The organism is Prochlorococcus sp. MIT2304, from assembly GCF_059772405.1.
The window spans coordinates 398463-838442 of record NZ_CM186286.1 but is presented as its reverse complement, the minus strand read 5'-3'; the positions used below and the strand labels follow the sequence as shown (position 1 = coordinate 838442).

Annotated in this window: 581 protein-coding genes, 7 tRNA genes and 3 pseudogenes (1 of these 591 cut by a window edge); 281 read left to right on the top strand and 310 right to left on the bottom strand. The window is 33.7% G+C overall.

What is annotated here, in order from left to right:
- The first annotated feature begins 439 nt into the window (after positions 1-439).
- On the top strand, positions 440-1477 hold the full coding sequence (locus tag AC6EIY_RS05095; protein ID WP_498508152.1) for an NAD-dependent epimerase/dehydratase family protein: 1038 nt from the start codon (positions 440-442) through the stop codon (positions 1475-1477).
- Between the two features lie 19 nt (positions 1478-1496).
- On the opposite strand, the gene AC6EIY_RS05090 is transcribed toward AC6EIY_RS05095, so the two are convergent.
- From AC6EIY_RS05090 to AC6EIY_RS05060, 7 genes are all read right to left on the bottom strand, one after another.
- Complete coding sequence (locus AC6EIY_RS05090) at positions 1497-2609, bottom strand: polysaccharide biosynthesis/export family protein (RefSeq protein ID WP_498507963.1); 1113 nt, start codon at positions 2607-2609, stop codon at positions 1497-1499.
- A gap of 290 nt (positions 2610-2899) precedes the next feature.
- Positions 2900-4549 (bottom strand): GumC family protein, encoded by a 1650-nt coding sequence (locus AC6EIY_RS05085; RefSeq protein WP_498507962.1) that lies wholly within the window; start codon positions 4547-4549, stop codon positions 2900-2902.
- A 17-nt stretch (positions 4550-4566) separates the two neighbouring features.
- A complete protein-coding gene (rfbB, locus tag AC6EIY_RS05080) occupies positions 4567-5667 on the bottom strand; it encodes a dTDP-glucose 4,6-dehydratase (RefSeq protein ID WP_498507961.1) in 1101 nt (366 codons plus the stop codon).
- Entirely contained in the window at positions 5664-6581 is a 918-nt protein-coding gene (gene rfbD, locus AC6EIY_RS05075) for a dTDP-4-dehydrorhamnose reductase (RefSeq protein WP_498507960.1), read from the bottom strand. Before rfbD ends, rfbB begins: the two co-directional genes overlap by 4 nt.
- An 8-nt stretch (positions 6582-6589) precedes the next feature.
- Positions 6590-7168, bottom strand: a complete 579-nt coding sequence (rfbC, locus tag AC6EIY_RS05070) for a dTDP-4-dehydrorhamnose 3,5-epimerase (protein WP_498507959.1) — start codon at positions 7166-7168, stop codon at positions 6590-6592.
- Positions 7165-8073, bottom strand: coding sequence for a glucose-1-phosphate thymidylyltransferase RfbA (gene rfbA, locus AC6EIY_RS05065; RefSeq protein WP_498507958.1), 909 nt, complete (start codon positions 8071-8073; stop codon positions 7165-7167). Before rfbA ends, rfbC begins: the two co-directional genes overlap by 4 nt.
- 200 nt (positions 8074-8273) lie before the next feature.
- Positions 8274-10019, bottom strand: coding sequence for an FAD-binding protein (locus AC6EIY_RS05060; RefSeq protein ID WP_498507957.1), 1746 nt, complete (start codon positions 10017-10019; stop codon positions 8274-8276).
- Positions 10020-10843: 824 nt separating this feature from the next.
- Here AC6EIY_RS05060 and AC6EIY_RS05055 point away from each other — a divergent pair.
- From AC6EIY_RS05055 to AC6EIY_RS05035, 5 genes are all read left to right on the top strand, one after another.
- Positions 10844-10916: transfer RNA gene (locus tag AC6EIY_RS05055), tRNA-Ala, on the top strand.
- A gap of 212 nt (positions 10917-11128) precedes the next feature.
- Complete coding sequence (locus tag AC6EIY_RS05050) at positions 11129-11764, top strand: hypothetical protein (RefSeq protein ID WP_498507956.1); 636 nt, start codon at positions 11129-11131, stop codon at positions 11762-11764.
- A gap of 269 nt (positions 11765-12033) precedes the next feature.
- Positions 12034-12756: a YdcF family protein gene (locus AC6EIY_RS05045; protein ID WP_498507955.1), complete on the top strand. Its 723-nt coding sequence runs from the start codon at positions 12034-12036 to the stop codon at positions 12754-12756.
- A 536-nt stretch (positions 12757-13292) separates the two neighbouring features.
- Positions 13293-14537 (top strand): hypothetical protein, encoded by a 1245-nt coding sequence (locus AC6EIY_RS05040; RefSeq protein ID WP_498507954.1) that lies wholly within the window; start codon positions 13293-13295, stop codon positions 14535-14537.
- Positions 14538-14763: 226 nt separating this feature from the next.
- Positions 14764-15258 (top strand): GNAT family N-acetyltransferase, encoded by a 495-nt coding sequence (locus AC6EIY_RS05035; protein WP_498507953.1) that lies wholly within the window; start codon positions 14764-14766, stop codon positions 15256-15258.
- 42 nt (positions 15259-15300) lie between these two features.
- On the opposite strand, the gene AC6EIY_RS05030 is transcribed toward AC6EIY_RS05035, so the two are convergent.
- The 12 genes from AC6EIY_RS05030 to AC6EIY_RS04975 form a co-directional block, all read right to left on the bottom strand.
- Complete coding sequence (locus tag AC6EIY_RS05030) at positions 15301-17085, bottom strand: ABC transporter ATP-binding protein (RefSeq protein ID WP_498507952.1); 1785 nt, start codon at positions 17083-17085, stop codon at positions 15301-15303.
- Between the two features lie 111 nt (positions 17086-17196).
- Positions 17197-19101: an asparagine synthase (glutamine-hydrolyzing) gene (gene asnB, locus AC6EIY_RS05025; RefSeq protein ID WP_498507951.1), complete on the bottom strand. Its 1905-nt coding sequence runs from the start codon at positions 19099-19101 to the stop codon at positions 17197-17199.
- A gap of 904 nt (positions 19102-20005) precedes the next feature.
- A complete protein-coding gene (locus AC6EIY_RS05020) occupies positions 20006-20779 on the bottom strand; it encodes a hypothetical protein (RefSeq protein WP_498507950.1) in 774 nt (257 codons plus the stop codon).
- Positions 20780-20827: 48 nt separating this feature from the next.
- Positions 20828-22129, bottom strand: a complete 1302-nt coding sequence (locus AC6EIY_RS05015) for a glycosyltransferase family 4 protein (RefSeq protein WP_498507949.1) — start codon at positions 22127-22129, stop codon at positions 20828-20830.
- Positions 22130-22201: 72 nt separating this feature from the next.
- Positions 22202-23005: a glycosyltransferase gene (locus AC6EIY_RS05010; RefSeq protein ID WP_498507948.1), complete on the bottom strand. Its 804-nt coding sequence runs from the start codon at positions 23003-23005 to the stop codon at positions 22202-22204.
- Entirely contained in the window at positions 22992-23747 is a 756-nt protein-coding gene (locus AC6EIY_RS05005) for a glycosyltransferase (RefSeq protein ID WP_498507947.1), read from the bottom strand. The genes AC6EIY_RS05010 and AC6EIY_RS05005 overlap by 14 nt, the downstream gene beginning before the upstream one ends.
- A 16-nt stretch (positions 23748-23763) precedes the next feature.
- Complete coding sequence (locus tag AC6EIY_RS05000) at positions 23764-24702, bottom strand: glycosyltransferase family protein (RefSeq protein ID WP_498507946.1); 939 nt, start codon at positions 24700-24702, stop codon at positions 23764-23766.
- 49 nt (positions 24703-24751) lie between these two features.
- Positions 24752-25318: a D-glycero-beta-D-manno-heptose 1,7-bisphosphate 7-phosphatase gene (gmhB, locus tag AC6EIY_RS04995; protein WP_498507945.1), complete on the bottom strand. Its 567-nt coding sequence runs from the start codon at positions 25316-25318 to the stop codon at positions 24752-24754.
- A gap of 11 nt (positions 25319-25329) precedes the next feature.
- Complete coding sequence (hldE, locus tag AC6EIY_RS04990) at positions 25330-26763, bottom strand: bifunctional D-glycero-beta-D-manno-heptose-7-phosphate kinase/D-glycero-beta-D-manno-heptose 1-phosphate adenylyltransferase HldE (RefSeq protein ID WP_498507944.1); 1434 nt, start codon at positions 26761-26763, stop codon at positions 25330-25332.
- Between the two features lie 69 nt (positions 26764-26832).
- Positions 26833-27804 carry a glycosyltransferase family 9 protein gene (locus AC6EIY_RS04985; RefSeq protein ID WP_498507942.1) on the bottom strand — a complete coding sequence of 324 codons (972 nt, stop codon included), beginning with the start codon at positions 27802-27804 and terminating at the stop codon, positions 26833-26835.
- 199 nt (positions 27805-28003) lie between these two features.
- Positions 28004-28729 (bottom strand): class I SAM-dependent methyltransferase, encoded by a 726-nt coding sequence (locus AC6EIY_RS04980; protein ID WP_498507941.1) that lies wholly within the window; start codon positions 28727-28729, stop codon positions 28004-28006.
- Entirely contained in the window at positions 28719-30308 is a 1590-nt protein-coding gene (locus AC6EIY_RS04975) for a hypothetical protein (RefSeq protein WP_498507939.1), read from the bottom strand. The genes AC6EIY_RS04980 and AC6EIY_RS04975 overlap by 11 nt, the downstream gene beginning before the upstream one ends.
- Before the next feature lie 123 nt (positions 30309-30431).
- On the opposite strand from AC6EIY_RS04975, the gene AC6EIY_RS04970 reads away from it, so the two are divergent.
- On the top strand, positions 30432-30851 hold the full coding sequence (locus AC6EIY_RS04970; RefSeq protein WP_498507937.1) for a hypothetical protein: 420 nt from the start codon (positions 30432-30434) through the stop codon (positions 30849-30851).
- 29 nt (positions 30852-30880) lie between these two features.
- Here AC6EIY_RS04970 and pseI read toward each other — a convergent pair whose 3' ends face one another.
- Positions 30881-31939 (bottom strand): pseudaminic acid synthase, encoded by a 1059-nt coding sequence (gene pseI, locus AC6EIY_RS04965; protein WP_498507936.1) that lies wholly within the window; start codon positions 31937-31939, stop codon positions 30881-30883.
- A gap of 55 nt (positions 31940-31994) precedes the next feature.
- On the opposite strand from pseI, the gene AC6EIY_RS04960 reads away from it, so the two are divergent.
- Positions 31995-32894 (top strand): aldo/keto reductase, encoded by a 900-nt coding sequence (locus AC6EIY_RS04960; RefSeq protein WP_498507935.1) that lies wholly within the window; start codon positions 31995-31997, stop codon positions 32892-32894.
- Between the two features lie 85 nt (positions 32895-32979).
- Positions 32980-34299 carry an aminotransferase class III-fold pyridoxal phosphate-dependent enzyme gene (locus AC6EIY_RS04955; RefSeq protein WP_498507934.1) on the top strand — a complete coding sequence of 440 codons (1320 nt, stop codon included), beginning with the start codon at positions 32980-32982 and terminating at the stop codon, positions 34297-34299.
- On the opposite strand, the gene AC6EIY_RS04950 is transcribed toward AC6EIY_RS04955, so the two are convergent.
- Positions 34296-35042 carry a class I SAM-dependent methyltransferase gene (locus AC6EIY_RS04950; RefSeq protein ID WP_498507933.1) on the bottom strand — a complete coding sequence of 249 codons (747 nt, stop codon included), beginning with the start codon at positions 35040-35042 and terminating at the stop codon, positions 34296-34298. The two genes, AC6EIY_RS04955 and AC6EIY_RS04950, sit on opposite strands and share 4 nt — an antisense overlap.
- A 24-nt stretch (positions 35043-35066) precedes the next feature.
- Between AC6EIY_RS04950 and AC6EIY_RS04945 the strand changes: the two genes are divergently transcribed.
- Positions 35067-35978, top strand: a complete 912-nt coding sequence (locus tag AC6EIY_RS04945) for a Gfo/Idh/MocA family oxidoreductase (protein ID WP_498507932.1) — start codon at positions 35067-35069, stop codon at positions 35976-35978.
- Between the two features lie 27 nt (positions 35979-36005).
- On the top strand, positions 36006-36749 hold the full coding sequence (locus AC6EIY_RS04940) for a cytidylyltransferase domain-containing protein (RefSeq protein WP_498507931.1): 744 nt from the start codon (positions 36006-36008) through the stop codon (positions 36747-36749).
- Here the strand turns inward: AC6EIY_RS04940 and pseC are convergent.
- The 3 genes from pseC to AC6EIY_RS04925 all read right to left on the bottom strand — a co-directional run bounded on the left by pseC (position 36743) and on the right by AC6EIY_RS04925 (position 40297).
- Positions 36743-37912, bottom strand: a complete 1170-nt coding sequence (gene pseC, locus AC6EIY_RS04935) for a UDP-4-amino-4,6-dideoxy-N-acetyl-beta-L-altrosamine transaminase (RefSeq protein ID WP_498507930.1) — start codon at positions 37910-37912, stop codon at positions 36743-36745. The genes AC6EIY_RS04940 and pseC overlap by 7 nt on opposite strands.
- A 6-nt stretch (positions 37913-37918) precedes the next feature.
- Positions 37919-38941: a UDP-N-acetylglucosamine 4,6-dehydratase (inverting) gene (gene pseB, locus AC6EIY_RS04930; RefSeq protein WP_498507929.1), complete on the bottom strand. Its 1023-nt coding sequence runs from the start codon at positions 38939-38941 to the stop codon at positions 37919-37921.
- A 204-nt stretch (positions 38942-39145) separates the two neighbouring features.
- The gene (locus AC6EIY_RS04925) at positions 39146-40297 is read right to left on the bottom strand and encodes an AGE family epimerase/isomerase (protein ID WP_498507928.1); all 1152 of its coding nucleotides are present in this window, start codon (positions 40295-40297) and stop codon (positions 39146-39148) included.
- Positions 40298-40413: 116 nt separating this feature from the next.
- Here AC6EIY_RS04925 and AC6EIY_RS04920 point away from each other — a divergent pair, with 116 nt between their 5' ends.
- Positions 40414-41409, top strand: a complete 996-nt coding sequence (locus tag AC6EIY_RS04920; RefSeq protein ID WP_498507927.1) for a glycosyltransferase family 4 protein — start codon at positions 40414-40416, stop codon at positions 41407-41409.
- Positions 41410-41800: 391 nt separating this feature from the next.
- Here the strand turns inward: AC6EIY_RS04920 and AC6EIY_RS04915 are convergent, their stop codons facing one another.
- From AC6EIY_RS04915 to AC6EIY_RS04885, 7 genes are all read right to left on the bottom strand, one after another.
- Positions 41801-42391: a class I SAM-dependent methyltransferase gene (locus tag AC6EIY_RS04915; RefSeq protein WP_498507926.1), complete on the bottom strand. Its 591-nt coding sequence runs from the start codon at positions 42389-42391 to the stop codon at positions 41801-41803.
- A 54-nt stretch (positions 42392-42445) separates the two neighbouring features.
- Positions 42446-43486, bottom strand: coding sequence for a hypothetical protein (locus AC6EIY_RS04910; protein ID WP_498507925.1), 1041 nt, complete (start codon positions 43484-43486; stop codon positions 42446-42448).
- Positions 43487-44052: 566 nt separating this feature from the next.
- Positions 44053-44364: a hypothetical protein gene (locus tag AC6EIY_RS04905; RefSeq protein ID WP_498507923.1), complete on the bottom strand. Its 312-nt coding sequence runs from the start codon at positions 44362-44364 to the stop codon at positions 44053-44055.
- Between the two features lie 385 nt (positions 44365-44749).
- Positions 44750-45112, bottom strand: coding sequence for a hypothetical protein (locus AC6EIY_RS04900; RefSeq protein WP_498507922.1), 363 nt, complete (start codon positions 45110-45112; stop codon positions 44750-44752).
- 62 nt (positions 45113-45174) lie between these two features.
- Positions 45175-46077 (bottom strand): site-specific integrase, encoded by a 903-nt coding sequence (locus tag AC6EIY_RS04895; RefSeq protein ID WP_498507921.1) that lies wholly within the window; start codon positions 46075-46077, stop codon positions 45175-45177.
- Between the two features lie 246 nt (positions 46078-46323).
- Entirely contained in the window at positions 46324-46530 is a 207-nt protein-coding gene (locus tag AC6EIY_RS04890) for a hypothetical protein (protein WP_498507919.1), read from the bottom strand.
- Positions 46531-46544: 14 nt separating this feature from the next.
- Positions 46545-46618 (bottom strand) — tRNA-Arg (locus AC6EIY_RS04885).
- A gap of 316 nt (positions 46619-46934) precedes the next feature.
- Here AC6EIY_RS04885 and AC6EIY_RS04880 point away from each other — a divergent pair.
- Positions 46935-47735, top strand: a complete 801-nt coding sequence (locus AC6EIY_RS04880; RefSeq protein WP_498507917.1) for a hypothetical protein — start codon at positions 46935-46937, stop codon at positions 47733-47735.
- Positions 47736-47747: 12 nt separating this feature from the next.
- On the opposite strand, the gene AC6EIY_RS04875 is transcribed toward AC6EIY_RS04880, so the two are convergent.
- Positions 47748-47984, bottom strand: a complete 237-nt coding sequence (locus tag AC6EIY_RS04875) for a hypothetical protein (protein WP_498507915.1) — start codon at positions 47982-47984, stop codon at positions 47748-47750.
- Between the two features lie 52 nt (positions 47985-48036).
- Complete coding sequence (gene rsmI / locus AC6EIY_RS04870; RefSeq protein ID WP_498507914.1) at positions 48037-48927, bottom strand: 16S rRNA (cytidine(1402)-2'-O)-methyltransferase; 891 nt, start codon at positions 48925-48927, stop codon at positions 48037-48039.
- Between the two features lies 1 nt (position 48928).
- Between rsmI and AC6EIY_RS04865 the strand changes: the two genes are divergently transcribed.
- The gene (locus AC6EIY_RS04865) at positions 48929-49843 is read left to right on the top strand and encodes a 3'(2'),5'-bisphosphate nucleotidase CysQ family protein (protein ID WP_498507913.1); all 915 of its coding nucleotides are present in this window, start codon (positions 48929-48931) and stop codon (positions 49841-49843) included.
- Between the two features lie 3 nt (positions 49844-49846).
- Here the strand turns inward: AC6EIY_RS04865 and AC6EIY_RS04860 are convergent, their stop codons facing one another.
- The 12 genes from AC6EIY_RS04860 to sppA all read right to left on the bottom strand — a co-directional run bounded on the left by AC6EIY_RS04860 (position 49847) and on the right by sppA (position 60793).
- Positions 49847-52015, bottom strand: a complete 2169-nt coding sequence (locus AC6EIY_RS04860) for a polyribonucleotide nucleotidyltransferase (RefSeq protein ID WP_498507912.1) — start codon at positions 52013-52015, stop codon at positions 49847-49849.
- A 194-nt stretch (positions 52016-52209) separates the two neighbouring features.
- Positions 52210-52512 (bottom strand): 30S ribosomal protein S14, encoded by a 303-nt coding sequence (gene rpsN, locus AC6EIY_RS04855; protein ID WP_269606477.1) that lies wholly within the window; start codon positions 52510-52512, stop codon positions 52210-52212.
- Positions 52513-52630: 118 nt separating this feature from the next.
- On the bottom strand, positions 52631-53713 hold the full coding sequence (gene rseP / locus AC6EIY_RS04850; RefSeq protein ID WP_498507910.1) for an RIP metalloprotease RseP: 1083 nt from the start codon (positions 53711-53713) through the stop codon (positions 52631-52633).
- Between the two features lie 19 nt (positions 53714-53732).
- Positions 53733-55013 carry a serine--tRNA ligase gene (serS, locus tag AC6EIY_RS04845; RefSeq protein ID WP_498507909.1) on the bottom strand — a complete coding sequence of 427 codons (1281 nt, stop codon included), beginning with the start codon at positions 55011-55013 and terminating at the stop codon, positions 53733-53735.
- 121 nt (positions 55014-55134) lie between these two features.
- Positions 55135-56613: an AAA family ATPase gene (locus tag AC6EIY_RS04840; RefSeq protein WP_498507908.1), complete on the bottom strand. Its 1479-nt coding sequence runs from the start codon at positions 56611-56613 to the stop codon at positions 55135-55137.
- A gap of 57 nt (positions 56614-56670) precedes the next feature.
- On the bottom strand, positions 56671-57819 hold the full coding sequence (gene yidC / locus AC6EIY_RS04835) for a membrane protein insertase YidC (protein ID WP_498507907.1): 1149 nt from the start codon (positions 57817-57819) through the stop codon (positions 56671-56673).
- A gap of 84 nt (positions 57820-57903) precedes the next feature.
- Positions 57904-58314, bottom strand: a complete 411-nt coding sequence (locus tag AC6EIY_RS04830; protein ID WP_498507905.1) for a PH domain-containing protein — start codon at positions 58312-58314, stop codon at positions 57904-57906.
- Complete coding sequence (gene rnpA, locus AC6EIY_RS04825) at positions 58311-58697, bottom strand: ribonuclease P protein component (RefSeq protein WP_498507904.1); 387 nt, start codon at positions 58695-58697, stop codon at positions 58311-58313. Before rnpA ends, AC6EIY_RS04830 begins: the two co-directional genes overlap by 4 nt.
- A 45-nt stretch (positions 58698-58742) precedes the next feature.
- A complete protein-coding gene (gene rpmH, locus AC6EIY_RS04820; protein WP_413678338.1) occupies positions 58743-58880 on the bottom strand; it encodes a 50S ribosomal protein L34 in 138 nt (45 codons plus the stop codon).
- A 49-nt stretch (positions 58881-58929) separates the two neighbouring features.
- Positions 58930-59505: a DUF2808 domain-containing protein gene (locus AC6EIY_RS04815; RefSeq protein WP_498507902.1), complete on the bottom strand. Its 576-nt coding sequence runs from the start codon at positions 59503-59505 to the stop codon at positions 58930-58932.
- Positions 59506-59605: 100 nt separating this feature from the next.
- The gene (gene aroH, locus AC6EIY_RS04810) at positions 59606-59980 is read right to left on the bottom strand and encodes a chorismate mutase (protein WP_498507901.1); all 375 of its coding nucleotides are present in this window, start codon (positions 59978-59980) and stop codon (positions 59606-59608) included.
- Positions 59981-59983: 3 nt separating this feature from the next.
- Positions 59984-60793 (bottom strand): signal peptide peptidase SppA, encoded by an 810-nt coding sequence (gene sppA / locus AC6EIY_RS04805; protein WP_498507899.1) that lies wholly within the window; start codon positions 60791-60793, stop codon positions 59984-59986.
- 53 nt (positions 60794-60846) lie between these two features.
- On the opposite strand from sppA, the gene AC6EIY_RS04800 reads away from it, so the two are divergent.
- Positions 60847-61797, top strand: coding sequence for a DMT family transporter (locus AC6EIY_RS04800; protein ID WP_498507898.1), 951 nt, complete (start codon positions 60847-60849; stop codon positions 61795-61797).
- Positions 61798-61802: 5 nt separating this feature from the next.
- On the top strand, positions 61803-62897 hold the full coding sequence (locus tag AC6EIY_RS04795; protein WP_498507896.1) for a glycosyltransferase: 1095 nt from the start codon (positions 61803-61805) through the stop codon (positions 62895-62897).
- 174 nt (positions 62898-63071) lie between these two features.
- Here the strand turns inward: AC6EIY_RS04795 and AC6EIY_RS04790 are convergent, their stop codons facing one another.
- The 3 genes from AC6EIY_RS04790 to AC6EIY_RS04780 all read right to left on the bottom strand — a co-directional run bounded on the left by AC6EIY_RS04790 (position 63072) and on the right by AC6EIY_RS04780 (position 64872).
- Positions 63072-63311, bottom strand: a complete 240-nt coding sequence (locus AC6EIY_RS04790) for a CopG family transcriptional regulator (protein ID WP_498507895.1) — start codon at positions 63309-63311, stop codon at positions 63072-63074.
- A gap of 189 nt (positions 63312-63500) precedes the next feature.
- Positions 63501-64016 (bottom strand): flavodoxin FldA, encoded by a 516-nt coding sequence (gene fldA / locus AC6EIY_RS04785; protein ID WP_498507893.1) that lies wholly within the window; start codon positions 64014-64016, stop codon positions 63501-63503.
- A 418-nt stretch (positions 64017-64434) separates the two neighbouring features.
- Entirely contained in the window at positions 64435-64872 is a 438-nt protein-coding gene (locus AC6EIY_RS04780; RefSeq protein ID WP_498507892.1) for a hypothetical protein, read from the bottom strand.
- A gap of 192 nt (positions 64873-65064) precedes the next feature.
- Here AC6EIY_RS04780 and psbF point away from each other — a divergent pair, with 192 nt between their 5' ends.
- Together psbF and AC6EIY_RS04770 are read left to right on the top strand one after the other, a co-directional pair.
- Complete coding sequence (gene psbF, locus AC6EIY_RS04775; protein ID WP_498463290.1) at positions 65065-65358, top strand: cytochrome b559 subunit beta, long form; 294 nt, start codon at positions 65065-65067, stop codon at positions 65356-65358.
- A 158-nt stretch (positions 65359-65516) separates the two neighbouring features.
- On the top strand, positions 65517-66044 hold the full coding sequence (locus AC6EIY_RS04770; RefSeq protein WP_498507890.1) for a hypothetical protein: 528 nt from the start codon (positions 65517-65519) through the stop codon (positions 66042-66044).
- 42 nt (positions 66045-66086) lie between these two features.
- On the opposite strand, the gene AC6EIY_RS04765 is transcribed toward AC6EIY_RS04770, so the two are convergent.
- Positions 66087-66248 (bottom strand): hypothetical protein, encoded by a 162-nt coding sequence (locus tag AC6EIY_RS04765; RefSeq protein WP_011294990.1) that lies wholly within the window; start codon positions 66246-66248, stop codon positions 66087-66089.
- A gap of 80 nt (positions 66249-66328) precedes the next feature.
- The gene (locus tag AC6EIY_RS04760) at positions 66329-66604 is read right to left on the bottom strand and encodes a SemiSWEET family sugar transporter (protein ID WP_498507889.1); all 276 of its coding nucleotides are present in this window, start codon (positions 66602-66604) and stop codon (positions 66329-66331) included.
- Positions 66605-66692: 88 nt separating this feature from the next.
- Between AC6EIY_RS04760 and AC6EIY_RS04755 the strand changes: the two genes are divergently transcribed.
- Together AC6EIY_RS04755 and AC6EIY_RS04750 are read left to right on the top strand one after the other, a co-directional pair.
- The gene (locus AC6EIY_RS04755; protein ID WP_498507888.1) at positions 66693-66959 is read left to right on the top strand and encodes a hypothetical protein; all 267 of its coding nucleotides are present in this window, start codon (positions 66693-66695) and stop codon (positions 66957-66959) included.
- Between the two features lie 96 nt (positions 66960-67055).
- Positions 67056-67223 carry a hypothetical protein gene (locus AC6EIY_RS04750; protein ID WP_269611017.1) on the top strand — a complete coding sequence of 56 codons (168 nt, stop codon included), beginning with the start codon at positions 67056-67058 and terminating at the stop codon, positions 67221-67223.
- On the opposite strand, the gene AC6EIY_RS04745 is transcribed toward AC6EIY_RS04750, so the two are convergent.
- The gene (locus AC6EIY_RS04745) at positions 67212-69551 is read right to left on the bottom strand and encodes a tetratricopeptide repeat protein (RefSeq protein ID WP_498507886.1); all 2340 of its coding nucleotides are present in this window, start codon (positions 69549-69551) and stop codon (positions 67212-67214) included. The two genes, AC6EIY_RS04750 and AC6EIY_RS04745, sit on opposite strands and share 12 nt — an antisense overlap.
- A gap of 195 nt (positions 69552-69746) precedes the next feature.
- Here AC6EIY_RS04745 and AC6EIY_RS04740 point away from each other — a divergent pair, with 195 nt between their 5' ends.
- The gene (locus AC6EIY_RS04740) at positions 69747-70202 is read left to right on the top strand and encodes a peroxiredoxin (RefSeq protein WP_498507884.1); all 456 of its coding nucleotides are present in this window, start codon (positions 69747-69749) and stop codon (positions 70200-70202) included.
- A gap of 59 nt (positions 70203-70261) precedes the next feature.
- On the opposite strand, the gene AC6EIY_RS04735 is transcribed toward AC6EIY_RS04740, so the two are convergent.
- On the bottom strand, positions 70262-70537 hold the full coding sequence (locus AC6EIY_RS04735) for a DUF8643 family protein (RefSeq protein ID WP_498507883.1): 276 nt from the start codon (positions 70535-70537) through the stop codon (positions 70262-70264).
- Positions 70538-70633: 96 nt separating this feature from the next.
- A complete protein-coding gene (locus tag AC6EIY_RS04730; protein ID WP_498507882.1) occupies positions 70634-70834 on the bottom strand; it encodes a hypothetical protein in 201 nt (66 codons plus the stop codon).
- Between the two features lie 183 nt (positions 70835-71017).
- On the opposite strand from AC6EIY_RS04730, the gene AC6EIY_RS04725 reads away from it, so the two are divergent.
- Positions 71018-71191 (top strand): hypothetical protein, encoded by a 174-nt coding sequence (locus AC6EIY_RS04725; protein ID WP_498507881.1) that lies wholly within the window; start codon positions 71018-71020, stop codon positions 71189-71191.
- 55 nt (positions 71192-71246) lie between these two features.
- Here the strand turns inward: AC6EIY_RS04725 and AC6EIY_RS04720 are convergent, their stop codons facing one another.
- Both AC6EIY_RS04720 and AC6EIY_RS04715 read right to left on the bottom strand, forming a co-directional pair.
- Entirely contained in the window at positions 71247-71603 is a 357-nt protein-coding gene (locus AC6EIY_RS04720) for a hypothetical protein (protein WP_498507879.1), read from the bottom strand.
- A 161-nt stretch (positions 71604-71764) separates the two neighbouring features.
- On the bottom strand, positions 71765-72190 hold the full coding sequence (locus tag AC6EIY_RS04715; protein ID WP_498507876.1) for a DUF2358 domain-containing protein: 426 nt from the start codon (positions 72188-72190) through the stop codon (positions 71765-71767).
- Positions 72191-72305: 115 nt separating this feature from the next.
- On the opposite strand from AC6EIY_RS04715, the gene AC6EIY_RS04710 reads away from it, so the two are divergent.
- On the top strand, positions 72306-72647 hold the full coding sequence (locus AC6EIY_RS04710; RefSeq protein ID WP_498507874.1) for a hypothetical protein: 342 nt from the start codon (positions 72306-72308) through the stop codon (positions 72645-72647).
- A 44-nt stretch (positions 72648-72691) separates the two neighbouring features.
- Positions 72692-72916, top strand: coding sequence for a DUF6737 family protein (locus AC6EIY_RS04705; RefSeq protein WP_498507872.1), 225 nt, complete (start codon positions 72692-72694; stop codon positions 72914-72916).
- A gap of 81 nt (positions 72917-72997) precedes the next feature.
- Here the strand turns inward: AC6EIY_RS04705 and AC6EIY_RS04700 are convergent, their stop codons facing one another.
- The 6 genes from AC6EIY_RS04700 to AC6EIY_RS04675 all read right to left on the bottom strand — a co-directional run bounded on the left by AC6EIY_RS04700 (position 72998) and on the right by AC6EIY_RS04675 (position 75526).
- Positions 72998-73258 carry a hypothetical protein gene (locus tag AC6EIY_RS04700; protein ID WP_498507870.1) on the bottom strand — a complete coding sequence of 87 codons (261 nt, stop codon included), beginning with the start codon at positions 73256-73258 and terminating at the stop codon, positions 72998-73000.
- Positions 73259-73601: 343 nt separating this feature from the next.
- On the bottom strand, positions 73602-73796 hold the full coding sequence (locus AC6EIY_RS04695; RefSeq protein ID WP_498507868.1) for a hypothetical protein: 195 nt from the start codon (positions 73794-73796) through the stop codon (positions 73602-73604).
- Between the two features lie 107 nt (positions 73797-73903).
- Positions 73904-74209: a hypothetical protein gene (locus AC6EIY_RS04690; protein WP_498507866.1), complete on the bottom strand. Its 306-nt coding sequence runs from the start codon at positions 74207-74209 to the stop codon at positions 73904-73906.
- 2 nt (positions 74210-74211) lie between these two features.
- Positions 74212-74532, bottom strand: coding sequence for a hypothetical protein (locus AC6EIY_RS04685; RefSeq protein WP_498507864.1), 321 nt, complete (start codon positions 74530-74532; stop codon positions 74212-74214).
- Positions 74529-74690, bottom strand: coding sequence for a hypothetical protein (locus AC6EIY_RS04680; protein ID WP_498507862.1), 162 nt, complete (start codon positions 74688-74690; stop codon positions 74529-74531). Before AC6EIY_RS04680 ends, AC6EIY_RS04685 begins: the two co-directional genes overlap by 4 nt.
- Before the next feature lie 215 nt (positions 74691-74905).
- A complete protein-coding gene (locus AC6EIY_RS04675) occupies positions 74906-75526 on the bottom strand; it encodes a hypothetical protein (RefSeq protein ID WP_498507860.1) in 621 nt (206 codons plus the stop codon).
- 533 nt (positions 75527-76059) lie between these two features.
- On the opposite strand from AC6EIY_RS04675, the gene glyQ reads away from it, so the two are divergent.
- Together glyQ and AC6EIY_RS04665 are read left to right on the top strand one after the other, a co-directional pair.
- The gene (gene glyQ / locus AC6EIY_RS04670; protein WP_498507858.1) at positions 76060-76935 is read left to right on the top strand and encodes a glycine--tRNA ligase subunit alpha; all 876 of its coding nucleotides are present in this window, start codon (positions 76060-76062) and stop codon (positions 76933-76935) included.
- Positions 76936-77088: 153 nt separating this feature from the next.
- Positions 77089-78321, top strand: a complete 1233-nt coding sequence (locus tag AC6EIY_RS04665; RefSeq protein ID WP_498507856.1) for an iron uptake porin — start codon at positions 77089-77091, stop codon at positions 78319-78321.
- Positions 78322-78413: 92 nt separating this feature from the next.
- On the opposite strand, the gene AC6EIY_RS04660 is transcribed toward AC6EIY_RS04665, so the two are convergent.
- The gene (locus tag AC6EIY_RS04660) at positions 78414-78659 is read right to left on the bottom strand and encodes a hypothetical protein (RefSeq protein WP_498507854.1); all 246 of its coding nucleotides are present in this window, start codon (positions 78657-78659) and stop codon (positions 78414-78416) included.
- Between the two features lie 86 nt (positions 78660-78745).
- Positions 78746-79411: a Fe2+-dependent dioxygenase gene (locus AC6EIY_RS04655; RefSeq protein WP_498507852.1), complete on the bottom strand. Its 666-nt coding sequence runs from the start codon at positions 79409-79411 to the stop codon at positions 78746-78748.
- Between the two features lie 148 nt (positions 79412-79559).
- Here AC6EIY_RS04655 and AC6EIY_RS04650 point away from each other — a divergent pair, with 148 nt between their 5' ends.
- From AC6EIY_RS04650 to AC6EIY_RS04640, 3 genes are all read left to right on the top strand, one after another.
- Positions 79560-80585 (top strand): extracellular solute-binding protein, encoded by a 1026-nt coding sequence (locus tag AC6EIY_RS04650; protein WP_498507850.1) that lies wholly within the window; start codon positions 79560-79562, stop codon positions 80583-80585.
- Positions 80586-80655: 70 nt separating this feature from the next.
- Positions 80656-80742 (top strand) — tRNA-Ser (locus AC6EIY_RS04645).
- 335 nt (positions 80743-81077) lie between these two features.
- Entirely contained in the window at positions 81078-81719 is a 642-nt protein-coding gene (locus AC6EIY_RS04640) for a tetratricopeptide repeat protein (RefSeq protein WP_498507848.1), read from the top strand.
- Between the two features lie 26 nt (positions 81720-81745).
- Here the strand turns inward: AC6EIY_RS04640 and AC6EIY_RS04635 are convergent, their stop codons facing one another.
- From AC6EIY_RS04635 to AC6EIY_RS04625, 3 genes are read right to left on the bottom strand one after another with little or no spacing between them, the layout of a single operon-like run.
- A complete protein-coding gene (locus tag AC6EIY_RS04635; protein ID WP_498507847.1) occupies positions 81746-81979 on the bottom strand; it encodes a 2Fe-2S iron-sulfur cluster binding domain-containing protein in 234 nt (77 codons plus the stop codon).
- Positions 81980-81987: 8 nt separating this feature from the next.
- The gene (locus tag AC6EIY_RS04630) at positions 81988-83502 is read right to left on the bottom strand and encodes a cobyric acid synthase (protein WP_498507846.1); all 1515 of its coding nucleotides are present in this window, start codon (positions 83500-83502) and stop codon (positions 81988-81990) included.
- Entirely contained in the window at positions 83499-83873 is a 375-nt protein-coding gene (locus AC6EIY_RS04625) for an Npun_F0494 family protein (RefSeq protein WP_498507845.1), read from the bottom strand. Before AC6EIY_RS04625 ends, AC6EIY_RS04630 begins: the two co-directional genes overlap by 4 nt.
- Positions 83874-83945: 72 nt before the next feature.
- On the opposite strand from AC6EIY_RS04625, the gene AC6EIY_RS04620 reads away from it, so the two are divergent.
- Positions 83946-84596 (top strand): nucleoside triphosphate pyrophosphatase, encoded by a 651-nt coding sequence (locus tag AC6EIY_RS04620; protein ID WP_498507843.1) that lies wholly within the window; start codon positions 83946-83948, stop codon positions 84594-84596.
- A 59-nt stretch (positions 84597-84655) separates the two neighbouring features.
- On the opposite strand, the gene psbC is transcribed toward AC6EIY_RS04620, so the two are convergent.
- Both psbC and psbD read right to left on the bottom strand, forming a co-directional pair.
- Positions 84656-86038 (bottom strand): photosystem II reaction center protein CP43, encoded by a 1383-nt coding sequence (gene psbC, locus AC6EIY_RS04615; RefSeq protein WP_011294856.1) that lies wholly within the window; start codon positions 86036-86038, stop codon positions 84656-84658.
- Positions 86022-87098: a photosystem II D2 protein (photosystem q(a) protein) gene (gene psbD, locus AC6EIY_RS04610; RefSeq protein ID WP_498463213.1), complete on the bottom strand. Its 1077-nt coding sequence runs from the start codon at positions 87096-87098 to the stop codon at positions 86022-86024. The genes psbC and psbD overlap by 17 nt, the downstream gene beginning before the upstream one ends.
- 200 nt (positions 87099-87298) lie before the next feature.
- On the opposite strand from psbD, the gene AC6EIY_RS04605 reads away from it, so the two are divergent.
- The gene (locus AC6EIY_RS04605; RefSeq protein ID WP_498507841.1) at positions 87299-87874 is read left to right on the top strand and encodes a photosystem I assembly protein Ycf4; all 576 of its coding nucleotides are present in this window, start codon (positions 87299-87301) and stop codon (positions 87872-87874) included.
- Positions 87861-88577, top strand: a complete 717-nt coding sequence (locus AC6EIY_RS04600; RefSeq protein ID WP_498507840.1) for a peptidylprolyl isomerase — start codon at positions 87861-87863, stop codon at positions 88575-88577. Before AC6EIY_RS04605 ends, AC6EIY_RS04600 begins: the two co-directional genes overlap by 14 nt.
- Before the next feature lie 9 nt (positions 88578-88586).
- Here the strand turns inward: AC6EIY_RS04600 and ilvN are convergent, their stop codons facing one another.
- Both ilvN and AC6EIY_RS04590 read right to left on the bottom strand, forming a co-directional pair.
- A complete protein-coding gene (gene ilvN / locus AC6EIY_RS04595) occupies positions 88587-89096 on the bottom strand; it encodes an acetolactate synthase small subunit (RefSeq protein WP_498507838.1) in 510 nt (169 codons plus the stop codon).
- A 5-nt stretch (positions 89097-89101) separates the two neighbouring features.
- The gene (locus tag AC6EIY_RS04590) at positions 89102-90073 is read right to left on the bottom strand and encodes an alpha/beta fold hydrolase (protein ID WP_498507836.1); all 972 of its coding nucleotides are present in this window, start codon (positions 90071-90073) and stop codon (positions 89102-89104) included.
- A 144-nt stretch (positions 90074-90217) separates the two neighbouring features.
- On the opposite strand from AC6EIY_RS04590, the gene petM reads away from it, so the two are divergent.
- The 4 genes from petM to infA all read left to right on the top strand — a co-directional run bounded on the left by petM (position 90218) and on the right by infA (position 91948).
- Positions 90218-90316, top strand: a complete 99-nt coding sequence (petM, locus tag AC6EIY_RS04585) for a cytochrome b6-f complex subunit PetM (protein ID WP_011294850.1) — start codon at positions 90218-90220, stop codon at positions 90314-90316.
- A gap of 55 nt (positions 90317-90371) precedes the next feature.
- Positions 90372-91334, top strand: a complete 963-nt coding sequence (locus tag AC6EIY_RS04580; RefSeq protein ID WP_498508151.1) for an NmrA family NAD(P)-binding protein — start codon at positions 90372-90374, stop codon at positions 91332-91334.
- Positions 91335-91386: 52 nt separating this feature from the next.
- Positions 91387-91602 (top strand): DUF8669 family protein, encoded by a 216-nt coding sequence (locus AC6EIY_RS04575; RefSeq protein ID WP_498507835.1) that lies wholly within the window; start codon positions 91387-91389, stop codon positions 91600-91602.
- Between the two features lie 76 nt (positions 91603-91678).
- Entirely contained in the window at positions 91679-91948 is a 270-nt protein-coding gene (infA, locus tag AC6EIY_RS04570) for a translation initiation factor IF-1 (RefSeq protein ID WP_011294847.1), read from the top strand.
- An 11-nt stretch (positions 91949-91959) separates the two neighbouring features.
- Here the strand turns inward: infA and trxB are convergent, their stop codons facing one another.
- The 3 genes from trxB to AC6EIY_RS04555 all read right to left on the bottom strand — a co-directional run bounded on the left by trxB (position 91960) and on the right by AC6EIY_RS04555 (position 94458).
- Positions 91960-93336, bottom strand: a complete 1377-nt coding sequence (trxB, locus tag AC6EIY_RS04565; RefSeq protein ID WP_498507833.1) for a thioredoxin-disulfide reductase — start codon at positions 93334-93336, stop codon at positions 91960-91962.
- 104 nt (positions 93337-93440) lie between these two features.
- The gene (locus tag AC6EIY_RS04560; protein ID WP_498507832.1) at positions 93441-93671 is read right to left on the bottom strand and encodes a DUF8673 family protein; all 231 of its coding nucleotides are present in this window, start codon (positions 93669-93671) and stop codon (positions 93441-93443) included.
- 208 nt (positions 93672-93879) lie between these two features.
- Positions 93880-94458 carry an EF-1 guanine nucleotide exchange domain-containing protein gene (locus tag AC6EIY_RS04555; protein WP_498507831.1) on the bottom strand — a complete coding sequence of 193 codons (579 nt, stop codon included), beginning with the start codon at positions 94456-94458 and terminating at the stop codon, positions 93880-93882.
- A 132-nt stretch (positions 94459-94590) separates the two neighbouring features.
- On the opposite strand from AC6EIY_RS04555, the gene AC6EIY_RS04550 reads away from it, so the two are divergent.
- Genes AC6EIY_RS04550 through AC6EIY_RS04535 form a run of 4 tightly spaced genes read left to right on the top strand, consistent with a single transcriptional unit; the run spans position 94591 to position 98558 of the window.
- A complete protein-coding gene (locus AC6EIY_RS04550) occupies positions 94591-95733 on the top strand; it encodes a Re/Si-specific NAD(P)(+) transhydrogenase subunit alpha (protein ID WP_498507830.1) in 1143 nt (380 codons plus the stop codon).
- Positions 95733-96026, top strand: coding sequence for an NAD(P) transhydrogenase subunit alpha part 2 (locus AC6EIY_RS04545; protein ID WP_011294842.1), 294 nt, complete (start codon positions 95733-95735; stop codon positions 96024-96026). The genes AC6EIY_RS04550 and AC6EIY_RS04545 overlap by 1 nt, the downstream gene beginning before the upstream one ends.
- Positions 96027-96037: 11 nt before the next feature.
- Positions 96038-97474, top strand: coding sequence for an NAD(P)(+) transhydrogenase (Re/Si-specific) subunit beta (locus tag AC6EIY_RS04540; protein ID WP_498507829.1), 1437 nt, complete (start codon positions 96038-96040; stop codon positions 97472-97474).
- Positions 97458-98558: an alpha/beta fold hydrolase gene (locus tag AC6EIY_RS04535; RefSeq protein WP_498507828.1), complete on the top strand. Its 1101-nt coding sequence runs from the start codon at positions 97458-97460 to the stop codon at positions 98556-98558. The genes AC6EIY_RS04540 and AC6EIY_RS04535 overlap by 17 nt, the downstream gene beginning before the upstream one ends.
- A 1-nt stretch (position 98559) precedes the next feature.
- On the opposite strand, the gene AC6EIY_RS04530 is transcribed toward AC6EIY_RS04535, so the two are convergent.
- Positions 98560-99798 carry a 1-deoxy-D-xylulose-5-phosphate reductoisomerase gene (locus tag AC6EIY_RS04530; protein ID WP_498507826.1) on the bottom strand — a complete coding sequence of 413 codons (1239 nt, stop codon included), beginning with the start codon at positions 99796-99798 and terminating at the stop codon, positions 98560-98562.
- A gap of 92 nt (positions 99799-99890) precedes the next feature.
- Between AC6EIY_RS04530 and AC6EIY_RS04525 the strand changes: the two genes are divergently transcribed.
- Complete coding sequence (locus AC6EIY_RS04525) at positions 99891-101216, top strand: sodium-dependent transporter (RefSeq protein ID WP_498507825.1); 1326 nt, start codon at positions 99891-99893, stop codon at positions 101214-101216.
- Here the strand turns inward: AC6EIY_RS04525 and cysS are convergent.
- From cysS to AC6EIY_RS04510, 3 genes are read right to left on the bottom strand one after another with little or no spacing between them, the layout of a single operon-like run.
- A complete protein-coding gene (gene cysS, locus AC6EIY_RS04520; protein WP_498507824.1) occupies positions 101213-102715 on the bottom strand; it encodes a cysteine--tRNA ligase in 1503 nt (500 codons plus the stop codon). The genes AC6EIY_RS04525 and cysS overlap by 4 nt on opposite strands.
- Positions 102716-102758: 43 nt before the next feature.
- Entirely contained in the window at positions 102759-105701 is a 2943-nt protein-coding gene (polA, locus tag AC6EIY_RS04515) for a DNA polymerase I (RefSeq protein ID WP_498507823.1), read from the bottom strand.
- 34 nt (positions 105702-105735) lie between these two features.
- Positions 105736-106809: an efflux RND transporter periplasmic adaptor subunit gene (locus AC6EIY_RS04510; protein ID WP_498507822.1), complete on the bottom strand. Its 1074-nt coding sequence runs from the start codon at positions 106807-106809 to the stop codon at positions 105736-105738.
- 164 nt (positions 106810-106973) lie between these two features.
- On the opposite strand from AC6EIY_RS04510, the gene ychF reads away from it, so the two are divergent.
- Both ychF and AC6EIY_RS04500 read left to right on the top strand, forming a co-directional pair.
- Entirely contained in the window at positions 106974-108065 is a 1092-nt protein-coding gene (gene ychF, locus AC6EIY_RS04505; RefSeq protein WP_498507821.1) for a redox-regulated ATPase YchF, read from the top strand.
- Positions 108066-108243: 178 nt separating this feature from the next.
- The gene (locus AC6EIY_RS04500; protein ID WP_498507820.1) at positions 108244-108810 is read left to right on the top strand and encodes a hypothetical protein; all 567 of its coding nucleotides are present in this window, start codon (positions 108244-108246) and stop codon (positions 108808-108810) included.
- A gap of 401 nt (positions 108811-109211) precedes the next feature.
- Here the strand turns inward: AC6EIY_RS04500 and AC6EIY_RS04495 are convergent, their stop codons facing one another.
- Positions 109212-109823: a lipid-binding SYLF domain-containing protein gene (locus AC6EIY_RS04495; RefSeq protein WP_498507819.1), complete on the bottom strand. Its 612-nt coding sequence runs from the start codon at positions 109821-109823 to the stop codon at positions 109212-109214.
- A 430-nt stretch (positions 109824-110253) separates the two neighbouring features.
- The gene (locus AC6EIY_RS04490) at positions 110254-111993 is read right to left on the bottom strand and encodes a DUF4214 domain-containing protein (protein WP_498507818.1); all 1740 of its coding nucleotides are present in this window, start codon (positions 111991-111993) and stop codon (positions 110254-110256) included.
- A 294-nt stretch (positions 111994-112287) separates the two neighbouring features.
- Between AC6EIY_RS04490 and AC6EIY_RS04485 the strand changes: the two genes are divergently transcribed.
- Positions 112288-112554: a hypothetical protein gene (locus tag AC6EIY_RS04485; RefSeq protein WP_498507817.1), complete on the top strand. Its 267-nt coding sequence runs from the start codon at positions 112288-112290 to the stop codon at positions 112552-112554.
- 214 nt (positions 112555-112768) lie between these two features.
- On the opposite strand, the gene AC6EIY_RS04480 is transcribed toward AC6EIY_RS04485, so the two are convergent.
- Together AC6EIY_RS04480 and psbA are read right to left on the bottom strand one after the other, a co-directional pair.
- Positions 112769-112906 carry a hypothetical protein gene (locus AC6EIY_RS04480; RefSeq protein ID WP_498492520.1) on the bottom strand — a complete coding sequence of 46 codons (138 nt, stop codon included), beginning with the start codon at positions 112904-112906 and terminating at the stop codon, positions 112769-112771.
- Between the two features lie 350 nt (positions 112907-113256).
- Positions 113257-114339, bottom strand: coding sequence for a photosystem II q(b) protein (psbA, locus tag AC6EIY_RS04475; protein ID WP_011294225.1), 1083 nt, complete (start codon positions 114337-114339; stop codon positions 113257-113259).
- 455 nt (positions 114340-114794) lie between these two features.
- On the opposite strand from psbA, the gene AC6EIY_RS04470 reads away from it, so the two are divergent.
- A complete protein-coding gene (locus AC6EIY_RS04470) occupies positions 114795-115388 on the top strand; it encodes a hypothetical protein (RefSeq protein WP_498507816.1) in 594 nt (197 codons plus the stop codon).
- 6 nt (positions 115389-115394) lie between these two features.
- Here the strand turns inward: AC6EIY_RS04470 and AC6EIY_RS04465 are convergent, their stop codons facing one another.
- From AC6EIY_RS04465 to AC6EIY_RS04440, 6 genes are all read right to left on the bottom strand, one after another.
- On the bottom strand, positions 115395-116300 hold the full coding sequence (locus AC6EIY_RS04465; RefSeq protein ID WP_498507815.1) for an oxidoreductase: 906 nt from the start codon (positions 116298-116300) through the stop codon (positions 115395-115397).
- An 86-nt stretch (positions 116301-116386) separates the two neighbouring features.
- Positions 116387-117499 carry an FAD-binding domain-containing protein gene (locus AC6EIY_RS04460; RefSeq protein WP_498507814.1) on the bottom strand — a complete coding sequence of 371 codons (1113 nt, stop codon included), beginning with the start codon at positions 117497-117499 and terminating at the stop codon, positions 116387-116389.
- A gap of 14 nt (positions 117500-117513) precedes the next feature.
- A complete protein-coding gene (locus AC6EIY_RS04455) occupies positions 117514-117960 on the bottom strand; it encodes a peroxiredoxin (RefSeq protein ID WP_498508150.1) in 447 nt (148 codons plus the stop codon).
- Between the two features lie 85 nt (positions 117961-118045).
- Positions 118046-119536 carry a cryptochrome/photolyase family protein gene (locus AC6EIY_RS04450; protein WP_498507813.1) on the bottom strand — a complete coding sequence of 497 codons (1491 nt, stop codon included), beginning with the start codon at positions 119534-119536 and terminating at the stop codon, positions 118046-118048.
- 29 nt (positions 119537-119565) lie between these two features.
- Positions 119566-119736, bottom strand: a complete 171-nt coding sequence (locus AC6EIY_RS04445; protein WP_498507812.1) for a DUF2256 domain-containing protein — start codon at positions 119734-119736, stop codon at positions 119566-119568.
- On the bottom strand, positions 119733-119999 hold the full coding sequence (locus AC6EIY_RS04440; RefSeq protein WP_498507811.1) for a TIGR03643 family protein: 267 nt from the start codon (positions 119997-119999) through the stop codon (positions 119733-119735). The genes AC6EIY_RS04445 and AC6EIY_RS04440 overlap by 4 nt, the downstream gene beginning before the upstream one ends.
- A 406-nt stretch (positions 120000-120405) precedes the next feature.
- Here AC6EIY_RS04440 and AC6EIY_RS04435 point away from each other — a divergent pair, with 406 nt between their 5' ends.
- Both AC6EIY_RS04435 and AC6EIY_RS04430 read left to right on the top strand, forming a co-directional pair.
- A complete protein-coding gene (locus AC6EIY_RS04435; protein WP_498507810.1) occupies positions 120406-121470 on the top strand; it encodes a chlorophyll a/b binding light-harvesting protein in 1065 nt (354 codons plus the stop codon).
- 260 nt (positions 121471-121730) lie between these two features.
- Positions 121731-122819, top strand: a complete 1089-nt coding sequence (locus AC6EIY_RS04430; RefSeq protein ID WP_498507808.1) for a chlorophyll a/b binding light-harvesting protein — start codon at positions 121731-121733, stop codon at positions 122817-122819.
- 80 nt (positions 122820-122899) lie between these two features.
- On the opposite strand, the gene AC6EIY_RS04425 is transcribed toward AC6EIY_RS04430, so the two are convergent.
- Together AC6EIY_RS04425 and AC6EIY_RS04420 are read right to left on the bottom strand one after the other, a co-directional pair.
- Positions 122900-123106 carry a hypothetical protein gene (locus AC6EIY_RS04425; protein ID WP_413678269.1) on the bottom strand — a complete coding sequence of 69 codons (207 nt, stop codon included), beginning with the start codon at positions 123104-123106 and terminating at the stop codon, positions 122900-122902.
- Between the two features lie 114 nt (positions 123107-123220).
- A complete protein-coding gene (locus tag AC6EIY_RS04420) occupies positions 123221-123415 on the bottom strand; it encodes a hypothetical protein (RefSeq protein WP_498507807.1) in 195 nt (64 codons plus the stop codon).
- A 178-nt stretch (positions 123416-123593) separates the two neighbouring features.
- On the opposite strand from AC6EIY_RS04420, the gene AC6EIY_RS04415 reads away from it, so the two are divergent.
- The 3 genes from AC6EIY_RS04415 to AC6EIY_RS04405 all read left to right on the top strand — a co-directional run bounded on the left by AC6EIY_RS04415 (position 123594) and on the right by AC6EIY_RS04405 (position 127251).
- A complete protein-coding gene (locus AC6EIY_RS04415; RefSeq protein ID WP_498507806.1) occupies positions 123594-124643 on the top strand; it encodes a chlorophyll a/b binding light-harvesting protein in 1050 nt (349 codons plus the stop codon).
- 260 nt (positions 124644-124903) lie between these two features.
- A complete protein-coding gene (locus AC6EIY_RS04410; RefSeq protein WP_498507805.1) occupies positions 124904-126016 on the top strand; it encodes a chlorophyll a/b binding light-harvesting protein in 1113 nt (370 codons plus the stop codon).
- Positions 126017-126195: 179 nt separating this feature from the next.
- A complete protein-coding gene (locus AC6EIY_RS04405) occupies positions 126196-127251 on the top strand; it encodes a chlorophyll a/b binding light-harvesting protein (protein ID WP_269610935.1) in 1056 nt (351 codons plus the stop codon).
- Between the two features lie 81 nt (positions 127252-127332).
- On the opposite strand, the gene AC6EIY_RS04400 is transcribed toward AC6EIY_RS04405, so the two are convergent.
- A complete protein-coding gene (locus AC6EIY_RS04400) occupies positions 127333-128022 on the bottom strand; it encodes a hypothetical protein (RefSeq protein ID WP_498507804.1) in 690 nt (229 codons plus the stop codon).
- A 130-nt stretch (positions 128023-128152) separates the two neighbouring features.
- On the opposite strand from AC6EIY_RS04400, the gene AC6EIY_RS04395 reads away from it, so the two are divergent.
- Positions 128153-128554, top strand: a complete 402-nt coding sequence (locus AC6EIY_RS04395; RefSeq protein WP_498507803.1) for a thiol-disulfide oxidoreductase DCC family protein — start codon at positions 128153-128155, stop codon at positions 128552-128554.
- Between the two features lie 67 nt (positions 128555-128621).
- Here AC6EIY_RS04395 and AC6EIY_RS04390 read toward each other — a convergent pair whose 3' ends face one another.
- Positions 128622-128963, bottom strand: coding sequence for a phenylpyruvate tautomerase MIF-related protein (locus AC6EIY_RS04390; RefSeq protein WP_498507802.1), 342 nt, complete (start codon positions 128961-128963; stop codon positions 128622-128624).
- Between the two features lie 205 nt (positions 128964-129168).
- Here AC6EIY_RS04390 and AC6EIY_RS04385 point away from each other — a divergent pair, with 205 nt between their 5' ends.
- The 3 genes from AC6EIY_RS04385 (at position 129169) to AC6EIY_RS04375 (ending at position 130357) form a co-directional block, all read left to right on the top strand.
- Positions 129169-129348, top strand: coding sequence for a hypothetical protein (locus AC6EIY_RS04385; RefSeq protein WP_498507801.1), 180 nt, complete (start codon positions 129169-129171; stop codon positions 129346-129348).
- Positions 129349-129455: 107 nt separating this feature from the next.
- Positions 129456-130022, top strand: coding sequence for a pentapeptide repeat-containing protein (locus AC6EIY_RS04380; protein ID WP_498507800.1), 567 nt, complete (start codon positions 129456-129458; stop codon positions 130020-130022).
- Between the two features lie 95 nt (positions 130023-130117).
- Entirely contained in the window at positions 130118-130357 is a 240-nt protein-coding gene (locus AC6EIY_RS04375; protein ID WP_498507799.1) for a hypothetical protein, read from the top strand.
- Positions 130358-130601: 244 nt separating this feature from the next.
- Here AC6EIY_RS04375 and AC6EIY_RS04370 read toward each other — a convergent pair whose 3' ends face one another.
- Both AC6EIY_RS04370 and AC6EIY_RS04365 read right to left on the bottom strand, forming a co-directional pair.
- Positions 130602-130871 (bottom strand): hypothetical protein, encoded by a 270-nt coding sequence (locus AC6EIY_RS04370; protein ID WP_498507798.1) that lies wholly within the window; start codon positions 130869-130871, stop codon positions 130602-130604.
- Positions 130872-131262: 391 nt separating this feature from the next.
- Entirely contained in the window at positions 131263-132105 is an 843-nt protein-coding gene (locus tag AC6EIY_RS04365; protein ID WP_498507797.1) for a PfkB family carbohydrate kinase, read from the bottom strand.
- Positions 132106-132236: 131 nt separating this feature from the next.
- Between AC6EIY_RS04365 and AC6EIY_RS04360 the strand changes: the two genes are divergently transcribed.
- Positions 132237-132587, top strand: a complete 351-nt coding sequence (locus AC6EIY_RS04360; RefSeq protein ID WP_498507796.1) for a DUF2834 domain-containing protein — start codon at positions 132237-132239, stop codon at positions 132585-132587.
- A gap of 25 nt (positions 132588-132612) precedes the next feature.
- Here the strand turns inward: AC6EIY_RS04360 and AC6EIY_RS04355 are convergent, their stop codons facing one another.
- The gene (locus AC6EIY_RS04355) at positions 132613-133851 is read right to left on the bottom strand and encodes an MFS transporter (RefSeq protein WP_498507795.1); all 1239 of its coding nucleotides are present in this window, start codon (positions 133849-133851) and stop codon (positions 132613-132615) included.
- On the opposite strand from AC6EIY_RS04355, the gene AC6EIY_RS04350 reads away from it, so the two are divergent.
- Positions 133836-135431, top strand: a complete 1596-nt coding sequence (locus AC6EIY_RS04350; RefSeq protein WP_498507794.1) for an alpha/beta hydrolase — start codon at positions 133836-133838, stop codon at positions 135429-135431. The two genes, AC6EIY_RS04355 and AC6EIY_RS04350, sit on opposite strands and share 16 nt — an antisense overlap.
- Here AC6EIY_RS04350 and AC6EIY_RS04345 read toward each other — a convergent pair.
- The 11 genes from AC6EIY_RS04345 to AC6EIY_RS04295 form a co-directional block, all read right to left on the bottom strand.
- Positions 135425-136447, bottom strand: coding sequence for an ABC transporter permease (locus tag AC6EIY_RS04345; protein WP_498507792.1), 1023 nt, complete (start codon positions 136445-136447; stop codon positions 135425-135427). The genes AC6EIY_RS04350 and AC6EIY_RS04345 overlap by 7 nt on opposite strands.
- A 2-nt stretch (positions 136448-136449) precedes the next feature.
- Positions 136450-138027, bottom strand: a complete 1578-nt coding sequence (locus tag AC6EIY_RS04340; RefSeq protein ID WP_498507790.1) for an ABC transporter substrate-binding protein — start codon at positions 138025-138027, stop codon at positions 136450-136452.
- 38 nt (positions 138028-138065) lie between these two features.
- Entirely contained in the window at positions 138066-138284 is a 219-nt protein-coding gene (locus tag AC6EIY_RS04335; protein WP_498507789.1) for a DUF8657 domain-containing function, read from the bottom strand.
- A 92-nt stretch (positions 138285-138376) separates the two neighbouring features.
- On the bottom strand, positions 138377-139693 hold the full coding sequence (locus AC6EIY_RS04330) for a homoserine dehydrogenase (RefSeq protein WP_498507788.1): 1317 nt from the start codon (positions 139691-139693) through the stop codon (positions 138377-138379).
- A gap of 34 nt (positions 139694-139727) precedes the next feature.
- A complete protein-coding gene (locus AC6EIY_RS04325; protein WP_498507787.1) occupies positions 139728-140180 on the bottom strand; it encodes a SufE family protein in 453 nt (150 codons plus the stop codon).
- 41 nt (positions 140181-140221) lie between these two features.
- Positions 140222-140818 carry a 5-formyltetrahydrofolate cyclo-ligase gene (locus AC6EIY_RS04320; RefSeq protein ID WP_498507786.1) on the bottom strand — a complete coding sequence of 199 codons (597 nt, stop codon included), beginning with the start codon at positions 140816-140818 and terminating at the stop codon, positions 140222-140224.
- A gap of 28 nt (positions 140819-140846) precedes the next feature.
- On the bottom strand, positions 140847-141311 hold the full coding sequence (ruvC, locus tag AC6EIY_RS04315; RefSeq protein WP_498507785.1) for a crossover junction endodeoxyribonuclease RuvC: 465 nt from the start codon (positions 141309-141311) through the stop codon (positions 140847-140849).
- Complete coding sequence (gene bchI / locus AC6EIY_RS04310) at positions 141312-142400, bottom strand: magnesium chelatase ATPase subunit I (RefSeq protein ID WP_498507784.1); 1089 nt, start codon at positions 142398-142400, stop codon at positions 141312-141314. It abuts the gene before it with no gap.
- 111 nt (positions 142401-142511) lie between these two features.
- Positions 142512-143585, bottom strand: coding sequence for a serine hydrolase (locus tag AC6EIY_RS04305; protein ID WP_498507782.1), 1074 nt, complete (start codon positions 143583-143585; stop codon positions 142512-142514).
- A 57-nt stretch (positions 143586-143642) separates the two neighbouring features.
- Positions 143643-144377 (bottom strand): RNA methyltransferase, encoded by a 735-nt coding sequence (locus AC6EIY_RS04300; RefSeq protein WP_498507780.1) that lies wholly within the window; start codon positions 144375-144377, stop codon positions 143643-143645.
- Complete coding sequence (locus AC6EIY_RS04295) at positions 144377-144769, bottom strand: c-type cytochrome (RefSeq protein WP_498507779.1); 393 nt, start codon at positions 144767-144769, stop codon at positions 144377-144379. The genes AC6EIY_RS04300 and AC6EIY_RS04295 overlap by 1 nt, the downstream gene beginning before the upstream one ends.
- Before the next feature lie 56 nt (positions 144770-144825).
- Between AC6EIY_RS04295 and petG the strand changes: the two genes are divergently transcribed.
- Entirely contained in the window at positions 144826-144945 is a 120-nt protein-coding gene (gene petG / locus AC6EIY_RS04290) for a cytochrome b6-f complex subunit V (protein ID WP_011294783.1), read from the top strand.
- Here the strand turns inward: petG and rsmD are convergent.
- The 4 genes from rsmD to AC6EIY_RS04270 all read right to left on the bottom strand — a co-directional run bounded on the left by rsmD (position 144893) and on the right by AC6EIY_RS04270 (position 147922).
- Positions 144893-145528, bottom strand: coding sequence for a 16S rRNA (guanine(966)-N(2))-methyltransferase RsmD (gene rsmD, locus AC6EIY_RS04285; RefSeq protein ID WP_498507778.1), 636 nt, complete (start codon positions 145526-145528; stop codon positions 144893-144895). The genes petG and rsmD overlap by 53 nt on opposite strands.
- A gap of 1 nt (position 145529) precedes the next feature.
- Entirely contained in the window at positions 145530-146159 is a 630-nt protein-coding gene (gene hisH, locus AC6EIY_RS04280) for an imidazole glycerol phosphate synthase subunit HisH (protein ID WP_498508148.1), read from the bottom strand.
- A gap of 59 nt (positions 146160-146218) precedes the next feature.
- On the bottom strand, positions 146219-146542 hold the full coding sequence (trxA, locus tag AC6EIY_RS04275) for a thioredoxin (RefSeq protein WP_038653576.1): 324 nt from the start codon (positions 146540-146542) through the stop codon (positions 146219-146221).
- A gap of 216 nt (positions 146543-146758) precedes the next feature.
- The gene (locus AC6EIY_RS04270) at positions 146759-147922 is read right to left on the bottom strand and encodes a GuaB3 family IMP dehydrogenase-related protein (RefSeq protein ID WP_498507777.1); all 1164 of its coding nucleotides are present in this window, start codon (positions 147920-147922) and stop codon (positions 146759-146761) included.
- A gap of 253 nt (positions 147923-148175) precedes the next feature.
- Here AC6EIY_RS04270 and gyrA point away from each other — a divergent pair, with 253 nt between their 5' ends.
- Both gyrA and crtL read left to right on the top strand, forming a co-directional pair.
- Positions 148176-150797: a DNA gyrase subunit A gene (gene gyrA / locus AC6EIY_RS04265; protein ID WP_498507776.1), complete on the top strand. Its 2622-nt coding sequence runs from the start codon at positions 148176-148178 to the stop codon at positions 150795-150797.
- Between the two features lie 5 nt (positions 150798-150802).
- Positions 150803-152032 (top strand): lycopene beta cyclase, encoded by a 1230-nt coding sequence (gene crtL, locus AC6EIY_RS04260; RefSeq protein ID WP_498508147.1) that lies wholly within the window; start codon positions 150803-150805, stop codon positions 152030-152032.
- On the opposite strand, the gene AC6EIY_RS04255 is transcribed toward crtL, so the two are convergent.
- Positions 152029-153594, bottom strand: coding sequence for a glycoside hydrolase family 57 protein (locus AC6EIY_RS04255; protein ID WP_498507774.1), 1566 nt, complete (start codon positions 153592-153594; stop codon positions 152029-152031). The two genes, crtL and AC6EIY_RS04255, sit on opposite strands and share 4 nt — an antisense overlap.
- 337 nt (positions 153595-153931) lie before the next feature.
- Between AC6EIY_RS04255 and AC6EIY_RS04250 the strand changes: the two genes are divergently transcribed.
- The 3 genes from AC6EIY_RS04250 to AC6EIY_RS04240 all read left to right on the top strand — a co-directional run bounded on the left by AC6EIY_RS04250 (position 153932) and on the right by AC6EIY_RS04240 (position 156354).
- On the top strand, positions 153932-155551 hold the full coding sequence (locus tag AC6EIY_RS04250; RefSeq protein ID WP_498507773.1) for a 2-isopropylmalate synthase: 1620 nt from the start codon (positions 153932-153934) through the stop codon (positions 155549-155551).
- A gap of 119 nt (positions 155552-155670) precedes the next feature.
- A complete protein-coding gene (locus AC6EIY_RS04245) occupies positions 155671-155910 on the top strand; it encodes a hypothetical protein (RefSeq protein WP_498507772.1) in 240 nt (79 codons plus the stop codon).
- Positions 155911-155964: 54 nt separating this feature from the next.
- Complete coding sequence (locus tag AC6EIY_RS04240) at positions 155965-156354, top strand: hypothetical protein (protein WP_498507770.1); 390 nt, start codon at positions 155965-155967, stop codon at positions 156352-156354.
- A 33-nt stretch (positions 156355-156387) separates the two neighbouring features.
- Here AC6EIY_RS04240 and AC6EIY_RS04235 read toward each other — a convergent pair whose 3' ends face one another.
- Complete coding sequence (locus tag AC6EIY_RS04235; protein ID WP_498507769.1) at positions 156388-158475, bottom strand: HDIG domain-containing metalloprotein; 2088 nt, start codon at positions 158473-158475, stop codon at positions 156388-156390.
- A 70-nt stretch (positions 158476-158545) separates the two neighbouring features.
- Here AC6EIY_RS04235 and folD point away from each other — a divergent pair, with 70 nt between their 5' ends.
- Genes folD through AC6EIY_RS04215 form a run of 4 tightly spaced genes read left to right on the top strand, consistent with a single transcriptional unit; the run spans position 158546 to position 162368 of the window.
- A complete protein-coding gene (gene folD, locus AC6EIY_RS04230) occupies positions 158546-159457 on the top strand; it encodes a bifunctional methylenetetrahydrofolate dehydrogenase/methenyltetrahydrofolate cyclohydrolase FolD (RefSeq protein WP_498507768.1) in 912 nt (303 codons plus the stop codon).
- A 42-nt stretch (positions 159458-159499) separates the two neighbouring features.
- Positions 159500-160399, top strand: a complete 900-nt coding sequence (crtE, locus tag AC6EIY_RS04225; protein ID WP_498507767.1) for a geranylgeranyl diphosphate synthase CrtE — start codon at positions 159500-159502, stop codon at positions 160397-160399.
- A complete protein-coding gene (locus AC6EIY_RS04220; protein WP_498507766.1) occupies positions 160396-160911 on the top strand; it encodes a divergent PAP2 family protein in 516 nt (171 codons plus the stop codon). The genes crtE and AC6EIY_RS04220 overlap by 4 nt, the downstream gene beginning before the upstream one ends.
- Positions 160908-162368, top strand: coding sequence for an ATP-dependent DNA helicase (locus AC6EIY_RS04215; RefSeq protein ID WP_498507765.1), 1461 nt, complete (start codon positions 160908-160910; stop codon positions 162366-162368). Before AC6EIY_RS04220 ends, AC6EIY_RS04215 begins: the two co-directional genes overlap by 4 nt.
- A gap of 33 nt (positions 162369-162401) precedes the next feature.
- Here the strand turns inward: AC6EIY_RS04215 and AC6EIY_RS04210 are convergent, their stop codons facing one another.
- The 6 genes from AC6EIY_RS04210 to AC6EIY_RS04185 all read right to left on the bottom strand — a co-directional run bounded on the left by AC6EIY_RS04210 (position 162402) and on the right by AC6EIY_RS04185 (position 169625).
- On the bottom strand, positions 162402-163763 hold the full coding sequence (locus AC6EIY_RS04210) for a cobyrinic acid a,c-diamide synthase CobB (RefSeq protein WP_498507764.1): 1362 nt from the start codon (positions 163761-163763) through the stop codon (positions 162402-162404).
- A 7-nt stretch (positions 163764-163770) separates the two neighbouring features.
- Positions 163771-165084 (bottom strand): glucose-6-phosphate dehydrogenase assembly protein OpcA, encoded by a 1314-nt coding sequence (locus AC6EIY_RS04205; protein WP_498507763.1) that lies wholly within the window; start codon positions 165082-165084, stop codon positions 163771-163773.
- Positions 165085-165122: 38 nt separating this feature from the next.
- Complete coding sequence (gene zwf, locus AC6EIY_RS04200) at positions 165123-166646, bottom strand: glucose-6-phosphate dehydrogenase (RefSeq protein ID WP_498507762.1); 1524 nt, start codon at positions 166644-166646, stop codon at positions 165123-165125.
- Between the two features lie 169 nt (positions 166647-166815).
- Complete coding sequence (locus AC6EIY_RS04195; protein WP_498507761.1) at positions 166816-168045, bottom strand: ferredoxin-NADP reductase; 1230 nt, start codon at positions 168043-168045, stop codon at positions 166816-166818.
- Between the two features lie 314 nt (positions 168046-168359).
- Positions 168360-168432 (bottom strand) — tRNA-Glu (locus tag AC6EIY_RS04190).
- Between the two features lie 47 nt (positions 168433-168479).
- Positions 168480-169625: a histidine kinase gene (locus AC6EIY_RS04185; protein ID WP_498507760.1), complete on the bottom strand. Its 1146-nt coding sequence runs from the start codon at positions 169623-169625 to the stop codon at positions 168480-168482.
- Between the two features lie 106 nt (positions 169626-169731).
- Between AC6EIY_RS04185 and AC6EIY_RS04180 the strand changes: the two genes are divergently transcribed.
- The 3 genes from AC6EIY_RS04180 to pepN all read left to right on the top strand — a co-directional run bounded on the left by AC6EIY_RS04180 (position 169732) and on the right by pepN (position 173520).
- Positions 169732-170289 (top strand): hypothetical protein, encoded by a 558-nt coding sequence (locus AC6EIY_RS04180; protein ID WP_498507759.1) that lies wholly within the window; start codon positions 169732-169734, stop codon positions 170287-170289.
- A 154-nt stretch (positions 170290-170443) separates the two neighbouring features.
- Positions 170444-170869, top strand: coding sequence for a DUF8650 domain-containing protein (locus AC6EIY_RS04175; protein ID WP_498507758.1), 426 nt, complete (start codon positions 170444-170446; stop codon positions 170867-170869).
- A gap of 32 nt (positions 170870-170901) precedes the next feature.
- Positions 170902-173520, top strand: coding sequence for an aminopeptidase N (gene pepN, locus AC6EIY_RS04170; protein WP_498507757.1), 2619 nt, complete (start codon positions 170902-170904; stop codon positions 173518-173520).
- Positions 173521-173530: 10 nt separating this feature from the next.
- On the opposite strand, the gene AC6EIY_RS04165 is transcribed toward pepN, so the two are convergent.
- Entirely contained in the window at positions 173531-174526 is a 996-nt protein-coding gene (locus AC6EIY_RS04165) for a ribose-phosphate pyrophosphokinase (protein WP_498507756.1), read from the bottom strand.
- Between the two features lie 627 nt (positions 174527-175153).
- Between AC6EIY_RS04165 and malQ the strand changes: the two genes are divergently transcribed.
- Positions 175154-176650 (top strand): 4-alpha-glucanotransferase, encoded by a 1497-nt coding sequence (gene malQ, locus AC6EIY_RS04160; protein WP_498507755.1) that lies wholly within the window; start codon positions 175154-175156, stop codon positions 176648-176650.
- 2 nt (positions 176651-176652) lie between these two features.
- Here malQ and AC6EIY_RS04155 read toward each other — a convergent pair whose 3' ends face one another.
- Genes AC6EIY_RS04155 through AC6EIY_RS04140 form a run of 4 tightly spaced genes read right to left on the bottom strand, consistent with a single transcriptional unit; the run spans position 176653 to position 180122 of the window.
- Positions 176653-177183, bottom strand: coding sequence for a helix-turn-helix domain-containing protein (locus AC6EIY_RS04155; protein ID WP_498507753.1), 531 nt, complete (start codon positions 177181-177183; stop codon positions 176653-176655).
- A gap of 15 nt (positions 177184-177198) precedes the next feature.
- Positions 177199-177912 carry a pseudouridine synthase gene (locus tag AC6EIY_RS04150; protein WP_498507752.1) on the bottom strand — a complete coding sequence of 238 codons (714 nt, stop codon included), beginning with the start codon at positions 177910-177912 and terminating at the stop codon, positions 177199-177201.
- 58 nt (positions 177913-177970) lie between these two features.
- The gene (locus AC6EIY_RS04145; RefSeq protein ID WP_498507750.1) at positions 177971-178423 is read right to left on the bottom strand and encodes a hypothetical protein; all 453 of its coding nucleotides are present in this window, start codon (positions 178421-178423) and stop codon (positions 177971-177973) included.
- 52 nt (positions 178424-178475) lie between these two features.
- Positions 178476-180122, bottom strand: a complete 1647-nt coding sequence (locus tag AC6EIY_RS04140) for an ABC1 kinase family protein (protein WP_498507749.1) — start codon at positions 180120-180122, stop codon at positions 178476-178478.
- Positions 180123-180222: 100 nt separating this feature from the next.
- On the opposite strand from AC6EIY_RS04140, the gene AC6EIY_RS04135 reads away from it, so the two are divergent.
- The gene (locus AC6EIY_RS04135; protein ID WP_498507748.1) at positions 180223-181620 is read left to right on the top strand and encodes an Orn/Lys/Arg family decarboxylase; all 1398 of its coding nucleotides are present in this window, start codon (positions 180223-180225) and stop codon (positions 181618-181620) included.
- Between the two features lie 94 nt (positions 181621-181714).
- Complete coding sequence (locus AC6EIY_RS04130) at positions 181715-182602, top strand: phosphatidate cytidylyltransferase (protein WP_498507747.1); 888 nt, start codon at positions 181715-181717, stop codon at positions 182600-182602.
- Between the two features lie 5 nt (positions 182603-182607).
- Here AC6EIY_RS04130 and AC6EIY_RS04125 read toward each other — a convergent pair whose 3' ends face one another.
- The 5 genes from AC6EIY_RS04125 to rimI all read right to left on the bottom strand — a co-directional run bounded on the left by AC6EIY_RS04125 (position 182608) and on the right by rimI (position 188505).
- The gene (locus AC6EIY_RS04125) at positions 182608-183240 is read right to left on the bottom strand and encodes a hypothetical protein (RefSeq protein WP_498507745.1); all 633 of its coding nucleotides are present in this window, start codon (positions 183238-183240) and stop codon (positions 182608-182610) included.
- A gap of 6 nt (positions 183241-183246) precedes the next feature.
- Positions 183247-184137, bottom strand: a complete 891-nt coding sequence (locus tag AC6EIY_RS04120; RefSeq protein ID WP_498507744.1) for an alpha/beta fold hydrolase — start codon at positions 184135-184137, stop codon at positions 183247-183249.
- Positions 184138-184154: 17 nt separating this feature from the next.
- Positions 184155-185273, bottom strand: coding sequence for an iron-containing alcohol dehydrogenase family protein (locus tag AC6EIY_RS04115; RefSeq protein WP_498507743.1), 1119 nt, complete (start codon positions 185271-185273; stop codon positions 184155-184157).
- 19 nt (positions 185274-185292) lie between these two features.
- Positions 185293-187860: an ATP-dependent Clp protease ATP-binding subunit gene (locus tag AC6EIY_RS04110; RefSeq protein ID WP_498507742.1), complete on the bottom strand. Its 2568-nt coding sequence runs from the start codon at positions 187858-187860 to the stop codon at positions 185293-185295.
- A gap of 195 nt (positions 187861-188055) precedes the next feature.
- Positions 188056-188505 carry a ribosomal protein S18-alanine N-acetyltransferase gene (rimI, locus tag AC6EIY_RS04105; protein ID WP_498507741.1) on the bottom strand — a complete coding sequence of 150 codons (450 nt, stop codon included), beginning with the start codon at positions 188503-188505 and terminating at the stop codon, positions 188056-188058.
- A gap of 98 nt (positions 188506-188603) precedes the next feature.
- On the opposite strand from rimI, the gene lysA reads away from it, so the two are divergent.
- From lysA to AC6EIY_RS04075, 6 genes are all read left to right on the top strand, one after another.
- Complete coding sequence (gene lysA, locus AC6EIY_RS04100; RefSeq protein ID WP_498507740.1) at positions 188604-189968, top strand: diaminopimelate decarboxylase; 1365 nt, start codon at positions 188604-188606, stop codon at positions 189966-189968.
- A 29-nt stretch (positions 189969-189997) separates the two neighbouring features.
- The gene (gene cdaA / locus AC6EIY_RS04095) at positions 189998-190900 is read left to right on the top strand and encodes a diadenylate cyclase CdaA (RefSeq protein WP_498507739.1); all 903 of its coding nucleotides are present in this window, start codon (positions 189998-190000) and stop codon (positions 190898-190900) included.
- Positions 190897-191667 carry an undecaprenyl pyrophosphate synthase gene (uppS, locus tag AC6EIY_RS04090; RefSeq protein WP_498507738.1) on the top strand — a complete coding sequence of 257 codons (771 nt, stop codon included), beginning with the start codon at positions 190897-190899 and terminating at the stop codon, positions 191665-191667. Before cdaA ends, uppS begins: the two co-directional genes overlap by 4 nt.
- A gap of 93 nt (positions 191668-191760) precedes the next feature.
- Positions 191761-192804 carry a biotin synthase BioB gene (gene bioB / locus AC6EIY_RS04085; RefSeq protein WP_498507737.1) on the top strand — a complete coding sequence of 348 codons (1044 nt, stop codon included), beginning with the start codon at positions 191761-191763 and terminating at the stop codon, positions 192802-192804.
- A gap of 6 nt (positions 192805-192810) precedes the next feature.
- Positions 192811-193770 (top strand): oxygen-dependent tRNA uridine(34) hydroxylase TrhO, encoded by a 960-nt coding sequence (gene trhO, locus AC6EIY_RS04080; RefSeq protein ID WP_498507736.1) that lies wholly within the window; start codon positions 192811-192813, stop codon positions 193768-193770.
- The gene (locus tag AC6EIY_RS04075; protein ID WP_498507735.1) at positions 193767-194267 is read left to right on the top strand and encodes a hypothetical protein; all 501 of its coding nucleotides are present in this window, start codon (positions 193767-193769) and stop codon (positions 194265-194267) included. The genes trhO and AC6EIY_RS04075 overlap by 4 nt, the downstream gene beginning before the upstream one ends.
- Positions 194268-194287: 20 nt before the next feature.
- On the opposite strand, the gene lipA is transcribed toward AC6EIY_RS04075, so the two are convergent.
- A complete protein-coding gene (lipA, locus tag AC6EIY_RS04070) occupies positions 194288-195211 on the bottom strand; it encodes a lipoyl synthase (RefSeq protein WP_498507734.1) in 924 nt (307 codons plus the stop codon).
- Positions 195212-195222: 11 nt separating this feature from the next.
- The gene (recR, locus tag AC6EIY_RS04065) at positions 195223-195822 is read right to left on the bottom strand and encodes a recombination mediator RecR (RefSeq protein ID WP_498508146.1); all 600 of its coding nucleotides are present in this window, start codon (positions 195820-195822) and stop codon (positions 195223-195225) included.
- Between the two features lie 119 nt (positions 195823-195941).
- Here recR and psbP point away from each other — a divergent pair, with 119 nt between their 5' ends.
- Positions 195942-196487 carry a photosystem II reaction center PsbP gene (gene psbP, locus AC6EIY_RS04060; protein ID WP_498507733.1) on the top strand — a complete coding sequence of 182 codons (546 nt, stop codon included), beginning with the start codon at positions 195942-195944 and terminating at the stop codon, positions 196485-196487.
- A gap of 1 nt (position 196488) precedes the next feature.
- Here psbP and AC6EIY_RS04055 read toward each other — a convergent pair whose 3' ends face one another.
- The 8 genes from AC6EIY_RS04055 to AC6EIY_RS04020 all read right to left on the bottom strand — a co-directional run bounded on the left by AC6EIY_RS04055 (position 196489) and on the right by AC6EIY_RS04020 (position 210752).
- Positions 196489-198279 (bottom strand): ABC transporter ATP-binding protein, encoded by a 1791-nt coding sequence (locus AC6EIY_RS04055; protein WP_498507732.1) that lies wholly within the window; start codon positions 198277-198279, stop codon positions 196489-196491.
- A gap of 21 nt (positions 198280-198300) precedes the next feature.
- Positions 198301-198558 (bottom strand): hypothetical protein, encoded by a 258-nt coding sequence (locus AC6EIY_RS04050; protein ID WP_498507731.1) that lies wholly within the window; start codon positions 198556-198558, stop codon positions 198301-198303.
- 47 nt (positions 198559-198605) lie between these two features.
- Entirely contained in the window at positions 198606-200372 is a 1767-nt protein-coding gene (locus AC6EIY_RS04045) for a DEAD/DEAH box helicase (RefSeq protein ID WP_498507730.1), read from the bottom strand.
- 147 nt (positions 200373-200519) lie between these two features.
- On the bottom strand, positions 200520-202241 hold the full coding sequence (locus tag AC6EIY_RS04040; RefSeq protein WP_498507729.1) for an AAA family ATPase: 1722 nt from the start codon (positions 202239-202241) through the stop codon (positions 200520-200522).
- Complete coding sequence (locus AC6EIY_RS04035) at positions 202238-206023, bottom strand: UvrD-helicase domain-containing protein (protein ID WP_498507727.1); 3786 nt, start codon at positions 206021-206023, stop codon at positions 202238-202240. The genes AC6EIY_RS04040 and AC6EIY_RS04035 overlap by 4 nt, the downstream gene beginning before the upstream one ends.
- 93 nt (positions 206024-206116) lie before the next feature.
- Complete coding sequence (locus tag AC6EIY_RS04030) at positions 206117-206677, bottom strand: methyltransferase family protein (RefSeq protein ID WP_498507726.1); 561 nt, start codon at positions 206675-206677, stop codon at positions 206117-206119.
- Between the two features lie 13 nt (positions 206678-206690).
- Entirely contained in the window at positions 206691-209987 is a 3297-nt protein-coding gene (locus tag AC6EIY_RS04025) for an exodeoxyribonuclease V subunit gamma (RefSeq protein ID WP_498507725.1), read from the bottom strand.
- Positions 209988-210014: 27 nt separating this feature from the next.
- Positions 210015-210752 carry a pyridoxine 5'-phosphate synthase gene (locus tag AC6EIY_RS04020; RefSeq protein WP_498507724.1) on the bottom strand — a complete coding sequence of 246 codons (738 nt, stop codon included), beginning with the start codon at positions 210750-210752 and terminating at the stop codon, positions 210015-210017.
- Positions 210753-210887: 135 nt separating this feature from the next.
- Between AC6EIY_RS04020 and AC6EIY_RS04015 the strand changes: the two genes are divergently transcribed.
- The 3 genes from AC6EIY_RS04015 to grxD all read left to right on the top strand — a co-directional run bounded on the left by AC6EIY_RS04015 (position 210888) and on the right by grxD (position 212212).
- Positions 210888-211568, top strand: coding sequence for a lysophospholipid acyltransferase family protein (locus AC6EIY_RS04015; protein ID WP_498507722.1), 681 nt, complete (start codon positions 210888-210890; stop codon positions 211566-211568).
- Between the two features lie 79 nt (positions 211569-211647).
- Positions 211648-211878 (top strand): BolA family protein, encoded by a 231-nt coding sequence (locus tag AC6EIY_RS04010; RefSeq protein ID WP_498507721.1) that lies wholly within the window; start codon positions 211648-211650, stop codon positions 211876-211878.
- Between the two features lie 10 nt (positions 211879-211888).
- The gene (grxD, locus tag AC6EIY_RS04005) at positions 211889-212212 is read left to right on the top strand and encodes a Grx4 family monothiol glutaredoxin (protein ID WP_498463105.1); all 324 of its coding nucleotides are present in this window, start codon (positions 211889-211891) and stop codon (positions 212210-212212) included.
- Between the two features lie 23 nt (positions 212213-212235).
- On the opposite strand, the gene AC6EIY_RS04000 is transcribed toward grxD, so the two are convergent.
- A complete protein-coding gene (locus AC6EIY_RS04000) occupies positions 212236-212502 on the bottom strand; it encodes a DUF6761 family protein (RefSeq protein WP_498507720.1) in 267 nt (88 codons plus the stop codon).
- Positions 212503-212590: 88 nt separating this feature from the next.
- Between AC6EIY_RS04000 and AC6EIY_RS03995 the strand changes: the two genes are divergently transcribed.
- A complete protein-coding gene (locus AC6EIY_RS03995) occupies positions 212591-213355 on the top strand; it encodes a response regulator transcription factor (protein ID WP_498463103.1) in 765 nt (254 codons plus the stop codon).
- Between the two features lie 21 nt (positions 213356-213376).
- On the opposite strand, the gene crtH is transcribed toward AC6EIY_RS03995, so the two are convergent.
- Together crtH and trmFO are read right to left on the bottom strand one after the other, a co-directional pair.
- Positions 213377-214939: a carotenoid isomerase gene (gene crtH, locus AC6EIY_RS03990; protein WP_498507719.1), complete on the bottom strand. Its 1563-nt coding sequence runs from the start codon at positions 214937-214939 to the stop codon at positions 213377-213379.
- A 15-nt stretch (positions 214940-214954) separates the two neighbouring features.
- Positions 214955-216358: an FADH(2)-oxidizing methylenetetrahydrofolate--tRNA-(uracil(54)-C(5))-methyltransferase TrmFO gene (gene trmFO / locus AC6EIY_RS03985; protein ID WP_498507718.1), complete on the bottom strand. Its 1404-nt coding sequence runs from the start codon at positions 216356-216358 to the stop codon at positions 214955-214957.
- Between the two features lie 214 nt (positions 216359-216572).
- Between trmFO and AC6EIY_RS03980 the strand changes: the two genes are divergently transcribed.
- From AC6EIY_RS03980 to AC6EIY_RS03960, 5 genes are all read left to right on the top strand, one after another.
- Positions 216573-216644 (top strand) — tRNA-Lys (locus tag AC6EIY_RS03980).
- Positions 216645-216755: 111 nt separating this feature from the next.
- Positions 216756-217028 (top strand): hypothetical protein, encoded by a 273-nt coding sequence (locus tag AC6EIY_RS03975; RefSeq protein WP_498507717.1) that lies wholly within the window; start codon positions 216756-216758, stop codon positions 217026-217028.
- A 328-nt stretch (positions 217029-217356) separates the two neighbouring features.
- A complete protein-coding gene (locus AC6EIY_RS03970; protein ID WP_498507716.1) occupies positions 217357-217680 on the top strand; it encodes a hypothetical protein in 324 nt (107 codons plus the stop codon).
- Between the two features lie 36 nt (positions 217681-217716).
- The gene (locus AC6EIY_RS03965; protein WP_498507715.1) at positions 217717-218013 is read left to right on the top strand and encodes a DUF3303 domain-containing protein; all 297 of its coding nucleotides are present in this window, start codon (positions 217717-217719) and stop codon (positions 218011-218013) included.
- A gap of 348 nt (positions 218014-218361) precedes the next feature.
- Positions 218362-219933: a SulP family inorganic anion transporter gene (locus AC6EIY_RS03960; protein WP_498507714.1), complete on the top strand. Its 1572-nt coding sequence runs from the start codon at positions 218362-218364 to the stop codon at positions 219931-219933.
- A 444-nt stretch (positions 219934-220377) separates the two neighbouring features.
- Here the strand turns inward: AC6EIY_RS03960 and AC6EIY_RS03955 are convergent, their stop codons facing one another.
- The 9 genes from AC6EIY_RS03955 to AC6EIY_RS03915 all read right to left on the bottom strand — a co-directional run bounded on the left by AC6EIY_RS03955 (position 220378) and on the right by AC6EIY_RS03915 (position 225761).
- Positions 220378-220521: a hypothetical protein gene (locus AC6EIY_RS03955; RefSeq protein ID WP_498507713.1), complete on the bottom strand. Its 144-nt coding sequence runs from the start codon at positions 220519-220521 to the stop codon at positions 220378-220380.
- Positions 220522-220625: 104 nt separating this feature from the next.
- Positions 220626-220871: a hypothetical protein gene (locus AC6EIY_RS03950; RefSeq protein WP_498507712.1), complete on the bottom strand. Its 246-nt coding sequence runs from the start codon at positions 220869-220871 to the stop codon at positions 220626-220628.
- 242 nt (positions 220872-221113) lie between these two features.
- Complete coding sequence (locus tag AC6EIY_RS03945; RefSeq protein ID WP_498507711.1) at positions 221114-221389, bottom strand: hypothetical protein; 276 nt, start codon at positions 221387-221389, stop codon at positions 221114-221116.
- A gap of 172 nt (positions 221390-221561) precedes the next feature.
- On the bottom strand, positions 221562-221744 hold the full coding sequence (locus tag AC6EIY_RS03940) for a hypothetical protein (RefSeq protein ID WP_498507709.1): 183 nt from the start codon (positions 221742-221744) through the stop codon (positions 221562-221564).
- 143 nt (positions 221745-221887) lie between these two features.
- Positions 221888-222133: a hypothetical protein gene (locus AC6EIY_RS03935; RefSeq protein WP_498507708.1), complete on the bottom strand. Its 246-nt coding sequence runs from the start codon at positions 222131-222133 to the stop codon at positions 221888-221890.
- Positions 222134-222736: 603 nt separating this feature from the next.
- Positions 222737-223030, bottom strand: a complete 294-nt coding sequence (locus tag AC6EIY_RS03930) for a hypothetical protein (RefSeq protein ID WP_498507707.1) — start codon at positions 223028-223030, stop codon at positions 222737-222739.
- Positions 223031-223404: 374 nt separating this feature from the next.
- Positions 223405-223905, bottom strand: coding sequence for a hypothetical protein (locus tag AC6EIY_RS03925; RefSeq protein WP_498507705.1), 501 nt, complete (start codon positions 223903-223905; stop codon positions 223405-223407).
- Between the two features lie 517 nt (positions 223906-224422).
- Positions 224423-224839 (bottom strand): hypothetical protein, encoded by a 417-nt coding sequence (locus AC6EIY_RS03920; protein WP_498507704.1) that lies wholly within the window; start codon positions 224837-224839, stop codon positions 224423-224425.
- A 760-nt stretch (positions 224840-225599) separates the two neighbouring features.
- Entirely contained in the window at positions 225600-225761 is a 162-nt protein-coding gene (locus tag AC6EIY_RS03915) for a hypothetical protein (protein WP_498507703.1), read from the bottom strand.
- A 740-nt stretch (positions 225762-226501) separates the two neighbouring features.
- On the opposite strand from AC6EIY_RS03915, the gene AC6EIY_RS03910 reads away from it, so the two are divergent.
- From AC6EIY_RS03910 to AC6EIY_RS03895, 4 genes are all read left to right on the top strand, one after another.
- Positions 226502-226575, top strand: a tRNA-Pro gene (locus AC6EIY_RS03910).
- Between the two features lie 37 nt (positions 226576-226612).
- Entirely contained in the window at positions 226613-227395 is a 783-nt protein-coding gene (locus AC6EIY_RS03905; protein ID WP_498507702.1) for an NAD-dependent DNA ligase, read from the top strand.
- Positions 227392-227709 carry a hypothetical protein gene (locus AC6EIY_RS03900; RefSeq protein ID WP_498463087.1) on the top strand — a complete coding sequence of 106 codons (318 nt, stop codon included), beginning with the start codon at positions 227392-227394 and terminating at the stop codon, positions 227707-227709. The genes AC6EIY_RS03905 and AC6EIY_RS03900 overlap by 4 nt, the downstream gene beginning before the upstream one ends.
- 212 nt (positions 227710-227921) lie before the next feature.
- Entirely contained in the window at positions 227922-228233 is a 312-nt protein-coding gene (locus AC6EIY_RS03895) for a DUF805 domain-containing protein (protein ID WP_498507701.1), read from the top strand.
- A 195-nt stretch (positions 228234-228428) separates the two neighbouring features.
- Here the strand turns inward: AC6EIY_RS03895 and AC6EIY_RS03890 are convergent, their stop codons facing one another.
- Together AC6EIY_RS03890 and AC6EIY_RS03885 are read right to left on the bottom strand one after the other, a co-directional pair.
- Entirely contained in the window at positions 228429-228665 is a 237-nt protein-coding gene (locus AC6EIY_RS03890) for a hypothetical protein (protein ID WP_498507700.1), read from the bottom strand.
- Positions 228666-228748: 83 nt separating this feature from the next.
- Positions 228749-229003 (bottom strand): hypothetical protein, encoded by a 255-nt coding sequence (locus AC6EIY_RS03885; protein WP_498507699.1) that lies wholly within the window; start codon positions 229001-229003, stop codon positions 228749-228751.
- Between the two features lie 262 nt (positions 229004-229265).
- Between AC6EIY_RS03885 and AC6EIY_RS03880 the strand changes: the two genes are divergently transcribed.
- The 3 genes from AC6EIY_RS03880 (at position 229266) to AC6EIY_RS03870 (ending at position 229830) form a co-directional block, all read left to right on the top strand.
- On the top strand, positions 229266-229391 hold the full coding sequence (locus tag AC6EIY_RS03880) for a hypothetical protein (protein ID WP_498461872.1): 126 nt from the start codon (positions 229266-229268) through the stop codon (positions 229389-229391).
- Between the two features lie 67 nt (positions 229392-229458).
- Positions 229459-229698, top strand: a complete 240-nt coding sequence (locus tag AC6EIY_RS03875) for a hypothetical protein (protein ID WP_498463084.1) — start codon at positions 229459-229461, stop codon at positions 229696-229698.
- A 3-nt stretch (positions 229699-229701) separates the two neighbouring features.
- Positions 229702-229830: a hypothetical protein gene (locus tag AC6EIY_RS03870; protein WP_498463083.1), complete on the top strand. Its 129-nt coding sequence runs from the start codon at positions 229702-229704 to the stop codon at positions 229828-229830.
- A gap of 135 nt (positions 229831-229965) precedes the next feature.
- Here AC6EIY_RS03870 and AC6EIY_RS03865 read toward each other — a convergent pair whose 3' ends face one another.
- The 4 genes from AC6EIY_RS03865 to AC6EIY_RS03850 all read right to left on the bottom strand — a co-directional run bounded on the left by AC6EIY_RS03865 (position 229966) and on the right by AC6EIY_RS03850 (position 232409).
- On the bottom strand, positions 229966-230541 hold the full coding sequence (locus AC6EIY_RS03865; RefSeq protein ID WP_498507698.1) for a hypothetical protein: 576 nt from the start codon (positions 230539-230541) through the stop codon (positions 229966-229968).
- An 846-nt stretch (positions 230542-231387) separates the two neighbouring features.
- A complete protein-coding gene (locus tag AC6EIY_RS03860) occupies positions 231388-231585 on the bottom strand; it encodes a hypothetical protein (RefSeq protein ID WP_498507697.1) in 198 nt (65 codons plus the stop codon).
- A gap of 225 nt (positions 231586-231810) precedes the next feature.
- On the bottom strand, positions 231811-232113 hold the full coding sequence (locus AC6EIY_RS03855; RefSeq protein ID WP_498507696.1) for a hypothetical protein: 303 nt from the start codon (positions 232111-232113) through the stop codon (positions 231811-231813).
- A gap of 125 nt (positions 232114-232238) precedes the next feature.
- Positions 232239-232409 carry a hypothetical protein gene (locus AC6EIY_RS03850; protein WP_498507695.1) on the bottom strand — a complete coding sequence of 57 codons (171 nt, stop codon included), beginning with the start codon at positions 232407-232409 and terminating at the stop codon, positions 232239-232241.
- A 288-nt stretch (positions 232410-232697) separates the two neighbouring features.
- Between AC6EIY_RS03850 and AC6EIY_RS03845 the strand changes: the two genes are divergently transcribed.
- The 6 genes from AC6EIY_RS03845 (at position 232698) to dld (ending at position 237620) form a co-directional block, all read left to right on the top strand.
- Complete coding sequence (locus AC6EIY_RS03845; RefSeq protein WP_498463078.1) at positions 232698-232859, top strand: hypothetical protein; 162 nt, start codon at positions 232698-232700, stop codon at positions 232857-232859.
- A 347-nt stretch (positions 232860-233206) separates the two neighbouring features.
- A complete protein-coding gene (locus AC6EIY_RS03840) occupies positions 233207-233401 on the top strand; it encodes a hypothetical protein (protein ID WP_498507694.1) in 195 nt (64 codons plus the stop codon).
- 1014 nt (positions 233402-234415) lie between these two features.
- Positions 234416-234874: a hypothetical protein gene (locus AC6EIY_RS03835; RefSeq protein WP_498463077.1), complete on the top strand. Its 459-nt coding sequence runs from the start codon at positions 234416-234418 to the stop codon at positions 234872-234874.
- Positions 234875-234960: 86 nt separating this feature from the next.
- Positions 234961-235245 (top strand): hypothetical protein, encoded by a 285-nt coding sequence (locus AC6EIY_RS03830; protein WP_498463076.1) that lies wholly within the window; start codon positions 234961-234963, stop codon positions 235243-235245.
- A gap of 434 nt (positions 235246-235679) precedes the next feature.
- On the top strand, positions 235680-235817 hold the full coding sequence (locus tag AC6EIY_RS03825) for a hypothetical protein (RefSeq protein WP_269613329.1): 138 nt from the start codon (positions 235680-235682) through the stop codon (positions 235815-235817).
- Between the two features lie 99 nt (positions 235818-235916).
- Positions 235917-237620, top strand: coding sequence for a D-lactate dehydrogenase (dld, locus tag AC6EIY_RS03820; protein ID WP_498507693.1), 1704 nt, complete (start codon positions 235917-235919; stop codon positions 237618-237620).
- A gap of 93 nt (positions 237621-237713) precedes the next feature.
- Here dld and AC6EIY_RS03815 read toward each other — a convergent pair whose 3' ends face one another.
- Entirely contained in the window at positions 237714-237875 is a 162-nt protein-coding gene (locus tag AC6EIY_RS03815; protein WP_498507692.1) for a hypothetical protein, read from the bottom strand.
- A gap of 106 nt (positions 237876-237981) precedes the next feature.
- Here AC6EIY_RS03815 and AC6EIY_RS03810 point away from each other — a divergent pair, with 106 nt between their 5' ends.
- A complete protein-coding gene (locus AC6EIY_RS03810) occupies positions 237982-238236 on the top strand; it encodes a hypothetical protein (protein ID WP_498507691.1) in 255 nt (84 codons plus the stop codon).
- A gap of 150 nt (positions 238237-238386) precedes the next feature.
- Here AC6EIY_RS03810 and AC6EIY_RS03805 read toward each other — a convergent pair whose 3' ends face one another.
- Complete coding sequence (locus tag AC6EIY_RS03805; RefSeq protein ID WP_498507690.1) at positions 238387-238620, bottom strand: DUF1651 domain-containing protein; 234 nt, start codon at positions 238618-238620, stop codon at positions 238387-238389.
- An 812-nt stretch (positions 238621-239432) separates the two neighbouring features.
- Between AC6EIY_RS03805 and AC6EIY_RS03800 the strand changes: the two genes are divergently transcribed.
- Positions 239433-239687 (top strand): DUF2839 family protein, encoded by a 255-nt coding sequence (locus AC6EIY_RS03800; RefSeq protein WP_498507689.1) that lies wholly within the window; start codon positions 239433-239435, stop codon positions 239685-239687.
- Positions 239688-239759: 72 nt separating this feature from the next.
- On the opposite strand, the gene AC6EIY_RS03795 is transcribed toward AC6EIY_RS03800, so the two are convergent.
- Together AC6EIY_RS03795 and AC6EIY_RS03790 are read right to left on the bottom strand one after the other, a co-directional pair.
- Entirely contained in the window at positions 239760-239930 is a 171-nt protein-coding gene (locus tag AC6EIY_RS03795; protein WP_498507688.1) for a hypothetical protein, read from the bottom strand.
- Positions 239931-240071: 141 nt separating this feature from the next.
- On the bottom strand, positions 240072-240323 hold the full coding sequence (locus tag AC6EIY_RS03790; protein WP_498507687.1) for a hypothetical protein: 252 nt from the start codon (positions 240321-240323) through the stop codon (positions 240072-240074).
- Positions 240324-241415: 1092 nt separating this feature from the next.
- Here AC6EIY_RS03790 and AC6EIY_RS03785 point away from each other — a divergent pair.
- Together AC6EIY_RS03785 and AC6EIY_RS03780 are read left to right on the top strand one after the other, a co-directional pair.
- Positions 241416-241544 (top strand): hypothetical protein, encoded by a 129-nt coding sequence (locus tag AC6EIY_RS03785; RefSeq protein WP_498507686.1) that lies wholly within the window; start codon positions 241416-241418, stop codon positions 241542-241544.
- 4 nt (positions 241545-241548) lie between these two features.
- Complete coding sequence (locus AC6EIY_RS03780; RefSeq protein WP_498507685.1) at positions 241549-241764, top strand: hypothetical protein; 216 nt, start codon at positions 241549-241551, stop codon at positions 241762-241764.
- Between the two features lie 115 nt (positions 241765-241879).
- On the opposite strand, the gene AC6EIY_RS03775 is transcribed toward AC6EIY_RS03780, so the two are convergent.
- The 3 genes from AC6EIY_RS03775 to AC6EIY_RS03765 all read right to left on the bottom strand — a co-directional run bounded on the left by AC6EIY_RS03775 (position 241880) and on the right by AC6EIY_RS03765 (position 243185).
- Positions 241880-242050, bottom strand: coding sequence for a hypothetical protein (locus tag AC6EIY_RS03775; protein WP_498507684.1), 171 nt, complete (start codon positions 242048-242050; stop codon positions 241880-241882).
- Positions 242050-242244, bottom strand: a complete 195-nt coding sequence (locus tag AC6EIY_RS03770; RefSeq protein ID WP_498507683.1) for a DUF2905 domain-containing protein — start codon at positions 242242-242244, stop codon at positions 242050-242052. The genes AC6EIY_RS03775 and AC6EIY_RS03770 overlap by 1 nt, the downstream gene beginning before the upstream one ends.
- Positions 242245-242585: 341 nt before the next feature.
- Positions 242586-243185, bottom strand: coding sequence for a PCC domain-containing protein (locus AC6EIY_RS03765; protein ID WP_498507682.1), 600 nt, complete (start codon positions 243183-243185; stop codon positions 242586-242588).
- 661 nt (positions 243186-243846) lie between these two features.
- Between AC6EIY_RS03765 and AC6EIY_RS03760 the strand changes: the two genes are divergently transcribed.
- Positions 243847-244107 (top strand): hypothetical protein, encoded by a 261-nt coding sequence (locus AC6EIY_RS03760; protein ID WP_498507681.1) that lies wholly within the window; start codon positions 243847-243849, stop codon positions 244105-244107.
- A 96-nt stretch (positions 244108-244203) separates the two neighbouring features.
- Here AC6EIY_RS03760 and AC6EIY_RS03755 read toward each other — a convergent pair whose 3' ends face one another.
- Entirely contained in the window at positions 244204-244350 is a 147-nt protein-coding gene (locus tag AC6EIY_RS03755; protein WP_498507680.1) for a hypothetical protein, read from the bottom strand.
- A gap of 8 nt (positions 244351-244358) precedes the next feature.
- A complete protein-coding gene (locus AC6EIY_RS03750; protein ID WP_498507679.1) occupies positions 244359-244559 on the bottom strand; it encodes a hypothetical protein in 201 nt (66 codons plus the stop codon).
- A gap of 267 nt (positions 244560-244826) precedes the next feature.
- On the opposite strand from AC6EIY_RS03750, the gene AC6EIY_RS03745 reads away from it, so the two are divergent.
- The 3 genes from AC6EIY_RS03745 (at position 244827) to AC6EIY_RS03735 (ending at position 246500) form a co-directional block, all read left to right on the top strand.
- Positions 244827-244961: a hypothetical protein gene (locus AC6EIY_RS03745; protein WP_498507678.1), complete on the top strand. Its 135-nt coding sequence runs from the start codon at positions 244827-244829 to the stop codon at positions 244959-244961.
- 5 nt (positions 244962-244966) lie between these two features.
- Complete coding sequence (locus AC6EIY_RS03740) at positions 244967-245257, top strand: hypothetical protein (RefSeq protein ID WP_498507677.1); 291 nt, start codon at positions 244967-244969, stop codon at positions 245255-245257.
- A 1117-nt stretch (positions 245258-246374) separates the two neighbouring features.
- Positions 246375-246500 (top strand): hypothetical protein, encoded by a 126-nt coding sequence (locus tag AC6EIY_RS03735; protein ID WP_498507676.1) that lies wholly within the window; start codon positions 246375-246377, stop codon positions 246498-246500.
- A gap of 141 nt (positions 246501-246641) precedes the next feature.
- Here AC6EIY_RS03735 and AC6EIY_RS03730 read toward each other — a convergent pair whose 3' ends face one another.
- A complete protein-coding gene (locus AC6EIY_RS03730; RefSeq protein WP_498507675.1) occupies positions 246642-246806 on the bottom strand; it encodes a hypothetical protein in 165 nt (54 codons plus the stop codon).
- A gap of 1043 nt (positions 246807-247849) precedes the next feature.
- Here AC6EIY_RS03730 and psbZ point away from each other — a divergent pair.
- The gene (psbZ, locus tag AC6EIY_RS03725) at positions 247850-248062 is read left to right on the top strand and encodes a photosystem II reaction center protein PsbZ (protein ID WP_498507674.1); all 213 of its coding nucleotides are present in this window, start codon (positions 247850-247852) and stop codon (positions 248060-248062) included.
- 625 nt (positions 248063-248687) lie between these two features.
- On the opposite strand, the gene AC6EIY_RS03720 is transcribed toward psbZ, so the two are convergent.
- The gene (locus AC6EIY_RS03720; RefSeq protein ID WP_498507673.1) at positions 248688-248819 is read right to left on the bottom strand and encodes a hypothetical protein; all 132 of its coding nucleotides are present in this window, start codon (positions 248817-248819) and stop codon (positions 248688-248690) included.
- A 207-nt stretch (positions 248820-249026) separates the two neighbouring features.
- Here AC6EIY_RS03720 and AC6EIY_RS03715 point away from each other — a divergent pair, with 207 nt between their 5' ends.
- Positions 249027-249233, top strand: coding sequence for a hypothetical protein (locus AC6EIY_RS03715; protein WP_498507672.1), 207 nt, complete (start codon positions 249027-249029; stop codon positions 249231-249233).
- A 584-nt stretch (positions 249234-249817) separates the two neighbouring features.
- On the opposite strand, the gene AC6EIY_RS03710 is transcribed toward AC6EIY_RS03715, so the two are convergent.
- The 4 genes from AC6EIY_RS03710 to AC6EIY_RS03695 all read right to left on the bottom strand — a co-directional run bounded on the left by AC6EIY_RS03710 (position 249818) and on the right by AC6EIY_RS03695 (position 251771).
- Positions 249818-250342 (bottom strand): PAP/fibrillin family protein, encoded by a 525-nt coding sequence (locus AC6EIY_RS03710; protein WP_498507671.1) that lies wholly within the window; start codon positions 250340-250342, stop codon positions 249818-249820.
- 20 nt (positions 250343-250362) lie between these two features.
- The gene (locus tag AC6EIY_RS03705) at positions 250363-250560 is read right to left on the bottom strand and encodes a hypothetical protein (protein ID WP_498507670.1); all 198 of its coding nucleotides are present in this window, start codon (positions 250558-250560) and stop codon (positions 250363-250365) included.
- Positions 250561-250800: 240 nt separating this feature from the next.
- Entirely contained in the window at positions 250801-250986 is a 186-nt protein-coding gene (locus AC6EIY_RS03700; RefSeq protein WP_498507669.1) for a hypothetical protein, read from the bottom strand.
- Between the two features lie 623 nt (positions 250987-251609).
- Positions 251610-251771 (bottom strand): hypothetical protein, encoded by a 162-nt coding sequence (locus tag AC6EIY_RS03695; protein WP_498507668.1) that lies wholly within the window; start codon positions 251769-251771, stop codon positions 251610-251612.
- Positions 251772-252169: 398 nt separating this feature from the next.
- Between AC6EIY_RS03695 and AC6EIY_RS03690 the strand changes: the two genes are divergently transcribed.
- The 4 genes from AC6EIY_RS03690 to AC6EIY_RS03675 are packed head-to-tail and all read left to right on the top strand — an operon-like array spanning position 252170 to position 252808.
- Positions 252170-252376 carry a CAB/ELIP/HLIP family chlorophyll-binding protein gene (locus AC6EIY_RS03690; protein WP_498506750.1) on the top strand — a complete coding sequence of 69 codons (207 nt, stop codon included), beginning with the start codon at positions 252170-252172 and terminating at the stop codon, positions 252374-252376.
- A gap of 20 nt (positions 252377-252396) precedes the next feature.
- On the top strand, positions 252397-252516 hold the full coding sequence (locus tag AC6EIY_RS03685; RefSeq protein WP_011294968.1) for a high light inducible protein: 120 nt from the start codon (positions 252397-252399) through the stop codon (positions 252514-252516).
- Positions 252516-252662: a high light inducible protein gene (locus AC6EIY_RS03680; protein ID WP_269604620.1), complete on the top strand. Its 147-nt coding sequence runs from the start codon at positions 252516-252518 to the stop codon at positions 252660-252662. Before AC6EIY_RS03685 ends, AC6EIY_RS03680 begins: the two co-directional genes overlap by 1 nt.
- On the top strand, positions 252662-252808 hold the full coding sequence (locus AC6EIY_RS03675; RefSeq protein ID WP_498507667.1) for a high light inducible protein: 147 nt from the start codon (positions 252662-252664) through the stop codon (positions 252806-252808). The genes AC6EIY_RS03680 and AC6EIY_RS03675 overlap by 1 nt, the downstream gene beginning before the upstream one ends.
- A gap of 223 nt (positions 252809-253031) precedes the next feature.
- Here the strand turns inward: AC6EIY_RS03675 and AC6EIY_RS03670 are convergent, their stop codons facing one another.
- On the bottom strand, positions 253032-253436 hold the full coding sequence (locus tag AC6EIY_RS03670; RefSeq protein WP_498507666.1) for a thiol-disulfide oxidoreductase DCC family protein: 405 nt from the start codon (positions 253434-253436) through the stop codon (positions 253032-253034).
- Positions 253437-253712: 276 nt separating this feature from the next.
- On the opposite strand from AC6EIY_RS03670, the gene AC6EIY_RS03665 reads away from it, so the two are divergent.
- The 4 genes from AC6EIY_RS03665 (at position 253713) to AC6EIY_RS03650 (ending at position 255221) form a co-directional block, all read left to right on the top strand.
- Positions 253713-253979, top strand: coding sequence for a hypothetical protein (locus AC6EIY_RS03665; RefSeq protein ID WP_498507665.1), 267 nt, complete (start codon positions 253713-253715; stop codon positions 253977-253979).
- Between the two features lie 276 nt (positions 253980-254255).
- On the top strand, positions 254256-254603 hold the full coding sequence (locus AC6EIY_RS03660) for a hypothetical protein (protein ID WP_498507664.1): 348 nt from the start codon (positions 254256-254258) through the stop codon (positions 254601-254603).
- Between the two features lie 80 nt (positions 254604-254683).
- Entirely contained in the window at positions 254684-254854 is a 171-nt protein-coding gene (locus tag AC6EIY_RS03655; RefSeq protein WP_498507663.1) for a hypothetical protein, read from the top strand.
- A 202-nt stretch (positions 254855-255056) separates the two neighbouring features.
- Positions 255057-255221 carry a hypothetical protein gene (locus tag AC6EIY_RS03650; protein ID WP_498507662.1) on the top strand — a complete coding sequence of 55 codons (165 nt, stop codon included), beginning with the start codon at positions 255057-255059 and terminating at the stop codon, positions 255219-255221.
- Here the strand turns inward: AC6EIY_RS03650 and AC6EIY_RS03645 are convergent.
- The 3 genes from AC6EIY_RS03645 to AC6EIY_RS03635 form a co-directional block, all read right to left on the bottom strand.
- Positions 255218-256468, bottom strand: a complete 1251-nt coding sequence (locus tag AC6EIY_RS03645; RefSeq protein WP_498507661.1) for a site-specific integrase — start codon at positions 256466-256468, stop codon at positions 255218-255220. The two genes, AC6EIY_RS03650 and AC6EIY_RS03645, sit on opposite strands and share 4 nt — an antisense overlap.
- Positions 256458-256673: a hypothetical protein gene (locus AC6EIY_RS03640; RefSeq protein WP_498507659.1), complete on the bottom strand. Its 216-nt coding sequence runs from the start codon at positions 256671-256673 to the stop codon at positions 256458-256460. Before AC6EIY_RS03640 ends, AC6EIY_RS03645 begins: the two co-directional genes overlap by 11 nt.
- Positions 256674-256987: 314 nt before the next feature.
- Positions 256988-257119, bottom strand: coding sequence for a hypothetical protein (locus AC6EIY_RS03635; protein ID WP_498507658.1), 132 nt, complete (start codon positions 257117-257119; stop codon positions 256988-256990).
- A 531-nt stretch (positions 257120-257650) separates the two neighbouring features.
- On the opposite strand from AC6EIY_RS03635, the gene AC6EIY_RS03630 reads away from it, so the two are divergent.
- The 4 genes from AC6EIY_RS03630 (at position 257651) to AC6EIY_RS03615 (ending at position 262555) form a co-directional block, all read left to right on the top strand.
- Positions 257651-258700 (top strand): class I SAM-dependent methyltransferase, encoded by a 1050-nt coding sequence (locus AC6EIY_RS03630; protein WP_498507657.1) that lies wholly within the window; start codon positions 257651-257653, stop codon positions 258698-258700.
- A 2-nt stretch (positions 258701-258702) separates the two neighbouring features.
- Entirely contained in the window at positions 258703-259758 is a 1056-nt protein-coding gene (locus AC6EIY_RS03625) for a Glu/Leu/Phe/Val dehydrogenase dimerization domain-containing protein (protein ID WP_498507655.1), read from the top strand.
- A 2-nt stretch (positions 259759-259760) separates the two neighbouring features.
- Positions 259761-260945 (top strand): FAD-dependent oxidoreductase, encoded by a 1185-nt coding sequence (locus tag AC6EIY_RS03620; RefSeq protein ID WP_498507654.1) that lies wholly within the window; start codon positions 259761-259763, stop codon positions 260943-260945.
- A gap of 86 nt (positions 260946-261031) precedes the next feature.
- Positions 261032-262555 carry a BCCT family transporter gene (locus AC6EIY_RS03615; protein WP_498507653.1) on the top strand — a complete coding sequence of 508 codons (1524 nt, stop codon included), beginning with the start codon at positions 261032-261034 and terminating at the stop codon, positions 262553-262555.
- Positions 262556-262611: 56 nt separating this feature from the next.
- Here the strand turns inward: AC6EIY_RS03615 and AC6EIY_RS03610 are convergent, their stop codons facing one another.
- Both AC6EIY_RS03610 and AC6EIY_RS03605 read right to left on the bottom strand, forming a co-directional pair.
- A complete protein-coding gene (locus AC6EIY_RS03610) occupies positions 262612-262893 on the bottom strand; it encodes a hypothetical protein (protein WP_498507651.1) in 282 nt (93 codons plus the stop codon).
- Between the two features lie 1196 nt (positions 262894-264089).
- Positions 264090-264233: a Photosystem I reaction center subunit IX gene (locus tag AC6EIY_RS03605; protein WP_413390966.1), complete on the bottom strand. Its 144-nt coding sequence runs from the start codon at positions 264231-264233 to the stop codon at positions 264090-264092.
- A gap of 393 nt (positions 264234-264626) precedes the next feature.
- Between AC6EIY_RS03605 and AC6EIY_RS03600 the strand changes: the two genes are divergently transcribed.
- Entirely contained in the window at positions 264627-264776 is a 150-nt protein-coding gene (locus AC6EIY_RS03600) for a hypothetical protein (protein ID WP_498507649.1), read from the top strand.
- A gap of 252 nt (positions 264777-265028) precedes the next feature.
- Positions 265029-265196, top strand: a complete 168-nt coding sequence (locus tag AC6EIY_RS03595) for a hypothetical protein (protein WP_498507647.1) — start codon at positions 265029-265031, stop codon at positions 265194-265196.
- An 88-nt stretch (positions 265197-265284) separates the two neighbouring features.
- Here AC6EIY_RS03595 and AC6EIY_RS03590 read toward each other — a convergent pair whose 3' ends face one another.
- From AC6EIY_RS03590 to AC6EIY_RS03555, 8 genes are all read right to left on the bottom strand, one after another.
- A complete protein-coding gene (locus tag AC6EIY_RS03590; protein ID WP_498507646.1) occupies positions 265285-265647 on the bottom strand; it encodes a DUF3104 domain-containing protein in 363 nt (120 codons plus the stop codon).
- Entirely contained in the window at positions 265640-265810 is a 171-nt protein-coding gene (locus tag AC6EIY_RS03585) for a hypothetical protein (protein WP_498507645.1), read from the bottom strand. Before AC6EIY_RS03585 ends, AC6EIY_RS03590 begins: the two co-directional genes overlap by 8 nt.
- Before the next feature lie 133 nt (positions 265811-265943).
- Positions 265944-266108 (bottom strand): hypothetical protein, encoded by a 165-nt coding sequence (locus tag AC6EIY_RS03580; protein WP_498507644.1) that lies wholly within the window; start codon positions 266106-266108, stop codon positions 265944-265946.
- Positions 266109-266615: 507 nt separating this feature from the next.
- Positions 266616-266735, bottom strand: coding sequence for a high light inducible protein (locus AC6EIY_RS03575; protein ID WP_498507642.1), 120 nt, complete (start codon positions 266733-266735; stop codon positions 266616-266618).
- Positions 266735-266884, bottom strand: a complete 150-nt coding sequence (locus AC6EIY_RS03570) for a high light inducible protein (protein WP_498507641.1) — start codon at positions 266882-266884, stop codon at positions 266735-266737. The genes AC6EIY_RS03575 and AC6EIY_RS03570 overlap by 1 nt, the downstream gene beginning before the upstream one ends.
- The gene (locus AC6EIY_RS03565) at positions 266884-267030 is read right to left on the bottom strand and encodes a high light inducible protein (RefSeq protein WP_498507351.1); all 147 of its coding nucleotides are present in this window, start codon (positions 267028-267030) and stop codon (positions 266884-266886) included. The genes AC6EIY_RS03570 and AC6EIY_RS03565 overlap by 1 nt, the downstream gene beginning before the upstream one ends.
- On the bottom strand, positions 267030-267149 hold the full coding sequence (locus tag AC6EIY_RS03560; protein WP_011294968.1) for a high light inducible protein: 120 nt from the start codon (positions 267147-267149) through the stop codon (positions 267030-267032). Before AC6EIY_RS03560 ends, AC6EIY_RS03565 begins: the two co-directional genes overlap by 1 nt.
- A gap of 20 nt (positions 267150-267169) precedes the next feature.
- On the bottom strand, positions 267170-267277 hold the full coding sequence (locus tag AC6EIY_RS03555) for a high light inducible protein (RefSeq protein ID WP_011125327.1): 108 nt from the start codon (positions 267275-267277) through the stop codon (positions 267170-267172).
- Positions 267278-267670: 393 nt separating this feature from the next.
- Here AC6EIY_RS03555 and AC6EIY_RS03550 point away from each other — a divergent pair, with 393 nt between their 5' ends.
- Complete coding sequence (locus AC6EIY_RS03550) at positions 267671-267832, top strand: hypothetical protein (RefSeq protein ID WP_498507640.1); 162 nt, start codon at positions 267671-267673, stop codon at positions 267830-267832.
- A 296-nt stretch (positions 267833-268128) separates the two neighbouring features.
- Here the strand turns inward: AC6EIY_RS03550 and AC6EIY_RS03545 are convergent, their stop codons facing one another.
- From AC6EIY_RS03545 to AC6EIY_RS03515, 7 genes are all read right to left on the bottom strand, one after another.
- The gene (locus AC6EIY_RS03545; RefSeq protein ID WP_498507639.1) at positions 268129-268254 is read right to left on the bottom strand and encodes a hypothetical protein; all 126 of its coding nucleotides are present in this window, start codon (positions 268252-268254) and stop codon (positions 268129-268131) included.
- A 57-nt stretch (positions 268255-268311) separates the two neighbouring features.
- Positions 268312-268485, bottom strand: a complete 174-nt coding sequence (locus AC6EIY_RS03540) for a DUF8622 domain-containing protein (RefSeq protein WP_498508145.1) — start codon at positions 268483-268485, stop codon at positions 268312-268314.
- Between the two features lie 8 nt (positions 268486-268493).
- The gene (locus AC6EIY_RS03535) at positions 268494-269852 is read right to left on the bottom strand and encodes a site-specific integrase (RefSeq protein WP_498507638.1); all 1359 of its coding nucleotides are present in this window, start codon (positions 269850-269852) and stop codon (positions 268494-268496) included.
- Positions 269853-270109: 257 nt separating this feature from the next.
- Positions 270110-270250, bottom strand: coding sequence for a hypothetical protein (locus AC6EIY_RS03530; protein WP_498507636.1), 141 nt, complete (start codon positions 270248-270250; stop codon positions 270110-270112).
- Between the two features lies 1 nt (position 270251).
- Positions 270252-270419 carry a hypothetical protein gene (locus AC6EIY_RS03525; protein WP_498507635.1) on the bottom strand — a complete coding sequence of 56 codons (168 nt, stop codon included), beginning with the start codon at positions 270417-270419 and terminating at the stop codon, positions 270252-270254.
- A gap of 39 nt (positions 270420-270458) precedes the next feature.
- The gene (locus tag AC6EIY_RS03520) at positions 270459-270641 is read right to left on the bottom strand and encodes a hypothetical protein (protein ID WP_498507633.1); all 183 of its coding nucleotides are present in this window, start codon (positions 270639-270641) and stop codon (positions 270459-270461) included.
- A 15-nt stretch (positions 270642-270656) separates the two neighbouring features.
- Positions 270657-270821: a hypothetical protein gene (locus tag AC6EIY_RS03515; RefSeq protein ID WP_498507632.1), complete on the bottom strand. Its 165-nt coding sequence runs from the start codon at positions 270819-270821 to the stop codon at positions 270657-270659.
- Positions 270822-270963: 142 nt separating this feature from the next.
- Between AC6EIY_RS03515 and AC6EIY_RS03510 the strand changes: the two genes are divergently transcribed.
- From AC6EIY_RS03510 to AC6EIY_RS03450, 13 genes are all read left to right on the top strand, one after another.
- Positions 270964-271098, top strand: coding sequence for a hypothetical protein (locus AC6EIY_RS03510; RefSeq protein ID WP_498507630.1), 135 nt, complete (start codon positions 270964-270966; stop codon positions 271096-271098).
- Positions 271095-271400, top strand: coding sequence for a hypothetical protein (locus tag AC6EIY_RS03505; protein WP_498507629.1), 306 nt, complete (start codon positions 271095-271097; stop codon positions 271398-271400). The genes AC6EIY_RS03510 and AC6EIY_RS03505 overlap by 4 nt, the downstream gene beginning before the upstream one ends.
- Before the next feature lie 176 nt (positions 271401-271576).
- On the top strand, positions 271577-271861 hold the full coding sequence (locus AC6EIY_RS03500) for a hypothetical protein (RefSeq protein ID WP_498507628.1): 285 nt from the start codon (positions 271577-271579) through the stop codon (positions 271859-271861).
- Positions 271862-272164: 303 nt separating this feature from the next.
- Positions 272165-272428 carry a DUF3104 domain-containing protein gene (locus tag AC6EIY_RS03495; RefSeq protein WP_498507627.1) on the top strand — a complete coding sequence of 88 codons (264 nt, stop codon included), beginning with the start codon at positions 272165-272167 and terminating at the stop codon, positions 272426-272428.
- 539 nt (positions 272429-272967) lie between these two features.
- Entirely contained in the window at positions 272968-273264 is a 297-nt protein-coding gene (locus AC6EIY_RS03490; protein ID WP_498507626.1) for a hypothetical protein, read from the top strand.
- Between the two features lie 56 nt (positions 273265-273320).
- Complete coding sequence (locus AC6EIY_RS03485) at positions 273321-273728, top strand: hypothetical protein (RefSeq protein WP_498507625.1); 408 nt, start codon at positions 273321-273323, stop codon at positions 273726-273728.
- A 53-nt stretch (positions 273729-273781) separates the two neighbouring features.
- Positions 273782-273931 carry a hypothetical protein gene (locus AC6EIY_RS03480; RefSeq protein WP_498507624.1) on the top strand — a complete coding sequence of 50 codons (150 nt, stop codon included), beginning with the start codon at positions 273782-273784 and terminating at the stop codon, positions 273929-273931.
- A complete protein-coding gene (locus tag AC6EIY_RS03475) occupies positions 273928-274245 on the top strand; it encodes a hypothetical protein (RefSeq protein WP_498507623.1) in 318 nt (105 codons plus the stop codon). Before AC6EIY_RS03480 ends, AC6EIY_RS03475 begins: the two co-directional genes overlap by 4 nt.
- A gap of 289 nt (positions 274246-274534) precedes the next feature.
- Positions 274535-274708: a hypothetical protein gene (locus tag AC6EIY_RS03470; protein WP_498507622.1), complete on the top strand. Its 174-nt coding sequence runs from the start codon at positions 274535-274537 to the stop codon at positions 274706-274708.
- Between the two features lie 137 nt (positions 274709-274845).
- Positions 274846-275046, top strand: coding sequence for a hypothetical protein (locus AC6EIY_RS03465; RefSeq protein WP_498507621.1), 201 nt, complete (start codon positions 274846-274848; stop codon positions 275044-275046).
- A 613-nt stretch (positions 275047-275659) separates the two neighbouring features.
- Positions 275660-276007 carry a photosystem II reaction center protein Psb28 gene (psb28, locus tag AC6EIY_RS03460; protein WP_498507620.1) on the top strand — a complete coding sequence of 116 codons (348 nt, stop codon included), beginning with the start codon at positions 275660-275662 and terminating at the stop codon, positions 276005-276007.
- Between the two features lie 245 nt (positions 276008-276252).
- Complete coding sequence (locus tag AC6EIY_RS03455) at positions 276253-276639, top strand: hypothetical protein (RefSeq protein ID WP_498507619.1); 387 nt, start codon at positions 276253-276255, stop codon at positions 276637-276639.
- Positions 276640-277156: 517 nt separating this feature from the next.
- Positions 277157-277324, top strand: a complete 168-nt coding sequence (locus AC6EIY_RS03450; protein WP_498507618.1) for a hypothetical protein — start codon at positions 277157-277159, stop codon at positions 277322-277324.
- A 404-nt stretch (positions 277325-277728) separates the two neighbouring features.
- Here the strand turns inward: AC6EIY_RS03450 and AC6EIY_RS03445 are convergent, their stop codons facing one another.
- From AC6EIY_RS03445 to AC6EIY_RS03430, 4 genes are all read right to left on the bottom strand, one after another.
- Entirely contained in the window at positions 277729-277926 is a 198-nt protein-coding gene (locus AC6EIY_RS03445) for a hypothetical protein (protein WP_498507616.1), read from the bottom strand.
- Between the two features lie 179 nt (positions 277927-278105).
- Positions 278106-278408 carry a hypothetical protein gene (locus AC6EIY_RS03440; RefSeq protein ID WP_498507615.1) on the bottom strand — a complete coding sequence of 101 codons (303 nt, stop codon included), beginning with the start codon at positions 278406-278408 and terminating at the stop codon, positions 278106-278108.
- Positions 278409-278427: 19 nt separating this feature from the next.
- Positions 278428-278571: a hypothetical protein gene (locus AC6EIY_RS03435; RefSeq protein WP_498507613.1), complete on the bottom strand. Its 144-nt coding sequence runs from the start codon at positions 278569-278571 to the stop codon at positions 278428-278430.
- Between the two features lie 190 nt (positions 278572-278761).
- On the bottom strand, positions 278762-278947 hold the full coding sequence (locus tag AC6EIY_RS03430) for a hypothetical protein (protein WP_498507612.1): 186 nt from the start codon (positions 278945-278947) through the stop codon (positions 278762-278764).
- Positions 278948-279231: 284 nt separating this feature from the next.
- Here AC6EIY_RS03430 and AC6EIY_RS03425 point away from each other — a divergent pair, with 284 nt between their 5' ends.
- The 5 genes from AC6EIY_RS03425 to AC6EIY_RS03405 all read left to right on the top strand — a co-directional run bounded on the left by AC6EIY_RS03425 (position 279232) and on the right by AC6EIY_RS03405 (position 281146).
- Complete coding sequence (locus AC6EIY_RS03425; RefSeq protein ID WP_498507611.1) at positions 279232-279393, top strand: hypothetical protein; 162 nt, start codon at positions 279232-279234, stop codon at positions 279391-279393.
- Positions 279394-279699: 306 nt separating this feature from the next.
- Positions 279700-279909: a hypothetical protein gene (locus AC6EIY_RS03420; protein ID WP_498507609.1), complete on the top strand. Its 210-nt coding sequence runs from the start codon at positions 279700-279702 to the stop codon at positions 279907-279909.
- 1 nt (position 279910) lies between these two features.
- Positions 279911-280066: a hypothetical protein gene (locus AC6EIY_RS03415; RefSeq protein WP_498507608.1), complete on the top strand. Its 156-nt coding sequence runs from the start codon at positions 279911-279913 to the stop codon at positions 280064-280066.
- A 723-nt stretch (positions 280067-280789) separates the two neighbouring features.
- The gene (locus tag AC6EIY_RS03410; RefSeq protein ID WP_498507607.1) at positions 280790-280978 is read left to right on the top strand and encodes a hypothetical protein; all 189 of its coding nucleotides are present in this window, start codon (positions 280790-280792) and stop codon (positions 280976-280978) included.
- Positions 280979-281146, top strand: coding sequence for a hypothetical protein (locus AC6EIY_RS03405; RefSeq protein WP_498507606.1), 168 nt, complete (start codon positions 280979-280981; stop codon positions 281144-281146). It begins immediately after the preceding gene.
- Between the two features lie 934 nt (positions 281147-282080).
- On the opposite strand, the gene AC6EIY_RS03400 is transcribed toward AC6EIY_RS03405, so the two are convergent.
- Both AC6EIY_RS03400 and AC6EIY_RS03395 read right to left on the bottom strand, forming a co-directional pair.
- A complete protein-coding gene (locus AC6EIY_RS03400) occupies positions 282081-282245 on the bottom strand; it encodes a hypothetical protein (RefSeq protein ID WP_498507605.1) in 165 nt (54 codons plus the stop codon).
- Between the two features lie 198 nt (positions 282246-282443).
- Positions 282444-282572 (bottom strand): hypothetical protein, encoded by a 129-nt coding sequence (locus AC6EIY_RS03395; protein ID WP_498507604.1) that lies wholly within the window; start codon positions 282570-282572, stop codon positions 282444-282446.
- A 271-nt stretch (positions 282573-282843) separates the two neighbouring features.
- Between AC6EIY_RS03395 and AC6EIY_RS03390 the strand changes: the two genes are divergently transcribed.
- Positions 282844-283014 carry a hypothetical protein gene (locus AC6EIY_RS03390; protein ID WP_498461871.1) on the top strand — a complete coding sequence of 57 codons (171 nt, stop codon included), beginning with the start codon at positions 282844-282846 and terminating at the stop codon, positions 283012-283014.
- Between the two features lie 52 nt (positions 283015-283066).
- Here the strand turns inward: AC6EIY_RS03390 and AC6EIY_RS03385 are convergent, their stop codons facing one another.
- Positions 283067-283192 carry a hypothetical protein gene (locus AC6EIY_RS03385; RefSeq protein WP_498507603.1) on the bottom strand — a complete coding sequence of 42 codons (126 nt, stop codon included), beginning with the start codon at positions 283190-283192 and terminating at the stop codon, positions 283067-283069.
- 274 nt (positions 283193-283466) lie between these two features.
- Between AC6EIY_RS03385 and AC6EIY_RS03380 the strand changes: the two genes are divergently transcribed.
- Positions 283467-283754: a hypothetical protein gene (locus AC6EIY_RS03380; protein ID WP_498507596.1), complete on the top strand. Its 288-nt coding sequence runs from the start codon at positions 283467-283469 to the stop codon at positions 283752-283754.
- A 633-nt stretch (positions 283755-284387) separates the two neighbouring features.
- Here the strand turns inward: AC6EIY_RS03380 and AC6EIY_RS03375 are convergent.
- The 5 genes from AC6EIY_RS03375 to AC6EIY_RS03355 form a co-directional block, all read right to left on the bottom strand.
- Positions 284388-284699, bottom strand: a complete 312-nt coding sequence (locus AC6EIY_RS03375) for a DUF3104 domain-containing protein (RefSeq protein WP_498508144.1) — start codon at positions 284697-284699, stop codon at positions 284388-284390.
- A gap of 413 nt (positions 284700-285112) precedes the next feature.
- Positions 285113-285262, bottom strand: a complete 150-nt coding sequence (locus tag AC6EIY_RS03370) for a hypothetical protein (protein ID WP_498507602.1) — start codon at positions 285260-285262, stop codon at positions 285113-285115.
- Between the two features lie 81 nt (positions 285263-285343).
- Positions 285344-285640 carry a DUF1330 domain-containing protein gene (locus tag AC6EIY_RS03365; RefSeq protein ID WP_498507601.1) on the bottom strand — a complete coding sequence of 99 codons (297 nt, stop codon included), beginning with the start codon at positions 285638-285640 and terminating at the stop codon, positions 285344-285346.
- 205 nt (positions 285641-285845) lie between these two features.
- Positions 285846-286283 (bottom strand): hypothetical protein, encoded by a 438-nt coding sequence (locus tag AC6EIY_RS03360; protein ID WP_498507599.1) that lies wholly within the window; start codon positions 286281-286283, stop codon positions 285846-285848.
- A 390-nt stretch (positions 286284-286673) separates the two neighbouring features.
- Complete coding sequence (locus tag AC6EIY_RS03355; RefSeq protein ID WP_498507598.1) at positions 286674-287054, bottom strand: DUF1330 domain-containing protein; 381 nt, start codon at positions 287052-287054, stop codon at positions 286674-286676.
- 146 nt (positions 287055-287200) lie between these two features.
- Between AC6EIY_RS03355 and AC6EIY_RS03350 the strand changes: the two genes are divergently transcribed.
- Positions 287201-287548, top strand: a complete 348-nt coding sequence (locus AC6EIY_RS03350; protein ID WP_498507597.1) for a hypothetical protein — start codon at positions 287201-287203, stop codon at positions 287546-287548.
- Positions 287549-288400: 852 nt separating this feature from the next.
- On the opposite strand, the gene AC6EIY_RS03345 is transcribed toward AC6EIY_RS03350, so the two are convergent.
- Both AC6EIY_RS03345 and AC6EIY_RS03340 read right to left on the bottom strand, forming a co-directional pair.
- Positions 288401-288688: a hypothetical protein gene (locus AC6EIY_RS03345; protein ID WP_498507596.1), complete on the bottom strand. Its 288-nt coding sequence runs from the start codon at positions 288686-288688 to the stop codon at positions 288401-288403.
- A 178-nt stretch (positions 288689-288866) separates the two neighbouring features.
- The gene (locus AC6EIY_RS03340; protein WP_498507595.1) at positions 288867-289448 is read right to left on the bottom strand and encodes a S41 family peptidase; all 582 of its coding nucleotides are present in this window, start codon (positions 289446-289448) and stop codon (positions 288867-288869) included.
- Positions 289449-290145: 697 nt separating this feature from the next.
- Between AC6EIY_RS03340 and AC6EIY_RS03335 the strand changes: the two genes are divergently transcribed.
- The 7 genes from AC6EIY_RS03335 (at position 290146) to AC6EIY_RS03305 (ending at position 293347) form a co-directional block, all read left to right on the top strand.
- Entirely contained in the window at positions 290146-290271 is a 126-nt protein-coding gene (locus AC6EIY_RS03335; protein ID WP_498507594.1) for a DUF2905 domain-containing protein, read from the top strand.
- A gap of 182 nt (positions 290272-290453) precedes the next feature.
- Complete coding sequence (locus AC6EIY_RS03330) at positions 290454-290579, top strand: hypothetical protein (RefSeq protein WP_498507592.1); 126 nt, start codon at positions 290454-290456, stop codon at positions 290577-290579.
- A 131-nt stretch (positions 290580-290710) separates the two neighbouring features.
- Complete coding sequence (locus AC6EIY_RS03325; RefSeq protein WP_498507591.1) at positions 290711-290983, top strand: OsmC family protein; 273 nt, start codon at positions 290711-290713, stop codon at positions 290981-290983.
- Positions 290984-290996: 13 nt separating this feature from the next.
- Positions 290997-291515, top strand: a complete 519-nt coding sequence (locus AC6EIY_RS03320) for a hemagglutinin (RefSeq protein ID WP_498507590.1) — start codon at positions 290997-290999, stop codon at positions 291513-291515.
- Positions 291516-291533: 18 nt separating this feature from the next.
- The gene (locus AC6EIY_RS03315; RefSeq protein ID WP_498507589.1) at positions 291534-291719 is read left to right on the top strand and encodes a hypothetical protein; all 186 of its coding nucleotides are present in this window, start codon (positions 291534-291536) and stop codon (positions 291717-291719) included.
- A 430-nt stretch (positions 291720-292149) separates the two neighbouring features.
- Positions 292150-292584, top strand: coding sequence for a cupin domain-containing protein (locus AC6EIY_RS03310; RefSeq protein WP_498507588.1), 435 nt, complete (start codon positions 292150-292152; stop codon positions 292582-292584).
- Between the two features lie 625 nt (positions 292585-293209).
- Positions 293210-293347, top strand: a complete 138-nt coding sequence (locus AC6EIY_RS03305) for a hypothetical protein (protein WP_498507587.1) — start codon at positions 293210-293212, stop codon at positions 293345-293347.
- Positions 293348-293361: 14 nt separating this feature from the next.
- On the opposite strand, the gene AC6EIY_RS03300 is transcribed toward AC6EIY_RS03305, so the two are convergent.
- Positions 293362-293601: a hypothetical protein gene (locus tag AC6EIY_RS03300; RefSeq protein ID WP_498507586.1), complete on the bottom strand. Its 240-nt coding sequence runs from the start codon at positions 293599-293601 to the stop codon at positions 293362-293364.
- Positions 293602-294192: 591 nt separating this feature from the next.
- Here AC6EIY_RS03300 and AC6EIY_RS03295 point away from each other — a divergent pair.
- Positions 294193-294395 (top strand): annotated as a pseudogene (locus tag AC6EIY_RS03295) (DUF1651 domain-containing protein).
- 14 nt (positions 294396-294409) lie between these two features.
- Here the strand turns inward: AC6EIY_RS03295 and AC6EIY_RS03290 are convergent.
- The 4 genes from AC6EIY_RS03290 to clpS all read right to left on the bottom strand — a co-directional run bounded on the left by AC6EIY_RS03290 (position 294410) and on the right by clpS (position 295990).
- Positions 294410-294553: a hypothetical protein gene (locus AC6EIY_RS03290; RefSeq protein ID WP_498507585.1), complete on the bottom strand. Its 144-nt coding sequence runs from the start codon at positions 294551-294553 to the stop codon at positions 294410-294412.
- 403 nt (positions 294554-294956) lie between these two features.
- Positions 294957-295145, bottom strand: coding sequence for a hypothetical protein (locus tag AC6EIY_RS03285; protein WP_498507584.1), 189 nt, complete (start codon positions 295143-295145; stop codon positions 294957-294959).
- Between the two features lie 46 nt (positions 295146-295191).
- Positions 295192-295416, bottom strand: coding sequence for a hypothetical protein (locus tag AC6EIY_RS03280; RefSeq protein ID WP_498507583.1), 225 nt, complete (start codon positions 295414-295416; stop codon positions 295192-295194).
- A 277-nt stretch (positions 295417-295693) separates the two neighbouring features.
- Positions 295694-295990: an ATP-dependent Clp protease adapter ClpS gene (clpS, locus tag AC6EIY_RS03275; RefSeq protein ID WP_498508143.1), complete on the bottom strand. Its 297-nt coding sequence runs from the start codon at positions 295988-295990 to the stop codon at positions 295694-295696.
- Between the two features lie 227 nt (positions 295991-296217).
- Between clpS and def the strand changes: the two genes are divergently transcribed.
- The 14 genes from def to thiD all read left to right on the top strand — a co-directional run bounded on the left by def (position 296218) and on the right by thiD (position 311368).
- Positions 296218-296751, top strand: coding sequence for a peptide deformylase (def, locus tag AC6EIY_RS03270; RefSeq protein WP_498507582.1), 534 nt, complete (start codon positions 296218-296220; stop codon positions 296749-296751).
- Between the two features lie 456 nt (positions 296752-297207).
- Positions 297208-303369: a DUF4214 domain-containing protein gene (locus AC6EIY_RS03265; RefSeq protein ID WP_498507581.1), complete on the top strand. Its 6162-nt coding sequence runs from the start codon at positions 297208-297210 to the stop codon at positions 303367-303369.
- Between the two features lie 75 nt (positions 303370-303444).
- Positions 303445-303630: a hypothetical protein gene (locus AC6EIY_RS03260; protein ID WP_498507580.1), complete on the top strand. Its 186-nt coding sequence runs from the start codon at positions 303445-303447 to the stop codon at positions 303628-303630.
- 179 nt (positions 303631-303809) lie between these two features.
- Positions 303810-303968 carry a hypothetical protein gene (locus AC6EIY_RS03255; protein ID WP_498507579.1) on the top strand — a complete coding sequence of 53 codons (159 nt, stop codon included), beginning with the start codon at positions 303810-303812 and terminating at the stop codon, positions 303966-303968.
- A 35-nt stretch (positions 303969-304003) separates the two neighbouring features.
- The gene (locus AC6EIY_RS03250) at positions 304004-304165 is read left to right on the top strand and encodes a hypothetical protein (RefSeq protein ID WP_498507578.1); all 162 of its coding nucleotides are present in this window, start codon (positions 304004-304006) and stop codon (positions 304163-304165) included.
- A gap of 769 nt (positions 304166-304934) precedes the next feature.
- Positions 304935-305174, top strand: a complete 240-nt coding sequence (locus AC6EIY_RS03245; protein WP_498507576.1) for a hypothetical protein — start codon at positions 304935-304937, stop codon at positions 305172-305174.
- 276 nt (positions 305175-305450) lie between these two features.
- The gene (locus AC6EIY_RS03240; RefSeq protein ID WP_498507575.1) at positions 305451-305603 is read left to right on the top strand and encodes a hypothetical protein; all 153 of its coding nucleotides are present in this window, start codon (positions 305451-305453) and stop codon (positions 305601-305603) included.
- 20 nt (positions 305604-305623) lie between these two features.
- Entirely contained in the window at positions 305624-305764 is a 141-nt protein-coding gene (locus tag AC6EIY_RS03235) for a hypothetical protein (protein WP_498507573.1), read from the top strand.
- A 229-nt stretch (positions 305765-305993) separates the two neighbouring features.
- Positions 305994-306263: a DUF3104 domain-containing protein gene (locus AC6EIY_RS03230; protein WP_498507572.1), complete on the top strand. Its 270-nt coding sequence runs from the start codon at positions 305994-305996 to the stop codon at positions 306261-306263.
- A gap of 547 nt (positions 306264-306810) precedes the next feature.
- A complete protein-coding gene (locus AC6EIY_RS03225; protein ID WP_498507571.1) occupies positions 306811-307134 on the top strand; it encodes a hypothetical protein in 324 nt (107 codons plus the stop codon).
- 1244 nt (positions 307135-308378) lie between these two features.
- Positions 308379-308690: a hypothetical protein gene (locus tag AC6EIY_RS03220; protein WP_498507570.1), complete on the top strand. Its 312-nt coding sequence runs from the start codon at positions 308379-308381 to the stop codon at positions 308688-308690.
- 662 nt (positions 308691-309352) lie between these two features.
- Positions 309353-309502 carry a hypothetical protein gene (locus AC6EIY_RS03215; RefSeq protein WP_498507569.1) on the top strand — a complete coding sequence of 50 codons (150 nt, stop codon included), beginning with the start codon at positions 309353-309355 and terminating at the stop codon, positions 309500-309502.
- A 424-nt stretch (positions 309503-309926) separates the two neighbouring features.
- Positions 309927-310553 carry a TenA family protein gene (locus tag AC6EIY_RS03210; RefSeq protein ID WP_498507568.1) on the top strand — a complete coding sequence of 209 codons (627 nt, stop codon included), beginning with the start codon at positions 309927-309929 and terminating at the stop codon, positions 310551-310553.
- A gap of 32 nt (positions 310554-310585) precedes the next feature.
- The gene (thiD, locus tag AC6EIY_RS03205) at positions 310586-311368 is read left to right on the top strand and encodes a bifunctional hydroxymethylpyrimidine kinase/phosphomethylpyrimidine kinase (RefSeq protein WP_498507567.1); all 783 of its coding nucleotides are present in this window, start codon (positions 310586-310588) and stop codon (positions 311366-311368) included.
- A 111-nt stretch (positions 311369-311479) separates the two neighbouring features.
- On the opposite strand, the gene AC6EIY_RS03200 is transcribed toward thiD, so the two are convergent.
- Positions 311480-312496 (bottom strand): SDR family oxidoreductase, encoded by a 1017-nt coding sequence (locus tag AC6EIY_RS03200; protein WP_498507566.1) that lies wholly within the window; start codon positions 312494-312496, stop codon positions 311480-311482.
- 540 nt (positions 312497-313036) lie between these two features.
- Here AC6EIY_RS03200 and AC6EIY_RS03195 point away from each other — a divergent pair.
- Positions 313037-313333: a hypothetical protein gene (locus AC6EIY_RS03195; protein WP_498507565.1), complete on the top strand. Its 297-nt coding sequence runs from the start codon at positions 313037-313039 to the stop codon at positions 313331-313333.
- A gap of 468 nt (positions 313334-313801) precedes the next feature.
- Positions 313802-314005 (top strand): hypothetical protein, encoded by a 204-nt coding sequence (locus AC6EIY_RS03190; RefSeq protein ID WP_498507564.1) that lies wholly within the window; start codon positions 313802-313804, stop codon positions 314003-314005.
- An 813-nt stretch (positions 314006-314818) separates the two neighbouring features.
- Here the strand turns inward: AC6EIY_RS03190 and AC6EIY_RS03185 are convergent.
- The 3 genes from AC6EIY_RS03185 to AC6EIY_RS03175 all read right to left on the bottom strand — a co-directional run bounded on the left by AC6EIY_RS03185 (position 314819) and on the right by AC6EIY_RS03175 (position 315880).
- On the bottom strand, positions 314819-315028 hold the full coding sequence (locus AC6EIY_RS03185; RefSeq protein ID WP_498507563.1) for a hypothetical protein: 210 nt from the start codon (positions 315026-315028) through the stop codon (positions 314819-314821).
- Between the two features lie 342 nt (positions 315029-315370).
- Complete coding sequence (locus tag AC6EIY_RS03180) at positions 315371-315637, bottom strand: Nif11-like leader peptide family natural product precursor (protein WP_498507561.1); 267 nt, start codon at positions 315635-315637, stop codon at positions 315371-315373.
- Between the two features lie 27 nt (positions 315638-315664).
- Positions 315665-315880 (bottom strand): hypothetical protein, encoded by a 216-nt coding sequence (locus tag AC6EIY_RS03175; protein ID WP_498507560.1) that lies wholly within the window; start codon positions 315878-315880, stop codon positions 315665-315667.
- 252 nt (positions 315881-316132) lie between these two features.
- On the opposite strand from AC6EIY_RS03175, the gene AC6EIY_RS03170 reads away from it, so the two are divergent.
- The 6 genes from AC6EIY_RS03170 (at position 316133) to AC6EIY_RS03145 (ending at position 319621) form a co-directional block, all read left to right on the top strand.
- Positions 316133-316447 (top strand): hypothetical protein, encoded by a 315-nt coding sequence (locus AC6EIY_RS03170; RefSeq protein WP_498507559.1) that lies wholly within the window; start codon positions 316133-316135, stop codon positions 316445-316447.
- A gap of 178 nt (positions 316448-316625) precedes the next feature.
- A complete protein-coding gene (locus AC6EIY_RS03165) occupies positions 316626-317003 on the top strand; it encodes a DUF2834 domain-containing protein (RefSeq protein ID WP_498507558.1) in 378 nt (125 codons plus the stop codon).
- 597 nt (positions 317004-317600) lie between these two features.
- On the top strand, positions 317601-318302 hold the full coding sequence (locus AC6EIY_RS03160; protein WP_498507557.1) for an esterase/lipase family protein: 702 nt from the start codon (positions 317601-317603) through the stop codon (positions 318300-318302).
- Positions 318303-318448: 146 nt separating this feature from the next.
- The gene (locus tag AC6EIY_RS03155; protein WP_498507556.1) at positions 318449-318637 is read left to right on the top strand and encodes a hypothetical protein; all 189 of its coding nucleotides are present in this window, start codon (positions 318449-318451) and stop codon (positions 318635-318637) included.
- Between the two features lie 134 nt (positions 318638-318771).
- A complete protein-coding gene (locus tag AC6EIY_RS03150) occupies positions 318772-318948 on the top strand; it encodes a hypothetical protein (protein WP_498507555.1) in 177 nt (58 codons plus the stop codon).
- Between the two features lie 469 nt (positions 318949-319417).
- Complete coding sequence (locus tag AC6EIY_RS03145; protein WP_498507553.1) at positions 319418-319621, top strand: hypothetical protein; 204 nt, start codon at positions 319418-319420, stop codon at positions 319619-319621.
- 222 nt (positions 319622-319843) lie between these two features.
- Here AC6EIY_RS03145 and AC6EIY_RS03140 read toward each other — a convergent pair whose 3' ends face one another.
- The 7 genes from AC6EIY_RS03140 to AC6EIY_RS03110 all read right to left on the bottom strand — a co-directional run bounded on the left by AC6EIY_RS03140 (position 319844) and on the right by AC6EIY_RS03110 (position 327402).
- Positions 319844-321421 (bottom strand): GMC oxidoreductase, encoded by a 1578-nt coding sequence (locus AC6EIY_RS03140; protein ID WP_498507552.1) that lies wholly within the window; start codon positions 321419-321421, stop codon positions 319844-319846.
- 42 nt (positions 321422-321463) lie between these two features.
- Complete coding sequence (locus AC6EIY_RS03135) at positions 321464-322057, bottom strand: cytochrome c oxidase subunit 3 (protein ID WP_498507550.1); 594 nt, start codon at positions 322055-322057, stop codon at positions 321464-321466.
- Positions 322058-323749 (bottom strand): cytochrome c oxidase subunit I, encoded by a 1692-nt coding sequence (locus AC6EIY_RS03130; RefSeq protein ID WP_498507549.1) that lies wholly within the window; start codon positions 323747-323749, stop codon positions 322058-322060.
- Between the two features lie 9 nt (positions 323750-323758).
- Positions 323759-324697 carry a cytochrome c oxidase subunit II gene (locus tag AC6EIY_RS03125; protein WP_498507548.1) on the bottom strand — a complete coding sequence of 313 codons (939 nt, stop codon included), beginning with the start codon at positions 324695-324697 and terminating at the stop codon, positions 323759-323761.
- Entirely contained in the window at positions 324697-325323 is a 627-nt protein-coding gene (locus tag AC6EIY_RS03120; protein WP_498507546.1) for a DUF2231 domain-containing protein, read from the bottom strand. Before AC6EIY_RS03120 ends, AC6EIY_RS03125 begins: the two co-directional genes overlap by 1 nt.
- A complete protein-coding gene (locus AC6EIY_RS03115; protein WP_498507545.1) occupies positions 325323-325817 on the bottom strand; it encodes a DUF2231 domain-containing protein in 495 nt (164 codons plus the stop codon). The genes AC6EIY_RS03120 and AC6EIY_RS03115 overlap by 1 nt, the downstream gene beginning before the upstream one ends.
- 1354 nt (positions 325818-327171) lie before the next feature.
- Positions 327172-327402, bottom strand: coding sequence for a hypothetical protein (locus tag AC6EIY_RS03110; RefSeq protein ID WP_498507544.1), 231 nt, complete (start codon positions 327400-327402; stop codon positions 327172-327174).
- A gap of 570 nt (positions 327403-327972) precedes the next feature.
- Between AC6EIY_RS03110 and AC6EIY_RS03105 the strand changes: the two genes are divergently transcribed.
- From AC6EIY_RS03105 to AC6EIY_RS03090, 4 genes are all read left to right on the top strand, one after another.
- Complete coding sequence (locus AC6EIY_RS03105) at positions 327973-328992, top strand: FecCD family ABC transporter permease (protein ID WP_498507543.1); 1020 nt, start codon at positions 327973-327975, stop codon at positions 328990-328992.
- Between the two features lie 5 nt (positions 328993-328997).
- Positions 328998-329774, top strand: coding sequence for an ABC transporter ATP-binding protein (locus AC6EIY_RS03100; RefSeq protein ID WP_498507542.1), 777 nt, complete (start codon positions 328998-329000; stop codon positions 329772-329774).
- Between the two features lie 198 nt (positions 329775-329972).
- On the top strand, positions 329973-332309 hold the full coding sequence (locus AC6EIY_RS03095; RefSeq protein WP_498507541.1) for a TonB-dependent receptor: 2337 nt from the start codon (positions 329973-329975) through the stop codon (positions 332307-332309).
- Between the two features lie 43 nt (positions 332310-332352).
- On the top strand, positions 332353-333234 hold the full coding sequence (locus AC6EIY_RS03090) for an ABC transporter substrate-binding protein (protein ID WP_498507539.1): 882 nt from the start codon (positions 332353-332355) through the stop codon (positions 333232-333234).
- Between the two features lie 3 nt (positions 333235-333237).
- Here AC6EIY_RS03090 and AC6EIY_RS03085 read toward each other — a convergent pair whose 3' ends face one another.
- The gene (locus tag AC6EIY_RS03085; RefSeq protein WP_498507538.1) at positions 333238-333957 is read right to left on the bottom strand and encodes an energy transducer TonB; all 720 of its coding nucleotides are present in this window, start codon (positions 333955-333957) and stop codon (positions 333238-333240) included.
- 52 nt (positions 333958-334009) lie between these two features.
- Between AC6EIY_RS03085 and AC6EIY_RS03080 the strand changes: the two genes are divergently transcribed.
- Positions 334010-334660, top strand: a complete 651-nt coding sequence (locus tag AC6EIY_RS03080) for a MotA/TolQ/ExbB proton channel family protein (protein ID WP_498507537.1) — start codon at positions 334010-334012, stop codon at positions 334658-334660.
- Between the two features lie 9 nt (positions 334661-334669).
- A complete protein-coding gene (locus AC6EIY_RS03075) occupies positions 334670-335077 on the top strand; it encodes an ExbD/TolR family protein (protein ID WP_498507536.1) in 408 nt (135 codons plus the stop codon).
- Between the two features lie 115 nt (positions 335078-335192).
- On the opposite strand, the gene AC6EIY_RS03070 is transcribed toward AC6EIY_RS03075, so the two are convergent.
- A complete protein-coding gene (locus tag AC6EIY_RS03070) occupies positions 335193-335540 on the bottom strand; it encodes a hypothetical protein (protein WP_498507535.1) in 348 nt (115 codons plus the stop codon).
- 2617 nt (positions 335541-338157) lie between these two features.
- Here AC6EIY_RS03070 and AC6EIY_RS03065 point away from each other — a divergent pair.
- Positions 338158-338340, top strand: a complete 183-nt coding sequence (locus tag AC6EIY_RS03065) for a PM-15 family protein (protein WP_498507534.1) — start codon at positions 338158-338160, stop codon at positions 338338-338340.
- Between the two features lie 260 nt (positions 338341-338600).
- Here AC6EIY_RS03065 and AC6EIY_RS03060 read toward each other — a convergent pair whose 3' ends face one another.
- From AC6EIY_RS03060 to AC6EIY_RS03050, 3 genes are all read right to left on the bottom strand, one after another.
- The gene (locus AC6EIY_RS03060) at positions 338601-338858 is read right to left on the bottom strand and encodes a hypothetical protein (protein ID WP_498507533.1); all 258 of its coding nucleotides are present in this window, start codon (positions 338856-338858) and stop codon (positions 338601-338603) included.
- Positions 338859-338913: 55 nt separating this feature from the next.
- Positions 338914-339192 (bottom strand): DUF3764 family protein, encoded by a 279-nt coding sequence (locus AC6EIY_RS03055; protein ID WP_498507532.1) that lies wholly within the window; start codon positions 339190-339192, stop codon positions 338914-338916.
- Between the two features lie 226 nt (positions 339193-339418).
- Positions 339419-339766, bottom strand: coding sequence for a hypothetical protein (locus AC6EIY_RS03050; RefSeq protein WP_498507531.1), 348 nt, complete (start codon positions 339764-339766; stop codon positions 339419-339421).
- 199 nt (positions 339767-339965) lie between these two features.
- On the opposite strand from AC6EIY_RS03050, the gene AC6EIY_RS03045 reads away from it, so the two are divergent.
- Entirely contained in the window at positions 339966-340184 is a 219-nt protein-coding gene (locus tag AC6EIY_RS03045; protein WP_498507529.1) for a hypothetical protein, read from the top strand.
- A 164-nt stretch (positions 340185-340348) separates the two neighbouring features.
- Positions 340349-340567 (top strand): hypothetical protein, encoded by a 219-nt coding sequence (locus AC6EIY_RS03040; protein WP_498507528.1) that lies wholly within the window; start codon positions 340349-340351, stop codon positions 340565-340567.
- Positions 340568-340760: 193 nt separating this feature from the next.
- On the opposite strand, the gene AC6EIY_RS03035 is transcribed toward AC6EIY_RS03040, so the two are convergent.
- The 3 genes from AC6EIY_RS03035 to AC6EIY_RS03025 form a co-directional block, all read right to left on the bottom strand.
- Positions 340761-340949: a hypothetical protein gene (locus AC6EIY_RS03035; protein WP_498507527.1), complete on the bottom strand. Its 189-nt coding sequence runs from the start codon at positions 340947-340949 to the stop codon at positions 340761-340763.
- Between the two features lie 57 nt (positions 340950-341006).
- A complete protein-coding gene (locus tag AC6EIY_RS03030) occupies positions 341007-341171 on the bottom strand; it encodes a hypothetical protein (protein WP_498507525.1) in 165 nt (54 codons plus the stop codon).
- A 191-nt stretch (positions 341172-341362) separates the two neighbouring features.
- The gene (locus AC6EIY_RS03025) at positions 341363-341539 is read right to left on the bottom strand and encodes a hypothetical protein (RefSeq protein ID WP_498507524.1); all 177 of its coding nucleotides are present in this window, start codon (positions 341537-341539) and stop codon (positions 341363-341365) included.
- 197 nt (positions 341540-341736) lie between these two features.
- Between AC6EIY_RS03025 and AC6EIY_RS03020 the strand changes: the two genes are divergently transcribed.
- The 3 genes from AC6EIY_RS03020 to AC6EIY_RS03010 all read left to right on the top strand — a co-directional run bounded on the left by AC6EIY_RS03020 (position 341737) and on the right by AC6EIY_RS03010 (position 344210).
- On the top strand, positions 341737-341958 hold the full coding sequence (locus AC6EIY_RS03020; RefSeq protein ID WP_498507523.1) for a DUF2839 domain-containing protein: 222 nt from the start codon (positions 341737-341739) through the stop codon (positions 341956-341958).
- 1325 nt (positions 341959-343283) lie between these two features.
- A complete protein-coding gene (locus AC6EIY_RS03015; RefSeq protein WP_498507522.1) occupies positions 343284-343715 on the top strand; it encodes a hypothetical protein in 432 nt (143 codons plus the stop codon).
- Positions 343716-344060: 345 nt separating this feature from the next.
- Complete coding sequence (locus AC6EIY_RS03010; protein WP_498507521.1) at positions 344061-344210, top strand: hypothetical protein; 150 nt, start codon at positions 344061-344063, stop codon at positions 344208-344210.
- Between the two features lie 755 nt (positions 344211-344965).
- On the opposite strand, the gene AC6EIY_RS03005 is transcribed toward AC6EIY_RS03010, so the two are convergent.
- A complete protein-coding gene (locus tag AC6EIY_RS03005) occupies positions 344966-345229 on the bottom strand; it encodes a hypothetical protein (protein WP_498507520.1) in 264 nt (87 codons plus the stop codon).
- Between AC6EIY_RS03005 and AC6EIY_RS03000 the strand changes: the two genes are divergently transcribed.
- On the top strand, positions 345230-345769 hold the full coding sequence (locus AC6EIY_RS03000; RefSeq protein ID WP_498507519.1) for a hypothetical protein: 540 nt from the start codon (positions 345230-345232) through the stop codon (positions 345767-345769).
- Positions 345770-346002: 233 nt separating this feature from the next.
- On the opposite strand, the gene AC6EIY_RS02995 is transcribed toward AC6EIY_RS03000, so the two are convergent.
- Positions 346003-346185 carry a hypothetical protein gene (locus AC6EIY_RS02995; protein WP_498507518.1) on the bottom strand — a complete coding sequence of 61 codons (183 nt, stop codon included), beginning with the start codon at positions 346183-346185 and terminating at the stop codon, positions 346003-346005.
- Between the two features lie 393 nt (positions 346186-346578).
- Here AC6EIY_RS02995 and AC6EIY_RS02990 point away from each other — a divergent pair, with 393 nt between their 5' ends.
- Positions 346579-346758 (top strand): hypothetical protein, encoded by a 180-nt coding sequence (locus tag AC6EIY_RS02990; RefSeq protein WP_498507517.1) that lies wholly within the window; start codon positions 346579-346581, stop codon positions 346756-346758.
- Positions 346759-347266: 508 nt separating this feature from the next.
- Here AC6EIY_RS02990 and nei read toward each other — a convergent pair.
- The 3 genes from nei to AC6EIY_RS02975 all read right to left on the bottom strand — a co-directional run bounded on the left by nei (position 347267) and on the right by AC6EIY_RS02975 (position 349318).
- A complete protein-coding gene (gene nei, locus AC6EIY_RS02985) occupies positions 347267-348100 on the bottom strand; it encodes an endonuclease VIII (protein WP_498507515.1) in 834 nt (277 codons plus the stop codon).
- A gap of 201 nt (positions 348101-348301) precedes the next feature.
- Entirely contained in the window at positions 348302-348928 is a 627-nt protein-coding gene (locus AC6EIY_RS02980; protein WP_498507514.1) for a hypothetical protein, read from the bottom strand.
- A gap of 180 nt (positions 348929-349108) precedes the next feature.
- Entirely contained in the window at positions 349109-349318 is a 210-nt protein-coding gene (locus tag AC6EIY_RS02975; RefSeq protein ID WP_498507512.1) for a hypothetical protein, read from the bottom strand.
- Between the two features lie 796 nt (positions 349319-350114).
- Here AC6EIY_RS02975 and AC6EIY_RS02970 point away from each other — a divergent pair.
- The 7 genes from AC6EIY_RS02970 to AC6EIY_RS02940 all read left to right on the top strand — a co-directional run bounded on the left by AC6EIY_RS02970 (position 350115) and on the right by AC6EIY_RS02940 (position 354137).
- Positions 350115-350294, top strand: coding sequence for a hypothetical protein (locus tag AC6EIY_RS02970; protein ID WP_498507510.1), 180 nt, complete (start codon positions 350115-350117; stop codon positions 350292-350294).
- Between the two features lie 127 nt (positions 350295-350421).
- Positions 350422-350712: a cytochrome oxidase gene (locus AC6EIY_RS02965; protein ID WP_498507509.1), complete on the top strand. Its 291-nt coding sequence runs from the start codon at positions 350422-350424 to the stop codon at positions 350710-350712.
- A 155-nt stretch (positions 350713-350867) separates the two neighbouring features.
- On the top strand, positions 350868-351041 hold the full coding sequence (locus AC6EIY_RS02960) for a hypothetical protein (RefSeq protein ID WP_498507508.1): 174 nt from the start codon (positions 350868-350870) through the stop codon (positions 351039-351041).
- A 989-nt stretch (positions 351042-352030) separates the two neighbouring features.
- Complete coding sequence (locus tag AC6EIY_RS02955) at positions 352031-352339, top strand: hypothetical protein (protein ID WP_498507507.1); 309 nt, start codon at positions 352031-352033, stop codon at positions 352337-352339.
- A 408-nt stretch (positions 352340-352747) separates the two neighbouring features.
- Complete coding sequence (locus AC6EIY_RS02950; protein WP_498507506.1) at positions 352748-352945, top strand: hypothetical protein; 198 nt, start codon at positions 352748-352750, stop codon at positions 352943-352945.
- Positions 352946-353250: 305 nt separating this feature from the next.
- Positions 353251-353568, top strand: coding sequence for a hypothetical protein (locus AC6EIY_RS02945; protein ID WP_498507505.1), 318 nt, complete (start codon positions 353251-353253; stop codon positions 353566-353568).
- A gap of 329 nt (positions 353569-353897) precedes the next feature.
- On the top strand, positions 353898-354137 hold the full coding sequence (locus AC6EIY_RS02940) for a hypothetical protein (protein WP_498507503.1): 240 nt from the start codon (positions 353898-353900) through the stop codon (positions 354135-354137).
- A gap of 593 nt (positions 354138-354730) precedes the next feature.
- Here the strand turns inward: AC6EIY_RS02940 and AC6EIY_RS02935 are convergent.
- The gene (locus tag AC6EIY_RS02935; RefSeq protein WP_498507502.1) at positions 354731-354904 is read right to left on the bottom strand and encodes a hypothetical protein; all 174 of its coding nucleotides are present in this window, start codon (positions 354902-354904) and stop codon (positions 354731-354733) included.
- 502 nt (positions 354905-355406) lie between these two features.
- Between AC6EIY_RS02935 and AC6EIY_RS02930 the strand changes: the two genes are divergently transcribed.
- Positions 355407-355961 carry a hypothetical protein gene (locus AC6EIY_RS02930; protein WP_498507501.1) on the top strand — a complete coding sequence of 185 codons (555 nt, stop codon included), beginning with the start codon at positions 355407-355409 and terminating at the stop codon, positions 355959-355961.
- A gap of 799 nt (positions 355962-356760) precedes the next feature.
- Positions 356761-357093, top strand: a complete 333-nt coding sequence (locus AC6EIY_RS02925) for a hypothetical protein (protein WP_498507500.1) — start codon at positions 356761-356763, stop codon at positions 357091-357093.
- A 150-nt stretch (positions 357094-357243) separates the two neighbouring features.
- Here the strand turns inward: AC6EIY_RS02925 and AC6EIY_RS02920 are convergent, their stop codons facing one another.
- The gene (locus AC6EIY_RS02920) at positions 357244-357432 is read right to left on the bottom strand and encodes a hypothetical protein (RefSeq protein WP_498507499.1); all 189 of its coding nucleotides are present in this window, start codon (positions 357430-357432) and stop codon (positions 357244-357246) included.
- 726 nt (positions 357433-358158) lie between these two features.
- Between AC6EIY_RS02920 and AC6EIY_RS02915 the strand changes: the two genes are divergently transcribed.
- The 3 genes from AC6EIY_RS02915 to AC6EIY_RS02905 all read left to right on the top strand — a co-directional run bounded on the left by AC6EIY_RS02915 (position 358159) and on the right by AC6EIY_RS02905 (position 359508).
- A complete protein-coding gene (locus AC6EIY_RS02915; RefSeq protein WP_498507498.1) occupies positions 358159-358629 on the top strand; it encodes a hypothetical protein in 471 nt (156 codons plus the stop codon).
- Between the two features lie 224 nt (positions 358630-358853).
- A complete protein-coding gene (locus tag AC6EIY_RS02910) occupies positions 358854-359105 on the top strand; it encodes a hypothetical protein (RefSeq protein WP_498507497.1) in 252 nt (83 codons plus the stop codon).
- A gap of 220 nt (positions 359106-359325) precedes the next feature.
- Positions 359326-359508 (top strand): hypothetical protein, encoded by a 183-nt coding sequence (locus AC6EIY_RS02905; RefSeq protein ID WP_498507496.1) that lies wholly within the window; start codon positions 359326-359328, stop codon positions 359506-359508.
- Positions 359509-359559: 51 nt separating this feature from the next.
- Here the strand turns inward: AC6EIY_RS02905 and AC6EIY_RS02900 are convergent, their stop codons facing one another.
- Positions 359560-359772, bottom strand: coding sequence for a hypothetical protein (locus AC6EIY_RS02900; RefSeq protein ID WP_498507494.1), 213 nt, complete (start codon positions 359770-359772; stop codon positions 359560-359562).
- Positions 359773-359963: 191 nt separating this feature from the next.
- On the opposite strand from AC6EIY_RS02900, the gene AC6EIY_RS02895 reads away from it, so the two are divergent.
- Together AC6EIY_RS02895 and AC6EIY_RS02890 are read left to right on the top strand one after the other, a co-directional pair.
- Positions 359964-360095, top strand: a complete 132-nt coding sequence (locus AC6EIY_RS02895; protein ID WP_498507493.1) for a hypothetical protein — start codon at positions 359964-359966, stop codon at positions 360093-360095.
- A gap of 92 nt (positions 360096-360187) precedes the next feature.
- Positions 360188-360433, top strand: coding sequence for a hypothetical protein (locus tag AC6EIY_RS02890; RefSeq protein WP_498507492.1), 246 nt, complete (start codon positions 360188-360190; stop codon positions 360431-360433).
- A gap of 290 nt (positions 360434-360723) precedes the next feature.
- Here AC6EIY_RS02890 and AC6EIY_RS02885 read toward each other — a convergent pair whose 3' ends face one another.
- The 6 genes from AC6EIY_RS02885 to AC6EIY_RS02860 form a co-directional block, all read right to left on the bottom strand.
- Positions 360724-360852 (bottom strand): hypothetical protein, encoded by a 129-nt coding sequence (locus AC6EIY_RS02885; RefSeq protein WP_498462905.1) that lies wholly within the window; start codon positions 360850-360852, stop codon positions 360724-360726.
- 170 nt (positions 360853-361022) lie between these two features.
- Positions 361023-362717, bottom strand: coding sequence for a protein adenylyltransferase SelO family protein (locus AC6EIY_RS02880; protein WP_498507491.1), 1695 nt, complete (start codon positions 362715-362717; stop codon positions 361023-361025).
- A gap of 299 nt (positions 362718-363016) precedes the next feature.
- A complete protein-coding gene (locus AC6EIY_RS02875) occupies positions 363017-363361 on the bottom strand; it encodes a DUF8646 family protein (RefSeq protein ID WP_498507490.1) in 345 nt (114 codons plus the stop codon).
- Between the two features lie 106 nt (positions 363362-363467).
- Positions 363468-363539: transfer RNA gene (locus AC6EIY_RS02870), tRNA-Gly, on the bottom strand.
- Between the two features lie 65 nt (positions 363540-363604).
- Positions 363605-363769, bottom strand: coding sequence for a hypothetical protein (locus tag AC6EIY_RS02865; protein ID WP_498507488.1), 165 nt, complete (start codon positions 363767-363769; stop codon positions 363605-363607).
- A gap of 106 nt (positions 363770-363875) precedes the next feature.
- Complete coding sequence (locus tag AC6EIY_RS02860) at positions 363876-364475, bottom strand: hypothetical protein (RefSeq protein ID WP_498507487.1); 600 nt, start codon at positions 364473-364475, stop codon at positions 363876-363878.
- A 649-nt stretch (positions 364476-365124) separates the two neighbouring features.
- Here AC6EIY_RS02860 and AC6EIY_RS02855 point away from each other — a divergent pair.
- Positions 365125-365307 (top strand): hypothetical protein, encoded by a 183-nt coding sequence (locus tag AC6EIY_RS02855; protein WP_498507486.1) that lies wholly within the window; start codon positions 365125-365127, stop codon positions 365305-365307.
- 55 nt (positions 365308-365362) lie between these two features.
- The gene (locus tag AC6EIY_RS02850; protein WP_498507485.1) at positions 365363-365647 is read left to right on the top strand and encodes a hypothetical protein; all 285 of its coding nucleotides are present in this window, start codon (positions 365363-365365) and stop codon (positions 365645-365647) included.
- 157 nt (positions 365648-365804) lie between these two features.
- On the opposite strand, the gene AC6EIY_RS02845 is transcribed toward AC6EIY_RS02850, so the two are convergent.
- Entirely contained in the window at positions 365805-366605 is an 801-nt protein-coding gene (locus tag AC6EIY_RS02845; RefSeq protein WP_498507484.1) for a TIGR01548 family HAD-type hydrolase, read from the bottom strand.
- Positions 366606-366631: 26 nt separating this feature from the next.
- Complete coding sequence (locus tag AC6EIY_RS02840; RefSeq protein ID WP_498507483.1) at positions 366632-366784, bottom strand: hypothetical protein; 153 nt, start codon at positions 366782-366784, stop codon at positions 366632-366634.
- Between the two features lie 665 nt (positions 366785-367449).
- Here AC6EIY_RS02840 and AC6EIY_RS02835 point away from each other — a divergent pair.
- The 4 genes from AC6EIY_RS02835 to AC6EIY_RS02820 all read left to right on the top strand — a co-directional run bounded on the left by AC6EIY_RS02835 (position 367450) and on the right by AC6EIY_RS02820 (position 368909).
- Complete coding sequence (locus AC6EIY_RS02835; RefSeq protein ID WP_498507481.1) at positions 367450-367662, top strand: hypothetical protein; 213 nt, start codon at positions 367450-367452, stop codon at positions 367660-367662.
- Positions 367663-368014: 352 nt separating this feature from the next.
- Complete coding sequence (locus AC6EIY_RS02830; RefSeq protein ID WP_498507479.1) at positions 368015-368209, top strand: hypothetical protein; 195 nt, start codon at positions 368015-368017, stop codon at positions 368207-368209.
- A gap of 23 nt (positions 368210-368232) precedes the next feature.
- Positions 368233-368496 (top strand): DUF1651 domain-containing protein, encoded by a 264-nt coding sequence (locus AC6EIY_RS02825; RefSeq protein WP_498507477.1) that lies wholly within the window; start codon positions 368233-368235, stop codon positions 368494-368496.
- 236 nt (positions 368497-368732) lie between these two features.
- Positions 368733-368909: a DUF4278 domain-containing protein gene (locus tag AC6EIY_RS02820; RefSeq protein ID WP_498507476.1), complete on the top strand. Its 177-nt coding sequence runs from the start codon at positions 368733-368735 to the stop codon at positions 368907-368909.
- A gap of 757 nt (positions 368910-369666) precedes the next feature.
- Here the strand turns inward: AC6EIY_RS02820 and AC6EIY_RS02815 are convergent.
- Entirely contained in the window at positions 369667-369993 is a 327-nt protein-coding gene (locus AC6EIY_RS02815; RefSeq protein WP_498507475.1) for a hypothetical protein, read from the bottom strand.
- Between the two features lie 120 nt (positions 369994-370113).
- Complete coding sequence (locus AC6EIY_RS02810; RefSeq protein ID WP_498507473.1) at positions 370114-370335, bottom strand: hypothetical protein; 222 nt, start codon at positions 370333-370335, stop codon at positions 370114-370116.
- A gap of 100 nt (positions 370336-370435) precedes the next feature.
- Between AC6EIY_RS02810 and pip the strand changes: the two genes are divergently transcribed.
- Positions 370436-371371 (top strand): prolyl aminopeptidase, encoded by a 936-nt coding sequence (gene pip, locus AC6EIY_RS02805; RefSeq protein WP_498507472.1) that lies wholly within the window; start codon positions 370436-370438, stop codon positions 371369-371371.
- A gap of 140 nt (positions 371372-371511) precedes the next feature.
- Here pip and AC6EIY_RS02800 read toward each other — a convergent pair whose 3' ends face one another.
- Positions 371512-371736 (bottom strand): hypothetical protein, encoded by a 225-nt coding sequence (locus AC6EIY_RS02800; RefSeq protein WP_498507471.1) that lies wholly within the window; start codon positions 371734-371736, stop codon positions 371512-371514.
- Positions 371737-372532: 796 nt separating this feature from the next.
- Between AC6EIY_RS02800 and AC6EIY_RS02795 the strand changes: the two genes are divergently transcribed.
- The 3 genes from AC6EIY_RS02795 to AC6EIY_RS02785 all read left to right on the top strand — a co-directional run bounded on the left by AC6EIY_RS02795 (position 372533) and on the right by AC6EIY_RS02785 (position 373860).
- On the top strand, positions 372533-372721 hold the full coding sequence (locus AC6EIY_RS02795) for a hypothetical protein (RefSeq protein ID WP_498507469.1): 189 nt from the start codon (positions 372533-372535) through the stop codon (positions 372719-372721).
- A gap of 511 nt (positions 372722-373232) precedes the next feature.
- Positions 373233-373388 (top strand): DUF1651 domain-containing protein, encoded by a 156-nt coding sequence (locus AC6EIY_RS02790; protein WP_498507468.1) that lies wholly within the window; start codon positions 373233-373235, stop codon positions 373386-373388.
- A 187-nt stretch (positions 373389-373575) separates the two neighbouring features.
- Positions 373576-373860: a hypothetical protein gene (locus AC6EIY_RS02785; protein ID WP_498507467.1), complete on the top strand. Its 285-nt coding sequence runs from the start codon at positions 373576-373578 to the stop codon at positions 373858-373860.
- A gap of 194 nt (positions 373861-374054) precedes the next feature.
- Here the strand turns inward: AC6EIY_RS02785 and AC6EIY_RS02780 are convergent, their stop codons facing one another.
- The 5 genes from AC6EIY_RS02780 to AC6EIY_RS02760 form a co-directional block, all read right to left on the bottom strand.
- Positions 374055-374195, bottom strand: a complete 141-nt coding sequence (locus AC6EIY_RS02780) for a hypothetical protein (protein WP_498507466.1) — start codon at positions 374193-374195, stop codon at positions 374055-374057.
- The gene (locus tag AC6EIY_RS02775) at positions 374195-374443 is read right to left on the bottom strand and encodes a hypothetical protein (protein ID WP_498507465.1); all 249 of its coding nucleotides are present in this window, start codon (positions 374441-374443) and stop codon (positions 374195-374197) included. Before AC6EIY_RS02775 ends, AC6EIY_RS02780 begins: the two co-directional genes overlap by 1 nt.
- 21 nt (positions 374444-374464) lie before the next feature.
- Positions 374465-374794, bottom strand: coding sequence for a hypothetical protein (locus AC6EIY_RS02770; RefSeq protein ID WP_498507463.1), 330 nt, complete (start codon positions 374792-374794; stop codon positions 374465-374467).
- Positions 374795-375377: 583 nt separating this feature from the next.
- On the bottom strand, positions 375378-375758 hold the full coding sequence (locus tag AC6EIY_RS02765; RefSeq protein ID WP_498507461.1) for a hypothetical protein: 381 nt from the start codon (positions 375756-375758) through the stop codon (positions 375378-375380).
- A gap of 140 nt (positions 375759-375898) precedes the next feature.
- Positions 375899-376195: a DUF1499 domain-containing protein gene (locus AC6EIY_RS02760; RefSeq protein ID WP_498507459.1), complete on the bottom strand. Its 297-nt coding sequence runs from the start codon at positions 376193-376195 to the stop codon at positions 375899-375901.
- 10 nt (positions 376196-376205) lie between these two features.
- Between AC6EIY_RS02760 and AC6EIY_RS02755 the strand changes: the two genes are divergently transcribed.
- Positions 376206-376343 carry a hypothetical protein gene (locus tag AC6EIY_RS02755; protein ID WP_498507458.1) on the top strand — a complete coding sequence of 46 codons (138 nt, stop codon included), beginning with the start codon at positions 376206-376208 and terminating at the stop codon, positions 376341-376343.
- A gap of 150 nt (positions 376344-376493) precedes the next feature.
- Here AC6EIY_RS02755 and AC6EIY_RS02750 read toward each other — a convergent pair whose 3' ends face one another.
- Positions 376494-376664: a hypothetical protein gene (locus tag AC6EIY_RS02750; protein WP_269605936.1), complete on the bottom strand. Its 171-nt coding sequence runs from the start codon at positions 376662-376664 to the stop codon at positions 376494-376496.
- A gap of 272 nt (positions 376665-376936) precedes the next feature.
- Between AC6EIY_RS02750 and AC6EIY_RS02745 the strand changes: the two genes are divergently transcribed.
- From AC6EIY_RS02745 to AC6EIY_RS02735, 3 genes are all read left to right on the top strand, one after another.
- Positions 376937-377140 (top strand): hypothetical protein, encoded by a 204-nt coding sequence (locus AC6EIY_RS02745; RefSeq protein WP_498507457.1) that lies wholly within the window; start codon positions 376937-376939, stop codon positions 377138-377140.
- 7 nt (positions 377141-377147) lie between these two features.
- Positions 377148-377354 carry a hypothetical protein gene (locus AC6EIY_RS02740; protein ID WP_498507456.1) on the top strand — a complete coding sequence of 69 codons (207 nt, stop codon included), beginning with the start codon at positions 377148-377150 and terminating at the stop codon, positions 377352-377354.
- Between the two features lie 267 nt (positions 377355-377621).
- Complete coding sequence (locus tag AC6EIY_RS02735; RefSeq protein ID WP_498507455.1) at positions 377622-378098, top strand: hypothetical protein; 477 nt, start codon at positions 377622-377624, stop codon at positions 378096-378098.
- A gap of 54 nt (positions 378099-378152) precedes the next feature.
- Here AC6EIY_RS02735 and AC6EIY_RS02730 read toward each other — a convergent pair whose 3' ends face one another.
- The gene (locus AC6EIY_RS02730; protein WP_498507454.1) at positions 378153-378437 is read right to left on the bottom strand and encodes an inward rectifier potassium channel; all 285 of its coding nucleotides are present in this window, start codon (positions 378435-378437) and stop codon (positions 378153-378155) included.
- Between the two features lie 181 nt (positions 378438-378618).
- Between AC6EIY_RS02730 and AC6EIY_RS02725 the strand changes: the two genes are divergently transcribed.
- From AC6EIY_RS02725 to arfB, 10 genes are all read left to right on the top strand, one after another.
- A complete protein-coding gene (locus tag AC6EIY_RS02725; RefSeq protein WP_498507452.1) occupies positions 378619-378987 on the top strand; it encodes a hypothetical protein in 369 nt (122 codons plus the stop codon).
- A gap of 192 nt (positions 378988-379179) precedes the next feature.
- Positions 379180-379425, top strand: coding sequence for a hypothetical protein (locus tag AC6EIY_RS02720; protein ID WP_498507451.1), 246 nt, complete (start codon positions 379180-379182; stop codon positions 379423-379425).
- Between the two features lie 167 nt (positions 379426-379592).
- Positions 379593-379832, top strand: a complete 240-nt coding sequence (locus AC6EIY_RS02715) for a non-structural protein (NS2)-like protein (RefSeq protein WP_498507450.1) — start codon at positions 379593-379595, stop codon at positions 379830-379832.
- 7 nt (positions 379833-379839) lie between these two features.
- On the top strand, positions 379840-380574 hold the full coding sequence (locus AC6EIY_RS02710; RefSeq protein WP_498507449.1) for a type 1 glutamine amidotransferase: 735 nt from the start codon (positions 379840-379842) through the stop codon (positions 380572-380574).
- Between the two features lie 28 nt (positions 380575-380602).
- On the top strand, positions 380603-380803 hold the full coding sequence (locus AC6EIY_RS02705; RefSeq protein WP_498507448.1) for a hypothetical protein: 201 nt from the start codon (positions 380603-380605) through the stop codon (positions 380801-380803).
- A gap of 134 nt (positions 380804-380937) precedes the next feature.
- Positions 380938-381144, top strand: coding sequence for a CAB/ELIP/HLIP family chlorophyll-binding protein (locus tag AC6EIY_RS02700; RefSeq protein WP_498506750.1), 207 nt, complete (start codon positions 380938-380940; stop codon positions 381142-381144).
- A gap of 20 nt (positions 381145-381164) precedes the next feature.
- Positions 381165-381284, top strand: coding sequence for a high light inducible protein (locus AC6EIY_RS02695; protein ID WP_011294968.1), 120 nt, complete (start codon positions 381165-381167; stop codon positions 381282-381284).
- A complete protein-coding gene (locus AC6EIY_RS02690; RefSeq protein ID WP_498506751.1) occupies positions 381284-381409 on the top strand; it encodes a high light inducible protein in 126 nt (41 codons plus the stop codon). The genes AC6EIY_RS02695 and AC6EIY_RS02690 overlap by 1 nt, the downstream gene beginning before the upstream one ends.
- A 374-nt stretch (positions 381410-381783) precedes the next feature.
- Entirely contained in the window at positions 381784-382272 is a 489-nt protein-coding gene (locus tag AC6EIY_RS02685) for a hypothetical protein (RefSeq protein ID WP_498507447.1), read from the top strand.
- Between the two features lie 8 nt (positions 382273-382280).
- The gene (arfB, locus tag AC6EIY_RS02680; protein ID WP_498507446.1) at positions 382281-382703 is read left to right on the top strand and encodes an alternative ribosome rescue aminoacyl-tRNA hydrolase ArfB; all 423 of its coding nucleotides are present in this window, start codon (positions 382281-382283) and stop codon (positions 382701-382703) included.
- 169 nt (positions 382704-382872) lie between these two features.
- Here the strand turns inward: arfB and AC6EIY_RS02675 are convergent, their stop codons facing one another.
- Positions 382873-383088 (bottom strand): hypothetical protein, encoded by a 216-nt coding sequence (locus tag AC6EIY_RS02675; RefSeq protein WP_498507445.1) that lies wholly within the window; start codon positions 383086-383088, stop codon positions 382873-382875.
- A 652-nt stretch (positions 383089-383740) separates the two neighbouring features.
- Between AC6EIY_RS02675 and purT the strand changes: the two genes are divergently transcribed.
- The 13 genes from purT (at position 383741) to AC6EIY_RS02610 (ending at position 390646) form a co-directional block, all read left to right on the top strand.
- Positions 383741-384904 (top strand): formate-dependent phosphoribosylglycinamide formyltransferase, encoded by a 1164-nt coding sequence (gene purT, locus AC6EIY_RS02670; RefSeq protein ID WP_498507444.1) that lies wholly within the window; start codon positions 383741-383743, stop codon positions 384902-384904.
- A complete protein-coding gene (locus AC6EIY_RS02665) occupies positions 384897-385163 on the top strand; it encodes a hypothetical protein (RefSeq protein WP_498507443.1) in 267 nt (88 codons plus the stop codon). Before purT ends, AC6EIY_RS02665 begins: the two co-directional genes overlap by 8 nt.
- Before the next feature lie 617 nt (positions 385164-385780).
- Positions 385781-385951: a DUF4278 domain-containing protein gene (locus AC6EIY_RS02660; RefSeq protein ID WP_498507442.1), complete on the top strand. Its 171-nt coding sequence runs from the start codon at positions 385781-385783 to the stop codon at positions 385949-385951.
- A gap of 368 nt (positions 385952-386319) precedes the next feature.
- Positions 386320-386496: a hypothetical protein gene (locus tag AC6EIY_RS02655; protein ID WP_498507441.1), complete on the top strand. Its 177-nt coding sequence runs from the start codon at positions 386320-386322 to the stop codon at positions 386494-386496.
- 162 nt (positions 386497-386658) lie between these two features.
- On the top strand, positions 386659-386928 hold the full coding sequence (locus AC6EIY_RS02650; protein ID WP_498507440.1) for a hypothetical protein: 270 nt from the start codon (positions 386659-386661) through the stop codon (positions 386926-386928).
- Between the two features lie 153 nt (positions 386929-387081).
- Positions 387082-387633 carry a nitroreductase family protein gene (locus AC6EIY_RS02645; RefSeq protein WP_498507439.1) on the top strand — a complete coding sequence of 184 codons (552 nt, stop codon included), beginning with the start codon at positions 387082-387084 and terminating at the stop codon, positions 387631-387633.
- A 264-nt stretch (positions 387634-387897) separates the two neighbouring features.
- On the top strand, positions 387898-388230 hold the full coding sequence (locus tag AC6EIY_RS02640) for a DUF1499 domain-containing protein (protein ID WP_498508142.1): 333 nt from the start codon (positions 387898-387900) through the stop codon (positions 388228-388230).
- Between the two features lie 77 nt (positions 388231-388307).
- Entirely contained in the window at positions 388308-388481 is a 174-nt protein-coding gene (locus AC6EIY_RS02635) for a hypothetical protein (protein ID WP_498507438.1), read from the top strand.
- A gap of 564 nt (positions 388482-389045) precedes the next feature.
- On the top strand, positions 389046-389249 hold the full coding sequence (locus AC6EIY_RS02630) for a hypothetical protein (RefSeq protein ID WP_498507437.1): 204 nt from the start codon (positions 389046-389048) through the stop codon (positions 389247-389249).
- 5 nt (positions 389250-389254) lie between these two features.
- Positions 389255-389518, top strand: a complete 264-nt coding sequence (locus AC6EIY_RS02625; protein WP_498507436.1) for a hypothetical protein — start codon at positions 389255-389257, stop codon at positions 389516-389518.
- A 1-nt stretch (position 389519) separates the two neighbouring features.
- Complete coding sequence (locus AC6EIY_RS02620) at positions 389520-389699, top strand: hypothetical protein (RefSeq protein WP_498507435.1); 180 nt, start codon at positions 389520-389522, stop codon at positions 389697-389699.
- Between the two features lie 235 nt (positions 389700-389934).
- Positions 389935-390093 carry a DUF8642 family protein gene (locus tag AC6EIY_RS02615; protein ID WP_498507433.1) on the top strand — a complete coding sequence of 53 codons (159 nt, stop codon included), beginning with the start codon at positions 389935-389937 and terminating at the stop codon, positions 390091-390093.
- 382 nt (positions 390094-390475) lie between these two features.
- Positions 390476-390646, top strand: a complete 171-nt coding sequence (locus AC6EIY_RS02610) for a hypothetical protein (RefSeq protein ID WP_498507432.1) — start codon at positions 390476-390478, stop codon at positions 390644-390646.
- Positions 390647-390693: 47 nt separating this feature from the next.
- Here AC6EIY_RS02610 and AC6EIY_RS02605 read toward each other — a convergent pair whose 3' ends face one another.
- The 8 genes from AC6EIY_RS02605 to AC6EIY_RS02570 all read right to left on the bottom strand — a co-directional run bounded on the left by AC6EIY_RS02605 (position 390694) and on the right by AC6EIY_RS02570 (position 394867).
- A complete protein-coding gene (locus AC6EIY_RS02605; RefSeq protein ID WP_498507430.1) occupies positions 390694-390828 on the bottom strand; it encodes a hypothetical protein in 135 nt (44 codons plus the stop codon).
- Between the two features lie 46 nt (positions 390829-390874).
- Entirely contained in the window at positions 390875-391066 is a 192-nt protein-coding gene (locus tag AC6EIY_RS02600) for a hypothetical protein (RefSeq protein ID WP_498507429.1), read from the bottom strand.
- Between the two features lie 88 nt (positions 391067-391154).
- The gene (locus AC6EIY_RS02595) at positions 391155-392630 is read right to left on the bottom strand and encodes a polysaccharide deacetylase family protein (protein WP_498507428.1); all 1476 of its coding nucleotides are present in this window, start codon (positions 392628-392630) and stop codon (positions 391155-391157) included.
- 199 nt (positions 392631-392829) lie between these two features.
- Positions 392830-393390, bottom strand: coding sequence for a CIA30 family protein (locus tag AC6EIY_RS02590; RefSeq protein WP_498507427.1), 561 nt, complete (start codon positions 393388-393390; stop codon positions 392830-392832).
- Between the two features lie 209 nt (positions 393391-393599).
- Positions 393600-393773: a hypothetical protein gene (locus AC6EIY_RS02585; protein ID WP_498507426.1), complete on the bottom strand. Its 174-nt coding sequence runs from the start codon at positions 393771-393773 to the stop codon at positions 393600-393602.
- Between the two features lie 135 nt (positions 393774-393908).
- Complete coding sequence (locus AC6EIY_RS02580) at positions 393909-394172, bottom strand: hypothetical protein (protein ID WP_498507425.1); 264 nt, start codon at positions 394170-394172, stop codon at positions 393909-393911.
- 108 nt (positions 394173-394280) lie between these two features.
- On the bottom strand, positions 394281-394421 hold the full coding sequence (locus tag AC6EIY_RS02575) for a hypothetical protein (RefSeq protein WP_498507424.1): 141 nt from the start codon (positions 394419-394421) through the stop codon (positions 394281-394283).
- A 128-nt stretch (positions 394422-394549) separates the two neighbouring features.
- Positions 394550-394867: a hypothetical protein gene (locus AC6EIY_RS02570; RefSeq protein WP_498507423.1), complete on the bottom strand. Its 318-nt coding sequence runs from the start codon at positions 394865-394867 to the stop codon at positions 394550-394552.
- Between the two features lie 215 nt (positions 394868-395082).
- Here AC6EIY_RS02570 and AC6EIY_RS02565 point away from each other — a divergent pair, with 215 nt between their 5' ends.
- Positions 395083-395307 (top strand): hypothetical protein, encoded by a 225-nt coding sequence (locus tag AC6EIY_RS02565; RefSeq protein ID WP_498507422.1) that lies wholly within the window; start codon positions 395083-395085, stop codon positions 395305-395307.
- Entirely contained in the window at positions 395291-395521 is a 231-nt protein-coding gene (locus tag AC6EIY_RS02560; protein ID WP_498507421.1) for a hypothetical protein, read from the top strand. Before AC6EIY_RS02565 ends, AC6EIY_RS02560 begins: the two co-directional genes overlap by 17 nt.
- 23 nt (positions 395522-395544) lie before the next feature.
- Here AC6EIY_RS02560 and AC6EIY_RS02555 read toward each other — a convergent pair whose 3' ends face one another.
- Both AC6EIY_RS02555 and AC6EIY_RS02550 read right to left on the bottom strand, forming a co-directional pair.
- Positions 395545-397074, bottom strand: a complete 1530-nt coding sequence (locus AC6EIY_RS02555; RefSeq protein ID WP_498507419.1) for a phytoene desaturase family protein — start codon at positions 397072-397074, stop codon at positions 395545-395547.
- 97 nt (positions 397075-397171) lie between these two features.
- A complete protein-coding gene (locus AC6EIY_RS02550) occupies positions 397172-397933 on the bottom strand; it encodes a PAP/fibrillin family protein (RefSeq protein WP_498507417.1) in 762 nt (253 codons plus the stop codon).
- 588 nt (positions 397934-398521) lie between these two features.
- Here AC6EIY_RS02550 and AC6EIY_RS02545 point away from each other — a divergent pair.
- Entirely contained in the window at positions 398522-399139 is a 618-nt protein-coding gene (locus tag AC6EIY_RS02545) for a hypothetical protein (RefSeq protein ID WP_498507416.1), read from the top strand.
- A 71-nt stretch (positions 399140-399210) separates the two neighbouring features.
- On the opposite strand, the gene AC6EIY_RS02540 is transcribed toward AC6EIY_RS02545, so the two are convergent.
- Positions 399211-399537, bottom strand: a complete 327-nt coding sequence (locus tag AC6EIY_RS02540; protein WP_498507415.1) for a hypothetical protein — start codon at positions 399535-399537, stop codon at positions 399211-399213.
- A gap of 172 nt (positions 399538-399709) precedes the next feature.
- Between AC6EIY_RS02540 and AC6EIY_RS02535 the strand changes: the two genes are divergently transcribed.
- Positions 399710-400297, top strand: a complete 588-nt coding sequence (locus AC6EIY_RS02535; RefSeq protein ID WP_498507414.1) for a rhomboid family intramembrane serine protease — start codon at positions 399710-399712, stop codon at positions 400295-400297.
- A 91-nt stretch (positions 400298-400388) separates the two neighbouring features.
- On the opposite strand, the gene AC6EIY_RS02530 is transcribed toward AC6EIY_RS02535, so the two are convergent.
- From AC6EIY_RS02530 to AC6EIY_RS02495, 8 genes are all read right to left on the bottom strand, one after another.
- A complete protein-coding gene (locus AC6EIY_RS02530) occupies positions 400389-400649 on the bottom strand; it encodes a hypothetical protein (RefSeq protein ID WP_498507413.1) in 261 nt (86 codons plus the stop codon).
- A 137-nt stretch (positions 400650-400786) separates the two neighbouring features.
- Positions 400787-400990, bottom strand: coding sequence for a hypothetical protein (locus AC6EIY_RS02525; protein WP_498507412.1), 204 nt, complete (start codon positions 400988-400990; stop codon positions 400787-400789).
- Positions 400991-401041: 51 nt separating this feature from the next.
- A complete protein-coding gene (locus tag AC6EIY_RS02520) occupies positions 401042-401254 on the bottom strand; it encodes a hypothetical protein (protein ID WP_498507411.1) in 213 nt (70 codons plus the stop codon).
- 392 nt (positions 401255-401646) lie between these two features.
- Positions 401647-401838: a DUF8681 family protein gene (locus tag AC6EIY_RS02515; protein ID WP_498507410.1), complete on the bottom strand. Its 192-nt coding sequence runs from the start codon at positions 401836-401838 to the stop codon at positions 401647-401649.
- Between the two features lie 181 nt (positions 401839-402019).
- The gene (locus AC6EIY_RS02510) at positions 402020-402211 is read right to left on the bottom strand and encodes a hypothetical protein (RefSeq protein ID WP_498507409.1); all 192 of its coding nucleotides are present in this window, start codon (positions 402209-402211) and stop codon (positions 402020-402022) included.
- A gap of 267 nt (positions 402212-402478) precedes the next feature.
- Positions 402479-402679 carry a hypothetical protein gene (locus tag AC6EIY_RS02505; protein WP_498507408.1) on the bottom strand — a complete coding sequence of 67 codons (201 nt, stop codon included), beginning with the start codon at positions 402677-402679 and terminating at the stop codon, positions 402479-402481.
- Between the two features lie 63 nt (positions 402680-402742).
- Positions 402743-403660, bottom strand: coding sequence for an AEC family transporter (locus AC6EIY_RS02500; protein WP_498507407.1), 918 nt, complete (start codon positions 403658-403660; stop codon positions 402743-402745).
- A gap of 156 nt (positions 403661-403816) precedes the next feature.
- Positions 403817-404038, bottom strand: coding sequence for a hypothetical protein (locus AC6EIY_RS02495; RefSeq protein ID WP_498507406.1), 222 nt, complete (start codon positions 404036-404038; stop codon positions 403817-403819).
- Positions 404039-404142: 104 nt separating this feature from the next.
- Here AC6EIY_RS02495 and AC6EIY_RS02490 point away from each other — a divergent pair, with 104 nt between their 5' ends.
- Complete coding sequence (locus AC6EIY_RS02490; protein ID WP_498507405.1) at positions 404143-404454, top strand: DUF3764 family protein; 312 nt, start codon at positions 404143-404145, stop codon at positions 404452-404454.
- A gap of 731 nt (positions 404455-405185) precedes the next feature.
- Complete coding sequence (locus AC6EIY_RS02485; protein WP_498507404.1) at positions 405186-405392, top strand: DUF8647 family protein; 207 nt, start codon at positions 405186-405188, stop codon at positions 405390-405392.
- A gap of 119 nt (positions 405393-405511) precedes the next feature.
- On the opposite strand, the gene AC6EIY_RS02480 is transcribed toward AC6EIY_RS02485, so the two are convergent.
- Positions 405512-406015, bottom strand: coding sequence for a hypothetical protein (locus AC6EIY_RS02480; RefSeq protein ID WP_498507403.1), 504 nt, complete (start codon positions 406013-406015; stop codon positions 405512-405514).
- Between the two features lie 380 nt (positions 406016-406395).
- Between AC6EIY_RS02480 and AC6EIY_RS02475 the strand changes: the two genes are divergently transcribed.
- Positions 406396-406569 (top strand): hypothetical protein, encoded by a 174-nt coding sequence (locus AC6EIY_RS02475; RefSeq protein WP_187152579.1) that lies wholly within the window; start codon positions 406396-406398, stop codon positions 406567-406569.
- A gap of 58 nt (positions 406570-406627) precedes the next feature.
- On the opposite strand, the gene AC6EIY_RS02470 is transcribed toward AC6EIY_RS02475, so the two are convergent.
- Positions 406628-407266, bottom strand: coding sequence for an SOS response-associated peptidase (locus tag AC6EIY_RS02470; RefSeq protein ID WP_498507402.1), 639 nt, complete (start codon positions 407264-407266; stop codon positions 406628-406630).
- Between the two features lie 57 nt (positions 407267-407323).
- Positions 407324-408184, bottom strand: coding sequence for a PD-(D/E)XK nuclease family protein (locus tag AC6EIY_RS02465; protein ID WP_498507401.1), 861 nt, complete (start codon positions 408182-408184; stop codon positions 407324-407326).
- 710 nt (positions 408185-408894) lie between these two features.
- Between AC6EIY_RS02465 and AC6EIY_RS02460 the strand changes: the two genes are divergently transcribed.
- Both AC6EIY_RS02460 and AC6EIY_RS02455 read left to right on the top strand, forming a co-directional pair.
- The gene (locus AC6EIY_RS02460) at positions 408895-409095 is read left to right on the top strand and encodes a hypothetical protein (protein WP_498507400.1); all 201 of its coding nucleotides are present in this window, start codon (positions 408895-408897) and stop codon (positions 409093-409095) included.
- A 440-nt stretch (positions 409096-409535) separates the two neighbouring features.
- Positions 409536-410054 carry a hypothetical protein gene (locus AC6EIY_RS02455; RefSeq protein ID WP_498507398.1) on the top strand — a complete coding sequence of 173 codons (519 nt, stop codon included), beginning with the start codon at positions 409536-409538 and terminating at the stop codon, positions 410052-410054.
- Between the two features lie 112 nt (positions 410055-410166).
- Here AC6EIY_RS02455 and AC6EIY_RS02450 read toward each other — a convergent pair whose 3' ends face one another.
- Together AC6EIY_RS02450 and AC6EIY_RS02445 are read right to left on the bottom strand one after the other, a co-directional pair.
- A complete protein-coding gene (locus AC6EIY_RS02450; RefSeq protein ID WP_498507397.1) occupies positions 410167-410463 on the bottom strand; it encodes a hypothetical protein in 297 nt (98 codons plus the stop codon).
- 70 nt (positions 410464-410533) lie between these two features.
- Positions 410534-410701, bottom strand: coding sequence for a hypothetical protein (locus AC6EIY_RS02445; RefSeq protein ID WP_498507396.1), 168 nt, complete (start codon positions 410699-410701; stop codon positions 410534-410536).
- Positions 410702-410827: 126 nt separating this feature from the next.
- Here AC6EIY_RS02445 and AC6EIY_RS02440 point away from each other — a divergent pair, with 126 nt between their 5' ends.
- On the top strand, positions 410828-410983 hold the full coding sequence (locus tag AC6EIY_RS02440; protein WP_269605837.1) for a hypothetical protein: 156 nt from the start codon (positions 410828-410830) through the stop codon (positions 410981-410983).
- A gap of 21 nt (positions 410984-411004) precedes the next feature.
- On the opposite strand, the gene AC6EIY_RS02435 is transcribed toward AC6EIY_RS02440, so the two are convergent.
- Entirely contained in the window at positions 411005-411163 is a 159-nt protein-coding gene (locus AC6EIY_RS02435) for a hypothetical protein (RefSeq protein WP_498507395.1), read from the bottom strand.
- 177 nt (positions 411164-411340) lie between these two features.
- Between AC6EIY_RS02435 and AC6EIY_RS02430 the strand changes: the two genes are divergently transcribed.
- Positions 411341-411607, top strand: coding sequence for a hypothetical protein (locus AC6EIY_RS02430; RefSeq protein WP_498507394.1), 267 nt, complete (start codon positions 411341-411343; stop codon positions 411605-411607).
- A 125-nt stretch (positions 411608-411732) separates the two neighbouring features.
- Here the strand turns inward: AC6EIY_RS02430 and AC6EIY_RS02425 are convergent, their stop codons facing one another.
- On the bottom strand, positions 411733-411867 hold the full coding sequence (locus AC6EIY_RS02425) for a hypothetical protein (protein ID WP_498507393.1): 135 nt from the start codon (positions 411865-411867) through the stop codon (positions 411733-411735).
- 193 nt (positions 411868-412060) lie between these two features.
- Between AC6EIY_RS02425 and AC6EIY_RS02420 the strand changes: the two genes are divergently transcribed.
- Together AC6EIY_RS02420 and AC6EIY_RS02415 are read left to right on the top strand one after the other, a co-directional pair.
- Positions 412061-412222 carry a hypothetical protein gene (locus tag AC6EIY_RS02420; protein WP_498507392.1) on the top strand — a complete coding sequence of 54 codons (162 nt, stop codon included), beginning with the start codon at positions 412061-412063 and terminating at the stop codon, positions 412220-412222.
- Positions 412223-412283: 61 nt separating this feature from the next.
- On the top strand, positions 412284-412544 hold the full coding sequence (locus tag AC6EIY_RS02415) for a hypothetical protein (RefSeq protein WP_498507391.1): 261 nt from the start codon (positions 412284-412286) through the stop codon (positions 412542-412544).
- Positions 412545-412556: 12 nt separating this feature from the next.
- On the opposite strand, the gene AC6EIY_RS02410 is transcribed toward AC6EIY_RS02415, so the two are convergent.
- Both AC6EIY_RS02410 and AC6EIY_RS02405 read right to left on the bottom strand, forming a co-directional pair.
- Positions 412557-412754 carry a hypothetical protein gene (locus AC6EIY_RS02410; protein WP_498507390.1) on the bottom strand — a complete coding sequence of 66 codons (198 nt, stop codon included), beginning with the start codon at positions 412752-412754 and terminating at the stop codon, positions 412557-412559.
- A gap of 8 nt (positions 412755-412762) precedes the next feature.
- Positions 412763-412927, bottom strand: a complete 165-nt coding sequence (locus AC6EIY_RS02405; RefSeq protein WP_498507389.1) for a hypothetical protein — start codon at positions 412925-412927, stop codon at positions 412763-412765.
- Positions 412928-413134: 207 nt separating this feature from the next.
- Here AC6EIY_RS02405 and AC6EIY_RS02400 point away from each other — a divergent pair, with 207 nt between their 5' ends.
- Positions 413135-413545, top strand: coding sequence for an MAPEG family protein (locus tag AC6EIY_RS02400; protein ID WP_498507387.1), 411 nt, complete (start codon positions 413135-413137; stop codon positions 413543-413545).
- Here the strand turns inward: AC6EIY_RS02400 and AC6EIY_RS02395 are convergent.
- The 9 genes from AC6EIY_RS02395 to AC6EIY_RS02355 form a co-directional block, all read right to left on the bottom strand.
- Entirely contained in the window at positions 413522-413803 is a 282-nt protein-coding gene (locus tag AC6EIY_RS02395) for a hypothetical protein (RefSeq protein ID WP_498507386.1), read from the bottom strand. The genes AC6EIY_RS02400 and AC6EIY_RS02395 overlap by 24 nt on opposite strands.
- Positions 413804-413818: 15 nt before the next feature.
- Entirely contained in the window at positions 413819-414667 is an 849-nt protein-coding gene (locus AC6EIY_RS02390; RefSeq protein WP_498507384.1) for an LOG family protein, read from the bottom strand.
- 93 nt (positions 414668-414760) lie between these two features.
- The gene (locus AC6EIY_RS02385; protein ID WP_498507383.1) at positions 414761-415102 is read right to left on the bottom strand and encodes a DUF1330 domain-containing protein; all 342 of its coding nucleotides are present in this window, start codon (positions 415100-415102) and stop codon (positions 414761-414763) included.
- 87 nt (positions 415103-415189) lie between these two features.
- Positions 415190-415600 (bottom strand): DUP family protein, encoded by a 411-nt coding sequence (locus AC6EIY_RS02380; RefSeq protein WP_498507382.1) that lies wholly within the window; start codon positions 415598-415600, stop codon positions 415190-415192.
- A gap of 68 nt (positions 415601-415668) precedes the next feature.
- Positions 415669-415914 carry a hypothetical protein gene (locus AC6EIY_RS02375; RefSeq protein WP_498507380.1) on the bottom strand — a complete coding sequence of 82 codons (246 nt, stop codon included), beginning with the start codon at positions 415912-415914 and terminating at the stop codon, positions 415669-415671.
- Positions 415915-416041: 127 nt separating this feature from the next.
- Positions 416042-416176: a hypothetical protein gene (locus tag AC6EIY_RS02370; RefSeq protein ID WP_011294994.1), complete on the bottom strand. Its 135-nt coding sequence runs from the start codon at positions 416174-416176 to the stop codon at positions 416042-416044.
- Between the two features lie 33 nt (positions 416177-416209).
- Positions 416210-416386: a hypothetical protein gene (locus AC6EIY_RS02365; protein WP_011294556.1), complete on the bottom strand. Its 177-nt coding sequence runs from the start codon at positions 416384-416386 to the stop codon at positions 416210-416212.
- Complete coding sequence (locus tag AC6EIY_RS02360; RefSeq protein ID WP_498507379.1) at positions 416387-416581, bottom strand: Signal peptidase I; 195 nt, start codon at positions 416579-416581, stop codon at positions 416387-416389. It lies immediately after the preceding gene.
- Between the two features lie 716 nt (positions 416582-417297).
- Complete coding sequence (locus tag AC6EIY_RS02355) at positions 417298-417528, bottom strand: TIGR02450 family Trp-rich protein (RefSeq protein WP_011823827.1); 231 nt, start codon at positions 417526-417528, stop codon at positions 417298-417300.
- Positions 417529-417996: 468 nt separating this feature from the next.
- Between AC6EIY_RS02355 and pstS the strand changes: the two genes are divergently transcribed.
- Together pstS and AC6EIY_RS02345 are read left to right on the top strand one after the other, a co-directional pair.
- A complete protein-coding gene (gene pstS, locus AC6EIY_RS02350) occupies positions 417997-418968 on the top strand; it encodes a phosphate ABC transporter substrate-binding protein PstS (protein ID WP_498508141.1) in 972 nt (323 codons plus the stop codon).
- A gap of 121 nt (positions 418969-419089) precedes the next feature.
- A complete protein-coding gene (locus tag AC6EIY_RS02345; RefSeq protein WP_498507378.1) occupies positions 419090-419269 on the top strand; it encodes a hypothetical protein in 180 nt (59 codons plus the stop codon).
- A gap of 70 nt (positions 419270-419339) precedes the next feature.
- On the opposite strand, the pseudogene arsJ reads toward AC6EIY_RS02345, so the two are convergent.
- Both arsJ and AC6EIY_RS02335 read right to left on the bottom strand, forming a co-directional pair.
- A pseudogene (arsJ, locus tag AC6EIY_RS02340) lies at positions 419340-420600 on the bottom strand (organoarsenical effux MFS transporter ArsJ).
- Positions 420601-420665: 65 nt separating this feature from the next.
- Positions 420666-421636 (bottom strand): annotated as a pseudogene (locus tag AC6EIY_RS02335) (ArsJ-associated glyceraldehyde-3-phosphate dehydrogenase).
- Between the two features lie 139 nt (positions 421637-421775).
- Between AC6EIY_RS02335 and AC6EIY_RS02330 the strand changes: the two are divergent.
- Complete coding sequence (locus tag AC6EIY_RS02330; protein ID WP_498507377.1) at positions 421776-422105, top strand: ArsR/SmtB family transcription factor; 330 nt, start codon at positions 421776-421778, stop codon at positions 422103-422105.
- Positions 422106-422255: 150 nt separating this feature from the next.
- Positions 422256-422414: a hypothetical protein gene (locus tag AC6EIY_RS02325; RefSeq protein WP_498507375.1), complete on the top strand. Its 159-nt coding sequence runs from the start codon at positions 422256-422258 to the stop codon at positions 422412-422414.
- 224 nt (positions 422415-422638) lie between these two features.
- Here AC6EIY_RS02325 and AC6EIY_RS02320 read toward each other — a convergent pair whose 3' ends face one another.
- The 3 genes from AC6EIY_RS02320 to AC6EIY_RS02310 form a co-directional block, all read right to left on the bottom strand.
- Positions 422639-422776, bottom strand: coding sequence for a hypothetical protein (locus AC6EIY_RS02320; RefSeq protein ID WP_498507374.1), 138 nt, complete (start codon positions 422774-422776; stop codon positions 422639-422641).
- A 106-nt stretch (positions 422777-422882) separates the two neighbouring features.
- Positions 422883-423059, bottom strand: coding sequence for a hypothetical protein (locus AC6EIY_RS02315; protein ID WP_498507373.1), 177 nt, complete (start codon positions 423057-423059; stop codon positions 422883-422885).
- A 2-nt stretch (positions 423060-423061) separates the two neighbouring features.
- Positions 423062-423238, bottom strand: coding sequence for a hypothetical protein (locus AC6EIY_RS02310; RefSeq protein WP_498507371.1), 177 nt, complete (start codon positions 423236-423238; stop codon positions 423062-423064).
- Positions 423239-423403: 165 nt separating this feature from the next.
- Here AC6EIY_RS02310 and AC6EIY_RS02305 point away from each other — a divergent pair, with 165 nt between their 5' ends.
- The gene (locus AC6EIY_RS02305) at positions 423404-423511 is read left to right on the top strand and encodes a high light inducible protein (RefSeq protein ID WP_011294533.1); all 108 of its coding nucleotides are present in this window, start codon (positions 423404-423406) and stop codon (positions 423509-423511) included.
- 150 nt (positions 423512-423661) lie between these two features.
- Complete coding sequence (locus AC6EIY_RS02300; RefSeq protein ID WP_187146463.1) at positions 423662-423817, top strand: high light inducible protein; 156 nt, start codon at positions 423662-423664, stop codon at positions 423815-423817.
- A gap of 393 nt (positions 423818-424210) precedes the next feature.
- On the opposite strand, the gene AC6EIY_RS02295 is transcribed toward AC6EIY_RS02300, so the two are convergent.
- Complete coding sequence (locus AC6EIY_RS02295; RefSeq protein ID WP_498507369.1) at positions 424211-424471, bottom strand: hypothetical protein; 261 nt, start codon at positions 424469-424471, stop codon at positions 424211-424213.
- Between the two features lie 285 nt (positions 424472-424756).
- Positions 424757-424969, bottom strand: coding sequence for a hypothetical protein (locus AC6EIY_RS02290; RefSeq protein WP_498507367.1), 213 nt, complete (start codon positions 424967-424969; stop codon positions 424757-424759).
- Between the two features lie 519 nt (positions 424970-425488).
- On the opposite strand from AC6EIY_RS02290, the gene AC6EIY_RS02285 reads away from it, so the two are divergent.
- The gene (locus AC6EIY_RS02285) at positions 425489-425665 is read left to right on the top strand and encodes a hypothetical protein (RefSeq protein WP_269605792.1); all 177 of its coding nucleotides are present in this window, start codon (positions 425489-425491) and stop codon (positions 425663-425665) included.
- A 118-nt stretch (positions 425666-425783) separates the two neighbouring features.
- Positions 425784-426287, top strand: a complete 504-nt coding sequence (locus AC6EIY_RS02280; protein ID WP_498507366.1) for an alternative oxidase — start codon at positions 425784-425786, stop codon at positions 426285-426287.
- 52 nt (positions 426288-426339) lie between these two features.
- Here the strand turns inward: AC6EIY_RS02280 and AC6EIY_RS02275 are convergent, their stop codons facing one another.
- A complete protein-coding gene (locus AC6EIY_RS02275) occupies positions 426340-426609 on the bottom strand; it encodes a hypothetical protein (protein WP_498507364.1) in 270 nt (89 codons plus the stop codon).
- 880 nt (positions 426610-427489) lie between these two features.
- Here AC6EIY_RS02275 and AC6EIY_RS02270 point away from each other — a divergent pair.
- Together AC6EIY_RS02270 and AC6EIY_RS02265 are read left to right on the top strand one after the other, a co-directional pair.
- Entirely contained in the window at positions 427490-427630 is a 141-nt protein-coding gene (locus AC6EIY_RS02270) for a hypothetical protein (RefSeq protein WP_498507363.1), read from the top strand.
- Between the two features lie 265 nt (positions 427631-427895).
- Positions 427896-428066 carry a hypothetical protein gene (locus AC6EIY_RS02265; protein ID WP_498507362.1) on the top strand — a complete coding sequence of 57 codons (171 nt, stop codon included), beginning with the start codon at positions 427896-427898 and terminating at the stop codon, positions 428064-428066.
- A gap of 35 nt (positions 428067-428101) precedes the next feature.
- Here the strand turns inward: AC6EIY_RS02265 and AC6EIY_RS02260 are convergent, their stop codons facing one another.
- Entirely contained in the window at positions 428102-428233 is a 132-nt protein-coding gene (locus AC6EIY_RS02260) for a hypothetical protein (RefSeq protein WP_498507361.1), read from the bottom strand.
- A gap of 227 nt (positions 428234-428460) precedes the next feature.
- A complete protein-coding gene (locus AC6EIY_RS02255) occupies positions 428461-428751 on the bottom strand; it encodes an MTH1187 family thiamine-binding protein (RefSeq protein WP_498507360.1) in 291 nt (96 codons plus the stop codon).
- A gap of 324 nt (positions 428752-429075) precedes the next feature.
- Between AC6EIY_RS02255 and AC6EIY_RS02250 the strand changes: the two genes are divergently transcribed.
- Positions 429076-429216, top strand: a complete 141-nt coding sequence (locus AC6EIY_RS02250; RefSeq protein WP_498507358.1) for a hypothetical protein — start codon at positions 429076-429078, stop codon at positions 429214-429216.
- Positions 429217-429954: 738 nt separating this feature from the next.
- Here the strand turns inward: AC6EIY_RS02250 and AC6EIY_RS02245 are convergent.
- On the bottom strand, positions 429955-430641 hold the full coding sequence (locus tag AC6EIY_RS02245) for an NAD-dependent DNA ligase (RefSeq protein ID WP_498507356.1): 687 nt from the start codon (positions 430639-430641) through the stop codon (positions 429955-429957).
- Between the two features lie 61 nt (positions 430642-430702).
- On the opposite strand from AC6EIY_RS02245, the gene AC6EIY_RS02240 reads away from it, so the two are divergent.
- From AC6EIY_RS02240 to AC6EIY_RS02205, 8 genes are all read left to right on the top strand, one after another.
- Positions 430703-431011, top strand: a complete 309-nt coding sequence (locus AC6EIY_RS02240) for a hypothetical protein (RefSeq protein ID WP_498507355.1) — start codon at positions 430703-430705, stop codon at positions 431009-431011.
- Entirely contained in the window at positions 430999-431631 is a 633-nt protein-coding gene (locus AC6EIY_RS02235; protein ID WP_498507353.1) for a DUF938 domain-containing protein, read from the top strand. The genes AC6EIY_RS02240 and AC6EIY_RS02235 overlap by 13 nt, the downstream gene beginning before the upstream one ends.
- A gap of 76 nt (positions 431632-431707) precedes the next feature.
- Positions 431708-431980 carry a small RNA NsiR4-regulated ssr1528 family protein gene (locus tag AC6EIY_RS02230; protein WP_498507352.1) on the top strand — a complete coding sequence of 91 codons (273 nt, stop codon included), beginning with the start codon at positions 431708-431710 and terminating at the stop codon, positions 431978-431980.
- A 250-nt stretch (positions 431981-432230) separates the two neighbouring features.
- Complete coding sequence (locus AC6EIY_RS02225; protein WP_011125327.1) at positions 432231-432338, top strand: high light inducible protein; 108 nt, start codon at positions 432231-432233, stop codon at positions 432336-432338.
- A 20-nt stretch (positions 432339-432358) separates the two neighbouring features.
- Entirely contained in the window at positions 432359-432478 is a 120-nt protein-coding gene (locus AC6EIY_RS02220; protein WP_011294968.1) for a high light inducible protein, read from the top strand.
- The gene (locus AC6EIY_RS02215; RefSeq protein WP_498507351.1) at positions 432478-432624 is read left to right on the top strand and encodes a high light inducible protein; all 147 of its coding nucleotides are present in this window, start codon (positions 432478-432480) and stop codon (positions 432622-432624) included. Before AC6EIY_RS02220 ends, AC6EIY_RS02215 begins: the two co-directional genes overlap by 1 nt.
- Positions 432624-432773 carry a high light inducible protein gene (locus tag AC6EIY_RS02210; RefSeq protein ID WP_498507350.1) on the top strand — a complete coding sequence of 50 codons (150 nt, stop codon included), beginning with the start codon at positions 432624-432626 and terminating at the stop codon, positions 432771-432773. The genes AC6EIY_RS02215 and AC6EIY_RS02210 overlap by 1 nt, the downstream gene beginning before the upstream one ends.
- Positions 432773-432892 carry a high light inducible protein gene (locus AC6EIY_RS02205; RefSeq protein WP_498507349.1) on the top strand — a complete coding sequence of 40 codons (120 nt, stop codon included), beginning with the start codon at positions 432773-432775 and terminating at the stop codon, positions 432890-432892. Before AC6EIY_RS02210 ends, AC6EIY_RS02205 begins: the two co-directional genes overlap by 1 nt.
- Positions 432893-433301: 409 nt before the next feature.
- Here the strand turns inward: AC6EIY_RS02205 and AC6EIY_RS02200 are convergent, their stop codons facing one another.
- The 3 genes from AC6EIY_RS02200 to AC6EIY_RS02190 all read right to left on the bottom strand — a co-directional run bounded on the left by AC6EIY_RS02200 (position 433302) and on the right by AC6EIY_RS02190 (position 434113).
- A complete protein-coding gene (locus AC6EIY_RS02200; protein ID WP_498507348.1) occupies positions 433302-433502 on the bottom strand; it encodes a hypothetical protein in 201 nt (66 codons plus the stop codon).
- A gap of 41 nt (positions 433503-433543) precedes the next feature.
- A complete protein-coding gene (locus tag AC6EIY_RS02195) occupies positions 433544-433795 on the bottom strand; it encodes a hypothetical protein (protein WP_413390594.1) in 252 nt (83 codons plus the stop codon).
- A gap of 66 nt (positions 433796-433861) precedes the next feature.
- Entirely contained in the window at positions 433862-434113 is a 252-nt protein-coding gene (locus tag AC6EIY_RS02190; protein ID WP_498507346.1) for a hypothetical protein, read from the bottom strand.
- Positions 434114-434510: 397 nt separating this feature from the next.
- Between AC6EIY_RS02190 and AC6EIY_RS02185 the strand changes: the two genes are divergently transcribed.
- The 3 genes from AC6EIY_RS02185 (at position 434511) to AC6EIY_RS02175 (ending at position 436844) form a co-directional block, all read left to right on the top strand.
- Positions 434511-435113: an NAD-dependent DNA ligase gene (locus tag AC6EIY_RS02185; protein WP_498507345.1), complete on the top strand. Its 603-nt coding sequence runs from the start codon at positions 434511-434513 to the stop codon at positions 435111-435113.
- Positions 435114-435253: 140 nt separating this feature from the next.
- Complete coding sequence (locus AC6EIY_RS02180) at positions 435254-435430, top strand: hypothetical protein (RefSeq protein ID WP_498507344.1); 177 nt, start codon at positions 435254-435256, stop codon at positions 435428-435430.
- A 1057-nt stretch (positions 435431-436487) separates the two neighbouring features.
- The gene (locus AC6EIY_RS02175) at positions 436488-436844 is read left to right on the top strand and encodes an AbrB family transcriptional regulator (protein WP_011293945.1); all 357 of its coding nucleotides are present in this window, start codon (positions 436488-436490) and stop codon (positions 436842-436844) included.
- 343 nt (positions 436845-437187) lie between these two features.
- Here the strand turns inward: AC6EIY_RS02175 and AC6EIY_RS02170 are convergent, their stop codons facing one another.
- Complete coding sequence (locus AC6EIY_RS02170) at positions 437188-437331, bottom strand: hypothetical protein (RefSeq protein ID WP_498507342.1); 144 nt, start codon at positions 437329-437331, stop codon at positions 437188-437190.
- Between the two features lie 52 nt (positions 437332-437383).
- Here AC6EIY_RS02170 and AC6EIY_RS02165 point away from each other — a divergent pair, with 52 nt between their 5' ends.
- On the top strand, positions 437384-437599 hold the full coding sequence (locus AC6EIY_RS02165) for a hypothetical protein (RefSeq protein WP_498507341.1): 216 nt from the start codon (positions 437384-437386) through the stop codon (positions 437597-437599).
- A gap of 517 nt (positions 437600-438116) precedes the next feature.
- Here AC6EIY_RS02165 and AC6EIY_RS02160 read toward each other — a convergent pair.
- Positions 438117-438518: a DCC1-like thiol-disulfide oxidoreductase family protein gene (locus AC6EIY_RS02160; protein WP_498507339.1), complete on the bottom strand. Its 402-nt coding sequence runs from the start codon at positions 438516-438518 to the stop codon at positions 438117-438119.
- A 293-nt stretch (positions 438519-438811) separates the two neighbouring features.
- The gene (locus AC6EIY_RS02155; RefSeq protein ID WP_498507338.1) at positions 438812-438979 is read right to left on the bottom strand and encodes a hypothetical protein; all 168 of its coding nucleotides are present in this window, start codon (positions 438977-438979) and stop codon (positions 438812-438814) included.
- Between the two features lie 215 nt (positions 438980-439194).
- Between AC6EIY_RS02155 and AC6EIY_RS02150 the strand changes: the two genes are divergently transcribed.
- A complete protein-coding gene (locus tag AC6EIY_RS02150) occupies positions 439195-439449 on the top strand; it encodes a hypothetical protein (protein WP_498507337.1) in 255 nt (84 codons plus the stop codon).
- 139 nt (positions 439450-439588) lie between these two features.
- On the top strand, positions 439589-439980 hold the beginning of the coding sequence (locus AC6EIY_RS02145; protein ID WP_498507336.1) for a DUF2130 domain-containing protein. The gene runs 901 nt beyond the window's last position; 392 of the gene's 1293 nt are visible here — the first part of the coding sequence; the start codon lies at positions 439589-439591; its stop codon lies off the right edge, out of view.

Genomic DNA, 439980 nt, shown 5'->3' with positions numbered 1-439980 from the left:
GATTACTCGGTATTATCTAATGCAAGTACTCTTCTTTAAAGAAATTCTTTAAGAACATTGATACTTTAAGATTGAATACCTCCTTCTAGAAAAAATAAAGATACTCTTCAGCTATCTTAGCAAGTATATACAATCTAGCCATAATAGAATGAGTCGTTTATTGCTGTATAAGTTTCTTAGGATTTACAGGAAAACTTATAAATGAAGATTCCATTTTATATATGTCGCTAGATACTGATAAATGATATTATTTTTAAGTTTTCTGTTAAGTTTTGTATTTTTACTTTTTGGGACATTGTTTGTTAATAAATTTAGAATACTTTTTTTAGTAATTTGATAAAGTGTTTTCAGTAACTTATTTAATTTTGATAAAATCAAAATTAAATATTGTCAAAATATAAATTACTATAGTAAGATATCTGTTGAATTGATTATAAAGATTAAAAAGATTAAATCTAGATCTATTTATTTAGTTACTGGGGCTGCGGGATTTATAGGTTCAGCTTTATCTCATCGCTTGTTAAAGGAAGGCAAAATTGTTGTTGGTGTTGATAACCTTAATTCCTATTATTCTCCTCGATTAAAGAAATCTAGGCTGGAATTGATAAATAGTAAATTAAGTAGTTATTCTGGTAGTTGGACTTTCTTGGAAGTTGCGTTGGAAGATAATTATTCTTTAATTAAAATCTTTAAAAAATATGCCCCAAATATTGTTGTGAATTTAGCAGCACAAGCTGGAGTAAGATATTCTTTGGAAAATCCTTTTTCTTATGTAAATAGTAATCTTGTAGGCTTTGTAAATCTCCTTGAGGCCTGTCGTTTATATGAAGTTCAACATTTGATTTATGCTTCTAGCAGCTCAGTTTATGGAGGGAATACAAATTTACCATTTACAGAGGATCAATCTGTTAATCACCCTGTAAGTCTTTACGCAGCAACTAAGAAATCAAATGAATTAATGGCTCATACATATAGCCATTTGTATAATTTACCATCAACGGGTTTACGCTTTTTTACTGTATATGGCCCATGGGGAAGGCCTGATATGGCGCCAATGATTTTCGCAAAATCTATTCTTAATAACAAACCTATTACTGTAAATAATTTTGGAAAGATGAAGAGAGATTTCACCTATATTGATGATGTCGTAGAAGGTATTTATTTATGTTCTAAAAAGTACGCAACTATAGATACTGATTTTAATAGTGACCAGCCTAATCCATCTACATCATTTGCTCCTCATAGAATATTTAATATAGGTAATAGTGAACCTATAGAACTACTAAGATTTATTGAGGTTCTTGAAAATGAGCTGGGTTTAAAAGCGATAAAGGACTTTCAGCCAACACCACCAGGAGATGTTATTGCTACAGCTGCTGATACGAAATTGTTAAATGATTGGATTGGCTATAAACCAATGACGTCAATAGAAGATGGGATAAAACAATTTGCTTTTTGGTACAAAGAATATTTTTAGAGATTATTTTAAAGATGAATTATTTAAATAGTTCCCTGGCTGCAAAAATACCAGTTAATGGTTGTGTTATTTTTGAAATTGTTGAGCTTGATTTTCCAATAAGGCTGTCTTTAACAGAAATTAAATCACCTGAAAATAAAAAAGGATTTTTAATTGAGCCAGGAGTCGAATTAGCTGAATAATTAATATTTTTCCTTAATATTGTTCCATCTTTATTGTATCTAATTAAAAAGATCTTTCCAGACAGAGGCTTGATGGGACCTGAGAGGTTCATAACATCAGACAAACTACCATCAACAGGTATACGCAATTGGCCAGGGTTTTCTATTTTCCCTTTAACAGTTACATTTATAAACCTTGGAGTTAAGCCAAAAACTATAGATTTTCGAAGGATATCTTGATTTGATTTGGTGAGACGAGGTATGTAAATAATATCTCCATCAAAAAGTCTTATATCTGACTTTGAACTTTGTCTTTTTAAAAAGATAGAGAAATCAATTGTTGCTTTTTTTTGCCCCCCCCCTTGACTTAAAGGAATATCTCTGATGAGTTCTAATTTAGATATATCACTATAAGAAGTTAGTCCCCCAACAGATCTTATTGCATTTGAAATAGTAGTTAAATCATCTGTTAAGTTAAAAAGTTTTGAATAATCTATTGATCTACTAATAGATAAATCCTCTATCTCACTAGCTTCAATTGACTTGGCCTGATTTATTTGTAGATCTTCTGTATAAGCTCCAAGTTTGACAATAGAAGGTTTTCTTACTTCACCTTGAACTAAAACTTTAATCGGTCTATATTTTATTATTCTTATATAAATCTCGGGTGAAATTAAGAACTCTGAATAACGTTTTTCTAGCATATTGCTGAGATCTTTTATGGTTAAGCCTCTAACATATGTTTCTTTGATTCGAGGAAAATATATATTACCTTGTTTATCTATCGTATATTTTCTATTTAAATTACTTGCATTAATAAATTGAATATCTAATACATCACCAGTTCCTAATATATAGTCATCTAATTCATTACTCCTATCAAAGTAGGAGGCGTCAATAATATTTTTATTATCTTTGAATACTTCTCTTCCCTCTGCTAATGCAACTCCTGATAAGAAGGCAAGTAGCACAATCTTTAAAATCAGAAGATTTTTTAGCTGCGTTGTTTTTATAATAAACACTTTAACACTAAAAATAATATCTATAAATATTATTTTACTACATTTTTTAGTTAATGATAGCTTTTTGAGAGAAAAAATGAATCTTTTTCCCTTAATTATTATTAGGAAATGCAACTACCATTAAAATGCATAAAATTGTGAAATTTAGGTATGAGTTAATTAGAAAGAGAAGTTTGATAGGCTTCTCAATATTTTTCTCGTTCTAAGCTAAGTAATACTTGTTTCAATAACTAAATTTTTTATAATGTAAATATAATCAAACCATCTATATCCTTTTCCTGAATATTTAGGTTTGTTTTCAAATTATAAATATCATCGTATAATATTAATCCTGGAATGGTAATTATTATACGAACATCGCAATCAATAGATTGAGATAAATTTTCAAAGACATAAATTTCTTTATCCTTGAGAATTTCTTCAAACCTTTTTGAAATCAACTTAACACTTTCATTGTTGATTTTCCCGAGTTTAATTAGTGCGATTTTTTGAAATCCATTTGCTATAATTGAGCTTGAATTAATTATTTTAATACTCTCGCACCATTCATTTTGCTTTGATAATTCAAATTCACCTAAGTACTTGCAACCTAGATATTTTTTAATAGCTGATTTACTATATATTAATCCACTATTTTTTTCTTTTATTAATACGAAAAAGAAGCTAATCAATAATCCTAATATAAATGATATTAAAACAATTCTTCTTTTACTTGGAGAGACAGGATCATCGAATAATGTTGGTTTTGTTATTAATTCCCAAGGATCAAGTGAACGTGCTTGATCAAGAGAAACTCTTCTTCTTTCATTTAATAAACTGGATAAAGTTGTCTCATCAAGCTCTTTATTTTTTAGAAATTCCTTATATTTAATTATTAGCTCTTTAGGCCTTGTAGATGCTTTTTGCAATGCAATATTATTTAATTTATCTGCTTTTAATTTTGCTATTACTTCTAGCTTTAAGTTTTTTATTAAAGACTTTCGTCTACTTTTTAGGTCTCTTATGGCGACATCATTTGGTTTATATATAACCTCATTGATTGCTATTTGTGAATCTATTGAATCTAAATCTATTAAAGATTTGTTTTCCTTAGAAATTGATTTTAAATATTTAATTGCCCTTGATTCATTACTTAGATTATTAACTATTTCAAGCATTTCTTCTATAGATCTTATATTATTAATTGAATTTAACCTTCTACTCTCAATATCAATAGAAGTAGAACTATCCCCTTCTTTTGCAAAATCAAATTCTTGAATAGATCTTCCTACATCAATAATCTTATTTTTATAGATTTCAATTTGTCTGTCGAGATAAGCTATCCCTTTATTAATACCTTTTACTCTGTCTTTGCCAGAGTAAAGTTGATATTGAGTAGAAATTTTCTTCAATACAGGTAATATTAAGCTTCTCTCTGTGTCTTTGTAAGATAAATTTACTATTGAAGTGTTTTTAACTAAACTAACGTCTAAATTGTTTTTAGTCCAATCGGAGATTCTCCACTGAGATGTATTGATTCCCTTCTTTTCTTTAGCTTCTTTAACATAATAAAATATATTTGAAAGTACAGAAGGGCTTTTAAGTATTTCTATTTCTGTTTCTAGTTGCCGCTTGATTGTATTTTTTGCGAAAAGATTTCTTCCTCCCATTAAATTCGAAATATTGGAAGTTATTTCTTCTTGTTTATTATTGCTGAGTTGATCTTTAATAACTATTTGGAATTCACCTTTCCATACTTTCTTTAATGTGAAGGAATATATAGAGCCTATAAAAACCGAAGCAATCGTTAGCCCTAATATTAGATATTTATTCCTAATTGATAGGTTATACAAATCTGAGAGATTTATTAATTCTTCATTTTCTTCAAAAAAATTATTATCTGGATTCATTTTGATTTTATTTATTTTTATTGCATTAGTTGCACATTCATTTTTCCAAGTCTTTTACCATTGTAACTCGATCTTTTATTAATTTTATCACACCAATCAAGGTTATTCAAATACCATAAAACTGTTTTTCTGATTCCATTCTCTAAACTATGTAATGGCTTCCAGCCTAATTCTCTTTGGATTTTACTGGAATTTATTGAATATCTTTTATCGTGACCCGGGCGATCCTCCACATAATTAATAAGAGTTGAATAGGCATTTTTTTTAGGAACTATTGAATCTAGAACATCACATAATAAACAAGCAATTGTTTTGTTACTCATCTCGCCAAAGCCACCTATACAATAGGATTCGCCAATTTTCCCTTTGATAATTGCCAATAAAATTGCATCGATATGATCTTCTACGTAAAGCCAGTCTCTAATATTCTCCCCATTACCGTAGATAGGTATTTCTTTTCCTTGGACAGCTTTTAAAATTGATAGTGGAATAAGTTTTTCAGGAAATTGATAAGGACCATAATTATTACTGCAATTGGTAGTTATGGCTGGTAATCCATAGGTTTTATGCCATGCATGTACCAAATGGTCGCTTGATGCTTTGGATGCTGAGTAAGGACTCCTTGGTGAATATGGAGTCGATTCATCAAATGAACCGATAGAGGAAAGTGATCCAAAAACTTCGTCTGTACTAATGTGGTGAAATCTAAAAATTTCTCTTTTCTTTTTTGATAAACCGTACCAATAATTTTTTGTAGCTTCTAGTAAGTTGTAAGTACCTATCACATTCGATTCAATAAAGCTATTTGGAGAATCTATTGACCTGTCAACATGGGTCTCTGCTGCAAAATGTATAATAAGATCTGGATTTGATTCTTTGAGTGCATTAAAAGTATCATCGTAATGATATAAATCTACTAATAGGTGTAAATGCTTTAATTTAGAGTCTTTAACTAACTTAATTCCTTCTAGGGAGCTTGAATAGCTAAGTTTATCTAAATTGTATATTTTACAGTTTGTTTTTTTTATTAGTCTTCTGATGAATGTTCCGCCAATAAATCCTGCTCCTCCAGTTACTAAAATATTTTTAAATTTATTTAAATGATTATAATCAATCATGGTATCAATTTTTTTAAATATTTTGATCTAACTTTTAATAGCTCATAGAGAGACTTCCTCCAATGTATTTGCTTTATATTTATTGATTTACAAATTAATTGACTATCTAAAACTGAATAACTAGGACGCCTTGCAATTGTTTGATATTGTTCCGAGGGGATTGGTATTACTTTGGCTTTTTTTGATAACAAACCTAACTTAAGTCCTATTTCGCCTACTTCAATTGCAATATCGAACCAACTTGCTACCCCTGCATCACTCCAATGCAAGATTTGTGGGATTTTATTATCGTCTTTAATTTGCTTCTCCCAGTTGCAAATTAAAGACCAACAGGCTGAAGACAAAGTTAATGTGCTTGTTGGACTACCTATTTGATCACAAACCACTCTAATTTCGTTTTTTGTTTCATGTAATTTAAGCATTGTTAATGCAAAGTTATTACCAGTTGGCCCCATTAGCCAACTTGTTCTTAATATTATTGCCTGATGAGTGCGAAATAAGATTTCTTTTACTGCATTCTCTCCAGCCAACTTGGAGGAACCATATACTGAAATTGGATTTGGTTTATTGTATGGCTTATAAGGAAAACTTTGATGTCCATCAAATATGAAATCAGTGCTAATATGAATCATTTTTCCTCCTATATCCTTTACAGCATCTGCTAACAACCTTGTACCCTTTGAATTAATAAGGAATGCATGATCTTTATTTGTTTCTGCATCATCAACCATAGTAAATGCTGCGCAATTAATAACCCAGTCGGGTTTATATTTTCTAAGATTATTTATAAAATTTTTTGGATTTAAAAAATCAAAATCTTTTTTTGTAGCTTTAATTATTTCATGATTCGCAAAGTTATTTTTGATTAATGCTTGACCTAATTGACCTTCGCTGCCTGTAATAAGAATTTTCATTGAGGAATTTATTGAAAAATTTCTATCTCTCTAAGACTCTTTCCATCTTCATCTTTGCTTGACATAATTGGTTGATCTATATTTATATTGCTTAAAGGCCATTTAATATCAAGATATTTATCATCCCATCTTAAGGTTTTTTCAAGCTTGCAATCCCAAAAATCTGTAACTTTATAATTAACCTCGGTATTCTCTTCTAGAGAAAGAAAACCATGTGCAAATCCTGGTGGGACCCATAATGATTGTTTTTTGCATGCATTTAATTCTACTCCTCCCCAGTTTAAATATGTTAGTGAATTTATTCTTAGATCAACTATTACATCAAATATTGATCCAGATAACACTCTTATTAATTTACCTTGAACTTTTGGCGCTATTTGAAAATGTAGTCCTCTTAAAACACCTATTGAGGACATAGAATGATTATCTTGAACAAAAAAAATCTTCTTACCAAACAGTTTGTCGTAATATTTTTGATTCCAACTTTCAAAAAAGAATCCTCTATCATCTTTAAAAATATTCGGTGATATTAAAAAAGAATCATTGAATTCCTGACCATTATTTGTTTTTATTTTTTCAATTTTCATATCGATCTTGTAATGTTATTTTTTTCGCTACGGGTAGCTAATTTTACAAGATAATTTCCGTATTCACTTTTATTCATTTCAAATCCAAGTTTTTCTAAATCATTATTTGTTATCCATCCTTGCCTCCAAGCAATCTCTTCTGGACAACCAATTTTTAAACCTTGTCTTTTTTCTAGTGTTTGTATAAAGCCGCCTGCCTCTATCAAAGAATCAAATGTTCCAGCATCAAGCCAAGCTGTTCCTCTATTAAGAACTTTAACTTTTAGTTTTCCCTCTCTTAGATAATAATTATTTAAGTCAGTTATTTCTAATTCACCTCTTGAAGATGGGACAAGTTGCTTGGCAATTTCACTAACATTAGATTCATAAAAATAGATGCCCGTAATTGCATAATTGCTTTTTGGCTTTTTTGGCTTCTCTGTAATCCCTTTAGCCTTTAATTCTTCATCTAATTCAACAATCCCATATCTATATGGGTCGCTAACCTGACAAGCGAAGATTGTAGATTTGTCTAAATCTCTATAAGCTTGTTTTAATTGTGAGACTAAAGCTTGTCCGTAGAATAAATTATCTCCGAGGATTAAAGATGAAGGTCCTCCGCTTAGAAACCTTTCTCCAAGAATAAATGCCTGAGCAATTCCTTTTGGCTCTTTTTGAATTTCATAACTAATTGATATACCCCATTTAGTGCCATTGCCAAGTAAATATTTGAAGCTTTCTATATCTCTAGGTGAGGAAATTATTAGGATATCTCTAATTCCACTAAGCATCAAAGTGCAGAGTGGATAATAAACCATTGGCTTATCATATACAGGCATCAATTGTTTGCTTATTGCATGTGTTAGAGGTTGAAGTCTTGTCCCTCTACCTCCAGCGAGTACTATTCCTTTCCTTGTCTTTAACATTACAATTTTTAATAGATTTTATATTATTATCCGAAAAGATGCATTTATTAACTAAGACTTTTATTTATATATAATTTTTTAATTTTAGTTTTTAAAAATCCTTGCATTATGAGATGAACCAGTATTTCTTTACTATTAAATGTTAATATTAATGAAATTTCAGTAATATTTGCGTTTAAATTAGTTAATTTTTTGGCAAATTATTCAAGTAATTTGTTTTTCAAATTAATCTCTCTATTGTTGCTATTTATAAGGTTTTGCAGAGGTTTTACTAATTTTTTTAATGGTGATTTAGAAACTGTTAATTTTTGAGAAGGTAGATTCATTTTTATTACACAATTAAACTCACAAGATGGATCTGTCTCCTGAAAATCACTTCTTTGATGAGCTCCTCGACTTTCTTTTCTTTCTAGAGCTGAAAGGATTGTCGCCTCGGCACTGATCAATGAAGACTGCAAATCAAAAATCAGAGCAAGGTCTTCGCAACTATGCACATCTATATCTTTTGATTTTGATTTGATAATACCAATCTTCTCAAGACCATTATTAAGTAAAACTTTACTTTTAATAACTCCGCAACTTTCCCACATTATTTGCCTTAATTCATACTGTAAAGGTCTTACTAATTGACTTCCACTTTTTATAAATCTATTTATATTTTCATGTGCTAGATAAATAACTTTGTTTGACTTAACTTGTTGGTTTAATTTTTTTGAATAATCTATACTTGCTAATCCCGCTCGTTTCCCAAATATAAGTATTTCAGCTAGTGAATTTCCACCTAAGCGATTGGCTCCATGAAGACCTCCTGTCGCTTCCCCAGCGGCAAATAAACCCTCCACTGATGTTGATAAATTATCTGGGTTAACTAGAATTCCCCCCATGGAATAGTGAGCAGTAGGAGCTACTTCCATAGGGGATTTGGAAATATCAAGCATTTGAATTTCAAGAAATTGTCTATATATACTCGGTAATTTTTCGACAATAAAGTCTTTACTTTTATGGCTAATATCCAAGTATACACCTCCATTTTTTGTTCCTCTACCTTCTATTATTTCTTTATAATTGGCTAACGCAACTTTATCTCTAGTAGAAAGTTCCATTCTCTCGCTATCATAATTAATCATAAATCTTTCTCCCTTGTTGTTTAGTAGTTTTCCTCCTTCCCCTCTTACTGCTTCTGTAACCAATGTTCCCTCTTTATCTTCAGGGAAGAGCATGCCAGAAGGATGAAATTGTACCATTTCCATATCTATTAATTCACATCCAGCAGTAAGCGCTAAATAATATCCATCTCCTGTATTCTCATTTTTTCTTGATGAACTTTTTTTCCATATTCTAGTGTGTCCACCTGTACAAATAATTACTGAATCTGCTAAGTGTATTGTTCTTTCAGCCGATAAGGTATTAAATGACATCGCTCCAAAACAAATATTTTCTTTTACTAAAAGTTCAGTAACGTAATTTGTGTCATAAATAGGTATCTTTAGGCTATCAGCTTTCTTAAGTAGTGTTTTTAGTATTGATAAACCTGTGAAATCTCCCGAAAAGCATGTTCTGCGATATGTATGTGCACCAAAATACCTTTGATTAAAGTGACCGTTTTCTAGCTTCTCAAAGTTAGCGCCCCATTGATCTATTTCTTTAACCAAAGAAGGCGCTTCTTTTGCCATTATTTCAATCTTTGCAGGATCACCAATTCCATAACCTTCCAAGTATGTATCAACAAAATGTTGTTGCCATGAGTCTTCTGTATCTAAATTCCCAAAAGCTGCATTAATACCGCCTGCTGCTAGGACTGTGTGTGAATCGGTTCTAGCTCTTTTCCCAAGAATACAAACATCAAGACCAGCTTTTTTTACTTCAATAGCTGATCTTAAGCCTGCACCACCACAACCTATTACTAAAACATTTGATATTAGAGTTGAATGTTTATTCGAAGTCACTTTAGCTTTGTTTTTGCTATTTATATATTTATTGTATTACTATTTTTTAACTTAATCCAAATAAAAACTTGAATAAATCTAAATTCCACTTGAACACTGAACTTAGAATATTTCTTTATGTAATAAGGATTTATCTAATAGATTTAATTTAAAAGAGCTACTTTCTTAGACTTGAAATTAGGAAGACTCTAATATATAAATTATACTTTAAATTTTATCATGGGGGATGTAATGCAACTTTGAATGTTATTTCTAATGAGCTTAAGAAAAAAGATTGTGATTTAATTAATATTTTATTAACTTCAAATATTTATTTTCGATCCTCTCCTCAATCTATAAATGATTTGGATGTGAACATTTTTTTATAATCCAGTAAAAACAATCCTAATTTATTTGAGAATATATTTAATATTTAACTTAAAATTGTAACTGAAAAAGATAAATTACATATGCTTTCTAAAGAAATTATCTCACTTTTATAAATAGCATATGTATCTAAAAAGTTTTTAAGGAAAATGTATATATAATTAGTCATTCATCTAATCCAATTTCTGATATGAAAAATCTAAATTAGTTGAAATAATATATAAGGGAGTTTACAAAGCTATGGATTTTATAGCTATAATTGAACATATAAGTCAGATTGGTTTTTTGGCGCATAATTTTGTGCCATTTTTCACAGGTCATATGTGGTTATTAGCCCCCTATGGCTCATCCCATTGTGCACATCTGCTTATATAACCACTATCAAGTGATATCAAGGCAACCAGCTGATTTTTCTAAATCTTCAAAGCTGCCTGATATTACTGCCTTTTTATACACTTGGGGCCATAGCTCAGCTGGTAGAGCACCTGCATGGCATGCAGGGGGTCAGCGGTTCGAGTCCGCTTGGCTCCATTCTTAAAAAGTATTGTGATAACAGGATTGAGAGCTTCATTATTAATGTTCTTAAAGCTCGTCTCAATTAAATTTCCAAAAGTTAGTGCGTTTTATTCTTTTAGATTTATGTGCTAAAGCTTCATTTTGGACGAATCGTCCAAAATTCAAGAGTAATTAACTAGACATCCTATATTTTCTAGTTAATATGTTAGGGTCGATGGTTAAAGTTTATGAGTGATGGCCAATTAGATAAATTAAATCACTCAGGTTTAGTAAGAAAGTATGGATTAGATGAAAGAAAAGAAATAGAATTATCAGTAAAAATAGATGAGACAAATAAGGAGTTAGAAAAAGCAGGAAAATCTATACTTCAAGTAGCTAAATTATTGTCTCAAGCAAAGAGTTTAGTTAGGAATAAGAACTGGGTTGAATTGACTGACTCAGGTGCTTTAGTCTTACCTGGAAGAGTCGCAAGAGATTTAGCCTCCGCTTATGAAAACTGGTTAGTAAATAGTTCCATACCAGAAGCTGCTTTAACTCAAGTTTCAGCAAGAACCTTGGCAAGGATTGGAAAAGTTGAATCCTCTTTAAGAGTTAAAATAGAAAAGCATTTAAATCAAGAAAAGAAATATACAGAAAGTGATTTGTCTTTTTTTCTTAGAAGGCCTAGATCAGCAGAACAAACTATTGACGAATTAATTGAAAAAGCAAAATTATCTGCTGATAATATGAATGATGAAGAAAAGATTGAAAAGTTTAAAAACCTTTTTATTGAAAATATTCAGCTTAAGAAAAAAATTAGAGTATTAGAAGAAAAATTATTCAAATACAAATTTCAATTTAATAAGAGCTTACTTAAAGTTTAAATATATCAGGAAACCTATCAAGGTATGAAACATCCAATCTCGAGCTATCCATGCTGACTCCCTTTATGGCATGTAGGTTCATTAGTTCCAGTCAGATTGGCTAAATTTTAAAAAGGAGAGATTAGTGAGTTTTTTATTTTTTATACTTTTTCAAAAATCAATTTTTTTTTAATAAATACTACTTGAAGAAAGTAGCAATAGTTTTAAACTATTAAAAATTGACTTTTTAAAATACGTATTTTCTAAGCAAGCTACTACCGCTTTTTATATTGCCGCTTGGATTTAGCCTATTTTTTTTAATTTTCAATTTTAAAAAGGCTTCAAAAAATAAACTTTTATTTGTAATCATATTTCTATGGACGTTTAGTACAAGTTTTGTCGCAAATTTTTTATGGAAATTAGTTGAATTTCCATGGAAAAGGCTTAACGAAGACCTTGCTCCAACTGCTGATGCAATAGTTGTATTAGGCAACAATGGTCGGCCTAAAGTTTTTGGAAGAGGGGTTTTTTATGAATGGAGCGATCCCGATAGAGTCTTCGCTGGAATTAAACTTTTTCAAAAGAGAAAAGCTTCACTGCTATTTTTCACAGGTGGAGCTATTCCTTATAGTGATTCAATAAACGAAGGAATTTTGTACAGAGATTACGCAATAAGTCTTGGGATACCATCCGAAGCCATAAAGACTACAGCCAGAGTCTTTAATACAGCTCAAGAAGCTAAAACCATTAAGAGTTACTTTAAAGAAACAAAATCTACAGCCAAAATTCTTCTTGTTACTAGCGCTTACCACATGCAACGTGCAAAAAAAATTTTTGAGCGTCAAGGATTCTTTGTACATCCTTTTCCAGTTGATTTTAGAACTTCATTAATTTCAACATGGCAAAGTCCATACCATTGGATGCCAAACTCTAATAATCTCAATAGAAGTTCCCAGGCTTTACGTGAAATTTTAGGAAGAACTTTTTACAGATCTTGGTCAATTAAAAAATAATAAACTCTAATTAAATTATCTTTTTTAGGCTGAATAGGAGAAGAGGTTAAAATATTGGCAATATAATTAATTAAAAATATTCTAAAAACTAAAAAATGTTATATCGATTAAATTTATCTATTTCAAAAATAGAAATTCTTTCTTTATATAAAAATTATTGTAATCTCTCTAAGTTAATTATTTTTTGTACTATTTGTAATAGTTTCAATCCTTTTTGAGATTAAATATTTAGAATTTGATATAGACTTTTAATATCTTTTATCGCATGAACATCTTTCTTTAGTTATGCTTCGATAATCTCAAATAGTTTTCAATCAGAGTTATAGTATTGGCAAATACTTTTTATATAACAAACCAAAATAAATAATATAAATATATTTCCTTGTTTTTTTGCCCTCTCATGATAGATTAAGTGTAATTTTGATCTCATATTGATTGCAATGCATGAAAAGTATTATTATTAATACAAACTTGGTAAGCATTTTTTACTAAAATTTAAATAAAGCTTAAATAAATTTTTTAATTTGTGAGGTTAAATGAGAATAAAAAAATCATATATATTTTCTTCATCAACAGCTGCAATATTATTTCTGTTAATAGGCTCCCCAGCCTTCTCGATTACGAAAGCAATCTTTGGGATATTTCTTCCAAATGAAAAAATAGCTTTTACTATATTGTTTTTATTGATTTATATATTTAAGGATAAATTAAATAATAATTTCATACGTCTTATTAAATTATCATTAATTATACTTCTTTCATATGCATTATTTTTTGTATTAAGAGAGTTATTTTTAGGTGTATTGATAACTATTCCTAATATAAATAATTTAATGGGTCTAGTTTCTACTATTATTTTGAGTTCGTATTTATCTTTATTAAAACCTAGAGTTATTACGAAAGCATTACTTTATGCAATGATAATCCAAGTTTTAATTGCTCTTATTCAAATATATGTCCTTAGTTTAGGAGATATCGAATTGTTTAGTAAGTTCAATAATTATTATTCTCAATGTATATTATGTACAGGTTATCGTCATCCTATTACAACTTTTGGTTTATTTAGAGTTCCAGGACTTTTCAATGAGGCCTCAGGACTCTCGTCATTCTCTGCTATTAGCCTTATTTATTCTATATCCATTTCAAAGTTAACTAAATATTGTAGATTAATTCCAGCTTATTTTTCGCAAATTAAAAATAATGAAGACTTTAGCTCCAAGGATGAATTAACTATTATTTCTCTGATGATAATTTCGACCATGGGATTATTACTATCATTTTCAACTACAGGATTACTGATGGTTATAATATTTTCCCTTCTACTAACTTTTGATTCTTTAACTAATAGATTAGGAAGCATTAAATTAAAATATATATTTATCCTTGTAGGGGTATCATTCATATCTATAAAGTTAAATCTATTTGGATTATTTTTTAATACATTTTCTAACTCACAGAGATCAGACTATACCTATGAAGTTTTTTCAGGTTTATTTGAAAAGCCCGATGTCACTTTTTTCTTCGGTTCAGAAGCTATTTGGTCCGGAGCAAGCTGGGATATAATAAGTAGATTTATCCAAGTGCTTGGATTGTTGGGATCTATACCTTTGTGGCTAACAATTTTCTATCTTATTTTTTCTAGAAATTTTGTTTATTGTTTGTCTATTATACCTATATTTTTGTCAAATGCTCAATTTTCAATGGCCCATTCAATCTTATGCCTAGGTTTAATTGTATTAATTAATTTTAAAAATGCAAAATCAATCATAATTATTAATTGAATAAAATAAAATTACTATTTGTCTTTCATTTATAAGAATAAATATGTTTTCAATATTTGTTTAAAAGTTTTACTTTTTTTGATTCCTAAACTAAAGCTATTATTTAGCCTAAATATTATCTTAAACTTATAAGCTCATACTGTAATCTTTTTATATATAATAACTAAGTTGCTTTGTTTCATTGAATAATTTCAACTCAATCAAAGGAGATCTGTTAAAGCAGAAGTTGACTCCAAAGGAATTTTATGCAAAGGACTCTAAACAGTATAAATTTGATTGGATTGTTAATTGTGATCCGAAATCTGTGCTAAAGCTAAGAAATTCTGATCATGTTTTAAAATATATGAATACAACTGATAAAATCACGTTTGAAACACATAATGAATTTATTCAAAAATATTTATCATTAGAAAGAATAGATTTTATGATAATTTCTTCAGAATTAAAAATTTTAGTTGGATGTGTTAATATTGTTTTAACTAATAATGGCTGGGAAATAGGTAAGTACATTGGGAATCTTAAATTTCATGGAAAAGGAATTGCCAAACTAGCGACAATATCACTTATTGAGTATTTTAGATTTCATTTTCCTTGTGTTAAGTGTATTTTTGCTAAAACTAAAGTTTCTAATAATTTAAATATCTATATTAATCGAAGTATTGGCTTTATCGACTACAAAACTCTTTCAAATGATTTTCTATTAATGAAAAAGGTTCTTTAATTATAAGTTTATAATTTTCCTGGAAATAGGTTTTCAATATCTTCAAGATCTTATTTTATCAGTTACATCAAATATCCCTTTGTTTTCAACTTTATATATTTTTTTGCAGTATTTCAAGCTAGATAATCTATGAGCTATCATTAATAATGTTATTTTCGAATTTTCTCCTACAATAGAGTTAATTACATTCTCTTCTGTTTGATGATCTAGTGCACTTGTTGCCTCATCCAATATTAGTATTTTACTTTTCTTATAAATAGCTCGAGCTATTCCGATTCTTTGTCTTTGCCCTCCACTTAACCTCACTCCTTTTTCTCCCACTATTGTATTTAATCCGCGAGGTAAGATTCTTATATAGTCTTCTAAATTAGCAGCCCTAATTGCTCTTTTTACACTTATCATGTCGATATGGTCTGGTCTTATTCCAATTGCAATATTCTCTAATATTGAGGAATCAGCTAAAAATATAGATTGTGGAACATGAGAAATACTATTTCTCCAAATGTTCATCTCTTTAAAATTCGAATAATTTATTATTTTACTGTCAATTTTTATTTCTCCTTTGGTTGGCGGTAGCAGCCCCATTATTAAATCTATAAGTGTACTTTTCCCACTCCCTGACTCTCCAATTATGCCTATAATATCATTCTTATATATCTTTAAATGTAAATCATCTAAAATATTTATCTTAGAGTTGGGATATTTATAGGAGACATTTTTTAACTCTATAAATGATTTAATATTTATTTTCTTTGTCTTATCTTTATGAACATATTTTTTGTTATGAGGTAATTCTAATAATTCTATGACATTCTTTATAGAATCATTACTTGCCTTGAAAACAGCCCATCCTGAATAAGCTTGTTGGAGCGCAGGTAATATTCTTTGTGAACCAAGAGCTATACCAGCCAATGTTGGTAGAAGTAAAGTACTTTCATTAGCCGCATCTCTTAAATATAAAGTGGCAATTATTAATATCAATAAACTTATGCACTCTAATGCATATCTAGGGGAAAATGTTAGAAACCTTGTTTTTGCTTGGACAGTTCTCAATTTTCTATTTTGTATTGAGAATGTATTAGCATAATATTCTTGATTACCGTCCATAAGTAAATCTCTGATTGCACCAAATCCCTCTTGTAGTGATTTGAATTGTGCCTTATTTAGATCAGCAAATAATTTGCTTTGAATAGAAAGTCTCTTTTTTGTTAGAACTGCAATTAAAATATAAGCAGATGTAAAGCTTGTAATACCTATTAATGCTACCTTCCACTCTATAAGTAGCATTGTTATAACAATACCTAATGATATAAGCAATGAGGTTATTACCTGTAGAAGCATATTTATAGCTTCTACAACCATTCCTACTTCTGTAAGGATAGTAGCTGTAAGACTACTAGAATTCCAGGATATCTGAGTTTCATATTCTTGATTTAAAGTTTTTTGAAAAGCTTCTCTACAAATATCACTCCCAATTGCAGCGGCCATTCTGGAATTTAACCATAAGTTAGCCAGTCTCAAAAGTGTTGCTAAAATTATAGCAATTGTAAATATAATAGCTGCAGTGATTAATGAATTTTCTAAGTTTAAATAAGGTAAATTCTGTGTTAATTTATTAAATGAATTATTTTGATATAGAGTTTCTTTGTTTGATACTATTCCTATAAATGGGATGATCGAACTTAGTAGGATTACTTCTGAAATACTTGAAGCTATCATTACAATTAAAAGCCCTGTTAATTGTTTTTTCCTCCTTTCACTTAAATATGTCGAAAGTTTAAAAATTTGTTTAAAAGTATTAAATTTAGAGCTGTTTTGTGAATTCATAAAATCCAATGCTAATCAACATAAGGACATATTAATTGATAGTAAACTATCTTGAACATAATAACTATCAATTAGGTACTTAATTATTCCCTCGCGTATCCCTTTTGCTTCTTATCGCCATAAATCTTCTGATAATGAACTATTCCATGCTAAAGGAAGAATCGCCTCCCATGCTTTTTGCCCGTCGTTCCATTTTGGCGCAGATATATTATTAAACTTTTTCCATGCCTTTAAAGCTTTTGGATAGTAAACACTATCTATATTGCTCGATAAAACGTTTTCAATATTTTGTTTTAATTCTTTTTTAAACCATTCATGTGAAGGCGTATTCCATCCAATTTTTGATCTCCTTGTTCTTACGGGTTCCATTAATATCTTCTTCAGAGAATCTCTTTGTATACGCTTAGTGAATGATCCTCCAATTTTACTTGAAGTTGGTAACGAGAATGAAAGAGCGACTAGTCTCCAATCCATAAATGGCATTCTTATTTCGACACCGTTGGCCATTGAACATCTATCATATACTCTTAACAAAGTTGGTAAAATTGTAAAATGAAAAATTTCATATAGGACTTGATTAAATATATCCATTTCTTTAAATCTTGGGTGCATTTCAATTTCTGATATTCCCATTGCGAAACTAAGGTCAATATCAGAGTCGTTTTTTCTCAATAAATATTTAATTTTAGATCTTATAAATTTGTATTTTTTATACAGTAGTTCATATAATTTATACTTTGCCCATTTTCTTTTAATTTTCTTTTCTTTGTATGAATAAATACCCGTCCTTGTTGACTCATCGATTGCAATTAATTCGGCAAATTCATTTTTTGTTTTAGCGCATGCAAATGCTTTCTTTATGTGCCCGTACCCAATAAATAATTCATCGGCTCCATGTCCATCTAGAGTTACGCTGATACCACTTTTTTTAATATTTTCATAAGTCATCAACATAGGTAAAGGTAAAGTCAAGTATGGATCTTCGACTATTGATAGTGATTTGGTTATTGATATTTCAAAATCTTCAGGTTTAATTATAACTTTATTTAATGGTAAAGATAGATCTTTTGCTAAAGATTCAGCCCAGTATGTTTCATCAAGGCTAGATCCAGGGAACGAACTATGAAAAACATGTTGCCAATCATCACTAAAGCTGTCGTAATTATTATTTCTCGCAATGTGATCCATCGCTGCGACAATACAGCTTGAGTCTAATCCTCCACTCAAAGCACTACCAATCGGTACATCGGATCTCATTCTTATTTCAACAGAATTCATAAAAATTTCTTTCCATTGTTCTACTTGCTGTAAATACGATTTTTTATTAGGTTCTATAAAATCCAATGTATTCCAATATTGCTTATGAGAAATTTTTCCTTCCTTGAATTTCAACATATATCCCGCTCTAATTCTACTAATTCCATCAATTACGCATAAATCAGTACTTTCATAATTAAAAAGATAATTAATACAATCATCAATATTTTCTGATGGCTGAATTGAATCTAGAAAAGGTGTAATTGATTTCATTTCAGAACCAAATATTAATTTATTATCATTAGTTAAGGTATAATATAATGGTTTTATTCCAAATCTATCTCTACTTAAGATAGCTTCTTTTGTACGTCTATTCCATAGACAAAAAGCCCACATCCCATTGCACCTTAATTGAAAATCTTCACCATAGTAAATAAGTCCCTCAAGTAAAACCTCAGAATCTGAATTTGAATTAAAGATTATACCTTTACTCTTTAATTCATCTCTAAGCTCGAGAAAATTATATATCTCTCCATTAAATGTTAAAACATATTGACCATCTTTTGAAACTAATGGTTGATTCCCTGATTCTGAAAGATCTAATATTGCCAATCTTGTATGACATATCGTAATTGGATACTCATTGATTGGAGAAATCCAATATTGATTACCATCTGGCCCCCTATGTGATAATTTATCTATCATTATTTTTGCTTTTTCATTATTTCTTTCTCCAATCAGGCCTGCAATACCACACATATTATTATTAATAAAAATGATTTATTATATATTATAAACTCTCAAGAAATATTTTACAATGAAACTATTATTTTGTGTTCATAAAGAACTTTTTTTGTCTAAGAATGAAAATATTATTAGAAATACAAAAAATTTAGAAGTAGCGATATTGTTCTTAATTAATTTATATCTTATTAAAAAAGGGTTCGTTTAACCGAGTATTTGTATAAATCTTAAATTGAAAAAGTTAGGGTAGTCGATTAATCTATAATTTCTACGAGTGAAATTTTATTTATAGACAACTTATTTTATATTAATAGTATAAAATATTTCAAATAGTCAAAATTTATATTTTAATAAATTACTAACAATTCTTCGAAAAAGATTAATTATTACGGTATATAGAATAATAAGAGTTTAATTTTAACTATAAATCAGTCCAAATTAATAAGCACAGCTCTATCTTAACTTTTGATGTGTTTATTATTTGCTTTAGTTATGATGGGAAAAATCGTTTTATAGATTTAATGTTAAATAAATTAGACTACTCCGATTAATTAAATTTAATACATTATAGTATCTATCTAAGAATAATTTTTTAAAGGTTTCTTTCTTATATTGTCTCTAGGATTGATCGATGTTAATAAACATGATTTAAATTATCTAAAAATATAATGCTATTTTTATTTTTTATGTAAAATATACTTTATCAAAAAGATCCTTTGTTATTCCAAATAAATATGTAACTAAATTTTATTTAAATAAATATTCTTCAGAAAATACATACTTTTGTAGTTAATTAATTGATTTCATCCAAGAATAGGCTTTCTAGATTAACTATATTGGCTCTTGAGAATCTTTCCCGTTATCGTGCTATAGTTCACCTCTGATTATTTTAATTTTATTAAACTATAACATCAAACATTCAAACTTCTATAAAAGGAAGATCTTTTATTTCTTCCCATTGTTCTGCAGCTGAAGAATTACTTAATTTATTTCTTATAAAATGTTCCTTATAACATGCAGTATTTTTGTAATCTGTATCAATTAACTTATCTTTTCGTATAAAGATTAGATTTAACCCTTCAATATTATCTGAAAGGTAATATTCATTTCCCAAAAGATTTTCAAATGCTTTGATCGATGCGCCATGGTACCATCCGCTTTTATGATATTCATGTCGATCAAAATTTTCATCATAAGGTATTGTTATTGGGCGAATCCCTAATGAAGCATTGTATTCTACAATGATTATTTCTGGTTTAACTAAGGAATAAATCTCTTTCAGTATCCAATAATCTACACCATCTATATCTATACTTAATACTCCTAGCTTTCCATCATTGTTAGATATAAAAGTTGAGATAGGCTCAATTGATCCACACTTTATCCAATGCTTTATTGATCTTGTTGATAAATTCAACTTTGTGAAAATTCGATTAGCTAATAGGCATGTGTTTTTATTTGCATCAATTAATAAACCTTTATAATTTAATTTAGTTAAATCAACACAATTATATTCACTTACACTAAAACCAAACTCTATAAAAGTTCTTGATATAGTATATTTTTTGGCATAATAAGTAAGATATTTATTTTCTAAATCATTGTTTTGTGATTTGGCTTTTATATTCCAGATTATATGTGGAAAATGTTTCCAAATGAAATTTGATAATTTTTTTTTAAAATTTTTTATCATACTTTTCTTCAGGTTATTAATATTATAATATAAAATTAATTTATTATCTTATTTAGATTTGTCTACAGCTTTTTTGATAAGTTCAAGATATTTTTCAGTAATAATTTTTCTTGATGCATTTTTTATTAAATAATTTCTTGCAATTTGACTAGTTTTCGTATATGAAGTCCTGTCCTTTTTTAAATCTATTATCCACTCGGATAATCCAGATGAATCTCCATTATTGAACCACTTTCCAAATTTATTATTTTCAATAGTTGTTTTCAAATATGAATTATCTGGCGTTATTGCCGCGATAGGGCTACCAGCAGCAAGATGCGCATATAGTTTTGATGGTGCAACTAATCCTTCGGTTCCTATCCCAAGAGTAACGACACCAATATCTCCGCATCCAATTGTATATCTCAAATCCTCGTATTCCTGATAAGGGAGAAACTTGCAATTTTTTAAATTTAACTCCTTTGCCAACTTTTTGATTCTCTCATTTTGAAATCCACCACCTATAAATATAAAGTTTATATCTTTTTCCTCTTTCATAATCAATGCTGCTCCTATTAATGTAGTTAAGTCATGACATCTACCTTGATTCCCTGAATAGAGAACATTAAATGTATTTGAAATTATATTCTTTTTGGCGAACCAATTATTTTTTTTATCTATGGGATAAATATTTTCAGAATCTGCCCAACTTGTTATTACTGATACTTTTGACTCAATGTTTTTGTGATTACTTACTATTCTTTTTCTCATTGAATCACTAAGTACAATTATCTCTTCTGAATTTGTAAATACATATTGATTTATCTTATTCCATAAGCGAACAAGCCAGTTTTTTTTCTTTAATACAGATAAGCCTGTTAATAAATCTGGGTATAAGTCATATAAAATAACAATATAAGGTGATCCAGTTAAAAATTTAACAATTAAACCAAGCATAGGCAGGTATGGAGGTTCAGTTGTAAAGACTAAAAGGTCTCCTCTTCTTGATTTTTTAATTAATCTAATAGAAATTCTTAAGCAAAATAAAATCCCATTAATTGCTCTGCCTCTAATTCTCTCTGGCCAGAATCGAGATAAAGATGTTCTTCTTATGCATATATTCTCGCTAATCTCTAGTTTCTTGGCATTACAAAACTTATATGCATATGCAGGAAGTCCAGTTAAAATCAAAGTCTTTATATTTTTCTTAGCTAGTGATCTTGTTAGTTCATTAAGCAGTTGACCAGTAGCAGCAAAGTCAGGGGGAAAATACTGAGATATTATTGTTACTTTGATTGGTTTAATCTTTTGTTCGGAACTCTTATAATTATCAGTAGTATTATTTTTAAATTTATTTTTGTGGAAATTCATATATGATTTTTTGCAATACTTAAAACTTAAACAATATCTAATGTTTAATATTATTGATAATACTATTTACCCTTATTTTATTCCTTTATTTACTTTTGTTGTAAACGATTTGAAATAATTTACTGGTGACAAACGAAATAATAAAATAATTAAGCAATATAAAAAAGTTATTCTATAGAAAATTATTTTTAAAATATTATTTGATTTATTCTTAGATGCTGTACTTGCGTTATAATTATGTCTTCTATAAAGAGTGTAGCTACAATTAGAATAAGTTACATTGCTAGCGATTGATCCAATTATTCCAATCCAAATATCGTGCTGTGGAAGTAAAGAGGGGAAAGGAAGAGCAATTTCAAGTGCTTTCCTATTAAAGGCAAGACAACAGCCTAGGTATCTATTTTTATAAAAATTCGAACAAATTGAACTATTAAAGCCCCCTCTTGATTTCATAAAATCAGATTCAATTAGTTCTGACTTATGATTAATTATTGATGCATTATGTACATGTATTGATGGTTGACTTTTAAGTATATTGCTTTTATTTATTAGATTCTCTAACTTTTCTGGCTTCCAAATATCATCTTGATCACATAAAACAATTATATTTCCTGTCGATAATTTTAATACTTGTTCAAAGTTTTTCTTGATCCCAATTTGAGATTTATTGCTATAAATTTTTATTCTTCTTTCTTTATTTTTATATGAATAAAGAATTGATAAGGTTTTATCTATTGATTTATCATCGCAAATTATTAATTCCTTTACTAAATGGATATATGATTGATTTAGGATAGAATCAAGTTGCTCCTCAATATATTTATCTCCATTATATGTACACATGCATATAGAGATTTCTCTTCTAGAAGCGACCATTGAATATTATTTTTATTAATGATTTACAATAATAATATATAGGATGAAATATTGCAATTATAACAAGCCATGATCTTTTATTTATGCCTAAAATATAGTCAACAGAAGCGACCATTAAAGGCGTCTTTAGCGTTGCAGAACGACCATTTGGATCGACTGTAGATAAGATTTTTTTGCTTATTATATATGACGTTTTACTTGATAAAGTAGTTAATCTAATAAATAAGTAGTCAGCCGCTGTGAACTCTCTACTATTAATATAATTACCAAATTTATTATGGAGATTCCTTTTATATATCACAGCCTGATGATTAAAGCGTAATGGCTTTATTGATGCTTTCTTTCTTATATTATTTGTTTGATATGTCCAAGAATAGAATAATATATCTAAAGGTTTTGAATTTTTTTCATTATATTCTTTTATATCTTCTGTAAATGATATTATAGAAAAATTGTCATAGAAATAGTCTCCACTATTTAGAAACAAGATATAAGATTTATTTGTATAATTTAATGCTTGATTCATTGCATCATAGATACCCTCATCTTTTCTACTTATATATTTAATATGGAAAGAATATTTTTCTAAAAATTTTGGAAAATTTCTTACTATACAATCTTTAATAATTACTTCACTTGGTTTCATTCCTTGGTTCTCGATAGAATCAAGTGTCGAAATCAGCTCCATGTCATTATTCATCGTTATAGTAATAATTGATAGATCTTTTGCAGTTGAATTCATTTTTATTTGATATTGATTATTTTATAAATTCTTTAAATACATCTATTATTTTCTTTTGTATTCTCCACATTATCGATTTTGAGAAATGGGTTTTGAAAGTAAAGAGATCCGCTTCAACTGATCTTATAAGAAAAGATGGATGTTTTATTGGTAGAAGACCACTGCTTGAGTATTTTGTTTCTATTAAATGTACTGGCGATTGACCTGTCTTCGTATTTGTCGCATTTATTCCAAATCCTATATTCGAGACTAAGTTTTTATTGGGTAGAATCGTTAGCCCTCCATTCATAAGACATGAAAGATACCATCTCATAGCCCATGAGTCAGGCTTGCCTTCTCTAATCATTTTATTTATATATTTTTGCCAAAAACGAGATTCTCTTTTTGATATAAAGATTGAATCTAGATGTTTATTCTTTAAAAAAGCGTTCCATTTTGTCATTTTATGATCATAGTTTGACCATCTACTTTTCCATGTTGCCCAGCACCAGCAGTGATTATATACACTCAAGTAGTAGCTACCATCTCCTATTAATCTACCTTTTTGCAAATTGACTGCACCAATACACCATATTCTTTGATCTTGTTTATATTTATCAAGTAGAATCTCAGCATATTCAAAATAATCTACATGTGGTATACAATCATCTTCAATAATAATTCCATAATCAACTTGATTGAAAAACCATGTTATTGCAGAACTAACTGCATTTGCACAACCAAGATTTTCATCGTTTAAGTTAGAAGTTAATTTACAATCCCAGTAGATCTCTCTCTTTACCGTATCTATTGTCTGTTTTACTTTTTCTTCTTCGTTAGGTACAGTCTTTCTAGGACCATCGCAAGAGAAGTATATACTTCTAGGTTTAATTTGACTTATCGCTTTTATAACGCGACTTACTGAATCAGCTCTGTTCCAAGCAAGAATTAATATTGGAACATCATATCTTTTCATTTAATTAAATTTAGAAATATTTATTTTTAATTTAGATAAAATCACTTTTTTAATTTAGTTCATTTTTAATGTAAAAATTACTAAATTCATTTAAATTTTTAAATATTAATACATCATTTTTTACTTCTTCCTCTTTAAGGGTTTCTTTACCATTCCCTGTAAGAACTAAGCAGGCTTTTATTTTCGCCGCTTTTGCTGCTTGAATGTCTTTCAAGCTATCCCCTACAAAATATACACTTTCTGGATCAGTATTATAATATTCTAAAATAGAAATTAGAAGGCCAGGCTTGGGTTTCCTACAACTACAATTATCAGATGGTAAATGTGGACAAGTTCTTATTAAGTCAATTTTGCCATAATATTTGTCAACATACTTTATGAGTTTTTTATGTATGTCATTTAATGTTGACTCTGAGAAAAGTCCTCTACCTATACCAGATTGGTTTGAAGCTATAGCAATCTTTACTCCCTTTCTTGATAACTTTGAGATCCCATACATTGAACTTCTAATTGCCTTCCATTCCAATGTACTCTTAATGTATTCTTTTGAATCATAGTTAATAACCCCATCTCTATCAAGTATTACTAATTTTTCTAAATTCTTATTGCTTTTCATTATTTATTAAGTTAATTAATTTTATTTTTCTGTATCTTTTCAATTATCTTAGTAGTTGAATAACCTTCTAAAATCTTAATTGTTTTAACAACACCTCCATAGCTTTTTACATATGAAGAACCTACTATTTCATTCTTTTGATAATCAGAACCCTTTACAAGTATATTTGGAGAAATTAATTTGATTAATTTCTCTGGAGTCTTTTCATTGAATGAAACTACCCAATCGACAGATCTTAATGAGCTTAATATTTCTAATCTAGATTCTAATTTATTTATTGGCCTACCTGAACCTTTAGAAAGTTTTCTAACTGATTCGTCGCTATTGACTCCTACTATTAATATATCTCCAAGTTTACTTGCCTCTTCTAGATATTTTGTATGACCGTTATGAAGTATGTCGAATACACCATTCGTAAAAACAATTGTTTTTTTCTGATCAGCATATTTATTGACAATTGATTCAATTAAATCCTCTTTTAGAATTCTTGAATTAGATCTAAAATTTTTATTTATATACTTTTCAACTTCAAATAAAGATATGGATGAAGTTCCTACTTTCCCTACAACTAATCCTGCTGCATGATTTGCAAATTCAACAGAATCTCTTATAGATTTACCCTTAGATAAACATGCAGCAACAGCAGCTATTACTGTATCACCAGCGCCCGTTACGTCGAAAACTTCCTTGGCTTGCGAAGGAAGTTCATAAATATCATTATTTTTGTTTATTAAAATCATTCCATCTTTACCTTTAGTTATTAATAATGCATGAAGGTTAAATCTTTTTATGACTTTGTATGCTTCTGTTTCTAAATTATAACTCCCTTTATTCTTGTGAATTAATTTATTAAATTCATTAATATTAGGCTTAATTAGGTAAGCATTTGAATATCTTTTAAGATCCTTTCCTTTTGGATCTATAAGAATGATTTTATTATTTTTATTAAGAAAATTAATTATTTCAGTTATCTCATTTAGGCTTCCTTTGTCGTAATCAGAAATAATTATTATTTCAAATAAGTCTATGTTATCTTTAATTCTTTCTAAAAGAAGTGTTGCTTTTTCTTTTGATATTTGTTCCTCTTCATCTATTCTTATAAGTTGTTGATTTCTTGCAAGAACTCTTGTCTTTACAGTTGTTTTATAATTATCAATAGTAATAACTTCTGGAGAAATTTTTTTACCTTTAATTGAGTTTAAAAATTCTTTCCCATTATTATCATCCCCTATAAAACCAAATAGTATAACTTCTGCTCCAAGTGTTGCTAAATTAGTTGCTACATTGGCAGCACCTCCAGGTAAGTTTATCTCATTAGTATTTGAAACTACTGGGACTGGTGATTCTGGGGAAAGTCTTGATGAGTCACCGTAAAAATATCTGTCGAGCATTATATCTCCTGCTACAGCAATTTTTTTGTTTCCAATGGGTTTAGGATCATTCATGACTATAGAATATTATTAAATACTAAATTTATATAAAATATCATTTTTTATCTCAATAAATTTTTTTTATTATAATTCAGATTTAATTAGATCTATTAAATTATTTGGAGAAATAAATGAAATACATGGATATGATTCAGTCTCGATTTTTTCTGGATGGTTGCATTTCCAATCACAATGATAACATTTCATATGATTGTATAAAGGCGTGGGTATTAAATTTTTAATTTTTAAATTAGTAGGATATGGTACAAATCTAGAAAAATGTCCACCTCCAAGAATACAAATAGATTTTGTATTCGTTGCCACAGCCATGTGAATAGCCGCTGACTCATTTGCAATTAACATTTTTGCATTATTGATTAAGCATAATAATTCGGTTAGTGTTGTTTTTCCGGTATAGTTTAAAACTCTATTTTTATTATGATCATTTAAATTTTTAATTATATCGATTCCAATTTGGGATTCATTAGCTGCACCTGTTAGTACAATTTTTAAATTTGTACTTACTAATATATTATCAATTACTTTTGAAAAAAATCTAGATGGCCATCTCCTATAATTGTCCTGAGCACCATGACTGAAAACTATGTATTCTGTATCTAATAGATTATTAATTAAAAAAGAATCTGTAATTATACTTTCCAGATTAAATATTTCACTTTCTGGAAGTGGAACTTTTATGTAATCTAGTATAGCTGAATTCTTTTGAAGTTCATGCTTTTCTTGTGAATTATGTTTTATTAAATTAGTATACCATCTGTTGGTAATAAACCTTTCTAATTTGTTACCTAGATTGCTTTCACCATAGGAGCCAATCTTTTTGCTTGACGAAATTGCTCTTACAACTGTATCAGATATTAAAGATGTCCTTGTATAAGTAGTATGAATAACTTGGTCACAAACTATCCTGCTAAGTTGTCTTATTATAACTTTTCTATATACTCCTCTATGAGAAAATTTTTTAGTATTGATTATAATTATTTCGTCAAATATATCCAAAGAATATGCAAGATCTTTTACTATTTTATTACATATCAAGGTTATATGTTTGCTCCTAAAATAAGATTTGATTTGATTTGCTGTTGATAACCATAATATAAAGTCACCTATTGAATCTAATTTTATAAGTACTATATTTGTACTCTTATTTTCTTTTCTAAAAAATAGTTTAGATTTAATTATTATATATGTATCCTCAATAATTAATAGAAATCTTATGATTAAATTGATTACCTTTTTAAGCATATATTAATTCCTTTTTTTTTTTCGCAATAATTATCGTTTCAAAGCCGTAGTAACACCATGAATAAAAAGTAGCTAATTTTGGAGATTGTAATTCCTTTAAAAATCCTATTAAGTAAAAAATTAATGGCTTATATTCTCTTATGGATTTTATTATTGTGAAATTTGAACTTAAGATCTCATCTTTTAGCCATTTAAATGAAACCGGATTAGATTTGTGAGTTTTATCATCATAATAATTAAGGGTTCCTTCTCTTGATGGAAAATTTACTGACTTTTCAGATGGTGTTACAAGATAGATAATACCACCTTGTCTAAGAGAATTTAGTATAGCTTTTAGACATGCGATTCTATTATCAACATGTTCAATATTATGGTATGAGATAACTACGTCAATATTTGATTGTTGATTAATACATTTAATAAAATCATTACGATCTACAAGGTAATATTCATCCGCTAATCTTTGTGAGCTTTGGTTATAATCCATTATATCGATACCAATATAATGACATTTAGGTAGTATCTTTTTTACTTTTTGCGGAGAATTATTACCACAACCAATATCTAGTATGCGCGATTTTTCAGGTAGTCTTCGTAAAAACTGTTCATAACCTAGAGGATTAATTAATAACTTTAATCTTATTAGAATTATATTAAATACTTTTAAACTTACTTTTAAGTTTTTAAAATTTTTTATTAATGAACTTTTAAAAATCATAATTAAAACTTTTTTCTATAAAATTAGAAATTGATGTAATAATATTTGATTTTGAATTCAAAATATCATTATTAGAACCATTATTTGCCATAGATCTCCATTCATTATAATTCCATTTTATACCCCAGCTGCAAATATTGGCGATATAATTTAATACTTTTTTTTCTGAGAAATACTTTATTTTATCCGAGCTTAGATCTGATATAAAGTTTTGTATTCCTGAATCTCCTTGATATTCCTCTCGGATTAATTCTTTGAACTCTGGCATACCTATACAAGCGCATGGTAATCCACCCATTATTCCTTCTAATATGGAAGTCCCTGATATGCCTATGACGCCTTCAACTAAAGATAGAGTCTTTTGAGGAGAAGTATCTGGATTTAAAAGTACTATATTACCCAGAGCCTTCATACGTTTATAAAATACAATTTCTCTATCACCTATCATTTCTCTCGCTTCTTTAACAAGTAGCTTATATCCTATTGGAAGCAATGTTGAAATATCCTTTATATAATCCTCTTCATAGTATTTTTTGGAAAATGTTAATGTACTGGATTCAGGTAAAACATGCATAGTGAATAATATATATTTAAAACCGGACTCAATTTCTTTGATAACAAATTTCTCATCACTGAAAATTTTATTTTTTTTTATTTCTATTAAGGATTTCCTGGTATAACGATTAACGAAAAATCTAAAGACTTTTATAGGATCAGAATAAAAGAACTTTAGATTAGGTAGTGTTTCTAATCTGTCTAATTTTCTTTTAGCTTTTTTGGTTTTTATAATTATGCTTATTTTGAGTAATTGAAGTATTCTAATAAATAAATATTTTAAATTTTTTAGTATTACTTTTATAGTAAATATAATATCATAATTTTTATGATGATAATTGTTCTTGGTTGCTAATTTTTTATATGTTATAGTTTCTAATTTATTCCTTTTCAATAATTTTTTGGCAACATTTAGATATTTAAGTTTCTCTTCTTCTAGGTTTTTAATAGGTACAAAATTTCTATCTAATGGAGCAATATAGCTCGTTATTCTAGAGTGCGATAAGCAACAATATTTATATTTATAGTATTTAGACATTGAAGCTGATAAAACTTTAAGGAAACAATTTCCCAATATACAAATACATAAATCAGGTTTAAATGTCTCAATTATCTCCATATACCATTCTATTATTTCTAGTGCTAAGCCAAGTCTTAATTGATCATTATTTGGAATATTGTAAAATGGCTTTCTTGAATGGTGATCATCATAGAAAGTTGGAGATGTCCTCAAAAGTTGCCTTATACTTCTTCCATTTATTTTATTTTTTTCAATTAGAGAAAGTCTTTTCCATAGATCTTTACTTAATTTTCTTTCTTTTAACTTCTTGTTAAATCTTTTTATAGGTATGTCAATACCTATATAATCATCCCTTGGCATTTGATCAAATTCTGTTGCGGTACTTTCAGCACCTTCAATGATTAGGCAATTGTAATCTAATTCTCTTAGGTTTTTAGTTAAGCTAAGTATTTTACAACCTTCATTTTCATAGGATATAACTAATATTTTCTTTTTTGCTTGCATATTTATTTGTATTCAAAAGCTTACATAACTTTAATTTATCATGATTAATTAACTTTTTCAATCCACTTTTACTATTGTGCATTTATATGAATCTTTTGCATGGATAGTCTTTTCTTGTCTCAATTGAATTCAGAGCCGTCAAAGTCTGATATTGATTTCTTGTACAAGTTACTTAGTCAAAGGAAGTTTTTTATAAGTCATAAAAAACTTCCAACTTATGAAGAACATTCAAATTTTGTCCGCTCTCATCCTTATTATAAATGGTTTCTTGTGAAACTTAGCTCTATTAATATTGGATCTATATATATTAATATTGATAATAGTGTTGGTGTACACTTTCTAAGTGATTATCTAGATTTTATAGCTGAAAGTATTAACATTTTGGAGTCTACCGAGAAGCCACAAATACCAATCTTGAGTGTTAGGCCTAGTTACTTTTTCTATAATGTTCATCCAGATGATTCCTTTATGAATAGTATTCTCTCTGAGTTAGGCTTTCAAGTATCAAAGATTAGTTATAGAAAAATGCCAATAGTTTCTTAAATTTAGATAGTAAAACATTATTATTTTACCTATAAATCTTCAATCATATCTTTTGATAAAGGTTCTCCATATTTGATTTGTCTTTTTGCTTTTTTCCCTAGGACTTCTTTAATTAGTTTGGGTAACATTCCATTTCCAGGTCTAATAGATTTAATATTATCTGCAGTTAGTTTTTCACCTTTTTTTATTGCTTTTACGGCATATAAAGATCTTCGGTTTCTTAATACTAATTTTTCTGAATCAATAGGCTGAAAAACTACTTTACCCAATGCTGCTGATACATTTGACGCCTGTATTACCAATTCTTTTAATTCATTAGGTTCAATCGAAAACTTACTATCAATTCCTCCATCTTTTTTATTTAATGTAAAGTGCTTTTCAATAAGGATGGCTCCCAATGCTGATGCTGCTATTGGTACTATTGTCCCCTCCGTATGATCTGATAGACCTACATGTACGTTGAACTTTTTTGATATTTCTAACATTGTTCTTAGATTAGAGTCTCCTATAGGAGTTGGATAAGCAGATGTACAATGAAGGATAATAATATCCTTTGCTTCATTATCTTTAGCAGTGTTTATAGCTTCTGTAATTTCAGATAATGTTGCCATCCCTGTAGACATTATGATTGGCTTTTTAGTTTTTGATACAGATTCTATTAACGGTAAATCTATAAGTTCGGGCGATGCAATTTTATATATAGGATTACCTAATTTCTCTAATAAATTTATAGCTTTATTATCAAATGGAGATGAAAAAATTGTGATTCCAATCTCTTTACCAAAAGTAAAGATCTTTTCATGCCACTCCCATGGTGTATGAGCTTCTTCGTAGATATCATAAAGTTTTCTTCCTTTCCAAAGACCACTTTGTTTTATAAAATCTTTACCGTCGTGATCAATTGTAATTGTATTAGGTCTATAAGTTTGTATTTTTACTGCGTCTGCTCCGCATTCTTTAGCGACCTCAATGATTTTTAGGGCCCTTTCTAGCTTTCCATTGTGATTGCCTGACATCTCAGCTACAATATATGGTTTTCTACCTATTCCTACCTTTTTACCATCCAAGCAAATCTGATTAATCGACATGGTCCTAATTACTTTTTTATTTACTAACAATAGAATATGATTAAAGAATTTTTAGATGTCTATTTTTCTTCCAAAACTTTGTCTTGGGACTGCTCAGTTTGGATCAAATTATGGGATTACAAATGTCAATGGTAAATTACCTTTTGACTCAGTAAGGTCTGTTTTAAATTTAGCATCAAAGTTTGGAATTAATTATCTTGATACGGCAAAAGCTTATGGTGACGCACAGGAGACTATAGGAAAATGCTTGACTGAGAAAATTAATTTTAAGATTATTTCTAAATTTAAAGAAGAAAACATTAGAGATTTCAGCCTAATTGATGAAGAAAATTGGGATAAAGAACTTGAAAACATATTATCATCACTATCACTTAGATCAATAGATTCTTTGCTTTTACATTCTCCTTCATGCTTAACTAACAAAAATGTGAATATTCTTTATAATTGGTTTTCTAAAATAAAGAAAGATGGCCTTGTTTCATATGTAGGCCTATCAATATACGACGGTATAGATATAAAAAATGTTGACTTAAGTGTTTTTGATATTGTTCAAATTCCCTTTTCATTGTATAATCAAAACCTCCTTCTTGATGGGACAATAGAAAAGCTTTTAAGTTCTAATTGCACAATTCACGTACGTAGTATTTTTCTACAAGGACTTCTTCTTCTTAAGTCAAGTAAATGGCCTAATTGGATAAAAAAAGATTTTTTATCTAAGCATTTAATGCTTGAGGATCTTTGCGCAAAAAGGAAAATTTCGTTATTGGACTTATCTCTGAGCTTTATTAAGTCTTTGTCATTTGTTGATACAGTTATATTTGGTATCTCTTCATCTTCTGAATTAAATCAATTCATGAATTCTTGGAGTCAAATTTATAGTGAATCACCTTCTGATTATACTATTTGGAACATAGATGATATTGAATTTGTAGATCCTCGCTTCTGGCCTAGATAAAATGAAAGAATGAATGCTTTTAATAAATTTCTTTAGTTTATGATTTATATAGATATATAATATTTTAATTCGTCCAAATAATTAAATGAATATTATTCCTGCTCATAGATCATTAGCTAAATCTAACAAACTTATCAGAAAAGCTAGAAAAATAATACCTACAACCACTCAAACTCTCTCTAAAGGACCTTCCCAGTTTGTGCAGGGAATAGCTCCAATCTATGTTGAGAGAGGAGAGGGTTGTCATATTTGGGATGTTGACCAAAACAAGTATCTTGATCTAATGATGGGGTTGTGGTCAGTCACTTTGGGATATGGGTTCCCAGAAGTCGTAGAGGCTATTAATCAGCAAGCTATTAAAGGTCAAAATCTTAGCCTAATGCATCCTTTAGAAATAGAAGTAACAGAATTATTATTGGAATTAAATCCATGGGCTGATATGGTTCGTTTTGGTAAAAATGGTTCTGATGTAACAACAGCAGCAGTAAAAACAGCTAGAGCTTTAACTGGTAGAACAAAAGTAGTTAGATGCTCTGGAAGTTATCATGGATGGCATGATTGGTATAACTGCCATACTGAGAGAAACTTAGGTGTGCCCGAGATAAACAAAGAACTTTGTTTACTTTTTGATTTTAATGATTCAGAGGGTTTTGTAGATTTAATGAAAAGAGAGGGTAATAATGTTGCTTGCGTGATTATGGAGGGAATGACTACTACATTTCCAGAGAAAGAATTTTTAAATATTATCGAAGAGGTCACACATAAGTATGGAGCTATATTGATATTTGATGAGATTATCAACGGATTCAGATTGTCGACCGGCGGTGCAAGAGAATATTTTAATATAGATGCAGATATGGTTACCTTTGGTAAAGGTATTTCTAATGGATCTCCTTTATCTGCATTGGTTGGAAAAAAAGAATGTATGGAAGTTTTAGAAGATGTATTCTTTAGTTTTACATTTGGTGGTGAGCCAGTTTCTTTGGCCGCAGCTAAAGCTTCTTTGATTTGCACACAAAAATATAAAACAATAGATCATCTTTGGAAAATGGGTTCAAAGCTTAAAACTGGTATGGAATCATTAGTTAGCGAATATAATTTAGAAGATTTTGTTAAACTTAATGGCTCTGCTGTTAGAACAGTTTTGGGTTTTTACAAACCAGATTACGATAATAAATTTGATTATAATTTAAAAAGTCTATTTCAACAGGAAGTAATTAAGAGAGGCGTTTTAATAGCAGGATCTCATGCAATTTCTTTTGCTCATAAAGATGAGCATATTAATTTAGTATTAGAAGTATACAATGACGCTCTTTCAATTCTTCAGAAAGCTATTGAAACTGATAGTGTTTTATCACGTATTGAAGGTGAAGTTATACAGCCTATTCTAACCAGACCAAGCTAGTTGATCTCTATCGCTATAAATTTCCAAGGTAAATAAATCTGACTTGTAAACGTTAATCTGGTACCATCTAGTTCTCTCTTGGTATAACTTTGAAGACCATTCGTTTTACGAGGGAGATCAAAAGGCATAATAAAGTCCTCAATCTTAATAATTTTTGAATTGTATTTTCTTAAATAGTTTTCAAGTTCAATTATGGGAATTATATTAAATTTGTATTCTTTGTTATTGATTATATCCTTAGCAGATGTAGTAATGTAAATACTGTCATGAGTAAATAATGAGTTTATAATTAAGTATTTATTAGTCACCTCCATTATCTTGTCTAAGGCCTCAAATGGTTCGTCAATAGCAAATAATGTTTGAATGAAAATAGAAATATCGGGTTTAAAATTTAAACTGCTTTTTATATCATATAAATCACCTTGAATCAAAGAAATATTTTTAATATTATTGCTTTCAATGAAGTTATTGCCTAATGTTATTGCTTCATTGGAAATGTCAATTCCATAATAGTTAATATTCGAAAAACATTTAGATAGTTCTATAATATTGGAACCACTACCACAAGCTATATCTAATAAAGTATAATCAACTTTCTCATTCAGGATACTTTTAGCAAACTCTGTAAGCTTTTTCGTGCTTTCATATGTCTTTTCAAGTTGTCTCTTATGGTATTCATATGATGTTTTGTTTTTGTACTTAACCATAAATAATTTACTTACTTCCTTTTTATATATTAACATTATTTTGATGATAATAAAAAATAAATGAATTTGTTAAGCAAGATCCATCCCATACGTCTAGGTGTTATTGGCTCTAGTGAAGGGAATGGACACCCTTATTCTTGGTCAGCAATTTTTAATGGTTATGATTATGTAGAAATGTTAGCTTGCCCATTCCCTGTAATACCTCAGTATCTATCAAATCAAAAGTTTCCCGATGATTTTCTTGAATTAGCTAATGTAACTCATATATGGACTCAAGATTTAAGCCTTTCAAAAGATATTGCAAAGTGTTCGCTAATACCCAATATAGTTCATAATAAATTGGATTTAATTAACAATGTTGACGCGATACTTCTAGCCAGAGATGATTCAAAAAATCATTTAAAAAATTCATTGGAATTTATTAAACTTGGAATACCAATATTTATTGATAAACCTTTTGCTTTAAAAGTTGATACTGCTAAATTAATTTATAATAATTGTAAAAATACTGATTTGGTTTATACAAGTTCATCTCTATCATTTTCACCAAGCTTAATTGAATTTTCAAATTTTTTAAAGAAACACGGTAAAATTAAATCAATAAATGCTAAAATAAAGGGTAAATGGGATACTTATTCTATGCATTTAATTGAGCCCATTCTAAAACATTTTATTGATTGGGATCAAGAGTTTAAAGTTATAGATAAATTTTCCTCTAATTCTATAACTAAATTGTCCTTGAGATCTTCTGAAAATACAGATTTAAATCTTATAACAGATTTAGAATTTAATTCAAAACCTGTTTTTGAGTTTTTAATAGATGACTCTGTTTTTATATATTCCTTTACTGATTCTTTCCTTTCATTTAGAAATACTCTTGAAAACTTTGTCAATATAATTAAAGGTAAGCGAAAACCTTTGAATCCGAATTTTGTAATTAAAACTGTCTCACTACTTGAGTCCGGCACTTAATGATTCTTTTTTTATTATTCTAATTATATGAAAAATATTTCTTTTGATAGTTCAATCGTGGCTATCGTTCAAGCAAGAATGGGTTCAAATAGATTACCTGGTAAAGTTATGATGTCATCCTTTAATAAGCCTATTCTCCTTCATTTGATAGAGCGAATTAAGATTTCAAGGCATATAAAAAAAATAGTAATTGCTACCTCTTCAGAACCTCTTGATGATGCAATAGAATGTTTCTGTATTCAGAATAATATATCTTGTTTTAGAGGCAGTGAAAATGATGTGCTTAACAGGTACAAATTAGCAGCTTTAAAGTTTAATGCTGAAATTGTTGTAAGAATTACTGCAGATTGTCCATTGATTGATTATAGAATCGTTGACCATGCTATTGAGCTTTTTATTAATAAATATCCCAATTTTGAGCTTGTAACTAATCGTTTTCCTTTAACTTTTCCAGATGGATTGGATGTTGATGTTATGGATATTAATTCATTAATTGACGCCGAGAAGAACGCTAATGATTTAGTATATCGTGAACATGTTGTTCCATATTTCTGGGGAACAAATAGAAGATTTTTAAATTTTACCGATCCAGATAATGGATTTAAAACCTATCGTTGGACTCTTGATTATTTAAATGATTTTCATGTTATCTCTTCGATAATTAATAATCTTTATCCAACCTTTGGTCCCCAGTATGTCACTGAGAATATAATTAGCTTTTTAAAAAACAGACCAGAACTTGTTAAATATAATAGTATTTATATTCATTGATCTCGTAAAATATCATCTAACGATTTTATAATTCTGTGCTGGTCTATTTCTTTTAATTCTGGGTATAAAGGAAGTGATATTGCATTTCTGCTATAAGCTTCAGCATTAGGGAAGTCATTTTCTTTGAAACCTAATTCTCTATAGTATGGGTTTAAATGAACAGCATTATAGTGGAGTTGAACACCAATTCTTTTTTTGCGAAGCTCTTCAAACACATGCCTATGGTGCTTATAGCTTTTATTATTTAGCCTAATAATAAAAAGATGACATGCTGAAATAACCTCTTCCGGTATTACTAGCGGTTTTAGGGGTAAATTAGCTAACTCTGAGCAATATTTTAATCTTAGTTTGTTTCTTTTTGTTATTATTTTTTCTAATCTTTCTAATTGAGATAATCCTAGAGCTGCTTGAATATCAGTTAGCCTATAATTAAAACCTAAATAATGTTGTTCATAAGTCCATGGTCCATTACTTTTATATCTAAATCTTTTTTCGTCTTTAATGATTCCATGACTTCTTAAATCTCTAATCTTTTCTGCTAAATCATCATCATTAGTTGTTACTACTCCTCCTTCACCTGTCGTTATTATTTTTACTGGATGAAAACTAAATACAGTTAATCTACTATATTTACAGCTTCCAATTGGTTCTGAACAATAAGATCCACCTATTGCGTGACTTGCATCTTCTATTATTTCAAAACCATATCTTTGAGAAAGTTTATAAATAGCTTTCATATTACAACTAGAGCCGCCAAGATGTACTACTAATAATATGTGAGGTAATTTATTATTTAATTCTGAATTTTCTAGTTTTTCCTCAAGTTTTTCTACACTTATAAGACCAGAGGTTTCATCAATATCCACAAAATCAATATTTGCATTGCAGTACCTTGCACAATTAGCTGAAGCAACAAATGTAATAGGAGAAGTCCATAGTGTTTTCCCAGTCTTGAGACCAAGCGCTAAACATGAAAGATGTAGAGCGCTGGTAGCGCTATTAGTGGATATTGAATGTAATGCATTTGTTTTCTTACTAAGAGCATTTTCAAATTTTTCTATTACTGGCCCTTGAGTAAGGAAATCACTCTTAAGCACCTTCTCTACAGCGCGGATGTCGTCCTTGGTAATATTTTGCTTGCCGTAGGGTATAAAATGTTCCACTAGATATTATTTGGATTTAAAATCTTTATCTATATGTAATTTAATCAGTTCTATTATTTCTTCTTTGCTAAGAAAATCTCTGTTTTTATCTGACCTATAGACAAAACCGGACTTAACTTTTTTATAACTAATATTATTGTTAGAATATTTTTTTTCTACACTACCGTCTGATGGAAGAATCGCATAACATTTCTCCAAGTCAATTGTTGAGTGACTGTCAGATTCCGTAACCATTTCTTCATTTATTTTTTCTCCTGGTCTAATACCAGTAATTATTTTCTTACAATTTGGACCAATTGCATCTGCCACTACGGTTATTTTATAACTTGATATTTTAGGTACAAAAATTTCGCCGCCTAAAGAGTTTTTAAGACACCAACCAACAAAATCTGTTGCATCATCTAACGTGATGTTAAATCTAGTCATTCTCTCATCCGTTATTGGTAAAACACCTTCTTTGAACTTGTTTAGAAAAAAAGGAATTACGGAACCCCTTGATCCCATAACATTTCCATAGCGAACAACTGAGAAAACTAAATCTCTATTGCCTTTTATATTATTTGCTGCTACAAAAAGTTTATCCGAACAAAGCTTAGTAGCTCCATATAAATTTATAGGGGCAGATGCTTTGTCAGTACTAAGAGCTATTACTTTATTTACTTTATTATTTAGAGATGCCTCAATAACATTTTGTGCTCCTAAAACGTTTGTTTTAACAAACTCCATTGGATTGTATTCCGCTTTAGGAACTTGCTTTAATGCTGCAGCGTGAATAATGGTATCAATACCTTCAGCGGCAAGTGAGAGCCTTTCTTTATCTCTAACATCACCTAAAAAAAATCTTAATTGCGGAAATTCTTTTTCTGGATACATTTCTTGCATTTCCCATTGCTTCAGCTCATCACGGCTATATATCACCAAACGCTCAATATGGGGATTGTTGTTTAGACATTTTTTTATAAACGATTTACCAAAACTTCCAGTACCTCCAGTAATTAGAATGCTTTTTACATTTTCATCAAGTTTCATCTTTCTTAGCTCTGAAATAGAAAAGAATAATTATCTAACTATCTTGGGTAATTAGACATAATAAGTTAATGATGGTTTATTTTATCATTTTGGAGTTAGTGAGATGGGAGCTTTAAATATAAATCATTGAAGCTTCTTCTTTAAGACAAATTAAAAGATGTAAAATTCTTATTATTAATTTATATTTTTTTTAATTTTTTAGGTTTATTTATTCATTTCATGATTCATTAATTGAATAATTGCAAGTGTTATGTGATAAAGAGTGCTTGCTCTAGCTTCATTACTAGAAAAAGTATTATCTTCAAGCATAATCTCATGCCACAATCCATTTATTGGAAAATTCAAATATCTCTTTATTGAGATTAAAGCCTTCTCTAGGTTTAGCTGAGATTGCTTCTTATCGAAGTGAATTAATTCTGAGTTATCAGTAATAATCTTCCATGCTTTAATTCTCTCAGTTTGTGGCCATAACTTTGCACTTAGATCCCTTTTTGAAAGATCTATATTGAGGGAATTTATTGCTATATTTCTCGACTTGTCCACTCCATATTCCTCACCAAGCTGAATAAGCTTTAAAGCATATTTCTGAATTAACTTATTTCTTCTGTTTAAACCGTATCTCATTAATAGCCATCCCCATTCAAATTGGTGTCCAGGTTCAACTATTTGATTTTTTCTTTCATTAGTAACATTCCAGTTTTGATCAAAGAATTCTGAAATAAACCCTTTGTCTTTATTTATTAATTTTTTAGATGAGAGAATAACAATTTCATCCGAAAGAATTTTCCATATATTATTCATTTCATAACTTATATCTTCCCATGCTAAAAATGCTTCTAATAAATGCATATGTGTATTTGATCTAAGATATGGGCTAATTTTCCTATCCTCTAAAAAACCAAGTTTATTGTGTTTCCAATTTGTAGTTAGTTTATTTATAAGCTGATTGGCAAGTTTAATTGCTTTCGAAAAATATTTGGATTGCTTCGCCAGTTCAGAAAACGCAAGTAGAGCAAATGAATATGCATAAGTATCATGTGTTTTGTCTATTTCTTTAGTTTTTATATTTATACTAAAATATAATTGACCATTATTAATTAGATTCTTTTCTAAAAAATTTAGTCCATGTTGGACAATGTAATCATAGTTTGTTATTTCTGTTTTATTCTGAAGTAGGCAAAAAGAATAGATTTGTCTTGCAACTAGCATAGATCTTCTTGTGGCTTGGATAGGCTCCCCGCTCTTATCAATAGATTCGAAAAACCCACCATTAATTAAATCCGTACCTTTTTTGCTCCAAAAGGGAATTGAAGTTTCAATTAGCCAGTTCTTCAGAAAATCAATATCTGAATACATTTTATTTATTTTTGTATAAAATTCATGAATTTAGTAATTATGAAATCAAGAATACTGAATGGTGAACTTTGATACCTAGTAACTCTAACAGCCTTTATGTCTATCTACTATTAAAGTTGTCTTTAAAAATATTATCATTACTTTCTTTCTCTCTAGCTTTCCTAGTTACTTGGAGTTTTGTGCCTAGAATTAAAAATATTGCCAATTTGATTGATTTAACAGATAAACCAGATGAAAGAAAGTTACATAGTGTTCCAGTTGTAAGGGTTGGAGGTCTGGCTATATTTATAGGTTTTTTAGTCTCCTTAGTTGGTATTGCAATATGGAATAAAGATTTATTCTTTGATTCTTATCTTTTAGCTCTATTATTTGGAGCTGCTATATATTTTCTTATAGGTTTTTGGGATGATATTTATCAGGTATCTCCATTTATCAGGTTGACACTTCAGATTGCTTACGCAGTTGTTATTTCTAATAAAAACTTACATGTATACACTATTGATATGTCATGGTTGGGAGTTAATATAGATGCCTTCATCCTTCCCTCATTTATCGCTTTTGTGTTCATTGTATTATGGATAGTTGGACTTGCAAATGCAATTAATTGGATAGATGGCTTAGATGGATTAGCTTCAGGTGTTTCTTTTATATCTTTTTTGCTTCTTTTCTATTTTTCACTTGAGCAATCTCTAATCGCTCCAGCAATAATATCAAGTTCTCTTGGGGGTTCATCTTTTGCATTCCTATTCTATAACTTTTATCCTGCGAAAATATATATGGGAGATGGTGGGTCTAATTTTCTAGGTTATAGTTTGGCAGTTACAAGTATTCTTGTTTTTTCGAATAGTTCATCTGTTTACAGTCTTAACACATTAGTACCATTAAAAATTAACCCTATAATACCTATCTTAATTATTTTTATTCCAATTATTGACATGCTATATGTCATATTCTCTAGAGTTATTAAAGGTAAATCACCTTTTTTGCCAGATAGAAGTCACATTCATCATAGATTGCTTGATATTGGTTTGAATCATAAGCAAAGTGTTTTACTTATTTATTTGCTTTCCATCTTATCAGGATTAATATCTTTGTTAATCTATAAAAGCTAAACTTTTTTGATAATAATATATTAATCTTAAGTGTATGTTCGTGTTCTTAATAATAAGATTTAAATCTTGATTTGTTTGTATCAAGTTACTATTTTTTGAATTAAATTGGAGAACATCTTATTAGATATTTCTTTTTCGTAATTATATAAATATTTACGTAATTATAGTATTTCATATGTGCAATGATTTTATTTATAATGATCGAGAAATTTGCTAAAGTTATTATTAAACCTTTTATTCAAGAGCAATATCAATTCAATTATTCTCCTCTTTTTTTATTTATTGAAAACATTTCTCAATCAAAGAAAAAATTATAAATAACAATCTGACCAAATTTAATCTAAAAATTTAATGAGGATTAAGAATATATTGAAGTATAATTATCTAATCATTAATTGAATCTTTTTAAAACTAATTGATTATATTGCAGACCAAATATATAGTAATTCATGTATTCTGCTAGAAATTGGTTTACGGCTTTCCTTATTCCATATGATTGAAAGTCTCCGTAATCATCTAAAATAATAAATCCAGATTTAGTTAATAGTTTTTCTGAATTAATCAAATCATTATATGCCCCTTCAAAAGAATGATCTCCATCAATATATATAATATCAAATGTGCCAGCTGGGAATTTCTTTTGTTGAATAACTTCCTCTAAAGTATTTCTAAATATCTTACAGTTAGAAAAATTTTTAAAACGTTTCTTAACTCGATTATAACGCTGATCTAATTTTTCGATATCATGGTCATGTCTATTTAAATGATAGTGCCTGTAAGGGTCAACAAGGGCTAAGAGTTTAGGTTCCAACTTAACAAATACATCCCAAGACAGGTCCCCCTCGAAAACACCTATCTCCATAATTGATGGTTCATCAAAATTCTGAGATATTATTTGCTTCAAATACTTTGATCGGTTATGAGGGAAATTGAGCTTTATATTTAAAGCAACTAAGGCTCTATTTAGAATATTAAAAGGCATCTACTAATTAAAGCTAGTTAACATCTTTTAATTATAACTGATGGGCTATTTGTATTAAAGATTAAGCTTAGACTTTAATTTACTTACAGAAGCATCTAGTTTTGAAATTGAAGAATACCATTCAAATCTAAATGACCATCTTTGCTGGCTTGGTTTAGAAAAACCGTATCTTCTATGCAATCCATTCGTCAAGGCAAAAACTAAAGTATTGCAAGGCACAACTATAGGTTTTTCTTTATATCTACTCTCATAAGACTCAGGCATTATAAATGGTCCAGATTTTACTTTTGCATAATTCTGATATGCAATCAGCATATTCTTAAGATGGTCAAAATCAATTATATGAGATTTGGGAGAAAAGACAAAAGGAGATTGATCTAAATTTACTTGAAAAGGAAAGTAGAATGCTTTTAGAGCAGGAATCATACGATCAACATGCAAGATAGTATTTGGATCTTTAATATCTGTATCTCCAGACCTTATTAATTCAAGTGAGCATTTTGGGTAATGATCTTTCTCAAAAAGAATATCTGACAGTATATTAACTCTTGATGTTAATTTATCTATTAGTTCAGAAGATATACATTCTAAGTTAAAACTATAGAAAAACGTTTGATTATCATAACTATATTTTGTCCTGTTTTTATCTTTACTAAGCAATTTAATTTCGTTCCGAATATTACTAGCAGTTTGGTTGTCGAGAAAATTATGTCTGTATTCTATTCCTTCGTAGATAAGTGATTGGAAATGATCTATATTTTCAATATCAGTCTTCTTAGTTGCATTGATAGACGAATATTTATTGGAACCCCTAAATGACTTCTTATTGCTCAAGTAATCTTTGTCAAGCTTAATGATTCTTTCAAATAATGGGTAAATACTGTACAAATTATTATATAGAAAATATCTATTCCTGTTACCCAAGCACTTTCCAAATATACTCTTCGGGAATAGAGATGGGTGTGCAAGATCATTTATTTTGTGATAAATCTGATCTTCTATAATTGCTTTTATTGGGTATTTTCTAGGATTATTAATTAGTTTTTTTAACTTATTAAAAAAAGTAAATTTCAAAGGTTTCTTCTTTCTGGACATAATTGTAGCATCTATAGGCATTTTTATTCGGCCATCGTAAAGAGAAGGTAGATGCAAAAAAGAGCAGGTTAAATAGACATTTCAAAGAGAAGGTAGATGCAAAAAAGAGCAGGTTAAATAGACATTTTAAAGATTTCATTGAATTACGATGGTGCGATTCCTTGTCTTTTTCGAAAATCAATTATTATGTTTATTTATAGTAAGCCAATTATATGATACTTTAAGGATATTTAATAAATCCCTATTTTCAATCATACAATAAGTACTATGGAAGTAAAGAATATATTTAAAAAATATTTTATACGATTGCCCTTTGTTATTAAATAGAGAGCGAGACGTTTAATTAACCAGCCTTACTTAATAATAAATGTAATTATAAAGTATATTTTCCTCAATGGTCTTGAAGATTGTAAGTTCTACTTTTTAATACAACAATATGCACTGCTAATTGCATATTTTGTGCTTATCAATTCTATCTAAGGAAGAAAGAAGTTTCATCACAAGTTATTCTTACAAGCCAAGTAGTTGTTTTATCCATTTAATTAGCGAGAAGGAGTAGTAGGCGTTTAATTTGATAATCTTGCCGCATTGCACATAGCTCTTTCTGCATCTAGGCTGGCTTTTCTATAAGCAAACATATCAAGGCTTGGAAAAATCTCTTGTAGTCCTTCAAAATTCATTTCTATTAACCCATTAGCTTTCCTTTCCCTACTACAAGCCGCTTTGTAATCACGCATATCGGCAAACTTTTGTGCATTACTCTGAAGCTTTTGTATCGTTTTCCATTGCTCCCTCGCCAACCGTGCATTGTAACTTTCTGCATTAACAGCTATCGGCAATACAAGAGCAGCGATTAGAGGAAGTAGTAAGCGTTTCATTCAATCCTTAATTGCGTACTGCCACTCAGGGCAAGTGCTGTATCTATTTTCTAGCTGTTTTTGAAGTTTTCGAGAATTAACAGTTAAGACAATTCCATCTGTCGGATAGTTGGAGAATAGTTTTCCTTCTTTCCAAAAGACTCGAAACTGCTCAACATCTGATGTGTAATTCGTGAACTCTGTTTCTGGAATTTCAAAGCCAAGCTTTTCGAGTACTTGAAGGCTTTAGAAGTAGTTAAGTTCTCCATTGAGTATTTGAAATGAGCAGAAAGAAAGTCCTTGTCCGTCAGGAAATCTTTTTCTGAGTAATCCAGCCGCCAGCCTTTGACTATTTGCAGGTGGGAGGCCTCGACCAAAAAGCTCCCCCCTAACGTGAAGAGTTGATCTAGTTAGAAATGCTTTGAGGGATATTTTTAACTGTTCTAATTGCATTGGTAACGTCCTTACCTTTCCTCGAAATCGCTTTTTTAAAAATGCCATTTTCAGAAGAAAGAGCAATAGCACAGCCATCAATTTTGGGTGCATTTATCAATCTTGTGTCGGGTAATAATTTTTCTAGGAACTCATCTTCTCTACCTTTGCCCAGTGAAGGCAAAACTAATTTTTGGTTGAAGTAGTCATCCTCTGGAGCAATACGCCTGAGATTATTTTCTAGCTGATCAAATTCTTGGTCAGTTACCAGAGCAGCTCCTTCCCTGTATTGCTGATCTAAAAATTTAACTTTATTAGCAATTGATTTTAAGTTCATTCTTTGCCCCTCAATTTCTTTTTCCCTATTTTTTTCTCGTAGGTTTTAACTGTTAGTACTAATTAGCTTAGTGGCTTTTCTTTAGGAAAGTTTGTTTCTCTTTTTTGTACGGCTTTGACTTTCTCTAAAGATTTTTCTATGTCGCTCTTGTCGAACCATTGCCCATAGTGAGCATTGTGCGTCTGGAGAGAATGTCCCATGTTTGCCGCACTTGTTCGATCACTTAATCCATAGATTCCTGAAGCTCGGTAGCTGTAACCATGCCTAAGTGAATAAGGCGTTAATACATTTCCTTGGCCTGAGGATCTTGGATTATTTGCTGTTTCTTTTACGAGCGTTCTCCACATTGGATGGTCTTTTAAAAAGTCTCCTATGTAATAACCAGCGTCTTCTTTATCTCGGCAACCAAGAGGCAAACATTTATTTCCCTCTTTTTTTAACTTGGCTAAAAGTTGATTACTTAAACCCTCAAGGCCAACTGGATCTAAACCAACTATGTCTCTAGGCTTAGTTCCCTCAGGTTTTCTTGCAGTCTTTTTCCTGTAAGTGCAATAAAAGGTTTTTCCATTTGCTTGGATATTTCCGACCTCGACTCCACGTAATCCAACACAAGCCATCAAGCCAATAGCATTTTTCATTTCTGGATCATCAATGCTCGCTAGGAGCCTGATCACTTGCTCATCTTTTATTGCGGTTGAATCTTCTTTCTCTTTATTTACTCCAATTAATTTGGTTAGGAATTGTTTTTCTGTTGGCATCCATCTGGTAGGAGCGCCACACTCACTGACTGCAAATCTAAGTAAATCAGCAACATCTTGAACCTGTCTTCTTCGAACTGTTTTGCCTGGTGCTGTTGATATTTTTTTATTATTTTTTCCAATAATTCTTTTGCATTTATCGGCCTTGGAAGCTCTTCCAAAACTTCCAGACATCTGCTCATTCTTAATTGTTGATTTTTCTCCCATGTTCTTTTTGTAACTTCTCCGCTATTAATTTTTGATTCTTTATATTTATCAATAACATTTCTCCAAGCTAAGTCATTACTTTTATTGGTTTTGATTTCTGCTTTATCTATAAGTTTGTAAGCCTCGGCTATTCCTAGATGCTGGCTAACCATCAAACCCTGAAAGCGTTTGCATAAACCTAAAAAAGGAATATGGTTCGATCCTTCCCAAATCAGTTCGGTGGTTAACGCTGTTCTATGTCCATCATCAAAAATTATTTGAACCTGAATCTTCCCTCTTTTGTTCTGACAAGTCCATCCCTTGCCGCATTAACCACGCAGCGCATCTCTTAAAGATTTTTCCCAAGGAAGGGTTTTTCTGGCCAAGACTCAAAAGATGGTCGTAATTTACGCCTTTTACGCCATAGAGAACTGAGTCAAGCATAACGCCTAACTCTAGAAATCCTAGTACCATTAAGGTTTTTGTAACGCTCCCTGCAGGATTCGAACCTGCGGCCCACTGCTTAGAAGGCAGTTGCTCTATCCAGCTGAGCTAAGGGAGCAGAACGATTTTTTTTTATTTGTTCGCGAACCGGAGCGCAAAAAATAACAATAGAACCATATAACATTACATACTCACGTAGATAACTACAACAAGAATTAAGCAGTTGCTGATCTGCTAAATTATTTCTTTTTTCAATAAAAGCTCCCTTAGCCTTCTCAATAGCAAGTTTTTTTGTTTGGAGACGAAAAATTTATTAATTTTTCGAAAGGGTTAAAGGGCGTTTAAAATTATTCAATTTTTGTGAAGTAGTTATAGTATGGGCTTATAAAAATTTGATCACTAGGTTTTATCTTGGACATGTTAAGTTAATCGGCATGATCTTGAAAAGGCTAACAAAGATTCAAAAAAATGAAATTTTAGAAGCTTATCAAGCTGGAGAGAATACTAATACACTTGCAGAAAAATATAGTTGCAGTTCCAATACCATAAATAGAACGGTGAAGACGCTACTTTCAGATCTTGAATACAAATTGCTAAAGAAACAAAGATTAAAGAGCAGTAATAAAAACTTAGAACCGGTTCATGTTGAAAGTTCTGATGGAGAGCATAAAGATTTTGATCAAACAAATTCTTTTATATCTATCCCAGAAAAACTTAATGAGGAAGAAAAACCCATAAATATTGATCATGATTTTAAAAATTCTGATTTTGAGGAGATAGCCTTTCTACCTGTTGAGGATATCTCTCTCTCTGAGACTAAAAATCTTGAAAAATCTGATATAAAAAAATCAAATAAGAATACTGATAATAACTTTGAGGAAATAGTTCCTTTGGTCTCTAGCTTTGATTTCGAAAAGAAACAATTAGATTTTGAGATACTCAATCAAGAAAGCCTCCCTGAGATTGTTTATATGCTCGTAGATAAAAAAGTTGAGCTAGAAATTAAATCCATATCTGATTTGTCTGAGTGGAGTTTTTTGCCAGAGAATGAATTAAAAAGAAATGCAATTTTGTTATTTTTGAACCAACGCGCTGCTAAAAGAAGTTGCTCAAAAAACCAACGAGTAATTAAAATTCCTAATACATCTGTTTTTAAGATCTCTAAACCTTATTTAATTTCCAAGGGAATTACCAGATTAATACTTGAAGACTCGATAATAGCTTTGGATAATTAGTTCCTTTTTATTTTATTTTTTCTCATTAACTTTATTATTAACCATTGATACTGAAGTAATACCTCCAGTGACAACTCCCATGGTGAAAGAAGTTCCTACAAGAAATCCAATTGGAAGAGGAACAGTTTTATTCAATAAAAAATTTAAACTATGTTTCTTACCTAGATTTTGTGATCCAAGACATAGGAATAAAATTAGTAATATTGATGTGCCAATATTTAGAGTTAAAAGTTGCAATCTAAGAAACATATAGAAAATTTTTGATTAGAATAAATATTTAATTAGCTTTGGTCGAAAAAGTTTATTTGTCAAGTTTCTTATGTAATTTGGAATAAAGCCATTTCTTTGTATAACCTGTTTCTTCAGCTACTTTTCTCGCCGCTATATTAGATCTTTCCCCTTGCCTGATTAATGTGTTGAGTTTATTTAATGCTTCCGATTCACTGATTTTAGTTTCTTTATTATTATTATTATTACCTCCCAGAACTATTGTGAATTCACCCCTTGGTCTATTTATAATGAAATATTCAAGTACTTCTTCTATAGTTTCTCCAATTGACTCTTCATGTATTTTTGTAAGTTCTCTAGCTATTTGAATAGGGCGTTTTTTTCCGCATGAAATAGATAAATCTTCTAAAAGTTTTATTAACTGATGAGGTGATTCATAGATTATTGTTGTTCTTTTTTCTTTAGCAATATCTTCTAAAAGTTTTTTTCTAGTACTTTGTTTTTTCGGAAGAAATCCTTCAAAACAAAATCTTTGTGAAGGTAAGCCACTTATTACTAATGCTGTTGTAGCGGCACAGGGACCAGGGATGCAAATCACTTCGTAACTATTTTCTCGTACTGCTTTAACAAGTTCTTCTCCTGGATCATTTATTCCTGGTAAGCCAGCATCACTAATTAAAGCAATACTTCCTTTGTTTTCTAGGATCTCTAATAATTGAGATTGTCTACTTTTTAAATTGTGTTTGTGATAGCTAATTAAAGGTACTTTAGATTCTATTTTCTTCAAAAGTTGCCCACTCCTCCGAGTATCCTCACAGGCAATGAGTGATACGTCTTTGAGAATAGACTTTGCCCTTTCAGATAAATCACCTAAGTTACCTATAGGCGTCCCTACTAAGTAAAGAGTCCCTGGGCAAGGTTCTAATCTTTCTTGTTGAGACTGGTGATCATCAATTAAATTCATTATGTCAAATGACAGTTATTTACCGGAAGGTGTTGAATTAGCTACTTTGTTGGATGAACTTAGAAAGGTTAGCTGGGCTGCCGCTGATGTTTTGAGGGCTTATGCGCGAGGACAAGAACCTCCTTATGGCTTTCCAAAATCTTTAACTGTAGAAGAAGGTGGAGATGGTCCTGTATCAGCAGCTGATATGGCTGTTAATGAATTATTGATCTCTGGTTTGAAGGATAATCTCTTTTATAAAGATTGGGATATTTTAAGTGAAGAAACTTCTAAGGAAAAAACTTTTCAAGGATCTCATTACAAAAAAAATTGGTGTTGGATTATTGATCCACTTGATGGGACAAAAGATTTTCTTCAAGGATCTGAAAACTATGCGGTTCATATTGCTTTGGTGCACAAAAAAAAGCCAAAAATTGGGATAGTTTTGATCCCTGAAAGAAGTGAGCTTTGGATTGGTATTGTTGGAAGTGGCGCTTGGTATGAAAATCGAAATGGTAATAAAAATCAAATTTCTTTTAGTAATAGGGAAAAATTATCTGAATTAATTCTCGTATCAAGTAAAAATCATCAACAATCAAAACTTCAACATCTCCTATCAAGTTTATGTTTTGCTGAGACAAAAAAAATAGGAAGTGTTGGCTGTAAAGTCGCATCAATTTTGCGAGGGGAGGCAGATGTTTATATTTCTCTATCTGGAGAGACTTCTCCAAAGGATTGGGATATGGCAGCTCCACAAGCACTTATTGAGGCAGCTGGTGGAAAGTTCACCCATGCAGATGGAACAAATCTGAACTATCAAAAAACAAACTTTTCTCAGTCAGGTTGTCTAATAGCAAGCCATGGAAAATTACATCAAAAGATTTGCCAAAAAACTATGGAATTTTTTTCTTTAGATAAATCTAAATATATCGTCTAGATTTTAAGTAAGAGGTGCTACGGGTGTAGGAGTAGGTTCAGGGTAATTTCCCATCCCTCCATTTTGCGGGACACCTCTTAAGGTTAAATTAATACGACCTCGATTATCTATTTCTCTAACCCTTACAGTTACTTGATCACCAACTTTTACAACATCTTCAACTTTCTCTACTCTTGCCTCTGATAATTGAGAAATATGTATCATCCCTTCTTTGCCAGGAAGAATTTCTACAAAAGCTCCTATTGGAATAATTCTTGTAATAGAACCAGAGAAAATTTCTCCTTCATGAACTTTTCTCGTTAATCCTTCTATGATTCTCTGAGCTTCTTCTGCCGCAGCTCCATCGTGGGAAGCAATAGTGACTATTCCGCCATCTTCAATATCGATTTTTGTGTTAGTCCTTTCGGTAATACCTTTTATTGTTCTACCACCAGGACCGATAACTGTTCCAATTAGCTCAGGGTCAATTCTAAAACTTAACAGCCTTGGAGCATGAGGAGAAAGATTTTCCTTTGGTGTCTCAATAGCCTCTAACATTTTTCCTAAAATATGAGTCCTAGCAGGTAGTGCTTGATTGATCGCTTCGCCAATTGTCTCAATTGGAAGACCCGTTATCTTCATATCCATTTGTAAGGCTGTAATTCCTTTTTCTGTCCCGGCAACTTTGAAATCCATATCTCCAAGAAAGTCTTCTATTCCTTGAATATCAGTTAATATTCTTACTTCTTTCCCTTCTTTAATTAGACCCATAGCTGCTCCACCTACTGGAGCTTTTAAAGGAACTCCTGCATCCATGAGTGCTAGGGTACTCCCACAGACTGAAGCCATTGAAGTAGATCCGTTTGAACTCAATACTTCGCTTACTACTCTTAGTACGTATGGGAAAGTATCTTTTGCTGGAAGCACAGGAATTAAGGCTCTTTCGGCTAAAGCTCCATGACCAATCTCTCTCCTGCCTGGAGTTCTCATTGGTCTAGTTTCTCCAACTGAGTAAGGTGGAAAATTATAATGATGTATGTAGGTCTTATCAGTATTAGGGTTTAGATCGTCCATTTCTTGTGCATCGCTTGGTGTGCCCAACGTCGCTGTAGAGAGAACTTGTGTTAAACCTCTTTGAAAGAGTGCTGATCCATGAACTCTATTGGGTAATACTGCGGCGTCTGCATCTATTGCTCTTACCTCATTTAATTCTCTACCATCGACCCTCTTCCCTTCCTTAATTATCTGATCTCTCATCAACTTTTTGGTTAATGCTTTATAACTATTATCTAATAGTTTGTTATTTGCTAAAAAGGATTTTTTAACAACATTATCGTCTTTTAGACCTTCTATTTTTGATGAAACATTGATCTTTATTTCTTCAATCTTATTGTCTCTCTCCTCTTTTGTTTGATCGAAGTTTTTTAGAACTTCACTAATTGACTTTGTACAATTTTTGTCTAGATAATTTGATATTGTGTCATCAACTTCGGGCGCTTCAGGAATATTTTGATTGATTCCTGATTCTTTCAAAACTTCCTTTTGAGCATTGATTAATTCAGTTATAGCTTCATAGCCAAAATCAATGGCTTCAATAACATCTTGTTCAGTTAGTTGATTTGCTCCTGCTTCAACCATTACTACACCATCTGGAGTCCCTGCAACTACTAGATCAAGATCACCTCTTTCAATTTCTCTATAACTTGGGTTGAGAACAAAGTCATCTCCTAAGAGGCCAACGCGAACAGCAGCCATGGGTCCCTGGAAAGGAATACCTGCAATCAATGTTGCCATTGAAGCTCCAGTTACAGCTAAAACATCTGCTGGAACTCTTTCATCTAAGGAAAGACATGTCGCAACTATTTGTATGTCGTCTCTCATCCAACCAGGGAAAAGAGGCCTCATTGGACGATCAATAAGTCTTGAAATTAAAGTTGCTCTTTCAGGGGGGCGCCCTTCACGTCGCATAAAACTCCCTGGAATCCTTCCAGCTGCGTATAGCCTTTCTTCGTACTCGCACATCAAAGGTAGGAAATCAATTCCCTCTCGGCCTGTCGATTTTGTCGCTGTTACTAGAACGGAGGTGTCACCACACTCAATCATTACTGAACCACCAGCCTGTGGAGCAAATCTCCCTGTAGTGAGCTTTATCTCTCTACCATCGAAGGAAACGGATTTTGTCTGACCTTGCACGTGCCTTTATAGCTTTTTGTCTTATGACATTCTTACACTTAATGGGACTAATTGAGTAAAAAACTCGATATATTTGTTTCCTAGAGGAAACATTTACCACAATAACTGAAAATATAAAACTAAAAAAAAAGCGGGAGATATAATCATTCCCACTTATTGGTATAAATATTATAAATCTATTTACTATTAGATTTTTACCAGCTTGATTTTACTACTCCTGGTAATTCCCCGTTATGAGCTCTAGATCTAAGTTGATTTCTGCATAAGCCGAAATCCCTATAAACTCCTCTTGGTTTCCCCGTAGCCCAACAACGATTTCTGATTCTATTAGGTGCACAATTTCTAGGCAAAGCTTGAATCTTTCTATGGATTTCTAATCTTTCCATAGGATCTTTTGCTGATTTGAAAGCATCAATCAGAGTTTTACGCTTTGCTGCGTATCTTTCTACAAGTTTTTTGCGCTTCACGTCACGCGCTATCATTGACTTTTTTGCCATTAAGGGGCGTATTCAACTTATTTAACAGACATTTTAACTCCTTGCCTGATTGTTTTTAGTAATTGCAGTAAATTTATTTTCAAAATACTTTTTAGTAATTATCCAAAATTTAATGTTCTTACTTGTGAACAAACTGCTGAACTAAAGATAGCTGCGTAGTATCTCGGATAATCAAAACAACACTTAAGCCTACAAGTAAGACAAATCCAGATTGCATAAAAGCCAATTGAATTTTTTCAGGAACTGGCTTTCCGCGAATACTTTCTAGAATTAGAAGAACTAATTGTCCTCCGTCTAGAAGAGGCAAAGGTAAGGAGTTAAGAACTGCAAGATTAATTGAAACTAAAGCAGAAAAAAGGACAAGACCTGAGCCACCTTGTTCAGAAAGCTGAGCACCAATTTCAACGATTTTGACTGGCCCACTTAACTGCTGAGCAGTTGAGGAGAAATTAGTAATCAAACTTTTGTAGCCAATAACAGTTCGACTAAGTAATTCATAAAATTGTGAATTTGAGCTATTAAATACTTCACCAATATTGTTTGCTTTAGATATTTCATTTGGAAGATTCGGTTGTAATTGTGCTCCTATCCTTCCATTCCCTTCATTTTCTGCTGGGATTATCGAAATTGTCTCGCTTTCTCCATCATTGACTCTCTCAAAAAGTAATTCTTCCCCAGATGATTTTTGAATAATATTTACTAAATCCATAATTCCATCTTTGCCGCTGCCTAATGCTCGACCATTTACGCTCATTATTTGATCTCCAGCCACTAATCCTGAATTAAATGCAGGCTCATCTGGTTGAATTCCCATGATTATCACCCCTGGTTCAGGTTGATTAGGAATTCCTATTAAGCTTGCTTGACCAATTAGTACGATCCAAGCAAGTAATAAATTTGCCACTACACCCGCTGAAATAACAATTGCCCTTTGGTAAATTGGTCTGTTCTTTAATAGGTCTGGGTCATTAGGTTGAACTAATGAATCTGTTTCTTCATCAGGAAATGATACGAATCCTCCTAATGGAAGCGATCTAAGTGAATAGGTGATTCCATTTATTTCCTTTTTCAAAAGAGCTGGTCCAAAACCGATTGAAAAACCACTTACTTTGATTTTTTGAAGTACGGCTGCTAAAAAATGCCCAGACTCGTGAAAAAAAATCAGAAGGCCTAATACAGCTATAGATAAAAGAACGTTCATTAATTGGATTATGATTGAGTTATTCTGGCTGTAATTTGTTCGAACCGAAGTAAGGTATTAAGGCTTTTGGTAAATTGATACTTCCATCAGGTTGTTGACCATTCTCCAAAATCGCAGCCATAGTGCGTCCAATGGCCAATCCACTTCCATTCAAAGTATGCAAAAGTATATTTTTTTTATTGTTATCTTTTGTTCGTATTGAAGAACGTCTAGCTTGAAAGTCTCCACAGTTGCTGCAACTAGATATTTCTCTAAACGTATTGGCACCAGGAAGCCAAACCTCCAAATCATAAGTTTTTGTTGCTGAAAAACCTAAATCTCCTGTACAAAGTTGAATAACTCGATAAGGCAGTTCGAGTTGCTGCAATATAGATTCTGCATCAGATGTGATTTGTTCTAAAGCCTCTTTAGATTTTTCTGGAGAAGTAAACCAATAAAGTTCGACTTTATTGAATTGATGAAGTCTTATTAGACCTCTTGTATCTCTACCATAACTACCAGCTTCTCTTCTGAAACAGGGGCTATAAGCTACGTATTTTAATGGGAGCAAATCTTGAGGGATAATCTCACCACGATGGAGAGATGTTATTGGGACTTCAGCTGTGGGAGTTAGCCATAAATCATCATCAGCACAACGAAAACTTTCTTCTGCAAATTTTGGTAATTGCCCAGATCCAGTTAGGCTAGCCGTGTTAACAAGAGCTGGTGGAAGAACTTCTAAATATCCTTTCTTAACATGTAAATCAAGCATGAAATTTATAAGTGATCTTTCAAGTTTTGCAGCTTGGTTGAAAAGGGTGACAAATCTACTTTTTGCTATTACTGAAGATCTTTCGCTATCCCAAAGCTTTAATCTACTAGCAATTTCCCAATGTTCTTTGAAATTATCTCCTGAAATAGGCTCACCCCATCTTCTGATTTCCTTATTATCTTTTTCGTCTTTCCCTACGAGAGAATCCTTCTCAGGCAAGTTAGGTAAGCAAAGAATTCGTTCATTTAATTGAGTTGAAATTGATTTTTCCTCCTCTTCAATAATCCCAACTTGTTGTTTGATTTTATTGCCTTTAATACGAAGACTTGAAATCTCTTCAGAATCTTGAGAAAGGCCTTGTTTTATTTTTTGTCCAACCTCTTTCCCAATTAAATTTCCCTCAGCTTGAAGTGAATTTCTTTTTTCTTCAAGTTCTTTAAGATCTTTGCATGATTTTTGAAGTACCCCTAAATCAATATCCATTCCTCTTGATTTAAGTCCGTCTGCAATTAAATCTGGATTTTTTCGTAGTAGTTTATGGTCTATCACTACATAAATGTTGAAGTCCTTTTAGCCTAATCGTTAATTGTTCCTAAAAAAAATTACGAGCATTAATTTCTTCTAAATTTGAGAACTTTTTTTGATTAAAAAAAATAATAATAAGAAAAATCTAAAAAAGTTTTGGAGATGAAGCTCTCGCTCTTCCACTAGAAGCCCACTCTCTAAGAGACTCAAGTTGTTCTCTTGCTGTCCTAGACAGAGGAACTAGTTGACTCGAGGCGAGAATTAAATCACCTTCTACAAGCTCTCTTTTCTCAGCAAATGCAAAATACATTGCCTCAATAACGGCTTGTTCTAATTCTGCACCAGAAAATCCTTCTGTTCTATCGACAGTAGAATTTAAATCAATTTTTAAATTTGGTCTTCTTTTCTCAAGATGAAGTTCAAGAATGCTATGTCTTTCATTTCTAGAAGGTAATTCAAGCATGAAAATCTCATCAAATCTTCCTTTCCTCAAAAGCTCAGCAGGTAGCTTATCTATTCCATTTGCAGTGGCCACAAGAAAAACAGAAGAAGTTTTTTCTGACATCCATGTGAGAATATTTGCGAGCACTCTTTGACTTGTTCCTCCGTCACTTCTTCCATCACCGCCAAAAGCTTTATCAATTTCGTCAATCCATAAAATGCAAGGTGCCATAGCTTCAGCTCGCTGAATGGTCTCTCTTGTTCTTGCTTCACTCGCTCCAACTAAGCCAGCGAATAGCCTCCCTACATCAAGTCTTAGTAAAGGCATAGACCAGCTATTTGCTATTGCTTTCGCTACTAGAGTTTTGCCTGTCCCTTGAGGTCCAACTAGTAAAACCCCCTTAGGTAAGGGTAATCCAAAATCTTTTGCCTCCTCTGAGAAAGCTTGCTTTCTTTGTTTCAACCAATCTTTCAATATTTGTAAACCACCAACATCATTTGGCGACTTATTTGTTTTGCAATATTCCAGAACTTCGCTGCGAGCAATAGATTGGCGTTTCTCTTCCAATACCTCTAGCAAATCTTCTTTGCCAATTTGACCTCTTTGAGCAAGTGCTCTTGCAGCCACTTTACGGATCCTTGATTCACTCAGTCCCCCGCATGCATTTGTTAATTCTTTAAGAACATTTTCTTCTAATTGAGAATTACTAGCTTCAGCAATATTTGATAAAAGAGTTTTAATTTCATTTTCTTTGGGTAATGGTAGATCAAGAATAGTTAGGTCTTCTTCTAAATCATTTGAGGGGCTCCATAATCCAGAACTGATAATTATTGAATGAGGCTTTGAGCGAAGATCAATAGTTAAATTTTTTAGCATTCTTAGAATGCCTGGATCTTCACAGAAATGGTGAAAATCTTTTAGCAAAACTATTGTTGGAGAACTTTCATCTAGTTTTTTTAGCCACTCAAGTACTGCCATTGGCTGCCTAGAACCAAGATTATTAGTGTTAAGAACATTGCTAATTCCATTGATATAATCCCAAGTTGCAAGTCTTCGAGGAGAGAGCCTTTTAGTACAATTTTTGACAAGAGTTTCAACCCTTTCTTCTTCATTACTCCTTATCCAGATAATGGGGGTTCTCGCTCGAATTAGTAGATCAAGTTGTTCGTCCCAATTAGACATCAGTTTATAGATATTTTCTATATGAGATTTAACTTATATAATAAGTTGTATTTGAAGCTATTTATTACTTTTTGGTTCGAAAGGTAATCTACCTGAATCAGATATAACTTCTGAAGTTACTGAAACCGCCGGCTTATCTTGTTGCTTAAGTTGATCATCAAGTATTTTTTGTAAATTGTCTGGTAAGGATTCTCTGCTAAGTAGAAATGTTTGTAATCCTTGAAAAATATTTGCAATAACCATATAAAGCAATACACCAGCAGGCAAAGGGAAGAATAAAAACATTCCAGTAATCATTACCGGTGTAATTTTGTTTGCAGTTGATTGTTGTTTGTTTTCTGGCATCCCTCTTCCAGAGAGCACCTGAGAGATGACAAGTGTTAATCCAAAACCTGCCACTAGAATTGCAATATCCCAGTGAATGGCACCATCTACATAAAATCCAACATTTCCAAGAGCTTTTATAAATAAGAAACCGCTTTTTGCTGCTAAACCAGGGATCTTTGCCTCAACAGTTGCATCGCCAGGATTGAGTGCATTTACAGTCCCATCAGAAGATACTCTTACAATGTCTTCACCTTTTGTGACTTTCCAAGAAGGAGAAAATTTTGAACCATTATCGTATTTCTTCAATTCGTTGACATATGAATCTCCATTTAAAGTTTGCAAATTAATTTTAACTGAATCACCTGAACCGATTTTTGTGCCGCCTGGAAGGGTTGCTACAACTGGGAAATGATTCTTTTCAGTTATGAATATTGAGTGCTTTGCTGTCTTGAAAGGCTTGGGTTCTACTGCGGCAATTTGGTCAGATGGTAGAACTTTTATGTTAACTAGATAGGGAACATCTGCAAAAGGTGAACCTCTTAAAGTTGCAAATAAGGCAAACAATATTGGCATTTGAACTAAAAGTGGGAGGCAACCCGCAAGGGGGCTCCCGAATTCACCCATTAATTTCCCTAATTCTTCTTGCTGCTTTTGAGGATTGCTTGCATAGCGGCTTTTTATTTCAGCCTGTCTTTTTTGCATGACAGGTTGGGCGATTTTCATTCTTCTAGCGCTTCTAATTGAGCCAGCGCTAAGAGGGAAAAGTGCTAAGCGAATAACTATGGTTAATGCGACAATCGCTAGTCCGTAACTTGGAACTAATCCGTAGAAAAAATCTAGGATCGGGATAAGTAGATTGTCTGAGATGTACCCGATCACGGTTTTTAAGGAAGAAAGGTTGTTGTTGTTAGGCCAGTTTGCCTTAGAGGATGTGCTCTTGTCTCACATATTTGTGAGCTCTCATTAGTTTGAAAAGCCTTGAGCATTATTGACGGATTTGTTTACGGGCGATTTTTCTATTTTTTTCAGTATGTAAGATTCCGTTTCTCGAAAGTTAGGAAGTGATCTCATCTCAAGTCGAGCTCCATCTTTTAGGACTAAAACCATATCACCGTAAGATCCTAACCCTCTTGGTATTGCTCTTATCTCAGCAATCTGACTATAAACAACCTGAGTTTTATCTCTACCTAGCCAGCCACCAGTTACAGATATTCTACGCGTTGTTATTTTGTATCTTACCCACAAAGCTCTGACTAAAGCTCCAAAAGTAAAAGGGAGACCTATCAGAGTAATTCCAGCCATTAAGTTAATGATGAGGTCACCGCTGGCAGGTCCTCCCTCGTAAAAAATGTCTTCGTTGGGACTGATTGTCATTGTGTTATTCCAGCCTTAGTGAGTAGTTTGTCACATTCTTTCAGTAAATTGCTATCAGAATTTTTAATGCAAGAGGGTTTAAGGGAAATAAAAGCCCAAATCTCTTTATCAAGATACATATTAGAAAGTCTTTGAGCTAAATGGTGGTGGAATAACCGTCGAAGCTTATTTCTCGTAACTGATTTTTTGCTTACTTTGTTGCTTATAGATATTGCACACTTGATAAAAGGCTTAATTTGCGAGTTTTTTCCCTTTAAATATAATTTTGACTTTGCATTTGAAACTCTTAGAACCATTGAAGAGCCATAGTACCTAGTCCCTTTCTTGTAAATAAAGTCAAAACATTTATGACCTTTGAGTCTCATGTGTTTTGGCAAAACCATAAGAAGAAACTTTTGTTAAGAGTATCTTTGTCGGGTGAGGTAATTTTAGACAGTTAAACGAGCTCTTCCACGTTTTCTACGAGTTCTTAAAACTCTCCTTCCTGTGTGAGATCTCATTCTCACTCTGAATCCAGAGACTCTTTTCCTTTTTCTACTTGTTCCACCAAAAGTCCTTTTTGTCATTTTTATCTATGCTCGTATTGGATTAGATATGTGTAATTAATTTATCAGTTCACTGTACGTCTATGTTCCAAGTTCCTAAATATGTTGAGATGTCGATTTCTCCAACATTTTGGGAAAAAGCCTGGAATTGAAACATTCCTCTTTTTCTAGGATTAAAAATTTTCATTACCACTGCGTATGAATCTTTGTTTAAAGGAATTGGTTTTTCTGGGGATATATTGATTAATGTTTGATCCTTATTGATTTTAATATCGGATGGAACAGTCTTTTCGCAACGGGTTCTTGATGTATAAGAACCAATTTTTACTTTGCATAAACTTAATTTTTCGGGCTTAATTTTTGCCTGAAAATAATCAGGTACTTTAAGAGTCAATTTGCTGATATCTGATTTTCTTTCTCTACCTCTTAGAAAAAAGTAATAAGTTGCTCTTTCAAGTCTTTCAGATGAAGATTGAAGGTATCTAAGTTTTTTATAACCTTCCTCTGGGAACCATTGATATTCAAAAAAGCCTGGTGATGCTGAAGATTTTGGGGTTGAGTTAAAAGCTCCTGCACTAAGCAGAAATGCCGAGAGTCCAATAAAAAAAAATTTTTTTATGATTGGCAAAGAATGATTTTTGAACATGACTTATTTTGGTTGAAAGATACATAACACTTGAATCTTCTTCAAGTGCATTCAAGTAAACCTAATTAAATATAGGCTGTTGTTGGAAAAAAAACCGGCTTTAACGGTCTGGCCTCAAATTTTTTGCTTTACCGAGGTAAGTGTTTTGAGGTTTTTGCTCATTTGGTAAAGAAACGTAAGCAATTAGACGAATACATTTAGCCAAGTCGTTTTTAACAAACATTTGTTGACAGTCTAAAAGGGCAATTTCCTCCCAACCTGCTCTTTTCCTAGCAATAGACGCGGGGAAACAAGCATCTAAATCTTTAGTTACTGAGAAAGTAACAGAAATAATTTGATCGGGGATCAAATTATTTCTGGATACTAATTCAACTAGCAATTCATCTACTGCAGAAGTAATTGATTCGACAGAATTGTGTTCAGAAGTTGTTGCACCTCTTAATGCACATAGATTAAATTTTTTATGAAAATTCATAGCTTAGGGCTTGTATAGCCAAAGAATTTGCCCATTTCCCCCCAACTCTAGATTTAACATGTTTAAAAGGTTATGAATTAATTTTCCTCCAGGCAGTAACCCTAATAATTTCTTTTTAGTTTTTCCAAACGTAATTGGTTTTGTTTTTTCATCTAGGTTCGCAATTTTTATTGCAAGCAATTTTGCATCATTTTCATCGCCAATTTCATCCACAAGTCCAAATTTTTTGGCTTGCTCTCCAGTGAAAACTCTTCCATCTGCAAAACTCTTAACAACTTCCGTTGTTAAGTTTCTTCCCTTTGAAACTGCTAAAACAAATTGTTCATAACTACTATCAATCAGAGACTGAAGCAGTTCTCTCTCTTCTGCTGATAAAGGGCGATCAGGAGAAAGGATGTCTTTGTAAAGACCACTTTTTACAGTTTCAAATTTAATGCCAACCTTCTCTAATAGCTTCGAGAGGTTGTTCCCTCTTAAAATCACTCCAATGGAGCCTGTTATTGTTCCTGGATTGGCAACGATTTTTTCAGCACCAACCCCTATGTAAACTCCTCCAGAGGCCGAAATATTGCCAAAACTAGCCACAACATGACAACCTTTTTCTCTTAGTCTCAAAAGAGCGCTATGAATTTCTTGGCTGTCACCAACTGTTCCTCCAGGGCTGTCAATGCGTAGTAATAGAGCTGGGAACTCTCTATCTTCAATTTGCTTTAATGCTTTTAGGACATTTTTTCGAGTTTCTGCATTGATAGGACCTTCAATACATATTCGTGCCATCCTTTTTTTGGATTTGCGTCTCAAGGGCCAAATCATTCAAATTATGCATAACTTTATTGATATTAAAAAGGAGATTGCTTTCTGACCTTATGTTTGTCATTTGGAATTGGTTTTTGATGATTTTGCCGTTCGCTCTTTGGGGGACATCAATGGCGGCTATGGCACCATTGGTTAAGGCTGCAGGACCTGAGATTGTTGCCTCACTAAGGCTTTTGCCGGCTGGTCTGGTGGTTTTAGCTTCCGTACCTTTTTTGAAAAGGAGTTGGAATATTTCAAAAGATGATTTGGTGTGGTTTTTAGTATTTACTTTGATTGATGCAACACTTTTTCAAATTTTTCTGGCGAAAGGTTTAATGGAAACTGGAGCAGGATTGGGTTCGGTACTTATCGATTCCCAACCTTTAATGGTTGCTCTTTTAGCAAGAATTTTGTTTGGAGATGCAATAAATCCAATTGGATGGATTGGTTTGGTTCTTGGATTGGTTGGAATAATTTGTCTTGGGGTCCCTACCGAATTGCTAGGAAATTGGTTTTTACTTGGCAAATTTGAATCAGGAAGTAATTTTTTAAGCCATGGAGAGGTTTGGATGATATGCGCGGCCACCTCTATGGCTTTAGGGACAGTTCTTATTAGATACGCTTGCAAAAACAGTGATCCTGTTGCCGTAACAGGATGGCATATGGTTTTAGGAAGCATACCTCTTCTCGTTTGGCATGTGTTTGATAAAAATTGGCCATTATTGCCAGATTGGTCTGCTTTTGAATGGACTTTGATGTCTTATTCAAGTTTGTTTGGTAGCGCACTGGCCTATGGCTTGTTTTTTTGGTTTGCAAGCCGTAAAGAATTAACTAGCTTTAGTACCCTTGCATTTTTAACACCAGTTTTTGCTTTAATTACTGGTGGAATTTGGTTAGGAGAGAGACTCTTCATTCTTCAGTGGATTGGTGTGCTATTGGTTCTAACATCAGTATTATTTGTAAGTCAAAGGAGAAGATTCTGGGGGGATAAAACTAATAATGAATTACAAGAAGAAGGTTAAATTGAGTGAGAAATAAACAATTAAAACTTATTCTTGTAAGTACACCTATAGGTTACCTAGGCAGTGGGAAAGGAGGTGGAGTTGAACTTACTATTATTTCTCTAGTAAAAGGATTAATTTCATTAGGTCATAAAATTATTTTAATTGCACCAAAAGGTTCAAAAATACCTTTTGAAAGTGAATTGCTTGAATTAAAATTAATAGATGGAATAGATCAACCTAGTTGGCAACATCAGAAGAGAACAGACCCAGTATTAATTCCCTCTAATAGTGTTTTACCAAAGTTATGGGAAACAGCTATTGATTTAGCAAATCATTCCGATGCAGTTATTAATTTTGCCTATGATTGGCTTCCTTTATGGTTAACAAAAACTCATGAAATTAAAATCTTTCATTTAATTAGTATGGGTGCTGAATCACTTATAATGAAAGAAATTATTAGTCAAATAAGTCAACTATTTCCATATCAGTTAGCTTTTCATACCAAAAGACAATCAGAAGATTATTGTTTGAAAACAGATCCAATTATTATTGGTAATGGTTTTGATATTGAAAATTATTCATTCAGTGAAAAAAAGAATGGCCCATTAGGTTGGGCTGGAAGAATTGCACCTGAAAAAGGTTTAGAAGATGCAGTAAAAGTTGCGAAAGATCTAGGTGAAAAATTGTTGGTTTGGGGACTTATTGAAGACAAAGAATATGCTGCAAAGATTGAAAATACTTTTAAAAAAGAAAGTATTGAATGGAAAGGTTTTCTTCCAACGAATGAATTTCAGGAACAATTAGGTCTATGCAGAGCTTTAATAAATACTCCTAAATGGAATGAAGCTTATGGAAACGTTATTGTTGAAGCGATGGCTTGTGGAGTTCCAGTAATTGCATATGATCTTGGAGGACCTGGGGAATTGATCGAAGATGGTTTTAATGGTTTTTTGGTTAAACCCAATAATATCGAGGGTTTGATCGAAGCAACAAAATCAGTTTCAAAGATTAAAAGAAAAAATTGTAGGGACTGGTTTGAAAAAAAAGCTACTAACAAAGTCTTTGCACAACGTGTGCAAAATTGGCTTTATAAAGGTTTAAATAAAAAATATCTCTGATTACTTCTGAGATTAATTGAAAAGTTTAAAGAAATCATTTCAGCAATTTTAGATTTGATTGGATTAAGAGTTTAAAGAAATGTGGTAGGAAATAACAGCTATATTTTTAGAAACCAAGTTTGTATTTCTGCTTGGAAGTTACTAAAAAGCAGAGATAAAAAAAACGATTAATTGCTATTGAAGTGAATTTATTAAATCTTGCTTACTGCATTTCTCAGGTATTATAACAATACCTAAATCGTCCTGTAGCCTCTGTAAATCTATTACTGAGTCTTCAGTTATTGAACTTATTACATCCTCAAGACTTGCACCCATATCATTTGACATCTCAATCAACATTCGCAAAGTCTCATCTTTTAAAGAGAGATTTACGTTTAGATAAACGTTACGATCTGAGCAATGATCTGAGTTCATAAAGAAAATATTAAGATATCGTGGGGTCGTTTGGTGTGATTTATTAAATAACTTCAGAAATTGACTTTTTTAGAGATTATTTTTAGTTTACTTTTTCGGAAATCTTAATTTCACATAAAAATGGAAAAAAAAATCTTCCTAAGTAATGACTCAGGAAGATTTTACAATTTTGTTTAGGCTTAAATAAAACTAAAACATCTCTCCTTTTAGTTTCTCAGCCCATCCTGAGAGCCTTTCATCAGTCATGTCTGATTCACTGTCTTCATCAAGTGGTAATCCACAAAATTCTTCTCCAACTACACTTTTTGATTCATCAAATGTGTAATCAGATTTTGCTGTGTATCCAACCATTGAGGCACCAGCTTGTTGGAAGTACCTATGAAGCTCTTCCATTGCATCACAATAGTTTTCTGTGTAAGTAGAAGAATCACCTAAGCCGAAAATTGCAACTTTTTTACCACTTAGGTCTAGTTCACCGATGTCTTCAAGGATTGAGTCCCAAGCTGTTCCTGATCTTTCAGAGTCAGCACCGGTATTCCATGTAGGGATTCCACAAATAACCCCATCATGTCCAGCTAATTCACTAAGGTCATCGACATCTGAAATATCCTTTGGACCTTCAGCAGAGTCAAGTAAGCCGTGCAGCCGTTCAGCTATATCTTCGGTTTTACCTGTTGTTGTAGCGAAGTAGATTCCTACAGTCATGGAGCAATTTAAAATCAACAATATTTTAAAGCAGCTTTGCACATTTAGAGGGAATTTGGCTTTTTTTAAATTTTCTTGTCTATTAAATATTGATTTTTGATACACAAATAAGTCATTATTTATTCCTTGGGTTTTTAGGTAACTAATTTCTAATTTTGTTTATCGTTGGAATTACGATTCTTGAATGTAGTCTTTAGAGGGGTTTTCAAGGAAAAACGTTCAAAAATATTCTAAGAAGTGAATTGATTAATATGTATTTTGAGATTGATTCGAAAAAAGATTAGGAAATTAGTCAACAAGGTTCTTATTAAAGATCTTTATCTGAAAACATTTGTATTTTTGGGTTTAAACCCTTTAAAGAGAAGGTAATTTTGATTTTATGAATGGATATGTCTTTTTCGTTTTAAATTGACTCAATTTATAAGGTTGGTCCCATCAGTCCGAAACCACTTTGAAGACCAAAGGAGATTATGACAAAAGTACTGATAGCTAAGCCAATTAAAACAGATGTGTAGAGCCTATTAACTCCATAACCAGCTTCAACAGGATTAAAGTCAGCAACTACAAAAGATTTCTTGCTGTATTTCCCTCTATCTGCAAGACCTATTGCACCCAGAGCAGTCTTGGGAGTAAGTGTCCCTCCCTCGTCATCTATGAACCAAGGCTTATTGATGCTTTTGTTCAAAGGAGCTGATTCATCTAGGGAAGAAGCCGCGTAGGAGTTATTAATTCGACTGGAATCTTCTTTGAAAAATCTTGGAAACATATAAGTATGCCAGAGGCCAATTACACCAGCCCAAGCAATCATGCTCACTCCAGCTAATCCGAAAAGAATTTCTTTAAAACCGAATTCCATAAATCAAACCAATTAATTTACGCCTTTCAAGAGGCAATGTCTCCACAATATCAGAAGTTTTGCGAGTCAACTTGGAGAGTTATTAAAGCTTCTAAATTTGGACCAATTTGTTACAGAATCCATAAGGTCAATCAATCAATCTGCCTTTTTGACTCTCGTATGCCAAGATTTACTGCATAAATAAATAGTTGGATGATTAACCTCAAATTACTTTTGGTACTAACCCCAGTCATTTTTACAGTTGCCTTTACTGATTATTGGTTAAGAAGATGGGGAGTATTTGTCTGGGATAATGGACCTACCATTCAAAATGAGCAAGTATGGGAAGATACTGCAATTGTTGCTGATAAAGGAAGACCTGCAGGAGGCTATCCAGTTTTCACTGTTAGAACTTTGGCGGTGAACGCATTGGGTATTCCCACAGTATTTTTCCTCGGTGCTATTTTCGCAATGCAATTTATCCGCCGTGGTGTAATAAACGCATAACTAAAAAATAAAAATAAAAAAGGCTTATCATCAGATAGGCCTTTTTTTTATTAGAAAAATTATTTTATTCTAAATTTGATAGATAATTTTAAGATTATTTCTTTCATTAATCAGAAGATACCAATTCGTCTTATAATTTTCTCAGAAATAAGTTAGCTATGGAAAATCAAGAATCAATCCAAGCAGAAAATAATATCTCAACAGCTGTTTTAGATAATCCTAAAACTGATCTGGACATTTCTTCCATTGATGATCATCCAGAAGTTTTAGAGGAAAGGAAATTATTTCCTACTGATCAAGACTCAATAACATCAATAATTGAAGGTGCATTCCCTAACAGAGCATCTAACAATCAATTGTCTGCTCGTCAGGCTAATTCATTTTCATTCGTGGGTAGGATATTTTTCTTATGGGTTTGGCCCATAGTTTTGCATAACAAAATTAGAAATTTAATAAATAATTTGAATTTTGCACAAGCCTACTCAGATCCTGGAGAAAATACATATTCAGTAAAAGATACTGAAACTGTATACACAATGACAAAAGATGCATTCGCAGGTAAAGGAGGAATGAAATTTATGGGTATTAGATTTATGTCTGTTTGGGTTTTCCCAGTAGCAATAACTGGAGCTGTTATGGAATTTTTGTTCGTAGGACCACTAATGGGGACTAATCCTTTTGGTTAATAGCTGATTTATATTTTTTTGAGAAAAGAAATAATATTATTTTTATACGTTTCTGAAAGGGAAAAATGGGGTAACTTTTTTTGTAGGGTTACTGCTTGCAATAGCTTTACCTCTGATGTACATGAACAAACCAAGTGTGATTATCATTACAGGCGGATGCAGTGCTAAAGATCTGCCAATTAGTTGTAGTTCTTCCCCTGACATGAAAAAAATTAAAATCTTAAACAACTATAGCCTCTAATGGTGCTCAATAATAAATATTTAATATATATAAAAGAATTCTATTACTCTCTACTTTTGCTGTAGTTGATTTTTAAAATTAAAATTGAAAAATTAAAAATAAAAGTAATTATATTTGCAGTTAAAATCGGAATCGAATTGATTTTTAAACCGTAAATAATCCAACAAATAAGACCTGTTATAAATAGAATCAACATAACTAATGATACATCCTCTGCTGTTTTTGTTTGCCATGTTTTATATAACTGAGGCAAAAAAGCAGTAGTAGTTAGCAAAGCTGCTGAAAAACCAAATAAATCTATATAATTAAAGTGATTCATTTTTATAGAAATCAATACGTATGAAACTATATATTAATTAAAAAGTTAGTATATAGTATTGAACTCGTAGTATTCTATTCAGGATTTCATGAGCGATCAGTCTGATTTTAAGAATGAAATTTTAAAAAAGAAATTTGAGATTTTATTAGATGAAGATGATGAGATTAAAAAATGGAATGAAGGTCTATTGATAAAATCACTTATTCTTTTACCTATAATAATATTTATAGTAGGTTTATATATTATTAATAGACCAGAAAATGTTGTAGATATTTTATTTGTATTGCTTTACCCGATAGTCTTAATATTGATAGGGTTGATAATTCTATTCGTTATGAGAAGCAAATTAAAGTAGAAGATCACAATAGAATCTTTTACTTTAAATCTTGTTTTGATGTAGCCAATACGGTAGTCGCGCTGTAAGCTATTGATAATTAAACATTAATATCCAATGGCAGGCGGACCATTACTACAACTTTGGGAAAACCTCCTACCATTTGCTAAGGATCTGAGAATTCGCTTTGCAATAGCAATGCTGGGTAATGTTCTAGCAATACTATTTATTTTCTCCTTATGTAAATTGTTTATTCCAGGGTTGGAAGAACAACTATTTAATTGATTTTCTAGCCCAGAATTGATACATTTCTCTAAATGAATTAGGATTTGATTTTTCAAATTTATTCCATAATTCTAAATCTGTTAAAGAGTCTATATCGTTACTATATTTTTGATATTCATCTTTTATATCTTTTGAAAGAGTAAAACCTAGGAATTCCAAATTAGATAGTACTAACATCTTTTTGATTTCAATTAACGTGTAACAGTTTTCATGACTATGAAAGCAGAGATCTCTGCACATTGATGTTGAGTAGAAATCTGACCAATTAGTTATTTCATTTAATCTCTTTATTTCTCCATTAAGAACGTCATTTCGGAAGCTCCTTATTTCATCATTGCTTGGTTTAATATCTTTTTCTTTGATTAGTTCTCTTGTTTTTAGTATTAATTTTCTTGCATATTTGCTGTAGAAACCTAACTTTAAAAAACCTTTTTCTTCTAATACATCTAATAGATTTGATAATCCCTTAGTAGGATCATTCATATGGTGAAGAACACCCGAACATTCTATTAAATCAAATCTTTTATTTAATGACTTTAATTCAAGTAAATCCATTTCAATAAAATCGACATTTTTCATTCCATATTCATCGACCTTTCTCTTTGCATATGAGATGCTTGAATTGCTTAAATCGATTGCTGTTATTTCACAATTACTATATCGAGATGCTTCAAGTATTTGAATCCCTGTCCCACAGCCAGCTATAAGTATATTTGTTTTTTTATTTTTTAATTGATCTGAAATAGAATTAATTTTATTTGGATAAATTTCAGAATTAATAACTGATAAAATGTTTGATTTATTTTCTTTAGCGAATGAATTATACCTCCACCTAGGATATGGGTTTAATTCATACTGTTTTTTTACTTCCTTAGATATAAAATCTTTTATATTCCCTATCTTCTTAATCCCTTTTGAAATCTTTTTTTCATCATTTAACTCCTTAATTTGTAAATTAATTAGATTATTAAATTCTTTGTTTTTTGAAACATAATCATCCAAATTAATGGTTTCATTGCTTATTGAAGATAGAGATTGATAGCAAGAGATTATTGCTAGTTTATAATCTTTATTGTTATTATTATTGATTGTTCTCTTAAGTTCTTTTAGTTTATCCTCTTCTTCTGTGGAGATATAATAGACATATTCATTTAAGAAACATTGTGATCCAAGACCTATGGTAAAATTTAAAATATTATTATTTATTTTATCTTTATCTGAATAGCTCATCAGAAGATTCTTGCGTACGTTCCTCAAAACTTTTTCCCATAATGGAGAGCAAAATATTAGTAATGAAAGTGCTTTTACTAATTCCTTGTCCTTAATAAGAATATTAAATTCATTGTTTTCATATAATTCCGATTCTAAAATCAACAGTTTTTCTAATACTTCTTTTGAGATAAGGCTGTTTATATTGCCAAATAGTTCTCTATGAGAGATATCTTTCCTATTTAATATATTATTTAGTAATTCTCTATTATCTTTCTTTGATGCATTTAGTAATTCTCCTTTTCTGATTAATTCACTTAAAAGTTGATAACTTAAATCACTATTTTTATTCAATAAAAGTTCTTTTTTTATAAGTGATAATGATTTTTTATAATCACCCATTTGGTTAAATATCGTAGCTAAGTTTAAATAACATTTTTCTAGTTTTTTATCTATCTCAATTGCCTTCTTTGTATGTAATATTGCCTTTTCTAGTTCTTGTTTATCTTTGTAGCATGCGCCTAGGTTTAAATGAGCTATAGCAGATTTATTATTTATTTCCAAAGCTTGTAAATAATATTTTTCTGCCTCATCATATTTATTATGATCTTTATTTAGCAACCCTAAATTTATATAAGCATCAAAGTAATTATTATCTAGTTTGATTGCTTTTTCAAGAGATAATTTAGCCTCATTATATTTATTTAGACTTTTCAGAATTAATCCTCTAATACAATAGCTATTTGGAAGATTCGGCTTTAATTTAATCGCTTCTTCAATAATTATTGCTGCTTTTTCTAAATTATTTAACTTATAATATAAAAAAGATAAATTTAATTTTGAGAAAATATGATTTGGATAGCTATTGATACATTTTTTATATAGTTTAATAGCTTTATCATTTTCATCTTTGTCTTCACATATAAGTGCATAATTTGAAATTATATCTGCATCGGAGTACCCATTTTTTAAAAAAGTTATATATCCTTTTTCTGCTTCATCTAAATTACCTTTAAGATGATGATCGATTGATTGTGCTTTCAGATCCTTTTCTGAAAGGTTTCTTAGTTTTTTAGAAGAGCCTTTATTCTCTTTTTTCTTTTTCCCGAAACCACTCAATGATTTTTATTTTATAAATACCAATATACTAAAACTCAAAATCTAATTTTGTTAACTTAATAAATTTAGTGTTTACAAACGATAGTTAATAGGTGTTGATCTGTAAATTTTAGAGTTGATACTATTTTGTCAACTCTTTCTCCTCCGATATGACTTAATTTTTTATATAATAAAGAAATAATTTTTAGGATTCTAATGCCTTTAAAGTTAGGCGATCAAATACCTGATTTCTCACTCTCTGATCAGCTAGGAGTTCCTAGGACGAATAAGCAAGCGAAAGGTAGGCCACTAGTTCTATTTTTTTATCCGAAAGATGATACCCCTGGATGTACAGCTGAAAATTGTGGCTTTAGAGATAAATATGATCTTTTTAAACTATTCGGTGCTGAAGTGTGGGGAGTGAGTGGTGATGATGAAGCAAGCCATAGATCTTTTGCTGACAAAAATAAACTTCCTTTCCCGTTATTGTGTGATACAGAAAATTCTTTAAGAAAAGCTTTTGGTGTCCCTAAAGTTCTCGGCTTATTAGACGGTCGTGTGACTTATATTATCGACTCGAAAGGTATTATAAGACACATTTTTAACGACCTTTTAAATGGTCCTGCTCATGTGAATGAAGCGCTAAGAGTATTAGGTGAAATAAGAAATTAATTATTTCTCATAAATTATTTCTTAATTTTTTTTTTTTTCATAGCAAGTTTAAGTAAAACTTATGATATTAGTTTTTCATTAATTTCTTTTTCTTGTAGTTTTTCTACAACTGTTTCAGAAGAAATTTTTGAAATATCATTCAAACCGTTTGCATCAAACCATGGGGCTGTGGCCCAATCGAATCCTTTACCAAAAGTATTGTCTGGAGAAACTATATACCAATGGCAAGCAGTGTCGGGTACATCCACAGCACATTTGGACCAATTATCACTCCACTGAGGTACTTGAACCCAAAGTAAAGTTGAGAAAAATAGGGAGAAGAAAGAAGTGAACATATATTTTGTTTTTTTTTACTTTAGTTCTTTTTTGCCTCGAACGAGGATTACAAAATTCTTTTTTGTTAAAAAATCAAATAGTAATTATAAGTTAATCTAATTAATCTTCCTATCATTTTTTAAGTATTTCAAACATAAAATTTCTTGGGTCTGTTCATTCTCTCCAGAATTTACTATCCATTCTTTGAATTCTTGATAAAGAACCGATCTATCTATTCTATTTATTTCAGTCATCCTAATTAAGGTACAGCTAAGTGTGACTGAGATTATTTCTTCAATAGAGGGTTTATTTTTCATTTTTGTTTTGGATACCACCTAAATAATCTAATTATAAATTTTCTTTGACGAGTCTTATCGGACATAATTTTATATTCAATTTATCAATCGAATACAATCATTTATAAATCTGAGATATCTTTATAAATATTATTTAAAACTAGTTATTATTCGTTTATACTATTTTTTTAAATCTATTCTTCAATGGAAAGAGAAAGTAAAAATAAACCTTTACTCATTTGGATCGAGGAAATCTGGGAAGAGATAGAAGTTCAAATTTATGGAATAGTAGGTGCAATATCCTTTTTTTGTTTGATTTACTTTGTTTTTCAACCTCATTGGATGAGGTCAATATTTGATATTCTTTCACGGAATTAAATTAACTGTAGTATAAATACCCAAGGACTTAAGAATTAATTTCCATATTCAATTATTAGTGCTCTAAACTTTTCTCTTTAGCTACTAATTCTATAAATTTCCAGACAAGGGCATGTTTATAGTCGTCCTTATTTGGACAAGCCGAAACTACCTCTTGCCATGCGAAATCATCTTGATCTTTATGGTCTTTTAGTGGTGATCCAAAATCTCTTGCAAGATTAGAAAGAAAAGAGTATCCGAGTCTTTCTGAGATGTATTGGATGATCTCATCTGAGTAACTCATATATAGCAACAGAGTGTCAGCTTGATAGTTATGTCTTGTGCATGCACCATCCGAACAACCACTATTTGCAATCTCTAAGCATGCTTTGTGATCGTAGGTTTCCTTGATTAACTCAACTAATTTTCCCATTTAATTCTTCCAGCACCAGTATTGTTATAGCTAAAAAATTTTAATTACGTATTGAACCAAGTAAACAAATAAAATTTAGAAAACATTTAAACATTATTTTTGTTGGATTGTGATTAGGCAAATTTACTATTTCTTTTCTGATTTAAAAAATAATAAGTATTTTAGCCAACAAATCTTGAGTATAACCATCTAAAAAATGCTCCTATAATTGGGATATTACCAAATGTTCCTGAACAAAAATCAAAATAATCTCTATGTTCTTTGACCTTCCCTTCTTCATCAAATATTAATCGTGTTGTTCCATTGTATATGAATTCGATACCTTTTATTTTTAAACCCATTGTCCACTCAACAAAAGCAATATTCTTATTGATGGCAATTGAATGTGATTCTAAAAAAATATCATCACATCTTTTGATTAATCCATCTTGAGCTTTGATGTAGGCATCAATTCCATCTTTTTCTTGTGTAGGATCAATGAATTTAACTTTTTGATTGTACAAAGACTCCCATTCTTTCCTTGATGGAGCTTTTTCTCCATAAGATAAATTAAAGAATTTTTTTAACTCTTTCTCTTTGATGAGCATTGAATTTAACGTTAATAATTACAACTTAGATTATTTAAATAAACATCGCGTTGAAGTTATCTCATCAAGATAACTCAGAAATAGCTTAGATTTAGTGTCTATTCATTTAGTTCATATGAACAGGAAGAACATTCTTATTTCTATTGCTGTCCTTGGAATAGGAATAATTCTCTATAAATTGCTTTTAGGACTTGTTCTCCCAATAGGTTTGTTTGTCTCTCTTGGATATGTCCTGAAATTTTTACTTAAGGGCTCAGAGTCTGATTCGGTTAAGGAGGCTTCTAAGATTTTTACCAATAATGAGACGTCTTCTTCAAATGACAACATAGTTGAAATCAAGCCTGTTGAAGAAGAAAAGCCTGTTGAAGAAGAAAAGCCTGTTGAAGAAGAAAAGCCTGTTGAAGAAGAAAAGCCTGTTGAAGAAGAAAAGCCTGTTGAAGAAGAAAAGCCTGAGTAATTGGTTAGAATTAGAGATCTATAATCATTTATCATGTTTCTTTTATGGATATAAATTCTCAAAAAAGTTTTTGGGATTCCAAGCCTTACTGGTGTCAACCTTGGTCAATTTTAAGTTTTGGTATTTTAGTTCTGATTTTTAGTTGGAAACTATTTAATAACATCATATTTACCTCAGTCGTGGGCATTTTTGTACTTCTCTGGTGGATATTATTTTTGATATTTGCTCCGAATTCATATCAAGTAATTAATGATAAAGAGCAATCATAATTAATTATTTATTTCAATAGGCTTGAAAATTAATTCTCTATGTAGACCAGACAAATAAAAATAAAATTTTAAGTTAAGCCTTTATTTGTCCTGATCATTACTTGTTTTAGATGGCAGTTCTATGTAATCACCCAAAACCGCTTTCGATTTGTCCAATAGAACACAACTAATTTTTATTGTGGAGGTTGTTATGAGAGCTTCTCTGCCTATTCCTAATCCGCTTGAAAGCTTTTTGCTCTTTGTTGAATTGCAGCTTGAAGTGCTTGAAGATTCCATTGGACAGTCCAGTTGATTGCTTGAAAAAATACGAGAAAAATCTCCTGCCTCGGTTGACCATTTCATTAATCATGCTTTGTAAATAAAATGATTTTGTTGGAGTGGGTACAAGAAAATTGAGATACATCAAAAAACTTGAATGCATCATTATAGTACATCAGTATTAATAAAAATCGATTTTTGTTTCTTGGGTATGTAGTGTTATTTAGTATTAATATATATTTTATTAAAATTTTTATTAAGATTCAAATATTTTTACCTACTTAAATAGATGTATTTTATATTTTTATTGTAATAATGCATGGATTAATTTTAAATAAATTAATAAATAGCAAATTAATCAAGTAAAAATAAAATAGGGTATTATTAAATATATATTCACTAGAAGTATTATATGTAATGAGTACTGTTATTTAAATGTGAACTTATCTATAACTAGAATCTCCTGATTTGAAAAATCGCTAGCCGATATACAATTGATCCACTCTTTATATTCTTGGGCAATAGCTAATTGATCCCCTGGACAGACCTCTACTGTTCTTTTTAAAATATGCGATAAACCTTTAACTAGTATATCCTCTATACTTTTTTGATCTTTTTGCATTTGCTTTTTGTATTTATTCCAAAGTACCTATTATTAATTTGCTTGTAAAGAGATAATGAGGTTTGTAGAAAGAAAGATTTTTTAAAAATAAATATATTTAAAATGAATTATGCAACATTGCTTTCATCATTTTTCTCTAATGAGGGAATAAAACCTAACTCTTCTATAGTTTCGACTAATGTCAGCTTTGTATCTTCTTTTGTTGATTTTAAATTGATAGAATTAGTTTTTATTCTTTTATCATTTTCATTTAGCTCTATATCTACTTTTTTATTAATAAAATTAATATTAATTAAATATAATGAAAATATAATCCCAATCAAAACTAGATAAATATTATGAATAAAAAAATATGAGAGAACTAACGTAAAAGAAAAATATTCTAAGGCTTGAATAATTTTAGTTTTTTTCATAATTAGGCAACATCCTCATAATTCCTTTTGTTTTGTCTTTCCAACAAAGTTAGATCATAGGATGATTGGATTTGATTGTTATAGTCTAATTCGTCAACAAATTTTGATAATCTTTCTTTCTTTTTCATCCAAGTATGCCTTTTTGTTTTAGATAATTCAGGGAGTTCGATATCTTTTTTGTCAAGAGATCTTGTATATCGTTTTCTTTGCCCACTATCCATTATCGAGTCGCAGATCTCATTGTTTTGATAGTGATCCTTTTCGGTCTCTCTTGATTCTGTGATAGCCATTAATTCTGAAAGACTTCTAATGAATGGAATCATGCTGCATACCTCTCTTCATTGTTTTTGTTTTTTTCGTTTTTTAATCTTCTATCTTTTTTATATGCATTTATATAGTTTACGTCATAATATCCCAACCCCTCTTCCTTCGGGTTGTATAAATGGGTAAATTCACCTCTTGACCTTGGATTCTTATTCATGACATCAAGCCACAGTTTGTCTTTTGTTTGTTTCTCTTATGGCCTCTGGTTTATAATGATGCTTTGGCTTGTATTTTTCTAGTAATATCCTCGTTATACCGCGTTCAACGGCATTGTTGTCCTTGGGTTCAAATTTTAATTGTTTAGAACCTCTAGCATTTAAGTTGATAATCTTCATTTTTGAATAGATTTGTGTAAATTTTTAGAACTGAGGATTAGACGAGTGAGTCTATTTTTTGTCTATTTGATAGCAGCTTGCTAAGCTTCTTGTTTTCGTCCTGAAGATTGCTTATGACTTTCTTGTAAGTCTCTATTCTTTCTTTCAGGGATTTAATCTTTTGGCTTTCAGTCTTTTGAGTAGGTTTATCCCCCTTTTTCTTGTCCCCTTTTACTAGACACCTTACGGTCGCTTCTGTCATTCTCTCACCATTTCCCACTGCTTCGAACACCTTTTGTCGTTCTTTGTCGGTTACTCCTTTGCTTCCCATCAAGGCTAGCGACCTCGGAGTTAGCGATGCAAGTAGGTTGTCGTCTATATCGGACCCGCCTAGCCAGTTAGTGTATGCGCTTACAAGGTCAACAGCGAATCTCTCGGAGCAGTTGATTGCGCCAGACTTTAAAAAGGCTCTCCAGTTGCCAGGTTTAATGTTGCTCTTTATGTCGGAGAGGTTCGCCGCTACAGCTCTTAACGACTGACCGACACAGCTCAGTTCATCGTTGATCTCGGCGACTGATTCTTTGACATACTCTACCTGAGCTGGAACGAGCCCCTTTGTGACCTCGCTATTGAGCGAAATGCTTGCTAAGTCGACCACCTCTGTGGGTGATAGTTCCATAGGCCTTGCTAAGTACATGCTCAATATACTTCTTGTGACGAATCGGAACAATGGATAATTATGTACTATTTTGCCGATTCACCGCCATTGCTGTATCTAGCTTGATGTAAGTATTTTTTTTAAATTTTTTGTATTTTTTATACATTATTAAAAGTAAAAAAAACAAAAATTAGCTTAGTTTTAAAAAATTTATTTGCAGTTTTCTTTTTGATTTATGGAATATTTAGAAAACGGCTGAGAATTCTCTTGAGATTTATTATTGTTAAGGAAATAACTATCAGTATTTCTTGTTTTCTTTGATGTTTTGCCTTGTTTTGATCATCAAGCTTAAGCTGCTAAGTGTAAATACTTATATACCTACACTCTTTGTTCTCATCTAAAAACTCAGCTTTAAATGGCCTAAGGTTGATTTAGAATTTAATTAATTGTATCGGGTTGGCAATCTGAAAAATAGAGGAACTGGGGCTACTTTCCAATTATAGACGCCGCCAAGTTAAGCCAATTACCACTTATTCTTGTCATATTAAAAACTAATGTATTTTCAGGACATAATTTCCAGCCTCAATAACTTTTGGAGTGAGAAAGGTTGTTTGCTTCTTCAGCCTTACGATTTAGAAAAAGGTGCAGGAACAATGAGTCCTCATTCTTTCCTCAGAGCGATAGGTCCCGAGCCTTGGGCCGTAGCATATCCTGAGCCCTGCCGCAGGCCAACTGATGGTAGGTATGGAGACAATCCAAATAGAGCTCAACATTATTTTCAGTACCAAGTCCTAATCAAGCCTTCTTTAGATGGTATTCAAGAAATTTATTTGTCCTCTCTTGAGGGGTTGGGGATCCTAGGCAAGGATCATGATATTAGATTCGTCGAAGATAACTGGGAATCTCCAACTTTGGGAGCTTGGGGAGTTGGATGGGAGGTCTGGCTTGATGGTATGGAAGTTACCCAATTTACTTATTTTCAGCAATGTGGTGGACTTGATTGCAAGCCTGTCTCGATTGAGATTACTTATGGATTAGAAAGGTTGGCAATGTATTTGCAAGAAGTTGAGAGTATCTGGGATCTTTCGTGGAACAAAAGTAATAAATATGGTGATATCTGGCTTCCTTTTGAAAAAGGTCAATGTAAGTACAATTTTGAAGAATCCAACTCAGATAATTTAAGAAAACTTTTTGAAATTTATGAAGAAGAGGCTCATCAATTGATTGTAAAAAAACTCCCTGCACCTAGCCTAGACTATGTCCTAAAATGCAGTCACACATTTAATTTATTGGAAGCTAGAGGGGTTATCTCTGTTACAGAGAGAACTAAAATTATTGCAAGAATTCGATATTTAGCTCGTAAGGTTGCAGAAGCTTGGTTAGATGAAAGAGAGGCTCTTGGGTTTCCTCTAGTTTTGATTCGTGATTAAAACCATTTAATAGTGATACTTTTGTTCTTTGTACTCAAGAAATATATCTAATATTCCTATCTGCTGTATAAAAAGATACTATTAGATGTTAGTACTCTGGAATGTCGCAATGAATACACTATTATGTGCAGGTCATATTTGTGTGAGGACACAATGAAGCTTTTTCAGCGTTTGCTGGTAGCTCCTGCTGCTTTGGGCCTAATGGCACCAATGGCAGCAAATGCAGATATCACTTCTGTATCAAATGAATCTGAAGTTATTGAAGCTCGTGTTGATGGTGTAGAAGCTCAGCTAGAAGAAATCCAAGCTGGTGCTTTCTCTTCAACCACTACAATGAGTGGTAAGGCTGCGTTTGTAACTGGTTATGTTGATGATGACAATCAGACTGATTCTGACAAGGTCACTCTCAACTACATGTATCAGTTGAACATGAACTCCAGTTTTACTGGTGAAGATCTTCTGTACACAAGAATTAAGACTGGTAACTTTACCAAAAATGGTCGTTTCTCCACAAAGGGTAACGGAGACTATTTAGCTGCTTCTAACCAGAATGGCGGCACTTTAAAAGTTGACAAGATTTGGTATCAGTTCCCTGTTGGCGATAGCCTTCAAGTATGGGTCGGACCAAGGATCGAGAACTACTACATGCTAGCTAGTGCTCCATCAATTTACAGGCCAGTTACCAAGCAGTTCGCTCTTGGTGGTAACGCTTCTACTTATGGTTCAAGTACAAGCCCTGGTTTTGGTGCTGCTTACACTCAGCAGGTGGATGATCCTTCAGCCGGTAGGTTTGCAGTAAGTGTTAACTACACCGGAAAGGGTGGAGATAATGCATCAGCTGGACTTCTAGACGACGATTCTAAGGAATTCTTCTTGACTAAGGTTGAGTACGGGACACCTCAGTGGCAAGTTTCAGCAGCATTTGCTAGCAAGACAAATGGTGAAACTTATGATGGTTACTACCACACTGCAGCTGGTGAAGATTACAGCAAAGATTTAACTTCAATCGGTTTAAGAGCTTATTGGAAGCCTGATACTTCAGGATCTATTCCTCAAGTTCAACTTGGTTATGACATAGCTTCTGTAGATGATGCTGCTGTTGGTGATCCAGACGAGATGTCTGCTTGGATGGTAGGTCTAGGTTGGACAGATCTATTTGTTGATGGCAATAGAGCTGGACTTGCATTTGGTTCTAGACAAGCTGCAACTTCTTACAACGGAGCTGGTTCTGATCCTGCAGAAGACAATACTGTTTGGGAAGCTTATTACTCTTTCAAAGTTAATGATGGTGTAACTATCACTCCTACAGTATTTGGTGGTTCTGATGTCGAAGCTGACGGCAAGGACGTCAACGGCGCACTTGTATTAACAGAGTTTAGATTCTAAATTCTCATTAAAACAAAAAAAAATCGCTCCCTAGGGGGCGTTTTTTTTTGCATTAAAAAAGCCCCCTGAGGGGGCTTTCAGCTAATTAAAACTTACCAGCAATTTTCTCCTTCTCCGATAGGAATACAAACGTCAGCTTTTTTTGCCTTATCAGCAGCTTTTTGAGCAGCTTCGTCAAGCTTTCCATCTTCATCTACTTCTTGATCGGTGGTCCATTCCTTTGTGCCACCCATGCCACCATGTTTTTCTCCAGCGATTGAATGATCTGGAATAATTGCGGTTGTGGCTAATGCCGCTGTTGCTGCTAGGAAGATTCCTACAGGACTTTTTTTAGGCATATGTAATTAAGTTTGAATTTATTTTGATAGGTTGAGTCTATCAATGAAAGTTCATTTTTTACTTTATTAAGTATAAAGAATATTTCTTAATCTCCCAGTCTTCTCAATATATTGCTGTATGCCTGGAAAATTAAATCTAATTCGTCTGATCTACCATGCTTAGCTAGTAAACCTTTTGCTCCTGCATCTAGTCCGAATAGAAAATTACGGTCTTCATTATTTTGTACATAGCTTTGAATCCAGCCTACACATACATAACGTTCACCATCTTTGACTTCAGCTACAGAATGAAGTTGGGTGCTGGGGTAAATTATCATTTCTCCAGCAGAAAGTTTTATTTTTTCAGTTTTATGAATTGTCTGAATAGTTAATTCACCACCTTCGTAGTCTGCTGGCTCGTTTAAAAACAATGTAAAAGAAAGATCACTTCTCCCTGAGGGCATATATGGATTGTCAATATGTGTTCCGTAACCATCACCAGCTAAGGATTTAGTAAACATGACTCCGTGGATAAGGCTAGGTAATGTAAAACTCTTTAAAAGAGGATTTGAGATGATTTTATTAACAATAGTATCTCTAAGCTCAATTGATAATTTTGAATTTCTATCTAATTGAAAATTTGATTTTATTTTTGAAGCATGGCTTCCTGCAGTATTTTTGCCATCTTGCCATGAAGATTTTTCGGCTTTTAGCTGTTGAATTATTTGAAGAGCTTCTGATTGATCGATTAGAGAATGAGTTAAGTATTCCATGCTCAATATCTAGATTTAATTACCATCCTAAAGTATAAATAAGATATCAATTTATACTTTAATACGTATCAATGTTGCGAATATATTTTTAGTTGTATCTTCTTGTCTAGTCTATACAGAGAAATTAATCCCTTCCCTAGATTGATTAATGAATTTAATTAAGCGTCTTTTTACTTCTGTAATAGCAGGTTCACTATTAGTCTCTTCAGGCTTTAATCAAGTAAAGGCCTCAGATAGAGAAGTAAGGATTTATTCAGGTAGGCATTACAACACTGATAAGCAGATATATAAGAAATTTGCAGAAGAGACAGGGATAAAAATCCGATTAATTGAGGCTACAGGTATATCTCTGGTTGAAAGATTGAAAAGAGAAGGAGCAAATTCTAAAGCAGATGTGATTCTTCTTGTTGATGCGGCTCGAATTAGTAATGCAGCAAAAAGTGGACTTCTTCAGTCATATCGATCTGCTGAATTAGATGAAAATGTTCCATTGGAATATAGAGATCCTCAAGCAAGATGGTATGCCCTTACAAGAAGGGTGAGAGTTATGGTCGCAAATCCTAATAAAGTCGATGTGAATTCAATTAAAGACTACTCAGATCTTGCTAATCCTTCTTTGGATGGCCTTGTTTGTGTTAGAAAAAGGAGTAGCCCATATAATCAATCTTTAGTAGCCAATCAAATTGTAAATAAAGGAGAGGCTAAAACTAAAGAATGGTTAAAAGGTATGATCTCGAATATTTCTCAGCCTTTTTTCCCCGGTGATATTGGAGTTATAAGAGCTGTAGCTCAGGGTAAGTGTGGAGTTGGCATCGTAAATCATTACTATGTTTCAAGAATGCTTGCAGGTGTTAATGGTAGTAAAGACAAAAGGTTGGCTAAAAAAGTAAAGGTTCTTACCCCTAACCCTGCTCATGTGAATGTAAGTGCAGGTGGAATTGCTAAATATGCTGAAAACAAAGAAGAAGCTATTCAACTCCTTGAGTATCTTGCTTCTCCCACGGGTAGTAGAGGATTAGCTGGTCCTACATTTGAACATCCATTAATCGGTTTTAATAAAACGGATGAGGTTACTCAATTTGGAGGATTTACTCCTGATGATGTGACTATTGATCAATTAGGAACCAATAATAAAAAAGCAATCAAGCTTATGAGGCAGGCTGGTTGGGATTAAATAATTAATAAATTTTTAATTCTGTTTGTTTTTCAGTAGAAACATAAGATTGGTTTAAACTTATTTGAAAGGAGAGGTGGCTGAGTGGTCTAAAGCGAACGACTCGAAATCGTTTGATAGCTAAAACTATCCGTGGGTTCGAATCCCACCCTCTCCGCATTTTTGTGTTACGAGATAATCCCATTCATACCCAAAAGTTGTCTAAAAATTATAGTTTTCCAGATTTTACAAGCGATTAGGGCAAAAAGACATGAATTATTTTTCCCTTACTTACCCACCTCTGCTTATATATGCGCAATACATTATTGAGTGATTTATAAACTGGTTTGAGAAATGTATGACCACACCTGCCCTGACCTGCTCATCTCGTCCCAACTTCAAGGTTCACCCTCTCTGCATTGATTAAAAGTTGCTTTCCGCTTATATGAGTTCTTAAAACTTTTAAACTGATTGTCTTCAATGTGTTTAAAATAAATAAGAGAAAAAAATGATTTGAAAAAAATCGATAAGTCTTCATCTTTTTACGATGAAGCAATTAAATTTGTTGATTTAGATGATTATGAGAGTGCTATTAAATCTATTAGAAACGGTATTAATTGTCTTGATAACCAAGATGATATTGCTTTAGCGTATTTAATTTGTGGATTTTTGAATGATAAATTGGGAGATAATCTTTCTGCTATAGATGACTTTTCAAAGTCAATTTATTTTGAAGCAAAATTAAATATTATCAATCAAAGGTCTAAAGACATTTCATATAGTGGGAGAAGTAATTCTAGGTATAAACATGGAGATTATAAAGGCGCAATAGAGGATAAAATAAAAGCAGTAAATATAAAAAAATTAGAAACTGATAAATCCCAGGAATATAATAATATTAAAATTGACTATAGAAATATTTTACTAGGCACTTTCATAAAAAAAGATCTAGAGTCTAAATATTTTGCATTGATTCAAGTTGCAAAAATACGAAAAAGTAAATATGATTTAATTGCAGATTATAAAAAAGTAATAAGTAAGAAAAGAAAAGAGGAAATTATAAAGAAATTGGAGTTAATAAGTGAATCAAAGTATAAAAGCGGAGACTATAAAGGGTCTATCAAAGCCATTCGAAGAGCAGAGAAATATTATTAATTATCAAATAACTTTATTACTTATTATCACCAATAAGGATCATTAAAGAATTCAACCGTAAGTTCTTTTTTATCCGGTACTGAGGCGATGCAAGCACGAATTACTTCTCCATCTACTTCTATTTCGCAAGCACCGCAGCTGCCTCCAAGACACCCAGTAGGGATCTCGATATTCGCGTCATATGCAGCTTTTAACCATTCAGCGCCTGGAGTGCAATTGCTTGATTTCTTATTAGGCCAATTTATTTTTACAGTTTTCATTATTCAAATTATTTAATTACTATGTTCATATTTATATTTTCTTCAAATGCGTTCGTTAGTAAATCTAATAACTTCTCTCTTTTATCATGATTCTTTTCTTCGTGAGCATTTACATTCTTTAATCCTTTGTTCTGTCTGATTTTATTTATCCATTGCCTGCGCCATTCATCATTTTCAAAAATCCCATGTAAATAAGTTCCTCCAATAAAGCTTTTATCTTCTTTTTCAATTACCCATCCTAAATTACTGTTTTTAAATAAAGAAATAATATAGGAATCTTTATTATTGATTAAATCACTTTCCCCGTAATGCATCTCAAATCCTTTTATATGCTGTGAATCTGGCCATAAAACTCTTTCTTTTCTTTGCGAGGTGTGCTTTATTTCTCCAAAAATTGTTTTTATAGGAAGAATGTTCATTCCAATATTTAAAAATGCACTTGGTTCATTAATACTTTCTTGCTGATGTGGGTCTTCCAATGATTTTCCTAACATTTGTAATCCTCCACATATGCCAAAAACATTTCCCCCATTTTTGGCATAATCTTTTATTTGATTGCTCAATCCACTTTTATTTAAAATCTTCAAATCTTTGATAGTTTGTTTGCTTCCAGGAATTATTAATACATCTGGTTCCCCAAGCTCTTGGCCAGGTTCTACCCATCGCATTTGAATACTTGAGTCACTATAGAAAGGGTCTAAATCAGAGAAATTGCTAATTCTGGGTAATTTTATGATTGCTATTTCTATTTCTGCACTTTTATTTATTTGTTTCCTTTCAAGTAGGTCAAGGGAATCTTCAGGTGGAAAAATTTCTTTGAGCCAAGGCAATATTCCTAGTACTGGAATTCCAGTTGCTTTCTCAATCCATGTTTTGCCTGTTTTGAATAAAGCTTTTTCCCCTCTGAATTTATTAATAATAATACCTTTGATTAATTTCTTTTCTTCTGGCTTGAGTAAAGCAAGTGTTCCTATTATTTGAGCAAATACACCTCCTCTTTCAATATCAGCAACTAAAATACAATGTGCATTTATATATTTAGCTAATTTTAAATTTGTCAGATCTTTGTGCTGTAGGTTTATCTCTACTGGGCTTCCAGCCCCCTCAAGAACAAGTCTTCCTTCAGGGTTTATGTCTAATAATGTTTTAAGTCCTCTTTTTATTGCTTCCCATCCTGAATTAAACCAATCTTCGTAATATCTAATTGCTTTTGTGCTCCCTACGCATTTGCCAAGATGAATTACCTCACTTGTACAATCCCCTTTTGGCTTTAGAAGCACTGGATTCATTTCAGCAATGGGATCTAACCCTGAAGCCCAGGCTTGTAATGCTTGAGAATATGCCATTTCTCTTCCTTGCTTATCAACCCAAGCGTTATTGCTCATATTCTGACCTTTGAATGGGATTGGGTTTTCCTTTTCTCTTCTTAAATATCGACAAATTGCTGCGGTTATAAGTGTTTTACCTGCGCCACTAGAGGTCCCTAAAACCATTATGGGAGTATATTTTAAAGCTTTGTTCATTTTGGAGGTAGTTTGTGCCTTAGGCATGTAACTAATTTTTTTATAAAAGTTGTTTTTTGATTAAATAAATCAGGACTGCTTTCTAGCACTTGTCTTCCAATTGGCGTAATACGAACTTTTGATGTAAGACCTTGCCCATCAACTTCTCTTCTCAAAACTCCAATTTTAATTAATTTAAGAAATTCATTCTCTATAAATAAAGAACTATTGATAAACATAAATTCTTGGTTCAAATATTTTGATTTATTCTCAAAAACATTTTGGGCACTAAGGCTCTCTTTTTGAAGACTTTGAAAAAGAAAAAAGTTAAAGGGACAGTTCTTTATCCCTCTCTTTGCTCTTCTGAAGATTTTTTGGTCAATCAGCAACATTTAATTAAGTGGATTTATTTTTAATAGAAGATCAACAATGATACTAATAATGATTAAAAAATCTAATTTTCTATGCTTGTGCTTGCCTCTGCATCCAAAGCACGTCAAAAATTACTTGAACAAATATCCTTGAAACACAAAGTTATTGTAAGTGATTTTGATGAGACACAGCTTCAAGAGTCAGATCCAATCTTAAAGGTCAAATTATTAGCTAAAGGTAAGGCTGAAAGTGCATTGAAAAAGTTGATCAAGGAAAATCAAGCCTTAAATACTTTTCAAGCTTTATTAGGTTGTGATTCGTTGTTTGAGTTTGAGGGGGAAATTTTCGAAAAGCCAATTAATGAAGAGCAATTGATATCTAGATGGCAAAGAATGTCTGGTAAATCTGGATTTTTGCATACAGGGCATTATTTGATTTCACTAGATAATTTCAGATCAGATATGAAAAGTATTTCAGTAAATAAATGCTCTGAGGGAATTGTGAGCACCAAAATTGATTTTATGTGTTTATCCAATATTGAGATCTTGAAATATTCTTCAACTCCTGAACCATATAATTGCGCAGGGGGTTTTGCGATTGATGGTTACGGAGGAATATTTATAAAGAAAATAGATGGATGTTTTAGCAATGTTATTGGACTTAGCTTGCCTTGGTTAAAAACTAATCTAGAAAAATTCGGTTTGTCTGATTTACTAATAGATAGAGAAAAAATAATAAGATAAGTATTTTAAGCATAAAAAAAGTCCTCGGTTACGAGGACTTTTTTTATGGATTTATGGATCTAATCTAGATCAGGCATTGAAAGAGCAGGCTCTTGTGAACGACTGATACCTTTTTCAAATCCTGCAGCAGCAGCTCTAGCACGACCAGCATGCCAAAGATGTCCTACAAATGTAAACCAGCCAAGGAAGAATTGAGCACCTGCAAGCCATTGACGCAAGTTAACAAAGTTAACTGCATTAGGCTCAGTAATGATTCCACCAACAGAGTTGATCGAAGCGTTGGGAGCATGTGTCATATATTCAGCAGCACGGCGAACTTGCCAAGGCTGAATATCATTTTGAATCTTCTCAAGACTAAGACCATTGGGTCCTCTAAGTGGCTCAAGCCATGGGCCTCGGAAATCCCAAAAACGCATAGTCTCTCCTCCAAAGATAATTTCACCAGTTGGAGAACGCATTAGGTATTTACCTAAACCTGTTGGACCCATTGTTGATCCTACATTTGCTCCAATGCGTTGGTCACGAACTAGGAATGTAAAACTTTGGGCCTGAGAGGCTTCGGCGTTTGTTGGACCGTAGAACTCAGATGGATAAGCTGTGTTGTTGAACCAGATGAAACATGAAGCAACAAAACTTGCTACACAAATTCCACCTAATGCATAACTTAGGAGTCCTTCACCATTCCAGATAAAGGCTCTTCTCGCCCAGCCATAGGGCTGAGTGAAGATATGGAAAAGACCACCAATTATTTCAATTACACCCAGGTAAACATGTCCTCCGACAATATCTTCCATTGAGTTAACACCAACCATCCAACCTCCTCCACCCCAAGGGGTTGATAGAAGATATCCAAAAATTATTCTTGGATCTAATGTTGGGTTGATCAACCTAACTTCTCCACCACCAGGAGCCCAGGTGTCGTATGCACCACCTATGTACATCCAATTAATGGACCATAGAAGAGCACCAACTCCAAGGACAACCAAATGAAAACCAAGAATATTGGTCATTTGATTTTTGTCTCTCCAGTCAGTTGAGAAGAATGGGAAATCTTCTTCTAGTTTTTCTGGACCAGCAAGGGAGTGAAAAACACCTCCAAAACCTAGAATTCCAGATGCAACTAGGTGAATAACACCAGCAATGAAGAATGGCCAAACGTCTGTGACTTCTCCACCAGGACCAATGCCATATCCGAACATGGCTACATGAGGCATACAAATTAAGCCTTGTTCCCACATGGGTTTATCCATGGTGAAGTGACTTACTTCGAAAAGCATCATTGCGCCAGCCCAGAAGACAATTAGTCCTGCGTGAGCGATGTGAGCACCTAATAATCTTCCAGAGAGATTTATTAGCCTTGCATTTCCTACATACCAGGCGTAACCAGTCTCTTCTAGACTTTGATTAGGGGCTTTAAGTAAACTATTAAAGGGCGTTTCCACGTGGGAGTACCTCCTCTGGGAATACAAAGTTTTCGTGTGGTTGGTCTACAGAAGACATCCATGCACGCATACCTTCGTTAAGAAGGATATTTTTAGTGTAAAAAGTTTCGAATTCAGGATCTTCAGCAGCTCTGATTTCTTGGCTAACGAAGTCGTAAGCACGAAGGTTTAGAGCTAGTCCAACGATTCCAATAGATGCAGCCCACATACCTGTTACTGGCACAAAGAGCATCAAGAAATGAAGGAAACGCTTATTTGAGAAAGCAATACCGAAAATCTGACTCCAGAAACGGTTAGCAGTAATAAATGAGTAAGTTTCTTCTTCTTGTACTGGATCGAAACCTCTGAAAGTAGAACTTTGAGTTTTACCATCAGAATACTGACTTGAATCTTCGTAAAGAGTGTTCTGAACTGTTGCACCGTGAATAGCACAAAGTAGAGCACCACCAAGAATTCCAGCTACTCCCATCATGTGGAATGGGTTAAGCGTAATGTTGTGGAAACCTTGAATGAAGAGAATGAAACGGAATATTGCTGCAACTCCAAATGAAGGAGCAAAAAACCAACTATGCTGCCCTAGAGGATAAATAAGGAAGCAAGCAGTAAATACTGCAATAACTGCTGAGAAAGCAAGTGCGTTATATGGACGGATACCAACTAGTCTTGCAATTTCGAATTGACGAAGCATAAAGCCAATAAGACTAAATGCACCGTGAAGAGCAACGAAATTCCATAGGCCACCAAGCTGGAACCAACGAGTTAAATCGCCCTGAGCTTCTGGTCCCCAAAGGAATAGAAGGCTATGACCCATGGCATCGCCAGGAGTACTTACAGCAGCAGTGAGGAAATTACATCCCTCAAGATAAGAACTGGCTACACCGTGGGTGTACCAGGAAGAAACGAAGGTTGTACCTGTAAACCATCCACCAATAGCTAGGAAAGCCGTAGGGAAGAGAAGTAGTCCAGACCAACCAACAAATACGAATCGGTCGCGCTTTAACCAGTCATCGAGGGCGTCAAACCAACCTCGTTCTGTTGCGCTTCCAACAGCGATCGTCATGGGAGGAGCGTTGCTGAGCTTTTGTATACGTCGAGGACTTTAACAACGATGACGGGGTTTGTGGGTAAATCTTTAACTTGATGAAATCCCTTGTATTGAATTGAGATAAAAGCAATGTTTTTTATTTCTTCTTATTAAATGTCAAAAACTTAGTCTCTATAATGTTTTGAAAGGGATGTACCTCCCAATTTTATGAGCTTATGTCATCTGAATCAAAGTTAAGCCAATCAGATAAAGAGTTATCTGATTTGGTTCTAGAACAGAAAATTAAAGGTTCTCGTAAGGTTTCGAACTACATAGTTGCTTCGATGCTTAGTATTGGTGGTGTTGGATTTTTGTTGGCTTCAATCTCTAGTTATTTTGGAAGAGACTTTTTACCACTTGGAAACCCTTCAACGCTAATTTTTGTTCCTCAAGGTTTGGTTATGGGTCTTTACGGAGTAGCTGCTTTTTTACTTGCTATTTATTTTTGGAGATTAATAAGCATCGATTATGGGTCTGGCGTTAATAGATTTGATAAAAACAAAGGAGTTTTATCTTTGTCCAGGAGAGGGTTGTTTAAAAATATAGAAATAGAAATTCCAATTGATGAGATTAAAGCTGTGAAATTAGAGGTAAGAGAAGGTTTTAATCCTCTGAGACGAGTATCTTTGAGAATTAAAGGTAGAAAGGATTTGCCTATATCTAGAGTTGGAGCTCCTAAACCACTATTGGATTTAGAGAATGAAGGTGCTGAAATTGCGAGGTTTTTAGAGGTTAATCTTGAAGGAATTTAAAAAAGATAATAAAAGCACAAAGATTTTAAATAATAAAACTTTCACTTATAAATTTCTTCAACCAGTTTTTATTTATTTAATTCTTAGTTCGATTGCTATATCTGGATGTTCAAATTTAAAGAAAAAAGAGGATATAAATATATGTTCTACTACAACACTTCCCTGCCAGAATTCAAATGCTTATGTTTTGTTGATTACAAACAAAGGAAAGATAAAAATAGAGCTTTATGGCCAATCAGCTCCAATAACTGTAGGAAACTTTCTTGATTTCGTAGAAAAGGGTGCCTACAATAAAACTATCTTTAATAGGGTTATTAAAAAGCCTTACCCTTTTATAATTAGAGGTGGAGAAAATATTTTAAAAGAAAATAAAAATAAGTTTATAGATGTTAAAACAGGAAAAAAAAGATATATTCCTTTAGAGATAAAACTAAGAACAAAATCTTTACCAATATACGGGAAAGAATTATACGATTCTAGTCAAATAAATAATATTGAACTTAAGCATAAGAGATCGTATTTATCGATGGCCAGATCTAAAAATCTTAATTCAGGAAGTTCTCAGTTTTATATATTATTAAAATCTTTGCCAGAACTAGATGGAAGATATTCTGTCTTTGGGAAAGTGATTAGTGGTATGAATATAGTTGATTTAATCGAGGAAGAAGATTTTATAATTGAAGCAAAAAGAGTCGATTCCTGAATAAAAATATTATTTTTTAGCTTTTAACATTTCTGTGTTTACTCCTGATGCCCTTTTAAGAGCAACTTTTCCCGTCCTGGCAATTTCTAAAATTCCATATTGTTTCAATAGGTTCTCTAGAGCGACAAGTTTGCCTGGATCTCCAACGACTTCAAGTGTCATCGCATTTTCAGAAACATCTACAACTTTTGCTCTAAAAACTTGAACAAGATCTAAAATTTTTCCTCTGTTTTCTGATGATGCTGAAACCTTCAAGAGCATTAACTCTCTTTCTACAGCTGGTAATGTTGTTAAATCAAGAACTTCTAAAACATTTATTAATTTGTTTAGTTGTTTTGTCATTTGTTGAAGTGTTGATTCGTCCCCCTGAACGACCATTGTTAATCTTGATATCCCTTTGGCTTCTGCAGGGCCTACAGCCAAGCTATCAATGTTAAATCCTCTTCTTGCAAAAAGGCCTGCAATCCTGCTTAATGCTCCAGACTCATCTTCAACTAAAACTGAAAGTGTGTGCTTCATATTTTTTACTTAGAAGTTTTTAAGTTACTCAGCCATTTCAGAACAATTTGATTGAAATGTTTAGGTAATTCATCGTGGAGACAATGGCCAGCTTCATTAATCACAGTTAATTTAAGCCAAGGATGGAGCTTTATAAGTTTTTTTGCTAAAAATATAGGTATCAATTTATCTTGCTTACCCCAAATCAATAAAATTGGAGGGCGATTGGGAAGTGTTTGAATTTTTTCAATGATTGATGGACCTTTTGCTGAGGTTGGCCTATTGCTCATTCCAATGCACATAGCTCTAAGAGCTTTTGATGCGTTTACCCTCCTAGCAGGGACGGTAACTATTCTTCTTAATTGAATGTCATTAGAAATTGAGCGAAAATAAGCACTTTGAAGCGCAAAAGTAATTAATTTTGTTCTAGATATTAAATTTACTAAAATCTTGAGTGGAAATAAATGAAAAAAAAGTTTTATAAGAAAACTTTTGATTTTTCCCAACGAACTCGGAAAGGAAAATTTAATTGGATTTATAGAAACTGGCTCTGGTAGTGGCGCTGCGATTACTGTTTTTATCTTCTCTGGCCTTTCTGAGAGGGTTGTGAGTGCTGTTAAAGCTCCCAATGAATTTCCAATCAAAATAACCTTTCTATTCTTTTTTATGTCGACAATTTCATCAAGAAAAGAATCTAATTGTGCTGCCCAAATTTGATTGTCTAAATATTTTATTTTGCTTTTAAGATTTTGCTCTGATTTCCCAAAACCTAACAAATCTATACCGAATACCCTATAACCTTCCGATGCAAATATCTCTGCATTGTTTCTCCAGTGATCGCTGCTGGCTCCAAACCCATGAATTAGAACAATGGGAGGATTTGATTCCTCACCAGTTACCCTGAAGTGAACCCTATTATTTTTATAGTTCCAATATTTAGACTCACCCCAATAAGGGGATTCTATGAAACGCTTTCTATTAAAAATATTTTGCTGCATTTGATTAAAAACCTAATTTGACTTTGAGTTTTATAATTTTTAAATTTCATTTTAAGTTTATTTTAAAAATTTGCTTATGCTTTTCTATTGCTGTCTGAATGTCAGGGCTTTAGGTTTTAATAGAAGATGAGTTAAATTATCTGAATGGCATCAGAAATTTTTGGAATCGCTGCAGTCTTTTGGGTTTTAATTCCCGTTGGGCTTTTAGGAGGAGTTCTTCTTTTGAAACTTCAAGGTGATTGATTTCCACAATCCATAGTTTGCCCATTTAAGCTCCAATCTTGTAATGAATTCAACTATGCAAGTACTGGTGATTGGTGGCACAGGAACTCTTGGTCGCCAAATAGCCAAAAATGCCATAGATGCAGGGCATAAAGTGCGTTGCATGGTTAGGAAACCAAAAGCAGCTTCATTTCTTCAAGAGTGGGGCTGTGAATTAACTCGTGGCAATTTAATAAATAAAGAAGATATTGAGTATGCCCTTGATGGTGTAGACGCTGTTATTGATGCAGCTACTAGCCGACCTGATGATCCACGCAGCGTTTACGAGATAGATTGGGATGGAAAATTAAATCTATATAATGCTTGTGAAGAAAAAAATGTAAAAAGAGTAGTATTCCTATCTTTATTGGGAGCAGAAAAATATCGGCAAATTCCCTTAATGGACATAAAATTTTGTACTGAAGAATTATTGGTTAGTTCATCTTTGGATTACACCATCTTGCAAGGAGTAGCTTTCATGCAAGGGGTAATAGGCCAATTTGCTATTCCAATCTTGAATAATGAACCGGTTTGGATAAGTGGAAATCCAACCGAAATTGCTTATATGAATACGCAGGACATAGCTCGATTTGCTGTTGCAGCTTTAGATAGGCCTCAAACCATAAAAGGAAGATTTCCCATAGTTGGTCCTAAAGCATGGAGCGCAAAAGAATTGGTTGGTTTATGTGAAAAGTTCAGTGAAAAAAGAGCGAGAGTATTAAAAGTTTCTCCAACCATAATTTCTATTGCTCAATCAGTTGTATCGTTTTTTGAATCGACCTTAAATGTTGCTGAAAGGCTCTCTTTCTCTGAATTGAGTGGGAATGGAGGGAAATTAGATGCTCCTATGGATGATACTTACAGCGCTTTTGGTCTTGATCAAGCCGATTCAACAACAATGGAGGGGTACATAAAAGAGTATTACGGAGTTATTTTGAAAAGACTTAAAGATATAGGGGTTGACCTTGACATTGAAGAGAAAAAGAAATTCCCCATTTAAACTGTTGCAAGATTGTAGTTAATATGTACTATTAGGAAAACTTTCATTTGTAATGTCCATTAGTCAAATCAAAAATCTTAATAGAAGATTGGAAAATTTATCTAAAGAAGCCTCTTCCGAGTTAGATAAATTATGTGGTAATGAGTTATGGAAAAGTATTGGTTTTGAGGCTTTTGATGGTTTAGATGATGCGGGGATAAGAGCTTCTGCGAATTATTATTATGGACAATTTCAAACTGCTAGAGAGTTACAAGAGATTTTTAGTTAAATATAGATTTATTGGTTAATCAAAGGCTTTTTAGAATACAATTATTTTACTTAATTAGTGATGCAAAAAAAAACACATGATTGAAACATCCGGCGTTATTGAAAAAGAGCAAGGCAATGGATTTTATCTTGTAACTCTTGAGCAGCCCGCTGGACATCAATGCTTGTGTAGGGCCGCAGGAAAATTAACAAAATTTAGAATAAAATTGCTTGCAGGAGATAAAGTCCTAGTTGAAATAAGTCCTTATGATCTGACTCGTGGTCGAATTACATACAGGGAGCGAAATGTAGGCCCCGGTGGAGGAAGACAAGGCGGAAATAGGCCAGGTGGACCAAGAAAAAGATAAGGTTTTAATAGCTAATCAACTAGTAACTCTAATGCAGATTTATATTCACTTCTTGCTTTAACACCTTTCCATTGTTCTTTTAATTCTTTATTTTTGAAAAGATGAACCGTGGGCGTTCCACTCACATCAGCTTGTTTTGCAATTTCTTGATCGCTTTCTATATCAATTTCAACGCCTATAGCTTTTCCTTGTGATTCTTTAAGGACTCTTTGAAGTTGGGGCTTGAGTATGTGACAAGGTCCACAGCTACTGGATGTATATATGACGAAAAGAGGTTTCTCTGTTTCATGGTACAACTTTCTCAATGCATAACTCCCCTTTTGCCATATCTTGTCAGGGTCAAAATTTTCCTTATTACTGACTTCAAAAGTTTTTGTCGTCTCAGCCTTTGATGGCTCTAAATCATCTCGTTTAATAAGAGTTGCCAGATTATTTTTTGATAGCCATCTTTCAGCGGCTAGCGCTGCTTTGCAACCACTTCCAGCAGCAGTAACTCCTTGACGCCATTCTGAATCAGCGACATCTCCTGCGGCATAAACACCTTCCAAAGAAGTTTCGGGCCTTCCAGGTTCTGTTAATAAATAACCTTTTGCATCTGTATCTAACTGATTGGTGAACAAAGAGGTGTTTGGAGTATGCCCAATTGCATAAAAAAGGCCCTTAGCAAGAATCTCATCTTGCTGGTTTGTATTTTTTCGTTTGACTTTTAATTTCTCCAACCATTCGTTACCTGTAACATCTAAAAGTTCAGTCTCCCAATGAATAGTAACGTTAGAGTTTGCGGCTACTCGATCGGCCATTGCTGCAGAGGCCTTTAACTTATTTGATCTAACTAACAAATGTACATGGCTTCCATATTTAGTTAGATATTCAGCTTCTTCGCAAGCTGAGTCCCCTCCTCCGACTACTGCAAGCTCTTCATTCCTGAATTGAGGAGTTGCACCGTCACAGATTGCACAAGCGCTTATACCTTTACTCCAAAAATATTTTTCGTTCTTAAGCCCCAGACGATTGGCACTTGCTCCTGTTGAAATAATTAAGGAGTGTGATTTGATTTTTTGAGTATTAGTGAGAATAGTAAAGGGTCTTTTGCTTAAATCAATTGATATTGCATCTTCTTCAATTAACTTTGTGCCCCATCTCAAAGCTTGAGCTTTTATTAAATCCATCAACTCCGGCCCCTGAACCCCATTAGGAAAACCAGGGAAATTCTCTACAAAGGTGGTTGTCATTAATTGTCCTCCGGGGATTCCACCTTGTTCAAAACCAGTAATGAGCAATGGCTGCAGATTCGCTCTTGCAGCGTAAATTGCTGCAGTGTATCCAGCTGGACCTGAACCTACGATTACTAAATTCTCATTTTTTAATTCTTTACTTTCAGCTACCATGCCATATTAAATAATACTGACTTATACGATATAAGAAAAAATCTTGAAAGTGTATCTAAAGCCTAAAAAAGTGGATTACTTCTAAATCATTAATTGATTAAAAATCAAAGCTCGAGAAGTTCGTCGGCGTCAAAATTTTCTTTTTGAAAGTGAGGCACTTTTAGGGTTGAAGCTTTTAATCCCTCGGGATAAGTATTTATACAAGTAATCCATTCACAGAATTCTTGGCTGATAGCGTAGCTATCTTCATATCTTTCCACGCTATCAAGTAAAGCTATTCTGCTTGCGGCCCAACAGCTTGCGATACTTATTCTCTTGTTGAAAGAAGCATTCATAATTAATCCCCAACGAACTTACCTTGACATGCCAATGGGAGATTAACTTGTGTTTTTTGGTACAAATTTGCGTTTTGTCGGCAAAACGAAATTATCACTTAAGATTTTAGATTCTCTTCATATTTGCAATGCAAAGAATATTTCTGTTATTTCTTTATTTTCTTGATTATTGATTCAAGCTTTTATTTTGTAATTAAACCTCGTCATGCTATACGGCTTCTGTATGGTTGATTAATAATTTTTCAACATCATTTATACCTTCAACTGCTGCATTCTTGGCTAACTCATAATCTCCATTTGCCTCTTCTTCCAATGCCTTTGCAATCTTATTAGTTAATTCTTCTTTCCTTCCTTCAATCATTACAATTATTTCATTTTCTATTACTTTTCTAACAGCTTTAGATGGCAATCTGTCATCTTTTGCTTCAGCAAATGTTCCTTGCACAAGTTCTTGTATAAATAATCGGTGAACTTCACTACTTCTTAAAAAACTTTCGGTTGCATTGATGATGCCTTCAACCAAGGCTTCATCTGGTTCAGATTCTTTATTTGCAAGTTTGAATTCCCAATCAAGATGTTTCCTTTGCCATCCGGAGGCGTGAAGACTTGGCATTACTGTCTGAGAAAAAGTGTCTACAGACATTTCATAAATTCGTTCTGCTAGCCTCTCGCACCACTCTTTGCCATGACTTTGAAGATTTTTTTGCATGGCTGTTCTTGGAACAGCATGCCCACCGTGATGGCTATGACATACACCATCAGGACATTCGATCGCGGTGAGGCTCATTTTTTTGATCGATAACATTTTCTCATTTCCTTCATAGCCAAGAAAAACTATTAGGAAAACCTTTCTTAACTAAAAATGGTGGTATTCAAACGTTTCCTCTCCTAATCTTAAGGAGGATCAATTTTTTTACTTTTGGTTAGTCTCTTAATTCCTTTCGAATCAGCTTTTGAGGAAACTCGCGTTTCAGCTACTCCAGAGACTGTTAAAAAGTTTTTGGACCTGGGTTGTAAAGTATTTTTTGAAAAAGGTTCAGGACAGGCTGCTGGTTTTTTAGATAATTCTTATGTTGATGCTGGCGCTGAATTAATTGAAAAGGAAAATAATGAGGTAATAAAAATTGTTGATATAGTTCTCTGCGTTCAGCCTCCGGATGAAAAATTTCTTTCACAATTAAAACCTGGCTGTTTTCTTGTGGGATTACTGAATCCTTACGGGAACAAGTTATTAGCCGAAATATTAAAATCTCAAAAAATTTCTGCAATATCTTTGGAGTTGCTTCCGAGAATTAGCCGAGCACAATCATCAGATGCATTATCTTCTCAAGCAAATATAGCTGGATATAAATCCGTACTTTTAGCAGCTAGTGCTCTTGATAGATATTTCCCGATGTTAATGACTGCTGCTGGAACAATTCAGCCTTCAAAAGTTGTTGTTTTAGGCGCTGGAGTCGCAGGATTGCAAGCCATTGCAACAGCAAAAAGACTTGGTGCTGTTGTCTATGTGAGTGATATACGAGAGGCTGTGAAAGAGCAAGTTGAATCACTAGGCGCAAGATTTATTGAGCTTCCAAAGATTGACGAAACCCCTTCAGAATCTGGAGGATATGCAAAACAAGTTTCGGATGAATTTCTCATTGCACAAAGAAAAGAATTGGCAAATCAATTATCTGAAGCTGACGTAGCGATTTGTACTGCGCAGGTTCCTGGTAAAAGAGCTCCAAAACTTATTGATGAAAATATGTTGGATGATATGCGTCCTGGTTCGGTAGTGATTGATCTTGCTGTTCTTAGTGGTGGTAATTGTGCATGCTCAAAACCAGGAGAAACTATTATTAGAAAAGGGGTCAAGATTATTGGTGCATCTGATCTTCCTTGTTCAATTCCAAATCACGCAAGTTCTCTATATTCCAGAAATTTATTGTCTCTTCTAAAACCGATGTTTAAAGAGGGTAAGTTTTTAATTGATAACGATGATGAGCTTATTAGTGGTTCTTTGATTAGTAAGGATGGAGTAATCCTTAAATCAGAAATCATTGAGAATGGAGGAATTAAGTAATGAGTTTTTTTAGTGAAGCTCTTTGGGTGCTTCTTCTTGGAAGTCTTTTGGGACTAGAGCTTATAGGCAAGGTTCCGCCAACCTTGCACACTCCATTAATGAGTGGAGCTAATGCAATCTCAGGCATCACCATGCTTGCAGCTTTAACATTGATAATCAAATCAGGAGACAATTTACCTTTACTAATAATTGGCTCAATATCTCTTGGTTTTGCCTTATTCAATGTAATTGGTGGCTTTCTTGTTACAGACAGAATGCTTGCAATGTTTAGCCGTAAAAAAACTCGTAAATAGGATTATTTCTTATGACTTTTATTGGTCCAATTAAGTTTGCTATTGATCTACTAGCGGTTTTATTACTTGCTTTGGGCATTAAAGGCCTGTCAAAAGTTAGATCAGCAAGGGAAGCAAACAGGCTTGCTGCTATTGCAATGTTATTGGCTGCTTTTGGGGTTTTGATGAACTCTCAAGGCACTATTGGGATTTCTATTGACTCTTGGGTTTGGATAATTAGTGGAACTTTGATTGGTGGGCTTTTAGGAGCCATTACAGCTAAAAAAGTTCCAATGACTGCAATGCCAGAAATAGTGGCTTTGTTTAATGGTTGTGGAGGAATGTCATCACTTTTGGTTGCACTTGGTGTTGCATTATTCCCATCTTCAGAGGGCTCAGATGGAGTTGCAAGTGAGCTTGTCAGGAATTTTTCAATAGTAGTTTCACTCTTTGTTGGAGCGATTACTTTCTCTGGATCAATAGTTGCAATGGCCAAGCTTCAGGGTTGGCTGTCTACACCTTCGTGGACCCAAAGTAAAGCTAGGCATTTCTTTAATATATTGTTTGCTGCTCTTGCTTTGATTGGCGGGATCTATCTTTTAATAGATGGAAAAAATGGTCTTTTCCTTATTGTAGTTGCTTCATCTTTGCTTGGTATTGGAGTTACTCTTCCTATTGGCGGAGCAGATATGCCAGTAGTTATATCTTTGCTAAATAGCTACTCAGGAGTTGCAGCAGCAGCGGCAGGTTTTGTTGTTGGTAGTCAACTTTTGATTGTCGCCGGTGCAATGGTTGGAGCTGCTGGACTGATCCTTACACAAGTCATGTGCGATGGCATGAACAGATCTTTAGTTTCTGTTTTGTTTGGAGGTGCACTTGGTGCTAGCTCAGTTGCCTCAGGAGGAGGAGGAGAGTATACAAATATAACTAGTTGCAGTCCGGAAGAATGTGCACTCACGCTCGAAGCTGCAGAGAGAGTTGTGATTGTTCCAGGTTATGGTCTTGCCGTGGCCCAAGCTCAGCACACCCTAAGAGAGGTCACCAGAGTATTAGAGAGTGCCGACATTGAAGTCACGTATGCCATACATCCAGTTGCAGGAAGAATGCCTGGTCATATGAACGTTCTTTTGGCAGAAGCAGATGTTCCATATGAGCAATTAAAAGAAATGGATGTGATTAATCCTGAATTTCCTGCTACGGATGTTGTATTAGTTCTAGGAGCGAATGATGTGGTTAATCCTCAGGCTAAGAATGATCAGACTTCGCCTCTTTATGGTATGCCAGTTTTAGATGTTCAAGAAGCTAGAACAGTATTTGTTGTTAAGAGAGGAATGAGTGCTGGATATTCAGGGATAAAAAATGATCTTTTTGATTTGCAAAATACTTCTATGGTCTTTGGAGATGCAAAAAAAGTTCTTGGAGATCTTTTGTTGGAATTAAAGGAGCTTGGACTTGGCAGTAAAGGATAATTTTAAAAGACAAGGTTTACTATCAGATTTAGGAATAAGCCCTTTTAAAGAGCGTATCCCCTGGATTGGTCCTGACCTTCAGACCCTAAGAGATACATTCGCTTCCGATGAATTACCTGATGTCAACTCATCAGAGATTCGTATCAATGTTCCACCACTAAAAAGTAGAAAAAAAGGAGGAGGTTCATTAGTTGCGTATTTGGATAAACCATCAAGTTCCTTGCGCATCAATGGTTTAGTTCTACTTCTGCATGGACTTGGTGGTTCTACTCGTAGAAGAGGGTTGACTAGAATGGCTAGTGCTTTGGTGCAATCAAACTTCGCCGTTTTGAAACTCAATCTGAGAGGTTCAGATCCTTGTAGAAATTATGTTGATGGTACCTATGCCGCTGAGTGCAATAGTGATTTGGTTCCTGTATTAAGGCGTGCTAGAGAGATTTCATACCAATTAACTAATGACTATAAGTGTTCAAAAAACATTCCTCTTTTTGGCGCTGGGATTTCTTTGGGTGGGACCATTCTTTTAAATGCTTGTATGAGTGATGAGTCTTTATTAGATGGATTGGTATGTATTAGTAGTCCTTTGGATTTGAGTGAGTGTAGTTCATCTATTGAAAGACCGAGAAATTTTATTTATCAGAAATGGTTGTTAAATCGTTTAATTAGGCAAACTTTAGAAGATCCTTTTGGGATAGAAGAAACTGAAAAGGATGCGTTAGTAATAAATAAAAAAGATAAAAAAAGAAAAATAAATGATATTAGATCCTTTGATAATTTTATAACTGCTCCGAGGTGGGGATATGAAAATGTTGATGAATATTATGCGAAAGCATCTCCATTTTTCTCTCTTATTAATAATGAAAAATCTATTCCTAAAACATTATTTATTCAATCTAAAGATGATCCTTGGGTTCCTTATTTAGCTGCTGAAAGACTAATGGAAAAAATGAAATTTTCTAAAGATCAAAATTTTAATAAATTTATTTTTACTGAAAAAGGAGGACACAATGGATTTCATGGGGTTAATGGTTGTTGGGGGGATCAAGTTGTTTCTAAATGGTTTTTATCTTTGAAAAATATTTAATCTAAAACTGCATTTTTGTAATATTTTTTTCTGAATAATCTAAGACTTCTTCTCTGGCCCAGCTGTCAACTTCAAGAATTTCACTGAGGCTTGGATTTAGATTAAGGTCGCTCTTATGTTTCTCGCAAATCGCCTCAATTACTTTTGGAATATCGATAAATTTAAACCTTTCTTCTAGAAATAGTTCTACTGCTTTTTCATTAGCGGCATTAAGCACTGCTGGCATTGTGCCTCCTATTTTTCCTGCGCCGTAAGCAAGTTCCATACATGGATATTTTTTAGTATCTGGTTCTTTAAAAGTTAAATTGCCTATTTCAGTAAGCTTTAATCTTGGCCAAGGTGTTTTAAGTCGACCAGGCCAACTTAAACAATACAAAATAGGGAGCTTCATATCTGGCCATCCCAATTGAGCTAAAACTGATGAATCATCCAATTCAACCATCGAGTGAATGATGCTTTGTGGATGGATAATGATTTCGATTTGATCATATGAAAGGCCGAAAAGATAATGCGCTTCAATGACTTCGAGTCCCTTATTCATAAGGGTTGCAGAATCTACAGTTATTTTCTTTCCCATGCTCCAATTAGGATGGCTAGTCGCATCATCGACAGTTGCTTTAGCTAAATCTTCAGCTTCCCAATCTCTAAATGCTCCTCCTGATGCAGTTAATTGTATGGATTTAAATCCTGGAGTAGGCACCCCAGTTGAGAGTCTTGCATTTTCAGCCCATGGCGTTCCTTGGAGACATTGAAATATCGCTGAGTGTTCAGAATCTGCAGGCAAGAGCCTACTTCCACTTTTTTTTAAAGCAGGAATGACAACTGGTCCTGCTGCAATCAAAGTTTCTTTATTTGCTAGAGCTAGGTCCTTCCCTGCTTCAATAGCTGCAAGTGTTGGCAAGAGACCAGCACAGCCAACTATTCCAGTTACAACAAGATCTGCACTTCCCCAAGCTGCTGCAGTATTAAGTCCTTCGGCTCCCGCCATCAATAAGGGTTTCTTGAATATTCTTGAATCTTCAGTAAGACTATTTATTCGCCTAGACAGTTCTGGCAAAAGAGACTCATCGGCTAGTGAAACGACTTCAGGTTGATGAGTTTCAATTTGTTTGATTACTAAATCAAGATTCTTTCCTGCTGTTAGCGCAACAATTTTGAATTGATCAGGAAACTCTTCTGCAATTTGAAGAGTTTGAGTTCCAATAGATCCCGTTGAGCCTAAAACGCTTATGGCTTTCACATTGTGAAGTCAAGTATGACCAGTCTCCCATTTAAAGGTATAACCCAGTTGTATATTTACCAGTTTCTTCTGGATTTTAATAGAGATTTATTATGCAAGAAAGGGAACAATGGAGATCAGGACTGGGATTCGCACTTGCCGCGGCGGGAAGTGCTGTAGGCCTTGGAAATCTTTGGGGCTTTGCTTATAGGTCATCTCAAGGCGGTGGACTTGCTTTTCTTATCCTTTATATATTGGTTGTTTTAGTTGTTTGCCTTCCTGTCTTAGTTGCAGAGATGGTCTTGGGGAGAAGCACTGCAAGTAGTCCTTTCCTTGCTCCCATCAAAGCTGCTGGAGAGAATTGGAAGCCTCTAGGTTGGTTGTTTGCAATAGCTTCTTGTGGAATTCTTTCTTATTACGCAGTGATAATGGGATGGACAATTGATACTTTTTTCCATGCCTTGTTCGTCGGCCTACCCTCCGATATGACGGAGGCGGGAGAATTTTTTGGTAAAATTAGCAGTGGTAATAGTGTATTTGTAGGTCAAATAATCAGCTTATTGTTAACTGCTTTTGTTGTTGTTGCTGGCGTTCGTGGAGGCATAGAAAAACTAACAAAATGGGCAATGCCATTTTTATTTGGACTCCTTTTGTTGTTAGCTATATGGGCTGCAACTTTATCTGGGGCATGGGAAGGATATACATCATTTTTACTTAAATGGGATTCATCTCAACTTTTTGATAAAAACACAATAAGTAATGCATTTAAACAAGCTTTCTTTTCTTTAAGTTTGGGTATTGGGATTATGGTTGCCTATTCTTCATATCTAAACCGTAAAAATCATCTTCCTAAAGAAGCTTTGAGAGTTGCAACTTTGGATACTGCTGTTGGTTTACTTGCCGGGTTGATTACATTCCCTGTCGTTATGAGTTTTGGTTTGAAAGATGTTATCAGTGAATCAACTGTTGGGACTTTATTTATTGCTCTCCCAACTGGATTTGCGAATCTTGGATTGCTTGGGAGATTGATTGCTGCCGTTTTCTTTGGATTGGCGTTTATAGCTGCTATTACTTCTTCTATTTCATTAATGGAAGTACCAGTATCTTCTTTAATGGACAGATTGAATTGGAGTAGGAAAAAGGCCGTTTGGATTTCAACATTATTGATTTTCTTGATTGGAATACCGTCTGCTATTTCTACAGACTTTTTAGGCAAGTCCGATGCTATCTGTAATACACTCTTGATATTAGGTGGTCTTCTAATTTCAATTCTTTTGGGTTGGATTGTTCCAAATCGTTATGATGAAGATCTTGCAAATTCGAATGCTAATTTAAGAGTTAGAAGGTATCTAAAGTTTATGCTGCGCTGGGTGTCTCCACCAGTTATTGCTATAGGACTTTATTTAACAGTCTTATCTACAATGGAAACATTTGCTTAATCTGAAGTTTGTTTCCATTCCGTAACCCCTTTTGGTTTATCAATTAAATCAATTCCAATATTTTTCAAATCATCTCTTATTTTGTCAGCGAGTAAAAAGTCTTTATTAGCTTTTGCTAAGGATCTATTCTTGATAAGTTCTTCAATTTTATTAGTGTCAACTTCAGTATCGTTTTTTGTTTCTTCTTGATTTAAATTTACTTTTAAGCCCAGAACTCCTGCCAACTCACAGAGTAGTTCCCATTTATTAAAAACTTGATTTAAAATATCTTCGTCAACTTCATTGATATCTTTTTCTTTTAATAAATTTAGGCACTTTCTAATAGGTTGAGATAATTCAAAAAGTATAGATAAAGCTCCAGATGTATTTAGGTCATCATCCATATATTTTTCAAAGTCTGATAATAATTTAAATGAGTCTTTATCAAGTTTACTGTTGGCAGATCTTTTTATCGGTTCATCTAGGTTGATTTCGTTTTTGGCTTGATCTTTAATCTTATAAATATAACCAAAAGACAGGCAATTATTTAATCTTTCCCAACCTTTTGAAGCTGCTTTTAGCGCTTCTTTAGTAAAATCTAGAGGCTTTCGATAATTAGTTTGTAATACAAAAAATCTCAAAGTCATAGGTGAAATTCCTTCATCTAATAAAGACCTAATGGTTGTAAAATTCCCTAGTGATTTACTCATCTTTTCACCTCCCACATTAACCATTCCATTGTGAAGCCAGTATTTTGCTAACTCTTTCCCATTACAGGCTTCAGATTGAGCTATTTCATTCTCATGATGAGGAAATATAAGGTCTGATCCACCAAGGTGAATATCAATACTTTCTCCTAATTCTTGTTTAACCATAGCTGAACACTCAATATGCCAACCTGGTCTGCCGTTTCCCCAAGGCGAAGAGTAACTAACCTCACCTGATTTGGACTTTTTCCAGAGAGCAAAATCAAGTGAGTTCTTTTTACTTTCTTTTTGATTTGTTTTTAATCTACCTGCTGCATTATCTATCTGATCCTCAATTTCTCTTCCACTAAGTTTCCCATAATTTTTATGTTTATCTACTGAAAAATAAACATCACCATTTGATGAGTAAGCTATTTTTTTTTGCTCTAATTCTTCTATGAAATTAATAATTTGATGGAGGCATTTTGTTGCTCTTGGCATGCTACTTGGTCTAAGAATGGAAAGAGTATCCATGTCTTTATGAAAATCATCAATATTTCTTTCACTTAATTCATCAGTAGAACACCCTTCTTTATTTGCTCGATTAATAATTTTGTCATCAATATCAGTGAAGTTTTGTACAAATTTAACTTCAAATCCTTTCCAAATTAAAAACCGTCTTAATACATCCCAATTAAGATAACTTCTTGCATGACCAAGATGACAAAGATCATAAACAGTTACACCACAACAATATATTTTAACTTGATTAGGATTTATAGAAATAAAATCCTCTTTCTTTTTGGATAAGGTGTTTGTGAATTTTAGGGACAATTTCTTAGATAAAAATGTGAAAAATTATTGAATTTATCAGCAACTATTTTGCCTCCATCCAATTTACTCCAACGCCAGTTTCAACTATAAGAGGGACGCTAAGTTTTACAGCATTTTCCATAGTGTTTCGAACAAGGAGTTTTGTTTCCTCCAAATCTTTGGGATCAACTTCTAGCACGAGTTCATCATGTACTTGAAGTAGAATTTTCGCTGCCAATCCAGTCTTTCTTAAAGCTGAATGCAATTGAATCATTGCTAGCTTAATTATGTCTGCACTTGAGCCTTGAATAGGTGCGTTTGCTGCGGCTCTTAATTGTTGTGCTTCCATACCTGCTCTTCGGGCGGTAGTTAAATCAATTTCATTTGGTGGAGTTCCCAGAAGTCTTCCAAGCCCATTTTTATTGAAATGAAAATAACGTCTTCTCCCTAGCAATGTTTCAACAAACCCTTGGCTTAGGGCAAGTCTTTCTTGATATTCTAAAAATTTAAAAACGGCTGGATAACGTTCTTTGAATTTACTTAAAAAATATTTTGCTTCTATTAATGAAACGCCCGTTGATCTTGCAAACCTTTGAGCCCCCATACCATAAATAACCCCAAAATTTATTGTTTTTCCTATTCTTCTTTCATCGGCGTCGATAGCCTCTTTTTCAAATAAAATTTTGGCTGTTAAAGAGTGGACATCCTCATTTTTTAAATAAGCATTTTTTAGTACTTCTTCACCTGAAAGGTGAGTTAGTATACGAAGTTCAATTTGTGAATAGTCTGCACTTAGAAGTTTCCAATCTTTTTGCGGAAGAAAAGCTTTTCTTATTCGTCTACTAAATTCAGTTCTAACAGGGATATTTTGGAGATTTGGATTGCTGCTACTTAACCTTCCAGTAGCGGTTACGGCTTGATTGAAATCAGTATGTACTCTTCCCGTTTCTTTTTCAATAAGCTGAGGCAAAGCATCTACATAAGTATTAAGCAACTTACTTATAGTGCGATGTTCAATAATCATTTTTATTATTGGATGGTCTGATTCCAGCTTTTCCAATACACCTGCATCTGTACTCCATCCTGTTTTTGTCTTTCTTGATTTTTTCCTATCTAAATCAAGCCTCTCAAAAAGTAGTTCACCTAATTGTTTAGGTGATGAAAGGTTAAACTCATTTCCTGCAATCTTATAAACTTCCTCCTCAATACTTCTTAATGTGTCTGTTAGCTCTAAGGATAAATCTTTTAGATAAGGTGTATCAATAATGATACCTGTAGATTCAATTTCCGCTAAAACCTGCTCAAGTGGTTGTTCAATTTCTTTGAGTAACTTTATTAATTTCGTACTTGTACTTTTTAACCTTTCAATATAAATGATTGCTAATTTTCTTGTTAAATAAACATCCATTCCGCAGTATATACTTGCAGACTTAATGTCAACAGAAGAAAAGTCTTCTCCTTTTTTGACAACATCAGAAAAACTTTTGGGCTTAAAGCCAAATTCTCTATAGGCAATTTCATCTAAACTATGCTTAAGAGTTGCATCGCATATATAGTCAGCAAGTAAAGTATCAATTACAACGCCATTTAATATAATTCCATGTCTTAGTAATATCAGTCTGTCGTATTTTGCATTCTGTAGGGTTTTAGGATTTTCCTTGCTAGAGAACCAATCCTGAAGTGCATAGATAACTTCTTCAATCTTTAATTGACTGATATGATTCTTTTCTATTAAATCTTCTTCTTTATTGAGGTGTCCTATTGGTATATAAACTATATCTTTTAATGATTCACCATAACAAAAGCCTAGGCCAACAAGTTCAGCTTTAAAAGGATTCAAACTAGTTGTTTCTGTATCAATTGCTATTGGTTTCTTCTCATCTGTATGCTTCATTATTTGTGAAACAAAATTATTAAGTTCTTCCAAGTTGTCTATAATTTTAGGTTCTACCTGAGGAATCTCTTCTATTTTATTATTCTCACTATTATTATTAACTAGTTTACTCTCTTTCGATGAGAGATTAGTGTCTTGTTCTGATAATTCTTCATTAGAAAATAGAGCTTTAAAAGTTGAAATTTGTTTTAATAAACTATGTAACTCAAGTTTTTCAAGGTTTTCAGCTAACTTTGATTCATTAATACCCTCTAAGTTATGATCTATGTTTCGATTTATAGGGATTTTAATTAAAATTTCTGCAAGTTTTTTTGAGAGATACGCATTATCTTTATCTGCTTTTAGTTTTAACCTAACTGCTCCTTTTATGGCTCCACGTTTCGCTTTGTCGCCTTCTTCCTCGAGCTCTTGGAGTGTTTTATAGACTCCATCAAGATCATTATTTTCGTTTAAAAGATTTATTGCTGTTTTTGGACCAACTCCTTTGACTCCTGGAATATTATCTGAGCTATCACCAGTTAGGGCTTTCAAATCTATTACTTTATTTGGATTCACTCCTAGTTTCTCCCTTACTCCTTCTTCGTTAATCAGATTAGGATTTCCGCTTTTTGCATAAGGACCACCCCCCATGTACAAGACAGCTATGTCTCTTGCATCATCTACTAATTGGAATAAGTCTCTATCTCCAGAGAGTATTCTGACACTCCAACCTTTTTCAGCAGCATCATTGGCAAGTGTTCCTAAGACATCATCTGCTTCATATCCAGGAGCTTTGCATATTGAAAGATTGAGACTTTCTTTGAGAATTTTTTCAAGCTTGTCTAAATCTTGAAAAAATATGTCTGGTGCCACATCTCGATTGGCTTTGTAGTTTGGATCTTCCTTATGGCGAAATGTTGGCTCAGCAGTATCAAAAGCAATTGTGATTCCTTTGGGTTTAATAGTTTTGCAATTGTCTAAAAGACTTTTTAAAAAACCATAAGTAACACTTGTAGGAAATCCATCCTTTGTGGCAAGTCCTCCTTCCCCCCCCTTGCTAAAAGCATAAAAACTTCTGAAAGCTAAAGAATGGCCATCAATTAATAATAAGGTTGGCTTTTTTATTTCTTCCATGAAACATTAATAATGAGATTAATTAATAAATTTATTAATTTTCTCTTTTTTTGGCCCAAGGAGGAAGATTAATAAAAACTTTCTCTCCTGGTTCTAATCCAGATATTATTGCAGTTTTACTACCACTACTTGTACCTAACTCAACTTTTTTAAATGTTGGTTGATTGTTATTTCCAACTACAAGCACTCCTGCTTTTCCTTCTTCCGTGACAATTGCAACAGTTGGAATAAGTGTACTAATCTTTGTTGCACCGGTTTGAAAATTGATGTCAGATGTCATTCCTAGACGTAGATCTTCAGGCCTATTGCTCAACAACAACGTAACTTCAAATGATGTTACGTTGTTGTTTTTGATTGCACTTGGAGAAATTTTGGAAACAACTGCTCTAAAACGCTTATCAGGAAAAGCATCTACTCTAATTGTCGCTTCTTGAGCGGTTTTTATTCTTCCAATATCGCTCTCAGGAACTTTCGCAACTATTTCAAGACCTTGTGAGAGTTTGACTATTGATGAGCTTGTAGATCCTCCTTCTCTTGATGAAGAAGCAGAGGTCGTAGGAGTTACGAATGCCCCAGGGACTGCGTATCTGCTCGTTATTACACCTTTAAATGGTGCTCTTATGCTTGTCTCATTCTCTTCAACCTCTATTTGCCTAAATTTAGCTTCGCTTCTTAAAAATCTATTTCTATATTCTTCATACTCTTCGGCACTTATGGCACCTTCGTTATAAAGCATCTTCCTTCTTAGGTAACTCGCTTTTTGAGCCTCATAATTAGCTTTTATTTCGTCAATTCTAAATTCCAAGTCTCCAAAATCCATTTTTGCAATTAGATCTCCTTTCTTAACTTGATCCCCTTCCTCCACGTAAATTTCAGAAAGTATCCCCTGTCTTTTTGGGCTTACATTTACGCTTTTGTTTGCTTTTAGTTCACCACTTGCTGTTATCAAACCAGGTAAGCTCCCGCTTTCAGCTGCAATTGTAAATTCGGTTATGTCTTTGTTCGATCCATCTCCTTGTGTAAGTTGAAAACTAATTCCACCAGCACTCAATACTGAAAGCACGATTAAGCCTAAAATTTTTTTCTTTTTGAAAGTGTTCCAATTCATTTTGTAATAACCAAGGTCTCAAGACTTGTAGAAGCTGAGTGATGAAAGAAAAGCTTAAAAACTTTCCTTTGGAGATTTATAACTATATTTTCGCTGTTAAGGGGCACTATTGGGTTTAATTTAGGCAAATTAATCAGCTGGCGTCTTTTCAAAGACCCATTTCAATGCTCAAGGCCGGAATTGTAGGACTACCAAATGTTGGAAAGTCCACTTTGTTTAATGCTCTTGTTGCTAATGCAAAAGCTCAAGCAGCAAATTTCCCTTTTTGCACGATTGAACCCAATGTTGGCTCTGTTTCAGTACCGGATCAACGTTTGAATTTGCTTGGCGAACTTAGTAACAGCAAGCAAATTATCCCAACTAGGATGGAATTTGTTGATATTGCTGGTCTTGTTAAGGGAGCAAGTAAAGGGGAGGGACTAGGGAATAAATTCTTAGCAAATATAAGGGAGGTTGATGCAATAGTTCATGTGATTAGGTGTTTTAGCGATGATGATGTTGTTCATGTTTCTGGATCAGTAGACCCATCAAGAGATATTGAGATAATCAACTTAGAATTAGCATTATCTGATTTAAATCAGATCGAAAAACGTAGAACTAGATTAAAAAAACAAGTAAGTACTAATAAGGAAGCAAAGTTAGAAGATGAGGTATTGGAAAAATTATGCAAAGCCTTGGAAAATGAAAATGCAGTGAGAAGTGTTTCATTAACTGATGAAGAAAAAATATTGATTAAACCATTAGGCTTACTAACGGAAAAACCAATTATCTACGCAACTAATCTTGGAGAAGATGAACTTGCGAATGGTAACTCCTTTTCAGATGAGGTAAATACCCTGGCAACGAAAGAAGGTTCTGAATGTGTGAAGATTTCAGCTCAAGTTGAGGCTGAGTTAATTGAATTGGGTGAGCAAGAAAGAGATGATTATTTAAATGGTCTAGGAGTTGAAGAAGGAGGTTTAATTAGCCTTATCAAAGCTACATACAGGTTGCTGGGCTTAAGCACTTATTTCACTACCGGAGAAAAAGAAACTAAAGCCTGGACTATTATTGATGGGATGACTGCCCCTCAAGCAGCTGGGGTGATTCATACAGATTTTGAAAAGGGATTTATTCGAGCTCAAACAATTTCATATGAAAGATTACTAGAGGCTGGATCTTTAGTGGAAGCTCGAAACAAAGGTTGGCTAAGAAGTGAAGGGAAAGAGTATGTAGTGAATGAAGGAGACGTTATGGAGTTTTTATTCAACGTATAGCAGTCAAGTGATACCAGGCGTTTTCAGGGGTTTTTATGTCTATTCTAACTTTTTTCTAACTTCTAAGCACATTTTGATGATCAATCACTGCATTTATAAAGAATAATTTGCACCATGCCATAGATCATTGCTTCTTTTTAAGAGATAGATAGGTTAGAAAAGTATATGATCGATAAATATGAGTAGAGATAAGTCTCAATTGAACATTAAGATTGATCCCGAACTCTTGCTTAAATTAAAGTCCAACGCAATTAAGAGCGGGAAGACACTAACAGCTTTTGTGACTGAGCTGTTAGAACAAGGCTCCACTAAAGTGAGAGACGACTTTGATATTCTTGAAAAGAGACTACTAAGAATAGAAGAACGTCTCAATCTAACCGATAACTTTTCTTCTGATAAAGAAAAAGAGGTAGATGAATATAAGAGTATTTTTTCTGATAGTGGAGCAAAAATATACGGTGAACTTGCTAGAGAATTATTTGAATCACATCGGAAAGAAAAAAAACTTTCTATGAAAGATGCCTTAGGAGAGTTATCTAATTGTCTTAAGAATTACGATAGTTATCCCGAATTAGTCTTTCAAATCCTCTCCGGTAATCATGAGTTGACAGGCTTAGAAATGACAAATGCCTATAGGAATGGATCTTGTGGAATGAGAAGTGCTCTGCATGAATGGACAAATAGCGCTTTAGAACCATTAAATGAAGCTTTTCTAAATGCGGTGGATGCGAAAAAACTTGTATGACAGCAGATTGATCGATCTACTGCAAATTTCTTTTGCCAATAGAAACGTTCTAACTTCGTTCTGCTCTTCTAACTTACGTCTAACCGCAATTTTTGCTCGTAATCAGGTGGTATAACTGGACGCTAAGGAGTTTTTATTCAACGTATAGCAGTCAAGTCATACCAGGGGTTCTCAGTATTATCAATAGAGCCTTGTCTAACTTTTTAGCGTTTATGTCTAACCCTGTTTTTTCGCTGTAATCAGTTGGCATGACAGAATATTTTGGGGTTTTTATTCAACGTCTAGCAGGTATCTCATGCTAGAGGTTTTCATCGTTCTCAGTAGTCTCGTATTCTAATTTTTGAGATGACTTTTAAGGTTTTTCTTTAGCTGTTATTTATGAAAACTAGTGATTTCCTTCTTTAGTTATATGGTTCATAGCTGAATTTTTGACCACCAATGCTTGCTTCGTACATAAGTCCACCTTTTGAGACTGTTAAAACAGCTATACCATTGCTATAAGCTGTTTCAACGGCTGCTCCCGAATTAATAAGAGCTGCGCTTGCTGATGCTCCGAATTCAAAATTTCCTTGAATAAATCGATTGAGATCTCTTTTACCCTTGAAAAAGATTATTTGACTAAAAGCTTGACCTCCTAGTTGGAATCCTATTGAAACTTGAGTAAGTGTGGTTGATCCAATTACTTTGCCATCTCGAAACACCTCTCCTTTTCCACGAGCACCTCCTATTCCGACACCACCTTTGCCTACTGTTGGAAACACGGCATAACCTTTGGCTTTTTCGAAATATGGTTTTAGTTCTGGCATTGCTTTGAAATTTTCTAAAGCAATTTGTGTTTTTTCTTTTGCTCCTTGTTTTGCAGATGTTTTATTTTTAACTGGGTTCCAAGCTGCAACTAGCTTAGTTTTTATAGAATTATTTTGAGTATTAGGGGACTTTCGAAAAAGCTCTTCTGCGATTGAACTAGAAGGTGTCAACAGGTAACCTGCAAGGAGAATTAAAGATAATTTCATAGTAAAAACCTACTGCATAACTATTGAGTCTAAATACTACTAGATAACTTATCTTTACTATAATTAAGGCGGTTAGAAAGTTTCTACCGGATTAATAATTGTCTTAAGCACTTATGTTTGATGGTAGTTTAACTTGATTAAGTCCATCTAAGACAGATTATGCGTTCTAACGACTTTCTATTGTTCTAATTTACGTCTAACCCTGATTTTTGCTCGTAATCAGCTTTTTGACTGGAAGCTAAGGAGTTTTTATTCAACGTCTAAAAAATAATTCATACCAATGGTTTACTCAAGTCAAACTAAGTTTTGGTCTGACATTTTCAGAAAAGAAATTAATGTTTTGAGATAAGTTAGACGGAATTTTCTGGTCTAGAAAATAGAAAACCTCTTGCATTTTGATGTAAATGCTAAATACCCATTGCCTTTATCTTTACTCCAACCCAGTCATTTCCGTAAAGAGAGCTTTGTTCTCAGCTGATTCAGAGAATCCTAGAAGAACTTCGTATCGTGTTTCAGCCCCACTATTTAATTGACCCAACCAGTAGTTCAAGCCTCCAGCATCAGCATCACGTCCAAGAACATTTTTATAGAGAGTATTCACATAGGTTGAATCAGAAACATTGTCTCCATAACGTTCAGCAAATTCAGCTGAACTTAAAAATGATGATGCAACGACTCTAATAGTATTGCGTCCTGAGCTGAAATTATCAATCCAATAAGCAAGTCCATCTGAATCAGGTAATCGTTTAAATGATGCGTTGTATAAACGGAACATACGCCCTGAATCTGTATTCAAACCAGTGACTTGATCAAAGGTGCCTTTGATATCAGCAATGGCACTAATGTCTCTAAAAGAACTTGTCGTAGCTTCTCCTGTAAAGGTTAATAAGGGAAAGCCAGTAATATCGTCATAGCCAGAATCTGTTTTGATCTGATAGACACCATTGCCTTTATTGTAAAATTTATAATCACTAAATTTACCGCTATATGTTTTAACAACGTCTACTTTTGATTCTTCTACTGTTTGATCTGTGAATTGAATGTATTCAATATTTGAGAGAGTATCTGTTCCATCATTCGTAGCTATTCTTTGATCGACAATGGTTAATGAATTGACTTTTCTTGTGAAGGAATAATCAGAAAACTTTCCAGAATAAACAGAAGTGTCGTTACCTCCTTCACCATTAATTGTATCGGAACCTTCTGAGGCGAAGAAAGTTTCATTGCTACTACTACCAGTAAGGTCATCGTTTGAATTACTCCCAGTGTTTGCGATATACCCAGAAAGCCCTTGATTGTTTTCTTTGAAAATGTTTTCCAGTTCATTGCTGGAAGGCTTGCTAATTACTTTTTTAATATAGTTTTCATACAAGCTATGTCCTAAAGGATTTCCCTCCTTGATCTTATCGGGAGTTAAGTAATTATCTGACCATTCTGGATCAAGACTGCCTGAATATTTTTCAATATACCCCCACTCAGCAAAGGTTAAAGCGTATTGATATTCAACCATTACTGTTTTCCAATATGTAAAACTTTCCACTCCCAAGTGGTTGTAGCTTGAAGCATCAAAAACCCCATTATTAATAGCTTCTTTTGCTGCTTCATAAAGCAAACCAGACAATATTGGCTCCTCTTTTGAGACATCTCCACCGTACTCAGGACTTCTGTCTTCAATAAATAGAAATTGCGCTGGGAAAGCACCTGGCAAGGCAAATCTAACTAGTGTATGGAGTAAATGTTCGAGTACTTCTGTTATTTGAGTCTTAGCTGTTTTCTCTGAATCACCAGAAAGGTTGAATTGCCATATGAAATCGGTAAGGCTATGCTTATCATTTGTTAAGTCCCAACCTGAATAATTATCTCCGTTTAACGTAGGCGTGTAGGAATCCATTTCTTCAACTCCTATCCTTTGTAGGGTATTTATAGTCTTTAAATGCTTAATAGCTTTAATTTGAGAGTCTGAATCAATAGAGGTGTCTTCTGGGTTGAGTAATAATTTTGTTGTTTGGGCTATCTTTCTAATAAATTCATCTTCTACAGCAACGTTTCCTCCTGTTGCTTTCAAGCCAGCTATTTTGACTCCATAAACTTCTATGTATCTGTTAAAAGGCTCTATTTCTATACTGGTTTCAATTTGATAACATTTATAGACTGCGTCTAAAGTTCCCATCTTCAAAGTTAAAAATCTATTTTATCTAAAAAATATATTTAAGCGATTAGTCTCGATCTGTATCAACAATGGTCAAACTTTTTTAGCTGTTTTCATTAAAGATTTCTAGTCTGGCCACCCTAATTTCAACAGAGCTTTTAACTTCTTAGAAGTGAATTTAATAGGTGTATGTACTGTATTTAAATCAATGTTACGCCATGGTGAGTATTTGATTACTTCCTAAGGCAATATTTGCTCTGAAGAAGTTATGAAAAAAAGTTATGAATACATAACTTCGACTTCTTAGAAAATCAGATGAAAGGTTTCAAAGATTTTCAGCAAATGATTAATAATTTGAATGAAGAAAATTTGACAGAGCTATGTGAGCGGTTTCTTACTGATCACGATTCAGCAATGAAAATGTTGTCAAAATATTGTAAAGATTTTGGATTGATTTTCGATAGTACAGAAATTAAAAATCATATGTCTACTATGCATAGTAATGGTGACTTTGATAGTGTTGTTTGTTTCGGGATTGAATTATCAGAAAATCAGTTGTATAAGAAGTTTCATCCTGATTAGAGTGTTACCGTAATATTACCCTCTTATTAATCCCTTTGAATTTTGATTGATATCGTTCAAATCTTGTTTAGTTTTTTTCGCTAATCTAATTTAATTTTAGCTTGTAATAAATGATACGACTGGAATTTTCGGTTTTTTAAATGAAAAAAAGCTGCAAATAATTTGCAGCTTTTTTTCAGAATTTTGATTTATTTCAATTAAATGGTGTTTACTTTTAACCAAATAAAGCTGAAGCTACGCCAGCTACGGCTATTACTATTCCACCCCATTTGATTACAGGCTGACCCTTGTCATAGGTGTTCGATACTAGAATTGCAGCGAGAAGGATTTCTACAAGGTTTTCGTTAATCATGGGTCGAAGCCAAAATAGTAGTTGTTTATACTTTTTTAGCTGATCCTTGTCTAATGGGCAACTAATATTAAGCATTTATCAGACTGATTTGTAATTTCTTCAAAGGTTTAAAACTATCGTCAATGATTCCATTTAGCTAAGAAAATTACATTAATTTATAAATAATTTTATTCTTACTGATTAGTTTGCTTCTTGTGTTTATCCCTTGTCTAGAGTCAGAACCTCTACGATTTCTACAGTAAAGATAATTGGGAGAAACCTTTTTTTTTCCTGTTTACGCAATGCATAACTTGAAAAAAGCAAAAAAAAAGCCCTCTAAAAGAGGGCTTTGAAAAAATCAAGTTAAAGACTTAACCGATTGCAGGTGCAACAAGAGCTACAGAAGTAGACTCAGCAGCTGCTAGGTCAAGTGGGAAGTTGTGAGCATTACGCTCATGCATTACTTCCATACCAAGGTTTGCACGGTTAAGCACGTCACCCCAGGTTGGTACAACCTTGCCTGAAGTATCTACAACAGACTGGTTGAAGTTGAAGCCGTTCAAGTTGAACGCCATGGTGCAGATGCCCATAGATGTCAACCAAACACAAATTACTGGCCATGAAGCCAAGAAGAAGTGAAGGCTACGGCTGTTGTTGAAGCTTGCATATTGGAAGATCAAACGACCGAAGTAGCCATGAGCTGCAACGATGTTGTATGTCTCTTCTTCTTGTCCAAACTTGTAACCGTAGTTCTGTGAATCAAGTCCTGTGGTCTCACGGATAAGTGATGAAGTAACCAAAGAACCGTGCATTGCAGAGAACAAAGCACCACCGAACATACCTGCTACACCAGCCATATGGAATGGGTGCATCAAAATGTTGTGCTCAGCCTGGAAAACGAACATGAAGTTGAATGTTCCAGAGATTCCTAGAGGCATACCATCAGAGAATGAACCCTGACCGAATGGGTAAACAAGGAATACAGCGAAAGCTGCTGATACAGGAGCTGAGTAAGCAACACAGATCCATGGGCGCATACCCAAACGGTATGAAAGCTCCCACTGACGTCCCATGTATGCAGAGATACCAATTAGGAAGTGGAAGATTACAAGCTGGTAAGGGCCACCGTTGTAGAGCCACTCGTCAAGAGTTGCTGCTTCCCAGATTGGGTAGAAGTGAAGGCCGATAGCGTTACTTGAAGGAACAACAGCACCAGAAATGATGTTGTTTCCATACATGAATGAACCAGCAACTGGCTCACGGATACCGTCGATATCAACTGGAGGAGCAGCGATAAATGCAACGATGAAACAAGTTGTTGCCGCAAGAAGGCAAGGGATCATCAATACACCGAACCAACCGACATATATACGGTTGTTAGTGGAAGTAACCCACTCGCAAAATTGTGGCCAACCTTTGAGCAACGAAGAACGCTGCTGCTGAATGGTGGTCATGAATAAGAGCGTTTAGTATTTGCTCGGAAGAGCAATAAGTAAGATCAGAAAATCTGACATGAGAAATTTAGCTTCTGTATCAAAAATTTAGTATCGGTAAACCCCCCTCATTTCTTTTTTTCTTATCAGTATTTCTAGTTTAAAAAATAAATATTTTTTATGTTATTAGTTTTGCGTTAATAAATTTAATCACCCATAATCAAAGCAAATCATTATTTCTCAATTATTTGATCTTGACTCTTGAAAAATTTCGCGGACAAATAACTATTATTTCTATTATTACTAGTAGCACTTAAACACCCTAGTGATAAGAGCTTAGTGTTAAATTACTATAATATCTAGTATTTATAGATTAATAGTAGAGTGTTTTTTTTTTTAGGAGTTATATTTTTTGTATAATCATGCTTGTAGCCTGATAAGAAATGACTATAATTGGCCAATAAATTTGAGATTAAATGAGCAAAAGTCAGTTTAATATAAAGATCTCAAAAGACTTGTTAAGCAGAATCAAGAAACAGGCAATGATGTCTGGAAAAAGCTTAACTGAGCATATTACTGATTTAGTAACTAAATCGTTGTCAGAAAATGATTTCCCAAAATCAGAAGATTTTTACAATAATAGGATTCAATCTTTGGAACAAAGGTTGTTGAACATTGAGTCAATAGTTAGTAATCGTGAATACTTAAGTCAAAAACTCAAGCCATTTACCAACCCAGAGGCAGCTAACTGTACAAGTTTTATGAAAGGGCTATTTGATAAAGAAGTTAAAAAAAGAAACTTTGTTGATAAAAATCAAGCCTTTGATGACTTTTTCAATCATCTATTAAATTATGTTCAAGTAGATCATTTCCCGACTGAACGATTGAGGGAAGTGATGCTTAACGACCAACCTGATCCTTGGACAGGTAAAGAACTTAATGATTTAGCTAGAGATAACAAATGCAATTGTCCTATTAGAAAAGGTTTAATTGATTGGACTGGAAAATTCAATTGTCCTTCGCAGCAGGAAATTTGTGAAAAGGGAGAAAAACTACTTGCATCTATCTAATTGTGGTTAAGTATCTTTAATAAGATCTTTACTGACATCCCATAATCTTTTTCTTGAAAGATGATTTAGAGCTTTTGGGGCATTTCTACATACCTTAGGGGCTCCTCTGAAGTTAAATCTTGGACAAAACTGTTGGCCTCCCTTCACACCAGGCAAGGTCGCTGCTGCTATTTGAGGAAGTGCGCCCATTTTGGCGCTTTGAAAAATTGGATCCATTAATTTATATGCAGTTTTTTCTTGCCATGATTGATTCGCTTCAACAGATTTTGGCTGTAAGTTTGTACGAGCTAGTCCAGGATGAGCCAATAGAGAAATAACTTTTGAGTTGCTCGTCTCAAGTTTTAAATTAAGTTCCAGACCAAACATAACGTTGGCAAGTTTACTTTGTGCATATGAAGACCAACGATCGTATTTAAGTTTTCCTTGCAAGTCATCCCAATAAATATCGCCCAAATATTGAACCCCTGAGGTAACGGTTACAACTCTGGCATCCCTGGTATGTTTCAGCAAAGGCAATAATTCAAGTGTTAATGACATGTGAGCAAGGTGATTTACGGCAAATTGTATTTCTAATCCTTGCTTGCTAAGAGTAAAAGGTGGAGCCATTATGCCGGCATTATTTATAATTACATCTATATGGTTAAATTTATTTTTAATCTTATTTGATGCATTTTTTACATTAATTAGATCAGATAAATCTAATTCAACAAGTTCAATATTACCAGTGTAATTATACTTTGAAAGTTCTCGCTTAGCGCTTTCACCTTTGATTAAGTCTCTACAACACATGATTACAGTTGCACCCTTTTTTAAGAGGAATTTAGATGTCTCATAGCCAAGTCCACTATTAGCCCCAGTTATTAAGAATATTTTTTTCTTTTGCGATGTTATTTTGTTTAATTCAACTTTCATTGATCTAAAGTTTTTAACAATTATAGTTAAAATTTTATGAATGTGAGTTCTAGATTTTTACTTTTGCTTAACTATAAATCAAATTTTTAATAATTATAGGTATTAATAAATGATTTTTTAAATTTATAAAAACCAGATCTTGCAAATTTCCAATTGAGCAGATCTTCATCTCTATATATATAATTGACCTTGATTCTTTTTAGTTTTGAGTAATTATTAATTAAATCTAGATTATTCCCTACGCCAGGATAGACAATATCGATAGATTTTAAATCTTTTAGGATTAAATCAATATCATGTGTATTTGATATCTCTGAGTTTGGGATTAGATTATTAACTTTTTGAAGTAAAGTTTGTTTAAAGTAGCATACTTTACTACTTTGTCTTGAATTATCTTCTATTAAATCATTTTGGAATATGTAAACTTTTGCATATGAGTTAAATAAGCTAGATCTGTTATTAATATTTAAATCGTTATCAAACATAACTAGATGATTATTATTGGATATTTTCTTAATTGGTAGTTTATTTGATAGGTGCTCACTTTCATTGATTGGAATTACTCCATTGGCAAGTTTAATATAAATATTATTAAACCTATTATTGGTGAATTTATTTATATTTTCGTTTGATGCTAAATAGGGTTTTTTATTTGTATGTAGACCCGCCACCCATCTCCAACTAAGAGTATTTGATGCGGCATCACCATCTAACAGATGTTTCATAAAAAATCTAGAACCCAATTCCCATGGTAGTTTTAAAGTGTATATCCATATACTTGCGAACCACATTCTTGAGTGGTTATGTAAATAATTAGTTTCTCTAAGTTCTTCAACCCAGCTATCAAAAAAATCAATACCTGTATTTCCATTTTGTGCGATCTTTAGAAGATTTGAATCGTATGATATCCCGTTCAAGTTTCTGTACTTTATCCAAATTGAGTGGTAATTTTCTAGGTAACCTTTCCAATACAATCTCCATAAAATTTCATCACTAAATTTTTTTTTCTTGTCAACTGATTTTAATTTTTGAAGGATATCATATTCGTAAAGAATCCTATGAGATGTGTATTTAGAAATTTTTGATACTTTAGAGTGATTACCAATTCCGTAATCATAATTCCTTAACTCATGGTATCTATTAAGTTTATTTTTAATGAAGTATTCTAGACAATCATTAGCTTCTTCAAAAATATTCATTTTAAATATTTTTTTTACACTTGAAGTTCTTTCAATGCTCGTATTGCCTCTTTTATATGGGCTGGCCCATTCAAAAGGTCTTCGTATATGTGAGTAATTATTCTTTCTGAATCTATAATGTAAGTTACCCTTCCTTGAATAAAACCGAGTGCTTTTGGAACACCAAATTTTTTCCTAAGACTATTATTTGTATCGCAGAGTAATGGGTATTGAAGATTATTTTTATTAGCAAAATCAAGATGACTTGTGCTGTTGCCATTGTTTATCCCCCAAACCTCGGCTCCTAGAATTTTGAAGAGGTCGTATTTGTCGCGGAATCCACAAGCTTCAATTGTGCAACCAGGAGTGTCGTCTTTAGGATAGAAAAATAAAACTAACGGTTTTTTAATTTGCGCTGGTGACCTTATATTTCCATATTGATCTTTCAGAGAAAATGATGGAATTTTATCACCAACTTTCAAATTCACTTTGATCGAATAAAATTTAATTATAGGTATTTTTGTGTTTTCCGAGAGTGTCATAATGGAGTAAGTACAAGACCTTATTTTAAATAAGTCTTGATATGAAATTTTTTGCAATAGTTCTATGAAAGTTTTTTTTATTAATATCCATTCTTTCAAGATTTTTTAAAATCATTGAAAATCTAAATTGACTTTTAAACACGTCTTCATAATCATCTATGAATGTCCAAAAAAGACCATCCCAGATCTCAGACCATTTACCTGGTTTATAATTAGACATTTTTCTTACGTAATTGGATCCGGATATATATGGTTTAGTAGTAAATAATCCTCCATTTGAAAATTGACTCATTCCATATACATTTGGGACCATAACCCAATCATATGCATCAACAAATAGCTCCATAAACCATTTATAAACTTGATTTGGATGGAATCTACACAAAAGCATAAAATTTCCAATTATCATTAATCTTTCAATGTGGTGAGCATACCCTGTTTCTAAAATGTTATTTATTGAATCATCAACTGGCTCAATACCTGTTTGTCCAGTGTAGAAACATGATGGTATTGATTTATCTTCAAAGCCCCAGAAGTTTCCATTTCTAAGTTCTAAACTATTACGCTTGTAGATTATTAACATAAACTCTCTCCATCCAATAATTTGTCTAATGAAACCTTCGTATGAATTGAGTGCTACTTCATTTGATCTAAAATAATTATTGGCTTTATCAATTATTTGTTTAGGCGTAAGTAATCCAGTATTTAACAATGGAGAGAGGACGCTATGCCAAAGAACTCTGTGCTCTGAACTAATTGCGTCTTCATAGTCTCCAAATAGATTAAATCTTTCAAGCAGAAATATATCAAGCCACTCTTCGGCATCTTTATGCGTAACTGGGTAATTAAAGTTTTTAGTATTACCAAAATAGTCTTTATAATTCTTAGAAACATCATTTTTTGCTTTCTCTATAAATTTATTAGTTGTTAAATTAGGTACTTTTGGTACTTTGATTGTTCTTGGTAATTTTTTCCTATTAAGTTTGTCAAAACTCCAATCTCCCCCTGTGGGAGAACCATCTTTTTCAATTAAAAGTTTGAGGCTTGTTCTTTGCTTTTTATAAAAAGTTTGCATGCCGTAAATTTTTTTTTGTTTTATTAATTCATCCACCAGGCTCTCACTAGTTAAAAACATATTATCTTTTCTAATTTCTATTTTGATTTTATTCTTTATACAGAAATCTTTTATTCTTTTATTTAATGACCAATCAAATAGTTCATAAGTTATGAAATGATTAAAGCCTTTTCTAACTAGATAATTAAGGTTATCTTCAGTTCTAATATATCTTTTGTGATCTATTCTTATTACTTTACAACCTTTATCTTCAAGGTTTTCTTGATAAGCTTGGATTGCGGCTTTGTGAAATATGATTTTTTGTTTATGAAACTTTTGTTTCCACTCCGAATCGCAACCAAAAAATAAAGTATCTTCTAATAGAGCAATATTTCTTATATCAGAAAATTGATTTTCTATTTTGAATAATTGATTTGGAAAAATTAAAAATATTTTTTTCACTCTTTAAACTAAATACAATCAAAAAAACATTAACTAGATTCTTTGTTAAACGTGAATTTATAACTACTACTTACTTGATTTTTTCTTCGTCTGCATCTTTCAGAACAATAGACAACATTTTCCCAGTCTTTGGACCATTTTTTTCTCCATTCGAAATCCTTTTTACACTTTGGACAATTTTTCGTCAATTTTATTTTCACTTTTGATTAGGCGATTTGAATTTTGTCTTGAACTCAGGAAATCCATGTTTTAACTTCCTTCCTGAAACTCTCTTCCTCCAGTTGTTGAATGAAGATCTTTTTAAATTGGATCTCATTAGTTGAATTACATCTTTTTCTTTTAAATTAAATTGAAAGTTGATTGCTTCGAAAGGTGTTCTATCTTCCCATGCCATTTCAATAATTCGTTCGAGATCAATTTGATCAATATCTTTGTCTATGGCGTTTAAGTCATCTACTAGCATATTAATAAATTTAACTTATCCCTGTATGGTTTTTCATTTTGTTTTGGATGTATAAAATGATTTGTAAGTTTCCCACGCTCTTAGATGTTTTTTGTTATGACTTCTATGTTGTAGGGAATTGAAGTCGAAGTTCTTTCTCTATCAGCACAGGAAGAGTGCTTGCACTCTTCCTGTTAAACATAAGAAAATGTTAACAGTTAAGAAAAGCTTATCTAATAATTAATTTTTTATATTCTTTTTATATATTGTTAACCATTTTTTTGTATTTTTAATTGTTAAGTTAATCTTATCAATTTGTATAAAATGATGTTTGATTATTAATCAATAGCTATTTATCTTCGTTTTCAATAGTTAAAAAGACTAGTAACTTGTAGTGTGGAAAATATATTTTCACCCCTGAACTGATATGCAGACCTATGGGAACCCAGATGTCACCTACGGGTGGTGGGCTGGCAATTCAAGGGTTACTAACCGTGCTGGAAAGTTTATTGCAGCCCATGCTGGGCATACTGGCTTGATTTCTTTTGCTGCCGGAGCAAGCACTCTTTGGGAATTAGCTAGGTTTGATCCCTCTATTGCTATGGGGCATCAAAGTTCCATTTTTCTTGCTCATCTTGCTTCTATTGGAATTGGATTTGACGATGCTGGTGTTTGGACTGGTGTAAATGTTGCTTCAGTAGCGATAGTCCACATTATTGCTTCGCTTGTTTATGCAGGAGGGGCTCTTTCCCATTCTCTTCTCTTTGATGGTGATTTAGCAGATGGACCAGGACCTACTACTCAGAAATTTAAGCTTGAATGGGACAATCCTGACAATTTGACATTCATTCTTGGTCACCATCTCATTTTCTTTGGTGTTGCTTGTATTGCTTTCGTGGAATGGGCCAGAATTCACGGAATATATGATCCTGCCATAGGAGCTGTTCGGCAAGTCGAGTACAACCTTAATTTGACCAATATTTGGAATCATCAGTTTGATTTCTTAGCCATTGATAATCTTGAAGATGTCCTTGGGGGGCATGCATTCTTAGCATTCGTTGAGATTACAGGTGGAGCATTTCATATCGCTACTAAGCAAGTGGGCGAGTACACCGAATTCAAAGGAAAGAACATTCTTTCAGCTGAAGCTGTACTATCTTTCTCTTTGGCTGGTATTGGTTGGATGGCGGTTGTTGCAGCTTTCTGGTGCGCAACAAATACAACTGTTTATCCAGAAGCTTGGTATGGAGAGCCATTGGCTTTGAAATTTGGTATTTCTCCCTATTGGATTGATACGGTTGATGTAAGTGATAGCACAGCTTTTGCAGGTCACACCACACGAGCTGCATTATCTAACGTCCATTACTATTTTGGTTTCTTCTTTTTACAAGGTCATTTATGGCATGCAATCCGAGCCTTAGGTTTTGATTTTAGGAGAGTTACAAATGCTGTTGCTAGTTTGGATACTGCAAAAGTTACTCTCAATGGCTAACTGATTCATTTTTTGGATACTTCATAAAAAGCCCCGTAATTTATTGCGGGGCTTTATTTATTGTTTAACAAAATTGACTGTTATCTAGCAAGGATTCTCAAATCCGATCTGAGACTGGTTTCTTAAGGAAAATCAATCATTAATCCCAGCTATTATTTTTGATTAAATTTGTCTATTAAATAAAGACCTTTTACGATTTCAAGCAAATTTATTGCACTAAATGTAAGGTAGGTCGAATTTCGACTTCAATTTCCTCAATTATGCAGTCCTACGGAAATCCAGACGTCACTTACGGGTGGTGGGTTGGTAATTCTGTCGTAACAAATAAGTCAAGCCGATTTATTGGCTCGCATGTTGCTCATACAGGATTGATTTGTTTCGCAGCTGGTGCTAACACCCTTTGGGAGCTCGCTAGATACAACCCAGATATTCCAATGGGACACCAAGGAATGGTTAGTATCCCACATCTTGCTTCTATTGGTATTGGTTTTGATCCAACAGGAACAGTATTTGATGGCACATCAATTGCTTTTATTGGTGTATTCCATCTTATTTGCTCAATGGTTTATGCGGGTGCAGGACTATTGCACTCTTTGATTTTTAGCGAAGACACCCAAAATAGTTCAGGTTTGTTTGCTGATGATCGTCCTGAGCATCGTCAGGCAGCAAGATACAAGCTTGAATGGGATAATCCAGATAATCAGACGTTTATTCTTGGTCACCATTTGATTTTCTTTGGTGTCGCATGTATATGGTTTGTAGAGTGGGCTCGAATTCATGGGATTTACGATCCTGCAATAGGAGCTGTTCGACAAGTTGAGTACAACCTCAACTTGACCAACATTTGGAACCATCAGTTTGATTTCTTGTCTATCGATAGTCTTGAGGATGTTATGGGTGGTCATGCATTCTTAGCATTCGTTGAGATTACAGGTGGAGCATTTCATATCGCTACTAAGCAAGTAGGCGAGTACACCGAATTCAAAGGGAAGAATATTCTTTCTGCTGAAGCAGTTCTTTCTTGGTCTCTTGCTGGTATTGGTTGGATGGCAATTATTGCTGCTTTCTGGTGTGCAACTAATACTACTGTTTATCCAGAAGCTTGGTATGGAGAAACATTAGCTCTTAAATTTGGTATTTCTCCTTATTGGATTGATACTGCTGATATGAGTGGAGTTGTTAGTGGCCATACTTCAAGAGCTTGGCTTACAAATGTTCACTACTACCTAGGCTTTTTCTTCATTCAAGGTCACCTTTGGCATGCAATACGTGCTTTAGGCTTTGATTTCAAGAAGGTTACTGATTCAATTAGTAATCTTGATAACGCTAGGGTTACCCTCTCTGATTAATTATTGGTATTAAATTCCAATAAAAAAAGCCTCGTTTTAAGACGAGGCTTTTTTATGAAAAAATTAGTTTTTAATTTTCATTAGTTTTTATAGTTTTCAGGCTTTGCCCAAGGATCGATTCTTTTGGAGTCATCAGAATAATAAAAGAATTGAGATGCTCCAAAAACTGCTCCTAATCCACATAGTGCAGCTGCCACATTAAAACCACCTGATGGTTTGATTAAACCAATATCTGATGGGTGTGGAAGCTGAGTGGCGAAATCGAGAAGATGAGAAAAATCAATCATTGAGTAAAAAAATGTTTTTATTGATAACCCAGGTGGCCACTTTGCCAAACCCGTGTGTGTGGATATTACATTAATTTGAGAACCAAGAGAGATTTACAAAACTTTCTTAGTCATTTAAAACCCTTTAGGTTGTGATTTCCTCTTAGGAGGGAAGTCATTATCTATTTTTGCTTTAGGCCTATATTTTTTTTGAAACAAATAAAAAACCACTGCTAAAAGAGAAATTCCCAGTAGAGAAAACCAAATTATTGTTGCGATATATGGAAGTCCATGAAGGTCTTGCAATTCAAGTTGTAAAGCAGATTTCATTTTTTGATATTTAAATTTTTCTTGAGTATTTCCATGAAAACCTAGTTTAGTTGGGGTTTAAGCCAATTTGAAGAAAAAAAACTTTACTACTTCTTTATACGCCTTATAACTATTGGTAGTTTTTGAATTCAGCTGCCTGTAAGGTGTGTTTACCGTATTACGTCAAAAATCTTAAATCATGCAGACCTACGGAAACCCGGATGTCACCTATGGTTGGTGGGCTGGAAATGCTGGGGTTACAAACAAATCAGGTAAATTCATTGCTGCTCACATCGCTCATACTGGGCTAATTGCCTTTGCAGCAGGTGGAAGCACCCTTTGGGAACTAGCAAGATACAACCCTGAGATCCCAATGGGTCATCAGAGTTCTATTTTTCTTGCTCATTTAGCTTCTATTGGTATTGGCTTTGATGAGGCTGGTGCTTGGACAGGCGCAGGAGTAGCCTCTATTGCCATCGTACATTTGGTTCTTTCCATGGTTTATGGAGCCGGTGGACTATTGCACTCAGTGCTATTCGTTGGTGACATGCAAGATTCAGAGGTCCCTCAAGCTAGAAAGTTCAAACTAGAGTGGGATAACCCAGATAATCAGACTTTTATACTTGGACACCATTTGCTTTTCTTTGGTGTTGCATGTATTTGGTTCGTTGAATGGGCCAGAATTCATGGAATATATGATCCTGCCATAGGAGCTGTTCGGCAAGTTGAGTACAACCTTAATTTGACCAATATTTGGAACCATCAGTTCGATTTCTTGGCTATCGATAGTCTTGAAGATGTTTTGGGAGGCCATGCTTTCTTGGCTTTCTTAGAAATAACTGGTGGTGCGTTCCATATCGCCACTAAACAAGTTGGTGAATACACAAAGTTCAAAGGAGCTGGTCTTCTTTCTGCTGAAGCAATTCTCTCTTTCTCCTGCGCAGGCCTTGGTTGGATGGCTGTTGTTGCAGCCTTCTGGTGTGCCCAGAACACAACTGTTTACCCAGAAGCTTGGTACGGTGAAGCATTGAACTTGAAGTTTGGTATTGCTCCTTATTGGGTCGATAGTGTTGATCTGTCAGGAGGTCCAGCTTTCTTTGGTCATACCACTAGAGCAGCTCTAGCAAATGTTCACTATTACTTTGGTTTTTTCTTCCTTCAAGGGCATTTATGGCATGCTTTGAGAGCTATGGGATTTGACTTTAAGAGAATTCTTAAAGAGCCTCTTCCTGCTCAGCTCTACGAATAAAAAATTAAAAATTTGATTTTACAAAGAGAGGATTAAATCCTCTCTTTTTTTGTTTTTGCTCTTTTAAATTGATTATTTTTATTGATTCTTGAAATGAATAACTATCTATTCATTGCTTTAATTAATCTAATTAAGACTTAAATTCTCATTTATATATCTCGAAAAAACAATTTCAAACATAACGACCTTTAACTATTCTGCACATATCAATTCAACAGAGTGTAATCTGCACGCATATTTCCCTGATTCGCTTAGAAATTATGCAGAGCTATGGAAATCCAGACGTTACTTACGAGTGGTGGGCTGGTAATTCTGTGGTCACCAGTCGCTCCGGTCGATTCATAGCCTCCCATATTGGGCATACAGGCTTGATCGCATTCGCGGCTGGAGGAAGTACCCTTTGGGAACTTGCTCGCTACAACCCAGAGATCCCTATGGGGCATCAAAGCTCCTTGTTTTTAGGGCATCTTGCCGCCTTTGGCGTTGGTTTTGATGAGGCTGGTGCCTGGACTGGTGTAGGTGTGGCAGCCGTAGCCATTGTTCACTTGGTTTTATCAATGGTTTATGGAGGTGGTGCTTTATTGCACGCCGTTTATTTTGAGGCTGACGTTGCAGATAGCGAGGTTCCAAGAGCTAGAAAGTTTAAATTGGAGTGGGATAATCCAGATAATCAGACGTTTATTCTTGGCCACCATTTATTCTTCTTTGGTATGGCTTGCATAGCCTTTGTTGAATGGGCAAGAATCCATGGTATATACGATCCAGCTATTGGTTCAGTAAGACAGGTTAATTACAATCTTGATTTGACAATGATATGGAATCGTCAATTTGATTTCATAGGAATTGATAGTCTTGAAGATGTAATGGGTGGTCATGCTTTCCTTGCTTTTGCTGAATTAACTGGAGCAACTATCCACATGGTTGCAGGATCAACGCAATGGGAAAATAAGAGACTAGGTGAATGGAGTAAGTACAAAGGAGCTGAATTGCTTTCTGCTGAAGCAGTTCTTTCTTGGTCTCTTGCTGGTATTGGTTGGATGGCAATTGTTGCAGCATTTTGGGCAGCTACAAATACAACTGTTTATCCTGTTGAGTGGTTTGGAGAGCCTTTGAAGTTACAGTTCTCAGTTGCACCTTATTGGATAGATACAGCCGATAGTGCCGATATAACAGCTTTCTATGGCCATACAACAAGAGCAGCATTAGTTAATGTTCATTATTACTTTGGATTTTTCTTTTTACAGGGACATTTCTGGCATGCTTTGCGTGCTTTAGGATTCGACTTCAAAAAAGTTTCCGAGGCAATAGGTAACAGTCAAGGAGCAACTGTTAGAGTTGAGGGTGCAGGCTTTAATGGAAGAGCACCAAGATAAATCCATTTACAAATAAAAAAAATACCTACCTTCGGGGGGTATTTTTTTTTGTTTTTTTTTAGTAAAAAGTGTTTTTTTTGTAAAAAAAGACAGATACCTATAAAGACCTCTAACTATTCTGGTAAAAACAATTCCAATAAGTGTAAGGTAGCCAAAATTTCGACTTTAATTCCTTAATTATGCAGACCTACGGAAATCCAGACGTCACCTATGGGTGGTGGGTTGGTAATTCTGTGGTGACCAATCGCGCAGGTCGATTCATAGGGTCACATATAGGCCATACAGGTCTTATTTGCTTTGCAGCAGGTGGAAGCACCCTTTGGGAGCTTGCTCGCTACAACCCAGAAATACCAATGGGACATCAAAGTTCCATATTCCTTGCTCATTTAGCCTCTCTTGGAATTGGCTTTGATGAAGCTGGTGTATGGACAGGAGCTGGTGTAGCAACGATTGCTATTTTCCATTTAATTTTTTCAGCTGTGTATGGAACAGCTGGATTAGCTCATTCGCTCTTATTTGATCCGGACTTGAAAGATGGTCCTATACCTACTACTAAGAAATTCAAATTAGAATGGGATAACCCAGATAATTTGACATTTATTCTTGGCCACCATTTGATTTTCTTTGGTGTTGCAAATATTTGGTTCGTTGAGTGGGCAAGATGGCATGGGATCTACGACCCAGCAATAGGTGAAATCAGAACAATTTTCCCTGGATATGGCGATTTTGGAATGGTTTATGGACATCAGTTCGATTTCCTTACTATTGACAGCCTTGAAGAAGTAATGAGTGGACATGCATTCTTGGCATTTGTTCAAATAAGTGGAGGTGCATGGCACATAGCTACAAAACAGCTAGGTGAATACACTGAATTCAAAGGTAAAGGATTGCTCTCAGCAGAGGCAGTACTTTCTTGGTCCCTTGCTGGTATTGGTTGGATGGCAATTGTTGCTGCATTCTGGTGTGCACAAAATACAACTGTTTATCCAATTGACTGGTATGGAGAGCCTCTAGCTTTGAAATTTGGAATCTCTCCTTATTGGGTAGATACAGGAGATGTATCAGATAGCACTGCGTTTTTAGGTCATACAACTAGAGCAGCTTTGTCAAATGTTCACTACTACTTTGGATTTTTCTTTATCCAAGGTCATATCTGGCATGCTCTTAGAGCTATGGGCTTTGATTTCCGTCGTGTTGTTGGCTCAGTAGCTTCTTTAGCGACAACTGAGAGCTAGTAAATTCAAGCTCTCATTTCTATTAAAAAGCCTCATCAGATTTGATGAGGCTTTTTATTGGGGAGAATAATTAAAAATCGCTCAATTTTTATCATCTTTGTCGTCATTAATAGAATCTTCAGAAGGAATTTCTGTTTCGCTAATTGAAAAAATTTCAGGCTTTGTTGTTACTTCAGGTTCAGGGGTGACTTCAGATTTAGTGATTGCTTCGGGCTCAGCTTTCACTTCAGGTTCAGGGGTGACTTCAGATTTAGTGATTGCTTCGGGCTCAGCTTTCACTTCAGGTTCAGGGGTGACTTCATGTTCAGTGATTGCTTCTGGCTCAGCTTTCACTTCAGGTTCAGGGGTGACTTCAGGTTCAAGGGTGACTTCAGGTTCAGGGGTGACTTCAGGTTCAGGGGTGACTTCAGGTTCTGGGGTGACTTCAGGTTCAGGGGTGACTTCAGTTTCAGGGGTGACTTCAGGTTCAGGGGTGACTTCAGTTTCAGTGATTACCTCTGGCTCAGCTTTTACTTCGGGCTTTTGGGTTGATTTAGGTTGAGACTCGGTTGGTTCATCTGTCAGTTGAGTTGGTTCTTGATCTAATTTTGATTGAATTAGATCTTTAACTATCAAAAAAAGCTTTTTAAAATTTGAGAAGAGTTCTTTTGAATTTTCATATATGTCTTTAAGAATGCTTTTAATTTCCTGTGCCTTATCACCTTTGTTAAAGAATAGCAAGGCGGAAACTACTGATACTGAGATTAATATGAAAATAAATAGGGTAAGCATTTTTTTTGATCAGTTAGATATCTTTAAGATCGCTTTTTATTCCGATGCTATCAAGTGCTTATTTACATTGAACAACGAAATTAGGCGTTCCCTGCTTAAAATTAATCTCTTGTGAGAAATTTAATTTTTTATGAATAAAGTCAAACTTACTATTTTTTTTGATGGTGGATGCCCCTTATGTAAAAGAGAGGTTGATTTCTTGCAATCAAGAAATCAAAAGGAATATCTAAAATTTATTGACATTAACAGTTCTGATTTTTCTTTAGATCTTAAATACGGAATTACTTACAAACAAGCCATGGAGAGAATCCATGGCTTAAAAAGTGATGGTTCAGTAATCAAGGATATCAAGGTTTTTCAAGACGCTTATGACTTGATTGGCTTGGGTTGGATTTTTGTCCCAACAAAATTACCCGTTTTTGATAAATTTATTGGGTTTATATATGGATTATGGGCAAAATATAGATTGAAAATCACTTTTCGACCTTCTATCGAAAAGCTTTGTGAAGAGAGAGGTTGTGATCTATATTGATTATTTATATCTAAAATATGATTGATTAAAGTATTTTAGATTTGAGATTTTTAAGATAGTAGATTTACTATCCAAAAGTGGTACTGTTAAATCCCCAATTAGATGCTTTAATATCGGAAAATTCAATATAAATTCTATCCGTATTTATATTTGTTTTGGATGCAATTAAATCGCATAAAGACTTGCTCATTGAAGAAGGACTTAGTGAGCCAATTGATTTGACTTTGATAAAACAACATGGTTCATCCGATCCAGCAAATGTCATTTTTAGATCTCTTTGTATCACTGTCATTACGTAATTTTCAGGCTTCCCAGTTAGATCAGCAATCATTTTCGAAATATCTTTTTGGAGCAAATAATCATTTTCTACAATGCTTTTTGAGGATGTGTTGACTTGTATGAATGGCATGAATTGGTCAGTCTTTGACAAATACTAATACTCAAATGGGCAATTGGTTTGTTTTTAATTTAGAAAGACTCTGCATTCTTCATTCAGAGGCTTGGCAAAAAATATTTTTAAAATCTTAAAAAAATAGAAAGATCCTGTTTATTCTCCTTTTGGAGCCTCAATAGTTTTGTTTTTCAAGTAAATTGTTCAAGAGTTCTGGAATAAAATGAATCAGAATTATCAAGCTATTGTTCAAGAAACATCAGAAGATATATCTTCGAATGATCAAACTTTTTTACTTGGTGGAGCTTTGATATTTTTCAATTTATTTGTAATGTTTTTCGTAGGATTGTATTGGATGAATCCTGTGATTCATGAATTCATCTCAGGAACGCCTCTTTTGTGAAAATCATTAGATATTTACTCTTACATTAATTTGTCTTATCAATGCATATAAAAACCTTACATAGGAGAGATAATTGCATTATTCAGATGAATTATCATCTTTAACCCATGAATTTTGATCTTCTTTTCTCAAAAATAATAAAATATCTGCTCAGCTTTTTCATCATATTTTTTGGCGTGAATCCAGTCTTTGCAGGAGCTAACGTGGCAGTTAAAGGTGAGGGCGACGAAGTTCCAAGCTACGTTCGATCTGACATCACTGGATTTGATTTTCATGGAGAAGACTTGCATCTTTCTTCAATAGCTGGAGCTATGGCAAGAGATGCTGATTTTAGTGATGTTGATCTTCATGGAACAACATTAACTTTGTCTGATCTCAAAGGTTCAAACCTCAATGGTATAGATCTAACTGATACTCTTTCCGACAGGGTTAATTTTCAGAAAACAGACCTTAGGAATGCGGTTTTGATAAACATGATCGCCTCAGGCAGTAGCTTTGCTGGTGCACAAATTGAAGGAGCTGATTTCACATTCGCAATTCTTGATAGTGAGGATCAAAGAAATCTTTGTAAAATAGCTGATGGTGTGAACCCAACTACTGGTGTTTCTACGAGGGAAAGTCTTGAATGCGTAGGAGATAAAGATTCATATAAACCTGCCATGCCATCGGCTTAAGTTCCAAGAAAAAGCCCATAAAAAATTTGTTATAAAAAAATTAGTTGCAATTTTATTTGTTTTAAGTTTTCTTGATAAAAGAGACCTATTTTATCGTGAAAAACTTCTGGCCTAACCGACCTAATGCAGAAGGCTTCTCAATTCAAAATCTTTCTCGTAAATATCGTTCGAAGATTTCAATTTTCTCTTCTAATAAAATTTCAGATCAATCTCAGGATAATAATAATTTAAAATATATAAAAGAAGAAGTTAAAAAGATTTCGATCGACGATCTTTCTATAAAAACCATACATTGGGCAAATAGAGATTTCTCAGAATATAAAGAGGCGGCTTGAATTTTACTTTTTTGAGGATATATTTTTTGCATCTTTTATGTTTTTAGTAAGAGGAATTGTTGATAAAATAAAAGAAATTACAAATAATAAAGTAATACCAACAAGGCTATAAAAAGTTAGGTTGGAGAGTTCTAACTCTCCAAATGATACTGTTAGGTATAAATTCAATTAAATTGACTGTTGATTTGTTAAGATTTTAGCAATAATTAGATTTTTTATAATTATTATTTTTGTCTTTTAAGATTTACACATATTTTTTCTTTCCATCAGCACCTATTTTGTAAATGCCTCCTTTTGGTCCAACAAATAGCATTTCACCATTAATTTTTGATTTGCCAAATTTACTTAATCTTGATCTATGAATATCTGCTTTTTCTCTTAGCTCGTCCTCTGAGTACCATGTCCCTAATGGGATATTCTTAGAAGGATCAAGTAAAAGAGAATTTGTAAATTCCTCTGATATCCTTTCCCGGCGAACATTTATATTCTTGAATCTTTTCTTGAATCTTTCCATTAAACTCTTTTTGTTGGAAAACTTTTTTCTCTTATTTGAAATTAAGAATATATATATAAAGAATATTATTAGAAAAATCGGGATTAATCTCACTATGTACAAATATAATCTAATTCTATTAAAGCAATTTCTTGGAATAAAGCCAGTTGATTGAAAACTATAATATTGATTTATCTTGACTTGCCCTCTTTATTTTCTCTTGATAATTAAATCGAAGCCAAGATTAGTCTTTCTTGAAAGTATTTCTCTTTTTAAAATTCCTTTTTTGAATAAACTGATAATTATAATTATTGATTCAAAAAAAAGATATATAACAGAAAATATTAGGATTATAAAATTATGAGTAATCGAATTATTTTTGTTTTGTTTTGTGTTGTCTTGATTTTTCATCCTAGTAAGGTCCGAAATGAGTTGAGCATTCGGCTCCACAATAGGCACCTATATTAATCGCCTGATTTAAATTTAGTTTTGCAGAAAGTGCAGCAGTAACTCCTCCTGCAAAGCAATCTCCACATCCATAGGTATCTATCTCTTTTGAGCTAGGTGTAATTGATTTGTAGTGTTGATTGTTAGGGAAAATGGTTCCACCTGATTTCCCTTTTGTGGCTATGTATAAATCTGGTTGAGGTATAAGTTCTTGATGATTTATTTTCTCGCCAGGATCAAGAGCACTGCCAATTAATGCGTTAATTCTTACTTTTGATTCCTTTAAGAGGTTTTCACCTGCTCGCGGAGTGGCAGAGAGAAATTTGGCTTTTCTGGCCAGCCTTAGCCCTTCCTTGTCAGTAGCGGTTACAAAAATACCATCGTAATTTTTCATTTCATTCCATGGGAGATCGTCAGAAGCGATTGGTTGTAATCTCTCTCCAATAACTGTAATTGCTCTTTCTCCATCTTTGGTGATAAGGCTAATACCTTTTCTAGTTGGTTTTTTACGCCAAGCTACTTTTAAATTTAAACCGAGTTTGGTAAGTCTTTCATATGATTTTTCACCATAACTGTCTTTCCCTAGTGAGGTGATTAAATCAACAGGCTCATTTATTAATCTTGCCATCTGAACAGCTGCAACTGCCGCACCTCCTGCTGCTTCCTCAAAGCATTCGTTCGCATGTGAAATTTCTCCTGCTAATGGAAGCTGATCGACTTTTAAGAATGTTATCCATTCAACATGGCCAATTACTGCTAGTTTAAGTTTAGGCAGGTTCAATATTTCTTTGGGCGCATTAATTTCCATCCTTAACTATAAAAGTTATTTCTAATATAGTTATTTTAGTTCATAGATAAAACTATTATATTTTTTTTATAAAATAGAAAAGGTTTATAATGTTTCTGATATGTTATCTTTTATCAAATAAAAAAAATCTTATGATTAGTCAGTCAAAATGGTTGAAATGGGTTTATTTGTTATTAGCTATATTAGGAGCTGTTTTGCCTACACTTGCAAATATTGAATTTGCAAAAAGTTTTGGGCCTTCTTTTGATATTCAATTATTTATAGAGTTGGCTAATAATAATCCAGCCTCTCAGTCCTTATCTAGAGATCTATTAATTGGATCAACAGCTGTCTTTATTTGGATAATTTCCGAATCAAGAAGACTAGAGATGAAAAATTTATGGATTGTAATATTAGCTACATTTACAATCGCATTTGCCTTTTCTGCCCCTCTCTTTTTATATTTAAGGGAATTAAGAATAGAAGAAATGAATAGGATTTAAATTAATTTAATAGTTCTAGTTATTTTTATTTGATATTCTTAGAAATAGGTAGTAAAAATATACAAATAAGACTAATAATTAACCACAATTGTAAGGCTGTTCCGTAGTTATCAACTAATTTGCCAGCCATCCATGGTACGGTTAGAGAACTAAAGCCAAAACACTGAGAATATAAAGCTATGGCTGAACCTTGATATTTAATTGGAGAAGTTTTTATTATTGCATCTGAAGCAGATGGTAGAAATATGCATAGGGAAATGGTTAGAGGTACGAAAGCTATAAGTATTAGTAAATCTCCATGAACTAAGAAATTCGATAACGATAAGAAAATAGAACCTATAAGAAGTAATATTAAGCATATTCTAAATTTAAAAGATGATCTTTTATCTCTTAAAATATAACCAACTGGCCATTGAAAAATAGCAACTAAAATAAGTTTAATTGTTACTAATGTGGCGACTCTTTCCTCCGTTAATGGTGGTCTTATGACCCCTCCATTTGCTAAATCTAGTGGTAGAATACTTTGCAACAAACTCATTACTCCTGTTATAAATAAAGTTATTAATAATAAAGGAAATAAACTTCTTAACCATTTTTTATTTGATATTTTCTCTTTACATTTGTATTTGGCTTTTAAATCATCTTTGGATTGGTATTGAGTATGTTTATTTTGTGATTCAAACTTATTAATTAGCATGTTAAATATATATAACATGCAAGCAATATCTATAAAATATATCATTCTTGCCAATTCAAAGTATGTTCCAAGAGTGCCTAAAAAAACCCCAACAGTCACACCAATTGCATCAGCACTTCTTGCAAGTGAATACCCTTCACTTGACTTGATGTAATTATTGCAATTTAAAGGGACTCCTAATTCTGCTGAAGGCCAATAAATTCCAGCCGCTGCCCCTAAAAAAAACTGACCACAAAGATACGATATGTAGTCCTGCGAATGAAAAAGAATAAAGTCAGACAATATTGCTACTAAGCATGCAGCTTCAATTGCTTTTGCATAGCTTAATTTTTTGTCAAGTAAATACCCTGTTCCTAATCTTGTCGTTATTCCTGCAAATGCAGCAATAGTGATCCCACTTCCGATTTGTCCAGCTGTAAAGCCTAAAGTATTAAAAATTATTGGACTTAAATACAATACCCCACCTGCTCCTATCGCTGTCCAAAATCGAGCCTTTATGATTAATCTTAGGGATACTGGGAATCTTTCCCAATAATTTCTAACACTAGAAGTTGAGAACAAATTCATTCATTAAAAAATTAGTTGTTCTTGGAACAGTTGGAAGCTTACTAGCTCCTTATTGTGTTTATCCAAAACTTCATGCAGCGGAGAGATTTGAAATCCATTTTGATGGAATGTCTATTCCAATTTCTATTAAAGAATTGATTGATTGGAGTAATGGTTTAGAGGAAACAAATTCAGAATTGGCAAGCTGGCTCAATTTACTTGGCTTTAAAGAAAGGAAAGGTTTGGCAAAGTTTTTAAATACACCCTTGGTAAGAGATAAAAGTATGGCAAGACAAATTTTACGAAGTTGGTCTGGCCGCAAATTACTTGATGAAGTAAGTGATCTAATACTTATGGATGAAGATAGCTCTGGTGAGAGTGTTCTAGATACTTTGGAAAACCTTCTAGCGAAAAAGGACGAGGTGACAACTTTTGATCTTCTAAATTCACTTTCTGTTAAAGCAATTCATATAGATTTAGATGGGTGGATTGAAGTTGCTAAAAATTGGAGAAGTGAATTAAATAAACAACAAAAACTCATATCAGATTTGGGAAAAATTAATGAAATATCTGCTAAAAGGGAGGAACGTAATGTATTACCTTTCGAAATTAAAGAAACTGAATATAAATTGGTTTCCTTAATTGTGCCTCATCGAGATGAGCCTTTAAATTTAGAGGTTTGGAACCCATCCTTTAGAGAGGAAACAAGAAAAAACTGGGTTTTGTTAATGCCAGGATTGGGAGGTGATCGTAATCATTTTAATTGGCTGGCAAGAAGTCTTAGTCATAATGGTTGGCCTGTTGTAGTTCTTGATCATCCAGGAAGTGACTCGTTAGCATTAGAAGCCTTAGTCAAAGGAAGACTTCCCCTCCCTGGCGCTGAAGTTATCCCTGATCGATTGAATGATTTAGATAGTGTTCTTAAGGCAAAAGAATTAGGAAAGATTGATATTTTAATTGAGAACGTTGTCTTGATGGGTCATTCTTTAGGAGCTCTCACTGCTATTTTGGCTTCAGGAGTTGAAATAGATGATCGTCTTGAGAATAGATGTCAGGAGGTTTTTGATAATCTTTCTCTTACTAATTTATCTTCACTATTGCAATGTCAGCTAGTTGATATCAGTTTGCCAGAACGAAAAAGTATGGAAAATCTTTCATCAATTATTGGTATGAATAGTTTTGGGAGTTTCTTGTGGCAAAAGAATTTAGCTAAACAGATAAATGTTCCTCTTTTTCTGACTGGAGGAACTTTTGATTTGGTCACACCATCTATTAGTGAACAACTTGGATTATTGCTTTCTGTGAGTTCTAGCCCATTTAGCAGAGTCCTTTTAATTGAGGGGGCTAGTCATTTCTCACCTATTAGAGTGGAGGGGCAGATGTATCACTCCGAAGGTAAGGATTTATTTAATCTAGGAGAATCAATTGTTGGTTATCACCCACTTTCAGTACAGAGTTTATTATCTTTTGAGATAATAAACTTTCTAGAAAAATTAGAGGAGAAAGAATCAATTCCATCTAATACAAATTTAACTAAAGATGAGCTAACATTTCATATTTTGGATAGTAATACAATTGAAAAGCTTATCGAAATTCAATAGCTTACCCTTGGGTCAATAAATGCAATAACAATATCTATTACAATACTAATAAATACAACAAGACTTGATATTACAACAACTATTCCTTGTACAACTGCATAGTCTCTCTGGTTAATCGCCTCTTGGAGTCCAAGAGCAATACCAGGCCAGGAAAATGTGATTTCAATTAAAAGGGCACCACCAATTAAAGAAGAAACTGTTAATCCAGTAATTGTCAATATTGGAAGTAGTGTATTTGGTAAAGCATGTTTAAAAAGAACTCTCATATCACTTATGCCACGACTTCTTGCAGCCTCGATATAATCTTTTTTTAAAATCTCCTCCAAGTTCAATCTTAATGAACGACTAAATATTCCGCTTAATAATATCCCCAGAGTGAGAGAAGGTAATATTAAATGTTTAAAAGAACTAAAAAATACCTCAATGTTTTTATTTAAAAGACTATCTAAAAGTAAAAAACCAGTAAGTGGAGGAGGCGAACTCAGTCCAGGGGGTAATCTTCCACCAATGGGTAGCCAACCAAGCAATACGGCAAAAATTATTTGAATTAGCATCGCTGCCCAAAAAGGGGGTAGAGCGTAGGTCCCAATACCAAACAGCCTTCCAAAAAAATCTATTTTCCCCTTTGGTTTAACTGCACCTAAAAAACCAATTAAATATCCAACTAATGATGCTATTAATATTGCAAAAAAAGCTAATTCCAAACTTGCTGGAAGAGCTCTGGAAATAATTACTTTTACAGGTTCTTGTGTGTTTAAAGAGATTCCTAAATTTCCATGCAGTAAGTGATTTATATATTCAAGGTATTGATTAATTAAAGGTTTATCTAATCCAAGTTTGATTCGAAGACTTTCTCGTGCAAATTCATTAGCACGCGTACCTAGAATTGCATCTACGGGGTCGCCTGGTGCGATTCTAAGTAATATAAAAACCAAGCTGGAAATGATCCAAAGCATAATTGGCAATAGAGCTAATCTCGAGAGGATATATTTGAAAAGTTCCTTTTTAGGTGTCAAAACTAATCTCTTTTTAAGTTTTTTAGAATAATTAATCCATCCCTTGAGAATTCTGGTTGACTTATATCTTTTAAAGACCAAGCTTTAGGATTGACTAGCCAAACAGGGAGGTAGGCACTTTCTTTTGCTGCAAGTTCTTCCACTTTTATTAAATTCTTTAATCTTAATTCCCCCTCTAATTCTTCACTTTTTTGCAATAATTCTTTCACTTCATGATTACCCCAGAAACTACCACTGAAAACAGCTTCGCCCTTGAGGCAAATATTATCTTCTATTTCATTACAACTTAATAAAGGATTTAAATATGCTTCTGGGTCTGGATATGCTCCAGTCCAATCTAGTATCACTGCTTCAAAAGCTCCTTCAGAAAGTTGCTTGTAAACGGTGGTTGATTCAATTCCATTTAAAGTTATTTTTATACAATCAGATAAATCTCTTTTAATTTGATCTTTCCATGTAAGGGCCAGTAATTTATCAGCAGGTACATTTGATCTAAATGTTAGTGGAATAGTAAGAATATCCGTTTCACAATAACCTTCTTTCTTTAGTAAGAATCTTGCAAAATCAGGATCATATTTAGGCCATGGAGAAAGTTCTTTTTTATGTAATTGAGGAGGCACTATTGATCTGAGAGGTTTTCTAAGCCCAAAACTTACTTGCTGACTAATTAGTTCTCTATCAAGTGTATAAGAAATTGCCTCCCTAATTGTTTTATTTTTTAAAGGAAATTTGTTGCTTCTCAAAGTGATAAACCCTATCTCAAGAGGTTCACCTTGACCTGAGTTAAGCTTTTCATTTTTGACCATATTATTTAATGCTAAACGCTGAATATCATCTATTGAATTTGAGATAAGTACGTCAACTTCTTTCGCTTTAATGGCTCCAAAAAGAGTACTAGAATTACTATAATTAATAAAGTCAATACCTTTGTTTAATGGCTTTTGGCCCCAATAGTTTTTGTATGGTTTGATTATTTGTTGATTTGAGCTGAAATCTTCTAATAAGTAAGGACCAGTGCCTATAAAAGTTTTATTGTTAAACTTATTTTTGTATTTCGAATATGAACTAGGAGATATAGGTGTTAAATTTACTGATGTTAATAGACTTTTTAAAGAACTCGAGGGCTTCTTTAACTTTATTCTTAGGAGAAATTCATCTTTAACTTGAATAGCCTCTACCTTGTCATTTAATAGATAATTTAAAGTACCTATCTTCATGAAGCGATCAAGACTAAACTTCATCGCTTTTGCATTGAAAATACTTCCATCGTGAAAAGTAACATTTTCTCTGAGGGGTACATCTATTCGCATTCCATCCTTGCTCACTCTTGGTAAATCATTAGCCAAGCTTGGGTAAAGATTCCCTTCCTTATTTATTTTGTACAAAGTATCACCTAGAGCACTTAATATTTGTATTGTTCTAAGAGTATTTGCCTGAGCAGGATCAAGAGAATCTATTTTACCTGCACTTGCTACAATAATATTTTCTCTTCTATTACTTTGAACACATGAAAACTGTAGAAGGACTAAGAGAATGCTTGATAGGTATAAAGTATTATTAATATAATTTTTTTTGAACATTGAGTGGAATTTTCTAAAAAGATTTTTAAGATCACTTATTAATGTTTTGGCGATACTTGTTTGATTGATATCTCAAACACAGGAGATCCATTAGAATTAAGTGGCCATTCACGAACCCAGCATTTTTTATAAGCATTATCTATTCCTAATACTTGAAAAAGTTTTTCTTGATTCTTTAGGTAAACACAATCTCCTTGATTAATATTCTTTTCAACTTCTTTTCTGGTCTTTTCAATTACGTTTTTGGATGATGTCATGGTTTAGTTTCGAAAAGAAACTTAAACGAAAATTTCTTTTGTTCTATTTATATAATTAGCTAATTAATTTTGATTTGACTAGTTTTCGTTAGCTAAAGGCAACCCATTGTTGCGGCAATTCTTTTAACTTGTGATAAATTTTTTATATCTAAAAGAGCCTCTTCAAGTTGACCTTGCTTAATCTTGTGAGTAATAACTACTATCTCTGCTTCTTCCTCTGTTACATCAAACTGCACAATTGACTCAATAGATATTCTCTTTTGTCCGAAAATAGTACCTATTTCTCCAATAACTCCAGGACTATCGTTGGCAATTAGCCGTATGTAATTTTTTTTCGTGATTTGTTTCTTTTCTGCTACGTGACAACTTCTCCAACTCTTTGCAGATAGAAGTGGGTCTAAACTAAATATATTGTTATCACTCATAGACTGAATACCTGCGATATTAAGGATGTCTGCAACGACAGCTGAGGCAGTTGGACCTGATCCTGCACCTGGTCCAAAAAACATTACTTGCCCGATAGGATTTCCTTCAACAAGAATTGCGTTGTTCACTCCATTTACCCCTGCTAATGGATTATCTTCTGGAACTAAAGTGGGCTCAACCCATATTGATAGGGGTTTACTCCCGTTGATCTGGGATGGAGAGTTATCCTTTTCAGAAATAGCTAAAAGTTTAATTCCATATCCTAATTTTCTAGCGTAATTAACATCTACCGCCTCTAGGCGGTTTATTCCAGTTGTTGGAATGCTAGATCTGTTAATTGCTCCCCCAAATGCAAGTCCACTAAGGATTGCAATTTTGTCGGCTGCGTCTAATCCCTCTACATCAGCGGCTGGGTCACTTTCTGCATATCCAAGCTCTTGGGCGTCTTTTAAAACATCAGCATAATTAACTCCTTCTTTATCCATTCTGGAAAGTATGTAATTAGTTGTTCCATTTATTATTCCGCTTACTTTTGTTATTTGATTTCCCCCTAAAGATTGCTTTAAAGGCTCGATTATTGGGATTCCTCCTCCTACAGCCGCTTCGATGAGGACATAAACCCCGGCGGCTTTCGCTTCATATGAAATTTCTTCACCATGCCTTGCAATTACTGCTTTATTTGCTGTGACAACAGACTTGCCTGCTCTTATGGCTTGGATGATTAGTGATTTTGCAGGCTCGATACCACCCATCACTTCAACAACTATTTGAATTTGGGGATTGTTTACTATTTCTATTGGATTTGTCGTAAGGATTGAATCTGGTATGTTGATTTGTCTTTTCTTTTGGAGATCTCTTACAGCAATACCAATAAGTTCAAGTTCACTAACCAATGGATGTCTATCATTTGGGTTGTTAATGATATTTGCGACACCCTGCCCAACAGTGCCTAGGCCAAGTAAACCGATACCAATTTTTTTCATGTTTTATAAGGCGATAATTTTGTTCAAATACTATTTATTCGTTATTTGAGCTTGGTAATGAGAGGTTTTTAGCTTGAGATCTCATTTTCAGGAATATGTTGAGAAAACCGTTTGCTCTTGATGGGGTCAAGCTTTTGCTTAATCCTGTCATCTCAATGAATTTTTCATCTATTGAGAGTACTTCAAAAGGGGTAAGTTCATTCAAAGCTTCTATAAGAAAAGCAAGCAATCCTTTTGTTATGAGTGCATCTGAATAGCCTTTCCATTGAATTTTTCCATTCATAAGAATTCCAAGAACATATACTTCTGAAATGCATCCTTTTACTTTAGTAGTCTCTATACGAAGATCCTCATTTAGTAATGGCAAGCTTTTAGCTAGCCATAAGATATATTCATAGCGTCTTCTGGGATCTGAGGTTGATTGAAGACGCTCTATGAGATTATCCAATGAATCACTTCCATAAGATTTTTCTTTGATTTCAGTCACCTCTGCAGATCAATAATTGATTTATCTTAAACCCTAACTAATTATTTAGTTGCTTCAATTTGATGAAGACCTTTTTCGCTAATCCAACCATTAAATGGTAGGTCCCATTTATCTCTAGGCAGTGGTTTTTTAGATATGCAATTATTACTGATCACTACAAATGAAGGTATTGAAAACCACAAATCTTTTTGTCGAAGACGATCAAAGTACCCTCCTCCATAACCTAATCTGTAGCCATCTTGATCTATAGCTATCGCAGGGACAAGCAGAATAGACATATCATTAGGGTTGATAGCATTTTCTTGCTTTGGTGCTGGTATTTTGTTTGAATCCAGGACTAATTGATTATTTGACCAATGATGATAACTAATAGTTTTAGCTTTACAACTTGATGGTAGAGCAAATTTTTCATCGCTATTGTCTTTGATAAATCTTATATCTACTTCTCCTTTTAATGGCCAATAAATACCTATATATTTTCCTTTAATATGATATTTAGGTAAAAGTATTTTTAATGCTAATTCTACATTTTTTTTTATTCTATCATGTAATAAGGATGAGTTCGACTTTCGTATTAAATTATATTCTTTTCTTTTAATCTCTTTAATTAATTTAATATCTTCATGCTTATTTTTCATGAAATATTTTAGTTGAATTTGATTCGAATTATTTAAGATAGATTCCAGTAAGAGCAATTGCTAGTGCATCTGCAGCATCATCAGGCTTTGGCGGTGAAGTGATACTAAGCTCATCCATCACAGAGCTCAAAACCTCATCTTTATCTGAATGACCATAGCCAGTAACAGCAAGTTTGATTTGCATTGGTGGGAATTCTTGAATTGGAAGATTGTGTTTTCCTAATGTCATCATTATGACTCCCCGAGCTTGGACAACGCTAATTGTTGTGCTTGAGCGGTAGAAAAAAAATTTTTCTACCGCTGCACAACTTGGATTCCACTTGCTTATTATTGAGCTTAAATCATTTGAAATTTCTACGAGTCTATTTTCTTCTTTTTGTGTTGATTTTGTTTGTATGATCCCGCAATCAATCATTATTTTCTTTCCTTCTATTTCATCAATAATTCCATATCCTACTCTTGCTAGTCCTGGATCTATCCCAATTATTCGCACTTAATTTTTTGTGGCTAGTTCAAATTCAGAAACATCATCACTTTCATTTCTCTCAAATACTTTACAAAAAGCTTTTACAACTCTATCTCCAGAATCGACTGTTTCAAGAGGGTCTTTTCGAAGTCTGTGCCTTAAAGCCGTTGAGACAACGCGAGCAATATCTTCTTCGGTTACCTCTTTCCTTCCTTCAAAGGCTGCAAGTGCTCTAGCTGCTCTATTTGTAACAATATCTCCTCTAAGACCATCAACATCAAGTTCACCACAAACTGCAGAAATCCTTAGCCTGAGATCTTCATCGATAGAAACCTCGTTGAGTAAGTTTTGAGCATCAACCACTTTTTTCTGAAGAATGTCTTGTTTTGCCTGAACCAAATCGCTAAAAGCATCAGGATTATTGTCAAAGGCTGTACGTTGGTCAACAACTTGAACGCGAAGTTTTGCTTCCCTTACTGTTCTTACCTCTACGCTCATTCCAAATCTATCAAGTAATTGCGGCCTCAATTCTCCTTCCTCAGGGTTACCTGAACCAATAAGTACAAACCTTGCCGGATGTCGTACCGATATCCCTTCTCGTTCAACTGTATTCCAGCCTGAGGCGGCAGAGTCAAGAAGTACGTCAACAAGGTGATCGTCTAGTAAGTTGACCTCGTCAACATACAACAATCCTCTATTCGCTTTTGCTAGAAGTCCTGGCTCAAAGGCTCTAACTCCCTCACTTAGAGCCTTTTCAATATCAATAGTTCCACAAAGCCTATCCTCAGTAGCGCCTAATGGAAGATCAATCATCGGTACTTGTTTCTCCCCTTTTTGAATATCACCACCCCCTTCTATTTTCTCTCTGACATCATTGCTTTGAAGGTCTGGATCATCAAGAGAACTGTTATAGGGATCTCCTTCAACAACTTCAATAGCAGGTAAAAGATCCGCAAGTGCTCTTATTGTGGTTGACTTTCCAGTGCCTCTATCACCCATTATCATCACTCCGCCAATCCTCGGATCAATAACATTTAAAAGAAGCGCTAGCTTCATTTCCTCCTGTCCAATCACTGAGGTGAAAGGAAAAACTCTGCGTTTTCTAGTTGAACTCACTTTCTTAGTACCATTAACAAGATTGTTTCATAAGCAGGCCACTTTGAATTGATTAAGTTCAAAAAAAAAACGATAATAAATAGCAAAATTTTATTTAAGCCGGTACAAAATTTAATTTTGATTACTTGATTTTTGATCTGGCACTAAAAATGGTACTAATTCTGCGGATAGATTTCTTATCAACTCTGCAGATCTTGGATCGTTAAAGGGGCCTTTAACGATAAAACTTGCGAATGCTCTGGAGTTATAAGGAGTTTGAATTAGAGCGGTATCTGAATAAGCGATTCCAATATCACCAGTTTTGTTGTGAACTAAATAACCTTTTAATGAAAGATGATAGTCAGGTTCTCGAGACTCTTTCCCCAGACCTCTTAAAATTCCAGATGGTATTAGCGTATTTGTTCTTGATTTTTGCATTATTTCTCTAAAAATATCTCTAGAACTAACATTAAGTAGATAACCATTGTCTACAAGAGCCATTGCTAATGATAGATCCTTTGTAGATGTAAGATTTGTTCCATCTAGGTCAGGAAGATAGTTATTTATCTGTGTATTTTTCAAGCCAATTTCTTTGAATTTTTCATTAACTATTTTTATTCCTCCTATTCGTTTTATTAGTAAATTAGTTGCTGTATTATCACTAACTCTGATCATTTCCGAAGCCACTTCAAAAACAGGGAAGCCTTCTCCAATTTTTTGATATGCCATCCATCCTGAACCACCACCAATTGTATCTTCTGTCAGTATCAATTTTTCATTCCAAAATATTTCTTCTTTCTCTAGCATCCTAAGTAAAATAATTAAGATAGGGACTTTGATACTACTAGCTGCAGACAAACTGGTTTCAGATCCTATTCCAGCATAGATTTTATTGTCTAATGATAAGAAAAAAGCACTAACATTTAGATCTGGATTTTTAACTATAAGGGTTTCCCATTTATTGATTAATTCTTTTTGCCTTTCAAATCCTTCTAATTTATTATTGTAAAATAATGACAAATTGGATCTACTGGTTAGCAATTCTTTTCCCAAAGACCTCGATGATTTTGCTCCTATATTGATTTTTTTGTTTATTTTATGGCTTTGATTAATAGGGCCAAAAATGCTTAGCAAGGTCCCAAGTAAAACTGATATTCCTATACTCGTTAAGAATATGTTTATTATTAATTTGAGATAACTTTTCACTTTGAAGTAAATGTATATAAATCTTTCCTGTTTATTGTAGCTTGTTATTTTAATTAATCATTCTTTATTTTTAATCTTCCATCTTGCTTGACTAATTATTCCTCTAATTAGCGCAACTTCATCATCTTTTATCTCACCTCTAACAAGCAATTTTTTAATTTTCGCCATTTTGGCTTTGTAAGTATGTTTCATTAAAAAACCAATATCAAGTAAAAGGCTACCTGCATCATCAATACAATCTTCTAATTTAATTAAATTAGCAGGAGAGCTTATTGTTTTATAGTGTTTTGATAAACCAATCTCATTAAATTGATTTAATTCATGAAGAATGATTGCTACTGCATGAGAAAGATTTAATGATGGATAATTTTCACTTGTATTAAGACTGATTACTTTATTTGCTTTAAGAAGTTCTTCATTAGATAAACCTCGATCTTCTCTTCCGAAAACCAAAGCTATTGTTTCTTCTCGTTTTGATTTAAGAGCCCAGCAGAGGGCATCTTTATTTGAAATAAGCGGGATATCTCCATGTTCTGTTCTCCCGCAAGTGGCTATTATCCTTGAACAGTCTGAGAGGGCTGAATTTAGATCATCATATACAATTGCTTTTTTTAAAATGTTTACTCCTCTGACGGCCATCCTTTTTGCTTCTTGATTTAAATAATTACATTTAGGAGAAACTAGCCTTAATTCATGAACACTAAAGTTTTTACATAGTCTTGCGACACTACCAATATTGATTGGTCCTGATGGCTCAACCAGCACAACAATTAGAGTCTTCTTATTAACCACTATTTATCAAGAGAGTGCATATAGGCCAATAGATCTGCCATTGATTGAGGGTCAATTTCAAAACTTGGCATTGGCGGAGTCAATCCTCGAATAACTTGATTGATAATCTTTTTATCATTCATTTCTTGAGTAGTTTCATGAAGGTCGGGGCCTACAAAACCTTGAGCGGAAATCCCATGGCAACCGACACAATTGATTTTGAATAATTTGCTGCCAGATAAAGCTTCACCTTGAATAGACAAAGTTTCAGTTATGAAAGGGTCTTGTTTAAAGCTTCCAATGCTCCAAAGAAAGATAATGAAGACAAAAGTGGCAGAAGATAACAAGAATATTCTCCAAGGACTAATCTTTTGGTCCTTATTAATTAATGCTTTTGATGACGGAGTATTCACTAAAACCTCTTTGACATGAAAGAATTGTTTTTAGTAATTATTAGAAATCTTAGCCAATGATTGAGCCACTCCTGTGTGGGATTGTTCTTGGGCTTGTTCCCATAACTTTATTAGGTCTTTTTGTCAGTGCATGGAATCAGTATCGTAGAAGTAGTTCAATGCCTGATTGGGAATAAGAAAAAGAAGAGAGGTATTTCCATAAAATTTCTCTTTATTTAGTTCCCAACCATTATGTATTCTTGGCATTGATTTTGACGAGCATTCGCATATCAAAGTAGATGATTCTTTAATCCATTGCTTAGACAATAAAAGTTCTTGAGAAAGTTCATATAAACCAGATTCATATGGAGGATCAAGAAAAACAAAATCAAATTTTTTGTCAGAACTTTGAGAGTTTTTTGTAAATTCAATTTTTTTGTTTTTTGGCCCTTTTTTTAGAAAGGAGATCAGTTCATTGCATATGACTTCAACATGTATTGAATTATCCATACTATTAGATACTTCGATAAGGTTTTTCTTGCATGTTTTTGCTGTTTCCCTCTGCTTCTCAATTGCAAGAATCCTTTTTACACCTTTTTGAAGTGCCTCGCATGCCATTGCGCCGCTTCCGCTACAAAGATCTAACCAACTTGCTCCTTCCAGTTGGTTCCCAAGAATATTAATTATTGCCTCTCTTACTTTGGAAGAAGTAGGTCTTGTTTTTTTGTTTAAAGGACTCTCTATCCTTTTCCCTGAAATAAGTTTAAGTTTTCCTTTCAAGTTAAAATGTTGTTTTTTTTAACCAATTAATCCAATTGAAAATAAGTTTTTGTCCTGCGATTCCAGATTTTTCGGGATGAAATTGACAGGCACCAGTATTTTTATGCCAGACTATGGATGAAAACTCAGTTTTGCCGTATTTTGTAGTAGCAACGGTGTTTTTTTGTTCTAAAGGACATGCCGAGTAGGAATGTACGAAATACATCCAGTTAGAATCAGGATAATTTTTTAAAATAGGACATTCATTTGTTTTATATATTGGAGACCAACCAATGTGAGGAATCCTCTCATTTTTTTCTTGAGGTAATTTACGAATATGTCCTTTTATAACTCCTAAACCTTTTGAGTTTCCCTCATCACTAGTCTCGAATAGAAGTTGTAAACCTAAACAAATTCCAATAAGTGGTTTTCCGTTATTTATCCAGTTAGTTATTGAAGGAATTAAATCAGTTTTGTTTAAATTACTCATGGCAGGATCAAATGCACCTACTCCAGGAAGAATTAACGCATCACAAGAATTGAGTTTTCTTACATCGCTAATAACATCCAAAGGTTGATTAACCCTTTTAAAAGCTTGACGTACGGAAAAAAGATTACCCATTCCATAATCTATTAATCCAATTTTTGCCAATAGATCTACCCTGAAATCATTTAATAGGAGCTTGAAAAGCAATATCTACAATTTGCCATTTAAAGATGCTTGGATATTGTTCCACTGAGGGTTGCTTTAGGTACCGCACCAACAACAGTATCTACTTTCTGCCCTCCTTTAAAAATCATTAAAGTTGGAATGCTTCTAATCCCATATTGACTAGCTACATTGGGATTCTCATCAGTGTTTAATTTGAAAACTTTTATTTTCCCTTCGAAATCTTTTGAGATCTCCTCAACAATTGGTGCAACCATTCTGCATGGCCCGCACCATGGTGCCCAAAAATCAACCAAAACAGGCACATCACTCTGGAGGACTTCTTGTTCGAATGATGAATCAGTTACTGCAGAAGCTGTGGACATACCTTGGAAGTCTTAAGAACTTGATCATAACAACTGTATTTTGCCTAAAAAAAGCTTTGCTGCCATTTTTAAACGAAGTTTGAATATTGATTTACGTGCATTTAATAATAAAAGCCCGAACCTGTCGGGCATTTTTGTGTGTGAGGAGTGTGAAAGCTAAGGCTCTCACTACTTAATTTTAGCGATTGTATTTAATTATGAAATCTTTCGGTAACTTTATTTCCCCATTCCAAGTTGTTGTGCTTTTTGGTAAACCTTTCCTTCTGTTAACAAAGATGGTGCAACAACTACCTCAACTTTTTGCATTTCTTTGATATTGGTAGCACCTAAAGTTCCCATAGAGGTTTTGATCGCTCCCAATAAATTGTGTGTTCCATCATCGAGAACTGCAGGGCCACACAGAATACTTTTTAAACTTCCTGTTGTACCCACTTTGATCCTCGTTCCTCTTGGTAGGACAGGGCTTGGAGTTGCCATGCCCCAATGAAAACCTTTTCCAGGAGCTTCCTGAGATCTCGCGATTGGGGAGCCAATCATAACTGAGTCGGCACCACAAGCTAAGCACTTGCAAATATCCCCACCAGTGATAATTCCACCGTCAGCAATGATTGGGACATATTTTCCGCTTTCTTTTTGATAATCATCTCTCGCAGCAGCGCAGTCAGAAATAGCTGTTGCTTGAGGAATACCAACTCCTAATACCCCTCTGGAGGTACATGCTGCTCCAGGGCCGATACCAACCATTACCGCGGCTGCTCCGGCTCTCATAAGCTTTAAAGAGACTTCGTATGTTACACAATTCCCAACGGCAACTGGCAATCCAATATTTTGACATAGATCATAAAGGTCGAGGTTTTGACTACCTTCTTTCCCCAGATGTTCTGTTGAAACAACAGTTGCCTGTAAAAAGAACAGGTCAGCTTCTGATTCTTTGATTAACTCTCGATACTTAATCGCGGCTAATGGAGTTCCGCTTACTGCAGCAATTCCCCCACCTTTTTTAATTTCTTGAATTCTTTTTGAAATTAATTCTTCTTTTATCGGTTGCTTATAAATTTCTTGCATTAAAGGAACAAATCCTTCCTTCCCAATTGATTGGATTTTGGTTAGTACTTCTTCAGGATCGTCGTATCTAGTTTGAATTCCTTCTAGATTTAAAACACCTAGGGCTCCCAAGTTCGAAAGGGCCAATGCCATCTTTACATCCACAACACCATCCATCGCACTAGCGATTATGGGAATATCTCTTTGAATGCCACCGATTTCCCAATTGGTTTTTGTGATTTCAGGGTCAACTGTTCTTCCTCCAGGAACTAATGCAATTTCATCAATTCCGTAGGCTCTTCGAACGGTTTTGGTGCGTCCTAGTTGAATATTCACACCTAAATTTTGTAAGTTCTCGTCAAACTACCAACTCAAGTGCCAAATTGAGCAAATGTTGGGAATAGATAATCAAGATTTTGGCGTTTCTCTCATTCTTGGAAGATGATTTGAGAATGCTTTGAGCCAATTTATATCTTGTTTTTGTAATAGTTGATTTTGTTTAGGGTGATTTACTTTCGGATGTATGGTTATGCACTTTAAAAGGTTTATTAATTCAAAGATGTTCTTATAATTGGTAAAACACTTATATATGGCTGATCCATTGGGGCCTAATAATACTGGTCCTGGGGAATCCGACGATCGGATCATACAGACTGATTTAAGAAACGAAATGTCGCGTTCCTACTTGGAATACGCGATGAGTGTGATTGTTGGTAGGGCTTTGCCTGATTCGAGAGATGGACTTAAACCCGTCCATAGAAGAATTTTGTATGCCATGTATGAGCTTGGGCTAACTAGTGATAGGCCATACAGGAAATGTGCACGTGTGGTTGGAGAAGTTTTAGGTAAATTCCATCCCCATGGTGACACAGCCGTTTATGACGCCTTGGTTAGGATGGCGCAAGATTTTTCAATGCAAATGCCCCTCATTGATGGGCATGGGAATTTTGGATCTGTTGATAATGATCCACCGGCTGCAATGAGGTACACGGAATCAAGATTGCAATCTTTGACCACTGATAGCTTGCTTGAAGATATTGAATCTGAAACAGTTGATTTCGCAGATAATTTTGATGGATCTGTTCAAGAGCCAACAGTATTGCCTGCAAGAATACCTCAGTTGTTATTAAACGGTTCTTCTGGAATAGCTGTAGGTATGGCAACAAATATACCTCCCCATAATCTGGGGGAATTGATTGATGGATTGATGGCTTTAATTTCTAATCCTGAGTTAGAAGAAATAGAGTTAATGAATATTATCAAAGGCCCAGATTTTCCAACTGGGGGTCAGATACTTGGGAGAAGTGGAATTAAAGAAACATACATTACAGGCAGAGGATCAATAACAATGCGTGGAGTTGCTGAAATAGAAACAATTGAAAATACAGGTAGACCAGATAGGGATGCAGTGATAATTACTGCACTTCCTTATCAAACAAATAAAGCAGCATTAATAGAGCGAATCGCTGACATGGTCAATGATAAAAAACTTGAAGGAATTGCAGATATAAGAGATGAAAGTGATAGAGATGGAATGAGAATTGTTGTTGAGTTAAGAAGAGATTCTTATCCTCAAGTTGTCTTAAATAATTTATTTAAGCTCACTCCTTTGCAGACTAATTTTAGTGCAAATATGCTTGCATTAGTCAATGGTGAACCAGTTACATTGTCACTTAGAAAGATGTTGCAAGTATTTCTAGATTTTAGAGTAGAAACAATTGAAAAAAGAACTAAATATCTTCTGAAAAAGGCAGAGAGTAGAGATCACATATTACTAGGATTATTATTAGCTTTAGATCAATTAGATGAAATAATTAGTCTTATTCGATCAGCTTCCGATTCTGCTACAGCTAAAACTAAATTACAAGAACTTCATGGCTTAACAGATATTCAGTCTGATGCTATTTTGCAGATGCAGCTAAGAAGGCTGACTGCATTAGAAGCAGATAAAATAAGACTAGAACATGAAGATTTAGTTGAAAAAATAATAGATTTAAAAGATATTTTAAATAAGAAAGAAAGGGTTTTTGAAATCACAAAATTAGAATTAAATGAAATAAAAGAAAAATATAATTCCACCAGAAGAACAGAAATACTTGATCTAGGAGGGGGTCTTGAGGATATTGATTTGATTGCAAATGAAAGATCAGTTGTTTTGTTGACCGAAACTGGATACTTAAAGAGGATGCCTGTAAATGAATTTGAAGCAACGAGTCGAGGTACTAGAGGTAAAGCAGGAACCCGAAGCCAAGGAGAGGAGGAAGTAAAAAAATTTATTAGCTGTAATGATCATGATAGCCTCCTCCTTTTTAGTGATAGAGGAGTTGCTTATGCACTTCCCGCTTACAGAGTTCCTCAATGTAGTAGAACTGCAAAAGGCACTCCTATTGTTCAATTGCTCCCAATTCCAAGGGAAGAAGCCATTACTTCATTACTTTCTGTGAGCTCTTTTGATGATGAGAACTATTTGTTAATGCTTACGAGGGGAGGCTTTATAAAAAGAACACCTCTTTCATCTTTTAGCAAGATTAGGGCAAATGGATTAATTGCAATAGGCCTAGAGGATGGAGATGCTTTGACTTGGGTTCGATTGGCTGAATCTGGCGACAGTGTTTTGATTGGTTCTAAAAATGGAATGACTATCCATTTTAGATTAAATGATTCTGAATTACGTCCTTTAGGTAGAGCAGCAAGAGGGGTTAGGGCAATGAATCTAAAGTCTGGAGACTCACTTGTAAGTATGGATGTTTTATCTACTGAGTTGGCTGACCATGTTGATAAAAGTGAGGTGCAAGAAGAACTAGAGGATGAATCGTCAGTGTCTGAAGGCCCTTGGGTTCTTGTTGCTTCTGGAAATGGACTTGGGAAAAGAGTTCCTGTTACACAATTTCGCTTGCAAAAGAGAGCAGGCATGGGACTAAGAGCAATAAAATTCAGAAAAGATGGTGATGAGCTTGTAGGTCTTAGGGTTCTTGGAAAAGGAGAAGAATTATTATTGGTTAGTGAAAGAGGAGTAATTGTTAGAACTAGTGCTGATAAAATCTCTCAGCAATCAAGAGCTGCAACTGGGGTAAGAATTCAGAAACTTGATAATGGTGACAAGTTGTCGGAGGTTGTTTTAGTCCCTCGAGAACAAACAAGTGATGAGGAAGGGAGAGAATCATCCACAATTGATGAACCAATAAATACTGATCCAATGTCTAGCAATTGAAATTGATTGATTCTGCTGACGTATTAGTTTTGGGAGCAGGACCAGCTGCTCTTTGTATTTCTGCTGAGTTGGTTCAACAAGGAATTAAAGTTCAGGCAATAGCTTCCAAGTCTCCTCTAGAACCCTGGCCAAATACTTATGGGATCTGGGCATCAGAGCTTGAGTCTTTAAATATGCAGGAGTTACTTAAATATAGGTGGAAAGATACTGTAAGTTTTTTTGGAGATGGTTTGAATGAAGAAGGCAATATTTGTACAAATCATTCTCTTGATTACGGTCTGTTTAATTCAATTAATTTTCAAGAAGCTCTTCTAGAAAGATGCAATGGACTCTCTTGGCAAGTTGAGACAGTAAAAAAAATAGATTTTCGTGAAAAAGAAACAACTGTGATTTGCACTTCTGGAAACAAATATTTCGCCAGGCTAGTAATTGATGCAAGCGGTCATAAAACCCCTTTTATTAAAAGACCTGATCATGATGAAATTGCTAAGCAGGCGGCATATGGTGTGGTTGGGAAGTTTAGTTCTGCTCCAGTAGAGAAGAATCGTTTTGTCTTAATGGATTTCAGACCTGACCATTTAAATTCAGAGCAACTAAGTGAGCCCCCTTCTTTCCTTTATGCAATGGACTTGGGAGATGGAAGTTATTTTGTTGAAGAAACTTCCTTGGCATGTGCACCTCCTGTTTCTTTTGAAATTTTAAAAGCAAGGTTAATTGCACGATTATCAAGCAAAGGAATTCAAATTGAAGAGATAATTCATGAAGAGCATTGTCTTTTTCCTATGAATTTGCCATTGCCATATAGAGACCAACCTCTTTTGGCTTTTGGAGGCTCTGCTAGCATGGTTCATCCTGCATCTGGTTACCTTGTCGGATCACTTTTAAGAAGAGCACCTTCATTAGCAAAGGTAATAGCAAAAACAATCAAAAAAGATCCCTCTCTGCCTACATCTCAGATAGCGAGAAGAGGATGGAATACGCTTTGGACTACTGAATTAGTTCAAAGACATCGTCTTTATCAGTTTGGACTTCAACGTCTAATGAGTTTTGACGAATCCCTCTTAAGATCTTTTTTTGATACTTTTTTTAAATTACCCAAAAAAGATTGGTATGGATATTTAACTAATACGCTTCCTTTGCCAAGACTTTTTATTGTTATGCTCAAATTATTCTCTATCGCACCTTTCAAGGTTCGGTTAGGAATGATTAATTTTCTAATAAAAAAGAAAAGTTAGGTTTTCTTTTTCCAATCTATAGGAGAAATTAGAGGAAAAATACAATCCTCCCTCTCTATTTCTTTAAACATTTTTTGATTGATGATTTTATTATCTTTAATAGCATTAATTAACATCCAAAATCTTTTTAGATGCAAGTTGATTCTTTCTCTGGCTAGCTCTGTAGTTGTTCCTGCCTTGAGAATAAAACTCCAATCAGAGGATTGACACAATAAAAGTTCTCTCCCAGCCTGTCTAATTATTTTTATATTTGATTCATCTATTAAACCATCTGAGCAAATACTTACCATCTCTCTCCCCGCTTTACTCCATTCATGAACAATCCATGCATTTGATTTGTCTAACCAATAATTATGAAAGCCGCCTTGTCCCCAACTAGATGGCGAAGGATTGCATAATTGGATTTTAGATGTCGATTGAAGAGACTCTTTTAGCGTGATTAATTTAATACCCTCATCTTTTGATTTGATAAATATATTTGAGAGAAATTTTGGTCCTTCAAACCACCAATGTCCAAAAAGCTCTGCATCAAAAGGAGCAATTAACAACGGCTCTATTTGCATTGAATTAGATAGATTTATAAGTTGCTTCTTTCTTGCTTTTAAAAAAATTTCGGCGTCTTCTTTAATACTCTCTTTTGCAGCTTTTGGATCATATTCTTCTTTGTTAGCTAAAGATGTATTTTGAGAAGTAATCTTAAATAATTTAATTCCTAATGGCCTTTTCTCGTTAATACCTATTTTTTTTAAACTCTCTATTGATAAATCCCAACCCAAGTCTCTATGGAATTCTCTGTAGTTTGGATTGCCAGGATAACCATCCCTTGCTGACCAAACTGGAAGAGTTGACTCACTATCCCTACCAAAAAAAGCTACTCCTTTTTTAGTGCAAATTGGAGCATATAATCCATATCTTGGTCTAGGTTCTGCATTCAATAATCCATGTCCATCAAGAACTGCATATCTAAGGCCAGCTTCAGCCATTAATTCATCTAAGCCTTCGTAATAGGCACATTCGGGTAACCAAATGCCTAACGGAGCGTTCACAAAAAGTCGTTGATGTTCTCTGACTGCAGTTCTTAATTGAGCTCTAACTGCTTCAGGGTTTTCTCTTAAAAGCGGAAGATATCCATGAGTGGCTGCACAAGTAAGAATATCAATTACTTCTGATGTTTGTAATTTCTTAAATCTTCCTATTAGATCACCTTTGCACCTCTTCCAGCTTTCTAATTGTTTTTGAAAGTGATTTTTTAGATGTAGTAACGCCGCTGTGCAGTTTGTATCTAGTGTATTTAAGATTTCTAATCTAATAGCTACCCATGCTTCAAAGCGATTCTTTAATAGATCATCCTCTAAAAGCGATAGCAACGTAGGCGATAAACCTATTGTGATCTTAGGTGTTTGATCTTTTGCCTTCGAGGCCTCTTCAAGGGTCTCTAAAAGTGGTAAATAACATTCCACTAGAGCTTGAAAGAACCAATCCTCCTCTAGTGAACCAGGTTCTTCTGATCTCACGTAAGGTAGATGGGCATGCAGGACTATGGCGAGATTGCCTTTAGCCATTAAAACTCCAAGATTTTCTGAATAGATCTTTGGATACTTATACTCTTTAGTCGCACTAGAAAAGATAAACTTTAAGTTCTAATCCAAATCTAGTTAGATTAGATACTTAATTTAGTAAGTTGGAAATAATTAATTTTGATCTATTACTTAGAATTTCTTCATGCAAATTTGAGGTTCAATCTTAAATTTTTAATTTTTAGAAATAAAAATAATAAAAAGATCAATTGAATAGTTAGAAACTTAATGTTTTTTGTAAAAATTTGTTAGAAATATACTACAATTAAGTTGATTCATATAGACCTAAAAAAGGTCTAGTTATTTTTATATTTTTCATGCTATGGCCAAAGATCCAGGCCGAGTTTTAATTTTTGATACCACATTAAGAGATGGAGAACAATCCCCTGGTGCGAGTCTGAATTTAGAAGAAAAGTTGGCTATTGCTCAACAATTAGCAAGACTAGGCGTAGATGTTATTGAGGCAGGATTCCCTTTCGCTAGCCCTGGCGATTTTGCTGCAGTTCAGAAAATAGCCGAGCAAGTAGGAGGCGAAGAAGGACCTATTATTTGCGGATTATCAAGAGCCTCAAAACCTGATATAAAAGCTTGTGCTGACGCAATAGCTCCAGCACCAAAAAAAAGGATACATACCTTTATCGCAACTAGTGATATTCATCTTGAACATAAATTAAGGAAATCCAGAAAAGAAGTTCTCGATATTGTTCCAGATATGGTTAACTACGCTAAAGGTTTCGTCGATGATGTTGAGTTCTCTTGTGAAGATGCTGCAAGAAGTGATTTGGATTTTTTGTATGAAGTAATTGAATTAGCCATATCTTCAGGTGCCAATACTATAAATATTCCAGATACCGTTGGATATACAACCCCTTCTGAGTTTGGGGATTTAATATTAAATATAAATAAAAATGTTCCAAATATAAACGAAGCAGTTCTTTCAGTTCATGGCCATAACGACTTAGGACTTGCTGTGGCAAATTTCCTTGAGGCGGTAAAGAATGGAGCTAGACAGCTTGAATGCACAATTAATGGAATCGGGGAGAGAGCAGGTAATGCTGCTTTAGAGGAATTGATTATGGCTCTGCATGTAAGAAGATCATATTTTAATCCTTTTTTTGGGAGACCTCCTGAATCTCCAACCCCTTTAACAGCAGTTAGAACAGAGGAAATAACTAAGTCCTCACGATTGGTCTCCAATTTAACTGGTATGGTCGTTCAACCAAATAAAGCAATTGTTGGAGCGAATGCTTTTGCTCATGAATCTGGAATACATCAAGATGGAGTTTTGAAGAATAGGCTTACCTACGAAATTATCGATGCAAAAACAGTTGGCTTGTCAGACAATAAAATTTCTCTAGGTAAATTAAGTGGTAGGAGTGCCGTTCGGGCTAGACTAGAAGACCTTGGGTATGATTTAAATAGAGAAGATCTTAATGATGCTTTTGCTAGATTTAAAGACTTAGCTGATAGAAAAAGAGAGATAACAGATCGTGATTTAGAAGCCATTGTTAGTGAACAAGTTCAACTTCCAGAAGCTTTGTTCCAATTGAAATTGGTCCAAGTAAGTTGTGGAACATCCCTAAGACCAACTGCAACCGTAACTGTCGTTGGAGAAGATGGAGAGGAAAAAACCTCTGTTTCCCTAGGCACAGGACCTGTTGATGCAGTAGTGCGCGCTTTAGATTCTCTAACTGAAGAACCCAATGAATTAATTGAATTCTCAGTAAAGTCCGTTACGGAAGGGATAGATGCTTTAGGAGAAGTTACGATTCGAATAAGACGAGATGGGAGCCTATTCTCTGGCCATTCAGCTGATACTGATGTTGTTGTTGCAGCTGCGCAAGCATACATAAATGCGCTTAATAGATTAGTAGCCGCTGAGGGAAGGAAATCCATTCATCCGCAATATGATCTCGCCAAGTCAGATAAAAAAGGGGTTTAACCACTTTTAGGTCATTTTTGATATGTGTGATGGGGTTGCGTAAATTTTTTTTAGAAAAACTTCTTTAAACATTATTCAAAGATTAATATATCTTGTGACGATTTGATAAGCGCACATAAATGGCTTTAAAAAGAAATCTTTACCGACTTACTGGACTTGATGGGGCTCCTCATCATGTCCTAGATGCTCCTTATGAAAGTATTGATGCAGCACTTTTTGCTGCAAAGTCTTGGTGCAATGGACAAGGATTGAAGTGCACAATTAAAGACAGAGGAATAGGTGTACAAGTGCTTGCAGGAAATGGAACTTGGAGAACAGTTTGTTATCCATCTAATTGTTTGAAATTGTCTCTCGCTTAAAATAAATTGTGATTAAGGTCGTATGTTTTTATTTAAAGGAATAATTTTTTAAAAATGGGTTCAGGAATGCGCGGGTACTGGACACTTACTTGGTTTGGTTTAGTCTCAAATACGCTTGCAATTCCTTTTATTGCCTATGTAGTCGGATCAGGGCCCCCTCTGCAAACGGCAAATATAACAATTGCTATTAGCCTTGCCTGGCCATCTGCAGTAACTGGGATTGTCGCTTCTGCGGGTTTATTTGCTCAAAGAGGGTGGGGTGTGATTTTATCAATAGTTGCTTTATCTATGACTCTTTCAGGAACTTTGCCCTATGGGATAATTAGGTTGATTAAAGTAAATGATCTTTTTGGTATTAGCGGCTTATCATTACTTATTGCTTTTCTAAACTTATTAGCCCTACTCTACTGGTGTAGAAGAGGTCACAGAAGAATTAGGCTTTAACTTATTAAATATTTCAATAGATACGGTAATTTTCTACCTGGAATTTAAGCTGGGATATTTCAACCTTCTGTGGCGCATCCTCCTCCAGACAGAGACGAATGCCCTGAGTATTATTTCTATTTCTGCTCTCGTTAAACTACTTTCTTTTAATTGGCCATCAATCTGACGAGACTGAATTATTTTCCTCACTGTTTTGCAAGCATCATTATCTGATGATGATGCGTCTAGAGCTCTTAATGCTGCTTCGCAACCATCTGCAAGCATGAGTATTCCCGTCTCTTTGGAATGAGGAATAGGACCTTTATATCTGAAACGTTTTTCAGAGACAGAAGGATCTATTTCTTTGGCTTTATGAAGAAAATAACCCATTTTTAAAGTACCTTGATGTTCTGGAATGAAGTCAGCAATGGGTGATGGAAGTCGATATCTCCTTGCAAGCTTTAATCCTTCATCCACATGTGCTTGAAGAATATCTGCGCTTTTATATGGATTTTTGATTTCTTCATGGGGGTTTATTCCATCTTTCTGATTTTCAATAAACCAATTAGGAGCGTGTAGCTTTCCAACATCATGGTATAGGGCTCCAGTCCTTATTAAGTCAACATCAGCTCCAATTACTCTTGCTCCTTCTTCTGCAAGACTTAAAATTGTTAAAGTATGCTCAAATGTGCCTGGTGCTTCTCTAGATAAACGGCGAAGTAACGGACGTTCTTGATCAGCTAGCTCCATTAATCTTGCTCTTGTAAGTAATCCAAAAGTATTCTCTAATATAGGAATAATTAATATCGTTACCATCAGCATTGCACTTATAATAAGTGTTTCATTCAGTAGAGAATTAGGATCAAATGATAGATCATTGAATTCTAAATTTTTTGCATTAATTAGTTGATTAAAAATAATCCATTGTCCTAACAATGCACCAAAAGGTATAAAAACTGCTATTTGAAGAATTTGAGCACGGCTTCTCATTCTTCTACCTAAAAAGGCTATAAATGATCCAGCAATGCAAGCAATTATTAATCTAATTTCATTTGAACTATCAAGAGATGTTGGCCATATTAAACTAGCAGTAGCCATCCAAGCTAATGAGGTTATTGTACCTATTCCTTGTGAAAGAAGGAGTGTTGGAGGTAATATTAATTGCAATGGGCTTGCAAGCGTACCAAGCCAGTCTTTTGTTAGTTGAACTACAAATAATAAAGTTAAAGAAAGTAATCCATGCTTAGCTTTAAGTCTAGGCTTTTCTCTTCTCATAATCATCAGAAGTAACCCACAACTTCCCAAAGATTCTGTGAAGGTTGTCAACCACTTTATTGGCCTAGGACTTCGACTTACCTTGTTAAAATGCTCTAAAATATCAAAGTCTTGAGAACTTATTGGCTCTCCTTTCTTTGATATTAAGCTACCTTCTTTAACTTTTATGATTTTTAGTCCGTCATTATTTATTAAATTTTCAAGTAATATATCTGTTTTCGAATAATCAACTTTTAAATTACTTTTCTGGTAAAAACTACTCGATAATACTTTCGCTCCCAATGATCTACTTGGATATTCTTTGGCGCCTAGATCTAGTAATTGTAGAGATGAAGCTTCGTTAAGTTGATCAAATGCAAGCGTATTTATAATTCCTTGAGAAAGCATTCTCTTTGATGCTTTTTTCATCTCTTCTTCCCAGCTTATCCATTCACTATTGGAAACATTAATCAGCCATTTCCTTTCTGAATCGGTTGGATTAATTTTATTTATATCTTCTTCGAAAGTAGGATCTTTTAAGGTGCGAAGTTTTTTGATTTTCTTTAAAACAATCTTTTCTAAATTATTGGTTTGATTTTTATCGATAACTTGGAGAAAATTTTCTTCTAAGCTTTTTTTCTGTTCTTTTAGTGCTTGTGTATCTATTACTAATGCATCCTTTGGTGCTATTTCGTTGATTTGAGCAATATCTCCAGGTTTGAGATCCGGAACAGCAAGTAACTTATAACTTGAAAATATTGCTACTAATAGGCAGACCAATAGAAGACCTAACTTGTCAGTGGCTGACCAGCGAAGTATCGGACGTCTGGGAGACTGGCTCCCTAACCATATTCTCCATATTTTTTTTGGACTCGGTAATTTAGCCACAGGCCTTTTTCACCTACGCCTAACGCTAGGTTTAATGCGTTGATTAATTGAAATTGTATTCATTTTATTTATGCCAAACATTTTAGATGGAAAAAAACTTGCTCAGGAGATTGAACTCATTCTTAAACAGACTATAGAATTCGGATCACAACTTGCGAAGCGTCCCCCGGGTTTAGCTGTGCTAAGGGTTGGTAACGATCCTGCAAGTGGAGTTTATGTCAATTACAAGGAAAAAGCATGCGATCGAATAGGTGTTAGAAGTTTTGCTAAACATTTAAAAGAAGATATTTCATTGGAAGAACTTAGAGAAATCATTAAAGGTTTGAATGAAGAAAAAAATGTTGATGGAATTTTATTGCAACTTCCTTTGCCTTCGCATCTGGATGAGGATTCCTTGCTTAGGAGTATTGACCCTGACAAGGATGCTGATGGATTACACCCTTTGAATCTTGGACGATTACTAAAGGGTGAAAAAGGCCCAAGATCATGTACCCCTGCAGGAGTTATGGCTCTGCTTAAGCGAAACCAAATCACAATAGAAGGGAAAAGAGCTGTGGTGGTTGGAAGAAGCATCCTAGTTGGAAAGCCAATGGCTTTAATGCTTGAAGCCGCAAATGCCACTGTTACGGTTGCTCATTCAAGAACTAAAGATCTAGTCTCCATAACAAGGGAGGCTGATTTACTTGTTGTAGCTGCTGGAAAGCCTTATCTGATAGGAAAAAATCATGTAAGTGATAATTGTGTCGTTATTGACGTAGGTATTCATAGACTTAAACCTGAAGAGGAAAATCTGAAAGAGAGAAAAAAGATCAAACTGTGTGGAGATGTAAAGATGTTTGAAATTGAAGACAAAGTAGCCGCTTATTCTCCTGTGCCTGGAGGTGTGGGGCCTATGACAGTAACAATGCTTCTAGCAAATACGGTTGATAGGTGGCAGAAACATTGTGGATTACCTTTAACTATTAGTCATTTACTTCCATGAATCACAATGTCCTGACAGAATTGATACAAATCAATTTTTTGCATGCAGGAAGCAAGCGCTTCTTTTGACTTCGCGGAGTATCTAGAAAAATCTAGAGCTCGTGTTGAACATGCCCTGGATGCCTCTCTTGGCCCTGAAAAGCCTGAGAAATTAAGAGAATCCATGCGCTATTCCCTTTTGGCCGGAGGGAAAAGATTAAGGCCGATTCTTTGTCTAGCTGCTTGTGAACTTGCTGGAGGAGAAGTCGAAAAAGCTCTCCCTACTGCAGTAGCTCTGGAAATGATTCACACGATGTCACTTATCCATGATGATCTACCCTCAATGGATAATGATGATTTACGTCGAGGACGTCCTACTAATCACAAGGTATATGGAGATGCTGTAGCAATACTTGCCGGAGATGCTTTATTGACTAGGGCGTTTGAGATGGTATCAATTCGGACAAAGGGGATACCATCAGAGAGACTCTTGAAAGTAGTAGGTGAGCTCTCATTAGTTGCAGGGGCTCCTGGATTAGTGGGAGGGCAAGTGGTTGATCTTGATTGTGAAGGTAAAGAGGTTGATTTGGAGACCTTGGAGTATATTCATCTTCACAAAACAGGAGCTTTGCTAAAGGCCTGTGTAACTTGTGGAGCATTAATTGGTGGGGCTGATGAGAAGCTTCTCGAAGCACTAAGTGTCTATGCAAGAGGGATTGGATTGGCATTTCAAATAATTGATGACATTCTTGATGTAACAGCAAGTAGTGAAGTGTTGGGCAAAACAGCAGGAAAAGATTTAATTGCTGATAAAACTACTTATCCAAAATTACTAGGTCTTGAGGAATCAAGAAGGAGAGCGGATCTATTAGTAGCTAGAGCAAAAAATGCTCTTGATCCTTGGTCTGAAAAATCAAAACCTCTTCTTGCATTGGCTGATTACATAACAAGTAGAGATAGATGAGTACCAATCCGGCTTTCGAATCTCAATTTATTTATATTCTTGATAATGCTGTATTGGCTTGGGGCCTTGCAGCATGTGGTATTGCTCAATTTTCTAAATTATTATTTGAATTAATTTTTAAGCAAAGCTGGAGACCATCAGTACTTATAGAAACAGGCGGTATGCCTTCAAGTCATTCGGCTTTGGTAACAGGAACTGCTGCAGGAATTGGGCTTCAGCTTGGTTTTAATGATCCTTTATTTGCTTTGGCTTCTACAATTGCTTTTATCGTTATGTACGATGCTTCTGGAATAAGAAGATCGGCAGGTTTAACGGCTGCAAAAGTTAATGAAATTTTCAAAGATAATTACGGTGAATTATCGACTAAAACTATTTTAAAAGAATCTTTAGGACATACAAAAATTGAGGTATTAGTCGGAAGTTTTGTTGGACCTATGGTAGCTTTGCCAGGTATTTTCTTCCTTGGTTCTCCTTTGCATATTTTGCAAATGATAGGATTATTTTCTGTGTGAAAGATGAAAAAACAAAAGAAGATTGTGTTGTCTTAACTAAGGACCAAAAAGAATCATTTGAATTATTTTGTGAATGGCTTAACACCCCATATTCCTTTAAGCCCTTTGTAATGAAAGGCTTTGCAGGTAGCGGAAAAACATATCTATCAATGAAATTATTAAAAAAGGTTGATGAGTTGGGTTTGTGTTGGACTGTAGTAGCACCAACTCATAAAGCTGTGGGTGTATTGAGGGAGGGGTTGAAAAGTGAATCTATTCAACCCACATGGTTTCCCTCTACTATTCACCGTTTGCTCCGGCTTAAGTTGAAAAGACAGGCGGATGTCGAAATATGCGAGAAAACAGATCAAACAGAGAACTCTTTGGAGAATTTAGGACTTGTGCTGATTGATGAGGCATCAATGATTGATTCCAAATTATTAGAGATAACTCTTGAATGTGCAAGATGCAACTCGACTCGTTTGGTTTTTGTTGGTGATCCTGCTCAACTTCCACCGGTAGGAGAAAACTCGAGCTCAGTTTTTTTAATGAAAAGAGCAATTAATACTGAACTTAGAGAAGTTGTTCGTCATCAAGGACCTGTTCTTAAATTGGCAAAGATAATTAGAGACGGGCAGATCCCTTGTGATCAGCCACCAATATTTTCAGTTGTACATTCTAAGAAAGGGAATGTTGGAATATTAAATAGAAAAAGTTGGCTTGAAAGAGCTAAAGCAGCATTGCGGTTAGCATCTTTAGAGGATGATCCCGATAGAGCAAGAATTCTGTGCTACACAAATAGAATTGTTGATAATTTGGTTCCACATGCAAGAAGAGCTATTCATGGTGAGATGGCAGATCAATATCAGGTTTTACCCGGTGAGGTCTTAATTAGCCGTAAAGCTGTAATGGCAAATGCTTCGTTAAAAGAAAATGAGATTGGTGAAGAACCAGATATTTTGATTAGTTCCAATAGAGAGATGGTGGTAGAAGATGTAATTCCAAATAGTTTTGATTTGGCTTCTTTAGAAATACATCAAGATTTTGAAAATTCTCTACCTGTTATTGAAACTCAGATAGCTAAAGTTAACTGCGATCAAAAGGAATTTTCTTTGAGGTTAATGCCTCAAATAGGATCTAAATCTCGTGTTGCTTTAGACTTTGCTTTGAATAAATTGAGGAATCAGGCGAGTGAGAGAGGAAAGAAAAATAATGGTTCAATTTGGAAACTTTTCTTTTTCATAAGAGATTCATTCGCTTCTTTAGGTCCTGCCTCTGTCCTTACAATTCACAGGAGTCAAGGAAGTACTTTTGGAGAGGTGTTTATAACTTCCGATGTTTTTTGGCCTAAAGATCTTGAATTTAGAAAACGGCTTGTATACGTTGCTGTTAGCAGAGCTAGTGAAGGCGTTTGGATTGTTGGTGACAATAAAAGTAATAAGAATAAAGCTCTTTTAGAGAAACTATTAATCAATTAATTTATAAAATATTATTTTTAAAATAGATTTACTTTAGGCATAATTCATAACAGTCCTTTTCCATTTTTCTAGGATTAAAGGCGAACTTGCCCAATGTAGATGTAACCAACTGGCATGAATTAAACTATTGCAAAAACCTTCATTCTTGATCTCCATATTCCATCCCTTGATATCCCATATGTGATTTATGTTTGAATTATAGTTTTCGTTGATTATTTCCCAGCGATGAAATTCATGTCCTATTAGTTTATTCCCAGGTCTGGTAATAGGACTTTTATTTTTACTTGTTGCTTCTCTATAACCAATTTTTAACTTACCTTTTTTGGTCTTAAAAGGTAATATCCCAGACATTGAATGTTCTCTTCCTTCGAAATCAAATATACTTTTACCTAAAAGCATCATTCCGCCACATTCAGCATATATAGGAAACTTTTTAGAAAATATTTTTATTGAATTTAGGCTATTTTTTGAATTGCTTAATTGTTTTGCATGTTGCTCAGGAAAACCACCAGGTATAATTAACCCTCTAGCTTCTTTTGGAATCTGTTCATTTTCAAGAGGTTTCCAAGTAATAGTTGGCATGCCGTTCTCTTCTAACAATTCTTTTGTTTCTTGATACCTAAAATGAAAAGCTTTATCTTCAGCGATGGCGATTGGGTGAATTAATCTTGATTCTTTCTTAGAAAAGAAATTAATTTCTTTGTTGTTGTTATTGTTGCTTGGAGGTAATAAAAGCTTTTTAAAACTTTCAATATCTAGATATTCTTTGGCTATTGATGCCCACTTTTTAATTTTAATTTCTAACTCAAGAATTTCATGTGCTGGTGCTAAACCTAAATGCCTTGTTGGTAGATATAAGTCTTCGCAGGGAGGTAAAGAGCCCAATGCATTTATATTGATTTGATCAAGAACCTCCAATAGTATCTTTTCATGCCTGAGAGTTTGAACATTATTTAGGACAACGCCTGCAATCTTTAATTCCTTATCATGTTCTCTAAATCCTTTTATTAAGGCTGCTATTGAAGCAGCCTTACCCCTAGCGTCAATAATAAGGACTACTGGCAGTTTTAAAACCTTAGCTAATTCAGCTGTACTACCTTTTGATGTGCTGCCTATTCCATCAAATAATCCCATTACACCTTCAACAAACGAATAATCAGTTAATCTTCCAAAGCGATTAAAGTTTTCTTTAACCCATGTTTCTCCAGAGAGAATTAGATCAAGATTGCGACAAGCTTTCTTTGATACCGCTGTGAGTTGTTGAGGGTCTAAATAATCAGGCCCAACTTTAAAAGTTTGTACTGTTTTATTGATACTTTTTATCCAAGAAATCAAAAGAAGACTTAAAAGAGTTTTACCACTGTTACTTGATATTGCAGAGATTACACATGCCATCTAATGACTATATTTTTTTTGATTGATTAACTAAATCAAGGATTTCATTTGCTATCGGTGCCGCTCTAGCTAGTAAAGGACTTGTATTTCCTCTACTGCTGGAAAGTAAACGAGCAACATCGTTCTCTAAAGAGTTTCTTTGAATAGGAACTACTTGTTCAATAAGTTCCATTCTTGCCATGCCTCCAGCCTCTAATCGCATACATTCCCCAGATTCTGAGGCAAGAATGACACAAAGGTCGTTTTTTTGTTTGTTCTTGGCTTTTGAAATTAATCTCAAACCAACTATTTGGCCAGGATTAATGCTTGGCTTACCAATAGGTAGAGAGGTTATACCGACCTCTACAAAAGTTTTGTCTTGACGAAGAAAATTCACTTTCAGCTGATCTTTTGTTGAGCAGAGGAAATTTTCAAGTTTCCAGTTGAGACGATCGGCAATCCATGCAGCAAGTAAAAGCCCTTGAACTGTTTGAGAACCTTCAATATCGATATCAATTTTTTGTAAATTCTCAAGAGCATTTCTTCTGTGAAGTGGATCAAAAACCATCGCTAAAGTCTCTCTCCAACTTCTAAGGCGAAGCCAATTAAGGTCGTTAACAGCTTGTCCAGATTGAATCCTTTGAAGTAATAAATTTAGGCAAACTTTTGGTTCTCCATGAGCAGTATCAATAATTAATCTTCGATTTGGCAGCGCTAGAGCAGTAAGGAATTCAGGAGCCTCATCAATTCTTCCATTCCACCACAACCAAGAAGGAAGTTCATCAGGGACAAGAGTATCAACAATTTGAAGCCCATCATTAATTGCGGTTTTATTACCTCTTAAAACAATTACATCGCCACATGCTGTTTTGCCTCCGCCTTCTTCGGGTAGAGGACAATATGCGGCAACTAATGTTTCTAAACTATTTTCTTCCTCAATTGTTGGTGCAAGAGTTATTAATCTTCGAGGTTGTAAATTACTAATTGAAGTGTCAATGTGTTGCCCTCTAAGGTCTTCTACATTTTTAATTAGCTCTTCACATTGAATTGAAGATTGAACCGTAAAATCTAATGGTGAAGTACTGCTAGGGAGATTACCTTTTAAAATAATTTCTCTAGCAGCTTCTATAAGATCATTCCTTTGACTACCTACTACCGGCCCAGATATTTTTCCAGTTTTGACTAGTTTTTGTTCGATCCAAGCAGGTTGCCAGACAATTAAACAAAAAGTGTTGGCTCCTTTATCTCCTCTTTCTTCATGAGACCAGAGTTGCTCAAGATAAGTAGGAATTTCAGCTGGAGGTAGCTGAAGAGGGGTTTGAAGGGTTAATTGAGGAGACATTTAATTTGGTTCGAATGAAAGATTTAGATTTAATTTTTTCAAGGTCTTCTCCATAGAAGCTGATCTTTGCCAATTAGTAAGTCTGATTCAGTAGGTCCCCATGTCCTTGATTCATATGGATAAACAGGTAATTCCCAGGGGGAATCCTCAATCTTCTCTAAAAGAGGAGTATATAAACGCCAAGCAGCCTCTACTTCATCGCTTCGAGTAAACAATGTTGGATCTCCAAGCATTGCATCAGCAAGGAGTCTTACATAACCCTCATCTGATGGCTCTCCAAAGGATTCATCATAAGAAAACTCCATATTTACAGGTCTACTTCTCATGCCAGAACCTGGCGATTTCACCTCAAAACTAAATTCGGCTCCTTCGTTGGGTTGAATTCTTAGGATCAATTGGTTTGATGTTGGGCATCCCCCAGCTGCATCAAAAAGGTGAACAGGAGCTTCTCTAAATGTAAGAACAACCTCACTAAGTCTTTTAGCTAATCTTTTTCCTGTCCTCACGTAAAAAGGGACCCCCTGCCATCTCCAATTGTCTATGAAAAGCTTCATGGCTACATATGTTTCGGTTGTGCTGTTTGGATTAACACCAGGTTCTTCTCTATATCCAAGTAGTGGATCTGCATCGCTTCCTCCTTTTGAATACTGTCCTCTAACGCAGCATTCCCAGGGCTTTTCTTCATTAGCAAGCTTTACTGCTTGAAGCACTTTGGCTTTTTCATTTCTTATGGCTTCTGGATCAAAATGTCCAGGTGGTTCCATTGTTGTTAAGGCAAGCATTTGAGTTAGATGGTTTTGAACCATATCTCTTAGCGCTCCTGAAGATTCGTAATATCCTGCTCGATCTTCAACTCCAACTGTTTCGGAACTGGTGATTTGAACACTCGAAATGTAATTTCTATTCCAAATAGGTTCAAAAATCGTATTTGCAAATCTGAGAACAAGAATGTTTTGAACGGTTTCTTTCCCTAAATAATGATCTATTCGAAATATTTGACTTTCTTGAGCACAACTCTGAACCAGAGAATTGAGTATCTGAGCGCTATTGAAGTCTCTTCCAAAAGGTTTTTCAATTACAACTCTGCTGCGCTTGGGATCTTTCAATAATCCTGCTGCTGCTAAAGCCCTGCATCCACTTCCATAAAATTTGGGAGAAACTGAAAGGTAGAAAGTTCGATGGCCATGAGTTGCTCTTAACTTGTCAATTATTTCCAGTCTTTCTCCAAGCTTTACTAGGTGCTCTGGTTGTTGAAGGTCTACAGGTTCATAGAAAAGATTTTGAGAGAATAATTCCCATTCTTTTGGACTTTCTTTTATTTGAGAAGAAAGAGCTTCTTCCATTTTTTCTTTAAATATTTCATCAGTCCATGGTCTTCTAGCACAACCTAAAACTGCAAACTCACTTGGTAATCTTCTTTGCTTGAAAAGCTCGAATAAAGCAGGAACAAGTTTCCGGTGAGTTAGATCCCCTGAAGCACCAAAGATAACAAGACATTGAGGAGGCACTACCCGCTCTTGGCGAAGACCGATTCTCAATGGGTTTGTTACCGGCATGCTCATTGATAAACTCCTTGCCAATTAGCTTAGAAATTTTTTCCAAATTGTTTCTAATCATCACGCCAATTTAATGGTCGCAAGTCCAAAAACAAATTGATGTTGATTGATTAAATATAGAAAAAATATTTTTAAAGTAATTAATAATTATCGCTTTCCAGACTTTTATATTTATCTAGTAAGTCTCAGCGTGCCATCTGCCTGCTTTTCTTAGTTTAGGTCTAAGTTCAGACCAATCTAAACCTTTTGCAGCAGCTGCAGTTGTCATTGCTTCATCAATACCAGGCTCCATTCCTTTTAATCCACATAAGTAAATATGAGTTTTAGGATCCTCAATCATATTGAATATCTCTTCTGCATGTTCAAGGACCCTGTCTTGAATGTACATTCTCCCTCCTTTTGTATTGTTCTGCTCTCTACTGATTGCTTTTGTGTATCTGAGATTTTCGGGGAATTTTGATTTGTAGTGTTCAAAATCAGCGTCATAAAGCAAGTTTGCGGTCTTAGGCGCGCCCATAAATAACCAAGCTTTTCCTTTGAAATTCCACTTATGTTTTTCAATTTCTGTGGGTTCAAACATCCTTCTTAAGTAAGCTCTCATAGGAGCTATGCCGGTACCTGTCGCAAGCATTATTATGTTTGAATCTTCTTCATCAGGCAGTAGCATTTCTTTCCCTACTGGCCCACTAATTTTTACTTTATCTCCGGGGGATAGGTTACACAAATAGGTTGAACAAACTCCATTTATTGTTTCACCATCTTTTTCATACTGAAGTTGGCGAACACACAATGAAAGTGTATTTCCTGCAAAATTATCACCATATCGAGTGCTAGCAATTGAATAAAGCCTTGGCCTATGAGGCTTCCCTTTGGCATCTTCACCTGCTGCAAGGATTCCGCAACTTTGACCTTCAACATATTTGAATTCTGGGTCTCCTCCAGATAGATCAAAAGTTATGTGTTGAACTTTTCCAATTGCGCCTTCTTTTAGTGCTGAATAATTTTCAACCACTGTCCCTGTGAAAGGTGCTTTTGGTTTATAAGTATTTACTGGTACATCTGCATGAGGTTTCTTTTCTCCAGCAGCTTTAGCAGGAGCAGCAGCTTTAGCAGGAGCAGCAGCTTTAGCAGGAGCAGCAGCTTTGGGAGCAGCAGCAGCAGCTTTAGCAGGAGCAGCAGCAGCTTTAGCAGGAGCAGCAGCAGCTTTAGCAGGAGCAGCAGCAGCTTTAGCAGGAGCAGCAGCAGTTTTGGCAGGAGCAGATTTAACTTTTTCGCTTAAGGCATTTTTCCCGGTTCGCAGCATGGCACCAAATGAATATTGCCTGCGTATTAGGTAGAAAAAACCAATTATAATAGGAATATGGGCAAGACCACCAAGAACTACCTTTGTCTCTGAGTAAGCCATAAATACTTAAATTAGAACGTGAGATTACCAAGAAGAGGTAACTTTTAGCTGTTTTATTTTGATATTACTAACTTATTGGTTCACCTTTTAAGACCGTCACAAGATCATTACTATTCTTAGATCAAGCTATCAAAAGAGGTTTTAGAGATTTTCTGTTTTCTGAAAATTAATTCAATTATTATGTTTCCACATTTATTTTGCTCAACTTTGCTCTAAAAAAGGATTTATTAATGTACGCAAGTCAAGGAATGAAAGCTATTGAAAAACCTTCTATGGTGATTAGCCAAATAGAAGGTTTTAAATAAGTTTATTTATAGCCCCAAGGGGATTCGAACCCCTGTCGCCTCCGTGAAAGGGAGGTGTCCTAGGCCTCTAGACGATGGGGCCAGATGCAGTGACAAATCACAATAGGTGATTGTTATCACAATTGAAAGTTACGGGCCCGCCTTGCCACTCGTCAAGGCTTCTTGATCCTTGTTTTGGCCTCGCCATACAGGAACAGTGAAGTAAAAACATGCACCTTCGGTCGGTTTGGAAACTACCCAGATCTTTCCACCATGGACTTCAACAATTCTTCGGCAAACTGAAAGGCCAATGCCAAAGCCAGTTGTCTCTTGAGAAGTTTGTGGAAGTCTCACTCGATCAACAAATATTCGATGTTGTTCTTCTGATGGGATTCCAGGTCCATTATCTCGAACAATTACTTCAACCCATTGATTTGTTCTGTGAAGCATTGTTATAAAAATTTCACCTTCGTCTTCGGAAAATTTCAAGGCATTTTCGATAAGGTTTAGTAAAACCTGCATAATTCTTCTTTGATCTGCGAAAACCGAGGGCAAATCAGAGGGAATATCAGTATTTATTTTTATTTTGCGATTGAGCCATAGCTTCTCAAGCTCGAGTATCGCTTCAGCAGATAAGTTCGCCAGATCAACTTTTTGAGGATTAAATAAAGTTTCCCAGCGAGTACTTCCAACTTCTAATAAGTCCTTTGATAGTAGTTCAATCTCTTCTAACCTTCTTTTTAAGACTTCTTGAAATTTAGACATGCTGATTTGTCCGAGTTTTTGACTTTGGAGAGCTAAACCAGCAGCTGTTAAAGGAGTTCTCAATTCATGAGCAACCATTCTTAGAAGACTTTCTTGCGAATGTATTTTTTTAGTGAGTGTTTCGTTTTCTTGTCGAAGAACTAGAAGATCATCCTCTAGAAGTAGTTCTTTTTGTGTTTGATTGGATTCAAGTGTCTTTGCTCTAAGACTGATACCAACAGAGTTGATTAGCCCTTCATGTTGCCATCTTGGTACCCAAGTTTTAACTTGTGAACAAATTGAACTTCCAGCAAAAATTTGTTTAGGCGAAGGATCTAATTTTATTAGTGCAGGAAGTGCCACTAATCTATATAGCTCGAGTAATTCTGGGTTCTCTTTAGGATCTGAAAATTCTAAGTTGACAATGAAACCACTATCTTCTGTCTCCAGATATTCAATTAACGAACGAATATCTCCCCTAGAGAGATGGTGGCGAGATGCCACAAGCAACAGTTTTAACTGCCGTCGGTCCTGAGCTTCGGCACTATCCACAGTGTCGAGCGAACTGAATAATTACGCATACCTTAAGGTAGTGAGACTCATTTTAGGTATTGGCTAATAATTAAGTGAATACTTTTAAATCTCTCAGTTCCAGAAAATGGCTATTTCTCATTCATCTGGTATTGAAAGAACTAGAGACTCTTCTGTAGGTATTGATAGACTTCGAATCAACTTTGATAGTAATTTAAGGCGATGGTTTGATCGAAATATTGGTTTGTGGCATTCAAAAAGACAATATTTTTTTGATAAAGAAAAGGCTATTAATTTGGAAATGTACATAAATGTAAGCAAGTTAAATCAACGAGATTCGGAATTTGAAAGCTATCAGTTTAAGTGGTGGTGCGAGGATGAAAAAGATTTTTTTATTAAACGACCAACTTATAAAAGTGAAGGAGAAATAATTGCCCAATTACAAGGGCATCAACTAATACGTGATTGTTCTTATTTAACCGATTCTTCAGGAATATCAAACATTAGGCAAGTTGATGAACACGAATTGATTTTTGATACTAATTACGATAACTGGCACGTATTGGAACATACTCGCTTAATAGACCAAGATAAATTTCGATCCAGAACTATTTACAGTTGGTTTAACGATAAGTTGAAGATAGTTGAAAATCACCATGAAATAAGGATTAAGAATCCCAACTGAGGAGTTTGTTAAATCTATTTTGATAGAAATCAATGTATATTATATATTTAATTTGCAAGTGAAGAATTTTTAATAGATTTTTTCCCTGCATCATATGTTTCTTACCGACTAAAATCTCTTGAGAAAAATTAAAAATTCACTAAGACACAAAATCTTGGCTTTATCAATTATTTCTGCTTCAATATTTCTATCAAGTTGCAGTAATTCCATAAAGTCTGAATCTAATACAACCAAAATTAGAACTGACAAAACGGAAATTAATATTATTCCTGCTAGTGATGAAGATATTTTTTTATATAGACAAATAGGAATAAACTATTTGTGTATGGCAAGACAAATTGAAGTTGAATTCCCTAAGGCTATTTCCTTGGCCGCGAAAAATTATGAATTGCTCATAACAAGTAGACATGGCGGATTAATTAAAGAATTAGGAAAAGAAAAACTACCAGAAAAAAATATCTATAATGGAGCAATTTTGCAAATTCTTGATGGTGCCATTAAGAATTGCCCTGAGATGGTTCCAGATGAAGATAAGAAAAAATTCTTAAAAACTGTTGAACAATTAAACCAAAAGAAATAAATTATATTCTAAATTAAAGAAATTTATTTAATATGTTAACTCAGGAATCTATTAAATTATCAGACTATGTTGAATATCCTTTCTTAATACCAAGAATAGATTTAAATTTTGATATTCGAACGGACTTTGTCGTTGTGCAGTCAAGAATGATAATTAAACCAAAGCATAAAGAATCCACAAAGCTTATTCTTAATGGTAATCAAATTGAATTGTTATCAATATCAATAAACGCAATAGAGCTTAAGTCAGAACAATATTTAGTTACCGATAAATGCTTGATTATTACTAGTCCTCCGGGGGCAGAGTTTGAATTAAAAATAAGATCGAAAATTGATCCTTTTAGAAATACATCTTTAGAAGGATTATATGTAAGCTCAGGGATGTTAACCACACAATGCGAAGCTGAAGGATTTAGACGTATCTGTTATCATCCTGACAGGCCTGATGTCTTAAGTAAATATACGGTAAGATTGGAGGCTGACAGTTCTTCATATCCTATATTACTGTCAAATGGAAATAAGAAATATTCAGGTAAATTAAAAAATAATATTAATAGACATGAAGTGATTTGGGAAGACCCTTTCCCTAAACCAAGCTATTTATTCGCTTTAGTTGCTGGTAAGCTTAATTCAGTTTCTGATAAATATATTACAAATACAGGAAGATTAATTGATATTGAAATATATGTTGAATCTGGAGATGAAATATATACAAAACATGCTATAAATTCGCTAAAAAAAGCAATGAAATGGGATGAGGATACTTATGGTCTTGAATATGATTTAGATGAATATAAAATTGTTGCGGTTAGGCATTTCAATATGGGGGCAATGGAAAATAAAGGACTAAATATTTTTAATTCAAAATTGGTTTTAGCAGACTCAAAGACTGCAACTGATGATGAATTAGAGAGAATAGAAAGTGTGATAGCTCATGAATATTTTCACAATTGGACCGGTAATAGAATTACATGTCGAGATTGGTTTCAGCTTTCATTGAAGGAGGGGTTGACAGTTTTTAGAGATCAAACTTTTACTTCAGATCTTCATAGCACTGGACTTAAAAGAATAGAAGATGTTTCATTTCTTAGGAATTTTCAATTTGCTGAAGATAAAGGACCTACTTCACATGCTGTGAAGCCTAAAGAGTATGTGGCTATCGATAACTTTTATACAACAACTATTTATGAAAAGGGTGCTGAGTTGATAAGAATGCTTGAGCTATTACTTGGCAAAGAAATGTTTTTTAGAGGTATTGATATCTATATTAAAGATTTTGATGGCACTGCCGCTACAACTGAGAATTTCATTGATTCATTAATAAAAGGCGCCTATATAGAAGAAAGCAACTGTCCTTTTGATGTATCAAAATTTCTTAATTGGTATTATAAATCAGGTACACCAAAAGTAGATGTCAATCAATCTTGGGATTCGAAAAATTCAATTTTAAATGTTTCTTTTAAGCAGAAATTAGAGAGTGATCAGACTAATCAAAATATTGAAATGATTATTCCAATTCTTTATTCTTGTTATAGCAGAGAGAAAGGAGCTATACCTATATTTGAGGAAAAATTATTTATCTTAGATAAAAATAATAAGAATCTAAAAATTAAACTCCCATTAGAGAAAGAAGCCCCAGTTCTATCAATTTTTAGACGTTTCTCTTCCCCTGTCGTTTGGGAATCTGATTTGTCTATAGATGATTATCTTTTTCTTTTCTTAAATGATAATGACTATTTCTCGAGGTGGGACTCTTGTCAGTTTTTAATGCGTGAAATGATTAAAAATAGGCTTTTTAACAAAGCAAATTCCTCATTGGAAGAGAAGTTTATTTTTGCTATTAAGCAATCCATGAAATCTTTAGAAATAAAAGATCCTTGTTTTTTGGCAACTCTTTTAACGACTCCTGGTTTCGCAGAATTGGAATCTCTCTTTGACAAAGTTGATCCAATAAATATATATAGAAAGTCACTTGATTTCAAAGTTTTAATTGGTAAGGGAATTCTTCAAGAGTTAAGAACACTAGCTGATAAATTACTTGTCAATATTGACCATGAATGGCCTAAGGGTAAAGGTCAAAGAAAACTATTAGGAATTATTTGGTCTTATTTAACTCTTGCGGGCGATAGTAATATTAAAAAGAATTGTGTTGAATCAATTAATCATTCTTCAATGACTATCTCAAAGGCAGCACTAGGGGCATTGAAACCACTTGATAGTGTTGAAACTAATGAAGCTTCAAATTTATTTTATAACATCTGGAATGATAACGCAGTGGTTTTGGATTCATGGTTTGCATATGAGGCGTCAAGACCTAATAAAAAAGGAATTGATGTTATTGAAAAATTATTATCACACCCTAAATTTGATTGGAAGGCTCCAAATGCAATACGAGCTGTTCTAGGAGGATTTAGTAAAAATATTGAGTTATTTCATTCTCTTGATGGACAAGGCTATTTATTTTTTGCTGATAAATTAATAGATTTAGATAAAATTAATCCAATAACTGCCTCAAGAATGGTGAAAATCTTTAGTAAATGGAAAACATACGTCGATGAGAATAAGGAGGGAATGTATAAATCAATTTTAAAAATAAATAGAGCAAATATTTCACCAAATACAAGAGAGGTAGTGGAACTAATTTTGAAGTGAATTTACAGAATTATCTGAACATTGAGCTAACAGAACTCTCTTCGTGAATTCTCCAAATAGCTTCTCCAAGCATATTTGCAACTGATAAGACCTTTAATTGAGAGAAATCTAAGTTGGTAGGTACAGGAATACTATTAGTGACAATAACTTGTTCAAAAAGGCCTTCTTTTGAAAGTCTCTCGTAAGCAGGTGGAGAGAAAACAGCATGAGATGCACATGCAATTACTTTTTTTGCACCTTCTTTCCTAAGTAATTCAGCTCCTGCACAAATAGTTCCTCCAGTGTCAATCATGTCATCAATCAATATTGCAGTTTTATTTGAGACTTCCCCAATCACTGTGAGACTTTCGGCAACATTATGCCCTGAGCGGCGCTTGTCAATGATTGCTAGAGGTGAGTCCTTCATTTGTTTAGCAAAGGCTCTTGCTCTGGCTACACCACCTACATCAGGAGAGACGACCACGATTTCGTCAAGTTTCATTGTTGATAGATAATCAACTAAAACCGGTGAACCATATATGTGATCGCAGGGGATATCAAAATAACCTTGTATTTGTGCCGAATGTAAATCCATAGCTAATACTCTATCTACCCCTGATTTGACAAGAATATTTGCGGTTAGTTTCGCGGTTATTGACTCTCTACCTGCTGTCTTTCTGTCTGCCCTGGCGTAACCGAAGTATGGAATTACTGCTGTAATTTGTCTGGCAGATGCTCTTTTGCAGGCGTCCACCATGATCATGAGCTCCATTAAGCTGTCATTAACAGGAGCACAGGTTGGCTGTATTAGAAAAACATCACATCCTCTTATTGATTGCTGGATTTGAACGTAGAGCTCTCCATCCGCAAACCTTTTTGAAACTAGAGGGACATTGGTTATCCCCATATAAGTCGCAATCTCTGTTGCTAATGCTGTATTTGATGTCCCGCTAATCAATCTGAGTCTATTAGTGTCATGCTTGAGACTAGTAGGCTCAGGATGTGCTGCGGTTATAAAACTAGTCACGGTTCCACCGCAAGCAAGAAATAATATTTACCAATCTACCTTTATGTTGATACATGATCATCTAAAAGCGTTGTTTATTTTTTTCTTAAAAGATCTCATCTGCTTTTGTGAAACCTGGAATCATTGCCCTGTCTTCTTTTTGGGTGGTGGGCTAAAGCAAATATCTTCTAAAGAATTTTCTTTTGAAAACATTAATAATTTGACTTTAGGTAAAGACTTAAAGATTTTTAAAGGTGCTTTTGCTGAAAATACAAAGATAAAAGAGCTGGATTATGGAAATAGGGTCATCTTGAGGAGCAGGCTCTCTCTTTGAATGAAAAATATAAAATCTCAAATTTAATCATCGCTTGTGATTGTGGCTTATTAAAAGAAAATTATTTTGGCAGTATGCATAAATAATGCTATTGATGGAAAGAAATATAAAAAGAATTTTTGCTTTAATTCAAAAGAAATTTGTTTTTTCTAAAATAAATGTTTAATTATTATTAGATTTGTTAGTATAAAAATACTAAATATATTTTTTTGATACTTAAGAAAAAGATTTCCCCTTTTACAATGGAATCCATTTTGAATTTAATAAAAAAATAGCATTATTAGTTTTTCTTCGTGTTTTTTAGAGATAAAAAAGTGAAATTAGAAAGAAATTCAGGGATCCTTCTTCATCCAACCTCATTGCCTGATAGCCCTGTCTGCGGTACTTTTGGCAACCCTGCTCGAATTTGGCTTAATGAACTAGCTGCATCTGGGATAGGAGTTTGGCAATTTTTACCTCTAGCTCCTACGGATTCATTTGGATCTCCTTATAGTTCTCCATCAAGTTTTGCTTTTAATCCATGGTTCCTTGATCAGAATGATTTAGTTAGAGACGGTTTCTTGGCTAATAATCTAGAAATATTCTCTACTGAAAATATTTTTTGTGATGATAGAGTCGATTTTCAATTAGCTAATTCAAAAGTTAAGGCCTTGCGGTCTTCTTTGGTTGATTATTGGAATAAACAGAATAGAACTATTCAAGAAGAATTTGAAATATGGTGCTCAAGACAATTTTGGTTGGATGATCATTCCATATTTATGGAACTAAAAATTCAAAACAATGATCTTCCATGGTGGGAATGGCCAGATAAATATGCAGCCAAGGATAAGAAAGAATTAGCAAAGTGGAAAATTAATAATCAAAGAGAATTGTTAGGTCATAGTTTGCTCCAATGGCATTTAGACAGGCAGTGGAAATCAATCAGAAAACTTGCAAAAGATCTGGGGATTTTTTTATTTGGAGATGTCCCTTTTTACGTGTCTAAAGATAGTGCTGATGTTTGGAGTAATCGATCATTGTTTTCTATTTTAACGAATTCAAATACATTCCTTCAAAGTGGTGTTCCTCCTGATTATTTCTCTGAGACCGGCCAGCTTTGGGGGAACCCTGTTTATCGTTGGAGTAGGCATAAAGCAGGCAAATATAGATGGTGGAGAAAAAGAATTTCAAGACATCTAGAACAAGTTGATTTTTTACGACTTGATCATTTTCGTGCTTTGGAAGCTTTTTGGGCAATTCCTGGTAAAGATAAAACAGCTGAGAATGGTTTTTGGTTATCTTCCCCGGGAAGAGAAATCCTAGGTTTAATAAAAAAAGATTGCAGTGGTTTTCTTCCTTTAGTTGCAGAAGACCTAGGTCTCATAACATCAAAAGTTGAAAAGTTACGCGATGACTTTGAATTAGCAGGAATGAAGATACTTCAATTTGCTTTTGATGGGAATTTAGATAATCCCTATTTGCCAGAGAATATTAAAAATGAAAATTGGATTGTTTATACAGGAACGCACGATAATTCAACTTCTCAAGGGTGGTGGAAAGAGATGGATCAAGAAAGAAAAGAACAAATTAGAGAAAGAATTCTTGATTTTGATAATTTCACTTCTTGGGAATTGATACGAATGGGTATGGAAACAAAAGCCAAATTATTTGTAGCGCCTATGCAAGATTTATTAAATCTTGATAATAATTCTCGCTTTAACAAACCTGGGACAGTAGAGAATAATTGGTCATGGAGATTATCTAGAAATAATTTGAATATTCAAGAATCTTTAAAAAGATATGGTGAGATAGCTAAAGCAAATAAGAGATAACATTACTTTTCTTTTTTATTGATTGTATTTTCATCATTTATGATAGTATTTTCTAAAATTATTGGTTCAGTCGAAACACTATTTATTTTTATAAGATATTTTTGTTGAATGTTAAGGGCTAATATCGATGAAAGCATAAAGACAATATATAATAAGCTCCCAACCCAGCTATTAAGAAAGTCTATATTTATGAAATTAAATTTAAAACTAGTTATTTTATCAATACTATCTTTTTGTGCAAGTAAACCATTTAAACTACCTTTCTCTAAATTGAACTTAGTCTCAATACTTTTGATCATTGAAATCAAATAAGTTTTCTCTGGTAAATACTTTTTCCATCCATTTTCAATAGATATTAGGACATTTTTTGAAATCTTGGTCTCATTTGATAGTTGCTCTAAAGAAATCCCAGATTTCTTTCTTTCAGCTTTAAATAAATTAATTGCTTCGGAAAAATCATTCTCAGAAACAGGTTGATCCTGCTCCTGAGCAAATTCTGATGAGGATTTTTTGAAGTAAAAATTTAGAGCCATACAATGCAAATGTTTTTAATTGATTATTGAGCTCCATTCCTTCCTTTTTAGCTCTCGCCACTTACCTTCTTGTAGTCCATTTAAGTTTATATTTGAGATCGATATTCTTTGCAAATCTTGAACTGGATGTCCAATGAGATCTGCTATTCTTCGGATTTGGCGATTGCGACCCTCTTTCAAAATTACTTTTAGAAGAGTTTTGCGAGAGTCGTTATCCAAAAATTCTATTTTCGCTGGCAGTGTTTTTTTTCCATCAAGAAAAATCCCCCTTCTCCAATTATCTAGCATTGATTGACTTGGCTTGCCACTTACCCAAACAAGATATGTTTTTGTATGGGAGTATTTTGGATGTGTAAGTCTAAGTGTTAACTCTCCATTATTGGTCAATAGAATTGCTCCTCTGCTATCAAAGTCTAACCTTCCCACAGGGTGAATACCAAGACGTAAGTGTGATGGAATAAAACTTAAAATTGTTTTCCTTCCATGATTATCTTCGCAGCTAGATATGACTCCATAAGGTTTATTTAATAGAAAAACTTTATGATTTAGCTTTTTAGGTAAATGTCTACCGTCAACCAAAATTTGATCAGAGGTTGGATCTGCTTTCTCTCCGAGAACAGCTTGCCTTCCGTTTAATGTTACTCTGCCCTGTTTTATTACTAAGTCAGCTTTCCGTCTTGATAAAAGACCGGACTCAGATATTATCTTTTGTAATCTATTAAGTGGCATTATTTATAAACTAAATACTATATTGATTTCAAAATACAGTTTATAAAATCTATTTTCATTAGAAAAATTCATCTATTTCTTTAACTGTTCCCTCTTCTACTTGGATTAATAAATCTTTAATAGCTTTCCACATGCTTATGCCAAAAAGTATTGAGATAAATGAAGAAAATATTACTGATTTAATAATAGAAAAGTTTATGATACTTAATGCACTTACGAAAATAATTGTTAAGCCTGTAAAGAATGAAAACCAACTTGATATTGTTCTAGGATTTTCTAGTGGATTTGGTGAAATTTTTTTTGATGACCAATTATTTAGTTTTGATTTCATTATGTCTGCAAATATCAATCCAGACATCAGGCAAATAAATGCTCCACAAGAGAGCCAAAAAATAGGATCTTCAATTGGCTTTATTTGTTGATAATTGGAGATGAACTCATTTATATCTGGAATATCTTCTGCTTCTAAGTTAGCTAAAACAAATGCGAGAATATTTTTAATATTGATCATGCTTTAATGTTTATCTAAATTTTTTTTATTTATTATATTTTATAAAAATATTCTATGCAACTTGTGTTTTGTTTTGTTTTGTTAGACTTGAAACCATTCTTAAAGGATTGAATGTTTTTCGCACTAGCTTGATTAATTGTTTCATATCTTTTGTGTCTATTCTTTCATCTTTAATAATGCTCATTAATAAGTTCTTCCTTATTAGCGAGCCTCTAGAGCTAGTTAATAGCTTAATGCCTGCACCTGCTACAGGAATCAGTTCTTTCGCCGGTGTAGTTGAGTCCTGTACTAGAACATCAAATAAATTTTCTATTCGTTCAACTCTAATGTGGCCATTCTGATCAAATATAACATCTAACAATATATTTATCATTTCGTTCGTATCTGAAGTAAGTAATCTTTTCGCGACATAAGGATAAGCTAAATCTATAATTTTAAAATCAGGATCCAAGCGAAGAGCAAGTCCTTCTTGGCTGATAACAGCCCTTATAATTAGAGCAAATCTTGCTGGAACTCTAAAGGGATAATCAAACATTAATTCAGAGAATTTATTAGTAATTTCTTTAAAATTAAATGATGCAACATCTTTACCAATTGCGCTTCCAAGAACTTCCTTTAATACAGGTATTAGAGGCTTAAGGTCTTGATCTTTATTTAAAAAACCAAGATTTTGAAAATCTTTTGCTACTGCATGAAAATCGTTGTTTATTAAGTGAACAATTGCGCCAGTGAGAGTTAATCTGTCTTCCTCTGAAATTGAGTCCATCATTCCAAAATCAACATAGGCGATATTGCCTAAATCATCATTATGACCTTCAAGAGCAAACATGTTTCCCGGATGAGGATCTGCATGAAAGTATCCAAATTCTAATAACTGCTGTATTCCGCTGATAACTCCAGTTCTAATAATTTTTGATGGATTTAAATTATTTACAACTAATTCATTTCTGTCTTTTAATTTTGTACCGTTAATCCAACTTGTCGTTAATACCTTTAAAGATGATAAATGTTTTTCTACTTTTGGTATAGTTACTGACTTGTTATTCTGGAAAAGTGTAGAAAATCTTTCAGCATTATTAGCTTCTTTTGTATAATCAACTTCATCAAATAAGCTTCTTCCAAACTCATCTATTATTTCACCTAATCCAAACCCGAGATTTAATGGAAGTATTGGTGCACTAAGAACACCAAGTATTTTTATAATTACGATATCTCTTCTTATATTGAAAATAAGAAGAGGCCTTTGAACTTTAACTGCTACCCAATAATTGTTCGTTAACTTTGCTTTATAAACCTGTCCAAGGCTTGCTGAGGCTATTGGTATTGAGGGAAATTCTTCAAAAAGATCATTGGCTGGTCTACCTAGCTCACTTTCAATAGTCTGAAGTGCTTTTTCGTGAGGAAATGAGGGTAAGTTATCTTGAAGGTTTGTTAATTCTTCCAACCAATCTTTCCTTATTAGATCTGGCCTAGTTGAGAGGGCTTGCCCTACTTTTATAAAACAGGGACCCAGACTAACAAGTGTTTTAAGTAGAAATTTAGCTAGGTTCTTTTGAGTCTTCTCGTCATTGCTTGAACCTTGAAAAATAAGTCTTGCTAATAATAATGAAATCGCCCCAACTATTTGAATAAATCTAGGCACTAATATCCACGGCCTAGTAATTAGCCAAATTAAATCTCTTTTGAAATCGTATTTCATGAATTCATAATAAGTTCTTTTGGCTACCGATTTATGAAGTTCTTTTGATTTGCTTACTGATTAATTTAACTAAATTGATTCTAGGTATTCCTTTTACTCAATGAGGCTTTTTAACTTGCTTTCTGCTGATAGAAGCGAAAACCTTTTTTTGCCAGCCCATGTGAGAGGAAATGCTCTCCCCAAAAAGATAAAAAAACTATTGAAGCTAAAGCCAGGTATATGGGATTTGCCAGAACTTTTCGAGATTGGTGGCCCTTTAATTAGTGAAGGGGCCATAGCTGAAAGTCAAAAGTCCTCTGCTTCTCAAGCGGGTGTTGACAGATGCTGGTATGGAGTCAACGGGGCGACTGGTTTACTTCAAAGTTCATTGCTAACTCTGGCTCGTCCTGGTCAAGCTGTTCTTATGCCCAGGAATATTCATAAAAGCTGTATTCAAGCATGCTTGTTTGGAGGATTAATACCATTACTTTTCGATGTGCCTTACTTAACTGATCGAGGTCATGCCTCTGTATTTGATAGTAAGTGGCTTAAAAGAGCTTTAAAAAAAGCAAAAGAACTTAAAGAGGACATAGCTGCGGTGGTTTTAGTTAACCCTACATATCAAGGATATTCTGCAGATATGGAATCCCTGATTAAGGAGATTCATGCACATTCTTTGCCAGTACTGGTTGATGAGGCTCATGGCGCTTACTTCATAAGTCAAATAAGACCAGATTTACCTAAGTCGGCCATATCTTATGGTGCGGATTTAGTTGTTCACTCTCTCCATAAATCTGCTCCGGGATTAGTTCAATCCGCAGTCTTATGGTCGCAAGGTGACAAGGTTGATCCATTCAAAATCAATAGAAGTATTGAATTGCTTCAGACTTCAAGTCCAAGTTCTTTATTGTTAGCTTCTTGTGAAAGTTCAATAAAGGAACTTTTTGAACCTCAAGGGCTAAAGAAGTTGAAATCCCGTATAGAAGAAGCTGAGTTGTTAAAAGATTTTCTGATTAATAAAAAAGTTCCTCTTCTTGAAAACAGTGATCCATTAAGAATCATTCTTCATACCTCAAGATTCGGTTTGAGTGGTATTGAAGTTGATAAAATGTTTATTAGTAATGGAATAATTGGTGAACTAGCTGAGCCAGGAACACTAACTTTTTGCCTTGGGCTTTCATCTCACAATAAATTAGGAAAAAGATTTGTAGGAATTTGGAATGAAATCCTTACAACTTTTGGCAAACAGAAATCGTGTTTTTTTAAAAAACCACCTTTCAGTATCGTTTCTAAGCCATGCAAGCCATGTTCATATTCTTGGGGATCGGATTTTGAGACTGTAAATCTGGAGAATGCTATTGGAAGAATTTCAGTTGAGATGGTCTGTCCTTATCCTCCAGGAATCCCATTATTGATTCCTGGAGAGATTTTGGACGAAGCTCGTGTTGATTGGTTGATAGAGCAAAAATGCTTTTGGCCAGAACAAATCTCTGGTTCTATAAGAGTACTTCTTGATTAAACATATCTACTTATCAGCTATAATGAAATTTATTATTAATAAATCCTTTTAAGTATGTTTTGTAGAAGAAAGCTATATTTTTTCATCTAATTTAATGTTTTTAACTGTTTCGAAAAAGAGATTATTAAGTGGACTTTTAGTAGGAGCTTTTGGCTTTTTAATAGTCTATTTAGGTGATTGGTGGTTTTCTATTGCAATAAGTTTAATTGTTCATTTGGCTCTTCTAGAATTTTTTCGGATGGCAGAGTTTACGGGGATAAGGCCAGCTACGAAGACCACATTATTGGCCTGCCAAATATTACTTTTCTTCACTCAACTATCTTCTCTTGGATATATCTCAATTGAAATATCAGATGCTATTTTGCCATTGTCAGGTGCCGCTATTTGTGGTTGGTTGTTGTTACAACCAATAACTGGTTCCATTGCTGATGTGGCAGCATCAATTTTCGGATTATTTTACTTAGGATTCTTACCAAGTCATTGGATTAAGTTACGAAATCTTTTAGAAGGTGATTTAACAAATAACTTTAATTTGATACCCATTGACTGGCCAACATCTATTGATTTTGGAATGCTAATAACTTTTTCTACATGTTTTATGATCGTTGGATTTGATATAGGTTCCTATTTTGTAGGTAAGAAATTTGGTAATCACCTATTATCTCCAATTTCACCTTCTAAAACTATTGAAGGTGTAATTGGAGGACTGTCCTTTTCAATAATAATAGGAGCCTTTTGTGGTTATCTACTTAGATGGGAATTTGGAATATTGATTGGAATATTTATTGGTGTTTTAGTAGCATTGTTTTCTCTCGTAGGAGACCTTACAGAATCGATGTTAAAGAGAAACGCAGGATTAAAAGACTCAGGTAATTTTTTACCTGGTCATGGAGGGATCCTTGATAGAATAGATAGTTATTTATTTACTCCTGCAATTGTTTTTTATATAGTAATTTTATTATCACCATTAATTACTTCTTGAAATAATTATATACTAATAGGTGAATTTGCAATAATATTAATTAAATTATCTTCTGTATATATATTTTCAATAAATATTTTATCTTCAATCGGAATCTGAATACTCTTTTTATTGTTTTTGTTTCGCAGGTAAATTTTCCCTTTTTCAGTTTTAATATTAATCTTTTGTTCTTCGTTTTTAGTGGCATTCTTTTCAGAGGCTTTAATTAATAATTCATCATTGATTATTTCTATATCTTCTAGTTTCTCTTTGTTTAGGATTTCGTTACTAATCACTTCACTAATCCAATCCCAGCTATTAGAAAATAAAATTGCTTTTACTGATTTTTGAGATAAAGAAATTTTGAATTTTATTATAGGATTATTCTTAAAGTATAATTCTTTATTGGTTAATTTAATAATTATTTTAATATTATCACCTTCTAGTTCAAATTTATCGAATAAAAGATCTTTGTAATTAATATTTTCCGCGGAAATATTAATTTTTTGTATTTCCCCTTTAATTATATTGGCAGAACTTGAGATAATATTTATTTTAAGGTTGTTAATTTTTTTACACTCTTTTAGTATTAAGATCCTTACACATTGCTCTAATAATTTAGCAAGAATTCCTTTCCCTTGAATCTGCTTGACTATCATTTAGTTTTATAATTTTTCCCAAAAATCAGCAACTAATTTTGGTTCTTCCAAGTGTGGAAGATGTCCTGAATTTGATGCTATTTCTATTTCGTGCTTGTAGTTCCTGTAGGTTTCCTCCTTTTCATTCTTAGGAATGATTCTGTCATGTTTTCCTAAAATAATTTTGAGAGGTTGAGTTGGTTTTGGGAGTCCGCAATCAGAAACTCCCCCATCGGCTGCAAAATCTGCTAAGGATGATTGCCATCCAGGAACTTTTAAATGAATGGATGCGATCTGTTCTTCTGCAGGACCAACACTATTTCTTGGATCTGCGAATGCCTGTCTGCATAAACCCCTACGAACAAACGGCTGACCAAGGAAAAAGGCCCCCAAATGATTAAAGGGCCACGGTATTTTTGGATTTTTTCCTGCCAATCCCGCTGGTGATAAAAGCAGTAACCTATTCACTTTCTTTGGGTTTTGTCTTGCGAGTTCTAGAGCCAAAGCCCCGCCCATTGAGGCACCTATTACTCCTATGGGTTGATTCTTTGAGAAATAGTCCAAAACACAATTCAAATGTTTCATTAAATATTTAAATCCATATTTGTTACCATTAGATCTAGGACAAAATCCAAAGCCATACAGATCTGGAATTATTAATTTATTATTTTTCTTTAGAAATGGTGTGAGACGTCGATATTCAAGAAAACAACTATCAAAGCCATGGATAAGAAGTATTTTTTCTCCTTTTCCTGTTAAAACTGTTGGAAATAGATCAGATGGACTCTGTGAAAAATTCTCAAGTTTTAACCATTTAAGATCTTCAAAAAGTTTACTTGCTTGTTTGTCAATAATTTTGGTTTGAATTTTACTAATGTATGCCTTGGATGCATATGTGTTATCTATATTTTTATTCACTTCTTGATTCAATGCTCTTAATTATTTTTTATTCTTGTTTTGGAGGTTTTAGGCAAGGCTTGATAACTTTGAATTGCCTCGAAAAGATCTTTTTCATTTATTTGGAAAGGTAATTGGTGTATGTCTGAGTTATTTTTACAGGCAAATTTACAGGCTTTATGTATTTCTTTCGAGGTAGTATCTCTAAGACAAATTGACTCAATTGAAATAGGAAGATTTAGTTCTGAGAAGAAACTTATAAGCTGTTTCTTAGCTTGTTTTGGTAATTGACTTGTTGAATTTTTATCTTCTAGGTCTAATTGCACTAATAAGCCAAATCCAACAAGTTCTCCATGAAGTGGTTTGCTTGCATATGCAAGTTGTGTTAACCCATTGTGAATGGGATGAGCTGCTGCAGTTCTGCATTTTGCACCACCAAGCCCTCCTATCATTCCAGCAGTCAGAGCGCATCCTTCTGCAACAGTTTTCCATGAATTGCTTAGTGGATCTATGAAAGCTTGGTGGCCATTTAATAATAATTGATCTCTTAAAACCCGAGCCATCTGAACTGCTTGTTGCACAAAACCGTCTCGGCTTGTGCTGCTTGTTAAGGATGATTCGTACCATTTTGCTACGGCATCTGCTATGCCACTAGCAAGAGTTCTTGGTGGAGCATCTCTGACAATTGTGTGATCGAAGATCAATAAGTTTGGACAGGTTTTTAAAGCTACATCTTTTACGAATTTGCCATCGGGAGTATAAATATTTGATAAAGCAGTCCATCCAGCACATGTTGAAGCGCTTAATGGCACGGTTATGCAATTGATACCAAGTAAATCAGCAATTAATTTCCCTGCATCAAGTACTTTCCCTCCTCCTGCTGCAATAATCCCATCACATTCGTTGTTTTTTGAGACTAGACATGCATTTTGGATATCTAGTTCACAACAATCATGATCTAATTCGAAAGAGATTGGTTGAATACCTTTTAAAAGTAAATCTTTTTTGAAAGAAGCTCTTATTTTTTTTGTAGAGCTACTTCTACCTATTATTAACGGCCTTTTGCAAAGTATGGTGATTAAATCAAGGGATTTAAACCAAGCTCCCTCTCCCCTAACAACCTTTGAAGGTGAAATACTGTGATTATTTATAGACATTAAACTGTTCTATTGAAAGTTAAACAGCAGCACTAGCTAATTCTGGTGTCGAGCTATCTTTGCCAAGATGTTTAACTATTACTTTTTTACTTTCATCAATGTCAACTTCTGCTTTGTCTCCATCTTTTATCCTTCCAGATAAAAATTCTTCGGCAAGGCTATCTTCTAATAATCTCATTACTGCTCTTCTTAAAGGTCTAGCCCCGTAAGAGGGATTGTAGCCTTCTTCTACTAATCTTTCTTTGAAATCATCTGAAACGGTTAATGATATCCCTTTTTCTTTTATCCTTACGAATACTTCTTTTAACATTATTTCAGCGATGTCTTTCACTTCATTTCTAGATAGTTGTCTGAAGACAATTATTTCATCTAATCTATTTAGAAACTCAGGTCGGAAATATTGCTTTAGTTCTTCATTTACTAATGATTTAATCCTATTGTATTGAGTATCTTCTAAATTCTCCCCTGAGAATTCAAATCCCAATCCTCCACCACCTTTCTCAATAACTTTAGATCCAATATTTGAAGTCATTATTATCAAAGTATTTTTGAAATCAACAGTTCTTCCTTTTGAATCGGTTAATCTTCCTTCCTCGAGTAATTGAAGTAGCAGATTAAATACATCTGGATGTGCTTTTTCTATTTCATCAAATAAGACAACTGTATAGGGTCTTCTCCTTACAGCTTCAGTAAGTTGTCCACCTTCATTAAAACCCACGTAGCCAGGAGGCGAGCCTATTAATTTACTAACAGTGTGTCTTTCCATGAATTCAGACATATCTAGGCGTATCATTGCTTCTTCACTGCCAAAGAAATAGGCCGCCAAAGCTTTAGTAAGTTCAGTTTTTCCCACTCCAGTTGGCCCAGAGAAAATAAAACTGGCGATTGGTCTGTTTGGATTTTTAAGACCAACTCTTGCTCTCCTAATTGCTTTTGAAACCGCTTTGACTGCTTCGTCTTGACCAATCAATCTTTGATGCAAGGTGTCTTCCATATTTAAAAGTTTGACTGACTCGCTCTCTGTCAATTTCTGAACGGGAACGCCTGTCCAAGATGCGACAATATGAGCAATATCTTCCTCATTAACTATTGGTTGAGATACTTTTAGTTCATCTGACTGATTACTTGATTGATCAGCACTTTCATTAGTTTTCATCTGATTATCACTAGAGTTAGCCTCAGAATTTGGTGAGGTTTTTTGTCTAATATTTTGCAAAAGATTTCTGATTTTATCTCTAAGTTCGACTTCTTTTTCCCTAAGTTCTCCAGCTTGGGTGAAATTTTGATCTCTTACTGCCTCTTCTTTGCTCTTTTGTATTTCCCTTAATTCTTTATCAACTTCTTTAGCCTCAGGTGGCAATTTGGAATTGAGTAATCTAACTCTGCTACCTGCTTCGTCTATTAGGTCTATGGCTTTATCAGGTAAAAAACGGTCTGATATGTACCTGTCCCCAAGATTAGCGGCAGCATTTAATGCTTCGTCAGTAATCTTCAATCTGTGATGTTGCTCATATCTCTCTCTCAACCCTTTAAGAATTTCTATTGTGTCTTTTATTGAAGGTTCTCCAATCATTACAGGTTGGAATCTACGTTCCAACGCAGCGTCTCTTTCTATATGCTTGCGATATTCATCAAGCGTTGTAGCTCCAATACATTGAAGTTCTCCTCTCGCTAAAGCTGGTTTCAATATATTTGCAGCGTCGATTGCTCCCTCAGCAGCACCTGCTCCTATTAAAGTATGAACTTCATCAATAACAAGGATTACATTCCCAGCAGATTTTATTTCTTCCATAATTTTTTTTAACCTTTCTTCGAATTCACCTCTATATTTGGTCCCTGCAACAAGTAAACCAATATCAAGTGTTAGAACCCTTTTTTCTTCGAGAATGTCTGGAATGTTGCCTTGTTGAATTCTCTGAGCTAAACCTTCGGCGATAGCTGTCTTTCCTACTCCAGGCTCTCCAATTAAAACAGGATTATTTTTTGTCCTTCTTCCAAGTATTTGAATTACACGATCAATCTCAGAATGCCTTCCAACAACAGGATCAAGCTTTGATTCGCTAGCTAATTTGGTCAGGTTTGTTCCAAATTCATCAAGTGTTGCAGTTTTGGCTGATCCTTTTGAGGAACCTCCACCAGTAGTAACTTCAGCGGTTTCACCAAGCATTCGAACAACTTGTGTCCTGACTTTAGTTAGATCAACCCCTAGATTTTCAAGAACTCTTGCTGCAACTCCTTCTCCTTCTCTAATAAGGCCAAGTAATAAATGTTCAGTTCCAATGTAATTATGGCCTAGTTGTCGAGCTTCTTCCAATGAAAGCTCAAGTACTCTTTTTGCTCTTGGAGTAAAAGGTATTTCTACAGCAACGAATCCAGACCCTCTTCCTATTATTTTTTCAACTTCCACTCGTGAATCTTTAAGATTCACACCCATTGATTTAAGAACTTTTGCGGCAACTCCAGTGCCTTCTCCTATGAGACCTAAAAGGATTTGTTCCGTTCCAACAAAATTGTGCCCAAGGCGTCTTGCCTCTTCTTGAGCAAGCATGATGACTTTTATTGCTTTTTCTGTAAACCTCTCAAACATTTAGCTTTAGCCATTTACTGTTAGTTCCAATTTATCAGGGTTAAGTGTGAAATGTGTACGGTTAGGTTTTTTTTTATAAAGGGTAAATATTAAGTGTTCGTTGAAAAATAATTAAAAGTATTAATTGATGCAAAGAATGATCGATTTATTTATGTTTTGTTTCGGTAAACCGTACTGAAGTATTGCTTTTTTTTGTTAATTATCTGTTTCTTTTGTAAGAAATAGAGCACTATTTCCATCTTCGTAAAAGTTAGATCTTTTAGCTATTGTTTTGAAGCCCATGGATTTGTATAAAGCTTTCGCAGGCTCGTTTGTCATTTTAACTTCTAAATGTATTTGATTTGTTCGTAAAGACCTTGAACGTTTGATTAAATCTGATAAGAGAAATTTACCTAGTCCTTTCCTTTGATGTACTGGATGAACGGCAATTAAAGTTATGTGCAATTCGTCCAAAACTAACCATGAAGAACAAACCCCTAAAATTTTTTTCGTTTTTAGGTCCATTATTCCTATACAAATCCTTTTAGAATCTGTTAATTCTCTTTCCCATTGAGACTTAGTCCAAAGACCTTTTAGTGATTTTTGGTCTAGTTCCAAGCAATCATTTATGTGCATCATCCCAAGTTCAATTATTTTGAGATTCATATGCATCATTTAATTGATTGATCCTTCTTTCTTTAAAAAGAATACCAATTGGTTAATTGATCTCTAGATTGGATAAATATTCAAGTGAAAATTTTTCCATGCAAGGCTCAAAAGCTTTCGAACCCAATAGGGATATACATAGTCCAAATCTAAACATAGCCCCAATTACTTCGGAAATTAATGAAAGTGAAAAATTATTAGTTGGTGGATGTCAACTTAGCGAACTCGCAGAAAAATATGGAACACCTCTTTATGTCTTTGATGAGTTGTCACTTAGGACTGCATGCCAAACCTATGTCACTTCTTTGGAAAAGCATTATCCAGGAGATACTCTTCCTCTTTATGCTTCAAAAGCAAATAGCTCAGTAGCAATTTGTGCCTTAATTGCTTCTGAGGGTTTTGGCCTTGATGCAGTATCGGAAGGTGAATTACTTACTGCTTTGAAAGGAGGAATAAAAGGGGAAAATATCGTCTTTCATGGAAATAACAAATCTCACGATGAGTTGAATTTTGCCTATAAAAATAACGTGACGATTGTATTAGATAATCATCATGATATTACGTTGCTAAAAAATATTGCTAACGATAAAAAACCAGCAAAATTAATGTTGAGATTTACTCCTGGAATTGAATGCCATACTCATGAATATATTAGGACTGGACATTTAGATAGCAAATTTGGTTTTGATCCAGATGACATAAAGTCAGTTTTAGAGGAATTAAAAACATATAAATGGGCAAATTTAACTGGTTTACATGCTCATATAGGGTCTCAAATTTTTGAAATTCAACCTCACGTTGATCTTGCTAGTGTGATGGTCGATACGTTCAAGATTGCTAAGGAAATTGGTCATCCAATAGTTGATCTGAATGTAGGAGGAGGTCTAGGGATTAAATATGTCCAAGAAGACAATCCGCCATCTATTGAAAAATGGATTGAAGTTATTTCTAATGCTGTGGTCAAGGCTTGTAATGAAAGAAATATAGATTTGCCAAGATTAATGTGTGAACCTGGCAGATCTCTTGTGGCTAATTCTGGGCTTACTATTTATAAGATTGGAGCTAAAAAAGTTGTTCCTGGAGTTAGAACCTATTTATCTGTTGATGGAGGTATGAGTGATAATCCTCGCCCCATAACTTACCAATCTCTTTATAGTGCGAGCTTGGTAGACAAACCATTGAATACAAATCTTGAAAAAGTTACTATTGCTGGGAAGCATTGTGAATCTGGGGATATTTTGTTAAAAGATTTTTTTCTTCCTTCCTGTGAAAGTGGTGATTTTCTGGCTGTTTTTGGAACTGGTGCATATAACTACTCAATGAGTTCTAATTACAACAGAATTCCAAGACCAGCCACAATTATGGTTCGTGATGGTCTTGCCGAGTTAATTCAAAGGAGAGAACTTCCTGAAGATCTATTGCAATTAGATGTATTGCCTGATCGCTTTATTCGCCGGAATTAGGTAAGTTGAAATAACGTTGAGGAGTAGGAGTGAATTTTTGGTGGCTTATAAACTTGAATGTTCTACTTGATGTCTTGTTCGCGACCTCTCTCGGGGTTCTTCTTTTTACAAGAGTTAGAGAGCAAAGAACATTATGGCTTTTGAGAGGTTATCTATTTCTGGTTTCATTAGCTTGGTTCGTGCAGAGATTTGCGAATTTACCAATTACTTCAAAACTTGTTGATGCCCTGGTTTTGGCCTGCTCATTATCTCTAGCAATTTTGTGGCAAGGGGAATTAAGGAGATTAATGGAATTATTAGGTACTGGAAGATTAGCTGTGATTCTTGGCAATACTCAAAAAGAATTTAGGGCAAGTTCTAATACTTTCGCTCAATTAACTGAAGCAGCGGGTCGTTTATCACAAAACAGAAAAGGAGCGCTAATTGTTGTTGATATGGGCAGTGATTTACGTCCTGAAGATTTCCTCTTCCCGGGAGTTCCAATAGATGCTCAATTATCATCTGAATTACTATTAAACCTTTTTGCCGCAGACACCCCTCTTCATGATGGGGCTGTTTTGGTAAAGGGGAATAGAATTATTTCTGCAGGGGTAATTTTGCCTCTTTCAAGACAAGGAATTAGTAGGTATGGAACTAGACATCTGGCTGCTCTGGGAATAACTGAACGATTTGATCGATGTATTTGTGTTGTGGTTTCAGAAGAATCAGGTACCTTATCTTTAGCTAGCCAAGGACGACTCGAAAGACCTATCACAAGCAGTAGATTACTTGACCTTTTGCAAGAATTGTTTGATCCCTCTAATTCATCTTCAACCAAATCCACCAGCCCTAATTCTTCATTGAAAACTTCTTCCACTAATAATGACCCTAAAAGTTCTCAGTCCAGAGTTAATCTTGGGATAATCAATGACGGCAAGGAGTCTTTAAATTGACTTACCCTTCTGTGATAAGTACTGATAATTCTGGAGAGGTGTCTCCAATACCCAAAGATTTGGATAGCCTCCGGATGCCCAACCATATTGCGGTAATTATGGATGGGAATGGAAGGTGGGCAAAATCAAAAGGTTTACCTAGAACGGTTGGACATAGTGCTGGTGTTGAGGCTTTAAAAAATACTTTGCATTTATGTAGTCAGTGGGGAATAGGAGCTTTGACTGTATATGCTTTCTCAACTGAAAATTGGTCTAGACCTAGAGAAGAAGTGAATTTTTTAATGACACTTTTTGAAAGTGTTCTCAAACGTGAATTGAGTAATTTAAAACTAGAAGAAGTAAAAATTAATTTCTTGGGCGACCTTGACCCTTTACCCACTACATTAAAGGATTTAATAAAAAAATCAGTCGAATCAACTTCTCATAACAAAGGAATTCATTTTAATGTTTGCACTAACTATGGGGGACGACGTGAATTGGTAAGAGCTGCACAGAAGTTGGCTGAACGTTCCGTTAAAGGTGAATTAGACCCTTCTTTGATTGATGAAAATTTATTCGCCTCTGAATTATTTACAGCAAGCGAGGTTGATCCAGACTTGCTTATTAGAACTAGTGGTGAAAAAAGAATAAGTAATTTTCTTTTGTGGCAATTAGCTTATGCTGAAATTCATGTTACGGATGTATTTTGGCCAGACTTCAACGCTGAAACTCTTACTAAGGCTCTACTTGACTATCAGTCTCGTAGAAGGAGATTTGGTGGTGTATGACTAATATTAGGGAATATATTTAGTTATGTGATTTTTTATAGATTATCAGCTACAACTAAATAGTAATTTAATTTTTTATATTTAGATTCTTTTATGACTCTAATTAATCCTAATATTCGAGAGTCTGATGAATTCACTATTAAAGATGACTCATATTTAGATTTTAATTCTATAAAAGGAGGAGATCTTAGGCATGATTGGTGCTTAGAGGAAGTCAAAGAGATACTGGATTTGCCATTAATGGATTTGTTATGGAGAGCTCAAATAGTTCATAGGTCTTACAACCCAGGTTACAAAGTTCAACTCGCTTCTCTTTTAAGTGTGAAGACAGGGGGCTGCTCAGAAGATTGCTCATATTGTCCTCAATCTGTGCATAATGAAACAAGGGTTCAACCCATTCCTGCCCTTCAAGTTAAGTCAGTCCTTGATAGAGCAAGAGCTGCTAAAGATGCGGGGGCAGATAGATTTTGTATGGGTTGGGCTTGGCGTGAAATCAAAGATGGCAACACATTCGATTCAATGCTTGAAATGGTTAGAGGTGTTAGAAAACTTGGCCTTGAGGCGTGTGTTACAGCTGGTATGATTACCGATTCTCAAGCCTCTAGGTTGGCAGAAGCAGGTTTAACAGCTTATAACCACAATCTAGATACAAGTCCTGAACATTATTCCAATATTATTTCAACCAGAACATATCAAGATCGACTTGAAACATTGAGAAGAGTTCGTATGGCAGGCATTACAGTGTGCTGTGGTGGGATTATTGGGATGGGCGAATCTGTTTCCGATAGAGCATCTTTGCTTAGGGTTTTAGCAACCTTAGATCCACATCCAGAGAGTGTACCTATTAATGCTTTAGTTGCTGTGGAGGGTACACCTATGGAGGATTTATCTTCTATTGATCCATTAGAGATGGTTCGGATGGTTGCGACAGCAAGGATCATTATGCCTAAAAGTCGAATTAGACTAAGCGCAGGAAGACAGCAATTAGGTAGAGAAGCTCAGATACTATGTCTACAAGCTGGAGCTGATTCTATATTCTATGGGGATACACTTTTGACTACAAGTAATCCGGAGGTGGAGGCAGACCGTAAACTTTTAGCGGATGCTGGAATTACTGCTAATTTCTCTCAAGAATAAGTAGGCATGAAAACAGAGGATAGCCTCAAGAAATTTAAGTATAAAATTGCTGCGTTTTACAATTTTATACCTCTTGTTGATGAAAAAATTCTTTTAATCAGAGAACAATTAACTAACTTGGCTACGAATCAGGAAATAAAAGGTACTATTTTATTGGCTTATGAAGGCGTTAACGGTACAGTTTGTGGGAATGAAAATGCGATAGTTCAATTCATTGAAACCTTAGAGAAATTGTTAAAGGTACCGCATATTAATGTCAAATATAGTTGGTGTGAAAAACAGGCATTTAGACGCTTTAAAGCTCGTCATAAAAAAGAAATCGTCACGATTGGGCTAAAACAAGTTAATCCTTCCAAATCTGTTGGTAAATATATAAAAGCTTGTGAATGGAATGAGTTCTTAGAAGATCCTGATACTGTTGTTATTGATACTCGTAATGAGTATGAAATAAAAATTGGGAATTTTCCAAGAGCTCTAAATCCTCATACAAGCTCATTTCGTGAATTTCCTACATGGGTTCAAAAGCATTTAAAACCTTTAATCGAGGAGAATCCCTCTATGAAAATAGGGATGTATTGTACGGGAGGAATAAGATGCGAAAAAGCTACTTCTTATTTGATAGATGAAGGTTTTACCGAGGTACATCATCTTGAGGGTGGAATTCTTAAATATCTAGAGGATGTTTCCCCTGAGAAGAGTTTATGGGAGGGTGAGTGCTTTGTTTTTGATCAACGCGTCTCTTTAGATCATGAGCTAGCACCAGGTTCACACACGATGTGTCATGCTTGTGGATTACCAATCTCCCCTGAGGATTTAAAAAAGCCAACTTATATAAAAGGCTTACAATGTGAGGCTTGTGTGGATAAATTTACTGATAGCGATCGAGCTAGATTTGCTGAAAGACAACGTCAAATTGATGAAATAATGAAACGTCTACCTGAAAATTCTATATGGCCTTCTTCATGACTAAACCTAATTTAACTCTATTAGAAAAAGAAGCATCTGATAGAGGCTTATTGCTGCGAATACAAGTTAGAAGACCTCTCAGTCTTTGGTCCTTTAAGCTGGTCGTTGGCGAAGTAACCAGTAATGAAAAAATTCAATTACTAGGTGAAATGAAAGGATGGGCATATCAAAAAACCAAAGGACTTCAGCTGGATACTATGAAGGTTGGTAAGAACGCCAAGTCTAAAGTAGGTGATTTAATCTGGGCTGCAACTATGGCCTGGACTATGGAAGAGACTCCATGTCGTAGTGCTAGATTATTGGCTATTTATGATGAAGATAATCAACATGAAATCTTACAACGTTATTTTCGTAAGCGTGGATTTAAGACTGTGCGTAAAGTAGGATCTTCCCCCTTGGATTTACCTTTGAGAATTGTTTGGGGAGGTGCAGGTGCGTTTATGGTAGGTGATTGTGAGAAAGTATTTGAAAGAAGTTATCGGAGTTGGTCTGAGTAGCTAAAACTATTTTAAGGAGACTAATCTAAGGTGTCATTCGCATGGTAACTGCTTCTAACTAGTGGACCGCTGTTTACTTTTTTAAAACCTAATCCCTTTGCTATTTCAGCAAAATCATTGAATTTTGCTGGTGACCAATAATGAGAAACTGGGATATGAGCAAGTGAAGGTCGTAAATATTGACCGATAGTCAAATATTGACAGTCGACTTCTCTAAGGTCTTTAAGGGTTTGAACTATTTCGTGAAATTTTTCTCCCAGTCCAAGCATTATGCCCGATTTTGTGGGAATCTTAGGATCGATTTCTCTAGCAAACCTGAGAAGGTTTAGTGAGTGTTCGTAAGTAGCACCTCTCCTGACTTCTCTTTGAAGTCTCTTAACAGTTTCAAGATTATGGTTGAAGCAAATTGGATTAGCTGAGAGAACTAGCTTAAGTCGCTCTCTTTGCGCCGCGACATTGTCCTTATTTTTGCCACCCCAGAAATCTGGTGTTAGCACCTCTATTGCGACACCAGGATTCAATGACCTGATTGCACCCATTGTTTTCGTGAATAGACTTGCTCCGTGATCTGGTAAATCATCTCTTGCAACTGCGGTTAGTACTACATATTTGAGATTCAATACCTGAACAGCATTTGCTACTTTTTCGGCTTCAAAAATATTTACTTTTTCGGGCGACTTCCCTTTCTCTACCTGACAAAAGGCACAGCTCCTTGTACAGATTGAGCCACCTAATAAAAAAGTAGCCGTGCCAGCGGCATAACATTCACCTCTGTTCGGGCATCTTCCTTCCTCACAGATCGTGTGTAATCTGTTTTCCTTTACGAGCTTTTGAACTTTTTCCAGTTGAGTTGCTTTACCAATGGACGGCTTGATCCAATTTGGTAAACGCTCTTCCGGAGGGAAGCAACTATATTTTGTTGTTTTTCTTGTTGTTGTTGTCATATGTTTGATAGTTAATCTAAGTCTCTACGACCTTCTAAAGCACGAGAGAGTGTTACCTCATCGGCATATTCCAACTCACTTCCAACAGGAAGTCCATAAGCAATACGAGAAACTTTTGTGAATGGTTTTAGCAATCTACCCACATAAAGACTAGTGGTATCCCCTTCAATACTTGGTGTTAAGGCAAGAATGACTTCTTTGATATTTTCTTTATCGACTCTTTTAATCAGACTTGATATTTCAAGCATTTCTGGTCCTATCCCGTCCATCGGAGAAATTAATCCACCAATTACATGATAAAGACCTTTGTACTCTCGAGTGCGCTCAAGAGCAAGCAAATCTCTTGACTCAGAAACAACGCAAATGAGTTCTTGATCTCTTTGCCTGTTTAAACAAATTTCGCATTGTTCTCCTGCAGTTAGATGAAAGCACGTCTTACATTGACCTACTTGACTTTTCGCATTAACCAGCGCTTCTGAAAACAATCTTATTTTGTCTTCTGGCTGACGCAAAAGATGAAGAGCTAATCTTTGAGCAGTTCTGGGGCCGATACCAGGCAATTGCTCAAACTGATCAATTAATTTTGATAATGGTTTTGTGAAGCCGCTCAGAGTTCAAAAGCAATTAACTTGAATTTAGTCAGAGTTTTATCTGGGTTGCACTAATTTAAAGAAGATTACCGTCAGTTAAATTAGAAATGTATCAAAATAGTGATGCTTGAGTCTTCAAAATGATCAAATTTTTTCGAACATCTTTTAAATCCCTTTTGGCTATAGCTTTGGTCTTGACGCTCGGAGCTTGTTCTACAGGAGGTACCGCAGGCTTGGAACCTTTTAAAAGCCAAGATGGGCGATATGGTTTCCTTTTCCCCACAGGGTGGACGAGAGTTGCTGTCGATAATGGACCGGAGGTTGTTTACCATGACTTGATCAATTCCGATGAAACACTCAGTCTTGTCATTTCAAAATTGGAGAATGAATTAGATTTAGATGATTTGGGTGGAGCGGATGCCGTAGGGCAAAGATTATTTGGTGAAAAAAATAGTAATAACTCTATTCAATTAATTGATGCTTCAGAGAGAGAAGTTAATGAGCGCAAATTTTATGATCTTGAATACTCTGTTGATTTGCAAGAAAAGAGTAGGCACGAAATCGCTACTGTCGTCATAGATAAAGGCTATTTGTATACACTTGCTGCTAGCACAAGTGAGCAACGTTGGTCAAAAATGCAAGATACTTTTAAAAGAGTAGTTAGTTCTTTAACTTTCTTTATATAATTTAAATATTATTTTCACCAGCTTGAATTTTCCAAAGGTTGTAATAGAAATCTTTGTTTTTTAGAAGAGAAATATGTGTTCCTTTCTCTATAATTTTACCTTTGTCTAAAACTATAATTTCATCAGCATCTATCACTGTGCTTAAACGATGTGCAATAACAATTGTAGTACAGTTATTTGTTATTTTCTTTAGAGACCTTTGAATCGCAGCTTCAGTTTCATTGTCTACAGATGCTGTTGCTTCATCTAAAATTAATATTGGTGCATTTTTTATAATTGCTCTTGCAATAGCAATTCGTTGCCTTTGTCCACCTGATAACTTTTGTCCTCTTTCTCCAACTATCGTTTTTATACCTTTTGGCAGTTGATTAATAAATTCAGTTGCTTCGGCAATATCTGCAGCATTTGTTATCTTGCCTTTATCAATATTTTGTGATCCATAGGAGATGTTTTCTTCAATTGTGCCTTGGAATAAATAGGTCTCCTGACTTACTAATGCAATACATCTTCGTAGACTTTTTAAATCCAATAATTCAATTGAGTTTCCATCAATTTCTATTGAACCTTTACTATTTTTGTATAGTCTTAATAACAGTTTTACAAGTGTACTTTTACCAGAACCGGTAGAACCTACAATTCCTACTTTCTTTCCGGGACTAATATCTAAATTAAAATTTTTGATAACTTGAGCCCGACCTTGGTATGTAAAATCAATGTTTTTAAATTTGATGTCACCTTTAACAGTATTAGGATCTAATCTGATTTTTCCAGTTTTAATTTTTACCGGAGTATCTATTAAATCTAAAACTCTATTTGTTGAGGCCATTGATCTTTGGTAATCATCTAAAATATGCCCTAACGTCGTTAAGGGCCATAATAATCTTTGAGTAATAAATACTAAAAAACTATATGTTCCAACTGGCATTAATCCTTTCCAAGCTTGAAAACCTCCAGCAATTAATATGGCAAGGAATGCGAATAGTATTGCGAATCTAATTAATGGGATAAATGCTGCTGAAAGCTTAATTGCCTTTCTATTACTTTCTTGATATGAATTGCTATCGAGTCTTAATCTTTCAAGTTCCCAATCTTCAGTGGCGAAACTTTTAATAGTAAGCATTCCACTGAGGTTATTATTAAGTCTTGAAGCAAGATCTCCAGCTCTATCCCTGACTTCACGGTAACGAGGAGCAAGGTTCTTTTGAAAATTAATCGATCCCCAAAGAATAAATGGAATAGGGATAAACGCAAGCAATGCAATGCCGGGAGCCAATAAAACCATTGCCCCACCAACTATAAAAACAGTAATTATTAATTGAATAATTTTATTAGCACCTTCATCCAAGAATCTTTCTAGTTGATTGATATCGTCATTCAGTACAGTTAAAAGCCTTCCTGTATTATCTGATTCGAAGAATGTCATCTCTAATTCTTGTAAATGATCATATGCTTTTATTCTTAAATAGTGCTGTGTCCTTTGAGCTAAATTTCTCCACAATAATCCATATAAATATTCAAAGAATGATTCAGCCGTCCAAATTAAAAATGAAATTATTGCAAGTGCAACTAATTGATCTGGGACAGTGTTAAAGCCAATTGAACCTAGCCATGAACTTTCTTTTCTTACTACTACATCAACAGATATGCCAATTAGAACAGGTGGTGCAAGATCAAAAAATTTATTTAATATAGAACAAGTAATAGCGGAATAAATCAGACGCTTCTGACTTTTAAGATTACTTAAAAGTCTTGCTAATGGGCTTCTATTTATTTTTGAATTTGATGTATACATTTGATTTAGATTGTTATTCTTCTAGAGATTATATTTTTCAGAAGCTTTTTCTCTACAGTAAGCGCGAGAGCTTTTTAACGAATTTCCAGAATTATATTTTTTAAAAAAACATTCACATGTAAAATCACTAATTTCCTTTAAATTTTGTTTGTTTTTGATATCAAGTTTTGATTTTAATGTTGCAATACAGAATTTATTAATAAGATTATTTCTAGTAGTAATTTTTTTCCCTTGAGCCTCAATTTTCATACCTATATCTATGAGAAGAAATGTGATCATGCTGCTGAAAAATAATTTACTAAGCATTTTATGGGTAGTTTTTTCTATCAGTCAGCTCTGTTTATCTGTAATTCTCTATTCATTACTTTGACTTTCTTTAGAGCTTGAAAAACATTGTCAGGCATTTGTTTTGGTAAATCTACTAGGCTGTAGTTTTCAAATATTCTTATTCTGCCTATAGATCTTCCTTTTAGTCCTGCTTCGTTGGCGATTGCTCCAACTAGATTCCCAGGCTTAACTCTGTCTCGGTGCCCAACTTCAACCCTGAATCTGTCCATCTCATCTTCAAGTCTGTTGTTATCAAAATCACCTCTGCGACGTTGTTTGAATTTATTGTCTCGTCGATCATTTCTTGTATTCCTTTGAGCTGATTGTCTGATCCAATCCTCATTCCCATTCTCAAGGAGTGCATTAAAACCAACAGCTAAATTTAATGCGGCAAGTGTTAAGTCTTTTGGATCTATATCTAATTCTTTTTCAACAGTTTCTATTAAATTCTCTAAAATATTAGTCTCTTCTGGGTTGTCTCTTTCGGTTGATGCCCCTTTGATTAATTTTGCTTTAAGCTTTTCAATTCGGTTTCTATTGATAAGTTCATTGTCTGGAATATCCATTTTTTCAATTGGTTGACCTACAGCTCTTTCAAGATTACTTAGAAATGATCTTTCTCTTGGATTTACAAAAAGAATAGCTTCACCATTCCTTCCTGCACGACCAGTTCTGCCAATTCTATGAACATACGCTTCGCGATCAAATGGCATATCATAATTTATCACTAAACCAATCCGATCCACATCAAGTCCTCTTGCTGCGACATCTGTAGCCACTAAAATATTGATAGAACCTTGCCTTAATCTTTCAACAGTTCGTTCCCTTTGATTTTGAGGAATATCTCCATTTAAAACAGCTACATTATATCCAAATGACTCTAATTTTTCAGCTACTACAATTGTAATAGCTTTTGTTCTCGCAAATATTATTACTCCTTCTTCTGATACAGCTTCAAGTACTCTTTGAAGTGCATTTACTTTATAAACATTTTGAACACTTATGTACCTTTGTCTGATAAGTCTCTCCTTCAATTTGGTTGCTTTTATAGTTATTTCCGCAGGACTATTTAAATATTTTTTTGATAACCTTCTTATCTCAGAGGGCATTGTCGCTGAGAATAAAACCAGTTGTCTCTCTTCTGGCAATTGTTCTAAAATCCACTCAACATCATCAATGAAACCCATTCTTAACATTTCATCAGCTTCATCTAGAACTAAACAGCTTAAATGACTAGTATTTAGAGTCTTTTGTCGCATATGATCCATGACTCGCCCAGGTGTCCCTACAACGACATCAACTCCTCTTCTAAGAGTGTTGATTTGATTTCGGAAATCAGAGCCTCCATATATTGCGAGTACTTTAAAATGCGGATGACCAGCGGAATATGTGCGAAATGATTCAGCTACTTGCATAGCCAACTCGCGTGTTGGAGCAAGAACTAAAACTTGTGGATGTCCAACATTTTTTTTAAGTCTTTCTAATATTGGCAACGCAAATGCAGCCGTTTTGCCTGTGCCTGTTTGAGCTTGCCCAACTAAGTCTCTACCAAGAAGTAACTCAGGAATAGCAGCTTTTTGAATCGGCGTGGGTGATGAGTAGCCTTTATCTGAGATTGTTTGAATTAGTTCTTGACTAAAATTAAATTCAGAAAATCCATTTTTTGAATTTTGATCAACTTCATCCAATATTTCCTCAGTAGTTTCCTCGAGAACATCTTGTTCTACTGGACATGAGGATTCCTCATGTGGGTTTTTAATTGTCATCTAATAATGGTTGCCTTTTTGTCCTTCAAATTAGGCAGACAACTTCCGATCGGTGTATTACCGTGCTTTGCTGACTCGCCTTGTTAAAGGGATATGTTTTGATTTTATCATCTCAAAAATCCTTTTAGGAATAAGTTGACCACAAATTTAAAAGTCTTCTTCTTTATTGGTAATTACAAGTAATTGTTTTTTTGCACGAGTTATTGCTGTGTAAAGCATTCTTTTTTCATAATCATCAGAATAAAAATTATTGAGCGTTTTATCTTCTGAAACTTTTGAGCTGCTTGGCCAAAGTAAGAGAACTTGATCAGCTTCACTTCCCTGAGCTTTATGAATTGTCATTGCATATGCCGCATCATATATATTTAACCTTGATGGGTTTATTAATCGAGTTACTAGTCTTTGCTCCTCAGAGAAAACATTAAATAAAAAACGTCTTTTATCGCCGTTGCCAATAATTATCCCAACGTCTCCATTCGCTAAACCTATTTCAGGTTGATTACTTTTTGCCATGATAGGTGTTCCTTCCCCCCACGTTTGTACTTCTTTCTCAAATCTCTTTCCTAAAAGGAACTCGTGGATTTTATTTACACCCCAAGGACCATATCTTTGCGGACAAAGTATAAGAAGATTATCTATGCATTTAAAGAGTTTAAGTATCTCAACTGATTGTTTTACCTCTATCATGCTTGATTGCCATGCCTCATTAGGTATATAATCGATACACTTTTCTGTTATGGTTTTAAGCTTCTTTCTATAGCTAACAAGAGTACTTACTACGGGATCTGGAACACTTTTTAGGGATGAAAGGTACTGACGCGTATTTGATGATTCATCTTTCATTGAAAGCATGTGCCAAAAAGCATCTACTCCTTCATCTTTTAGTGTATTTCTTAATAAAGCGATATCTCCTTTATTTCGATATGACTTTATTAGTTTGACTGAATTTTTTTGAAAGTTTGTTTTCGTTTCTTTATTTTGTAAAATTTGCCATATACCACTACTTCCTATTGGTAATAATTGGTCGGGATCACCTACTAGGATTATTTGACATGATTTCGTTAATGCATCGAGCAATCCGTTAATGGTTGACAAATCAACCATTGACATCTCATCTATGACTATAAGGTCTAATTTTAATAGACGCTGAGAGTTTCTTCTGAAGCCACTTGGTCCCGCTTCTAACCATTTATGTAATGTTTTAGAGGGGATATTAGTGAGCTTATCCTTTATGGGATCATCAAAATCTTCAATGCCCGCTTGAATAGTATCTTTTAGTTTTTTTGCGGCTTTCCCTGTTGGGGCAGCCATTGCAATATTAAGAGTTGGATTTCTTGTTAGTGCTTGTATAAGCATTTGAAGAATGGTACTAGTCTTACCTGTACCTGGGCCACCACTTAATAAGATGATTTGCTCGCTTTTAACAAGGTTAACAGCTTCTATTTGTTGAGTATTTAGCTGCTCTAGATTCTTAGTATCAATTCGATAAGATAATTCTTTTGATAGGTGATTAATAGTTTGGTTCCTTATGAGTATTTTATTAATGGTCTCAATAATCTCATTATGTGTTCGACGCCAACTGATCAAATCCCCATTTAAAACTATTGGGGAGTTATCTTCTTTAATCCATCCACTCTCTAATAAGGCTTTCATGTGACAGCTAGGCCAATCTTTATATTTAAGTTCAAGATTTTTAGGGATTTCTTTCATGTTTATATAAACATCACCTCTTGATAATCCATCCATTAATACATTTACTACATCAATTAAGGCTTCATTAAACTCTCTGGGTGGAAAATAGCGAATTAGAGTAGCTAATAATGACTTGTTTAAATCAGTTGAAAATTTTTTTTCCAAGGGTTCTCTCATTTATCTTGTCCTTTAATCAATAAATCTAATTTTTTAATTCTTTTAATAGGAGCAGGTTCGACTATTAAGCCTGGAGTATTTAGAAGAAAATTATTTTGTTCTAAATCCCCTTTATCTGGTAGTCCTCTCAAAAACACGTAAATGTAACCTCCAAGATGTTTTTGAGGTGAATAATCGGGGAGTCTCCAATTTAAAAATCTATGTAAAGCAAGTAAATATATATGGGCTTGAAGTGGATAGTGATGGTGGTACATTTCTTCATCCATTCTGGACATTGAATAATTTGAGGGACCACAAGAAGAGCCACCATTTTTTGATAGAGGACTTCCTATCCAGTTGCTTTTCCAATCTAAAACCCACCATTTAGCAATTTCATGATTTGGGTTATCTGCAAAAACTTGATCTATGGATCCGGTTAGGAAACCGCTGCTATAGATATTTAGATTCATCAGTTTATTTATATAGTCTAAGCCATATTTATTTTGAGGATCTTCTCTAAATATTGATGATATGTCGAAAGTATTAATTGGATTACCATTATGACAAATTGGGATATCAAATTTTAATTCTTTTATAGAGCTTTTAGAATTTAAATCTTTCATTTTAAATTTACCTAAAGGACCACCTAAAGGGATATTTGCAATTCTATTTAATAAATTATTAATTGGTTCAATAAAAGAACTACTTATATTAACTGTATTCAATTCTTCTCCTATTATAGATGAGACTTTATTTTGATCTTCGAGATCATTGAACTCTATTCTTTCAAGTATTTTATGAAGACATGTCCCTGCTATAGGGCCGGAAGGAAAATCACCAATAGGACTTTCTTTAGGCCATGTATGATCTTCTGATCTGTTAATACTTTGATCTTTCTCTATCAATACTTTATCAATTTTTGGGAGATATACATCCTTGAATTCATCTTTAAATTCATGATCTTCATTTAACTCATCTGAAAAGTCTTTCACAATTAATTCGCCATCTTTTTGTGTTATCCATTTTGAAAAACTATATCTTCCCCAACTATTATCAAACTGATGTTTAGGAATTTCTCCAAGTGATAATTTGACTTCGTTTTTCGGCTGAGTCCATGTTTTAATAGTTTCAATTACTTTTATATCTTGAATATCAACTTTTAGTTCCCTTCTCTTGAATGATTTTTCCATCATTTCTTTTGTATGTGCCTCCATGTTTAGATTTATTGATTCAGATCCAAATAAAAATCCTGAAAGAGGGTTCCCTTCTTGATCAGCGGCCTTTGCCCATAGGACTATTAATTGTTGTTTAGCTCTTGTAAAAGCAACGTAAGCTAATCGCTCTGCTTCATTTAATGATTCTTTTCTAATGAAATTGTAATATGAACTATATTTTTTATGCCATTTATACTTTTTAGAAATTAATAGATTTTGATTATCTTTCCATAAATGACTTTTTTTATCTGGAGGCTTTTGCCACAAGTATGGACAGATTACCAATTTAAATTGAAGTCCTTTACTTTTGTGGATTGTAATGATATTTACGGAGCTATTACTAATGACACTGTTAGGTTGATATTCTTCAGGTATTGTCTCTATGGACTGGAATCGTTGCTTACTAAGCCATTGTGAGGCTCTTAAAGCATTAAATCTCTGTCGATGGATCTGTTCGTCTACTAACTGAGAACTTTGATATAAATCACCTAACAAAGTTCCTCTATGAGAGAGGTCAGCTATTAACTTCCCTTCTAGAAAGTTTGATAAACACCCTAACAATCCAATCTTTGGAAATAACTTAGCAAGTCCATAGAACTTCGATGATAATGAATCAAAATCACCATTAATTTTTGATTCAATAAGTTTTTCCTTTCTCCATTGCATTAGCTCAGTACAGGCTAGTAGTGCAAGTTTTTGTTGGTCATATGGACTTACGATGCAGTTAATGAAAATCTGTAGGATTTGAGCACCCTCTCTAGTAAATATATTTTCATTGCTTAGGAGCTGTGAAGGAATTTTTATTTTTGACAAATAGCTATGGATCTTTGTGGCTTGATCGTGTCTATTGACTAGTATGCAAATATCTGATGGGTTTAAATTTTTTGGATTATTGTTTAATAGCTCTAACAAATATGATCCAATAATCTTAGGGATTTTATCCTCTATTTTACTTTTTGATTCTAATTTTATTCTTTGCATATGTGCTCCTTGACTGTTATCTATTAGGTTTATTATCGTCAATGGCTCTTTAATTCCATTCAGTTTTAGTAATTCTTGTTTTGAACATGGATTAAGTTCTTGAGTTGATAGCTTTGATCTTATTAAACCATTATCAAATAATTTATTGAGAGTTAAAATTAGCGATTTTGTACTTCTATAATTAGCATTCATAAAATCTATTCGATCACAAGATTCTCTGGCTTTTATATATGTATTTAAACTCCCACCTCTAAAACTATAGATTGCTTGCTTTGGATCTCCAATCATCAATAATAGATGTGATGGACTGTTACCAAAGGCCTCTTCTAGTAATCTTAACTGGACTGGATCAGTATCTTGAAACTCATCAATTAAGGCTACTTTATATCTATCTTTTAAGTTTTTATAGATATTATTAGGATTAACTTCATCTTTAATTTCATTACTATTTATTTTTTTGGGATCTAATAATTTAAGTAGATCAGAATAACTTATCAAACCTTTTTTCGATTTTCTTTTTTCAAGCTCCTTTTTAGTCCATAACAAAGCATGTTCCCAAACTAATTCGCCCGGACTATCATATAAATCTGCTACACAATCAAGAACTTCCTTCATTCCTTTTGAACAATAATCTATGCCATATTTCATCTCTAATTGATAAATATTTTTAGGATGAAAATACTTATTTATAAGGTTTTGATTTTGAATGTCTACATATGAAGGTCGCCTTTTCCCTTTATATTCTTCAATCCAGTTATTTAAGAGCTGATAACGATTCTTTTTGGGCTTCGAAGAGTATGGCTGTATCCTTGTAATACCCAGAGATTTTAAATACTTAGCAATTGCTATAAAACCATCTTCAAGATCTTGGCCCTTTTCTTGCCATATGGTTTTAAAGTCTATCCATAATGAATCCATTAAGTTGTTTAATTGCTTTGAAAGACTATCTTCTATCTTTAAGTTATTAAATGTTTGTCTGAAAATATTATTTGGATCATTATCTAATGAACTAAGAACTTCAATTAAATTCTTACGGTTGAAATTAGTTTTAAATATCCCTTTTAATTCTGAAGTTTCTATTTGTAATATTTCTTTTTTCCAATATTCTTCAACAATTTCATCTATTAGTGAATATGTATCTTTTACGATTGTTGGGTTTAAATTATTACCATTCTCAATAGCTTCTCGACGTAGAGTTTTACTACAAAATCCATGAATTGTTGTTATATCGGCAGTGTCAATTCTTTCTAATGCCTCTAAAAGTAGTGAGGCTATATGTAAAGCTCTTTCTTTGGATGTAATATTTAATTCGACCCATTCATTTAACACGCTGTCAATTTGAAATGGTTTTGCATTTGTATTTATTGATTCAATTATTTTTAATGCTAATATTAGTCTTTCAATGATTTTTGCTTTTATCTCTGATGCTGTTGCTTCTGTAAAGCTAACAACTAGTATTTCGTTTATTGAATATTCTTTTTCAGTCAATAACCTTAAGACAAGATGAGAAAGAGAGAATGTCTTTCCTGTACCAGCACTTGCTTCTATTAGACGCATTCCATTAGTTAAAGGATATTTGTTTGCTTTAAATAATCCTATATTATTCATATCTATTTTATTTTTAAAATCATAAAAGAATAACTCAAAATTGTTCTCTTTTTTTCTTGATTCTTATGTTTAAAATTGATTATAATTAACATTTTATGATCTCCAGTCTAAATACTTTATTTTTTTAAAAATAGCTGGCACTTCTTTCATATATTTTTTGTATTCAGGAAATTTAATTTTGAGTTTTTCTTCTTCCTTTAAGGCTTTTATCTTTAAAATATAAGATATTGATATGAAGAGAAATAGATGTATTAGACTCAAATAAAAGATACATATTCCTAAAGAAATAAATAAAATTCCCTTATAAAGGGGGTGCCTAGAATTTTGGTATGAATTATCTTTTATCAGAACCGATTCATTTATGGGATAAGGAAGTGGTGAAAGATTTTTTCCTAAATCTTGAAATGCTTTGATGACAATTATTAGACCTTTAATTGCAAATGAGAATCCAATAATTATAGAAATAGTCTTTATTGGAAATCCTAGATGGTCTATTTTTGGGTAGGGAGGTATGAAATGTAGGAGGATTAGTAATATTTGAGTAAATAAATACCACTCTCCTTTTGAATTGTCTAATAGGCCCTGCTTGCTAAACCCCCATTTAGATAAGATGGTTTTAATATCGTTAAAGTGATTGACTTTGTTTAGCTTCATTTTAGTTGATTAATTATTTTATGTTTTTTAGTAGTGGTTCATAGAGACTCATTAGCAAATTATTAAATGATTTAACTTCTAATAGAGTAGATGCTTTGCATTCTTTTCCAAAGCAAAGTTCCATTGTTAGTGTTTCTCTTTCTCCTTGCCTATATGAATCGCCTTCCCATCTCTTTTGAAATAAATCTCGCTCATTCTTATCTTCATCGTTTAAAGCAAAGGCATAAGCCAGGCCACTTTCAGGTGGTATTGGCCAACAATTTTTTCTTCCTGCGGCTGCTAATAGATGGATCTCTCTTAGTGTTTCAATTGCTTCTTGGGTATTTATTTGCAATATTTCCTTGCTTACTTCGAAATTAATTTTTTTGCTATAGTCTGTCCTTCTAGATATGATCAGCGTTTTAGAATTAAATGAACTATTTGCAGATAAATATAAATGATTTAGCCACCCTCTCATAAGAGTTTTGTATTTTAAAGTTCCAATTTCAATCTGTACTAAATTCTTCCCACTAAAGTAAAATTCACCTTCTAACTCTTCCATCTCTATACTCCTTTTCGAGATTTCACCTGTAGCGTATATTGCGGATATTAAATTATTCCACCGCTCTTCAAGAATATCTTCTTCTATTTTTCCAGCGCCTTTGGGAGGGAAAACACCTTTGCCAGAATAATTTTTTCTCCAATAGTTTGAATTGCATTTTAGGTTGTTAATTTTTCTGAGATCACTATTCTCTAGTCGATCTTTAAGCAGCTTATATCTTTCTAACTCTGATAGCTCTAGTAAATCATTGTCTTCAATAATATTGATAAATTCTTTTGATTGAATTTCGTTCTCTTTTAACCATGTTATTTGTGGATTGAGTAACCATTCTTTGGTGGTTTCGAAGGAATAAGAACTTAATTCGCTTACGTTTATTTCTTCCCATTTTATCGGTAATGCTAGTGAGACATTTTTATTCGGTATTGCTTTTTCTAGCCATTTTCTAGCTTCTAGATTCTTCATATCACAACTCATGATTTGTGATTTTTCGGTTTTTATAAAGTTGGAATGATCAAGAGGATTGGCTGGTGGCTCAATTAGAATATCTTGAAAGTCGTTGCTTCCTAGTTTGATTTTTAAATAATTCAGCCATTGTTGAATAGGACTTGGAGGTTCAAGATCTTCTCCTGTCTTTTCATCTTTGGAATTCCAAGAAAGTAAAAGATTTTGACGAGTTGAGATTAAAGCTTCTAACAATGAATAGCGGTCTTTGTCATATTGGTTAGGGTCTCCAAGTTCTCTTTTCCTTTCTAGGAGATTAAAACTTCTTCTATTATCTATTCTTGGAAAAGTTCTACTTTCTAGTCCCATAACGATGATAATTTGATGAGGTATTGCTCTCATTGGTTCTAAGGCACTGATTGTAATTTTTCCTGTCCTATGACCAAACCTACTATTTGTTAAACTTAATGCATTTTTGATAATTTCTTTGACTACTAAACAATCAATTTCTAGTTCACATTCATCTGCTATAAGCCCCCAATTATTAACAATAGTTAGTAGTTGTTGCTCTTCCCATGCCCATTCCCCACCATCCTCAAAAAAATCCTTTACGAGCGATGTTATAAGTTTTCTCCATTCTTTACTTGAACGTTTAGTGCGAATCTCATCGATATAATTGCAAAGTTTTGATAGTAAACCCCATGCTTTTATAAACTGTGTACTCGAAATATTCTCGGAATGAGGGGAGATATTTCTTATCCCATTGATTGGATCATTTGGTAAAATAAGACCAAGTAGAATTCTTTCTAGGCACCAACATAAGCTATGAGTTTCTTCCCCAAATCTTTCTGAAGAATCAAGCCCCCAAGTAAAACCAGCGGATTGAAGGCCTTTTATTATCTCACTCATCTCGTCAATACTTATATTCTGTTGTGCTTGTAATGCTGGATTAGTTAAGAGGTTTTCAAAAATTGATGCGGTTAGACGAGATGCAGAAATCTCTAACAGATTTAACACAAAATGTATTAAACCTACTTTATCTTCTTGACTTTTATCTGTTATTACCCATGGTAGCTGAGTAGTATTATGATCTATATTGTTAAATACTGAGGCGATTATTGGCGCATAGCTATCTACTTGTGGTGTCATTATTAGAATGTCTCTGGGTTGAAGTGCCTTATTATTGGCGAATAGCTGTAATATATGGTCCCGTATTAATTCAACTTGCCGATATCTCCCTGGAGATTTAAGGAAAAGTAGTGATTTGTCGGATTTTTCTCTAGATAAGATGCTTTCACTTTTTGTGCATAACAATTCTTGTTGTAGTTGTTCTAATAAATTTGGATTGTTCCCTTTATTAGTGGCGATATCTGCTGTAAGAGAAAAAATATCTTCCTCATTTCTATCTCCCAATTGATATTTTCCACTCCCCTCTAGCAACTGTTGAAATTCAGCTCCCATCCGTCCAAGGAAAGCTTCAAGTCTTGGAGACTCTAGTAACCATTGCTTGTCAGGAGGTGTGTTCCATGTGTTGCTAAATTGCAGTCTTCTTGCTTCACACCTTTGCCAAAGATCATTGCAAGGAGATATTAGATAAATTTTTATATTTACTACTTTTGATAATGCTTGAATTAAATCTATTTGCAATGGTGCCAGACTGCTAAGTCCATAGATGTATAGATTTTTTGGATAATCTGCTTTCGAAACATTATCTTTCTTTAAACGTTTAATAGCTTTTTCGACTTGGATGCAGAACGGATCTTTATTTATCTTTTTATGTAATAAATTAAATAATATTTCTTGCCAAAGGATATTTTTATTAACACTAATTTCTTTAGAAGTTTTCTTTTTTTTCTTCTTGCTTAACCATGCCTTGATAATTTCAGGTCTATAAAGGATGTAATCATCAAATACCTCTGCAATATTGTTTGCTAGTTCCCATAAATTCAGATTAATTTGCTTGTTTTCTTCCTCACTTATTTGTAGCCAGGATTTTATTACTTCTGCTTCCTCTTCTTTCATTAACTCTGGTAATAATTCTAAAATATTCCAAACAAGATGATTCTTTTCCCATGGATCTTTTTCATCTGGATCAATACCAATAATTCTTTTAACTAAACTTTTTAAATATGTTCCAGGGAAGGGGAATTTGACTAAAGCATTGATATTATTAATTATAGAAAGTTTTTCACTTAGCCATCTACTCGATGGCCATGTACTTACTAGAATGTTAACCTCTTCAGTTATTTCAGGAGGATTTAATCGAAGTTCTTGTCCCAGTATCTCTGCTAACCATTCAGCCTTATTACTTCGATAAATTGTTAGCAAGAGTCAAAATGCGATTTAAAGATATTTTTAAAGTAAGAAGTTATCTTTTCTTGGATTTATGATTAAGCCCTTCATTTCTCTTACTGCTTGAGAGAGACCTACTGAAAGGGCTCTAGAAATAATTGTATGGCCAATATTTAATTCTTCAATTCCTTCAATAGCTGCAATCGGTTCAACGTTCTGATATGTCAACCCATGCCCTGCGTTTACTCTCAAACCATAGGATTTAGCTTTTGCTGTGCTTTCTTTAAGAATGGATAATTCCAAACCTCTTGCCTTATTCTTTGTTATTGCATATTTACCCGTGTGCAGTTCAATCCAGGCGGCATTTACTTCAGCACAGTTTTCTAATTGAGCCTGGACTGGATCAACAAAAAGACTAACTGGTATATCCTCATCTGAAAGACGTTGGATAAGTTCCTTTAATTTTTTTTTGTGTTTAATGACATCGAGCCCTCCTTCTGTAGTGACCTCTTCCCTTTTTTCAGGAACTAATGTAACCATATCTGGTTTGAGATCTAAGGCTATCAAGGTCATTTCCTCAGTTGCTGCCATTTCCAGATTTAGTCGAGTATGTACAGTCTCTTTTAGAAGATTTAGATCTCTGTCTTGGATATGCCTTCTATCCTCTCTTAGATGAACTGTTATACCGTCGGCACCACCTAATTCCGCTAAAAGAACCATTTTTACTGGGTCAGGTTCAAATGTCTTACGAGCTTCTCGGACATTTGCTATGTGATCAATGTTTACTCCAAGACTTGCCATAGGTATTTTAAATATACTTTAATTGTATTCATCAAAAGCAAATAAGGTTTAGCCGCTGTAGTAACTGCCCAGTCTGACCAGTAATAGTAAAGCTTTCGGAGTTAATTTATAAGATAGTTTGTTAAAGAGGGTTTTTTGCACCTTCTTCATAGAGAAAAAAAAATATGCCTTGGGGTTGATCCTTTCTGGAGTCGATTAGCTATGTTCGTTACTCAAGATTTTGCATTGAACAATTTTTTTCGAAGAAGAATAGTTATTGGCGGAGAAAATTTACCTGTAAGTGGTTCTGTAGTACTTGCTCCCACTCATAGATCTAGATGGGATGCTTTGATGTTGACTATGGCTGCCGGGAGAAGGATTACAAATAGAGATTGTAGATACATGGTCACCCGATCAGAAATGAGAGGTTTGCAAGGTTGGTTCTTGAACAGGTTGGGATGTTTTCCAATTGATCAAGGAAGACCCTCTTTAACCACTCTTAGATATGCAGTTGATTTGTTGATTTCAAGTCAGCAATTAGTTGTTTTCCCAGAAGGAAAGATAAATCGACTTGGCGAGCCTGTAAAATTGAAAAAAGGTTTGATTCGTTTAGCTCAACTTGCCTCTAACAAAGGTTTGGAAATTAAAATTGTTCCAGTCGGTTTGGCCTATAGCGATGTTGTCCCGAAGTTTTGTGGATCGGCATCAATTTGTTTCTCTAAACCAATAATTATTTCAAGTGATTTTAAGCAATCTACAAATGACTTCAATATTGAACTTTCCAAAAGTATGAGAAGTGCTGAACAATCAGCTTTGTTAGCTGTTGGTAGAAGATAATATGATTTTACTTAGTTGAATCTTTAGCACGCACATTGACTTGATTCTCTCCAAATTCACTTTAATTCCTTATTTGAAAATGATTACAGCCCAAGAAGTTACTCTTTTAATTAAGCAAACACTTCCCGATGCTCAAATTGATGTGAAAGATATGGGAGGTGGTGATCATCTTGAAGTCAATGTTGTTTCTGAACAATTCTCTGGCCTATCTCTTGTACAACAACATCAACTTGTTTATGGTGCATTAAAAAATGAATTGAAAACAGAAACAATTCATGCTTTGGCCTTGAAAACCTCAACTCCTCAATAACTTTTCAGACATGGATTCTACAACTCGTTCAAAAATTGAACTCTTAATTAATTCAAAACCAATATTTGTTTTCATGAAAGGAAATAAGTTGATGCCACAATGTGGTTTTTCCAACAATGTTGTTCAAATTCTTAATTCCTTGGGAATGAGCTTTGATACTTTTGATGTGCTTTCCGATATGGAAATTCGAGAGGGAATAAAGGAATTTTCAAATTGGCCAACAATCCCTCAAGTTTATGTTAACGGTGAATTTATTGGAGGCTCCGATATCTTGATAAGCATGTACAACTCTGGTGAATTGAAAGAAAAATTAGAAATCGCGCTTGCTTCATAACTTGTTACTTTTTTGATTAATCTCTAGGCTTCTTTTTGAAAAAAGAGGTTATTAATATCGCCATCAGGCCCAATAAAGCTTGATGGATCCATTATCCATCTATCAATTAATGCTTCTAACTTCTCTTGATCCTTTGAGCCTAATCTCTTGCAATTCCTTAGGGAATGCAAATATCCGTCTGCATAGATTCGAAGCTCAGAAGGACTGTGGTATCGACTTATTAGCTCCTGACAGGCATCACAAATTGATTGGAAGTGTTTTATTGCTTCTGGATTATCAAAAGATGTCATGGTTTGCTAAGACACAGACTATTCTTGTTAGTCAGCGAACAGTTTGCTTTAGTATCTTCTCTAGTCTAAGGGTCTACATTTCCGACTTGTGACATTAATACCTGCAGATCAGCTCGGTACTGAGCAAATTCAAGGATCCTCATCAGGTTCTTCTCCTATTCAAGCAACCACACAATCACCTTCGAAGGTGCTTGTTGTCGAACCCCATCCAACTCTCAGAACTGTTTTGGTTCAGAGGCTTAGGCAAGATGGCCAGCTGGCCGCAGCAGTTGGTTCTGCTGAGGAGGCTGTTGATCTTTGTCGGGATCAATCACCAGATTTATTAGTTAGTGCAGAGATATTGGAAAAAAGTTCAGCCCTTCGACTTGCACAACAATTGGGCTGTTCAGTGATTGTTCTAACTGCAAGAACAGGAGTTGAACCTGTTGTTGGCCTTTTAGATGAGGGGGCTGATGATGTTTTAAGGAAACCTTTTGGCCTAGAAGAATTAGCTGCTAGATGCAGGACTTTACTCAAAAGAGGAAGAATTGGTTTACAAGAACGCGTCGCGGTTGGTCCCCTTGAGGTCCATCTTCTTCTTAGACAGGTCACATTGAGAGAAAAACCAGTGGAACTCAGCCCAAGGGAATTTGCTTTGTTGTGTGCTTTGTTGATGCCACCAGGAATGGTGCGGAGCCGACATGAGTTGCTTCGAATGGCTTGGCCTCCATTTAGTGGTGGACCTCGCTCTGTTGATACTCAGGTTTTGACGCTTAGAAGAAAACTAGAGCAAGCTGGTCTTGGTGATGGTGGAGGAATTACAACTGTTCGTCAGCAGGGGTATAGGTTTAGCCTTGATAACTTGCCTTCATAATTTTTGTTAGTGTATGGAAAATTATTCTGGAAGCTCCCATTTGTTCATTCCTAGCCGGGTGCCAATCTTATGAGCACAAGCGTAACCGCTAAACGCCACCGCATTTAACCCTTGTCCGGGGAATGAAGAATCACCAACACAATAAAGTCCTTTTATCTTTGTAGTATTAAATGGCATAGGAAGTAGGCCAGGTAATCTCATTGAAGGAATTGGCCCATAACTACCTTTGGCTCTAGAAAGAAACCTTTTGTGTGATCTTGGACTACCTATTTCCTTGTGTAAAATATTTTGACTAAGATTTGGAAATAATTTTTCTAACTTAGATATAAGTTTTTCTCCATCTCTCTTCTTTTTCTCAAGATATTCTGTATTGCTTAATCCCTCCCAGTAATCCATTGAAGAAGGAGTAAAGGCATGAACAATATGGCTATCTGAAGGTGCTAATGATGGATCTAGTAAAGTCGGGATTGATAGAAAAGTTACTCCTTGTTCATTTTCCATTTCTTCCCATGCGTCGAGAAGTAAGTGATGGCAATCTGTATTCGAAGGAATTGAGTCTTTACTTACGCCCAAATGTAAAGATAAAAAGGAAGGAGAAGGGATGTATCTGTTATTCCATTTTTTCTCGGCCTGAGGTGCTTTATCTAGTTCCACAAGTGGATCATTGATTCCTTGTCCACCAAATGTATCCCATCTTGTTGCATTGGAGACTATCGTTTTACCAAAAAATTCTTCACCATTATCTAATGAGACACCAATTGCCTTTCCGTTCTCAAAAATTATTTTTTTTACTTTAGATTTGTATTTAATTTCTCCTTTGAAATTTTTAATTCCTTGCACTAATTTTTCTGCAATAATTCCAACACCTCCTTTTGGATAGTTTATCCCTCCATAATGCCTATCAGAAAAGACCATCCCTGCGTTTATCATAGGCGTTAAGTCGGAGGGCATGACTGACCAGCAAAAACATTCAATATCTATAAATTTTAAAAGAGCGGGATCTTTGATATATCGTCTAGCAACATCTCCGGCATTAACTGGTAACCATCTGGCCAACCCTAGGCATGATAAAGGTGATTTAAAAAAAACTTTCATTAGATATCCCGGATCTTCTATTGAAAGTAAAGGCATCGAATTCAGACAATTAAATACTTCCCAACATGTTTCGTAGAAATGATTTATTCCTTTTTCTTCATGAGGAAATAAATCAATTAGTTTGGTAATGAATTTTTTATAGTCTCTATCTACTGTAATTTCTAAGTCATTAGGTAGATGATAGGCCAATTGTGTTGGGTCAGGAACTGTTTCACATTCTTGTCCAACATCTTTGAGAGCTCGCGTTAGTAAATTTGTGTACCCCTTTTTACCAAATCCAAAAATCATAGATGCTCCAACATCAAAAGTATATCCTTTCCTTTTAAATGAACCACCACTTCCACCAGGGATTTTATACTGCTCAAGGACGAGGACTTTAGCACCCTTGCTTGCTAGTTGACTCGCAGTCACTAATCCACCAAGACCTGAACCAATAACTATCGAATCCCAGTTGCAAGAAGCTTTGGTTTTATTTGTTAATTGAGTCATGAGATACAAGAAATTTTAGATGGTCGTGTAAGAGGGGCTTTTTTCTAATAATTTTTCCCTTAATTTTTTTATATGACTCAGAGCTCTATCTCTATATTTTTTGTATCTTTCACGTTTGTTGTGAACTCTATTATCTAGTTCAGGTAGTAATCCAAAATTAGCTGGCATGGGTTGAAAGTTCTTTTTATTTTGAACTCGTAAGCTTGCTTTACTATTGCTGACAAAGTTTGTTAAGGCTCCAATCATGGTTGACGATGGCAAAGTGATTGTATTTAATCCTTTTGCCAACAATGCTGCGTTAGTTCCGGCCAACCAACCTCCAGCAATAGCAGCAGCATACCCTTCTGTCCCAGTGAGCTGTCCAGCAGCAAATAAAGTTTTTCTATTAGTGAACTGAAGTGTTGGCTCTAATAGCTTTGGAGATTCGAGAAAAGTATTTCTATGCATTACTCCCAACCGAACAAATTCTGCCTTTGATAAGCCAGGAATCATCCTGAATATTCGTTTTTGTTCCCCCCATTTTAAATTTGTTTGAAAACCCACCAAATTCCATAATTGACCTGCCTTATCTTCTTGTCTTAATTGAACGACAGCGTGAGCCCTTTTCAGCCTTCGGAGACTTTTGTCGTTTACATCCCCCCATCTTGGATCCCACAGCCCTATTGGCTTTAATGGTCCAAAACGCATTGTCTCTAGACCTCTTTTTGCAAGCTCCTCTATGGGAAGGCATCCTTCAAAAAAAAGAGCTGATTCTTTTTCAAAATCCTTTAATTCAGCTTGTTCAGCTTTAATTAACTCAGAGTGAAATTTCAAATATGACTCTTGATTCATTGGGCAGTTGATGTAATCAGCATCGCCTTTGTCGTATCTACTTGCCCGAAATGCTGTTGAAAAATCAATGCTTTCACCGGTTATTATCGGACTAGCAGCATCAAAAAAATGACATTCATTTTCTCCTGTAAATTGTTTAACGTCTTTAGCTAATGATTCGCTTGTTAAAGGACCTGTGGCTAAAATTGTTATTTGTTTGGCATTTGGGAGACAAGGACATTCATCTCTAATGATTTTTATTAGGGGGTGAGAAGAAAGCTCATTTGTGATTGATAGGCTGAATTGACTTCTATCTACTGCAAGTGCTCCTCCAGCAGGAACAGAGTGTTGATCAGCTTTTGCTATGACAATAGATTTTAAATTTCTTAACTCTTCTTGTAAAAGCCCTGCAGCTCTATCACTACTAATCGCTCCGAAGCTATTGCTGCAAACAAGTTCTGCAAATTCGGGCGAGTGGTGGGCTGGAGATTTCTTCTTTGGCCGCATTTCAAAGAGAGTCACTTTGACTCCAGCACTAGCTATTTGCCATGCTGCTTCTGAGCCTGCCAGACCAGCGCCTATTACAGTTACCGATGGAACTTCTGTCAAACTGTCGTGTTTTTCTCTACTAAAAGCTTAATTACATATTATTCTCATATACCTCAACTTTTTATTAAGACTTCAAAAATATCTGAAAAATCAATGAGGATGGAAAAAAATGATTTTGAAATTGTTTTTTAGTCCTCAAAAAGGAACATTAAAGCGGTTTATGCTTCGACAACGTGATATTTTTCATAGTGGACTATTAGTATTGGTCTATTAGGGGTCGCTAGCTCAGTGGTAGAGCATCCGGCTTTTAACCGGCTGGTCCTGAGTTCGAATCTCAGGCGACCCATTTTATAAAACTGTTACCAAATAAATTGAAGTTATATCTACTTCTGAATTTTTGAAGAATTATTTTTTTCTGCCTCTTTTGATTTCAAGCTTTTTAAGCGTACATGCTGGGGTGAATAGTTTTACTAATTTGATTTTTATAGAAGATTGGCTTATCGAGAGGAAAGTTGATTTAACTCTCAATGAGACAAAATGCAGAGCATCAATACCTTCACATGCAAATTGGTTTGGAGCTCGGGTAAGACTTGGACCCAATGATGAATTGATAAAACCTATTTGGATTACTGTTAAAGCTGACCAAGTGCTTGATTCAAAATTAGTTAAAATCAAAGAACTTCTTGATGATTGCAGGTCAGGAATTCTTTTCCTTCCTGGAACTCCATAAAGCCCCAAGAATAATTATGTGTTGATGAGGGTATAAATACTTTCTCAAAAGAGATTTTTTTGCTGAATTAAAAATGCGATTATTTACTTTGGTATGAAGAAACTTACAGTGGGAGCTGCCATTGCATTAAATATATCTTTGTATATTTGGGCTTTAATGGATTTACCCCTGAAATTTTAATATGCCACAAATTATAAATTTTTTTTTGTATTTTTAAGCACTTTTTAAACTTTCATTTTTTTTTGCATTCTCAATCCTTTTTTTTTACCAGTACCGGTTAGGGTCTTTGTGAGGCGAAAACGCCTTTTTTTCTTATGAAAATGGAAGTATGGTTAAGAAATCTTCTTCTATCACAAAATCCAATTCTAATTGGTTATGGAGGTGGGCAGAACCAGAAAGTGAACTCTCCGTAATTCCTAAATCAAAAACTAAACGTTTAGCCCAACAAGCAAAGTTAGCAAATGTAGATGCTGAAAGAGCAGTTTCTCGTGCTTATCAAATTGAATTATCCAGAACAAAGGCAATCGGGGAAGCGATGTTTAAGTCTGGCAAAGCTTTAAGGTTTACACTATCAAGTTCTGGAAGGCAATTATTTCTAAGAACACAGGCAGCACGAAGGCAATTTGAGCCTGGTTTTAGGAATAAAAAATAATTTCAGATAGAATACAATCTTTACTTAAAACAAAAAATGCAGCTTTATATAGTCACTTGGAAATTCGAATCATCTGAGGATCAAAATTATTCATCTGAAGCATTTGTAGATTATGTCGAAAGTGGAAAATCTGAGGACCCTATTGATGGCTACGAGAGAATTGAATGGGCTCATACTCCACAAGATGGTACTGGAGTGATCATTTGTAAAGCTTCAAGTGCATCAGTTTTATTTAAGGTTTTTGGGTCCTGGAGAGATAAATTCGGAATGACTTGGGAGTATAAACCTGCCTTATCCACTGAAGAGTTTGTTAGTTTAATAAAAGAAAAATAGTTATAAACTTTCGTATTCATTATTTTTGGTTTATCTAAAAAATAAACTTCTGTCTAAAAAACTTTAAAGATTGTGCTATTCAACTTAGTCTTTTGAAAGTATTTACTTAATTAATGATAGCTCATTTTTTCTTTGCTTTGACTGCTAGTGAAATGGGTCTTAGTCCGACAATACTAACCTTGATAGTAGTATCGTCCGTCGTTTTTATTGTCGGCTTTGCAAAAAGTTCAAGAGAGAATGAATATAAAAAATTGATGGATTCATTTATTGAAAGAAAAGAGGAATCCGATTGATTATTTATTCAGATTAGTAAGAAGATCTTCTTACTAATCTGAATTCTCATGTCTAATGAGGCAGGATGGTAAAAGCGTAGTTTTGAAATTGAACAATTTTTTAGCCAAGGAGAGAATAGTCTCTCCTTCTCGCGATGTGCTTGCTGGACTAGTTGTTGCATTCGCGATGATTCCAGAGGCGATAGCTTTTTCTGGTATTGCAGGGGTTGATCCAAGAGTTGGGTTGTTTGGTGCTTTTTTGCTCTCTGTGACACTGGCAATTTTTGGGGGCAGAATGGCCATGATTACCTCAGTAACTGGTTCAACTGCTCTTTTGATGACTGGGATTGTTCAACAAGGAGAAAATATTAGCCCTGGCCTTGGCCTGCAATATCTTTTGGCTGCTGGATTGCTCACGGGAATTCTTCAAATCGCTTGGGGGTATTTGAGACTTGCTCATCAGATGAGATTTGTACCTCAACCTGTTATGGATGGCTTTGTAAATGGTTTGGCTATATTGATCTTCCTTGCTCAATTGCCTCATTTGGGTATTGAGGTGGCACATTCTGAAAAAGTAGTTACTGCAGTTCAACTACCTTTGGTTTGGGGCTTGACCATACTTACTTTGTTGATTATCTATTTGCTACCAAGAATTTCTAAGCTTTTGCCCTCAGCATTGGTAGCCATTTTTATTTGTACTGCAATTTCTATTGGATTTAAATTAAATGTTCCAACTGTATCGAATTTAGGAATCCTCCCAAATGGATTACCTGGCTTTGGTTTCCCAAAAGTTCCTCTTAATTTTGAAACGCTTGGTTTGATACTTCCAACAGCTTTAGCAATTTCCTTAGTAGGTCTTATGGAGACATTTCTTACTCAAGATATTCTTGATGATATGACTGATAAAACTACAAATAAAAATGTTGAGGCTCGAGGACAGGGGATAGGTAATATTGTTAGTTCTCTCTTTGGAGGTATGGCCGGATGCGCTTTGGTGGGACAATCGGTTATGAACGTTGGATATGGGGGAAGAACTCGTCTTTCAACATTGAGTTCCGGGGTTTGTTTAATAGCAATGATTCTTGCTGCAAAAGATTGGGTGAATCAAATACCAATGGCAACATTGGTTGGTGTAATGATAATGATTGCGATAAATACTGCTAATTGGATATCAATTAAAGACATACGCCGCATCCCTCGAAGTGATAGTTCAGTTATGGTATTAACTGTATTCGTAACTGTTATTACACATAATCTAGCCCTAGGACTGCTTTCAGGAGTTGGACTTGCAGCAATATTATTTAGTCGAAAGGTTGCAAAAGTTATTAAGGTTGAGTCTTCTTTAAATGGTGATAATCACAGGGTTTATAAAGTTAAAGGCCAATTATTCTTTGTTAGTAGTATTTACTTTAGGCAAGGGTTTGAACTTCACGAACATCCTAAAAAAATTACTATCGATATGGCCGAAGCTCATATATGGGATCAAAGCGGCGTAACGGTGCTTGACCAAGTGATTAGGAGAATAAAATTAGGCGGATCTGAAGTAGAAGTGATTAATTTAAATGATGAAAGCTTGAATTTATTTTCTCGAATAGGACAAGCCTCTGAAGCTGGAGGAAGAGGAGGTGAATTTAAATCTGCTCATTAAATTCTTTTGATCTTTTACTTGAAGTTTCTATATACTTTTTGAATGGCTTGTATCAAAGGCTTATAAGGATTCATTTCCATTTGACTGAGTTTTGTAAATTTTGTACATATAAATGTATAAGCCAGAGCCGCAACTAATCAACCCTCATTTCCTATGGTCATATTGACTATAAGATTTACTTATGTATAGGCCAGGCTTTGTTTTTGTCTAAATTTAATTTTTTCTAGATATTTTTTGACTTTAACCATTAATTTTCGAGATCTTATTTATTTATTTTTTCAATTGCAATTGAGATAAAAAAGTAAAATCCATCAAGAGTAAAAAAACACTTGATGGATAAAGATCTTTGTTATTTGAGAGTTTGATTCGTTAGATAGATTTTGGCAATCTAAAAATTGTTAGTTAGGAAAATTAGCTCATAGATTTTGCCTATGAGCTGTGTTCCTACGCTTCAGAATCAAATTTAGATAGATTAGGACCAGCAATTACACCGACTAGTCCAAAAAGAACAAGGGATAGAACACCGACAATTGTTGCAGAGAGGCTTCCTCCTCCCAAAGCAAAGGTTAAGAATGGCAAATGAAGCATTTTTATTTAGATGCAGGTATATATATAAACCTAAAATTGCCCAAATTTGATGAAGTTGTAGCACCTTGATAAATTCAGACATTTTTAGAAGGTTCTAAAGTTAGTCAAGCGGTAGGGAAATTGTCTGGAAATCTTGAAGTCAAGTCGTCTTTAGTTGCATTGGTTTCCCACTTGAGCCAGTCTTTCACCCCATTAGGCTTTACCTTTTGAGCACTACGAGCTGCAAAAATAATTACATGAAATGGAATCACAATTGCAAAGAAGAAAAAATGAAGTAAATATAAATCCCAGGGGATACCTTGGTAACCATAATCAGGGAAAAATATTGCGGTAAGGAAAGGTAGGACCATGATGTTCGAATCACAACTGTATTAATCATTATCCATAAAGCATTAATTTGTTCGATAAAGGTGGATATTTTAACTTCTAGAAATGCTAAGTACTTTGCAAAAGCATACTTAGAGGTCTTGCCTCTTAAGCTTTTAACTTGAGTTATGAATCGATTCTTATTTGAACATACCTTTAAACAATATTAATTAGTAATAATATTATTCTGTTATTTTATAAATATTTTTATACTAACCTTAAATATTTAATTAATAAGTCTTTCTATTAATTTAACTAGCCTGAAACTATAATAGAAACTAACTATTGCCCATGTTGGAAATATTATATTCCATAACTTTTGATGTTTTAAAAGGATAATTTTATCTAAAAGATAAGCGCCACCAATTGGAATAGTTACCAATAAAGTCATTTTTAAAAAGATCTCAAGGAATCCCAGAGCGGCTGTTGGATTTATTAGCCATGCTATTAATATTCCACTTAGTAAATAACCACCATATTGTCCTAGTTTCCTTATCATCATCAACTGCCTTTTTGTAAGACTAACTCATTCTAACTTAAATCGTACAACTAATACTAAATGTATTTGTTTTTTGACTTTTTAAATTTAAAGTAACTGTTATTACTTTTTAAGAGAATAATTAATGCTCTAACTTTGTATTAATATATAAATCTGTTAGTGGTTATCAATTCAATCAATCTTTAGACTCAGGGTATAGCTTTCTTATGGCATCAGCCTGATTCTTTTTCTTTTTCTTTATTTGCTTTGATTCATTAAACCGTCTAACTATAATTCCTGGGATGAACCAAATCACTGTTATTAGTGCTAAAATAAAAAGAGGATTATTAATTGTCATATTAAGTAGAGTTGTCTTCATTAACATGAAATATAAATTATTTATTGAAAACAAGTGATAGTACATTTTTATAAAAGGAATGATCCTATTATAGTTTAAAGTATGAATCAATTTTTTTTATTTAATTTCTATTGATTCTTTCTTCTATTTTGATTTGTTTGGTATTATTCTTCCTCTTTTTTAGACTGGTCTTCTAAATAGATTTTTGATTCATCAGCAATGATTTTTAAATAGTTGTCAATTTCTTTTGACTGTGACACTTCTTTTGATTTGTTGTATGTAATTGTGATATCTTTGCCAGACCATGCGGTTTGATCTTTAAATAGATTCCTTTTTGCAGAATAAAAAATTTTTTTTCCAATGAATAAAATAGCAAATATAAATATAGAAAGGAGAAGTAATATTCTCATTTTGTCTTTTGTAATAATACAATTATAACTTCTTAGAATGCCGTTTTTAAATATGAAAAAAAAATATATAATTATTTATAAGACCATCGAATCATAAATCTGATTATTTTATTAATCTAATGATGCCAATCTTTAAGGGTTTTGATTTAATTGATTATCAGGATGATAATTTTTCTATTAATTTTTATTTGAAAATTGCCATTCCTTTAATTGTTTGCTAAAGATATAAATATTTGTATTCTTATAAACGATGTTTTTTTGGATTAAGCAAAGCAGAGTTGTTTATATTTTTTCTAATTTGTTTGTTTTGCCTGCTGTCATTATTCCATTTTTTGACTTCATATCAAATGTTTCTTTTTTTGTTGCCCTGATTTTATGTCTAAACACAAGTGTTTTAAAAACATTTATATTATCTGTTGTATTTATTATTAAAAACAATTCAAACTATCGTTTTAATCTTTTGTTAAGTCGAAAAGGTGATGAAATTTCTAAGTCAGATTATGAATGTGTTTATTTGTATGCATGGTGTACATTATTGAGATATTTGCTAATCGGATTAGCATTTAATCAAATATTTTTATCTTTTAAATAGGTTGTTCTCCTTTATTTATTTTTAAAAGGATTAGTGAAAATTCTTTTTCTTAAATTTTCAGGTGGATTGATTCTTCCGGTTTCAGCATTTATTCTTTTTTTTATGTCTTGAATTATTTTTTGATGTTGAGCCTCATGTATGTCTGGGTCTAATGAGGCAAACCAATTATTTAGATCCCAAGTTTGATTACCTTGAATATCTACCTCAACTTTCACAAATCCCTCTTGACCTGTAAAGAAATAAACACCTTCTGGAAGCTTGTCGAAATCAAGTTCCCTATCTTGTTCATTTCTTACGTTATCCATTCTTTTTGAAAAAGGTTTTTTTCAGTCAAACATCGTATAACAGATGCTGTGTTGAATTACTTTGTTGTATTGGGACTTAATTCTTCTATTTAAATATTTAGGAATTATAAATTTTAGTTGCTTTTATCTTTACGAGTGTGAATGATTGGAAAAATGCAAAAGATTCATGTGCCCTTTTAGTAAGGAATTCTCTCTTCTTGCCAAAACATTCGAGTATTCAGATTACCTTGAAGATTCAGATTGGAAATTTCAGAAATATAACTTGGTAAATGCCTCTTGTTACTCTGATCTTCTCGAAGACACTGAGTGGGGGACTAGATCTGACGATTTAACTATTGCTTGAAGGTCTTGAGAGGGAATAACGTTTATAAGTTTTAGTGTTTGATATTTAATTCTGTAATGAATTCATAGCTTATCCATTCAAGCTTGTGATCTTCGCTTGAATTTCTTCCGAGGATAATAATAGGTATGCGAACTTCTTTATTTTCAATAATATTTCTATATCCTATTAGGAGTTCAGCGTATTTTTTAAAAGTCCAGCCATTATTCCCTTTTGATTTCCATTCTGATGATTTTCTTAGAGATCTATGAAAGTCTTCAATTCCAAATTCATTCCAACATTCTTGAATAGCAAGCAAATGATCGTGTCCATCCTTGAGTAATTTTTGATATTTAATTAGTTCTGGGGCTTCTTGTGAGTTGTCTGGCTTAAGTTCTCTAGCTAAATCATAGAGTTTTACTTTTTTAAGTTTAAACCAATCTCTATCAAAAATAAAAACTGGAAAATTCAAAGACCATTCGTTTCCCCTTAAGCTTTCGAAAGTTTTGATAAATTCAGTTACGTGTTTTTCTAGAAACTTGTATCGTTTTTTCATAGATACTTCCTCTTATGTAATTACTTTTGGGTTTCAACTTTTAGAATTAACATTAAGCATTATAAGCTTATAGTCAAAAAACATATTTGAAAAGTGTATTATATTGACCATATTTTTATTAGATTCAATGAATAATGGTAATGAGCGTCCGGCATGGCTTAACTGGCTTTACCTTTCAATATTTTTATATTCATCTTATTTCTTGTTTAATTATTGGTCTACTATCTTATCAAAATAATAATAATATCTATTGAGTTTTTATTGAATTAAATTTTATCAGTTTATGTTTTTAGTTGGTTATGAGATTGTAATTTTATTTTAAATCTATATTTAATAGTATGGGCTAAAGGAAGATTAACTTAAGTAATTTGAATTTGCATTCAAATTATCCCGCAAATACAGGCAAACCGATTGTAGCGGTGCTTAATAATGCTCCAGCAAAAATAATGAAAGGAAGCAAGGGGTACTTTTTAATCATGAGAATTTAAACTTAGATCTTATAGGTAATTATACCATACTAAGTATTTATACTCCAGCCTGGTCTAAATATTGTCATGATTGCTTGTTCGTTCATTCGAGGAGTTGTTCTACTTTTTACGTCTTCTATGGCCTTTTTGTAATATCGGTATTTTCGTTGGTGGTCGCTAAAAATTTTTATCACACGCCATTGTTCTAAAGGAAATCTTTTTTTTACATCTTCAGCAATTTCCCTCTCTTTGTGGCTTAGGTTGTTTTTTTTGAGTTTGTACTTCATGCTTATCCACTCGAAGAGTTTTTCAAGTTCACATGTGATTTCTCCATTTTTTATCCATTTTCCTATGTATTTTTCATCGCCATCCTCAATTAAAAAGCATTTTTCTGGCGATGGTAATTTAATCTCATGTAGTAACTCAGCAAAATTTGGTATCAGTTTCACTGACTGACCTGAATACATATATGAATTATGAAATAATTTTTTTCTTTTCGTGAAAAGAATTGGATGCTGCTTATCTATTATTTTAAATGTGTATCTAAAATTTCATAAAATTTTCATATGGTAAAAAAATTAGAAAGCAGCTTCTTGACATCAAATAAAAAAACTTTCCTCAATCTTCGTTTTATAGAGGTGTGATTAGGCTGACACAAGTTCTTATACCCGTAGAGCATTTATGGATTTTTATTTGATAAGTCACTTTAATAACTCCTATTGATAGGTCTTTTTAAAATCTGAAAAATTTTTAGATTAAATTTGACATGAGGTTTCGATGTTTACACTTTGTATTCAATAAATTTGATTTGTGTGTTTCTTAATAATGGGCTTAAAGATAAAAAGATTGGTGTTGCCAATAAAATAATTGGTCATATTAGGCCTAGGCTTCCAAATGTAAAACCGACCCCGCAGAAGAAAGCAAATTCAGCTAAATCTCTACATCCAGAGGGGATTGAATTTAATGCAACGTTAATTCGTTGAGCCATTTGACCTTGTACTCGCAGGTGAAAACAAAAAGATAATCGAAAAACTTCTTAGTTGTGGAGTATTCTTCGGGGTCTAACCGTACCTTTATAATTTCTACTTATTTTAAGTCTATATCTATTAAATTAAAAAGTTATTCCATTGGTTTTAAAGTCAAATTGATTTATGAGTTTACTCATGGAAAAATAAATTAGCTAATTTTTTTTTTGCCAACTAACCTTATTCTCCTATCTCATGTTTATCAACCAAATATTCTACCCCTGATTTGGTCAAGAGAAGGACCTCTTTTCTTTTCATCCTTTGTCAATGGAATCCAGTTCCAGTCGCAGCTTACAGTAAGCAGATATCCAACAAGTACGTGCCAGATTAATATTAAAAGAGGGTGATCTAAGTGAGGAGCCAATGATTTGTATTTTTTTATATTTTAATCAACTGGAAGGATTCCCACGAGTTCATGGATTGAATCTGAAAGATTAGGCCTGATAATCACCACTCCAATGGGCTTGCAGAGGATTGCAAGCTTTACAAAACTAAATAGTTATGAAAAAATTCCACATCTTTAAGCGATCATGGTTCCGAATGCAAAAAGTTCAATCGTTGAGTTGTAATGATGGGCTCCTTTGATCTTTTTGGTGCACATGCAATAACAGTCCAAAATGTTCCAGGTATCTTTTGATTTGATAACAATATTCATTTACTAAGATTTGAATTGTGGTTTTTTCAAGGACTTTTGTAATTTTAGAATTTAAATAATCTAAGTAAGTTGTATTTTTTAGCTCTTTATCTTTAACTATTTTTTGCTAATTAGTCTTCGTTTTCCTATATTTTTATTTATTTACAAATATAAGTTTAAAAATATTTATTTGTCGAGAACTTAATAATGGGTAGTTTACCAAGAATAATTGTTAAGTTGGGCCTTGTCTGAATATGGTAAAGTAATTCATAATTAATGTAAATAATATTTAACAAATTAATAATTTCTATTCATTTTTTTGACGGTGAATCTTTGTTTTAGATTTTTAATCTAAGTAATTAAATTGTGAGATTAATTTAACAGAAGTTTTTGAAAAATAACGGTAAAATGAATATATTTTTTGATTCCACTTAATTAATTGCCTTTGAAGTATTAATATTAGTTGGTTACGGGGCGTGGCGCAGCTTGGTAGCGCGGGTGCTTTGGGAGCACTAGGTCGCAGGTTCGAATCCTGTCGCCCCGATCAGTCACAGCAAGGGTTCCCAGCCCTTGCTTTTTTGATGGGAAATAATTCTTCACGCAAAATTCACGCAAAAGAACTTTCTGACTTTGTCAAGAAGCTTGATAGGGACTACAGAGCGGGCGATGCTCAAGTAGGTGATAAGCAATTTGATCAATTAGAAAATAGGCTTAGGGAAATAGATCCTCAGAACTCATTTTTTCAGAAGAAAATGAAGTTGCTTAGTTTGGATAAATATTGCTTCAGCGAATGGTGGGCCAAGTCTGCCAGAGGTGAAACGATGATCATTCAACCTAAATTTGATGGTTGCGCTTTGGGGTTGAGATACCAGTCTGGAACCTTAGTAGCAGCCTTCACTAGAAGTGGAAAAGATGTTACGGAGGCAGCTAGAACTGTTTGCAATCTTCCTGTAGAACTTCCAGAAGATGGAATTGCAGTTTCTGAAGAACCACTTGAGATCCGTGGCGAACTTTATGCACCAAACCTTTCTAGAACTAAATCTCAAGCATTAGCCGCTGGACATTTAAGAAAGAAAAATCCAACTGGAGCTGGCCTCAGCTTTGTGGCTTATGAAATTCTTGGAAGTACTGAAAATGAAATTGATGATATTAAACGCTTAGAAAGTTGGTTCTTTGAAATTCCTCCAACGAATAGAACAGCCGATCCAAAGCAAGTTAAAAGATGGCATCGTGAATGGTTGGCTGGTGAATTATTTGAGAACCTTCCTTGTGATGGATTAGTCGTCAAGATTAACTCAGGTGAAGTCAAGCGAAAGCTTGGTGTAAATTCAAAAACACCAAATTGGTCTTTGGCTTTGAAATGAATCCTATAAATGCTTTCAAGAAATGGTTATTAAATATCTTGGTGCCTTACATAGAAGGAATGCCATGCCTCGAAGGCAATAACAAGAAAAAGAAGGATTTATCTCAAGAGCCAAGATTTAGAGACTTATTTAAGAAAAGAAAAAGTGCCTTAATCGTTGGGGTCTTAGTCTTCTGTTTAATAGTATTTGGAATTGGTAAAAGCTTTCGTTTCGTCACTGGACTAATAGCATTAAGCCCATTTGTTGTCATATTTTGGAGTTCATTTGGTGAACAAATAATGGGTATCTTTAAATTTAAAAAGAATAAAAAATGAAACGCTTACTACTTGCGCCGATGCTGATTGCACTAACTGGTTCTTCTAATTATCTATCAGTAAAAAACAAATGTTGGTGAGGTGGAAAAGTTCCGAACCAAGGAACTTAGCTTCTGAAGTTAAAAAGAATTTTCGAATCAATTCTCACTATAAATAAATTTGTATTGATAGAAATTATATTTATCTAGAATTTATTAGATACCGTATTAGTTTTGGGCATTCTTAGTGCATATATAGGTTTCTGGAAAAAATCTTTTGACGTCAAAAGTAAAACAACTCGTTCTGATTACTTATGGGTTAACGGCTTAAATGGTTTTTTTCTATTGATTCTCTATGCTCTGAATTTTCAATCATTTCAGTCTCAAATTTTATCTTCTTATGAAACAGGAGGAATTTCCTCATTCTTTCCATTGCCAGCTTGGTTTTATGCAATATGTCTCATTTTTGTTGTACCTGGATGGTCAATTACTGTTCGAAGGCTTAATGATGTAGAGGAACCTTGTGCATATGGATCCAACAGCTGAGATAGTTGCAAATAAATATTGCCCTCTAAATAAGTGGAACAAATTGCCCCTGGATACAACTAAATAATCGAAGGTACTTTTTAGAAATAACTTTTTGGGGGTTGTCTTAGGGCTCTAAAATTCTCTAGAGTCGGGCTTCAGCTTTTGGGAGAGCGTTATAGATTAATAAGCACAAATAAGCTGACATAACAGCGTTTAAGGTTTAGGAGAGGTTAACTGTTTGGTTAACTCTTTTAGTCTGCTCGCTTCTTCTTTTATGTATTGCTTAGGGGCAAAATCGATCACTTGAAAGTCAGCTTGCCAGTTCAATAAGGTCATTACATGACGTGCAAGAGTTGGTTTTCTTCCTTCCCCACCCATATCTAAATAAGCTTCACCTTCTATTCTTTCGACGTAATCATCAAGCATTCCACTATGGAGAAGACGATACATTGTGCTTGTAGATCTATAACCAAGAAATGTTGATGCTTGTTTAAAAGATTAAAGGATCAATCACAAATCGGAATTAATAGAATTTATTGAGAGTTATCTTCTTTCTTTGCAACAGGTTGAACTTTTTCAACAGGCTGAGTTTCTTCAACAGGCTTAGCTTCTTCAACAGGTTGAACTTCTTCGACAGGCTGAGTCTCTTTAACAGACTTAGCTTCTTCAACTGGTTGATTTCCTTTAAAGAATTCAGAAATTTTGTCGCTGATTCCCTTTAAAAGCTCAGCGATTTTCTGACTTATCTCTTTTAAGTAGTCAGAAAGTTTTTGCAGAAAGTTTTTCATTGATTTAAAACGCCTATGAAATCAGATAGCCTTATGAAGATTGCGGACTCATATAAACATTTTTAATACAGAGTGTCACTGGAGGCTAATACTCAAAACAAATGCAGTTGTGCTTTTTTGTCGCTCAAATAATTAATTCGGATACATTAGGCGTTGAGAATAATATTCTTGGTATCTTCTTTACTTACTCTTGTATGTCTAATTCGTACTTTTCATTAAATGAATTAACTCACAATATATCTATAAATCGTAGTTAAAAAAAATGACTCTTGAGATTTCAGAAATTGTTCTCGCTAAATCATTTTTAGTCTTAGGCTTGCTTGCGTTTGCTTGTATCGGATTCGCATCGTTAGTTAATCAAAAACAAAAAGGAGCAGCTGTTAAATAAACTTATGCTTTACTTTTTAATAGAGCAAAACTTTCTGAAAAGAACCAAATAGTTAATCTCCTTTTTTATGTCTTCTCATAAAGGCCCGCAAATAATCAGATACTGCGTCATTACATCAACAGCCGCATTGATCGGGATTGCAGTTGGGTTGATTCCTCAATTCAAAGTAAATAAAGCAAAACTTTTATGTGCTGAACATTATTCACAGAATGAGACAATTAAGGGATTGAGTGCAGGCGAAAAGATTCAAAAAATGTTTATTGGCAATGAAGAAGGTAATGTTGGAGATTACTGTAGGAGTCTTTAAATAATGATCTTTGCTCAAGAAGGGCTTGGTGTTGAAATCTTTTCTCCTCTAGGGATTTTAATTCTTGTTGTCGGAGTTACTTTTACTGTTGGTCTTCCTGTTGCAATGATTAAGTACGGAAAGAAGGATTAGATAACTACTGAATTCCCCCTTTGTTAGGACTTAACCCATAGACCACTGCCTGACAGGATGAATATTTATTTAATACGCTATCGAATTGCTATCACTTCATACGCACTTAGTTCGAAAGAGTAAAAGTTGAGAGGATTAAAAATCGAAAGATTTATTTTTGATCGGTTTAATAATTGTATATTCTTTCTCTCTAGAGCGTTTAAGTTGTGAAAAAGAAGGACTTATATATTTAATTTTTTGTAGCTTATTTTTAGAGGTGATAGATATGTTTTGTGGATTAAATGTTAATGACTCAGATTTGGTTGATTTAGCTTTGATTGGATTGTTGAAATTACTTGTTTTAATAATATTAGGCAAGTTCTTATTAGCAGCTTGCAAAGCTAGAAAACCTGACCCTCCTAAGGCTATAAAAGCTAGACTTCCGAGTCCTACTATTTTGGGAGATGAAAAGCTACTTAGTTTATTTATTATTGTCTTTTCCGGGGTTAATGTTTCTTGAACACATTCTTCAAAGTCCAATTGATTTTCAATTTGATTTTTAGAAAGAACAAAAATCTTGCTTTCTTGTAATTCTCTAAAAATATATTGACTGCAAGAAATTATTAAACCAAGTCCAATCAAAATAGGTAGAAGAAAGATTGAATCTGAAGTTATTGGAATTTTAATCGTATTGAAGTTGCCAAATAAAAGTTCAGTAATTACAAATGTCATATTTAATGTATAGCTCAATACATTAAACCTCTTTATATTAGTAATGCTATAGAGGGTTTACTTGTTTGTATAATTTGAATTTATATTAATACCGATTATACAACCTAGATGAAGAATAAACTCATAGTAGTCAATTCCAAAAACAGAGTAGGGGTAATACTAGGTTAAAAGTACTAGACAGGCCTAGTTATAAACACTTAATAGCTTTTACATCAAGTTAAAGCCGTAGCTCCATTTCTCTAGTTGCAAGTTTTCTTTCGTTATTCATAATTCGAACGCCTACCCATACGAGTCCTAATCCAATAGCAGCTGGTAAGCCGATAGTTGTAATTCTTGTAAGGTTGTTCGTTGATTTTTATCGTATTAGATAAGAAGCAAGTATGTCTCTAGAGGATTTTCCTAACGGAAGGTTATACCTGTGATATTAATGAATTAGCAGCCATTATATAAATAAATTATTTGTGTATAGAGTCTTTATAAGTTTGTAAATCATATATTTCCTCTAATTGATTTTTAAGCGTATCTAAATGAATTTTATAGACAAATTTTGGCCGTCTTTTTGCGATATAGGTTGACGTATAAGTAAAAAATATCACAAATAAAAGTATAGTTGAAAGGCAATAAAACATTGCGAAAGACATAGCCCCTGAGCTTGGTTTAATATTTTCTTTACAATCTAATATAGTTGAGCGTTGCGAATAAAAATATTCAGAATATCTATTTGTAAAAAGGGAGCACTTACACAAATAAATTGGCTACAAAAATATAGGTATAGATAATACAAAAATCAATCAAATATTTTCTTGGATATATTCATACAATTTAAATTTTCAATCAAATCCATACTTAGTTAATTCCTAGCTTGCCAATATACTTAAAAATTATTGCATCTTGACCTATCCCTTTGTCGCCAAGCCCCTCAATCCACTCTTTGTATTCCTCAAAAAGACATTGCCTATAAGGCTCATTTAATTCTTCAATTCGTTTTAATGCATGTTCGAACATGATTTCTATTGATTTATGAGCATTATCTTTAGAAAGCATAATTCCTATTTCGTTTTTAATAAACAGCTATACAAAAAATACATTCAAGAAAAAATATGAAAAGTCCATATTTACACTCAAAATGTAAGTGCTTATTTTCTCTTTATATTTTCCTTTTAAATTTATAATTTCTTTGATATTCAGAGGGCAATGGCTTTATCTATAAGCTTATAAAAGGCTAATAAAATAATTAGATTAATATAACTGTTTTCTAATTCTCGCCCGTCAGGTCTTGGAGGTAAAAAGTTGATATTCACAAAGTGCATCAAATAATTTATGTGCTCTTTGCTTACCAGTCTTGACTGGTCTAATTCGATCAAGTATGGAAGCATTGCAAATAATCCAAAAGCTTCCTGGCTCAAGATTACAAGCCTCACATATATCTATGTTAGCAATGGAAGGATAAATTATCTCACTAATAGAACTCATTGTTCTTATGTGTTCTCTCTCAAGGAAATCCACTTCATCTTCTGAAAGTTTGCCCGTTACGCAATAATTTTCGATTAAAGTTTTAAAATAATATGCCATAGGTAATGTATAAAGTTGTGCAGAGTTGAGAAATCATTAATCTTGGAATATCAAAAAAGTCGTATTTCATAGTTGCTTTGCAAATCTTTTTGGAGTTTCAATTTGCTCATGATGGTGATAATTTTCTAAGATTGCAAAGCTAAAATATTAATTCCACCATCAAAGTCATCATCATCATTGTCATTTTTGAAATTATTTATTAGTTCAAAAAATAAAAATGGAAGTAAAGGAGTAAAACACAATAAAAGTATTTGAAGAACTGAAAAGCTTTCTGGAATTGCTTGAAATAGACCCATCTGTGAAATCTCGTAAAAAGTTGAGCAAACTTAAATTAATTAAATAAAAAAAAATAGATCGGCTTACTCGTAAGTATTTATATTTACTAGTTCGGTTCTTTAAGAATTGCTAATATGAAATTTGTTTAAATCGATTTCTAAAGGATTTATCTATAAAAAAAAGAGTCATCAATCTATTATTTGCTACATTCTTAAAATCATTTAAATACAGATAAATTACATATATCTTATTTCTAGTACTAAAAAGCTTTTGCTATATTAGCTTCTTTCTAATTATTTTATTAACTTATGATTATTGCTTCATTAATTGGTACGCCTGCTCCAACAGCAGTCTTAGCAGGTGCTCTTTCGATAGCACTTTTTGCGATTGTAGGATTAATAGTTGGTCCTAATTTTGATGGTGTAAATGCTCCAGCTATTGGGAGTAGCCCGACCAAGAAAGATGATTGATCAAAGAATATTAATAAACTAAATTTCAAATGATTACATAAAAAGCATTTAAAATTTATTGATTCTGTATATTTTGATGTTTTCCTTGTAACTTAAAATTCACGCTTAAACTGATTGCATCTATAGTTGATTTGATAAAGCATTTCAAGTTCTCTCTAACCCATGGAGAGGACTTTTTTTTGAACATAAATAACTTTACTTTTTTATTTTTTTCTAATTAGCATTTGAAAGTTAGAATTAGATTATAAGTCACATTGAAACATGTATTTTAAATCTGTCTGATCAACTTTTAATTACTTCGTATGTTTTTAAAATGATTATTTTAGAAGAAGTTAGATTATTTTGTAATGGGTTTTACTGGCAACGAACTAATAAAGGCTGCTGATTTTTTGAATTTTCAATCAAGTTCAGGTTTATTCATCCTGTTTTTATTTTTAAGTGCATTCTTGGCTTTCTTTATCTTAACTTTTACTTATTTATTTATAAACAATCCTTTAACATCAAAAATCATTGCAGAGATTAGATACAGATTGGTTCGATGAAATGAAATCAGCCTCCGATGAACTTAAAAAACTTTGATTAATGGCAGAAAAATCATTAATAAAAACTGATGCACTAGATAAAGGGCTTGCTCAAGTTGAGGCGAAACTTGCACGAACTGAAGCCCGAAAAGTTTCAGATAAAAACAAAAGTGCTTAATTAATAATCAACGTACTCTATCGAAAAGCTCTCCTCAGCCTTGCGTTGAACTTGATCATATAGAAAGACGTAGTAATAGAAAAAAGCTTCAAGTTGGTTAATATGTGACCAAAAAAAGAATCATATTTTATTTTTTTGATTTTATAAATTGGATACTTTGTTTTTATAGCGTCTTAAATTTTTATCATTAATGGATTTGCATAGCTTATATCTATTGATTTTGGTTCCAATAGCTGTTGTTAAATTTATTTTGTTTTTTAATAATGTCATATGGTTATCACAAGATCAACTCACAAGGGAAAGAAAAAAGCTTGAAAAGATTTTCATATCAAAAAGTGCTATGAGCACCTCATAAAACTTGTGAACTTTTCCGCTCAGATATTCATTTATTTAGATGCTTTAGCTTTTTTACTGCTGTTGGCAATGTTTTTTCTTTTGTTTAAAAGTACTAAGTGGTTTCAAAGTTCTCGATCTTTATCAAAAAAAAGATGACTAAGTCTGCGATAAATACGCCAAGTTCTAAATGAAACGCTTACTACAGTCATGGGAATAGCAATCACATATGCCATTGCAAATCTTGCAGTACTTGGATTGTTCTTTTATGACACTTATCGAATGACTAAGAAGTAGCTAATAGTTGATTGCCGTTGATTGATATGTATCGGTTATTGCGTCCATTGCTCGTTGATTGAAATATTGAGCGTTCATTGCGTCCATTGCGTTGATATAATTTTTACAAATGCTTTAATTCAGAGTAAGAACAAATAATTAGATGACTTACTTTTACATAATTGCGATGGCTTGTTTTATGTATTTGTCTGCTTGTTTATGGAGAGATTTAAAAAGAAAAAAACAGAATGAAACGCTTCTTCCTACTCGCCCTAACCGCTGGGCTTCTCTCTCCTATCGCTACCAAGGCTGAGCCCATACCAAAGATTAGTGATTGGGATGCAGAGTTGAATTGGCCAGTAAGAATTGATTTCAGATGTCCAGTGAAAGTAACTTATGAAATGGAAAATGGAAGACGAGAAAAAATAACAACAAAGCTTTACCCGAAATGTTGGGCGGACTTTCATGAAAGTCATATAAATATCATGGATAGGCAAGTCATCAAACGAGAAGATGTACTTGGTACTTTTGAACCTTTTCAGCTGCGATTAGCGAATATGTATGGATTGGTGTACAGGAAAAAAAATAATGAATTAGCTGTTTTTAAAATGAGTAAAGATATGCCTTTCAACCTTGGTGTAAGCCATGAACAAATGAGATGGATTAGTAGAACAACAAAAGTAATTAATGCTTGGATGGGGCTATAGATATGAACCGCTTCTTACTACTCGCCCTAACCGCTGGGCGATAGCGATGAAGTAAGGCAATATTGCTTTATAAACCACTTCCCAAAATGCTCAGAAAAAAAGAGAAAAAGGCTCTTGCTTCAATATTCATGTTGATAATTGGTTGGCCTGTTGGATTAGATCAATTTTTCGAAGGAAAGAGAGAAAAAGGTATTTCTACAACTATTGGTTGGACGTTGACAGCATTATTGTTTTTATATGGTTTGGGTTTAAAAGGTTATTACACCGGAGTTGTTCTGATAATTGCCGTGCTTTTGACCTTGGCAGGTAGTTTTCAAGCTTGTAAAAAACTAATTAAAATCACTCGAGCTTTCGTTGATGCTGAGGATTAATAATGAACGAACTTGTCCATAACCTTTTAGCCCCTTGGCATCTTGCTCTTGATGCAACATTGCTAATTGGATTTCTTTCTTGGGTTTACTTTCTTAGAAGTAATAAGGCTGATAGCTAATGGGAATAGCAGTTACCTATGCTTTTGCAAATCTTGCTGTGCTTGGCTTGTTCTTTTATGTCACTTATCGAATAACTAGAGAGTGAGAATGGGGGATCTCAGCGGGATCTCCTGAGTCTTTTCTTGACCTCAGTAGCAATGGTGTAGGTCTTTTTGTGCTGGTTAGCCCTACCTCAACCGTCCTAGAGAAATAAAGAATTTATAGTTATGCTCTTCGAACATTGGTTATCAGTGAGCATTGATCCAATGAGAGTTAAGGGAGGTGTACTGCATAGCAACTTCCTTTTCTCGCTAAAACTGTTTCTCTAATTAGAAATGACTTCAAGTGATAAGGCTGATAATCATTGGTCTGATTATTCCAGGGGCTCAAGATTTGGAAAGATAATTGCTTACGGCATTGGTGCAAAGCTAACTATTCTTGCAGGATTCCTTTTTTATATGATGGCCAACTAATAAAAAAAATGAACTGTTATAAGTCAGTTCGTTTTTATGTGATGTCTGATTGAAACAGAACAGCTAAAAATGAGATAAGAAAAAGTTACAGGCAAAAAATTGAAAGGTTTTCAATTAGATACCTTAAAAGAGAAACTCATCTCAATAGTTGGTCCCCAAAATGCCCTTTTTGGAGAGAGAGAGACTAAAAGTTACAGGACAGGTATCAGGGCTGGTTGCGGAGAAGCTGTTGCAGTTGTCCTGCCAAAGGACCTTCTTCAATTTTGGGAAATAATTAAATTATGTATTTCATTAGAAAAAATAATTTTAATTCAGGCAGCTAATACTGGTCTTACAGGAGGTTCAACTCCAGATGGTGATAAATATGACAGAGATGTTGTGATTATAAATACTCTTAAATTAGATCAACTTTTGCTGATCAATAAAGGGAAACAAGTTTTAGCTTTCCCAGGAGCTAGTTTATATAAATTGGAGAAGATCCTTGATCCACTTGATAGAGAGCCACATTCTGTTATTGGATCATCTTGTATTGGAGCGTCTATCGTCGGAGGTGTTTGTAATAATTCAGGCGGGAATTTAATTAAAAGAGGACCTGCCTATACGGAATTATCGCTTTATGCTCAATTAAATAGTGATGGTAAATTAGAATTAATTAATCATTTAGGAATTGATCTTGGAGAAAGCCCTGAGGAAATACTTCGAAACTTACAAGAGTCAAATTTCAATTTTGATAATATCCTAAACACAGAGAAAAAGGCTTCTGATAATACTTACAAGGATCGTATAAGAAACTTTAATTCTAAAACTCCTGCAAGGTTTAATTCAGACAAAAGAAGGCTTTTCGAGTCCAGTGGTTGTGCAGGGAAAATTGCTGTATTTGCTGTAAGATTAGACACTTTTTTAAAATCAAAAAACAAAAAAGTTTTCTATTTTGGGTCTAATAATAGCTCAACATTAACGGACATAAGGAAAACTATCCTTTCTCAATTTAGTGAATTACCTGATATGACTGAATACATGCATTCTTCATCATTTGATGGAGCAGATAAATATGGAAAAGATACATTTATGATCATTAAGTATCTAGGAAAATCAATCATGCCTACTTTGTTTAGGCTAAAGAGAATTGTTGACATATTATTTGCTTTTGTACCATTTATGCCTCAAAATATATTTGATAAATTTTTACACTACCTATCAAATATTTTACCAGATCATTTGCCTCAAAGGCTAAGAGATTATCGACTTAGATTTAATCATTACTTAATCATAGTTGCATCTGATAATGTTATTAAAGAGACAAGAAATTTATTAAATAGCTTATGTTTCGATAATGCTTTGTCTGATTATTTTGAATGTATAGGTTCTGAAGCTGAGGATATTCTACTTCATAGATATGTTGCTGGCTTGGCTCCAAAAAGATCGAAAATAATGAATAATAATGTATCAGGAGAGGTGTTAGCTTTAGATGTGGCATTGCCTAGAAATTGTGAATCTTGGTATGAAATAATCCCCGATTTGATTTTTGAAAATTCATTGGAATCTTTTCAAATGGCTCACTTCATGTGTATGGTATTTCATTGGGATTTCGTATTAAAAAAAGGTATAAATGCAGAGAAGACAAAAAATGAAATACTTAGGAAATTAGATAATATAGGTGCGAAATATCCTGCAGAACACAATGTAGGTCATCTATATAAAGCAGATGAAGATCTTGAAAGTTTTTATAAAAAATTAGATCCATGTAATTCTTTTAATGCAGGAATAGGTCAATTATCTAAAAATAAATTTTATGCTGATTAATTTTCTGTCACTGTCTTTTTTAACGAGCAAATGAGACTGGAATCTCCTTGATTGTCGGCGTCCCGTTTCTTTTCTCTTTCATTTAAACGACACTCATTTCTTTCTCTCTACTTTTACGCGTAAATCCCAAGCTGATAGTTCTTGTGCAGTCCCTTCATCTGTAACCATCACCATACGAAGAGTCGGTGGATCTTTCTCTATTGATAGTTTATGTACACGTTGACGTAGACGTTCAATTTCTTTTTCTATTCTCATCGAGTTTAAATTTTTCCTGAAGTTATTTTAGTTTTTTTAAGTCATAAAAAGTTCCATTTAGTTCAAAGTCGAGCAAGATAGTAATCAACAGATTTTGAATTTAGACATGACAAGTTTTTATGGTTCCTATTCTTCCATCGGTTCACTTTTCCTCTTTACTTTTGTCTTTGGTATTCCATGTGGACTTCTATGTTCTTCACTAGCAAATAATAAAGGTTATGACGCTTGGAGATGGTTCGCTTGCGGAGTCCTTTTTAATATTCTTGGACTAATTGCTGCAGCTGGCTTACCTGACAGACTGTTGAGAAGCCAGTTACGAGAAGTATTAGAAAATAAGTCTTGGGCATCTAAAAGTAATTGATTTGAGGAAAAACTTTTTACTAGTTAACTTAATTAACGTCGCAGGTGTCGCAGTAATTTTTTCGGATTTTCCTGAGACATGCGACACCGAGGGTTTCAGGAAGTTGCAACCTCTTGTCTTTACATGATTTCGTGCGAGGCTTAACTACCCCTATTCCCATTGAGGACTGACTCGCTTCCATCCAGAAGTTAAAAGATCATTCCATAGGGCAATCGCAAGATTCCTTCTCATCTTTTTTCTACTTTTAAGAAGAGGTATTCCGTTGGGCATCAATTTCCCTTTATCAATTAGTACTTTCGGATTTTGCTCCCAACTATCCCAATCGTATCTAAACCTCAATATCCATATCCCGCCTCCATCTTTAACCCAGCCGTCACGCTTCATAGATCTGAATAGCAGTACAAAAATACTACTATAGATGTGATGCTATCTGTTGGTCAGATTGAAGGCGGCCATACCTCCATTTCAGGGACAGAAGGGAATAGCTAGAGATGAAAACCGAACACCTATGACACACGTTTTATTGTCTGTCTACTCAAAATATACACATGTTGAGGGATCAGTACCTCGCCTAGAAACGAAGAAGTAGCTAAAGGCTTCCGAGTTTTGGCATGATGTGGGAAGTCGACTGAGCAGGATAGGCTTCCTCATCGTGTTTAAAGTCAAAATAGATAGTTAACTAAAAAAGATTGTCCTTTTCACGAAGAAAATATTCCATTTTATCTTGGTATGTTTGATGATCGTATTCTCCGTTTAAGGCTCCAATGCAACAGGCATATCATCCATCAATCTAAAAAAGTCATAAACGTCTCTCAGTACAAACAATAATTGATGATCTGGAAGCGATTTAGGATTTCAGGCATTCATAAGAATAATCATCGTATTCCACATTTTTATATTCCAAAGCTCTAATTAAAAAATCTCTTCCTTTTATTCCAAATTTAAACCAGCCTCTTCATATTCCTCACATCGAAGCTCATTCTTGAAAATCACACCATCACTTTCTCGGTAGACCGTAGTATTGATCTCTTTAATCATTTGATTAATTTTATTCTCCCTAACTTAATTAAATATCTAAAACTCTTCCACCCTCCAAAGCTTGTAATTTCTCCATCATTCTTTAGAGCATTTCTTCCTGCTTTCTCTCAGTTATACCTTTTTCGATAACACCAAAATAATCTCGAAACAAGTTTTTTATGCTCCAATCCGATCAAAGAACTCTTATTATTTGTCCTGATCTAAATAAGATGATGGGAGAAGCCAGGAGAAGAAAAAAAATTGGGTTACCTCCAAAATCCTCTACGCAGAGAAAGATAAGTAGAGAAGAAAAGCTTTTGACTTGGTTGCCTTGGCCTACGAAATACCAAATGAGTCGATACCCTTATGCACCAATTGTGACTATGGGCTTGGGTTTGATTTTTCTAATGTGGGGCTTCGAATTAAACAGTTGAGTTGGGTAACAATAAAAAAGGGCTGATCAAGGTCAGCCCTTTTCATTATTTAGTTTGAGATCTCAAATTTAATTAACCAGAGAATGGGCAAGCTCCAGACATTGCACTAGCAAGGAAATTCTTGAAGATTGGTGCTTGGCCTAGTCCATATAGGAAGAAAGTAGAAGAAGTCAAAGTAAGAGCAATCTTGGATACTCTGTTTAACTTGACGCCTTCGCCCCCTCTAGTAAGAGATGAATTCATTCGATTTTGAAATTTTGACAAACCTAACGGGTTATAAAAGTTTCTGTAGTAAAGGAAGATACGTTGAAATATAAAAGAGTGGAAGGTAACAGTCCCTCAGTGATAGATATTTAGACAAAAAAGAACCCTCACGATGGAGGGTTAACTAAAATTAGTTGCAACATTTAGTTTTTTTAGTTTTTTCAACGCAGCGATTGGAGTTATGTTTGGATCATCAATTTCTATGTTGGGATTAACGAATAGCAACGGCCAGATTATTGCATTCAAGCCAAAAATAACAGACCAAAATCTTGGGCCTTTTTTCTGAAGATGACTTATCTTCCTGTATTTTTGTAGATCAGAAAGTGAATTATCTTCAAAGATCCTTCTATATTCTGATTTCTTCTTACTCATAGACAAATTGTGTGAGGAAGTTTTTGAAGGGAAAAAATTGAATGTTCCACCCCTTCGGATTCTTAAAAAAGTGCAGACCTACTTTTTTTTAAGATGTAGAGCTAAGGGACAGGATTTCGACGACTGTCCCCTTCTCTTTCTAGAGCTTGAACGCAACACAGCCTTGAACCCAGTTACTCGCTCTTGATGAAGTAATTTTAAAAGTAGCTTTTTAATAACTGAAGTTCGGTTGAAGTAGGGCTTTCCAATCCATGCATTACCTCAGCAATAAAAAGAGAGGCTATTTGCCCCTCTTCTGATTATTCCTTTTAATCCTGCAAAGGTCGCAGTTTTCCTTTTTGGGGATAGTGAAGGGAGTGAATAGTCTCATAAGACCTCCTTTCTTACATCTTTGGTCTAATCCACATTTTTTTTGGTCGGGAGTAGGAGAGCACTACGTTTCTTTTCCTAAAACCGAACCTTTTTAATCCTTTATTCAGGCAGTATTAGCAGCAAAGGACACAATGTTGGCGAACATACCAAAACTTATCATCGTTATCTAGAGCAAAAATTTTTCGCTGAAATCGATGCAATATAAAGTTGAGAAGTGTAAAGCTAAGAGCAATAAGCGTTAGTTGATAATTGGTTAATATTCTTTGCAGAATATCTTAAGAAGCAATAAACACAGTGGTGACTGATTTTGTTTACATTACAAAGTGTAAAGTCAAAAGTAATTCTTTGAGAAAACCAAGTGAAATTTTGCTGCTTTTTATGACGATGCCTTTGGCAATGTTAGGAACTTTTATTGGTTGTTTTGCTATTGCTACTTTGATTAATTTTTAAATCTCTGACTCCTTTCAAAGAAAAACCATTGTTCAAATAAAAAAAATTAGCTATGTGTGTAAATGATCCAAGCTTCGACCAATGGATTTCCTACATAGATTATTTGTTCGAAAGGAAACTCATAAATACGCAATTGAGTTACTCAAAGCGGCAAAGAAAATGCCTGTTGATGTAGCAGAAAGGTTGCCCCACCTAAAAAAAATTAGATCCAATTATCAAAAACGCTTCCTCAAAAATAGAACTAATCAATTATTTAATTAGGCATAGGTAATGCTCTTTTCTCAAGCTGGACTTGGTGTCGAAATCTTTTCTCCTCTTGGAATTTTAATTCTTGTTATTGGAGTTGCTTTTACTGTGGGTGTCCCTGTCGCAATGATTAAGTTCGGGAGGAAAGACTAATCAGATGAAAAAACTCTTTTTGTTTGTTTTTTGCCTTCTTTTATTTTTCTGTCCTTTAGCAGTTCGAGCAGAGAAATTAGCCGAAGCACCTGCACCCGATCAAGAAGAGGTGATTAGATATTTACACGATGAGGACATGTACCAAGGAACTCTTAGTTGGCAAGGAAGCAAATTCTCTTCCAAATTCAATTATGACAAGGCAACGAAAAAAAAAGATTGATAGAAACTCATTGATTATCTTAAACTTTTCAACTGTCAAGAGCATTTACTTTCTCAATCATTCCCTTTAGCATTTTCTTCAGCCCTCATTGAGAAATAACTCATTTCTTGTTTTTTCAGCCGAATATTTCAGCCATTTTTCCCGTTGAAGCAAAGTATTCAATTGCTCTAAGAAACAAAGTAAAAGCAATCAGATTTGGAACAATTCCACCAATGACCTGAGCCTCTCCAAAAGTAAGAAACGCAATCACAACAAAAACTCTTGCCCAATTATCGGCGAAACTCATTAGGAGGATCGAAATAAATTAAAAATGACTGAAAGAAGCAGGCTGATGGCAATACAGCTAACTACTGGAAAATAAAAAGATGAGTTTTCACTTCGAATAATTATGTCCCCAGGTAATCGTCCTAATCCTATTCGTTTCAAGTAAGGGCATAGAACACCTATTGATGCAATCTGAAGTCCTATTGAAATGAGCATTTTTTGCATTAATAGTCCCTAGATTGTGGCGACTGGTAAAAAAATTCATTTCTTATTAGCTTTTAATCAAGTTCTCTTATTGAAGTGATTGAGATGTGATCCTCTAAATATTTTGCTAATGAACGACCTTTTCCATAACCTTTTAGCCCCTTGGTACCTAGCACTTGATGCGACCTTATTAATTGGCTTTTGTACTTGGGTTTATTTGCTTAGAATAAATAAGACTGATAACTAATGGGAATAGCAATCACCAATGCCATTGCAAATCTTGCAGTACTTGGTTTGTTCTTTTATGTCACTTATCGAATGACAAAAAAGTAGATAAGGTGTTCAATAACTCACTAACTGCTCAATTTGCCAGAAGCGTGAAGTTCAGCTAATTCTGAGTAACCACCGATAAATTCTTTATCTATAAAAATCTGAGGAAAGCTCGAATAATTACTTCTTTTACGAAGGGTATTAAAATCATCATCATTTTCGATCACTGTTATTACATGTGGTATCTGTAATGTTCTCAGCATCCGAACAGCTCTCGAGGACCATGGACAATCTGGCAGTATAAATATTTCAACTGTTTGTTGATTAGTATTGGCCTCTTTTTTATTAATAGCCTCATCAAGAAATCCTATTAATAAGTCAGCGCCTTTAAGTATTATCGTTCCCTCCTCTAGGTGACCGGCCCATACCTTGCATTCTCCATCTGAAAGACTTATATGAAGATGACATTTGTTTGGAGATATTGTTCCATTTAAAGCTATTATTTCTAGATGATTCTCAATTGTAGTAGCTTCTCTTTTCCCAGGACATTGAAATTTAGCTATGGATAAATTACCTACTACACTCAAAACATATCCAAATTTATTCTCTTTTATCGCCAGAGTCTGAAGACTATTAAGAAGATCACTTCCAGATTCAAGTTGTAATGTCTTTGGATAAATCAAATTTCAAGAATAATTCCAAAAAATATTATCCTCTTATTTGGAAGTTTTTGCGTTTATGGAGTTTTTGTAAAAATATGATTGAAGTGATAAGAGTTTTATAGATAATTTACTTACACCTTTGGTCTAAGCCTTCTTTTTATTGGATGGGATTAGGGAAGCACTACCCCAACCGAGCATCATTTCTTGAACGTTTCTTATTAAATATTTTTCAACTTACTGGTGTAATACGTAAGCATCATCAACCAGATCGGGGGACGGTCGTCGAAATCCTGTCCTCTATTCGCAAATTTAAAAATTAGTTCATTAGGTTTGCATTTTTTTTTGAGAACCTGAAGGGTGGAATGTTCACTCTTTTCCCTTCAAAAACTTCCTCACACAGTTTTAATTAACCCTCCGCTGGGAGGGTTTTCTTTTTTATATGACTTCAACTGATAAACAAGCATTCGAAAAGAAGGCTTTTAAGTTTGTTCCATATCTCATTTTGAGAAAAGTTATTTTTGCCGCTTGGTTTATTTCCTACTTGGTGAAACTATAATTTTTAATCCATTGACCACCGCCTGAAAGTGGTTTGACTAACTCTATAAATATCAGTGTAATTTTGTTTACAGCAAAAAGATGAGTTGATCTAGTTCAGCTAGAAAGGATGAGAAATTATTAACTTATGGCATTCTTTTTCATTCTGATTATTGGATTAATTGCAGGTTTTCTTGCTTCAAATATTGCCTCTGATAAAGGACATAGTGCTACATCTTGGTTTTTTGCTGGATTCCTTTTAGGTCCACTGGGATTAATTGCGGCTGCAGGATTATCAGATAGAAAATTACGAAAATACATAAGACAGATTGGAGAAAAGCAAGATGCAATTCCACCTGAAAAAGAAGACAAGCCTGTTCCCGTATCAGGCGAAATGTTTGAGGTGTAAATGAAACGCTTTTTACTACTTGCTGCAAGAAATAATCCCAAGGCAATCAGATGGAACGATTCCGCCAATAATTTGAGCATTAGCAAAGAGAATCATTTATTGATGAAGAGGTACTTTCTCTCCTCTTCTGACTTTTGCTTTTCTGGTTTGATTAAAATAAATAATCACACAGCAGAAAACCGCTAACCCAATCAAATTAGGTATGATTCCACCAATTATTTCGAACTCATCAAAGAATTCCATTTAGGTATTCAGCTATTTAGCGAGAACCCCCATTGTAATGCTATTAAAACCAAAGCAGTAGTCACAAAAGGTGCCGCCGGGTACTGATTCTTTAGTTTGTTAATTGAGAATTGTGACCATGAGAACTGTTTTTGGTTGGTCTTTGCTTTCTTCTCTTTTTTTGACTTTGGAGGTAATCCGAGTTCTCTTCTTCTTTTGGCTTCTCCCATGCTTATCTGTTAAAAAAACGATATTAAAAGGAGAATTTTCTTACTGTGACTTTAAAAATTATTTCATCAAGTAATGATCCTAAAAAGTAAACCGTAACTAGTTAGCCCTACCTCGACCGAACTATTCATATAAAAAGCTCCGAGTTATATTTGTCAAAATTGTCCACCATAATGAATCAATCAGAGTTAAGGAAGTTGTACTGCTTAGCATTCTCCTTTTCTCTCTAAACATTATTCACCTAATCAACTGCATTTTTCAATCCAACAATGCCAAAATTCTCTGCTGATTTTTATGAATCAATTGTTGAAGCTTCAGATAAAGGAGAACTATGGGGAATAGAAAATACTGATTTAACCCCATTAGAGCTTCATTTGATTCTTTCTCATACTCCTATTAAGTGATCGACTTGAATAACAAATCAAAGTTCGGCAAATTAGCAAAAAAATTTAAAACGGATATTCAAAAGATCGATTTCTTTAACACTTATCAAGAAGCTTTTGTCCCTATTAAAACTGATGGTACATTTTCTCTTAAAGAAAATGTACCTAGTGAAATTGATGATGCTCTTTACGTCTACGCAAATATGAAAAGAATGACGGAAGACGAATTAGATGAAATGAGAGAATTGGCTTGGAATAACTATCCAACAAATTTTAAAATTTTTCTTTTTGACTTTTGTTTTTTGAATACGAACTGAGTGAACTTTACCTTGGTTATTTGAAATGCTGTTGCCATGATTCCGATTCTTGCTACCTCTACTAAAGTAAACCTACTTATTTATGTTGGTGGTTGTTGATTCATTTTGTTAGGAAGCTTTTCCTTTGGTCGTTTAGTAACTTTTTTCTTTCCAAAGAACCCTTTGATCAGAAAAAATAGAGAGAAATAATCATGAACGATTATCTACTGATCGTACTACTAGTGTTTTCTTTTAATAATTGATCTTTGTGGGTTTTTGGTGTTGAGTCGATTAAATATTCAGCAATAAACAAAATGAAAACCTCCCTATAGGGGAGGCCTTCTTATGCTTAGCCTGAGCTAGTAGTTGCAAGCAGAGCTAAGTCTTTACTTGATAGTTTGAGTTTAGCCTTTCAACTGAAGAACGCTGTTAGTCGAATACGAAATCGAATCTTTGCTTGTAGAGGTTTTTAAATAATCGATCTATGAATGGATTCTCAACTACTTTTTGGTTATTCTTTTCAATCCTCTAGAGATCGCAATTGTCTTTTTGAGGAATGGTGAAAGGAGTAAATAATTTCATAAGCCTCCTTGCTAAACCTTTGGTCCACTCCTCTTATTAGTTTGGAGGGAGTAGGAAAGCCCTACCTCAACCGAACATTAGTGTTAAAGAAATCTTTTTATATTTATCTAACACAAGAGCGAGTAACTTCTACTAAAGACACGTTGCGTTCAAGCTCTAGTCAGAGGGGGGGACAGTTGGTGAAATCCTGTCCCTTTGCTCGCAAATTTATTAAAGGTAGTCCTCCGCTTTCTTTGATAAACAAACTTAAGCCCTGCATTTCCTACTATATACCGGGCTTAACCAAACCACTTCGAGACTCCTAATTGGGAGCTTTAAGTAACTATTAAAGTTTGAAACCCCCTTATAAAAGGGGGTTTTCTAATGCAAAGCTCAAAATATACATGATAAAGAGCTTTACAATTTATCTTCCCTCAGTTAAACATTAAATTTGTTAGCTTGTCCTCTAATTTTTTTTACCTTCAACGATGAATCTTATTGGCAGAACTTCAATGATAGCCTTCATTTTTATGACAGCTAGCTACTTCGTGACAGGTCATATTTTTCCGGGTGTTGTATGAATTCAGAAAAACAACACGCCAAACTTCTAAAACTTCAAGCTAAAGCAGATGCTTGCATCTCAAGAAAAGAGGCTTTGAAAATTTTAAAAAAATCTGCTAAGGCTATCCAAAAACTTTCTTGAATTAATGACCTCCTTTAATTCAGTTAAAGCAAAAAGTCTAATTTCGTGTTAGGAAAATCAATAAGCCAACTTTTTTTAATTTTTAGAAAAAAAGGGAGCTAATCGCTCCCTGGCTTTAACCTATTAGCAAAGGATTCCGAGTTAAGTACCCATCGCTGATACTTCTTCACTAGCTTTCTTTTGTCTATCCTCAAAAACAGAAGGTTTGTAAGAAGTAAATACTCCTTTTTTAAAAGTTGCAAGTTGAGCAGCATGAAGCCTTTCTGCTTTTTTGATTCGCTTTTTAGTTAGAACTAAACCGTTCATGACCTTTTTCGATTACTGGAAATCCCGTTCCATACTTCCATTTCTTGCACCCCATAAAGATGGAGCGAACGTCTACTTAATTTAGCAAGCCAAGCAAAACAACTGGAATGAACTTCAAGTACGGTTTCTTAGATAGTCCTCAGCTATTATTCCCTCACCACTAGACTGGTTAGACTACCTAAACCAAACAACGTCTTCACTGCTAGTTTCTTATGTCTAACATGTGTCTCAAATAATCGTTTTACTGAAAAACCACTCAGCCTCTAATTAAACATGACGTTGCAACTTATAAATCAACTGCTTTACAACGTTCTGGTTCTTAGGAATCTTTCAGCCTTACTTCTTTTGGCGGGTGCTTATGAAACGGAACTTCAGTAATAGCATAGGACTTAACAATGGATATGATCCCTTCAAGCCTTTTATTCAGAATTGTGAAGAATTTTATGGAAAAATGCTTGCTTTGAAAGATCCACTAAATAAGTTTTATTTAAAATTACTCTTAACCAAAGCCACTGCTTAATTGATCTTGGGTTAGGGTCAGATAAAAAACAATGGAAATAAAACAATTTAACAATGATGGTTTAGATGCTATTGGGATCCATTGGATGCAATATCTATCAATGACTATGGTGTCTATGTTGATATTCTTTATTTGTTTAGATAAAGCTATCCCAAGTTTTCATCATTTCATTTTATCTCTCTTGTTCAAGCTTCAGTGCAGCGGCTTAAACTGCAACGGAGTAATTTTTGAAATAAAATAAGTAAATAAGTAAATAAGTAAATAAGTAAATAAGTAAATAAGTAAATAAGTAAATAAGTAAATAAGTAAATAGTTGAGTTGTTGAGCTCTATCTAGTTTTTATTTTTGGTTAGTGGGATAGATTTAGTATTTATTTGATAATCATTAAATCAAACTCATCAAATTTAGTCGCTATGTCATTAATGTGATTATGTGTTCATCCCGTATGGTTTTCATTGGGTCATTCTTCGTGCTAGAAATAAAATTACTTCGGCTTCCAAAATAACCTTTATATGATTGAAAAATGTCCATCCTTGCAGGCATTCTCGCTAATGCACTTTTGTTCTCATCTTTACTTCTAGTTGTAGGTGTTCCAGTCTTTTACATGACTCAAGATAGTCCAGAGGATAATAGAAATTCAAATATAAGAAAAATAGAAGCTCTTGGCGGTGTGTGGTTCGTATTGGTATTACTGAATGGATTGGCAGGAGGAATCGTTCAAGGTTTTGCTGGTTAGCTTCACAATCAATTTATACAAAAAATAGTTTCCTAGAACATCACAGTTCTTATTTTTAAATTTTAAAATACAAAAAAACAATAGATATGAAGCGTTTAGATAAAACAGGAATGTTCTTGATAGTGTTTAGTATCGCTAGCACTCTTCCATATCAATTTCATTACCTAAGTAATCTTGGCTAGGTCATGTTTAAGCATAACCTTTTTGCTACATAACTAAATATGGTAATTCTATGAAACTTAAAGAATCTTACTTATAAGTCTAACTAATACACGTAAACCCTACATTTAAGATGGTACGACCTAAAGTTTTTTCTTCTAGATTATTGTGCTAATACAAGGTTAAATGGTTCAACGTATTAACGTCGCACTAAATTCAATCCAAACAGCAAGTAGAGATTTACTTGAATTTGTTTTTTTCTGTGCAGTTGGTTTTAGTTCTGGGAGTTTGGGATTATTATGACTTCAATATTTTTTCTAATTGCTTCTGCTGCTTTTTTATATGTAATGGCATGCCTGTGGAGAGACTTAAATAATAATCCAAAATATTATTATTTAAAAAACTAAGTTGAGAACAAATTTTAAATTTAAGCCTCTCAATCTAAACTTTTTATTAGTTCTTAGTCTCAAAGATTTCGTATATAGTCATTTCTCTTTTCTTGAATATGAGGTTGCTTTTCTGCATGATCGACTGGCATTTTTCTTGAAGCCTTTACTAGCTCGAAAGCATATTTATGATTTTCTTTGTGAGAATCCATAGTCGAAATAAGGATCTGTATATACATATTGGACACACAGTAGCATTTGTCTATTAAAAGAAAATAAGTGAGTAGTAATTCTTTTTGGCTAATTAGTCTGGTTTTCTAATTATCCAACGCCTTCTCAATTCTGTAGGACTCATAAGGAAAATATCCCACGAATTGTTCATAATCCTTTTAATCTATAAAAATATAGTTTTCCTTCATATGAGCCTGTTATCGACTGCCTTGTTTTTCCCCGATTATGGAAGTTCAGGAGTTCCTTGGGACCTTCTTTTATTGCATTTTTATTTCTTTGCAATAGCTATTCCATTCCTAATAATTTTTAATGCAGCTAGAAACTCTGATCGTGAAAATCCAAACAGAGTAAAAGATGAAACGACAAGGTACCCAGATTTACATCCGAGAGCTTAATTGTCAGTAGGAATTTTTATTAGAACCTTTTACTAGATATCAGTTTAACGCTAGTTGTAGCTATATGTTTTGCTTAATCAAAATCCTTTGATATATATCTAATGGCATAGTTTTGAGTACTACAATAGATAATAAGAATTTATAAACAACCACAGTCGATGAAGAATATCTAAAAATATTTACCTTTTAACTATTTTTCCAGTTGTTTTTTTATAAAAAGTAAGTACGAACTTAGTCGATTGGTTTTTAACCAATCAGAGTCCTCTAGAAGATTTGAATACTCGTTGTAATTAAAGTTAGGTCTTCCTCTAATACTTCCTCCAAAGTGACTCTATTAAACAAGTCATGCTTCACCTCGAAAAGGTGAGTTGTAATAAGCCTTTTTGACTGTATAAAGTGTGTAAAGAGAGACAGCGATCCCTAAAAACCTACAACGAGGATTGGCAAGAATGAAGGAAAATTATAAGTAGGAATTGAAGTCATAATGATAGTAAAGTTGACTGATACGTTCTAAAAAATCTGCATACTTTTTGATTGAGGCTTGCACCACAAATTTTTACGCTTAACACGACAGAGGCTAATGATTAAAAAAACTCACTAAGTGATAAATCATTTCTTTTCAACAAAGCAAAAGTTGTACCCTTGTAACCTTTGCATATACGTAAGTCGGGAGTTAATACAGTTGTATCTAGCCAACCTTTTTGAGTCTTTTTTATTTCTGATAAGAAGCTAATCTTTTTACCTAGAAACTTTGGACCTGTTATTCCTGCTTTTTTAAAGCTAACGTTTATGCGTTTCTGATCAACAATTTCTAAGCTCGCAAGAATAATAGTAGAAAATAGTTTTCCTACAAAAACTTTGGTTCTTAATAAATTTATTCCTCTATTTTTCTCTGGCTCAAGAATCTGTAAGTTATCTAGTAGTGGTGAATAATTTAAAAAAGGAGAGTTAGAATTACTCCATTTGAGTTCCCATACACCTGTGAGTAGATTAATTTGCTTTGATATGTCTACAGAGGATTCGCTTTCAGCTAGTTCAATAAGATCTACGATTTGATTTGATTTAGGTGTGTTTTCAAGAACTTCTACCAATTTTGATATTGTATTCATAATAAATATTGGTTTAAAGTCTAGAGCTGTTCAATATTGATTTGATTGGCATAAAGAACGTGTGGCTGGTCTTTATTCCCCTCACTTGCTTGAATCCATTCTTTATACTCTTCTCTTAGAGATTTTTTATCAAGCCCATCTAGTTCATTTAGCCTCATTTCGGTATCATTCATTGTTACTTCAAGAGTTCTTTTTAAGCTAATAGTTGGAATGTTCATACAAAGCTACCAATAAGAGAGTCAGCTAAAAAAGTACAAACAATAAAAGATAAAGTCATTGCTAAAGGCTGGTTAAATAAATCGTTTGAGGAGTGCATGGAATTTTTTAGTAGTGACCAATTGAGGTAACGAAACAAGCTAGAGCTCCGCTGTAAATAAAAAATAAACTCATTTCTAGTGGTCTACGACTAAAAAATGAAAGGTAGAAATTTGGTGATTTCATTGTGATAGCTTAAGTATCTAAAAATGTTTGATTGTTTTTTTCTTTGCTGCTTTTTGAATGCGACAAAGCTCATTCATCTCTGGTTTTGGAATGCTAAAAGGAGTAAACAATTTCATAAATTCTCCTGTAGAACAACAAAGTTCTAAAGCATTTGTATGGTCCTTTAGACGTGTAGAAACCCCTAATAAAAGTAGTAGTTGCACTACAATACTTGAGCATCAAATCTGCCTAATGAAATTTATGTTCTGTCATTGTGTTAACTCTTTATCAAGTAATGTTTTTTGGAATCCTTTTTATAGTCAGCTTTGATTCGATTTTTCAAATTTCTATGGCAGAGCAAAGTTAAACAATGTTTTCATTGTATTTTAAATTTTCCAGCTCAGAAGCCTTTTCAATATAAGTAAATCGTATGGTATTGAAAATTGCTAAAAATCAATGACTTGATATGTTGGAATTATTTAAAAATTGCTTTAATACTCGAAATCCATCTGTCCATTCGTGATGAAGAAGTAATAGATTCAGTGAGTAGATCTATCTGCGCCTGCTTTTTTTTTTGCAAATCAGCTCCCATTCGGTTTATGCGATATCAAGCTTTTGAAATTGAATTAAGCAATCATTATTTTCTCCCCCAGTCGTCGATATTTGGCTTTAATTTTTTAATCCCACTCTTCCGCGGCTTTTACTTTTCTAGTATTGTCATAATCTAAATCCTCATAATATAAATAAGTAATACAAAAAAGATTGATAATTTCGCAGCTATAGTGTAGGTAAACATCTTTCCGAATCTTTTGTTATTTCTAATATCTTTCGTTGAAATAACTGGTTATTAAATAGTAGTCATACAAGCAAGGAAGCCAACAGGAACGAAAAGCAATACAGCAATCGTAAAGCGAACAAACTTGCCAATACCTGAGTCTCTTAAATAATCAGTGAAATGATTGGTGTTGTTCCACTCGGACCATTTTTTAGGGCTTTTAGATGATGTCATTTTTAGTCAAGTAAATACGGTAGTACCAACTTCAAAAGCACCAAATAAGAAAAGAAGTGCAGGAATATTCCAGAGAACAATTAGTTTTGCAGCAGTGATTTTGTTGAATGCAAGCATGACTAAGAGTTTTTTTGGGTTAGGTCAGAAGACTCACTGAATATAAAAAAGAGGTCTAGAGTTTCTTAGGACGGTTGAAGTAGGGCTAACCAGTTCGGGCTATTTGTACTTATTAGAGTCATCAATAGATCTAATCATTGAAAAAACATCTCTCTAACTGGTTGCTGTATTTAGTGTTTGAGGTTTAAAGCTATTAAGTATTAGAAGAAGCCGTACCTGACCGTATCTACCCCTTAGAAAATTCATACTTTACATTACTTCACATCAACGCAATTCCAGTAATGACATCTTCATCTTCATCTCAGGTAATCACTGAGTATGGCAAGCAAAACATCTTTGCTCGTGAAACACAGCCTCAACTTGTAGAGGATTACACCAGCTACCCAGAAGAAGCAGAAAAGACAAATGGCCGTTGGGCAATGATCGGGATGATCAGTCTTTTAGGTGCTTATTTCACAACAGGTCAAATCATTCCTGGAATTTTCTAAACCAATAACTACTCATAACAATGCAACCATCTAACAAAACAATTCTAGAAAGAAGCATCGGTAGACCAGCCATGATGGCATTCGTTCTACTAACAGGTATTTACCTAACAACCGGTCAACTTATTCCAGGTGTCGTTTAATGACTACTCAAAATAACAACAACAGAAATATTGACCCTGAAAAGGTAACAGCAGAAAGGCTTAATGGCTATGCAGCATTATTTGGATGCATTGCTCTTGTCGGTGCTTATGCCACAACAGGTCAAATCATTCCAGGTTTCGTGTAATGAAGCACCAAACCACCGAAACATCAAGAGTTGAAGAAGGTAAAGTGTTTGCTGAACGACTCAATGGTCTAGCTGCTTCTGTTGGCTGTTTAGCTCTCATTGGCGCATACCTAACTACCGGTCAAATCATTCCGGGATTTGTGTGATAAAAAAGAAGCGAACTACTGGAAAACAGCAGAGCTAATGTTCAACTTGCGATGATGAATTTCTTTTCAGCAATCATTAACTACGGTATAACAGGCTGGATCATTCCGGAAATTGTTTGAATCTGATTTTTAAATCAAATATAAAGGCTCCTTCTCTGTCATTAGGTTGGAGCTTTTTTTATGTTTTTGAGGTTGATCCCCATGAGGAACTGTAGATATTCGACTAATTCCTTTTGCAAAATTCTTTTTCTTTACAAAGTTGCTCTAGAGATGGACGTCTAGTCAGAGGTAGACGCCATTGTGCCCATACTTTATAAACTTGATTTATCAATTGACCTAATACCGGCCATCTTGTTGGAGCGTATATCCACCCCAGTCCAACTAATCGATATGCTTCTCTGAAAACAGTGACATCTCTAAGAATTTCACCTGATTCATTAATTGCATGAATTCGACCCATTGCATCTTTGTAACTTATTCCTGAATGAAGATCTGGCTCATAATCTGATGAATCAATATCTACAAAGCTAATATTTTTAAGTGTATCTCTAGAGCTTAGGAATTTGACCTCTCTTAAGCAAAGAGGGCAACCACCATCAAAAAGTAATGTGAGCTTCGCTTTAGTCAAAGTTAAATCAGATTTCTTAAATACAACTTATCCAATTAATGCGACAAATGGGGTTCAAGAATCGTTTGTAGAAACACTTTGGCAATATCTATTTTTCTACTTGATTAAATGCAAAAAGAAAATTATTGTATTTCTTTAGCACTTATAAGTTCCTACGAAACTTAAAGTAGTAGCAACCGATCTAGGGTGTGGAGGCTGTATCTGATTCTTCGGTTTGCAACATTTTAAATTCCAATAAGTCGAGTCAAAGTAGATTTGTACTTTGAAATGAATGTTATGTATTCCTCTTTATTTGATGCAGTATTTTCTGATTCTTTCTTCGCTCCCATGAGAAAAGTTTATGTTGTCTCTAATAGTGAGTTAGAAGAAATCAGGCGTAACAAAAGAGAAGAAGAACTCGAAAACATCGAGGCTTCTCGTAAGAGACTCGAGGAGAGTTATCAAGCTCGAGTCAAAGTTCTTGATGAGCGTGAGCACGAACTACAAGAAGAGATCAAAGCTCTTGCTCCAGCCAAAAGGGAGAAAGAGAAAGTGACTGCTTAGTAAATACAGTCAGTGGATGAGAGACAATTATTAGGGGAGCAATTAGCTCCCCTTTTTTTATTGCTTTCTTTGTGTGCTTGTTCTGAACGGACCCTTAACGATTGAAAGGTCTGCAGATTAATTATTGATTCATTAATAAGCCCTAATTAACTGATATAAAAGGGATTTGGGTCGAGACGTAGTTAAAGAGCCTTGGTTTTTAGGCATTAAGACTCATTGATGTTCTGTAGCCGTTGATACAAAAATAATCATCCTTCTAGAAATGGAGCATTTGCGATGCCCCTTAGAAAACCATTCCACATAACACCTCAGGGTGGATCAATTCTTTGCTTGGAGGGCTTGACTGGAAGAATTTTTAGAGCTTGTTCTGTGAATCAATGCACTTATACAGGTAATCTTCACAGTGCAAAATCGTTTTTAGACTTTATCGAAAACAAAACTAATAAATTTCTTCCTTCTGGAAAAAAGAACGAAAAGATCTCATCTCAACGTAAAACAACTCTTAAATGGAATAAAGACGGAAGTCTATCTTCTATTGATATGGCAAGAATATTGCATCGTCTGGAAAAAACACATTTGACCGAATGTGATCTTTCTTGCGAATGGGGAGCTTCGAGTTTGTAGGTACTTAACCTCTCTTTATCAATTAATCAAAAAAAAAGTTTTAGTGGTAACTTCTAGTCATCATCACGGAGGTGCAAGTTATGTCCGTCAGAGACCCCTTCCCCACACGTTTTATTGTCGTAGGCAAGGAGGCGATAGCTCGAATTTACACCGCATGTTCTATAGGCGATGATGGCTTGCGATGCATTTTCCATACCGTTGAAACAAGCCTACAAGGGAGGCGTTATGAAGATTTCCCAGAAGCTCGTTAAAAATCTGAAAAAAATAATTTGAGATCAAGAGCAAGTTTACTTTTATACAAGGTATTGCTCTTAGAATTTTTTGGTAGAAATATCTGAGCACTAATTACATAAGATAAAGGTTCGCACTGGTCACTAATACTCAAATTTATTTTGTACATAGACAAACGATTATCGATTCGCCATTGTATTAGAATGATTCATTGCTTCGACCATGGATTCATATACAAAAGACACTCATCGCTATGCTTTCGAGTTGGTAAAGGCAGCAAGAAGAATGCCCGTCGATATGGCTGAAAAGCTACAACATATAAAACAAATGAGATTTAATTATCAATTAAAAGCTCTACGAAAACGAATCAATAGAAGGATTACTTAGGCAGCAACTTTTACTAAGAGTGAGGTTTCATCAAAAGCACTAGCAAGGTCTTTTGTCTGGAATCTGGTATAGCTCAATAGGTGAGTATCTAACGTGTGGCCCATCGCATCAGCAACTTGTTTAGGTGCTCTATAACTTCCATCTGCTTTTGGTCGATTGTGACCGTAATAGGCGTATCGATGCCTGAAAGAATATGGTGTTAATTCCTGCTTTTCTATTGCAACTTCTTGTTTAATTGCTTCCCATACTTTTCGTCGCGCTAAATAATTCTTGCATCTATCGCCTGCCTCTCCTGCTTTCCCTAGCGATGGTAAAAGGTTTCTACCCTCTTTTTCACACACATAAAGTTGTTCTTTTAGATGCCAACTAATAGGTCCGTCAACATCGTGGACAAGCAAGGGATATAAGCGTCTAGGTTCTGTCTTTTCTCTTTTCTTACCACCTTTACTTTTTTCGTAATTAGTCCAAATTTCTTGACCACCGTTGCGTGTATGAATGTATCGGAGGTCTTCTGGTCTTAACCCATAAACTGCCATGCACTGAAAACCAAATCGCCATTTATTGCCTGATTCATCCTTTGGAAAAGAATCAATCAATCTGAGAATTTGAGAATCAGTTAATGGATAACCTATCCGCTTTTTAGTAGTGACTAAATCTTTATCTGTTACGGCTGGCGGTAACCATGTGGACTCGAACTGCTTCTCCTGAACACAAAATCGCAGAAACCCAAACAAGGCTAGACGCATGTGTCTTCTTTGGGGTGTTCCTTGTTGCCATTGCTTTAATGCAACTTTGCAAAGTGCCGGACCATTTAAAGGTGTTCGTGAACCTTTTCCAGTTGCCTTAAGTACGTTCTTAAAGACAGGGTGATATTTGCTACGCCATGTTGAATCTTTTACAAGATCTTTTTTAAATTCTCTGTAATCCTCGATTGATTGTTCCCAGTTGATTTTGGTTTCGCTTGAAAGTGTATGAGCAATATTGAAGCAAGCTTTTATTTCTAATCTTTGATTTGACTCTTCATAAGCTTTTGCGGCTGATCTAATTCTTAAAAGTGCATCAGGCCAATACGATTCTTTCCAGGCATAAGGGATAGTTACATCACCAATAATCTTTTTATCCTTCCAAACCTGTACCCTCATGCTTTCCTTTCTTCCTGGCATCACAAGCCAACCTTTAGGGGTAGAAGCTTTAACTGCTTTCCTAAAATCTTTTACCCAACTTGGTTGAACTTTTTTAGTAGGCATCAGGATTATCCCTTTTATGCTGTCTTGCTTTTGAGTGACAACTATCAGGAGACCATTGATTCCTGACTACCTCTAAGAAGTTATAAATAAAATCATCAGGACAATTCAATTCTTCTTGAAGGTCGTTTAGCTCATCAGTGAAAAAATCAAATGTTCTGGTAATTGGGCCCGACTGTTGTTCTTGAGTGGGTTTCCATTTATCCATAGAGCACTAGGTTTCTTATCCCTCATTTCTACACTCACTTGAGTGTAAAAGCAACCTTTAGTGGTTGTAAGTTTACAGTCTCAAGCATTAGTAGACAGACTATGATTGGAGTTATAGCCTATATATTACTGTTCTCACTAAATTGCTACCAAGGCTGTGGGCACTAGGTCGCAGGTTCAAATCCTATTGCCCCGATCATTTAGAGACAGGTTTCCCAGTCTGTCTTTTTTGTATTGGGAATGATATGGGGAGCTAGCATGTTTAAAGTTTTTTCCTTCACTGGCTTTTAGCTCCCCATTCCAACTGAGCAAATTTTAATGTTGCACCAAGTAACGAATAAACCAAGCGGCAAATAAAATTTTTCCCACAATGAGATAAGGAAAAAACTTAAAAGCTATCTTTTCAAAAGCTTTCTTATCAAATGCTTCTTTATTAGTTAAATTCATATAAGAAAACCCTCTCAGCGGAGGGTTAACTAAAGTTGTGTGAGGAATTTAATGAAGGGGATTGAATATTCCACCCCTTCGGATTCTTAAAAAAGTTCAGACCTACTTTTTTTTAAGATGTAGAGCTAAGGGACAGGATTTCGGCGACTGTCCCCTTCTCTTTCTAGAGCTTGAACGCAACACAGCCTTGAACCCAGTTACTCGCTCTTGATAAAATAATCTTAATAGTAGCTTTTTAATAACTGAAGTTCGGTTGAAGTAGGGCTTTCCAACTTGTTTGCGTTTTTTGGCTCATATCAAATAAGACCAGCTAGATTAATCATTTTTATCAAATACCCTTTCAAAAATCACTTTGAAGTTCTCCTGTGAAAAACAAATTTTTATTTTAAAAGCCTTTAAAGATAGGGGCTAGTGGGGGCTAAGAGAGCTATCCAAGAATTCTTTAATTCAGCTTCAAAGGTATTTATAAGCTAAAGACTCACACCCGAAAAAAAGTTTCACTATATTTTCTTTATATTTTCTTTATATTTTATGTCCATATCCATGGCTGCGGGTTATAGCGAGCAGACAGAGGGAGCTATGTTGTGTATTGAAGCTGCCAAAGACTGGGCACTTGATTGCGTTTCCTCCCTTCCAGGGGTAGACCGACATGTTTTTATTGATTACGGTGCTGCAGATGGAGGAACTGCTAGAGATTTCTGGAGTGCGCTCCTTTCAAAAGCTAAAATTTTATTTCCTAGATCGGAATTGACTCTTATTGGGAATGATCTTCCTACAAATGACAATCAAGCATTAGTAAATTCTTTAAATTATCAATATGAAATTGATAAAAATATCAATACATACCTTTGTGCAAGAAGCTTTTACGATCAATTGTCGCCTTCAGGCAGTATTAGTTTTGGTTTCTCAGCTACAGCGATGCATTGGCTTAGTCGACATTTGGAATTAAAAAATCACACTCATATTCAAGCAAGTAGTGATAATGAAAATTTCAAAAAATTCCGTGATCAGGCTTTAGCAGACTGGGAATTAATTTTGATGCAAAGAAGTAATGAGATAATTAAAGGTGGAAAATTTTTGGCTGTTAATTTATCAAGAGATTCAAATAATAATTACCTTGGGAATAATGGTGGGAAAACATTAAATGTTCACGATCAAATACATGAAATATGGTATGAACTTTTGGAAGAAAAAATAATTGATTCTCAGGAATACGAAGCTGGTACTGTTCAGAATTTTTATAAATCACCAGATGAATTTATTACGCCTTTGATAAACAAAGAGTCAAGTGCGTATAAATCTGGATTAAGGTTGGTAAAAGAGAGAACCGTCTATATTGATTGTCCATATAAAGATAGATGGCTAAAAAACAAAGATGATGAATTATTTTCGACACAATTAATGGAGACAATAAGAAGTTGGAGTATGCATAGCTTTAAATCTGCAATAAAAAAAATAAATAGTTCTGATTTAAACCCTGTTGATCTTTTATATCAAAGACTTAAAGAAAGAATTCATAAAAATCCAGAGAATTGGAGTCTTGATTATGTAGAACATCATCTAGTCATAGAGAAGGTATAGTCATGGTCAATAAGATATCTTCAAGTAAAGAACTATGTATTCTTGCTGAGCATAAATCAGATGATTTATCAGTTTTTATTGTGGGTGAAAAAATTCAAGAAAACAAACCAGCGAATGGTGGTTTGAGGTTGTTATGTTATCCATCAGATGAAGAATGCATTAATGACGGATTAAGGTTGGCGAATCTTATGAAATATAAACACGATATCTACTCGACTGGTTTCTCTGGCGGCAAAGTTGTTGCAAGAGCAAATAATCCCTTATCAATAAAACGAAAATTAATAACAATTACTGCTGAATTACTTGAGTCTCTTAATGGAAAAATGATTACAGGTTGTGATTTGAATACGACCATTAATGATATGGAGCAACTTCAACAACTAACCCCTCATGTTTTGGCTGCTGTTGGAAGTGATATTGATGCTAGTACAGCAACTGCATACGGCGTTATTGGTGCATTAGAGGCTTACCAAAAAAGTTTAAAACCTCTAAAGAGAAAACAGAAAACAGCTTTGGTTCATGGCTGTGGTGCTGTTGGGCGCGTTGTTGCAGAATTATTGATTAAAATGTCATGGAAAGTTTTGACTGTTGATATAGATCCAGTTAAAAGCCATATTGATGGGGCATTGGCTTTAGATGCATCTTCAGAATGGTGGAATGAGAATTTTGACGTTTTGATCCCCTGTTCAATATCTGGCTTACTTACTGAAAATATTGTAAAGTCGCTTGGAGCTGGTGCAGTAATTCCTGCAGCAAATGCACCTTTTTCAAATCCTTCAAATATAAATATTTTGAGGAAAAAAAATATTGTCGTAATTCCAGATCCAATAGTCAATGCTGGTGCTGTTATCGCAGATTCTATTGAATTGTTTGATCCAGACTCATGGAATGACTCTGATCCTAGTGACATATATAAGTTTGTAAGAGGATGTGTGTTTGACCACACCTCAATTTTTTTGAACCTTATGGAAAAAGGTCTATCTGTTGAGAACATCATTGCAAAAATAATAGAAATGAAATCGAGTCAACCTATTGGCTTAAGTTTTTCTAAGAGGTGAAGATGAGAGAACCCATGTCTATTAAAGATAAATATCAAATCATCATTATTGGTGCCGGCATGGCTGGCTTGAGCTGCGCCTCCGCGTTAGCAAAAATCGGAATAGAAGACGTTTTGGTTATAGAAGCTAATACTATTAGTCATAAAAAATCTAGTAGCTACGGTCGATCTAGAATGTTTAGAGAAATGTATTCTGATTCGCAACTTTGTCAATTATCAAAGCACTCGAACAGATTGTGGAGAGAGGATGAATCTCTCTCAGGTAAAAAATTACAGACTCATCATGGACTACTATTTTATGGTGAAAGCTGGGATGAAGAAACAATTGAAGGATCAATCCCAGGAGCAAAAAAAGTAATGGAAGAGCAAAATATACCTTTTGAAGAATTAGATTATAAGAAAATAAATAATAGATTTCCTCTGAAACCAAAGGAAAACTTTACAGGACTATTTGAACCCATGGCAGGTTCAATTAATTGTGAAGATGCAATTGATTTTTGGGTGAAAAATGCCTTAAATAATGGTCATCAAATAGTTGAAAATATTAAAGTTGAATCAATAGATCCAAATAGAGTTTTAGTTAATATTAAAGATAGATCAATAAGATGTGATCAAATTATAATTACAGCTGGCATGTGGACTAATAAACTATTAAAATCTTTTGGTTATTCTCTCAATTACAAAATATGGCCTATGCTATGGGGGCATTATGTAGTTGAAGAGAAATATGCTGCAGATTATCCTCAATGGTTTTGTTTTCAGAAGTCTAGAGGTGTTGACGGTGGCCTTTATTATGGATTTCCAGTATTAAGTTATACCCCTGGCGGTGCCCCTTTAATAAAAGTTGGATTGGATTGGACATTACCAGAATTAATTTTGAATGATTCTGACTCATTTCCATCAATACCACCTGATAAACTCATTAATTTTCTGGACGACTTTATTTATGAGAATATAAAGGGTATAAAGAAACGTTTTGATAAATTTATGAGTCCATATTCTATGACTAAAGATGTAAATTTTATTCTTGACCGCCTATCTGAGAATATTTGTATTTTTAGCGGTGGTTCTGGACAGGCTTACAAGTTTGCTCCACTCATAGGTGAATCGCTTGCAAATTTAGCAATCAAAAATCCTCCTTTAGCCGATATTAGTTGTTGGAGTAAAGATCGCTCGACAATCAATTAAATCAATAGATTTTACTTTAGTTTTTCCTGATTAAACAAATGAATCATCATCAAAACAACGCCATATTTTTGTTATTCAAGAAAAATATGTCTCTAATTGTTGCAGCCTTACCCTTACTGATATTTATTATTCTTGCTCAAATAGACTTAAACATAGCTAAAAACATAACTGAAGTTGCTAAGCAATTTGCTCTTAACAGGCTTGGTGGAATCTGGTTATGGATGGTAGTAAGTATATTCGTAGTGGCTATTTGTTTAGCAATTAGTCCACTTGGATCAATAAAACTTGGTGGAGAAAAGTCTAGACCCTCATTAGGTATTTTTGAATGGTGCTCAGTTTTAATTTGTACTTTACTTGCAGGCGGCGGTGTCTTTTGGTCAGCAGCTGAGCCTCTAATTCACTTCCTGACACCCGCAACATATTTCTCACAATATGAGGGGAATACGAATTCTGCAATCGATCAAGCTTTTGCAGTAAGCTTTCTACACTGGGGTTTTCTGGCTTGGGCTTTAGTAGGTTCAACAATCGCAATAACTTTTTCTCTTTTATCTCAAAAAGGTTTTTCACTAAGACCCAGAAGTTTATTAATTCCTTTAAGTTCAGAAAAATTCTCCAACGGTTTAATAGGAGACTTTGCAGATGGCTTATGTGTTGTCGCAGCCATTGCCGGTACTGTTGGACCACTTGGATTCTTGAGCTTGCAACTCAGTAATGCTGCAGGACGATTGACATGGGTTTCAGATTCTTTGTTTTTACAGGTAGGCATAGTAATTTCTTTGACAATAATTTTCTCTATCTCCACTGTTAGCGGTATACAAAGAGGCATCAAATTCCTCTCAAAATTAAACATTTGGCTGACAATAATTTTGGCACTTTCATTGACATTATTAGGTCCAACACTTTGGATTTTTAAACATTTTGCTTCAAGTATGAGTTTATATCTTAAAAACTTTCCTATGATGTCGCTTCCTGACCAAAATGATTCTTGGGTTCAAGGGTGGACAATATTTTATTGGGGATGGTTTTTAGGTTATGCACCCTTGATGGGTTTGTTCACTGCAGGAATAAGTAAAGGTAGAAGTATAAGGGAACTTGTAATAGTTGTTGCCATTGCTTGTCCATTAATAACAAATTTATGGTTCATGATTCTGGGGGGAAATGGTATCTATTTAGAGTTAGATAATCCCGGTCTCATAACTTCTGAATTTAATGCTGGGGGTTCTGCTGCAGTATTTTTTGCTATTTTGAACAATTTGCCAATATCCAAGCTTCTTATTTTCGTTGGACTACTGTTGATTATTTTGTTTATGTCGACAAGTGCCGATTCGATTAGCTACGCAGCAGCAATTGTCTTAAGTGGTGAAGAAGTCCCTCCCAAGAAACAAAGGTTGTTTTGGGCTATCTTAATAGGTTTGTTGACAATATCACTTTTAAGAATTGGAGCAGATTCCGATGGGCAAACCAGTATTGATGCATTACAGTCTTTTATTATTTTAACAGCAATCCCTGTAACTCCCATTCTATTAACAACTTTATACACCGCACCACTGTTGGCTTATAAAGCCTATAAAAACAATCTGAAAAAAATAAAAACAACAAAAGAGTTATAATTTATCTGTGAAACGCTTTAAAAACCACCCAAAAAAAACTTCACTTAGAGGACTAATTATTTGATTAGATTACCAATAACCAAAATATCTTCCCATTGCGCGTCGTCAAAAGATTCTTGAGGATATGGTGCGTTTGATGTATTTCTTGGGATTGGTCTGGGTGGTCTGACTTCAAATAAACTTTCTTGTTCTGCCACTATTTTTAATTTCACTTCTACAACTTTTCTTGTCCTAAAAGTTTCATTTGCAATTGACCCAAGAGATGAATAAATAGGAAGAGCTAATAACCCAAAAAGACTAGTACCTAAAGTAAAGAGGGCTCCTGCAATACAGCCCACGATTGTTTAAAAGTTAAGTATTGCTATGCCCCTTGAGCCCGGGGCTGAATCTGTTGTCGCCTTGTCAAAATCATCAACAAATTGCCTAGACATAAAAATCATTTATCACTCAGTTATTTTCTTTCTAGCTGTTCTAGTTCTACTCATCTTCATGCTGTAAACAAAGTAACGCTGATATTTATGGCGTTAGTCCCACAATTGTTTTGCGGTGGTCTATGGCTCAAAGAGCTAGGAAAAGAATACTTTTTAAGAGGAGGGTCTCTACTTCTTGACCTGAGCTAGCAGTTGCTAGCAGAGTTAACCCTTAAATAATGTATTTACTTTAACTTTCCTCCCTAGATTTTGCGAGGAAGGGAACTGCTGCCTAGTGCAGCTCCCCGACTCTGATTAGTAGAAATTCCGATAACTACCAATTTGATAAACCCTAAGAAAAAACATTCAATCCTGAAGTTCGGTTGAGGTAGTGCTTTCTTTCTTCCTTGGTAAATGGTTGCTTATAAGTAGGAAAAAGAAACCCTCGATGAGGAGGGTTTCAAAAACTTAGTGAGGAAGTTTTGCGACGAGACGACAGGATTCACCAACTGTCCCCTGATCTAGATTGAGCTTGTTGAACGCAACACAGCCTTTAACCCAGTTACTCGTTCTACCTTGGTGCAAAAATAAAAGTAAGTTCTTTAAAACTGAATTTCGGTTGAAGTAGGGCTTTCCAATCTTTTCTAAACCTCTTTAGTAATAACTAAGCAACTTTTTTTACATGCTGGGCAAATTGAGTAATTTTCTCGATTCACAAATGATTAACGTTTCGACATTGTATTAAGACGATTCCTTGCTTCGACTATGGGTTCTTTGCCAAAAGAAACGCATAAATAACTTTCGCAATGGTTGAAGCAACGAGGATAATGCCAGCGGATAGAGCAGAGAGACTAGATTACATAAAGCAATTAAGATTCAATGTTCAATTAAAGAATTTGAGAAAAAGAATCAACAGAAGAATAACTTAGAACTGAACTTTTGTATGAATACTATGTTTCTTTTGATAAAGGATAATTAGTAGACGTTTTTCTGTTACTTAACTCAGTATTTGTAATGTGGATTAACTTCGATGCTTTCGCCTTAAGCTATTACGCCTGAGTAAGCAATGGCTGTGAATATTGTTATCTTTGAAATCAAAAAGAACTGTATACGCTTATTCACTTTTAGGACATTGGATGAAATAACAGATCTGGAAAAAAGTAATTAAAAACAATGATGTTGGTAGCTGTGATCGACATAAAAATTGTTGCAACAACTGGGGCTGATCTGAACCATTTAGTTCGAAATATTTTAAAAAACGATTTCATAATCTTTTAAACGATTACAGATGAACCAAATTGAGATGCTCCAGCAATTAAAATCAATGCGGGCAAATTCCAAAGAACCAAAACTTTTAAAGCTGTAGATTTATATTTAGCAGCAGTCATTTCTTGTTAGTGGGGAGGATGTTTTTAAATTGATTTCACAAAAATCTAAAAGATGCCTTCTTCTTTTGTGATTAAATCGGGGTAGGGCTAACCGTGGAATAAATTTTTCTTATGAATCCAGATGTTCTTTGGAACTTTAAATAAGTCATAATATCTCCATCATTGTCATCATCATCAAAACCAAAATTAAAACCCATATACCAACAAGACAAGCAAAGCTGTTGCACAAATTACAATTACTTGGCTTGATATATTTGGATTTTTGTTTAGTAAGTGTTTAAGTCAAATTCTGACTCAGTAGACTTAACTGTAATTGGATTATTCGCTAAAGACTTTTCGCTTGAGGAAGCTTTAAAAATGATTCCAGTCCCGCATACTAATAAAATTGCGAACATGATTGCGTGGTATGCCGTAAACATTTAATTAATTCAGCTCTGAAAAATCTAATTAGTTGAGAATAATAATTGTTGTAGTGCAAAGCGTATATTTGTGGAGTGTTTCACCTACTACTTTTAAGCGGTAGCCAATGGCTTAGAAACGAGCGTAGAGATTAAACAGAATCACACCTATAAATTCACCCAGTCCGAACCATGATTTCTTCTTTTGATGTGTCTGAGTAGAGGTGGCCATTAAATACACTGGCGAAATCTATTAACAAGTATTGTTGAAAAGCCAATGAACATACCCGCAGGAATAGCCAAGCTGGCAATGATTGTTGCTTCGTTAATTCCGTACATGGTAGTTAAACGTAGAAGATTCCTGGAGTGGTTGATACTTGATAAATTGCTGGAATACCTAACAAGCAAACCAATGCGCAAAGTGAAGTTGCAAAGAATTTCATGATCAGGATTGGTCAATGGTGAAAAGTTTGTCAGTAAAACAAGGGTTGAACATTCCAATTACCGACATAATCAAATTAGAAAACATTTGCCTACAACTGATGTTCGGTTGAGGTAGGGCTTTCCTTCTGATTCCCCTTCAATTTCTTTTTGCATATTTTTTTCTCATAGTTTTCAACCGTTGGAAGGAGATTAGTTATTGGTCCTTCAGTCGGAGATTCAATTCTTTTTTGTACTTCTTGCTCGTAAGTGGAAACTATCTCTCTAACCTCTTCACCATGCACAAATTTAATCTCGCCTGTATCTACATTTGTGACTTGAAAAAGTGTAGGTGCCAGAGGATCTCTTGCACCTCCAACAAATGAGAGAACTTCGCAGATTTCATCCTCGCCAACTAAAACGGTATCTCTGGACTTGACCTGAAGGAAGAGTTGAGCCTCTTCTATTTCATGCATCTTTTTTTCCCTTTCTCTCAAAATCGTTGTCTATTGATTTCAAAATTCCAGCTATGTAGTCAGAGGGGGATTGGAGTTCTTCAAGTAAGTCATTGGCTTCGTCTTTAATAAATTCACAACTGCTGCTAATCACCCCATTTGTTTGATGGGTGATGGTTTCCATTCTTCAGTCATAGCGATTACTAATGTTTGATTACTTACTACAAACCAGTCAATTTGCTGTGTTTGATTTATACCAGAAAAATGGGGGGGCTAACTGCCCCCTATCGATTGACTATTAACAATTCGATTCTGAATTAAGAAACCATTGCTGCAACTACATCACGAGCTTGCTTTTGTCTTTCTTCAAAAACTGAAGGTTTGTAAGAAGTAAATACTTCTTTCTTAAATGTTGCAAGTTGAGCAGCGTTAAGCCTCTCTGCTATCTGAATACGCTTTTTAGTTAAAGCTATGTTTCTCATTACCTATTCAATAACTGGAAATCCTCTTCCCAAACTCTATCAAATGCACCGCATAATCTGGGGCGAACGAACAATAGTCGCAATAAATGAGAATAAGTAGGTAAAGACGACATTACTACAATTCAAGTAGTGCTTTACTTCTCCCTTTTGAAAACAGGTGGAGTGGACCAAAGATTTAGCAATAGGAGGTCTTTATGAGACTATTCACTCTTTTCACCATCCCTAAAAAGGAAAACTGTGATTTCCGCAGAATTGAAAAGAAAAAAAACCATTTGAAAAACATTTATTAGATAACCTTTTTTTTAAACCTTTATCTGCAAAGATTTGATTTTTTTTTTGACTGACCTGTAACTATTAGGCGTTGTTTTTGGCTTAATGACTAGACACAAGAAAATAGTTTTCTTATTAAACCATCAGTGAAAAACCAACGTTGAATTCTTTACCAATAAAAAGCGTTACTTCATGAAAGAGAAGAGACAATTGTAAAATTTATTTTAATAATCAGAATTAAACAATTCCTGGGACTATCCAGCCAGTGAAACCGTAATTAATAACAGCTGCAAGAAGACCCATCATTGCAAGTCGACCATTCATTATTTCAGCTGTTTTCCAATAATTGTTTTCCATTACACAAAACCAGGAATGATTTGACCTGTTGTTGCATAAGCACCGACTAGAGCAATGCATCCAAATAATGCAGCATAGCCGTTCAGTCTTTCAGCAGTTATCTTTTCAGGATCAATTTTTCTGCTGGTGTTGTTGTTTGGAGTAGTCATTACACGACACCTGGGATGATTTGACCAGTTGTTAGATATGCACCGATGAGTGCCCAGCATCCAACAAATGCTGCGTAGCCGTTGAGTCTTTCAGCAATTACTTTGCCTTCTTCTACTCTTGGTGTTTCTGTAGTTTTGTTTTTCATCAAACAACTCCTGGGATAAGTTGACCGGTTGTTAAGTAGATACCTGTTAGTAGAACGAATGCCATCATGGCTGGTCTGCCGATGCTTCTTTCTAGAATTGTTTTGTTAGATGGTTGCATTTTTATTAGTAGTTGTTGGCTTAGAAAATCCCAGGAATGATTTGACCTGTTGTTGCGTATGCGCCGAATGCCGCTACGAAGCCAAGCATTGCTGCCCAACCATTGAACTTTTCTGCTTCTGGAGTCATTACTAAAGTTGATTTGTTTTGTAAAACATAAAATATGAATTTTCTGAATGAAAGATACGGTTCGGTACGGCTTCTCCTAATGCTTGATAGCTTTAAACCTCAAACACTAACTACAGCAACTAATTAGAGAGATCTTTATTACATGATTAGATCTGTTAATGACTCTAATAAGTAAAAATAGCCCGAACTGGTTAGCCCTACTTCAACCGTCCTACAGCACATTAGATCTTTTCTTAACGTAAGGCATTGCCAAATCAACAGTAATCTTTTAGTAATGCTTGCAATCTATACACATAGTGCTGCAAACTAATCGTTCTTTTGAATCTTACTGCACTTCTTTTATTAGATAGTGCTTTCGAAGTTGGTACTACTACCGTATTCGCTTAACTAACAATGACATCATCTAAGAGCCCAAAAAATTGGTCCGAGTGGAATAACACTAAGCATTTCACTGACTATTCAAGAGATTCAAGTACCGGTAAGTTTGTTCGCTTTACAATTGCTGCGTTGCTTTTCGTTCCTGTCGGATTCCTTGCTTACATGACTACTATTTAATAACTAATGATTTCAACGAACAACATTAGAAGTAACAAAACGTTCGGTAAGTTGATTACTTTCGGCATGGCCACGAAATTATCAATCTTTTCTGTATTTCTTTTTAATATGATGAGGAGTTAATTTATGACAAGACAAGAAAAAATAAAAGCCGCTGAAGAGAGGATCAAAGAATTAAAAATTCTCATAAAGCATTTAAAAAAGTAGAAGTATTTTTTACTTAAAAGTAGAGATTACTTTGTATTCTTTAGCACTGGAGAATAAACTCAATTTGTCTTTTGTACATAGACGAATAGTTATCGTTTCGCCAATGTAATAAAATCATTCCATGCTCCGACCATAGATTCATAATTAAGGCAACCCCACAGGTATTCTTCTGAGTTTGCTAAAGCTGCAATATCAATGCCACTCCACAAGGTCAAAAAAGCTAGACCATATCATGTCAATTAGATTTAGTAGTCAGCTAAAAAGATAGGGGACTATAACTTTTTATTCTTTCTGCGATTAGCTTTTCTTGTACCGCCATATCTATAACCATCTGTCTTAGAAAAGTCTTGCCAACACTGTTTACAAGTAAAGAACCAACTTTTGGATTGAGTATTGGTTACTCGATATTGAACTAAGCAATCTTTTTTACAAATATCGCAGAACATATTTTGCATTAGGCAGCGGTTTTTACTAATAGTGATGTTTCATCAAAGGCACTAGCAAGATCTTTTGTTTGAAATCTGGAATAACTTAAAAGGTGAGTATCCAACGTGTGGCCCATCGCCTCAGCTACTTGTTTAGGTGATCTATAACTTCCATCTGCTTTAGGTCGATTGTGACCGTAATAGGCGTAGCGATGTCTGAATGAATAAGGGGTTAATTCTTGCTTTTCTATTGCAATTTCTTTTTTAATTGCATCCCAAACTTTTCTCCGGCTTAAGTAGGTTTTACAAGCAGCCGCAGCATTACCTTCTTTCCCAAGAGTTGGAATCATTGATCTACCCTCTTGTTCACAAATATGTAGCTGTTCTTTTAGATGCCAGGAGATAGGTCCATCAACGTCATGGATAAGCAATGGATATAAACGCCTTGGTTCTGTTTTGTAACCTTTTTTGCCACCCTTAGATTTTTCATAATTGGACCAAATTTCTTGTCCACCATTGCGGGTGTGTATGTGGCGAAGATCTTCAGGACGTAAGCCATAAACAGCCATACATTGAAAAGCAAATCTCCATTTATTACCAACATCATCAATGGGGAATGAATCTAACAATCGAATTATTTGAGCATCAGTTAATGGGTATCCAATTCGTTTTACCTCTCCCACAGCATCTTTAGCTGTAACCGCCGGAGGCATCCAAATTGATTCAAAGTTTTGTTCTTCTACGCAATACCTAAGGAATCCATAAAGAGCAAGGCGCATGTGCCTATGTTGTGTTGTTCCTTGGTCCCATCTTTTTAAGGCTGCTTTGCAAAGAGCTTTACCGTTGGAATATTTCTTGGCTAGTCGCTCAATATTGCTAGGCGAGTAAGGAATCTTTTTACCCTGGGAATCTTTTTTGTATTTTCTTTGACCATCAAAAATGTCATGTTTGAAATCAACAAGGACAGGCATATATTTATTTTCCCAATTTGAGTCTTTAACCTTTTTGCCTTTGTATTTTCTATAAGCAACTAAAGCTCCGACCCAATCAATTTCGGTTTCACTTGAAACTGTATGAACAATATTGAAGCAAGTTCTTAAATCTAGTTTTTGCCCTGACTCTTCATAAGCTTTTGCTGCTGATCTAATTCTTAACAGTGCATTAGGCCAATCTGATTCCTTCCATGCGTATGGGATTGTTATGTCTGCAATTTTTTTAGCGTCTTTACGAATTTGAACCCTTGTGGATTCTTTCTTTCCTTGCATGACCAACCACCCTTTTGGAGTGGAAGCTTTAACGGCTTTCCTAAATTCTTTTACCCAACTTGGTTGATCGGATTTTTTAGGCAAGAGAGCAATAGGTTTCTTGTTTCTAATTTTTACCCCCACTTGGGGGTAATAGCAACCTTTGGTGGTCGTTAGTTTACAGTCTCAAGGATTAGTAGAAAGGCTATAATTAAATTTATAGGTTAAATATTACCGTTCTAGCTAAGGCAGTACCCTTGCTTTGGGAGCACTAGGTCGCAGGTTAGAATCCTTTCGCCACGATCAGTTAGAGACAGATTTTCCAGCCTGTCTTTTTTAATCGGAAAGTGAGACTGGGATCTCAGCGTGATCTCCTGAGTCTTTACTCGCAAGTAATAGCTTTATTTCTTTTTTTTCAAGCCGAACATCTCAGCCATTTTTCCTGTTAAAGCAAAGTATCCAATTGCTCCAAGAAACAAACCAAAAGCAATCAGATTTGGAACGATTCCACCAATAATTTGAGCTTTGGCAAAGAAAATCATTTTATTGATGAGGAGTTACTTTTTCTCCTCGTCTTACTTTTGCTTTTCTAGTTTGATCAAAATAAATAATTACTCCACAAAAAACTGCTAAGCCAATCAAGTTAGGAATGATCCCACCAATAATTTCGAACTCATCAAATAATTCCATACATATCTGTATTGACTCCAATTTGTTTTGTTCAGATTAGAGATTTAAAAAAGAAATTGCTCAGTCTTGCTCTTTTTGTTCTTTGTTGAACTTGAACCAACTGTCTTCTTTCATTCCTCTTCTGATAGCAGTAACAAGTGCTCCAAGGAAAAAAGAGCCTACTCCAGCAAAAATTGCAAGAGTTAACAAAGGCTTAACTCCTGTTACAGCTGTACTTTGAAGGGCAGGATCGAACGGATCCATTAAATCTCTGTTTTATTAGTCGTCATAAACTTTGCATGTTGAGGAAGTTGGATGGAGTTCACATTCTTCTTTCCAAAACTCCTCTCTGGTTTCAGCTGGGATTTCGTAATTGAAATCATGCATAACTCGAATATCACTCAAAGCGTTTTTGATGACTGAAAATGGGGTTCTTAGCTTCATAAACCTCCTGATCGGATGAATATGTTCTACTTGATTCCTTGTGATTCCAACACCTCGGCTTTTACTCAAGTACTTCTCCCTAGTGAATTAATAGTAATGAGAAAAAGGCTTTACTTCAGTCGGTAGAGTTTAAAATTACTAAATGGAAGATACTTCTAAATGGCCAGTGGCTTTTTTGATAGGGCTACCCATAGCAGCATTACTCGCTTGGTTTAATAAATCAGGCTCTTATTTTAAGGATGGCTTTGAGCAGAGAACAGAGAAAAAAAATAAATGAATTATCAATTATTACTTGAATGCTATTCCTCAGGCTCAGAGATGACAAAGGATGAATTACAGATGCTGGAGATAGAACTAGATACTCAAATAGAAAGTATTAAAGTTTCTCGTACTCAAGGTTGTCTAAAAATTGCACCGAAACACATTTGCAAGGCTGCACATGTTTTCGAAGGCAGTGTTTGGATTACTTGTTTAGCGGCTGTTTTAGATGAGTGCTCGCCACCATTGATTGGTCAAAAAGCAAAAGGTGCAATCGTATTTGATGAACTAGTTCGACAAGGTTATTTCGCTACCAATTAAAGATTAGTTACCTCACCTTGGATAAATAATATGAACCAATGACTTCCTACACTGTGAATAAATACTTGCTCTCAAAGCTTTTCTTATATCATTTAATTTCAGTCATTTTTTATAAACTCGCCTATCAGTTGTAAGACTAAAAAAAAAGGCAATATGGGTTTTAAACTCTTATAGAAATGCTCAGAAAAAAAGAGAAAAAGGCTCTTGCCTCATTATTTATGTTGATAATTGGTTGGCCTGTTGGACTAGATCAATTTTTTGAAGGTAAGAATGAAAAAGGTATTTCTACAACTATTTGTTGGACGGTGACAGCCTTATTGTTTTTATATGGTTTGGGTTTAAAAGGTTATTACACCGGAGTTGTTCTAATAATTGCCGTACTTTTGACCTTGGCAGGTAGTTTTCAAGCTTGTAAAAAACTAATTAAAGTGACGAGAGCTTTTATTGATGTAGATGACTAATAATGAACGAACTTGTCCATAACCTTTTAGCCCCTTGGCATCTTGCGCTTGATGCGACATTATTAATTGGCTTTTGTACTTGGGTTTATTTTCTTAGAAAAAATAAGGCTGATAGCTAATGGGAATAGCAATCACATATGCCATAGCAAATATTGCAATACTTGGATTATTCTTTTATGTCTCTTATCGAATGACAAGGAAATAAAATCGAAGGAGTTAAACGATAAGGTCAATACCAACGAATTTAATAATTGGTCTAAAAGGATACTTCCCTTGCTTGATGGATTTTGACAGAATGAACATATGGAAGAACCTTTATTTTTAAAAGTCAGACCTGGGGACGCTGTTCTATATGAAAAGGACCAAATTGGAAAAGTTCTTACTTTTGTTGGCGGCTCTCGTGATCCTAATGCACCCTCACTCTTTCAAATTGCCAACGTAGATTCAGGCGAAATCCGATGGATTCATGGTAAGGAAGTTACAGACATAGTTTGCGAATATCGGACAACAATTAAAAAGCCCTCTACTTTCTACGAGCAAATTCAGCAGCAACAACAGCAGCAGTAATAACCAACAAGAAACCCCTCTAGAAATTCCAATAACTAAAGGGGTTATTAATCGACTCGTACTACATAAAGTCAATTATGCCTTGATGAGGTTTGGCCTCATTTAAATATATAAGCGAAATCAAGTTAGAAAACAAAAAAGATTGGATAGCCCTACCTCACCCGATCCATAAATTCATTAATTACTTTTTAGTATTAAATTATATTAGTGGCGTTATACGGAAGCACCATTAATTAGAGTTGGGGGCTGTACTGCATAGCAGTCCCTATTCTCGCTAAAGCGAGTATCGACTTTTATGGAACTTTTGCGTGTAAAGCTCGAATTTGAGGAGTGAAAGTTTGTCGAAATCCTTCCCTTTTCTCATAAAGAATTTTATTCCTTAGGGTTTTCTTTCTTGTATGACTTCAACTAAAATAGCAGCATTCGAAAAGAAGGCTTTAAAGCTTCTTCTTTTCTAATCTTGGGAAAAATTATATTTGCTGCTTGGTTTATTTCTTACTTGGTGCAACTCTACCTTTTTTCAACCTAACATTGCTGTGATGAATGATTTAATTGAAAATTTTATAATTACTGCTGACCCATGGCTTGGTCGTATTCAGAGCGAGATGGATGCAAGATATGTAGAACAGTCATCTTTAACCAATCTTTTTACTGAACATAAATTTTGGGGTTGGGCTGGACTTCTTTCAATTTTCATAGCTTTAGCCGCAATATTTTATTTTCAGTTTCAAGCGTGGGAACAAGAAGATCAAGAACAAGAGAGACTAACTCCTAAACAAAAAGAGTTTGTGGAGTTTCTTGAGAAGGCCTCCAATCAATACAAGGATAAGAACTAAGCCAAAGACCACAGCTTAGTATGGGTAGGCCTAACGCTGTAAATATCATCGTAACAATGAAGCTGCTCAGTTTAGATAATTATTGCTTTAGCGAATGGTGGGCAGAGAAAGCCAGAAATGAAACCATGATTGTGCAACCAAAATTTGATGGTTGTGCTCTAGGGCTTAGATACAAATCTGGAACTTTAGTTGCTGCGTTTACTCGATCTGGAAAAGATGTTACTGAGGCAGCTAGAACTATTTGCAATCTTCCCTTAGAACTTCCAGAGGATGGACAAGCTGTTTCTGAAGATCCAGTTGAAATAAGAGGAGAACTTTACGGGCCAGGTTTAAGTAGAACTAAATCTCAGGCTTTAGCCTCTGAACACCTAAGAAAGAAAGTTCCTACTGGTCATGGACTTAGTTTTGTTGCTTATGAAATTCTTGGATCAACTAATGATGAAATCGAAGACATTAAAAGCTAGAAAGTTGGTTCTTTGAAATCCCGCCTACAAATAGAACTGCTGATCCCAAGCAAGTGAAGCGATGGCACAATGAATGGCTTGCTGGTGAATTATTTGAGAACCTTCCATGTAATGGATTAGTCGTCAAGATTAACTCATGTGAAGTTAAGGAGAGGCTTGGCGTAAATTCAAAAACACCAAATTGGGCTTTGGCTTTGAAATGAATCCTATAAATGCTACCAAGAAATGGTTATTAAATATCTTGGTGCCTTACATAGAAGGAATGCCATACCTTGAAGGCACTAACAAGATAAAGAAGGATTTTTCTCAAGAGCAAAGATTTAGAGACTTATTAAAAAAAAGAAAAAGCGCCTTAATCGTTGGGGCTTTAGTCTTCTGTTTAATAGTATTTGGAATTGGTGAAAGCTTTCGTTTCGTCACTGGTCTAATAGCATTGAGCCCATTTGTTGTCATATTTTGGAGTTCATTTGGTGAACGAATAATGGGCATCTTTAAATTTAAAAAGATTAAAAAATAAAACGTCTTGGCGGGACGAGCGGCGGGATTAAGCCACAGACCACCTCTTAATAGCTGTAGGACTAAAACCGTGTAGATCAACAATCGAGATAACTTTTTTTACAAAATTAAAACTAAGAAAAAGTATTTTGTTTGATGTCATTGATGGAATACCTCCTTTAGGGAACGAAAATAAAAGGGTGATGAATTATAGAAAAGACATCGAACAAAGTTTTTTAACTTAGGAAGAAGAAGCGATGAGGCTTGGAATAAGCAGAGACGTTATTGAGTTCACTGAAGCTTTCAGATAGATGTCAAGAGAAGCTCCCACAGAAGTTGAACTTCTTGAAATGTGCGAATATTTTGAAAAAGTTTTAATAGATGGATCAAGAAGCTCTATTGCATCAGCTTTTGAATTGCTTGGCAGAGATGATTGTCCATACACGCCTATTCTTAAAGCGAAAGGAATCATTCAGAAGCAATAGACCACCGCCTGACAAATAATGGTAAAGCTCAGGATTAAATGAACTATTTTTATGTCTTTAAAATCAATACTCATATAAAAATAAGAGACATCAAGAAACAAAATTGCTTTGTTAGCATCCAATTTTTAATAATACTCTTGGAAATATTAATAATCTTTTTTGGAATAATTATTGGACTAGCCACATATATTTCTCATGGAATACTTTTAAAAACCTTATTTTTCACATTCTTAGGCTATCTAGGTTGGGATTTTGGAATGAGATTTTTAAATGATGATGATGATGATGATGATGATTTTGATGTGGGGAAAATGATTCCTATTTTACAAAGAAATTAAATACAAATTTCATTATTATCTATTAACACATTATAAATTCTCGGTTGAAATCGATTTATTTTAGGAGCAGTTAGCCACTTTTTTATTTCACCACATAAAGGTCCTCAAGTTTCGTCATAACCTCAACTGCAGCTTTGGTTGCGATTGTTCTCGGATTAATTCCTCAATTCAAAGTAAATAAAGCAAAACTTTTATGTGCTGAATATTATTCGCTTAAAGACTCAAATAAGGGATTAATTGCTAGCGAAAAGATTCAAAAAAAGTTTATTCGTAATGAAGAAGGGAATGTCTCTAATTACTGCAGGAGTATTTAAGTAATGCTTTTTGCTAAAAATGGACTTGGTGTTGAAATCTTTTCTCCATTAGAGATTTTGATTATTGTTATCGGAGTTTCTTTTACTGTTTGACTTCCTGTTGCAATGATTAAGTATAGAAAGAAGGATTAGATAACTACTGAATTTCCTCTTTGTTAGGACTTAACCCAAATACCACTGCCTAACTTTTGAGGCGCTGACAAAGTGTATATCAGCTACATATCGAAGTACGAAATGAGGCTTTAAAAATCCTGATTGCAAATAGTTAATAAAGTAAAAATCACTAGCAAAAGATGAACATGGCGGCTATTGCAATACAATTTTTTAATGGCATTGACGAAAAAGTTGTACCTCAAATAAGACTTAGAAAAAGCAAGTCAGGGCAAGGAGGTCAAGCTTATTTTAGATTTGAGAATCCAGAAGCATTGTTATCAGATGATTTCAAAGAAATACAAGGAATGTATTTACTAGATGAGGAAGGACAAATTACTACTAGTGAAATACACATTGCTGTATCTAGAAAAAATGGGAAATATACTGCTATTGAGGCTATTTACAGCTGGAGGACAGAAGGTGATTTCAATAGATTCATGAGATTTGCTAATAGATATGCAAAGAAATATGGTCTTTCATATGAAGGGAGCTAAGTCAGACTCCGCCACGTGATAGAAGTAGGACTCACACCATAAATATCAGCAATCTTTCTCCAGCTCCACCCGTGTTTTATATACTTATTAATTCTTATTTTCTTGGCACCTATTGCCTAAATGAACCATATTAAAGTGATCTTATACTCAAGACCTTGGTGATTATTTCTACGATCATTTGTAATTAAGAGTGCTACAAGAGCAAGTTATTCTTTTTAAGATTTTAAAAATATATTTAAGATAAATTGACTGAAAAACAGAAAATACCCTTAGGTTCTCCAGTGATTATTGATACTATTAAAAGTAAATATAATTTGAAAGATGAGTCAAGTAGAGAAATAGCATTCATGCCCGAGGGTATAGTTACTGATTACAGTAGTGAACTTTCAGGTGAATTTCTGATTATAAAACTGCGTTCTAATATTGAAATAAAAGTTTCTGAAAATGAACTTTCTGAATGTACAAGAAATTATTATTTTTCTGATGAAATTATTTCTTCAGGACTACTTAAACGTCTTAAAGATTTTCTTAAACTAGAATTTGTATTGACCGGTAATAGAGAAATTAAATCCTTATTAAATCCATTTACTTTTATAAAATGGATTAAATTTACAATTAAAGACGTTTTTTAAGCTAATCAAAAAATTCCAGGAATTTTAGATGAATACTCATTAGATACTGTTTCTCAATTTTAATATAAAAAGTGATCTTGAGACTTGCTTCTGCTAAAAGTCGATTATTGATGTACTGAGTCTCTAAAGGTATTCAGATTGTATATTTGCTCTAAATGATTTTTAACTATTTTTACTTGAATTTGATGAACAAATTCAGGTTTCCTTTTTGCGATAAAAGTTGATATAAAAGTAAAAATTATTACAAATAGAAGTGTAATTGATAAGCAGTAAAAGAATATAAATGACATGTAAGTAAAATCTAGCAGAATTCTTTACAATTAAATATAGTAAAAACAATTGGAAAGAGTGATGAATTACTTTACCTGTAAAAAGAGAGACCTGTTCAAATAAACATACTGCTAAATAAGACTATTTTATTTTACAAAATTAGATAAAAGAAGTTCGATGCTAGTATCCTTTATCTCAAACAAATTGGAAAGTTGTTAGTTTGTTTAGATAAATTTGATCGATAATCATGCAAACACTTTTTGGAAGAACTTCTATAATTAATTCCAGTAATCCAGCCAAAACTAATACCACCAAACTTAAATTAAAAATTAGATTTGGGAAAATAATTGCTTTCGGTATCGCTGCAAAAATAATTTTTGGTGGTGCTTTTATATTTTTTATGATGGCTAACTAGATTTTCTTCTCCATGGATGACTATAAATTGGCAGTAGTTTTTTCGATTTTTGTTTTAGTTCCCTTCGGAATCTTCAAAATTTCAGGAATGCTTAAAAAGCTTCAGAGAATGACATCTTCTAATAAAAACAATAAACCAAGCTAGGTTCTTTGCCTAGGAATTCAGGCAGGCATTAGAAAAACTATTTACTTTCTAAATTTACCGCCTCAAACTTCTAAAAAATTGATCTTAGTCATACATATATTTCAGACTTCTAATCTATTTCCAGGGATCATTCATTCTTTATCCCTTCCTTTTTGCTTCCTTTTTCCTTCCATATAAGGCATTAATATATTTAGTAACCATTTTTTGAAAGAATTTATAGGATTCATTCCTCAATTCAAAAAGCTTGGGTGAAATAAAGTTTAGTTGATTTGAGGTTTGCCCATATATTTAAAGATCATCGCATCTTGTTCTTCCCCTTTATCGCCAAGACCTTCTATCCATTCTTTATATTCTTCGTAAAGGCACCTTCTGCCAGGCTCATTTAGTTCTTCCATACGCTTTACTGCTTGTTCGAACATAATTACTACTGCTTTATGAGCATTTTCTCTAGAAATCATAATTATTAACTTGTATTTTTAATAAACTACATCCGTTTGAAAATTTGAATAGTTCATATTTTCATGAAAAATGTAAGTGATAATTTTTTCTTTATATTATGTGCTTCATCCTGTACTAAGCACGTATAGGTTAATTAAAAATCATTTTTCAACCATGAACACTTTTCTTATTAATTGAATTATGTATTTTGTCCATAAAGCTTATATTGACAAAGAGCATCAAATAATTTGTAAGCTCTTGGCTTTCCTGTCCTAACTGGACGAATCCTATCAAGGATTGAGGCATTACAAGTAATCCAGTAACTTCCTTGTTCAAGATTACAGGCTTCGCAAATATTCCAATGGGCAATTGAAGGAGATAATATTTCACTAATTGTACTCATTGTTTTAATATGCTCCCTCTCTAAGAAGTCAACTTCTTCTTCTGAGAGTTTTCCTGTTCCACAATAATCTTCAATTACAGTTTTAAAATCAAAAGCCATATATTTAGGTTTGATAAATTTAAGGCTGAGCAATACTTACTTTTGGATTGTCAAAAGGATCATCTGTTAACACTGCTAAACAAATCCTTTTTGGAGTCTCAATTTGTTCATGGTGGTGACAACTTTCCAAGCAATAAAAGTATCTATCTTGAGCAGATTTCATTAATTTAGATTAAATGAATCGAAATCTTATCTTATGAATTACTATTTCTAGGTTGAACCTTTACTTAATTAATATTTGTGTTCTTAAAACATATTCTTTGGTATCAAATTGTCAACTAAACAGGAAGAAAGATTACAGTAAATATACCTATTCTCTTGAATCTCAGTGGTAAAGATAAGAATTATTTTACTTAGTTTATTGAAGCTTGATAAGCTAAGACATTGATTCCACCACCTCTATCATCGTCATCGTCATCGTCTTTCTTTAGTAATTTAGAAACTAATTCAAAATATAAAAAAGGAAGCAAAGGACTAAAACATAATAGAAGCAAATGAAAAACGGAGAAGCTTTCTTGTAATGCTTGAATTTGACCCATCAATAAATGAAAAAGACGGATTAAGGTAAATTAATTAAATAAAAAATAATAGATCGGCTTACTCGTAAGTATTTATATTCATTAGTCTGGCTCTTGAATAATGGCTCCAATACAATTGATCTAAATCAATTTCTAAAAGATTTATCTATACAAAAAAATAGTCATCAATCCATTATTTGTTACATTTTAAAAATCATTTAAATACATATTAATTACATATCTCTTATTTCTACTACCAAAAAGCTTTTACTAAATTAGCTTCTTTCTAATTATTTTATTGATTTATGATTATTGCTTCATTAGTTGGAACACCTGCTCCGACGGCAGTATTGGCAGGTGTTCTTTCGATAGCACTTTTTGCGATTGTAGGAGTAATAGTTGGTCCTAATTTTGATGGTGTAAATGCTCCAGCGATTGGGAAAAGCCAGCCCAAAAAAGATGATTAATCTAAAAAATTAATTAACTAAATTCTAAATGTTTACATAATAAGGTATTTAAAATTTATTAATTATGTATATTTTGATATGTTCTTTTCAAATTTAAAGTGGCTCTTAATCTAATCATATTTATAATTAAATTAATAAAGCATTTTTAGTTCTCTCTAGCCCATAGGGAGGACTTTTTTCTGAATATAAATAACTTGACTTTCTATTCAATTAGCATTTGTAAGATAGAATTGGATTATAAGTCACATTGAAATATGTATTTTTAGTCTGTCTCATCAACCTTTAACTACTTCATATATTTTTAAAATGATTATTTTAGAGAAAGTTAAATTATTATTTATGGGTTTTACTGGAAACGAACTAACAAAGGCTGCTGATTTTTTACATATTGAATCAAGTACAGGTTTATTCGTACTGTTTTTATTTTTAAGTGCATTGCTAGCCTTTTTTACCTTAACTTTTACTTATTTATTTATTGACACCCCTTTAACATCAAAAATTATTGCAAAGAGATGATATGAAATCAGTCTCTGAAGAACTTAAAAAACTCAGATTAATGGCAGAAAAATCATTAATAAAAACTGATGAACTAGATAAAGTACTTGCTCAAGTTGAGGCTACTCTTGTACGAACTGAAGCCCGAAAAGTTTCAGATAAAAACAAAAGTGCTTAATTAATAATCAACGCACTCTATCGAAAAGCTCTCCTCAGCCTTGCGGTTAACTAGATCATATAGAAAAACGTAGTAATAGAAAAACGCTTCAAGTTAGTTAATATGTGACCAAAAAAAGAATCATATTTTATTTTTTTGATTTTATAAATTGGATACTTTGTTTTTATAGCGTCTTGATTTTTTTTTCCTTAATGGATTTGCATAGCTTGTATCTATTGATTTTAGTTCCATTAGCTGTTGTTAAATTTATTTTGTTTTTTAATAAGGTCATATGGTTATCCCAAGATCAACTCACAAGGGAAAGAAAAAAGCTTGAAAAGATTTTTATATCAAAAAGTGCTATGACCACCTCATAAAAAACTTGTGAACTCTTCCGTTCAGATATTCATTTATTTAGATGCTTTAGCTTTTTTAGTGCTGTTGGCAATGTTTTTTCTTTTGTTTAAAAGTACTAAGTGGTTTCAACGTTCTCGATCTTTATCAAAAAAAAGATGACTAAGTCTGCGATAAATACGCCTATTTCTAAATGAAACTCTAACTACAAATTCTCATCGCTAAAATTTTTTAAAGATTTACTGCAATGACCACTTCTTGACATCTTTCGGAATAACACAGCATATAAAAGTCCCCTAGATAACCATCCATTTGATACATAGAATTGTTTAAAAAATTATTTCTCGGAAACTAATTTTTAGGCATAAATAAAAAAGAGGTTACTTTCTTATGGAATCGCAACTAAGGAAAAGTATTCTATTCGATGTACTTGATGGAATCCCTCCTACAGGAAATGAAAGTAAAGCCATGATGAATTATAGAAAAGAAATTGAACAAAGTAATTTAACCTTGGAGGAAGAAGCGATGAGTCTAGGAATAAGTAGGGATGTAATTGAGTTCACTGAGGATTTCAGATAGATGTCTAGACAATCTCCTACAGAAGTTGAACTTCTTGAAATATGTGACTACTTAGAAAAAGTTTTAAGAGATGGATCTAGAAACTCTATAACCTCAGTACTTGAATTGCTCAGTAGAGATGATTGCCCATATACACCATTGCTTAAGGCAAAAGGAATTATTCAGTAGGACAAAGTAAATCAAACTCATCAATCTCTATATCTAGCCATAACTTTCATATCTATTAGCGCTGTTTTTGTATATATTGCCCAGATGAATAACTTCAGTGGAAACAATATTGTGATATAAAGCCCTGCTATCAAGAATGTAATGAATGTCATTCATTTATAAAAATGCTAAAAAAGTCAATAAAGACACACCATACACTTGCGTCAATTCAACAGTTAGCAGAGAATATAAAGTACTTGGTGAGTCGTCAAAACAACCACGACTAATAGATTTATGGCTTTTATTTCAAAAACAATTAGAAAAAGAATTTTAAAATTAATTAGCAGATTTGATGTCCCAAAGATTCCACCTCACATGATTAACCAATTAGGAGTAAGAAAGAAGTAACGTCTACCAAGTAGAGTTTAAAATATTCATCTTTAAGTAAAAAATAATCATTATGGTCTGCTTGACTTTGGTAGGTTTGAAAAATGAAATTTATTTTAATTTTGCTTCAACATCCCAATCAATTGCAATGATAGTGTAATGATAGGAGCTCTCTTGTCATTCGCAGGTGTTGGCTTGTTGATTTTAATTCATAGTAAAAGAATGTTCCATGGACTTAGCAAACTAATTTACTTTTTTGGCAATCAGATACTTTTATCTCGAAGATTGTTTTCTACAAAATATATAGAAGAATATAAAGCTTTGACAATCAACTTTATATAAAGCAAACAGACATCACCCACAAAGAACTCTCTCTAACAGAGCAAAAAGAGAGGCTAGAATAATCCTAAAAATCAAAGTTTGAGAGCTGTTGTAGCTTTTTGTCTATCTATTTATTCACTAAATCGGATATATGCTTATCTGAATTGGGTGATAAAGGTTAGAGGTGTAAATAAAAAAAAGGGAGCTAATTGCCCCCTAGCTTTAACTTTCAGCAATGGATTCTCAATCAATAATCCTTCCCTGCGACTTCTTCACGAGCTTGTTTTTGCCTTTCTTCAAAAGCAGAACGCCTATAGGAAACAAGCATTCCATTTTGCGTCGCGGCAAGTTGAGCGGCGTGAAGCCTTTCTGCTTTCTTAATACGCTTTTTAGTTAAAGCTAGGTTGTTCATAACCCTTATCTGTTAATGGAAATCCCGTTCCCTATTTCCATGTCATGCGTCCAGTTATAACCAGACGAACGTATGGCATACCATAACAAATAAAATTAAAAAGTTAAAGTCATTACAAAGATTTTCTAGCTGTTTTAGATCATGTCGACATGGTTGAATGATTCAACATGCGAGGAAGATTTCCTTTAAGGAATTCTCTTACTTGTAAACCCAATTGGCTTTAATAATTTTTGAGAATGGATTGCAATCCTGTGCTTGCCACATTGCCTCTTGTTTATTGTTGGCAATGATGGTTTCTTCGTGTGCCTTTCCTTTTGAATTAACCATTTTGACTGCAAATCTCATAGTAGATAATGGATAGACATTTTATACCTACTTAGTAGGAAGAACTAATTATTGGCAAGTTCGCTTTTTACAAATTCAATGAAAAAAAAGCATGAAGAAGGGGGCGAGATTTTGGTCGCCCCCTTTGAGACAGGCACTTATTTTTTCTACCTGCGTTCCCTGTCTCCTAATCTATTTTTAAACCCTGTTGGAACAGGTTAGAATAAGAAAAACACCTGTCTTATAATGGAGAAACTATAAAAGGAATATTGTCGTGAGTAGAAAAAGAGACAAAATTTGGACTGCCATCATTGCAACCAAGCAATGGTTCAGCAAATTATTCACCAGCGAAGCAGATGCTTTGGTTGATGACTTTGGTAATAATCCACCACCAGATATAGGGACTCAACCTTATTCAGGTGAGGATAATAAAAAAGGAGATTAACTATTTGGCTTTTTTCAGAAGGTATTGTTCTATTAAAAAGGAGAGCATAAGTTTATTTAACAGCTGCTCCATTTTGTTTTTGATTAACTAAAGATGCGAATCCGATACAAGCAAACGCAAGCAAGCCTAAAACCAAAAAGGATTTAGCGAGAACAATTTCTGAAATCTCAAGAGTCATTTTTTAATTAAGATTTATAGATATGTTGTGATTTAATTCCTTTATTGAAAAGTACGAATTAGACATATAGTAGTAAGTAAAGAAGATACCAAGAATATTATTCGCAACGCCTAATGTATCAGAATTAATTTTTTGAACGACAAAAAAGATTAACATAGCAATCTATCGGTATACCCAACTATTTAGTAGTAGTAACTGATCTTGGTTGTAGAGGCCGTATCAAATTCTTCGGTTTGCAACATTTTAAATTCCAAGTAGTCGAGTCAAAGTAAATATGTCCTTTGAAATAAATGTAATGTACTCCTCTTTATTTGACGCCTTATTCGCTGATTCTTTCTTCTCTCCTATTAGAACGGTTTATGTTGTCTCTGATAGTCAGCTAGAAGAAATCAAGCGTAAGCAACATCAAGAAGAGCTAGACAAAATTGAAACCTCTCGTAAGAGGTTGGAAGAGAGTTATCAAGCTCGAGTAAAGGTTCTTGATGATAGAGAGCATGAGCTACAAGAAGAGATCAAAGCTCTTGCTCCTGCCGAGAAAAAGAAAGAAAAAGTTGCTGCTTAATAAGTAGCTTGTGGACATTGTGTAATTATTGATTTGTAGTTAGCCTCTTTCCTTTCAAGAAGGGTAGAGGCTTTTTAATTGTCTGAATGATCTATTTAAGCATCAACAATTCGCCCCCCTCGAGAGCATTTAATGATTCATTGATTTTCTTTGATTGCTAAGTAACGAGCGTAAAAATCAAACAAAGTTGAACAATTAATTCACCAAGGTCAAAATTGGATTTTTTATCGTTACCGTTTGAGAAGAAGTTATTTATTTTCGATCTTTAAACAAAGTCGTTTCCATCACCCATTTGCCAAAGTGAAACTCCACCGGAAATGAGCATTATTCCAAACAGTATTGAGTGATAGGGAGTGAACAAATCAATGACCAATTTGTATAAACTTAACTAATTTTCCCAACACTTGTTGTAGCAAAAGTATGACATCGATACTAGAAAACCGTCTTCTTTGGGAGGGTTTGCCAGACTATGTAGTTACTCAAAGCTTTTAATCAAGATTAAAGATGGTTAAACCTGGTAAGTAGAAAATATAAAAATGAACACACCTTTGTTTACCAAAAGGCAGACGAAATAAATTTTTTATGAGTTAAAGAGTTAGGGACAGGATTTCGACAACTGTCCCCCTTCTCTGACTAGAGCTTGAACGCAACACAGCCTTGAACCCAGTTACTCGCTCTCGCTGTTACAAACATAATGGCGAATACTTTAAAACTGAAGTTCGGTTGAGGTAGGGTTTCCAATCTTTGCTTAACTTCTTGTTCGTATGCGGCGACTATTTCTCCTACTTCCTCCCCATGCACAAATTTAATTTCACCTGTATGGACATTTGCGACTTGAAAAAGTGTGAGAGAAAGTGTATCTATTGCACCTCTAACAAATGAGAGAACTTTGCAAATTTCATCTTCACCAACTAAAACGGTATCTCTGAATTTGACTTGAGAAATAAAGTCTCTTATTCTTTTAGTGAATCATTCGTTGTTATCAAAAGAATTTGTAAGGCAACTACAATCTGACTTTCTGCCCACTTGTTTTCTTTGAGTAATGAGTCGGCAAGATCTTTCATAGATTCCAAAACATCTTCAATATTTCCAATTCTTTTTGAGAATTAACTGAATTTTTTCCCATAACAGAAATTCACAATCCTTAATTACTTAGTACCAGTCACTCGAAGTGCTGTATTTCATACATACAAAAAAAATGAGGGCAGTTAGCTTCCTAAAAAATCGACTGTCAATCGAGCTTTTGAATCTACCAATCGGGATACTCTCCTTGAACTGGTTCCTCGTAGAAATCACCTTTTTTGATACCAGCAAGATATTCAATTAAAAATTCTGGCTGGTTTACTTGGTCTTCCAACTTAAGCGTCAGTTTCTTTTACTTGCTTAGTTTTTGTTTCTTGGTTTGTTTTGTCTTTTGAATAAGAGCAGCCCCCTTCACCCAAACCCCATGCAAGGGATGGACTTCCAATCACTGAAAGAGCAAAAACTAATGAAATAACCTTTTTCACTATGTACTTGTAAATAGCTTCAATATTTTAAATGCATTTTCTTCTGTCCGTTACGTCCAGTCAAATCAAGCTGAACTCTTATTAATGAGTTACTTCGCCATCGATGATAGTGATATTGGTATTTATTGAATTAGCCCAACGTAATTTGCTTAGTTCTTGATATTCCGAACTATTAAAAGCATCAATTGCAGCTTGCTTTGAGGGGAACTCAATTATGACTCCTAGTTTTCCACCCTTTCCCTCAACAGTTTCGGCTTCCATGTCTTTAGCAAAAACAGAACCACCAACAGATTCCACCCAAGGCTGAAAGGCTTCAACATATTCAGCAAAAGCTGGATTAGTAACCGTAGTTGTGACAATCCAAAAACCCTTAGCCATGAAACAGAAAATAACTCAAAAGAGTTTCACATACTCCATCTACTTTGTATATGTATATTTGAGAATCCTTTAAATTCCCTTAATTTATCTGACTTTTGGGTTTAGCTTTGATCTCATCCCTGACACATATCCACCACAAACAGCTGTGTCAGGCAAAAGTTATAAAAAGAAAAGACAGGACGGGAAAACTTTTTTTACTGAATATTTAATAACTAATTTTAGAGTTACTAGCTAAAAATTCAATATATTTTTTCAATGTATAGCCATGACAATCGCAAGGGTGCTTAGCTTGTAGACCTAAAGCGTCATCTTGACCTCTAAATCTTCGACAATTACAAACAAGATCAATATTTGTTCCAGATTCATACTCTTTCACTCTTGCTTCAAGCCACTTTTTAGCTGCTTTTGGAATATTTCCATCCTCATGCCAACTCTGCCAAACCAAATTATCAAACATTTTAATTCCCTCTTCTCTTACAACTCCATCGATTCTATCGAAGGGGTTTCTTACAGGACATTTTGGTTTATTTATAAAGAATCTCTTCGGTGATTTTGTACCATGGCTCCATGAACGCTTCTCCATGGAGCCAAACACCTCTATTTGGTCAAAATATTTCTTTGGATGGACTTCAGGTTCACTCATGATTGAGAGACTAGCGAATCGTTAGCCCTCAATATTCTCCATATTTTTATTTCGATTATGTAGTTGTAATTAGCTGTGGCTGGTGATACTGTTCCCAAATTGTCGGCCCTAAAGGGAGAGTAAGCACCCTCCATTATTTACGGTTACACGATTAAAGCTGTTCGTTTTTTTATAGTTTTAATTATCTGATGAAATTAGAACACTCTTATATGGACTATGAGAGATCTCTCTCTTGGCATATTGCTTCATTACTTCTAGATGCTTGTAAGCCTTCCTATGAAAAGTGAGAAGCAGTTGCTCCAAACAATCAATATGTTGGTTGCTTGACTCTCGTCGAAATCAAACGGCCTATTAGAGAACACATGAAAAAGGGGCATCTAGGCCACTTTTTTATTGCTTTCCCTCTGTGATACGAAAGTTCCAATCTGTATGTGGAGCTCGAATTGCTTTTAATCTTTGATACTCCTCAGATTCATAGCATTTGATAGCTGCATCCTTACCCTTTGGATGTCTTGCAATAACAGTTAGAGGACCACCATCTCCTTTTTTATTTCCTTCTCGAATATCTGTACTTCGATCAAGCACTAGGGTAGTAAATCCACATTCTTTTGAGAATTTATTAATGCTTTGGAAATACTCTTTAGCTGCCTCTCTGTTTTTTGTCGTTCCTGTAATGACTGCATAACCCGCAGTTCCAGATTTGGGAAGTTGTGAACCTACTATTAGACCTATCGCAGCAGTAGCAATTCCAACAATCGCAGTTGTTTTCATATTGAATTTTAATAGAATCTCTGTGAGGTTAACTGATACCTAGTTAACTGCCTAACCAATTATTGTTCTTGTTACTCAGAAGGTACTAGAAGGCTATCTAATTATAAAGAGATATGAGCTAGCCATTGATTTAAAAAAATGCTTATATGTCAAAGTTAGAACTAACAATTACTGCTACATCGACAAAAGATTTTTATTTAATGAATTTTAAAAAAGCACTAAATCTCAACAACTATGAATGGTGGAGAAACCATAGAAGAGTAGTCACTTTTGGTGGATTCTTAATTCTATTCGGATGTTGGGTCAATCCTGTCATTCAAGAATCAAGGAATAAGAATTCGTGTATTCGTACTTATTCAGAGCTATATACCGTGCCTGAAGTTCTTGAAAAATTTAATGCTAAACAATTAGAAGAATTTGGACTTGATACAAAGGATTTTGCCAAGGCTTTGGCATATCAAACTTGTACGAGTCAAAAGGCTATTGGAAAATAAATGAAAATAAAACAATCCTAAAAGCTGTTGGATCTCTCCACTTGTTATTGGGCGCAGTTCTAAAAAAAAATGTTGATTTTTTCTGTTAATACCATTTATCCCTTAGTCTCATCAAAAACATTGTTATTCGTGAGAGCTTTGCTGACGTTGTTAAGGTCAGTCAAAAACAAAATCAAATCTTTGCCTATAAATGTTTTTGAAAAGGTTATCTAAAAAGTGGTTTTCAACTGCTTTTTTCTTGTTGTTGTTAATTCTGCAAAGGTCGCAATTTTCCTTTTTTGGAATGGTGAAGGGAGTGAATAGTCTCATAAAGACCTCCTCTTGCTACATCTTTGGTCTACTCCTCCTATTTGTGAAAAGATAGTGGGAAAGCCCTACCTCAACCCAACATAAGATATGTGGACTTATTATTGTTCTAGTTAGTTGTCGATGGCATGAAACGGAAGCATCATCAAGCTAGATCGGGGGGCGGTAGTCAAAATCCCAGTTCTCACCTCGCTAATTCATTAAAAGTTCGTTAGGGCTGCACTTTTTGTAAAAAAAAACCATTAGTTAACTCTCTACAGTGAAGGATTTTTTTTGCCTTTCCTTCAAAAACAAATGACTGTTTCGCCAACGGTAACGATAAAAAATCCAATTTTGACCTTGGTGAATTAATTGTTCAACTTTGTTTGATTTTTACGCTCGTTACTTAGCAATCAAAGAAAATCAATGAATCATTAAATGCTCTCGAGGGGGGCGAATTGTTGATGCTTAAATAGATCATTCAGACAATTAAAAAGCCTCTACCCTTCTTGAAAGGAAAGAGGCTAACTACAAATCAATAATTACACAATGTCCACAAGCTACTTATTAAGCAGCAACTTTTTCTTTCTTTTTCTCGGCAGGAGCAAGAGCTTTGATCTCTTCTTGTAGCTCATGCTCTCTATCATCAAGAACCTTTACTCGAGCTTGATAACTCTCTTCCAACCTCTTACGAGAGGTTTCAATTTTGTCTAGCTCTTCTTGATGTTGCTTACGCTTGATTTCTTCTAGCTGACTATCAGAGACAACATAAACCGTTCTAATAGGAGAGAAGAAAGAATCAGCGAATAAGGCGTCAAATAAAGAGGAGTACATTACATTTATTTCAAAGGACATATTTACTTTGACTCGACTACTTGGAATTTAAAATGTTGCAAACCGAAGAATTTGATACGGCCTCTACAACCAAGATCAGTTACTACTACTAAATAGTTGGGTATACCGATAGATTGCTAATAAGTCTTAAACAAAACTCTTTTCTATTAATTAGTGAAAAATGACGTTGGTAATAGAATTAGATTTGATTATTAGGGAATAATTCTTTTTTTGGCTCAACAGGGTAATTTCTTTGTGGATTCATTGGCTGTAGATCCCTTGGAAAACCATACTTAAAAAAATCTCTTATGTTTAATTGATCGAAAGTTTCACTTTCAGGAATAACAAATGTATCTCGAATCAAGTTCACCTCAATTTTTTTTCTTTTACCTTTTTCGTTAGTTCTACCAATGACTAATTTAATTGGCTTATCTTTAGGACCTTTGATTAATTTAATTGCCTCCTTTAAACCCATTCCTTTGGTTGACTTTCCATTTATCTTTAGGATTACATCACCTGTTTCCATATCGGCATCACTGGCAGGAGAGCTTTTAATAACTGATTGTATTGTTAATTCAGCTGTATCACTATTCAGAAAAAGCATTATACCAATACCAGTCATTTCTCTTTTGATACTTGGATTTTTACCCCGGTTAGTCATTACGCAACCAGAGTAATCTCTAGCTTCTAGGCAACGTTTGTGAATCTCTTCTGAGACTTCAGCCTTTACAGTGATCGATAATACAAAAGCAGAAACAAGGGGAAGTAGTAAGTGTTTCATTCTTGAATGTTCCCTACACTAAATTCAAGCTATATGCGCTATCAATTTCTAATGTATCCCGTTCATTTATTTATAGCTACTCCTATTTTCAAAAGCTCTCTGAAATTTAAATATGACTCGTTAAAAATGAAAGTACGGAATATCTTTCAGACGAGGAGGCTTAGAGGAGCAAATACCAAATTGCATGCACTCAAGCACATCATCATCATATTTGGGCTTGGAAGTAGAAAACAACTCATGATTCATGAAAGATCCTTTGACATTCTTTAGTAGATGATTAAATGGATTTCCACAAGACATAATGAATCCTCCTAAAAATGTTGGGGAGGCATTCCATCCAATATGACTTTGAATGCCTTCCCCTCTACTATCAGAACCGAGTCTTAAAATAAAAGTTCTGATAATTCTTTTCTAATCAAAATGATCTAAAAATCAAATCAGTATAAATTACTGTTTTATCATGAATTTTTTCCGGGAGGCATTGAAACCCTCCCTAAAGCCTGAGCCAGTAATCAAAGTGTAGGCAGATCCCCTGGCAAATGTTTAATTGAAAGCGTCATAACTGAAAAGGTTGCTATCACCCAAGTATTAGTACAGTTGGGTTAATTAATAACTAATAATGCAAAGGATACTAATTACCCTTGGACTTGTAATCGCTTCGATTGGCGTTCTATATCTCTATTAAAAACAAATAGGGTTGGGAAGATTACCTAGGGATATCATTCTTAGAGGTGAGAACTCAACTTTCTATTTCTCAGTCGTTAGCTGTATTGCCATTAGCCTGCTTCTTACAGTCATTCTTAATTTGTTCCGATCGTCCTAACAACTGTCATGTCTAAAGATGCTAATTAAAATCAATCTTTTTCCATAACCAAACTGATTAATAGGGAGTAATACTTGAGTAATAACCGAGGTATCTAAATAAGAAAAAGTCAAGTAGAACAATGGTATCCGATTAGGAGGCTTATGAAACTAAAAACTCCGTTATCTATCATCAAAAATGCGTTGAGTGATATTCAAGTGATGCATGATTTCAATTACGAAATTCCTACTGAAACAAGAGAAGAGTTTTGGGGAAATGAATGTGATCTACACCCAACCAACTCAACCTGTAAGACATATGAAGTGTAAACAAAATCATTTGTACATATCTTGGTGATTTAAAAACAGAGTCACTTCATCAACAATCTGGTTCAGTCTTACGAACTGATGCTCCCCTAGATCATGAAGGGAAAGGACGAGATTTCTGTCCTACAGATCTTGTGGCGACAGCATTAGGGACTTGTCTACTAACAGTGATGGGTATCAAAGCGAAAAAGGAAAGATGGTCATTAGATGGTCTAAAACTAGAAGTTCAAAAACGTATGTCTAAGCTTGGTCCCAGGAAAATCGATACTTTGATTATTAATATTTTTACCCCATCAAATCTGACCACTGATCAATTAAATGGATTAAAAAAAGAAATAAAAGATTGCCCTGTATTGAGAAATATAGAAAGTTCGACAAACATTAATCTTCTATGGACACAACAGTAAAGGAGGATTTGAAATGCGTTTAAATTTTTTCCCTACTCACGTTTTCCGTGAGACACCTCAAGTATCGTTCTTCGATGCGGGGGTAAAAGGATCCAATGGATCTGATGTCGTAATTCATCACGGCAATGCAATCTCACCACCAGATGATGGATATTTTGAACAATATTACGTACATCGACATCAGATTGATCACAATTTAGTAATTGAAGGTAGTCGTATTTTTACTTTGATCAATCCTGAATGGGATGAACCACATCACATCATTTTTTTAAACCGCGCCATGGGAGCGCTTCAAATTCCTATCGGTACATATCATCGATCAATCTCTAATAAAGAAGGAAGTATTGTTCTAAACCAAGCCGTAAGAGATGAAAAATTTAATCCTGAAAATGAATTTATACCTGTTAGTTTAAGAGAAAGGAAAGATCTGCAAATAGCTCAAAAGAAAGATCCTGTTTACTGGATTTGGGAAAAAGATCAAATCAAAAGGATTAAGTTTGAGCATATTCAATCTAGAGAAAAAATTTCTTGATCGGATTAAAATTCTGCTATGACAAATAAGAAGCTACCACCACACATAGTTCTTCAAGAATCGAAAGAAGTGATTTTCTACTTGGAAAACCCATTGCCTTCGGAAATTACAATTCCTACATGGATGAAATCTTTCCCTGATGATTACAAAGGAATGATTATGACAAATGCCTGCTTGTTTAAAAGATTAAAGGATCAATCGTAAATCGGAATTAAATGTCTGATATACAAGGCTGGAAAGACAAAAAATAGTTACTTATAATGTCCATTGAACTCAAAGATTTGATAATTGGGATGTTCAACAAAATTGCGTTCAAAGAATGAGAAACATGTTCTAATTACTGAGTCTTATTAATTAACAACGAAGGTAGCAACTCTGATCGTCTTTAAGATCAGCAATACTTGAGGCGGAAACAGGAGTTTTAGGCAACTAATGGAAGGGAAAACAGATGTAGAAGCTTCTGGTCACATTATTGGTAGTGAAGAATTTTCAAATTGGATGGCATAAAAATACATTAATTTAACGGTTGACGGCCGATTGCTATCAGAATCAGATTACTGACTTAGGTCAGTCTTTTATATGATGCCTGCTTGAACAAGATCAGCTATAACGAGCTGCTATTTACACATCTTTAATGCGCCGTTTTTTTCTTCTTCTTGCACTAACAGCTGGAATTTCTATCCTAATAGTTTCTTGTAGTCCAAAGGAGCAAACATCCCTTGAACCTGTGATAGTAGAAACCCTTATTAGTGCATCTGAATCGTGGAATGGAGATTCATTTAGCTACCCAAAAAGCCAAGCAGAAATGAAACTTGAAAAAATAACTGCACAACCAGGTTTTAAAACACCTCTTCATTTACATCCACAACCTGGGATTATTTATGTACAAAAAGGAACTCTTTATTGTGAAACTAGTGACGGACAATCATTGACTGTGGAGGTCGGTGAAAGCTTCGCTTCATCCCAAGACACTGCTCATTTTTGCCAAAACATTTCCAATGAAGAGATGGTGGTTTTTAGTGTCTCAGCAGGATCAAAAGGTAAGAAAACAACTGTACCGACTCGATGAATAAACTCTTTCTGATTAAATAAAGAAGGTTTACAGCCGATTGCTATTGGGACAATCAGGACTGACTTAGTTCAGTCCTTTTTTATTGGTTGACCGTTATATAAAAAAGGAATCCTGCAAGAAAAGTTAGCTATTCACCAATGACGTAAGCAATTATCTTTCCAAATCTTGAGCCAGGAAGTTTCTGGATTATTTGCAATGCTTCAATTCTTGATAAGATTAGGGCTGTTAAAACCGGTCAGCCAAGAGCTCATAAATTATTTGATGGTCTATGCCAATATAAGATTTTTACCAGAGAGGACTGATTTTAGAAGAAGAATGAATCCTATAAATTCTCTCAAAAATGGTTACTAAATATTTGGTTCTATACATTGAAGGTACCAATAAACAAAATGGGAAGGATAAAAAATGAATTATCTTTTTTTAAACTATTTGAAGTAAGAAAAAGATATCTGGTTAAGCTAAGGCGTCTATCATTTAGAGAGTTGGCTCCAGAAAATAAAAAGTAACTTGGTGATCTGCTAAATCCTCAGTGATTAAAACTAACAAAGACTTAAATAAAGTCTAACTATTTCCTCTTGTTGGAAATTGTCGTTGGGTCTCCTTAGAGGAATATAAGAAAATAATGATCAATAGTAACCATATCCCCCCTGCCAAAAAGAAAATAGGAGCATCATTAAACGACTCAACAGAAAAAATGCTTCTTGCAGTTGGTATTAAGCCAATAGATACAAAGGTGATTCCTGAAAGGTATGCAAGTTGAGATTTAGTCACGATTTAATCAGAAGTATTACTACCTGAGTCAATCTCAGCTGAACTTTCTGCACTTACTAGTTCCTTCTTCTCTTCTATTGACTCATCGTTTGGAGCTGACTCTGGATTTGCAACCTCCTTTCTTTTGACAGAAGTATCATTAGAAACTTCTTTTACTCTTTTAATTCCAAAATCATCCTTACCAATAACAAAGAATGCTATGCCTAAGATAAAAAAAGCTGCAATGGCTATTAATGGAAACATGTAATTTATAATTATGAATTATATATATATATATTGATTTTGTATTTCCTTACTCGCGAGGATTTAAATATTTATATTGATGTTCATTCGAAAGGCATATTAATTACTTTCATTACAATTCTATGTTAAAAAAATAGCGGAAATGCATCAATGAGTAAGTCAGAGTTTTCATCACATAACTAATTTGAGCTTAGAGTCAATATTCAACCCACTTAGAGCAGGCATATAAACTAAATACTTTTAAGACTCATTGCATAAATAATTAACTTTCTTAGGGCTACTAACTTGTCAATTCTAAAAATACTATGAAATAGTTTTTTCAATTCAAATCAATTAGAAATTGATTTACTTATTGCTATTTTTTACTTCCTCTTAAAAAAAGGAATATGTTATATCTGATTTTACGCTACACCTAATAGTAATGAAAGTACCATTGAAATGATTATTTTTATCTCTGATTCGTATTCCCTTGTTTAACTTTTATTATCAGAATTTTATTTTCAATCAGACTTCAATTATATAAATCGTTTAATCAGAGAATAATTACCAATTACGACAGGCTGGATAGTCTCTCCGAGAAGAGACTTATGTATGTTTTTAATTTGTGATCCGAAATCACTCATGAGTTATCCAAACGTGATGACTCAACTTTGGCACTGTACAGAGAACGAATACCTGCCAAATTGAAAAATACAAGAAGATTGGAATATAAAAATGCACTAGAAACATGGCATAAGCTTCAATCGGAAGGTTGGCAATTAATAGAACGTCAAATCAATGATGCTGCTGCCTAATTCTTCACTTTCATTTATTCCACCAATACTTTTTGGCTTACTTGTCTGCAAAATTCATTTCTAGACTTTGCTGCTTTTTCGGCATCTTCAAATTTATCTACATGAACAATTTCTTTGATATCCATCCCTCCAATGAAACAAGAAACCTCGACTTTCATTGTTGACCTCCTCCTAGTTAGGAATAAAGGGTTCATTTTTAAGAATTATCTATATGAAAACTTATTTAATAATCTCAAGCAATAGTAAAAAAATTGGATCTTTCAGGTCAAACACATTGGAGGAGAATCACTGTATGTTTATAGAGATGAAGATAACATTGAGGAATGTCCTCCAGAGAAAGATTAGCTTCTTATTGATACCGATAAAAATCAATGAACAAGCTCGCAAAGATCACAACCAATAGGTCTCCCAGCTGCAATTGGTTTAGGACTCGCATGGGTAGGCGTTCAGATCATGAGAGACGAAGCAAAACTTGCAACTAGAGAAATGGAGTTACGGCTTCAACTTGATGCAAAAGCTATTAAAGGTTTATAACTTGGTCTTACTTGGCTCAGTCTTTTTTTATCTTTTGTTCTTTCTGCTTTCTCTAGCATTTGAATCGTTTTCTAATGTTGTATTAATCAAACCTTGGAAATCGCCAAAGGCAGAAGCAATACCAAACATCACGATAAAACTTAAACCAGCAACAATCGTCACAATCCAAGTACCTGTTCCCATATTGAGTGGTACTGCAAATAAAGGACTAGGCATTCAAAAATAAATTGCTAATAAACTCACCCTAAAGTGTTTTGGATATTTAACGGTTCCTTCTGTAAATAAAGAAATAAACAATCCAAAATACATTCAAGTAAATCAAGAAAACTGCTATTGGGTTTAAACCCGCCACCGAAGCAAATTTCCATCCTAAAGGAACTGCGGCAAAAATTATCCCATAGCCAAGAATGCGAGAGAAAAATCCCCAGCTTTGGAAGTACCAAGACAGGACAAATCCAATGAGAACTAAAACTGCGAATATTGCCATCTATTTTCTTTCCTTTTTTATATCGTAATTAAATTTGGTAGAAGCTTTGTTGCCTTGCCAACTAAGAGTACCTTGATACATTTCCTCAACTTGTAAATATCTAATTACCTCATTCGACATTGGATCAGGTCAAGGTGCTTCAATTATTTCCTCTTGAGGAATTGGTTCGACATGATCTGCTTGAGCTGCAAGAGGGCAAATAAACAAAAAAGACAAAGAACAGAAGAAAATAAGTTTTTCATTGTTTTTCTAAGAAGCTCTATGTGGATGAGAAATTTTATGTTTTTTCAATTGGTGCCATTGTTAATCCTTTGCTGACCAGCTGATGATGATATAGCTCTGCCTGTTCAAGGGGGCCTCTCCAAACTTCCGCAGAACCTTCCCTATCTACTTCGACAGCAAGTTCCCATGATCTTTTTTTACTCATTCCTGGGATAATTATCACAAGACAATTTGCTACATGTTCAAACGAATTAAAATTGTCATCAAGAACTATTATCCTTGCTTCTGGATACTTTCTTTTTGTTGTTTTTGGATCCAACACTGTAGTTGTTGAATCAGTAATTTGATCCATAAAAATGTGGGCCAATTAACCCAAGATAGGTCCACTGTCAACTGAGCTTTGAATCTACCAATTTGGAGACCTCTCTTAGAATGGTTCTTCATGAAATCACCCTTTTCAATGTCTCAAAAATATTCAAATAAAATGGTGGGTATTCTGTTGGGTCAGTCATTTTTGAAACCAATGCCGTTCTCCTGCGTTGGGTCGATGTAAGCTATTAATGACATTTTGATTGGTATATGGGGATTCGGAATGTTCTTCGAATTGGGGATCCAGCATTGCGCACATGCGCGGCAGAGGTGCCTGATGCCTGGTTCGGCAGTCAACGTCTACAGCAGATAATAGACGATCTTTTTGATACAAAATCTTATTGTTCTGGAGCAGGTCTAGCGTCACCGCAGATCAATGAACCATGGAGGATTTTCGTGATCGGCATGAGCCATAACCCTCGATACCCCGATGCAGATCCTTTGCCAGAACGTGTACTGATCAATCCTGTCATCAAATCAATTGGAAATGATTTAATCTCTGGTTGGGAGGGTTGCCTTAGTGTGCCTGGTTTGCGCGGTCAGGTGAAGCGGTGGAAACGTATTAAGATAAAATGGCAAGATCGAGAAGGTGCTTTCCACTCAGAAGAGTTTCAAGATTTTCAAGCACGAGTCGCTCAACATGAAAATGATCACTTGGATGGTGTACTGTTTCCTGACCGTCTTATCAGTCCACTAGATTTTGGATTTACGGAAGAGCTTCAGGCTCATGGACGCATTCCATAAGCCTCAATTTTTTAGCTTTAGTAAATGTGCAAGTAGAAAATGTTTCATCCAATTCCACTCAAAGCAATACAATTCCCTTCTTTCTATTCTCTCTTCAGATGTTCCTTCAATGCCAATATAAGTCTTGAATGCTTTAAGAATTAATGAGTTCTTTTCTTTTTTATCGAGTTTTTGATAAATGCATTAAGTACCAGATGTAAAAGAGAGTATTTATATTTTTCGTCTGGACTTCTGGAAATAAATAATATATCAGCCATGATTATTGATCTTCTCAATGTCCTTCGAATTTTAGTTCTCTACCAGACGTAGTGATTTCTATATGAACGAACAGGCGATGAATCAGAAGAAAACTTTTAAGCTATTTAAGCTAAATCATTTTGAAGTGTAAATATAATCTGCAGTTAGGCTAGAAATTTAGATAAAATAAAAAAATTATTTTTATTTCAGCAATAGGACTTGTCATCTTATTATTCAAATATAAATACAAGCTTTAATGATCTAGATGAATGGACGATAACAGGAGTAAATGGCACTCCTGAATATTCCATATCAAATACTTCATGGAATGGTAATGCTTTAGAAGTTTACGCATGGAGCAGTCTTGGCGTCGTAACGGCAACTCATGCATTTGATGTCTACGTAGCAGGTACTTATACATTTAGTATTAATACATGGGCTTATCAAAATCCCAATTACTTCAACAGTCCCACTAGTTATGGGAGTTCCAATTCATTAAACATAAATGGGACTTATATTGATGGGATTGGAGCTGCTGCTCCTGTGGGAGATGTTTGGAACTTTCCATTGAGTGGATCTATTGAATTAGGGAAAGGCTCTCATGAGCTTCAAATACAGGTCTCCTCAGCTGGACCATTTGGACAGGGGCATCATAATTATTTCGATGATATTTCGATATCTCTTGCTACCCCAACTTATACCTTATCTGCATCTGCAAGTACGATTAATGAGGGAGATACATTAACGACAACTGTTGAGACAGCAAATGTTGCGCAAGGGACAACTCTTTATTGGGGTACTTATAGCGATGACATGTCGACTGGTGACTTTACATCAAGTTCACCTGTCAGCGGATCAGGAACAGTTGGAAGCGATGGGAAGTTCTCTTTCTCTCAGACACTGAAAAATGATTCATTAACTGAAGGAAGTGAATCATTTATTTTAAGGCTATTTACAGATTCATTAAAAACAAATCAAGTTGCTAGCGATGTCTCAGTCACAGTTCTAGATACTTCTACTGCTACCCCAACTTATATCTTATCTGCATCTGCAAGTACGATTAATGAGGGAGATACATTAACGACAACTGTTGAGACAGCAAATGTTGCGCAAGGGACAACTCTTTATTGGGGTACTTATAGCGATGACATGTCGACTGGTGACTTTACATCAAGTTCACCTGTCAGCGGATCAGGAACAGTTGGAAGCGATGGGAAGTTCTCTTTCTCTCAGACACTGAAAAATGATTCATTAACTGAAGGAAGTGAATCATTTATTTTAAGGCTATTTACAGATTCATTAAAAACAAATCAAGTTGCTAGCGATGTCTCAGTCACAGTTCTAGATACTTCTACTGCTACCCCAACTTATATCTTATCTGCATCTGCAAGTACGATTAATGAGGGAGATACATTAACGACAACTGTTGAGACAGCAAATGTTGCGCAAGGGACAACTCTTTATTGGGGTACTTATAGCGATGACATGTCGACTGGTGACTTTACATCAAGTTCACCTGTCAGCGGATCAGGAACAGTTGGAAGCGATGGGAAGTTCTCTTTCTCTCAGACACTGAAAAATGATTCATTAACTGAAGGAAGTGAATCATTTATTTTAAGGCTATTTACAGATTCATTAAAAACAAATCAAGTTGCTAGCGATGTCTCAGTCACAGTTCTAGATACTTCTACTGCTACCCCATCAGACGACTATACGGCTACGACAAGTACGAATGGTTTTGTTACTGTAGGTGGTTCAGCGACAGGGAGTATTGAAATTGCTGGAGATCAAGATTGGTTTGCTGTCTCTTTAATAGCAGGAAATATTTATCACATTGATTTAGAAGGTAGTCCTACCTCTGCTGGTTCATTGGCAGATCCATATTTACGGGGACTTTATAATGCAAGCGGCACACTAATTTCTGGAACCACAGATGATGATAGTGGCACTAGTCGTAATGCTCAATTATCTTATACGGCTACAACGACTGGTACCCATTACATTGCTGCTGGTGCTTATTATGATTTAACTGGAACATATAATCTTTCTGTTACGCGGACTGGAAGCGCAGACGACTATACGGCTACGACAACTACAAATGGTTCTGTCACTGTAGGTGGTTCAGCGACAGGGAGTATTGAAATTGCTGGAGATCAAGATTGGTTTGCTGTCTCTTTAATAGCAGGAAATATTTATCGTATTGATTTACAAGGTAGTCCTACTTCTGCTGGTTCATTGGCAGATCCATATTTACGGGGACTTTATAATGCAAGCGGCACACTAATTTCTGGGACCACTGATGATGATAGTGGTAGTGGTTCTAATTCACAGCTTTTATATACAGCGGCGACAACTGGTACCCATTATATTGCTGCTGGTGGTTATAACAGTACTTATTACGATAATATTGGAACGTATAGGTTATCTGTTACGCAGACTGGAAGCGCAGACGACTATACGGCTACGACAAGTACGAATGGTTTTGTTACTGTAGGTGGTTCAGCGACAGGGAGTATTGAAATTGCTGGAGATCAAGATTGGTTTGCTGTCTCTTTAATAGCAGGAAATATTTATCACATTGATTTAGAAGGTAGTCCTACCTCTGCTGGTTCATTGGCAGATCCATATTTACGGGGACTTTATAATGCAAGCGGCACACTAATTTCTGGAACCACAGATGATGATAGTGGCACTAGTCGTAATGCTCAATTATCTTATACGGCTACAACGACTGGTACCCATTACATTGCTGCTGGTGCTTATTATGATTTAACTGGAACATATAATCTTTCTGTTACGCGGACTGGAAGCGCAGACGACTATACGGCTACGACAACTACAAATGGTTCTGTCACTGTAGGTGGTTCAGCGACAGGGAGTATTGAAATTGCTGGAGATCAAGATTGGTTTGCTGTCTCTTTAATAGCAGGAAATATTTATCGTATTGATTTACAAGGTAGTCCTACTTCTGCTGGTTCATTGGCAGATCCATATTTACGGGGACTTTATAATGCAAGCGGCACACTAATTTCTGGGACCACTGATGATGATAGTGGTAGTGGTTCTAATTCACAGCTTTTATATACAGCGGCGACAACTGGTACCCATTATATTGCTGCTGGTGGTTATAACAGTACTTATTACGATAATATTGGAACGTATAGGTTATCTGTTACGCAGACTGGAAGCGCAGACGACTATACGGCTACGACAAGTACGAATGGTTTTGTTACTGTAGGTGGTTCAGCGACAGGGAGTATTGAAATTGCTGGAGATCAAGATTGGTTTGCTGTCTCTTTAATAGCAGGAAATATTTATCACATTGATTTAGAAGGTAGTCCTACCTCTGCTGGTTCATTGGCAGATCCATATTTACGGGGACTTTATAATGCAAGCGGCACACTAATTTCTGGAACCACAGATGATGATAGTGGCACTAGTCGTAATGCTCAATTATCTTATACGGCTACAACGACTGGTACCCATTACATTGCTGCTGGTGCTTATTCAAATAATTATTATGGAGATATTGGATCCTATACACTTTCAATTAGACAAATAGGGGCTAGAGATGATTACTTGAGTAATATAAATACTACTGGGAAAATTTCAGTAGGTGAATCGATATCTGGCAAAATTGAAATAGAAGATGATGAAGATTGGTTTGCAGTATCACTCGTCTCCGGGAGTAGGTATGTTATCAATTTGGAAGGTGTTGATACTTTAGCTGGAAGTTTAGTAGATCCTTACTTAAGAGGACTGTATAACTCGAATGGGACATTAATTTCTGGAACCACTGATGATGATAATGGTAGTGGTTCTAATTCAAAACTTTTATTTACAGCTACTAGTAGTGGAAAATATTTCATCTCTGCAGGAGCCTATAGCAATCATACAGGTACTTATGAACTGTCACTATTTAAGGTTGGTGATGGAGATATAGGAGATGATTATATAGATACGATAAGTACGAATGGTTCTGTCACTGTAGGTGGTTCAGCGACAGGGAGTATTGAAATTGCTGGAGATCAGGATTGGTTTGCTGTCTCATTAACAGCAGGAAATATTTATCGCATTGATTTAGAGGGAAGTCCTACTTCTGCTGGTTCACTTAGTGATCCCTATTTAAGGGGACTGTATAACGCGAGTGGGACATTAATTACAGGTACATCTAATGATGATAATGGTCAAAATCGTAATGCTCAATTATCTTTTACAGCTACAACGACTGGAAAGCATTACATTGCTGCTGGTGCTTATGGAAATCAGATAGGCAGCTATAAGGTCTCTCTGAACGATGTAACACCAACTACGACTGAAGAATCAAATTTTGATATTTCTTTTTATATGGCAAACGGACATGAATATAGAGCTTATTTTGAGGCAGCTGCTGATTTCTGGCAAGAAGTAGTACTTAGTGAATTAGAAGATGTTTATATAGGTACTGTAAGTGGAATCAATATAGGAACAATAGATGATTTAATGATTTACTGTGCGGTGATTGAGAATGGAGGTCGTAGTGGACCTGTAGCAAGTGCTGGTTATCTTAGACGTCGAACAACAGGCAATGAATTGCCATACTTAGGAGTTGTATATTTAAATGAGGCTCATATTCAAGAACAGATCTCTCGGGGACAATTAACTGATGTCATTAAGCATGAAATTGGGCATGTATTGGGTATTAGTTCAGGAGGATTTCGTGATTTTGACTTAACTAATAACTCTAATTATGTAGGAGCAAATGGCCTCAGAGAATATAATAACTATACTGGTTTTCAAGCCTCTTCCGTTCCATTAGAAGACTCAGGTGGAGGAGGAACAGCTGGCTCACATTGGAGTAGATCTATATTTCAAAATGAGTTAATGGAAGGATGGGTAGCATCATCAATGCCATTAAGCAGGTTAACAATTGCCGCTCTCGATGATATTGGTTACGACGTTAATTATAATGCTGCAGAGAATGTAAATGTAAGTAATAGTCTAAATATAGATTTCTCAAGATCTACTGGATCTTTGGATATGATTGAGCATATTAATTCAAGTATTTGTTGTTGCTGTGGCTGTATAAATAATTCACAAGTTGAAATTGTCAATGCGGCTTCTTATGAGATTGGTCCCAATAACTTGTTGACCAAACTCATAAAAGTAGACATTGAAAATAATAATTCAATAACAAGTAATGATTTTTCTAACTTTGAGGGCCATCGCTATATTTCTCATGCAAATGAATCTTTAAATATTCTCTCAAGCCCAGAGAAAATAAAATTAGAGGGTGAAGTCACATGGGCCGATGAACAAAGAGTATTATTTTATGAAACAACTACTGGAACTAGAAAATTAGTTGAATTAGAAGGAGTTTTCTCAAAAAATAAACCTGCAAATATTCGTCAAGTTAAAGGAGATATTAGTAAGGTTTTATTTTATGATTCATCAAATACACTAATTGATGAATCTGATTTTTCAAGTAATCCAGTTGATGTAAAATTAAAAATGGAAAATTGGATTGACTATGACCTTAGTCAATCCAATTTGATTGAAAGCCGGGCTCAAATCTCTATAAATGATGTCATTAATAGTGGATTAGGTGACGATATTGTTATTGGAGGGACTGGAAATGATGATTTGAACGGTGATTTAGGTTCTGATACTGCAGTTTATTCTGGAAACCATTCAGACTATTTATTTACTCGTGGATCGAATTTACTATATATTGAAGATCAAAGAATAGGTCTTAAAGATGGAACTGACACTCTTAAAAATTTTGAATATATTCAGTTTTCAGATCAAACCGTAGAGGAATCAAAAGTAGACGTTGTAAAAACCTACAGAGGTAATTTTAGTGATTACAAGTTCTTTAACAAAGGTAATGGCATCTATCAAATCAAAACAGATTCTGGCTATGACGACATCACAGGTCTACCATTATTGACTTTTACCGGAGAGGCATTAACAAGTTCTTTTAGAGACATAAGTACCATTGTTGATATAAAAGGAACATTTGATCAAGTCACTGGTTTAAATACTGATGATGCAAAAATGTTCCGCCTCTATAACGCTGCCTTTAAGCGTCTTCCTGATCCTGATGGATTGAAGTATTGGATTGAGAAATATACTTCTGGCGAGAATGATGATCGTGCGGTAGCACAATCATTTCTTATCTCGGATGAATTTAAAGAACGGTATGGGACAAATGTTACTAATGCCAAGTATGTAGAAACTCTCTATGTCAATGTTCTTGGTAGGGACTATGACCAAGATGGTTACAACTATTGGCTTGGGAATTTAAATTCAGGGAAAGAGACTAGATACGAATTGCTTTTAGGTTTTGCAGAAGCAGACGAGAACAAAGCTCTCTTTACTGAAATGACTGGGTTGGTGTAAAAGCAAGTCAAAGATAGACATTCACATGAAAAGTTTTTTACTACCGACGAAGCAATTTAGGTCACTCCTATTAAAATGCTCGTATTTGGAAGAAGAATAATGGTTCCAATTTTCGCAACTTCCACACAAGCCAATCTTCTGATTTACGTAGGTGGTGGTGGTTTTGTTTTATTAGGAGCTTTTTACTTTGGCCGTCTGCTTACATTCTTTTTTCCAAAAAATACATTAATCAGGAAAGCGAAGGAGGAGAACAATGCCTGATGTGAAATTAAATTCTGGTTCCGATGATGTAGGAATGAAATTCAAGATAATTGGGATTTCAGTGACCTTTGTCTTAAACGCAATAGTCTTTATTTGGTATTTCTTCTTCTCAGGTCTTACCTAAAAAGAACCATTATGGAAAAAAGAACTTCGCTCATAACTGGGCCAAGGTTTTTGTTGTGATTACGTTTCTTACTTTTGGAGAAGCTCAGATTATTGGTGGCATCATTCCCAACCTGATTGCTTTTAGTTTATTTCTGGGAGCAATTGGATACCTTGCTTTAATGAGGAAAATGGCTGAGGTGTCCGGCTGGGAAAACAAGAAACAACAGATTTAAAAGTCACGGCTGTAGTTGCAAAAAGGCCTGATTTTATGGAGTTAGTCCAACTACTGCTAGGCGGTAGTCTATTGCTTAGTAGCGAGTGTAAAGATCAAACAGATACACCAATAGACTCTCAAAGTAGGCACCATGATTTCTTCATTGGTTGTGCTGGAGTAGATTTGGTAATTACATGCACTGGCGGAGTCTATTAACAAGAATTGTTGAAAAAGACATTAAACAATCCAGCAAGTATTGCTCGTAATGATTGTTGCTTAGTTGATTCCGTATGAGCTTTTTAAGCGTTGGCGTTGGCTTTGCTTAGCCGTAGTTTTAAATAAAAATTGTATGGTGGCTCTTTTAGGGAAAGTATTTTTCCGTAAAACTCTTCGCAATGTTGGATTAGCGGCTTGAAAGGATTCATGTCCATTTTTTTTAGTCCTAAACGATTACTGAAAAAGAAAACCCCCACGTTGGAGGGTTAGCTAATGGTTTTGATTACAAAAAAAGTGCATAATTAATGAACTTTTAATGAATTAGCGAAGAGGGGACTGGGATTTCGACGACCGTCCCCCGATCTAGCTTGATGATGCTTCCGTATCACGTCATCAATATGAAATTAATTTAAAGGGGTTTTATCAAGTCCTGATGTTCGGTTTAGGTAGGGCTATCCAATCTTTTCTTGTTTTTTAACTTGATTCCGCTTATGTATTTAATTGAGGCCAAACCTCATCAAGACATAATTGACTTTATGTAGTACGAGTCGATTAATAACCCCTTTAGTTGTTGGAATTTCTAGAGGGTTTTCTTGTTGGTTTTTACTGCTGCTGTTGTTGCTGCTGAATTTGCTCGTAGAAAGTTGAAGGCTTTTTAAGATCAAATACAACAACAGCAATAAAAAAACTCTTTTGATAAGGCATTAATGCTGATAGCTTCAAAAGAGAGTATTGGTTTTTAATAGACAAAAGCAGCCAATTCAGGGAGATGAAAAAGCTCTTTTCGTTTGTTATTGGTCTTCTATTGTTTTTCAGTCCTTTAACAGTAAAAGCAGAAGAGGTTAAAATAATGCCCCAAGATGAAATAGCTGAGGTGCCTGCCCTGGAGCCAATGACGGAAAAGCAACTAAACGATTTATTTGGAGAGGAAATATATTTAGGAGAAACTGACTGGCGTGGAAACAAGGTTTCAACTAAAAGAGATTACAGTAAGAAAAAGAAAAAATGATAGGGAACCCCTCCTGAACCGAACATCAGGACTTGATAAAACCTTACTAGTTTTTTAGAAATCGAAAGGGCAAATTGTTCAATGTCTTCACTTCAAAATCACTCTCACACAGTTTTAAGTCAACACTCTTTAAAAAGAGTGTTTTCCTTTGCCTAGTCTTCAAGCCATAGACCACCTTCTAAAGGTAGTAGGAGAAACACCCCAGAATCTTTCGCTTTGTACTACATCACCACCATATGACAACTGATTAGATTTTTAAAAGACAGTTTTTGATAAATGTTTAGTACTTACCACGAAATCATGTGCACAGTTTTATTAATAGTTGGGGCTGGTGTTATCCTTCAAGCTTTCTCTATAGATAATTCTTCAGTAAATAGTCCCATTCCAGTTAAGCCTAGTGAATCAAAATTCGACTTAAACACTTATTAAACAAAATCTGAAAATCGGTCATGCCAAGCCAAGTAATCGTGATTTGTTTAGCAGGTTTGCTTGCCTTGGGAGGTATATGGGTTTTAATCTCTGGTTTTGATGATGACGATAATGATGGGGGTGGGATGACTTTTCCTGAGTTCCAAAGTGTAGGGTCCTAATCAAGAATCCGAATTGCTACGTTTTGAGTCAAGAAAACATCTCATACTTTTGTCCCGATCAATCAGAGGAAGATTACTTAGCCTGTCTTTTTTAGTGTCAATTTTCAGAGTTGCCCAAAAAGTACTCAAAAATAATTTAGAACTGATAGAAGTAAAGGGATTTAACGGAATTTGAAATTGGTCAAAAAGGATACTTCCCTTACTTTATATATATTGTCAAAATGAAATTATGGATGAACCTTTATTTTTAAAAGTCAGACCGGGTGATGCTGTTTTATATAAAGCGGATCAAAGAGGAAAAGTTTTAACATTTATAGGTGGTTCAAGAGATCTAGACGCACCCACACTCTCTCAAATCGCAAATTTAGATTCTGGAGAAATCCGCTGGGTTCATGGTGAGGAAGTTAGCGAGATAGTTTGTAAATATCGGACAACAATTAAAAAGCCTTCTACTTTTTATGAACAAATTCAGCAGCCACATCAAAAACCGCAGCAATGAAACATTTTAAAAATCTATTCCCTATTATCGCTGGTATTGGAGTTTTCTTATTGGCTAGTAATTCGATCAGATGGAAACAAATGAATCAAAAGCCGTCAGTCGAAAACCATATCAAACTTATCCCTGTAAAGGAATTTAGATAATAGATTTAAGAATGGATTTTTCAGTTTCTTTTCTCTTTTCGTAGAGCTAAAGCTTTGAAATCTTCTTGGAGCTCTTGCTTACCCTCGTCCAGTACTTTTACTTGAGATTGATTATTCTTTTCCAACCTTTTGAAAGAATCTTTGATGCTCCCGAGAGGGTGGCTTTTTAGAATCCTTTTGTAGCTCGACTCATCTAGAACACTTTTTCTGGTCTGTTTCTTAATGAGACTTAGTTATCAATCAGCGATTAATCTCTTTTTTACTTGTCTTTGCTTTAAGCAAAAGTAATTAATGGATGAAAAGTAGCTTTGATTTGAAATTTTATAATTGAGTAATTTCTTCTATTCGCAAAAACGGTATCAACCGCTACAATTTGATTACGTTCGATTTCCTTAGGGGAATGCATGTTTGGGCAACATGGAACGGGGTTGCCTCTGCCGAGAAACGTGATGAATCACCTTCCTTTAATCAAAAAAAGCATCTGTAAGAAAAACTCACTCCACAAAGCTGACTTGTTTTTATCTTCCAGGCCAAGTCACTCAAGTCCTAAGGAATTAAATATTCGATACCTCAGGCAAAAATCCAAAAGAAAAGCAATACATCAGTCCGAGTTAAATCTTGCTTCCAAAGGGACCTCCAGTTCATCACAGCTAAACATCCACTTAGCAAAAAAGCGGGAACACGAAAAAAGGCTTCATTTGGCCCAACTTATTTCAATGAATAGGTAATTTTAGCTAAATATTCAACTAATAAATTCAATCTTTTCTTTTGAATTAAAAAGAATATTTAGATCGTATTTAACTGTTAATCATTTAAACATTTCTAGACCGGGTTTTTGGATCCCAAATCTGTCGCAATATTAAGTATTAATGCTTTGAGAGCTTTTGGATTAAAGTCTTAAGCCTTTCACCAAGATCATTTGCAATAAGAATCCACTGGGGGTTAATTGTTTTGTAGTTTATGAAACATATGTATCAAATAATTATGAAATCGATGATATTAAAAAACCCATAATGCTTTTTTTCGAAAGTCTTTCAACTGATCGGATAGTATCAAACGTTATTTATTGTAATACTATAAAGACATTTTCCTCTGTTTAGAAATTGTCTTAATGGGCGATTTCGATGATCTAGATAACCTGTTTTAAGGGTAGGTTTCAAAATATACAAAGTTAGAAAACTTTCGAGCAAACCTACCTCGGGTAAAGATTTTGGCTGTTAACGTAATCAATTATTTAATTGTATGACCATGACTTTTCTTGGAAGAGCTTCAATGATGGCTTTCGTTTTTATGGCAACTAGCTATTTAGTAACTGGGCAAATTATTCCAGGTGTTGCATGAATTTAGAAAAGCAGCACCAAGCTTTTAAAACTTCAAGCTAAAGCAGAAGCTTGTATTTCAAGAAAAGAGGCACAAAAAATTTTAAGAAAATCTGCTAAGACTATGCACAAAATTTCTAGGCCTTAGCACAAAATGCTACCCAGCATAATCAGATTTTATGTATGAACAAAATCAATCTTTTTCTATTTTATCGACAATTTAAATACTTTGGATATATTTATTTTTGTATCTAATGCACAGACAAAGATTATCAATGGTTACAATTTCTCGCCACATAGAATCACTGTCGTGCTCGAGAGGGATGTCATTAGGTTAAAGAAATGCTAAATAAACTTATAGAGTAAATAGTTCCTTCGCTTACGAGAACCCACCGTAAGTCTGAGAACAATAACGACTCTTCCTGTTGTCATCAAAACTACGACAAGAAATTATTATGGTCTTTATTCCTAAAGTAATTCAGAAAAAAATCTCAAGCATTATTAGTAGATTTAATATCCCAAAGATTCCACCTCATATGATTAATCAATTAGGAGTTGAGAAAGAGGCATTGACTACCAATTAGAGTTCAAAAATATTCTTCTTGAGTAAAAAATTATCATTATGGTCTTGTTGATTCTGCTAGATTTAAAAAATGGGACTTTATTATAATCTCGCTTCAACGTCCACATCAATTGCAATGATAGGAGCTCTCTTATCATTCGCAGGTGTAGGTTTATTAATTTTGATTTTCAGTGAAGGAATGTTTCATGGACTCAGTAAACTAATTTATTTTTTTGGTAATCAGATATTGATATCTAGAAGATTGTTTTTAAACAAAAATATAGAAGAAAATAAAGCCTCAACTAATCAACTTTATATTAATAAAACAGAAGTCATAGAAAAAGAAGCCTCCCTTACAGAACAAAAAGAGTGGTTAGAAAAAATCCTAAAAATGAAAGTTTAACTAAACGATATTATTCCGTAAAATAGATCTTGATTTTAAGTATTTATAGTATTTTTTTTTATTGATGCACTGAGTCTTTAAAAGTATTTAAATTGTATGCATTTTCTAAATGTGTCTTGACCATCTCTACTTGAATCATATGCACAAACTTTTGCTTCCTTCTTGCAAAATAAGTTGATGTATAAGTAAAAAAGATCAGAAATAAAAGCAAAGTTGATAAGCAATAAAAAATAGCTAAAGACATAGGAGTAGATTTCGATTTAATAATTTACTTATAATTTATAATAGTTAAACAATTTGAAAAGGATGGAAGAATAAAGGGGAATGTAAAAAAAGACACTTTTAAAAAATAAAACTAAATCTGATGGCTATAGTTTAAATTATATGAGTATAGTAAATCTTTTTAATGAGCTATTCGTGCTTAATAGGGAATAAATCCTTTTTGTCTGATTACTATATATGTCATACCAATCATCAGATAAGTAATTATGGGAGCATGAGATTGTAATTATTCGATATTTCTTTGCTTATTTATGAATACAACAAATGTAAATATAGTGCATAAAAATATAATTATAAATTACATCAATATAAAGTTATAAATCTAAAGGACCAATGAGACAGAAAATTTATATATAAATAAAAGATATTTATAATAATAAATGCTTCCATTAATAGCCATTATCTCATTCTTTATATTAGGAATTGCATTTTTTGCTTTTGGTAAAAATGATTTTGTCATTACCAAATTAAAAGAGGATGAAAGTAATATTTCTACAAAAAAAACAGAATATCAACTTCAACTCAATTAGCAGAAAAATAATCTATTTGTAGTACACGGGTAAAATGAATAAACTCAACTTGCATTCCTTTCAGGAATCACCTTCGTCATTGTTGGTTTAATATCAACAGCAATTAGCATTTTTTCTGTTGAGTTGTTCAATGATGCTCCAATTTTCTTCTTAGCAGGAGGAGGAACATCGTTACTATTGATAATCGTTTTCTTGTGTTTCTCTAAGGAGTCCCAACGACAATTTCCAACAGGAGGAAAGAGTTAAATTATTTGATTTTAGTTTATCGAGGGAACCAATGAAAATAATGAGACTAGGTTGACTTATGAAGCAGATTGCTTTCAGATCGATTAGGACTGACTCATGTCTATTTTTCTAGATGTGATGTCTAGTTTAATAAGCAGGAAATGAGGCATGATGTGTATACATATAAAATATAAAATCAATGTCTCTAACACAAAAATTATGGAAAAGCAATTATGATCTTGCATTACTAAGCCTTAATACTAAATTCGTCCAGGGTATAAAAAATGGAGATCTTCCTAAAACGAAATTCCAAGAATATTTAGCTCAAGATTATTTTTTCTTAGAAAGTTTTGCTCGCGCATATGGATTAGCAGTTTCTAAGTCAAGAAATAAAAAAAATATCAAAACTTTGAGCGTATTATTATCAGGTGTATCAGATGAGTTGATTCTACATGAAACATATGCAAAGGAATGGGATATAGATTTGACTACTAATCGAATAGAACCTGCCACCAAAAAATATACTGATTTTTTAGAAGAAGTCTCCTTAAACTTATGTTTAATTGAAATAATGAGCGCAATGACACCATGTATGCGGCTATATTCTTGGCTTGGAAAAAATTTATTAAATATGACCTCTGGTAATCCTTATAAAGAATGGATCTTAACTTACTCTGATAAAAGTTTTGATTATCTTGCAAAATCACTAGAATATCTAATAGATGAATATAACGATGATTTTGATATTCACCAAGTTAATTTTCTATATAAAAAAGCTATGGAATTGGAACTTGAATTTTTCAATGCCTATTCTTCTTTCTCTTAAATTATCAATGATTTATCTTTTAAGGAGTAATTATGTATTCTAAAATTGTTCTTTCCATCGGTGGTAGTGATTCTGGTGGTGGTGCAGGAATTCAAGCAGATCTGAGGACTTTTATGTCTATTAAAGTTCATGGTTGCACAGCCATTACATGCATTACAGCACAAAATAGTATAGGAGTAACTGGTGTAGAAGCTGTTGAAAGTCATATATTAATCAATCAGATTGATGCTTTGTTCTCAGATTTCGAGATTAAATCTTTGAAAACTGGAATGCTATTAAACGAGAGAATAATTAAAAATACTGGGACAAAACTACAGGAATACTCTATACCTAAAATTATTGATCCGGTGATGGTTGCAAGGACTGGTTCGAAATTAATCGAAGACAGTGCAATTAAAGCTTATAAGAAGTTCCTTTTTCCCGAAGCAGAAATAGTAACTCCAAATATTTATGAAGCAAATTTACTTTCAGATGTACAAATTAATAATGAAGAAGATATAGAAAAATCAGCCCAAGAAATTTTAAAACTTGGTCCAAAAGCTGTATTAATAAAAGGAGGAGGATTAAATTCCTTGAAAGGTAAAGATTTTTATATTGATAAAGATGGCAATAGAGATTGGTTAATCAATAAATTTATTAATACCTCAAATACACATGGTTGTGGATGTACACTAAGTGCTGCTATTTGTAGTTATGTTGCTTTAGGATTTAACTTAATTGAGTCAATTAAAAAGGCGAAATATTTTATTGAAAAATCTTTAGAAAAATCCTACAAGATCGGTTCTGGTCCTGGACCTCTTGGGCATTATCAGTAAAAAATAGGTTGGCATTTTACTTATTTCCCTATGTTAACTTACAAAATAATATTGAGGACAAAAAATTTAAAATCCATTAATCAATTAATAAAACAATTCATATAAAAAGATTTAATTTAAAATTGTCTTTAGAGAAACAGTCATATCTTCTAATGTTTTTTTTAAGGGGATTGGCTCCCAATCGAAAATTGAAATGGTTTCGGATATATCTGCTCCATATCGACCCTTTTTTATCATAGTGGAAGTGCTTCTCATATCTTTATTAAAAATTCCAAGAGTGTTTATTAATTTAGTAGGGACCAATCTCTTTGGAGATTTATTAAATCCAAGTTCTCTTAATATTTCTGAAATTTCTAGAAATGGAATACTTTTTTGAGACGTTGCAATTATTCTTTTATGATCACTGTGGTGATTCGTTAATGCTTGAACATGTAATTTCGCTACATCTCTAACATCCACCACAGTAAAATAAATATCTGGCAAAGCAGGGAATTTACCAGTAATCATTTTTGTAATTAAACTTGCTGATGTACCCTCTATGTCATTGCTAAGTAAGGGCCCAAAAACCATTCCAGGATGAATAGTAGTCATTGAAAACGACTCATCTCTATGGCTGTCAACAAAATCCCAGGCTGCTTTTTCTGCGATGGTCTTGCTTTTTATATAAGCCCCTATATTCTTTGATGTATCAGTCCAATCATTAGGTTTACAGTAGCTCTTGTTATGTCCGTAAGCTATTGCACCTATTGAAGAAGTTAGCACTACCTTTTTAATTTTCGATGTATACGCAGCTTTTAATGCCCTTAATGTCCCCTCTAATGCAGGAGTAATTAAATCATTTTCATTCTTTGGCTCTTCGACAATGCACGGAGAAGCGATATGAAAAAGGTAATCACAATCGGAGGCTGCATCATCCCAGCCTTCATCATTGAGTAAATTTAACTCACAAAATTCAAGATTGTTATTGCTAATTTTTGTCCCTAGGGATTTTCTTACTTCCTCCTCACGAATACGATCTCTTAGAGATCCTTTTACTTCATATCCATTATTTAATAATTCTAAGATGCAGTGCAGAGCAATATAGCCTGAAGCACCAGTTACTAGAACTTTCCCTTTATTAAGAGTCATTTGATAATGTTATCAAAAAAATACAGATTTTTATTCCTGCAACTTAAGTTCTTTGGGGCATTACATCTTTTCTTGAGCTGATTTTTAATCCTGAAAATTCGTCATTCGCATTATTTTTCGCTTCATCTACCTTGGTCAGTACAAGCTCTCTTCGCCGCTGGGTATGTTGATTTTCGAGGCTTGTTTAACTGTCACCTTTTTTATGATGAGGAGTGATGATAACACCTCCATATTTATTTCTTCTTTTATGTCTCTTCAGTGTTAGAAGTGCTTAAAATACATTGTCTTATCTCTTTGTGATTCAATCTGGAGATGTCAACTTCTAAATGCTCTTTTTAAGAACATCATTATGGACATATAAACTTTACTGATAAGTGGCTGAGGCTGTTGTTATGATTCCTTTTGTTACTTTAAACGACGATCTAAGACGTAACTACAAAAATGTAGGGATCTTTCTTTTTTGCTTGCAAAAATGATAAGTAAGGTGTTGTAACTTATACCCTTAAGCATCGTTATGCAAAGGCTTCTCACGTAGCTGATATGCCATTGACTATCATCTACCTCTGCCATGAGTTAAACCACAGAAGTGCATCATCAAAGTTATGTAAGATCTATCGTATGCGGCATAACCTATCTATATGCCAAGCGCAATGCGGGGGGCAACTTAGTATGAAAAAGAAACTCAACTCGCTCAAATATTTTGCTCCTCTAGTTCAACTGGCCTTCTGCCCTGTATCTATTTTGTTTTTATGGACGGTGCTTGCAGGCCCTGAAGTGATTCCTGAAGTTAATGAAGAATCAGTTCTTAGACAGGATGATAAACAAAGTTATGAATAACATTTTTCAGTTTATAATTAACATAAGGATTTGTTATTACCAATTCAAAAAAAGTTTATATTTTCATTTTCAGCAACAGTCTCATCTCCTCTTTAGTTGATTATTATGCATGTAAACTTTGACATCAAATTATTACTCACTCATAGACAAGCTTTCAACTTATTTAAGTATGGAAAAGACTGCTAGCAGAGTTAAATAGATGGATTTAGTCAAAGACTTTTTTATGGTATTAATTGGATAATAAGAAGTGCTTCCAAGAGATATTTATTGATCTCGAATAATGGGGGTTTAAATATTTATGAAATAAAATGAATGAATAGGGATTTTATAAAGGTTATTTTTGGGATGAGGCAATTGTTTAATTAGTGAGAAATGGAAGATTAAGAAACGTTGTAATTGACTGTAGCTTTTGATAATTGATATATTCTTCTTATGTGCTAGAAATAATAAAACAGGTTTATTTTTTTGATGCAAAGAGCAAGGATGGTTTCCATTCCTTTACTAAAAGGAACTAAAGTAAGTTTGCGTCGAAGAGATTGGGGTATTGAAAGATCACAAATAACTCCTGCAGGAAATGAAATATGTACACCTGCCCCTTTTGAAGGATTAAAAGAGAAGCGCCAATTTAAAGTATTGACATCGGTATTAATCGATTTGGGGTATTTAAATTGAATTCTATAATTATTTTTCTGGTTATTTAAGGAAGAAACTTTAGAAAAGAATTCCCTACATCTTAAGCTTAATTATTTTTTTATTCTGGTAATCTATCGGTATATCCAACTATTTAGTGGTAGCAACTGATCTTGGTTGTAGAGGCCGTATCAAATTCTTCGGTTTGCAACATTTTAAATTCCAAGTAGTCGAGTCAAAGTAAATATGTCCTTTGAAATAAATGTAATGTACTCCTCTTTATTTGACGCCTTGTTCGCTAGTTCTTCTCTCCTATTAGAACATTTTATGTTTTCTCTGATAGTCAGCTAGAAGAAATCAAGCGTAAGCAACATCAAGAAGAGCTAGACAAAATTGAAACCTCTCGTAAGAGGTTGGAAGAGAGTTATCAAGCTCGATCAAAGGTTCTTGATGATAGAGAGCATGAGCTACAAGAAGAGATCAAAGCTCTTGCTCCTGCCGAGAAAAAGAAAGAAAAAGTTGCTGCTTAATAAGTCAAATATTGATGTTGTTTAAGTTTTTTTTCTTATTCCTCTTCCTTAATGGAGAGGGGCTCATTCACTTACCAAGTTAAACGCAGCATAAACCTTACTTTGTTGAGGTGGGATATGACGAACGATGTGTTTTCTCTTTGCCTACATTTTGCGCCATGCGCCATTATCAACATTTAGTCTATTTCCTCTAAAGCCGTTTATCTGGGAGTTGGATACCAAGAGAACTAAAATCAGCAGGTATCGTAGCTAATATACTGATTATTGGAATATATAGCGGAAGTACAACTGCTAAGCGCATGTGGCCTATGGATAAATAGTCATTTTATTTTTGGTCTTGATTTTCTTGTTCCCATGCTTGAAATTGGAAATAAAAGATTGCGCAAATCGCCACGAAGATTAAAAGAAGTCCAGCCCATCCCAAAAACTTGTGCTCAGTAAAAAGATCCGTCAGCATTGACTTTTCTTGATATCTGGCATCCATCTCGTTTTGAATATTCCCATTCCATGCATCAGCAGAATTTAAAAAAAACATGTTAAATCATTTATTTCATTCATTTATTTAAGAATAATATAAGACAAAAAGAAAACTCTCTTTTTATGGAGAGTTCACTAAAGATAGTGCGAGGATGTTTTCGAAGAAAAGAGGTTCAATATCTCAACTCTTTGAGTTATGAAGTATGGAGATAGACATCTTTTTACTAACTTAGCGAACTAAAGAAAAGATTTCACCCACTATTTCCTGCGATAATTGATGATGCCTACGTATTAATACATTAAAATAATAATAAGAAACGATATTCTCTAAAACTTACGTCGCTCGATTTAGTGTTTTGGATCGCAAAGTTTTTTAATAGTATGGTTATTGCAAAACCCATTAGTTAGTATTTTTATAATTTGTCTCATTTGGATCTATTCCACTTTCACCGAAGCTATAGGATGGAGATGTATCTTGTTTTTTGATTTTTACACCAGCAATATTAACTTTTGATGCTGCTTTTAATTCATCGCCAGAAAATTGATAACCAAATTCTGACGCTATTTCTGCAATTTCATTTGCGGTAGCAGCAAATCTTAGGGCATTGAGTAACTCTTTATTTCTTTGAAGCTCTGAAAGAAAAGCCTTTAGTTGAGATATAGTCATACGCTCATTATGACGAAGCCTTTACCCTTAGGAGACAAGAGTTGAATGTTTTAACCAATTGGCGATTGTCACACAGACAGAAAAATTCACTAGCATCATTCCAAGTGCTCCCAACATCTTGTAGTTTGGGTTCTTATTCATAAGAGAAAACATTCTGGATAAAAAACCTTCTTGTGTTTTTGTCGCTTTAAACTCTAAGGATTTTTCTGAATGAGTTACTTCTTCAGAGTTGATTTCAGTCACGCTGTAAAAGACAATTTTTTGTTCGTAAGAGCATAAAGAGTAATTGGCTTAAATGGCTGATTATTTATACAAACCAGAGTAATGAGTGGATTTCGAAAAGATTTCTCAAATTTATGAAGTAAGTCCTAAAACAATTTTGCAGTTAAAAAAACTAACTTTAGTGCAAATTAATACCAGGTTGTGTACGTTATTGGCTACCTCTTTTACACATGCTTCGTTAGTATTTTATTTTGATTTGTCCAGTTCCTCATTGTGTTTCAACTGTCAAAGATAAAAATTATTGAGCAAATTATTGAAGAGTGGATTTATTGCTATCCAAGCAGAACCCTTTCAGAAGAAAAGATTGAGATCCTAAAAGAACAACATTATCAAAATTTAAGTGATGATATGAGAGGTGTTGTAAGTGGGATAGTTTCTGCCCCAGCATGGATTTGTCGCGAGATTGACTTGGAAGAAGGGGCTAATTGGTACTTAGTAGTTGCGACTTGCTTGGATTTAATCCACTCCAATAAAGGTGGGGAAATAATCACTAAATATACTGATCATTTTCATAATAACCTTGGCTGATCAATAATTTTCTAGTTATTTCAGCTCCTAACTACCTAATGGCTGATATTAATAACAAGATTAATTGGTTTTCAACTTAACTTTTACCTTCTATATTTTTCGATAACTTTAAGAAAACAGTGATTTATGTATTTTATTGATTTTTTATACATCAAGAGATCATCCTTTTTAGCTATAAATGATTTTTATTTTAAACCTAATGTGGTCTAACATTCGTCTTTCTATTTATGGCGTAACGGCAATAGCCGGATTGATTTGGCCTTTTTACTTTATAGCAAAATTTGTCAGTCAAGTACAAAGTGGTTCTGTTGGAAGTTCAGTTATCGAAATAGCTAATACTTTCATTGATGGAGCTTGGGCAACACCAACATCTGGTTTCGTTTCTGCTGATACAGCAGTTTTATTAATTGCAATATTTGCTTTCTATGCTGCTGAGGGGAAAAGATTGCAAATAAAATTGTGGGGTATTTACTTCCCTCTTACTTTTCTGATTTCATTAGCTTTCTCATTTGGTGTTTTTATGTTTATGAGAGAAAGAACAATCAATGGTGATTAGAAAACTGAAGATTAAGATTATAATATTTGGTTTTAATTATCGGTCATTATTCGCTTTATAAGACAGGGTTTGGCATTTTGATTTGCGAAACGCATGAATCTGTAAAAAATCTCTTTGTGATCATCAAGAGTAAACAGACTCTATAGAAGTAGATTGAACATGTTTTTTTGAAACAGCAACAATTAGTACTCTAGAAGTTATTCTCTCTTCTTAGTATTAAATACATCCCTGATTTACTTGAAATTATCTGACAATAATGAGTCAGGATTATTAGATCTGAATATAGCCTGACCTACTTCTACATCTTTGGTTTTTGTAGGGGATTTTTCTGGTATAACTCTTTCTTCAACACCATTAAATAATTGGATTGCATCATTTTTATTTACTTTGCTATCTTTTTACTTTAGATGCTTTCACGAGAGATTATTTTGTGAAGACATTGAATACGTCGACATGTAATCGATATTACTGGCGGGAATGATCTAAGAATTCATGTAAATTAGTTAGAAGACTAAAAATTATGTACTTTAAAAATATCAATAAGTTAATGATTAAAATATTTTCTAAGTTAATTCTTTTTAGGTTTTCTACTAAATCATGAATAAATATATTGAACAGCCAATTGTTATCCTTGGTGGTTTCTTGATTGAAGGTAATTCTTATGATGAAATGACACAATATATTAAAAGTCGATCAAATAACAAGGTAGTAATAGTTCCAGTAAATAAAGTTGAGTGGCTTAGCACTAATTGGTCATTTGGTTGGAAGATTATTCTTGATAAAGTTGATAAAATTGTGAAAGAATTATCGGAAGAATCACCAAAAAACAAAGTGACTTTAATCGGTCATAGCTCTGGTGGAATGATCCTAAGATTATATTTATCAGATCTTTTATTTAGTGGAAAGATATACAATGGGAAGGATTACGCTAACTGTCTAATTACCCTTGGAAGTCCTAACCAAGCTAAAAGAGCTACTCATCTTCGTAATTTTGTAAGCTCTAATTTGCCAGGTAGTTTCTATAGCACAGATGTTAGTTATATATCTGTTGCTGGTGAATTAGACTTGAACGGACCTATCGCGACAAAAACCTCACTGAGGTTGAGCAGGTCGTCTTATAGAGCATTGAATGGGAATGGAGACGTTATTGGAGATGGACTAGTTCCTAGAGATTCTGCATTGCTAATTGGCTCAAAACAAGTAGTGATAAAAGAAACAGCACATGGAAAAGCTTTTGGTAAAGATTGGTATGGCTCTAAAAATAAAGTTGAAGAATGGGTGAATAAATCATTGGAATGAGATGGGGGTAATTTAAACAATTTTTTTTACGTATCTGAATATTTCTTAAATAGATATAAATGAAGAACATAAATACACTTAATATGTAGCAATTAATCAAACAATGAGATAAAAAAAAAACTATAGTAGAAATTTGGTTTCTTGATATGGAATTAGATCCAATTACTAAATGGTTAATTCGAATTTCTTCTTCTATGATAATTTCGTTAGGATTAATTCTGATTATTGCAATACCACTAATAGTTTTTAAAACGAGCTCTTTGATTTATTTAACAAAAGAGATCATTCAGAGTGATGTGAAAGATATTCTTACTGGATTGATAGCAAAAATTTAGAATCTACTATATATAGTTGAAATAATAGATACAAATTATCTTTAAAATCTTACTTTAATAATGAAGAGAATATGTTTGTTTTTTGTTCTTATCTTGTTATTTTAATAAGTTGTTAGTAGATGCACTTTTCTAGAATGAGAAATAGAAAGAATATTGAAGATTTAATTACTCGCTCTCTGACAGAAGTTTTGAACAGATCATTATCTCTTGAGAGAGATGACCAAATTGCAATTTCTCAAGAGTTTAAAGAATGGATTCATGGTGTGGCTAAGGAGGAAGATATTTGGGTTGTAAATAATCAAATTAATTGATTTAAAAGCAATTGCTTTGATTCACTTGAGTTAGATAATTGAGATACTGTAAGGTAAAAATGAAACAATATTTTGTTTCATTTCTTCTAGACTTTTTTAGGCTACAGGAGCGAAAATTGAAAATTAATAACAGAAGTCTAAGAACACATATGTTTTTGTCATTGGCTGATTCTATATTCTTTAAGAATCGAGCGGAATGTTTTAGTAATAGTAAGCTTCATGCCTTAGATCAATATTGGAGTATTAACAACTCACACCCCATGCACCAGCAAATTCATGAAATAATTGAGAATATATTAAATAGTAGAGGCGAAAAGAGTATTAGGCAGTCAAGGTTAGATCTCATTAGGAATTTTGAAAGATCCTTATCACTCTCAAACCCTATGGGTCGCTTGAGTGCAAATATAATTTCTTTTATTTCATATTTTGTTTTTTCTAGCATTGATCAAAATAACCTAAGAATATTAAAATGAGTAATCAATATCAATCTTTAATAGATGCCAGAAATCAATGGGAGAGTGATATAAACATGTACAAAGATTTTCTTAAAGGAGATACTAAAACTTTTGAAGGTAGGTACGGTGCAGAAGAATATATTGCTATGGCTGAAAATAGATTGAATGATATAAACCAAAAATTAAGGGAAATTGAACAAGAAAATCTAGAGAAATAAATTAATCTTTAATGTGATAAATATAATTTGACTGTGTATTTGATTTTTCATTTTTTCCAATTAGTAGATAAATAATTGATTCCCACATGATTAAAAAAATTTTGTGGACTATATCCTATTATTCGAATTTAATTAACTTATAAGATACAACTATAGTAGTAGAATTTAACCATGAGAACAAAATTTTGTACATTCAGTTCCTTCTTATTGATTTAGAGGAAATCACGAACCACCCAAGCATGTGATCTGGGGATTGATACCTGTCGTTAATTTATCTGCCATACGTAGTGCTAAAGCAATAATCGTCAGGCCATGTCCAACACTTGGACAGCTTGGAAAAATACTTGAATCAACAATATATAAATTTTCCAGATCATGGCATTTGCCATTTTGATCTACAACGGAGGATTTGGGTGATGTTCCCATTCGACAAGTACCACATGCGTATCCAACTACACTTAGAGGGGCTGCTCCTCTTGGGTGTGTAGGGGTTCTTGTTACTTCAGTTGTTTTTATGTCCCGCTCGACCTTATTTAAAGTATCTAACCATCTATAAACAAGTCGATCATGTGCTTCAAGATTATTATGTAAATAGTTAATTCTGATTTTATTATCGTCAACCCATACTCTATTTTCAGGGTCTGGTAATACCTCCGTCATTGCCCACCAAGTAATAGACCTAGAAGCTAGTCGTTTAAGACCAAAATCTGGTATTAATTTTGTAATCAATGATAGTACTGGTGGAGATTCGGCAAACAATGCATCTTTCAAGACTCCGCCACCAGATTGAATATGCCCAAGAGGGAAATTTACATTTTTGTCTCCCCAGTAGTAGTCATTAATACCAAATGATCTATTGAAAAGACCATTATTTGGCTCACTAGCTCTTTGCAAAATACAAGTTAGTTGAAGATTCATCAAATTTCGACCTACTTGACCTGAGCTATTACTTAATCCATAAGGATGTTTTACTGTCCTAGAGTTCAACATTATTACGGGTGTATTAATAGCACCAGCAGCTAAGACAACAATATCTGATGAGAACAACCATATATCTTCTTCTAATTTTACCTCTACACCTTTAATTGCTTTACCACTTGGATTGACATGCAATTTTAAGACATTGGCATTAGTTTTTACTTCTAGTCTGCTCTTATCTGAAGCATATAAACCAAATAATTGAGCGTCTCCTCTAGGGAAAAAAGAACAATTTTCATAATTATCATTGTCTTCTTTTAATGAGTCAGGCCAGCTTATTGGCAAGTCATATGGGTGGCATCCATTCCTAATAAGTGACTCTCTAATTAACTCTAAAAAATTTTCTAATTTTCTTGGAGCATTATTGTATTTTCTTTTACGTGGGGGATCTGTTGGGTCTATACCTTCTTTACCATGAACATTAAATAATTTTTCGGCATATTCGTAGTATGGTTCAAGGTCTTCATAACTAAAGGGCCAAGATGGAGATATTCCCTCTTGTAGAGGCGATGAAAGAAAATCTTTTTCCCTCATTCGTTGTAATACCGCACCCCAAATCTTTGTATTACCTCCAAGTGAATAGGCAGTTTGAGGAGCGAAAGGATCTCCATCTGGACCAAACCACTTTTCTCCTAAAGGGTGATATTTTGTTTTTTTAAATAAATCAGTACCTTTTATATTTTGATCTTCAAGAGGTAATTGACCTCCACGTTCAAGTAGCAGTACCCATTTACCTTGTCTACTTAACTCACTTGCAAGAGTAGAGCCTCCCGCCCCACTCCCAACAATTATACAATCATAATGATGATCATCTATAAACATTATTTTCGATATTTCTTTTGAACCTGCATAGTTAAATGAGAATTATTGCCACACATAAATTAATATAAATAATATAATCCAAATTACATCCACGAAGTGCCAAAATAGACTTATTGATTCGACTCCCATTTCACCTTTTTCATAATTTCCAGGAATAAATGAACGAAATAACATTAAACCCATTAGTAATATTCCTGTAATAACATGTAAACCATGGAAACCAGTTAGTAAATAAAATAAACTACCAAATACACCACTGCTAAGGCTAAATGTCAATTCAGACCATTCAACATATTGACCATAGACAAAATATGATCCCATTAACATTGTAATTAACCAAACGATCCTAAATCCCCAATAATTCTTTTTATGTAAGTATCTTTCAGCAAAATATATAACGAAACTTGAGCTAACTAAAACGGCTGTGTTGATTAACGGTTCTCTTACTGCAATACCAGTTACGCCGTCAGGATACCAAGTCGGTGCTGAAATTTTTAAGACACCATAGCCAACAAAAAAAGCAAAGAAAATAATACTTTCTGAGCACAAAAAAATAATAAAACCTGTTAAATTATGTCCATCATGTTTAACATGACCAGGTGTGTGAAGTAGTGATTCCGATTCTGTTGAAGTCATTTAGGTTTCATCTAGGGCTTTTTTAACATAAAATGCCTCATCAACAACAAAAGGTTTGTTTAACCCATAACAGTAAGGTTCATTAAGTACAGTTGGAATATCTTCTTCAAAGTTCTCATGAGCAGGTGGTGATGGTAATAACCATTCAAGTCCAATAGCATTCCAAGGATTGGGAGGTGCTTTTTTACCTCTAGACCATGAACTAACCATATTTAAAATAAATGGAATAGACGCGACACCAAGCATGAAGGCTCCGATACTCGCAATAACATTCCAAATAGCAAACTCTGGATCATAAGAAGCAACTCTTCTTGGCATACCTAGTAAGCCAGCCCAATGCAATGGCAACCAATTAAGTGTTGCTCCAATAAAAGTTAAAGCAAAGTGAACCTTGCCCAGCCCTTCATAAAACATACGACCAGTAAATTTTGGGAACCAGTGATATATTCCTGCAAATATTCCAAATGCAATTGTATTGAAAATTATGTAATGAAAATGAGCAACAACAAAATATGTGTTCCCAACATGAATATCAATTGGGACTGTTGCAAGCATTACACCAGTAATGCCTCCAAATATAAAATTAAAAAGTCCCCCTAAGCAGAACAACATAGGTGTATTCAATCTTAAATTGCCACCCCAAAGAGTTGCTATCCATGCAAAAACTTTAACCCCAGTAGGAACAGCGATTAACATTGTTGTAAACATAAAAATATTTCTCATCCACATTGGTGTACCTGTATAAAACATATGATGTACCCAAACGACTAGAGATAATATCGTTATGCCAAAGGAAGCTACGGCTACAAATTTATAGCCAAATAATGGTTTACGAGAATAAACTGGGAACAATTCGGAAAATATACCAAATACTGGTAAAACCATCACATATACAGCGGGATGAGAATAGAACCAAAAAAAATGTTGAAATAAAACTGGATCCCCACCTGTTTCAGGATTAAAAAAGCTTGTTCCAAAATTAAGATCAAAAAAGAGCATTATTGCTGCACCTGTAAGTGCTGGTAACCCAAGTAGTTGAAGTATTTGTGCAGCCAATACAGTCCAAATAAAAATAGGCATTCGAAAAAACGACATACCTGGTGCTCTCATTCTTATAATCGTTGTCACAAAATTAAGGGCACCAATAATTGATGAAACGCCCGACAATCCAATTGCTGTTATCCATAACATCTCACCATTGAAGAAAATACCAAGCGGATTTTGAATGCTTACTGGTGGGTAGGACCACCACCCAGAGGATGCTGGGCCTCCTGGAACAAAAAAGCTTGCAAGTAATACAATTGAAAAAACTGGCACTAGCCAAAATGCAAGTGCATTTAATTTTGGAAATGCCATATCCGGTGCACCAATCATTGGTGGTACCAATAGATTTGTTAGTCCACTAAGTACTGGAAACAAGAACAGAAAAAGCATTACTGTTCCGTGCATTGTGTACAGACCGTTATAAACACTTGGATCAAAGAGATCTGATGGTGGTGTGATCAATTCACCTCTTACTAACATTCCAAGTAACCCACCTAATAACAAGAAGAAAAGAGCCGTTACTATGTATTGGATTCCAATAACCTTTGCATCTGTATTAAATCCAAAAAATCTTCTCCAATTATTCGGAGCTCCAGGTACCGGATGGGTGGCTTTTAAGACACGTTCGTCGTAATTAGTTATTGTCATAAATCAAATCTATCCTTCATGTTGTTGCTGATAATCTCCAGGCTCATTAACCAGAGGTGCTGATTTTGGAGGTACAGTTGCCCAGCCTCTATTACCTTTTTCTAATCGTTTTTTGTAAAGAATACCAGCTTGATTTAAACCACTAACAGGTACTTTTTTTACAGTCTTATTTATCCATTTTTGGTAAGAATCTTTTGATTCAACAATTACATTAGTTTGATTTTCAGAAAAATATGTTCCACTGAACATCGAATCTCTTAGACGATAAACACCAGATCTTGTTGGTGTGAGGCTATATTCGATTACACTGCCTGGAATAATATCCTGTTTTAATCGAAAGGCAGGAATATAGAAACCATGTAGTACGTCCTTAGAAATCAATCTAAAGTTAATCTTTTTATTGATAGGTAAATGTAACTCTGAGCTGGAAAAACCTTCAGGATATACAAACTCCCAGTTCCACTGTCTAGCTATTACATCAATGGGTGCATCACTAAGTTTTATTCCAAGTTCAGAATTTTCAATTAAATTTTTTTGTGGATCATATTTTGATTTTGATCCTAAATTCTTTAGGGTGCTATTAACATTAGTTGAGTAAATTGCAATTGCAATAACAAGCAAAAGGGGAATTACTGTCCAAACAATTTCTAAATTTGTATTTCCCTCTATGGGCTCTCCAAAACTTTCATCATATTTTGGAGCTCTATTAAATATTAATACCCAACCAATTACACCTGAGCAGCCAAGAAAAATAAAAGTTCCAATTCCTGTTTCAAAAGCAAAAAGATTATCTACATATGGAGCTGCTGCTGATGCTTGCACTGGAAGCCAAGAATATGACCAATTTGCCATTAATTTACTAATAAGCAAATCAACAAATATTGCTATTGATATGCCAACAATAGATATAAACCTCTGATTAAAAATTTTTTTTACTAACGGATTCATTATAAAATATCTGTAAGATCAAGTCCTTTAACTAAAAGTTGATCCGCTGTAATATGGACACCAAAATCACTTGCCAACCATGCTCCTAAACTACCATGTAATCCCATAATTAACAGAATGATAGTACCTGAAAATAAATAAGCCCAAGAGACCTGTCTTCCAAAATCTTTTCTAAAAACAAACCTCTGATAACCTCTCCAAACGGTCATAGTAATTAAAATAAATAATATTAAAACACCTCCTACCCCATGCCAAAGCATAGTGGTAATAGCTCCTTGTCCAATAATACTTTTTATCCCGCCTATTGGCACAGCTAAAAGCATTTCAAAGAAGCCTGTAGCAACTGTAAAAAATGTAATAAAGGAAGCTGCAAGTATGTTATACCAACCAACATCATGAAAACCCACTCTAGTCACCGGAAAAGCTAGAAATCTAAGTATTCTCTTCTCAAAAGGATAAAATGCTCCTGCAAAATCAAAAGCTATAGCAATAGCAAATAATCCAATAGTTAAGTGAACCAAGTTGGGATGAATTGGTATTTTATAGGGGAGGTCATTAGGACCTAATGAACTCTGTATCTCTGTGATTGGGGATGTAATTTTAATTAAAATATTATTAATAATCATTATATTATTCCATCTCTTATGGCATTAACTACTGGAACAGTATGTAATCCATAAATCCAAACAAGTTTATCACCTAGATAAACTTGAATACATACAATAAAACATAGCATTATGTCTACAAATAAAAAACCTATTGATAGATTATTAGGGTTATTTTGCCGTGAGACATAACGCCAGCCAGTTATTATTGAGAGAATAGCTGCTAATGACCAACCAATCGTACTGTGATAGTTCAGAATATCTTTTGAAGATCCATAAGGATTTGCTAATCCAGCTTCAATTTGACCAAAGATTATAGCAATAAAAATTGCTATCGTCGCAACTATTAAATTAAGAAAACTAACCTCAAAAAGATTAGATCTTTTCGAAAGAATGCCAATAATATCAAAAACAACTGCTATTAAAGTCATTGCAATAACAAAGTGAACAATTATTGGATGTATTACATCGATCCAAGGTAGGTTCTTTTCATTTAGTGCTGGCAGCAGACTCATTACTACTGAATCAAGCAGTAAATACATAGCATGTTAATTCAATAAAAATGTTAATGGTTTGCTTTTTATAAGGTTGGTTTCGTCGAGAAAATATGACATTAAATTTTCTGATAGAGACTTTCTATAAGTTAATTTTATGATTGCGGGTAAAGCCTAGCTATCTTTTCTTTTTGCTCCTTAATTTTTTTATCTGTTGTCGAAAGTGATTTGCTTGAATACATCTCTCGAATTGAGATATATCCTACATAGAACATCATCATTGAGAAAATGAACCCTGTTACTAAGATAAGGATTCCTAATACACTCTGCGGAGCAAGAAATTGTAATCCCAAAGTTTCAGCTAAATACATCAATTAAATAACCACCTATTAAAATATTATAAAAAAACTCAGATAAACCCATAAAAAAAGATTCATTTGAGGAGTAAATTTAATACATAAAGCATGTTTTGATTTTGAATTAGGTGATTTCACTCTATTAGATATTTACTTGATGATGACAATATTATTCTTTGATTTTTAGAATTGATGAAAGCATACAAGATCTTCTCAAGGGTAAAAAGCGAGAATGATTTTAAAGATATTGATAAAAACCTATTAAAGGGCTTCGAATGCAGTCAATTTAGTTGTGAAAATGCAAAATTTCTTACAATGATTAAGGAACAAACTATTTCAGCTATTTATAATAAAAAGTATTTGACGATAAAATCATAAAAAAAATCGCCAAAATAATTTATTAATATTAATCTTTTTATAGAAAAATATATTAAAAGTTAATTTGTTCTATTTTATTCAAGGTGAAAAATAGAAATTCACATGAGAGAAACCCTAATGTATTATTTATTGACTGTAATTATATAAAAAAATATAGTCCAAAATATTCTTTCAACTATGACGTAGAAATTTTATTTATTTGTTAGGTGTATTTTAAGTTTAATCAAAATAATAAATTATAAAATTATGATATTGATTTAGATGATAAAAAAATAGAGAGGGTTGACTCAATACCAAAATCAAATAAATTTCTAGCTATATCTTCCCCCGTTATTTCGAGTTATTTTGTACATCAACGCTATGCAAGATAAATATGTAGAAAAAAAGAATTAGCTTTTTTGTTTAATTTGTATAAACTGCAACTTCTAGAGTATAAATTGTTCGAGAAAAACACTTTGATATCAATTATATTAGAAATAAAAATAATGACATGGATGAATTAATAAATCCACAAACAACCAGTAACTCTGTAAACACTGGGGAGTATAGAATTTTCTTTAAAGGTATATGGACTGGGGTATTGATTTCTCTGATTGTACATTATTTTACAAATCACTAATAATTTGATTTGTAAAACTGATTTAGAACGGTTTTAAGACTCCTTTTCCTTCCTCATCTTTTTCCTCTGTTGGATTGGAATCCATAGGATTATATTCAAACTTTCCAAAGAAACCAGACATAAGCCAAATTATTGCAGTCCCAATCGCAATTATTAAACTCCCAAAACCTAATATAAAAAGACCCTTAAATAATAAAATCAAACCTGCAGTTACAAGAGTTAGAGAAAAATTAAATAAAATTTGTGGATTCATTGAATTATTTTATTTTGTTTGATTTATTTTAGGTCATAAACCTTTTTAATCCTTGAAATTAATAGCTGTATCGATAATATTTGTCGGCTAATTGTTTTATTTAATAAGCTCATGTCTATCATATTTTACCCTATGATTAATTAATTTGAATCTATATTTTATAAACTTATGTATTATTCCATTAAGGATTAATTTACGTGGAAGTTATTTATAAAGTGAAATCAACACAAGATAGATATTTTAAATGCTAGAAGTGTTGTCATGAGCATGAGCAATTGAAGACTCCAAAAAGAATTTTTATGGCAGTTCTAACAGATGATCCTTTTGATAATACAAAAGTTAGTGTTCATCAGAGCTGCTTTTCTAATAGTAAATAATATAATTTTATTTTTAAAGTACTAATTTAAGATTCTTATTGGCTAACAATATACTCAAAAATAATTACCTTTGAATTTTTATCATAATTTTAGTTCAATCATGTCCTTCAATCTATATTTATTAAATTTGTAATATTTGTACATTGCATAAGCATCTAAATGCCTATCGTAAAGTTGTAATATTTTTATTCAGGTGTTTTATAAAAAGTTTCTAAATTTATTAAAAGAAAAGAATTGGTTCAACGCCACAGTTCTTTTAGTATTTATTGGTTTAATCATAGTTTTGTCCTTAAGTAGAGGTTCCGTTGAGCTTAGTAGTGAAGAAATATTCAAGGCTTTTTTACGACAAGGCGACATAACTAACCAGATCATTTTTTGGGAACTTCGACTACCTAGATTAATTGCCTCATTACTAGTTGGCTCTGCATTAGGAATGTCGGGTGCTCTCTTGCAGGGAATGCTTAGAAATGGCTTGGCAAGTCCGTATTTGCTTGGAATTTCTGCAGGTTCAGGTTTAGTAATTGTTTTGTTAATTAGCATGGGTTTATGGTTATCTTGGATCCCAATTGCTGCTTGGATTGGAGCTATTTTTACTACTTTGATTGTCTATTTTTTAGCAAAATCAGGTACTTCTATATCAGTTGAAAGATTGATTCTTGGAGGGGTTGCTCTAAGTAGCCTTTTTGGGTCTATACAGTCAATGCTACTTCTACAAACTGAAGATGGAAGAGTTCAAGCTGCTTTAACTTGGTTGATAGGTAGTCTTAATTCAAGAGGTTGGGCTGAAATCAAGTTGGCTGCTCCACCAATCGCCTTTGCTTTAGTTGTGGGTTTGTTACTCTCTAGGCCATTGAATTTACTAGGCTTGGGAGATGAATTGTCAGTAGGGTTGGGGAATTCTTTATTTCGTTCAAGATGTTTGATTGGTGCATCGGCAACTCTTTTAGCTGCAAGTTCAGTTAGTGTTGGTGGTTTGATAGGTTTTGTAGGTCTGATTGTTCCCCATGCCGTAAGATTTTTATTTGGAACAGACTATAGAGTTGTTCTTCCATTCTCTGCATTGTTAGGTGCTTTAACACTCAGCGCAGCTGATTTAATTGCAAGATCAGGGACTATTGAATTGCCTGTGGGAATCATTACATCATTATTAGGTGCTCCGATTTTTATAGTCTTATTGTATAAAAGACAAAAAGCTTTATCTAGTTTGAGATAGACGTAATGACACTAATAACAAAAGATTTCTCTACCGGTTATGAAGAAAATAATATTATTAAATCGATAAGTCTCTCATTGGAGAAATCTGAATGGTTAGGAATTGTTGGAGCTAATGGATCAGGCAAATCCACTTTCTTAAAAGGTATTAGTCGTATACTTGATGCATATACTGGCACTGCTTATTTAGACGGACATGATATTCATCATGCTTCCACAAAAGAAATTGCAAAAAAGATTTCTGTATTACCTCAGCATCAAAGATCTAATTTAACTCTAACTGTATATGAACTGGTCTGCCTTGGACGTTCACCCCATAAGAAATGGTGGGAACTAGACCTTAATGAAAATGATCATTCTAAAGTTGAGAGATCCATTGAATTGACTGATATGACAGCTTTTAGAGATAAACCTGTTGATATATTATCTGGAGGCCAAAGGCAAAGAGCTTTCCTTTCTTTAGCTCTTGCTCAAGATGCAAAAACACTTTTATTGGATGAACCAACGACTTTTTTAGACCTTCGCTATCAACTTCAATTCTTAGATCTACTTAAGAAAATTAATCAAGAACAAGAAATTTCAATTATCACTGTTATTCATGATTTGAACTTAGCAGCGAGATATTGTGATCGGATTGCAGTACTTAAAGAGGGCCAATTATTAGCTATTGATTCACCAAGGAAAGCGCTCAATAATCTATTGATGAAACAAGCATTCCAAGTTGAGACGTGCCAAATAGATACTCCAGTAGGTTTTCAAATTTGCACAATTAAATCTGACTAGTCAGAACTAGTTTTACAGCATATCTTTTTCCAGTATATTTTGTTGCCAATGAATTGCTCAATTAATACTTTCAACTCCTAGCGCCAACTAGATGAGTATTTTTACCGACCAATTTGTATAATTGGCTACCATCTTTGAAAGTTGAAATTCGATTATTGCCTTATAAAAAGCATGTATATCTTGTTGTGTGAGGCAAGGGTGAAATTTTTTCGTGACCTGTTGGTAATCCCAGCAGCAGTTTCTTTTGCAGTACCAGTAGCTGCTCAAATAAATTTTGAAAAAGAAAATTCCAAAATAAATCAGCAGGAAGTATCTCAAGAAATTGCATCTAATGGATATTTGATTGCTGATTCAAATCCTGAGAATATAAAAGAGGATTCTGACTCTCTTAAGATTACTGTAACTGGAACAAGAAATGAAAAATTCGTAGACGATGTACCTTCTTCTATTGACGTTATAGATATATCAGATGAGAAATATCGTGGTTTTACTGAATTAAAAGATCTTTTAAGGTATGAAACTGGTGTTTCAGTAGAAGTAGATAGTTATATACCTTATAGTGCTGCATCTGCTGTTGAAGGTAATGTAAATATACGAGGGATGGTTGATAACAGAGTCCTATTTACTCAGGATGGAATACGTCTGCCAAATGCTTTTGGTTATAGTGCTCCTCTTGCTTATAATTATGACCGTGGTGACTTTGTTGACTTTAATACAATTAAAGCAGTTGAGATTGTTAAAGGACCAGGATCAACACTATTTGGAAGTGATGCTTTAGGAGGAATTCTTTCTTATAGGTCATTGCAAGCTAGTGATCTTCTTGAAACAGGAGAAGATTTTGCTATTGAAATACCTGCTAGCTATACGAGCTTTAATAAAGGCAAAAATGGTGCAATTAGAATCGCTTTTAGGGATGAAAAATTAGGATCCTCCGCAGTTGCTGTATATAGTTATTTAAATTCTGAAGAATATCTACCAAAGGATTTTGCCGATAGGGACAAATGGATAAATGATGTTGAAAGAAATGGTTCAACAATCTTCGTTAATGCTGAAAAGGAAGCAGGAGAGAATAAAAAGTTTGGATTGATTTTAGAGAGAGTACAGAGAGATACAGAGAGTACTAAGCCGGCAAATACGTTAACAAGTTATGGACCTACTCTTTCTTATACGAAGCAATCGCAAGATGTAGATGTCACCAAAGATAGGCTTGTTTTATCATATAAATATGATAACCCTGAAAAAATCTCAGGCTTTAATAGTTTTATAGCTAAGGGCTATTATCAAAATGCAGAGACAGATGATCTTTGGGATGATAATAGACTTTCTGGTTTTGCTCGTACACCACAACTAAGAATATCTGACTATCAATTAAAGGACGAAAGTTATGGTGCAGATATTCAATTTGGTTCAAGAATAAACAATCATAAGCTTACCTATGGAATTGAAGCCTCAACAACCGACAATTCATATCTACAAGAAAGATGGACTACAAATTTACTTACGGGTGTTGTAACTCCTGATCACAAAAAGAGAGTTCCAGATGGCGAAACCAAACGAATTGGAGTTTACCTACAAGATGAAGTAAGAATCGGTAAAGTTGATGTTACAGCTGGTGTAAGATTTGAAAATACAAAGATAGACGTTGAGACAGACGCGATTCATACAAAGTATTGCTCAGGAGATGGAGCATATACTTGTTTGCTTGGAGAACTTGACGTTAACGCTTTAACTCCAAAAATTGGAGCAATATATGACGTGTCTCCAAATGTTGCATTCTATGGTCAGTATGCTGCTGGATTTAGAGTACCCACTTGGGAGGAGATGAATGCATATCAAGTAAACCTTTTTGCTAGTCGCTATGGACAGCCGTATCAAATCAGACCCAATCCAGATGTAGAGCCTGAAAAAAGCAACAGTTTTGAGATAGGACTAAGAGGAAGCACTGAACGAAATAAATTTAGATTGGCTACATTTATAAATAAATACGATGATTTAATCGGAAGCTCTTCACTTGGCAAACAAACTGTTGATAATGTCCCTAATGTGAATGTTTCAAAAATAGACAATGTAGGGAAAGCTACTATATGGGGTGTTGAACTTAATAATGATTTTAAATTAACTGAAAATAAAAATGGAAGAATTTCCGTAATAAACTCAGTTTCTTATTTGAAGGGTGAAGATGATGAAGCCAACGAGCCATTAGATGATATTGATCCATTTAAAGTAGTAACTGGATTCCAATTCTCTAATCCTAATGAAACTTTTAATGCTGAGTTAATTGCAACATACGTAGGTGTTGCTCGATTGCCAGAAAGTGATACCTATTACAAGCCTGATGCATATACAGTTTTTGATCTCGTTGGGGCATATCAAGCAACTGACTCTCTAAAGCTTGACTTAGGCGTTTATAATCTAGCTGACAAAAGATACTACAATTACCAAAATACTAGAACAGTAAGTCCCACAGCTACAGCTATTGAACGTTACTCTCAGCCAGGTAGATCGTTGAAAGCAGGATTTAAATATAGCTTTTAAGACTACTTAATAGTTTAGTAAATTAAGTTAAAATCAATTATCCATGTTTAAATTCAATAGAGGTTACCTTACTTCAATAATTTTATTTGCATCATTATTATTTAGTAGTTGTTCCACTAACTTAAGAGAAAAATCAAAAAATGAAATTGAGTCTACTAAAGATTATCAAACGATTAATAAAAGAGTAGTTGCACTAACTTCTTTGACCTCTGATTTGGTTGATAGACTTAGTCCGGAATCTCTAGTAGGGATACCGGGTAGTCGTTTGTTGAAAAGTAAAGAACGATTTAAAGAAAAGATTATTGTTAGTCAAGGAAGAAATCCACCTAATCTTGAAAAGATAATTAGCTTAAAACCAGATTTAGTTTTAGGTGCTAAGGGATTTCACGATAAAGCTTTATTTCAAATAAATCAGTTAGGAATAGAAACCATATCTACTGAGATAAAAAATTGGAATGATCTTGAGTTATTAACTGAGGAAATTAGCAATTATTTAGATGTAAATAATCAACCTTTGTATTCATTGGCTCCATACTGTAATCAATTTCCTGAGAAAGTCTCTAGTGATTCCACTATAGTTTTGGTTAGTAGTTCACCACTACTCTCCCCAAATAATAAAAGTTGGGCTGGATCGTTATTAAGTAAATTCAATATAAATAATCTAATAAGAGATCTTCAATCAAAAAGTGGTTTTGATGGTTATGTGACTTTATCTCCAGAAACGTTGCTTGAAAAAAATCCAGATAACATTATCCTTGTAGACACGGGTAATGATATGAAAGATTTATTCTTAACTAAATCCTACACATCAAAATTGAAAGCAGTGAAAAATAACAATATTTTTACTTTTAATTATTATGGTTTAATAAATCCTGGGAGTATCGATAAGATTAATACTGCTTGCGAAAAACTCATCGATTTGTGATTTTTATCTATAATTTTTAATTTTATGTTCATATCTGATGTTTATTTCACTTATTTCATTAATGGGCTTAAATGTTGATTTGATCGCCGCTTGAATCGATGCATTGTCAATTTCTTTATGACCACTTGAGCTAACAATAATTGCATTTTTAACTAGACCATTTGTATTTATTGTGACTTTTACTATTGTAATCCCTTCTAAATCTTTTCTTATTGATTGTTGTGAATAGATAGGTTCAATACATTTTTTACAGATTATTTTTTTTACACCTTTTCCTTTAAGACTTCCTTTTTTAATTTCATTCTTTATATTCTTTGATTTATTCCCCCTTCTCGATGATTCTCTAGTTTTAGGTGACTGAAGAGATGATTTTTTATCGTTTTCTTTTTTATTCTCATTTTTAGTAATATCTTTCTTGGTATTGGAATTTATGGGGACTTGTGAGTTAGCTTTTACTTCATTACTAATGTTTTTAGTTTGATTTTTTTCTGTTTTTTCCTTTTTTTCTTTTTGAGTTTGTTTCTTTCTTATTTTGCTATTTATGTTTTTCTTTATAGACTCTCCAGGGCCTGAAATTATTTTGACTTCTGTAAATTCAATAGGTTTTTCCGTCGTTCCCAAAGACTCATCTGTTTTGATTGATATTAACAATAGAGAATGCAATAATATTGAGGAGATAATTGCTATTTTAGATTTATTTTTTAGAATATAATTTCTAAGCACCTTTGTAAGATATTCTCATCAATTTTGTATACATACTATAATTCTATAATTCATGTATACTTTAAAAGTTTATAAATTAATTAATATGTTCTTTCTCTTCAAAACTGGTGGGTTTGTTATGTGGCCATTATTAATTTGTTCATTATTGAGTCTTTATTGTGCTATTGAGAGAATAATTTTCTGGCGCAATATAAGATGGCATAATAATAACACGAAGGAAAATATAATTAAACATTATTTAAATTCACCTTCATCTTTTTCAGATCTATTGTCTAATGACGAAGCATATCCTTTATTTTCTATTTTATTAAAAGCTCTTAAGTTCGATCAGTGTTCTGATGAAAATTTTCATTTTGCATTGTCTAGTGCACTGCAATCAGAGATTCCTTCATTGAAAAGACACACTAATATTTTTTCAACAGTAATCACTATTTCTCCTTTACTGGGTCTCTTGGGAACTGTGTTAGGCCTCATAGAATCTTTCTCATTGATTACCATAGGTCAGGTTGGAGCAAATAATATTGAAGTTACTGGGGGCATTAGTGAAGCACTAATTTCTACCGCTGCAGGTTTGATTGTCGCAATAGTTTCCCTAATATTTGCGAATTATTTTAAAATTGAATTTCAAAGAGAACTTCCTCTTATAAAAGAATTTCTAGTAAAGTTTGAAATTGCTAGAACTAACAAAAGTAATCTAATTTAGTTTATTAACATGAAATTTATTGAGGAAAAAGATTCTGATATAGATAATCAGGGAATAAATATTGTTCCAATGATTGATGTTATATTCGCAATTCTGACTTTCTTTATTATTTCTAGCCTTGATTTAATTAGAATTGACAATATACCTGTTAATTTACCTACAGCAAGGACATCAGAAAAAGTAGAAAAGGAACCATTTATCTTAACTATTGATAATGAAAATAATGTTTTTATAGGTAGTAAACTTATAAATTCTGCTAACATAATCGATTCAATTAGTGAACTTATTTCTGGCACCTCTAATAATATTTTAGTTATTTCCGCAGATAAAGATGTTTCATATGGAAAGGTCGTTGAGGTTCTTGATCAGATACGTTCTATAGATAACTTACGTATTGGCATCTCTACAGAAAAATGACCATATTAAAAATTTTTTTCTATATTTCTTTTTTCGTTATCTAAATGTTATTCTCCTTAATTTTAAGCTTTTTCTAATATATAAGTTTGCTTAAAAAAATTAGAAGTTTTTAGAATTATTCTACTACTTGTTGGAAAAACTCATTTATTTCTTTTTCTTCTTCTTTAGTAATAAGGCACTTTTCTCTTATTTGATTAATTAAGTTATGGTACATATCATTTGAAAACATTTCTTTACTTTGCAATCCTATATATTTAAAGTATGAATATTTAAGCGTTTTCTCATTATCTAATCCATTAAAAAAGTTGTCATTTTTGGCACTGCAAAACCTATCTGCATATTTATCAGCAATTATTATCTGTGATTTATTTAAGCTAAATTCAGCTTCAGAAGCATGAACTTTTGATAAAAGAGCAACATAAATCAATAAAAATGCTATAGTACAATTTAATAAACTTTTCATACTTAAATCATTTCACTTCTTTTGAACTAAGATTAGTAGTTTCTGTATTCTACTGCAACTCTTTTATTATTCATAAGAGCTTTGAGTATATAACCTATTCCATAACACCTGAATAAGTAATGATTGAGATGATAGTTATCTTAGATATCAAAAAAAATTGAATAAATCTATTCAACTTCATGACATTGGGTAGAATAATAGATCTTAGAAAAAGTATTAAAAAAAAATCATTTTATTAGCTTTGATAGATATAAATATTTTTGCTTATACTGGCTCAGATCTAAACGATTTCGTTCAAAAATTTTAAAAAGTGAGTTCATAAAGTCTTATACATTACTGATGAACCATGATGATTAGAAGCTATAAATATACAGGTAAATTCCATAAATTTAAATCTTTTAATTTGCTAGATTCAGAAATCTTTGTTGTCATTATTTATCTCTGAGGAGATGTTTTTTAGTAAATAATATACACTAGTTAGGTGCATTCCTCGCTTAACGTGAATTCGGGTGGTAGGGCTAAAGGTAGAATAAATTTTCTTATATTTCAAACTGTTTTTTTTATGTTATTGAGTTTTCGGCAAAAGCCTTAGCTATGTCTTTCGTTAAAAATTTAGAAACAGACCAGAAAGTGTGTATTCAAGTTGCTCCTTATTAGCCACAATCTGTTGTGGTGCCCTATTCTTACACCAATCTTAGATTGATGGTGAGTCTAGTAGGTATATCTGAGATAATAGCTATATTCATTTAATTCCTGGTTAGCATGGCAAGTTCTTTTGATTGTCTTATAACTTTTCTTCGACTCTTATAAACTCTGCGAGCATCTCAAGTATTACCCTCTTTACCTAGTGGGATTAGCAGTTTTAAACCTTCTTTCTCTTAAATTCCAATGTTTTTAAATGCATGTTAATTGTGCATTATTGTCTTGGACTAGCAAAGCATATAAATGTCTCTCCTTTTTGTATTTATTCCAAAGTTCTTTACTAGGATTGCCGTTTTGTATTTTTCGGAATTCTTCAAACCTGTTGCCATAAGCAGTCACATATTTAAGAGAAAACTTACATTTATTGCCAATTTCAACTATGGGTATTGAATTTTAAAATCAATTATTTGTAGTGAGTCAATTTATAACCAATTCATTTTAATGTTAACTATATCTTTATCTGTTACGGCTGGGGGCAATCACATGGACTCGAATTGCTGTTCCTGAACACAAAATCGAGGAGACCCAAAATGGACTTGACGAATATGTCTTCTTATCAGTGTTCCTTATTGCCATTGCTTTAATGGAAGATTGCAAAGTGCTGAACCATTTAAAGGTGCAAAGTAACTTTTCTAGTGGCCTTGATTACGTTCTTAAAGACAGTGCAATATTTGATACACAAGATTGAATCTTATGCATGATAATTTTTTTGTATTGCCTATTCACCCCCCGTTTGATTCCTCACAGTTGATTTGGTTTTGCTTGAAATTGTATTAGCAATATTGCATAAATTTTAATTTAACGCTGGATTTTCTTAGAAAGCTTTTGAACTGTTTAATTCTTTGAAATTTTTTTACTTGTTAAATTTGACCCTACTTTTAATAATTGGCTACATCAGCAATCTTTCTTCCACCCTTACGAATTTGAATTTTTGTTTTTGGTCTTTATCCTTGGATCACTAACTAACCTCTAAAAGGAGAAGCTACATAGGTCTCCCCGTTATTAAGCTGTGAAAAGTAGGATTTAATTTATAGAGAAGAAAAATAACTAAAAAAAGAAAATTTAAACCAGTAAAGACACCAAACTTTCCACAAGAAAGTGCTGCTTACATCATGGTTGTCAAATCCTGCATCAACACGAAATAATTTTGCTATTTCAGAAAAAGTATTTATTTAGATATAGGCAACCTTTTAATTGTTGTCAGTTAGACATAATAATTAGTTGCAAAATTCTTCTATCTCTGCTCATTTCAATAGCTAATAAGACTTTATTTTGTCAATAGATTCTGTCACAAGTAATAAGCTAACTTTTATAAAGTTATCTTATGTGGTTTGAGTGCTGATCGCAAACTTAAGCAAAACGCACTTGTTTAATTAGAAGTTAGGTGTTTGATGATTGAGAAAAATGTAATTGCGATTATTCAGGAGTTCAAAAAGAACTGTTATCTCCTGATAACTTATGTATCCAGTGGGAAGTTACTTGTTACTTGTAATAATAACAAAGTAAAATCCAAGATCAGTTCCAGCATGATTTAAGAAAAAATGAGATTAATTTATCTATTTTTATTTACAGATAGCGAGTTATTCATAGAGGATCTGAAAATTTCATCGATTAAATCTTGACATTGCAAGGCTTTTTAATAAAAAAGACCCGAGGTATAGTGTCCTATGGGCCTGGGTGATTGTTTTTTATTTCTAGCCTCGTTTCTCCAAAGAAGCAACCTCCGCTATATCTGGCGCCTAAGTATGAAGTTTTGTTATGTGAATCTTTATATGGTGTTATGAGAACTTGAATCCCTCTGAATAGTTATTAATGTCTTGTTTGACTGGGTGATGGGTCTCAGTCTTTTGGTTCAAAAAGGTTAAGCTCGGTAATCCAATTGATGCTTGACCTTTAATTCATTTGAAAAAATTTTATGAATCTTGGTTTGCTTTTTCTCGAATCTGTTTCAACTGGAGTGATTACTTCAGAAGAGATGAATTGGGTAACATCTAATCAGCCTCATTTTTCTCGAGTTGAAGAAGCGGCTGCTTTGAAACTCGGTCGTCTATTGGATCAAGGCTTAATTCAAATTGGTTGTCGTATTGGTCGCAATTAAACATTAATTAGACTACCAAAATCGAATCAAATCCTAGGAAGCATTGAATCAGCTCTGATTTCTTGACTTGCTTTATTACGATGACTATTATTTTTTCATCGCTGGGTGATGGGGATCAATCAGAGGATGTTACGAGCTCTTTCTATGATGGCTTTTTTATTGAAGAAATTTTTATACAAACACGTAACTTCCTGAACATGAATAATTAATCCCATAAGGAATAGATACTTTCATTCGCTATTTAAAGGGAGCCCGATGACCTATAAACGATCAGTACCATAAGAAATAATGTCTCCGGAGACAGTATCAGTAACACCTAGCTCAGTTAATAGCTCTATCACAAATCCTCTTACTTCATCTAAGTGTGCAATCATTTTTGGTCTTGCACTAACGAGTTCCTCTTTACTTTCCCAAAGTCCTACAAAGCAATAACTATTTTTCCTTTTTGTGCAAATGTATCTGTCGGACAAGCCTTCGTAAATGATTTCCCATGGAATTAAAAATATTGATCTACGCATACAGGCTTCAACTTGAAGCGAACAACGTTCATAAATTTGGGTGCTGTCATTTCTATCAACCGGCTAGGTAACTGGTAATAACGGTTGAATTATATATATGACCTGTGGCTTCAACAGCTTCTCTACTTGCTTCAAAAAACGCTTTTGCAACACCCTCTTCTGCTTGATGGATAACAACAACTGATTCAGGATCATCTTTGCTAACACCTCTGTATAAAGGTCTTATTGAGTTGGCCTCGTGCATTGCAACAACCTCTGTACTATCAAAACCGTTGGCCCAATCTGCAAACGGAACAGAAATCTTGAATGTAAATACTGTTGTCTCCAGTGCCATCAATAATATTAATAAGTCAACAGAGCATTACATATTTTTACTAAAATTTCTACTAGAAAAGAATCTCTTCAGGCTATGGACAACTAGTAGGTAACGATCTCTTGCGTAGTTACTACTATAAAGATAAACAAAATCCAACCAATTAAATCGCCTAAAACAGCTGACCTAAGTCAGCTCTTCTGGAACCGATAGAAATCGTCTTTCAACCTTTTGTGTTTTGTCAGGTTTAGGAAAAAACTCTTGGATATGGAGTTTGTCCGTTCATTAGTGATGTGTCTATTTGTTTGCAGATATTCATTAATGCATTTAGTCCAAACCCAGGCCCTGAAGGACCATCAATGAATTCCTGGAATTCTTCTATAGAAATGCCCTCTTTTATTTCCCAAATACAGTAGATAGGACCGTTAGCAGAAACAGCATTAGCTGAGTGGTTGAAAAACCCTTTTTCTTTGTTTGCTGTTACAGCCTTATCCCACCCTCCGCTAGGTGCCATGGCTGCGTGAGCGGTTTTCCACCACTTAGAAGAAGTGCCAGCTTTGAATTCGTGATGAACGATAAAAAAGTTAGAGGCCATAGAGTGTTTTTTTTTTGCAGGCTATTCTTAACTTAAAATCGATTATTCAGTTAATTAATCCTGTTTTCATGACTTTGATTTTGAAAAGTTTTTATTTCTGTGGACTCTGATAACTGTTAGTAATCCCTGATTCTTTATGTAAAGCTGAATAGTATTTCTCGCTCAGACCACTACATTTAGTGTGATTTGTGCACTAGGAATGTCAATCGCACTACATTCGTCATTGGTTTACGAAGAAATCGTCGCTCATGCAAACTTAAATATGATGACCAAACTTACTGACTACATAGGATCTTCTGGTATTTCTGATTGTTTTGCAGCGAAAGAGAGAAGCGATGCTTTTCGCAGAGCTTGGATTGCTGCTACTGAAGCAACTCTTGTAGAACGTAAAGAAAGCAATTTACTTCCATTAGATTAGAAATCGTTTTTTTTAAGCTGTAATTATTGTTTAAAGAAATTCTTTTTTATTCTTTAAGAAAACTTTTCAATAAAAAATAGCAGTGTTTTAACTTGACGTATTTCCTCTTGACTTGTAATAAGAAGTTCTTATTCTTAATTCATAACTAATCATTTTTTTATAGGATGACCATTGCGACGTCATACAGCTATGGTGATAGAAGTGTTTTTGATCTTAAGACTCTATTAGAAGCAGTAAGATTCATAATAATTAATTTTATTTTGGCTTTTATCTTGTTTTTCCTTATTGTTGAAGAATATGAATGGAAAATCTTTTCATCTAGAGAAGGAATTAAAGATAATGTTGTTGATTTTACATCATGGAATATAAAAACATTAATTTGATGAATTAATTAGTTGACTTAGCGGAATATTTCAAAAATTTTATTAATTTCTCAAATTGCCAAGAACTTTTTTTGCTAATTGCAATTGATTTCCATCTCAACATCTCCTGAATTTACATTCGTGATTTAGAGATGTTGAAAATATTTAAACAGAAAGGGGGGCTAATTATTACCTTTCAATTTGAATGATATTTTTATGACTTTTTATTCCCTATCCAGTCTTCAGGCTTTTTCATCATCCAATTCATAATTCCGTCACTATCCATATTCCTTGAGCTCAAGCCAAAGGCAACGATAAATAAAATACTAAATAAAATTATTATGGTTAGTAAAAGAGGGTTTATGCCCATTTCAGAAAGAGTAAGACTAAAAAGATATTGCATGATTTGAAAGTGAAAATTCTTTTATTCAAATTTTAAAACTTAAGGTTGTGCGATTGATTATCCATGCCACAAAAGCTCAGATAATTCGTTTTTTTCCATTGAGATGAACTGTTGAAACATTGTTTCTTCGTACAACCTTCTAAGCTCCTTCTCATTTGCTTTATTTGCCATAGCCTTTGCTAAATTTCTCGCTATCTCTTGATGATTAAGCTCCTGTCCCATTTGTGCATAAAAAATTTATGTATTCCTTTCTAGAATTGATTATTTAGTTTACTTCAAAAATATTCACATAATGTATTTCGCATGTATCAAATTTTCTAATTAAATGAATTCGTGGCTCTAAAGATCCATTGAATCATATTTGGATGCGGGAGAAATAGGTTGGGTTCATGCTGCGGAAATCAAAGAGATTGTCAACTTACATAAGCAATTAAAGCAACATCCACAAAAAAACCCCCTCTGAAAGGAGGTTTTTTGTGTCTTAGACCTGAGCTAGCAGTTGCTAGCAGAGCTAAGTCATTAACTTGATGTGGTGAGTATAGCCTATTTTTTAGTCCTCCTCTCTTTTTATTTTCTAAGCATCTTGGCAATTACATCTTTTCCCCAACTGAACTCTTCTTACATCCCATCCACGCAATCTAAAACATTTTCCCATGCTGCCTCATATTCTTTTGGGTCCACTTTTTCAGTCATGCGCAATGAATTATTTTTTTATTAAACCGTCTAAATCTTTTTAAGCCTTAGACCAACTCCGATTTATCTTTAGAATATTACGTCCTCTTTTTTTATGGGAGAAGCTAAAAGAAGAAAAGAATTGGGACTCCCTCCAAGAGAGAAACAAGTTGAGTTAAAGTTGCCTGTACTTGATAAAGAAAATATTCAAAAAAAAGTTAGGTCTTTTTTGTATAAAAATCCAATTGTTCCATTTGTTTTTTATGGCCTTGTACTTGGTGCTTTGGGGTGGGGGCTATATAATCTCGTTAAAGGCTATCAATTAATTAAGTCTTAGAACACTCTCTAGTATTAACAGATTTTGGGGTGTTCAATTGTCTCGAAATACTACTCATTATTTGGCCATAAAAACTACCACAAATGAGAGTTCTTGGTTGACTAAAAAATAATGGATTCCAATTAGATGCAAAATTATCTCCGCCGCACAATTAGTTGAACATGTCCATAACACTTTCAAACGGAAAATAGTAACTTAGGCAAGAGCCTAGAGGCTAGTCCATACATGAATACTCGTCTAACGAAAGACCATTACCCAATAATAGTTGTGAATCCTCTCGTCTTCTTCTTTTTCTTGTAATTCAATAAACGTTCTTTTCCGTATTAATTACTTGAAAGTTGCCGGGCTGTAGGTATAACGAGCACAACTTGAAAAGTTTTATGGCTTTCATTTCTCGTTTGATTAACAAAAGGATCTCTAACTTAATTAGTAAACTTAATATTTCAACTAAAGTTGTTGAACAGTCCCATAACGACTACCCACTAGATGGTATGGGTGATCACCATAGATTCTTGCTTTAAGCAATCACCATAGCTTTCAGAATCGAGGGTGAGTTTGACATTGAGGCAAGATTCTCTTCAGTTGCTGCAACTGGTCTTTAAGTGCATAACAATCAAACAGTAAAAGTAATATGATTGGCTTATAAAATAACTGGAAAGATCTTCTAGTAGACGGTGCGATTGTGGCTGTTTCTCTTGGTGGGTTGGCTATGGTCATTGGATAATTTCCTGCAATTCAATAAATTGCTTTCTTTTCTTAAATAACAATGGATATCAACTATCACTAGCTTGTTGATATTGTTCTTTTATTAGGGGCTTTTTTTCCTAAACGCAAGGAAAGATGATTCAAATCATCGTATCCTCTACACAATCAAACCTACTTATCAATGTTGGTGGAGGTAGTTTCTATTTATTAGGAAGTTTTTCTTTGGTCGATTAGTCACGTTCTTTTTTCCACAAAATCAGTTAATCAGAAAAGGGAAAAAAATTTGAATGAGTCTGAAATTCTAAAAGTTAATCTTTGTAAGACTGTTTTTATTGGCGAAAATGAGTTTGAGAAACCCTCCTCATTTCAGTAGCAAGTGAACAAGATTCTTCCCACCTTTTATGTCGCAAACGTTTATTAAGGCAAAATTAAGTTTGTTTATGGTAAGTGAGTGAAACAAATTTTGTCTAAGCGTGAATAGCGGCTAAAAATAATATTTGAACCTCTCTTTAACAAATGCCCCTAAATAAACCCATTCCTGATTCTGTGATTAATTATTGGAAAAATGTATTCAATAATTTAAGGTCGATATTCAGTGATACAAAAAAAGCCAATTAGTTATGGATCCCATACAAGTCTTAGGCCAAAATGATCTTAGGAGAGAGGTTCAAGTTAAAGATGAAAATACGGCAGGTCAATTGTTAGTTAAAAATACACATTCAAAAGAACGGTATGTAAGAGGAATGTCCAAGAATGCAAAAAAACATTACATCAATAGGAAAGATTGTCCTGTTAAAAATCATTTTCTTGGCCTACCAAAGTGGAGTAGAGAGGAAGCCGTAAAAGCTTTTGATACTTATCTGTGGTCACAACATCAAAAAGATGCGATAGAAAAACCTTTAAAGGATTGGTTTAATGCCAGAGTAAAGGAATTAATGGCTGGACATAACTTAGATCTTATTGATGATATTGATTTTGTAAAAGGGAATAATGATTCTCATGGTTTTACTTTAAAAAATTATATTGAATATCTGGCTAAAGAAATCCATTGAATTAAGCATTCACAGCTTTTAGAGAACTAATACTTGTCTAAGATCTATTCTTCGAACTATAACTGCTACTCGTAAGTCAAAAGAACTAAAAATTTATGATGAATGATTTGGTTTATAAAGTTGTTTACCTTCAGATTTTTTATTTATTTCATTGAAAAATAACTGGAGAGGGCCTTTAAACCAGTCGCTCTATGTTTAATTAATTATTTTTGGAACGCTTTCTTGGCTATTTTTTTTTCGATTACGTAAAAGTTAAATGGACTCTGACTCATAAGTTTAACTAATTATTGAAAACCCCACCTCGAAACTGTCACGTGTCTAAGTATTTGTCCTTAGTTTTGATGTATGTTCCAAAATCACCTGCGAGTACAAGGTCAAATGGCTCAACGAATTAACGTTGTATTAAATTCAATCCCATCAGGATGCAGAGATTTAGCTGAATTTGCTTTCTTCTGCGGAGTAGGTTTTACGTGTGGAAGTTTAGGTCTTATCTGATCTCAAATCAGAACCACGATGTTCGAAACTAAAAAAATATTTTATGTTGTAGCTAGAACATACATTCTCGCCACCTTTCATATCGTTTAAATGACTTTAGATAAATTTTCTTTAAACCTGTAAACAATTTTCGCGGTTAGCCCTACCTCGACCGAACCTCAGACAAACGAATTTTTTTCTACTTTGTACTTATTAATATCAATGCTCAATTCATAAAGCTACCCCCCAATTTCAATGACTACGACCACTTATAAAAAAACAGCCCTGAAAATTTTAGTTCTTTGGAACCTTCCAGCATTACTTCTCTTGGCTGGTGCATTCCAAGTTGGCTTTTCAGTAATGGTTTAGAAACAAATGGAAATGAACCTTTACAAGCCTTTAAGCTTTTTAATGGATTTTACGTGTTAATCCATTCAACAAATAAGCCGATATATAAGTTTTAGATTTAATTGCCTTACTAAAGCCACCACGAAATTTTTTTGTTCATGGTTTTGCAAAAACTTGATTGGAAGTTAAAGAATTTAATAATCATGGTTTAGATGATCTTGGTATTCATTTGAAGAATTACCTTTTAATGTCTCCATATTCTTTAATAATGTTTTTTTTTGGACTATATAAGTTTGTCCCTGATTTCCATCATTTTGTTTTATATCTCTTGTTCAATCTTCAATGCAGTGACTTAGATTGTAATGGAGTAAAAATCAATTAGTCACAGCTTTTTATCTGTAATAAAAGCATCAGCTTGCTAGGAACTCTTAAAACATAAAACCTGAAAACGCACGTTTACTTGTTGATACCCCCCCATCCATAGATCTTTGAATCCATCCTCTTTCATTTATTTGGCATTTGAAATACGTTAATTGAGTTTGTTTGATATATGAACTTTGAAATTGTGATTGCTTTATGAAACGCTCATTAATAATCGCAATATGTTTAATTCTTTTTCCTTTCAGCCCTAGATACTCTTGTATAAATTGGATTAAAATCATTAAACCTAATGGAAAAAGAGTTGCACCCACATGGCAGAACTAATTGAAGTGCTTGGACAATTTGATGTCAGGAGAGATAATGTGGCTACTGAACGTGAAACGGGACAAACTGGTCCGATCTCAATTGATAAAGCTCGAATAACTAATACATTTGGCGGAGATCAATTAAATGCTGCTTTGGATGCAGTAAATAATAAAAAAACATATGTAAGAGGTTATGAGAATCAAGCTATAAAGTTCTATATAAGTAGAAAAGACTGTCCAGTAAGAAATTTTTGTGAGGAATTGGCAGGGCCAAATAAAAGATCAGAAGCAATACAAATGTTTGACGCATTGTTCTGGTCTTCATGGATTGCTTGTAATGAGATGCCAGTGCAATCAAGGGAATGGCTCGATGCGAGAGTGAAAGATTATAAAGATGGAATTAAGATGGATTTCATATGCGATTGTCGAAAATTTAGAGGTAATGATGCTGATAAGACTCAGGCAAGCGAAATGACAAGGGCAGAATATCCTTTCGATTGTCATGGTTATACCCTTAAGAAATATATTGAAGAACAAGCGAAGTAAATAAACAATATTTTTCAATAATTTAATTGCCTTTTAATGACTTCAATATTTTTAGTTTCAATTCTTGTTTTAATTTAAACAATCACCTAAATATATATATTGTTTTTTTAATCTTCAAATTAATTATATCCCCATAACTAATTTCTAGTGTTTTGGAGTATTTGATCTCAGGTCTTAACACTCATACCATGATCATTGAGGGAAGTCCCCCATTCAGCCTTTAAGTCAATGCACTAAGAAAACCACATTCCACCATCTTTGCTTGCTTCTAAGAAACACTTGTTTTGTTCTTTAATACCCTCAATCAAATTTTCAGCCTTGTGCAACTCTATTTTTTGATTGTTGCGAGGTTTTGCTTTTTTTGGCCACAGCCTTGATAGCAATGATCTTGTTCTTGCTCTTGCAAATGAAACCATCGATCAATAGTCCTAGTGATTACAGGAAGCTCATTAACTTCCTATGATTTTTATAGCCTCAAAAAAGAGATTACCCATTATATTTGTTACGAGATAAAGATCACCATGGATGGGGATCTAACTAATGGTGTGAATTTCCCAGATTTATTTTTACTCACATCTTTCCTGTTGTTGTTTTTGTTTTCTTTAAATTAACTTTGCTTAGAGCAAGAGGATGATTTGAGAAAGATCAGCTAGAAAGGGTTAATGAAATTCTTTTTACCGATTTACCAAGATCTTAATGATTACTTTGCTGTAAGGACTAAGACCATATCCCGTATAGCTATAGCTGACATTATGGATAACAGTATGCTGATTAGATGGTATAGCAAAATTTTCGATAGCTATCTACTCGTGAAAGACTTGAAAGGTTTTGGGTATTTTGAATCTGATTACTCACATGGATACGTACAAGCTACCCTTAGATTTAACAAGCTTGCATTGGAGGTTATACGCTTTCAATTAGACCTTCGGGGACTGAATAGAAGAAACACCAGAGAGATTTCTATTATTGAAGATTCAATGAAAAATTAATTAAACAATCCAAAGCCATGTATTTACGACAGCAGCTATGAGTATCATTAGAACAGAACAAAGCTATAGAATTAGAAAAAAGAAATAACTACTTAAATACAGTATATCTTCTAGTCTTATTGAACAAGTTAATCAACTTGAAGTTCAAAAGATCTTTTCTAATGGGAATAAATATTGGATATTATTAATTCGAAACGTATAAATGTCGCCTTAGTGGTAGGGATAATTGGGTCACAGTTTTTAGGTAATGATATAGGCTTCTTTTTAGAAATAAATTACCCTCAATAAGGTTGGGTAGATAAAACAATACTAACTAATAAATTGCGAGTATTCAGGGGGTACAAAGGTACAACGTTTGCATTATTAAAAAGAGATGATCTATCAATTTCTAACGTTTTAAGTCAATCGATGATTAAATACATCTAACTTGATGCGTTTATATAAATCCATGTTGTCTCAAATTAGTATTGTTAGCCAGTTCACATTCAATAATTTAAATGTTGACGATTTAATTGTACCCCCTTTTAATTTGACAGCTAGGGCAATAATCAAGTTTCCTTTTTCCATACCATTTTCTCTCTATGAGCCTCTCGCAATTTAGACATTCATATTTGTGTCTCATGAATACAGCATGTCTATAAGATCTTCTTGGCTCTCCATTAGCTTTGTTTATATCTGCTAATGATTTTGAGACTGTAAATCCTCCTGTTCTGTAAGCTAAAAGAGAGATTTTTTTGATTGATTTGGCCCATTGAGAAATTCTGGTTTTATCAAGATCAAATGGTCTATCGTCTGGATGTATCTTTGCATCGAATAAAATTTCTGAGCGAAGATAGTTCCCTAAACCGGCGAAGACTGCCTGATCAAGCATCAAAGTTGAGGCTTTCTTTTTCTGGAACCTTTTTGACATTAACCTTTTTTCTATTAACTCATAACTACAAGATTCATTTAGGACGTCGGGCCCGATTTTCTTTAAGAATGGATGTTCATCTTCTTGAAAGGTTGGAATTAAATCAATATCTGTTGCTGACCACAATCTGACAGTATGTTTATTTGTTTTGAAAACCACTCTAAGTGCTCTTCTTGAGGTGACTTTTGTCGTATTTAAATTGACTGTCCACCTTCCATATAGTTGATTATGACTATACATTGACCAGTCATTCTTAAATCGGATAAGCATTGCCTTCCCTTTAGTTGTTATGTCTTTGATATTTGTGTTTTTGACTATTTCTTGGTTCTTTCTTATACGTTCGTAGTAAAAATTGCTTTCAATAATTACTTTGCCAACTAAAACTTTACTAATCCTATCTGCAGCGCGTCTAATCTCTGGTCCTTCGGGCATACAAAAAGATCATTATAGGTTCTATTCAATTAAAATGTGCTCTGAAGAAGTTTATGATAAATTGCATGAATAATCTCCTCCTCGAAATTGCTAACTTTTTAACTTCTCTTATATTTATTTTTTCCTCCGATAGCAAATAGTTCTTAATGTAAATTATTTGATTTATATCAAGGTAAATAAGAGGTTCTTATTTGATTCATCTCAACCTTTCAGCCAGAGTACGAGCTCACCTCCTTGGCTTCTCGCTGAAAGCCATTCACCACTTTCTTCTAATGCAATTAGGGCGAAAACTGACTTCTCTTCCGCTGTGGGTTCTCTAAGAGTTTTTCTCAACAAAACATTTGGGCCAGAATGTAGTTCAATTACGTTAAAAAAATACAGTAATGTAGGTCTGTCTCCACTTAAAAAACCAGATCCTGAAAACACTATTGTCAAGATTCCAAATTTAATGGATGTGATAATAGAAAAATTATATAAATCCTCCGTTGAGGTGTCCTTTTTGAACTCTATATTTGCAGAGAAGACTCTAAGCAGTGAACTAAAAAGAGAATCTTTTTCCTCCTCGTCTTTTTTCCATACTGATACAAATTTCCAGTTTCCAATAAGCGAATTCAATCCAATTCCACTTCCTTGATCTTTAGCATTTTTTTCAAGTTTTATAAGCTTTTCTTTGTCTGGGAGTACAATTGAAGTCTGTCTCAATAATTCTTCTTTATTTGATTTTTTTCGAGGGGTGAGATTTTTTTTATCTCTTTGAAGCAAAAACAAAAGTGGTATTGCTGCAATTAATAACACTAAGTCTATTAACAGGAATTTAGTTATGTTCATAGAATAGGTTTCAAATAAGATAATCTGTAGCAGTTATTCCTTAATTAACCTGTAATGGCTTTTACATATACTTAGATATATATGACTAATAGTCAAAATTGATTTAAATAGCCATTTGTTTATCTTGTACTTTTAATAAGATTAAAATGGGCAAAAGGATCTTTAAAAGACCTTAATAAACTATTTTTTATCAATCCTTCCTCCTTCAAATTTCTTATAAAGCACATAGCCAATAAGGAGTAGAACTATCAAAGACAAATTCTGATTAAGAATTCCAATAATTAGATAGACAAATACAGGAATTAATAAAAATCTTTTAGCTGAAAGTTTCTCTTCAGGGCTTAAATTATTCCATTCTAGATACCTTCTCCATTGGAAAACTCTTTTCATTTCTTTTCTCTTTTGCTTTTGACCCTTAAAATATATGTAAAATAAAAGCCTGAGATCATCTAAGAGTTTCATAATCACATCATTCGATTTTATTAATCCATGTTATTAAATAGAATAGAAGTAATTTGAACTAATGAGAGGATAGTTTGAGTTTGGCATTCTAAATCTTCTTTTGCATACTGAGTTGTTCCCAAATATCCATAGATTCTTTTATCAAATAGTGGCATCTTCATCACTGAGAGAGGAATGGAAATCTCTCATTAGCTTTAAATATCTAAGTCTTAGTTTTCCCATTTTTAGCTCTCGATCGATCTAGTCAAGAGAGACTTTATTATTGAAGGTTGAGTCAGAGAATTTTGAGTTAAATTGCGATGACTACTAATTGATAATGATTTCATTGAATTGGTGGCGAGAAAAAGAAAGGATAGTATTTGGAGAAACTTAATGTCTCTATTTGGGAAAGCCCCAACGTTCCTTTATTCTGACTTTCCTTCTTTGTGAATAAGCTTAGGTTTTGGTCGGGTTTAAGGAAAATTTTTTTCATTGAATTCGATCTCGACATTTTGTTGTTTGAAAGTAAACAGACTTTTGTACTTAATTTTTCTTTTATTTCACTTATGAGAAATTGACATATGTGTGTTGGCTCTCTTCATTTACCCACCAAAGATATTAATTGATTCACTCTATAGATTCATGTGAGAGATCTTATCTACGCTCAAGAAAGAATTAGGTGTTAAGACGCACTTGTTAGTTGTCGATTATGACGCATTAATTAATTAATTATTTATTTTGTACTATGACATCACGAGTATTAGATGATTTTATTGATGATTGTTTCCTAAGTGGAGATGATATTTGCAAATTTAAAATCTATAGATCTAGGAAGTATGAAAACAGAGTCAACCCAATTGCATCTCAGTTAATAGCAACTAACCAAAAGACTACTTTAAGCAAGATCCCAGCAAAACTCGATTAAAATTCAAATTCTCTATATTTTCTCGTCAAGCTTAATCATCACAACAGTTTTGATCATTAGTTGCATTAAATTGATTAACGTAAGAATTATATGTAAAATAAAATTTATGGTATGTAAATTTTAAACAATGCCATCGAAGAAAAAGCCAGTTCAAGTTCCATGGGATTTAAATGTTGGAGACGATAATTATCTAAAAGAACCTTGGATCCTTAAGAAAGGAAAGGAATTTATCACTATTGAGACTAATAATAAATATAAAGGAAATTTTTATCTTCAAAAAGATAATGAAAAACGTCTATCCTTAAGTGCTCTACAAGCTAAATTGACATATCATCAACTTATTGAATTTGGCTATAAGCTTCAAAAACCAAAGAAGAAGAGACCGAAGTCTCAATCGATTTCTGAAGAATCCAACTAGATTCTATCCTTTTGATTGAGTGATAGATAACCAATATTCAACCAGATTATTTAGAAATTGTAGTTACTTATAATGAACACTTATTAAAATGTCTTTTTTCACTTGATAATTCATATGGCTTGCTTTTACTGAGTTTATATCTATGAAAGAATAGAATGGATACTTCAAAAGTCATAATTACCAATCAAAATGCTATTGATAAAAAATTCTCTTTTGAATATGAAGTTGGTTTATCTTCTTACGACTTGGCATTGATTTCAATAAATAAACTCACCAACAAAAGAACACTTTCTATTAATAACCCTACTATAACTACCTATTTAATCTAGATTAAACTTAACAACGTCTATAATGTGGCGGCTTTTAGGAATAAATATATTACATAGGCAGTTTATATACTTATAGTGATATTTTCTTAACTCGCTAATTTTGATGTTTTATTAGATTGAAAATGGTTTTTGATTTTATTTAATAACTACTCATAAATTAATAAATGAAGATTTATACAACGGCTTTCTGGGATTTTAGTTTATTAAATTTGAGAAACTAATGGTTAGTCTTTCGTGGTCAGTGGCATCTCTAGTCTCATTTATGTAATTACAGACAAAATTACTCCTGTTTTCATAGACGTAATAAAATGCTCAGATAAGAAAGCTGAGCTCATATTACTTCAGCATTTAGACGGATTTATAGTTAACAGCTACTTCTAGTAGATCATTTATTGAAACAAAAACCAAACTAGTAAAACTAATGTTCTTTGTCTGGTTTCCCATGCTAAATATCAATTGTCATAAATATGTGAAATCAATATCATCAACTTCAGGTAAAATGATAATTTAAGAAATAGGCATCAAGCTGAGTTGCAGAGAAAATTTTTTGATCTTCCATTTGAGAGAAGTTAATTGTATAAACAGTTGAAACGAATTAATTTAATTCTTTTTTTCTTTGGATAGAGAAATAGAGCAACATTTCTCATATGACTATCTGTATAAGTGACTATTAATATCAAGTTAAATACCAAATAGTTTTATTTGTTTTATTCAGCGGGTCTAATTTTCAAAAATAAACGCTTTCATAATCACAGCATATAGATTAAAAATAATTATGGTGAGTGCAATAAACTAATAACTTCATTCTTTAAGAAAAGATAACTTATGTATATTTACTATAAGATGTAGATGTTTTTTTCTTGTTTGTCGACTCTACTAGAAAGTAAGTATATATAAAACTATAAATAATGATAACTCATAAGAATTATATAAAACAGCTATTATCGTTTAGCTTTGCGATTGTTTTGATAGTGTTCTCTTTTCCTTTTATGCTTTCAGCTCAGGAGATTAAATGGCTAGAAGTGTCTAAGACAAATAATGAAGTAATATTTATAGAGCCTGGTTCAATTAATTATGATAATAGAGGCCTTCTTTCAGTTATAACAAAACAATCTGAAGTTGATCCTGATGATCAAAAAATTATTAATACCGATTCTTATTTAATGGCCATTGATTGTGAAAATAGATTATATAGCAAACTTCCTTTAAATGGCGACATTAAGCAAGTAAAAAACTGGGAAACACCATTAAATGACAAGTTAATCAAGAAAACTATTATTAATAGTTGTTCTTACTAATAACTTTTACATAGAAATAAAATAATTATATTTTCTTTTTACGTATGGAATCCAATATTTGCTTTTTATTATTATTTATAGCTCCGTATGAGTTTTTGATTTTGCTAGAAAACATTTGTTTTGCAAGTTAGTTTTTAAGTCCATTCTTATAGAATTTTTCAGTATTCAATTCAATAAATTCAAATAGATTTTCGCTGATGCTTAACTACCTCTTTCTTAAATCTTTTTCTAGCAAATCCTGTTTTGTATTCCTATTGATTGTTGATAGGTGCATAAAGTTGTCAAATTAATTCCAAACTAATTTGTTATTTTTAATTATCTAAAAAAAAGAGACCAATAATTTTTACTAAGGAAACAATCTTTAATCACAATTAACTTATATAGTCTTTATTAATTGAAAGAGAATTTATGCTGACTGGTTTATTTTCTTCTGCATTCCCATGGTTATGGCTTGCTGGTACTGATTTTGGGGTTAATCATTTCACTACTGATCTAATACTTGTTGTCTCATTTGCAGTTTTGACTGCTCTTCCCATGTCTTTCTTAAGACCAACAATAAAAAAGTGGGAACAAGCTGGTGTAAAGAGCTCTCTTTTTAAAAAGTAGACTTTAAAAACTGGAAAGCTATTTTCAATAGGAGCGCTAGCCCCTTCTTTTAGTTATTCTTACTGATTGAATCATTATAAATTTTGGATTTAATAAAAACTATACAGCATTAAGGTTATGATTAGCTTTTTTAAAAAAAAGGTATCAAAAATAAAGAATAGGTTTGAAGTTCAGAAAGTACCAGTTATGTTGCAGAAAGATTTAGAAACGATGGCTTATTTGAACAAGATTTAAAACGAAAAGATGAAGTCATAAGCTAAAGTTATCACTAAGAAAGTAGTGTGGATTTAATTAGGACCTCCGTTATGAATTCCACTGCTGCTCCAACAGTAAATGAACAGGAACTGATTTCATCTGGATTAGTTGAATCAGCAAGTGTAAATTCATTTGCTGATTTCCTCCCATCAAAACTCAATAAAAAAGAAGATATTACTAAAAAAGAAAATGATGATTTTATAAATACTTTTATTTGTCATTTAATTTTTTATGCATTCTTTTGCATTTCCCTTGTTTTGCACATAATTATTGATCTAGGCCTTGGTCCTTTGATTAGAAAGACTTTTATTTATTTGATTGAGTTGACAAAGAATCTTTTTTTTGAGAAAAGGCCTTCTTTCGCTTAATCAACAACGACCAATTAATAAGGAATTATTCTCGACAGTTAATTCGGGGAGTGTTTTTAGCTTTTTGCCTTATAATTTATGCCATAAGAGATTTGCTTCTTATGCTAAATCCATATATTCATTTCTACCTTAAGCATTCTTCATTTTCAATAAAGTAAATGCATACCTATAAGTGAGTTTTTTGGTCATAACCATTGTGTCTATGGATAAAATGATCTCTCAAAAATTTGGAATAGATTCTATTTAACGTGACATTGTGAACTTTTTCAGTCGTAAGCCTAGTTATAGCTTTTATTAACTAGTTAGATAATTTCTTTTATCTTAAAGATATGAGAAATTTTGCAATAGAAACGCCATTATTGAAGTGGCTGATTTTTTACATAAATATGGGAGAAGCTAAAAGGAGAAAAGAACAGGGGTTGCCTCCTAAGACAATAAAAAAAGAAAAGAAGGACGATAGTCCTAATATCATTCAAAAGCTTCGTAGGAATCAAATACTCCCTGTCGTTCTAGCTGTCGGGTTTGTGATTTTTTTGATTGTTGATTTGGTTAGGTATTACAACCAATAAAAACTGAATTCAACTTAAATATAAAAAGGGTTTGCTTATGACTGATAAAGTTGAAAAATGATTTTGTTAATGAAATTTTTTAATGTTGACAATCCAAGAAGCCAATTTCCGTTCTATTAAAATTAAAATATAGACTCTAATTCTTATGGGAGATAAGAAGAAAAAGAAGAAATGCAAAAAGAAGAAATGTTCTTCCTGGAAGGGCGGTAAATGTATTTGTCATGGTTAATAAAAACAAAAAAGTAAACGTTATTACCAGTTGATACCAATTGCCCCTTTTTAAATCTTACAAAGAGGTATGTATCTCACGCTTAGCCCCAGCAAGATTAAACTACAACAGGTGAACTAAGCCTTTATTTTCGTCGGCGCAATAATGTTCAATCGTAAAAATAATGACTTCATCTAAGCCGATGAAATTGATTTGATTGAAATATCATTAAGTATTTCAATTCTGATACTACATACTCAGGCAGGGGAAATTTATTCGCTTTCTCAATGCCTCCTTGCTTTTCGTTCCTGTTGGTTTTTCTTAAATGGCTACTAACCAGAAATAAAATATCCACCAAAGATTTATAGGGTTAATAACCTCCTTTTTATTGTTTTTTCAACCTAGTGGTGAAAGCATCACCTTCAACAAAAATCTTTTTTCTATTGATACCTGCTGGTAATGCAAAAATTAGTACTACACACAGGAAAATAATTAAATCCAATGGAAATCTTCCAATCCCCCACTCTGAGAAAGCTAAAGCTAATGTTGTCATCTGCATTTTATTTATTTTGGGCAGCCAGAATCTATATGAAATTATTAAATTTGTAATATTGTCTTAGCAAAAATTATTGAGGTTTTTTAGAGCTTTTGCTTTTAATTAGACTCTTTACCCTGAAATAGACTTCAACTTAAAGCCAAGTTTATGAAGTCTGAGAAATAGTTGTTATCTCAAATAATGTGAAGGATGTACTTTAAAGCCAGAATCTGAAAAAAACATGAATGTATCTAAACAATTTGTACGGATGATTTTAAACATTGATGATTTTCTGGTGTATTAAAAAATACTTTATGCGAGTTTTATTACATAATATAGGTTTCATTTTCGTTTTATTTTGCGACATTGAAACGAATAAATTATTTTGCTGTTCGTGCTATGCACTCAAGTTATAGAGTTAGATACACTTAAAAAAACCTACTTTGATATTTTTTTGTCAGATGAATAACTTTCGGTAATATCAATAAGAATCTAAATAACTTCGTGACTTCGACTCACGTCTTAAATGACAAAATTATTAATTACACCTCTACTAATAGTTGGATTGTTGTCTCCAGTCGCTACAAAGGCTGAAGTTTATAATGCTCTTTGTGATGTTACTCAATCCTCCTCTAATTATGACGACGAAGGTATTGAGGTTTCTAATTGTCAAATAACTCTTACAGAGGAGGGGTTCTCAGGACCAAATGATTTTATACCTAAAGATAATATTTCTCAGTGGTATTCGGTTCGACAAGAAGATAATCTTCTTCTTGGTGTCGCCGGTGCTGCTGGCGGGACCTATACAGGAGCATTTGTAGGTTTTGCAATATGTGGTGCAAGTGCTGGAATTCTGTGCGTTCCGGCTCTGCTTGGAGGCGTATATGGCGGAGGACGCTTGGGCTCTCAAGTAGGCAAAGGAAAAAATTTTTTATTCTCAGTTGTTGGTAAAAATACTAATGGAAGCACGGTTGCTCAAAGTTTTAGATTGATTAATAGGAAAACCTCAAAAAAACTTAAAAAGGAATTATCTCAAATCACTGGTCTTAAAATGGGTCAAGTCAAAATCATTAAAAATTGAAAGTATTTATCTTGCACAATGAATGTGTACAAGAAATGGATGTGAAAAATCTCTAAGTCCATAAAATGATTGTATGGGTATAAGGTCAATCTATTATTCATTGAACTTTTAACTCATGAGTAAGAAAGTGAAAAGAAAAGCTAATCTTCTAAAAGTTCAGAAAGTTCTGGAGCAAAAAACTGAAAAAAACAATACTCTAATTTTTGGTGGAGTTTTTTTAGCAATGACTTCTATAGGACTTTTGATTTTTGTGCTTAGCGATAAGGTGTTTCACTTAAGTTGATAAGATAGCTTTTATTAATAATTACTTCTTCGAGGAAAACTTTTTATCTTTTTTTATCAGTATATTTCTTTATTCAGGGATTTTCCAAGCCTGAACTGTCGGAGATAGTAGTTGGTGAATAAGGAAAAGATACCGAACCATGTAAACCGAATATCAATCACTCACGATTTTGTTTATTTTCTTAGATGATAAAAAACATCTGTTATCGAATTATAAATGACATACTTTAGGTGCATTTCCTTGCAAGAAGTATTAGAAGAATACACTTTCAGTCATAAACAATATTCAAACCTTTTAGATGATTCTGAGTGGTTATGAAAACGACGGAATTACTTTTGATATTTTTCTCATTATCATTTTCTTTCTTAGGTATCTCTTTGCTTATTTTCTATTAGATCTGTTTTTTCTTGCTGACTAGATCACTTCTATTGGATTAATTACTTATTTTCATCAAGCTTAAAGAATGCTTTTATAATGATTTAGTAATAACATACGTAATTATCGAACTTTTACCCAATGGAAGATCAAATTAACGCTGCCGAAAATGCAAAATCTATTTCAGCTGAAATATGCCAATGGTCAGGAGCTGTATTTGGTATTTTGTTTGGGCTAGGTTTCTTACTGGCTGAAGTTCAAAAGAATGACTTAAAATCTTTACCTTGGTGGAAGCCAATCTCTGCCCTTGTTGCTGGAGCTTCGATATCAGCGCATGGTAGCAATGTCATTAACAATAAACGGACAGCTGAATTAACTGCTTTGTTAGTGAGATCAACTAACAGCGCGTCTGAGTTGCCAATTTCACATTCATCGGAATATTCAGATCTCTTAGAAGACTCTGATAACAAATGAGTTTATTAAATTTCCAACTGTTCGAAAGCGCTGTCTGATGCTACTAGGCTCTTCTTCATTCATTAAATAGCAAGAAAAGAGAAACCTAAAAACGTCATTGATAATGAAGAAAATATCAAAATTAGATCAATGTATTTCATTTGATTACTCTTATTGAATTACTCTTTGTGGTTGAGCTTGATAAGAGCAGATACCAAATTGTAAGCACTCCATTTCTTCGTCATTTTTTGATGGTAGCTTTGAAAAATTGAGTCTTTCAGAAAGTTGTCTAAGAACCAGTCGAGCTGCATTTTCAGCGGCTTCAGTAGTCAATTGAGCAAAGCGATTTCCGTAGGACATAGGAGGTTGAAGATCCATATTTTACTTCTACACCTATAGGGGTAATGAAACCTAGAGAGTAAACACTCAAGTATTTATGCCTTCTTTTATTAGCTAATTAGTAACTTTAATATGGGATAGATATAGATACTTGTTTCAATGCAAGCCTTTAAACATTTTAAAGCGAGACATACAACATTTATATAGTTGTATTTATTAGATTTTTAAATATTGTATTTTTAATAGATTAAAAATACATTTGGACTTTATTATGAGTGGTGACAATATAATTTCTAATTTACCAATAAAATTTTATTCAGGAAAAATGACTGAAATAAATAAGATAGTTTTTTAGAACGAAACTTAGAAAATTAGATAAATTTATTAAATAAAATCCTGAATTTGATTACGCAAGATTAGTTTTATCCATAAAATAACTCTTCTGATCTCATTGATTTGGTTTGAATAGAGCTAATACCAAACTGCAAGCATGCCAAATCGTTATCCTTTCTATGATGCCTTATGAAATATTAGCGAGGACTGACTTTTCTATAGTTTCAATTAAAGGTTTGAATTTATTAAAGGTTACAATTAAGCTCCTTAAATACTCATTTACTTTTCTGCTCTGTTCGCGTAGAAAAAATAGAGAGTAAACCCCAAAGTATTTATACGCGTTTACAGGTTATGAAGAGACAGTTTTAAGTATGAAATGATGTGCCTAGATTTGGCAATAACAAAAGTTTTCGAATGATCAAAACAATAATAAAAACATTGAATTCTGCTTTTATTTCTACTGTCATAATCTCAATTATTCTTACTGTTTGGACTTGTTTCGCTTTTATTTCTCAGCCCACAAAATCTGGTGAAATAATTAATGTGATTCAAGATATGTATAAAAGTCAGAAGTCAGTAATTATAGATATTGTAGATCTTTCGAAAGTACTAATAAATGATACAAGTAAAAAAATAGCTAGTGAAGATAATAACCTTTTAACAGAATCAGAATCAGAATTACTGACAGATCAAGAAGACAAGTCTCTTCTTGATGGCCTGTCAATTCTGGAAGACAATGGTGAAAATCCTCTCAGGATTATTATTGAACCATCCTTGTCTGAAGTAAGCAAAGAAAATTTGGATGAAATTATTTTAGGACCATTAGATAGTGATCAAAGGGAGGAGTCTATTAATGAAATTGAAATAGGAATGGATATGAATTAAGTCAGTTAAACGATCTTTCTTAAAAGGCTTTAATATTGCTTTGCTTCTAATTTTTCTTATGAATAAATTCCTACCTTTAGTATTCGCCCTATCTTTTATGACAGCTCCAGTTTTGGCATGGGGTGAAGGTGGATGCTCTTTATCTAATAGCAACAAAGCAAGTCAAAATGAGACGGTTGAGCAAGTTGATGGTTCCGATTCTACCGATAGTTAATTTCAAGAAAATGAGTAGCACATTGCTAATTCGGCTTGTTTCTCTCTCTCTTTGTCTTCTTCTGAATCTTTATCCTGCGGTTGTTAATGCAGATGAAATAGATTCATCACTTATAGAATCAGATCCTACTGAAATCGTAGAAGGTCCTAATGTAATGACAGAAAAGCAAATGAACGATCTTTTTGGCGAAGATCCCTATTTAGGCCAAACCTACTATCTTCAGTCTCCTGATGGCTTTAGTCAAGGAGAAAAATCAAAATAGTGGAATTTTATTATCGAGCAAAGGCAGAGTAAAGCGTTGAGAAAAAATTGCCTCTTTTTAATTAAAAATGTCTTTCAAGAAAAGCACTATTTGAGCCTTTGACAATTCTCTCTATTTATTGAATTGTTTTCTATGAATGTATAAATACTTGAGTGTTCCTCCCCATAGCTTTCTTAAACCAATATGAGTAGAAATTAAGTAGGTTGTTTGTCATCTAACCATGCCATTCTCAAAGAAGTTATTTCGAAATTTTTCTGGGATTTCTATTCAAGGAAATGAAATGTCTGATTTGTTTGCTAATTACAAGCCAAAATATGATGATGATGTGATGGAGTGCTTGCAATTTGGTATTTGTTCTACGCGTTCAGTACCCCCAAGAGAAATACCTTATTTTCATTTTTGAAAAACAACTTTCCTCATATAAGTCTCAACTAATTGCTGGTATTTAATTGAGCTAATTAGCCGAGGTTAACCAGCGTAAAATTATTAATATCAAAACAGTCGTAACTAAAGGGAAAGCTGGGTAACGAGTTTTGAAATTAGCAGGAGGCCAAGGAGACCATGAGATTAGCCTTCCTTTTGGTTCTCTAATTACCTCTTTTTTTTCTGAAGTCTTTGACGTCTTGGGGAGAAATCCATTTTTTTTACCTTTTTTTGATTCTCCCATAGTTTTATAAATCAAAATACTAAAAGGTCAATTTTGAGATTGTGACTTTATGGGTGAAAGTTTTGATCCATTTTTTTGTTTTTTTTAAGAAGAGACATACACAAATATCCTTAAGAGTTGAATAGCATTTAAATAGATGCACTTGTGTAATTTTCACTAAAGAAGCCTTAGCTCTAAGAATCTCTCGTTCAATGTTCAATGAGAGAAAAAGTGTTGAGAGTTTTCATGCTTATCAATGTATACGAAGTTACCTCGTTGACTTATCAATGAATGAGTTGATTGAACTTGCGAGAGACTATGGAATTGAATTACCGAAAATTTAATAGTAGAAAACAAAGAATTGGAGGTTAACCCTACACGCAGTTAAATACAGGCCTTAACAGAATATTTAAATTCAGGAAAAAAGAGTTCAGTAATGAGTAGGCACAACGTTCGTGTTAGAGGCAAGTTTTCGCATGGACTTATAAAGACAGTTCAGAATTGCAAAGTTGATGATCGAGCAGAAAAGCTTCACATGTTTACTAAAATTGTTCTGGAAAAGCAGGCCTTGAGGGAAAGATACATTAAGTTGATGGATGATGCTGAAAAAGCTGTTGGTAGAAAAGAAGCTCTCTACCTTCTCAGAGACGCTGAGATTATTTGGAATAAAATTAATAGTTGATATATTTTAAGTTTGATTGCCCATAAAAGAAATCATATTTTTTAATCTTGAGTTGCTTTTGTCACTAAATCTGTGAGATCGTATTTGGAATTCAAATCATAACTTAAATTTTATCTTCAATTTTTTGAGGATTAGCTTATCGATATCAACCAATAATTATAAACAGAGTCGTCAAAATTAATTTCGGATTGCTTTGAATTGTTGGTAAATTGATTTAGTACCCGCAACTCACTTCTTTTTGAAACTACAACTATTGCCTGCTAAAACTCGAAGATGTGTGATGGTACTGATCAAATTGCTATGGGTGGAATGCCAGCAGATAATTGATGATAATTAATTACCCCAAAAGAAATTACTGCGGGAATGAACCAACTAAATGGAAGAAAAATTCTGATTTTGGATTTTGTTTCTTCTGACATGGTTTTAAGTCTCAAAGTAAATCATCCTCCAATTCTTCGAATATCGAGAGAATATTTAGTTCGGTTACCTGTATATAAAAAGGGAAATACATTTAGTTTATGTTGTTTTTTGCAGCGGTTATTTTTCATAGCTAGTCCCAATATCACTTAATTTAACTGCTCTTCTTGATTCAAGATGAGCAACTGTAATGCGAGACCCCACCGGCTCCAAAGAATTTCTTGGGCTTGAGTCGATCATATTTTTTTTGTACCTCTACTGATTGCTCGTCGTAAGGTTTTTCTAAAACAGATTGTAGTTCCTTTATGAGACTATAGTCTCCTTTCTCTGCCATTTCGTATGCTGGTGTGATTAGCCATTCTCGCCATGTGTATTTTGGATTAACGCGTTTCATTCTTGTTGATATTTCAATTTGAGAACCTTTTTTGATTACTTGCTTCCGCCAACTTTGTAGCCAATTGATCCATTTTGTCTCAATCTCTTCTGAAATTGGTAGATAGAAACTATCTTTTAAGCCGTTAAGTGTTTTTGGAATACTAGAAAGTTTTCGGAAAAAGATTGTGTAGTCGACATTTGTGTGGACCATGAGCTTTAGCATTTCATTTACTAGAGGTGCGTCATAGGTCACTAGGCCTAGTTTCTTTGTCCACATGTTCTCCATTTTCTGATTCATTACTGTTGTAAATCCCTTACGGATGCTATCTAACCTGTCCAGAGCCTCTGCGTTGCCGGTAAGCATTGGTCGAAGCGCTTCTAAAAACATTTGATAATTTGCTTCGGCAGCAACTTTTTGGTTAAAGAATGAAAAATGTTCGCCACCTCCTGTCCAAGGTTGGAATCTGGGATCGAAGAGTTCGCAAAATCCAAATGGACCATAATCGAGAGTGAAACCTGCTGCAGCGCAGTTGTCACTGTTGAAATTTCCCTGGCAATAGCCTATGCGTATCCAATCGGCTACTAATGATGTTAGTCGTTCTCGGAATGAATTTGCGAGTTCAACGACTTGATTGCTAAAGCTAAGATTATGATCAATTTCTTTTTTGTAATTTCTTTTGATTAAGTGCTTTACAATCATTTCGAGTTCTTTCATTGCATTTTTATGCTCATTGTTGCGTACTCGACGTGCGAAGAGTTCTATTTGGCCTACCCGTAAAAATGATGGTGCGACTCGTGTAGTGATTGCAGCTGGAGTTTCTACTAATATGTCTGGATTTATTGAGTTAGAGTCTTTTGAATACCAGGGCCTACGAACTGTTTCAGATTTAGAGACATAGAGTGTGAGAGAGCGTGATGTTGGTACTCCGAGTGACTGCATAAAATCCTGTGCTAAAAACTCGCGAACACTTGAACGAAGCACTGCACGTCCATCAGCGCCTCTGCAGTAGGGTGTTGGCCCTCCTCCTTTAAGTTGCATCTCCCATCTTTTGCCATTAAAGAGGCCTTCAAATATAGAAATAGCTCTCCCGTCCCCGTAGCCGTTACCAGTCCCAAATGGACATTGCTGAGTGTATTCAGTTCCATAAATAGATAGTGCATAACCGGTAGCCCAACCAACTGAACGCATCGGTGTTATTGCAACACTTATGTCGCCGGTAAATAGACGAAGAAAAAGTTCATCAAGGGCAAGTTCATGGCTCAAGCCTAATTCGTTAAATAATTTCTTACTGTGAGCGACATATTCTGGTTTTGGAATTGCTGTTGGAGTGACAGGTACATAGTGACCAGAAAAGACTTCTCTTGTTAGGTGGTCATCACCATCATCTGTTGCCTGTGGATCTGGCTCAAGAGAATCCATGAATGAGTAGTCAGCTTGTTTTGCAAACTCAGAGAAAGTTCTTGTTGTCGAGATAGCATTAAAACTGCTCATTTAGTCCTATTTTCTAGTTGGTTAAGTCTTAAATTTGATGATACTTCTCCAGATATTACTAGCATTGATTTGAAGCCTTAATGTTCTTAAATTTTGTTTTTAACTAGACGATAAGTCATAAAAATGGATAGTAAAATATCTAGTTTAAAGTCATCGTTTAGAAAGTTTCGAGACGTAAACTTTGGGGTAATCGATTTGCCTGTAAGAGTTGATTCATATCAACTAAATTTTAAAGCACTTTAATAAATCATGAAATACGATTCTTTTTACCGTCATTTCTATTGATTTATACTGGATTATCATCTAAAAAGACCTCTTGTTTTCTTTGGAGTTTGTGCCTGAATCTGTTCTTTTACGAATAATGTTGCTTTTTTATGAGTAATTTTAGCCTCAACCATTGTTGTGATTGAGATCAAAAATAAGCCCCCTATTCCAATTAATTGTTCAGCTTTTGTTGGCTCTGTATCACCATTTATGATTGCCCCAAGAACGAACCAAGCTGTAGCGGCACCTCCAGTTAAAAAGTAAGGAATCCAGCGACGTTGGTAAAGATATCCAGCACCTAAGCCAGGAAGAAAATTTAAAGTCGAAGCCACCCACCCACTAGATGAAGCAAGAATTTGTTCTTTAGAAGGATTATCCATAAGAATCTTAAAATCAAATTATGTCGACATCAATTGTTTTCTGTGGACTGAACTTGCTGTTGTGAGTTACACCACACAATTTGTATTAGGTTTCTATTTTCTTTAAAGCGGATGACCAGATTCGAACTGGCGACATTCAGCTTGGGAAGCTGACGTTCTACCACTGAACTACACCCGCAGATCTTTAAATTAGCGAAGTTTGATGGCTTGCCCTTATCTTTGGAAACTTTCTGAAATGAGAGTTTAATAAGCTCTTTTAATTCCCATATTTCTGTTTTTGCTGTCTTTTTCTATTTCTTTTTTGATCATGTGATACAGGGCAAATTCTTCTGGATCTTCAGAACCAAGTCCATACCCCATCGTTGCAGCAATATAAATTTTGTGTTGTCTATAAGAACTCAGACTCATTAGCTTTTAAACAACAATCAACTTTACGGCATGTATCATATTATCCAATATGATTAACGTGAAAGAAACTCTAATAAATCTTAGGGATTTTGAAGTTGATCAATATCTAACAAGTAGAAATGAATTCTTTTTTTCTTGATCTCTTTAAAACTGAGTAAAAAGCCAAAACACTTATCGTTCCGGATGGACCTATAAATACATGCCATATTTGTTCGCCTGAGCTCGTAAGTAGGATCCCAAAAGATGTAGTAAAGATTACTCCGGAGATTGGATAAATAAATAAGATCCAATCTTTAAACCGCTTCCACCATTGCGATATAAGTAGGATACTTATTAATACTTGTATTAAAAGAGTTGTTGACTTGCCTAGAAACCAATAAGAAAAAACCGTGGCAATTATTAATAAAATATTGCAAGTTATGATCGACTTGCTTTTAGCTACTGAAATAGTAAAAAACGATAATCCAATAGAAAGAAATGAATAAAACAGCCAATTATATATTGATGAGTGATCTACATATATCCAATTCGTGGTGGTATGATCGAACATCTCAAACATTGAGGCAAGACCTAGCGAGATAAAGGCAACAGGCGGTAGCAGAGGAAATCTAACTTGCTTGAATCTATTTACAGACTTGATTCCGATAAGGATAGGGATAAAAACTGCTAGTAGATGAACTAATAACAATAATGATCTGAAGGTCAATTAAATTAATTTGGAGCTTATTCGAAATTAGCAACTTTATTTAAATTTTTCATAATATAAAAATTTTATTTTTTAAAAAATTTTCATAGCTTAATATCTGGTTTGATGTTTAAAAGAGAATTCGCGAGGACGGATTAGTCGAATATTTTGACGCTAACCGTACATTCCAAAAATAATTAAAGTGAACATTAAAATTCAAACTGATACTAAACATAAGCAACAAGTAAATCTGTAAGAAGATATGTACTTGATTACTCTCGACTCACTTTCAAGATTTTTGGATGTAATGGCGAAGACATTTGCTCATAGGATGAATTTGTTTGTGGTTTTGTATCCTTTAATAAAAAGCTTTATCCAATTCACTCGTAATTGGACCATTGAGTCTTGTGGGTCTGGTTTCGCTACATAGGAAAATTGAAAAAGATCATTCAGAACGTATGCGTTGGAGGTAATGAAAAAAGAAAACGAATTCAGCTATAGTTCGTATTATCCAGAAAGTTTTTGGCCTAAAATATTAACTCTTCTCTGAATCGAGGCTTTTATTTATTGGGTAATGACTTCTCAAAATACTAATAAAACTCTCGACAAATATCTTTTTGATCAAATTCTTAGATTATTTAACAGACTAAAATAAACGGGTTTTTCGTAAATGATGAACAGACTTATTTCAAGTGAAAGATCAAAATGGATCTTTCTGATTGGAGTGGTTGCCATTGGTGCAGGATTCACAGTAAAGAATGTGATCTCCTATCCAACTGAATGTCTTAGAGAAGAAGTTGTACAAGACTTTGTTATACCCAAAGGAACTACAAAAGATTTCACCATTTTCTAGTTTTTTTCCTCAATAAATCAAAAAAGCCTCTACATTTGAATAAAGAAATTTTAAAATGTTTTTCTTTAATCCTTTTTGGCCGCTAACAGCTTTAAGAATAGCTTCGTTAAAAGCAACTTCAACCTTACTTTTGCTTCTTTTAATTAAATCTAACCTTCTTCGGTTGAAAGGCAGCTTGATAGGCGGTTTTGTTGCACTTACACTTATTGCCGGATTAATTGTCTCAACAACAATTGCAGGCGGAGCTGCTTACTATATTTTTCAAAATAAGAAATCAAATAATGATGATTTAAATATGTCTGACGAAGATGTAATCAACGCTGAAGCTGTTTCAGCTTGACTTCGTTTAGCAGTTACTTGCTACAGATTAATAATTACTCATAATTTATTCCTTTTTAGGCATCTTTCTAACAAATTCAATTGAAAAAATTTAATGTATTTTCTTTTCTTGGCATTTAAATAATTTTGAGAATCAAAAAATCAGATTTTTTAATTGCCTATTGGTTTATGAACAAATTTAGAAGTTCATTTTTTAAATTATCCATCGTTTTGATAATCAGGTCTGCACCTGCTTTTCTTAACTCTGCCTCATACATGAGACGTTTCTCTCGACTTGAATCTAAATGTAAATGAGGGGGGGCAATAGCGATACTGATAAATTTTTGATCAGGGATGTTAATTCGGGCATTTATAACTGTTTTAACATCTGCAACCGTATCTCCAATATATGCAATTGGAGGATTGGAAAGGCCTAAAGGATTTTTTGAAAGTTTGGTAGATAATGAAATAAATCCAGTTGGATCAGGTTTTTCAGGTGCTTCACCCATTGCAATCAAGGGTGCAGAGGCTAAGCCGAGCCTTTGTTCCAAGACGAATTTTGCTGAAGGTAATTCAGCTCCACTTACGAAACCCCAACCAATTCTTCCCTGAGTTAATTCCTCAAAAAGTGTTTGTTTGACTAATAAAGTTTCATCTTTAATAAAGCCAGACCATTCACTAGAGTCATGATTTGGATCTCCACCAAAATAAAAGTTTTCAAAGCATTGAATTAATATTTTTCTAGTTGGAGCTGAAAAAGAAAGATTGTTTTTTTGTATATGTCTATTAATCATTTCAAGGCTCAAATCCCAATCATTATTCCAACAACCTTCACTTTTTATAGAGTCAATATCTTCTATACAGGGTCTCCACCCACTAAAAAAATTAACAGTTTCTTGGATTGCCAATCGATAGCTGTTCGTTACGTCACGAATAACCCCATCTATATCAAATAAAATTAGGCCAATATTATTCATCATTTGGTTTTTCTTCTAATTGAAAATGTTTAGTCGAGTTCATTATTTAGTTGAAGCTTAAGTTCTAATTCACGATCTTTGAGTCCTTTTTCATTTTTTATAATTAGATTTCCAACCCAGACAATTCCCATACCAATTATCGCGGGTATACCAATAGATGAAATTCGTGTAATGCTATACATGCGTTTCACTAGATTAAAAGAATTTTTTACTCTTCTTTGAAGTTAACAAGCAATTTTGAAAAATAAAATATTAAGTGTATATCAACTTGTTTTGGTTCTTTTTAAATCTCTCCATAAGCAGGCCATCAAATAGAAATAACCAGCGATTGCAATTATGAAAAATGATGTCATCAGCTTTTCTCTGTAGTGGCAATTTGAAAAATTGAATCAGAACTAACTACCAAAAGGATCCCGAATAAAATTATGTGATATGGAGCAAGCATGATCAGTTAAAGAAATAATCATAACCAATGAATAAAGTCGATGTTGTAGTGCAATGCGAAGTTTTTTGGGTGGTTACACCAATATTTGAGAATGTGAGGTAAAACCATATTGAATAAATTGGAATGCAATGGTTGGTTTCCTTTTCTTAATATTAAAGCCAGTACTCTTTTTGATGTTGAAAAAATTTTTCAAGAAGCAAATGAAAGTTTTTATAATCAGTGCAATTGAGTGGCTAGTTCTTCAAACAGACAATGACTTAGATGATAAGATTCTTGCCAAGGTTAAAAAAGGAATGAAAATAGGTGTCGTTTGACCAAATGGTTGATCAAGTGGTAATGGATTTAATACATTGACTTCATTACAAATGCATTTAAGGTTCTGTTATTTAGTGACTGCAAACTATGACTGAAAAATGTGAATCGAAGTGGTCACCCACTGAAGATCAGGTCAATAAAATCATTATTCCAGCAATGCAGGGAACTGCTCAGCAATACGCTAAGTATGCTAGTGAGCTCCAATGTCCTCCTGCATTTATCTCACTAATGCTTCGAGATATTGCCGATACTTTTGAAGAAAATGCGATTACAAGCGAAAAAGGTTGTGATTGTTGTTAAGTACCTTTAATTAGTCAACTGATCAAAAATCAGCTAGTTAATTATCCAGTTCTTCCTTTTTAAAGGATTTTGTTGGATACTTTTTCTTATTTGCCAATTAAGCATAAGTAACGATGAATCCCCGAACTGGTTAGCCCTACTTGAACCGACCTATGTGATGGATGATTCCTGGCTATATTCTTTTTTATTTAAAGTTTAAAAAATTTAGCAATGACAGCAATTAATAAAATTACTGCCGCTAAGCTTCTAGTCTTAATAAATCTTCCTGTTTTGCTTTTAATAGCAGGTGTTTACCAAATAGGTTCCGCAGTAATAGTGTAGCTATTGCTTTGGCTAACTTTTTTTAGTAGTTATGGATAAATGTATTCCATCCCAAAAGCAAAAGTCAGGTTCAATAAGTAGATCATTCGAAGTCTTTATTGATGAATTAGCTAAATTTCAGGGTGAACTTGATTGCCTAGATGAATTTATTTGCGATTTCCTTGAAGTTGTTAAAAATCGTTGGTTAACAGATAGTTGCCATTCAAAGGCCCGGCAGCACAAATAAGATAATCCAATCTCCTACTGAAAATGCAAAATGAAAGTTGGCTTGTGAAAAAAGATCGTGTCTGGGCAATGAGGTTTTTTAAAGATAAACACCCTGATGAAGACGGAACTGTATATGTGAGGGTTCACTACGCTTGCTGTAGGCACAGATTTCTGAACGGTATTACTCCTCATGTTCAGTTACATGAAAGTGAGAAGTTAACTTATGAAAAAGCAAGAGAACTATGGAAGTCCTCGGTGGAAACAGAATGGAAAGTTTCCAAGAAACCCTTATGGGAGACCTCTTGAAGCTTAAATAATTTAGATTAATACTCTTTCAGGTTGAGTTCTTCGAAAGAAAATTTTTTTAGTAATTGAGTATATACCACTAGATAGTTTGTATCGTAATGAACTACAGACACAATTAATGCATAACATAATAGTTTTTGTAGCAACCGCTACCAAAACGTTCAACTCGCTACATGGCGAGCCGCATTTCGATTTAAGCCAAGGAACGGGGACTTAAATCAACATTCGGAGTATGGATGATGACAACTCTTCTTTATCGTGGACTTACCTATGTTCAGCACAAAGAGAAAAAAGCACAAAAAAATTGTGTGGAGCTTACTTACAGGCGTAATCACTACAACACATGCAGAAGCGATGCTAAGTCTAAGGTAAATACACAATTGGCTTATCGCGGTCATATCTATCAGCATTAGTTTGAAGACTTTTTTATAAGGCCCTGCTAGCAGGGCCTTATTTTTGCCTTGATTATTCTTTCTTGGATTGAACAGCTATTAGTTTAATCAAAGTTGATTATTGTTAGCCCTAATAAACTTTGCATGTAGATGCTGTTGGATTTTTATTATTCTTTTTCCGATAACTCAGCTCTAGTTTCATTTGGAACAGTGTAAGAAAAATCCTGCATTGTACGAATATTACTTAGCGCATTTTGATCATGTTGAAAGGAGTTCTTAGTTTCATAACCCTCCATATCGGTATATAGATGTTCTAATCGATCTTGCTTGATTTATACACCTTGGCTTTTACTCAAGTAGAATTAACTAGTAGTTGATTAACGATTCAAATATAGTAATTATGGGAGTACAAGTTATACTTAAAGCTTGCTAAGTTACAGAAATGTAGTTTGTGGTTCTTATCATTCAAATAAAAAATTGTTTGGTTTTTTTCTAAATGGTTGTCTAGTAATTATAAATCTATAAATTAACGATGATAAATGCTGTGATATCTATTTATCAATCTTGATAGAAGTAATCGTCTCCATTTGCTCTTCAAAGAATTGACCAACTTCATTTCCGTAAAAATTTTTTGAGAGTTTGGCGATGAAACATTGCATAAAAAAAAACGGTCTGTGCAGACTCAGACCGTTAGTGAATTACTTCCCTCCCATATAAATGCATTATTTTAATCTGTGCGATAGTTAGGAATACCCAAATAATTCTTTTCAGGTCAAGCCTAGTCTGTATTAATTGGAGGAAGTAGTGATAAAAGAAGGTTACTCAAATTTTTTTTGGAGTTTAACAGTGTCTTTAAGTTATTCCTTAAGAAGGAACCAAAACCCAAATCAATAAAAATATATATAAGTAGGGAAAAGCAAAAAACAACATAAAAAATCAAATGACATATGAATGTGTCTATCAGATCAGATTCTTTTTCATTGGTTTTTTGTTCTTCAACATCTATTTTGTGTGACTTGAAATCACTTATTGAATTAGTTGCTATTGGCTCAACCCATCCAAACTGAGCTAGCTCTTGATCGATTATTTTTAGCGCTGAAGTCATAAATAAGAAGAATATTCAAATACTCATCTTTTTTATCGTGTTAAAAATCAAGTTCTAGTCCAACGTTACATTTTTTGGCTTTTGGTCAGACTTTGCTTGTAGACGAACACATGATTCCAGTTAATTTCTTCCATTGCATCTTTGAACTGCAAGCATATTTGCATCCTCATGATTCTTTTCTGATTTCCAAATCTTATTTGAGGTTTGACCAATACAAGCAACTTCAGCTGCATTTTTTATCCCTACTGGGACTTGAGTTAAAGCTAAGATCATTAAAGCAAAACCTGTTCCAGGTGCATGAATATTTAATCGAAAGCTATTTAGCCAGTTTTTCTTAGGCATTGATCAATTCCTTTTTAATAATCATTTATAGCTAATTTTGTTGTGTATGCTTGAGTTGGAGGAAATGTCTCAAAGGCAAAAGACGAAAATTTAATTAAAAATGTTATTTCCAGAAATAGAACCTAAGGAACAAGGGATATTAAAAGTGAGCCCTCTACACTCAATCTACTGGGAAAAAAGCGGCAATCCAAATGGAACCTCTGTCTTAATTATTCATGGCGGTCCAGGGGGTGGGAGTAGTCCTTCTTATCGAAGATATTTTGACCCAAAGAAATTCAATATTGTTCAATTTGATCAAAGAGGATGTGGAAAATCTTCTCCTCATTCTGAGTTAAAAGAAAATACGACACATCATTTAATTGATGATATTGAAAGACTAAGACAACTCTTAAAAATTAAATCATGGCATGTCTTTGGGGGATCGTGGGGCTCAACATTAAGCTTGATTTATGCCATTCAACACACGAAAAAAGTTTTAAGTCTTACTCTTAGGGGGATATTTTTGTGCAGAAAAACCGAATTAAGTTGGTTCTATCAAAAAGGTGCAAGTGAGATTTTCCCTGAAGAATTTGAACTTTATCAGTCTGTTATACCGCAAAATGAGAGAGGCGATTTGATTAATGCTTTCCATAAGAGATTAACCAGTCAAGATAGGTCTGAGAGATCCAAAGCGGCACATGCATGGACGAGATGGGAAATGGCAACAAGCTTTCTCATGCCAAAAAAATTATCCATTCAAAAAGCTGCAAATGATAATTTCTCAGATTCTTTTGCCCGTATAGAATGTCATTATTTTGTTAATAACATTTTTTTAGAGGAAAATTATATTCTAAAAAACATTACTAAGCTAAAAAATATTCCTGTCTCTATTGTTCAGGGAAGATATGACGTAGTTTGTCCAATCAGAAGTGCATGGGATCTTAATAAATCACTGCCCTCTTCAAAACTTTATGTAATAGATAGTGCAGGACACTCGATGAAGGAAATTGGAACTTCTAAAAAATTAATTGAGTTGACTAATGAGTTAGCTAATTAGTTTTGTTTTCTAGAAATAGTAGATGATATAAGGTTTAAAATATATTCTTTGAGGACTCATCTCATTACTTCCATTTTGTAATCACAAAAAATCTAGACTTACAGCAACAAAGAAATATCATTAAATATCTTTGATTGATTTCAAGCTTGCTTATTTTCCTCTTTTAAATCACCCATAGCTTTGATTGGGAATTTCTTACCTTGTCTCCAGATAGCAGCAAAGAGCAAAGCTATAAAAGCAATTATTGGTATAAATCTTAGGATTTCCATTGTGGAAGGATCAATAACTAAAGATTTAAATGGATTACCAATAGAAACGGGTTCAACTTCATAAGAATTTACTAAGGAATTTAGGTCTACTTGCATGTGTCTAGAATATTTGCTCTAACCTATTAAAAAAGGCAGAGAATTTAGCTTCAAAAACTATATTTGTGATCCAGATGTATAAAATACACCTTAAATATGAAAAAATGATATATCGACTTGTAGTTTGCGGTTAGTCTTGTTGTGTTTTTTGATTGACAATCTAGATAATTATATTCATAAATAAACCTCTCGTTTTTTATAGGCAATATATTTAGCAAGACCTGAGAAGAAAAAGAAACAAGTAAAAATAATTATATTTAGTTCAACTGATAATGATATTGCGATCACTTTATAAATGTTTCCAACTTACTCAGATTCTTGATTTGGTTTTATTCTTTTCATTTGCTTCCTTTGTAAAAAAAATTCTTATTCACTCTCTGATTAAAGCTATGGGAGGTGAAGTGTCATGGTACTTTCACTTAATAAGATGAGGTTCCTTTAAACCTGCATGTATTCTTCGCAATTTAATAAAAGCCAATTCTTCGGCTATATAAAGAATTTTATTAGTTGTTGGGATGTTTGCTTTTTAACTGATGAATTACTTCCTTAGTGAATGTCTTCAAGAGAAGCATTTCTAGAATAAGCTGTCTTTGAGTCAGTTTTAAAATTCAATATCTTTCTATCAACGTTAACTATCTGTCTCTCACAATTGAAACTAAAAGCTAAAGCGACCTTAAAACTTTCATGTTTATCTTTGTTAAGTTTGTATTTTTTGCACTTGATTTAATGTCAATGGATTTATTTACCGATTGAAAAAGCTTTTTGATTAGCTAAAAATGTGTAGTTGCTTTTTCATATGACAAGGGCTCAAATTACTGCACCTGCTTTACCAAAAGGCTCAACTGAGATGAAAATCATTGAACGAAGTTGGGGCATTGAAAGATGCTACGTAACACCAGATGGTGAGAAGGTTTGTACCCCAGCCCCATTTTTAACAAATCACCGCAATCTTGACTGGACTTGCTTTGCTGAAAAAGTTTTCTAGTCAAAAATAATTTAGTAACTGTTAAAACTGGTTTTGTTTTAAACCTTTATTTTTATTTTTCCTAATCCGTTTTCACTTATTAACATCTTAAAAATTGATGGAGAACCATTGATCAGTAAAATTCTAAAATTCATTGCGTTGTAGAGAGCAAACATCTTTGTTTTGCCTTATATTTGAATTAGCTACTCTCGTTTATCTCATGTTGTAGTCCAATACGAATGTTTTAGTGTATTTGCACTCATGCATTGAACTATCACATGACCTAAAACAAAAATAGATAATTAATTTTTTAACATCATGAAGTTGTTTACTCCATTCAGCATTCCAAAAGCAGATATGACAGCTCTACCAAAACGAAAAATTAAAGCTACATCCAAAAAATCACATTAAAAAGCCAACAAATTTTTGTTGTATTCTTGTACTACCCAGGTATAGGACTACTTGAAGCAATATGGTTGGGTTTCTGATGTAGATGGAATGTGGATACTGATTTTTGGTATGACTGGGATGGTTGGGACCAAAACCCCAAAGTTTGTTAGAGAAAGGAAGACTTGAAGTAAATGGACCTATAGTTCTAAAAAATCGCTTGAGGATGAGACAACCAATAGCAAGTAAACTTTGGAATAAATTATTATCAACTGGATGGAGACGTGTATACCCGCAATAGGATTGACGAACAAAATATTGAAGTTCTTATGATACCAAATTAATATTGTATTTGTATTTTTCCTATACGGTACCTAAAAAGAAATGAAACGGTTCGTTCACAGACTACTTAATGTGTAGAAATTAAACATCACTTCACTATTTAAAAGTAAATTTATTAGGTTAAATTTTTAAATAAGCATGTAATCATGACATCTGAAATTGAATACTATAAACAGCTTTCTAAAAAGGTTAGTACTAAGCAAGACAAAATTAATTTCTTTGATCAAAACCAAAAGGCATTTTACGTAGATATATATTCTGATAGTTGGTCAAAGATGATTGAGGCATATGCTAAAGCAGAGAACCTAAGTTTAGAGCAAGTAAATAAAGTTGAAGAGATGAAATGGAGCGAGATGCCAGAACATCTCAAGATTTTTGCTTATGATTTTTGTATTCTAAATGGGTTTGTTTTTACTGGCGTTGGTAAGTAAAATATACTGATTAATCCACCTTAAAAAATATTTTATGTGCTTTGTCGTTTGAATAATTTACCTATTTATGCTTATAGTAGACTGTTTTTTCATTGTGATTGTTTTGGTAATACGTCAGATGCTTGTTGGTTCCCGTTTGCTTGAGTCCTGACAAGTACGTGCGCGAAGCTTTTTGATTTTCGAAAGGAGGCAATTTATTTTTTCTTTTTCCTCCTATTGCTTTTTGATTCAAACCCGTCTTTGAAGTCAGAACCGGATTTATTAAACCAAGCCAACAAGGTGGCAATAGATGTTCCAATTAAAGCAGCTATACCCCACTGAGATATTTCATCCATTAGCAAAAAATTTTCCTTCCAGTCGCTGAATAATAGTAGCAAGTACCATCAGCTCCGATATAGAACATACGGTTTTTGTATTTAGACTTTGAAAATTGTTCAAGTCTTCTTTCATGCATATCGAAGTTTTTAGTGTTTAACTCTGGATTCTGTTCTCTTTCTTCATTGGTACCCTCTTCAAAATTCCACGCAAATTTTCTTATGAGCCAAATTGAGGCAATAAAAAATACAATAACTAATAGATTCATTTTTTTGTACGCGATAATTTGTTAGCAATAGTCTCTCAACTCTCTCCACTTATCTAGTCCTGCTTGAAGATTCTCCATTTGAGTTGTAGAACCATTTGTTTTAAATGCTTTAATCAAAGACTTTGTGGCTTCGATTCCATAGCTAGCAGCCTCTCTTTGCCTTGCACAAACTCTGTCTCTTGATCCATCTTTTAGGTCTATCTCAATTTCTTTAAGTATTCTGCTTGCCTTCTCTTGTTTTTGATAAAAATCATTTAGATACATCTCGAATTCTGACTCAGCTTTAACTGGTATGACAGAAAAAAACAAGAGAATAGAAGGTATCAGTAATAAAAGAAATAAAGTTTTCATCTTTTCATAATGGCGATCTTCCTAATCTTCACAACTATTTTGTTTGCAATGTCATATGGGGAACCCGAACACGCAAAACTTATCCAATTTTTAGATCATTGTTAATGAATTTTAGTCAATTTTACCTCTCAGTTTTACACGCAAACCATTGGAAAAGATTATGCTTTTTATTTATTGTCCTTCACTAACACACTTCACTTGCTGAATTTTATTTAAATGAATACACCTAATGAATTATTTCAAAAACCATTGGCAATGACATTTGCATTTGTGGTTTGTACTTTCATCTCCAATTCTCTTGTGGGAAATTTAGTGTGAAGCCTCCCTCGATAAGTTTAAAAGAACACTTGACGTGATCATGAAGGAAATTTACCTGAAGGTTGAAGAATTAGCTAATAAAGACAGTGAGTAATTAAGAGTAGGGATATTAAGAATGGCTAATGCTGGTTAAGTTGATAACAAATGCACCCATATTCTTTATAAGAATCAGATCAACACCAAAAGTTAAAACGAATATCTAGGGGCTTTAGACACTCCTAGATATTCTTTTGTCAGCCAGAATCATTGATTGTGTTTAGATTTATCAGGCAACTAATAGTTTATCTTCGGTGGGTGATGTTTTAGTTGTTGACTCATCCAACTCATCACTCCCCTTGATTTCAAGAGATATAATGTTTGTTGATTCAAAATCAGTTTCGACATTTTGCTCGGATGCTGTTTCCAGATCGGGATCAATTTTTACTGACGATGTGATCTCAGATAGAACTACTTGAGCCAACTCAGCTTCATTGACAACTTGAGACCATGGGTTAACCATTGCCGCAATGAAGTCTCGATTAGCTTCTGTTTTGTCCCCACGGGTGATGAGTAGGAAGGGTAATGCAATGGTAAACAGACAAAAAATGGCTAGAAAAAAGTTGGCGATGGCCATTTCTCTACCAGGTTCAAATGCTGCTAGAAGCATAAAAAGAAAAGCAATTTGTATAAAAAATCACTTACTTTTAATTCCTAAGCCATACCTTCGCAAACAAACTTAATCGAAAAATTTAGTATGTTCAAAATCGATGACTTTACAGGGTAGTTAAAATTGAATTTTTTTGAGGGTTAATTATTGATGTCTGTTTCTGTCATTAGACGATATGCAAAGTCATCAACCCTCTTCTGATTCACTCCATTATCTCCAACTCCTACTCTTGATTCAGATCTAACTTGAATAATACCTTTTTCTGGAATTGCTTTTATGAGTAGATCATCGGTATATCTCCTCCATTTGGTCTTTGCTTCAGCATGAATGAATGAATCAGTCTTTTCAACTATTTTTGTTCTTGCTGTTTCAGAAACAATTTTGGTTGCTTTCTTAAAAGCATTTTCCAAGTCGTTTACTTTGAAATTTTCTTTCACGCAGTGAGTAATGACAACACAATCTGGTAGTTCAGTTGTTGTTGAATTTGCTTTATGGGGGGCAATGGTAACAACAAATAGAATTGAAAAGAAGATAGTTAAAAATCGATTAATCATTAATCAAAAAGATCTAGTTAAATTAATTTAAAGACAATTTAAATATGATAACTTTAGCTAAAAAATTAATGTTATGCATCTATAGGATTTTTTTGAATTTTGTAGATTGAAATTTATAAAATCAAGCTAAAAATGAATTGGATAAAATATACTTTTGAGCCTATCAGAGCATTGCGTTTTTTTAACTTGCTAATTCATTGCCCCATTCTTTGTGTTTCCTATCTAAATCTACTATTGAATTTTTCTGAGCATTAAGTATTAGTAAACGATGAACTAGCTCGATTTTGGTTTCAGTTACCTCTTCAGAGTAAAACTTAAGAGGTTGCTCTCCGAGCAAATTGTCTCCGCTCATTAATTTAATTAAATTTATTTATGTATCTAGGATGAAATCAAGCATAAGTATATGTTTTTAAGGTTTTTTTTCTTTTTGCTTTACATCACTCTTACTGGTTGTCCCCACCTTAGCCATCAAATTGGCAGGAGTGTTTTTAGTTATTATGCCCACTATATAGTTCTGTCTCACATTGCCTTGCTCCCACGAGCGTTGTTCGTACCTTTTAAGGTTACTGGCCTTATTCCACTGATGACTCAAGTCATGTTTTGTATCTAATTTTTTAATTATCAATGCACCCTATTTTTCATTCTGAGTTCATAGGCCTTGATTGGCCAATCCTTTTAATTGGTCACGTTGTAATGTTTTGGTCTTTAGCCGTAAGACTTGATTGGTCTTGGATTCCCTTAACGGAGCATGAGAAGTTATGCGGTTCTAGAGGTGATGTATACCGAGCTCAAGTCAGTTCATTGGAAAAAACTTTTCAGAATAGCTAAGATCAAAATGAAATTTTTTTTAATTTTACCTCTATCCTTATGCTTTATATTTCCTACAAAAACCCAAGCATCAAGAACTTATAAATCTAATTCTGTTTGTGAAAGTTTTGCAGCTGGGGAAATAGATGCCCTCCAAACATTGGAGGCTTTAAATCTAAGTATTCATAATTATTCAATAGGTTTGAATAATACCGCAAGAATATTTTGCGCTTAGTTTTTAATTCGTTTTAATTTTTTTATATATACCACAAATAAATAATTCTTTTTTTGTCTCAGTAAATTCTAATGGTGATAACTAAATCTTTGTACTACAAGCATTAACCTAGAAAATGTTTAGTGTGTTTGTCTCTTCCAAAGAAATTTTCTTAACTTTATGTTGAACAAATAACGAAGAAGTCAAAGCATTACTATCTAATCTAAAATCTTTCTAAGAATTATGTGATTGCGAATTTCCTTTAATCTTCTTTTTCAATAAATACACATGAATATCGCTCAATCTTCACCCTTGTATGACTATTGGAATTCTGATCAAGAAGAGAATGATGAAAATAAGAGACTGTTAAAGATTAATCCAGATGAATCTGCTTCTAATCTTTTTAGGAGTGAACCCTACAAATGGGAGAATCTCTATCAAAGCGTTCTTAGAAACGTTATGAGTGGAGATGAATCATCAATAAAAGGGTTGATGGTTTTATTATCTACAATCAATCAAAAGGAGAAGGAAATAGTCCTTAACTCTCTGGAGGCTTTGTTAGATAAGCATTTAATCTCTAAATTGAGAAACGAAAAATATCAAGATATAAAATCTAGTAAAAATTTTTATACTGCCTTAAAAATATTGTTGACTATTTTTATTAATCCATATGAAATAGAGCTAAAAAAAGAACCAAATCATCTATATGAGAAAACGGGAATGTTTTTTTATAAATTTAGAAAGATATTTTTATTAAATAAATGAGATCTAAATTTTGAATTATTTTTAATGTTAAATATCAATGGTATATAAGTAATGTCATTGGAGAGAAAATTTTTCTATTAATTTGATAAGTTTTTCTGAACGAGGGGTTTTTTGTGGTCTGGCCTCATCAAGTACTACTGCGCAACATAATTGCCATGAGGAACCATCTTTTAATTTCAATTCTTTAGCAACATCTAGTGGAGCTGCTGTTAAGGAAGTTATTTCATCGATATGTTCGAGGGTTTCCCATAGTTCACTCTCTAAGAAATCTAGTTCAACTTTTGAGAGGAGTTTTGTTGCTATAAAATCCTTGACTAATTCTGTAAGTTCTAGTGACATTTTTAATTTAATGTACAAATCCTTGGGTTTGATGAAAAGGGCTTTCTGTAAAAAGTTATTTAATTTTGAGGATACCATTTATTTAGATTATTTATTTATGAGCTGACTTTCAGATTCCATCTTTAAGGGCTTAATTCAAAAACTATAATGTATAAAATACTTTCTTAAAGGATAAAAGGATATGGAGATTACAACCGAAAGTGCAAAAAAGTCACAGAAAGAAGCTGAATGGGCCTACAACAAAGCAATGGAAAAGTTCTATTATTCAATGTTGGAGGTTGTTTTCTTAAGGATTAAAAGTCACCTATCTAAGCAGGGACTAAAGAAAGTAGTGGAGATAGATAAAAAAAGAGCTATCAATGAAAATCTCGGAGTTGAATTTAGTCAAAAGACTTGGTCGGTATTAGCTGAAGCATGGACCGGTGCAGAGGGATTAGCGATGACTAAAATCGCTGAACTTTATGGGCTGGAGATATCCGATTTAGACATATCCAAAATTAAAAAGCTCGATGGAAATAATGGTTCTCCAAAATGCGTTCCATCAAGCTAACTTTGAGGTACATTTAATCTGTACTGAATATAGTTACTGATCGATTTGAAGTTGCAACAACTAAAAAAATTCTTGAAAGAAAGAAAAAAGCTACTAAAAAAGAAATATCTTAAAAAAATTCTTGATAAACAACCCAACGAGCCTTGACTTTAATTGGTGGTATTTATTCTTATCTCGTATTACTCTAGTCATATGACATATTATGCAAAGCCAAATTATATTCAATATGATGAATGGTTTGATAACAACATAGATCCTTGCGAGTTAGAGTATGAGAAGGAAAAAAAGTTTACTGATTCTGTTCACGAAAAGTTTTATAGAATGTCAAAGCATAATTTAATTATCGGTGGGTCGGAGTCTGTTACAGATTTAAATAAACCTGAGAGATGTTCAGGAGGTTTTTGCTCATTAACAGACGAGGAATTAAAGCAGATTTAATCAAAACTCAAGAAAAAAAAATATGTATTTGAACGATCATTATTTTTATTTATTTAGAAGAGCTTACTTTTTATCTTTTGCCTACAATGTTTGTCCTTTTGTATAAAACTAATAAATGGTTCCAAAGCTCTAGAGCTTTATCTAAAAATGATGCTTGAATTATTTATATGAAATATCTATTACTTGTTACTTTTATGTTGTGTCTAAGCACTCCATCAGTAGCAGTTACTACTCGAATGTTTAAAGTTCTAGATACTTGTGCAAGATATAGGTTAAAAGAGAAAACTGCTTTAGTCGCAATAGAAGACCTCAAACTTAAATATGATGGTAAAGATGAAAATGAGGCAGAGCTATTCATCAAGTTGTATTGCTCAGTTTTTACTCCAAATGGAAATGTAGATTTTTAATTTATTTATGAGTCGTTTACTTGTTCTTCAGCATTTAGAACGCGAGGGGCCTGGACTTTTTGTCAATATTGCTGAGGAAAGAGGATTTAGTGTTTCCATTTTCCGTTTGGATTTAGGAGACTCTCTCCCTGAACTTAGGAATGGAGATTTGCTTTTGGTGTTGGGTGGACCTATGGGTATTAGAGACATTGGAACTACAACTTACCCATGGCTTATCCAAGAAGTTCGCTTAATAAAAGAAGCCTTAAATCAAGGAGTTGGATTAATAGGAGTATGCTTGGGAGCTCAGCTCTTAGCCTATGCAGCTGGTGGTGATGTCGAATTGCTTCAGGAGGAGACATCAAGTCAACCATTAGCTGAAATAGGGTGGGACTGTATTTTTCCGCAATCACAAGAAAATAAAAGTAAACTTACAGAATTTTTAAGTCAACCTTTCCCTGTTTTGCATTGGCATGGAGACAGAATTATATTGCCTAATATTGCAGAGCTGATTGCTAGTAGTAGTAGATGTAAGGAGCAATTATTTAGTATTGGTTCGTTAGCATATGGGATACAATTTCATGCTGAAATAGTCGATGAAATGGTTAAAACGTGGATTTCAGAAGATCAGAAATTTATTTCTTCAGCATTAGGGATAGACGGGCAAGCTATTCTCAAACAACAACAAAAAGAATTTAGTAGTAAAACGCTAGACTCTAGATTAAAATTTTTAAACGTTTTGTTTGACTTATTAACCAGGTAAAAATTTTGCGGTTTGAGTATTTACAAAAATGATTGACGATTTCACTCTTGAGCAGTGCAAAAAAGATAGGGAAATTCTTCAATTAAAAATTAAAAATCTTGAGCATGGTATCAATGAAGCTGAAAAAATGATTGCCGAGTCAAGTATGGACAATGAGGCATTGATTTTTTTAAGAAAAAAAGTTGCAGAATCTAATCAGGATTTAGCAATTCTATATTTAATTCTCTAATCTCACTATAGTCGGGAATTTTTTGACAAGTCTCAAGATAAATATGTCAATAAAGTGAGTAAGCCGTACCTGACCGTATCTACCCCTTAGAAAATTCATACTTTACATTACTTCACATCAAAGCAATTCCAGTAATGACATCTTCATCTTCATCTCAGGTAATCACTGAGTATGGCAAGCAAAACATCTTTGCTCGTGAAACACAGCCTCAACTTGTAGAGGATTACACCAGCTACCCAGAAGAAGCAGAAAAGACAAATGGCCGTTGGGCAATGATCGGGATGATCAGTCTTTTAGGTGCTTATTTCACAACAGGTCAAATCATTCCTGGAATTTTCTAAACCAATAACTACTCATAACAATGCAACCATCTAACAAAACAATTCTAGAAAGAAGCATCGGTAGACCAGCCATGATGGCATTCGTTCTACTAACAGGTATTTACCTAACAACCGGTCAACTTATTCCAGGTGTCGTTTAATGAATAAGGAAACTAGCTACTGGAAAACAGCAGAGCAAATGAATGGTCGTCTAGCGATGATGGGTTTCTTTGCAGCAGTCATTAACTACGGAATAACAGGCTGGATCGTTCCAGGAATTGTTTGATTTTGAATATAAAAATCTGATCTGAAAGGCCTCTTCTATGTCATTACATTTGGGGCCTTTTTAGTTGTATGCTCTTTTTTAATCTTAATTTCTTTATTGAGCAGACGGTGCTAATAAATTTATTTGGAGCCATCAATTGTTATGAGTTAGAATCTTATGTTGGCTATAAATATTGATTTATTGAAAATGAGTAAGTATTAAATATCTCTTTATATGTGCATTAAAGTCTAGTCTCCATTTGTTGTGATTAAGAACTTACTTACCATTGTTCATCGTTTGGTTGTTGTTCGGTTGGACAACAAAGAGTTGATATGACAGAACCAAAAATTAATGTTATGTGTCATAATCGATAAAAATTTTGTGGAACCTTTTAGATGGGGAGAGGTCCTGCTCAAGAGCGAGCCTTCGAATTTGTTCTTAGTGAACAAGGGGTTAGTGAAAAAGATATTGGATGGGTACTGTCTAAATTAGATAGTCAAGAATATTTATTAACTGACTGCCATTACCTGGCAAGAATACTTAGCAAGGAATCTGAAATTAAGGCTAAGGAGATTTTTATTAATCGTTATTTTGTTCTTAATATGACAGGAGTCAGTAGAGAAAGTAAATTTAGCAATCTTCTTCAAGAATGTATGGATAAGAAGAAAATTTGGACATTACTTGAAAAGAATGTTGGAGTCATTTGTATTAGGCTTCCAGATGCAAGCTTGAATGGTGAAACCTATTTATTTATATGTGGTCCTAATAAAAAATGTCCAGAGGTAACCAACATTGATTTATTCGGGAGCTCTTTCCCCAATGTGCGTAAAGAAGCAAAAAAGCAAAATCCTTTAGAAATGAGCTCACTTAGATTGGCTGGATAGAGGTATAAATGAATCTAAGAATTAAGCATAACCTTGAAATACCAGCCAATGAAATACAGTGGAGATTCTCTAGATCGTCAGGAGCAGGGGGACAGAACGTAAATAAGACAGACAGCCGAGTTGAAATTGTATATAACGTATTTGATTCAAAAGCATTAAGTTCATATCAGAAGCATAGGATTTTAATTCATAATGACGTAAAGCTAACTAATGGCTGTATATGTATAGCCGTTCAGGATAGGAGATCTCAGTATCAGAATAGACAATTAGCTTTACGTAGACTTACCTCAACCTTACGGGAACTTTTAAAGCAAACTCCAAAGAAAAGAAGAATGACAATGCCAACACGCTCATCTCAAAAGAGAAGGGTCGATTCAAAGAAGAAACGTGGTGAATTAAAGAGAAATAGACAGCTGAAGATAGATTTTTAACACCTTCTAGAGACGTGCTTTTGACAGTTCCTGTAGTTGGTCTTTTTAGTTACATATACTTATTCATTGGAGAGGTTGATGAATTGGATTTTCTGAGTAGAGGTCAATGCTTTTAGGATTGAGTTGATTTCTTCTTTAGAAGACATTGACTAGTTACAAAATAGATTTTTTATGCAGCTTCTTTTAAAGATTGATTTGGAAATAGTGATATGATCTCACCTTTTGGTGTCTCATACACTCTCTCTACAATTTCACCATCATTAATAATTACTTTGGTGTTAATTGATCCTGAGGGTAATGTCTTGATAGCTGGTACAACAGCTTCTTTTAAATTTGGGAACTGATCCAAGTTCTTGAAGTCTTTAAGTTTTTTCTTGGCAACCATTAATGAATAAGTCGAAGTTATTCTTTTTTTAACTAACTTTGCTTCACTCGTAAAGAGCTTGCACAGCTAATCACATTATTTTTGTATTCAGGTGGAAAAATTTTGACTTATTACGTCCATTCTAATTACATGTTTTGAAAAATAAGGAGACGTGCTTGTAAATTTTGCCATTTATTATTTTTACGTCTTTATTTAGGTTGTCTTGATGGTTTTCATATGCTGGCTTTTTCCCGAAAACACAATCTAAACTAGCTATAGCGTTGACATTGAAGGAATAAATTTATTTGTTTCTACTAATGTTCATTATTATTTTTTTTAATAGGTTGTACCTAATGTCAACAATTAACACTATTTCATTACTCAAGAGTAGTAATTATAACTACTTGAGGTAGTTTTGATATCATTTTTCTGTTTTCTTGATTAGAAGAGATACCTGCTAATAACCAATTAATTCTAACCAATATTACAAGTGCTCCGATTTAATGAAAACATTCAATTCGTGAGGGGTCTTTTAAATTCTTTAGCTAGAAAAATTTTATCTTTCATTGAAAATACTTGTTAACTTCTACTTCCTTTTCTATTAATTTAATCTATTTAAGATTTTTATGCTTATTATATTTATATATATTTTCTTAACCCTATAAATATGATTATGAATTTTTTTCCAAAGAAGATAATGCTTTTAGGTAGTGGAGAATTAGGTAAAGAGGTTGCAATAGCTGCAAAAAGATTAGGTTGTTATGTTATTGCCTGTGACAGATATAATAATGCTCCTGCTATGCAGGTATCCGATCAATCCGAGGTGTTAAATATGAATAATGACAATGAACTAATAGAAGCGATATATAATTGTAAACCCGATATTATTATTCCTGAAATCGAAGCATTAGCAGTCGATGTCTTAAAGGAAATCGAACAAAAGATAAGAGTAATACCCAATGCTAGAGCTACTTCAATAACTATGAATAGAGATAAAATTAGGGATTTGGCTTCAAATGAATTAAATTTAAGAACTGCAAAATTTAGTTACGCGATGAATCAATCTGAGCTTGATTTTCATGCAGAGAAGATTGGTTATCCTTTGTTAATTAAGCCAGTTATGAGTTCTTCAGGTAAAGGACAAAGTTTAGTTAATAATAAAATTGAACTTGATCAGGCTTGGATCTTGGCCATTGAAAAATCAAGAGGTAAATCCAATAAAGTTATACTAGAAGAATTTATTGATTTTGATTTGGAAATTACTTTATTAACTATTAGACAATTTAACGGTAAAACATTGTTCTGTGCCCCCATAGGACATGAGCAAAATAATGGAGACTATCAATGTAGTTGGCAACCAGCTGAATTATCTGAAAGTGTCTTAGCGAAGGCTCAACAGATTGCCAAATGTGTTACGGATAATCTTGGAGGCGTGGGTTTGTTTGGGGTTGAATTCTTTATTAAGGATGATGAGGTGATTTTTTCAGAGCTTTCACCAAGGCCACATGATACTGGCTTAGTAACTTTGATTAGCCAAAATTTAAACGAGTTTGAATTACACCTTAGAGCTGTTTTAGGTATACCAATACCAGAAATAGTATGTGCTGAAGCTTCTGCAAGCCGAGTAATTCTGGCTCCGAAAAAAAACACAAACATTCGTTACAAGGGACTTGAAGAAGCCTTAAGTCAGACGAATACAAGTGTGTTTATATTTGGTAAGCCAATCTCAACCGAAGGCCGTCGAATGGGAGTAGCCGTAGCAAAGGCTTCAACAATTGGTGAAGCAAGAATCAAAGCGGATAAGGCAGCTCAATCAATACAATTCATAAATGAATAATATTCATTCAGATTCTTTGTCTGACTTCAATAAGTGCAAGTCTATTTGGTTCCTATTCTTGACTGAGTTAAATTGGAACCCAAATGCAATTAACCCACTCGAGTTGGTTCCGGAATCTTTTTGGCCTCAAGTTACCGACCTATTAATTGAAGCAAAATATATAGGTCAAAGCAGGAATTATTACCTCAGAGAGTCTGATAGGTATCTAGATTATTTGAGTAAAGGTGGTAAGCCTTTCAAAAGAGATCGAAAACCATAGGTAATATGATAACTTCAAGCAAAATCTTTTAGCTAATATTAATTTTCCCATATTCGCAGCACTGTTAATATTTTTTTTATGGGTGTTGCTTAAAAAAATTAAATTTTCATGGGCTTATGGTTATGGATGATCCGAAGTTTCGTTTTTTAGTTCTTCTCTTTATTAATCTAATAATGATATCAGTATTCAGAAACTGGATTTTAAACAATGAAGCTTTTGTGTGGCTCTTAAATGGTTTACCTTCTTGAAGTGTTACTGAAGCATTTTATTTGATTTTAAAAATAGTGTTTTGTCTGGATTTTACTTTCCACCACATTGACGATTTACGTTATCATCAAACATTTTGTTTAAGGGTAGGATCAAAGGGTGAGGTTATTTATAATTTAAAAAAGTTTATGATCAGGAAGAAAAATTTTTTTTCTTTTCTGTGAATAGTTCTTTTTAGTTGGGAATGCAACTATTTATGTTATTACTACAAAATTCTTCCTTTTATGTATCACTAGGAACATCACTTGAGGATTATTTATGTTACTTTAATTAAACGTTCAGCTGTTTCATAGCTGCAGTAAGACTCGAGACATGGAACGGGGTCTTGAGCACTACTTCGGGAAAGAACAATGACTGTTCTTACTTACAGAGGCAAAGAGTACCTTCAACATAAAGAGGCTACTCCAAAAAAAGTTGTAGAATTAAGTTACAGGCGTAGCATCTACACATCTAGGCAAGCAGAAGCTAAGAAGCAAATGCAAGCATCCTTTACTTACAGGGGTAATTCATACCAAAAGTAAATCGAAGGAGGTTTAAGGGGGTATAATTACCCCCTTTTTTATGTTTATTTCTACCATTAATATCTACATAAACAACTTTCTGCACATGTGTATTTTTGCTTGAGTTCTATTACTCTGGTTTTATTGCTGGTTTCTGATGTAGAAATAATATTGACTCCGAAATAATCACAATGATTACTGAACAGTCATGGCCAAGTTGTAAGCTTCCTAAAACTCAAAAGGCACTTGAAGTTATTTATTCAATGCTATGGAAGAGGCCAAAAGTGTTTAGGTCGTATTACAGGTCAAATTAATAGGTTTTGTCAGGGAAACCCCTACACGCACCTCGCAAAAAAGTTGTTGAGAATATTAGTGGAATTTAATAATCAATGCAAAAATCGTTCAAACCTAACAGTACATTGTTAGCTTTATTTATGTTTTTACCGATCACACCAAGTATTGCTGCCATTACTGTTTTTACACAGTCAGTTTTTAATGACAGGAGTAACGAGGTAACGCCAATTTCTTATCATACAAAGCGAGTGATTGATGCATCTAGAAGATAGCAATATTTTCGCTTTGAGCTTGGGAAAGTATTTAAGTTTATTTCTTCTTGCGTGAAAGATTTTGTTGTTTTCTTATTAACCTTTTTGTCGAGCTTAGTTTAAATACCCTTTACGTCGTGAGATTAGTAGGTTAAAAGTCAAAGGTAACAGCTATCTCCAAGCATGGTTTTAACGAAAAAGCTTAAGGCCTTTGATGACGCGATCTTCGATAGACATCCTGATTTAAAAGAGGCTCTGAAACCTAATGATCATTATCCAGAGCTAGAGAATATTTTAAGTAATAGAGCTGCAAATTTACCTGCTGGATCCTTGAATACAAAAGTGATTATTAATGATGGAGAAATAGTTGAACGCGTGTTCAAGACACCTAAAGGCCAAGTAGTCTCTTTGTTCTCCAAACCATCAAATGTGTTTTTTGATCAAGTTGCTTAACAGATTATTTTTTTACATATCTTGCTTTTCTATTGAGATAAAATGCAGATAAGAAAAAGATCAAATCTTCGTTTATTTATTCAATCCTTTAATCAGCTTGCTGTGAGAAGATCATTATCAGAGCTCTATAGTTAATTACATAAATATAAAATCATGGAAATAGCTCAAGCAATTCAAAAAAGAAGGACAATTCATATTTTTTCTGAAAAAAGTGTTTCTAATGACGTTGTTGAAAAAGCAATAAGTGCAGCGAATCAAGCGCCCTGCCACAGAAGAACTTTTCCATGGCGTTTTACCAACATTGGAATAAAAAAACGAGAACTTCTATATCAACTACAGCTAACTCTGAAGTTTGGTGATAAGCCAACAGATGAATCTAGTTTAAAAAAAATAAGGGACAAAATGTTTAATCCTTCCCATTTGCTTATTGCTACTCAAATATGTACAGATAATCAAGTTCAAAAACTCGAAGATTATGCTGCTTGTGCTTGTGCAATCCAAAACCTGTCGCTTTCACTTGCTTCAGATCATGTCGGTTACAAGTGGTCAACAGGTAAAATCACAAAACATCCTAACACTTATCAAATCGTAGAAATAAGTCCATTTGAGGAAGAAATAATTGGTTTTATATGGATTGGATATGGAGCTGAGCCACCTGTGATCAAAAGGCCTCCTATTAGCACTATCTATAGAGAGAGGGATTAGTAACTTGGCTTAACTCACAGAAGAGAGATAATGAAACTGATAAGGTAGTGTTGAGGCCACACTAAAAACAATAAGCATCATCCCTTTCTTATCTAAACGTTTCATAACTAAAAAATGTAGTGTTCTTACTTTAATCGGAGAAACTTAATCTTATAGGTATTTTATGTAGGGAGAACTAGACATTACTGAGTACTTTTTATGAAAAACAAGACCACAGTTCGGATAAACTTATTTTCATGATCAATATATAAACTAATGGGAAATTTGCCAGATTCCAAATCAGGTCTTAGTCCCTGTTTAAATCCACTAAATTGCGTTTTCTTTCAAAAAGATTTTGAAGATGTTGACAAGACTTTTGATCAACTTGTGAGGATTGCCCAGAAGATTCCTAGAACTAAAGTTTTAGAGAGTAATCAAAGTTATTGGAAAGGGGTTTGTCGTAGTTTAATTTTTAGATTTCCTGATGACTTGGAGATTTTAAAAATTAATAAGAGGATTCAAATCAAATCAGCATCGAGATATGGTGGAGGCGATCTTGGAGTTAATGGAGCTAGAGTGGGAAGATTATTAACTGCACTAGAAAAATCAAATAGTTAGCTACCAAACTTTATAGAACAATCAATAGTTGTCGTTGTAAAAAATTTTAGTTATTTTAAAATAGATATAATAAAAAGATGAACAGAGCACAAAAATATTTTCTACATCTTCCAAAGGGGACTCATTTTGAAAAAATCATTGATACTGAATATGGGAAGGAGAATATATATGTCAGTCCAGACGGCAAAAAACATTCAATACCTATGATTTCACAATCGATTTCTAGTGCAACTTCAACACATGAAAATTAGCAGTTAGTACAATTGTTTTTCCATCTTATGATTTTTGTTTCATCGTAAATATGATTAGAGGCTTCATTAATTGAATTCTTTTCTATAGTGGTAACTACTTAAAACTATATTAGTAATAACTATTTACTCGGTTAATGGAGAAAACTAGTAGTTTTGCGTATTGCATCTATAGCCTCTGACGATATAACTAACTCAAGTTGCATTTTGACATTGTCTATCTTTAAGCGCTTAGGCGATAGGTTTTCAATAAAAAATAATACTAACAAATGTTATTCAAGATGCCAAATGGAACCTTTACCTAATGAGATTTATCAAGACATTGTTGATTTTCAATCCGATGTGAATAGACCTATCGATATTTCTATTTATAGGGATTTCATAAAGGAAGTTGCTTGAGCTCCTATCTTAATTTTTTTTAGTTCTTATTTTATTTGATTCCACTAATGCATTTATAGGTACAAATTTTACAACTTTGTAATTTTATTGAGTAAGGCGTATTAATTTTTTTTCTTGAGTTAATTAGTGACTGTAAACTAGAAAGAAAGTAGTATTAAAATTTTATTGATGGATACCTTGAAAGCAAAGACTTTGGCCAGTGAATTAAATGAATTAGCATGCAAAGGATGCACTGAGGGTTGGCTAGAGAAACATGATGGACTTTCAGATCCCATTCAAGACATCAATGAATGTGGAGCTCTTGGATTTATCACGCCTGAACGACAAAAGCGATTAATAAAAGAAATAAATGAGATTAATGCTGAAAATTAGAGAATATGGATAAAAAAAATGGAAATAGCCCGAGTAAGTTTTCTGTTCCTCCTTTTGCTTCAGATGATGAGATATGGATAAAAATTCTTGAAGTCTTGACACCAACAGAACGGTTAGAGGCTAGTCGTTCAAAATCAGAGTTCAATTATCCGTATCTGGGAGGTAAAGAGATTATCGTTAAACGCTTTGATCAGTCTGACATAGCGGTTGCTTTACTTTCTGAAGTCACTGCTGATGGTGATGAATGGGCAATATATAGAGAACTTTAAAATGGATACCTATTCATTAATTGTATTGGGAACAGTTGTATTATTACTTTTGGTATTGGTTTGGCTTTCTCAAATATTTAGAAATTTAATTAGAAAGCAAATTGATGATCAAATGAAAGATATGATTCCGATAAAAGCTATTAGAGAAAAAATAGGAATCAGAATAAAATTGAGAAAGTAGAACATAAATTATTTATATTTGATTGAGTTAGATCTTAATATTTTTCTTTTTAAGCGTTGTTTTTATATAACTATTATTATTAGCTATAAAATTTAGTATCTATCCTATTAGCCATTGATTTTTATTTTGTATTGATAAATTCATCTGTTTTTCTTATGTTTGCAAGTTAGTAAGTAATACCGATAGAAAAAAATAAAAAGAAAGGATAGATTAAACTATATTGCAGATAAATTTTATGAATAAGACTGATACTATGAAAATCTCGCATGGACAAGTGGATCCAATTGAGGATTATCTTGAGTGTGTTACATATTGTTCAATATCTAGCAGTGCGGAAGAGAATGATTGCCAAACAATATGCATGGAAAGGCATTTGAAAAGTTCATATTTTTGACTTTTTATTAAAAAACAAAACCATAAAAAACCTTAGCTATTTTAGTGATTCAATTAACTTTTCGACTCGCAATTTAAAATTAGATGACTAACCCAACAGCCTTATCCGCCTTCTGTAACCTTAGAAAAGACTATGAATGATTCAGTCGATACATTCCTTTAATCTTGTTTTCTGGCATACAAAAAATTTTCCTGTGATTACTTAATATCTTTTAAACTCTTAATTATTTCTAAAAAGATGAAGAAGCAGTGCAAGGGGTAATATTCCCTATTAATTGGCTTTTAAAATCTATTTTTGATGTTGGGGTAAGAATAAAAGGTTAAAATACTTATGAATAAAACTGCCAAAACTGCCATCATTTATTAGATGATATTTAAAAGTTTTGGCTCATCCCATATCTTGGTATTGGCTAGTTGGTTTTTTTCTATGGATGGTTCACAACGTTTTGGTTCTGAATCGTAAAGTCAACATTGATAAAGAACGACAAATATCAAAGCGATTCAATGCAATCTCAAGACTTTATCCCAAAGGTACATACATTTCACCTAGATAAGAATAATTAGTGGATTTTAAATTATCTTCATCCCTTTTTTAGTTGCTTTAATAATGTGGGGGCTTAGATGTCTCTTGAGGGAAATATTCTTCAGTTTCATTTTCATATGTGTCACTTTTCTTTTTGAAGTATTCATCTAATGGATCATAACCATCATTGTCTGGATTAATTTTGACTTTCATAGTTTAATATTTTTTCTTTTGCAAGATCATTAACTTCATAAGTGCATCATCCAGCTATTCCATTACAAATAATTCCTGCTTTTGCCATTGAAAATAAGACAAAACGATGAAAACTGGGAACTGCTTTGTCTAATGCTATAAGAAATATAAGCAATGACATTGATGTCATTGAAAGATATTGCATCCAATGAATACCTGCTTTATCAAGACCATTTTTGTCAAAACTTGTACTTGTCATTTTATTAATGCTTTAGTCGGTGAGGTTAACGCAAAAAATTACTTTTTGCTAGTTATTTCCCTTTCTTGATTGATGCCTTTAAAATTGATTAACTTTTCTGTGCTGAGATCTCAAAGTTTCTAATCACCTCTTCACCCTTTCTGAAGATCGTTTTAGCATATTCAGTCCATTGCCCCTGTCCCCAATAACGGAAGCAACTAGTTTCTAATAGCAAAAGATATAGGAGTGCCTCTTGATAACTATGGTTTTTTGTTAACGATGGATTTTGAACTAGTAAATGATCAAATGTTTCGTGGAAATAGGAACTAAGTTTTGTAATTGGTTCTAAAACATTTTTATATCCATCTTCCCAACTCAAGTCGTTAGTCCAGCTAGCTCCACTCAAGGAAAAGGATTGATCTTCCTGTTTTAATTTACTAATTGCTTGTTTAACTGAGGTAGGAGTTATTGGACCTGAAATCTTCCCCCATATTTTGTCTTGGTCGACTGCTTGTATCAATGGATAAATATCTTCATCTATACTTAAAGTCGCCAAGAAGTCGAGGTATTCAGAACCATTCATGGCAATTGTGTGACTTTTATTCTTTTTTGGACCAATTCTTCTATAGGCCTGAATGAAAGCTTGAGGAAATTCGTTCATCATTACTCCGCCATTTTCTCCATCAGCAATTTGGGAAACTAGCGTTGGGATAATATTTTGACCTAATTTGTGTTTATTTAGTCCTTTTGCCTCGTAATAAGGTTGCATTTGTCCAACAAGTTTTGTATCTGAACCTTGAGTTTTTATTAGTGAAAGAATAGAGATGGTCTCTCCATTACTTCCTTGTGCTTTGAGCATATTAGGAATATATTTCTGCTCGTCTCTAAGACTTGAGCCATCTAAATTTTGAACGCTATGTTCTTGAACCATTACCCAACGGTATCCACATTCTTTTAGAGCTTTGATTAATTGATAAAGAACATCAGGTTGGTTTGGAAGATGCATCTCAGGAAGAGAGAATCCATTCACTCTACGCAGTGCATCTTCTCCGAATAATGATAAGAAGTTGTGCTGCCAGGCTGTTATCTGTAATTTAAAGTCAGAGGGTGGAGTTGAAGAGGCTACAGCATGACTCCAAAAGGTTCCTAGCCATTCAACGTGCTGATGAACTGTCTTATCACACGTTAGGAGTCTTAACGATGAAAGAATATCCTCGCGACCCATTTGCACGAATCCCCATAGAAGATTTCCTGAGTAATCAAGCATTATTTTGGGATCATATCCACCATCTATTAGGCTTGGAATGATTTCAGCTAGACGTTTGTAGCATTGAGCATATGGTTCGGCATTGTGATTATCTCCTTCTAATGTGTGTTCAAACATATATTGCAAATGTGAAATTAGCTCTCCATTCTTACCTGCTGGAATTGTTGGTTGATGCATATGGAGGGCACATGCAAATCCTGAATTAACATTCTCTAACCTTGACTTTTCTTCGAATTCTCTACTATCTCTCTCCTTATTTACTAACTTATTAATTTCAAATTCAAAACCACATATCGGTGGTAAGTCATTTTTATTCATTTTATTGAGGTTATATATTTAATGCGATCCAACTGAAAGGATGTTTTATAATTTAATTGGAGTATATACAATAAAAAATGTTTTTCATAGATTTGATGTGTATTAAGGTTCAACCCATTGAGAAATACGTTTACTATTAGTGTATTTTTCTTACCTAAAATATCATAACAATATAAATATATTTATTTTTCTAATACTCCTAATATACACTAATAGATTGTAATACAAAATTTATTTTGCCAGGCTTAAAGCCAGGATTCAATTTTCCTGGTTTACCAAACTTGGAATGTAGTAATTGAAATTGGGTTATGGATTCTGATTTGAATATAATTGGTAATGAAATTTTTTTTGCTAAAACAGTTGGTTCAAGACTTTCAAAAGGTACTTTGATAGTTGTTGTCCCAAATCTTTTTGTTTCTATCTCTGCTACCCATCTGAGCCCACCAGGAGATTTGTCCAAGAAAAATCCTCTTAACCCAAAAATTCCATATTTACATGACACTCCAAATTTTAAAGTTCGACCTTTACCTTCAATTTTTAATTCAAAACCTTTATATTTGGATAAATTTAGAACAGGTGAAAATATTGGGGATTTGCAACTAACAAAACCTCCTTTTTCCTCAACTACAACACCTTCCAGGGAGAGGCCTTTTGACGAGGATCTACAAATTGCCTTACTTGAACCTCCCATAACAGTGTCGTTCAAAGAAAACCAATCATCAAAGTCACTGGATGACACTACCTTTGATAGCTCTGTCATTTTTATCTAAATTTTTTAAACTCTATAAAATTTTTTTGTGAATCATGAGTTTAAAAATGTAGATTCCACGATTTAAAGAACAAATCTTTAGTCTGATTAAGTGATTGTTATGGTCTAAAAGTTATTTTTTGAATACGAATAAAGTATTTGAATACCTTTTGATCTGAGTTGATTTGCTTTGGTTGGCTTAATGTTTTATCGATTGAAGGTCAATTATTAAAGAGAAGGCAAGCAGGAGATGATGGATTTATGGAGCATTCTGCATCCCAAAAGCCTTCAACTTCGATACCTTCCCAATGATTAATCATTGTTTCTAATTCCTTGATTCTTTCTTTAGCGACATCAATTTTTTCAAGGAGATTTGATGATGTTTCTTTCTTCATGATTATCCCTTGTTACTATCCTTATTTGACTACTAAATTGATATTAAATCTATCGATATAATTACGGATGTATTTGTTCCTATTAGAGAGTGAATAAATTTTTTCAGAAAACTTTTCTATTTTCTTATTCATAATCTATCTTTGGTTGAAATAGAACGAATTACAGAAATTACCAACATTATTGGTCTCAGCTTTAAGACCTGTTTTTTTTGCAATCAATTTAATCTTTGTGTTTTTTTCTTTTGGTGAGTAGTCATTCTGATTAAGGTACATTGTGTAGTATTCTCTGCATAAATTTGAGAGCTCTTTTTCTTTGATAAATGGGATACGGCCTATAGCCATCACTATCAGAGCTAGAGCTATTGCTCCTGTAAAAGCTTTGTTGAGTGAGTTAGTCATAGCTAATATTTTTTATATTATCCAGTATGCCGTCTGATGTGAAAATACTCGCTTTATAAGGGAACGACTTCAACTTTGTCGAATCTTAGCTACTTTTTTTAGGGTGTTTTATAGTGCAGACTTGCCTTGACCAGATTTTAGTAGGAAAAATGTTGGCAATCCAAGTAAAACGCCTACAGAGGTTATTAGTATAAGATTTATAGTGAATGAACTAACACCTAGTTCTGAAGAAGCTAAAGCAAAATTCATTAATTTGAAGTCGAATTAATTATTATTTTTAAGTATATTTTCTAAAAAGCTCAAAATCTTAAAAGCTTGTAAGAATTGTTTTCACATTATTCATAGAATTTCAGATTTTAGCTGAGTTTGAATTTGACTCAATTTTTCGCTGATTCATTTTCACTTATAGATTTTGTTGACTTTTTCAAATCCTTTTTTAAGGCGGTCTTTTTTTCTTCAGCTTCTTTTTCTATTGCTTTTTTTGCGTCAGCTTCTTTTTCTGCGGCTATTTTGGCTGCTAATGCCACTGATTCTTCATGAGCTATTTTTGCATCGAGTTGACCAGTTGCCCTCATCCATTCATTAACACTTGGTTCCTTCCCAGCTGCTTCACATTCTTTTTTATATCTTAAAAATGGGAACCAATGATGGTTTGCTGTTTCAGGATTACTTGTATTAAAATTATTTTCGCTCATTTACTTGATTAGGCTTTTAAGATTATCCAATAATCTTTGTAATAAGTGCCTTTTAAATTTACTAAAATTTAAGTTCTTTTTATTAATTACATTGTTGTGTAATGTTTTTTACTTGTTGTTAGTCATATATAAATAATAGGGATAAGAATTATTTCTCTGAGTTAAATTGATTTTGATGTATGTCTTATTTTATTTTCGCTGAATAAATATCCCTTATGGATTCTTCCTTGGCATTAGCAATTATTTTGACATTTGTTGGGATAATTATTTTTATATTGATATCAAAAAATGATCTTGGAGTAACATCTTTAAAGAAAGATCCTGAATCTCATACAACCCTGATTGGTTCAGTTGCTAAGGGTATTCCTGGTTCTGATATTTTAAACTCAGATTCAGTCTCCAATACAAAGGAGTCGACAGAAAATGCAATTCACAGCTAGTAAAGATGCTGATGAAGATTTGATTTGGTCTTTGATTTTAAATAATCTGGGTTCTCCTCTTTCAAAAGACGTCTCACCGGCTACTTCTGCTTTCTTCAAAACAGAGGATGGCTTGGAATGCTCTGTTAGGAAAAGAAATGGAGAATTGATTGCACATTGTTATTCAGAATCAGATCGAATGGGGCAAAGACGTTGGACTATTGATCTTAAATAATTCCCAATGAACCATAGAACCTTTTATATTTCTAGCTCTTGAATTAGATCCCTTTGAAATTTAGAACCTAGAATTTTGTTGGCGGCCATAGCACCACTGGCGGCTACAGGTGGTATCCCGATTCCTGGAAATGTAGATGAGCCGCACAATAATAGATTTTTAATTGGAGTCTTATTCCCTGGAAAAAGTCCTTCTGAGGCTGACAAAGCTGGTCCATAACTTCCATTTTTTGTATTTAAAAATCTATGATGAGTTAGTGGTGTTCCAAGCATTTTTATCTCGATTCTTTCCTGAATATCAGGTATCAATCTTTTTATTGGTTCCCAGAAGACTGAGCACCGCTCCTCTTTTGTTTTTTCATATTCTTTAGAACCTATTTTAAGATTTTTCCATTTATCCCAAGGCTCATTAGCAGGCGTATATCCGTGAAGAACGTGTTTGTTGGGGGGAGCCATTGTTGGATCCAATGCCGATGGAATGGAGAGAACTACTACATTTCTCTCAGAAGTAATACCTTTTGCCCAATCATCAACCCATATTGAATGTAGCGGAATATCTTCTAGTCCCTCTGCATTAAACCCAAGATGAAGATGGAGAAATGACTTGCATTTTGGAGTCATCGCCCTTTCCTTTCTCCATTTTTTAGATATTTCCTGTGGTAATAAATCAAGGGTGCTCCAAATATCTGCATTGCTAACAATATGATCTGCAAATATTTTCTCACCATTTTTCAACTCAATTCCGATTGCTTTATTCCTTCTTATAATTATCTGACTTACTTTTGAATTAAGTCTTAGATTCCCTCCAAATGAGTAAATTCCATTTAACAGAGCCTTAACGATTGATTCACTTCCTCCCTTTGGGTATTCCAAGTAGGCATCTGGTTTAAACCAATCATCAAAAAGAGTTGCCATTGCAGCTGCATTAGTTTCGTCTTTAGATAAACCGCTTATAAGAAAACAAAGTAATTCAACCCAATTCTGTAAAAATGGATCTTTAAGATGTTCATCAACTAAATTTCCAAAAGCACCTCCCAGGTATTTAAAAGATTTCATGTGGATGAGGAGTTTTTTACTACGTCTTAAGAGCTGAAATACAGTGTCCTTGTTTTGATTTAATGCTATTAGGGGGATTGCATTAGCTGCTGCACCAATCGGTTTAATCACTCGAATAAATTCTTCCCATTCTTTAATGGCTTCATTTCCACTAATTGAATTGATCTGATCAAGGAATCTTCTATCTCCAACTCCAATCGTGTATTCACCCTCAGGAATTTGAACATTCCAATCTTGATATTTAATTAATTCAACCTTTTGGTTAAGAGCTTTGAGGACTTGACCTAATGGATTAGTGGTAGGCCAATTACCTATTCCACTCCAAAGAGAGGGACCAGATTCAAATTTATAACCATCTTTCTCAAAGCCATGAGCAGCTCCTCCTGGCTTTGTGTGAGCCTCAAGTATTAGGACTTTTTTGCCAGCTTTTGCGAGTAATCCTCCGCAGCATAATCCTCCTATACCACTTCCAATTACTATTACTTCTGGATTTTTCATTTATTTTTTTTATTTAAGAAATTTTTCTTCTTAAGAGTTTCTACAACATATTCTTTAGAACTGCTTCAATGAAGTCCGCATTTAAAAAGAAATTTACTTAAATCTTTGTTTGGTCAAGAAGCGGAATTGATGGACGTACGTAAATAAATAATGCTCCGTACATATCTCTAATGATTCTTAGATCTTCGTCAACGTAGATCACGCTAATCTCACATTTTGGATTTTCTTTGTTCCATGGCAAAAGTTTCCAGACTGTCTTTACTGGATACCACCTTTCCATGAGGATACTCTCAAAAAATGGAATTTTCCCCAACCCATCCACCTCTGACACCTTAGTCTTCTCTAACTCCATAGAAAGTATGTTGTCTTTTAGTTGAAGTTCCTTAGCCAGAGTTATCACTCGACCACCAAAGGTAGGTAAAAGTTTGAACCACCCAAGGATTGGAATGGTTGTAAGACCAAAGATAGTGGTATCAAAGGTGGATATCATTTCCCCTTTATTGAAATTGAGATATTGTCCGACTCTTCCTACTGTTGATAAGCCAAATGATCCTACTTGTAAGAAATGAAGCTTGAAAAATAAATCGCTTTTTGATTTGTCGTTTAACGCCTTTTCAATGGCTAGAAAGAATGGAGAGCTTCTAAATAATTCAACTGATGAGTAAATAAGCTCCCATTCACCATCAATAGAAAGCTGAGTTATTTCATCTGACAGGGGAAGTATATCTTCAACCAGTTTATTCATCTCTACTAATTTATCTTGGTACATGGGAGAGATCATTGCGTTCATCCTTTGACCTCTATCTGTTGCTGCTGCTACCTGGTAAATATGAGCTTTGAGATCCTTTCTGTCTTTCATTTTATTTGAGTGGTTAATTCGTTTTAATCCTCCTAACCCTAACTAAAATTTCCTAAAGACCTTGAGTTTATCAATAGCTTTAACAAGTAATATTTGAGCTTTTGACTTTGATTTGGCTTATAACATTCATATGATTACAACTAAAATCCTACTACTAACAATATTTGTTCCATTGGCGTGTCTTAAGGTTTTTGGCTTCTACAAGAAAATTCTCAAGGTTTCAGAACCGTCTTTAAAGCAAATTAAAGCAAAATTAGAAAGAACATTTTCAATAGATAGCTAAGTTCATTCTCGAAACTCTATATTTTCTGTTTTATGGTGGTTATTGGTTACTATTTCTTACCTTTTAGATCAAGAATAATCCTATAATACCCTCTTGATAGACATTCTCGCTTTAAGTGAGACTTCCCTGTCCTTTTCCCTAATAGTGTCTATGACTTGTTTTTGATACTCCTTATGACTTTTTTTGAATATTTTTTTATGTAAATTAATAAGATACAAATACTATTTACATCTACATGTAAATAGATTGTTCGGTTTGGATACCCACAATGTGCTAGATGTTGTATATAGGTAATTCTTAATTCGATGTCTCATTTAAGTATCAAAGTTAGCGCTAAAGGCGAAGCCATGATCGCTACCCTTCAAAAGGAAATTTTTAACCGAAGAAGAAAAAAAGTAACAGCATCACAAGTTGTTGAAACTCTTGTAGAGAGCGGTGCTAAGTCACAATCTGATAAGCGTTATGCTGCTTCTTGGAAAAACTTAATAAAGGATATTGAGAAAGCTGCAAAAGTTTCTGAGATCCATGGTAATAAGCCTGCAAATGTTAGTGCTGATGAGTGGGCTTTGATTCTGTCTCATCGTACTCGTAAGACTAAGAGTGCTAAAAAAGTTTCGGCAAAACCCTCTGCTAAAAAGACAACAGTCAAAAAATCTGTTACAAAAAAGGCCGCTGCTAAAAAAACCGTTACTAAAAAAGCGGTTTCAAAGAATGCAGTAGCTAAAGCTTCTCCAACGAAGAGTGCTGGAAAAGCAAAAGTTAAGACTTCTAAAGTTAAAACAGCAGTTAAGAAAGTATCCGCTGCTCAAGCTAAAAAAGCAACTTCAAGCACTAATTCTGTTTCAAAGAGAGCCTCTAAGGCTATAGCAGGAAGACCTGCGAGGCGAGCAAGAAAAGCAAATTCTCAAACTGTTAAAGCTTAGCCAAAAGCCAGATCCGTCAAAGCGGCTGGAAAGTGCAATGCTTTCGCTGGCTATTTTTGTGAATATGTTAATTAGTACCCCAAGCCTACATTCCCTTTTGTATAGCCTTGGCAGTAGTACTTGGAATGGTAGTAGTGATTGGTGATAATAGCTTTCTCTCCTTCAATTCCATCTATTCTTGTCTTTCCTAATTTTAATTTTCTTGCAGCTTCCTCGCCTGTAATTAAATCCGCACTAAGACGTCCGCAAATATCATTAACTTTGAAGTCTTTTGCTGAAGGACCTCTGACATAGCCAGCAAAAAATGCCAGAAATATCCCAAGGGTTACAACCCTTCGGTGGTTTCTCCACCATTCGTAACTATTGAGATTTAATCTCTTTTTTAAATCAATGTTCATTCATATCAATAATAGATTTGTTCACATTAGGCTTTAGTCCTTTTCTTTATTGATGAAATTCTTGATAGGTAAATATTTTAGCTTATTCATATACTTAAAGAACTAATCCTGTTCGCTTTCAATTGATCAAATTCACCAAGTACGATTGGATTATTGGCAAATCTATTTAGGAATGCTTGAGAAAATTTCAAAAGATGATTGGCAATACGTTGTACCTTTTTTGGCTTGCACTATTTGCTTCTTTGCAACAGATTTCTTAGGAATAATTGATAAGACTTCTATTGCTTATTGGTCTGGACGTTTGTTTTATGAGCCATACAGGATTATTACATCCCATTTTTTTCATGGTGATTTTAATCATTTATTGGCGAATATCTCTGGAATCATCGTAGCTAGATATTTTCTTAAATCTTTAAGTCTTCAAAGTGACTATTTCTTTCTTGCTTTTATTGTATTGATAATGCCTCTCCAAGCGTTCATTTGTTGGTGCGTTGATATTTTGGTTTATAGAAATCCTATGTCTCTAGCTATTGGATTTAGTGGAGTTTTATTTGGTATCGACGCCTTTATTCTAATGACTACAATTTATGGAAAGAAAAAATTTGTTTACATTGGATGCGAGCTAAAGAAAGATCCAAGATTACTTAAATCTATTTCAGTACTCACAGGTATTGGAATTATTTGGTCATTCTTACCTGGAATTAGCTTGTTAGGTCATATGTCTGGACTTTTGGCGGGATTTCTATTGTTTTGCCTCTAAGCAAACAATTGATTCGATGTTATTGCTTTTTAAGAAACACGTGATCATCTCAATGGTGAAAATTATAAACTCAATTTTAATTGAATTGCCTTCATTTCACTTGATAAACTTTTGATCTTCCATTGCATTTACGCACCGCCCATTCGATTGGAGATTTTAAACTTTCTTGTTCCACGCAAATAGTCTGATAATTAGCCCATTTAGATATTGGCCCTAGCCTTATTGCAATTAGTGCAAGGCTAAACGCACATAAAAATGCACACAACAGCAGCGCAATTCCAGTAAATAAATCATTAAACTTGAACTTCATTTCCGTCAGATTGAAGTTCTTATTTTTCTTTGTCTCACTCATAGAACTAATGGGGTGGAATAAAATGCCTCAATATTTAAAGTCTTATATACTGTTACCTCCTTTATGGTGGCATAGAGAATAAAAGCTGAATGAATTTTATAGATCTATTTATTGATAGTTAACAGTTGGAAATTTGCTTAGGTTCCTTCATTTGTAGTTTCCCCATTAAACATCCTTTTCTCCCCGATCACGATGGTTAACCATCCAAGTGCTAATAGCCCACCAGCTTGATAGTCTCCTTTTAGAAAATCAAATAGAGCGAGGGTGCTTGCAGAAATAGCAAGTGTACGAACAGCAAACCTTGCAAAGGTAATTTTCTTTTTTTTAATAGGTTTATTCATATGTCCATTTTGCAGGGGCTAACTTCGTAAAACAAATTTTGGTTGGATGAGTTATTGAAATTTATTCTTTTGAAAACATCTTGTTAATAGAATTAAATCTATCATTTCTTCTTTGTCGTAAGAAGATTGATCCTTTCCCCTCACACCGCTTCCCTCTGTTAAACTTTGTAGTTCTAGTTTCTTTCTAATCAACATTTTTCTTTCTGCGCTTGAAAGATTTTTAAAATGTTTTTTCCTTTCTTCACGACTTTCACTATTGCTCATTGGATTTGTTTAATTATGATTTGTCTATTAATAATGAATTGATAATTTTTTTTATTAGTTTAATTCATTAAATAATTGTTATCTAGAAGTTCATCAATGACTTTTGCTCCTCTTGATTTATTCTCAAGAGAAAGGGGGATTGGCCTTATCTTGTATTGAAGCAAAGCAAGTGATCCAACTATTACCTTCGCATACTTGAGCTGCCTCGCAAATGTGCTGTGGTGCTTTTGCTGTGCATCCTTGAGTGCGAGAAAATTTATATAGATGCTAGTTGAGAATCAAGCTCTAATTCTAGTAATGATAGTTCTTTTTTATTAATACCTTCACCAGCAGCGTAGCTTTCAAGCAAGATTTGATAGTTCATTATTTAATGAGTTTCGTACTATTGAAAATTAAGATCGAAAAAGTTTTTCTAAATCTTCCTTCACTTTCTCCAATTCATTTAGTTTTTTGGGGTTTGTTTTTTGGCCCCATTTATCTACTTCTCCAGTTCGACCATTTTTAATTGTCATCCTTATCCACCAAAATTGAAGACTCAAGAAAATCAGAGCAAAAAAAATTAGTTCAATAGTTCCTTGTTTCATCCCAAACTATTCTAATAAATCGAACCTTTTCTTATCGTTGTACTCATTCTTCATGTATTGATTACTCATTAGGATCAACTTCAGTGATTTTTAGATTTAAGCCAACGTAAAGAAGAATACCTCCAATAAGAGGGGTCCAAAGACCCAATTGGTTTAAATCATGTGATTGCAGAAATTCCATTTATTCTTTATCTCTTCTAATGATGATTTGGTTTGTTTTATATTCAGATACTACCCTATTGGTTATTTCAACAATAAATGAATTTGGACACCTTAAAGACTCTTGTAACTCAGCTAATTCATCAGAAATAAACTCTATACTCCTTGCAATAACTGCTTTATGTTCTTCTATTGGTTCCCATTCTTTAGCCATTAATTTTCTTAATAATGATCTGCTATCTCGTTAAGCATATTTGAAATATATTTTTTATTTGCAGTTGTTTGCACTTTTATTTTTTCGTATGTGACCTTGACTTGCATCCATGCACTGTCTATTACTTCAATTTCTTCATTTGTAGAATGCAATTCTTCAGGAATATTAAATATGAGTCAAACCAAACATGATCCCTTTTGAGATTGCCCATCCAATACCTAAACACAAAACAACTGTAAAAAGTGTTTTTAAAAGGTCCATATCTTTTTAGTCCCTTCCAAATGCAGTTCTTAAAGAACTTGAAAAATCGAATTGAACCCCATCATTAGATGAACCTAGGTTTTGAATTAGCTTTGAAGTTGCAAATCTTGATTGGGTTGATGAATAAATTGATTGAGATTTTACTGCTGATGATTTTACTGCCGCTGTTTTCTTTGCTGTCGCTTTTGATGCTGTAGCTGAGGTCATTAAAAAAATTGTATTTCTTACAACTTAGACAAACTGAGTTAAAAGGCGATAGTTGTTAACTTTTCACAATCTTAAAATCATCAACCAAGCAGGTATAGATATGAGCGCGATGATTGTACTTAAGACAACAAGCGATGTGGCTTCCTCTTCATCTCTTGACGCTGCTTGGGATATTAGTAAGACAGATATTGCTGTTGGCGCAGCTGATTGAAGTACTAAAGCCTCTCGCATGACGTTTGGTAATCTGATCGCTGAGGAAATAATAAACATAATGACTGGCAATCCAACCAGTTTCATGATTAAAGCATTTTTTATGGATATTATTTGGATTTTTATTCTTGAGAGATTTGCTTTCCTCAACCAACTTAGACGTATTCCAACGATTACAAGTGCTAAAACAATTACAACCCTTGAAGGTATCCAAAGTAAGGCTGTTATTTGATCATTCCATGGTGATGAATGAACAATTAATGCGCCAATCAGTCCTTTTACAGCAGGGCTTGTAAAGATTGCTTTTATGAAATTCTGCCAATATCTATTAGAACTTAAAACTTTTGAAGGATCTGTTAGCAGTATTGGACCGATACTCCAAATTACTAATGTCGCACCAAGGTCAAAACCTATGCTGTAAATCAAAGCATGATTTGGAAGCAGTGCTAGTGATACTGGTATTCCGAAATACCCAGTATTTCCGAATGCACTACCTAATTGAAGAGATCTGTTTGGTATTAAGTTTTTTATACCAGGAAGGCAATTTAACAGAGTCATTAAAAAGCCTATAGCTACTAACGCTAATAGAGCAGATTCAATTAAAGGTAATTCAAGGCCAGACTTAAGTAATATCCCCATCAAGCTGATAGGAATTCCACAGCTTATTAAAGGACGAGATATCGTTAGGGATAAATCTTTTTTAAATCGTCCTAGTAAATAGCCTATTAAAAGACATGGTATTAATTCAGCTAAAAGAAAGATTATTTCCAACTGAGTAAAGCGAATATCATTTTGTTATTTTGGGTGTTCAGGAGAAATTTTATGATTAATTCGTTATCTTAACTTGAGTTTATCTTTGCAAGTACACTTCAGATTAGGGCATCTGGTTCTTTTCACTGATTGAGAAAGTTTTAATTCGTAGTTAGCTTATTTCTCCTTGTATATACTTTTTTCTGAACAACCTAATGTTTCTCCAAAAAGAATATCTGTGCACATGGCATTACATAAAAGATATACGACCCAACTGGTAACAGGGACTCCAATTAAATAACTAAATGGGTGTTTTACTTTGATGTACCCAACAATGGCAACGACTAGAACAACAATTAAGTTGATGATTCGTTTTAGGGTTTTTCTTGGTATCTGCATCAGCTATTTCTAGCAGAAAGTTTTCTTATTTATCTAGTTTTTACAACAACTGTTAGTTAGTTTTGTTTTGTTGGGGTATTGTTTGCCCAAATTAAAGATTTTAGATGTCCTCTACTGTTACCTCAGTTTTTACTTTTAAGGTTGAAAGCACCTTTGATGAGTGGGCTGCAATCTTCGACAGCAAAGAAGCTACCAGAAGGCATAGAGAGTTTAATATTCAGCCTTTGTACAGAGGGTGTAGTGATCATGACCCTCAAAAAATAATTGTTATACATCAGCACCCAGAGGGGAATATTGAGAAATTTATAGAAGCCAATGGAGACTGGATGGCGAGCCACAGAGTCGATCTATCTACAATGGAGATGTCTGCTTGGACATGGACCGACAACAGTAGTGTTCAGTTTAAAGCTGCTTAATCAATCACGTGCCGTGTACTTATCGAATCGCCATAGATCAAATACCAGATTTTTACTATTTTTAGCCATTTAAGCTGCTTAAAACTATTGCATATCTAGATTTTAATGGTTACACTTATCAATTAATTAGGTCTCTACCAAAAAGAAATTTTTTGGTGTAGAGATCTGAGTTGTTAAAAAATTGAAATTGAATCAGATAATTCCATGGTATTGAGATTATTCCTATAAATAAAATTAGGATTGATAGATTCTATAATTTAAGGAGTTGAATAAACTTAAATATGGTGAATTTAAACATAGTTAGTAATCAGTTCGTTTGAGTCCCCATAAATTTCCTTGCTCGAAGGCTTTAACAATCGCTTTGTAAATATCTAAAGACATAACTTTAATTAATTGAATAATTTTTTTAAAGTTACCTTTTTACTTAATGTCTGTTTGTAGGGAGAAATACCAAATCTATAAAGTATAAATTATTAATGTAATTAGATTTTCTAATAATTAAATATTTAGGTACTTTCTAATTTTCAAGTCTTTTAAAATTTATTCAATTTAAAAAATGCAATTTAGCTAAAACAGGTTGCGACGATCCTCACCAAGAATTTAGTTCAGACATTATTTCACATCTAATTGTTCAAAAGCATTATGCTTTTTATATTCGGTTTCCTATCCCAAATTGTTCGGTAGATTTCTTTCAGAATTATTTCGTTGTTTTTAGGATACGACTAGTTGATATGAAAAAATTGTCTTCAAGACCGATTACATCCTGCAAAAGATACGCTGTTAGCTACAGAGATTTAGCTAACAAAAGACATGAATTAGGGTTTTATGCCATTGATGCTTTTGAAGCTAGACAGTTAGCTATGGAGTTCAATAAATTTGTAAGAGATCATCCAAATTCTATTGATAGGATTTCTTTAAGAAATAAAGTTATCGCTTAATGTCATTACGTCTAAGTAATTTTTGTTTTTTAAATTTTGAATCTAGAATTGTCTGTTTAAAAAATATTCTTAAAAGAATTAACTGATCAGATATCTGCGGGTATTTCAAACCTAGCAGCTTATTTATCTTTCACCCATAGAGCAAGTCCTCCACCCTTTCCCCTTGCTGACAACCATTTACCATGTGTGTCAATAGCTATTAGTGCAAAAAATGGTCTTTTCTTCTGATCCGGTGCCGGGAGGGAACTCTTAAAAATAGTTAATGAAGCTATGTTTAATTGAATGGAATCAAAGGAAAAGGGTAGTAATGGCTGCTTCCTTTCTAAATTTGCGTAGCCACTGAATCTCAGAGTTAGTAATCCAAATTTGATTGCGTTGGCGATAGTAAATTTCTCTTCTTCTGGATTCTGTGTATCTTTCTTCAACTCTAGACTGGCTGAAAGAACCTGTAGCAAAGTGCTTGAAATCGTGTTTTCTGTATCTGATCCCTGTTTCCATACTGAATTAAATTTCCATAGTCCTAATAGAGAGTCAAATTCAATGCCACTCCCATCTGCTCTTGCGCTTTTTTCTAATTCTTTAAGTTTGTCTAGAGAAGGAAGATCCATTTTATTTCCGTCCATAACAAATTTTGTTTGACTAATTTTAATCAGATATCTGACGTCTAGTGGTTTTAGGCTTTATTAATTTGTCGGCCATGAGTAGTTTTGAGTTAATTTTTGGTTTAATTGTACATTTATTTATTCATGGGCTTTCTTTCAATATCTAATTTTAATTATGTATCTTAGTAGACTTTTAAATATTTAGGTCATAATTAGAAAATCAATAAGAGAGTGAGACCCTAGTTTTGGCTAATGAAGTTAAACCTAGTACATCACTCTTAACAGTAGGACTAAATTTATTTATGCTTATTTTTTTGCTTTTGGCTATTTAGTTCATAATATTCAAGCTATGGACGGTGCTTATTCTTTTTGTTTGAATGAAGTGTTAATTAACTTCCCAAATGACTACCTTTAGAGAAAGAATTAATTCACATCTCCCGATAGTGCTTCAGTTGTTAAGCACTGCATCTTTGGTTGTGATAGCTCTGTCTGCTATTTGTGGATCTCAATCATTGAAGAAATTGTCTTCTGCCCATGAAATGCCTAGCTCGGCAGAAGTGCATCACGATCATTGAAGTCCTGATCTCATAAAATGTAAAAAAGGGCTTTTATGAGCCCTTTTTAGTCTTGATTTTATAGGAAGGATAATTGGTTGACATTAGGTTTGTTTATTGGCTCGGCTGTCCATTCTTCTGGATCCCATTTAGTCATTAGCGGTTTTAAAGCTTTAAGGTCTTGAGCATTTTTAACTGAAGAGATCCATTCATTTTCTAGCCCATTTGGAATAATAACGGGCATACGGTTATGAAATTGTTTGACTAAATCATTTGGTTCGGTCGTTAGCACACAACAGCTCTCTAGTTCACATCCTTCTTTAGACATCCATCGATTCCAAAGTCCTCCTAACCAGAAAGTTTGAGAATCTTTTCTAGCTATTAGGTGATCTTTTTCTATAAAACCACTGGCTGGTATCAAACATCTCTTATGCCTCCAGCTTGCACGAAAAAGTTTCTTCTCTTCAACACTTTCTGATCTCGCGTTAAATGGCTTTGGTCTTGTGTTGTCAAAAGGGTCTTTATTCCACTGAGATATAAAACCCCATAGCATTATTGATGTTTGTGTCTTGCCTTCATTCTTAAGAACAAGAATTGGAGAACCTGGTTTGATTAATATTTGTGGTTCATAATTTTGACTCAATCCCCTTGGCACATCTTTTTTTAAAAGATCAGGTAAATTTATAAATTTTGTTAATAGCTGATATCTTCCGCACATCCCATTAATCCTTTAGACGCTTTTTGATCAGAATCATTTTTAAAACTATTGGCGTTCTTAAAATAATGGCAAAGTTCCTTGTGTAATTTCTTTTTTACTTGAATTTCCTGAAAATAGTATTTTCGAATATTGATTTGCATAGGCGCAGTTCTTGCATGAAGGATTTGATTCTGGAATCTCTGATTGATTCATTAGTGTGACCATTTCATCTAATCGACTCTCTATCCAATCATTGCTCCATTTGTAGGGAACAAGATATTCATCAAAACGCATGGTCTTATTAAATTCATCTTCATCCCTTTTTGCATTGCAAACTAGAAAATAAGATATTGGATGAACACTAAAACCCATCCCCGAGAGTAAGTAAGCATAAAAGTCCATTTGAATTTTATACGCCTCATGAAAAGGATCCTCTAAATAATCTTTCTTATCAACTCTTCCGTTTTTTGCTTGTGATTTGTAATCCACAATTATTAGTTGTCTTGTAATAGTGTCTTGCCAAATATCGTCTACACCTCCAGTCAAAATTATTCCGGTATCCTTGTAACGATGCATTAGTCCCCGATGAAGAGAGTCTCTCCAGTTATCCATTTCAGGATGATCAAATGGAACAACATGAGATAGTCCATTAGATGCAAATATTCTGTGTGGAACCTGCTTTTGTCTGCAATCGTCAAATTCTTTTTTTAGTAATAGGTCAGTGGTTTCATTAAGAGTCCAACCTGGTGTCCCAGGAGGATCAAGACCTCTTACCCTATCGAGATAAAAGCACCTTTGACACGTCAGAAAATTTGAGAAACGACCTCTACTAATTTTGAAATCTCCTTGTTGATTTGGCTTATATAGAGAAGACTTACGACTTCGAAGGCCTGTGGCTTCAATTGGTTCTTTTTTGCTATTTCTTTTGAGATCAATCATTTTGTGTAATCACATAAAGATTTCAACTGGATTTATTCGATAGATTTAAGTTCTTTATCCAAATTGTCTTTTACTTATCAATTAAAAGATTTAGAACCTTTTTACTTAATTGAGAAGGATTTTTCAATTAATCGTTTTTAAACCTTTATAAGCTACTTTTCGAAGATTTAGGTAAGGACATATTTTGTAGCTTGCGAATTCATTCAAATAACAAAAGTTTTCCACAGATGACATGTGCTTAATATTAACGAAATCCCTCTATAAAAGGTTTTCCAATAAAAAAGACCCTAGGTATGGTGTCCTACGGGTCTGGGTGATGGGGATACTATTTCTAACCCTATTTTCCATATAAATCAACCCCCCCCTACAGATGGTGTGCATTTAAGTCTGAGATAAAACATATGGTGCTTTAACGTTGCCTAATCTGATTGATTTGATTATTGTTTTTTTTAAAGCTGGGTGATGGGGATCCTTCAGCAGTTTATTTTGCCCTAATGAGATGTGGGCTTTTTCTGTCTCTTTTGTTTGTGGTGGACCTATCCTTTTAATTATTTTTATTTAGCCTTTATATCCTTGAAACTTTCAGCGTGTTTGAGCATCTTGTTTGTTCGATTGTTGGTATTACAGGCGACATATTTTAGATGTTTTAAAATACATGTCTTGACATTACCTAATGGTTCTTTATAGTACAAGTGTACTGCTAAAGGTAAATGACTCCGTCTGCTTCCCCGTATGCTGTCTTTAAGGCTGAAGAATGGATATCTGCCGTAGCCCAACCTATTGGAATTGGTCAATGTCTACGACTCACCCCAAAGAAACTTGCTCCGATCAGTTCTTCGGTCAAGAAGAAGAGTGGTAATTCCTTGAGAAAGCGATTCTCAAAAAAACATGTTCAGCTTGCGTTTGCGTGACATGTCAGTATCTCAATTATTCCAGCGACAAGCATTGCAGAACAATTCTTTCGTGTCATGTTCATCGTCGTCTTATTCCTCATGGAGACCATTTGATTTCACGTTGTCTTTTTTATATGCGGCAACAAGTGAAAGAGATTGGTTGGTGTCCAGAGGTGGCCTGACACTTTGAATAGATCAATTCGCTTATTAGTGTTCCCATAAGATCTTTGATCAGCATATGAGGTCTATTAGCTTCATTGACTTCATTGTTTTTATATTCGTTTTTTGCTTTTGTCTCGCCCACTTGATATGGCTTTATAGTCCAGATCTATTTATTTGAGGGTTTCACTTTAATCGATATTGATAGATATATGAAAATTTAGTAGTCGATTAACCATTGACTATTGAATTTAATACCCTATATGTGATAGATGTATTAAGAAAGTAATTATTGAGTTATGTCTCAGTTATCCATCAAAGTTAGTGCTAAAGGTGATGCCTTGATTGCTACCTTGCAAAAGGAGATCTTTAACAGACGTCGTAAGAAGGTTACTGCTTCTCAAGTCGTTGAAACCCTTGTTGAAAGCGGTGCTAAATCTCAGTCTGATAAACGTTACGCAGCTTCTTGGAAAAACCTAATTAAAGATATCGAAAAAGCAGCTAAAGTTTCTGAGGTTCATGGAAATAAGCCAGCAAATATTAGCGCTGATGAATGGGCTTTAATTCTTTCTCATCGCACACGTAAAGGCTCTGCTCCCAAAGCTGCTGCAGCAAAAAAAAACACAGCTAAAAAAGCAGTAGCTAAAAAGCCAGTAGCTAAAAAGGCAACAGCAAAGAAAGCAGTAGCTAAAAAGCCAGTAGCTAAAAAGGCGGCAGCCAAAGCTAAAGCTGAGGTCTCTGCAGTTGTTAAGCCAAGTGCTGGTAGACCTGCTAGACGTGCACGCAAAGCCAGAAAAGCACCTGAAGCTGCTAAATAAACTTACCCAGACCGTCAGGCGGCATGAGAGGTTCAATTCCTCTCACTGGTATTTTAGGTAGATATCTTGCTTATATTTATTTGGATCTGTTTGCTCAGGTAGGCCTCTTTCTTTAATCAGTAACTATTAAACCTGCATTACATAGAGCGTTGAATACCTTTTTTTTGCGCTCCATTCTTTTTTCTGTTGGCTGAAGCATATCAAGTATGGACGCAATACAACTTATTTCATACGAACCCTGGGAAATGAGTGCTGCATCGCATATTTCATTATTAGCAGTTACGGGTTCGATACCAGTGAATTTCAATTTCTGAATTGATGCTTTTAAAACTTGCTCGAGATATTCTAGTTGTTCGTTATTCAGTGTCTTTCTGTCTACATAATCCATTAGAACTAATGAGGGCGTCACTACTAAATCTACAAAAAACCAATTTAACTACTTTTTAGAAATATTTTGATCTCTTTGGATTTTATATCTTTTAGTTGTCTTGTTTATTCATATCGGCTTTATATGCATTGAGAGCCTCTTTAATTCTTCCTGGTGCAAAAGGATTTTTACCTTTTGCTTCTTTCTTTGCTTCTTGCCATGCATTGTCGATTTCTTTCTTTGCTATCGGATCGTTATTGAAATTTGTGTATAGCTTCATCAGATACCAAGTGCTTAAAACTAATAGTCCAAGACCTAATAAATACATAAGACTGTCTCGATAATTACGACAATCTAACCAATAGAATGGAAATTGCGCCTATAAATAAAAAATTACGTATTCGCTATGCCACTTATCGTAGATCCTTCTAAAGATACGAGTAATGGAGTTGGGAAGATTTTTAGAACAATCAATATCACACTGGCCATCGCACTACCTTTGTCAGCAATTTTGGTGACTATCTTTTGGGGCTTAAAACATGGCTTTAGTAGTTTCATTTGATTTCAATGGAGACATCATTTTTTATCCAAATAATGTTTTAATGAGTTGAACAAATAATTTGCAACTCCAAAATAAGATTCCACCATAAATAAATCCTGCCAGGCCAGAAGCCCAGTCATTGAAGAATTTCCATGAAAGTATTATTACTAGGATTCCAAGTAAGAGTGAATATGTAGCCATTATTTTGTTATCTCTTTCAAGAGACGCTTTGTGAAAAATTTGAGAGGTCGGTATGCCTAACTTTTCTGTAGTAGCAACCGAAGTGAGTTGTATTTACCGAATAAATTTCTACGGTATGCCTCATCCCTAACTGAATTACTTTAGGACAGAGTAGATGTGTACTCCGAAAGAAAAGTTATGTACACTTCACTCTTCGATACTTTTTTCTCTGATTCTTTAATTGCACCTACCAGAACTGTTTATGTGGTTTCTGATAGTCAGCTTGAAGAGCTTAAGCGTAATCAACGTCAAGAGGAACTCGACGAAATTGAGGACACCAGAAAAAGACTAGAAGAGAGCTATAAAGCTCGTATTAAAGTTCTTGATGAACGTCAAAATGAGATAAAAAAGGAACTTAAGGCTTTGTCTCCCACAAAGGTTAAGGCTTCCCTTGATAAGAAGTAACTTTTAGTTGGTCTGAAGAATGTGTTTCTTAGCACCTCCATTATTTAAGTGGAGGTGCTTTTTTTATTAGATTTTCAAATGGTTTTTCTCAATGCATTGCTTTTGTATCTAAATCTATAAAAGTGTTAATTGTCTAGATTCTCTTTTTGGCTTTCTTCAAGTGCCTTGTTACCTTCTTTGAGGGTGGTTGTGACCCACCAAACTGAAATTCCTATAATAACGATGCCTAATGTCATTACTGAAATTATTGTTGAAGTCACTTGTTATAACCCTTAATTGCTTGGGTGGATTTCGCTTTTTTAATCAACTCATCATATGTCAAAAATTGAGTTTCCCAGATAAAAAATTTTTTAATTGATGAGTCTAAAATAATTTAAGAGAAAGATGAGGATAAATTCACTTGCGATAGCCCTTCTTGATGGTTTATACCGAGATTAATTGAAGAGGAAAACTATGAAACTTCAAACTTCATTTAGCCTCCCCAGAGAGAATATGGGTGACATAGGTAGAAAGCATGAGGCAGCCAAAAGAGGAATGACAGCAATAGCTTCATACTGGGAGAGAGAGTGTGCTTTAAATCCTTCTTCTCCTGCATGTCTTATTTTTGACGATTAGTAGTTGAAAAAAATAAGGAAATATACTTTCCTTGAGCAATTAGTTAATCTTTTACTTCTCAATGAAAAGTGTTATAAAAACTTGGTTTGGATTATTACTTTCCCTGTTTTTAGTAATTAGTATTTGCTTCCAGTCAGTTGAAGCACAGCCGGTGTTAAAGACATCGGATGTTGATGTTGAAAATGATCAAGGCTCAATGGATACAAAAAGTATTGATGATCTTTTAGGACCAGATACAAATTTTCCATTTGATCCAGCAAATCACAGAGATGGGTCAAATCCGATTAAAAGGATTGGTAAAATAAGCGACGATAATTTGTAAGTATGTATCTTTTTATTTTCTAAGCAAAATTTCTAAGCGTTTTTTTTGTTCTTCAAGAGATTCGGTCTTTTCATTCCTTTTTGCTTCCATTCTATTTTTTATAGACTCATCAGCTTGTCTTGCAATACTTGCTTTCCTAAGGAAGAAAAGGATTGAAATCACAGCAAATATAAGGGCAAGTGAACCCAATGGAACTACTGTTGCGCTCATTTCTTCCATTAGTAATTACAGGCGTTATGTAAACGATTAGCTTTCTGTTGATCCTCACATTTTTTTAGTTTCGTTTCTAACTCTTCCATCTCCTTTTGAGCCTGATTGATTAATTCCAATGACCATTGCCAGTTTCGTTCGTTGCAATGTTGCTTTGCAGAATCCCAGTCCATGGTTGGATTGCTTTAGTAATTCGTGATTTAGTCGAGCAGAACTCTTTTGACTTTCAGAGGATAACAAGTTTATGAGCTAAATATTGTGTTTTTATCTTCTCTTTGAAAATTTTATTTGTATTAACTTTTGGCATATCAATTTAAACCAACCTTTGATCCTCATTTTGACTCTGCCTCACTTAAGCTCGAAATATCATTTTTTATTCCATGGAAACAGCTTTTGCTTGGAGCCTTTGCCTGTCTGCCGTTGTTGTTTTGCTGTCAATTGGGCCACTAACTTATGGCCGAGTCAAAGCTGGATATTCGGCCGAGAACATGAGTGCTCCAAGAGCTTTATTTGATGAGCTCCCCGATTTTGGCAAAAGAGCTGTTTGGTGTCATCAAAATTGCTGGGAGAGCATAACTTTTCACGCTCCTGCTTGTTTGTTATGTCTGATTGCTGGTGTAGTCTCTCCTGTTGCCGTAATAGCTGCGTGGGTTCACCCAATTGTTAGGTTTATCTATATCGGTGCTTATGTTGGCGATATTCCTCCTGCTAGAGGACTTTGTTGGGCATCGGGCCTTCTATGTTCAACTCTTTTGTATAAAGAGGGGTTAACTGCTTTGCTTTCTTGTTAATTGATCAACGATTAAACTTCTTGGCTTGCCAGTATTTACTGGATTTAATCGATCAAGTACAACTGCTACTGCTGTAAACCAAGAACTTCCCTCTGGAATATTGGTTTGATTACAAATATGTTTTGGAGCTAGTTCAAGGGAGATACTCGTATCGATTTCATTGATTACCTGTTGATAATGTTTTTCTAAAAGGTCCAGATCCTCTTTATCGAGAATGTTGCCTGAACAATACCAATCTAGAGATGTTTTCCAATCCATTATCAGATAATACGTCTATTGTTTGATAATGTCCCATGCTTCTGAAGCACTATCGGCGTATTGAAAGAGATTCATGTGTTCATCAGAGATAAGTCCGTGATCGGAAAGGAATTGAAAGTTGATCACTTTCGACCAATAATCTCGACCAAATAGAACAATTGGAATTTGTGTTTTCATTCCTGTTTGACGAAGAGTTAGTAATTCGAAGAGTTCATCAAATGTTCCAAATCCTCCAGGGAAAAAGACAGCTGCAACTGATCGCATCACAAAATGAAATTTTCGTAAGGCGAAATAATTAAATTTGAAGCAAAGTCCAGGAGTGATATAAGCATTGGGATGTTGTTCGTTTGGGAGACTTATATTTAAACCTATGGATTTACAGTCGACATCAAAAGCGCCTCTATTCGCAGCCTCCATAATCCCTGGGCCGCCACCAGTGACAATTACATGTGAATTGCATTGTTCTTTTTGGTTTTGTCTGGAGACAATCTTTGCGAATTCTCTGGCCGAATCGTAGTAATGAGATATCGATTGTAAATTCTTTAGACGTGTTATTTCTCTCTGTAAATGCGATGAGCTCGGATTTTTGGTGAGAGAGTTCTTCGCTATTTCAAGTCTGTTATCTATAGAGCTTTTACCGGTTAGGCTCGCTCCTCCAAAGACGATAATTGTTGATAAAATATTCTGTTCTTCTAGGATTTTGTCTGGTTTATTAATTTCTAGAAGCATTCTCACTCCTCTCATTTCATCACTATTAAGTAACTCTCTATCTTCATGGGCTAATTGATAATTGTTCGAACTAATAATTAATTCAAGGTTTTTCCTGACTAGTTCTAGATTGTCACTTCTATTTTGAGTACTCACCTAAATATGCCTCCTTGAGTTTTAATGCGGTAAGGAATTAGATCAATTCATCCATCCATGTGAAATGAATGATGAAGTGGCTGATGCCATTATCTACATTCCCATTGCTCTTCTAAGTTTTGTCGCCTCATCCATTCCCTCCATGATTGTGAAAGTAGAATTAACTGTCGCGGCTGTACGTAACTTTGATAGCTCTTGATACTCACTGGATTCATAAGCTTCTACTGCTACTCGCATAGATGGGAATTCGCAAATGACGGCTAGGTTTGAATCTTCAGTTTTTTCTTTTCCTATTGGGTCTGTATCTTTCGCAAATACCTCCCCACCATTTTCTTTGAGCCATGGCCCAACTTTTTCGACATATTCATTAAATAATTCTTGATTAATAACCTTTGCAGTTGAAATCCAGTAACCTTTGGCTCCTTTCTTATCCATTACCTTTTAATCAATTATGAATTTAGGATAGATCAGATTTAGCTCAAAAAATAACTTTCAAATCAATGGCCTATAAGTCTCAATAATTTATTTCCATAGACTTCTTTTTTTTATAAGATCTTCGATATTTGGCCATGCTGCAATTAGTTCCTTGAGGGCTTGTCTATTTGGAGTGTATAACACACATGAGAAAGCACTGATGACATAAAAGATAAACCACAATTTATTGATTGAGTAAACAGAGACAAAGGAGAAGATAAAACTACCAATGAATACAAAAAAGAGTGATCGATTTATCACTTCAAGTGGAGATCTTCTTAATCGTCTAACCAATCTTTTTGTAGATTTTGTCTTTGAGAATCTTTGTGCTTCTATTTCTTCTTCTCTGATTAGTTTTTCATTTTCTTGATCCAAGATTTCATTTGATCTGACAATATCCTCTATCTCTTGACTGGATAAGTTATCAAGAGGCTCTGAATCTTTTTTTGTTGCTGCCATTGGTTCAACAAACTTAAAAGTTAGAAGGTTATCTGCATCTACCTTACTAAAGCGAATGTTGCGTTTTATTAATTGCCTAGGCCAGGTGGAAAAGGAAAAACTTGTTCATCCCCAAAAATATCTTCCATACTCAACTCTTCACTTTGAGAATCCATTCCTACAGCATCTTCTTCGGATTCCATTCCCATTTCATATGAGTCACCTTCACCATAATCCTCTGGTGGAACCCAGCCTTGTATTACAGCCTCAGCACTATTCAATCCAGAGAAAACAATGAATAGGAATAAAACTAATTTGATTAGAAAATTTTTCATATACACATGCTCGCATTACTTAGGCTAATGCTTGATAAGAAGCTTTATTAGCTTTAGGACTTGTAAAAATACCTTTACAATTGTCTTCTTTAGATTGAGGCTTTTTATTTATTATTGGCAACTTATTTTAATCAGCATTTTGTCTGACAGGTCTCATCATCCCTCCTCCATCATCATCATCATCCCCAAAACCAAAAAATAGCCAGGTAATAGCAAATACAGCTAATGCTCCTGATAGCGTCAATGCTTGTAACTCGTTCAAAGCTTTTCGGCTAATTTTTAACGACCATAGCCTTTATTTCGTTTTTTTGTTGATGAGGAGGGCTTTCTTTCTGGTTATATTGTCGAAACTTAATTTGATTACTAATGGAAGAATTAGCCAAAAGAGTGGAAGAACTTGAGCGTCGAGTCCAGCATTTAGAAGCAGTGCTGCAATACCAAGCAAGAAAAAACAAATAATCTCTGTTGCCATCTAACCAATACCTGGAATGTCAAAAGGGAGTTTGTCCTCAATTACTACTAAGTATTTTTGGACTGCTGGAATACGAAGAAGAGCCAATGGAACAACAATATTCAGAACAATCCATGCACCTCCAACTAATGGAGCCCATTTACCAGCTTTTTTAATAAGGCTGATTCCCTTCTCTTTCTCTGGAGACTGATTCATGTTATGGATTTATTGATTAGATCTTAGCTAGTCCCCAAACTTTATATTTTTGACCAGGTTAAGTGGAAATGCAATGGGCATTAAGGCTGATTGCGTTGAGGTGCGAATAGAGCAATGATACGTTTGTTGAGCTCAGAGGCACCATTGATGGTCGACACTCCACCTGAGTATTTAAGAGAAGCGAACTGAATTCTGGTTCCTGCTCCAACATTCTCAATGAATAAGTAGGCTATTCGTCTGATGCGACAAGGATCAATGATATAGGTGCGTCAATTCAGTCGAAACTCCTCTGCATCGTTTAGGTGCCCTAACGGATTATATAAGCCTTTCTACTAGACACTTGGCCCCAGGCCACCAATATCCAGAAGCTTCTAAAGAATCGGTAAAGAAAAAGGGCCCCCTGAGGCCCTTTTAAAATGTCTAATCAGAAGAGGTTATTCTTTCTACGGTTTCCCTACCTAAGACGTACGGTCTTACAAAACAATTGTAGAAAAGGAACTCTTAAAGTTTAATTGCGTCAGACAATCAATTACCAAGAGCGATAATTGATTGGCTTCTGGGGGGGAGCACTGACGTTTTTTATTCAAAGAAACAACCTTCTAAAGCTCAGTATAAAAAGAAGGTTGTCCTGAGAAGTTCAAAAAATATAAGAACAAATCAATATCAGCCGTGTAGGGATAATTACTTAAAAATCAATTTTTTATTTTCTCTAAAGATTAGTTGCCATCGCAGTCTTCATCTTTTGGCAACTGAAGCCATCCACTCGTCCACTTTGAGTATGTTTTTAATTCCGACCAAGGAACTCTTATAAGAATTTCGTTGTTGTTAACTGGAAATAGTTCTACCCACCGTTCATCTTTTTTGCCTCCATAGCTTTTAACTTCAAAATGTCGATAACCTTCTCTTTTTACGGCTGAGGTCCAAGCTGCATTCGGTGGCCATCTCATTTAGTTTCCTCTTTTCTTCAATCCTTCACTCTTTATTTATTTTAGTCTAAATTTATACGCTTAAACCTTATTTATGTTTTATATTTTTGTAAACATGGCATTTTTAATCTATAAAGATTCCTTTAACAGATAAATCTTTTCTCTCACTAGGATCTGGATATGTGTTTTTGTATTGCCTAGTAGATATAGATGTGCCGATTATTAAGACTAGAATTGTTAGAAGATATTTTGCTTTGTTTTTCAACTTTTTATTAAATGCTTGATTGTTCTATTGGTTGGGTTTCAACCAATAGAACAATCCTATTACGGCTTGCGAGTCTAACGCTTCACTCAATCAAAATATATAGTTATTTTGAGTCGTTTTTTCCGGAAACCTCATATCAAGCTATATTGATTTATCAATAAAGCTGATCAATATCAGCGCTTACGCGTCCTATGCTTCCATTGGTTTTACGTCACAGAACTTTGATGAGCCTTGCTAAGAAGGGTATTGTACTTTCCTCTTTAATTATTCTTGGCTCAGGAGGAAGCGCCCTTGCGGGTGCTCGACTCAGCGGAGCTGGAGCCTCTTTCCCTGCAAAAGTCTACACTCGGTGGTTCTCTGACTTAGCTAAAGAGAGTGGACCTCGTGTTAACTATCAGGCTGTTGGTTCAGGTTCTGGCCGTAAAGCTTTCATTGATGAAACCGTTAATTTTGGTGCGTCTGATGATCCGATGAAAGTTACAGATATTGCAAAAGTGACGCGTGGTTTAGTCCAAATCCCTATGGTTGGAGGCACTATTGCATTTGGCTATAACTACGATTGCGATCTTAAACTTACTCAAGAGCAAGCTGTTCGTGTTGCTATGGGTAAAATTACAAACTGGAAAGAGGTTGGTTGCCCTGAAGGAAAACTTACTTGGGCGCATCGTTCTGATGGATCGGGTACTACGATGGCTTTTACAAGTTCGATGCAAGCTTTTTCAAAGACATGGACTCTAGGTACAGGTAAATCTGTCGCCTGGCCTGCTGGTGTTGGTGGTAAAGGTAATGCTGGTGTTGCTGGCGTTATTCGTAACACTCCTGGTGCAATTGGTTATGTAAACCAGTCATATATTAGAGGTGAAATCAAAGCAGCCGCTCTCCAAAATTTATCAGGAGAGTTCTTACAGCCAACTTCTGAGGCTGGTGCGATTGCTCTTAATGGAATACAACTAGATAAAAATCTAGCCGGTAATAACCCTAACCCTAAGGCCAAGGGTGCATACCCAATCGCAACCCTTACATGGATTCTTGCTTACGAAACTGGTAATGGTAGAAACCGTGATGCCATTAAAGATACACTTAACTACCTATTAAGTGATAAAGCCCAGGCTAAGGCTCCTTCTCTTGGTTTTGTTCCTCTAAAAGGTGATATACTTTCCAAGTCTCGCGCTGCTGTAGAGCGTATTGGTAAGTAAATTAATTACCTTATAAATTAAAAAGGAGGCAATAGCCTCCTTTTTAATTTCTTTTTTGGGTAGCCAGTCACTTCCTAACTTAAGCTACATAAAAGATCTTTAATATGAAAAAAAAGAATCAATGAATAATTGGAAGGAAATAGTTGGATCACCCATTTGGTGGGTTCCAGTTTCACTACTATTTTTATTTATTTCGATTGAAGGATTACATCTAGCCGAGCATGGTGAAAACTGTAAAACGAAAGCAGCTTGGATGAATGAAGTTGGACTTGAATACGACCGAGAATCAGAGGTTCAGTAGTATTTTTCTCTCATGATCAGTAGTATTTTTCTCTCATGATATTTAATTTATTTTTAATTGATATGGGATCTTAGGCTTTTTCAATAGCAATAGCACTTGAAACTGGTGGTAGTCGTAAACTAGTCAATAATGAGATAAATACAAATAGGCTTGAACACCATAAACATAGTTGCATCCCTATAGATGCATTAGCTCCAAGCATGAATAAAACTCCTGATAGGAGAGTACCAATCAGTCTTCCTGCCGCATTTGCCATGTAATAGAAGCCTACGTTTAGACTTACGTTTTCCTTATCCGTATAAGCAAGAACCATATATGAATGTATTGATGAGAGCATTACAAAATTAAATGCCAATAATATCAATCCAGCTGTAATTGCTATTTCTGGATTGCTTTGTCGGCATATTGCTATGGCTATTAGCGCAGGTATCGCAGTTAAGACAGCACTCCAAAATTGAAAAGAAGAAACTCCTGGACTTGTTATATTTCCCCATAAATTTCTTAAAGAAGGTTCAAAAGCTTTGATAAAGCCATAACCAATAACCCATAAGCCTAGGAACGCTCCAATCTCAGTAAAATTCCAATTTATATACGTTTCAAGGAAAACAGGAAGTGCTACGACAAACCATACATCTCTTGCTCCAAAGAGAAAAAAACGTGCAAAAGATAGGATGTTTATCGCTTGAGATTTAGAGAATAAGTCTTTAAAGATCGGTTTGCTTTTCATCTTTCCAATATCTCAAGGCAAAATTAATGTCATTAAAAATGACAGACCTTAACCGATAGCCATTAATTAAACTGCCTTGTTAAAACCAAAACTGGTCAGCAAAAGTCCACCAAGAAAGAAACCAACTCTTTGAGTGCATTTTTGAGCCAGTTAAGATAGCTACGCTTTTAAATAGTTGATTATTTCCACCATCGTCTTCTTGGGAGTCTGGAACGACAGTTTTGATTGCACTTTTAGCACTCATCTTATTTAGATCTTTTGCTATACCACTAATAGCTTGAGCTACCATGACATAAAAGACACTCAAATGTTTCGACCAACAACTTTAAAAGGGCAACAACATCAATAAGGCACCAATTTGTAAAAGAGTCCCGACGCAATGTGTTAGACGTAATCAAGACCTTGCTCCTATCCATCCTCCGTAGAGATTAGTAATAACGCCAAAGAACTCATAAAAAAGGAATATGAATACAAATTCTAATGTTGTATATCCAAGACTATAAAAGTGAAAAATTACTAGCATCCTTATAGCACCATCTGTCAGTGCGAATGCGCAATTGTTAGTCGTAGCGATTCCATATTGCTGTAATGACGATAATTTCATGCTTTTTATTTTGATTCTTTTTCTAGCTTTATTACATGTGATAGGAGATCTGCCATTCGACAGCTTTACCCCCATTCATTGTCATACCAAATATAGACTTTCAGTTGAGTTTTATTGACCACCATGGTTGAGGTAGCATCAATGATTGAACTCCTTGAGTCATTAACATAATCAATCGAGACAATTGGTTTTTCTTCGTAACCGAGTATCTCTTTTAGCTCTTCTTCTGAAGCTTTTTTGAACACATAATTGACTTCTTCTTGGGTGACCTCTTTCTCTAATTCAAATACAGTATCAGTTAAAGATCCATTTAGGAGAGGAACTCGAACTGCATGGCCATTTAATTTCCCATGTAATTCTGGGAACATCATCCCTATCGCTTTTGCCGAAGCTGTTGTTATTGGTATTAAGCTTTGTGATCCGCACCTTGCTCTTCTTAAATCAGATTTAAATGAATCAACGATTACCTCCGTATTTGTTAGGTCATGAGGTGTAGTGATGCTTCCATGCTTGATACCAAAAGCTTGATTAAAAATTTTCACAACGGGAGCCAAGCAATTAGTTTTGCAGGATGCAGCTGTTACTAGGCGATGTTTATTGGGCTTAGATAAATCATGATTAATACCGTAGACGATATTTTGAGCATCCTCTCCCTGGATTTCTCCTTTTACTGGACATGCAACGACAACTCTTTTCATCCCAAGAGTATCACAATAAGGATTTAATGTTTGAGGGGTTTTGAATTTCCCTGAGCATTCGAAAATTAGCTCTATTCATGTTTCATTCCATGGCACTTTTGTGAAATCATTTTCTTTTGAAAAAGATATTGGGTGATCTTCAATAATCAGGTTGTTTTGGTCGTTGCTTATTGCTTTGTTCCAACGACCATGTACTGAATCAAATTCAAGTAAATGTGCAGCTCCCTTTGCGTCACCCAATGGATCGTTGATAAGTGTAATCTTGATATTTTCTCTACCCAGAGCGATCTAGTAACAAGTCGTCCTACTCGACCGAAACCATTGATGCAGATTCGCATAACCTGTAATGGAGTTAATTGAGTGAATCAATAAAGAATAAGATTCCTAATATCAATTTATTTTGATTCACAGAGGTTTTGTCAATGCAAGTCTTTTCTGGAGTTTGTTTTATCATGTGATTATATTTTTCCTTCTGTGATGGCCAATGCGATAAAGAGCGAAGTAGTTCTTGAAAATGCAATGGCCAGGAAATTGCTAAAAGCTTTATCTGATCCGTTGCGATTGCAAATCATTGAGTCTCTTTCAGGAAGAGAGCGATGTGTTTGTGATTTGATTAATGAAATTGGATTGGCGCAATCGAAAATATCTTTTCATTTAAAAGTTTTAAAAGACTCAGGCTTGATTACCGATAGGCAAACTGGTAGATGGGTTTATTACCAATTGAATATTGACTCATTAAATTCTTTGCAAAATTGGATTGAACTGTTTAAAGAAAACTCGCAAAAACCATCAAAAACTTGTAAGTAAAACAAGCAATTAAAATCTAGCTTTCAATTGATTTATCTCTATTCAGAATTCTTCTAATAATTTTTAGGTAATTATTTCTAATAGGTATCAAAGAATACTCTTTTATGCTTGGATAGTTATAGTATTTCTATTGCATCAAGATTTTTTGATATGAGCAAGAAAATCTCTAAGAAAGCCAGCTCTATTCGTACAATTTCTTTAGCAGTTGGTTCTCTAAGCCTTCTCGTTATTGCTGTTTCTCAAGTTACGGGTAATGATGCATGTACTACCAATGCTTATTCGATTGAAAATCAAATAAGACTTTCATGATTTAATTTTCAATTTGAATATTTATTGTGCTAGATCTTTTTAGGTGATTTTTTCAAGAGATATTTTTATTACTAGTTTGATCATTGTGGGATCCTCTTCGATTGTTGGATATTTTTACCAACTTCAAATTGCTGTTGGATATGCATTGTTTAACGTGTTTGTACTTCTTATTTGGTCAAAACTCGCATCTCGCTAACCTTTATTCATCTCGACAATTAAATAAATTATTCTTGGTCTTGTGAAAAATCTGCTAGTTCCATTATCTTTTTAAATTCTTCCATCTCTTTATCCGAAACTCCTGTTTTCTTCTGAAGTTCTTCTAATAAAACATTTATTTTTCTCTTGATATTTTCTTCGCTCAAAATTTTTAATTAAATATATAAATAATTATATATTCAATTTACCCTTAAATCGCTTAGAGACGACAAATTTTAGTTGTCTATAATACGTATTATTTTGGTAGTCAATTCAAGCCTGTGCTCCATCAGCAACACGCATCGTCATTCCGCCATCCATGTCATCATCATCGTTGTTGTCCAATATTGCCTTTCCAACCTCATAGAGAAGATAAGTCCCTACGATGATTAGAACGACAAGGAAATTAAAATCTCCTGAGTTTGACGCGTATGTCTGAATTTCACCCATAATTATCCTCTGTTAAATAACCCTCTTCTCTTTTGTTGTGGCTTTGCTGCTCTAGTCGCACGAGATTGCTGCATTTCTGCTTTGGTAATTGGCTTACGATTTTGGAAAGTGTCCCACCCAAGTAAAGCCACAGTTCCAATGGCTCCAATGAAAAGAACAACACCCGGTATTAAATCCATCTAGTTGAATTAATTACAACAAAGTTAGTGGAATTGTTATTTAGACCGTGGATTAAAAATATTGCCTCAGCTAATACCCCTGATAACTTTTGCTATGTACGGGTGCCCCCTTTACAATCCTTTACTTTTCCTTTACATTCTTCGTCATTATTTAAGTTTAATCTCGTGACTCCAGAAGCAGAGAAATTTAATGGTTGGATGGCAATGATCGGCTTTATTGCTGCTTTCGGTGCTTATGCAACAACAGGTCAAATTATTCCAGGCATTTTTTAGGTTACATAGATGACTTCTAGTAAACCAGTTTCTGATCAATCCATAGATCCCGCTGATAACCAATCAGATGCTCAATCTGTTGATCCAACAGGAATCCCAGCTTACAGTTCTGCCTCTAACCAGATCATTACTGAATACGGTAAGCAAAACATGTTTGCCACTCAGGTACAAACTCAATTAGTTGAAAACTATTCCAACTATCCTGAGGAAGCAGAAAAGACCAATGGCCGTTGGGCAATGATTGGAATGATTGCTTTACTTGGCGCCTATATCACAACTGGGCAAATTATTCCTGGCATATTTTAATCTGCTCTAAATCTAATCAAGTTTCATATGAATCTAGAGATTTTTCTCTAGATTTTTTGTTCCGTCCAAGCATTACAGACATTTTTCCAGTTTTTTGCAAAATAAAAAATTAATAAGCAAAATATGCCCAAACCTATGATGTTAGGAATAATTCCTCCAATAATTTCAGCTTGTCAAAACAAAGTCATTCTTAGGAAATACGATCACTGATCATCCTTATCAATGGCGCGATTGAACCAAATGCAAGCACTGCAAATATAACAAAAATAATTATTTTAGATTCCCATTTTTCCATAAAATGATTCAGCTAATGATCAATAATATCTGAGGATTTTCTCTGGCTTTCAAAAAAATGTGTTATGTGTTTTAAATCAATTCATGAAGAATTACGGATCAGTCTTTACCGGAATTCTTACCAAAGCCTGGAATAAAAGGAAATGCTTGATCATCTCCAAGGTCTGGAGCAGCACTAGTATTCGAGTTAACCAATGAATCACTTGATTCTTCGATCACAATGCCCATAGATTTGTCTTCGTTCATATTAGAACCCATTTCCACGGCTTCCACTGTGGAAACTCCCGATAAAAAAGTTGATGAAACTAGAAAAATAGACAAGGCTAAAAAAGTGGCAGCCCTAAATATTTTTTTGATCATGATAAATGGTTTATTAATAATCTAACGTTGATATTCATCAGACCGTGTTAGGTCTGAATACTCAATTAATGAATTCAATTAGATAATAGGGGTAGTAGCAATTGTTGAAACTTCTGAGAAGATTGCAACTGCCATGAATATGTACGGAACTAATTTCATTGTTTTAAAGAATGTGTTTTAAGCATATATGCTCATCATCTAATCTGTGGTAGTGATTGTACGGTTATCGCTCCAACTATCATAAGTAAATTTGTTTCTGTCTATAAAAATATCTGATAACCAATATCAATTGCTATCACTATTTTGTTGGATCGCTTTTTTTGCAAGATTCTCTAATTGATCAGGCGAAACTGCTGTCGCTTTGTTTTTTCCTTCTTTCAATCCTCTTACTAAAGAAGTAATTATTGCGAGTCCTAAAAATGTACCTAACCCCAACCAAAAAATTCTCTCCACCAATAGTGCTACGGGATTACCAATTGCATTAGTTACTTGTTCCATTTTTTTGATTTGAGATAAAAATAAGGATCAGAGCAGTTTTTCACTATTTTTGCCTAAATCCATCATAGAAATTATCCCCAGAAATTCATTCCATAAAAAAACCCTCAAATTTGAGGGAGAAGTTACTGAGAGATCCCCACCACCCAGCAATTTAAAAAATAATACTCCTTGTGTACATATTACGCAACCTAATGATTCCAGATATGGGCCTTATTTTCTATTCTTTTAAACTTTCTAACACCAGATATGGTAGGGGTTGCAATTTGAGTGAAAAACAGTTAAAAATAAGTTCCCCATCACCCAGGCCCGTAGGACACCATACCTAGGGTCTTTTTTATTGAAATTTGTTTATTGCTAGAAATTTGTCTGAATTGTATATTGTTTAACTGTGGAAAAACTTTAACAACTCAAAGTATTTTTTTTACAAAGGTATTGTTTAGAAAAACATTCACTTCGTGCTAACCGTAACACTAAATTTTTTTAGATCAGTTAGGTTTATCCAAACAATTTTCCAAATAAATGTCTGAGCTTCAGCTAGTTGATTCATTTCCCATCTGGAAAGCTGTTTTATGGTGCTTTTATCCTATGGCTGCTCTAGTTCTTGTAGAACTAATCTCTAGAGCGCTTCCAGATGATGATGATGATTTTGGTGGAGGAAAGATGATTCCTGCTTACCAGCCTGTTCGCGCAAGATAGTTGTCGATATATTTTTATTTACTATTCAGCTACAGTCGAAATCGATAATTAAGTAAATAAGCTTTTTTTCATATTTATATATTGAGTATTTATACTCAATATTGTTAATCCTAGGCTCATGAAAGCTTTTAACACATTTGTTTTGGGTTTTAGTATAAATATTCTTGATCGGATTTACGAAGGTAGATCGATTCAACGATTCTGGGTCCTTGAGGTAATCGCTAGAGCCCCTTATTTCGCATTCTTGTCTATTTTGCATTTACAAGAGTCGCTTGGTTTAAAAACTCACTTAAGTAACAAACTTATGAAGGCTCATTTTTACCAAGCAATCAATGAGACGGAGCACTTAGAGGAGATGGAATCACGAAGTGGCAATAGATATTGGGTTGATCGATTTCTTGCTAGGCATTTAGTACTCTTCTATTACTGGGTAATGGTTTTTTATTACTTAATATCTCCATCTAATGCATACGATATCAATATAAAAATTGAAGAACATGCTTATGAAACTTACGCAAAGTACTTAAAGGTTCATCCAAATGATCAAAGAATAAGAGAAATTGCTCAGGATGAGATCAATCATGCGAACGAATTGAAAGAAGCAATTTCGTTGCTAAGTTAAAATGCTAATTTTTCCCTAGTTTTCATAATTATAATTTTCTTTGTTGGTTTTTTTATCTGAAGCAAGCATCTCCTACTACTCTGAGCTTCTCGATACGTGTAAGGTCCTCCCTTTTTAGCAATGTTTTAGGGGAAACAGCCAAGCCTAATTTGATTCTGTTAGGCAATGATTCAACTAATGATTCTATATCTGTTAATTCATCGTTAGAGGACGCAATAATATCTTTTGTGCATTCCCACCCTTTTGTCGTAATGAAATGAGGCCATATAATCCAAATCCCGCTAAATGCTCCGAGAATTAAAAAAAACAGATTTCTAATCATTATTCAGATTTAATTGAGACTAATTTTTGATTTATTGATTAGATCTTAGCTAGTCCCCAAACTTTATATTTTTGACCAGGTTAAGTGGAAATGCAATGGGCATTAAGGCTGATTGCGTTGAGGTGCGAATAGAGCAATGATACGTTTGTTGAGCTCAGAGGCACCATTGATGGTCGACACTCCACCTGAGTATTTAAGAGAAGCGAACTGAATTCTGGTTCCTGCTCCAACATTCTCAATGAATAAGTAGGCTATTCGTCTGATGCGACAAGGATCAATGATATAGGTGCGTCAATTCAGTCGAAACTCCTCTGCATCGTTTAGGTGCCCTAACGGATTATATAAGCCTTTCTACTAGACACTTGGCCCCAGGCCACCAATATCCAGAAGCTTCTAAAGAATCGGTAAAGAAAAAGGGCCCCCTGAGGCCCTTTTAAAATGTCTAATCAGAAGAGGTTATTCTTTCTACGGTTTCCCTACCTAAGACGTACGGTCTTACAAAACAATTGTAGAAAAGGAACTCTTAAAGTTTAATTGCGTCAGACAATCAATTACCAAGAGCGATAATTGATTGGCTTCTGGGGGGGAGCACTGACGTTTTTTATTCAAAGAAACAACCTTCTAAAGCTCAGTATAAAAAGAAGGTTGTCCTGAGAAGTTCAAAAAATATAAGAACAAATCAATATCAGCCGTGTAGGGATAATTACTTAACGTCTAATTCTTTTAATTTGATTTTTAGTTTACAAATTAAAAACAGTGATTTTTATTTTTAAAATTTATTTTTTTAAGCTTCATTCCGAATAGCAATTATCCCTTTCGGTATTTACGGTCTCAAAGCACAATTTGAAGTAGTTAAGTTATCAACTGATTTAATTTTTCTATGTCTAAAGAAACTTACCAAGAAATCAAAAGAATCAGTGGAGAAGAATTAAAAGAACTCTTATCTGACTTGGATAATGTTTTTGACTTAGGTACAGGTAATTTGATGGGAAATAGTAATTTGACTTCCACAGATTGTTAGATTTTATTAATTGCCATTATATTTGTTGAATTTTTTGAAATTTGATTTTTTTCCTCTACATTTAAAAAAATCACGTTTCTAATGAATCATTTTTTAGCAACCTATGTAGATTTTATTCAAAGTTTTGGATTTATATTTCTTTTTAGCATTGTTTGTTTTGTCTCAAGAAAGCTATTTTTAGACCACAAAAAAGATAATTACATAGAGGATGTGAAAATTAAAGTTGATGAGTGAAATATTTGCTAGAACATGAAAAAACAGAAAAATGCCAAAAGCTTTTGAGGAGTTTAAATTCTCTGATGATCAAAAAATAGGTGCAGTGTCAGTATTTTGGGAGAACGTTCATCTTGCAGCCAAGGCCTTAAAGGATGACACTGATTGTCCGAATGAGATTATTGCTAGTGGGTTAAGAGCGGTTGCGGCTGAATGGGATTGATTATGTAGCCAACTATAAATTGAGCGTTTTTACTTTTAATCTTGTTTTGGCTTGTTATTTGATTCTGGATTCATTTTGTCTTCTTCTTTCTTGAATTGCTTCATGGCTTTACTGCCTATTGCATCTTCGATTAATTCAAAAAACCATGTTTTAATAGGATTTGACATTCTTAGCGAATTAGATAGTTTGTGAATAACCAGATAGCAACGATAAACATAGCGGCTCTTCCGTGAATAACTTCTGATCTACTTAGACGAGCGAAGATAGTCATTAATTATCGTACTGGTATCTTTTTTATATCAGTACTTCGCTTAATAAGCATGGGTAATTGTTGGGATCTTTCTTTTGTTTACTGTTTTTAACTTTTGATCAATGCTTTTAAGTTCTTTTGCTCTCAGCCAGTTACACTTTTTACTTTTTCTTTAAATAATTGCTTCTTATCTGTTCGTGTATTTACTTTTAATGTTGTGTAAACACGTGGAGCACCTTTGCTATGAACCGCCGCATGGCAATTTTTTACGCATTCAAATACCTCATCCCACTCCCCCTCAATTGCAGTTCCATTTGGACCAAGTTCATACTCTAGATTATGTTCTTCAATAATCAATAAACATGCCTTTATATAGGGAGACAATGAGACACCTACTCCTACTGGTACCAAGCACAGATCTATGCTTACCCACATATGAACTTAATAATGAAATGAATTAAATAATACTAGCTTTAAATAATCTAATTTATTTCTTCTTAACCAATAGCTTTGGATAATTAAATTCAGACTTGGTCGGTTATTACTCATGTATTTTTACTGTTAGCCTTCCCGTCACACCTATATTTTCATTACCTTATAAGAAAAAGGCTGTCTAATGGAAAAAAATCAGATCCAAGTTCTCCCGTTTTTTATAATATCTTTTTCAATTTTGATCAGCGGTTTTACAGTCATCTTTACCTGAGCGGATTTATTAACTCTCCTGTCAAATTATGAGTTTAAATTAAACAATATTCCTCTATGAACTCTACCTCGATTGTAGTTATAACTGTGATTACTACTTTATCTATCTATTTGATTTTTTTAGTTCTTGGGGTGGGAGGCATAGCTAATAACCGAGCCGCTCAAGGTCTTGATCAGAATCAAAAAAATGATGAATAACAGATTTAGAAAATACCTTAACTTTTATTCTTACATTCTATAAGCAATATTCTCAAACATTTCCTTTCTGACAAGTACTTTTAGAGTTTTATTTTATTGAGGTTATTCAATTATATATGTTTGATGTCTTCAACTTATTTTGTAGATATTTTTAATGATATTTCTAATATTTCTGAGCGTAATAGTATATGGATTACCTTTAATTGTTGTCCTTCCTTATTTTTCTATTCCTTTATCGTCAATAATAGATATTAATCCATCACTATTAATTGTTAGTTAGCTCGTTTCCGAATCTGTTTTAATCAGAGAACCTCTATTTATATCATATTTACCTATACATTTAAGAAAAAGCTCTTCTGAAATAGTTTGTAGAAAAGGTAGTAATGTACTCCTTTTAGAAAATTAAAATTAACCTAAACTTATTAATTGGGTAGGAAGTAATTTTATTATTGAAGTTTGTGAGTAACATAGCAATATTTTACTCATATATTGCATGTATTTTCTTGATCCGAAACGATATTAATCTAAAATTTTATTTTGTTGTTTGTTTCGTGACTCACAAATTATTTACGGTTAAATAGACAAGAAATAAACTTAATCTTTCTTCACTTTTAAAATCATTGTTAACGGTATACAACTGTAAACAATATTCCTATGGTTTGTATCACCAATGCCTTTGGGGAGAGGATCTTTACTCCTCCATTGACTTGTGAAGAGCTATGGTTTGAAAAAAAATCATTAATTTATGGCGTATGCCCAATGAGTTGATATATTATTTTCTCCAAGATACTTTTGTAATCTTCTTGAATTGATTTTCAATACTATCCCGTTTGTTGGATAGCGTTTAAATAATTTACCCTCTTTCCAACATTGAAGATAGATTTCTATATCTGAAGTAAAGTTTGTAAAATGAGTTTGTGGAATTTCAAAATTCATTTTTTTTAGTTCTTGAAGGGACTGAAAATGATTGATGTTGCAATGGAATATTTGAAAAGCACAGAATTTAAGTCTTTTTGACTGCGATTTGAATTTATGAGTTCTTAAAAATTCATTTTTTTTATATTTGTTTAATTTATATTTATCGTCGAATAAGACTCCTCGAATCTCTATTCTACTTTTAATCGGTATGTTACTTGGAATATTTTTTACTGATCTTACTCTTTCAGTTATGTCTTGATTATTTACATTTATTGCTTTGTTTACTTTTCCATTTAAATATTGTATGCCAATATCTAATCCAATAATTTTTGGTTCTAAAATTATTCTTGTATTTGGAAGAAGTGACTCTAACCATTCATTAACATTGCCTTGTCCTAATGATAAGAGGGCTTTTTTCCCAGATTTGTAATTTATGATAGAATTTTCAGGAGATATTCTCTCAAGATTCTTTATAAGATGATCTGATCCTTTAGTCTCCTCTCTCATCCTTCAGTCCCACATTTAATCATTTTGGTTTGCTTTTTATAATGCTAGCTAGACATATTTAATGAAAATAAATATGTGTTTTGTAAGTTCAGAAATGAGTCGATATTATTGCCCTTTCTGCTCTTCTGGTTATCAATTTAAGAAAACCAGGAGTGATGGTGTTTTGATCTGTGGTCTTTGCGGAGATCCATTAGTTAGAAAACCTTATCTAATTTCAAGACGAATTTTTGGATTAGTTTCTGCTTCCGTATTTTTTACTCCCTTATTAATAAGTATTATTTATGTACTTAAAAATTCTACTAAGGAAATACAACCAAGGACTTCTGAATCATTAGTCCTATCAACTATTGATAAATCATGTCACATATAAATTTAGACAATCGGCTTAATTTTTCTGCGACGAAAAGGAATCGTGATTCCATTGCTAGAGTTTTGAGTGATTATATTTCTCCTAACAGCTTGTTTTTAGAGATTGCTAGTGGAAGTGGAGAACATGGAGTGTTTTTCCAAAAAACATTCCCATCAATTATCTGGCAAACTAGCGATCCTGAATTAGTGCATAGGAAAAGTATTAAGTCATGGATTAAGCATGAAGGCCTTTTTTTTAAAATGCCCGAACCGCTAGATATTAACGTTGAGAAACGACCATGGCCAATAACCAAACAAATAAGATCTTTAATTAAAGGAATTGTCTGTATAAACATGATTCATATTTCTTCATGGAGTTGTACAAAAGCATTGTTTAAAGAATCAAAAAATAATCTAAATCAAAATCATTTTTTGATGATCTATGGACCTTTTATAAGAAAAGATGTTCAAACTTCAGATAGTAATTTAAATTTTGATCAATCCTTAAAAATTCAGAATCCACTCTGGGGAATTCGCCATTTAGACGAAGTCAATAAACTTGCCTTCATGAGTGGATTTGTTCAAGACAGGGTTATTGAGATGCCAGCTAATAATCTCTCAGTTATTTATCGCTTAAATTAACAATTTTATTCTTTTAGTATATTTTGCCAGCTTTCGGTTGTTGCGAGAGGAAAATAGATTTAATTGCTTTTTTGAAGTGGATTTTTCAGGCCCAGATGCTATTGATAAGGCTATTCAAGCTGGATTAGATCTTGATGGAACTCCTATTCCTTCAGAAATGCTAAACCTCTACACAGAGGTTATGGAAAAAGAAAATGCACGCAAGAGAAGTGGGGTAAAAAAATCAATGAGAAATCGTATAGTAAAAACTGGAGCCAAACATTTTGACCAAGAGACCCTTAATGCTCGTTTAATTAAAGCTGGTTGGGAAGGATTAAAAACAAAAGAAATTGATTTTTTTTATAGTTAAAGTCAAACAATTATCTAACAAGTTCGAAAATATATAGACAATAAATACTCTTTTTTAGCTTTTTATCTCATTATTGAAGACAGTTTTTTATAAATGTTTTTTCATCAAATGTGCCAAAATTGATTTCATTGCAACCAATCTTGTATCTGTTGCATCTAAATACTGCATTGAGGTGGCAAGCCGTACATTTTTTGCTTTACATAGATTAATAATTGGTTTACATTTGTTTACATAATTTTTTTTAGACCTCATGACTCCAGAAGCAGAAAAGTTCAATGGTTGGGCAGCAATGCTTGGCTTCGTAGCGGCATTCGGCGCATACGCAACAACAGGTCAAATCATTCCTGGGATTTTCTAAGCCAACAACTACTAATAAAAATGCAACCATCTAACAAAACAATTCTAGAAAGAAGCATCGGCAGACCAGCCATGATGGCATTCGTTCTACTAACAGGTATCTACTTAACAACCGGTCAACTTATCCCAGGAGTTGTTTGATGAAAAACAAAACTACAGAAACACCAAGAGTAGAAGAAGGCAAAGTAATTGCTGAAAGACTCAACGGCTACGCAGCATTTGTTGGATGCTGGGCACTCATCGGTGCATATCTAACAACTGGTCAAATTATCCCAGGTGTCGTGTAATGACTACTCCAAACAACAACACCAGCAGAAAAATTGATCCTGAAAAGGTAACTGCTGAAAGACTGAACGGCTATGCTGCATTATTTGGATGCATTGCTCTAGTCGGTGCTTATGCAACAACAGGTCAAATCATTCCTGGTTTTGTGTAATGGAAAACAATTATTGGAAAACAGCTGAAATAATGAATGGTCGACTTGCAATGATGGGTCTTCTTGCAGCTGTTATTAATTACGGTTTCACTGGCTGGATAGTTCCAGGTTTTATTTAGTCACACTCCTCATACAATGTCTCTAAGTTATTGGCTTCGCGCTGAAGTTGACGATCTATTAAACGAAGATACTTTCTTCGATAGCTCAGATTATTCCAGTCTTTTGGAAGACACTGATTGGGCTTAGACAACAGTTTTTTTGGCAATGCAAAGTACATTATTTCATTGTCAACTTTGCAAGGTTATTTTGTCAGATTCTGTTTATAGAAGAAAAGGTTTAATCCTTTGTAAACAATGTTTTAAAAAACTAAAACAAGAAGATTAAACTTAATTATTCTTGAACTTCTAATCCTGAGAGATTATGTTTAATTAATTATAAATTAGATTATAAAGCTAGGATTCCTTAAAAAAACACTTATCAACAAGGTCTATCAACTATCAAACGGTTTGGGTGTATCTAATTAACTAATCAAACATCAATTAAGAAATTTTGTCTCTGGTCAGCTTCTATAGTGAGAAGGTGAATTGCCTTTTCTAGCTCTTCTTCTGTCTGGAAACCTAGCACTTCTGCTGGTTCGAGTCCAAGTGAGCTGAAATCTGGTTCAATTCCGAAAGGTTCAATATTTTCTAAGCTTCCAACAATGTCTTCAAGCTCTTCTAATTCAGTCATAATATTTTTTTAAATAATGAGTGGTATTCACGATAAATTTATTAAACTTCAAGCTTGAAACCTTTATCTAAAAGTTGTTGATATGTGAGCCTCGCTTGGAATGCGAGAATTTCAATAGGTTCTTTATCGTCTCTTTGCATAATGAAATAGTGATTGTCATCACCTTTTCTTGCAAAAATTACTATTTCAGATCCTCTTACTAATCTCCAATTTTCTAGAGCTTTATGTTCAGATAATGGTCCTAAATCCCAAGGAGCCTTTTCTGGATACTTCTCTCTTTTTACCCTTGGCATTTACTAAAAGTTTGTATTTCTTTAAGCCTACACTTATGATCTTCAACGTCAAGAATTATTTATTAATCAGGAAAAGGCAGTTAATGAATATCCCTCGTCAAATAACCTTTGGTATGTAAACCTGGCTTCATACTCATTGATAGCCTTTCTGATACCATCATTCTTCTGGATGTAGATATATTTATCGTTTATACGACTCCTCGTAAACGTATAAACGATGTCAGCTCTTGAAAGTATCCATTCAATTGATCTTAAGTTGTTTTGATCGATATCTAAATCCCAGGGGACATGTTCAGGGTATTTTTCCAATATTGTCATATCCATAGAATATTCTATTTAAAAATATGTAATAAAAGCTATGGCAACATGAGAATAAATACTGTATTTGCTTCAAATATCATTCTCTTATATTTATAGTATTTTCTGTAAAAACATATTTATAGAATGTTGATGTTAGCAACTGATTTTTTATAATCAATCAAATTAATCTATAATAGCCCATAAAAAAAGTCCATCCATAGCACACTTGTTTTATATTTAATAATTGATTTCTATATAGAAATATATAAAAGATAGATATTTTTAATTATTTTATTCATTTTCTTTAATTATTTATTCGCCATATTTAATAATGCAAAGCCATTGACATTTTTGATTCCTTAAGAAAAGAGGTTAAAGAAGCGACTTGACATGACATTCTCCTATTGATAAGTGTATGAGGTTACTTGGACTGGATAAAAATTGTTTTTCAAGCTGGTGGGCAAAATTACCAGAGGGTTCAACTATGGTGGTTCAACCAAAAATTGAAGGTTTAGCAATAGGTCTTAGATACAAATACGGTCAATTAGTAGATGCTTTTTCTCGAGATGAAAATGAAATTATTGAGAATATCAGAACTATCAAGGCTATTCCATTGAATATTGATGACACGTTAAAGGTTGAAGTTGAGTTGGAGGGAGTTTTATATTCTCAATTTTGTAATTCTAAATTTTCATTTGAGAAACTGTTATCAAACTCAACTTCAGAAAAATCTATTAATTCCTCATTGTCTTTTTTGGCATTTCAAATATTTAGATCTAATAGAGATGAATTGTCAGATTTGACACAACTTCAAAATTGGGGTTTTGAAGTACCTATAACCTTAAGAACGCATGATCCAAGGCAAGTCAAAATATGGCATTCTCAATGGTTAAGAAATGAATTGTTTTCTAATTTTCCTACTAATGGAATAGTCGCCAAATGCAATTCTTCTTTAACCAAAAATATTTTAGGTGTTAGCCAATACTCGCCCAATTGGGCTTTGGCCTTAACACGATAATTCTTTGATTGTTTTATCTATCAATTTAATTGTGGATGTCATTGATTTTGATTTATAGCTTATTTTCATTTGTTCTTTTCAGGATTGCTAGATAAGCTGAATGAAAATATCCTGCTTTCTTACACCCGGCAATACCAATTATGACCTTTACCGACAAGCAACTGCTTGATGCAATAAAGGCAAATATCGATGTAAAAAATTGTTTTAATAAGATTTCTGACGCATGTAAGGAATTACAAACGAAGACTGGCTGCCCAGATGATGATATTGATCGTTTTCTTGAGTTTGCAATTGGTAAGTGGGACAATTCAGATTGAAACTTTTAAATTTATATGTCTTGGAATTATTTGACGTGTTCTCTATTTTGATATTCATCTATTAACCTTTGCAGAATAAGATCATTCATGTTTTGTCTTTGTAAATGTGACATGATGACTTCTTACCTTGAACTGCTTGAATAGATCTTATTGATTACTTCTTTTGAATTTTCCAAGGAAAGATTTGATACAGATTATTTCTAGGACTTTTACCTTTTTGTTTTACTATAATTGCTATTGAGTTAATTCCTCTATCCAGGCAAGCCTCAAGCTGAAATAGGTCTATCAAGGAAACATCTGAGACATTGAGTCTGTTAAAGCTGAACAGAAGATGAATGATGAAAACAAGGAAGTTTTATCAGTGATGATATGTAATGGTGCTGTTTTTGAACCAAAGATTAAGACGATAATCCAATAAAGCGTTGGAATTATTCCCAATACTTTTAATTTCAGAGAGGATTAAATTGTCAGCTTCTAAATGTCTTATTTTGATTAAACGGACCGAATAATTGTTCTCATGGAAAGCTAGATGTAATAATTTCTTGTGATACTAGGAATTTAATAGAGTTCCAATTAATCCCGCAAATGCTGAAAGGATGAATACAGATACGATACAAATCGCAAGGATTTTAGACAGATTCATTTTTTGTTGTAATAAGTAATTATATTCTGATTCATCTCTTGGCAAATATTCAAATATAAACCTTTATATACCGAACGAACTAATTTTTGAGAAATTATTTTTGGCTCGTACCTACCTTTATGAATTTTTAGATTTTTCGTTATTTATAAAATAATCTTGCTATTGCTAGCGATTGAGCGTTTTTGAATAGATAAATGATCCATCGAATCATTTATTTTTCAGCTTTCCAAACCGGTCATTTCCTATAAATCAATCCCTTTAAGCATGAACAATTTTCAATATAACCTTGAATTCCTGAGTTTAATCTAGATACTTCTCTTCCCATAACTTTTAGCTTTAATGTCTAGGACTAATGTAAATATTGTAAGTTTGTTAATTGTAAGTTATTATTATAAGTACAGCCATTTATTTATCATGCTCACTGGTAAGGATTTATTAGCCAAGGTCAAAGACTTGGGAGATGTCTCAAAATCTGATCTTGTAAAAGCTTGTGGATATGTTTCCACAAAGAAAGGAGGCGGAGAGCGTCTTAACTACACTGCCTTTTATGAAGCACTTCTAGAAGCTAAAGGTGTAAACCTAGCAGCTGAAAGTGCTGGTGGTATTGGTAAAGGTGGAAGAAAGCTTAGTTATGTGGCTACCGTCCAAGGAAATGGAAACCTCTTGATAGGAAAGGCCTATACAGCTCTTTTAGATCTCAAACCAGGAGATAATTTTGAGATTAAGATGGGACGAAAAGGTTTCCGTTTGGTTCCAGAAGGGGAAGGTTAATTCCCGAAAAACTGAATTAATCTATTTAGATTTAGCCGAGATGCATATGTGCAACTCGGCTTTTTTATTGCTTAATTTCTCTTAATAAATAGGTCTGATTATTAATCTATATTTTATTTTCCGACTAAGATCTTTACTCTCTTATTCATAGCGTTTTCTGTTTTTCCGCAACTGGATTATTCGTTTTTTCTTGAGAGTTCTTTTTTTTTTTGTCAAATTTGTATTTTCTCCTAAAAAAAAGTATTACATATACCTTTTTGATTTTTCAAAATTTAAGTTTTTCATGATTTTCGCTCATGCTTGTTTTAAGTATATTTGATTTGCCATTTGTCGATTCTCTGCTTTATAAAATCTCTGTTTTTAATTCTTGATCATCCTTTGTGTTTGTGATAGATGCTTGTCTGGCATTCTTTTTTCTAGCCATTCCGCTTTTATTTGATAAGGTATATACTCTTTTTTTCTCTTGTCTGTTATTAATTATATTCACAGACCAATATCTTTGTTCGTTATCCTTAAAACCTGTTATCGATAGTAGATTCTTGTTTGATCCGCTCTATGAAGAAATTGTTACTAATACTTCGGAATTAATTTTTTATATCGTTGAGCACGTTTTTTTTGAGCTTGTTCTACCTTTGTCTATTTTTGTTGGTGTAATGCTTACTCTGTTTGTGGATTGGAGTTGGATACCTATTTCAAGTATTGATCGTGAAAGGGGTCATAGTCTTGAGCAAGTTAAAAAAGATCTCCTTGAATAAGATATCGTTTCATTATTTTTTTTTGTAACCTTACTTGTTTATTAGCCATCAATCTAATTATGTAAATAACTTAAAATCATTTTATATTTTTAGCTTTTGCTTGAATTCCAAAATATATAGACAACGCAATTAAAAGAACAACTAGTAATGAACTGCTATTCCCAAGTATTTCTATAAGCATATTAAACTTAAATGTATAATGTATTATTTTTACATATTAAAACCCATCCTAGGTATAGGGAATATCTTATTATCAAATGATGTTACAAACTTAATATCAAGATGACATTCATGTAAAAAAATACACTTATCCTTTAACAAAATGCATGGCAAATGCGTTATTTAATTAAGTATATTTGACGCAATTATTGAATATTCGTGGTTTACATACCACATATTGGTTAATGTAGGCTTTTATGTTGATTCTCAGAAATTAAATAACTTCTATGAATTGCGTAAATATAAAATTTAAATCTTTTGTAAACAATAAAATGTTTACTCTGGTCGTATGAAATTTTCAATAAAATTGTAGATTTTCATTTACTGGCTTCCAAACCTTACCTTTTACTGTAAGTGTTAATCTTCTACCCCATAAAAGAAATGGGAATAAAAAATTCGTCCTTTTGTTTGATTTGAAAATAATCCGAAGTATTTCTAGAAGAGAATCGCTGGGTTCTTTAATTTGAGAGCAAATCCAATTTATAGCATCAGCACCATGCAAGATCTTTTCATTATTTCTAAGAATGGCTCCTTTATTTAAATCGTAGCCTTGACTATAGAGTTCAGATAGGAGTGGAAGGTTTTTTCTTCCATCTAATATTTCGAATTCATGAAGATTGCTTTTTAATTCAAGTAATTGTGCAAAGTGATTGCAGAAAGGACATTCACCATCATAAATAAATAAAGTTTTTTCTGACATAACTATTAAATATTATAGATATTGTACATACACTTTGTTTGAAAACGTGTCAAATTATTCAAAAAAAGGAAGTAAAATTTTAAATTTTTACAAAATATGATCTAATAAAAGATATTTCTATTACTAAAAATATTTTATTTATATGGTTATTAGCGTTAAAAGAGATAAAAAATTATATCATGGCAATACTTTTCAAGATTGGCTTTAAAATCAATCTGTAAATATATTGATCTGTACTAAGAAATAATTTTAATTGATAATTTTTAGTTTATTATGCGTATGATTTTATAGTATCAGTTTTTGAAAACACTGCTCTTTACATTCTTTTCTTGGATCTGAGGTCTTAATAAAGACATAGGAAGTGCTGTTACTATTGCAAAAGATAGAACAAGAATCAAATCCGTTGTGAAGTGGTTTATACCAAACTCAGAGTGGGCAAGAGCTAAGTTCTGTAATGACATTTTTTTTAATAAAATACTCACTAATTATATTTTAGTTTGTATATATATATATATTATGTAGTAAAAATTATTGCTCAAAGACATTACTTGTAACTTATATTTAGTAAGTATATATTCAGTCATGCGTATATAACCTTTTGAATATGCTTTTGTTCAAAACCTCACTTGCATAAAAAATTCATTAGTATTTCAAAGTAATTTGTAGGTACTTAATTGTGCATGAGGAAATTATGTTAAAAATAGTTGCCTATGTTCGTTATTCAAACGCTTCAATAATGCTTGATTGGAATATCTTTCTAGGTGCGCTTATATTTTTTATACTTTGTGGGATCCTGATATTTCAAAATCAGATTTGGGAGGAGGAAGACTACTCTAGAAACAAAAAATGGTACAAATGGAAAACTTCTGCCATTAAGACAAACAAAGGTGATTTGTCCAGAATTTATCCAACAGCAAAAAATAAAAATTAAAGTTACTTTTATTGTCTTAACAGTCATTACTTACTTGAATATTTAATTACTAGTGCCTTTTGGGATTAACATAATTATTGCTTGTCGACGTTAAAGCAGATAAAAAGGAAAAATAGATTGTTTTTCTCTTTTGCCTGATATGAATGAAATCAAATGCCCTGAATGCGGTAGTAAGATTTGCATTGACGAAGATAAATATTCAAATATAACTAAGCAGGTAAGAGATAAGCAGTTTGAAGAGGAGCTGAGCAAAAGACTTGAACTACTTGAAAAGGATAAACAGAACTCCGTTGAGCTAGCCATTCAAGATATTCGATTGAAAATGCAAGAAGCAGCTTTTGTCAATGAACAAAAATTGCATGCTCTTGAGTCTCAGTTGACTGCTGCTGAGACTGAAAAGCATATAACTGTGAACAAACTTAAGCATTCCTTCGCAAAAGAGAGAGACACACTTTCTTATTTATTGGAAAAAACAAAAGAAAAGAACGAATATGATAAAAAACTTGCGGTTTCGAATGCAATTACAAAATT

Excerpts from the sequence above, each read along its gene's own strand:
- AC6EIY_RS05085 (WP_498507962.1), bottom strand. The coding sequence starts at position 4,549 with ATGAATCCAGATAATAATTTTTTTGAAGAAAATGAAGAATTAATAAAT.
- rfbB (WP_498507961.1), bottom strand. The coding sequence starts at position 5,667 with ATGATTGATTATAATCATTTAAATAAATTTAAAAATATTTTAGTAACT.
- rfbD (WP_498507960.1), bottom strand. The coding sequence starts at position 6,581 with ATGAAAATTCTTATTACAGGCAGCGAAGGTCAATTAGGTCAAGCATTA.
- rfbC (WP_498507959.1), bottom strand. The coding sequence starts at position 7,168 with ATGAAAATTGAAAAAATAAAAACAAATAATGGTCAGGAATTCAATGAT.
- rfbA (WP_498507958.1), bottom strand. The coding sequence starts at position 8,073 with ATGTTAAAGACAAGGAAAGGAATAGTACTCGCTGGAGGTAGAGGGACA.
- AC6EIY_RS05050 (WP_498507956.1), top strand. The coding sequence starts at position 11,129 with ATGAGTGATGGCCAATTAGATAAATTAAATCACTCAGGTTTAGTAAGA.
- AC6EIY_RS05040 (WP_498507954.1), top strand. The coding sequence starts at position 13,293 with ATGAGAATAAAAAAATCATATATATTTTCTTCATCAACAGCTGCAATA.
- AC6EIY_RS05030 (WP_498507952.1), bottom strand. The coding sequence starts at position 17,085 with ATGAATTCACAAAACAGCTCTAAATTTAATACTTTTAAACAAATTTTT.
- asnB (WP_498507951.1), bottom strand. The coding sequence starts at position 19,101 with ATGTGTGGTATTGCAGGCCTGATTGGAGAAAGAAATAATGAAAAAGCA.
- AC6EIY_RS05020 (WP_498507950.1), bottom strand. The coding sequence starts at position 20,779 with ATGATAAAAAATTTTAAAAAAAAATTATCAAATTTCATTTGGAAACAT.
- AC6EIY_RS05015 (WP_498507949.1), bottom strand. The coding sequence starts at position 22,129 with ATGAATTTCCACAAAAATAAATTTAAAAATAATACTACTGATAATTAT.
- AC6EIY_RS05010 (WP_498507948.1), bottom strand. The coding sequence starts at position 23,005 with ATGGTCGCTTCTAGAAGAGAAATCTCTATATGCATGTGTACATATAAT.
- AC6EIY_RS05005 (WP_498507947.1), bottom strand. The coding sequence starts at position 23,747 with ATGAATTCAACTGCAAAAGATCTATCAATTATTACTATAACGATGAAT.
- AC6EIY_RS05000 (WP_498507946.1), bottom strand. The coding sequence starts at position 24,702 with ATGAAAAGATATGATGTTCCAATATTAATTCTTGCTTGGAACAGAGCT.
- gmhB (WP_498507945.1), bottom strand. The coding sequence starts at position 25,318 with ATGAAAAGCAATAAGAATTTAGAAAAATTAGTAATACTTGATAGAGAT.
- hldE (WP_498507944.1), bottom strand. The coding sequence starts at position 26,763 with ATGAATGATCCTAAACCCATTGGAAACAAAAAAATTGCTGTAGCAGGA.
- AC6EIY_RS04980 (WP_498507941.1), bottom strand. The coding sequence starts at position 28,729 with ATGATTTTTAAAAGTTCATTAATAAAAAATTTTAAAAACTTAAAAGTA.
- AC6EIY_RS04975 (WP_498507939.1), bottom strand. The coding sequence starts at position 30,308 with ATGCAAGCAAAAAAGAAAATATTAGTTATATCCTATGAAAATGAAGGT.
- pseI (WP_498507936.1), bottom strand. The coding sequence starts at position 31,939 with ATGTCGATTAATCAGATTTGCTTGGATGGTAAAAAGGTAGGAATAGGT.
- AC6EIY_RS04960 (WP_498507935.1), top strand. The coding sequence starts at position 31,995 with ATGTCTATTTTTCTTCCAAAACTTTGTCTTGGGACTGCTCAGTTTGGA.
- AC6EIY_RS04955 (WP_498507934.1), top strand. The coding sequence starts at position 32,980 with ATGAATATTATTCCTGCTCATAGATCATTAGCTAAATCTAACAAACTT.
- AC6EIY_RS04950 (WP_498507933.1), bottom strand. The coding sequence starts at position 35,042 with ATGTTAATATATAAAAAGGAAGTAAGTAAATTATTTATGGTTAAGTAC.
- AC6EIY_RS04945 (WP_498507932.1), top strand. The coding sequence starts at position 35,067 with ATGAATTTGTTAAGCAAGATCCATCCCATACGTCTAGGTGTTATTGGC.
- AC6EIY_RS04940 (WP_498507931.1), top strand. The coding sequence starts at position 36,006 with ATGAAAAATATTTCTTTTGATAGTTCAATCGTGGCTATCGTTCAAGCA.
- pseB (WP_498507929.1), bottom strand. The coding sequence starts at position 38,941 with ATGAAACTTGATGAAAATGTAAAAAGCATTCTAATTACTGGAGGTACT.
- AC6EIY_RS04925 (WP_498507928.1), bottom strand. The coding sequence starts at position 40,297 with ATGTATTCAGATATTGATTTTCTGAAGAACTGGCTAATTGAAACTTCA.
- AC6EIY_RS04915 (WP_498507926.1), bottom strand. The coding sequence starts at position 42,391 with ATGCCTTTTAATATTCTAAATAGAGCCTTAGTTGCTTTAAATATAAAG.
- AC6EIY_RS04910 (WP_498507925.1), bottom strand. The coding sequence starts at position 43,486 with ATGTCCAGAAAGAAGAAACCTTTGAAATTTACTTTTTTTAATAAGTTA.
- AC6EIY_RS04905 (WP_498507923.1), bottom strand. The coding sequence starts at position 44,364 with ATGAAACGCTTACTACTTCCTCTAATCGCTGCTCTTGTATTGCCGATA.
- AC6EIY_RS04900 (WP_498507922.1), bottom strand. The coding sequence starts at position 45,112 with ATGAACTTAAAATCAATTGCTAATAAAGTTAAATTTTTAGATCAGCAA.
- AC6EIY_RS04895 (WP_498507921.1), bottom strand. The coding sequence starts at position 46,077 with ATGGGAGAAAAATCAACAATTAAGAATGAGCAGATGTCTGGAAGTTTT.
- AC6EIY_RS04890 (WP_498507919.1), bottom strand. The coding sequence starts at position 46,530 with ATGGTACTAGGATTTCTAGAGTTAGGCGTTATGCTTGACTCAGTTCTC.
- AC6EIY_RS04880 (WP_498507917.1), top strand. The coding sequence starts at position 46,935 with ATGATCTTGAAAAGGCTAACAAAGATTCAAAAAAATGAAATTTTAGAA.
- AC6EIY_RS04875 (WP_498507915.1), bottom strand. The coding sequence starts at position 47,984 with ATGTTTCTTAGATTGCAACTTTTAACTCTAAATATTGGCACATCAATA.
- rsmI (WP_498507914.1), bottom strand. The coding sequence starts at position 48,927 with ATGAATTTAATTGATGATCACCAGTCTCAACAAGAAAGATTAGAACCT.
- AC6EIY_RS04865 (WP_498507913.1), top strand. The coding sequence starts at position 48,929 with ATGTCAAATGACAGTTATTTACCGGAAGGTGTTGAATTAGCTACTTTG.
- rpsN (WP_269606477.1), bottom strand. The coding sequence starts at position 52,512 with ATGGCAAAAAAGTCAATGATAGCGCGTGACGTGAAGCGCAAAAAACTT.
- rseP (WP_498507910.1), bottom strand. The coding sequence starts at position 53,713 with ATGAACGTTCTTTTATCTATAGCTGTATTAGGCCTTCTGATTTTTTTT.
- AC6EIY_RS04840 (WP_498507908.1), bottom strand. The coding sequence starts at position 56,613 with ATGTCTAATTGGGACGAACAACTTGATCTACTAATTCGAGCGAGAACC.
- AC6EIY_RS04830 (WP_498507905.1), bottom strand. The coding sequence starts at position 58,314 with ATGACAATCAGTCCCAACGAAGACATTTTTTACGAGGGAGGACCTGCC.
- rnpA (WP_498507904.1), bottom strand. The coding sequence starts at position 58,697 with ATGGTTTTGCCAAAACACATGAGACTCAAAGGTCATAAATGTTTTGAC.
- rpmH (WP_413678338.1), bottom strand. The coding sequence starts at position 58,880 with ATGACAAAAAGGACTTTTGGTGGAACAAGTAGAAAAAGGAAAAGAGTC.
- AC6EIY_RS04815 (WP_498507902.1), bottom strand. The coding sequence starts at position 59,505 with ATGTTCAAAAATCATTCTTTGCCAATCATAAAAAAATTTTTTTTTATT.
- aroH (WP_498507901.1), bottom strand. The coding sequence starts at position 59,980 with ATGAATTTTCATAAAAAATTTAATCTATGTGCATTAAGAGGTGCAACA.
- sppA (WP_498507899.1), bottom strand. The coding sequence starts at position 60,793 with ATGATTTGGCCCTTGAGACGCAAATCCAAAAAAAGGATGGCACGAATA.
- AC6EIY_RS04800 (WP_498507898.1), top strand. The coding sequence starts at position 60,847 with ATGTTTGTCATTTGGAATTGGTTTTTGATGATTTTGCCGTTCGCTCTT.
- AC6EIY_RS04790 (WP_498507895.1), bottom strand. The coding sequence starts at position 63,311 with ATGAACTCAGATCATTGCTCAGATCGTAACGTTTATCTAAACGTAAAT.
- fldA (WP_498507893.1), bottom strand. The coding sequence starts at position 64,016 with ATGACTGTAGGAATCTACTTCGCTACAACAACAGGTAAAACCGAAGAT.
- AC6EIY_RS04780 (WP_498507892.1), bottom strand. The coding sequence starts at position 64,872 with ATGGAATTCGGTTTTAAAGAAATTCTTTTCGGATTAGCTGGAGTGAGC.
- psbF (WP_498463290.1), top strand. The coding sequence starts at position 65,065 with ATGATTAACCTCAAATTACTTTTGGTACTAACCCCAGTCATTTTTACA.
- AC6EIY_RS04770 (WP_498507890.1), top strand. The coding sequence starts at position 65,517 with ATGGAAAATCAAGAATCAATCCAAGCAGAAAATAATATCTCAACAGCT.
- AC6EIY_RS04765 (WP_011294990.1), bottom strand. The coding sequence starts at position 66,248 with ATGTCAGGGGAAGAACTACAACTAATTGGCAGATCTTTAGCACTGCAT.
- AC6EIY_RS04760 (WP_498507889.1), bottom strand. The coding sequence starts at position 66,604 with ATGAATCACTTTAATTATATAGATTTATTTGGTTTTTCAGCAGCTTTG.
- AC6EIY_RS04755 (WP_498507888.1), top strand. The coding sequence starts at position 66,693 with ATGAGCGATCAGTCTGATTTTAAGAATGAAATTTTAAAAAAGAAATTT.
- AC6EIY_RS04750 (WP_269611017.1), top strand. The coding sequence starts at position 67,056 with ATGGCAGGCGGACCATTACTACAACTTTGGGAAAACCTCCTACCATTT.
- AC6EIY_RS04740 (WP_498507884.1), top strand. The coding sequence starts at position 69,747 with ATGCCTTTAAAGTTAGGCGATCAAATACCTGATTTCTCACTCTCTGAT.
- AC6EIY_RS04735 (WP_498507883.1), bottom strand. The coding sequence starts at position 70,537 with ATGTTCACTTCTTTCTTCTCCCTATTTTTCTCAACTTTACTTTGGGTT.
- AC6EIY_RS04730 (WP_498507882.1), bottom strand. The coding sequence starts at position 70,834 with ATGAAAAATAAACCCTCTATTGAAGAAATAATCTCAGTCACACTTAGC.
- AC6EIY_RS04725 (WP_498507881.1), top strand. The coding sequence starts at position 71,018 with ATGGAAAGAGAAAGTAAAAATAAACCTTTACTCATTTGGATCGAGGAA.
- AC6EIY_RS04720 (WP_498507879.1), bottom strand. The coding sequence starts at position 71,603 with ATGGGAAAATTAGTTGAGTTAATCAAGGAAACCTACGATCACAAAGCA.
- AC6EIY_RS04715 (WP_498507876.1), bottom strand. The coding sequence starts at position 72,190 with ATGCTCATCAAAGAGAAAGAGTTAAAAAAATTCTTTAATTTATCTTAT.
- AC6EIY_RS04710 (WP_498507874.1), top strand. The coding sequence starts at position 72,306 with ATGAACAGGAAGAACATTCTTATTTCTATTGCTGTCCTTGGAATAGGA.
- AC6EIY_RS04705 (WP_498507872.1), top strand. The coding sequence starts at position 72,692 with ATGGATATAAATTCTCAAAAAAGTTTTTGGGATTCCAAGCCTTACTGG.
- AC6EIY_RS04700 (WP_498507870.1), bottom strand. The coding sequence starts at position 73,258 with ATGAAATGGTCAACCGAGGCAGGAGATTTTTCTCGTATTTTTTCAAGC.
- AC6EIY_RS04695 (WP_498507868.1), bottom strand. The coding sequence starts at position 73,796 with ATGCAAAAAGATCAAAAAAGTATAGAGGATATACTAGTTAAAGGTTTA.
- AC6EIY_RS04690 (WP_498507866.1), bottom strand. The coding sequence starts at position 74,209 with ATGAAAAAAACTAAAATTATTCAAGCCTTAGAATATTTTTCTTTTACG.
- AC6EIY_RS04685 (WP_498507864.1), bottom strand. The coding sequence starts at position 74,532 with ATGATTCCATTCATTAGAAGTCTTTCAGAATTAATGGCTATCACAGAA.
- AC6EIY_RS04680 (WP_498507862.1), bottom strand. The coding sequence starts at position 74,690 with ATGAATAAGAATCCAAGGTCAAGAGGTGAATTTACCCATTTATACAAC.
- AC6EIY_RS04675 (WP_498507860.1), bottom strand. The coding sequence starts at position 75,526 with ATGGAACTATCACCCACAGAGGTGGTCGACTTAGCAAGCATTTCGCTC.
- glyQ (WP_498507858.1), top strand. The coding sequence starts at position 76,060 with ATGTATTTTCAGGACATAATTTCCAGCCTCAATAACTTTTGGAGTGAG.
- AC6EIY_RS04665 (WP_498507856.1), top strand. The coding sequence starts at position 77,089 with ATGAAGCTTTTTCAGCGTTTGCTGGTAGCTCCTGCTGCTTTGGGCCTA.
- AC6EIY_RS04660 (WP_498507854.1), bottom strand. The coding sequence starts at position 78,659 with ATGCCTAAAAAAAGTCCTGTAGGAATCTTCCTAGCAGCAACAGCGGCA.
- AC6EIY_RS04655 (WP_498507852.1), bottom strand. The coding sequence starts at position 79,411 with ATGGAATACTTAACTCATTCTCTAATCGATCAATCAGAAGCTCTTCAA.
- AC6EIY_RS04650 (WP_498507850.1), top strand. The coding sequence starts at position 79,560 with ATGAATTTAATTAAGCGTCTTTTTACTTCTGTAATAGCAGGTTCACTA.
- AC6EIY_RS04635 (WP_498507847.1), bottom strand. The coding sequence starts at position 81,979 with ATGAAAACTGTAAAAATAAATTGGCCTAATAAGAAATCAAGCAATTGC.
- AC6EIY_RS04630 (WP_498507846.1), bottom strand. The coding sequence starts at position 83,502 with ATGAACAAAGCTTTAAAATATACTCCCATAATGGTTTTAGGGACCTCT.
- AC6EIY_RS04625 (WP_498507845.1), bottom strand. The coding sequence starts at position 83,873 with ATGTTGCTGATTGACCAAAAAATCTTCAGAAGAGCAAAGAGAGGGATA.
- AC6EIY_RS04620 (WP_498507843.1), top strand. The coding sequence starts at position 83,946 with ATGCTTGTGCTTGCCTCTGCATCCAAAGCACGTCAAAAATTACTTGAA.
- psbD (WP_498463213.1), bottom strand. The coding sequence starts at position 87,098 with ATGACGATCGCTGTTGGAAGCGCAACAGAACGAGGTTGGTTTGACGCC.
- AC6EIY_RS04605 (WP_498507841.1), top strand. The coding sequence starts at position 87,299 with ATGTCATCTGAATCAAAGTTAAGCCAATCAGATAAAGAGTTATCTGAT.
- ilvN (WP_498507838.1), bottom strand. The coding sequence starts at position 89,096 with ATGAAGCACACACTTTCAGTTTTAGTTGAAGATGAGTCTGGAGCATTA.
- AC6EIY_RS04590 (WP_498507836.1), bottom strand. The coding sequence starts at position 90,073 with ATGCAGCAAAATATTTTTAATAGAAAGCGTTTCATAGAATCCCCTTAT.
- petM (WP_011294850.1), top strand. The coding sequence starts at position 90,218 with ATGGCATCAGAAATTTTTGGAATCGCTGCAGTCTTTTGGGTTTTAATT.
- AC6EIY_RS04580 (WP_498508151.1), top strand. The coding sequence starts at position 90,372 with ATGCAAGTACTGGTGATTGGTGGCACAGGAACTCTTGGTCGCCAAATA.
- AC6EIY_RS04575 (WP_498507835.1), top strand. The coding sequence starts at position 91,387 with ATGTCCATTAGTCAAATCAAAAATCTTAATAGAAGATTGGAAAATTTA.
- infA (WP_011294847.1), top strand. The coding sequence starts at position 91,679 with ATGATTGAAACATCCGGCGTTATTGAAAAAGAGCAAGGCAATGGATTT.
- trxB (WP_498507833.1), bottom strand. The coding sequence starts at position 93,336 with ATGGTAGCTGAAAGTAAAGAATTAAAAAATGAGAATTTAGTAATCGTA.
- AC6EIY_RS04560 (WP_498507832.1), bottom strand. The coding sequence starts at position 93,671 with ATGAATGCTTCTTTCAACAAGAGAATAAGTATCGCAAGCTGTTGGGCC.
- AC6EIY_RS04555 (WP_498507831.1), bottom strand. The coding sequence starts at position 94,458 with ATGAGCCTCACCGCGATCGAATGTCCTGATGGTGTATGTCATAGCCAT.
- AC6EIY_RS04545 (WP_011294842.1), top strand. The coding sequence starts at position 95,733 with ATGAGTTTTTTTAGTGAAGCTCTTTGGGTGCTTCTTCTTGGAAGTCTT.
- AC6EIY_RS04540 (WP_498507829.1), top strand. The coding sequence starts at position 96,038 with ATGACTTTTATTGGTCCAATTAAGTTTGCTATTGATCTACTAGCGGTT.
- AC6EIY_RS04525 (WP_498507825.1), top strand. The coding sequence starts at position 99,891 with ATGCAAGAAAGGGAACAATGGAGATCAGGACTGGGATTCGCACTTGCC.
- polA (WP_498507823.1), bottom strand. The coding sequence starts at position 105,701 with ATGGAAGAAATAAAAAAGCCAACCTTATTATTAATTGATGGCCATTCT.
- AC6EIY_RS04510 (WP_498507822.1), bottom strand. The coding sequence starts at position 106,809 with ATGAATTGGAACACTTTCAAAAAGAAAAAAATTTTAGGCTTAATCGTG.
- ychF (WP_498507821.1), top strand. The coding sequence starts at position 106,974 with ATGCTCAAGGCCGGAATTGTAGGACTACCAAATGTTGGAAAGTCCACT.
- AC6EIY_RS04500 (WP_498507820.1), top strand. The coding sequence starts at position 108,244 with ATGAGTAGAGATAAGTCTCAATTGAACATTAAGATTGATCCCGAACTC.
- AC6EIY_RS04495 (WP_498507819.1), bottom strand. The coding sequence starts at position 109,823 with ATGAAATTATCTTTAATTCTCCTTGCAGGTTACCTGTTGACACCTTCT.
- AC6EIY_RS04490 (WP_498507818.1), bottom strand. The coding sequence starts at position 111,993 with ATGGGAACTTTAGACGCAGTCTATAAATGTTATCAAATTGAAACCAGT.
- AC6EIY_RS04485 (WP_498507817.1), top strand. The coding sequence starts at position 112,288 with ATGAAAGGTTTCAAAGATTTTCAGCAAATGATTAATAATTTGAATGAA.
- AC6EIY_RS04480 (WP_498492520.1), bottom strand. The coding sequence starts at position 112,906 with ATGATTAACGAAAACCTTGTAGAAATCCTTCTCGCTGCAATTCTAGTA.
- psbA (WP_011294225.1), bottom strand. The coding sequence starts at position 114,339 with ATGACCACCATTCAGCAGCAGCGTTCTTCGTTGCTCAAAGGTTGGCCA.
- AC6EIY_RS04470 (WP_498507816.1), top strand. The coding sequence starts at position 114,795 with ATGAGCAAAAGTCAGTTTAATATAAAGATCTCAAAAGACTTGTTAAGC.
- AC6EIY_RS04465 (WP_498507815.1), bottom strand. The coding sequence starts at position 116,300 with ATGAAAGTTGAATTAAACAAAATAACATCGCAAAAGAAAAAAATATTC.
- AC6EIY_RS04460 (WP_498507814.1), bottom strand. The coding sequence starts at position 117,499 with ATGAATATTTTTGAAGAAGCTAATGATTGTCTAGAATACTTCATTAAA.
- AC6EIY_RS04440 (WP_498507811.1), bottom strand. The coding sequence starts at position 119,999 with ATGCTAGTAGATGACTTAAACGCCATAGACAAAGATATTGATCAAATT.
- AC6EIY_RS04435 (WP_498507810.1), top strand. The coding sequence starts at position 120,406 with ATGCAGACCTATGGGAACCCAGATGTCACCTACGGGTGGTGGGCTGGC.
- AC6EIY_RS04430 (WP_498507808.1), top strand. The coding sequence starts at position 121,731 with ATGCAGTCCTACGGAAATCCAGACGTCACTTACGGGTGGTGGGTTGGT.
- AC6EIY_RS04425 (WP_413678269.1), bottom strand. The coding sequence starts at position 123,106 with ATGATTGATTTTTCTCATCTTCTCGATTTCGCCACTCAGCTTCCACAC.
- AC6EIY_RS04420 (WP_498507807.1), bottom strand. The coding sequence starts at position 123,415 with ATGAAATCTGCTTTACAACTTGAATTGCAAGACCTTCATGGACTTCCA.
- AC6EIY_RS04415 (WP_498507806.1), top strand. The coding sequence starts at position 123,594 with ATGCAGACCTACGGAAACCCGGATGTCACCTATGGTTGGTGGGCTGGA.
- AC6EIY_RS04410 (WP_498507805.1), top strand. The coding sequence starts at position 124,904 with ATGCAGAGCTATGGAAATCCAGACGTTACTTACGAGTGGTGGGCTGGT.
- AC6EIY_RS04405 (WP_269610935.1), top strand. The coding sequence starts at position 126,196 with ATGCAGACCTACGGAAATCCAGACGTCACCTATGGGTGGTGGGTTGGT.
- AC6EIY_RS04400 (WP_498507804.1), bottom strand. The coding sequence starts at position 128,022 with ATGCTTACCCTATTTATTTTCATATTAATCTCAGTATCAGTAGTTTCC.
- AC6EIY_RS04395 (WP_498507803.1), top strand. The coding sequence starts at position 128,153 with ATGAATAAAGTCAAACTTACTATTTTTTTTGATGGTGGATGCCCCTTA.
- AC6EIY_RS04390 (WP_498507802.1), bottom strand. The coding sequence starts at position 128,963 with ATGCCATTCATACAAGTCAACACATCCTCAAAAAGCATTGTAGAAAAT.
- AC6EIY_RS04385 (WP_498507801.1), top strand. The coding sequence starts at position 129,169 with ATGAATCAGAATTATCAAGCTATTGTTCAAGAAACATCAGAAGATATA.
- AC6EIY_RS04380 (WP_498507800.1), top strand. The coding sequence starts at position 129,456 with ATGAATTTTGATCTTCTTTTCTCAAAAATAATAAAATATCTGCTCAGC.
- AC6EIY_RS04370 (WP_498507798.1), bottom strand. The coding sequence starts at position 130,871 with ATGGAAAGATTCAAGAAAAGATTCAAGAATATAAATGTTCGCCGGGAA.
- AC6EIY_RS04365 (WP_498507797.1), bottom strand. The coding sequence starts at position 132,105 with ATGGAAATTAATGCGCCCAAAGAAATATTGAACCTGCCTAAACTTAAA.
- AC6EIY_RS04360 (WP_498507796.1), top strand. The coding sequence starts at position 132,237 with ATGATTAGTCAGTCAAAATGGTTGAAATGGGTTTATTTGTTATTAGCT.
- AC6EIY_RS04355 (WP_498507795.1), bottom strand. The coding sequence starts at position 133,851 with ATGAATTTGTTCTCAACTTCTAGTGTTAGAAATTATTGGGAAAGATTC.
- AC6EIY_RS04340 (WP_498507790.1), bottom strand. The coding sequence starts at position 138,027 with ATGTTCAAAAAAAATTATATTAATAATACTTTATACCTATCAAGCATT.
- AC6EIY_RS04335 (WP_498507789.1), bottom strand. The coding sequence starts at position 138,284 with ATGACATCATCCAAAAACGTAATTGAAAAGACCAGAAAAGAAGTTGAA.
- AC6EIY_RS04330 (WP_498507788.1), bottom strand. The coding sequence starts at position 139,693 with ATGAAAAAAATTGGTATCGGTTTACTTGGCCTAGGCACTGTTGGGCAG.
- AC6EIY_RS04320 (WP_498507786.1), bottom strand. The coding sequence starts at position 140,818 with ATGAAAAATAAGCATGAAGATATTAAATTAATTAAAGAGATTAAAAGA.
- petG (WP_011294783.1), top strand. The coding sequence starts at position 144,826 with ATGATTGAGCCACTCCTGTGTGGGATTGTTCTTGGGCTTGTTCCCATA.
- trxA (WP_038653576.1), bottom strand. The coding sequence starts at position 146,542 with ATGTCCACAGCTTCTGCAGTAACTGATTCATCATTCGAACAAGAAGTC.
- gyrA (WP_498507776.1), top strand. The coding sequence starts at position 148,176 with ATGGCTGATCCATTGGGGCCTAATAATACTGGTCCTGGGGAATCCGAC.
- AC6EIY_RS04255 (WP_498507774.1), bottom strand. The coding sequence starts at position 153,594 with ATGGCTAAAGGCAATCTCGCCATAGTCCTGCATGCCCATCTACCTTAC.
- AC6EIY_RS04250 (WP_498507773.1), top strand. The coding sequence starts at position 153,932 with ATGGCCAAAGATCCAGGCCGAGTTTTAATTTTTGATACCACATTAAGA.
- AC6EIY_RS04245 (WP_498507772.1), top strand. The coding sequence starts at position 155,671 with ATGGCTTTAAAAAGAAATCTTTACCGACTTACTGGACTTGATGGGGCT.
- AC6EIY_RS04240 (WP_498507770.1), top strand. The coding sequence starts at position 155,965 with ATGGGTTCAGGAATGCGCGGGTACTGGACACTTACTTGGTTTGGTTTA.
- folD (WP_498507768.1), top strand. The coding sequence starts at position 158,546 with ATGCCAAACATTTTAGATGGAAAAAAACTTGCTCAGGAGATTGAACTC.
- crtE (WP_498507767.1), top strand. The coding sequence starts at position 159,500 with ATGCAGGAAGCAAGCGCTTCTTTTGACTTCGCGGAGTATCTAGAAAAA.
- AC6EIY_RS04220 (WP_498507766.1), top strand. The coding sequence starts at position 160,396 with ATGAGTACCAATCCGGCTTTCGAATCTCAATTTATTTATATTCTTGAT.
- AC6EIY_RS04210 (WP_498507764.1), bottom strand. The coding sequence starts at position 163,763 with ATGGCATGTGTAATCTCTGCAATATCAAGTAACAGTGGTAAAACTCTT.
- AC6EIY_RS04205 (WP_498507763.1), bottom strand. The coding sequence starts at position 165,084 with ATGTCTCCTCAATTAACCCTTCAAACCCCTCTTCAGCTACCTCCAGCT.
- zwf (WP_498507762.1), bottom strand. The coding sequence starts at position 166,646 with ATGAGCATGCCGGTAACAAACCCATTGAGAATCGGTCTTCGCCAAGAG.
- AC6EIY_RS04195 (WP_498507761.1), bottom strand. The coding sequence starts at position 168,045 with ATGGCTTACTCAGAGACAAAGGTAGTTCTTGGTGGTCTTGCCCATATT.
- AC6EIY_RS04180 (WP_498507759.1), top strand. The coding sequence starts at position 169,732 with ATGGCTATTTCTCATTCATCTGGTATTGAAAGAACTAGAGACTCTTCT.
- pepN (WP_498507757.1), top strand. The coding sequence starts at position 170,902 with ATGTTAACTCAGGAATCTATTAAATTATCAGACTATGTTGAATATCCT.
- AC6EIY_RS04155 (WP_498507753.1), bottom strand. The coding sequence starts at position 177,183 with ATGGCTCTAAATTTTTACTTCAAAAAATCCTCATCAGAATTTGCTCAG.
- AC6EIY_RS04150 (WP_498507752.1), bottom strand. The coding sequence starts at position 177,912 with ATGCCACTTAATAGATTACAAAAGATAATATCTGAGTCCGGTCTTTTA.
- AC6EIY_RS04145 (WP_498507750.1), bottom strand. The coding sequence starts at position 178,423 with ATGATCAATATTAAAAATATTCTCGCATTTGTTTTAGCTAACTTAGAA.
- AC6EIY_RS04140 (WP_498507749.1), bottom strand. The coding sequence starts at position 180,122 with ATGAAATACGATTTCAAAAGAGATTTAATTTGGCTAATTACTAGGCCG.
- AC6EIY_RS04135 (WP_498507748.1), top strand. The coding sequence starts at position 180,223 with ATGAGGCTTTTTAACTTGCTTTCTGCTGATAGAAGCGAAAACCTTTTT.
- AC6EIY_RS04130 (WP_498507747.1), top strand. The coding sequence starts at position 181,715 with ATGTTTTTAACTGTTTCGAAAAAGAGATTATTAAGTGGACTTTTAGTA.
- AC6EIY_RS04125 (WP_498507745.1), bottom strand. The coding sequence starts at position 183,240 with ATGATAGTCAAGCAGATTCAAGGGAAAGGAATTCTTGCTAAATTATTA.
- AC6EIY_RS04115 (WP_498507743.1), bottom strand. The coding sequence starts at position 185,273 with ATGTCTATAAATAATCACAGTATTTCACCTTCAAAGGTTGTTAGGGGA.
- AC6EIY_RS04110 (WP_498507742.1), bottom strand. The coding sequence starts at position 187,860 with ATGTTTGAGAGGTTTACAGAAAAAGCAATAAAAGTCATCATGCTTGCT.
- rimI (WP_498507741.1), bottom strand. The coding sequence starts at position 188,505 with ATGAATCTCAAAATAATTGAACTTGGGATGATGCACATAAATGATTGC.
- lysA (WP_498507740.1), top strand. The coding sequence starts at position 188,604 with ATGCAAGGCTCAAAAGCTTTCGAACCCAATAGGGATATACATAGTCCA.
- bioB (WP_498507737.1), top strand. The coding sequence starts at position 191,761 with ATGACTCTAATTAATCCTAATATTCGAGAGTCTGATGAATTCACTATT.
- trhO (WP_498507736.1), top strand. The coding sequence starts at position 192,811 with ATGAAAACAGAGGATAGCCTCAAGAAATTTAAGTATAAAATTGCTGCG.
- AC6EIY_RS04075 (WP_498507735.1), top strand. The coding sequence starts at position 193,767 with ATGACTAAACCTAATTTAACTCTATTAGAAAAAGAAGCATCTGATAGA.
- lipA (WP_498507734.1), bottom strand. The coding sequence starts at position 195,211 with ATGACAACAACAACAAGAAAAACAACAAAATATAGTTGCTTCCCTCCG.
- psbP (WP_498507733.1), top strand. The coding sequence starts at position 195,942 with ATGATCAAATTTTTTCGAACATCTTTTAAATCCCTTTTGGCTATAGCT.
- AC6EIY_RS04055 (WP_498507732.1), bottom strand. The coding sequence starts at position 198,279 with ATGTATACATCAAATTCAAAAATAAATAGAAGCCCATTAGCAAGACTT.
- AC6EIY_RS04050 (WP_498507731.1), bottom strand. The coding sequence starts at position 198,558 with ATGATCACATTTCTTCTCATAGATATAGGTATGAAAATTGAGGCTCAA.
- AC6EIY_RS04045 (WP_498507730.1), bottom strand. The coding sequence starts at position 200,372 with ATGACAATTAAAAACCCACATGAGGAATCCTCATGTCCAGTAGAACAA.
- AC6EIY_RS04040 (WP_498507729.1), bottom strand. The coding sequence starts at position 202,241 with ATGAGAGAACCCTTGGAAAAAAAATTTTCAACTGATTTAAACAAGTCA.
- AC6EIY_RS04035 (WP_498507727.1), bottom strand. The coding sequence starts at position 206,023 with ATGAATAATATAGGATTATTTAAAGCAAACAAATATCCTTTAACTAAT.
- AC6EIY_RS04030 (WP_498507726.1), bottom strand. The coding sequence starts at position 206,677 with ATGAAGCTAAACAAAGTCAATCACTTTAACGATATTAAAACCATCTTA.
- AC6EIY_RS04020 (WP_498507724.1), bottom strand. The coding sequence starts at position 210,752 with ATGGCAAGTCTTGGAGTAAACATTGATCACATAGCAAATGTCCGAGAA.
- AC6EIY_RS04010 (WP_498507721.1), top strand. The coding sequence starts at position 211,648 with ATGATTACAGCCCAAGAAGTTACTCTTTTAATTAAGCAAACACTTCCC.
- grxD (WP_498463105.1), top strand. The coding sequence starts at position 211,889 with ATGGATTCTACAACTCGTTCAAAAATTGAACTCTTAATTAATTCAAAA.
- AC6EIY_RS04000 (WP_498507720.1), bottom strand. The coding sequence starts at position 212,502 with ATGACATCTTTTGATAATCCAGAAGCAATAAAACACTTCCAATCAATT.
- crtH (WP_498507719.1), bottom strand. The coding sequence starts at position 214,939 with ATGACTCAATTAACAAATAAAACCAAAGCTTCTTGCAACTGGGATTCG.
- AC6EIY_RS03970 (WP_498507716.1), top strand. The coding sequence starts at position 217,357 with ATGGTTAAGAAATCTTCTTCTATCACAAAATCCAATTCTAATTGGTTA.
- AC6EIY_RS03965 (WP_498507715.1), top strand. The coding sequence starts at position 217,717 with ATGCAGCTTTATATAGTCACTTGGAAATTCGAATCATCTGAGGATCAA.
- AC6EIY_RS03960 (WP_498507714.1), top strand. The coding sequence starts at position 218,362 with ATGAGGCAGGATGGTAAAAGCGTAGTTTTGAAATTGAACAATTTTTTA.
- AC6EIY_RS03955 (WP_498507713.1), bottom strand. The coding sequence starts at position 220,521 with ATGCTTCATTTGCCATTCTTAACCTTTGCTTTGGGAGGAGGAAGCCTC.
- AC6EIY_RS03950 (WP_498507712.1), bottom strand. The coding sequence starts at position 220,871 with ATGGTCCTACCTTTCCTTACCGCAATATTTTTCCCTGATTATGGTTAC.
- AC6EIY_RS03945 (WP_498507711.1), bottom strand. The coding sequence starts at position 221,389 with ATGATGATAAGGAAACTAGGACAATATGGTGGTTATTTACTAAGTGGA.
- AC6EIY_RS03940 (WP_498507709.1), bottom strand. The coding sequence starts at position 221,744 with ATGAAGACAACTCTACTTAATATGACAATTAATAATCCTCTTTTTATT.
- AC6EIY_RS03935 (WP_498507708.1), bottom strand. The coding sequence starts at position 222,133 with ATGAGAATATTACTTCTCCTTTCTATATTTATATTTGCTATTTTATTC.
- AC6EIY_RS03930 (WP_498507707.1), bottom strand. The coding sequence starts at position 223,030 with ATGGATAACGTAAGAAATGAACAAGATAGGGAACTTGATTTCGACAAG.
- AC6EIY_RS03925 (WP_498507705.1), bottom strand. The coding sequence starts at position 223,905 with ATGAAAAAACGATACAAGTTTCTAGAAAAACACGTAACTGAATTTATC.
- AC6EIY_RS03920 (WP_498507704.1), bottom strand. The coding sequence starts at position 224,839 with ATGTATTCAGGTCAGTCAGTGAAACTGATACCAAATTTTGCTGAGTTA.
- AC6EIY_RS03905 (WP_498507702.1), top strand. The coding sequence starts at position 226,613 with ATGGGAAATAATTCTTCACGCAAAATTCACGCAAAAGAACTTTCTGAC.
- AC6EIY_RS03900 (WP_498463087.1), top strand. The coding sequence starts at position 227,392 with ATGAATCCTATAAATGCTTTCAAGAAATGGTTATTAAATATCTTGGTG.
- AC6EIY_RS03890 (WP_498507700.1), bottom strand. The coding sequence starts at position 228,665 with ATGTATCGTCTTCTCCATAGTGGAATGCTTGATGATTACGTCGAAAGA.
- AC6EIY_RS03885 (WP_498507699.1), bottom strand. The coding sequence starts at position 229,003 with ATGAAAAACTTTCTGCAAAAACTTTCTGACTACTTAAAAGAGATAAGT.
- AC6EIY_RS03880 (WP_498461872.1), top strand. The coding sequence starts at position 229,266 with ATGACTCTTGAGATTTCAGAAATTGTTCTCGCTAAATCATTTTTAGTC.
- AC6EIY_RS03875 (WP_498463084.1), top strand. The coding sequence starts at position 229,459 with ATGTCTTCTCATAAAGGCCCGCAAATAATCAGATACTGCGTCATTACA.
- AC6EIY_RS03870 (WP_498463083.1), top strand. The coding sequence starts at position 229,702 with ATGATCTTTGCTCAAGAAGGGCTTGGTGTTGAAATCTTTTCTCCTCTA.
- AC6EIY_RS03865 (WP_498507698.1), bottom strand. The coding sequence starts at position 230,541 with ATGACATTTGTAATTACTGAACTTTTATTTGGCAACTTCAATACGATT.
- AC6EIY_RS03860 (WP_498507697.1), bottom strand. The coding sequence starts at position 231,585 with ATGCTTTCTAAAGATAATGCTCATAAATCAATAGAAATCATGTTCGAA.
- AC6EIY_RS03855 (WP_498507696.1), bottom strand. The coding sequence starts at position 232,113 with ATGGCATATTATTTTAAAACTTTAATCGAAAATTATTGCGTAACGGGC.
- AC6EIY_RS03850 (WP_498507695.1), bottom strand. The coding sequence starts at position 232,409 with ATGGGTCTATTTCAAGCAATTCCAGAAAGCTTTTCAGTTCTTCAAATA.
- AC6EIY_RS03845 (WP_498463078.1), top strand. The coding sequence starts at position 232,698 with ATGATTATTGCTTCATTAATTGGTACGCCTGCTCCAACAGCAGTCTTA.
- AC6EIY_RS03840 (WP_498507694.1), top strand. The coding sequence starts at position 233,207 with ATGGGTTTTACTGGCAACGAACTAATAAAGGCTGCTGATTTTTTGAAT.
- AC6EIY_RS03835 (WP_498463077.1), top strand. The coding sequence starts at position 234,416 with ATGAAACGCTTCTTCCTACTCGCCCTAACCGCTGGGCTTCTCTCTCCT.
- AC6EIY_RS03830 (WP_498463076.1), top strand. The coding sequence starts at position 234,961 with ATGCTCAGAAAAAAAGAGAAAAAGGCTCTTGCTTCAATATTCATGTTG.
- AC6EIY_RS03825 (WP_269613329.1), top strand. The coding sequence starts at position 235,680 with ATGACTTCAAGTGATAAGGCTGATAATCATTGGTCTGATTATTCCAGG.
- AC6EIY_RS03815 (WP_498507692.1), bottom strand. The coding sequence starts at position 237,875 with ATGAGAATAGAAAAAGAAATTGAACGTCTACGTCAACGTGTACATAAA.
- AC6EIY_RS03810 (WP_498507691.1), top strand. The coding sequence starts at position 237,982 with ATGACAAGTTTTTATGGTTCCTATTCTTCCATCGGTTCACTTTTCCTC.
- AC6EIY_RS03805 (WP_498507690.1), bottom strand. The coding sequence starts at position 238,620 with ATGAAGCGTGACGGCTGGGTTAAAGATGGAGGCGGGATATGGATATTG.
- AC6EIY_RS03800 (WP_498507689.1), top strand. The coding sequence starts at position 239,433 with ATGCTCCAATCCGATCAAAGAACTCTTATTATTTGTCCTGATCTAAAT.
- AC6EIY_RS03795 (WP_498507688.1), bottom strand. The coding sequence starts at position 239,930 with ATGAATTCATCTCTTACTAGAGGGGGCGAAGGCGTCAAGTTAAACAGA.
- AC6EIY_RS03790 (WP_498507687.1), bottom strand. The coding sequence starts at position 240,323 with ATGAGTAAGAAGAAATCAGAATATAGAAGGATCTTTGAAGATAATTCA.
- AC6EIY_RS03785 (WP_498507686.1), top strand. The coding sequence starts at position 241,416 with ATGCTCTTTTCTCAAGCTGGACTTGGTGTCGAAATCTTTTCTCCTCTT.
- AC6EIY_RS03780 (WP_498507685.1), top strand. The coding sequence starts at position 241,549 with ATGAAAAAACTCTTTTTGTTTGTTTTTTGCCTTCTTTTATTTTTCTGT.
- AC6EIY_RS03775 (WP_498507684.1), bottom strand. The coding sequence starts at position 242,050 with ATGAGTTTCGCCGATAATTGGGCAAGAGTTTTTGTTGTGATTGCGTTT.
- AC6EIY_RS03770 (WP_498507683.1), bottom strand. The coding sequence starts at position 242,244 with ATGCTCATTTCAATAGGACTTCAGATTGCATCAATAGGTGTTCTATGC.
- AC6EIY_RS03760 (WP_498507681.1), top strand. The coding sequence starts at position 243,847 with ATGGCATTCTTTTTCATTCTGATTATTGGATTAATTGCAGGTTTTCTT.
- AC6EIY_RS03755 (WP_498507680.1), bottom strand. The coding sequence starts at position 244,350 with ATGGAATTCTTTGATGAGTTCGAAATAATTGGTGGAATCATACCTAAT.
- AC6EIY_RS03750 (WP_498507679.1), bottom strand. The coding sequence starts at position 244,559 with ATGGGAGAAGCCAAAAGAAGAAGAGAACTCGGATTACCTCCAAAGTCA.
- AC6EIY_RS03745 (WP_498507678.1), top strand. The coding sequence starts at position 244,827 with ATGCCAAAATTCTCTGCTGATTTTTATGAATCAATTGTTGAAGCTTCA.
- AC6EIY_RS03735 (WP_498507676.1), top strand. The coding sequence starts at position 246,375 with ATGAATTCAGAAAAACAACACGCCAAACTTCTAAAACTTCAAGCTAAA.
- AC6EIY_RS03730 (WP_498507675.1), bottom strand. The coding sequence starts at position 246,806 with ATGAACGGTTTAGTTCTAACTAAAAAGCGAATCAAAAAAGCAGAAAGG.
- psbZ (WP_498507674.1), top strand. The coding sequence starts at position 247,850 with ATGTCCATCCTTGCAGGCATTCTCGCTAATGCACTTTTGTTCTCATCT.
- AC6EIY_RS03720 (WP_498507673.1), bottom strand. The coding sequence starts at position 248,819 with ATGGATTCTCACAAAGAAAATCATAAATATGCTTTCGAGCTAGTAAAG.
- AC6EIY_RS03715 (WP_498507672.1), top strand. The coding sequence starts at position 249,027 with ATGAGCCTGTTATCGACTGCCTTGTTTTTCCCCGATTATGGAAGTTCA.
- AC6EIY_RS03710 (WP_498507671.1), bottom strand. The coding sequence starts at position 250,342 with ATGAATACAATATCAAAATTGGTAGAAGTTCTTGAAAACACACCTAAA.
- AC6EIY_RS03705 (WP_498507670.1), bottom strand. The coding sequence starts at position 250,560 with ATGAACATTCCAACTATTAGCTTAAAAAGAACTCTTGAAGTAACAATG.
- AC6EIY_RS03695 (WP_498507668.1), bottom strand. The coding sequence starts at position 251,771 with ATGACATCATCTAAAAGCCCTAAAAAATGGTCCGAGTGGAACAACACC.
- AC6EIY_RS03690 (WP_498506750.1), top strand. The coding sequence starts at position 252,170 with ATGACATCTTCATCTTCATCTCAGGTAATCACTGAGTATGGCAAGCAA.
- AC6EIY_RS03685 (WP_011294968.1), top strand. The coding sequence starts at position 252,397 with ATGCAACCATCTAACAAAACAATTCTAGAAAGAAGCATCGGTAGACCA.
- AC6EIY_RS03680 (WP_269604620.1), top strand. The coding sequence starts at position 252,516 with ATGACTACTCAAAATAACAACAACAGAAATATTGACCCTGAAAAGGTA.
- AC6EIY_RS03675 (WP_498507667.1), top strand. The coding sequence starts at position 252,662 with ATGAAGCACCAAACCACCGAAACATCAAGAGTTGAAGAAGGTAAAGTG.
- AC6EIY_RS03665 (WP_498507665.1), top strand. The coding sequence starts at position 253,713 with ATGTATTCCTCTTTATTTGATGCAGTATTTTCTGATTCTTTCTTCGCT.
- AC6EIY_RS03660 (WP_498507664.1), top strand. The coding sequence starts at position 254,256 with ATGCCCCTTAGAAAACCATTCCACATAACACCTCAGGGTGGATCAATT.
- AC6EIY_RS03655 (WP_498507663.1), top strand. The coding sequence starts at position 254,684 with ATGTCCGTCAGAGACCCCTTCCCCACACGTTTTATTGTCGTAGGCAAG.
- AC6EIY_RS03650 (WP_498507662.1), top strand. The coding sequence starts at position 255,057 with ATGGATTCATATACAAAAGACACTCATCGCTATGCTTTCGAGTTGGTA.
- AC6EIY_RS03645 (WP_498507661.1), bottom strand. The coding sequence starts at position 256,468 with ATGCCTACTAAAAAAGTTCAACCAAGTTGGGTAAAAGATTTTAGGAAA.
- AC6EIY_RS03640 (WP_498507659.1), bottom strand. The coding sequence starts at position 256,673 with ATGGATAAATGGAAACCCACTCAAGAACAACAGTCGGGCCCAATTACC.
- AC6EIY_RS03635 (WP_498507658.1), bottom strand. The coding sequence starts at position 257,119 with ATGAATTTAACTAATAAAGAAGCATTTGATAAGAAAGCTTTTGAAAAG.
- AC6EIY_RS03630 (WP_498507657.1), top strand. The coding sequence starts at position 257,651 with ATGTCCATATCCATGGCTGCGGGTTATAGCGAGCAGACAGAGGGAGCT.
- AC6EIY_RS03625 (WP_498507655.1), top strand. The coding sequence starts at position 258,703 with ATGGTCAATAAGATATCTTCAAGTAAAGAACTATGTATTCTTGCTGAG.
- AC6EIY_RS03620 (WP_498507654.1), top strand. The coding sequence starts at position 259,761 with ATGAGAGAACCCATGTCTATTAAAGATAAATATCAAATCATCATTATT.
- AC6EIY_RS03615 (WP_498507653.1), top strand. The coding sequence starts at position 261,032 with ATGTCTCTAATTGTTGCAGCCTTACCCTTACTGATATTTATTATTCTT.
- AC6EIY_RS03605 (WP_413390966.1), bottom strand. The coding sequence starts at position 264,233 with ATGAAATCGTTTTTTAAAATATTTCGAACTAAATGGTTCAGATCAGCC.
- AC6EIY_RS03595 (WP_498507647.1), top strand. The coding sequence starts at position 265,029 with ATGAACATACCCGCAGGAATAGCCAAGCTGGCAATGATTGTTGCTTCG.
- AC6EIY_RS03590 (WP_498507646.1), bottom strand. The coding sequence starts at position 265,647 with ATGCATGAAATAGAAGAGGCTCAACTCTTCCTTCAGGTCAAGTCCAGA.
- AC6EIY_RS03585 (WP_498507645.1), bottom strand. The coding sequence starts at position 265,810 with ATGGAAACCATCACCCATCAAACAAATGGGGTGATTAGCAGCAGTTGT.
- AC6EIY_RS03580 (WP_498507644.1), bottom strand. The coding sequence starts at position 266,108 with ATGAGAAACATAGCTTTAACTAAAAAGCGTATTCAGATAGCAGAGAGG.
- AC6EIY_RS03575 (WP_498507642.1), bottom strand. The coding sequence starts at position 266,735 with ATGGAAAACAATTATTGGAAAACAGCTGAAATAATGAATGGTCGACTT.
- AC6EIY_RS03570 (WP_498507641.1), bottom strand. The coding sequence starts at position 266,884 with ATGACTACTCCAAACAACAACACCAGCAGAAAAATTGATCCTGAAAAG.
- AC6EIY_RS03565 (WP_498507351.1), bottom strand. The coding sequence starts at position 267,030 with ATGAAAAACAAAACTACAGAAACACCAAGAGTAGAAGAAGGCAAAGTA.
- AC6EIY_RS03560 (WP_011294968.1), bottom strand. The coding sequence starts at position 267,149 with ATGCAACCATCTAACAAAACAATTCTAGAAAGAAGCATCGGCAGACCA.
- AC6EIY_RS03555 (WP_011125327.1), bottom strand. The coding sequence starts at position 267,277 with ATGACTCCAGAAGCAGAAAAGTTCAATGGTTGGGCAGCAATGCTTGGC.
- AC6EIY_RS03550 (WP_498507640.1), top strand. The coding sequence starts at position 267,671 with ATGACATCATCTAAGAGCCCAAAAAATTGGTCCGAGTGGAATAACACT.
- AC6EIY_RS03540 (WP_498508145.1), bottom strand. The coding sequence starts at position 268,485 with ATGTTCTGCGATATTTGTAAAAAAGATTGCTTAGTTCAATATCGAGTA.
- AC6EIY_RS03530 (WP_498507636.1), bottom strand. The coding sequence starts at position 270,250 with ATGATTTTCTTTGCCAAAGCTCAAATTATTGGTGGAATCGTTCCAAAT.
- AC6EIY_RS03520 (WP_498507633.1), bottom strand. The coding sequence starts at position 270,641 with ATGGATCCGTTCGATCCTGCCCTTCAAAGTACAGCTGTAACAGGAGTT.
- AC6EIY_RS03515 (WP_498507632.1), bottom strand. The coding sequence starts at position 270,821 with ATGAAGCTAAGAACCCCATTTTCAGTCATCAAAAACGCTTTGAGTGAT.
- AC6EIY_RS03510 (WP_498507630.1), top strand. The coding sequence starts at position 270,964 with ATGGAAGATACTTCTAAATGGCCAGTGGCTTTTTTGATAGGGCTACCC.
- AC6EIY_RS03505 (WP_498507629.1), top strand. The coding sequence starts at position 271,095 with ATGAATTATCAATTATTACTTGAATGCTATTCCTCAGGCTCAGAGATG.
- AC6EIY_RS03500 (WP_498507628.1), top strand. The coding sequence starts at position 271,577 with ATGCTCAGAAAAAAAGAGAAAAAGGCTCTTGCCTCATTATTTATGTTG.
- AC6EIY_RS03495 (WP_498507627.1), top strand. The coding sequence starts at position 272,165 with ATGGAAGAACCTTTATTTTTAAAAGTCAGACCTGGGGACGCTGTTCTA.
- AC6EIY_RS03490 (WP_498507626.1), top strand. The coding sequence starts at position 272,968 with ATGAATGATTTAATTGAAAATTTTATAATTACTGCTGACCCATGGCTT.
- AC6EIY_RS03485 (WP_498507625.1), top strand. The coding sequence starts at position 273,321 with ATGAAGCTGCTCAGTTTAGATAATTATTGCTTTAGCGAATGGTGGGCA.
- AC6EIY_RS03475 (WP_498507623.1), top strand. The coding sequence starts at position 273,928 with ATGAATCCTATAAATGCTACCAAGAAATGGTTATTAAATATCTTGGTG.
- AC6EIY_RS03470 (WP_498507622.1), top strand. The coding sequence starts at position 274,535 with ATGTCAAGAGAAGCTCCCACAGAAGTTGAACTTCTTGAAATGTGCGAA.
- psb28 (WP_498507620.1), top strand. The coding sequence starts at position 275,660 with ATGGCGGCTATTGCAATACAATTTTTTAATGGCATTGACGAAAAAGTT.
- AC6EIY_RS03450 (WP_498507618.1), top strand. The coding sequence starts at position 277,157 with ATGCAAACACTTTTTGGAAGAACTTCTATAATTAATTCCAGTAATCCA.
- AC6EIY_RS03445 (WP_498507616.1), bottom strand. The coding sequence starts at position 277,926 with ATGATTTCTAGAGAAAATGCTCATAAAGCAGTAGTAATTATGTTCGAA.
- AC6EIY_RS03440 (WP_498507615.1), bottom strand. The coding sequence starts at position 278,408 with ATGGCTTTTGATTTTAAAACTGTAATTGAAGATTATTGTGGAACAGGA.
- AC6EIY_RS03435 (WP_498507613.1), bottom strand. The coding sequence starts at position 278,571 with ATGAAATCTGCTCAAGATAGATACTTTTATTGCTTGGAAAGTTGTCAC.
- AC6EIY_RS03430 (WP_498507612.1), bottom strand. The coding sequence starts at position 278,947 with ATGGGTCAAATTCAAGCATTACAAGAAAGCTTCTCCGTTTTTCATTTG.
- AC6EIY_RS03425 (WP_498507611.1), top strand. The coding sequence starts at position 279,232 with ATGATTATTGCTTCATTAGTTGGAACACCTGCTCCGACGGCAGTATTG.
- AC6EIY_RS03420 (WP_498507609.1), top strand. The coding sequence starts at position 279,700 with ATGATTATTTTAGAGAAAGTTAAATTATTATTTATGGGTTTTACTGGA.
- AC6EIY_RS03415 (WP_498507608.1), top strand. The coding sequence starts at position 279,911 with ATGAAATCAGTCTCTGAAGAACTTAAAAAACTCAGATTAATGGCAGAA.
- AC6EIY_RS03410 (WP_498507607.1), top strand. The coding sequence starts at position 280,790 with ATGGAATCGCAACTAAGGAAAAGTATTCTATTCGATGTACTTGATGGA.
- AC6EIY_RS03405 (WP_498507606.1), top strand. The coding sequence starts at position 280,979 with ATGTCTAGACAATCTCCTACAGAAGTTGAACTTCTTGAAATATGTGAC.
- AC6EIY_RS03400 (WP_498507605.1), bottom strand. The coding sequence starts at position 282,245 with ATGAACAACCTAGCTTTAACTAAAAAGCGTATTAAGAAAGCAGAAAGG.
- AC6EIY_RS03395 (WP_498507604.1), bottom strand. The coding sequence starts at position 282,572 with ATGGTTAATTCAAAAGGAAAGGCACACGAAGAAACCATCATTGCCAAC.
- AC6EIY_RS03385 (WP_498507603.1), bottom strand. The coding sequence starts at position 283,192 with ATGACTCTTGAGATTTCAGAAATTGTTCTCGCTAAATCCTTTTTGGTT.
- AC6EIY_RS03380 (WP_498507596.1), top strand. The coding sequence starts at position 283,467 with ATGTCCTTTGAAATAAATGTAATGTACTCCTCTTTATTTGACGCCTTA.
- AC6EIY_RS03365 (WP_498507601.1), bottom strand. The coding sequence starts at position 285,640 with ATGGCTAAGGGTTTTTGGATTGTCACAACTACGGTTACTAATCCAGCT.
- AC6EIY_RS03360 (WP_498507599.1), bottom strand. The coding sequence starts at position 286,283 with ATGAGTGAACCTGAAGTCCATCCAAAGAAATATTTTGACCAAATAGAG.
- AC6EIY_RS03355 (WP_498507598.1), bottom strand. The coding sequence starts at position 287,054 with ATGAAAACAACTGCGATTGTTGGAATTGCTACTGCTGCGATAGGTCTA.
- AC6EIY_RS03350 (WP_498507597.1), top strand. The coding sequence starts at position 287,201 with ATGTCAAAGTTAGAACTAACAATTACTGCTACATCGACAAAAGATTTT.
- AC6EIY_RS03345 (WP_498507596.1), bottom strand. The coding sequence starts at position 288,688 with ATGTCCTTTGAAATAAATGTAATGTACTCCTCTTTATTTGACGCCTTA.
- AC6EIY_RS03340 (WP_498507595.1), bottom strand. The coding sequence starts at position 289,448 with ATGAAACACTTACTACTTCCCCTTGTTTCTGCTTTTGTATTATCGATC.
- AC6EIY_RS03320 (WP_498507590.1), top strand. The coding sequence starts at position 290,997 with ATGCGTTTAAATTTTTTCCCTACTCACGTTTTCCGTGAGACACCTCAA.
- AC6EIY_RS03315 (WP_498507589.1), top strand. The coding sequence starts at position 291,534 with ATGACAAATAAGAAGCTACCACCACACATAGTTCTTCAAGAATCGAAA.
- AC6EIY_RS03310 (WP_498507588.1), top strand. The coding sequence starts at position 292,150 with ATGCGCCGTTTTTTTCTTCTTCTTGCACTAACAGCTGGAATTTCTATC.
- AC6EIY_RS03305 (WP_498507587.1), top strand. The coding sequence starts at position 293,210 with ATGATCAATAGTAACCATATCCCCCCTGCCAAAAAGAAAATAGGAGCA.
- AC6EIY_RS03300 (WP_498507586.1), bottom strand. The coding sequence starts at position 293,601 with ATGTTTCCATTAATAGCCATTGCAGCTTTTTTTATCTTAGGCATAGCA.
- AC6EIY_RS03290 (WP_498507585.1), bottom strand. The coding sequence starts at position 294,553 with ATGAAAGTCGAGGTTTCTTGTTTCATTGGAGGGATGGATATCAAAGAA.
- AC6EIY_RS03285 (WP_498507584.1), bottom strand. The coding sequence starts at position 295,145 with ATGCCTAGTCCTTTATTTGCAGTACCACTCAATATGGGAACAGGTACT.
- AC6EIY_RS03280 (WP_498507583.1), bottom strand. The coding sequence starts at position 295,416 with ATGGCAATATTCGCAGTTTTAGTTCTCATTGGATTTGTCCTGTCTTGG.
- clpS (WP_498508143.1), bottom strand. The coding sequence starts at position 295,990 with ATGGATCAAATTACTGATTCAACAACTACAGTGTTGGATCCAAAAACA.
- def (WP_498507582.1), top strand. The coding sequence starts at position 296,218 with ATGGGGATTCGGAATGTTCTTCGAATTGGGGATCCAGCATTGCGCACA.
- AC6EIY_RS03260 (WP_498507580.1), top strand. The coding sequence starts at position 303,445 with ATGCTCGTATTTGGAAGAAGAATAATGGTTCCAATTTTCGCAACTTCC.
- AC6EIY_RS03250 (WP_498507578.1), top strand. The coding sequence starts at position 304,004 with ATGGAGTTAGTCCAACTACTGCTAGGCGGTAGTCTATTGCTTAGTAGC.
- AC6EIY_RS03245 (WP_498507576.1), top strand. The coding sequence starts at position 304,935 with ATGAAAAAGCTCTTTTCGTTTGTTATTGGTCTTCTATTGTTTTTCAGT.
- AC6EIY_RS03240 (WP_498507575.1), top strand. The coding sequence starts at position 305,451 with ATGTTTAGTACTTACCACGAAATCATGTGCACAGTTTTATTAATAGTT.
- AC6EIY_RS03235 (WP_498507573.1), top strand. The coding sequence starts at position 305,624 with ATGCCAAGCCAAGTAATCGTGATTTGTTTAGCAGGTTTGCTTGCCTTG.
- AC6EIY_RS03230 (WP_498507572.1), top strand. The coding sequence starts at position 305,994 with ATGGATGAACCTTTATTTTTAAAAGTCAGACCGGGTGATGCTGTTTTA.
- AC6EIY_RS03225 (WP_498507571.1), top strand. The coding sequence starts at position 306,811 with ATGTTTGGGCAACATGGAACGGGGTTGCCTCTGCCGAGAAACGTGATG.
- AC6EIY_RS03220 (WP_498507570.1), top strand. The coding sequence starts at position 308,379 with ATGGGACTTTATTATAATCTCGCTTCAACGTCCACATCAATTGCAATG.
- AC6EIY_RS03215 (WP_498507569.1), top strand. The coding sequence starts at position 309,353 with ATGCTTCCATTAATAGCCATTATCTCATTCTTTATATTAGGAATTGCA.
- AC6EIY_RS03210 (WP_498507568.1), top strand. The coding sequence starts at position 309,927 with ATGTCTCTAACACAAAAATTATGGAAAAGCAATTATGATCTTGCATTA.
- thiD (WP_498507567.1), top strand. The coding sequence starts at position 310,586 with ATGTATTCTAAAATTGTTCTTTCCATCGGTGGTAGTGATTCTGGTGGT.
- AC6EIY_RS03200 (WP_498507566.1), bottom strand. The coding sequence starts at position 312,496 with ATGACTCTTAATAAAGGGAAAGTTCTAGTAACTGGTGCTTCAGGCTAT.
- AC6EIY_RS03195 (WP_498507565.1), top strand. The coding sequence starts at position 313,037 with ATGCCATTGACTATCATCTACCTCTGCCATGAGTTAAACCACAGAAGT.
- AC6EIY_RS03190 (WP_498507564.1), top strand. The coding sequence starts at position 313,802 with ATGCAAAGAGCAAGGATGGTTTCCATTCCTTTACTAAAAGGAACTAAA.
- AC6EIY_RS03185 (WP_498507563.1), bottom strand. The coding sequence starts at position 315,028 with ATGTTTTTTTTAAATTCTGCTGATGCATGGAATGGGAATATTCAAAAC.
- AC6EIY_RS03180 (WP_498507561.1), bottom strand. The coding sequence starts at position 315,637 with ATGACTATATCTCAACTAAAGGCTTTTCTTTCAGAGCTTCAAAGAAAT.
- AC6EIY_RS03165 (WP_498507558.1), top strand. The coding sequence starts at position 316,626 with ATGATTTTTATTTTAAACCTAATGTGGTCTAACATTCGTCTTTCTATT.
- AC6EIY_RS03160 (WP_498507557.1), top strand. The coding sequence starts at position 317,601 with ATGAATAAATATATTGAACAGCCAATTGTTATCCTTGGTGGTTTCTTG.
- AC6EIY_RS03155 (WP_498507556.1), top strand. The coding sequence starts at position 318,449 with ATGGAATTAGATCCAATTACTAAATGGTTAATTCGAATTTCTTCTTCT.
- AC6EIY_RS03150 (WP_498507555.1), top strand. The coding sequence starts at position 318,772 with ATGAGAAATAGAAAGAATATTGAAGATTTAATTACTCGCTCTCTGACA.
- AC6EIY_RS03145 (WP_498507553.1), top strand. The coding sequence starts at position 319,418 with ATGAGTAATCAATATCAATCTTTAATAGATGCCAGAAATCAATGGGAG.
- AC6EIY_RS03140 (WP_498507552.1), bottom strand. The coding sequence starts at position 321,421 with ATGTTTATAGATGATCATCATTATGATTGTATAATTGTTGGGAGTGGG.
- AC6EIY_RS03135 (WP_498507550.1), bottom strand. The coding sequence starts at position 322,057 with ATGACTTCAACAGAATCGGAATCACTACTTCACACACCTGGTCATGTT.
- AC6EIY_RS03130 (WP_498507549.1), bottom strand. The coding sequence starts at position 323,749 with ATGACAATAACTAATTACGACGAACGTGTCTTAAAAGCCACCCATCCG.
- AC6EIY_RS03125 (WP_498507548.1), bottom strand. The coding sequence starts at position 324,697 with ATGAATCCGTTAGTAAAAAAAATTTTTAATCAGAGGTTTATATCTATT.
- AC6EIY_RS03120 (WP_498507546.1), bottom strand. The coding sequence starts at position 325,323 with ATGATTATTAATAATATTTTAATTAAAATTACATCCCCAATCACAGAG.
- AC6EIY_RS03115 (WP_498507545.1), bottom strand. The coding sequence starts at position 325,817 with ATGAGTCTGCTGCCAGCACTAAATGAAAAGAACCTACCTTGGATCGAT.
- AC6EIY_RS03110 (WP_498507544.1), bottom strand. The coding sequence starts at position 327,402 with ATGAATCCACAAATTTTATTTAATTTTTCTCTAACTCTTGTAACTGCA.
- AC6EIY_RS03100 (WP_498507542.1), top strand. The coding sequence starts at position 328,998 with ATGACACTAATAACAAAAGATTTCTCTACCGGTTATGAAGAAAATAAT.
- AC6EIY_RS03090 (WP_498507539.1), top strand. The coding sequence starts at position 332,353 with ATGTTTAAATTCAATAGAGGTTACCTTACTTCAATAATTTTATTTGCA.
- AC6EIY_RS03080 (WP_498507537.1), top strand. The coding sequence starts at position 334,010 with ATGTATACTTTAAAAGTTTATAAATTAATTAATATGTTCTTTCTCTTC.
- AC6EIY_RS03075 (WP_498507536.1), top strand. The coding sequence starts at position 334,670 with ATGAAATTTATTGAGGAAAAAGATTCTGATATAGATAATCAGGGAATA.
- AC6EIY_RS03070 (WP_498507535.1), bottom strand. The coding sequence starts at position 335,540 with ATGAAAAGTTTATTAAATTGTACTATAGCATTTTTATTGATTTATGTT.
- AC6EIY_RS03065 (WP_498507534.1), top strand. The coding sequence starts at position 338,158 with ATGAATCTTGGTTTGCTTTTTCTCGAATCTGTTTCAACTGGAGTGATT.
- AC6EIY_RS03060 (WP_498507533.1), bottom strand. The coding sequence starts at position 338,858 with ATGCGTAGATCAATATTTTTAATTCCATGGGAAATCATTTACGAAGGC.
- AC6EIY_RS03055 (WP_498507532.1), bottom strand. The coding sequence starts at position 339,192 with ATGGCACTGGAGACAACAGTATTTACATTCAAGATTTCTGTTCCGTTT.
- AC6EIY_RS03050 (WP_498507531.1), bottom strand. The coding sequence starts at position 339,766 with ATGGCCTCTAACTTTTTTATCGTTCATCACGAATTCAAAGCTGGCACT.
- AC6EIY_RS03045 (WP_498507529.1), top strand. The coding sequence starts at position 339,966 with ATGTCAATCGCACTACATTCGTCATTGGTTTACGAAGAAATCGTCGCT.
- AC6EIY_RS03040 (WP_498507528.1), top strand. The coding sequence starts at position 340,349 with ATGACCATTGCGACGTCATACAGCTATGGTGATAGAAGTGTTTTTGAT.
- AC6EIY_RS03035 (WP_498507527.1), bottom strand. The coding sequence starts at position 340,949 with ATGCAATATCTTTTTAGTCTTACTCTTTCTGAAATGGGCATAAACCCT.
- AC6EIY_RS03030 (WP_498507525.1), bottom strand. The coding sequence starts at position 341,171 with ATGGGACAGGAGCTTAATCATCAAGAGATAGCGAGAAATTTAGCAAAG.
- AC6EIY_RS03020 (WP_498507523.1), top strand. The coding sequence starts at position 341,737 with ATGGGAGAAGCTAAAAGAAGAAAAGAATTGGGACTCCCTCCAAGAGAG.
- AC6EIY_RS03015 (WP_498507522.1), top strand. The coding sequence starts at position 343,284 with ATGGATCCCATACAAGTCTTAGGCCAAAATGATCTTAGGAGAGAGGTT.
- AC6EIY_RS03010 (WP_498507521.1), top strand. The coding sequence starts at position 344,061 with ATGTTCCAAAATCACCTGCGAGTACAAGGTCAAATGGCTCAACGAATT.
- AC6EIY_RS03000 (WP_498507519.1), top strand. The coding sequence starts at position 345,230 with ATGGCAGAACTAATTGAAGTGCTTGGACAATTTGATGTCAGGAGAGAT.
- AC6EIY_RS02995 (WP_498507518.1), bottom strand. The coding sequence starts at position 346,185 with ATGGTTTCATTTGCAAGAGCAAGAACAAGATCATTGCTATCAAGGCTG.
- nei (WP_498507515.1), bottom strand. The coding sequence starts at position 348,100 with ATGCCCGAAGGACCAGAGATTAGACGCGCTGCAGATAGGATTAGTAAA.
- AC6EIY_RS02980 (WP_498507514.1), bottom strand. The coding sequence starts at position 348,928 with ATGAACATAACTAAATTCCTGTTAATAGACTTAGTGTTATTAATTGCA.
- AC6EIY_RS02975 (WP_498507512.1), bottom strand. The coding sequence starts at position 349,318 with ATGAAAAGAGTTTTCCAATGGAGAAGGTATCTAGAATGGAATAATTTA.
- AC6EIY_RS02970 (WP_498507510.1), top strand. The coding sequence starts at position 350,115 with ATGACATCACGAGTATTAGATGATTTTATTGATGATTGTTTCCTAAGT.
- AC6EIY_RS02965 (WP_498507509.1), top strand. The coding sequence starts at position 350,422 with ATGCCATCGAAGAAAAAGCCAGTTCAAGTTCCATGGGATTTAAATGTT.
- AC6EIY_RS02960 (WP_498507508.1), top strand. The coding sequence starts at position 350,868 with ATGGATACTTCAAAAGTCATAATTACCAATCAAAATGCTATTGATAAA.
- AC6EIY_RS02955 (WP_498507507.1), top strand. The coding sequence starts at position 352,031 with ATGCTTTCAGCTCAGGAGATTAAATGGCTAGAAGTGTCTAAGACAAAT.
- AC6EIY_RS02950 (WP_498507506.1), top strand. The coding sequence starts at position 352,748 with ATGCTGACTGGTTTATTTTCTTCTGCATTCCCATGGTTATGGCTTGCT.
- AC6EIY_RS02945 (WP_498507505.1), top strand. The coding sequence starts at position 353,251 with ATGAATTCCACTGCTGCTCCAACAGTAAATGAACAGGAACTGATTTCA.
- AC6EIY_RS02940 (WP_498507503.1), top strand. The coding sequence starts at position 353,898 with ATGAGAAATTTTGCAATAGAAACGCCATTATTGAAGTGGCTGATTTTT.
- AC6EIY_RS02935 (WP_498507502.1), bottom strand. The coding sequence starts at position 354,904 with ATGCAGATGACAACATTAGCTTTAGCTTTCTCAGAGTGGGGGATTGGA.
- AC6EIY_RS02930 (WP_498507501.1), top strand. The coding sequence starts at position 355,407 with ATGACAAAATTATTAATTACACCTCTACTAATAGTTGGATTGTTGTCT.
- AC6EIY_RS02925 (WP_498507500.1), top strand. The coding sequence starts at position 356,761 with ATGGAAGATCAAATTAACGCTGCCGAAAATGCAAAATCTATTTCAGCT.
- AC6EIY_RS02920 (WP_498507499.1), bottom strand. The coding sequence starts at position 357,432 with ATGTCCTACGGAAATCGCTTTGCTCAATTGACTACTGAAGCCGCTGAA.
- AC6EIY_RS02915 (WP_498507498.1), top strand. The coding sequence starts at position 358,159 with ATGATCAAAACAATAATAAAAACATTGAATTCTGCTTTTATTTCTACT.
- AC6EIY_RS02910 (WP_498507497.1), top strand. The coding sequence starts at position 358,854 with ATGAGTAGCACATTGCTAATTCGGCTTGTTTCTCTCTCTCTTTGTCTT.
- AC6EIY_RS02905 (WP_498507496.1), top strand. The coding sequence starts at position 359,326 with ATGCCATTCTCAAAGAAGTTATTTCGAAATTTTTCTGGGATTTCTATT.
- AC6EIY_RS02900 (WP_498507494.1), bottom strand. The coding sequence starts at position 359,772 with ATGGGAGAATCAAAAAAAGGTAAAAAAAATGGATTTCTCCCCAAGACG.
- AC6EIY_RS02895 (WP_498507493.1), top strand. The coding sequence starts at position 359,964 with ATGTTCAATGAGAGAAAAAGTGTTGAGAGTTTTCATGCTTATCAATGT.
- AC6EIY_RS02890 (WP_498507492.1), top strand. The coding sequence starts at position 360,188 with ATGAGTAGGCACAACGTTCGTGTTAGAGGCAAGTTTTCGCATGGACTT.
- AC6EIY_RS02885 (WP_498462905.1), bottom strand. The coding sequence starts at position 360,852 with ATGTCAGAAGAAACAAAATCCAAAATCAGAATTTTTCTTCCATTTAGT.
- AC6EIY_RS02880 (WP_498507491.1), bottom strand. The coding sequence starts at position 362,717 with ATGAGCAGTTTTAATGCTATCTCGACAACAAGAACTTTCTCTGAGTTT.
- AC6EIY_RS02875 (WP_498507490.1), bottom strand. The coding sequence starts at position 363,361 with ATGGATAATCCTTCTAAAGAACAAATTCTTGCTTCATCTAGTGGGTGG.
- AC6EIY_RS02865 (WP_498507488.1), bottom strand. The coding sequence starts at position 363,769 with ATGAGTCTGAGTTCTTATAGACAACACAAAATTTATATTGCTGCAACG.
- AC6EIY_RS02855 (WP_498507486.1), top strand. The coding sequence starts at position 365,125 with ATGATGAACAGACTTATTTCAAGTGAAAGATCAAAATGGATCTTTCTG.
- AC6EIY_RS02850 (WP_498507485.1), top strand. The coding sequence starts at position 365,363 with ATGTTTTTCTTTAATCCTTTTTGGCCGCTAACAGCTTTAAGAATAGCT.
- AC6EIY_RS02845 (WP_498507484.1), bottom strand. The coding sequence starts at position 366,605 with ATGATGAATAATATTGGCCTAATTTTATTTGATATAGATGGGGTTATT.
- AC6EIY_RS02840 (WP_498507483.1), bottom strand. The coding sequence starts at position 366,784 with ATGTATAGCATTACACGAATTTCATCTATTGGTATACCCGCGATAATT.
- AC6EIY_RS02835 (WP_498507481.1), top strand. The coding sequence starts at position 367,450 with ATGACTGAAAAATGTGAATCGAAGTGGTCACCCACTGAAGATCAGGTC.
- AC6EIY_RS02830 (WP_498507479.1), top strand. The coding sequence starts at position 368,015 with ATGGATAAATGTATTCCATCCCAAAAGCAAAAGTCAGGTTCAATAAGT.
- AC6EIY_RS02825 (WP_498507477.1), top strand. The coding sequence starts at position 368,233 with ATGCAAAATGAAAGTTGGCTTGTGAAAAAAGATCGTGTCTGGGCAATG.
- AC6EIY_RS02820 (WP_498507476.1), top strand. The coding sequence starts at position 368,733 with ATGATGACAACTCTTCTTTATCGTGGACTTACCTATGTTCAGCACAAA.
- AC6EIY_RS02815 (WP_498507475.1), bottom strand. The coding sequence starts at position 369,993 with ATGACTTCAGCGCTAAAAATAATCGATCAAGAGCTAGCTCAGTTTGGA.
- AC6EIY_RS02810 (WP_498507473.1), bottom strand. The coding sequence starts at position 370,335 with ATGCCTAAGAAAAACTGGCTAAATAGCTTTCGATTAAATATTCATGCA.
- pip (WP_498507472.1), top strand. The coding sequence starts at position 370,436 with ATGTTATTTCCAGAAATAGAACCTAAGGAACAAGGGATATTAAAAGTG.
- AC6EIY_RS02800 (WP_498507471.1), bottom strand. The coding sequence starts at position 371,736 with ATGCAAGTAGACCTAAATTCCTTAGTAAATTCTTATGAAGTTGAACCC.
- AC6EIY_RS02795 (WP_498507469.1), top strand. The coding sequence starts at position 372,533 with ATGACAAGGGCTCAAATTACTGCACCTGCTTTACCAAAAGGCTCAACT.
- AC6EIY_RS02785 (WP_498507467.1), top strand. The coding sequence starts at position 373,576 with ATGACATCTGAAATTGAATACTATAAACAGCTTTCTAAAAAGGTTAGT.
- AC6EIY_RS02780 (WP_498507466.1), bottom strand. The coding sequence starts at position 374,195 with ATGGATGAAATATCTCAGTGGGGTATAGCTGCTTTAATTGGAACATCT.
- AC6EIY_RS02775 (WP_498507465.1), bottom strand. The coding sequence starts at position 374,443 with ATGAATCTATTAGTTATTGTATTTTTTATTGCCTCAATTTGGCTCATA.
- AC6EIY_RS02770 (WP_498507463.1), bottom strand. The coding sequence starts at position 374,794 with ATGAAAACTTTATTTCTTTTATTACTGATACCTTCTATTCTCTTGTTT.
- AC6EIY_RS02765 (WP_498507461.1), bottom strand. The coding sequence starts at position 375,758 with ATGCTTCTAGCAGCATTTGAACCTGGTAGAGAAATGGCCATCGCCAAC.
- AC6EIY_RS02755 (WP_498507458.1), top strand. The coding sequence starts at position 376,206 with ATGACAACACAATCTGGTAGTTCAGTTGTTGTTGAATTTGCTTTATGG.
- AC6EIY_RS02750 (WP_269605936.1), bottom strand. The coding sequence starts at position 376,664 with ATGAGCGGAGACAATTTGCTCGGAGAGCAACCTCTTAAGTTTTACTCT.
- AC6EIY_RS02745 (WP_498507457.1), top strand. The coding sequence starts at position 376,937 with ATGCACCCTATTTTTCATTCTGAGTTCATAGGCCTTGATTGGCCAATC.
- AC6EIY_RS02740 (WP_498507456.1), top strand. The coding sequence starts at position 377,148 with ATGAAATTTTTTTTAATTTTACCTCTATCCTTATGCTTTATATTTCCT.
- AC6EIY_RS02735 (WP_498507455.1), top strand. The coding sequence starts at position 377,622 with ATGAATATCGCTCAATCTTCACCCTTGTATGACTATTGGAATTCTGAT.
- AC6EIY_RS02730 (WP_498507454.1), bottom strand. The coding sequence starts at position 378,437 with ATGTCACTAGAACTTACAGAATTAGTCAAGGATTTTATAGCAACAAAA.
- AC6EIY_RS02725 (WP_498507452.1), top strand. The coding sequence starts at position 378,619 with ATGGAGATTACAACCGAAAGTGCAAAAAAGTCACAGAAAGAAGCTGAA.
- AC6EIY_RS02720 (WP_498507451.1), top strand. The coding sequence starts at position 379,180 with ATGACATATTATGCAAAGCCAAATTATATTCAATATGATGAATGGTTT.
- AC6EIY_RS02715 (WP_498507450.1), top strand. The coding sequence starts at position 379,593 with ATGAAATATCTATTACTTGTTACTTTTATGTTGTGTCTAAGCACTCCA.
- AC6EIY_RS02710 (WP_498507449.1), top strand. The coding sequence starts at position 379,840 with ATGAGTCGTTTACTTGTTCTTCAGCATTTAGAACGCGAGGGGCCTGGA.
- AC6EIY_RS02705 (WP_498507448.1), top strand. The coding sequence starts at position 380,603 with ATGATTGACGATTTCACTCTTGAGCAGTGCAAAAAAGATAGGGAAATT.
- AC6EIY_RS02700 (WP_498506750.1), top strand. The coding sequence starts at position 380,938 with ATGACATCTTCATCTTCATCTCAGGTAATCACTGAGTATGGCAAGCAA.
- AC6EIY_RS02695 (WP_011294968.1), top strand. The coding sequence starts at position 381,165 with ATGCAACCATCTAACAAAACAATTCTAGAAAGAAGCATCGGTAGACCA.
- AC6EIY_RS02690 (WP_498506751.1), top strand. The coding sequence starts at position 381,284 with ATGAATAAGGAAACTAGCTACTGGAAAACAGCAGAGCAAATGAATGGT.
- AC6EIY_RS02685 (WP_498507447.1), top strand. The coding sequence starts at position 381,784 with ATGGGGAGAGGTCCTGCTCAAGAGCGAGCCTTCGAATTTGTTCTTAGT.
- arfB (WP_498507446.1), top strand. The coding sequence starts at position 382,281 with ATGAATCTAAGAATTAAGCATAACCTTGAAATACCAGCCAATGAAATA.
- AC6EIY_RS02675 (WP_498507445.1), bottom strand. The coding sequence starts at position 383,088 with ATGGTTGCCAAGAAAAAACTTAAAGACTTCAAGAACTTGGATCAGTTC.
- purT (WP_498507444.1), top strand. The coding sequence starts at position 383,741 with ATGAATTTTTTTCCAAAGAAGATAATGCTTTTAGGTAGTGGAGAATTA.
- AC6EIY_RS02665 (WP_498507443.1), top strand. The coding sequence starts at position 384,897 with ATGAATAATATTCATTCAGATTCTTTGTCTGACTTCAATAAGTGCAAG.
- AC6EIY_RS02660 (WP_498507442.1), top strand. The coding sequence starts at position 385,781 with ATGACTGTTCTTACTTACAGAGGCAAAGAGTACCTTCAACATAAAGAG.
- AC6EIY_RS02655 (WP_498507441.1), top strand. The coding sequence starts at position 386,320 with ATGCAAAAATCGTTCAAACCTAACAGTACATTGTTAGCTTTATTTATG.
- AC6EIY_RS02650 (WP_498507440.1), top strand. The coding sequence starts at position 386,659 with ATGGTTTTAACGAAAAAGCTTAAGGCCTTTGATGACGCGATCTTCGAT.
- AC6EIY_RS02645 (WP_498507439.1), top strand. The coding sequence starts at position 387,082 with ATGGAAATAGCTCAAGCAATTCAAAAAAGAAGGACAATTCATATTTTT.
- AC6EIY_RS02635 (WP_498507438.1), top strand. The coding sequence starts at position 388,308 with ATGAACAGAGCACAAAAATATTTTCTACATCTTCCAAAGGGGACTCAT.
- AC6EIY_RS02630 (WP_498507437.1), top strand. The coding sequence starts at position 389,046 with ATGGATACCTTGAAAGCAAAGACTTTGGCCAGTGAATTAAATGAATTA.
- AC6EIY_RS02625 (WP_498507436.1), top strand. The coding sequence starts at position 389,255 with ATGGATAAAAAAAATGGAAATAGCCCGAGTAAGTTTTCTGTTCCTCCT.
- AC6EIY_RS02620 (WP_498507435.1), top strand. The coding sequence starts at position 389,520 with ATGGATACCTATTCATTAATTGTATTGGGAACAGTTGTATTATTACTT.
- AC6EIY_RS02615 (WP_498507433.1), top strand. The coding sequence starts at position 389,935 with ATGAATAAGACTGATACTATGAAAATCTCGCATGGACAAGTGGATCCA.
- AC6EIY_RS02605 (WP_498507430.1), bottom strand. The coding sequence starts at position 390,828 with ATGAAAGTCAAAATTAATCCAGACAATGATGGTTATGATCCATTAGAT.
- AC6EIY_RS02600 (WP_498507429.1), bottom strand. The coding sequence starts at position 391,066 with ATGACAAGTACAAGTTTTGACAAAAATGGTCTTGATAAAGCAGGTATT.
- AC6EIY_RS02595 (WP_498507428.1), bottom strand. The coding sequence starts at position 392,630 with ATGAATAAAAATGACTTACCACCGATATGTGGTTTTGAATTTGAAATT.
- AC6EIY_RS02590 (WP_498507427.1), bottom strand. The coding sequence starts at position 393,390 with ATGACAGAGCTATCAAAGGTAGTGTCATCCAGTGACTTTGATGATTGG.
- AC6EIY_RS02585 (WP_498507426.1), bottom strand. The coding sequence starts at position 393,773 with ATGAAGAAAGAAACATCATCAAATCTCCTTGAAAAAATTGATGTCGCT.
- AC6EIY_RS02580 (WP_498507425.1), bottom strand. The coding sequence starts at position 394,172 with ATGACTAACTCACTCAACAAAGCTTTTACAGGAGCAATAGCTCTAGCT.
- AC6EIY_RS02575 (WP_498507424.1), bottom strand. The coding sequence starts at position 394,421 with ATGAATTTTGCTTTAGCTTCTTCAGAACTAGGTGTTAGTTCATTCACT.
- AC6EIY_RS02570 (WP_498507423.1), bottom strand. The coding sequence starts at position 394,867 with ATGAGCGAAAATAATTTTAATACAAGTAATCCTGAAACAGCAAACCAT.
- AC6EIY_RS02565 (WP_498507422.1), top strand. The coding sequence starts at position 395,083 with ATGGATTCTTCCTTGGCATTAGCAATTATTTTGACATTTGTTGGGATA.
- AC6EIY_RS02560 (WP_498507421.1), top strand. The coding sequence starts at position 395,291 with ATGCAATTCACAGCTAGTAAAGATGCTGATGAAGATTTGATTTGGTCT.
- AC6EIY_RS02555 (WP_498507419.1), bottom strand. The coding sequence starts at position 397,074 with ATGAAAAATCCAGAAGTAATAGTAATTGGAAGTGGTATAGGAGGATTA.
- AC6EIY_RS02550 (WP_498507417.1), bottom strand. The coding sequence starts at position 397,933 with ATGAAAGACAGAAAGGATCTCAAAGCTCATATTTACCAGGTAGCAGCA.
- AC6EIY_RS02545 (WP_498507416.1), top strand. The coding sequence starts at position 398,522 with ATGTCTCATTTAAGTATCAAAGTTAGCGCTAAAGGCGAAGCCATGATC.
- AC6EIY_RS02540 (WP_498507415.1), bottom strand. The coding sequence starts at position 399,537 with ATGAACATTGATTTAAAAAAGAGATTAAATCTCAATAGTTACGAATGG.
- AC6EIY_RS02535 (WP_498507414.1), top strand. The coding sequence starts at position 399,710 with ATGCTTGAGAAAATTTCAAAAGATGATTGGCAATACGTTGTACCTTTT.
- AC6EIY_RS02530 (WP_498507413.1), bottom strand. The coding sequence starts at position 400,649 with ATGAGTGAGACAAAGAAAAATAAGAACTTCAATCTGACGGAAATGAAG.
- AC6EIY_RS02525 (WP_498507412.1), bottom strand. The coding sequence starts at position 400,990 with ATGAATAAACCTATTAAAAAAAAGAAAATTACCTTTGCAAGGTTTGCT.
- AC6EIY_RS02520 (WP_498507411.1), bottom strand. The coding sequence starts at position 401,254 with ATGAGCAATAGTGAAAGTCGTGAAGAAAGGAAAAAACATTTTAAAAAT.
- AC6EIY_RS02515 (WP_498507410.1), bottom strand. The coding sequence starts at position 401,838 with ATGAAACAAGGAACTATTGAACTAATTTTTTTTGCTCTGATTTTCTTG.
- AC6EIY_RS02510 (WP_498507409.1), bottom strand. The coding sequence starts at position 402,211 with ATGGCTAAAGAATGGGAACCAATAGAAGAACATAAAGCAGTTATTGCA.
- AC6EIY_RS02505 (WP_498507408.1), bottom strand. The coding sequence starts at position 402,679 with ATGACCTCAGCTACAGCATCAAAAGCGACAGCAAAGAAAACAGCGGCA.
- AC6EIY_RS02495 (WP_498507406.1), bottom strand. The coding sequence starts at position 404,038 with ATGCAGATACCAAGAAAAACCCTAAAACGAATCATCAACTTAATTGTT.
- AC6EIY_RS02490 (WP_498507405.1), top strand. The coding sequence starts at position 404,143 with ATGTCCTCTACTGTTACCTCAGTTTTTACTTTTAAGGTTGAAAGCACC.
- AC6EIY_RS02485 (WP_498507404.1), top strand. The coding sequence starts at position 405,186 with ATGAAAAAATTGTCTTCAAGACCGATTACATCCTGCAAAAGATACGCT.
- AC6EIY_RS02480 (WP_498507403.1), bottom strand. The coding sequence starts at position 406,015 with ATGGACGGAAATAAAATGGATCTTCCTTCTCTAGACAAACTTAAAGAA.
- AC6EIY_RS02475 (WP_187152579.1), top strand. The coding sequence starts at position 406,396 with ATGACTACCTTTAGAGAAAGAATTAATTCACATCTCCCGATAGTGCTT.
- AC6EIY_RS02470 (WP_498507402.1), bottom strand. The coding sequence starts at position 407,266 with ATGTGCGGAAGATATCAGCTATTAACAAAATTTATAAATTTACCTGAT.
- AC6EIY_RS02465 (WP_498507401.1), bottom strand. The coding sequence starts at position 408,184 with ATGATTGATCTCAAAAGAAATAGCAAAAAAGAACCAATTGAAGCCACA.
- AC6EIY_RS02460 (WP_498507400.1), top strand. The coding sequence starts at position 408,895 with ATGACTCCGTCTGCTTCCCCGTATGCTGTCTTTAAGGCTGAAGAATGG.
- AC6EIY_RS02455 (WP_498507398.1), top strand. The coding sequence starts at position 409,536 with ATGTCTCAGTTATCCATCAAAGTTAGTGCTAAAGGTGATGCCTTGATT.
- AC6EIY_RS02445 (WP_498507396.1), bottom strand. The coding sequence starts at position 410,701 with ATGAAGCTATACACAAATTTCAATAACGATCCGATAGCAAAGAAAGAA.
- AC6EIY_RS02440 (WP_269605837.1), top strand. The coding sequence starts at position 410,828 with ATGCCACTTATCGTAGATCCTTCTAAAGATACGAGTAATGGAGTTGGG.
- AC6EIY_RS02435 (WP_498507395.1), bottom strand. The coding sequence starts at position 411,163 with ATGGCTACATATTCACTCTTACTTGGAATCCTAGTAATAATACTTTCA.
- AC6EIY_RS02430 (WP_498507394.1), top strand. The coding sequence starts at position 411,341 with ATGTACACTTCACTCTTCGATACTTTTTTCTCTGATTCTTTAATTGCA.
- AC6EIY_RS02420 (WP_498507392.1), top strand. The coding sequence starts at position 412,061 with ATGAAACTTCAAACTTCATTTAGCCTCCCCAGAGAGAATATGGGTGAC.
- AC6EIY_RS02415 (WP_498507391.1), top strand. The coding sequence starts at position 412,284 with ATGAAAAGTGTTATAAAAACTTGGTTTGGATTATTACTTTCCCTGTTT.
- AC6EIY_RS02410 (WP_498507390.1), bottom strand. The coding sequence starts at position 412,754 with ATGAGCGCAACAGTAGTTCCATTGGGTTCACTTGCCCTTATATTTGCT.
- AC6EIY_RS02405 (WP_498507389.1), bottom strand. The coding sequence starts at position 412,927 with ATGGACTGGGATTCTGCAAAGCAACATTGCAACGAACGAAACTGGCAA.
- AC6EIY_RS02400 (WP_498507387.1), top strand. The coding sequence starts at position 413,135 with ATGGAAACAGCTTTTGCTTGGAGCCTTTGCCTGTCTGCCGTTGTTGTT.
- AC6EIY_RS02395 (WP_498507386.1), bottom strand. The coding sequence starts at position 413,803 with ATGGATTGGAAAACATCTCTAGATTGGTATTGTTCAGGCAACATTCTC.
- AC6EIY_RS02385 (WP_498507383.1), bottom strand. The coding sequence starts at position 415,102 with ATGGATAAGAAAGGAGCCAAAGGTTACTGGATTTCAACTGCAAAGGTT.
- AC6EIY_RS02380 (WP_498507382.1), bottom strand. The coding sequence starts at position 415,600 with ATGGCAGCAACAAAAAAAGATTCAGAGCCTCTTGATAACTTATCCAGT.
- AC6EIY_RS02375 (WP_498507380.1), bottom strand. The coding sequence starts at position 415,914 with ATGAAAAATTTTCTAATCAAATTAGTTTTATTCCTATTCATTGTTTTC.
- AC6EIY_RS02365 (WP_011294556.1), bottom strand. The coding sequence starts at position 416,386 with ATGGCAACAGAGATTATTTGTTTTTTCTTGCTTGGTATTGCAGCACTG.
- AC6EIY_RS02360 (WP_498507379.1), bottom strand. The coding sequence starts at position 416,581 with ATGAATCAGTCTCCAGAGAAAGAGAAGGGAATCAGCCTTATTAAAAAA.
- AC6EIY_RS02355 (WP_011823827.1), bottom strand. The coding sequence starts at position 417,528 with ATGAGATGGCCACCGAATGCAGCTTGGACCTCAGCCGTAAAAAGAGAA.
- pstS (WP_498508141.1), top strand. The coding sequence starts at position 417,997 with ATGAGCCTTGCTAAGAAGGGTATTGTACTTTCCTCTTTAATTATTCTT.
- AC6EIY_RS02345 (WP_498507378.1), top strand. The coding sequence starts at position 419,090 with ATGAATAATTGGAAGGAAATAGTTGGATCACCCATTTGGTGGGTTCCA.
- AC6EIY_RS02330 (WP_498507377.1), top strand. The coding sequence starts at position 421,776 with ATGGCCAATGCGATAAAGAGCGAAGTAGTTCTTGAAAATGCAATGGCC.
- AC6EIY_RS02325 (WP_498507375.1), top strand. The coding sequence starts at position 422,256 with ATGAGCAAGAAAATCTCTAAGAAAGCCAGCTCTATTCGTACAATTTCT.
- AC6EIY_RS02315 (WP_498507373.1), bottom strand. The coding sequence starts at position 423,059 with ATGGGTGAAATTCAGACATACGCGTCAAACTCAGGAGATTTTAATTTC.
- AC6EIY_RS02310 (WP_498507371.1), bottom strand. The coding sequence starts at position 423,238 with ATGGATTTAATACCGGGTGTTGTTCTTTTCATTGGAGCCATTGGAACT.
- AC6EIY_RS02300 (WP_187146463.1), top strand. The coding sequence starts at position 423,662 with ATGTTTGCCACTCAGGTACAAACTCAATTAGTTGAAAACTATTCCAAC.
- AC6EIY_RS02295 (WP_498507369.1), bottom strand. The coding sequence starts at position 424,471 with ATGATCAAAAAAATATTTAGGGCTGCCACTTTTTTAGCCTTGTCTATT.
- AC6EIY_RS02290 (WP_498507367.1), bottom strand. The coding sequence starts at position 424,969 with ATGGAACAAGTAACTAATGCAATTGGTAATCCCGTAGCACTATTGGTG.
- AC6EIY_RS02285 (WP_269605792.1), top strand. The coding sequence starts at position 425,489 with ATGTCTGAGCTTCAGCTAGTTGATTCATTTCCCATCTGGAAAGCTGTT.
- AC6EIY_RS02280 (WP_498507366.1), top strand. The coding sequence starts at position 425,784 with ATGAAAGCTTTTAACACATTTGTTTTGGGTTTTAGTATAAATATTCTT.
- AC6EIY_RS02275 (WP_498507364.1), bottom strand. The coding sequence starts at position 426,609 with ATGATTAGAAATCTGTTTTTTTTAATTCTCGGAGCATTTAGCGGGATT.
- AC6EIY_RS02270 (WP_498507363.1), top strand. The coding sequence starts at position 427,490 with ATGTCTAAAGAAACTTACCAAGAAATCAAAAGAATCAGTGGAGAAGAA.
- AC6EIY_RS02265 (WP_498507362.1), top strand. The coding sequence starts at position 427,896 with ATGCCAAAAGCTTTTGAGGAGTTTAAATTCTCTGATGATCAAAAAATA.
- AC6EIY_RS02260 (WP_498507361.1), bottom strand. The coding sequence starts at position 428,233 with ATGTCAAATCCTATTAAAACATGGTTTTTTGAATTAATCGAAGATGCA.
- AC6EIY_RS02255 (WP_498507360.1), bottom strand. The coding sequence starts at position 428,751 with ATGTGGGTAAGCATAGATCTGTGCTTGGTACCAGTAGGAGTAGGTGTC.
- AC6EIY_RS02250 (WP_498507358.1), top strand. The coding sequence starts at position 429,076 with ATGAACTCTACCTCGATTGTAGTTATAACTGTGATTACTACTTTATCT.
- AC6EIY_RS02245 (WP_498507356.1), bottom strand. The coding sequence starts at position 430,641 with ATGAGAGAGGAGACTAAAGGATCAGATCATCTTATAAAGAATCTTGAG.
- AC6EIY_RS02240 (WP_498507355.1), top strand. The coding sequence starts at position 430,703 with ATGAAAATAAATATGTGTTTTGTAAGTTCAGAAATGAGTCGATATTAT.
- AC6EIY_RS02235 (WP_498507353.1), top strand. The coding sequence starts at position 430,999 with ATGTCACATATAAATTTAGACAATCGGCTTAATTTTTCTGCGACGAAA.
- AC6EIY_RS02225 (WP_011125327.1), top strand. The coding sequence starts at position 432,231 with ATGACTCCAGAAGCAGAAAAGTTCAATGGTTGGGCAGCAATGCTTGGC.
- AC6EIY_RS02220 (WP_011294968.1), top strand. The coding sequence starts at position 432,359 with ATGCAACCATCTAACAAAACAATTCTAGAAAGAAGCATCGGCAGACCA.
- AC6EIY_RS02215 (WP_498507351.1), top strand. The coding sequence starts at position 432,478 with ATGAAAAACAAAACTACAGAAACACCAAGAGTAGAAGAAGGCAAAGTA.
- AC6EIY_RS02210 (WP_498507350.1), top strand. The coding sequence starts at position 432,624 with ATGACTACTCCAAACAACAACACCAGCAGAAAAATTGATCCTGAAAAG.
- AC6EIY_RS02205 (WP_498507349.1), top strand. The coding sequence starts at position 432,773 with ATGGAAAACAATTATTGGAAAACAGCTGAAATAATGAATGGTCGACTT.
- AC6EIY_RS02200 (WP_498507348.1), bottom strand. The coding sequence starts at position 433,502 with ATGACTGAATTAGAAGAGCTTGAAGACATTGTTGGAAGCTTAGAAAAT.
- AC6EIY_RS02195 (WP_413390594.1), bottom strand. The coding sequence starts at position 433,795 with ATGCCAAGGGTAAAAAGAGAGAAGTATCCAGAAAAGGCTCCTTGGGAT.
- AC6EIY_RS02190 (WP_498507346.1), bottom strand. The coding sequence starts at position 434,113 with ATGACAATATTGGAAAAATACCCTGAACATGTCCCCTGGGATTTAGAT.
- AC6EIY_RS02185 (WP_498507345.1), top strand. The coding sequence starts at position 434,511 with ATGAGGTTACTTGGACTGGATAAAAATTGTTTTTCAAGCTGGTGGGCA.
- AC6EIY_RS02180 (WP_498507344.1), top strand. The coding sequence starts at position 435,254 with ATGACCTTTACCGACAAGCAACTGCTTGATGCAATAAAGGCAAATATC.
- AC6EIY_RS02175 (WP_011293945.1), top strand. The coding sequence starts at position 436,488 with ATGCTCACTGGTAAGGATTTATTAGCCAAGGTCAAAGACTTGGGAGAT.
- AC6EIY_RS02160 (WP_498507339.1), bottom strand. The coding sequence starts at position 438,518 with ATGTCAGAAAAAACTTTATTTATTTATGATGGTGAATGTCCTTTCTGC.
- AC6EIY_RS02155 (WP_498507338.1), bottom strand. The coding sequence starts at position 438,979 with ATGTCATTACAGAACTTAGCTCTTGCCCACTCTGAGTTTGGTATAAAC.